The organism is Achromobacter sp. 10T422 (assembly GCF_056394065.1).
Genome location: NZ_JBFTHD010000001.1, coordinates 1 through 461,373 on the forward strand (window position 1 = coordinate 1; position 461,373 = coordinate 461,373).

Annotated in this window: 407 protein-coding genes and 2 pseudogenes (1 of these 409 only partly in view); 202 read left to right on the plus strand and 207 right to left on the minus strand. The window is 63.8% G+C overall.

Translation table 11 applies throughout. From position 1 onward, the window contains the following. From AC1DB0_RS00005 to AC1DB0_RS00025, 5 genes are all read left to right on the plus strand, one after another. A partial coding sequence (locus AC1DB0_RS00005) for a type VI secretion system Vgr family protein (protein WP_476758554.1) occupies positions 1-917 on the plus strand: 917 nt, incomplete at its 5' end. 8 nt (positions 918-925) lie between these two features. After that, complete coding sequence (locus AC1DB0_RS00010; protein ID WP_476756848.1) at positions 926-1,861, plus strand: hypothetical protein; 936 nt, start codon at positions 926-928, stop codon at positions 1,859-1,861. Further along, positions 1,858-4,653, plus strand: a complete 2,796-nt coding sequence (locus tag AC1DB0_RS00015; RefSeq protein WP_476756847.1) for a toxin VasX — start codon at positions 1,858-1,860, stop codon at positions 4,651-4,653. Before AC1DB0_RS00010 ends, AC1DB0_RS00015 begins: the two co-directional genes overlap by 4 nt. Beyond that, on the plus strand, positions 4,647-5,693 hold the full coding sequence (locus AC1DB0_RS00020) for a hypothetical protein (protein WP_175168958.1): 1,047 nt from the start codon (positions 4,647-4,649) through the stop codon (positions 5,691-5,693). The genes AC1DB0_RS00015 and AC1DB0_RS00020 overlap by 7 nt, the downstream gene beginning before the upstream one ends. Positions 5,694-5,698: 5 nt before the next feature. Further along, complete coding sequence (locus AC1DB0_RS00025; RefSeq protein ID WP_476756846.1) at positions 5,699-6,745, plus strand: hypothetical protein; 1,047 nt, start codon at positions 5,699-5,701, stop codon at positions 6,743-6,745. Here the strand turns inward: AC1DB0_RS00025 and AC1DB0_RS00030 are convergent. Then, entirely contained in the window at positions 6,721-8,001 is a 1,281-nt protein-coding gene (locus tag AC1DB0_RS00030) for an MFS transporter (protein WP_054422058.1), read from the minus strand. The genes AC1DB0_RS00025 and AC1DB0_RS00030 overlap by 25 nt on opposite strands. 105 nt (positions 8,002-8,106) lie before the next feature. On the opposite strand from AC1DB0_RS00030, the gene AC1DB0_RS00035 reads away from it, so the two are divergent. Beyond that, the gene (locus AC1DB0_RS00035) at positions 8,107-9,006 is read left to right on the plus strand and encodes a LysR family transcriptional regulator (RefSeq protein ID WP_476756845.1); all 900 of its coding nucleotides are present in this window, start codon (positions 8,107-8,109) and stop codon (positions 9,004-9,006) included. Between the two features lie 166 nt (positions 9,007-9,172). After that, positions 9,173-10,825 (plus strand): mucoidy inhibitor MuiA family protein, encoded by a 1,653-nt coding sequence (locus AC1DB0_RS00040; protein ID WP_441371056.1) that lies wholly within the window; start codon positions 9,173-9,175, stop codon positions 10,823-10,825. 80 nt (positions 10,826-10,905) lie between these two features. Here AC1DB0_RS00040 and AC1DB0_RS00045 read toward each other — a convergent pair whose 3' ends face one another. Beyond that, complete coding sequence (locus AC1DB0_RS00045; protein ID WP_427219209.1) at positions 10,906-12,123, minus strand: EAL domain-containing response regulator; 1,218 nt, start codon at positions 12,121-12,123, stop codon at positions 10,906-10,908. Positions 12,124-12,408: 285 nt separating this feature from the next. Here AC1DB0_RS00045 and AC1DB0_RS00050 point away from each other — a divergent pair, with 285 nt between their 5' ends. Continuing rightward, on the plus strand, positions 12,409-13,542 hold the full coding sequence (locus tag AC1DB0_RS00050) for a 3-deoxy-7-phosphoheptulonate synthase (protein WP_054422054.1): 1,134 nt from the start codon (positions 12,409-12,411) through the stop codon (positions 13,540-13,542). 78 nt (positions 13,543-13,620) lie between these two features. On the opposite strand, the gene AC1DB0_RS00055 is transcribed toward AC1DB0_RS00050, so the two are convergent. Beyond that, on the minus strand, positions 13,621-14,856 hold the full coding sequence (locus AC1DB0_RS00055; RefSeq protein WP_476756843.1) for an NAD(P)/FAD-dependent oxidoreductase: 1,236 nt from the start codon (positions 14,854-14,856) through the stop codon (positions 13,621-13,623). A gap of 157 nt (positions 14,857-15,013) precedes the next feature. Here AC1DB0_RS00055 and AC1DB0_RS00060 point away from each other — a divergent pair, with 157 nt between their 5' ends. The 6 genes from AC1DB0_RS00060 to asd all read left to right on the plus strand — a co-directional run bounded on the left by AC1DB0_RS00060 (position 15,014) and on the right by asd (position 21,140). After that, positions 15,014-15,613, plus strand: coding sequence for a GNAT family N-acetyltransferase (locus tag AC1DB0_RS00060; RefSeq protein WP_476756842.1), 600 nt, complete (start codon positions 15,014-15,016; stop codon positions 15,611-15,613). A gap of 123 nt (positions 15,614-15,736) precedes the next feature. Then, positions 15,737-16,222, plus strand: coding sequence for a hypothetical protein (locus AC1DB0_RS00065; protein WP_476756841.1), 486 nt, complete (start codon positions 15,737-15,739; stop codon positions 16,220-16,222). Positions 16,223-16,574: 352 nt separating this feature from the next. Beyond that, a complete protein-coding gene (locus tag AC1DB0_RS00070; protein ID WP_054422424.1) occupies positions 16,575-17,288 on the plus strand; it encodes a response regulator transcription factor in 714 nt (237 codons plus the stop codon). Positions 17,289-17,298: 10 nt separating this feature from the next. After that, positions 17,299-18,168 (plus strand): HpcH/HpaI aldolase/citrate lyase family protein, encoded by an 870-nt coding sequence (locus AC1DB0_RS00075; RefSeq protein WP_476756840.1) that lies wholly within the window; start codon positions 17,299-17,301, stop codon positions 18,166-18,168. Positions 18,169-18,525: 357 nt separating this feature from the next. Further along, complete coding sequence (locus AC1DB0_RS00080; protein WP_427948351.1) at positions 18,526-20,157, plus strand: ATP-binding cassette domain-containing protein; 1,632 nt, start codon at positions 18,526-18,528, stop codon at positions 20,155-20,157. Positions 20,158-20,267: 110 nt separating this feature from the next. Next, positions 20,268-21,140, plus strand: a complete 873-nt coding sequence (gene asd / locus AC1DB0_RS00085) for an archaetidylserine decarboxylase (protein WP_054422050.1) — start codon at positions 20,268-20,270, stop codon at positions 21,138-21,140. Positions 21,141-21,227: 87 nt separating this feature from the next. On the opposite strand, the gene AC1DB0_RS00090 is transcribed toward asd, so the two are convergent. After that, on the minus strand, positions 21,228-22,286 hold the full coding sequence (locus tag AC1DB0_RS00090) for a PepSY-associated TM helix domain-containing protein (RefSeq protein WP_476758555.1): 1,059 nt from the start codon (positions 22,284-22,286) through the stop codon (positions 21,228-21,230). A 131-nt stretch (positions 22,287-22,417) separates the two neighbouring features. Between AC1DB0_RS00090 and AC1DB0_RS00095 the strand changes: the two genes are divergently transcribed. Beyond that, a complete protein-coding gene (locus AC1DB0_RS00095; RefSeq protein WP_476756838.1) occupies positions 22,418-24,514 on the plus strand; it encodes a TonB-dependent siderophore receptor in 2,097 nt (698 codons plus the stop codon). A gap of 599 nt (positions 24,515-25,113) precedes the next feature. Here AC1DB0_RS00095 and AC1DB0_RS00100 read toward each other — a convergent pair. From AC1DB0_RS00100 to AC1DB0_RS00110, 3 genes are read right to left on the minus strand one after another with little or no spacing between them, the layout of a single operon-like run. Next, positions 25,114-26,280 carry a 5'-methylthioadenosine/S-adenosylhomocysteine nucleosidase family protein gene (locus AC1DB0_RS00100; RefSeq protein WP_476756837.1) on the minus strand — a complete coding sequence of 389 codons (1,167 nt, stop codon included), beginning with the start codon at positions 26,278-26,280 and terminating at the stop codon, positions 25,114-25,116. Position 26,281: 1 nt separating this feature from the next. Continuing rightward, positions 26,282-26,725, minus strand: coding sequence for a response regulator (locus AC1DB0_RS00105; RefSeq protein WP_050448426.1), 444 nt, complete (start codon positions 26,723-26,725; stop codon positions 26,282-26,284). 1 nt (position 26,726) lies between these two features. Next, complete coding sequence (locus AC1DB0_RS00110) at positions 26,727-29,591, minus strand: hypothetical protein (RefSeq protein ID WP_476756836.1); 2,865 nt, start codon at positions 29,589-29,591, stop codon at positions 26,727-26,729. A 798-nt stretch (positions 29,592-30,389) separates the two neighbouring features. Between AC1DB0_RS00110 and AC1DB0_RS00115 the strand changes: the two genes are divergently transcribed. Next, complete coding sequence (locus tag AC1DB0_RS00115) at positions 30,390-31,643, plus strand: alpha-hydroxy acid oxidase (RefSeq protein WP_476758556.1); 1,254 nt, start codon at positions 30,390-30,392, stop codon at positions 31,641-31,643. Positions 31,644-31,730: 87 nt separating this feature from the next. Continuing rightward, entirely contained in the window at positions 31,731-32,903 is a 1,173-nt protein-coding gene (locus AC1DB0_RS00120; protein WP_054422030.1) for a metallophosphoesterase, read from the plus strand. Between the two features lie 91 nt (positions 32,904-32,994). On the opposite strand, the gene AC1DB0_RS00125 is transcribed toward AC1DB0_RS00120, so the two are convergent. Further along, positions 32,995-33,453, minus strand: a complete 459-nt coding sequence (locus tag AC1DB0_RS00125) for an Lrp/AsnC family transcriptional regulator (RefSeq protein WP_441371049.1) — start codon at positions 33,451-33,453, stop codon at positions 32,995-32,997. Between the two features lie 92 nt (positions 33,454-33,545). On the opposite strand from AC1DB0_RS00125, the gene AC1DB0_RS00130 reads away from it, so the two are divergent. After that, positions 33,546-34,742, plus strand: coding sequence for an MFS transporter (locus AC1DB0_RS00130; protein WP_476756834.1), 1,197 nt, complete (start codon positions 33,546-33,548; stop codon positions 34,740-34,742). 19 nt (positions 34,743-34,761) lie between these two features. On the opposite strand, the gene AC1DB0_RS00135 is transcribed toward AC1DB0_RS00130, so the two are convergent. Beyond that, complete coding sequence (locus AC1DB0_RS00135) at positions 34,762-35,583, minus strand: MetQ/NlpA family ABC transporter substrate-binding protein (RefSeq protein ID WP_476756833.1); 822 nt, start codon at positions 35,581-35,583, stop codon at positions 34,762-34,764. Positions 35,584-35,759: 176 nt separating this feature from the next. On the opposite strand from AC1DB0_RS00135, the gene rocD reads away from it, so the two are divergent. Then, positions 35,760-36,995: an ornithine--oxo-acid transaminase gene (rocD, locus tag AC1DB0_RS00140; RefSeq protein WP_476756832.1), complete on the plus strand. Its 1,236-nt coding sequence runs from the start codon at positions 35,760-35,762 to the stop codon at positions 36,993-36,995. Next, positions 36,995-37,957, plus strand: a complete 963-nt coding sequence (gene rocF, locus AC1DB0_RS00145) for an arginase (protein WP_454669020.1) — start codon at positions 36,995-36,997, stop codon at positions 37,955-37,957. The genes rocD and rocF overlap by 1 nt, the downstream gene beginning before the upstream one ends. 115 nt (positions 37,958-38,072) lie before the next feature. Here rocF and AC1DB0_RS00150 read toward each other — a convergent pair whose 3' ends face one another. Then, positions 38,073-38,813 (minus strand): IclR family transcriptional regulator, encoded by a 741-nt coding sequence (locus AC1DB0_RS00150; RefSeq protein WP_476756831.1) that lies wholly within the window; start codon positions 38,811-38,813, stop codon positions 38,073-38,075. Between the two features lie 227 nt (positions 38,814-39,040). Here AC1DB0_RS00150 and AC1DB0_RS00155 point away from each other — a divergent pair, with 227 nt between their 5' ends. Both AC1DB0_RS00155 and AC1DB0_RS00160 read left to right on the plus strand, forming a co-directional pair. Next, positions 39,041-40,267 carry an ABC transporter substrate-binding protein gene (locus AC1DB0_RS00155; RefSeq protein WP_476758557.1) on the plus strand — a complete coding sequence of 409 codons (1,227 nt, stop codon included), beginning with the start codon at positions 39,041-39,043 and terminating at the stop codon, positions 40,265-40,267. Positions 40,268-40,335: 68 nt separating this feature from the next. Further along, entirely contained in the window at positions 40,336-41,400 is a 1,065-nt protein-coding gene (locus AC1DB0_RS00160; RefSeq protein ID WP_054422014.1) for an alcohol dehydrogenase, read from the plus strand. 53 nt (positions 41,401-41,453) lie between these two features. Here the strand turns inward: AC1DB0_RS00160 and AC1DB0_RS00165 are convergent, their stop codons facing one another. Both AC1DB0_RS00165 and parS read right to left on the minus strand, forming a co-directional pair. After that, complete coding sequence (locus AC1DB0_RS00165) at positions 41,454-41,966, minus strand: RES family NAD+ phosphorylase (RefSeq protein ID WP_476756830.1); 513 nt, start codon at positions 41,964-41,966, stop codon at positions 41,454-41,456. 4 nt (positions 41,967-41,970) lie between these two features. After that, positions 41,971-42,459, minus strand: coding sequence for a type II RES/Xre toxin-antitoxin system antitoxin (gene parS, locus AC1DB0_RS00170; protein ID WP_342067393.1), 489 nt, complete (start codon positions 42,457-42,459; stop codon positions 41,971-41,973). A 172-nt stretch (positions 42,460-42,631) separates the two neighbouring features. Here parS and AC1DB0_RS00175 point away from each other — a divergent pair, with 172 nt between their 5' ends. Continuing rightward, positions 42,632-43,009, plus strand: a complete 378-nt coding sequence (locus tag AC1DB0_RS00175; RefSeq protein WP_476758558.1) for a DUF423 domain-containing protein — start codon at positions 42,632-42,634, stop codon at positions 43,007-43,009. 105 nt (positions 43,010-43,114) lie between these two features. Then, a complete protein-coding gene (locus AC1DB0_RS00180; protein ID WP_175168977.1) occupies positions 43,115-44,023 on the plus strand; it encodes a DMT family transporter in 909 nt (302 codons plus the stop codon). Between the two features lie 210 nt (positions 44,024-44,233). On the opposite strand, the gene AC1DB0_RS00185 is transcribed toward AC1DB0_RS00180, so the two are convergent. Further along, positions 44,234-44,872 (minus strand): glutathione S-transferase family protein, encoded by a 639-nt coding sequence (locus AC1DB0_RS00185; RefSeq protein WP_476758559.1) that lies wholly within the window; start codon positions 44,870-44,872, stop codon positions 44,234-44,236. A gap of 3 nt (positions 44,873-44,875) precedes the next feature. Beyond that, a complete protein-coding gene (locus tag AC1DB0_RS00190) occupies positions 44,876-45,994 on the minus strand; it encodes a PQQ-dependent sugar dehydrogenase (RefSeq protein ID WP_181953180.1) in 1,119 nt (372 codons plus the stop codon). Positions 45,995-46,206: 212 nt separating this feature from the next. Here AC1DB0_RS00190 and AC1DB0_RS00195 point away from each other — a divergent pair, with 212 nt between their 5' ends. Further along, positions 46,207-46,818 carry a glutathione S-transferase family protein gene (locus AC1DB0_RS00195; protein ID WP_054422003.1) on the plus strand — a complete coding sequence of 204 codons (612 nt, stop codon included), beginning with the start codon at positions 46,207-46,209 and terminating at the stop codon, positions 46,816-46,818. Between the two features lie 136 nt (positions 46,819-46,954). On the opposite strand, the gene AC1DB0_RS00200 is transcribed toward AC1DB0_RS00195, so the two are convergent. Then, on the minus strand, positions 46,955-47,923 hold the full coding sequence (locus AC1DB0_RS00200) for a LysR family transcriptional regulator (protein WP_054421997.1): 969 nt from the start codon (positions 47,921-47,923) through the stop codon (positions 46,955-46,957). Positions 47,924-48,043: 120 nt separating this feature from the next. Between AC1DB0_RS00200 and AC1DB0_RS00205 the strand changes: the two genes are divergently transcribed. From AC1DB0_RS00205 to cuyB, 3 genes are read left to right on the plus strand one after another with little or no spacing between them, the layout of a single operon-like run. Beyond that, on the plus strand, positions 48,044-49,024 hold the full coding sequence (locus AC1DB0_RS00205) for a Bug family tripartite tricarboxylate transporter substrate binding protein (protein ID WP_346549908.1): 981 nt from the start codon (positions 48,044-48,046) through the stop codon (positions 49,022-49,024). 8 nt (positions 49,025-49,032) lie between these two features. Further along, positions 49,033-50,604, plus strand: coding sequence for an N-acyl-D-amino-acid deacylase family protein (locus tag AC1DB0_RS00210; RefSeq protein ID WP_476756829.1), 1,572 nt, complete (start codon positions 49,033-49,035; stop codon positions 50,602-50,604). Continuing rightward, a complete protein-coding gene (gene cuyB, locus AC1DB0_RS00215; RefSeq protein ID WP_425286177.1) occupies positions 50,582-51,349 on the plus strand; it encodes a cysteate racemase in 768 nt (255 codons plus the stop codon). Before AC1DB0_RS00210 ends, cuyB begins: the two co-directional genes overlap by 23 nt. A 97-nt stretch (positions 51,350-51,446) precedes the next feature. Here cuyB and AC1DB0_RS00220 read toward each other — a convergent pair whose 3' ends face one another. From AC1DB0_RS00220 to proC, 7 genes are all read right to left on the minus strand, one after another. Next, entirely contained in the window at positions 51,447-52,148 is a 702-nt protein-coding gene (locus AC1DB0_RS00220) for an ABC transporter ATP-binding protein (RefSeq protein ID WP_054421987.1), read from the minus strand. Beyond that, entirely contained in the window at positions 52,148-52,915 is a 768-nt protein-coding gene (gene livG / locus AC1DB0_RS00225; RefSeq protein ID WP_054421985.1) for a high-affinity branched-chain amino acid ABC transporter ATP-binding protein LivG, read from the minus strand. The genes AC1DB0_RS00220 and livG overlap by 1 nt, the downstream gene beginning before the upstream one ends. Continuing rightward, the gene (locus tag AC1DB0_RS00230; RefSeq protein WP_054421981.1) at positions 52,912-54,147 is read right to left on the minus strand and encodes a high-affinity branched-chain amino acid ABC transporter permease LivM; all 1,236 of its coding nucleotides are present in this window, start codon (positions 54,145-54,147) and stop codon (positions 52,912-52,914) included. The genes livG and AC1DB0_RS00230 overlap by 4 nt, the downstream gene beginning before the upstream one ends. Next, a complete protein-coding gene (gene livH / locus AC1DB0_RS00235; RefSeq protein WP_006219631.1) occupies positions 54,147-55,073 on the minus strand; it encodes a high-affinity branched-chain amino acid ABC transporter permease LivH in 927 nt (308 codons plus the stop codon). The genes AC1DB0_RS00230 and livH overlap by 1 nt, the downstream gene beginning before the upstream one ends. Positions 55,074-55,262: 189 nt before the next feature. Beyond that, on the minus strand, positions 55,263-56,378 hold the full coding sequence (locus AC1DB0_RS00240) for a high-affinity branched-chain amino acid ABC transporter substrate-binding protein (protein WP_054421980.1): 1,116 nt from the start codon (positions 56,376-56,378) through the stop codon (positions 55,263-55,265). Between the two features lie 453 nt (positions 56,379-56,831). Then, complete coding sequence (locus tag AC1DB0_RS00245; RefSeq protein WP_054421978.1) at positions 56,832-57,386, minus strand: queuosine precursor transporter; 555 nt, start codon at positions 57,384-57,386, stop codon at positions 56,832-56,834. Beyond that, on the minus strand, positions 57,383-58,216 hold the full coding sequence (proC, locus tag AC1DB0_RS00250) for a pyrroline-5-carboxylate reductase (protein ID WP_054421977.1): 834 nt from the start codon (positions 58,214-58,216) through the stop codon (positions 57,383-57,385). Before proC ends, AC1DB0_RS00245 begins: the two co-directional genes overlap by 4 nt. A 194-nt stretch (positions 58,217-58,410) precedes the next feature. Between proC and ugpB the strand changes: the two genes are divergently transcribed. The 4 genes from ugpB to AC1DB0_RS00270 all read left to right on the plus strand — a co-directional run bounded on the left by ugpB (position 58,411) and on the right by AC1DB0_RS00270 (position 62,816). Continuing rightward, the gene (gene ugpB / locus AC1DB0_RS00255; protein WP_054421975.1) at positions 58,411-59,724 is read left to right on the plus strand and encodes a sn-glycerol-3-phosphate ABC transporter substrate-binding protein UgpB; all 1,314 of its coding nucleotides are present in this window, start codon (positions 58,411-58,413) and stop codon (positions 59,722-59,724) included. 199 nt (positions 59,725-59,923) lie between these two features. Further along, a complete protein-coding gene (gene ugpA, locus AC1DB0_RS00260) occupies positions 59,924-60,805 on the plus strand; it encodes a sn-glycerol-3-phosphate ABC transporter permease UgpA (RefSeq protein ID WP_046806304.1) in 882 nt (293 codons plus the stop codon). Positions 60,806-60,826: 21 nt separating this feature from the next. Next, positions 60,827-61,678, plus strand: a complete 852-nt coding sequence (gene ugpE, locus AC1DB0_RS00265; protein ID WP_054421974.1) for a sn-glycerol-3-phosphate ABC transporter permease UgpE — start codon at positions 60,827-60,829, stop codon at positions 61,676-61,678. A 49-nt stretch (positions 61,679-61,727) separates the two neighbouring features. Further along, a complete protein-coding gene (locus tag AC1DB0_RS00270; protein WP_054421966.1) occupies positions 61,728-62,816 on the plus strand; it encodes a sn-glycerol-3-phosphate import ATP-binding protein UgpC in 1,089 nt (362 codons plus the stop codon). An 81-nt stretch (positions 62,817-62,897) separates the two neighbouring features. On the opposite strand, the gene AC1DB0_RS00275 is transcribed toward AC1DB0_RS00270, so the two are convergent. The 5 genes from AC1DB0_RS00275 to AC1DB0_RS00295 all read right to left on the minus strand — a co-directional run bounded on the left by AC1DB0_RS00275 (position 62,898) and on the right by AC1DB0_RS00295 (position 68,520). Then, a complete protein-coding gene (locus tag AC1DB0_RS00275) occupies positions 62,898-63,809 on the minus strand; it encodes a MipA/OmpV family protein (protein WP_427947088.1) in 912 nt (303 codons plus the stop codon). A gap of 120 nt (positions 63,810-63,929) precedes the next feature. Beyond that, positions 63,930-65,126, minus strand: a complete 1,197-nt coding sequence (locus AC1DB0_RS00280) for a serine hydrolase domain-containing protein (RefSeq protein WP_476758560.1) — start codon at positions 65,124-65,126, stop codon at positions 63,930-63,932. 150 nt (positions 65,127-65,276) lie between these two features. Next, positions 65,277-66,584, minus strand: coding sequence for an ATP-binding protein (locus tag AC1DB0_RS00285; protein WP_476756826.1), 1,308 nt, complete (start codon positions 66,582-66,584; stop codon positions 65,277-65,279). Beyond that, positions 66,577-67,278: a response regulator gene (locus AC1DB0_RS00290; protein WP_054421957.1), complete on the minus strand. Its 702-nt coding sequence runs from the start codon at positions 67,276-67,278 to the stop codon at positions 66,577-66,579. The genes AC1DB0_RS00285 and AC1DB0_RS00290 overlap by 8 nt, the downstream gene beginning before the upstream one ends. A 114-nt stretch (positions 67,279-67,392) precedes the next feature. After that, positions 67,393-68,520 carry a branched-chain amino acid ABC transporter substrate-binding protein gene (locus tag AC1DB0_RS00295; protein ID WP_476756825.1) on the minus strand — a complete coding sequence of 376 codons (1,128 nt, stop codon included), beginning with the start codon at positions 68,518-68,520 and terminating at the stop codon, positions 67,393-67,395. Positions 68,521-68,790: 270 nt separating this feature from the next. Between AC1DB0_RS00295 and AC1DB0_RS00300 the strand changes: the two genes are divergently transcribed. The 7 genes from AC1DB0_RS00300 (at position 68,791) to AC1DB0_RS00330 (ending at position 85,142) form a co-directional block, all read left to right on the plus strand. After that, complete coding sequence (locus tag AC1DB0_RS00300; RefSeq protein ID WP_476756824.1) at positions 68,791-69,387, plus strand: RBBP9/YdeN family alpha/beta hydrolase; 597 nt, start codon at positions 68,791-68,793, stop codon at positions 69,385-69,387. Between the two features lie 733 nt (positions 69,388-70,120). Continuing rightward, the gene (locus AC1DB0_RS00305) at positions 70,121-77,737 is read left to right on the plus strand and encodes an SDR family NAD(P)-dependent oxidoreductase (protein ID WP_476756823.1); all 7,617 of its coding nucleotides are present in this window, start codon (positions 70,121-70,123) and stop codon (positions 77,735-77,737) included. A 20-nt stretch (positions 77,738-77,757) separates the two neighbouring features. Next, the gene (locus AC1DB0_RS00310) at positions 77,758-79,089 is read left to right on the plus strand and encodes an aminotransferase class I/II-fold pyridoxal phosphate-dependent enzyme (protein ID WP_476756822.1); all 1,332 of its coding nucleotides are present in this window, start codon (positions 77,758-77,760) and stop codon (positions 79,087-79,089) included. Positions 79,090-79,184: 95 nt separating this feature from the next. Further along, on the plus strand, positions 79,185-81,206 hold the full coding sequence (locus AC1DB0_RS00315) for a capsular polysaccharide biosynthesis protein (RefSeq protein WP_476756821.1): 2,022 nt from the start codon (positions 79,185-79,187) through the stop codon (positions 81,204-81,206). Continuing rightward, a complete protein-coding gene (locus AC1DB0_RS00320; protein ID WP_476758561.1) occupies positions 81,203-82,435 on the plus strand; it encodes a capsule biosynthesis protein in 1,233 nt (410 codons plus the stop codon). The genes AC1DB0_RS00315 and AC1DB0_RS00320 overlap by 4 nt, the downstream gene beginning before the upstream one ends. Then, positions 82,432-83,712 carry a Vi polysaccharide biosynthesis UDP-N-acetylglucosamine C-6 dehydrogenase TviB gene (gene tviB / locus AC1DB0_RS00325; RefSeq protein ID WP_476756819.1) on the plus strand — a complete coding sequence of 427 codons (1,281 nt, stop codon included), beginning with the start codon at positions 82,432-82,434 and terminating at the stop codon, positions 83,710-83,712. The genes AC1DB0_RS00320 and tviB overlap by 4 nt, the downstream gene beginning before the upstream one ends. 71 nt (positions 83,713-83,783) lie before the next feature. Beyond that, positions 83,784-85,142, plus strand: coding sequence for a glycosyltransferase family 2 protein (locus AC1DB0_RS00330; protein ID WP_476758562.1), 1,359 nt, complete (start codon positions 83,784-83,786; stop codon positions 85,140-85,142). Positions 85,143-85,489: 347 nt separating this feature from the next. Here AC1DB0_RS00330 and AC1DB0_RS00335 read toward each other — a convergent pair whose 3' ends face one another. The 15 genes from AC1DB0_RS00335 to AC1DB0_RS00405 form a co-directional block, all read right to left on the minus strand. Next, entirely contained in the window at positions 85,490-86,320 is an 831-nt protein-coding gene (locus AC1DB0_RS00335; protein WP_476756817.1) for an alpha/beta hydrolase family protein, read from the minus strand. A 103-nt stretch (positions 86,321-86,423) separates the two neighbouring features. Continuing rightward, positions 86,424-88,382 carry a glycosyltransferase family A protein gene (locus AC1DB0_RS00340; RefSeq protein ID WP_441371034.1) on the minus strand — a complete coding sequence of 653 codons (1,959 nt, stop codon included), beginning with the start codon at positions 88,380-88,382 and terminating at the stop codon, positions 86,424-86,426. Between the two features lie 72 nt (positions 88,383-88,454). Continuing rightward, the gene (locus AC1DB0_RS00345; protein WP_476758563.1) at positions 88,455-90,350 is read right to left on the minus strand and encodes a hypothetical protein; all 1,896 of its coding nucleotides are present in this window, start codon (positions 90,348-90,350) and stop codon (positions 88,455-88,457) included. A gap of 50 nt (positions 90,351-90,400) precedes the next feature. Next, entirely contained in the window at positions 90,401-91,996 is a 1,596-nt protein-coding gene (locus AC1DB0_RS00350; protein WP_476756815.1) for a hypothetical protein, read from the minus strand. Positions 91,997-92,066: 70 nt separating this feature from the next. Beyond that, positions 92,067-92,723 carry an ABC transporter ATP-binding protein gene (locus tag AC1DB0_RS00355; RefSeq protein WP_441371031.1) on the minus strand — a complete coding sequence of 219 codons (657 nt, stop codon included), beginning with the start codon at positions 92,721-92,723 and terminating at the stop codon, positions 92,067-92,069. Further along, on the minus strand, positions 92,720-93,505 hold the full coding sequence (locus tag AC1DB0_RS00360; RefSeq protein WP_441371030.1) for an ABC transporter permease: 786 nt from the start codon (positions 93,503-93,505) through the stop codon (positions 92,720-92,722). The genes AC1DB0_RS00355 and AC1DB0_RS00360 overlap by 4 nt, the downstream gene beginning before the upstream one ends. Positions 93,506-93,543: 38 nt before the next feature. After that, positions 93,544-94,653, minus strand: coding sequence for a polysaccharide biosynthesis/export family protein (locus tag AC1DB0_RS00365; protein ID WP_441371029.1), 1,110 nt, complete (start codon positions 94,651-94,653; stop codon positions 93,544-93,546). Positions 94,654-94,670: 17 nt separating this feature from the next. Further along, the gene (locus tag AC1DB0_RS00370; protein ID WP_441371028.1) at positions 94,671-95,777 is read right to left on the minus strand and encodes a KpsE/RkpR family capsule polysaccharide export protein; all 1,107 of its coding nucleotides are present in this window, start codon (positions 95,775-95,777) and stop codon (positions 94,671-94,673) included. 213 nt (positions 95,778-95,990) lie between these two features. Beyond that, complete coding sequence (locus AC1DB0_RS00375) at positions 95,991-97,598, minus strand: LTA synthase family protein (protein ID WP_476756814.1); 1,608 nt, start codon at positions 97,596-97,598, stop codon at positions 95,991-95,993. Beyond that, the gene (locus AC1DB0_RS00380) at positions 97,591-98,385 is read right to left on the minus strand and encodes an SDR family NAD(P)-dependent oxidoreductase (protein WP_175169516.1); all 795 of its coding nucleotides are present in this window, start codon (positions 98,383-98,385) and stop codon (positions 97,591-97,593) included. The genes AC1DB0_RS00375 and AC1DB0_RS00380 overlap by 8 nt, the downstream gene beginning before the upstream one ends. Positions 98,386-98,635: 250 nt before the next feature. Further along, positions 98,636-99,136: a Dps family protein gene (locus AC1DB0_RS00385; protein ID WP_006222203.1), complete on the minus strand. Its 501-nt coding sequence runs from the start codon at positions 99,134-99,136 to the stop codon at positions 98,636-98,638. 42 nt (positions 99,137-99,178) lie between these two features. After that, a complete protein-coding gene (locus AC1DB0_RS00390) occupies positions 99,179-100,129 on the minus strand; it encodes a LysR substrate-binding domain-containing protein (RefSeq protein ID WP_054421931.1) in 951 nt (316 codons plus the stop codon). A gap of 82 nt (positions 100,130-100,211) precedes the next feature. Then, a complete protein-coding gene (recG, locus tag AC1DB0_RS00395) occupies positions 100,212-102,302 on the minus strand; it encodes an ATP-dependent DNA helicase RecG (RefSeq protein WP_175169004.1) in 2,091 nt (696 codons plus the stop codon). Between the two features lie 39 nt (positions 102,303-102,341). After that, positions 102,342-102,728 (minus strand): Rid family detoxifying hydrolase, encoded by a 387-nt coding sequence (locus tag AC1DB0_RS00400; RefSeq protein WP_054421927.1) that lies wholly within the window; start codon positions 102,726-102,728, stop codon positions 102,342-102,344. Between the two features lie 108 nt (positions 102,729-102,836). Beyond that, a complete protein-coding gene (locus AC1DB0_RS00405) occupies positions 102,837-103,751 on the minus strand; it encodes a LysR family transcriptional regulator (protein WP_054421925.1) in 915 nt (304 codons plus the stop codon). Between the two features lie 99 nt (positions 103,752-103,850). On the opposite strand from AC1DB0_RS00405, the gene AC1DB0_RS00410 reads away from it, so the two are divergent. From AC1DB0_RS00410 to AC1DB0_RS00420, 3 genes are read left to right on the plus strand one after another with little or no spacing between them, the layout of a single operon-like run. Continuing rightward, positions 103,851-105,209 carry an acyclic terpene utilization AtuA family protein gene (locus AC1DB0_RS00410; RefSeq protein ID WP_476756813.1) on the plus strand — a complete coding sequence of 453 codons (1,359 nt, stop codon included), beginning with the start codon at positions 103,851-103,853 and terminating at the stop codon, positions 105,207-105,209. Then, positions 105,206-105,595, plus strand: a complete 390-nt coding sequence (locus AC1DB0_RS00415; protein WP_476756812.1) for an AtuA-related protein — start codon at positions 105,206-105,208, stop codon at positions 105,593-105,595. Before AC1DB0_RS00410 ends, AC1DB0_RS00415 begins: the two co-directional genes overlap by 4 nt. Positions 105,596-105,639: 44 nt before the next feature. Next, positions 105,640-106,605, plus strand: a complete 966-nt coding sequence (locus tag AC1DB0_RS00420; RefSeq protein ID WP_054421915.1) for a Bug family tripartite tricarboxylate transporter substrate binding protein — start codon at positions 105,640-105,642, stop codon at positions 106,603-106,605. Positions 106,606-106,684: 79 nt separating this feature from the next. Here AC1DB0_RS00420 and AC1DB0_RS00425 read toward each other — a convergent pair whose 3' ends face one another. Then, positions 106,685-107,461 carry a ferredoxin--NADP reductase gene (locus tag AC1DB0_RS00425; RefSeq protein WP_050446870.1) on the minus strand — a complete coding sequence of 259 codons (777 nt, stop codon included), beginning with the start codon at positions 107,459-107,461 and terminating at the stop codon, positions 106,685-106,687. A 341-nt stretch (positions 107,462-107,802) separates the two neighbouring features. On the opposite strand from AC1DB0_RS00425, the gene AC1DB0_RS00430 reads away from it, so the two are divergent. The 3 genes from AC1DB0_RS00430 (at position 107,803) to AC1DB0_RS00440 (ending at position 111,415) form a co-directional block, all read left to right on the plus strand. Then, the gene (locus AC1DB0_RS00430; RefSeq protein WP_054421913.1) at positions 107,803-108,846 is read left to right on the plus strand and encodes a Fe(3+) ABC transporter substrate-binding protein; all 1,044 of its coding nucleotides are present in this window, start codon (positions 107,803-107,805) and stop codon (positions 108,844-108,846) included. Positions 108,847-108,962: 116 nt separating this feature from the next. Then, the gene (locus AC1DB0_RS00435; protein WP_054421912.1) at positions 108,963-110,633 is read left to right on the plus strand and encodes an ABC transporter permease; all 1,671 of its coding nucleotides are present in this window, start codon (positions 108,963-108,965) and stop codon (positions 110,631-110,633) included. A 5-nt stretch (positions 110,634-110,638) separates the two neighbouring features. Beyond that, a complete protein-coding gene (locus AC1DB0_RS00440) occupies positions 110,639-111,415 on the plus strand; it encodes an ABC transporter ATP-binding protein (protein WP_476756811.1) in 777 nt (258 codons plus the stop codon). A 108-nt stretch (positions 111,416-111,523) separates the two neighbouring features. On the opposite strand, the gene AC1DB0_RS00445 is transcribed toward AC1DB0_RS00440, so the two are convergent. The 3 genes from AC1DB0_RS00445 to AC1DB0_RS00455 form a co-directional block, all read right to left on the minus strand. Then, entirely contained in the window at positions 111,524-112,501 is a 978-nt protein-coding gene (locus tag AC1DB0_RS00445) for a Bug family tripartite tricarboxylate transporter substrate binding protein (RefSeq protein WP_476756810.1), read from the minus strand. 85 nt (positions 112,502-112,586) lie between these two features. Beyond that, positions 112,587-113,492 (minus strand): pirin family protein, encoded by a 906-nt coding sequence (locus tag AC1DB0_RS00450; protein ID WP_054421907.1) that lies wholly within the window; start codon positions 113,490-113,492, stop codon positions 112,587-112,589. Between the two features lie 109 nt (positions 113,493-113,601). Further along, on the minus strand, positions 113,602-114,300 hold the full coding sequence (locus AC1DB0_RS00455; RefSeq protein WP_054421902.1) for a pirin family protein: 699 nt from the start codon (positions 114,298-114,300) through the stop codon (positions 113,602-113,604). A gap of 171 nt (positions 114,301-114,471) precedes the next feature. Between AC1DB0_RS00455 and AC1DB0_RS00460 the strand changes: the two genes are divergently transcribed. Next, positions 114,472-115,386, plus strand: a complete 915-nt coding sequence (locus AC1DB0_RS00460; RefSeq protein ID WP_175169012.1) for a LysR family transcriptional regulator — start codon at positions 114,472-114,474, stop codon at positions 115,384-115,386. 96 nt (positions 115,387-115,482) lie between these two features. Here the strand turns inward: AC1DB0_RS00460 and ntrC are convergent, their stop codons facing one another. The 5 genes from ntrC to rdgB all read right to left on the minus strand — a co-directional run bounded on the left by ntrC (position 115,483) and on the right by rdgB (position 121,709). Continuing rightward, positions 115,483-116,976, minus strand: a complete 1,494-nt coding sequence (gene ntrC, locus AC1DB0_RS00465) for a nitrogen regulation protein NR(I) (protein WP_054421899.1) — start codon at positions 116,974-116,976, stop codon at positions 115,483-115,485. Beyond that, entirely contained in the window at positions 116,976-118,040 is a 1,065-nt protein-coding gene (gene glnL, locus AC1DB0_RS00470) for a nitrogen regulation protein NR(II) (protein WP_046804936.1), read from the minus strand. Before glnL ends, ntrC begins: the two co-directional genes overlap by 1 nt. Before the next feature lie 191 nt (positions 118,041-118,231). Beyond that, positions 118,232-119,644: a type I glutamate--ammonia ligase gene (glnA, locus tag AC1DB0_RS00475; protein WP_476758564.1), complete on the minus strand. Its 1,413-nt coding sequence runs from the start codon at positions 119,642-119,644 to the stop codon at positions 118,232-118,234. Between the two features lie 184 nt (positions 119,645-119,828). Beyond that, a complete protein-coding gene (hemW, locus tag AC1DB0_RS00480; protein ID WP_054421895.1) occupies positions 119,829-121,049 on the minus strand; it encodes a radical SAM family heme chaperone HemW in 1,221 nt (406 codons plus the stop codon). A 36-nt stretch (positions 121,050-121,085) separates the two neighbouring features. Then, complete coding sequence (gene rdgB, locus AC1DB0_RS00485; RefSeq protein ID WP_054421894.1) at positions 121,086-121,709, minus strand: RdgB/HAM1 family non-canonical purine NTP pyrophosphatase; 624 nt, start codon at positions 121,707-121,709, stop codon at positions 121,086-121,088. A 276-nt stretch (positions 121,710-121,985) separates the two neighbouring features. Here rdgB and AC1DB0_RS00490 point away from each other — a divergent pair, with 276 nt between their 5' ends. Beyond that, positions 121,986-123,821: an EAL domain-containing protein gene (locus AC1DB0_RS00490; RefSeq protein WP_476756857.1), complete on the plus strand. Its 1,836-nt coding sequence runs from the start codon at positions 121,986-121,988 to the stop codon at positions 123,819-123,821. 165 nt (positions 123,822-123,986) lie between these two features. Here the strand turns inward: AC1DB0_RS00490 and AC1DB0_RS00495 are convergent. Continuing rightward, a pseudogene (locus tag AC1DB0_RS00495) lies at positions 123,987-125,426 on the minus strand (methyl-accepting chemotaxis protein); the annotation flags it as partial. Between the two features lie 222 nt (positions 125,427-125,648). Here AC1DB0_RS00495 and AC1DB0_RS00500 point away from each other — a divergent pair. Together AC1DB0_RS00500 and AC1DB0_RS00505 are read left to right on the plus strand one after the other, a co-directional pair. Next, a complete protein-coding gene (locus AC1DB0_RS00500) occupies positions 125,649-126,809 on the plus strand; it encodes an acyl-CoA dehydrogenase family protein (RefSeq protein ID WP_054421889.1) in 1,161 nt (386 codons plus the stop codon). Between the two features lie 17 nt (positions 126,810-126,826). Beyond that, complete coding sequence (locus AC1DB0_RS00505) at positions 126,827-128,209, plus strand: MmgE/PrpD family protein (protein WP_476756808.1); 1,383 nt, start codon at positions 126,827-126,829, stop codon at positions 128,207-128,209. 99 nt (positions 128,210-128,308) lie between these two features. On the opposite strand, the gene rph is transcribed toward AC1DB0_RS00505, so the two are convergent. After that, positions 128,309-129,043 (minus strand): ribonuclease PH, encoded by a 735-nt coding sequence (rph, locus tag AC1DB0_RS00510; protein ID WP_476758565.1) that lies wholly within the window; start codon positions 129,041-129,043, stop codon positions 128,309-128,311. A 109-nt stretch (positions 129,044-129,152) separates the two neighbouring features. On the opposite strand from rph, the gene AC1DB0_RS00515 reads away from it, so the two are divergent. Then, complete coding sequence (locus AC1DB0_RS00515; RefSeq protein ID WP_476758566.1) at positions 129,153-130,085, plus strand: YicC/YloC family endoribonuclease; 933 nt, start codon at positions 129,153-129,155, stop codon at positions 130,083-130,085. A gap of 145 nt (positions 130,086-130,230) precedes the next feature. Continuing rightward, a complete protein-coding gene (locus tag AC1DB0_RS00520; protein WP_476756807.1) occupies positions 130,231-131,148 on the plus strand; it encodes a LysR family transcriptional regulator in 918 nt (305 codons plus the stop codon). Between the two features lie 84 nt (positions 131,149-131,232). Here the strand turns inward: AC1DB0_RS00520 and AC1DB0_RS00525 are convergent, their stop codons facing one another. After that, the gene (locus AC1DB0_RS00525) at positions 131,233-132,795 is read right to left on the minus strand and encodes an amino acid permease (RefSeq protein ID WP_254600452.1); all 1,563 of its coding nucleotides are present in this window, start codon (positions 132,793-132,795) and stop codon (positions 131,233-131,235) included. 131 nt (positions 132,796-132,926) lie between these two features. Then, entirely contained in the window at positions 132,927-134,426 is a 1,500-nt protein-coding gene (locus tag AC1DB0_RS00530) for an AMP nucleosidase (protein WP_391567747.1), read from the minus strand. A 153-nt stretch (positions 134,427-134,579) separates the two neighbouring features. Here AC1DB0_RS00530 and AC1DB0_RS00535 point away from each other — a divergent pair, with 153 nt between their 5' ends. The 3 genes from AC1DB0_RS00535 (at position 134,580) to AC1DB0_RS00545 (ending at position 137,970) form a co-directional block, all read left to right on the plus strand. Then, entirely contained in the window at positions 134,580-134,933 is a 354-nt protein-coding gene (locus AC1DB0_RS00535; protein ID WP_476756806.1) for a hypothetical protein, read from the plus strand. 61 nt (positions 134,934-134,994) lie between these two features. Further along, complete coding sequence (locus AC1DB0_RS00540) at positions 134,995-137,154, plus strand: TonB-dependent receptor (protein WP_476756805.1); 2,160 nt, start codon at positions 134,995-134,997, stop codon at positions 137,152-137,154. 216 nt (positions 137,155-137,370) lie between these two features. After that, positions 137,371-137,970: a C40 family peptidase gene (locus tag AC1DB0_RS00545; RefSeq protein ID WP_054421875.1), complete on the plus strand. Its 600-nt coding sequence runs from the start codon at positions 137,371-137,373 to the stop codon at positions 137,968-137,970. A 109-nt stretch (positions 137,971-138,079) separates the two neighbouring features. Here the strand turns inward: AC1DB0_RS00545 and AC1DB0_RS00550 are convergent, their stop codons facing one another. After that, positions 138,080-138,850, minus strand: coding sequence for an SDR family oxidoreductase (locus tag AC1DB0_RS00550; RefSeq protein WP_054421873.1), 771 nt, complete (start codon positions 138,848-138,850; stop codon positions 138,080-138,082). Positions 138,851-139,079: 229 nt separating this feature from the next. Here AC1DB0_RS00550 and AC1DB0_RS00555 point away from each other — a divergent pair, with 229 nt between their 5' ends. The 5 genes from AC1DB0_RS00555 to AC1DB0_RS00575 all read left to right on the plus strand — a co-directional run bounded on the left by AC1DB0_RS00555 (position 139,080) and on the right by AC1DB0_RS00575 (position 144,021). Further along, on the plus strand, positions 139,080-139,781 hold the full coding sequence (locus AC1DB0_RS00555; RefSeq protein ID WP_054421871.1) for a c-type cytochrome: 702 nt from the start codon (positions 139,080-139,082) through the stop codon (positions 139,779-139,781). Beyond that, positions 139,778-140,707: a c-type cytochrome gene (locus AC1DB0_RS00560; protein ID WP_156336411.1), complete on the plus strand. Its 930-nt coding sequence runs from the start codon at positions 139,778-139,780 to the stop codon at positions 140,705-140,707. Before AC1DB0_RS00555 ends, AC1DB0_RS00560 begins: the two co-directional genes overlap by 4 nt. A gap of 116 nt (positions 140,708-140,823) precedes the next feature. Further along, a complete protein-coding gene (gene gmk / locus AC1DB0_RS00565) occupies positions 140,824-141,456 on the plus strand; it encodes a guanylate kinase (RefSeq protein ID WP_082386951.1) in 633 nt (210 codons plus the stop codon). Positions 141,457-141,500: 44 nt separating this feature from the next. Beyond that, positions 141,501-141,704 carry a DNA-directed RNA polymerase subunit omega gene (gene rpoZ, locus AC1DB0_RS00570; protein WP_006219679.1) on the plus strand — a complete coding sequence of 68 codons (204 nt, stop codon included), beginning with the start codon at positions 141,501-141,503 and terminating at the stop codon, positions 141,702-141,704. A 22-nt stretch (positions 141,705-141,726) separates the two neighbouring features. Continuing rightward, a complete protein-coding gene (locus AC1DB0_RS00575) occupies positions 141,727-144,021 on the plus strand; it encodes a RelA/SpoT family protein (RefSeq protein WP_476758567.1) in 2,295 nt (764 codons plus the stop codon). A gap of 99 nt (positions 144,022-144,120) precedes the next feature. Here AC1DB0_RS00575 and AC1DB0_RS00580 read toward each other — a convergent pair whose 3' ends face one another. The 3 genes from AC1DB0_RS00580 to AC1DB0_RS00590 form a co-directional block, all read right to left on the minus strand. Continuing rightward, positions 144,121-145,434 (minus strand): TRAP transporter large permease, encoded by a 1,314-nt coding sequence (locus AC1DB0_RS00580; RefSeq protein ID WP_476758568.1) that lies wholly within the window; start codon positions 145,432-145,434, stop codon positions 144,121-144,123. A 61-nt stretch (positions 145,435-145,495) separates the two neighbouring features. After that, the gene (locus AC1DB0_RS00585) at positions 145,496-146,005 is read right to left on the minus strand and encodes a TRAP transporter small permease (protein ID WP_206543665.1); all 510 of its coding nucleotides are present in this window, start codon (positions 146,003-146,005) and stop codon (positions 145,496-145,498) included. Between the two features lie 57 nt (positions 146,006-146,062). Beyond that, the gene (locus AC1DB0_RS00590) at positions 146,063-147,073 is read right to left on the minus strand and encodes a TRAP transporter substrate-binding protein (RefSeq protein WP_427219077.1); all 1,011 of its coding nucleotides are present in this window, start codon (positions 147,071-147,073) and stop codon (positions 146,063-146,065) included. Between the two features lie 338 nt (positions 147,074-147,411). On the opposite strand from AC1DB0_RS00590, the gene AC1DB0_RS00595 reads away from it, so the two are divergent. From AC1DB0_RS00595 to AC1DB0_RS00610, 4 genes are all read left to right on the plus strand, one after another. After that, on the plus strand, positions 147,412-148,131 hold the full coding sequence (locus tag AC1DB0_RS00595; RefSeq protein WP_054421862.1) for a FadR/GntR family transcriptional regulator: 720 nt from the start codon (positions 147,412-147,414) through the stop codon (positions 148,129-148,131). A gap of 194 nt (positions 148,132-148,325) precedes the next feature. Continuing rightward, complete coding sequence (locus tag AC1DB0_RS00600) at positions 148,326-150,425, plus strand: hydantoinase/oxoprolinase family protein (protein ID WP_476756804.1); 2,100 nt, start codon at positions 148,326-148,328, stop codon at positions 150,423-150,425. A gap of 10 nt (positions 150,426-150,435) precedes the next feature. Beyond that, positions 150,436-152,118, plus strand: a complete 1,683-nt coding sequence (locus AC1DB0_RS00605) for a hydantoinase B/oxoprolinase family protein (RefSeq protein ID WP_476756803.1) — start codon at positions 150,436-150,438, stop codon at positions 152,116-152,118. Continuing rightward, complete coding sequence (locus AC1DB0_RS00610) at positions 152,115-153,326, plus strand: aminotransferase class I/II-fold pyridoxal phosphate-dependent enzyme (RefSeq protein WP_054421859.1); 1,212 nt, start codon at positions 152,115-152,117, stop codon at positions 153,324-153,326. The genes AC1DB0_RS00605 and AC1DB0_RS00610 overlap by 4 nt, the downstream gene beginning before the upstream one ends. 75 nt (positions 153,327-153,401) lie before the next feature. Here the strand turns inward: AC1DB0_RS00610 and glnQ are convergent, their stop codons facing one another. The 3 genes from glnQ to glnH form a co-directional block, all read right to left on the minus strand. Next, positions 153,402-154,130 (minus strand): glutamine ABC transporter ATP-binding protein GlnQ, encoded by a 729-nt coding sequence (gene glnQ / locus AC1DB0_RS00615; protein ID WP_082386948.1) that lies wholly within the window; start codon positions 154,128-154,130, stop codon positions 153,402-153,404. Then, positions 154,127-154,783 carry a glutamine ABC transporter permease GlnP gene (gene glnP / locus AC1DB0_RS00620; protein ID WP_054421856.1) on the minus strand — a complete coding sequence of 219 codons (657 nt, stop codon included), beginning with the start codon at positions 154,781-154,783 and terminating at the stop codon, positions 154,127-154,129. Before glnP ends, glnQ begins: the two co-directional genes overlap by 4 nt. 83 nt (positions 154,784-154,866) lie before the next feature. Next, the gene (gene glnH, locus AC1DB0_RS00625) at positions 154,867-155,619 is read right to left on the minus strand and encodes a glutamine ABC transporter substrate-binding protein GlnH (protein ID WP_054421854.1); all 753 of its coding nucleotides are present in this window, start codon (positions 155,617-155,619) and stop codon (positions 154,867-154,869) included. 168 nt (positions 155,620-155,787) lie between these two features. On the opposite strand from glnH, the gene AC1DB0_RS00630 reads away from it, so the two are divergent. After that, on the plus strand, positions 155,788-156,822 hold the full coding sequence (locus AC1DB0_RS00630; RefSeq protein ID WP_175169025.1) for a C45 family autoproteolytic acyltransferase/hydolase: 1,035 nt from the start codon (positions 155,788-155,790) through the stop codon (positions 156,820-156,822). Positions 156,823-156,879: 57 nt separating this feature from the next. Here the strand turns inward: AC1DB0_RS00630 and AC1DB0_RS00635 are convergent, their stop codons facing one another. The 3 genes from AC1DB0_RS00635 to nudC form a co-directional block, all read right to left on the minus strand. Next, positions 156,880-160,506 carry a hydantoinase B/oxoprolinase family protein gene (locus AC1DB0_RS00635; protein WP_476756802.1) on the minus strand — a complete coding sequence of 1,209 codons (3,627 nt, stop codon included), beginning with the start codon at positions 160,504-160,506 and terminating at the stop codon, positions 156,880-156,882. Between the two features lie 81 nt (positions 160,507-160,587). Continuing rightward, positions 160,588-161,097, minus strand: coding sequence for a winged helix DNA-binding protein (locus AC1DB0_RS00640; protein WP_476758569.1), 510 nt, complete (start codon positions 161,095-161,097; stop codon positions 160,588-160,590). 138 nt (positions 161,098-161,235) lie between these two features. Beyond that, positions 161,236-162,006, minus strand: coding sequence for an NAD(+) diphosphatase (gene nudC, locus AC1DB0_RS00645; RefSeq protein ID WP_476756801.1), 771 nt, complete (start codon positions 162,004-162,006; stop codon positions 161,236-161,238). A 279-nt stretch (positions 162,007-162,285) separates the two neighbouring features. Between nudC and AC1DB0_RS00650 the strand changes: the two genes are divergently transcribed. From AC1DB0_RS00650 to AC1DB0_RS00665, 4 genes are all read left to right on the plus strand, one after another. Continuing rightward, positions 162,286-163,260: a TRAP transporter substrate-binding protein gene (locus tag AC1DB0_RS00650; protein WP_342065958.1), complete on the plus strand. Its 975-nt coding sequence runs from the start codon at positions 162,286-162,288 to the stop codon at positions 163,258-163,260. 7 nt (positions 163,261-163,267) lie between these two features. Next, the gene (locus tag AC1DB0_RS00655) at positions 163,268-163,768 is read left to right on the plus strand and encodes a TRAP transporter small permease (protein WP_054421843.1); all 501 of its coding nucleotides are present in this window, start codon (positions 163,268-163,270) and stop codon (positions 163,766-163,768) included. Further along, positions 163,761-165,062, plus strand: a complete 1,302-nt coding sequence (locus tag AC1DB0_RS00660; protein WP_054421841.1) for a TRAP transporter large permease — start codon at positions 163,761-163,763, stop codon at positions 165,060-165,062. The genes AC1DB0_RS00655 and AC1DB0_RS00660 overlap by 8 nt, the downstream gene beginning before the upstream one ends. 350 nt (positions 165,063-165,412) lie before the next feature. Continuing rightward, positions 165,413-166,483, plus strand: coding sequence for a porin (locus AC1DB0_RS00665; RefSeq protein WP_476758570.1), 1,071 nt, complete (start codon positions 165,413-165,415; stop codon positions 166,481-166,483). Between the two features lie 74 nt (positions 166,484-166,557). Here the strand turns inward: AC1DB0_RS00665 and AC1DB0_RS00670 are convergent, their stop codons facing one another. From AC1DB0_RS00670 to AC1DB0_RS00700, 7 genes are all read right to left on the minus strand, one after another. Beyond that, complete coding sequence (locus tag AC1DB0_RS00670; protein ID WP_054421838.1) at positions 166,558-167,364, minus strand: putative hydro-lyase; 807 nt, start codon at positions 167,362-167,364, stop codon at positions 166,558-166,560. Between the two features lie 10 nt (positions 167,365-167,374). Then, positions 167,375-168,724 carry an amidase gene (locus AC1DB0_RS00675; protein ID WP_054422412.1) on the minus strand — a complete coding sequence of 450 codons (1,350 nt, stop codon included), beginning with the start codon at positions 168,722-168,724 and terminating at the stop codon, positions 167,375-167,377. A 91-nt stretch (positions 168,725-168,815) separates the two neighbouring features. Further along, on the minus strand, positions 168,816-169,499 hold the full coding sequence (locus AC1DB0_RS00680; RefSeq protein ID WP_054421836.1) for a DUF2848 domain-containing protein: 684 nt from the start codon (positions 169,497-169,499) through the stop codon (positions 168,816-168,818). 73 nt (positions 169,500-169,572) lie between these two features. After that, positions 169,573-170,856 (minus strand): TRAP transporter large permease, encoded by a 1,284-nt coding sequence (locus tag AC1DB0_RS00685; RefSeq protein ID WP_054421833.1) that lies wholly within the window; start codon positions 170,854-170,856, stop codon positions 169,573-169,575. Further along, positions 170,853-171,473: a TRAP transporter small permease subunit gene (locus AC1DB0_RS00690; protein WP_054421830.1), complete on the minus strand. Its 621-nt coding sequence runs from the start codon at positions 171,471-171,473 to the stop codon at positions 170,853-170,855. Before AC1DB0_RS00690 ends, AC1DB0_RS00685 begins: the two co-directional genes overlap by 4 nt. Before the next feature lie 118 nt (positions 171,474-171,591). Then, positions 171,592-172,638, minus strand: a complete 1,047-nt coding sequence (locus AC1DB0_RS00695; protein ID WP_476758571.1) for a TRAP transporter substrate-binding protein — start codon at positions 172,636-172,638, stop codon at positions 171,592-171,594. Between the two features lie 367 nt (positions 172,639-173,005). After that, on the minus strand, positions 173,006-173,911 hold the full coding sequence (locus tag AC1DB0_RS00700; RefSeq protein WP_054421826.1) for a LysR family transcriptional regulator: 906 nt from the start codon (positions 173,909-173,911) through the stop codon (positions 173,006-173,008). A gap of 72 nt (positions 173,912-173,983) precedes the next feature. Here AC1DB0_RS00700 and AC1DB0_RS00705 point away from each other — a divergent pair, with 72 nt between their 5' ends. Both AC1DB0_RS00705 and fabV read left to right on the plus strand, forming a co-directional pair. Next, positions 173,984-174,934 (plus strand): DMT family transporter, encoded by a 951-nt coding sequence (locus AC1DB0_RS00705; RefSeq protein ID WP_054421824.1) that lies wholly within the window; start codon positions 173,984-173,986, stop codon positions 174,932-174,934. A 129-nt stretch (positions 174,935-175,063) separates the two neighbouring features. Continuing rightward, positions 175,064-176,254: an enoyl-ACP reductase FabV gene (fabV, locus tag AC1DB0_RS00710; RefSeq protein WP_476758572.1), complete on the plus strand. Its 1,191-nt coding sequence runs from the start codon at positions 175,064-175,066 to the stop codon at positions 176,252-176,254. A gap of 48 nt (positions 176,255-176,302) precedes the next feature. On the opposite strand, the gene AC1DB0_RS00715 is transcribed toward fabV, so the two are convergent. The 3 genes from AC1DB0_RS00715 to AC1DB0_RS00725 form a co-directional block, all read right to left on the minus strand. Beyond that, the gene (locus AC1DB0_RS00715) at positions 176,303-176,611 is read right to left on the minus strand and encodes a hypothetical protein (RefSeq protein WP_175169029.1); all 309 of its coding nucleotides are present in this window, start codon (positions 176,609-176,611) and stop codon (positions 176,303-176,305) included. Positions 176,612-176,823: 212 nt separating this feature from the next. Then, entirely contained in the window at positions 176,824-177,546 is a 723-nt protein-coding gene (gene serB, locus AC1DB0_RS00720; protein WP_175169030.1) for a phosphoserine phosphatase SerB, read from the minus strand. Between the two features lie 18 nt (positions 177,547-177,564). Beyond that, complete coding sequence (locus AC1DB0_RS00725; RefSeq protein ID WP_054421819.1) at positions 177,565-178,470, minus strand: LysR substrate-binding domain-containing protein; 906 nt, start codon at positions 178,468-178,470, stop codon at positions 177,565-177,567. A 250-nt stretch (positions 178,471-178,720) separates the two neighbouring features. On the opposite strand from AC1DB0_RS00725, the gene AC1DB0_RS00730 reads away from it, so the two are divergent. From AC1DB0_RS00730 to AC1DB0_RS00740, 3 genes are read left to right on the plus strand one after another with little or no spacing between them, the layout of a single operon-like run. Beyond that, positions 178,721-179,797, plus strand: a complete 1,077-nt coding sequence (locus AC1DB0_RS00730) for an ABC transporter ATP-binding protein (RefSeq protein WP_476756800.1) — start codon at positions 178,721-178,723, stop codon at positions 179,795-179,797. 13 nt (positions 179,798-179,810) lie between these two features. Next, positions 179,811-181,457 (plus strand): ABC transporter permease, encoded by a 1,647-nt coding sequence (locus tag AC1DB0_RS00735; protein ID WP_054421815.1) that lies wholly within the window; start codon positions 179,811-179,813, stop codon positions 181,455-181,457. A gap of 23 nt (positions 181,458-181,480) precedes the next feature. Continuing rightward, positions 181,481-182,464 (plus strand): ABC transporter substrate-binding protein, encoded by a 984-nt coding sequence (locus AC1DB0_RS00740; protein WP_427951124.1) that lies wholly within the window; start codon positions 181,481-181,483, stop codon positions 182,462-182,464. A gap of 25 nt (positions 182,465-182,489) precedes the next feature. On the opposite strand, the gene AC1DB0_RS00745 is transcribed toward AC1DB0_RS00740, so the two are convergent. Then, positions 182,490-183,167, minus strand: a complete 678-nt coding sequence (locus AC1DB0_RS00745) for an ABC transporter ATP-binding protein (RefSeq protein WP_054421812.1) — start codon at positions 183,165-183,167, stop codon at positions 182,490-182,492. On the opposite strand from AC1DB0_RS00745, the gene AC1DB0_RS00750 reads away from it, so the two are divergent. After that, on the plus strand, positions 183,166-183,816 hold the full coding sequence (locus tag AC1DB0_RS00750; protein ID WP_054421810.1) for an arylesterase: 651 nt from the start codon (positions 183,166-183,168) through the stop codon (positions 183,814-183,816). The genes AC1DB0_RS00745 and AC1DB0_RS00750 overlap by 2 nt on opposite strands. Positions 183,817-183,904: 88 nt before the next feature. On the opposite strand, the gene AC1DB0_RS00755 is transcribed toward AC1DB0_RS00750, so the two are convergent. Then, on the minus strand, positions 183,905-185,869 hold the full coding sequence (locus AC1DB0_RS00755) for a SurA N-terminal domain-containing protein (protein ID WP_054421809.1): 1,965 nt from the start codon (positions 185,867-185,869) through the stop codon (positions 183,905-183,907). 356 nt (positions 185,870-186,225) lie between these two features. Between AC1DB0_RS00755 and AC1DB0_RS00760 the strand changes: the two genes are divergently transcribed. From AC1DB0_RS00760 to AC1DB0_RS00770, 3 genes are all read left to right on the plus strand, one after another. After that, positions 186,226-187,518, plus strand: coding sequence for a M20/M25/M40 family metallo-hydrolase (locus AC1DB0_RS00760; protein WP_175169034.1), 1,293 nt, complete (start codon positions 186,226-186,228; stop codon positions 187,516-187,518). A gap of 193 nt (positions 187,519-187,711) precedes the next feature. Continuing rightward, positions 187,712-188,461: a glycerophosphodiester phosphodiesterase gene (ugpQ, locus tag AC1DB0_RS00765; protein ID WP_054421805.1), complete on the plus strand. Its 750-nt coding sequence runs from the start codon at positions 187,712-187,714 to the stop codon at positions 188,459-188,461. Positions 188,462-188,474: 13 nt separating this feature from the next. Further along, a complete protein-coding gene (locus AC1DB0_RS00770; RefSeq protein WP_054421803.1) occupies positions 188,475-189,365 on the plus strand; it encodes a 23S rRNA (adenine(2030)-N(6))-methyltransferase RlmJ in 891 nt (296 codons plus the stop codon). Positions 189,366-189,500: 135 nt separating this feature from the next. On the opposite strand, the gene AC1DB0_RS00775 is transcribed toward AC1DB0_RS00770, so the two are convergent. The 3 genes from AC1DB0_RS00775 to AC1DB0_RS00785 all read right to left on the minus strand — a co-directional run bounded on the left by AC1DB0_RS00775 (position 189,501) and on the right by AC1DB0_RS00785 (position 192,343). Beyond that, on the minus strand, positions 189,501-190,937 hold the full coding sequence (locus AC1DB0_RS00775; protein WP_454669039.1) for a dihydrolipoyl dehydrogenase: 1,437 nt from the start codon (positions 190,935-190,937) through the stop codon (positions 189,501-189,503). 293 nt (positions 190,938-191,230) lie between these two features. Next, the gene (locus tag AC1DB0_RS00780) at positions 191,231-191,962 is read right to left on the minus strand and encodes a glutathione peroxidase (RefSeq protein WP_054421800.1); all 732 of its coding nucleotides are present in this window, start codon (positions 191,960-191,962) and stop codon (positions 191,231-191,233) included. A gap of 180 nt (positions 191,963-192,142) precedes the next feature. Next, the gene (locus AC1DB0_RS00785) at positions 192,143-192,343 is read right to left on the minus strand and encodes a heavy-metal-associated domain-containing protein (RefSeq protein ID WP_175169035.1); all 201 of its coding nucleotides are present in this window, start codon (positions 192,341-192,343) and stop codon (positions 192,143-192,145) included. 163 nt (positions 192,344-192,506) lie between these two features. Between AC1DB0_RS00785 and AC1DB0_RS00790 the strand changes: the two genes are divergently transcribed. Both AC1DB0_RS00790 and cueR read left to right on the plus strand, forming a co-directional pair. Further along, a complete protein-coding gene (locus AC1DB0_RS00790) occupies positions 192,507-194,786 on the plus strand; it encodes a heavy metal translocating P-type ATPase (RefSeq protein WP_476756799.1) in 2,280 nt (759 codons plus the stop codon). A gap of 17 nt (positions 194,787-194,803) precedes the next feature. Next, the gene (gene cueR, locus AC1DB0_RS00795; RefSeq protein WP_054421795.1) at positions 194,804-195,196 is read left to right on the plus strand and encodes a Cu(I)-responsive transcriptional regulator; all 393 of its coding nucleotides are present in this window, start codon (positions 194,804-194,806) and stop codon (positions 195,194-195,196) included. 130 nt (positions 195,197-195,326) lie between these two features. On the opposite strand, the gene rlmD is transcribed toward cueR, so the two are convergent. The 10 genes from rlmD to surE form a co-directional block, all read right to left on the minus strand. Continuing rightward, positions 195,327-196,862, minus strand: coding sequence for a 23S rRNA (uracil(1939)-C(5))-methyltransferase RlmD (gene rlmD / locus AC1DB0_RS00800; protein ID WP_346550011.1), 1,536 nt, complete (start codon positions 196,860-196,862; stop codon positions 195,327-195,329). A gap of 105 nt (positions 196,863-196,967) precedes the next feature. Continuing rightward, a complete protein-coding gene (locus AC1DB0_RS00805; RefSeq protein WP_476756798.1) occupies positions 196,968-198,149 on the minus strand; it encodes an MFS transporter in 1,182 nt (393 codons plus the stop codon). A 96-nt stretch (positions 198,150-198,245) separates the two neighbouring features. Beyond that, the gene (locus tag AC1DB0_RS00810; protein WP_476758573.1) at positions 198,246-199,142 is read right to left on the minus strand and encodes a LysR substrate-binding domain-containing protein; all 897 of its coding nucleotides are present in this window, start codon (positions 199,140-199,142) and stop codon (positions 198,246-198,248) included. Positions 199,143-199,185: 43 nt separating this feature from the next. Then, complete coding sequence (locus tag AC1DB0_RS00815; RefSeq protein WP_054421790.1) at positions 199,186-199,533, minus strand: Imm51 family immunity protein; 348 nt, start codon at positions 199,531-199,533, stop codon at positions 199,186-199,188. A 241-nt stretch (positions 199,534-199,774) separates the two neighbouring features. Next, positions 199,775-200,527: a TorF family putative porin gene (locus AC1DB0_RS00820; protein ID WP_054421788.1), complete on the minus strand. Its 753-nt coding sequence runs from the start codon at positions 200,525-200,527 to the stop codon at positions 199,775-199,777. Between the two features lie 418 nt (positions 200,528-200,945). After that, positions 200,946-201,572: a hypothetical protein gene (locus tag AC1DB0_RS00825; protein WP_476756796.1), complete on the minus strand. Its 627-nt coding sequence runs from the start codon at positions 201,570-201,572 to the stop codon at positions 200,946-200,948. A 275-nt stretch (positions 201,573-201,847) separates the two neighbouring features. Further along, on the minus strand, positions 201,848-202,627 hold the full coding sequence (locus AC1DB0_RS00830; RefSeq protein ID WP_054421784.1) for a 3'-5' exonuclease: 780 nt from the start codon (positions 202,625-202,627) through the stop codon (positions 201,848-201,850). Further along, the gene (locus tag AC1DB0_RS00835; protein WP_054421782.1) at positions 202,624-203,487 is read right to left on the minus strand and encodes a peptidoglycan DD-metalloendopeptidase family protein; all 864 of its coding nucleotides are present in this window, start codon (positions 203,485-203,487) and stop codon (positions 202,624-202,626) included. Before AC1DB0_RS00835 ends, AC1DB0_RS00830 begins: the two co-directional genes overlap by 4 nt. 17 nt (positions 203,488-203,504) lie before the next feature. Beyond that, on the minus strand, positions 203,505-204,329 hold the full coding sequence (locus AC1DB0_RS00840) for a protein-L-isoaspartate(D-aspartate) O-methyltransferase (RefSeq protein ID WP_454669044.1): 825 nt from the start codon (positions 204,327-204,329) through the stop codon (positions 203,505-203,507). Next, the gene (gene surE, locus AC1DB0_RS00845; RefSeq protein WP_054421778.1) at positions 204,314-205,072 is read right to left on the minus strand and encodes a 5'/3'-nucleotidase SurE; all 759 of its coding nucleotides are present in this window, start codon (positions 205,070-205,072) and stop codon (positions 204,314-204,316) included. The genes AC1DB0_RS00840 and surE overlap by 16 nt, the downstream gene beginning before the upstream one ends. Positions 205,073-205,252: 180 nt before the next feature. Here surE and plsY point away from each other — a divergent pair, with 180 nt between their 5' ends. Then, positions 205,253-205,894, plus strand: a complete 642-nt coding sequence (plsY, locus tag AC1DB0_RS00850; protein ID WP_054421776.1) for a glycerol-3-phosphate 1-O-acyltransferase PlsY — start codon at positions 205,253-205,255, stop codon at positions 205,892-205,894. A gap of 248 nt (positions 205,895-206,142) precedes the next feature. On the opposite strand, the gene tsaD is transcribed toward plsY, so the two are convergent. Next, a complete protein-coding gene (gene tsaD / locus AC1DB0_RS00855) occupies positions 206,143-207,174 on the minus strand; it encodes a tRNA (adenosine(37)-N6)-threonylcarbamoyltransferase complex transferase subunit TsaD (RefSeq protein ID WP_447981840.1) in 1,032 nt (343 codons plus the stop codon). A gap of 110 nt (positions 207,175-207,284) precedes the next feature. Between tsaD and AC1DB0_RS00860 the strand changes: the two genes are divergently transcribed. The 3 genes from AC1DB0_RS00860 to AC1DB0_RS00870 all read left to right on the plus strand — a co-directional run bounded on the left by AC1DB0_RS00860 (position 207,285) and on the right by AC1DB0_RS00870 (position 210,410). Next, entirely contained in the window at positions 207,285-208,577 is a 1,293-nt protein-coding gene (locus tag AC1DB0_RS00860; protein ID WP_054421772.1) for an NCS2 family permease, read from the plus strand. A gap of 260 nt (positions 208,578-208,837) precedes the next feature. Then, the gene (locus AC1DB0_RS00865) at positions 208,838-209,860 is read left to right on the plus strand and encodes an LLM class flavin-dependent oxidoreductase (RefSeq protein ID WP_054421770.1); all 1,023 of its coding nucleotides are present in this window, start codon (positions 208,838-208,840) and stop codon (positions 209,858-209,860) included. Positions 209,861-210,035: 175 nt separating this feature from the next. After that, on the plus strand, positions 210,036-210,410 hold the full coding sequence (locus tag AC1DB0_RS00870) for a thioredoxin family protein (protein ID WP_006222300.1): 375 nt from the start codon (positions 210,036-210,038) through the stop codon (positions 210,408-210,410). A gap of 63 nt (positions 210,411-210,473) precedes the next feature. On the opposite strand, the gene AC1DB0_RS00875 is transcribed toward AC1DB0_RS00870, so the two are convergent. The 17 genes from AC1DB0_RS00875 to AC1DB0_RS00955 all read right to left on the minus strand — a co-directional run bounded on the left by AC1DB0_RS00875 (position 210,474) and on the right by AC1DB0_RS00955 (position 227,254). Continuing rightward, complete coding sequence (locus AC1DB0_RS00875) at positions 210,474-211,061, minus strand: IMPACT family protein (protein WP_476756795.1); 588 nt, start codon at positions 211,059-211,061, stop codon at positions 210,474-210,476. A gap of 34 nt (positions 211,062-211,095) precedes the next feature. Beyond that, positions 211,096-211,899, minus strand: coding sequence for a transporter substrate-binding domain-containing protein (locus AC1DB0_RS00880; RefSeq protein WP_054421768.1), 804 nt, complete (start codon positions 211,897-211,899; stop codon positions 211,096-211,098). A 16-nt stretch (positions 211,900-211,915) separates the two neighbouring features. Then, positions 211,916-212,689, minus strand: coding sequence for an ABC transporter permease (locus AC1DB0_RS00885; protein ID WP_175169043.1), 774 nt, complete (start codon positions 212,687-212,689; stop codon positions 211,916-211,918). Then, positions 212,686-213,684: an ABC transporter substrate-binding protein gene (locus AC1DB0_RS00890; protein ID WP_476756794.1), complete on the minus strand. Its 999-nt coding sequence runs from the start codon at positions 213,682-213,684 to the stop codon at positions 212,686-212,688. The genes AC1DB0_RS00885 and AC1DB0_RS00890 overlap by 4 nt, the downstream gene beginning before the upstream one ends. Before the next feature lie 65 nt (positions 213,685-213,749). After that, positions 213,750-214,520, minus strand: a complete 771-nt coding sequence (locus AC1DB0_RS00895) for an ABC transporter ATP-binding protein (RefSeq protein ID WP_476756793.1) — start codon at positions 214,518-214,520, stop codon at positions 213,750-213,752. A gap of 163 nt (positions 214,521-214,683) precedes the next feature. Further along, positions 214,684-215,922, minus strand: a complete 1,239-nt coding sequence (locus AC1DB0_RS00900; RefSeq protein WP_175169045.1) for an MFS transporter — start codon at positions 215,920-215,922, stop codon at positions 214,684-214,686. Positions 215,923-216,072: 150 nt separating this feature from the next. Next, entirely contained in the window at positions 216,073-217,677 is a 1,605-nt protein-coding gene (locus AC1DB0_RS00905; protein ID WP_054421760.1) for an ABC-F family ATPase, read from the minus strand. A gap of 117 nt (positions 217,678-217,794) precedes the next feature. Next, positions 217,795-218,781, minus strand: coding sequence for an LD-carboxypeptidase (locus AC1DB0_RS00910; protein WP_175169046.1), 987 nt, complete (start codon positions 218,779-218,781; stop codon positions 217,795-217,797). Further along, complete coding sequence (tadA, locus tag AC1DB0_RS00915; protein ID WP_476756792.1) at positions 218,778-219,302, minus strand: tRNA adenosine(34) deaminase TadA; 525 nt, start codon at positions 219,300-219,302, stop codon at positions 218,778-218,780. The genes AC1DB0_RS00910 and tadA overlap by 4 nt, the downstream gene beginning before the upstream one ends. Continuing rightward, positions 219,295-220,143 (minus strand): HAD family hydrolase, encoded by an 849-nt coding sequence (locus AC1DB0_RS00920; RefSeq protein WP_175169048.1) that lies wholly within the window; start codon positions 220,141-220,143, stop codon positions 219,295-219,297. Before AC1DB0_RS00920 ends, tadA begins: the two co-directional genes overlap by 8 nt. 320 nt (positions 220,144-220,463) lie before the next feature. Next, on the minus strand, positions 220,464-220,991 hold the full coding sequence (locus AC1DB0_RS00925) for a hypothetical protein (RefSeq protein WP_245636267.1): 528 nt from the start codon (positions 220,989-220,991) through the stop codon (positions 220,464-220,466). A 271-nt stretch (positions 220,992-221,262) separates the two neighbouring features. After that, positions 221,263-221,604 carry a monovalent cation/H(+) antiporter subunit G gene (gene mnhG / locus AC1DB0_RS00930; RefSeq protein ID WP_054421756.1) on the minus strand — a complete coding sequence of 114 codons (342 nt, stop codon included), beginning with the start codon at positions 221,602-221,604 and terminating at the stop codon, positions 221,263-221,265. Beyond that, positions 221,601-221,882, minus strand: coding sequence for a K+/H+ antiporter subunit F (locus tag AC1DB0_RS00935; RefSeq protein WP_054421755.1), 282 nt, complete (start codon positions 221,880-221,882; stop codon positions 221,601-221,603). The genes mnhG and AC1DB0_RS00935 overlap by 4 nt, the downstream gene beginning before the upstream one ends. A 2-nt stretch (positions 221,883-221,884) precedes the next feature. Beyond that, on the minus strand, positions 221,885-222,367 hold the full coding sequence (locus AC1DB0_RS00940; protein WP_054421752.1) for a Na+/H+ antiporter subunit E: 483 nt from the start codon (positions 222,365-222,367) through the stop codon (positions 221,885-221,887). Next, positions 222,367-223,998, minus strand: a complete 1,632-nt coding sequence (locus AC1DB0_RS00945) for a monovalent cation/H+ antiporter subunit D (protein WP_476758574.1) — start codon at positions 223,996-223,998, stop codon at positions 222,367-222,369. The genes AC1DB0_RS00940 and AC1DB0_RS00945 overlap by 1 nt, the downstream gene beginning before the upstream one ends. Next, positions 223,995-224,339: a Na+/H+ antiporter subunit C gene (locus AC1DB0_RS00950; RefSeq protein WP_054421748.1), complete on the minus strand. Its 345-nt coding sequence runs from the start codon at positions 224,337-224,339 to the stop codon at positions 223,995-223,997. Before AC1DB0_RS00950 ends, AC1DB0_RS00945 begins: the two co-directional genes overlap by 4 nt. Next, entirely contained in the window at positions 224,339-227,254 is a 2,916-nt protein-coding gene (locus AC1DB0_RS00955; RefSeq protein WP_054421746.1) for a monovalent cation/H+ antiporter subunit A, read from the minus strand. Before AC1DB0_RS00955 ends, AC1DB0_RS00950 begins: the two co-directional genes overlap by 1 nt. Positions 227,255-227,809: 555 nt before the next feature. Between AC1DB0_RS00955 and AC1DB0_RS00960 the strand changes: the two genes are divergently transcribed. Beyond that, entirely contained in the window at positions 227,810-228,796 is a 987-nt protein-coding gene (locus AC1DB0_RS00960) for a tripartite tricarboxylate transporter substrate binding protein BugE (RefSeq protein WP_054421745.1), read from the plus strand. A gap of 396 nt (positions 228,797-229,192) precedes the next feature. Then, a complete protein-coding gene (locus AC1DB0_RS00965; RefSeq protein WP_476756791.1) occupies positions 229,193-230,224 on the plus strand; it encodes a hypothetical protein in 1,032 nt (343 codons plus the stop codon). Here AC1DB0_RS00965 and AC1DB0_RS00970 read toward each other — a convergent pair. From AC1DB0_RS00970 to AC1DB0_RS00985, 4 genes are all read right to left on the minus strand, one after another. Then, the gene (locus AC1DB0_RS00970; protein ID WP_342065978.1) at positions 230,178-231,086 is read right to left on the minus strand and encodes a DMT family transporter; all 909 of its coding nucleotides are present in this window, start codon (positions 231,084-231,086) and stop codon (positions 230,178-230,180) included. The two genes, AC1DB0_RS00965 and AC1DB0_RS00970, sit on opposite strands and share 47 nt — an antisense overlap. Before the next feature lie 513 nt (positions 231,087-231,599). Beyond that, a complete protein-coding gene (locus tag AC1DB0_RS00975) occupies positions 231,600-234,227 on the minus strand; it encodes an AAA family ATPase (RefSeq protein WP_476756790.1) in 2,628 nt (875 codons plus the stop codon). Then, positions 234,224-235,348: a metallophosphoesterase family protein gene (locus tag AC1DB0_RS00980; RefSeq protein ID WP_054421737.1), complete on the minus strand. Its 1,125-nt coding sequence runs from the start codon at positions 235,346-235,348 to the stop codon at positions 234,224-234,226. The genes AC1DB0_RS00975 and AC1DB0_RS00980 overlap by 4 nt, the downstream gene beginning before the upstream one ends. A gap of 46 nt (positions 235,349-235,394) precedes the next feature. After that, entirely contained in the window at positions 235,395-236,696 is a 1,302-nt protein-coding gene (locus tag AC1DB0_RS00985; RefSeq protein WP_054421735.1) for a D-amino acid dehydrogenase, read from the minus strand. 134 nt (positions 236,697-236,830) lie between these two features. Here AC1DB0_RS00985 and AC1DB0_RS00990 point away from each other — a divergent pair, with 134 nt between their 5' ends. From AC1DB0_RS00990 to AC1DB0_RS01005, 4 genes and pseudogenes are all read left to right on the plus strand, one after another. After that, on the plus strand, positions 236,831-237,298 hold the full coding sequence (locus tag AC1DB0_RS00990; protein WP_054422406.1) for a winged helix-turn-helix transcriptional regulator: 468 nt from the start codon (positions 236,831-236,833) through the stop codon (positions 237,296-237,298). Positions 237,299-237,340: 42 nt separating this feature from the next. Next, positions 237,341-238,012, plus strand: a pseudogene (locus AC1DB0_RS00995) (DUF502 domain-containing protein); the annotation flags it as partial. A 174-nt stretch (positions 238,013-238,186) separates the two neighbouring features. Further along, a complete protein-coding gene (locus AC1DB0_RS01000) occupies positions 238,187-238,432 on the plus strand; it encodes an RNA-binding S4 domain-containing protein (protein ID WP_175169053.1) in 246 nt (81 codons plus the stop codon). A gap of 59 nt (positions 238,433-238,491) precedes the next feature. Then, a complete protein-coding gene (locus AC1DB0_RS01005; RefSeq protein WP_427949106.1) occupies positions 238,492-239,067 on the plus strand; it encodes a restriction endonuclease in 576 nt (191 codons plus the stop codon). A 30-nt stretch (positions 239,068-239,097) separates the two neighbouring features. Here AC1DB0_RS01005 and AC1DB0_RS01010 read toward each other — a convergent pair whose 3' ends face one another. Next, positions 239,098-239,481, minus strand: a complete 384-nt coding sequence (locus AC1DB0_RS01010) for a nuclear transport factor 2 family protein (protein ID WP_254600456.1) — start codon at positions 239,479-239,481, stop codon at positions 239,098-239,100. 200 nt (positions 239,482-239,681) lie between these two features. Between AC1DB0_RS01010 and AC1DB0_RS01015 the strand changes: the two genes are divergently transcribed. Both AC1DB0_RS01015 and AC1DB0_RS01020 read left to right on the plus strand, forming a co-directional pair. Then, entirely contained in the window at positions 239,682-240,080 is a 399-nt protein-coding gene (locus tag AC1DB0_RS01015; protein ID WP_346550048.1) for a DUF2784 domain-containing protein, read from the plus strand. 151 nt (positions 240,081-240,231) lie between these two features. Beyond that, positions 240,232-241,122: a tetratricopeptide repeat protein gene (locus AC1DB0_RS01020; RefSeq protein ID WP_476756789.1), complete on the plus strand. Its 891-nt coding sequence runs from the start codon at positions 240,232-240,234 to the stop codon at positions 241,120-241,122. A 1-nt stretch (position 241,123) separates the two neighbouring features. Here AC1DB0_RS01020 and AC1DB0_RS01025 read toward each other — a convergent pair whose 3' ends face one another. Beyond that, positions 241,124-242,251 carry an acyl-CoA dehydrogenase family protein gene (locus tag AC1DB0_RS01025; protein ID WP_175169056.1) on the minus strand — a complete coding sequence of 376 codons (1,128 nt, stop codon included), beginning with the start codon at positions 242,249-242,251 and terminating at the stop codon, positions 241,124-241,126. Between the two features lie 237 nt (positions 242,252-242,488). Between AC1DB0_RS01025 and AC1DB0_RS01030 the strand changes: the two genes are divergently transcribed. Next, positions 242,489-243,385, plus strand: a complete 897-nt coding sequence (locus AC1DB0_RS01030; RefSeq protein WP_476756788.1) for an NAD(P)/FAD-dependent oxidoreductase — start codon at positions 242,489-242,491, stop codon at positions 243,383-243,385. 94 nt (positions 243,386-243,479) lie between these two features. On the opposite strand, the gene AC1DB0_RS01035 is transcribed toward AC1DB0_RS01030, so the two are convergent. The 7 genes from AC1DB0_RS01035 to AC1DB0_RS01065 form a co-directional block, all read right to left on the minus strand. After that, positions 243,480-244,448, minus strand: a complete 969-nt coding sequence (locus AC1DB0_RS01035) for an alpha/beta hydrolase family protein (protein WP_476756787.1) — start codon at positions 244,446-244,448, stop codon at positions 243,480-243,482. 206 nt (positions 244,449-244,654) lie between these two features. After that, on the minus strand, positions 244,655-246,385 hold the full coding sequence (locus tag AC1DB0_RS01040) for an ABC transporter substrate-binding protein (protein WP_054421717.1): 1,731 nt from the start codon (positions 246,383-246,385) through the stop codon (positions 244,655-244,657). Between the two features lie 87 nt (positions 246,386-246,472). Further along, entirely contained in the window at positions 246,473-246,781 is a 309-nt protein-coding gene (locus tag AC1DB0_RS01045) for a DUF2160 domain-containing protein (RefSeq protein ID WP_054421715.1), read from the minus strand. Positions 246,782-246,793: 12 nt separating this feature from the next. Further along, entirely contained in the window at positions 246,794-247,606 is an 813-nt protein-coding gene (locus tag AC1DB0_RS01050; protein WP_054421712.1) for a carbohydrate ABC transporter permease, read from the minus strand. Then, positions 247,599-248,489, minus strand: coding sequence for a carbohydrate ABC transporter permease (locus AC1DB0_RS01055; protein ID WP_476756786.1), 891 nt, complete (start codon positions 248,487-248,489; stop codon positions 247,599-247,601). The genes AC1DB0_RS01050 and AC1DB0_RS01055 overlap by 8 nt, the downstream gene beginning before the upstream one ends. Next, positions 248,486-249,574, minus strand: a complete 1,089-nt coding sequence (locus AC1DB0_RS01060; protein ID WP_476756785.1) for an ABC transporter ATP-binding protein — start codon at positions 249,572-249,574, stop codon at positions 248,486-248,488. Before AC1DB0_RS01060 ends, AC1DB0_RS01055 begins: the two co-directional genes overlap by 4 nt. Then, positions 249,574-250,659: an ABC transporter ATP-binding protein gene (locus tag AC1DB0_RS01065; RefSeq protein WP_427951967.1), complete on the minus strand. Its 1,086-nt coding sequence runs from the start codon at positions 250,657-250,659 to the stop codon at positions 249,574-249,576. The genes AC1DB0_RS01060 and AC1DB0_RS01065 overlap by 1 nt, the downstream gene beginning before the upstream one ends. 222 nt (positions 250,660-250,881) lie before the next feature. Between AC1DB0_RS01065 and AC1DB0_RS01070 the strand changes: the two genes are divergently transcribed. Then, positions 250,882-251,700 (plus strand): DeoR/GlpR family DNA-binding transcription regulator, encoded by an 819-nt coding sequence (locus AC1DB0_RS01070; protein WP_217483338.1) that lies wholly within the window; start codon positions 250,882-250,884, stop codon positions 251,698-251,700. A gap of 105 nt (positions 251,701-251,805) precedes the next feature. Further along, a complete protein-coding gene (locus AC1DB0_RS01075; RefSeq protein ID WP_447577929.1) occupies positions 251,806-253,401 on the plus strand; it encodes a glycerol-3-phosphate dehydrogenase/oxidase in 1,596 nt (531 codons plus the stop codon). 53 nt (positions 253,402-253,454) lie between these two features. Here the strand turns inward: AC1DB0_RS01075 and AC1DB0_RS01080 are convergent, their stop codons facing one another. The 3 genes from AC1DB0_RS01080 to AC1DB0_RS01090 all read right to left on the minus strand — a co-directional run bounded on the left by AC1DB0_RS01080 (position 253,455) and on the right by AC1DB0_RS01090 (position 255,989). After that, entirely contained in the window at positions 253,455-254,081 is a 627-nt protein-coding gene (locus AC1DB0_RS01080; RefSeq protein ID WP_447981853.1) for an HD-GYP domain-containing protein, read from the minus strand. A 166-nt stretch (positions 254,082-254,247) separates the two neighbouring features. Continuing rightward, the gene (locus AC1DB0_RS01085) at positions 254,248-254,928 is read right to left on the minus strand and encodes a type 1 glutamine amidotransferase domain-containing protein (protein WP_175169063.1); all 681 of its coding nucleotides are present in this window, start codon (positions 254,926-254,928) and stop codon (positions 254,248-254,250) included. Between the two features lie 11 nt (positions 254,929-254,939). Next, positions 254,940-255,989 (minus strand): NADP-dependent oxidoreductase, encoded by a 1,050-nt coding sequence (locus AC1DB0_RS01090; RefSeq protein ID WP_175169064.1) that lies wholly within the window; start codon positions 255,987-255,989, stop codon positions 254,940-254,942. Between the two features lie 163 nt (positions 255,990-256,152). Here AC1DB0_RS01090 and AC1DB0_RS01095 point away from each other — a divergent pair, with 163 nt between their 5' ends. From AC1DB0_RS01095 to AC1DB0_RS01140, 10 genes are all read left to right on the plus strand, one after another. Then, positions 256,153-256,887, plus strand: a complete 735-nt coding sequence (locus AC1DB0_RS01095; RefSeq protein WP_447577933.1) for a TetR/AcrR family transcriptional regulator — start codon at positions 256,153-256,155, stop codon at positions 256,885-256,887. Then, a complete protein-coding gene (locus tag AC1DB0_RS01100; protein WP_054421686.1) occupies positions 256,884-257,849 on the plus strand; it encodes an HlyD family secretion protein in 966 nt (321 codons plus the stop codon). The genes AC1DB0_RS01095 and AC1DB0_RS01100 overlap by 4 nt, the downstream gene beginning before the upstream one ends. After that, the gene (locus tag AC1DB0_RS01105; RefSeq protein WP_054421684.1) at positions 257,846-258,826 is read left to right on the plus strand and encodes an ABC transporter ATP-binding protein; all 981 of its coding nucleotides are present in this window, start codon (positions 257,846-257,848) and stop codon (positions 258,824-258,826) included. The genes AC1DB0_RS01100 and AC1DB0_RS01105 overlap by 4 nt, the downstream gene beginning before the upstream one ends. Then, positions 258,823-259,968 carry an ABC transporter permease gene (locus AC1DB0_RS01110; protein ID WP_476756784.1) on the plus strand — a complete coding sequence of 382 codons (1,146 nt, stop codon included), beginning with the start codon at positions 258,823-258,825 and terminating at the stop codon, positions 259,966-259,968. The genes AC1DB0_RS01105 and AC1DB0_RS01110 overlap by 4 nt, the downstream gene beginning before the upstream one ends. A gap of 6 nt (positions 259,969-259,974) precedes the next feature. Then, entirely contained in the window at positions 259,975-261,483 is a 1,509-nt protein-coding gene (locus AC1DB0_RS01115; protein ID WP_476756783.1) for an efflux transporter outer membrane subunit, read from the plus strand. A gap of 217 nt (positions 261,484-261,700) precedes the next feature. After that, positions 261,701-262,432, plus strand: coding sequence for a response regulator transcription factor (locus AC1DB0_RS01120; protein ID WP_476756782.1), 732 nt, complete (start codon positions 261,701-261,703; stop codon positions 262,430-262,432). Positions 262,433-262,510: 78 nt separating this feature from the next. Then, on the plus strand, positions 262,511-262,993 hold the full coding sequence (locus tag AC1DB0_RS01125; protein ID WP_054421673.1) for a YbaK/prolyl-tRNA synthetase associated domain-containing protein: 483 nt from the start codon (positions 262,511-262,513) through the stop codon (positions 262,991-262,993). A 53-nt stretch (positions 262,994-263,046) separates the two neighbouring features. Then, the gene (locus AC1DB0_RS01130; protein ID WP_476756781.1) at positions 263,047-265,026 is read left to right on the plus strand and encodes an FUSC family protein; all 1,980 of its coding nucleotides are present in this window, start codon (positions 263,047-263,049) and stop codon (positions 265,024-265,026) included. A gap of 3 nt (positions 265,027-265,029) precedes the next feature. Further along, the gene (locus AC1DB0_RS01135) at positions 265,030-265,803 is read left to right on the plus strand and encodes an NRDE family protein (protein ID WP_054421667.1); all 774 of its coding nucleotides are present in this window, start codon (positions 265,030-265,032) and stop codon (positions 265,801-265,803) included. Positions 265,804-265,882: 79 nt separating this feature from the next. Further along, positions 265,883-266,317 carry a flagellar hook assembly protein FlgD gene (locus AC1DB0_RS01140; protein WP_054421665.1) on the plus strand — a complete coding sequence of 145 codons (435 nt, stop codon included), beginning with the start codon at positions 265,883-265,885 and terminating at the stop codon, positions 266,315-266,317. A gap of 71 nt (positions 266,318-266,388) precedes the next feature. Here AC1DB0_RS01140 and AC1DB0_RS01145 read toward each other — a convergent pair whose 3' ends face one another. After that, on the minus strand, positions 266,389-266,763 hold the full coding sequence (locus tag AC1DB0_RS01145) for an MAPEG family protein (protein WP_175169069.1): 375 nt from the start codon (positions 266,761-266,763) through the stop codon (positions 266,389-266,391). A 143-nt stretch (positions 266,764-266,906) separates the two neighbouring features. On the opposite strand from AC1DB0_RS01145, the gene AC1DB0_RS01150 reads away from it, so the two are divergent. After that, the gene (locus AC1DB0_RS01150; protein ID WP_476756780.1) at positions 266,907-267,755 is read left to right on the plus strand and encodes a lysostaphin resistance A-like protein; all 849 of its coding nucleotides are present in this window, start codon (positions 266,907-266,909) and stop codon (positions 267,753-267,755) included. Positions 267,756-267,854: 99 nt separating this feature from the next. Here the strand turns inward: AC1DB0_RS01150 and AC1DB0_RS01155 are convergent, their stop codons facing one another. The 3 genes from AC1DB0_RS01155 to arfB form a co-directional block, all read right to left on the minus strand. Beyond that, positions 267,855-268,907 (minus strand): alkene reductase, encoded by a 1,053-nt coding sequence (locus tag AC1DB0_RS01155; protein ID WP_175169071.1) that lies wholly within the window; start codon positions 268,905-268,907, stop codon positions 267,855-267,857. Positions 268,908-268,968: 61 nt separating this feature from the next. Next, on the minus strand, positions 268,969-269,316 hold the full coding sequence (locus tag AC1DB0_RS01160) for an ArsR/SmtB family transcription factor (RefSeq protein WP_054421655.1): 348 nt from the start codon (positions 269,314-269,316) through the stop codon (positions 268,969-268,971). Between the two features lie 100 nt (positions 269,317-269,416). Next, positions 269,417-269,833, minus strand: a complete 417-nt coding sequence (gene arfB, locus AC1DB0_RS01165; RefSeq protein ID WP_054421652.1) for an alternative ribosome rescue aminoacyl-tRNA hydrolase ArfB — start codon at positions 269,831-269,833, stop codon at positions 269,417-269,419. Positions 269,834-269,934: 101 nt separating this feature from the next. Here arfB and queE point away from each other — a divergent pair, with 101 nt between their 5' ends. The 11 genes from queE to AC1DB0_RS01220 all read left to right on the plus strand — a co-directional run bounded on the left by queE (position 269,935) and on the right by AC1DB0_RS01220 (position 281,076). Next, entirely contained in the window at positions 269,935-270,567 is a 633-nt protein-coding gene (queE, locus tag AC1DB0_RS01170) for a 7-carboxy-7-deazaguanine synthase (protein ID WP_175169072.1), read from the plus strand. 28 nt (positions 270,568-270,595) lie between these two features. Next, the gene (gene queD / locus AC1DB0_RS01175; protein WP_054421646.1) at positions 270,596-271,039 is read left to right on the plus strand and encodes a 6-carboxytetrahydropterin synthase QueD; all 444 of its coding nucleotides are present in this window, start codon (positions 270,596-270,598) and stop codon (positions 271,037-271,039) included. Positions 271,040-271,275: 236 nt separating this feature from the next. Further along, a complete protein-coding gene (locus tag AC1DB0_RS01180; protein ID WP_054421643.1) occupies positions 271,276-271,752 on the plus strand; it encodes a MarR family winged helix-turn-helix transcriptional regulator in 477 nt (158 codons plus the stop codon). Continuing rightward, positions 271,749-273,812: an FUSC family protein gene (locus AC1DB0_RS01185; protein WP_447577939.1), complete on the plus strand. Its 2,064-nt coding sequence runs from the start codon at positions 271,749-271,751 to the stop codon at positions 273,810-273,812. Before AC1DB0_RS01180 ends, AC1DB0_RS01185 begins: the two co-directional genes overlap by 4 nt. Next, positions 273,809-274,021: a DUF1656 domain-containing protein gene (locus tag AC1DB0_RS01190; protein WP_054421638.1), complete on the plus strand. Its 213-nt coding sequence runs from the start codon at positions 273,809-273,811 to the stop codon at positions 274,019-274,021. Before AC1DB0_RS01185 ends, AC1DB0_RS01190 begins: the two co-directional genes overlap by 4 nt. A 2-nt stretch (positions 274,022-274,023) precedes the next feature. Further along, the gene (locus AC1DB0_RS01195) at positions 274,024-275,001 is read left to right on the plus strand and encodes an efflux RND transporter periplasmic adaptor subunit (protein ID WP_427948703.1); all 978 of its coding nucleotides are present in this window, start codon (positions 274,024-274,026) and stop codon (positions 274,999-275,001) included. A 75-nt stretch (positions 275,002-275,076) separates the two neighbouring features. After that, on the plus strand, positions 275,077-276,498 hold the full coding sequence (locus tag AC1DB0_RS01200) for an efflux transporter outer membrane subunit (RefSeq protein WP_476756779.1): 1,422 nt from the start codon (positions 275,077-275,079) through the stop codon (positions 276,496-276,498). Positions 276,499-276,661: 163 nt separating this feature from the next. After that, complete coding sequence (locus AC1DB0_RS01205; RefSeq protein WP_476756778.1) at positions 276,662-277,495, plus strand: hypothetical protein; 834 nt, start codon at positions 276,662-276,664, stop codon at positions 277,493-277,495. 13 nt (positions 277,496-277,508) lie between these two features. Then, positions 277,509-279,239 carry a thiamine pyrophosphate-binding protein gene (locus AC1DB0_RS01210; RefSeq protein ID WP_476756777.1) on the plus strand — a complete coding sequence of 577 codons (1,731 nt, stop codon included), beginning with the start codon at positions 277,509-277,511 and terminating at the stop codon, positions 279,237-279,239. 63 nt (positions 279,240-279,302) lie between these two features. Beyond that, positions 279,303-280,280, plus strand: coding sequence for a Bug family tripartite tricarboxylate transporter substrate binding protein (locus AC1DB0_RS01215; RefSeq protein ID WP_054421627.1), 978 nt, complete (start codon positions 279,303-279,305; stop codon positions 280,278-280,280). Position 280,281: 1 nt separating this feature from the next. Next, a complete protein-coding gene (locus tag AC1DB0_RS01220; protein ID WP_454669070.1) occupies positions 280,282-281,076 on the plus strand; it encodes an SDR family NAD(P)-dependent oxidoreductase in 795 nt (264 codons plus the stop codon). A 100-nt stretch (positions 281,077-281,176) separates the two neighbouring features. Here AC1DB0_RS01220 and AC1DB0_RS01225 read toward each other — a convergent pair whose 3' ends face one another. Together AC1DB0_RS01225 and ypfH are read right to left on the minus strand one after the other, a co-directional pair. Continuing rightward, positions 281,177-281,974 carry an IclR family transcriptional regulator gene (locus tag AC1DB0_RS01225; RefSeq protein WP_054421622.1) on the minus strand — a complete coding sequence of 266 codons (798 nt, stop codon included), beginning with the start codon at positions 281,972-281,974 and terminating at the stop codon, positions 281,177-281,179. Continuing rightward, a complete protein-coding gene (ypfH, locus tag AC1DB0_RS01230) occupies positions 281,974-282,678 on the minus strand; it encodes an esterase (protein WP_054421618.1) in 705 nt (234 codons plus the stop codon). The genes AC1DB0_RS01225 and ypfH overlap by 1 nt, the downstream gene beginning before the upstream one ends. Before the next feature lie 132 nt (positions 282,679-282,810). Here ypfH and AC1DB0_RS01235 point away from each other — a divergent pair, with 132 nt between their 5' ends. From AC1DB0_RS01235 to AC1DB0_RS01265, 7 genes are all read left to right on the plus strand, one after another. Further along, on the plus strand, positions 282,811-284,289 hold the full coding sequence (locus AC1DB0_RS01235) for an amino acid permease (protein ID WP_054421616.1): 1,479 nt from the start codon (positions 282,811-282,813) through the stop codon (positions 284,287-284,289). 150 nt (positions 284,290-284,439) lie between these two features. Beyond that, a complete protein-coding gene (gene imuA / locus AC1DB0_RS01240; protein WP_054421614.1) occupies positions 284,440-285,144 on the plus strand; it encodes a translesion DNA synthesis-associated protein ImuA in 705 nt (234 codons plus the stop codon). Next, positions 285,074-286,543: a Y-family DNA polymerase gene (locus AC1DB0_RS01245; protein WP_054421611.1), complete on the plus strand. Its 1,470-nt coding sequence runs from the start codon at positions 285,074-285,076 to the stop codon at positions 286,541-286,543. Before imuA ends, AC1DB0_RS01245 begins: the two co-directional genes overlap by 71 nt. Before the next feature lie 10 nt (positions 286,544-286,553). Then, positions 286,554-289,787: an error-prone DNA polymerase gene (locus AC1DB0_RS01250; protein ID WP_476756775.1), complete on the plus strand. Its 3,234-nt coding sequence runs from the start codon at positions 286,554-286,556 to the stop codon at positions 289,785-289,787. A 168-nt stretch (positions 289,788-289,955) separates the two neighbouring features. Further along, positions 289,956-290,684, plus strand: coding sequence for a hypothetical protein (locus AC1DB0_RS01255; protein ID WP_476758575.1), 729 nt, complete (start codon positions 289,956-289,958; stop codon positions 290,682-290,684). Further along, on the plus strand, positions 290,681-290,959 hold the full coding sequence (locus AC1DB0_RS01260; protein ID WP_175169080.1) for a hypothetical protein: 279 nt from the start codon (positions 290,681-290,683) through the stop codon (positions 290,957-290,959). Before AC1DB0_RS01255 ends, AC1DB0_RS01260 begins: the two co-directional genes overlap by 4 nt. 156 nt (positions 290,960-291,115) lie before the next feature. Beyond that, on the plus strand, positions 291,116-291,526 hold the full coding sequence (locus AC1DB0_RS01265; RefSeq protein WP_054421600.1) for an I78 family peptidase inhibitor: 411 nt from the start codon (positions 291,116-291,118) through the stop codon (positions 291,524-291,526). Positions 291,527-291,692: 166 nt separating this feature from the next. On the opposite strand, the gene AC1DB0_RS01270 is transcribed toward AC1DB0_RS01265, so the two are convergent. From AC1DB0_RS01270 to AC1DB0_RS01315, 10 genes are all read right to left on the minus strand, one after another. Then, positions 291,693-292,655 carry a LysR family transcriptional regulator gene (locus AC1DB0_RS01270; RefSeq protein ID WP_156336407.1) on the minus strand — a complete coding sequence of 321 codons (963 nt, stop codon included), beginning with the start codon at positions 292,653-292,655 and terminating at the stop codon, positions 291,693-291,695. 45 nt (positions 292,656-292,700) lie between these two features. After that, positions 292,701-293,435 (minus strand): amino acid ABC transporter ATP-binding protein, encoded by a 735-nt coding sequence (locus tag AC1DB0_RS01275; RefSeq protein ID WP_175169082.1) that lies wholly within the window; start codon positions 293,433-293,435, stop codon positions 292,701-292,703. A gap of 10 nt (positions 293,436-293,445) precedes the next feature. After that, positions 293,446-294,135 (minus strand): amino acid ABC transporter permease, encoded by a 690-nt coding sequence (locus AC1DB0_RS01280; protein ID WP_054421595.1) that lies wholly within the window; start codon positions 294,133-294,135, stop codon positions 293,446-293,448. Beyond that, positions 294,128-294,817 carry an amino acid ABC transporter permease gene (locus AC1DB0_RS01285; protein ID WP_476756773.1) on the minus strand — a complete coding sequence of 230 codons (690 nt, stop codon included), beginning with the start codon at positions 294,815-294,817 and terminating at the stop codon, positions 294,128-294,130. Before AC1DB0_RS01285 ends, AC1DB0_RS01280 begins: the two co-directional genes overlap by 8 nt. A 231-nt stretch (positions 294,818-295,048) precedes the next feature. Continuing rightward, on the minus strand, positions 295,049-295,870 hold the full coding sequence (locus tag AC1DB0_RS01290; RefSeq protein WP_054421589.1) for an ABC transporter substrate-binding protein: 822 nt from the start codon (positions 295,868-295,870) through the stop codon (positions 295,049-295,051). A 62-nt stretch (positions 295,871-295,932) separates the two neighbouring features. After that, complete coding sequence (locus tag AC1DB0_RS01295) at positions 295,933-297,135, minus strand: aminotransferase class I/II-fold pyridoxal phosphate-dependent enzyme (RefSeq protein WP_427951923.1); 1,203 nt, start codon at positions 297,133-297,135, stop codon at positions 295,933-295,935. Beyond that, the gene (locus AC1DB0_RS01300; RefSeq protein WP_476756772.1) at positions 297,132-297,812 is read right to left on the minus strand and encodes an RraA family protein; all 681 of its coding nucleotides are present in this window, start codon (positions 297,810-297,812) and stop codon (positions 297,132-297,134) included. The genes AC1DB0_RS01295 and AC1DB0_RS01300 overlap by 4 nt, the downstream gene beginning before the upstream one ends. Positions 297,813-297,968: 156 nt before the next feature. Continuing rightward, a complete protein-coding gene (locus AC1DB0_RS01305; RefSeq protein ID WP_476756771.1) occupies positions 297,969-298,871 on the minus strand; it encodes a ParB N-terminal domain-containing protein in 903 nt (300 codons plus the stop codon). 30 nt (positions 298,872-298,901) lie between these two features. Next, positions 298,902-299,513: an LON peptidase substrate-binding domain-containing protein gene (locus tag AC1DB0_RS01310; RefSeq protein WP_054421583.1), complete on the minus strand. Its 612-nt coding sequence runs from the start codon at positions 299,511-299,513 to the stop codon at positions 298,902-298,904. A 9-nt stretch (positions 299,514-299,522) separates the two neighbouring features. Continuing rightward, on the minus strand, positions 299,523-299,930 hold the full coding sequence (locus AC1DB0_RS01315) for a carboxymuconolactone decarboxylase family protein (RefSeq protein ID WP_054421581.1): 408 nt from the start codon (positions 299,928-299,930) through the stop codon (positions 299,523-299,525). 146 nt (positions 299,931-300,076) lie between these two features. Between AC1DB0_RS01315 and AC1DB0_RS01320 the strand changes: the two genes are divergently transcribed. Together AC1DB0_RS01320 and AC1DB0_RS01325 are read left to right on the plus strand one after the other, a co-directional pair. Beyond that, positions 300,077-300,505: a VOC family protein gene (locus AC1DB0_RS01320; protein WP_476758576.1), complete on the plus strand. Its 429-nt coding sequence runs from the start codon at positions 300,077-300,079 to the stop codon at positions 300,503-300,505. Positions 300,506-300,601: 96 nt separating this feature from the next. Beyond that, the gene (locus AC1DB0_RS01325; RefSeq protein WP_476758577.1) at positions 300,602-301,804 is read left to right on the plus strand and encodes a low temperature requirement protein A; all 1,203 of its coding nucleotides are present in this window, start codon (positions 300,602-300,604) and stop codon (positions 301,802-301,804) included. On the opposite strand, the gene AC1DB0_RS01330 is transcribed toward AC1DB0_RS01325, so the two are convergent. Further along, the gene (locus tag AC1DB0_RS01330; RefSeq protein ID WP_054421576.1) at positions 301,759-302,682 is read right to left on the minus strand and encodes a helix-turn-helix transcriptional regulator; all 924 of its coding nucleotides are present in this window, start codon (positions 302,680-302,682) and stop codon (positions 301,759-301,761) included. The two genes, AC1DB0_RS01325 and AC1DB0_RS01330, sit on opposite strands and share 46 nt — an antisense overlap. 216 nt (positions 302,683-302,898) lie before the next feature. Between AC1DB0_RS01330 and AC1DB0_RS01335 the strand changes: the two genes are divergently transcribed. Genes AC1DB0_RS01335 through AC1DB0_RS01345 form a run of 3 tightly spaced genes read left to right on the plus strand, consistent with a single transcriptional unit; the run spans position 302,899 to position 307,237 of the window. Continuing rightward, positions 302,899-304,908: a TonB-dependent receptor gene (locus AC1DB0_RS01335; RefSeq protein ID WP_476756856.1), complete on the plus strand. Its 2,010-nt coding sequence runs from the start codon at positions 302,899-302,901 to the stop codon at positions 304,906-304,908. Between the two features lie 11 nt (positions 304,909-304,919). Beyond that, complete coding sequence (locus AC1DB0_RS01340) at positions 304,920-305,948, plus strand: methyltransferase (RefSeq protein ID WP_476756770.1); 1,029 nt, start codon at positions 304,920-304,922, stop codon at positions 305,946-305,948. Further along, entirely contained in the window at positions 305,945-307,237 is a 1,293-nt protein-coding gene (locus tag AC1DB0_RS01345) for an MFS transporter (RefSeq protein WP_476756769.1), read from the plus strand. The genes AC1DB0_RS01340 and AC1DB0_RS01345 overlap by 4 nt, the downstream gene beginning before the upstream one ends. A 103-nt stretch (positions 307,238-307,340) precedes the next feature. Here AC1DB0_RS01345 and AC1DB0_RS01350 read toward each other — a convergent pair whose 3' ends face one another. Continuing rightward, positions 307,341-308,192, minus strand: coding sequence for an IclR family transcriptional regulator (locus AC1DB0_RS01350; RefSeq protein ID WP_342066016.1), 852 nt, complete (start codon positions 308,190-308,192; stop codon positions 307,341-307,343). Positions 308,193-308,390: 198 nt separating this feature from the next. On the opposite strand from AC1DB0_RS01350, the gene AC1DB0_RS01355 reads away from it, so the two are divergent. Together AC1DB0_RS01355 and AC1DB0_RS01360 are read left to right on the plus strand one after the other, a co-directional pair. Next, positions 308,391-310,028 carry a GMC family oxidoreductase gene (locus AC1DB0_RS01355; RefSeq protein ID WP_476756768.1) on the plus strand — a complete coding sequence of 546 codons (1,638 nt, stop codon included), beginning with the start codon at positions 308,391-308,393 and terminating at the stop codon, positions 310,026-310,028. A 133-nt stretch (positions 310,029-310,161) separates the two neighbouring features. Further along, the gene (locus AC1DB0_RS01360) at positions 310,162-311,502 is read left to right on the plus strand and encodes an MFS transporter (protein WP_054421568.1); all 1,341 of its coding nucleotides are present in this window, start codon (positions 310,162-310,164) and stop codon (positions 311,500-311,502) included. Between the two features lie 16 nt (positions 311,503-311,518). On the opposite strand, the gene AC1DB0_RS01365 is transcribed toward AC1DB0_RS01360, so the two are convergent. The 3 genes from AC1DB0_RS01365 to AC1DB0_RS01375 are packed head-to-tail and all read right to left on the minus strand — an operon-like array spanning position 311,519 to position 317,326. After that, positions 311,519-312,952, minus strand: coding sequence for an efflux transporter outer membrane subunit (locus AC1DB0_RS01365; protein ID WP_476756767.1), 1,434 nt, complete (start codon positions 312,950-312,952; stop codon positions 311,519-311,521). Between the two features lie 5 nt (positions 312,953-312,957). Continuing rightward, positions 312,958-316,107: an efflux RND transporter permease subunit gene (locus tag AC1DB0_RS01370; RefSeq protein ID WP_054421566.1), complete on the minus strand. Its 3,150-nt coding sequence runs from the start codon at positions 316,105-316,107 to the stop codon at positions 312,958-312,960. A gap of 40 nt (positions 316,108-316,147) precedes the next feature. Next, positions 316,148-317,326 carry an efflux RND transporter periplasmic adaptor subunit gene (locus AC1DB0_RS01375; protein WP_054421565.1) on the minus strand — a complete coding sequence of 393 codons (1,179 nt, stop codon included), beginning with the start codon at positions 317,324-317,326 and terminating at the stop codon, positions 316,148-316,150. Positions 317,327-317,549: 223 nt separating this feature from the next. Here AC1DB0_RS01375 and AC1DB0_RS01380 point away from each other — a divergent pair, with 223 nt between their 5' ends. Beyond that, positions 317,550-318,122 carry a TetR/AcrR family transcriptional regulator gene (locus tag AC1DB0_RS01380; protein ID WP_054421564.1) on the plus strand — a complete coding sequence of 191 codons (573 nt, stop codon included), beginning with the start codon at positions 317,550-317,552 and terminating at the stop codon, positions 318,120-318,122. Between the two features lie 103 nt (positions 318,123-318,225). Here AC1DB0_RS01380 and AC1DB0_RS01385 read toward each other — a convergent pair whose 3' ends face one another. Genes AC1DB0_RS01385 through AC1DB0_RS01395 form a run of 3 tightly spaced genes read right to left on the minus strand, consistent with a single transcriptional unit; the run spans position 318,226 to position 321,550 of the window. Further along, positions 318,226-319,236 (minus strand): aldo/keto reductase, encoded by a 1,011-nt coding sequence (locus AC1DB0_RS01385; RefSeq protein WP_054421561.1) that lies wholly within the window; start codon positions 319,234-319,236, stop codon positions 318,226-318,228. 36 nt (positions 319,237-319,272) lie between these two features. Then, entirely contained in the window at positions 319,273-320,328 is a 1,056-nt protein-coding gene (locus tag AC1DB0_RS01390; protein WP_441370971.1) for a serine hydrolase domain-containing protein, read from the minus strand. A gap of 25 nt (positions 320,329-320,353) precedes the next feature. Continuing rightward, a complete protein-coding gene (locus AC1DB0_RS01395; protein WP_054421557.1) occupies positions 320,354-321,550 on the minus strand; it encodes a pyridoxal-phosphate-dependent aminotransferase family protein in 1,197 nt (398 codons plus the stop codon). A 274-nt stretch (positions 321,551-321,824) separates the two neighbouring features. Here AC1DB0_RS01395 and AC1DB0_RS01400 point away from each other — a divergent pair, with 274 nt between their 5' ends. From AC1DB0_RS01400 to AC1DB0_RS01430, 7 genes are all read left to right on the plus strand, one after another. After that, positions 321,825-322,556: a GntR family transcriptional regulator gene (locus tag AC1DB0_RS01400; RefSeq protein ID WP_054422400.1), complete on the plus strand. Its 732-nt coding sequence runs from the start codon at positions 321,825-321,827 to the stop codon at positions 322,554-322,556. Positions 322,557-322,663: 107 nt separating this feature from the next. After that, a complete protein-coding gene (locus AC1DB0_RS01405; RefSeq protein ID WP_082386943.1) occupies positions 322,664-324,265 on the plus strand; it encodes an ABC transporter substrate-binding protein in 1,602 nt (533 codons plus the stop codon). A 65-nt stretch (positions 324,266-324,330) separates the two neighbouring features. After that, the gene (locus tag AC1DB0_RS01410; RefSeq protein WP_175169094.1) at positions 324,331-325,248 is read left to right on the plus strand and encodes an ABC transporter permease; all 918 of its coding nucleotides are present in this window, start codon (positions 324,331-324,333) and stop codon (positions 325,246-325,248) included. A 1-nt stretch (position 325,249) separates the two neighbouring features. After that, the gene (locus tag AC1DB0_RS01415) at positions 325,250-326,161 is read left to right on the plus strand and encodes an ABC transporter permease (protein WP_441370969.1); all 912 of its coding nucleotides are present in this window, start codon (positions 325,250-325,252) and stop codon (positions 326,159-326,161) included. 2 nt (positions 326,162-326,163) lie between these two features. Beyond that, positions 326,164-327,153: an ABC transporter ATP-binding protein gene (locus AC1DB0_RS01420; protein ID WP_054421553.1), complete on the plus strand. Its 990-nt coding sequence runs from the start codon at positions 326,164-326,166 to the stop codon at positions 327,151-327,153. Further along, positions 327,150-328,175 carry an ABC transporter ATP-binding protein gene (locus AC1DB0_RS01425; protein WP_447577957.1) on the plus strand — a complete coding sequence of 342 codons (1,026 nt, stop codon included), beginning with the start codon at positions 327,150-327,152 and terminating at the stop codon, positions 328,173-328,175. Before AC1DB0_RS01420 ends, AC1DB0_RS01425 begins: the two co-directional genes overlap by 4 nt. Next, entirely contained in the window at positions 328,172-329,566 is a 1,395-nt protein-coding gene (locus AC1DB0_RS01430) for a M20 family metallopeptidase (protein ID WP_441370967.1), read from the plus strand. The genes AC1DB0_RS01425 and AC1DB0_RS01430 overlap by 4 nt, the downstream gene beginning before the upstream one ends. Before the next feature lie 29 nt (positions 329,567-329,595). Here AC1DB0_RS01430 and AC1DB0_RS01435 read toward each other — a convergent pair whose 3' ends face one another. Further along, the gene (locus tag AC1DB0_RS01435) at positions 329,596-330,474 is read right to left on the minus strand and encodes a LysR family transcriptional regulator (RefSeq protein WP_476756765.1); all 879 of its coding nucleotides are present in this window, start codon (positions 330,472-330,474) and stop codon (positions 329,596-329,598) included. 113 nt (positions 330,475-330,587) lie between these two features. Between AC1DB0_RS01435 and AC1DB0_RS01440 the strand changes: the two genes are divergently transcribed. Both AC1DB0_RS01440 and AC1DB0_RS01445 read left to right on the plus strand, forming a co-directional pair. Continuing rightward, positions 330,588-331,007 carry a hypothetical protein gene (locus AC1DB0_RS01440; protein ID WP_054421546.1) on the plus strand — a complete coding sequence of 140 codons (420 nt, stop codon included), beginning with the start codon at positions 330,588-330,590 and terminating at the stop codon, positions 331,005-331,007. Between the two features lie 133 nt (positions 331,008-331,140). Next, the gene (locus AC1DB0_RS01445) at positions 331,141-332,157 is read left to right on the plus strand and encodes a tripartite tricarboxylate transporter substrate-binding protein (RefSeq protein WP_476756764.1); all 1,017 of its coding nucleotides are present in this window, start codon (positions 331,141-331,143) and stop codon (positions 332,155-332,157) included. Between the two features lie 86 nt (positions 332,158-332,243). On the opposite strand, the gene AC1DB0_RS01450 is transcribed toward AC1DB0_RS01445, so the two are convergent. Continuing rightward, positions 332,244-332,864 carry a TetR/AcrR family transcriptional regulator gene (locus AC1DB0_RS01450; protein WP_054421544.1) on the minus strand — a complete coding sequence of 207 codons (621 nt, stop codon included), beginning with the start codon at positions 332,862-332,864 and terminating at the stop codon, positions 332,244-332,246. 321 nt (positions 332,865-333,185) lie between these two features. Here AC1DB0_RS01450 and AC1DB0_RS01455 point away from each other — a divergent pair, with 321 nt between their 5' ends. After that, positions 333,186-333,803 (plus strand): hypothetical protein, encoded by a 618-nt coding sequence (locus tag AC1DB0_RS01455; RefSeq protein WP_346550136.1) that lies wholly within the window; start codon positions 333,186-333,188, stop codon positions 333,801-333,803. A gap of 123 nt (positions 333,804-333,926) precedes the next feature. Beyond that, the gene (locus tag AC1DB0_RS01460) at positions 333,927-334,910 is read left to right on the plus strand and encodes a Bug family tripartite tricarboxylate transporter substrate binding protein (RefSeq protein ID WP_427947224.1); all 984 of its coding nucleotides are present in this window, start codon (positions 333,927-333,929) and stop codon (positions 334,908-334,910) included. Between the two features lie 20 nt (positions 334,911-334,930). On the opposite strand, the gene AC1DB0_RS01465 is transcribed toward AC1DB0_RS01460, so the two are convergent. The 3 genes from AC1DB0_RS01465 to AC1DB0_RS01475 are packed head-to-tail and all read right to left on the minus strand — an operon-like array spanning position 334,931 to position 337,730. Continuing rightward, complete coding sequence (locus AC1DB0_RS01465) at positions 334,931-335,146, minus strand: hypothetical protein (protein WP_447981884.1); 216 nt, start codon at positions 335,144-335,146, stop codon at positions 334,931-334,933. 13 nt (positions 335,147-335,159) lie between these two features. After that, positions 335,160-335,666, minus strand: a complete 507-nt coding sequence (locus AC1DB0_RS01470) for a 2-thiouracil desulfurase family protein (protein ID WP_476756763.1) — start codon at positions 335,664-335,666, stop codon at positions 335,160-335,162. A gap of 36 nt (positions 335,667-335,702) precedes the next feature. After that, complete coding sequence (locus AC1DB0_RS01475; protein WP_476756762.1) at positions 335,703-337,730, minus strand: NYN domain-containing protein; 2,028 nt, start codon at positions 337,728-337,730, stop codon at positions 335,703-335,705. Positions 337,731-337,833: 103 nt separating this feature from the next. Here AC1DB0_RS01475 and AC1DB0_RS01480 point away from each other — a divergent pair, with 103 nt between their 5' ends. The 12 genes from AC1DB0_RS01480 (at position 337,834) to AC1DB0_RS01535 (ending at position 347,853) form a co-directional block, all read left to right on the plus strand. After that, complete coding sequence (locus AC1DB0_RS01480) at positions 337,834-338,409, plus strand: GNAT family N-acetyltransferase (RefSeq protein ID WP_476756761.1); 576 nt, start codon at positions 337,834-337,836, stop codon at positions 338,407-338,409. Between the two features lie 211 nt (positions 338,410-338,620). Beyond that, positions 338,621-339,493: a motility protein A gene (locus AC1DB0_RS01485; RefSeq protein WP_054421534.1), complete on the plus strand. Its 873-nt coding sequence runs from the start codon at positions 338,621-338,623 to the stop codon at positions 339,491-339,493. Further along, on the plus strand, positions 339,490-340,617 hold the full coding sequence (locus AC1DB0_RS01490) for an OmpA/MotB family protein (protein WP_476756760.1): 1,128 nt from the start codon (positions 339,490-339,492) through the stop codon (positions 340,615-340,617). Before AC1DB0_RS01485 ends, AC1DB0_RS01490 begins: the two co-directional genes overlap by 4 nt. Before the next feature lie 152 nt (positions 340,618-340,769). Beyond that, a complete protein-coding gene (locus AC1DB0_RS01495) occupies positions 340,770-341,123 on the plus strand; it encodes a YciI family protein (protein WP_054421532.1) in 354 nt (117 codons plus the stop codon). A gap of 98 nt (positions 341,124-341,221) precedes the next feature. Beyond that, positions 341,222-341,473, plus strand: a complete 252-nt coding sequence (locus AC1DB0_RS01500; RefSeq protein WP_441370958.1) for a FitA-like ribbon-helix-helix domain-containing protein — start codon at positions 341,222-341,224, stop codon at positions 341,471-341,473. Then, a complete protein-coding gene (locus tag AC1DB0_RS01505) occupies positions 341,470-341,889 on the plus strand; it encodes a PIN domain-containing protein (RefSeq protein ID WP_476758578.1) in 420 nt (139 codons plus the stop codon). The genes AC1DB0_RS01500 and AC1DB0_RS01505 overlap by 4 nt, the downstream gene beginning before the upstream one ends. 136 nt (positions 341,890-342,025) lie before the next feature. Then, positions 342,026-342,445 carry a YciI family protein gene (locus tag AC1DB0_RS01510; protein ID WP_476756759.1) on the plus strand — a complete coding sequence of 140 codons (420 nt, stop codon included), beginning with the start codon at positions 342,026-342,028 and terminating at the stop codon, positions 342,443-342,445. 18 nt (positions 342,446-342,463) lie between these two features. Further along, positions 342,464-342,871 (plus strand): VOC family protein, encoded by a 408-nt coding sequence (locus AC1DB0_RS01515; protein WP_054421526.1) that lies wholly within the window; start codon positions 342,464-342,466, stop codon positions 342,869-342,871. Continuing rightward, positions 342,868-344,142: an RNA polymerase sigma factor gene (locus tag AC1DB0_RS01520; RefSeq protein WP_476756758.1), complete on the plus strand. Its 1,275-nt coding sequence runs from the start codon at positions 342,868-342,870 to the stop codon at positions 344,140-344,142. Before AC1DB0_RS01515 ends, AC1DB0_RS01520 begins: the two co-directional genes overlap by 4 nt. Before the next feature lie 96 nt (positions 344,143-344,238). After that, positions 344,239-345,825 carry an EAL domain-containing protein gene (locus AC1DB0_RS01525; RefSeq protein WP_476758579.1) on the plus strand — a complete coding sequence of 529 codons (1,587 nt, stop codon included), beginning with the start codon at positions 344,239-344,241 and terminating at the stop codon, positions 345,823-345,825. 53 nt (positions 345,826-345,878) lie between these two features. Then, entirely contained in the window at positions 345,879-346,703 is an 825-nt protein-coding gene (locus tag AC1DB0_RS01530; RefSeq protein WP_476756855.1) for an AraC family transcriptional regulator, read from the plus strand. Between the two features lie 157 nt (positions 346,704-346,860). Further along, the gene (locus AC1DB0_RS01535; protein WP_476756756.1) at positions 346,861-347,853 is read left to right on the plus strand and encodes a DMT family transporter; all 993 of its coding nucleotides are present in this window, start codon (positions 346,861-346,863) and stop codon (positions 347,851-347,853) included. Here AC1DB0_RS01535 and AC1DB0_RS01540 read toward each other — a convergent pair. From AC1DB0_RS01540 to AC1DB0_RS01550, 3 genes are all read right to left on the minus strand, one after another. Further along, the gene (locus AC1DB0_RS01540; protein WP_342066033.1) at positions 347,816-348,484 is read right to left on the minus strand and encodes an HAD family hydrolase; all 669 of its coding nucleotides are present in this window, start codon (positions 348,482-348,484) and stop codon (positions 347,816-347,818) included. The two genes, AC1DB0_RS01535 and AC1DB0_RS01540, sit on opposite strands and share 38 nt — an antisense overlap. Positions 348,485-348,576: 92 nt before the next feature. Next, a complete protein-coding gene (locus AC1DB0_RS01545; RefSeq protein ID WP_476756755.1) occupies positions 348,577-349,755 on the minus strand; it encodes an MFS transporter in 1,179 nt (392 codons plus the stop codon). Next, positions 349,752-350,543: a DUF169 domain-containing protein gene (locus tag AC1DB0_RS01550; protein WP_476756754.1), complete on the minus strand. Its 792-nt coding sequence runs from the start codon at positions 350,541-350,543 to the stop codon at positions 349,752-349,754. The genes AC1DB0_RS01545 and AC1DB0_RS01550 overlap by 4 nt, the downstream gene beginning before the upstream one ends. Before the next feature lie 203 nt (positions 350,544-350,746). Here AC1DB0_RS01550 and AC1DB0_RS01555 point away from each other — a divergent pair, with 203 nt between their 5' ends. Next, the gene (locus AC1DB0_RS01555) at positions 350,747-351,226 is read left to right on the plus strand and encodes a bleomycin resistance protein (protein ID WP_476756753.1); all 480 of its coding nucleotides are present in this window, start codon (positions 350,747-350,749) and stop codon (positions 351,224-351,226) included. Here AC1DB0_RS01555 and AC1DB0_RS01560 read toward each other — a convergent pair. After that, positions 351,163-352,059 carry a LysR family transcriptional regulator gene (locus AC1DB0_RS01560; protein WP_476756752.1) on the minus strand — a complete coding sequence of 299 codons (897 nt, stop codon included), beginning with the start codon at positions 352,057-352,059 and terminating at the stop codon, positions 351,163-351,165. The genes AC1DB0_RS01555 and AC1DB0_RS01560 overlap by 64 nt on opposite strands. Before the next feature lie 98 nt (positions 352,060-352,157). Here AC1DB0_RS01560 and gstA point away from each other — a divergent pair, with 98 nt between their 5' ends. Beyond that, positions 352,158-352,772 carry a glutathione transferase GstA gene (gene gstA / locus AC1DB0_RS01565; protein WP_476756751.1) on the plus strand — a complete coding sequence of 205 codons (615 nt, stop codon included), beginning with the start codon at positions 352,158-352,160 and terminating at the stop codon, positions 352,770-352,772. Between the two features lie 65 nt (positions 352,773-352,837). Here the strand turns inward: gstA and AC1DB0_RS01570 are convergent, their stop codons facing one another. Further along, a complete protein-coding gene (locus AC1DB0_RS01570; protein ID WP_342066038.1) occupies positions 352,838-353,752 on the minus strand; it encodes a LysR family transcriptional regulator in 915 nt (304 codons plus the stop codon). A 103-nt stretch (positions 353,753-353,855) separates the two neighbouring features. On the opposite strand from AC1DB0_RS01570, the gene AC1DB0_RS01575 reads away from it, so the two are divergent. Further along, entirely contained in the window at positions 353,856-354,605 is a 750-nt protein-coding gene (locus AC1DB0_RS01575; protein ID WP_054421501.1) for an SDR family oxidoreductase, read from the plus strand. Between the two features lie 4 nt (positions 354,606-354,609). On the opposite strand, the gene AC1DB0_RS01580 is transcribed toward AC1DB0_RS01575, so the two are convergent. After that, complete coding sequence (locus tag AC1DB0_RS01580) at positions 354,610-355,350, minus strand: DNA alkylation repair protein (protein WP_476756750.1); 741 nt, start codon at positions 355,348-355,350, stop codon at positions 354,610-354,612. A gap of 176 nt (positions 355,351-355,526) precedes the next feature. Then, positions 355,527-356,039 carry a MarR family winged helix-turn-helix transcriptional regulator gene (locus AC1DB0_RS01585; RefSeq protein WP_346550175.1) on the minus strand — a complete coding sequence of 171 codons (513 nt, stop codon included), beginning with the start codon at positions 356,037-356,039 and terminating at the stop codon, positions 355,527-355,529. 129 nt (positions 356,040-356,168) lie between these two features. Here AC1DB0_RS01585 and AC1DB0_RS01590 point away from each other — a divergent pair, with 129 nt between their 5' ends. Genes AC1DB0_RS01590 through AC1DB0_RS01600 form a run of 3 tightly spaced genes read left to right on the plus strand, consistent with a single transcriptional unit; the run spans position 356,169 to position 358,475 of the window. Beyond that, entirely contained in the window at positions 356,169-356,693 is a 525-nt protein-coding gene (locus AC1DB0_RS01590) for a GNAT family N-acetyltransferase (protein ID WP_346550177.1), read from the plus strand. Between the two features lie 27 nt (positions 356,694-356,720). Continuing rightward, positions 356,721-357,206: a DUF6882 domain-containing protein gene (locus AC1DB0_RS01595; protein ID WP_476756749.1), complete on the plus strand. Its 486-nt coding sequence runs from the start codon at positions 356,721-356,723 to the stop codon at positions 357,204-357,206. A gap of 9 nt (positions 357,207-357,215) precedes the next feature. Continuing rightward, positions 357,216-358,475, plus strand: coding sequence for a hypothetical protein (locus AC1DB0_RS01600; RefSeq protein ID WP_447577968.1), 1,260 nt, complete (start codon positions 357,216-357,218; stop codon positions 358,473-358,475). Between the two features lie 106 nt (positions 358,476-358,581). Here AC1DB0_RS01600 and proP read toward each other — a convergent pair whose 3' ends face one another. The 6 genes from proP to pdxR all read right to left on the minus strand — a co-directional run bounded on the left by proP (position 358,582) and on the right by pdxR (position 366,605). Next, entirely contained in the window at positions 358,582-360,114 is a 1,533-nt protein-coding gene (gene proP, locus AC1DB0_RS01605) for a glycine betaine/L-proline transporter ProP (RefSeq protein WP_054421493.1), read from the minus strand. 96 nt (positions 360,115-360,210) lie between these two features. Beyond that, on the minus strand, positions 360,211-362,148 hold the full coding sequence (locus AC1DB0_RS01610; RefSeq protein WP_476756748.1) for a TRAP transporter large permease: 1,938 nt from the start codon (positions 362,146-362,148) through the stop codon (positions 360,211-360,213). After that, positions 362,145-362,771 carry a TRAP transporter small permease subunit gene (locus AC1DB0_RS01615; RefSeq protein WP_175169119.1) on the minus strand — a complete coding sequence of 209 codons (627 nt, stop codon included), beginning with the start codon at positions 362,769-362,771 and terminating at the stop codon, positions 362,145-362,147. The genes AC1DB0_RS01610 and AC1DB0_RS01615 overlap by 4 nt, the downstream gene beginning before the upstream one ends. A gap of 19 nt (positions 362,772-362,790) precedes the next feature. Further along, positions 362,791-363,915 (minus strand): TRAP transporter substrate-binding protein, encoded by a 1,125-nt coding sequence (locus tag AC1DB0_RS01620; RefSeq protein WP_054421487.1) that lies wholly within the window; start codon positions 363,913-363,915, stop codon positions 362,791-362,793. Positions 363,916-364,129: 214 nt separating this feature from the next. Further along, positions 364,130-364,813, minus strand: a complete 684-nt coding sequence (locus AC1DB0_RS01625) for an SMI1/KNR4 family protein (protein WP_476756747.1) — start codon at positions 364,811-364,813, stop codon at positions 364,130-364,132. Positions 364,814-364,892: 79 nt separating this feature from the next. Continuing rightward, a complete protein-coding gene (pdxR, locus tag AC1DB0_RS01630) occupies positions 364,893-366,605 on the minus strand; it encodes a MocR-like pyridoxine biosynthesis transcription factor PdxR (protein ID WP_476756746.1) in 1,713 nt (570 codons plus the stop codon). 92 nt (positions 366,606-366,697) lie between these two features. On the opposite strand from pdxR, the gene AC1DB0_RS01635 reads away from it, so the two are divergent. Continuing rightward, positions 366,698-368,416: a M24 family metallopeptidase gene (locus AC1DB0_RS01635; RefSeq protein ID WP_476756745.1), complete on the plus strand. Its 1,719-nt coding sequence runs from the start codon at positions 366,698-366,700 to the stop codon at positions 368,414-368,416. A gap of 19 nt (positions 368,417-368,435) precedes the next feature. Here AC1DB0_RS01635 and AC1DB0_RS01640 read toward each other — a convergent pair whose 3' ends face one another. The 3 genes from AC1DB0_RS01640 to AC1DB0_RS01650 form a co-directional block, all read right to left on the minus strand. Then, positions 368,436-368,807 (minus strand): hypothetical protein, encoded by a 372-nt coding sequence (locus tag AC1DB0_RS01640; protein ID WP_156336395.1) that lies wholly within the window; start codon positions 368,805-368,807, stop codon positions 368,436-368,438. Between the two features lie 152 nt (positions 368,808-368,959). Then, complete coding sequence (locus AC1DB0_RS01645) at positions 368,960-369,592, minus strand: Vgb family protein (RefSeq protein ID WP_476756744.1); 633 nt, start codon at positions 369,590-369,592, stop codon at positions 368,960-368,962. 30 nt (positions 369,593-369,622) lie between these two features. Beyond that, the gene (locus tag AC1DB0_RS01650) at positions 369,623-370,852 is read right to left on the minus strand and encodes a helix-turn-helix domain-containing protein (protein ID WP_476756854.1); all 1,230 of its coding nucleotides are present in this window, start codon (positions 370,850-370,852) and stop codon (positions 369,623-369,625) included. A gap of 312 nt (positions 370,853-371,164) precedes the next feature. Here AC1DB0_RS01650 and AC1DB0_RS01655 point away from each other — a divergent pair, with 312 nt between their 5' ends. The 9 genes from AC1DB0_RS01655 (at position 371,165) to AC1DB0_RS01695 (ending at position 381,142) form a co-directional block, all read left to right on the plus strand. Further along, complete coding sequence (locus tag AC1DB0_RS01655) at positions 371,165-371,683, plus strand: hypothetical protein (RefSeq protein ID WP_476756743.1); 519 nt, start codon at positions 371,165-371,167, stop codon at positions 371,681-371,683. A gap of 297 nt (positions 371,684-371,980) precedes the next feature. After that, a complete protein-coding gene (locus AC1DB0_RS01660) occupies positions 371,981-372,721 on the plus strand; it encodes a DUF3348 domain-containing protein (RefSeq protein WP_441370939.1) in 741 nt (246 codons plus the stop codon). 10 nt (positions 372,722-372,731) lie between these two features. Continuing rightward, positions 372,732-376,355, plus strand: a complete 3,624-nt coding sequence (locus AC1DB0_RS01665; RefSeq protein WP_476756742.1) for a DUF802 domain-containing protein — start codon at positions 372,732-372,734, stop codon at positions 376,353-376,355. After that, the gene (locus AC1DB0_RS01670) at positions 376,352-377,002 is read left to right on the plus strand and encodes an OmpA family protein (protein WP_054421475.1); all 651 of its coding nucleotides are present in this window, start codon (positions 376,352-376,354) and stop codon (positions 377,000-377,002) included. Before AC1DB0_RS01665 ends, AC1DB0_RS01670 begins: the two co-directional genes overlap by 4 nt. Next, the gene (locus AC1DB0_RS01675; RefSeq protein ID WP_476756741.1) at positions 376,992-377,807 is read left to right on the plus strand and encodes a DUF2894 domain-containing protein; all 816 of its coding nucleotides are present in this window, start codon (positions 376,992-376,994) and stop codon (positions 377,805-377,807) included. Before AC1DB0_RS01670 ends, AC1DB0_RS01675 begins: the two co-directional genes overlap by 11 nt. 118 nt (positions 377,808-377,925) lie before the next feature. After that, on the plus strand, positions 377,926-378,171 hold the full coding sequence (locus AC1DB0_RS01680) for a ParD-like family protein (protein WP_054421473.1): 246 nt from the start codon (positions 377,926-377,928) through the stop codon (positions 378,169-378,171). Beyond that, positions 378,172-378,963, plus strand: coding sequence for a type I methionyl aminopeptidase (gene map, locus AC1DB0_RS01685; protein WP_054421470.1), 792 nt, complete (start codon positions 378,172-378,174; stop codon positions 378,961-378,963). It abuts the gene before it with no gap. A 113-nt stretch (positions 378,964-379,076) separates the two neighbouring features. Beyond that, positions 379,077-380,297 (plus strand): MFS transporter, encoded by a 1,221-nt coding sequence (locus tag AC1DB0_RS01690; RefSeq protein ID WP_476756740.1) that lies wholly within the window; start codon positions 379,077-379,079, stop codon positions 380,295-380,297. Between the two features lie 212 nt (positions 380,298-380,509). After that, positions 380,510-381,142 carry a glutathione S-transferase family protein gene (locus AC1DB0_RS01695; protein ID WP_346550203.1) on the plus strand — a complete coding sequence of 211 codons (633 nt, stop codon included), beginning with the start codon at positions 380,510-380,512 and terminating at the stop codon, positions 381,140-381,142. A gap of 29 nt (positions 381,143-381,171) precedes the next feature. Here the strand turns inward: AC1DB0_RS01695 and sodC are convergent, their stop codons facing one another. From sodC to AC1DB0_RS01720, 5 genes are all read right to left on the minus strand, one after another. Further along, a complete protein-coding gene (gene sodC, locus AC1DB0_RS01700; RefSeq protein ID WP_054421467.1) occupies positions 381,172-381,696 on the minus strand; it encodes a superoxide dismutase family protein in 525 nt (174 codons plus the stop codon). 146 nt (positions 381,697-381,842) lie between these two features. Next, positions 381,843-383,087 carry a DUF445 domain-containing protein gene (locus AC1DB0_RS01705; RefSeq protein ID WP_175169534.1) on the minus strand — a complete coding sequence of 415 codons (1,245 nt, stop codon included), beginning with the start codon at positions 383,085-383,087 and terminating at the stop codon, positions 381,843-381,845. Between the two features lie 224 nt (positions 383,088-383,311). Beyond that, positions 383,312-384,625, minus strand: coding sequence for a cation:proton antiporter (locus AC1DB0_RS01710; RefSeq protein WP_476756739.1), 1,314 nt, complete (start codon positions 384,623-384,625; stop codon positions 383,312-383,314). A 103-nt stretch (positions 384,626-384,728) separates the two neighbouring features. After that, a complete protein-coding gene (locus AC1DB0_RS01715; protein WP_175169129.1) occupies positions 384,729-386,012 on the minus strand; it encodes an AI-2E family transporter in 1,284 nt (427 codons plus the stop codon). Between the two features lie 91 nt (positions 386,013-386,103). Further along, on the minus strand, positions 386,104-387,033 hold the full coding sequence (locus AC1DB0_RS01720; RefSeq protein WP_175169130.1) for a LysR family transcriptional regulator: 930 nt from the start codon (positions 387,031-387,033) through the stop codon (positions 386,104-386,106). Between the two features lie 194 nt (positions 387,034-387,227). Here AC1DB0_RS01720 and AC1DB0_RS01725 point away from each other — a divergent pair, with 194 nt between their 5' ends. Genes AC1DB0_RS01725 through AC1DB0_RS01750 form a run of 6 tightly spaced genes read left to right on the plus strand, consistent with a single transcriptional unit; the run spans position 387,228 to position 395,939 of the window. After that, positions 387,228-389,375, plus strand: a complete 2,148-nt coding sequence (locus AC1DB0_RS01725) for a 3-hydroxyacyl-CoA dehydrogenase NAD-binding domain-containing protein (RefSeq protein ID WP_441370933.1) — start codon at positions 387,228-387,230, stop codon at positions 389,373-389,375. A 42-nt stretch (positions 389,376-389,417) separates the two neighbouring features. Then, positions 389,418-390,599 (plus strand): acetyl-CoA C-acyltransferase, encoded by a 1,182-nt coding sequence (locus AC1DB0_RS01730; RefSeq protein WP_476756738.1) that lies wholly within the window; start codon positions 389,418-389,420, stop codon positions 390,597-390,599. Between the two features lie 8 nt (positions 390,600-390,607). Next, positions 390,608-391,804 (plus strand): acyl-CoA dehydrogenase family protein, encoded by a 1,197-nt coding sequence (locus tag AC1DB0_RS01735; protein ID WP_427945323.1) that lies wholly within the window; start codon positions 390,608-390,610, stop codon positions 391,802-391,804. Between the two features lie 9 nt (positions 391,805-391,813). Continuing rightward, a complete protein-coding gene (locus tag AC1DB0_RS01740) occupies positions 391,814-392,947 on the plus strand; it encodes an acyl-CoA dehydrogenase family protein (protein ID WP_476756737.1) in 1,134 nt (377 codons plus the stop codon). Positions 392,948-392,963: 16 nt separating this feature from the next. Beyond that, positions 392,964-394,910: an acyl-CoA synthetase gene (locus tag AC1DB0_RS01745; protein ID WP_476758580.1), complete on the plus strand. Its 1,947-nt coding sequence runs from the start codon at positions 392,964-392,966 to the stop codon at positions 394,908-394,910. 42 nt (positions 394,911-394,952) lie between these two features. Beyond that, positions 394,953-395,939 (plus strand): tripartite tricarboxylate transporter substrate binding protein, encoded by a 987-nt coding sequence (locus AC1DB0_RS01750; protein WP_447981902.1) that lies wholly within the window; start codon positions 394,953-394,955, stop codon positions 395,937-395,939. 126 nt (positions 395,940-396,065) lie between these two features. Here the strand turns inward: AC1DB0_RS01750 and AC1DB0_RS01755 are convergent, their stop codons facing one another. Next, on the minus strand, positions 396,066-396,977 hold the full coding sequence (locus AC1DB0_RS01755; RefSeq protein WP_454669107.1) for a LysR family transcriptional regulator: 912 nt from the start codon (positions 396,975-396,977) through the stop codon (positions 396,066-396,068). Between the two features lie 185 nt (positions 396,978-397,162). Between AC1DB0_RS01755 and AC1DB0_RS01760 the strand changes: the two genes are divergently transcribed. The 3 genes from AC1DB0_RS01760 (at position 397,163) to AC1DB0_RS01770 (ending at position 400,480) form a co-directional block, all read left to right on the plus strand. After that, positions 397,163-398,143, plus strand: coding sequence for a Bug family tripartite tricarboxylate transporter substrate binding protein (locus AC1DB0_RS01760; RefSeq protein WP_476756735.1), 981 nt, complete (start codon positions 397,163-397,165; stop codon positions 398,141-398,143). 117 nt (positions 398,144-398,260) lie between these two features. Further along, positions 398,261-399,664, plus strand: coding sequence for a dipeptidase (locus tag AC1DB0_RS01765; protein WP_476756734.1), 1,404 nt, complete (start codon positions 398,261-398,263; stop codon positions 399,662-399,664). Between the two features lie 129 nt (positions 399,665-399,793). Further along, on the plus strand, positions 399,794-400,480 hold the full coding sequence (locus AC1DB0_RS01770; RefSeq protein ID WP_054421454.1) for a GntR family transcriptional regulator: 687 nt from the start codon (positions 399,794-399,796) through the stop codon (positions 400,478-400,480). Positions 400,481-400,520: 40 nt separating this feature from the next. Here the strand turns inward: AC1DB0_RS01770 and AC1DB0_RS01775 are convergent, their stop codons facing one another. Further along, entirely contained in the window at positions 400,521-401,390 is an 870-nt protein-coding gene (locus AC1DB0_RS01775; RefSeq protein WP_054421453.1) for a LysR family transcriptional regulator, read from the minus strand. Between the two features lie 149 nt (positions 401,391-401,539). Here AC1DB0_RS01775 and AC1DB0_RS01780 point away from each other — a divergent pair, with 149 nt between their 5' ends. Then, complete coding sequence (locus AC1DB0_RS01780; protein WP_476756733.1) at positions 401,540-403,180, plus strand: MFS transporter; 1,641 nt, start codon at positions 401,540-401,542, stop codon at positions 403,178-403,180. Positions 403,181-403,213: 33 nt separating this feature from the next. Here the strand turns inward: AC1DB0_RS01780 and AC1DB0_RS01785 are convergent, their stop codons facing one another. Beyond that, positions 403,214-404,497: a cystathionine gamma-synthase family protein gene (locus AC1DB0_RS01785; protein ID WP_054421452.1), complete on the minus strand. Its 1,284-nt coding sequence runs from the start codon at positions 404,495-404,497 to the stop codon at positions 403,214-403,216. Positions 404,498-404,676: 179 nt separating this feature from the next. On the opposite strand from AC1DB0_RS01785, the gene AC1DB0_RS01790 reads away from it, so the two are divergent. Next, positions 404,677-405,156 (plus strand): Lrp/AsnC family transcriptional regulator, encoded by a 480-nt coding sequence (locus AC1DB0_RS01790; protein ID WP_082386936.1) that lies wholly within the window; start codon positions 404,677-404,679, stop codon positions 405,154-405,156. A gap of 64 nt (positions 405,157-405,220) precedes the next feature. Here AC1DB0_RS01790 and AC1DB0_RS01795 read toward each other — a convergent pair whose 3' ends face one another. The 9 genes from AC1DB0_RS01795 to AC1DB0_RS01835 form a co-directional block, all read right to left on the minus strand. After that, entirely contained in the window at positions 405,221-406,249 is a 1,029-nt protein-coding gene (locus AC1DB0_RS01795; protein ID WP_054421450.1) for a response regulator, read from the minus strand. Between the two features lie 34 nt (positions 406,250-406,283). Further along, positions 406,284-407,294 (minus strand): chemotaxis-specific protein-glutamate methyltransferase CheB, encoded by a 1,011-nt coding sequence (gene cheB, locus AC1DB0_RS01800; RefSeq protein WP_476756732.1) that lies wholly within the window; start codon positions 407,292-407,294, stop codon positions 406,284-406,286. Continuing rightward, positions 407,291-409,687: a response regulator gene (locus tag AC1DB0_RS01805; RefSeq protein ID WP_476756731.1), complete on the minus strand. Its 2,397-nt coding sequence runs from the start codon at positions 409,685-409,687 to the stop codon at positions 407,291-407,293. Before AC1DB0_RS01805 ends, cheB begins: the two co-directional genes overlap by 4 nt. Next, positions 409,684-410,325, minus strand: a complete 642-nt coding sequence (locus tag AC1DB0_RS01810; RefSeq protein WP_420840109.1) for a chemotaxis protein CheW — start codon at positions 410,323-410,325, stop codon at positions 409,684-409,686. Before AC1DB0_RS01810 ends, AC1DB0_RS01805 begins: the two co-directional genes overlap by 4 nt. A gap of 13 nt (positions 410,326-410,338) precedes the next feature. Next, positions 410,339-411,625 (minus strand): CheR family methyltransferase, encoded by a 1,287-nt coding sequence (locus AC1DB0_RS01815; protein ID WP_342066064.1) that lies wholly within the window; start codon positions 411,623-411,625, stop codon positions 410,339-410,341. Then, entirely contained in the window at positions 411,622-412,329 is a 708-nt protein-coding gene (locus AC1DB0_RS01820) for a chemotaxis protein CheW (RefSeq protein ID WP_476756730.1), read from the minus strand. Before AC1DB0_RS01820 ends, AC1DB0_RS01815 begins: the two co-directional genes overlap by 4 nt. An 8-nt stretch (positions 412,330-412,337) precedes the next feature. After that, positions 412,338-413,957: a methyl-accepting chemotaxis protein gene (locus tag AC1DB0_RS01825; RefSeq protein WP_054421446.1), complete on the minus strand. Its 1,620-nt coding sequence runs from the start codon at positions 413,955-413,957 to the stop codon at positions 412,338-412,340. Between the two features lie 257 nt (positions 413,958-414,214). Further along, on the minus strand, positions 414,215-415,708 hold the full coding sequence (locus tag AC1DB0_RS01830; RefSeq protein ID WP_476756729.1) for an amidase: 1,494 nt from the start codon (positions 415,706-415,708) through the stop codon (positions 414,215-414,217). Between the two features lie 134 nt (positions 415,709-415,842). Then, entirely contained in the window at positions 415,843-416,727 is an 885-nt protein-coding gene (locus AC1DB0_RS01835; RefSeq protein ID WP_476756728.1) for a LysR family transcriptional regulator, read from the minus strand. Between the two features lie 276 nt (positions 416,728-417,003). On the opposite strand from AC1DB0_RS01835, the gene AC1DB0_RS01840 reads away from it, so the two are divergent. Beyond that, entirely contained in the window at positions 417,004-418,647 is a 1,644-nt protein-coding gene (locus AC1DB0_RS01840; RefSeq protein ID WP_476758607.1) for an MFS transporter, read from the plus strand. Here the strand turns inward: AC1DB0_RS01840 and AC1DB0_RS01845 are convergent. From AC1DB0_RS01845 to AC1DB0_RS01875, 7 genes are all read right to left on the minus strand, one after another. Continuing rightward, the gene (locus tag AC1DB0_RS01845; protein ID WP_476756727.1) at positions 418,644-420,914 is read right to left on the minus strand and encodes an ATP-dependent DNA helicase; all 2,271 of its coding nucleotides are present in this window, start codon (positions 420,912-420,914) and stop codon (positions 418,644-418,646) included. The genes AC1DB0_RS01840 and AC1DB0_RS01845 overlap by 4 nt on opposite strands. Then, the gene (locus tag AC1DB0_RS01850; protein WP_476756726.1) at positions 420,911-422,554 is read right to left on the minus strand and encodes a VRR-NUC domain-containing protein; all 1,644 of its coding nucleotides are present in this window, start codon (positions 422,552-422,554) and stop codon (positions 420,911-420,913) included. Before AC1DB0_RS01850 ends, AC1DB0_RS01845 begins: the two co-directional genes overlap by 4 nt. A 104-nt stretch (positions 422,555-422,658) precedes the next feature. Beyond that, a complete protein-coding gene (locus AC1DB0_RS01855) occupies positions 422,659-423,132 on the minus strand; it encodes a P-loop nucleotide/nucleoside kinase family protein (RefSeq protein ID WP_476756725.1) in 474 nt (157 codons plus the stop codon). 131 nt (positions 423,133-423,263) lie between these two features. After that, the gene (locus AC1DB0_RS01860; RefSeq protein WP_476756724.1) at positions 423,264-423,539 is read right to left on the minus strand and encodes a hypothetical protein; all 276 of its coding nucleotides are present in this window, start codon (positions 423,537-423,539) and stop codon (positions 423,264-423,266) included. A gap of 18 nt (positions 423,540-423,557) precedes the next feature. Beyond that, on the minus strand, positions 423,558-424,871 hold the full coding sequence (locus tag AC1DB0_RS01865) for a c-type cytochrome (protein WP_476758581.1): 1,314 nt from the start codon (positions 424,869-424,871) through the stop codon (positions 423,558-423,560). Positions 424,872-424,883: 12 nt separating this feature from the next. Further along, entirely contained in the window at positions 424,884-426,659 is a 1,776-nt protein-coding gene (locus tag AC1DB0_RS01870) for a GMC family oxidoreductase (RefSeq protein WP_054421438.1), read from the minus strand. Positions 426,660-426,661: 2 nt separating this feature from the next. After that, on the minus strand, positions 426,662-427,372 hold the full coding sequence (locus AC1DB0_RS01875; RefSeq protein WP_476758582.1) for a gluconate 2-dehydrogenase subunit 3 family protein: 711 nt from the start codon (positions 427,370-427,372) through the stop codon (positions 426,662-426,664). Positions 427,373-427,699: 327 nt separating this feature from the next. Between AC1DB0_RS01875 and AC1DB0_RS01880 the strand changes: the two genes are divergently transcribed. Further along, positions 427,700-428,299: a hypothetical protein gene (locus AC1DB0_RS01880; RefSeq protein ID WP_476756723.1), complete on the plus strand. Its 600-nt coding sequence runs from the start codon at positions 427,700-427,702 to the stop codon at positions 428,297-428,299. An 87-nt stretch (positions 428,300-428,386) separates the two neighbouring features. On the opposite strand, the gene AC1DB0_RS01885 is transcribed toward AC1DB0_RS01880, so the two are convergent. From AC1DB0_RS01885 to AC1DB0_RS01895, 3 genes are read right to left on the minus strand one after another with little or no spacing between them, the layout of a single operon-like run. After that, positions 428,387-429,142, minus strand: a complete 756-nt coding sequence (locus AC1DB0_RS01885) for a GntR family transcriptional regulator (RefSeq protein WP_054421435.1) — start codon at positions 429,140-429,142, stop codon at positions 428,387-428,389. Then, positions 429,139-430,932 carry a glycerol-3-phosphate dehydrogenase/oxidase gene (locus AC1DB0_RS01890; RefSeq protein ID WP_476756722.1) on the minus strand — a complete coding sequence of 598 codons (1,794 nt, stop codon included), beginning with the start codon at positions 430,930-430,932 and terminating at the stop codon, positions 429,139-429,141. Before AC1DB0_RS01890 ends, AC1DB0_RS01885 begins: the two co-directional genes overlap by 4 nt. Then, positions 430,929-432,533, minus strand: coding sequence for an FGGY family carbohydrate kinase (locus tag AC1DB0_RS01895; RefSeq protein ID WP_476756721.1), 1,605 nt, complete (start codon positions 432,531-432,533; stop codon positions 430,929-430,931). The genes AC1DB0_RS01890 and AC1DB0_RS01895 overlap by 4 nt, the downstream gene beginning before the upstream one ends. Before the next feature lie 179 nt (positions 432,534-432,712). Here AC1DB0_RS01895 and AC1DB0_RS01900 point away from each other — a divergent pair, with 179 nt between their 5' ends. The 5 genes from AC1DB0_RS01900 (at position 432,713) to AC1DB0_RS01920 (ending at position 438,258) form a co-directional block, all read left to right on the plus strand. After that, positions 432,713-433,753 carry a substrate-binding domain-containing protein gene (locus AC1DB0_RS01900; protein ID WP_054421433.1) on the plus strand — a complete coding sequence of 347 codons (1,041 nt, stop codon included), beginning with the start codon at positions 432,713-432,715 and terminating at the stop codon, positions 433,751-433,753. Next, on the plus strand, positions 433,750-435,282 hold the full coding sequence (locus AC1DB0_RS01905) for a sugar ABC transporter ATP-binding protein (protein WP_476756720.1): 1,533 nt from the start codon (positions 433,750-433,752) through the stop codon (positions 435,280-435,282). Before AC1DB0_RS01900 ends, AC1DB0_RS01905 begins: the two co-directional genes overlap by 4 nt. Before the next feature lie 41 nt (positions 435,283-435,323). Further along, positions 435,324-436,322 (plus strand): ABC transporter permease, encoded by a 999-nt coding sequence (locus AC1DB0_RS01910; RefSeq protein ID WP_175169536.1) that lies wholly within the window; start codon positions 435,324-435,326, stop codon positions 436,320-436,322. After that, entirely contained in the window at positions 436,319-437,299 is a 981-nt protein-coding gene (locus tag AC1DB0_RS01915) for an aldo/keto reductase (protein ID WP_476756719.1), read from the plus strand. The genes AC1DB0_RS01910 and AC1DB0_RS01915 overlap by 4 nt, the downstream gene beginning before the upstream one ends. 92 nt (positions 437,300-437,391) lie before the next feature. After that, the gene (locus AC1DB0_RS01920) at positions 437,392-438,258 is read left to right on the plus strand and encodes a class I fructose-bisphosphate aldolase (RefSeq protein WP_476756718.1); all 867 of its coding nucleotides are present in this window, start codon (positions 437,392-437,394) and stop codon (positions 438,256-438,258) included. A gap of 62 nt (positions 438,259-438,320) precedes the next feature. Here AC1DB0_RS01920 and AC1DB0_RS01925 read toward each other — a convergent pair whose 3' ends face one another. Further along, positions 438,321-438,938, minus strand: coding sequence for a TetR/AcrR family transcriptional regulator (locus AC1DB0_RS01925; protein ID WP_476756717.1), 618 nt, complete (start codon positions 438,936-438,938; stop codon positions 438,321-438,323). Positions 438,939-439,042: 104 nt separating this feature from the next. Here AC1DB0_RS01925 and AC1DB0_RS01930 point away from each other — a divergent pair, with 104 nt between their 5' ends. Together AC1DB0_RS01930 and AC1DB0_RS01935 are read left to right on the plus strand one after the other, a co-directional pair. Next, positions 439,043-440,092, plus strand: coding sequence for an MBL fold metallo-hydrolase (locus tag AC1DB0_RS01930; protein ID WP_054421428.1), 1,050 nt, complete (start codon positions 439,043-439,045; stop codon positions 440,090-440,092). Between the two features lie 60 nt (positions 440,093-440,152). After that, on the plus strand, positions 440,153-441,766 hold the full coding sequence (locus AC1DB0_RS01935) for an NAD(P)/FAD-dependent oxidoreductase (protein WP_054422382.1): 1,614 nt from the start codon (positions 440,153-440,155) through the stop codon (positions 441,764-441,766). Positions 441,767-441,782: 16 nt separating this feature from the next. Here AC1DB0_RS01935 and AC1DB0_RS01940 read toward each other — a convergent pair whose 3' ends face one another. Beyond that, the gene (locus AC1DB0_RS01940; RefSeq protein ID WP_054421427.1) at positions 441,783-442,022 is read right to left on the minus strand and encodes a tautomerase family protein; all 240 of its coding nucleotides are present in this window, start codon (positions 442,020-442,022) and stop codon (positions 441,783-441,785) included. Positions 442,023-442,082: 60 nt separating this feature from the next. After that, complete coding sequence (locus AC1DB0_RS01945) at positions 442,083-442,793, minus strand: SDR family NAD(P)-dependent oxidoreductase (RefSeq protein ID WP_054421426.1); 711 nt, start codon at positions 442,791-442,793, stop codon at positions 442,083-442,085. Between the two features lie 81 nt (positions 442,794-442,874). Between AC1DB0_RS01945 and AC1DB0_RS01950 the strand changes: the two genes are divergently transcribed. The 3 genes from AC1DB0_RS01950 (at position 442,875) to AC1DB0_RS01960 (ending at position 444,771) form a co-directional block, all read left to right on the plus strand. After that, a complete protein-coding gene (locus AC1DB0_RS01950; RefSeq protein ID WP_054421425.1) occupies positions 442,875-443,762 on the plus strand; it encodes a LysR family transcriptional regulator in 888 nt (295 codons plus the stop codon). A 134-nt stretch (positions 443,763-443,896) separates the two neighbouring features. After that, the gene (locus AC1DB0_RS01955; RefSeq protein WP_054421424.1) at positions 443,897-444,337 is read left to right on the plus strand and encodes an Hsp20/alpha crystallin family protein; all 441 of its coding nucleotides are present in this window, start codon (positions 443,897-443,899) and stop codon (positions 444,335-444,337) included. 29 nt (positions 444,338-444,366) lie between these two features. After that, complete coding sequence (locus AC1DB0_RS01960; RefSeq protein WP_054421423.1) at positions 444,367-444,771, plus strand: Hsp20/alpha crystallin family protein; 405 nt, start codon at positions 444,367-444,369, stop codon at positions 444,769-444,771. A gap of 95 nt (positions 444,772-444,866) precedes the next feature. Here the strand turns inward: AC1DB0_RS01960 and AC1DB0_RS01965 are convergent, their stop codons facing one another. Then, positions 444,867-445,649, minus strand: a complete 783-nt coding sequence (locus tag AC1DB0_RS01965; protein WP_476756716.1) for an SDR family NAD(P)-dependent oxidoreductase — start codon at positions 445,647-445,649, stop codon at positions 444,867-444,869. 52 nt (positions 445,650-445,701) lie between these two features. After that, positions 445,702-446,796, minus strand: coding sequence for an alkene reductase (locus AC1DB0_RS01970; RefSeq protein WP_476756715.1), 1,095 nt, complete (start codon positions 446,794-446,796; stop codon positions 445,702-445,704). A 329-nt stretch (positions 446,797-447,125) separates the two neighbouring features. On the opposite strand from AC1DB0_RS01970, the gene AC1DB0_RS01975 reads away from it, so the two are divergent. Both AC1DB0_RS01975 and AC1DB0_RS01980 read left to right on the plus strand, forming a co-directional pair. Beyond that, complete coding sequence (locus AC1DB0_RS01975) at positions 447,126-447,731, plus strand: TetR/AcrR family transcriptional regulator (protein ID WP_476756714.1); 606 nt, start codon at positions 447,126-447,128, stop codon at positions 447,729-447,731. A gap of 48 nt (positions 447,732-447,779) precedes the next feature. Beyond that, on the plus strand, positions 447,780-448,232 hold the full coding sequence (locus AC1DB0_RS01980; RefSeq protein ID WP_054421420.1) for a MaoC family dehydratase: 453 nt from the start codon (positions 447,780-447,782) through the stop codon (positions 448,230-448,232). A 168-nt stretch (positions 448,233-448,400) separates the two neighbouring features. On the opposite strand, the gene AC1DB0_RS01985 is transcribed toward AC1DB0_RS01980, so the two are convergent. After that, positions 448,401-449,390, minus strand: coding sequence for a PAS domain-containing protein (locus tag AC1DB0_RS01985; RefSeq protein ID WP_476756713.1), 990 nt, complete (start codon positions 449,388-449,390; stop codon positions 448,401-448,403). A 264-nt stretch (positions 449,391-449,654) separates the two neighbouring features. Between AC1DB0_RS01985 and AC1DB0_RS01990 the strand changes: the two genes are divergently transcribed. The 4 genes from AC1DB0_RS01990 (at position 449,655) to AC1DB0_RS02005 (ending at position 454,636) form a co-directional block, all read left to right on the plus strand. Continuing rightward, positions 449,655-451,268, plus strand: coding sequence for a BCCT family transporter (locus AC1DB0_RS01990; protein WP_476756712.1), 1,614 nt, complete (start codon positions 449,655-449,657; stop codon positions 451,266-451,268). A gap of 85 nt (positions 451,269-451,353) precedes the next feature. Beyond that, entirely contained in the window at positions 451,354-452,535 is a 1,182-nt protein-coding gene (locus AC1DB0_RS01995; RefSeq protein ID WP_476756711.1) for an aromatic ring-hydroxylating oxygenase subunit alpha, read from the plus strand. Beyond that, the gene (locus tag AC1DB0_RS02000) at positions 452,532-453,500 is read left to right on the plus strand and encodes a PDR/VanB family oxidoreductase (RefSeq protein ID WP_447981926.1); all 969 of its coding nucleotides are present in this window, start codon (positions 452,532-452,534) and stop codon (positions 453,498-453,500) included. The genes AC1DB0_RS01995 and AC1DB0_RS02000 overlap by 4 nt, the downstream gene beginning before the upstream one ends. A gap of 59 nt (positions 453,501-453,559) precedes the next feature. Next, positions 453,560-454,636 (plus strand): porin, encoded by a 1,077-nt coding sequence (locus AC1DB0_RS02005; protein WP_476758583.1) that lies wholly within the window; start codon positions 453,560-453,562, stop codon positions 454,634-454,636. Here the strand turns inward: AC1DB0_RS02005 and AC1DB0_RS02010 are convergent. Continuing rightward, positions 454,633-455,520, minus strand: a complete 888-nt coding sequence (locus tag AC1DB0_RS02010) for a methylenetetrahydrofolate reductase (RefSeq protein WP_476756709.1) — start codon at positions 455,518-455,520, stop codon at positions 454,633-454,635. The two genes, AC1DB0_RS02005 and AC1DB0_RS02010, sit on opposite strands and share 4 nt — an antisense overlap. 54 nt (positions 455,521-455,574) lie before the next feature. Continuing rightward, a complete protein-coding gene (locus tag AC1DB0_RS02015; protein ID WP_476756708.1) occupies positions 455,575-456,507 on the minus strand; it encodes a LysR family transcriptional regulator in 933 nt (310 codons plus the stop codon). A gap of 143 nt (positions 456,508-456,650) precedes the next feature. Between AC1DB0_RS02015 and msuE the strand changes: the two genes are divergently transcribed. From msuE to AC1DB0_RS02030, 3 genes are all read left to right on the plus strand, one after another. Next, positions 456,651-457,232, plus strand: coding sequence for an FMN reductase (gene msuE / locus AC1DB0_RS02020; protein ID WP_342065758.1), 582 nt, complete (start codon positions 456,651-456,653; stop codon positions 457,230-457,232). Positions 457,233-457,335: 103 nt separating this feature from the next. Beyond that, positions 457,336-458,319, plus strand: a complete 984-nt coding sequence (locus AC1DB0_RS02025) for a DUF1852 domain-containing protein (protein WP_441370905.1) — start codon at positions 457,336-457,338, stop codon at positions 458,317-458,319. A 31-nt stretch (positions 458,320-458,350) separates the two neighbouring features. Further along, on the plus strand, positions 458,351-459,379 hold the full coding sequence (locus AC1DB0_RS02030) for a methionine synthase (RefSeq protein ID WP_054425507.1): 1,029 nt from the start codon (positions 458,351-458,353) through the stop codon (positions 459,377-459,379). Between the two features lie 152 nt (positions 459,380-459,531). On the opposite strand, the gene AC1DB0_RS02035 is transcribed toward AC1DB0_RS02030, so the two are convergent. The 3 genes from AC1DB0_RS02035 to AC1DB0_RS02045 all read right to left on the minus strand — a co-directional run. Further along, positions 459,532-460,515 (minus strand): Bug family tripartite tricarboxylate transporter substrate binding protein, encoded by a 984-nt coding sequence (locus AC1DB0_RS02035; RefSeq protein WP_476756707.1) that lies wholly within the window; start codon positions 460,513-460,515, stop codon positions 459,532-459,534. A gap of 158 nt (positions 460,516-460,673) precedes the next feature. Beyond that, positions 460,674-461,330 carry a hypothetical protein gene (locus AC1DB0_RS02040; RefSeq protein WP_476756706.1) on the minus strand — a complete coding sequence of 219 codons (657 nt, stop codon included), beginning with the start codon at positions 461,328-461,330 and terminating at the stop codon, positions 460,674-460,676. Beyond that, positions 461,320-461,373 carry the end of a hypothetical protein gene (locus tag AC1DB0_RS02045; RefSeq protein ID WP_476756705.1) on the minus strand. 1,050 nt of this gene lie beyond the right edge of the window, so 54 of the gene's 1,104 nt are visible here — the last part of the coding sequence; the start codon falls outside the window, past its right edge; it ends in the stop codon at positions 461,320-461,322. Before AC1DB0_RS02045 ends, AC1DB0_RS02040 begins: the two co-directional genes overlap by 11 nt.

Below are 461,373 nucleotides of genomic sequence, written 5' to 3' on the forward strand. Positions count from 1 at the left end.
AGCACAACGAACACAGCTCCTGCTGGATACGCGTCTCGCAGAACTGGGCGGGCGCGGGCTGGGGCCACATGGCCATTCCGCGTATCGGGCAGGAAGTCATCGTCAGCTTTCTGGATGGCGATAGTTCGCAGCCGATCATCACGGGCCGCACGCATCGGTCGATCAACCCGCCGCCGTATGAACTGCCGCGTCACAAAACGCGCATGACGATCAAAAGCCAGACGCATAAAGGCGATGGCTATAACGAGCTGCGGTTTGAAGACGAACGGGATCAGGAAGAGATCTACGTGCATGCGCAGAAAGATCAGAACATCCATGTGAACCACAACGAAACCACCTTCGTCGGCCATGACCGCAGCGAGCAGGTGGAGCACGACGAGACCATCGTGATCGGCCACGACCGCAAGGAGACGGTGGGCAATGATGAACAAGTGAACATCGGGCACGACCGGCGTCACGACATCGGCCAGGATGATTTTCTGACGATCGGGCGTAATCACACGGTGATGACGGGCAAGGACCGGACTGAAGACGTCGGCAACAACCGGCGCGACAAGACCGCGGCGAACCACTGGATTGAAACCGGTGGGAATGTGGAACACACCGTGCAGGGGCATCATCAGTTGCACGCGGGTCAGCGGATTGCGCGTAAGACGGTGGTGTATGAATTGCAGTCCGCCCAGCGCGCCGTTATCAAGGGGCCGGGCGGGACGATCACGATTGATGGCGGCGGCATCACGATTGAAGCCGTCGCCATCAAATTCAAGGGGCCAATCAGCCAGCAATCAGGCGGAGCCAGCGCGCCATCCATGGCAGGCGCGCCGAACCCCGGCCTTGCCATGGATAAGCTGTGCGCCATGCGCCCAGATGGCAGTTGCCCACGCGTGCCCTGCCCCTGCGGCATGGGAGCCGCATGATGCCGCCCATGACGTCGCATCCGGGATGGCCACGCCGCATCGTGCAGCCCGCGCAAGCGCCCAGCGTCGAGACATTGGCGGGTTCGGGCCAAGGGTGGCTTTGGCTGGATGGTGCGCAGGACGCTGATCTCGAAGAAAAGGTGGTGGCGTTGACGCCCGGATTTGATCACCACTGGTTATGGCGCGACACCGCGTGGGCCTACTCGTCCCCCGGTTACCGCCACGGGCCGCTGCTGACGCGGGTCAATGCCGATCTGCTGCAACGGTTTGTTGAGGACTGGGCACCGCGGCAAATGGGAGTACTGATCTTTGCGCCCGATGATGCTCACGCCAGCCCCCACCTGCAAGCGTTGCACCAGATGCTTGCGCCTGACGGCCTGCCCCTGCGCTTCAACCTGACCGCCACCCGCCAGCTGGAAGAGCTATGCGAGGGGCTGGCGCCGCACCGGCTGGCTGAATGGTTCGGCCCGATTCGCGGCGTGATCTGGCGCACGCCCGACGCGGACGGCGCGCAATGGCTGCGCATTGACCTCCCGGATTCTGATGCTGCCGCGTCGATGTCCGGCTATGAGGATATCTACACCCTGCACGAAGCCGACGAAGACGCGATCAACCAGGCGAGCTTTGAATGGTTCATGCGCGAAACCGTCCGGCGCACCCTTCCCCCAGACCTCGCGGCGACCGATCCCGCAGCGCACGCCAAGTTGCTGCGTCAATTCTCCATCTTCGCGACCGAGGCAGGCCAGATCGGGCTGGTCATCGAACGCGACGTGCGCCACTACATCGGGCTGCGGCTGCGCTTTCCCCAACAGCCTTTCGAGAAGGACACCGAGTTGCGCACGATCTTGGCGCAGCAAACGGTTCCCGGCCTGCAACGCCTGCATCACGCGGAACAGCGCCTGAATCAGATTCACGCCGTCTCGGCATCAGGACTTGCAACATGACCCACACGTTTCCGGCCTGCCCCAAGGCGCTGCAACCGCCCCACCCCAGCGCCAAGCAATTAGGCAAAGCCATTTCCCCGCCGCCCTGCGAACGGGGCACCCCGCTGTATCCCTTGCGGTATGGCATCACGGACAAGCCCGTTAACGCGGAGATCTTTCCCACACTGACCGCCGCGCTTTACCCCAAACTTGTCGACGGCAAGACATATGGATTGCGCGTGCTGCGTCCGCGCAGCTATGTGTATCTTTTCTTTAGGCAGCACGGGCGCATGTGGACGCGTCATTACCAGGTCACCGACAACATCCGCTTCGCGCCCATCTGGTGGACCGAGGCCGACTACGCCGCCGACGTGCCCGGGCGCGCACAAGCCCCCGACGAAGCCGGCGCGGCGCGCTTTCTGCTGGTGCCGCCCGACGTGGAAGATGACACCGTGCATGTGCGGATCACCGACACGATCCTCAGCCACGCGGCGCTATGGCGCATCGAGAACGACACTGCAGGATGGCGCAGCCTGCTATCCACTCCGGTGAATTTGGAGCAAGTAGCGCAAGCCAACGTCTTCCCAGCGTCGTTGCTGACCCAAGTGCCGGAATTGGCGCCAGCTCCACAAAACGCACCCAAACCGTATCCGTGGAGCGAAAGCCAGCCGGACACCGACGGCTTTCAATCCATCCTGAACGCCATGAGCGCCGCCGCCCGGCCCCGCACTGACCTGGTTCCCAAAGCCGTGGCCGTTCATGACCTGGCGGGCATGCTCAGCGAGCTCAACGTGCTGGTGGGCAGCCGTCTGGATCAGCTTCAAACCTATAGCGCCGACGCCGCTCGCAAGCTCCGCGTATCGAAAATGATCGACGAACTTGGTAGCCTGAAAAGGCGCGAGGCCGAGCTTTACGCGGAAAAGAACGACGTCATTCGCAGCGCGATACCTTCTCATATCCCCGGAGGCGCCAACGAAGCTGCGCGCGAGAGGTTCTACCAGGCCGGCTTGGCCGCCCAACGCAAGCGTCTTGCCTATGCCCGCAATACGGAGCGCAAGCGGTTTGAAGACGCGCATCCCGAAAAACTCAAGCACCACACTGACGCCGTCACCCGCGCCGCTACCGACCTGTGGACGCTGTTCAACCAGCAACGCGCGCAGTACGACGCGATCATCGCTACCCACGCGCCGGACACTATTGGCCATCTTGATTTGCGTTGCCTGGTCGGCCACACCCTTCCCGCGCTCATCCACTGCAAGGCCGGCAACGATTACCTGATTGAACAGGTTGGCCCCACCGGCCCGACCGGCCTGCTGGGAAAAGCCGTCTTCGGTACACCGCAAGTTATCAGCTACGCCGAACTCAGCGCGGGCCCCATCCGACAAGCCTCCAACGCCGCGCTGGCCGCCCTGCAAAAAGTCCTGGAAGCTCTGCCCGCCGACGGCGCATCCCATCAGTTGAGCGTCATGCTGGGCGCGCTGGTCGCCCAAGGCCAACTCAGATCCCCCGGCGCGTACTGGACTAGCGTGTACCGCCCGATCATGGAGGTGCTGGACGGCGCCATCGCCCGCGCTCACGACGTCCCCCTGTCCGACGTCGGCAACTGGGTGCGCGACCAAATGGGCCTGAAAGGCGTCAACGGCTTCCGCCCGAAAACCGTGGACCGGGCGGCCCAAACGCTTGTCACCCTTTACGACACGCAGGACGTACAAGAAAAACTCGCCCAAGTCAGAACGCTGCCGCAGCGTATTCGCTTCTGGCACAACGTCCAGCTGTCGCTGGGCGGCGTCGCGGTGTTTGCCACGGTGTACAGCGCGGGCGAAGCGTTCCGGGCGCTGGGGAAAGAAGACGGGTTGACGCTGGGGAATGCGCTGAATGCAACCGGGCGAGTGCTGGGCGTCAGCGCAGCCGGGATGGCGATGACGCGGATGCACTTTGAGAAACAGCGGGATTTGGCGAAGTTGCGGGGCGATTCCGGTGCCGCCGCGGCTTATCGCGACCTCGCAAGCACTTGGGAGTTACGAGTAATTGCAGCAGCAGCCGTGGCTGCTCTTGCCATTGGAGCCAAGGACTGGTGGCATGCTGCGATAAAAGAAACGGGAGAGACGGCCGGCATTAGTTTCCTCAGTGGATCGGTGCAGATCACAGCTGGCGGCCTTGGGATGTTGCATCTGGCGGGAAAAAGCAAAGCGCCCTTCCTTCAGCGATGGGACCGGGCAAACTCTCGAGTGTTGAAAGGTGGCGCAAATATTGCTCGGATGGGAGCGGGCCAGATTGGCTGGATTCTCCTCGCAGCGGAAGCACTCTACATAATTCTTCAAAACCATCATCAAACCGTTGCTAACGAGGCAAAGATCACGAAATGGATTGCACGCAGCATTTGGGGCATCCAGGGTAATCACGCCCCATTCGCCAGTGATGAAGAAGAACTCCACGAGTTCCACCGCCTATTTCAAGAACCGACCATCGAATCGGAGGCCGACATCTTCGGAATCGCTCGCAGCCTTGCGGCGATTAATTTGATCACCAGCGTAGTCGGACTTCCCGAAGATGCTCGAACCATCACGGTCCGTCTTCCGGGATGGCAGCCGCAGATCAGCCACTACACGATCACTCAACATCAAGCCGCGAGTGCGGGAGACTTCATCGGAACGACCAAGCACTACGAAGATCCAAAATTGGTCTCTGTTGAGAATGGCGTCGGCATCATCCACATCACGACGAATACGCTGATCGGGAAAACCAACGTGGAGTACCGACCCAACGGTTTCACGGACGCCGACTTCGTGATGCAAGAGAGCCAGCTGTGGTGAAGAAACTTCGCGACGTTGATCCTGCGACGGTTCCCGACGCCAAGGCGGAGTTCATCCGGCAATGCGCAGCGCTGGACGAGCGTATCGATCATGCTGCTTTGCCCGATATCACCTATGCCATGGAGCCCGCACAAGTTTGGCTCGACGACGACGTGTCTGATCCTGAGCAATTTAACAACCGCTACATCGAACCCCGGCTCGAAGGTCAAATCACATTCTTGATGCAGGTGTCCACGCTAGGCGTTCCCTTCTCATTGATCATCGTCTTCGTATTGGCCCCGCTCTTCGGCGAGTTTCATATAAAGGGGGCCGTTATCTGCATCCCCTTTTTCTTCTTTGCATGGTTCTTCCTTTGGATGGGTACAGAAATGGCCCAATCGCGGGTTCGATTCAATCGTCAAGCGCAGGTCGTGCATGTGAGCTACGGAAAGGCTGTCTTGCATTTGCCGTGGCGCGATGTCAGGCCGTACACCGAATTTGGACATGACTATCGCCTTCGACTGTATTTTCCCGTGCCATATCTCGCGATGATGCAGCTCCCCTTTCAAGACCCAGAACGCGTCAGAAGAAGTAAGGCGCCATTTTGCCTCGGCGGCGACTTCGACAAATACGACCATCTGTTCTTCGACAAGAACCTTCAACGTCTGGAGTTCATCCGCCGCTATATGGAACACGGCCTAGACGCGATCCAGCCAAACCCCAGGTGGGTCAAAGAAGGATTAGTCGACAAGCCCACCGGTGACAATCCAGTCGTTCGAACAGGCAAGCTCAGCGACATCTTCCTTATCTGGGATATTTGCTTCAACCTCATCAGCCTCAAACCCCTGCTAGACCGCTGGATCAAGCACAAAGCCAACTCATTCCGCTGGCCCGAAGAAGTCGAGCGCCTATGCGCGCCCGGCGCTGACCTGTCCGCCTACGACACCCGCCCCGTCAAATCCAGCACCCGCTATTTCTACCGGTACGTCGGCATGGACAAGGGCGTGATCTTTGTCGACCATCGAGGCCGGCAGGTTCAGCCGCGCAGCAGCGGGGCTTAAGCAGCATGGCCACCAAGCCACTCCGCATCATCGACCCTGCTACCGTCCCCGACGCCAAGGTGGAATTCATCCGCCAATGCGCAGCGCTGGACGCACGTATCGATCACGCCGCGTTGCCGGATATCTCCTACGCCATGGAGCCAGACAAAGTCTGCTTTTTTGACGATGTTTCCGACCCGGCGCAATTCAACGATCGCTATATAGAACCCCGAGTGGAAGGCCAGATCACGTTCCTGATGCAATTGTCCACACTGGGTGTTCCCATGTCACTGCTAATCGTCTTCGTCCTGGCGCCCTTGTTTGGGGAGTTCCACATCAGGGGCGCATTGATTTGCATCCCATTTTTTCTCATGGCCTGGTTCTTTCTTTGGATGGGAACGGGAATGGCTCAAAGCCGAATTCGGTTCAATCGGCAAGCCCAGCTGGTGCACGTGACCTACGGCGATTACGTCGTTCATGTCCCTTGGCGCGATGTCAGGCCATACACCGAGATCGGTCATGACTATCGCTTGCGTCTGTACTTTCCTGTTCCGTATGCCGAAATCATGAGCCAACCTGATTTGGACCCCGAGCGCGTAAGGACAAGGAAAGTGCCGTTTATTGTCGGAGGAGAGTTCGACGCGCACGACCACTCCCTGGACGGCAACCTTACCCGTCTGGAATTCATCCGCCGCTACATGGAACACGGGCTGGACGCCATTCAACCCAAACCCGAATGGGTCAAAGACGGATTAGTCGACAAACCCACCGGAGACAATCCAGTCGTTCGAACAGGCAAGCTCAGCGACATCTTCCTTATCTGGGATATCTGCTTCAACCTCTTCAGCCTCAAACCCCTCCTAGACCGCTGGATCAAGCACAAAGCCAATTCCTTCCGCTGGCCCGAGGAAGTCGAACGCCTATGCGCGCCCGGCGCTGACCTGTCCGCCTACGACACCCGCCCCGTCAAATCCAGCACTCGCTACTTCTACCGCTACGTCGGCATGGACAAAGGCGTGATCTTTGTCGACCATCGCGGCCGGCAGGTTCAGCCGCGCAGTACCGCGGGATGATTGGAATCGGCACCGCGAACCCCGCCCGTGCGCCACACGAGCCCCGCGCTGATGACCAGCGCCAGCGTCAGCAGCCCGCCCGCCATCGCGGCGACGCCCGGCCATTGGCTTGCGGCCCAGAAGTGGCCGCCCCAGGCGCCCAGTACGCTGGAACCCACGTAGTACACCAGCAGGTACAGCGATGCGCCCAGTGCCTTGTAGCCGCGCGCCATCTGGCCGACCCAGCCGCTGGCTACGGCGTGCGCCGCGAAGAAGCCGAAGGTGAACAGCACGATGCCGGCGATCAGCACTCCAAGGGAATCGGACAAGGTCAGCAGCAAGCCCGCCAGCGCCAGGCCGGTGGCGGCGGACAGCATGGGGCCGCGGCCGTGGCGGTCAGCGAGCCGGCCGAAGAACGTCGAGGCGAAGATGCCCACCAGGTACACCACAAAGATGAAGCCGATGAACGTTTGGCTGAGCGAGAACGGCGGCAACAGCAGGCGAAAGCCCACGTAGTTGTAGACCGTGACGAAGGCGCCCATCAGCAGGCCGCCCATCGCAAACAAGGCGCACAGCGGACCATTCTTCATGTGGGTGCCGACACCGGCGCGCATGTCGCCCAACACGCCCGCCCAACCCCGGCCGCGTTGCGGCGTGAAGCGGCGCGACGCGGGCAGCAGCCACACGAACAGCACCGCCGCCACGATACCCAGCACGCCCAACGTGCCCATTGCCGCGCGCCAGCCAAAGTGGTCAGACACCAAGCCCGTGATCACGCGGCCAGACAAGCCGCCGAACGCGCTTCCGCTGATGTACAGGCCCATGACGAAGCCCAGCGTGTCCGGCTCGACTTCTTCAGCCAAGTAGGCCATGGCGACGGCGGGTACGCCGCCCATCGCTACGCCCTGCAAGGCGCGCAGCGCCAGCAGACTGTGCCAATCCGGCGCCACGGCAGCGATGGTGCCAAGCACGGCCGACGCGAAGAGTGACAGCGCCATGATGCGTTTGCGCGGCAAGGCTTGCGAAAACAGGCCCACAAAGAAGATCGCAATGGCCAACAGGCCCGTGCATAGCGAAAGAACCAGGCTGCTTTGCGCGGGCGATACGCCGAACGCGCCGGTGAACATCGGCATCAGCGGCTGCACGCAATACAACAAGGAGAAGGTGGAAAAGCCGGCGGCGAACAAGGCCCATTGGGCGCGGCGCAGCCCAGGCGTGCCGCGCGCCAGGTATTCGGGCGATGCGGCGGTGGAGGAACTGGCAGAGGGGGTAGACATCAGGGTTCTCGAATGACAACGGGCATGTAGCCCGTGCAGTAAAAGTAGACTTTTCCCCTGCATATGTCCAATATATGAAACCCACCCCACCTATATTTTAAAACGATGGAACTCCGCCACTTGCGCTATTTCACGGCCGTTGCCGAAGAGCTGCATTTCACGCGGGCGGCGGCGCGGCTGGGGATCGGGCAACCGCCGCTTAGCCAGCAGATTCAGCAGCTGGAACGCGAGATCGGCACGCCTCTGTTTCTGCGGCTGCCGCGCGGCATCGCGTTGACGGAAGCCGGCGCGCAGTTTCTGGAAGACGCACGCGCCATTCTGGCCGGCGCGGATCGGGCCATCGACACCGCCCGCCGCCTGGGGCGTGGCGAGCGCGGCGCCATCACCGTCGGCTTTACCGCGTCGGCCGTGTTCCACCCTTACCTGCCGCGCGCCATTCGCGCCTATCGCGACCGTTATCCCGATGTCCGCGTCACCCTCACCGAAAGCAACACCATTTCACTGCTGCGCGGCCTGCGGCTGGGCGAAGTGGATGTCGCGTTTGTGCGGCCCCCCTATTTGCTGGACCCGGAGTTTGAATCCGAACGCGTCCTGGACGAACCCATGCTCGTCGCCCTGCCCCCAGACCACCCCTTGAGCCGGCGCCGCAGCGTGCCGATCGCGGCGCTGGCGGACGAGGATTTCGTGTTGTACCCGCGCCCCATTGGTGCGGGGCTGTACGACGCCATCCAATCCGCTTGCCAGCGCGCGGGCTTTGCGCCGCGCGTCATACAAGAGGCGCCGCAAATGGCGTCAATTGTTAGTTTGGTGGCCGCGGGCGTGGGCATTTCGGTGGTGCCGGCCGCGATGCGGCACATGGGTGCGGAAGGCATCGAATACCGGCCCATCAAGGGCGACGCGCCCCACGCCTTGCTGGACATGGCGTATCGCCGGCACGACCGCTCGATCGCGGCCGTCAACGCCGTCGACATGCTCCGCCGGCTGGCGCATCCGGAGCGCAATTGAGTGCAAGCAAAATTGGGGCGGTATTGCCCTGTCGCGTTTGTCACTTCCTGTAAACCCGCTGAACGCACGGCGGAGTAAATTGGCGCGCTATTGGCGATCCGTCCCTGACATCCGGCACGGATGTCGCGGACCAACTCAACGAATCAACCTTCCTAAAGGTGACCTAGTGCGACGTACCCTCCTGGCCTTGGCCATCGCAACGATTCCTGGCCTGGGCGCGGCGGCCGGGCTGGCCTCTTCCATTGGCGCGGTGACGGTCTACCAGGACCGCGCCGTGGTGACGCGCACCGCCACCAGTGACCTTGCTGCCGGTGAACATGAACTGGTGCTAGAGAACCTGCCCGCCACGCTGCAAGAGAATTCCTTGCAGGTCTCGGCCAAGAGCACCGGCCAGGCGGCGCTGCTTGACGTCAAGGTGCGTGACGCGTTTCTAGCTGACACCCCGAACGAGCGCGTGCGGACGCTGCAGGAACAGGTGCGCAAGCTGGAAGGCCAGTTGGCCGAGCTGGACGATGAAGCCACCGTACTGGACAACCAGCGTGAACTGGTTCTGATGATGCAGCGCGGCGCCACCGAGCCGTCCAAAGACGGTGCGCGCCTGACGCTAGACGAACTCAAAGCCATTCAGACGCTTAGCGCCGACACCCTGAGCAAGACGCTGGCCAGCTTGCGCCAGGTGGCCGAGCGCAAAGCCGTGATGGAACGCGAGCTGAACGCCTTGCAGAGCCAGCTGAATGTCGTGCAGGGGCAATTGAGCCGCCGCACGAAAACGGTCACGCTGCGCGTGAACCTGGCGCGCGCGGGCAAGGTGGATCTGGCCGTGTCGTACGCCGTGGGTGGCGCTCGCTGGACGCCGGCCTACGATGCCCGCCTGCGCCCCGCCGACCGCAATGTCGATCTGGGCTATTTCGGTGTGATCCGCCAGAACACCGGCGAAGACTGGAACAACGTGAAGCTCACGCTGTCCACCGCGCGGCCCGCGCTGGGCGGCGGCGCACCGGCGCTGCAACCGTGGATCATTGACGTGGCGCCCCCGCCCGCGCCGCCGCCACCTCCCCGTCCGGTCGCCGCACCCGCCCCCTCCGTGGCGGGCGAAATGATGCAAAAGCGCATGCGCCCCGCGCCGCAGGCCTATGCGGATGCCGCCATGGCTGAACCCGCGGCCGAGGCGATCGAGGTCACGACATCCCAATTGCAGAACGATGCCACCAGCGCGTCGTTCCAGATCCGGAACCCGGCGACCCTGCCCTCGGACAACACGTCGCAACGCGTCGCGATCGCCAGCGCCAAGCTGCCGGCGACGTTGCAGTACCAGGCCTCGCCAGGCCTGCGTGAAGCGGTTTTCCTGACCGCTCAGGCCAGCAACAACACCGACTTTCCCTTCCTGCCCGGCCCCTTGAACACGTTCCTGGACGACGCGTTCGTGGCCTCAAGCGCCATGAAAGCCGTGATGCCGGGCGAAAAGGTCGAGCTGGCGCTGGGTGCGGACGACGGCATTTCGATCAAGCGCCAGCTGGTCAACCGCTTTACGGAAAGCACGGGCTTTTCGGGTAGCGGAAAACGCGTGACTTACGAATACAAGATCACCGTGAAGAACAATAAGGCAACCAAGGAACAGGTGTCGTTCAAGGATCGCCTGCCCGTCTCCCGCAACGAGAAGATCGTGGTCAAGCTGCTGTCGCCCGCCGACCGCGACGTCAAGCGCGAAGAAGACGGCAAGCTCGTCTGGGAATGGGAAATGGAGCCGGGCAAGTCCCGCGAAACCGTCCTGAAGTTCTCGATCGACTACCCGGGCGATATCGACGTTTCGGGCATCTGAGTACCGCCCTTCAGGGGCGGCACGCAATAAGGCGACCACATTCTGGCCGCCTTGTTGCATTCTGGCCGCCTTGTTGCTTTTCAATGGCTGCGGCAGAAATCGATGAAGGCGTCGGCCTCCAGCGGCAGGCACAGCCCGTACCCCTGGGCCACGTCGCAACCCAGCTCACGCAGCAGTTGCAGGTCGCGTTCTTGTTCGACGCCTTCGGCGACCACGCGCCGGCCTAGTACGCGGCCCATTTCGATGGCGGCCGCCACCACCGCGCGCGACGCCGCTTCACGGTGCATGTGCACGATAAAATCCCGGTCGATCTTCAGTTCAGTAAACGGCATGGCCGAGAACAGGCGCATCGACGCGATGCCGGCGCCGAAGTCATCCATGGCCAGTTCGAAACCCCGCACGCGCAACAGATTCAGCACGGACGACAGCGCCAGCCAGTCATTGACGGGCTCGTCTTCGGTCAGTTCGATCTTTACCAGCCTGGCGGGCAGGCCGGCCTGCGCGACCCGCTTTTCAAGCAGCGCCGCCATATCGCGCGAGCACAGCGTGGAGGACGACGCATTGATGGCGATTGGCACGGCGATGTCCTCGTCGTGCATGCGCTGCAACACTTCAATAACGCGATCTGTCACCCGAAGGAACAACATCCGGTCCATGCCCAGACGATGCGCGGCCGGCACGAAGTCGGCTGCGGCAATGGGGCCGAGCGTGGGATGGTCCCAGCGCGACAGCGCTTCGGCCGCCAAGACCTCGCCCGTTGACAGGCTCATTTGGGGTTGCAGCACCACGCTCATGCCCTCGCCGGTGATCAGCGCCCGCCCCAATTCCGCTTCGATCACTTCGCGCCGGACCGACTGCTGGCGCGGCGAGGCCACGTCTTCCGCGGCCAGCGCAACCTTGATGGCCTGCTGCATGGCCGTGCGCGAAACCGGTTTGGACAGCGCCTGCGCCGACGGGCAACCGGCCTGCAACGCCAGCCTGACGTGGGACTCCAGCAATTCGTCGGCCAAACTGCTGATCCAGATGATGGGCGGCATGCTTTTCAAGCGGCCCACGTCCACCAGCCGGCGCAATTCATTGGGCAGGTGCGTGCCATCGCCGTCACTCATGACGATGTCGCTGATCACCAGATCATAGAATTGCCGCCCCAGCGCGCTGACGGCTTCGGTGCTGCTGCCCACGCCCGCCACGCGCCGATAGCCCAACGCCAGCAGCATGTTCTGCAGATATGCGCGTTCGACGGGGTGATCTTCGACCAGAAGAATCCGTCGGGTGCCTCCGGCTTCGGTTTTAGGCATTACGTTCCGTCCTAGCTTATAGGGCGGGGCCTCTGCAGGCAGCCGCTTGAACTTTCCGGACTCAATCCTACGGCATCCGCGTCGACTCTGTCGTGATTGGAAAAGGGTTAATGCAATTTCCGGGCCGATAGGCGTAGGTTTGGGACCAACTTCCCGCCATCGGCGCGGCCCGTTGTCCGAAGGCAGCGCACCGGCTTCCTCCGGACGGACGCCGCCTTCCGGCGCGCGCGTCGCCCGCCAGTGCGATAATGGACGTCTTTTCGCATCTACGGCACGGAGCATCCCTTGACCCGCATTGACGACCCCCAGCACGACCGCGAGGTCGGCACGGCCGACTCGACCCAGGACAACACGCGCACCGACGACACCCGCATCAGCGCCGTGCGTCCGCTGATTTCGCCCGCGTTGCTGCAGGACGAGCTGCCCGTTTCCCCCGCCATCCAGACACTCGTCGAGCAAAGCCGCGCCGAAATCGCCGACGTGCTGCACGGCCGTGACGACCGCCTGCTGATCGTCGTGGGCCCCTGCTCCATTCACGACCATGGCCAAGCCATGGATTACGCCCGCCAATTGCGCGCCGCCGTGGACCAGCACAAGAAAGACCTGCTGATCGTCATGCGCGTGTATTTCGAAAAGCCGCGCACCACCGTGGGCTGGAAGGGCTACATCAATGACCCGCGCCTGGATGGCAGCTTCCGCATCAACGAAGGCCTGCGCCGCGCCCGTGAACTGCTGCTGGACATCAGCGGCCTGGGCCTGCCGATTGCCACCGAATTCCTGGACTTGCTCAGCCCGCAGTACATCGCTGACCTGATCGCCTGGGGCGCCATCGGCGCGCGCACCACCGAAAGCCCCAGCCACCGCCAACTGAGCTCTGGCTTGAGCTGCCCGCTGGGCTTCAAGAACGGCACCGACGGCGGCGTGCAGATTGCAGCCGACGCCATGGTCGCCGCCAGCGCCAAGCATGCGTTCATGGGCATGACCAAGATGGGCATGGCCGCCATTTTCGAAACGCGCGGCAACCAGGACACGCACGTGATCCTGCGCGGCGGCAAGCAAGGCCCCAACTACGACGCCGCCAGCGTGGACGCGTGTTGCGCCGCGCTGCGGGCCGCCGGCCAGCGCGAACAGGTCATGATCGACTGCTCGCACGCCAACTCCAACAAGTCCCACTTGCGCCAGATTGATGTGGCCAACGATATCGCCGCGCAGCTCGCCCAGGGCGACGCCCGCATCACCGGCGTCATGATCGAAAGCCATCTTGAAGAAGGCCGCCAGGACTTGAAGCCGGGCCAGCCGCTGCGCCGTGGCGTGTCGATCACGGACGCTTGCCTGGGCTGGTCCCAGACCGAGCCCGTGCTGGACACGCTGGCGCTGGCCGTGCGTCAGCGCCGCGAAAAGGCGGCGGCGTCGCGTTAATGGCATTGCGGCCCCGGGGTTGCAGCCTCGGGGTACCGCCGCGAGGTACCGCTCCGGTGCCCCCCGCCCTACGCGCTACTAGCGGCGTAGCGCGTAAGGCGCCGGGTCCATATCCGGCGCCTGCCCCGTGATCAAGCTGGCCATCAGCTTGCCGGTCACCGGCCCCAGCGTGAAGCCATGGTGCGCGTGGCCGAACGCCATCCACAAGCCCGGATGCTTGGGCGCAGGCCCGATGACGGGGCGCATGTCGGGCATGCAAGGCCGGCACCCCATCCACGGTTCTTTTTCCACGGCCGCCCCCAGCGGCAGCAACTGGCCTGCCAACGCGCGCGTGCGTTGGATCTGGATCGGTGACGGCGGCGCATCGCGGGACGCGAACTCGGCGCCCGTCGTCAACCGCACGCCCAACGTCATCGGCGTCACCACGAAACCGCTATCGATATCCGCCACGGGGTGCGACAAGGCCGCGCCGTCTTCCAGCGTGTAGTGCTGGTGATAACCGCGCTTGACCGCCATCGGAATGCGGTAGCCCAGCGGGCGCAACAGGTCGGCCGACCACGGCCCCAGCGCTACCACCACATCGCGGGCGTCGACCATCCCCTGTACGCTTTGCACCTGCCAGCCCTTGCCCGCCGCCTTCAAACTGCGGGCATCGCCCCGCACCAGTTGGCCGCCGCGCTTCTGGAACAGGGCGGCATAGCCCCGCGTTACCGCGCCTGGATCAGACACATTCACCGGGTCCAACCAATGCACCGCGCCCACCATGCGCGATGACAGCGACGGCTCAAGCGCCGTCAACGCCTGGCGATCCAGCACGCGATAGTTCAGGCCGTAGGGCGACAGGGCTTCGGCTTCGGCAATGGCGCGCGTCATGCCGGCCTCGGTGCGGGCGCCATCGATCCAGCCATTACGGCGAAACAGGTGGGTGATGTTGGCGTCGTCTTTAAGCGCGTCATGCTCGGCCACGCTGCGTTCGATCAGCGGCAGCATGGCGTCCGCCGCACGCGCCAGCCGGGTGGGCGATGAATGCCACCAGTAGCGCAGCAGCCACGGCGCGATGCGGGGCAGAAAGCGGGGGTGATAGCTCACGTCCGGCGTATTGTTGCGCGCATAGCGCCACAGGCTGCGCCAGTCACGCGGAAAGGCGTACGGAATGACGCTGGCCCGTTCGATCAGGCCCGCATTGCCGTAGCTGGTTTCTTCACCGGGGCCGCGCCGGTCCAGCAGCACCACGGAACGGCCGCGCGCCTGCAAATGCAGCGCCGTACTCACGCCCACGATGCCCGCGCCTAGAACCACAACGTCTGTTTTCATGCGCCGAATTCTGCGCCAGCCCCACGTGTTCGGCAAGACATTGCGCGCGTAGAATTCGCCATGGCTTTGCATGCTTCATTGTCTATGCCTTAGCGCCATTCCCTAGCGCTATTCCCTAGCGCCACGACCGCCCCCGGACCCGCATCAGGACCGCACCATGCCCCTTCCCCCTTTGCAGCCCGTCACGCTTCACGGCGACATCGTGCGCCTGGAACCCATGGCCCTGCATCATGCCGATGCGCTGGCGGCGGTGGGCCTGCATCCTGAGCTGTGGCGCTTGCAGCCCGAGCCCGTCGCCACGTCCGACGATATGCGGCGTTATGTGGAACGGGCGCTGGCCGGCTGGCGCGACGGGGCCTGTCTGCCCTTTGTCATCGTGCAGCAAAGCACCGGCCAGATCATAGGCGCCACGCGCTATATGGATATTGCGCTGGCGCACAAACGGCTGGAGATCGGCGCGACGTGGCTGACGCCCGCCAGCCACCGTTCGGGCGCCAACTCGGAAGCAAAATTCCTGTTATTGCAGCACGCCTTTGAAACAATTGGTATCATGCGCGTGGTCTTCAAAACGGAATTGAGCAACACGCAGTCGCGGCAGGCCATTCTGCGCATCGGCGGCATCGAAGAAGGCGTGTTTCGCAAGCATCTGATCGCGCAATCGGGGCGCGCCCGCGACATGGTCTATTTCGCCATCCTGGATGACGACTGGCCGTCCGTCAAAGCGCGTCTGATGGCGCGGATGCATCGCTCGGCGTAACCCGCGCGCATTGTTCTTTTCACAGGCGGTTCCGCATTTCTGCAAGCGGCGCCGTCGATGCAGTACCGCAGCACCGGTGGATCATCGGACGCCATTGTCCGCCCCGCCTTTTTCAAGTCAGGTATGGATAGTTCTCCCCTCCTCCCGGCCGCCGGCGCCCAGTCCCGGCACAGCATTTTTATCTACACGGAAGAACAGCGGGGCAACCAGCTGGTCGAATCCCTTGTCATCGGCATGCTGTCGGACATATCGGGTTCCGACAAACTTGTCGTGGCGCAAGACCCGCATAGCGGCCTGAAGTTCATCTATCGCGTCGACCATGAAAGCGGCAATCTGGATGCTGCCGCCATCACCGAACACGAGCCTGATGCGTTCAACGGCAAGACGTCCGTGCAGATCAACGCCATGTCGTATCGTCTGGGCACGGCTGAGAACGCGATGAAATTGCTGCGGGGCAAAACGCAGTGGATTCAGGACAAGGGCGCCGTGCTGTCCGTCCTGCTGCAGAACGCGGCGGCACGCAAGACCCGCTTCGCCTCGGCGCGCATCGAACGCGACCGCATGCGCAAGGTGCCACAAGGGGTGCCAGTGGAATACCTGCCTACATAAATCGGATGGCGCCAGTGGAGTGAGTTTTATCCACAATTTCTGTGGATAAAACTCGCCCGCAAGCACGGTGGATGGCCGTTCGGGCGATGCGCAACGGGCTGCGCATTTTTTGATCAGGCGCTGTTTGCGCAGGGCTTGGATCACATCCGTCTGGTTTGCCGCGCCGCCGCATCGTCGATGATGATATTCTCCGCAAACATCAACGATACGAAACGTATCATCCCCGTATCACCCATTCGGCGTTGCCCCCCGCGCAAGCGAACCGTCCCCACACCAAGAAACCCAGCATGTCAGGAGCGAAAAGCGTGTTTGCCCTTGGAGCGCTTTGCGTGCACACGCAAGCGGCGACACCGTGACGATCATCGTCGTTGACGACCACGGAGACTGGCGCGACACCATCGCCGAATACATCCACGACCTGGGTCTGGACAAAGTCATCCTCACCGCGGGTTCGCTGGCGGAACTGGATCAGTTGCTGTTGAGCGTCACGCCCGGCATCCTGGTGCTGGACGCCATGCTGCCCGACGGCGATGCGCTGACGCGCGTGTCGCATCTACGCACCACGTATCCGGCGATGGGCATCATCATGCTCACCGGCCGCTTGCTCAGCGAAGACAAGGTGTCGGGCCTGAGTCTGGGCGCCGACCACTACCTGACCAAGCCCGTCAACCTGAATGAATTGGGCGCAACGCTGGTGTCCTTGTCGCGCCGCTTGCGCGTCGTGCCTGCGGCTGACGACGCTCAGTCTGACACCTGGCGCTTTGACCCCGCGCGGCGCATGCTGACATCGCCCGGCCAAGTGTGCGTGGACATCACCGATACCGAAAGCCGGCTGATCGGCGCCCTGATCCAGGCCGCGCCGCTGCCCTTGACGCGCGGGCGTCTTGTTGAAGCGCTGGGCGCCAGCGCCGACGCCTACGACACGCACCGCCTGGACGCGCACATGCACCGGCTGCGCCGCAAGCTGCGCGCGCTGGCGGGCGGCGACATCGGCATCCGCACGGTGTATGGCGTGGGCTATGTCTGCACGACGCCGGTGCAGATTGTTGGCAACCTCAAACCCTGATCCGCATCCCATGACGCTTCCCATCCGCCCCCGCCGCTCGGTGCTTTACATGCCCGGCGCCAATGCACGTGCGCTGGACAAGGCCCGCAGCCTGGATGCCGACGCGCTGATTCTTGACCTGGAAGACGCCGTTGCGCCCGACGCCAAGACGCAGGCCCGCGAACAAGTGGCCGCCGCCTTGCGAGAAGGCGGATATGGACGCCGTGAATGCATCGTGCGCATCAACGCACTGGACACGCCCTGGGGCCACGACGACATCAACGCCATCGCTCAGGCCGGCGCGCATGCGGTGTTGCTGCCCAAGGTGCAATCCGCCGCGCAGCTAACGGCTTTGGCTGATGCGCTGAACGCAGCCGGCGCGCCGCCGGATTTGCCGCTCTGGGCCATGGCTGAAACGCCGTTGGGCTTTCTGCGTCTGGACGCGATTGCGGGCGGCCACGCCCGCTTGGCCGCCATTGTCGTCGGCACGTCAGACCTGGTGAAAGACCTGCACGCGCGCCACACGCCTGGCCGCGAAGAAACGTTGCTGGCGCGTTCGTTGGCCGTGATGGCCGCGCGCGCGCACGGATTGGCCGTGCTGGATGGCGTGCATCTGGACTTGCAGGACGACGCGGGCCTGGAAGCCGCGTGCCGCCAAGGGCGCGATCAGGGCTTTGACGGCAAGACGCTGATCCATCCCAAGCAAATCGCCCCAGCCAATGCGGCATTCGCGCCCACGGAAGATGAATTGGCCACAGCGCGCAAACGGCTGGACGCCTGGCGCGCCGCGCAAGCCGCCGGCTTGGGCGTTGCCGTGGTCGATGGCGCCTTGGTGGAAAACCTGCACGCGCAAGAAGCGGAACGGGTGCTGACGCTGGCCGCCGCCATCGCCGCGGCATAGCTTGCCTTGTCTGAGGCATCGCTTGCCTTGCCTGCGGCACAGTTTGCCTTGACTGCGGCACAGCTTGCCTTGCCTGAGGCATAGCCGCTTCCACGCGCCGCATCGCCCCCCCCTTCCTGGGGCAATTCCGCCCCGTTTTCCACCGCCCGATGCGCTGAGGCGCGCGGCCCGGTACAATACTGCCCACGATCCGACGACGCGCTTATCCGGCGTCCCGTCCCTTCGCCTTTCGCGCCCGATAGCCCCAAGCAAGTTCCCGGCATGGCGCGAACCCTCTCCGGTTCCCTTTTTTGCGCCGCGCCATTGTGGCGGGAGCCTTGCCGCGCGGTTGCCGCGCCACCCCCTGCCCCAAGATTCATGATCCGCTTCCAACAAGTTTCACTCATGCGCGGCGTCAAGCCCTTGCTCGACAAGGTCGACCTGCTCTTGAACCCCGGCGACAAGATCGGCCTGATCGGCGCCAACGGCGCCGGCAAGTCCAGCCTGTTCGGCCTTTTGCGCGGCACGCTGCACGCCGACCAAGGCGATCTCGACTACCCGTCCAGCTGGCGCATGGCCTATGTTGCGCAGGAAACCCCCGCGCTTGACCGCCCCGCCATCGAATACGCCATCGACGGCGACGTCACGTTGCGCAAGCTGGAAGCGGAACTCGCCGCGCTGGAAGCCGAACCCGAAAGCGCCGAGAACGGCCTGCGCATGGGCGACATCTACGCCGCGCTGGCCGACGCCGACGCCTACACGGTGCACTCGCGCGCCGAACAGCTGCTGACCGGCCTGGGCTTCACGCAAGCACAGATGCATCTGCCGCTGACAAGCTTTTCCGGCGGCTGGCGCATGCGCCTGAACCTGGCGCAAGCGCTGATGTGCCCGTCCGACCTGCTGCTGCTGGACGAGCCCACCAACCACTTGGACCTGGACGCCATCATCTGGCTGGAAGACTGGCTCAAGCGTTACCCGGGCACGCTCATCGTGATCTCTCACGATCGCGATTTCCTGGACGGCGTGGTCAACGTCATCGTCCACATCGACGAACGCAAGCTCAAGCGCTATTCGGGCAACTACTCGTCGTTCGAACGCCAACGCGCCGCCCAGCTGGAATTGGCGGCCGGCATGATGGAAAAGCAGATGCGCCAACGTTCGCACCTGCAATCGTTCATTGACCGCTTCAAGGCCCAGGCCAGCAAGGCGCGTCAGGCGCAGAGCCGCATCAAGGCCTTGGCCCGCATGGAAGAAGTGGCCCCGTTGCGCGCCGCCGCCGAATTCTCGTTCGAATTCCGCGAACCGCTGCGCGCCCCCAACCCGTTGCTGACCATGGACAAGGTCAGCGCGGGTTACCGCGTGGAAGACGAAAACACGCAAGCCGTGTCCGACAAGATCATCGTGTCGGGCATCAATTTCTCGCTGCAAGCGGGTCAGCGCATCGGGCTGCTGGGTATCAACGGCGCGGGCAAGTCCACGTTCATCAAGACCATCGCGGGCGATCTGGAATCGTTGGCGGGCGACACACAATTCAACAAGGGCCTGTCGATTGGCTACTTCGCCCAGCATCAGGTTGAAATGTTGCGCCACGACGAATCGCCGTTGTGGCACATGATGAAGATCGCGCCCACCGTGCGCGAACAAGAGCTGCGCAACTTTCTGGGCAGCTTCAACTTCAACGGCAACATGGCCACCAGCTCCATCGCGCCGTTCTCCGGCGGCGAAAAGGCGCGCCTGGCGCTTGCGCTGATCGTGTGGCAGCGTCCTAACCTGCTGCTGCTGGACGAGCCCACCAACCACTTGGACCTGGAAACGCGCGAAGCCTTGACCACCGCGCTGGCGCAATTCGAAGGCACGTTGATGCTGGTCTCGCACGATCGCCATCTGCTGCGCGCCACCACCGATGAGTTCATCATCGTGGCCGACGGCGTCGTCAAACCGTTCGATGGCGACCTTGACGACTACAAGGACTGGCTCTACAAGACCAAGCTGGCCGCCAAAGCCGCCTGATCGCGTTACAATCCCGCGAATTGCACGCAGCTGTCTCCGCTAGACGGCTTGCAACGCAACCTTCAACCCCGTCCCGCTGTACGCGGGACGAGTTTTTTCAGCGCTCGTAGATGACGATCAAAGACCAACTATTTCTCGCCAGCCAGTATCTTGCGCCCCATCACCTGGTGTCGCGCTTCTTCGGATACGCCTCAGACTGCCGGGAACCCGCGGTCAAGAATTGGATGATCTCGCGCTTTGTCCGCAAGTACGGCGTGGACATGAGCCAGGCCTTGCAAGAAGACCCGTTGGCCTACGAGTGCTTCAATGACTTCTTCACGCGTGCGCTCAAAGACGACGCGCGCCCGCTGGACGACGAGCCCGGTTCGGTGCTCTGTCCGGCTGACGGCGCCATCAGCCAGATGGGCGCCATCGAACAAGGCCGCATCTTCCAGGCCAAGGGCCACAACTACGGCCTGGTGGACTTGCTGGGCGGCGACGCCGAACGCGCTGCCCCCTTCCAGGGTGGCGAATTCGCCACCATCTATCTGTCGCCGAAAGACTATCACCGCGTCCACATGCCGGTAGCCGGCACGCTGCGCGAGATGGTGCATGTGCCGGGCCGCTTGTTCTCGGTGAACCCGCTGACCGCCCGCAATGTGCCGCGCCTGTTCGCGCGCAACGAACGCGTGGTCTGCATCTTCGACACGGAACATGGCCCCATGGCTGTGGTGCTGGTGGGCGCGATGATCGTTGCGTCCATCGAAACCGTCTGGGCAGGCTTGGTGACCCCGTTCAAGCGCCGCGTGAAGTCCGTGCGCTATGACGCCGCCGCGCGTGCGCCGATCCATCTGGCCAAGGGTGCGGAAATGGGCCGCTTCAAGTTGGGCTCGACCGCCATCGTGCTGTTCGGCCCTGACAAAATCCGCTGGGCCGATACCCCATCGGTGACGGGTCCGGTGCGCATGGGCGAACTGCTGGCCTTGCCGAAGTTTTCGGGCTGAAACGCACGGTGTCGAAGTTCATTGAACTTGGGTGATGATTGGGACCATCACATCTCGAGGCCCCCATGCCAGTGCGCCTGCCCTACCCTACAACGGCTGTGAGCTAGACGCGGTTGACGAACGTCTGCCAGCGGCCAAGACCTGACATAACCACGCGACGGCCCAGGCGGACAGGTCACGGGAATGCGGTGCGCCGGCTGGCGCACCGCGCCGCTTGAGTGCCGCCCGCATGGCCTCGGCAACACGGATGCCATAAAGATACGCCCCCGTCAGGGATAGCGTGGTCAACAGTAGCCCAAAAATGAACCACAGCACGCGCACAGGCCACCCGCCGAACGTGCCGAAATGGATCGGGTCCGCGAGCTCGCCGCTGCGCTGGTGCACACTCATGTCCTGCCCGCCGTTGCGCCCCAGGATCTCGCCTGAAACGAGCTCGACACCGATGACGTTGGCGCGCTCACGCAACAGCAATCCATTCGCCTGCCCTTCCAACAACAGGGCCTTCCCGTTGGGGGTCGGCCGCAAGCTGGAGATCTTCAGATCGGGCCACGCCGCCTGTGCCGCGGAGATTGCCCTGTCGACGTCATCGGCCGCCAACGGCGCGTGCTTGGCATTGCCCTTGAGCTGCACAATCGCGGGAAGAAGCGGCGCCTTCGCCCCCAGCGACTCGACCAGATACCAGAACGCAGTCATGCCAATAAGCAGCATGAAACCGAGACTCCAGACGCCGGCCAGCCGATGCACATCACCCCAGGTCAATCGCGGTTTTCCCTTGCGCGGCCATGTCAGAAAGCCGCGCCACCAGCGCTTGTAGATGAAATGGCTGCTGGCCAGCATCAACAGGAGCGGGATGGACATCAGGGCGACCAGCGGCACGCCGAATCTGGGGGCAGCATGAGGTTGCGATGCGTGTCCCGCAACCATCGTTGCGCGCTCCACCACGAGGATTGCCCAGTCACTTGCGCGGTATGCGGATTCACCCACACCCGTAGCAATTCGCCATTGTCCTGACGCATAAGGGCCTCGGCCGCAAAGCGCTCGCCGTGCGGCGCGGACAGACTGCGCAGACGCAGACCGGGGTGCGCGCGGGCGGCATGACGCATGAAAGTATGTGAAGACATCGCAAGGCAAAATTTTCGAGCGCATTGCCGCGCTCGCCGTGCATTGCAATGCTTATAATTAATCGTTGTTATTCTCATTCGCATATCGCGGTGCGCTTTCAGAAAGCGCGCTGTGGCGCATCCTCTCCACCGCTTCACCTCCCCTGCCGTCCCTTCATGCCCTTGCATCCCTATCCGGCATTCGCTGCCGCCTTGGCGCTGGCCGCCTCCTTTGCCGCCGTTGCACAGAACTCCGATTCCGCCGTGGAACTGCCCGCCGTGCGCGTAACTGGCGACGACGCAGGCCAGGAAAGCCTGTTCAACCCTATCACGCCGCCCACGGTCACCAAGTCGTCGGTTCCCCTGGCCAAGACGCCGCAGTCGATCACCGTGGTGCCCCGGGCGGTCCTGGACGCGCAGCAGGCGCAGACCCTGGCCGACGCGCTACATAACGTGCCCGGCGTCGTCAGCAATCAGTTTGGCCGCCGCGGCTGGGACGACCTCATCATCCGCGGCCAGGTCGCTTCGGATTCCTTGTTCCTGGACGGGCTGCGCACAGCGGCAAGCAACCGCATCGCCGAACAACTGTTCGGCGTGGAGCAGGTAGAGGTGTTGAAGGGCCCCGCCTCGCTGCTTTATGGGCAGGTCCTGCCCGGCGGCCTGGTCAACATGGCCAGCAAGCGCCCGCGTGCCGAAAGTTTTGCGGAAGTGGCCACCACCGTGGGCAGCCACGATTTCCGGCAGGCTACGCTGGACATGGGTACGCCGCTGTCGGACAACGGCAAGGCGGCATTTCGCATCAATGCGTTGGCCATGAATTCGGATGACGAAACAGACCACGTGTGGTTCAAGAATCGGTTCATCGCCCCTTCGCTGTCTTTGGATCTGGGCGCGCGAACGGATTTCACCATCCTCACCAGCTACCAGGAACGCCGCTACATCCGCCAGCAGGGATTGCCGGTCGCCGGGTCAGTCCAGTCAAATCCTAATGGCCAGATCCCCCGAGACCGCTTTACCGGCGAGCCCGGGCAGGACCCCTATCGCGGCTACCAAAGCCGCGTGGGCTATGCGCTGACGCATCGGTTTGACAATGGCTGGACGGTCAACCAGAACGCGCGCTGGCAGTCATTTACGCTCAATGGCCAGTTGGTCGCCAATGGCCTTTTGCGCGCGGACAATCGAACGCTGCGGCGCACCGCCACCGACCAGCACTGGGACGGCGACACGATCACGCTGGATACCAACGCACAGCGCGGATTTGAAACCGGCTTTGGCCGCCATGACATCACGGTTGGCGTGGATTACCTGCGCACCCGGGAGAACAGCCTGTCGTACAACTGCTCGGTGCGGGACCTGGACGTCTACCAACCCGTATACGGCAGCGCCATCAACTGCCCTGCCAATCCGCGCACCGACAGCAGCACCACCGTGCGCTCGATTGGCCTGTATGCCCGCGACCAGATCGCGCTGGGAGAGCGATGGAACGCGGTCTTCGGCCTGCGTCATGACAGCGCCACCACTTATTCGACGGAACATCGCACGCAGGCGCGCGAAGACAGCAGCGATAACGCCATCACGGGTTCAGGCGCATTGATGTACGAGGTCCTGCCCGGCGTGCGGCCTTATATCAGCTACGCCACGTCGTTCTATCCCAACAGCGGCACCAGCGTAGACGGCGGCACATTCAAACCGGAAAGCGGCAGGCAATGGGAAGCCGGCGTGAAGTTCGACCTTAACGACGGCGCCACCAGCATCACCGTGGCGGCGTTCGATCTGGAGCGCCGCAATGTTCTCCAATCCGATCCGCTGAACGACGGCTACAGCATTGCGGTCGGCAAGCAACGCACACGCGGCGCGGAATTGGGATGGGCAACGGACCTGACCGACGGCCTGAGCCTGATGGGGGGATACGCGTATCTATCGGCCGTCGTCGTTGACGATGGCGGCCAGCAGCCGTCCACCAACAATACCCGCCTCAACAGCGTTCCGCGTCACAGTTTCAATCTAACTGCGCGCTATCGGATGCACGGCGACGTGGCCGGCTGGGAACTGACCGGCGGGCTTCGCGGTGAAGGAAGCCGTTATACCTACGGCTATGACCTCCCCGGCTATGTCGTTGCCGACGCAGGCGTGGCATATAACGCGCGCCGCTGGCGCGCAGCGCTAACCATGAACAACCTGTTCGACAAACCCTATTACGCAGGCGGAGTACGCAACGCGGTCGCGCTGGGCGATGGACGCATCACCCTGTTAACGCTGTCGTACCGCCACTGATCGCGGAGCGGCTGGGGGATGGGGCGGCAAGCGCGTGAGCGTCTGCATCCCCTGTATGAACTGCTGCGGGCCGATGCGGCAAGTATGAAAGCTGGGGCTTCTATCCGATATACATTCACTAGATGGCTGCATCTCGCCAGCCCGCGACGCGACGCCCATTCCAGCCATGGACGTCTGCTTACGGCCAGAAGCAGCCTGTGGTCGTAACTGAAAGCTGTCACTCAACTTCCAAGAGTCACACCAAACCAACCATAGTGCGAACGAAAAAACAGGTTTGATGGTTTCAGCCTTGTGCGGCAGGACTTCTCGACTAGCTAATGGCCCCTCCTGGAGCAGGCCGACTTGCTGTAATTTTGCCGAGCTTCTCTACTACTTCGGCTCGACTCACGAACAGGCCTTTGACTATCGGCTCCTCAGTTAGGCGGTTGGTGAAATATTGCTGCCCACCTCTCACTCAACGAATTTTTACCGTCAGGTGCCGAAGGAGACGGTCTGACTTCAAGGGTGTTCGATAGTTGCCCTTGCAGCGAGAGATGTCCAAGCTCTCGCCCGCGAGCGGGTCGGGGGGATTCACATCTATTGAGCGGCGATCAAGAAAATCAAATGCCTTTTCTAATGAGTTCGTACACCACCCTGGCAGATAAAAGGCATGCAATTTTATGAAAATGATCGCCCTTCTGCGGGCCACCGTCGTCTACGACTGCTTTGGCGCTGAAAAACCTGGGTTGCGACGACGACAAGCGTGCCGTCTCGTACAGTGCGTACGACTCCATCTCGAACGCGGTAGCTTTCCGATGTTGGGCTTTGATAGTTGCCAAAAATTCATCGTCCGCAACGACTGCACTACCGCTGGACGTCGGCGCCAACAGGACTTTCGGCGATAGATGTTCCATGTTTTCTGGCAACTCACTTCGCCCAGGCCGTATATCTCTGCATACCGCCTCCATAAATTCGCCGGCGTGAATAATCTCTATGAGTTTTAGCCGCACGTCGGGGGGAATTTGGACACTATATAGCTCGGGTTCAAATCCATCCGCGCCCCATTTCCCCGCGTCGTGTTGATGACAAATCTCAGGAATAACAATATCGTAAATATTCGCCTTGCCTTCTATCCCCGCACAAATGCCGCTCATGCAAACCAATGCGGGCTGAAAATAATCAATCGCCTTTGTCGTGGCGATCGCGCAGCTAACCAGCCCCATGCGAGGTGCGAGAACTACAGCACCCTTGCGATCACCAATCGTAATCGTACGCAGCTCGAGGCCAAGGAGACCAAACGGCGGTCCCAGATTGTACCCAGCGTCCTCAAATCCCTGCGCCTCCTTCGGCAAGGCGCAGATTATGAGGAAATCGAATCGGCGCGGAGGGACAGACGATTGAATTTTTTCTCTGAGCGGTGCAACCCAAAGTTGATTCGCGGGCTCGAACGTAACGATCGTTATGTCCTTGGAATTCAGATTTTGATAATTGTCGTCGGCCGCACCTACAAACTGCGTTAACGCCAACACGGGCGTTCGCCAATTTGGGCAATGATGATCTCGCACCGCATCTATGATTTGTGCTGTCAAATCCGTCTTTTCAATGCCGCGATAGGCGGGCACGACGAGATCGACCACTACAAGGTCGAATTTCTCTCGTTCAATTTGTTTATGAAAATCTTGAAAATTGGCAACCCAGACGACGATCGAATCGGGCACACACGCTTGCACCTGACCCAATATCTGCTCGTACTTTTGGTTTTCATCTTCGAGTATGAGTATCTTCATTTTATTTTATAATTTTCGCAATAGCGGTTTTCCACGCTTCATTCTCTTCCGAATATTCGATGCATTCTAAAACTTCACAATCGATGAGAGCACTGATCGCGGCAGCAGCATCACGGACGGGATAGTGAACGCCGCTGACTTCCACTTCGTGAAATTGTGTCACGACGACGCAGGGATCCTTGCGTCCGAGAGCTTTCAGTTCCAAGAGGATCTCAAGGCCGCCGCTCAAAAGCGACATTGGGGCACCTCCGCCCGGCAAACTTTGGTGGCTCGGGATGGCCATATCAACCATGATGAGGTCATAAACACTGCTGTTCACCCGATCAATCGCATCCACCAAGCTTCCGACCTCATCGAAGACAGCCGTTTCAATGACTTTGCAGATGAACTCTCGAATGTTTAGTGCTTTGAAGCTATCGTCTTCGATGAGAAGAACTTTATACATGTCAGTGCTCGAGCTTGTAGGACATTGATACAATCACATGTTTTGACACACACCCAAGAAATTCCACGGAAAAATTCGGATCTGACCTTGCAAGCTGATAAAGCTTACGAATGCCACTACGGTCTTCTGAAACCTGCGCATTTTCGAGATTGTCATCCGGATTAACTTTCAACCTCGAACCAACGTAATCCGGCGAATCGCCTTCACGAATCTGAGAGGATATAGTGATGCTGGCTGCAGATTGTCGGCCATCAGAATTCCTAACTATCTTGAAAAGTCGACTTACCGAGCCGTTCGGATGCCCATGTTTCGCTGCGTTGTATATTACGACATAGAAGGCATCATACAGGACGTGATACGGGCCACCCACAATCTCGAGATCGGTTTCGTCTTCAATTTCCTGAGCGACACAAAAACTCGGAAAAGTGTCTTGAACCTCTGCAACGACGGCTCTAAACAACAAGGGCAACGAGGCTTTAGGCGACACGCTGACAGGTCTTTTAAACCAACCGTACATTGCTGTTAGTTTTTCATTTATATGATGCGTGAGATCTCTACAAAAGGCAGCAGCCAAATCCGTGCGAAATGCATGTGCCTTTATTTTTACCAATAGATCTGATCCAATTAATTCGGGTTTCTTTCCTTTCAGAAACGCGTTCACACTCCTAAGATCTACCTCTAGCATCCGCCAGCAATACTCCACTAATATCTGCGGCAAGGCCTGGGATGTTTTTCTCTCCGAGTAGTCGCGCCACATGGCTTTGGCGCAAGCATTTGCGATTTCAATCTTGTGAAGGTCGTCTAAATCGGGTTTTAGGAGCGCCTGTCTTTTGCTCGGCGACTCCACGTGAAGCCTGTTTACGATTATCTCGTTTATAAGATTCTCGTAGCGAACCTGCCAAGCCGCCCATATTTCCCTAACCTGAGGCTCCCCCAAAAGCGCCTCGTATTTCGGGGACTTGGATAGATTAATAAGTGACGAATACAAATGCCCTTTGAACGTGCCGTGACGGATTCTTCGGCCCAAGTAGGACGCAATGCCAAAAACTGTGCTACCACAGAAGGATGCATAGCAACGGCTAATTATATGCAGCATTTGTGGGTTAACCTCCCCAGCGCCAGGGCTTACGTGATCCATAGACGTTAATACCGCATTTAACTCGCGCATCAACTCATCGTTTATCCATTCCAGAAAGCGACTTGCATCGACATAGATTCTGTTATCGTCTATCTCGTTCCTCAACTTGTTTATCTGATGGTCGATAAGCAATGTTCGGGCGCGGTCTAGGTAGATTCTCTCGCCGGTCATGTCTCCCATAAAACGATGAAGCGCCGCTCGTGTCTCCGTAATCTGAGATGCGGTGGGAATGATTCTGGAGAGCTTGGCGATGAAATCCTCTGTGAACACCTCATACATGTATTCCGCCACCACGCGCGATCTTGTGGAGACCGCCAACAGAAAGTCAGGCAGCCGTCCGTCGTGGCGCTCTATCACCAAGTGTTGCAGGATCCGGCGAAGTTGATGATCGTCCGCCTCGTTCCTGCTTTTCCTCGCCAAAAGTAAATAATAGATTAACTTCACAATTGGCGACGACGCGCAGGCAGCAAGATTTTTGAGAAAGGCTGGATTAACAGTTTTGGAAAGGTCGCGGGTCAAACTCATCAGAATAATGAGTCCGTCTTCGGAAATATCTGCGTAACCCTCACACTTAGCCACCAAGTAATTGAAAACGGCGGAACGAGTGGTGTAACCATCACGTTCTAGTCGAGAAAGATACACGCAGTTATGACGAGTCATTTTCTGGGTATACGGCAGCTCTTCAAGTGTGATGTCAGCCACCCACCCGCCAATTCGAGCTATGAGGCTCGGACTTAATTCGATATACGGCGACTCTGGAAGGTCGTAGAAATGATCTTGTAAAGTGCGGTACTCAACCACACGGTCATTCTCTAGCCAAGCACTGGACCGCTTGTAAAATAACTCTTCACCATCCTCGACATCAACGTACTGACGCGCGATGCTTGATAAATCGGAGATGCCTTCAAATTGGTCGAATACTTCATGTAGCCCAGCGTAGTCACGCGAGTCAAAAAAATGTCGATTCACCTTTGCAATGACGATTGCGTCAAGAAGTGAAGATTGCATGCTGCTATGAAGAATCTCAGAAAAATCATCCGCATCTCTACCGTGCGGATGAAACGCTAACCTGAGAATATCACGCGTGAATCTATTTAGGTCTCCCTTGTTGGGAAGATTGAGCATAGACCGCTTCATACTCAAAAAATCTTGCCCGTCTTGATAACAATTGACCAAAGAACTAGATATCAAGTTGTTAGTTCTTATGCCCGCATCCTCCAAGAACGAATGAACCTCAGGGACAACATCCTCTTCTTTTTTCACTACGGACACTAATGCTGCCTTACGCAACAACAGATGGCTCGCTCCAGCTTGTTCGTAGGTTTCTCCAATGAGCCTTGAGGCCAATGTTAGATTACCTTGCAAGATCGCAGAATTCACGTGCCGAAATAAATCGACGGCCAATTTCAATTTTTTAGCGTGTAATTTACATAATTCGTCTATCAGCGCAAGTTTCTTGGGAAGGGCCAATATCTGAAGCCGGCGATAATTTTCTTCGATCTCAGGCTGGGCCGGGAACAGTTGAGGCAAATATATGCTGCTCACTTGACCAAACGCGTTCAAAACAACATTTATCTGTATTAACTCTTGGACCGAACGCTTTTGGCGAAGCGAATTCAATATACGAACACCCTCTTTCGCTTCGGACGCTACGATGGCTCTGACCTGATTACGCGCCCGAATATCTAATTTTTTTAACTCGGGATAGATTGAGACGCGGCTGCTCATTGAACAAATTTCCCTAATGTCTGAGTGTTTTCTTCGCTATTGCGTTAGGTTATACCGTTCGTGACGCAACGGGCTGCACAGCCTGAGATTGCGGTGTCTCGCGCTAGATTGCCGATCAGAATATCTCTGCCTGAGCCACGAGCCCATGATAGTACGTTACTTGCTGTTTCAACCACTGCGCTTTCGAGCCAATAACTTACTGCGCTGTGCGCTCGGCTTGCCGACGAGGCGGTTTTGCCTATCTGCGGYGGCGGACATGTGGAGTGAGAGCGCGGTATGTCAAGCGCTGGAGTGGGCCGACGGCTCACCAAGAGCTGGATATTCGATCACTGGAATGGGCCGGAAGCGCCCTTCTTGGGCGAGCACTCAATCTCCCTATTCTCCAAAGGAGATCGTCGCGTCGACCGCCTCGTCGACGTCATCGAGGAGCTTATGAAGTTCACTCTACTCACCCGCGCCGTCGCGCCATACCTGGTGGATCGCGACACGGAGGCAAGAAGGCTGCCACCGCTAAGACTGCACGGACGCGACAGCACTCGATATCGCTCAGCAGACTAGATCGCTAAAAATTGTGCTTTCTCGCGGGCTGCCGAGCGCCCGCTTTGGGTCGGAAGCGGTCTGCTGGCTCGAGGTACTTTCCGCCTAGGTTACGGCCAACTTCAGTGAACCAAATCTCAAGTTGAATGAACTTCGGACACCCGGCGCATCTATGCGCCAAAAAGCGAATAAGGTTTTCTTTATTAATTCGCTTTCAGCGATAAAGCGGCGTTGCTAGATTACGGGCTTTGCCGGCCCGCCATGACATCCAACGCCCTGCCCGCCACCGCGCCCGATCGCGCCACCGACCGCGCCACCACCACCCGGCCCTTGCCGCGCGCGCTTGCGCGCATGTTGTCCCTGGACGATTTCGAAGCTGCCGCACGCAAGCGCTTGCCGCGGCCCATCTTTGGCTACGTTGTCGGGGCCGCGGAAGACAACCAATCACTGCAAGACAACCGCCGTGCGTTCGCGCAGTACGGCTTTGCGCCCCGCGTGCTGGTCGATGTGTCGCACCGCACGACGCAAACCGAATTGTTCGGCCGCACCTACGCCGCGCCCTTCGGCATAGCGCCAATGGGTATCAGCGCCTTGTCGGCCTATCGCGGTGACGTGGTTCAGGCCCGAGCCGCCCGCGAAGCGAACATCCCGGCCATCCTTAGCGGCACATCGCTCATTGCGTTGGAAGACGTTATCCAGGAAGCGCCCGGCACCTGGTTCCAGGCCTATCTGCCGGGCGACCCGGCGAAGATCGACGCCCTGGTCGAACGCGCCCGCCGCGCTGGCTACGAAACGCTGGTGCTGACGGTGGACATCCCCGTGTCGGCCAACCGCGAAAACAATGTGCGCACGGGTTTTTCCACGCCACTCAAGCCCAGCCTGCGTTTGGCTTGGGACGGCCTGACGCGGCCGCGCTGGCTGGCCGGCACCTTTCTGCGCACGCTGCTGGCGCATGGCATGCCGCACTTCGAGAATTCATTTGCGACACGCGGCGCGCCCATCGTGTCGGCGTCGGTGCTGCGCGACTTCACCGCGCGCGACCATCTCAGCTGGGAGCATGTGGCGCGCATCCGCCGCCAATGGCCCGGCACGCTGATCATCAAGGGCATTCTGCATCCCCACGATGCGGCGTTGGCGCGCCAGCATGGCGCGGACGGCATCATCGTGTCCAACCACGGCGGGCGCCAACTGGATGGCGCGATATCCCCGCTACGCGCGCTGCCAGCGGTGGTGGATTTGGCGGGCGGCATGGCGGTGATGATGGATAGCGGCGTGCGCCGGGGCGGCGACGTGCTCAAGGCGCTGGCCTTGGGCGCCCGCTTTGTGTTCGTGGGCCGGCCTTTCAACTACGCGTCGGCGGTGGGCGGACAGGCAGGCGTCGCACACGCCATCAACCTGCTGCGGGCCGAAGTGGACCGCAACATGGCGATGCTGGGCATCAACAGCGTCCGGGAGATGGACGCCAGCCTCCTATGGCGCGACGGCTTGCCCGGCGCATCCGGCCCATTGCCATGAACCGGGGACGCTAGCCCGGCATAGAATGGCGTTTCCTTTGCTACGTGCGCGCCGGGTCAAAAGGCCGGCGCGCCTCTCGCCCGCGCCGTGTCCCTACGCCAATCCTCGTTTTTTCTGCGCTTTCTGACGCTTGGGGCATTGGCCCACGTCTATGTGGGCGCCCGCTTGATTCCCGACGCGCTCCTCAGCGGCGCAGGCGCTGCCGCCGCCATCCTGGCCTTGCTGCTGTCGTGCATTCTGATTCCGCTGGGCATGCTGGCGCGTTCCTCCGTGAACCCGCCCTGGGGCGACCGCATTGCGTGGGTCGGGCTGATTGCGATGGGCCTGTTCTCATCGTTCTTCGTGTTGACGGTGGTGCGCGACGTCGTGCTGCTATTGACGTGGCTGGCGAATCTGGTGATCGGCGCAGCGCTGCCCTGGATGCAGATTCGCAGCATCAGCGCCTGGACGGTTGCCGTGCTGGCGCTGGCCAGCACGCTGATCGGCTTCTATAACGCGCGCCGCCTGGCGCGTGTGGTGGACGTGGATGTGCCTGTGGCCGGCCTGCCGCAAGACCTGGACGGTTTCACCATCGTGCAGATCAGCGATATTCACGTCGGCCCCACCATCAAGAAGCGCTATGTGCAGGCCATTGTCGATGCCGTGAACGAACAGTTGCCCGACGTGATCGCCATCACGGGCGATGTGGTCGATGGCAGTGTCGAGCATCTGTCCGAGCAAGCCAGTCCGTTGGGCGCCCTGCGCGCGCCTTACGGCGTGTATCTGGTCACCGGAAACCATGAATATTATTCAGGCGCGGCGGCGTGGGTCGCCGAGTTCCGCCGGATGGGCCTGCGCGTGCTGATGAATGAACACGCGGTGATTCATCCGTCGGGCTTGCCCGTGGTGGTGGCCGGCGTCACGGATTACAGCGCCGGCGCCTTCGACCCGCAGCAGCGCAGCAACCCCAAGGCCGCGTTAGCCGGCGCGCCCGCCGACGCCTGCGCCAAGATCCTGCTGGCCCATCAGCCGCGCAGCGCCGCCGCCGCGGAACCCGTGGGCTATACCTTGCAGCTGTCCGGCCACACGCACGGCGGCCAGTTCTTTCCGTGGGGGTTCTTTGTGCGCTTCCAGCAACCGTTCACGGCCGGCTTGCATCGCCTGGGCAAGATGTGGGTGTACACCAGCCGTGGCACCGGCTACTGGGGTCCGCCCAAGCGGCTGGGCGCGCCGTCCGAAATCACGCGCTTGCGCCTGCGCACGGCAAAAGGCCGCGTCTGAGAACGCGGCCCTTCGCTTTCGCAATACCCGAAATACTGGCGATGCCCGAAATACCGGCGATGCCCGAAATACCCGCGATGCCCGCTGGAAATCAGCCCGCGGTATCCGGTAGCGGCCCACGTTCCAGATAACTGGTCAGCGCGATATCGCTGGTGGTGTTGGTGATGCCGTCGATCTTATGAATGCGCGCCAGCAGCAGTTCCAGCGCCTGGGTGTCGCGCACGCGCACCTTCAACAGCATGGCGCTCTTGCCGGTGATGGTGTGAATCTCTTCCACCTCGGTCAGCTCGGCCAGGCCCAGCACTTGTTGCGTGATGCTCCAGTTATTGGTGTCGACGTGCACAAACGCCAGCAAGGGCCGGCCAATGCGTGCGCCGTCCAGCTTGGCGGCAATGCCTTTGATCAGGCCGTCACGCTTCAATCGCTTGACGCGTTCGTGCACCGCCGGGGCGGACAAGTTCAGTAATTTGCCCAATTCGGCGTAGCTGGGCGTCGCGTCGTCCGCCAGCAGCGTTAATAGTTTTCGGTCGCGATCGTCAAGGTCTGCCATCGGAATCAGGTTCTGCCTTACGGCATTCGAACTTTTATGGAATAAGGAATTATTGGAGTTAACCCTTATTTTATTCCAATAAAATTCGGGCCATGCAGAATCGTAGCAAGCAAAACCCCCGGGCGGCCTCGTCCGTACCCGCCCTGATGTTCGCCGTTAGCGTCGTTGGCTCCAATGGCCTGGCGCTTAGCCCGATCTTGAGCGATGTCGCGCGTTCCTTCTCGACGTCCCCGTTGACGATCAGCACAGCCATCTCCGCCTATGGCGCGGCCACCGCGGCCAGCGCGTTCTTCCTGGCCGGGCGCATCGACCGCATCGGCATCCGCCGGTCGCTATTAGGGGCGATGGTGGCGCTGATTGCCGCCCTGCTTCTGTCCGCCGCCGCGCCGCACTGGATCGTGCTGACGCTGGCGCAAGCGCTGGCGGGCGCGGCGGCGGGCGTCATTCTTCCTGCGGCTTATGGGTCTGCGTCGCTGGTGGCGGCCCCGGGTCAAGAGGCGCGCACGCTTGGGCGCGTGATCGCGGGCTGGTCGGTGTCGCTGGTAGTAGGCGTGCCGTTGTCTGCTCTGATTTCCGACGCCGTGGGCTGGCGCGCCACGTACGGCGTGCTGGCCTTGTGCGGCACGGTTGCCTTGCTGGGCCTGCGCACGCTGCCTGAGCGCCGCGCCGAAAACGCCGCGCCGTTGCGCTTGTCGCGCCTGCTTGCGCCTTTGTCGTATCGTGATGTGCCGATTCTGTTGTTGGCCTGCCTGGCGTTTTCGTCGGCGTTCTACGGCGTGTATGCCTTTCTGGCGGATCACGTGCGCACGCTGCTGGCGCTGTCGGCCGGCCAAGTGGGGTTTATCGCTTTCGCCTATGGTGCGGGGTTCTTGCTGGCCGGTATCGCGGGCGCGCCCTTGATCGAACGCTTGGGGCCGCGCCGTGCCTTGCCGCTGGCGTTGGCGGCGATTGCGCTAGTTTATCTGGGCTTGTTGCCGGCTGCGCATTCGCTGGCGGCGGTGCTCGCCATCGCCACGCTATGGGGCGCGGCGTCGCAACTGAGCCTGAACCTGCTGGTGCTGTTGCTCTCGCGCGCCCGGCCTGAAGAACGCGGCGCGGTGCTCGGGTTGAACACCTGCACGACCTATCTGGGCGCCAGCGTCGGCACCGCGGTGGCCGGCACCCTCTACACCCATGCCGGGTTTGAAGCGCTGGGCTTGTGCGCGTCGGCCGCCGTCGGTATTGCGGCGCTAAGCCTGCACTGGCGCTTGAACGGCCGCCGCGCCGCACGCAGCGAAGCGGCCGCCTGACCTGGCGCCCCAGCCCGCTTTACCAGGGGAATGAAATCAGGTCGCCGTACAGGCGCTTCAGCGTGCTCTTCACTTCCGGCGAATTCTGATAGATGGCAATGAACTTCAACAGGCGCGGGTCTTGCGCCTTGTCGGGCGTGGTCACCCAGCGGATGGCATAGCGGCGAATGCTTTCCGGGTCGGTGTTGTCGAACGCCAGACCATCTTTTTCATTCAGGCCGGCCTGCTTGGCAAACGTGGTGTACGTCACCGACGCAGTCACGTCGTCAAACGTGCGCGCCGATTGCGAGCCTTCGATCTGCACAAACTTCAGCTGCTTCGGGTTGGACACCACGTCCTGCAACGTGGCCTGATGCGCCACACCCGGCTTCAGCTTGATCAGCCCGACGGATTCCAGCAGCAGCAACGCGCGGCCCGTGTTGACGGGGTCATTCGGCACAGCGATGGTGGCGCCGTCCGGCACCGTATCGCCCTTTTTCAGCTTCTTGGAAAACAGGCCGATCGTGGTCGAGTAGCCGTAGGCGATGGGCGTCAGGTTGGCGTTGCGGCGCTGGTTGAACAGCTGCAAGAACGGCTCGTGCTGAAAGAAGTTGGCATCCACCGAGCCATCGGCCACGGCGATGTTGGGCAGCACCCAATCATTGAACTCCACCAGCTTGACGTCCAACCCTTCCTTTTTGGCCTGGGCAATGGCCAGCTCGGTGGCTTCGTTCGCCACGCTGGGAATCACGCCGATGCGCAGGGGCTTGTCTTGCGCCAGCGCGGGCGCGCACGCCGCCACGCTCAAGGCCGCCACGGCGGCGCCGCGCGCGAGTTTCAACAGCAAGGGGTGCAAAAACATGAATGCCTTCCGGTAAATAGGGAAAACCGGGCGCCGCCCGGCATAGGCGCTATTGTGCAGCAGCTTGGCCGCCCCCCGCCCAATAGCCTTTGTCACGCAATGGCAATGCCATGGCGCGGGCGACAGCGCTAAGATGACCGCACCGATGTTGGCTGTCATTCGCCTCGGGAGGCCCCATGAACGACGTTCTGACCACCCTGCCCAGCTTGCGGTCCGCCGCTCGCCGCCGCGACCAGATCGAAGACCAACTGGGCGCGCACAACTACCATCCCCTTGACGTCGTCATCGCGCGCGGCAGCGGCGTCTGGGTCTATGACGTAGAAGGCCGCAAATATCTGGATTGCCTGTCAGCGTATTCCGCCGTCAACCAAGGGCACTGCCATCCGCGCATTCTGGCGGCCATGGTCGAGCAGGCGCAAAAGCTCACGTTGACGTCCCGCGCGTTTCGCCATGACCAGATGGCGCCGTTCTACGAAGACCTGGCGCGCTTGACCGGCGCGCACAAGATCCTGCCGATGAACAGCGGCGCGGAAGCCGTCGAAACCGCCATCAAGGCCGTACGCAAATGGGGCTACGAAGTGCGCGGCGTGCCGGAACACCAGGCCGAAATCATCGTCTGCGCCAACAACTTCCATGGGCGCACGCTGGGCATCGTGGGCTTTTCAACGGACCCCGACGCCTACGGCCACTATGGCCCCTTCGCCCCGGGATTCAAGGTGGTGCCTTTTGGCGATTACGACGCCTTCAATGCCGCCATCACCCCCAACACCGTTGCCTTTCTGGTGGAGCCTATTCAGGGCGAAGCGGGCGTGGTGTTGCCGCCGCCAGGGTATTTCACGCGCGTGCGGCAGCGCTGCACCGAGCAAGGCATCACGCTGATCCTGGATGAAATCCAGACCGGCCTGGGCCGCACGGGCAAGCTGCTGGCTGAAGAACATGAAGGCATCGAAGCCGACGTCACCTTGATCGGCAAGGCGTTGTCGGGCGGCTTCTATCCGGTGTCGGCGGTGCTGTCCAATGCGGACGTGCTGGGTGTGTTCCAGCCCGGCCAGCATGGCAGCACCTTTGGCGGCAACCCCTTGGCGTGCGCCGTGGCCCGAGCCGCGCTACAGGTGCTGACCGACGAAGGCATGATCGACAACGCCGCGGCCATGGGCGCCTATTTCCTGGAGCGGTTGCGCGCTTTGCCCGGCCCGGTGCGCGACGTGCGCGGACGCGGGCTGATGCTGGCGGTGGAACTGGAGCCCGACGCGGGCGGCGCGCGCCGCTGGTGCGAACGCTTGCAGGCACGCGGCATGCTGGTCAAAGACACCCACGGGCACACGCTGCGCCTGTCGCCGCCGCTGATCGTGACGCGCCAACAGATCGACTGGGCGTGCGACCAATTGACCGCGGTACTATCCGCCCCTTGATGAACCCAACCGGAGTCCGCACTTTGCAGAACACCGCCACCCTGCCCACTCAAATCACCCTGATCGGCGCGCCCACGGATATTGGCGCGGGCGCTCGCGGCGCGTCGATGGGCCCGGAAGCCTTGCGTGTGGCCGATCTGGGCGCGGTCATCGAAGCCCAGGGGTTTGAAGTCACAGACCGCGGCAACCTGTACGGGCCGGCGAATCCGTGGCTGCCTCCCGTGGACGGCTATCGCCATCTGGAAGAAGTCACCGCCTGGAACCAGGCCGTGCACGACGCCGTCTACGCCGAACTGAGCCTGGGCCGCATGCCCATTCTGCTGGGCGGCGACCACTGCCTGGGCATCGGCTCCATCAGCGCCGTCGCGCGCCATTGCCGCGAAGCAGGCAAGAAGCTGCGCGTGCTGTGGCTGGACGCGCACGCCGACTTCAATACCCACGCGCTGACGCCCACCGGCAATATCCATGGCATGCCGGTGGCGTGCCTGTGCGGCTATGGGCCGGAACAGATCACCGGCATGTCGGGCCAGACGCCCGACATCGAGCCCAGCTGGGTGCGCCAGATTGGCATCCGCAGCGTGGACCAGGGCGAAAAGCGGCTGGTGCATGAAGCGGGGCTGGAAGTGTTCGACATGCGCTATCTGGATGAGATGGGCATGCGCGCCACGATGGAAGCGGCGCTGGCCGGCCTGGATGCCGACACGCATCTGCACGTGAGTTTTGACGTGGATTTCCTGGACCCCGACATCGCGCCGGGCGTGGGCACAACCGTGCCGGGCGGCCCGACTTACCGCGAGGCGCAGCTCTGCATGGAGATGATTGCCGACACGGGCTTGATGCGTTCATTGGATGTGGTGGAACTGAACCCCGCCTTCGACGTGCGCAACAAGACGGCCGAACTGGCGGTGGACCTGATCGAAAGCCTGTTCGGCAAGTCCACGCTGATGCGGCGCGGCAGCTGATCCACGGTTGATCTGCGGTTGATCCGCCGTTGATCCGCCGTTGATCCGCCGTTGATCCGCCGTTGATCGGCCGTTGATCCCCCCGTTGGGCCTGCGCATGCGCAGGCCCCCACCGCTACCCTTCCCGCGTGCGCCGGATGGCCTCTGCCGCCGCCTGTAAATGGTGCAGGTTCGGTTCACGCTGCGCCCAGACGCGCGGTGTCGGGCCCGCCATGCATAGCGCATACCATTCACCCCCCAGATCCAGCGCCACGGCCAGCCCGGTCAAATCTTCCACGCTCTCCCCCACGTTCGCGGCCCAGCCCTGCGCCTGGACCCGCTCTACCTCGGCACAAAGCGCGTCGCGCGTGGCCAAGGTGTGTTCCGTATAGCGACGGAAATCGGCGGCGGCCAAGACGCCATCGCGTTCTGTTGGGGGCATGCGCGCCAAGATCGCTTTGGCCACCGCGCTGGTATGCAACGGCCGCCGTTCGCCCGGCCGCGCCGCGTAATGCACGGGCTGCGTGGATTCCACGACATCCAGGAACACCACCGCGCCATCCTGGATCTTGCCCAGCATCACGGTTTCATTGGCGGCGTCGCGCAACGCCAGCAGATGCGGGCGGACCTGTTCCAGCCAGGGGTCACCCGTCTGAATCAACGCGCTCAACGCCTGCAATCGCGCCGTGGGGTAGTAACCCCCGCGGCGGCGCACTTCGTAGAGATAGCCGCGCGCGACCAGCGTGCGCACCAGGGCCAGACAGCTGGACATCGGCGCGCCCAGGCCTTGGGCCAATTCGGTCAGCGGCAGCGGCCGGCGGGCCTGCGCAAACAGCTCGATCACATCCAGCGTGCGGGCAACAAGTTTCACTTCCATGGTGGCGACCCCTGTTCGGATTTACCTGAGCGAAATGCCTGAATCTGCTAGGTAATCCACTATGTTGACTTTTCATATGGGCGAACCTAAATTCTTGCACAGGAATTTTTATTCACCAATAAGAAATAAATTTCAGCCGGCTGGAGAACCGGCGCCCCGCCAGCGGTCTCGCGTCATCACCAAAAAACTCAAACATTCGGCCCGGATGGGGCTGAGGAGACAGAAAGATGCGTATCAAACCCCTGTTGGCGGCTGTGGCCGCCGCGACGGCTGCATTCGGCCCGTTCGCCGTCACGCCAGCCCACGCCCAATCGGACGTCGTCCGCCTGGGCGTGTCCAATGACCGCTCTGGCATTTACTCGGACCTGGGCGGCCTGGGCTCTGAGATGTCCGTGCGCATGGCCGTTGAAGATTTCGGCGGCAAGGTGGCGGGCAAGACCGTGGAAGTCATCGGCGCCGACAACCAGAACAAGGCCGACGTGGCCTCGGCCTTGGTGCGGCGGTGGTTCGACACGCAGGGTTTGGTGGCGGTGRTGGACGGCGGCGCCAGCTCTGCCGGCTTGGCAGCCCAGGGCGTGGCCAAGGAAAAAGGCGGCACGGCGCTGATCAGCGGCGGCTTTGCCGGCGACTTCAGCGGCAAGCAATGCAGCAATCTCAGCACGCAATGGGCGCCCGACACCTATGCGCTGGCCAACGCGGTCGTGAAAAGCGTGGTGGAAAGCGGCGGCAAGTCCTGGTACTTCATCACCACCGACTACGTCTTCGGCAAATCACTGGAAAGCAATGCCACCCGCTTTGTGCAGAACGCGGGCGGCAAGGTGGTGGGCAGCACCCGGCATCCGCTGGGCGCGATGGATTTCGCGTCGTTCCTGGTGCAGGCGCAATCGTCCAAGGCCGATGTCGTGGGCCTGGCCAGCGCCGGCGGCGACCTCGTCAACCTGATCAAGCAGGCGCAGGAATTCGGGCTGACGGGCGGCAAGCAGCGCATGCTGACCTTCCTGACCTTCATCAACGATGTGCAGGCGATGGGCCTGCCCGTGGCGCAAGGCCTGACGTTTCCCACCGGCTTTTACTGGGACGCCGATGAAGACACCCGCGCCTGGACGCAGCGCTGGCAGAAGAAGATGGGCGTGACGCGTCCGCCGTCAATCGTGCAGGCGCTGAGCTACGTGGCCACCACGCATTATCTGCAAGCGGCGCAAGCCGCCGGCACCTTCGAGGCCGCCGCCGTCAATCAGAAGATGCGCGAGTTGCCCATCACCACCAAACTCATCAAGAATGCCCGTATCCGTCCTGAAGACGGGCGCGTCATCATGGACTTGTATCTGGTCGAAGTTAAAAAGCCCGCCGAATCGAAATACCCGGGTGACTTCTACCGCATCCTGTCCACGGTGCCGGGCGACAAGGTGTTCGTGTCGCTGGCCGATAGCGAATGCCCCCTCATCAAAAAGTGAATCGTCAGCGCTTCGCCCCAGGTGTAGGCTGAGGCCCCGGACATAAGAAAACCCAAGGAGACTTTCCCATGAAGTGTTATTGCGTCGTCAACTTCCGCGAACCCTTGCAGGAAATGGAGCAGCCTACGCCCACGCCGCAGGGCACGCAGGTGCTGCTCAAGGTTCGCGCGGCGGGCGTGTGCCACAGCGATATCCACTTGTGGGAAGGCGGCTACGACCTGGGCCAGGGCCGCACCCTGGCCCTGAAAGATCGCGGCGTGTCGCTGCCGCTGACGATGGGCCATGAAACCGTTGGCAGCGTGGTAGCGGCCGGGCCCGACGCGCAAGGGCTGTCGAACGACCGTAACTACCTCGTCTACCCGTGGATCGGCTGCGGCAAATGCGCACCGTGCCTGGCGGGCATGGAAAACCATTGCAGCGCCCCCGCCTGCCTGGGCGTGCACCGCGCCGGCGGCTACGCCGACCACATCGTCGTGCCGCATCCGAAATACCTGATCGACATCGGCGACCTGGAACCCGCGCAGATCGCGCCGTATGCGTGCTCGGGCCTGACGACCTACTCCGCACTGAAGAAGATTGGCGCCGACGTCTACCGCGAGCACCCGGTGGTGATCTTCGGCGCAGGCGGCCTGGGCCTGATGAGCCTGACGCTGATCAAGGCGCTGGGCGGCGCGGGCGCCATCGTGGTCGACATCGACCCCGCCAAGCGCCAGGCTGCATTGGAAGCCGGCGCACTGGCCGCGATTGACGGCGCCGCGCCCGATGCCGCGCAGCAGATCATCAAGGCGGCGGGCGGCAAACCCGTGCAAGCCGCGATCGATCTCGTCGGCGCGCCCGCCACCACGTCGCTGGCGTTCGACTTCCTGACCAAGGGCGGCAAGCTGATCATCGTGGGCTTGTTCGGCGGCGCTTCGTCGTGGCCGATCGCATTGATCCCGATGAAGGCCATGTCGATCATCGGCAGCTATGTCGGCAACCTGACCGAACTGCAAGAGCTGATGGACCTGGTGCGTGCAGGCAAAGTGCCGCCGATGCCGGTGCACCGTCACGCGCTGGCCGAAGCCGACAGCGTGCTGGCGTCGTTGCGCGCAGGCAAAGTGGTGGGACGCGCGGTGTTGACGACGGAGGCCTAAACGCAACAAAGGGGAGCCATGAGCTCCCCTTTTTGCTTTTGATCGGGCTATTTTCAGCCCGGCCGCAGCCTGGAGTCGTAGATAAAACGTTCGCGCCGCACGACCACAATCTGCTCAGCATCGGGATGACCCGGATTGATCAGGACGTTGCAATCCGGCACGCCCCGGTAGCCGACGATAGCGCTGGGCAACTCCAACAAGGCCGACACCCCGGATTCCACCCAGTTGTCGCCTACCGCCTGCGACGCCTCGGCAAACGGCACGGCCTCCCAGAACGGAAAGTCCCGCTGTAATTGGTCGACCGTGAGCACCTGCCGGGCGTCATACACCGCGCGCGGCACAGCCACTTCGATCAGATAGCGGTTGGCCTGTTCGGATGCGCGCACAGCGAAATGCACGACGGTTTCCAAAACGGCCAGCGCCACGCTTGAAGAGGTGTACACCACCGCCGTACCCGGGCTGTTGTAGCGTCCGCCCACCGCCGCAGCGCCCGCGCCGCTCAAGTCATCGGCGCGGTACGTGCCGGCGGTTGTGCCGATACGCCATAAGGAAACGTAGTCGCTCATGGGGTCAGGCGTAGACGCCAGCCGCCGCGCGGGCCAGCGTGTCTTCAACGATGCGGCTGCTGGCATCCGACGTCAGCAAGGACAAGGGCTTGACGTTGCCCAATGCCGGCACGGGCGTGTTCAGCCACAGCACGGCCTCTTCGTCGCTGCCCAACACTTGCCGCGCCACCCGCGCCACGCGGGCAACGCGCGCCAGGCGGTCGGATTCGCCCAGCGGCAGCATCTGACCTTCGCGCGTCCAGCGCGACAACGAGGCCGCCTTGACCTCGGTGATCGCCATGATTTCGGATTTGGGCACTTGAAGGAAGTCGGCCGCGTCGTCCACCATTTGCGCGGGCAGCCCCCGCCGCACATCGCGGGCCATGTCGCTAAGCGGGCTGTCCACCAGTTCCTGAAACAGTTGCTTGGCCCGGGCCGCGGTCACACGGCGCGGCGGCCGCTTGGACGATGCGTCACGTTTTTCAGCGGCTTTGCCGGTGATTGCGATGGTCATGGCGGGCTCCCGTAGCGTCGCTTCCGGCCTGTCGCCAGAAGCGCGTATTTTCCAAACAGAATTTATGATATCCCATTTGGAATGCGCTAAACAAGGCGCGGCCTGGCGGGCATGCACCGAATTTGGGCATATCATAGGCGGCGTTACACACGATCACTTTTAAGGACTGGCAATGACGGACCGGCAGCTCACGATACTCGCGGCGTTGAATCTTATGGTGGCGGTGGGTGCTGGCGCCTTTGGCGCACACGGCTTGAAGCGCATGCTGACCCCCGAATTGTTGTCCGTCTGGCAAACCGGCGTGTTGTATCACCTGATCCACGCGCTGGGCCTGTTCGTGATTGCGCTGCTGGGCKCCCGATTCGGCTCGCCGCTGCTGTCCGCCGCCGGCTTCGTCATGTTCATGGGCATCGTGCTGTTCTCGGGCAGCCTGTATGTGCTGTCGCTGACCGGCATCCATTGGCTGGGCGCGGTTACGCCCATTGGCGGAACGGCTTTCCTGGCTGCGTGGGCGATGGTGGCGCTGGCCGCCTACCGCGCGCAGGGCTAACCCCTCTGCGCTGATCCGCACGACCACCGCAAGCGCCCCTTGCACACGCGGGCTGCGCCCCCCTTTCCCCACGGCGGCAGGAACCGCCGCCCTAGCAGGTTTCCGATGTCTTCCTCGACTGTATTACCCGCCGCCCGGGACCATTCCGCCGCCGCAGGCATCGCCTGCGTGGTGGGCGGCATCTTCTTTCTGACGCTCAGCGACGCCAACGCCAAGTGGCTGGGAGAACATTACAACCCGCTCCAGATCCTGTTCCTGCGCGCCTTGATCGCGATGCCCTTCGTGACCGCGCTGGCCCTGTGGCTGGGCGGCCGGCGCGTGTTGCGCACGACACACCCGGGCCTGCATCTGACGCGCGGCGCCATCAACGTCGTGTCAGCCTGTTGCTTCTATCTGGGCTTGCGCGCGCTGCCGCTGGCCGAAGCCACCGCCATCGCCTTTGCCGCACCGCTGTTCGTGACGGCGCTGTCTGTGCTGATCCTGAAAGAGCGCGTGGACGGCAAGCGGTGGCTGGCGGTGCTGGCCGGTTTTGCCGGCGTGCTGATCGTGGTGCGGCCCGGTTCCGCTACTTTCCAGGCGGCCACCCTGTACCCGCTGACAACCGCGCTGCTGTATGCCGTGATGATGATCACCGCGCGCGGCATCAACCGCGGCGAAGGCATGCTGACAACCACGTTCTATATCGTGCTGGGGCAGTTGGTGTGCAGCGCGGTCGCCCTGCCGTGGGTATGGCAGACGCCCGCCATGGAGCATCTGCCCTACTTCTTCGGCATTGCGCTGTTCAGCACATTGGGCCTGGCGCTGATCACGCAGGGTTTCCGGATTGGCCCGGCATCCGTCGTTGCGCCCTTCGATTACACCGGCTTGATCTGGGCCACGATTCTGGGCTGGATCTTCTGGCGTGAAGCGCCAGATGCCTTTGCGTACCTGGGTGCGTTGTTTATTGCGGGCAGCGGCGTGTACATCGCGGTGCGTGAAGCGCGAGGCAAAGGCAAACGCCGCGTCAAGGCGTAAGCGAATAGCGGCGAGCAGTGCGCGTCGGCGTGCGGCTCGCCGCCAGGCATTGCGCTTTGGGCGGACGCGATTCGTTGCCGCTACGGATTGCCGCTACGGATTGCTGCTACGGGTTGCTGCTACGGGTTGCTGCTACGGGATGCCGCCACGGGTTGCTGCTACGGGTTGCCGCTACGGGATGCCGCCATTGGTTGCCGCAATTCGTCGCCGCTATTCAGTAGGCGGCGGAAAATTCCGTCGCAGTACCCGCGCCACGTTCGGCTCCAGCGCGGCCTCGCGCGCCACCGCCGTCAAGGCCGGGCATTCCGCGGTAAACCACGCCTGGCCGGGGCGCCAGTGCGTCATCACCGTCACATACAGGTCCAACGCCGAAAAACGCTTTCCCAGCATGTGCGGCGTGCCCGCTTGCCGTTCCAATTCCTGCCACAACTCTGCCCGCCGGGAATGCACGCGCTCGCGCAATAACTCGGCGGCCGCACCTTCCGTTGTCCATTGCGKAGGGTTGTCGCCATACGTGAACGTCGGGTAGATAGCCCCCACCAGCCGCAACAACAGGTTCAAGAAATGCGCGCGCTCGGGCTTGTCCGCTGCGGGCGCCAAGCCTGCCTGCGGGGCCACGTCATGCAGATGCAGAATCATCGCGGCGCTTTCAGTCATGACTTCGCCATCCGGCGTAATCAGCGTGGGCACCTGCCCCAGCGGATTCAGATGCAACAAGCGGTCGCGCTCAGGGCCGGGCTTCAAATACGGCACGTCCGTCAGCTTGTGCGGCACATTGGCCAGCACCAACGCCATTTCAACGATGGCCGAACCGCAGCCCAGAGATCCGATCAGCTCATAGGTCTTCATCGCTTACCCCCCTGATTCGGCCGGCGCCACCCGCAGCAATTGTCCAGGCGATGCGTCGGTCAATACATACACATACCCGTCCGGCCCTTGCCGCACGTCGCGTATCCGGCTCTTGCGGTCCACCAGCAACCACTCCTGCCCCACCACACGGTTGCCATCCAGCGTCAGGCGGATCAGGTTCTGATTGGCCAACGCGCCAATGAACACCGATTTCTGCCAGGCGGGAAAACGATCCGCGTTATAGAAAGCCATGCCGCTGATGGCGGGCGACTTCGCCCACCAGAACAGCGGCTGCTCGGTGCCAGGCGCGGTTTCGCCTTTGGCTTCAGGAATGGGCTGGCCGGAATAGTTGATGCCATAGGTGGCCAGCGGCCAGCCATAGTTCTTGCCTGGCTGGATCAGATTGATCTCATCGCCGCCGCGCGGGCCGTGCTCGTTTTCCCACAGCTCGCCCGACCAGGGGTTCAGCGCCATGCCTTGCGGATTGCGATGCCCATACGACCAGATCTCGGGGCGGGCGCCTGCCTTGCCCACGAAAGGATTGTCCGCCGGCACCGTGCCATCCACCTTCAGCCGCACCACCTTGCCTTGCAGCTTGTCCAAATCTTGCGCCGTCGGGCGCTGGTTGTTTTCGCCCAGCGAGATGAACAGATAGCCCTTGCCGTCGAACACCAGGCGCGATCCGAAATGCAACCCGGAAGACAGCTTGGGTTCTTGGCGGAACAGCACCTTGAAATCTTGCAGGCCGGTCGCGTCGTCCGACAAGCGGCCCCGGCCGACGACCGTGCCGCTTTTATCACCATCCGATTCCGCGTAAGACAGATAGACGTAGCGATCCGTCGCAAAGTCGGGCGACAGCGCCACATCCAACAGCCCGCCCTGCCCCGACGCCGCCACCTTGGGCACGCCCGACAGCGGCTTGGACAAACCGCCCGGGGTGCGCAGCAAGCGCAACTTACCGGGCCGCTCCGTGATCAATACGCCACCATCCGGCAGAAAAGCCATGGCCCAAGGATGATCCAATCCGCCCACCACGGCCGTAACGCGCGCGGCCACCGACGGCGGCTCCTGCGCGGCGCGCGCAGGCGCTGCGGCATATAACGCACCGGCCACAATCAGCATCGAGGAAACAAAAAGGGGAATCGCGCGCGGGCTCGCGGCGGTGCGTGACTGCATGGACATCTCCGGCGGCAACGGGGTTGAATGCGGGCAGGGACGGCATAACAAATGGCGCAACATGTGACGCGTCCGTGACGCGAAACGCACCGTCGGTGGCGTACCATAACGCCCAAGGACGGGTGCCTCCCGTTCTTCCTCTCAGGAGACTCCATCACATGAAACTGTACTACATGCCCGGCGCGTGCTCGCTCGCTTCCCACATCGTTCTGGAGTGGGTGGGCAAGCCTTACGAGACGCATCAGCTCAGCCGTGAAGCCCTCAAGGGTCCTGAATTTTTGAAAGTGAATCCGCTGGGCGCCGTGCCCGCGCTGACCGACGACGGCTGGACCGTCACGCAAAACGCCGCCATCCTGGAATACATCGCCGAACAATCGCCGCAGAGCAAACTGCTGGGCGACGGCACCGCCCGATCGCGCGCTGAAGTCCGCCGCTGGCTGGGCTTCATCAATTCCGACATCCACAAAACCTTCTCGATGATCTTCGGCGCCGGCCGCTTCGTGTCTGACGAAGGCGCGCAGAAGGAACTGGCCGGTTCGGCCTCCAAGCTGCTGACCAAGCTGTTCTCGCAACTGGACGCCCAACTGGCAGGCAAGCCGTATCTGGCGGGTGACGCGCCGTCGATCGCCGACGCCTACCTGTACGTGGTGCTGCGCTGGGCGCACGCCAAGGAAGTGGATCTGTCGGGCCAAGAGAACCTGGCCGCATTCTTCAAGCGCATGGAAGCCGACAAGGCCGTGCAGACGGCGTTGAAGGCGGAAGGGTTGTAAGCTCGACGCGCTTTTAAGCCCTATGCCGTTTTAAGCCCTATGCGCTTTTAAGCCCAATGCGGTTATAAGCCCAATGCGGTTATAAGCCCAATGCGAGACCGCGCCGGCCCTATCTTTGCCGGCGCCCTCGCAAGCTTCAATGGTCTTCGGGCACGTCGTCTGACGCCCCCCACCCCGCCCCTTCCAGCGTCTTCTTCACTGCCGCCAAAAACCGCCGCGCCAGCAACGGCGGCGCGCTCAGGTTGGAATGCGTCGCCCAGACCTCGACGCTGGCCTCAGGGGCGATGGGGCGCAACACCATGTGCGCGGCCTGATCGGGCGTGACGCACCACGCGTCCACCAGCGCCGGGCCCAAGCCCTGCTGCACAAACGAGCATGCCGTCACCGGCGAATGCACTTCGATTGCCGCCGCGCACAGCGGGCCGCCGCCAAAGAACGTCGTCAGCGCCCGGCCCAATGGCGTATCGCGCGGATAGCCGATCCACGCGGCGGATGAGAAATCCTCGGGATGCACCACGTCGTGGCTGGCCAGCGGATGGGTCACCGGCAGCACGCAGACCACCGGCACCCGCGCCAGCCGGATCGACGTCAAGTTGGGATGATCGGGCGGCTGCATCGAGATGCCGATATCCGCCTGGCCCGACAAAAAATACGCCGCCAGCTCGTCAAACGTGACGCTGCGGTAATCGACCCGCGCATCCGCATTGCGGCCCCGGAAGCGCTCCAGCGCCATCGGAATCAGCCGCTGCCCGTAGCTGGCGCTGGCCACAATCTTCAGCATGCCCGCGCCCGATTGCCCCAGGCTTGCCGCCAGATCATTCACGCGCTGGATGCCGCCATACACCTGCTCCACTTCCGCATACAGCCGCCGCGCTTCCGCCGTGGGCGACAAGCGGCTCTTCACGCGTTCGAACAGCCGATAGCCCAAGCGGCTTTCCGTCAGCGCCAGCACGCGGCTGACGGCGGGCTGCGAGACGTGCAACATGCGCCCCGCCCCACTGATCGAGCCGGACATCATGATCGCCCGGAACACTTCAATCTGGCGCAGGTTCAAGGGCCGCCCCGCGCTTGGAGCCACCTCGTCCGCGTAGGCGTCCGCATCCATTTTTTTCCCCTTGCATCGATAACGCAGGATTATAGGAGTGCCACATTTTTCGATGATGCAGCGCGGCAAGGCGGGTGTAATCTGCGCCCCTTAACACAACAAAACAAGGGGAATACCACCATGCAACGCACATTCTTCCGCACGCTTTCCGCGCTGGCCGTTAGCGCCGCGCTGATCGGCACCGCCTCGGCGGCGGGCGCCTACCCGGACAAGCCCATCACCTTTGTGGTGCCGTCGGCGGCCGGCGGTTCGCCCGACGTGCTGTCGCGCCTGATCACCACGCAACTGGCCAAGGATACCGGCGCCACGATGGTCGTCGAAAACCGTCCGGGCGCAGCTGGCAACATCGGCATCGCGCTGGTCAAGCGCGCCGCCGCCGATGGCTACACCGTGGGCTACGGCAACATCAACACGCTGGCCGTGAACCGCTCGCTGTTCAAGCGCCTGCCCTACGACGTGGACCAGGACCTGACGCCTGTTGCGCACATGTTCGACCTGTACAACGCGCTGATCGTGCCCGCCGACTCTCCCGTCAAGAGCGTGCAGGACCTGATCGACCGCGCCCGCCAGCAACCCGGCCGCCTGTCTTATGGCGCATCGGGCGTCGGCACCACTGGCCACATGGGCGGCGAGCTCTTCAAGAGCATGGCGAAAGTCGACGTGATGTTCATCCCCTACAACGGCGGCCCCGCCGCCATTCAGGACTTGCTGGGCGGCCGCCTGGACTACCTGTTCGTCAACACGTCGGAAGCCACGCCGCTGGTCAAGAGCGGCAAGGTGCGCGCCATTGGCGTCAGCAGCCTGAAACGCTTGTCGCTGATGCCTGACGTGCCGACGCTGGACGAGTCCGGCCTGAAGGGTTACGAAACCGTGGCCTGGGGCGGCGTTGTCGCCCCCAAGGGCACGCCGCCCGATGTGGTTGCCACGCTGAACGCGGCCATCCAGAAAGCGCTGCAAGCGCCGGAAGTGCGCACGGGCCTTGCCACGCTGGGCGCCGAACCCGCCACCGGCTCGCCTGCGGAATTCAAGCATCTGATCGATCGTGAAACCGCCAAGTGGAAGAAGATCATCGAAACCGCCGGCATCGAAAAACTGGACTAAGCAGCCCCATGACGGATCGCACCTTGCAGGCAGACTTCATCGTGGCGGGCGCCACGCTTATCGACGGCTCGGGCGGGCCGGCCGTTCAGGGCGACCTGGCCGTGCTGGGCGAACGGATCGTGGCGGTGGGCAGTTTCGACCACCCCGCAGGCGTGCCCGTGATTGATGGCCGGGGCCAGGTGTTGGCGCCGGGCTTCATCGATTCGCACACGCACGATGACGGCTACCTGCTGGCGCATCCCGACATGCTGCCCAAGGTGTCGCAAGGCATCACCACCGTGGTCACCGGCAATTGCGGGATCAGTCTGGCGCCGCTTGAACGCGCCGACATCCCCCAGCCGCTGGACCTGCTCGGCCCCGCGGAGTTGTTCCGTTTCAGCACCTTCCGCGCCTGGATGGACGCGCTGCGCGAAACACCCGCCGCGGTGAACGTGATTCCGTTGGTGGGCCACACCACGTTGCGCGTCGCCGTCATGGACGACACCTCGCGCGCCGCTAACGCATCCGAACGCGCCGCCATGCGCGCGCTGTTGCAGGAAGCGATGGACGCCGGCGCCTTCGGTGTGTCCACCGGCACGTTCTACCCCCCGGCCAGCGCCGCGCCCACCGATGAAATCATCGACGTGTGCCAACCGTTGAAGCCGTCGGGCGATGATGGCCACGGCGGTACCGACGGTCGCGGTACCGACAGCCGCGGTGTCGACCGCCGCGGCATCGGCCGCCGCGGTACCGACCGCCGCGGCAACGGCCGCCGCGCCATCTACGCCACGCACTTGCGTGACGAGGCCGACCACATCGTGCCCGCCATGGAAGAGGCGTTGCTGATCGGGCGCGAGCTGGATTGCCGCGTGGTGTTCTCCCACCACAAGCTGGCGGGCGAGCGCAATCATGGCCGCACGCGTGAAACGCTGGACATGATCACCCGCGCCGCCGCCCATCAGCCCATCTGCCTGGACTGCCACCCCTACCCAGCCACGTCCACCATGCTGCGGCTGGACCGTGCACGTCTTGCCAGCCGGACGATGATCACGTGGTCCAAGGGCTACCCCGAAGCCACGGGCCGCGAATTCAGCGACGTCATGCAAGAGCTGGGCCTGGATGACGAAGCCGCCGTGGCGCGTCTGGCCCCCGCCGGCGCCATCTACTTTTTGATGGACCCCGCCGACGTGAACCGGATCTTTGCGCATCCGCTCACGATGGTCGGCTCGGACGGCCTGCCCTTTGACCCGCATCCGCACCCCCGCCAATGGGGCACCTTCCCCAATGTGCTGCGCACGATGGTGCGCGAACAACAACTGTTGTCGCTAGAGGCCGCCATCCACAAGATGACGGGTCTGGCGGCTGACCAATATGGCATCGCTCAGCGCGGACTGCTGCGCGAGGGTTATCATGCTGACCTGGTGCTGTTCGATCCCGCCACGGTGACAGATGTGGCCACTTTTTCAGCTCCCGTTCAGGCAAGCCAAGGCATCCACACGGTGTGGGTCAACGGTAAACCGGTGTGGGATGGGGAACGAACCAGTACGCAACGCCCGGGCCAGGTTCTGACGCCCGGTGATGCATTACCTCGGAGTTCATAAAGTGAAGACGTTTTCCCAGGGCTGCTACCTGGGTGTATTGGGCGGAATGGGTCCCATGGCCGGCGCGGCCTTTGCCCTTCGCCTGGCGGCGCTGACCCCCGCCGCGATTGACCAGCAACACATCCCCACCCTGCTGCGCAACGATCCCCGCATTCCTGACCGGTCCAGCGCCTATATGGCCGGCGGCGAAAATCCGCTGCCGTACATGGTGGGCGGCGTGCGCTTTCTGGAACAGGCGGGCGCACAGCTGATCGCCATCCCGTGCAACACGGCGCATCTTTGGTACGACGAAATCGCCGCGTCCACCGGCTTGCCGGTGCTGCACATCATCGAAGCCGTCATTGACGACCTGCGCCGTCTGGGCCTGCCGCGTGGCCGCATCGGACTGATGGGCACGGCGGCAACGCTGAAACTGGGCCTGTACCAACAGCACCTGGAAGCACAAGGCTACGAATGCATCGTGCCCAACGATGATGAAGTCGAGCGCTACTGCATGGGCTCGATTCGCGCCGTCAAGGGCAACCGTCTTGAAGAAGCCTTCGAGCCGGCCGCTGAATGCATCGCCCGCCTGAAGGCGCGCGGCGCGGACGCCGTGGTGCTGGGCTGCACCGAACTGCCGCTGGCTGTGCCGCACGCGCTGCGCCCGAGCTTGGGCGTGACGCTGACAGACTCGATTGATGCGTTGGCGCGTGCCGCAATTGCGCATTACGAAGCGGACTTGGCGAAGCAGCAGATCGCGGCCTAATCCGCTACGCCCGCTATCGACGAAAAAAAAGGCGCATCTTTCGATGCGCCCCACTCCCTTCGCGGGGAATGCGTCAACTTGATTTCCGGCCGCCTGTTTAGCCGCCCAGATACGCCTTGCGGACTTGGTCGTTGACCAGCAGATTGGCGCCGGTGTCTTGCAGCACGACCCGGCCGTTCTCAAGCACGTACCCACGGTCGGCCACGCCCAGCGCCTTGTTTGCGTTCTGCTCCACCAGGAACACCGTGACGCCCTGCTCGCGGATCTCGCGGATGATGTCGAAGATCTGCGCAATCACCAGCGGGGCCAGGCCCAGCGTCGGCTCATCCAGCAGCAACAGACGTGGCCGCGTCATCAGCGCGCGGCCGATGGCCAGCATCTGCTGTTCGCCGCCCGACATCAGCCCCGCGCGTTGCGCGGAGCGTTCCTTCAGGCGCGGGAACAAACCGTAGACGTGTTCGATGCCCGCCTCGATTTCAGCGCGCTTCGAAAAGAAGCCGCCCATCATCAGGTTTTCGGCAACGGTCAGGTCCTTGAAGACGCGGCGCCCTTCCGGCGAAATGGCGATGCCATTGCGCATGATGTGGTGCGTGTCCTTGTTGGTGATGTCCTCGCCTTCGAACGTGATCTTGCCTTCACGCGCGCGGGGGTTGCCGCAAACCGTCATCAGCAGCGTCGTCTTGCCCGCGCCGTTGGCGCCAATCAGCGTGACGATTTCGCCTTTGTTGACGTCCACCGACACGCCGTTCAACGCCTGGATGGCGCCGTAATAGGTGTGTATGTTTTCCAGCTTAAGCATCATTCCTCCCCCAGGTACGCCTTGATGACGCGCTCGTCGTTGCGCACCGCATCGGGGGTGCCGGTCGTGATGGGCTTGCCGTGCTCCATGACGAGGATACGATCCGAAATACCCATGATCAGGCTCATGTCGTGCTCGATCAGCAGCACGGCCACGCCGAACTCACGCCGCAATTGATCGATCAGCGATTGCAGATCGCGCTTTTCCTGGGGGTTCAGGCCAGCGGCCGGTTCGTCCAGCATCAGCAGACGCGGCTTGGTGATCATGCAACGCGCGATCTCCAGGCGGCGCTGGTGGCCATAGGCCAGGTTGCCCGCTTCACGGTTGGCGAATTCGCGCAGGCCCATGAAATCCAGCCATTGCGCCGCGCGCGACAGCGCTTCCGACTCCGACTGCCGATAGCCCCTCAACTTCAACAAGCCCGGCAGCAAGCGCGATTCAACTTGCGTGTGCTGCGCCACCAGCAGGTTTTCCAGCACGGTCAGCTGCTTGAACAGGCGCACGTTCTGGAACGTGCGCACCAGCCCGTGGCGCGCCACCTTGTGGCTGGGCAAACCGGTGATCGGCTTGCCGTCCATGATGATCTCGCCTGCCGTCGGCGCGTAGAAGCCGCCCACGCAGTTGAACACCGTGGTCTTGCCGGCGCCGTTGGGGCCGATGATGGCGAACACCTCGTCGGACTTCACTTCGAACGCCACGCTGTCCACGGCCAACAGGCCGCCAAACCGCATGGTGAGTCCGGATACTTTCAGCAATGCCTCGCTCATTTAGACAGCTCCACGTGGGGACGCTTCATGGGCAACAACCCCTGCGGACGCCACATCATCATCAACACCATCACCAGACCGAACATCAGCATCCGGTACTCGGCGAACTCGCGCGCCAATTCGGGCAGGACCGTCAACAGGATGGCCGCCAGAATCACGCCCACCTGCGAGCCCATGCCGCCCAGCACCACAATGGCCAGGATCAGCGCGGATTCAATGAAGGTGAAGGATTCCGGGTTCACCATGCCTTGGCGGGCCGCGAAGAACGCGCCGCCGAAACCGGCGAACGTGGCCCCCAGCGTGAACGCGGACAGCTTGATGCGCGTGGGGTTCAACCCCAGCGAACGGCACGCGATTTCATCTTCGCGCAACGCTTCCCAGGCTCGGCCGACCGGCATGCGGATCAAGCGCGTGGAGACAAACAACGTCACCAGCGCCAGCAACAACGCCATCATGTACAGATAGATGACCATGTCCTGGTTCTGGAACGTCAGGCCGAAAAATTCATGGAAGGTCGTGCCGCCTTCCGTACTGGCGCGGCGCGTCATTTCCAGGCCGAAGACCGTGGGCTTCGGAATACCGGAAATACCGTCCGGGCCGCCCGTCAGCGTGTTCAGGTTGATCAGCAACAGGCGGATCATTTCACCGAAACCCAGCGTGACAATGGCCAGATAGTCACCACGCAGCCGCAACACCGGAAAGCCCAGCACGAAGCCGAACAACGCCGCCATCGCGCCCGAGAACGGCAGCGCTTCCCAGAAGCTCCAGCCGCCCCAGTGATACAGCAAGGCGTAGGTGTAGGCGCCCACGGCGTAAAAGCCCACAAAGCCCAAGTCCAGCAGCCCCGCGAAACCCACCACGATGTTCAGGCCCAGGCCCAACATCACGTAGATCAGCACCAGCGTCGCGATGTCGACCGAGCTGCGGCCGGCGAAGAATGGCCAGACGACGGCGATGGCCAGCAGCAATAGCGCAAGCCCCTTGTGGCTCTTGGCGGGCGCCGACGGCAAGGTCGGCAGTGACGTCTTCAGCTTCTTGAACGGAATGGCGATCCAGGGGCGCAGCATCTGGAACACGAACACCACGGCCGCGGCAAGCGCCACCAGACCCCAGTGCGATTCCATCGAGGTGCGAGCGCCCTGACGGATCAGTTGCAGGCCAAAGACCGGGGTAACGATGACTGCCGTCAGCACGGCCGCCATCGTGGCGTTTTTGATATTGTTTTTCGACATCAGACTTTTTCCACCTCAGGTTTGCCCAGCAGCCCGGTGGGACGGAACAGCAGAATCAGGACCAGCAGCGAGAACGCCACGATGTCCTTGTACTGTGACGAGATATAGGCGGCCGCGAAGGTCTCGGCCAGGCCCAGCAGCACACCGCCCAGCATCGCGCCAGGAATGCTGCCAATGCCGCCCAACACTGCCGCGGTAAAGGCCTTGATGCCGGCCAAAAAGCCGATGAAGGGATTGAGCTTGCCAATGGTGATGGCGATCAGTACGCCGCCCACCGCCGCCAGAATCGCACCCATCACGAACGTGAACGAGATCACGCGGTTGGTGTCGATGCCCAGCAGATTGGCCATGTGCATGTCCTGCGAGCAGGCGCGCGAGGCGCGGCCCATGCGGGAATACTTGATGAACAACGTCAGGCCGATCATCAGCACGACCGTCACCACGATGATCATGATGCGCGAATACGGCACCGTCACGTCGAAGTCGGTACCCATGTGGAACTGCACGGCGCCGGATACCAGCGAAGGCACGGCCATGTCGCGCGCGCCTTGGCCCAGGGCCACCCAATTCTGCAGGAAGATCGACATCCCGATGGCCGAGATCAGCGCCACCAATCGGGGGCTGCCTCGCACGGGGCGATACGCCACGCGCTCAACCGAGAAGCCGTAGATACCGGTCACGGTAATGGCCACAAGCAGCATGGCGGCAATGATGAACGGCACCGGCAAACCGCTATTGGTGCCGATGGACGTCAAGGTGACCAGGCCTACATAGGCGCCGATCATATAGATTTCGCCGTGGGCGAAGTTGATCATACCGATGATGCCGTAGACCATTGTGTAGCCGATGGCAATCAACGCATAGATCGCGCCCAGGGACAATCCGTTGAAGAATTGCTGGGTAAGTTGGGGTATGAGGTCAGACATATTTCTCTTGCTCCAAATGGTTCCGGCCCCGGTAGTAAGACCCGGAGCCGGAAACCTGGGCGTATTTTATAAGGGCCTGTTGTCACCGATAGCCGGCCGCACAGCGCTTTTGGCGCATCGCTACGCGGATTACGGCACAACGAAGACAGCAGGCCCTACACGCCGGCACCGGCCGGCGGGATCGCGAGTTTACAGCTGGGTCTTCTTGCCGTCCTTGTCCCATTTGTAAACGGCGAATTCGAAGTTCTTCAGGTCGCCCTTGGCATCGTATTCAACCTTGCCAATGCCGGTGTTGAAGGTGGTTTTGTGCATGTAGTCCGCAACCTTGGCAGGATCTTCGCCCACGGCGTTGATGCTGTCGGCCAGGATTTGCACTGCGGCGTAAGCCGGCATCTGGAAGGCGCCGTCCGGGTCGCGCTTGGCGTCCTTGAAGGCCTTCACGATGCTTTCGTTGCCGGGCAGCTTGGTGAAGTCAGCCGGCAGCGTGACCAGCAGGCCGTCGATGGCCGGGCCGGCAATCGCCACCAGATCCTGGTTGGCCGTGCCTTCCGGACCCATGAACTGAACCTTCAGGCCCTGTTCACGCGACTGGCGCAGCAGCAGGCCGAGTTCGGGGTGGTAGCCGCCGAAGTAAACCAGGTCGACGCCTGCCGACTTCAGCTTGGTGATGATGGCCGAGTAGTCGCTGTCGCCAACGTTGATGCCTTCAAACAGCGCCACGTTCACGTTCTGCTTGGCCAGCGCGTCCTTGACTTGCGTGGCCACGCCCGAACCGTAGGTCTGCTTGTCGTGCAGCACGGCAACCTTTTGCGGCTTCAGCGTCTTGGCGATGTATGCAGCAGCATACGGGCCTTGCTGGTCGTCGCGGCCGATCGTGCGGAAGAAGTAATGCGGCTTGATCGTGTCCGTCACCAGCGGCGACGTTGCGCCCGGGGTGATGCCGACGATGCCCTCTTCCTCGTAGACCTTCACGGCGGCAACCGTCACGCCCGAGCACGCATGGGCCACGGCGAACTTGGCGCCGGAGTTGACCACGCGGTTGGCGGCCGGCACGGCCTGCTTGGGTTCGCAGCCGTCGTCGATCAGGATCGGCTCAAGCTTCTTGCCCTTGACGCCGCCCTTGGCGTTGATGGTTTCAATGGCAGTCAAGGCGCCGGCCTGGATCTGGTCACCGTATTGCGTGTTGGGACCGGTCATGGGCTGGGGAATGCCGATCTTGATCGTGTCGGCGGCGTGCGCGGCGCCAGCCAAGGCAAGTGCCCCAAGCGCCATGGCTACCGGGGTAAGGCGATTCAGAAACTTCATGCGGAGTTCTCCAGCGAGGTTTTGAGCGGCTCTGTTCGAAATGGTTTGTCGGGTGGGTACCCCGCAATCCGTATCGCGCGTCGCCGGCTTCTTGGGCAAAAACACGGTGTGGGCGGTATTCTGGAAGCAAGCCGCCATACTGTCACTGCGTGTAATCCCCAATATTTTCAATCCAACCTTTAATCGTGACGGATAGCCGGGACAAGCCCATGAAATCACTGGAGAAATCGCAAATTCTCCTTATTTAACAACTGGCGCGCAGCAAGAACTTGTGCTTGCCCCGATATATGAAAAATCATTAATACAGCGTTCGAATACGCATTTAAATACAGTGCTTACGCAGGACTTACGAATAATGATTATCGGGTTAATAAAAAGGCGCGTATCCGGCGGGTTGAACCGCCGCGATACGCGCCTTGTTATGTCGCGCTGAAGGGGGTGGAGGTCAGCCCATCAGGCGTTGGCCGGCTTGGCCAGGTTCCACATCAGCGCACGGAATGGCGCCAGCATGCTGATATTGACCACCAGTTTGATGGCCAGATCGCCCATCATCCAGGTCGTCCACGGCGCCCCCGTTGCGGCAAAGGCCACGCTGAAGAACACCGCCGTATCCAGAATGGCGCCCAAGACACCGGACACCAGCGGCGCGCGCCACCAGCGTTGGTCACGCAGGCGGTCAAACACCTGGATATCGACCAATTGCGCGCAGATATACGCAAGACCCGAGGCCAGCGCAATGCGCGGCGACGCCACCCAGAACGACACGACCAGCGCCGCCGCAAACCCGAACCAGACCACGCGGCGCGCAGCGCCCGGGCCGAAGCGGCGATTCAGCACGTCGGTAACCAGGAAGGCGACCGGATACGACAGTCCGCCCCACGTCAGCCAATCGTTCAGCGGCACCTGCACCAGAATATTGGAGCCCACCACCACCAGCAGCATGCACAGTACGGCAATGCCGAACTGCGTGCGGCTCATCGTGGGAAAGCCCCGGCTTGCCTTGCTCATTTCCCGAATTCCTCTGCCAGCTCGCCCGAACGCCGGGCCGCGGCGGCCATGGCGTCTTCAACGATGCCGCTAAACCCTGCAGCGCCAAATGCGGCCAACGCAGCGGCCGTGGTGCCGCCCTTGGACGTGACGCGCTCACGCAGCACGGACAAGGGTTCAGCCGATTCCGCCGCAAGCTTGGTGGCGCCAGCCAGCGTGCCCAGCGCCAATTGTTTGGCCTGCGCTTCGGTAAGACCCACCTTCAAGCCGCCCGACACCAACGCTTCCAGGAACAGGAACACGTACGCGGGGCCGCTACCTGACAACGCGGTCACGCCATCCAGCGCCGCGTCGTCCGCCACCCACACCACCTGCCCCACGCTGGCGAGCAATTGCGCAGCCAGTTCGCGGTCGGCTTCGCCCACGCCATCCAGCGCGGCAAGACCGGTGATGCCTGCGCCCACCAGTGCCGGCGTATTCGGCATGCAGCGCACCAGACGGTTGAACGGCGCCTCGGGCGTGCCGAGCCAGGCCGCCAGCGTATCCGCGCGAATTCCCGCGGCAACGCTTACCACCAAGGTGTCGTCTTGCAACCACTGACGCGTAGAAGCCACAACATCTTTCATGTTCTGTGGCTTGACCGCGAACACCCAAACGCGGCATCGCGCCAGGGCCTCGCCGGGGGCCACCGCCGTGGTCATGCCACGGGCCTGCCAGGCAGCGTGGCTATCCTCATTAATGTCAATGACATGGATGTTCCCGGCGGGGCATACTTTGCCAGCCAGACCGGAGGCCAGGGCGGCCGCCATATTGCCGCCGCCAATGAACGCAATCGAAAGTTCGTTTTTCATAGCCGGGCATTGTAAACGGTCAGCTTCGTTGGGGAAAAAAAAGAAAATGTTCGTTCGCGCCTAAAACGCGCAATTTGACAGGCGTTTGGAGTGATGTGAAAGTCACGGTTTTGTCACAAACAATTCATAAGGTGTCGTGTTTTCTGTGCCCGGACACCCCGGTCGCAACACGCCCAACTGGAGGAAACCTCACCATGCGATCCCATCGTATTGCTTTAACCTTTGCCGCCATCATGACGGCTTTCGCAGGCGCCTCCGCGCATGCCGCCACCGAGATCCAGTTCTGGCACTCGATGGAAGGCGCGTTGGGCGACCGCGTCAACGGTCTGGTCGACGAGTTCAACAAGAAGAACCCTGACTACCAGGTCAAGGCTATCTACAAGGGCAACTACGGTGAGTCCATGAACGCCGGCATCGCCGCGTTCCGCGCCGGTAACGCCCCGGACATCCTCCAGGTGTTTGAAGTGGGCACCGCCACCATGATGTACGCCAAGGGCGCCATCAAGCCCGTGCAGCAGATGTCCGAAGAAGTCGGCAACCCGATCGATCCGAAGGAATTCATTGGCGCCGTGGCCGGCTACTACTCGTCGGCCGACGGCAAGCTGGTGTCGATGCCCTTCAACAGCTCGACCGTTGTCTTCTACTACAACAAGGACGCCTTCAAGAAGGCTGGCCTGGATGCCGACAAGCCGCCCAAGACCTGGGAAGAGCTGGCTGCCGCCGGCCAAAAGCTGAAGGCCGCTGGCCAGGAATGCGGCTACACGACGTCGTGGCCGTCGTGGGTCCAGCTGGAAACGTTCTCGGCCTGGCATAACGTGCCGTACGCCACCAAGGACAACGGTTTCGGCGGCCTGGACGCGCGCATCGCCATCAACACCCCGCTGCACGTGCGCCATCTGGAAAACCTGGCCAAGCTGGGCAAGGAAGGCATCTTCATGTACGGCGGCCGCGGCGACGAGCCGAACTCGCTGTTCATCAGCGGCAAGTGCGCCATGATCACCGGTTCGTCCGGCCTGCGGGCCAACATCGCCAAGAACGCCAAGTTCGAATTCGGCACCTCCACCGTGCCCTACTACGCCGACGTGCAAGGCGCCCCGCAGAACACCATCATCGGCGGCGCTTCGCTGTGGGTCTTCGCCAACAAGAAGCCGGAAACCTACAAGGGCGTGACCGCGTTCTTCAAGTTCCTGGCCAGCCCGGAAATCGCCGCACGCTGGCACCAGCAGACGGGCTATGTGCCGGTCACCAAGGCTGCCTATGAGCTGACGAAGAAAGACGGTTTCTATGACAAGAACCCGGGCACCGAAGTCGGCGTGAAGCAATTGAACGTGGAAACGACCGCACAATCGCGCGGCCTGCGCCTGGGCTTCCTGCCGCAGATCCGTGAAATCGAAGACGCTGAAATCGAACGCATCGTGTCCGGCAAGGTTGCAGCCAAGGACGGCGCCGAGAACATCGTCAAGCGCGGCAACGAGCTGCTGGAAAAGTTCGAGAAGAGTGTAAAGTAACGCCCTTTCCGGGATTCCGTCTGGGCCAAGTCAAGCCTGAATCTTCAAGCATGGCAAGGACTTAACGGCCAATCCGGATACGAGCGCAAGGCTTAAAGCCCTGGTTTTTTTAGGGCTTTAAGCCTATCGTATTTTTATGAAAGCGGTTTCAAGCGGCGGTTAATCCAACCGCCGCTTTTCTGTACCTTGGGTTCCCCCTATGGAAAAACGCGTTGTATTTGGGCATAAGACCTTGCCCTATCTGCTGCTTCTGCCGCAGCTGATCATTACTGTGGTCTTCTTCTTCCTGCCTGCCGGACAAGCCATGTGGCAGTCCATGCGATTGGAAGATGCCTTCGGGTTGTCGTCCGAGTTCGTCGGGCTGGACAACTTCATGGAACTGTTCTCGCAACAGGCCTACCTTGATTCCTTCCGCGTCACCGCCGTCTTTTCGGTGCTGGTGGCGGTTGTCGGTCTGGGCGTGTCCTTGCTGCTGGCAGTCATGGCTGACCGCGTGATCCGCGGCGCCGGGCTCTACAAGACGCTCCTGATCTGGCCTTACGCCGTTGCGCCCGCCGTGGTCGGCGTGCTGTGGCTGTTCATGTTTTCGCCTTCCGTGGGCATTCTGGCCGTCGCGCTGCGCAAGTCCGGCGTGGACTGGAACCCGCGTCTGGATGGCAACCAGGCCATGATGCTGGTGCTTGTCGCCGCCGTCTGGAAGCAGATCTCGTACAACTTCCTGTTCTTCCTGGCTGGCCTGCAATCGATTCCGCGTTCGCTCATTGAAGCCGCCGCGATCGACGGCGCAAGCCCGGCGCGCCGCTTCTGGAGCATCGTGTTCCCGCTGCTGTCGCCCACCACGTTCTTCCTGCTGGTCGTCAACATCATCTACGCCTTCTTCGACACCTTCGCAGTCGTGGACACCACCACGCAGGGCGGTCCTGGCACGTCGACCTCGATCCTGGTCTACAAGGTGTATAGCGACGGCTTCCGCGGTCTGGACCTGGGTTCGTCCGCAGCCCAGTCCGTGATTTTGATGTTCATTGTGGTTGCCTTGACGGTCGTACAGTTCCGCTACGTCGACCGCAAAGTGCAGTATTGATTTTGTTCGAGGCTAATAACAATGGTTGAACGCCGTCCCTGGCTGGATATTCTGGCCCACTTCATTCTGCTCTGCGGCGTGGCGATGGTGGCATTTCCGCTCTACATCACTTTCGTCGCGTCTACCCAGACTGCTCAGGAAGTGGCGCAAGCGCCGATGTCGCTGATTCCCGGTCCGCACTTTGTCGATAACTACATGCAGGCGCTGTTTGGCGGCTCGTCCGGCGGTTCGTCGGGCGCGCCCGTGGGCCGCATGATGTACGTCAGCCTGATCATGGCGCTGTCGATTTCCATCGGCAAGATCGCGATCTCGCTGCTGTCGGCGTTTGCGGTGGTGTACTTCCGCTTCCCCGGCCGCATGTTTTTCTTCTGGATGATCTTCGTCACGCTGATGCTGCCCGTTGAAGTGCGGATTGCGCCCACCTACAAGGTGGTGGCTGACCTGGGCATGCTCAACAGCTACGCGGGCCTGACGCTGCCGCTGATCGCATCGGCCACGGCCACGTTCCTGTTCCGCCAGTTCTTCCTGACGGTGCCGGACGAGCTCATCGAAGCCGCGCGTATCGACGGCGCAGGCCCCGTGCGCTTCTTCTTCGACGTGCTGCTGCCCCTGTCCAAGACCAGCATCGCCGCCCTGTTCGTGATCCAGTTCATCTACGGCTGGAACCAATACCTGTGGCCGCTGCTCATCACCACGCAGGAAGACATGTACCCCGTCGTCATCGGCATCAAGCGGATGATCAGCGGAGGCGACAGCGTGACCGAATGGAACATCACCATGGCCACCGCCATGCTGGCCATGATTCCGCCGGCGCTCGTCGTCATCCTGATGCAGAAATGGTTCGTCAAGGGTCTGGTCGACACTGAAAAGTGACGCTTGCCCATCCGCACCCACCCGAACACGACTCCGAACACGAATAAACATGGCTACTCTCAGCTTCCGTAACGTCAAGAAAACCTATGCCGGCAACGTGCCGGTCATCCATGGCATCGACATGGATGTCAAAGACGGTGAGTTCATCGTCATCGTCGGCCCGTCCGGCTGCGGCAAGTCCACGCTGATGCGCATGGTCGCCGGCCTGGAAACCGTGACCAGCGGCGACATCGTGATTGACGACAAGGTCGTCAACACCTTGGAACCCGCCGAACGCGACATCGCGATGGTGTTCCAGAACTACGCGCTCTACCCGCACATGACCGTGTTTGAAAACATGGCTTATGGCTTGAAGATCCGCAAGTTCTCCAAGGAAGAGATCAAAAAGCGCGTCGACATCGCCGCGCAGATCCTGGAACTTGGCCACCTGCTGGACCGCCGCCCGCGCGCGCTGTCCGGCGGCCAGCGCCAACGTGTCGCCATGGGCCGCGCCATTGTGCGTGAACCCAAGGTGTTCCTGTTCGACGAACCCTTGTCGAACCTGGACGCCAAGCTGCGCGTGGCGATGCGCTTGGAAATCATGAAGCTGCATCGCCGCCTGGGCACCACCAGCCTGTACGTGACGCACGATCAAGTCGAAGCCATGACCTTGGCCCACCGCATGATCGTGATGTACCAGGGCGTGCCTGAGCAGATCGGCACCCCGATGGAAGTGTTCGAAAAGCCGGCCTCGACGTTCGTGGCTGGCTTCATCGGTTCGCCCCCGATGAACCTGATGGAAGTGCAAGTGGCCGGCGACGGCACCGTGCAAACCGCTGACGGCATGGCGCTGGCGATTTCGCCGCTGCAAGTGCCGGCGCAAGTGCGTGGCCGCAAGATCATCATGGGCATGCGTCCGGAGCACATGCTGCTGAACACGCAAGGCGTGCCGGCCGAAGTCGAGATGGTTGAAACGCTGGGTTCGGAACAGCTGGTCCACTGCCGCTGCGGCAAGACCACGCTGGTCGTGCGCTGCACGACGCGTCAGTTGTCCGAGTCGTCCGCCAAGGTGGGCGACCGCGTCAATGTGGGCCCGGACGGCCGCCACCCGCTGCACTGGTTCGAGGCCGACACCGGCCGCCGCGTCAAAGACCTGTAAAGCGAAAAACCCGGGCTTCTGCCCGGGTTTTGCATTCAGGCTCCTGCCCGGCCTCAGCAGAGATCGGGTACCCCCCTTCTTTCAATACGTGTACGTCACCATCGTGCCGATCGTGTATTGATTGCGTTCCTTCACGATTGGGCTATCGGCCGCGTCGCCAAACAGCCGGCGCGCCTCGGCCGCCACGGTCCATGACCAGGCCTTGCTAAGCGGCAACGCCCACGTCGCCCCCAAGCTCATGCTTTCCAATCCCCCTTTCGGGTCGTAACGCCGGTAGCCGGACTTTGCCGACTGCTGGCTGCTGACGCCGTACCAGGTGCGCATGTAGTTGCCGTCGCCCAAGGTGCCGCTCAACGCCAGGGACAATGCGCCCGCAGACCCTTCATACACCGTCGTGCTCGCGCCCAGATTCAACAAGGTATAGGCGCTGCCCACGTCGCGGTCGTCGCCCTTCTTGAACGCGTGGCCCAAGGTGGCCGACAACATCACCGGCCCCAGCATCGTCTCGGCATCCATCCCGATCTGCGCGCGGCTTTTGATGTCGCCCATGCCACGCAGTTTGTCTGACCCCTGATAGCCTTTCTTGTGATCCTTGCGCGACGCGCTGGGCAAGACGTAGAAGCGGAACGTGCTGTCCAGCGCCTGCGTTTCCCAGCCCAAACCGTGGTCGGTGCCAAGAAAGAAACCGTTGGGGCTGCGCACGCCCGCGCCGAAGATGGGAACGGCCGAGCTTTCGTCACTGCCGCTGTAGCGCGGCGCCACCCCCACCCCCAACGTGCCATAGAACGTCCATTGCCCTTCCGGACGCTCTTCCCCTGTGGCCACTGTCAGTCCTCTTGAGCTTGCCCCCCGTTGCCCGTAAACGGAACTGGCTTCCGCCACGACGACCTCACCCGCCGCTGACGACAGGCCGGGCGCACTGGCCAACAAGCTTGCGGCCAGGACGCGGCGGGTGACAGGCGAACACAGGAACAACGGGAAAAATCGCTGCATTTCGGAATCCGGAAAATGAAGGAGAAAAGCAAAGTTGAAAAACGAAGGTGAATAGCGAAGGTGAAAAGCACGGTTGAAAAGCCCGCGCCGGCGCACCACGCATCTGCGCGGGCGAAATTTCTAGGGGGTGTCGGAACCTTGTTTGGCCTGACGCATCATGCGCATGGCCATCGTCGACACCGCTGCCACCAACGGCTCGCCGGAATCGGAGTTGCTCATGACCAGCACGGCAAGCTTGTCCTGCGGGGCCAGCACCCATCGGGAATGGAACGCTTCGGTGGCCCCGCTGTGTTCACGCACGGTCATCGCGCTGACAACGTTGTCGCCACAGGGCGCGGCCAGCCACGACAAGGCGAAGCGGCAGCCCAGATCCAGGCTGCTGCCCCCCACCGTTTCCAGGCCAAGCAGCGTCTGCGCGGATTCCTCTTTCAGCACGCGCTTGCCCTCGGGTTCTCCGCCTGCGTTGCCGACGCTTTTGCCGCCCTCTTTGCCACCCTCTTTGCGGCCCTCTTTGCGGCCGTATTTGCTATCGCCTTGGCCGCCGTACATGCCATCTGCAAACAGCATGCTGGTAAAGCGCGCCATCTCGGACGCGCTTACCCATAGCCCGTCTGCCGCCTCATTGGGCTGCGGGGCCTCTGTCCATGGCTGGCCGCGCCGGTAACCTGCGGCGCGCTGCTCCAACATGCGCTCGTGCGGCTGAAACCCCGCACGCGGCATATTCAACGGTTGGAATATCGTGCGGCGCACATAGCCATCGAAGGGTTCCTCGGCCACATGCGCCACCATGTCGCCTAACAGGGCATACGCCATGTCGGCGCGGGCGCGGCCCATCGTGTCCTCCAGCGTGTCCGGATGCAGGCTCAGCAGATTGCGGGCGGTGTAAGGCTCGGCGCCCATCCACTGCATGGCGTTACGGCGCGGCGCCACATGCCAGTCCGGCAAGGCATCACTGGCCGGCGCATCCAGCCGCAGCCGCTTATCGTCGGCGGCGCGAAGCACGCCCGCGGCGGTAACGATCTTGCTGATGGCGCCCACGCGATACAGCGTGTCGCTGGTGGCGCTGCGATGCCGCAGCGTGTCCGCGTACCCAAACCCCGTGCTCCACACAACGCGCTGATCGTCCACGATGGCGATCGACACGCCCGGCACCTTGGACACACCCATGTCGTAGGGAATGCGCTGCGACAAGTAGTCCACCACCGCCGCGTAATCTCCCTTGGCGATGGTGGCCGGCGCGGCGGGCGGCACGCTCTGGCAACCGCCTGCGGCAAGCAGCAACGATCCAATGGCAACCAGGCGGCTTAGGGAGAACATGGCTAGCGGCAAAACCTGTGTAAGGTGAATGCCGTGATGCTATCCACGCGCCCGAGCGCGATCTTTCCCGCTTTGTATGGAGTTTGTGAAGATTCGGCGCGCCGTTTGTGAAGTTTCTTTACGCCTGCGCCGTCGCCCGTTGCCGCGCGCTCAGGCGGCTTTCCAGCTGATCACAAAACGGGCGCCACCCCACGGGCTATCGGACGCTTGCGCCGAACCGTTATGCCAGCGCGCCACACGGCTGACGATGGCCAGACCCAGGCCGGTGCCACCAGTGCCTCGGTCGCGGCTTTCATCCAGGCGGATGAAAGGTTCGAAGATACGATCACGATCGGCGGGCGGCACGCCCGGGCCATCGTCGTCCACCGTCAGCACGTATTCCTGCGGCGCCGGGCTGGTCAGCGCAACCTGAACCCGTCCGCCGGCATGCCGAATCGCGTTCTGCAGCAAGTTGAGCAACGCGCGCGTCATGTAGCGCTGATGCAACCGCACCTCGGCCGTATCGCATTGCGCGACCACGCAACGCACGCCCGACAATCCAGCTTCAAAGGCCGCGTGCTGCACCACCGAATCAAGCCAGCCGCGCGCATCCTGCGCCTGTAGCGGCACATCGTCGCTCTTGTGCTCCAGGCGCGCATACATCAGCAATTCCGACGCCATGCCGTCCAGCTCGGCGACATCGCTCTTCATTTCTTCGACCAGGCGCTTGCGGGCTGCCGGGTCGGCCTCGCGGTCAATCATGTCCAGCTCGAACGACAGCCGGGCAATGGGCGTGCGCAGCTCGTGCGATACCGCATTGGTCAGCTCGCGCTGGTTGCTGATCAGCGTGCTGATGCGGTCGGACATCTGATTGAAGGTGTCGCCCAGCGCCCGGATGCTGGAATAGCGCGACAGCCGGGCCCGCGCCTGCAAGTCGCCCTGCCCCATGCGCTGCGCAGCGGTCTTCAGCGCTTCCAGATCGCGCCAGATCGGCAACGCCCAGACCAGCATGAACGCGCACAACAGCAGGCCCAACGCGGAGTAGATGATGACAATCACCCACGTGCCGACCGGTGGCTCGGGTGGCATCTTGACCAGCAGCCATTGCGCGCCCGGACCGGGAATGGCGGCAATGAAGCTCATCATCTTGTCGCGCAGGAAGAACCCGCCCGCCTCGATGGTGCGCCGCTCGTCATCGGTCAGCGCGAAATCCGCCGCGTTGTAGTCGGCGGGGTCCAGCACCTGCAAGATCAGCCCGTAATGCGGCGCCAAGGTGTCGCGGACATAGTCGCGCCGCGCCTCGGGCGCAACGCTGGCCAATTCCTGCTTCAAGCTGTGCAACTGGCCGCGCACGGCTTCGCGCGTGTAGTCCACATTGACCGGTTCGAAGAAATAATTCGCCGTCCGGTCCACCACTTCGTTTGACAGCACAAACCCAATCGCCAGCACCACGAAGAGCCGCAGGACGAACTTAAGCATCACTGCCCTCGTGCGCCTTGGGCGAGAACAGATAGCCCTTGCCCCACACGGTCTTGATGCGCGCTGGGTCGCGCGGATCATCATCCAGTTTGCGGCGCAGCTTGCTGACGCAAACATCCACGCTGCGGTCCAGCCCGTTGAATTCGATGCCGCGCACCGCGTTGAGCAGATCGTCGCGCGTCAACACCTGCCCGGCCTGGCTCGCCAACGCCCAGAGCATTTCGAATTCCATGGTCGTCAGATCGACCTCGACGCCCGCGTGCACCACGGCGCGCGTGCGGCGGTCGATCGAAAGCGGCCCAAACTCCAGATGCTCCGGCGGCTCGTCCAACTGGTTGTGGCGGCGCATCAGTGCTCGGATGCGCGCAAGCAGTACGCGCGGCTCAACCGGCTTGATGACGTAATCGTCCGCGCCGGATTCCAGGCCCAGAATCTGGTCCAGATCGTCTTCGCGGGCGGTCAGCATCAGGATGGGCGCCGACGAAAATGCGCGCAGGTCGCGGCAGACTTGCAGCCCATCCCGCCCGGGCAGCATCAGGTCCAGGATGGTGATGGCCGGCTCGTGCCGGCGGAATGCCTCCACGGCATGATCACCGCGATAGGCCTGAGCGACATTGAAACCGTGCTGCTCCAAAAACTGCGCAATCAGGCGCGAGAGTTTTGGATCGTCTTCGACTAACAGGGCCTTGGTCATGGGGTCCGGACAAAAGAAGGTCAAAAAAACCGGACCGGAAGACTAAGGCTTCCGGCCCGGTTGTCATGCGCTGGCTGGCGCATCCGATGCCGCGGGCGCTAAGCCCGCATGGCATCACTTGTAGACGGTCTTGGAACCATCCTTGTGCCAGGTGAACACGTCGAACTCGAAGTTGTTCAGGTCACCCTGCTTGTTCCACGACACCTTGCCGATCGGCGTATCGAACGAGTTGGCGTGCAGGTACTTGGCGACCTTGGTCGGGTCGTCGGAGCCCGCGCCCTTGATGCCGTCCGCAATGACTTGGGTGGCCGTGTAGGCCGTCATCTGGAAGGCGCCGCCGGCGTTGCGCTTCTTGGCTTCGAAGGACTTGACGATGTCCGCGTTGGCGGCGTTCTGCGTGAAGTCGGCCGGAAGCGTCAGCAGCATGCCTTCGACGGAATCGCCAGCAATGGCGTTGATGTCGGGGTTGCCCGCGCCTTCCGGACCCATCCACTTGGCCTTCACGCCTTGTTCGGCGGCCTGGCGCAGCAGCAGACCCATTTCGGGGTGGTAGCCGCCGTAGTAGACGAAGTCCACGCCCTGGCTCTTCAACTTGGTGATGACGGCCGAGTAGTCGCTGTCGCCGGCATTGATGCCTTCAAAGATGGCGACGGGCACGCCGCCCTTTTCCAGATCGTTCTTCACCGCCGTGGCAATGCCTTGGCCGTACGACTGCTTGTCGTGCAGCACGGCGGCCTTCTTGGGCTTGATCTTTTCCAGCACGAACTTCGCAGCCGCCGGGCCTTGCTGGTCATCGCGGCCGATGGTGCGGAAGATGAACTCGTAGTTCTTGCCGTCCGTCACGGCAGGCGCCGTGGCCGAAGGCGTAACCATGACGACGCCTTCGTTGTTGTAGATGTCGGCAGCGGCGATGGTGGCGCCCGAGCACACGTGGCCCACGACGAAACCGATCTTGCTGTTCACGACACGGTTGGCGGCAACCGGGCCTTGCTTGGGTTCGCAGCCGTCGTCGATGACCACGGCTTCCAGCTTCTTGCCGTTGACGCCGCCCGAGGCGTTGATGCGTTCGATTGCGGTGTCGACGCCCTCACGGACCATGTCGCCATACTGCGTGACGGCGCCGGTGGTCGGGCCAACCACGCCGATCTTGATGGTTTGCGCGTGCGCTCCCGCGGCAAACGTCAGGCCAGCGGCGACTCCCAGCGCCGCGATGACCGGGGTCAGACGAAATACTGGCTTCATGAGTGGACTCCCTTAATCGCTTGTAATCGTTGGTTTTTTAACCGGGCGGACGCCGGATATCGATATGGTCACGCCCCGTTACGGTGCATTTGCACGGCAAGCATACACCGAAAAAACGCACTATTTAGAGCCGATYCGGCACGGCTTCGGGCGCATCGCCGGCGGCTGAGTGCCGCATCGCGGTGCGGCGTCGGCTTATACCCGTCACCGTATATGCAAAAGACGATTTATTCGTTTGAGTTACTAACGTGGCGCGGCATGATGGCCGCCATGAGACTCCAACCGATCATCGTCCCGGGCTGGAAAAACTCCGGACCCGACCACTGGCAATCGCGCTGGGCTGCCCTGCTGCCCCACGCCGTGCGCATCGAGCAACGCGACTGGGAAAACCCGTCGGCGGCGGAATGGATTTCCACGCTGGCGGCAGAAGTTGACCACGCGCGCAGCCCGGTGCTGCTGATCGCCCACAGCCTGGGCTGCCTGATCAGCGCCGCCTTGCCTGTTCCCTTACGCGCCAAAGTGGCCGGTGCGCTGCTGGTGGCACCCGCCGATGTCGAACGCCCCGATGCGCCCGACTGCCTGCGGGGCTTCGCCCCCATCGCCCGCCAGCCCCTGCCCTTTCAAAGCGTCGTCGTCGCCAGCGACAATGACCCCTACTGCCGGCTGGAGCGCGCCCGCAGTTTCGCGCAAGACTGGGGCAGCCGCGTCGTCATCCTGCCGGGCGCCGGGCATATCAATGCGGAGAGCGGGCTGGACGATTGGCCGCAAGGGTTGAAGATATTTGGCGCCTTGCGCCGGCGAGCTTCCTGGCGGATTCCAACGCCTGCCAAGCGCATTTCTCCGGTGCCGGTCTGCGGGTTGTCTTGAAACAAATGCGTTTTGTTGCATCTTCGCGCGCGCCATCTGGCGCGCGTCGTCTTTTCTGTACTGACAACTTCGTACAATTGCGATCTTTTGCCCGCTGTTAGCACGATGTTTTGGCAAATATTGCAATTTTTGCGGCGGATTACGAAATTGGCGTCAGCTTTGGCTACGCCTGAATCGTTTTGATTAATCTTGCCTGAAATAAGTTACAAATGATTGATATCCTACCCGCCCAGAAGCGTAGAGACAGCAAAATGACAGCTGAGCCTCAAATGTTTCCTGTGGGGGGCTCGGGGTTACATACCTAGGCCAAGGGCAGTCGTATCTTTGGCATACAGTAAAATCATTCCGTTTAAATCAATTTGTTTCCGCGGCTCATCCGCAATCATGCCCCGCCCTTGCCCAAGCGAGCGGAAGAGAAGGCATGTGCCGAGCGGCGAAGCACAAGAACTAAGTAATGACCATAACGAGCATTCAGATGGCGCGCCGGCAGCAGCGCCAAAGCAGTGTCCAAAGCAAGGGGGCCATCCTCGTGATGGCGGCGGAACGGAGAACCAGCAGCTCGGGCCACACCGACGGCCACGCCTGACGTCCGCATCCGGATCAACACTTGATCTGGTGCGGCAGGCGATCGGCCTCTTCGGCACCCAGGCCCTTACCGGCCCTCTTTCCCCCTGCGGCGTGACCGCAAATTCAAATTCCCTGTCGGCTTCCCGTTGGGGTAGAAGGACACTGCATGGCTAAGCGCGTTGCCGTCATCGGACTCTCGTTCCGATTCCCCAGCACCACCACGGACAGCTACTGGCCGGCCCTGCTCGATGGCCGCAATCTGGTCACCCGCGTGGCGGAAGACCGGTGGTCGGCAGACGCCTATCTGCACCCGGGCAAAGAGCATCCTGGCACGGCATATACGTTTGCCGCCGGCTCCATTGGCGACGTCTCTGGCTTCGATGCCGGCTTTTTTGGTATTTCCCCGCGCGAAGCCGCCCTCATGGACCCGCAGCAGCGCCTGCTGCTGGAAATGAGCTGGGAAGCCATCGAACAGGCAGGCGTGCGCCCGTCGACGCTGCGCGGCACCAATTGCGGCGTCTATATAGGTATCGCCAGTTCCGATTACGCCTACCGCCTGGCTGAAGATCTGAACGCTGTCGACGCCTCCATGGCAACCGGCAACACCGCCAGCATCGCCGCCAATCGCCTGTCGTACTTCTTCGACCTGCGCGGCCCAAGCATCGCCATGGACACCGCCTGCTCGTCATCGCTGGTGGCCTTCCACCAAGCCTGCCGCGCCATCGTCTCCGGCGAATGCAGCCAGGCCCTTGCTGGCGGCGTGAGTCTGCACCTGCACCCTTACGGCTTTATTACATTCTCCAAGGCATCGATGCTGTCGCCCCGCGGGCGCTGCAACGTGTTCGACGCGGCGGGCGACGGCTATGTCCGCTCGGAAGGCGGCGGCGTATTCCTGCTGAAGGACTACGATCAGGCCGTCGCGGATGGCGACAACATCCTGGCCGTCGTTGCCGGCTCCGCCGTCAACACCGATGGCCGCAAGTCGGGTCTGACCGTCCCCAGCGCCGATGCACAAGCCACGCTGATGCGCCAGGCCTACGAACAAGCAGGCATCTCGCCTGCTGACATCGACTACCTGGAAGCCCACGGCACCGGCACCGCCGTTGGCGACCCGATCGAAACCCGCGCCATCGGCGCGGCCCTTGCGCAGCAACGCAGCAAAGACGCGCCGCTGCCTATCGGGTCGGTCAAAAGCAACCTGGGCCACCTGGAAGCCGCTTCGGGCGTGGCCGGTCTGGTCAAGGCGATGTATGTGCTGCGCCACCGCGTCGTGCCCGCCACCATCGGCATCAAGACGCTGAACCCGAAGATCGAATTCCAGAACTGGAATCTGGACGTCGTCACGCAGAACCGCAAGCTGCGCCAAACGGGCAAGCTCGTGGTGGGCGTCAACTCATTTGGTTTCGGCGGCGCCAACGCTCACGTCATCCTGGAAAGCGCGCCCCCGCGCAGCCCCGCCTCCGAAGGCAAGATGGCCAAGACCGCGCCGATTCCCGTCATCGTTACGGGTAAGTCGTCGCAGGCGCTGAAGGCTGCGGCGCGGCAAATGGCTGACGTGTTGCGTGGTCAACCCGCCCGGTTCCTTTACAACGCCGCCTACCATGCCGCCATGCGGCGCGACTGGCATGGTGAACGGGCCGTCGTCTTCGGCACCCAATGCAACACCGTCGCCGACCTGCTAGAACAATTCGCCAGCGACGCCGACACGCATCACGGCGTCGTGGCCGGCACGGCGCTTAACCGCGCCCACGGCCCGGTGATGGTCTATTCCGGCAACGGTTCCCAATGGGCGAACATGGGCCGCCGCCTGCTGGCTGACCCCGTCTTCGCCACGGCGATCGACGAAGTCGACGCCCTGTTCTCGCAATACGCCGATTTCTCGTTGCATAAAGAATTGGCCGGCGAAAATGGCGACGACCGCTACGCCCGCACTGAAATTGCCCAACCCGCGCTGTTCGCGCTGCAAGTCGGCATCACGCGCATGCTGGCGCAACGGGGCGTCGTGCCTTCGGCCGTTATCGGCCACAGCGTTGGCGAAGTGGCCGCAGCCTGGGCCTGCGGCGCGCTTACGTTGCCCGACGCGGTCTGCGTCATTTTCCAGCGCAGCCGGCTGCAAGGCCAGACGAAGGGCCACGGCCGCATGACGGCGCTGGGTATCAGCGGCGAAGAGACACAAGCGTTGATCGCCTTGCACAACTTGGGCGACCAGTTGTGCGTGGCGGGCTTCAACAGCAGCCGCGGGTCGACCGTAGCCGGTTCGCCTGACGCCCTGACCATCCTGGAAGCCGCGTTGGCCGAGCAAGCGCTGTTTTTCCGCCGCCTGGACCTGGACTACGCCTTCCACAGCCCCGCGATGAATCCCATCGAGGCCGGCATCCGTGACGCCCTGGCGCAAATCCAGCCCCGGTCAGGCGATATCCCGTTCTACTCCACGGTCACCGGAGCCCCTCTCGACGGCGCTGAGCTCACCGCCGATTACTGGTGGCGCAACGTGCGCGAGCCGGTTCGCTTCGAACAGGCCGCCAATCAGCTGGCAGCCCAGGGCAATAACGTTTTTGTCGAGGTCGGCCCGCACCCGGTGCTGCGCTCTTACCTGAACGACACCTTCAAGACCGCTGACATCCAAGGCCGCGCACTCAGCACGTCCACGCGTGGTGGTGATGACCCCGAAAAGATCTGGAACGCAGCCGGCCAGGTCATCATCAGCGGCGCGCAAATTGATCTGCAATCGCTCTTCCCGTGGGAAGGGCCGGCGGTTGAACTGCCCTCGTATCCGTGGCAGCGCGAGCGCCATTGGCATCCCACCACGCCAGAATCACTTGGCCTGCTGTCACGCCGCCTGGTGCATCCCCTGCTGGGTTACCCCATGCAGCAGCACGATCACACCTGGGAAAACCAGCTGGATACGCAGTCGCACCCGGCGTTGGCGGACCACATTGTCGGCGACGCCGTCGTGTTCCCCGGCACGGGCTTTGCTGAAATCGCGCTGGCCGCGGCGCTGCAATGGCAAGCCGGCGATTGCGCCGAACTTGAAGAACTGGAAATCCACGCTCCGCTGCTGCTGAACGCGTCACCCAGCAAACTGACGCGCTTCCTGCTGGACGATTCCGATGGCCGCTTCCGCATCACCGCCAAGGACACCAATAGCTCGGAGCCCTGGGTGAAGCACGCCAGCGGCCGCCTGTTGCGTGAACCCGGCTTGGCGCGTTTGCACCAAGATCTGCTGACCCTGCCCACCCGCGCCCCCGACTTCACTGGCGACACGCACAATGCGCTGACCCGTGCCGTGGGCCTGGATTACGGCCCCGCCTTCCGCGCGGTGTCGCATGGCTGGCAAGAATCTGACACCAGCGTGTTGGCCGTGCTGCAAGCCCCCAGCAGCCTGGAAGCCGAACTCGGCGCCACTCACCTGCATCCCGCCCTGCTGGATTGCGCCTTCCAACTGATCATCCAGCTGCTGCGCAATGACCCGGCCATGGGCCAAGGCATTGCCTTCGTTCCATCGAAGATCGGCCGCCTGAGCCTGCGGGCCAATGCTGGCCAACCCGCCGCTGCCCGTGTCCGCCTGGAACGCCGTGCGCCGCATTCGTTGACCGCCAGCTTTGAACTCTTCAATGCAGCAGGCGAACAGATTGCGGCCGTTGAGCAAGCCCGCTTTCGCAGCATCCGCTTGCGCAAGCCCGCCGCCGATCACCTGAGTTTTCTGGACGCCGTCGCCACGCCGCGACCGCATGCGCCATTCGGCCCGAACCCGCTGGACCACGACGTCCTGCACACGGCACTGCGCGACGCGATCGCCGATTGCGCCCAGCACGGCGCCCACGCCCGCTACTCGGAAGAAGTAGACCCGCTGCTGGAAAGCCTGTGCGATGGCTTCTCGCTGGACGCCTTGCGCCAGATCGCGCCTGACGGCCTGCTGCTCCCGCAAGCCCTGATCACGGAGTTGTGCCGCCACGCGCCGGATTCCGCCTTGCTGCTGCAACACACCATCGCCCGTCTGACGGCGGCTGGCTACGCCGAGGCCTCAGCCGCAGGCATCCACCTGCCGCCCAAGGACGAAAGCGAAAGCGGCACGGGTGATATCTGGAACACGCTGCTGCGCGAATATCCCGACTACGCCCAGATCGTTCACGCCGTTGGCCGCGTTGGCCTGCACTTGCCTGCCTTGCTGCGCGGTGAAGCCTCGCTGGATGACGTCTGCCCGCGGGCCAGCACGCCCGCCTCGATCAGCCGCAGCGCGCTCGGCGCCGCCAGTGGCCAGCGCCTGGGTTCCGCTTTGAACGCGGCCCTGACGCAAGCACAAACCAATCGGCTGCCTGGCCAACGCCTGGCCGTGATCGAAGTCGGCCAAGCCGCGCCGCTGTTTGCCTCAAGCTGCTGCGACGCCCTGGACTTCAACGTCTCTGACTACTGTTACGCGTCGAACAACCGCGACGTGCTGGACCATGTCGTCCACCAGCAGTCGGAACGCTATCCAAACGCGCAGACCGAATTCATCGGCGAAGGCGGCGCCACCGCCACCGCGCGATGCGACCTTGCCCTTTTCCACTGCGAGTTCGATACGCTGGAAGCCGCCCGCGCCGCCCTGCGCCACGCACGCGCCAGCCTGCGGCCCGGTGGCGTCCTGTTGCTCTGCGGCGCCCATCCCGCTGCCTGGGGTGACTTCGTCTTCGGCGCCCGCCCCAGCTGGTGGCAAACCAGCGAAGACGGCGCACAGCTGTCCACACAACAGCCCGCCGAATTCTGGCAGGAAGAACTGCAAGCAATGGGCCTGGATTGCGACAGCCCGATGGCCTTCGCGGATTCGTTCGCCAGTGGCGCTTATCTGCTGACGTCGCGCTTGGGTGAACACGCGGATGCGGCGCCCCACACGGCCGCGAACATCGAACCCGCCAACTGGCTGATCCTGGCGGATCGCAACCCTGAGCATGGCGCAGGTCTGGCGCAATCCCTGAACGACAAACTTGCCGCTCTTGGCCACCACGTGCGCATCGCCACTGCGGTTGATGCCGACGCGCTGGACGAACTGCTGCGCAACGGCGCCACCGGCCCAGTCAACCATGTCGTTCACCTGGACGGTCTGGCGTGGGCTGACGCTCACGAAACGCCCGAAGAATTGCTGGCCAAGCAAACGCGACGCTGCGGCCTGGCCGCCGCCGTCATCCAGGCATGTGAACGCAGCCAGACCAGCGCAACGGTCTGGCTGATCACGGCCGACGCCGCCCAGTACTTGTGCGGCAAGGCCGTTGCCAGCGCCGGCATGCACGCGTTGAACGACGCGTCGCTGTGGGGATACGGCCGCACATTGGCCAACGAGGCCTCTAACTTCCGCATCCGCTTGGTTGACCTGCCGCTGGCGCAAGCCGGCCTGCTGACCGACAGCGTGGTGCGTGAGCTGACGCATCTGGACAACGAAGACGAAATCATCCTCGGCGCAACCGGTGCGCGCTTCGCCCCGCGCTTGCAACAGGCTGCGCGCCCCGCGCAGGCATCCGACGCGTCCCGCGCGTCCCAGGCCATCCGCCTGGGCTTTGAATTCCCTGGCCAGTTGCGCAACCTGCGCTGGGAATCCTGCCCCGCACCCGCGCCTGCCGATGACGAACTTGAAGTCCGCATCGAAGCCACCGGCCTGAACTTCCGAGACGTCATGTACGCCTTGGGCCTGCTGTCCGACGAGGCCATCGAAAACGGTTTCGCCGGCCCCACATTGGGCCTGGAATTCTCGGGCACGGTCATCCGCGTGGGCGCCGATGTGGACGGCTATGCCGTCGGCGACGCCGTCGTGGGCTTCGGCCCCGCCAGCTTCGGCGACCGCGTGCTGACCAAGCCCAGCGCCATTTCCCATATCCCCGACGGCTTCTCGTTCGAAGCGGCCGCCACCATTCCCAGCACCTTCTTCACGGTCTACTACGCGCTGCACCACCTGGCGCGCCTGGAAGAAGGCGAGAAGATTCTGATCCACGGTGCCGCGGGCGGCGTCGGCATCGCCGCCATCCAGTTCGCGCAGTGGCTGGGCGCAGACATCTACGCCACCGCCGGCTCCGACGAAAAGCGCGACCTGCTGCGCCTGTTGGGCGTGCGTCATATCTATGACTCGCGTTCCCTGTCGTACGCCGATGAAATCCTGGCTGACACCGATGGCCGCGGTGTCGACGTCGTGCTGAACTCGTTGGCCGGCGAAGCCATCAACCGCAACCTGCGGGTGCTCAAGCCATTCGGCCGCTTCCTGGAGCTGGGCAAGCGCGATTTCTACGAGAACACCCGCATCGGCCTGCGCCCGTTCCGCAACAACATCAGCTACTTCGGCATCGACGCCGATCAACTGATGAACGAACGTCCCGACCTGACGCAACGCCTGTTCGGCGAGATGATGGCGCTGTTCCGCAAGGGCGCACTGCATCCGCTGCCCTATTCCGTCTTCGACGCGAACGACATCGTCGACGCCTTCCGCTACATGCAGCAGGCCCGCCAGATTGGCAAGATTGTCATCACGTATCGCAACGGCATCAGCGGCGTCCATGCGCCCGCCATCCATGCGGCCTCAGGTTTGACGCTGCCCGCCGACGCCACCTACTTGGTCACCGGCGGACTGGGCGGCTTCGGGCTGCGCACCGCACAATGGCTTGCCGACAAGGGCGCTCGCAACCTGATCCTGATCAGCCGCAGCGGCCCCGCCAGCGAGGACGCGCAGTCCGCGCTGGCAGCCTTCGCCAGCCAAGGCGTGCAAGTCCACGCCGCAGCCTGCGACGTCACCAACCGCGACGCCCTCGCCCGCCTGCTTAACGAAACGGCCGCCACCCTGCCCCCGCTGAAAGGCGTGGTGCACGCGGCGGTCGTCATCGATGATGGCTTGGCGCGCAGCGCCACCCCCGCTCAAATTCAACGCACGCTCGCCGCCAAGGTGCTTGGCGCGCAGTACCTGCACGAGCTGACCCGCGACTTGCCGCTGGACTTGTTCGTGTTCTATTCGTCGGCCACGACGCTGTTCGGCAACCCCGGCCAAAGCAACTACGTCGCCGCCAACACGTGGCTGGAACGGTTGGCCGCCCAACGCCGCGCCGACGGCCTGGCCGCAACCTGCGTGCGCTGGGGCGCCATCGACGACGTCGGCTTCCTGGCTCGCAACCAGAAGATCAAGGACGCCCTGCAAGGCCGCATGGGTGGCGGCGCATTGGCATCCCAAGTCGCCCTGGATGCACTGGAAGACATGCTCGTCACGGACGCCTCGGGCCTGGGCGTACTGGAACTGGACTGGCGCGCCCTCAGCCGCTTCCTGCCCACCGCCGGCTTGCCCAAGTTTTCGGACATTGCACGGCGCGCTGGTGAAAGCGGCGATGAAGACGGCGGCGCCGACGACATCGCCCAGATGATCGCCACCTTGGACGACGCCACACTGCATGAGCGCTTTACCGACATGCTCAAAGCCGAGATCGGCGAGATTCTGCGCGTGTCGCCCGACAAGATTGAATCCACACGCTCTGTCTACGACATGGGCCTGGACTCGCTGATGGGCGTGGAACTGGTGGTTGCATTGGAGAACCGCTTCGGTATCCGGCTGCCGGTCATGGCGCTGAACGAAAGCCCCACGCCCGCAAAGCTGGCTGAGCGGTTGGTGTTGTTGCTGCGCGATGAGCATGACGACGCGACAAGCGATGCGGTGACCGCCAGCGTGCAACAGGTGGTCGCCAGCCACGCCGCCGAAGTCGGCTCCAGTTCCGTGTCCGAGTTCGTCGACGAAATCAAGATGAACGGCAGTCTCCCCATGCAACGCATGATCCAGTAGGCCAGAATTAATTGAGCACCATGAAAAAGTTGCCCGGCCTGGCGGCCGGCATCAAGGACAAACTCATCCAGCAAGCGCTGGAGCGCAAGCTGCGCCAGGCGTCTACGCCGGCCGGCCAGACGCCCGCGCGCCCCGCTGAAAAGAAGCCCGAGATTCCCGAAGAGCATTACCGCTTCCACCTGCATCCGGGCTACCAGCAACTGCGCATCATCAACGACGGCGCCAAGCGCCTGGGCGTGAAGAACCCGTTCTTCAAACTGCACGAAGGCACCGCCGGCGCCGACACGCACATCAGCGGCCGCGAATTCGTCAACTACGCCAGCTACAACTACCTGAACATGTCCGGCGACCCCGTCGTTGCCGCGGCCGCGAAGGCAGCCATCGACCAATACGGCACATCGGTATCCGCCAGCCGCCTGGTCTCAGGCGAACGCCCGATACACCGCGAACTGGAAAAGGAAATCGCCGCCTTGTACGGCGTCGACGACGCCATCACCTTCGTCAGCGGCCACGCCACGAACGTGTCGACCATCGGCTACCTGTTCGGCCCGCGCGACCTGGTGCTGCACGATGAATTAATCCACAACAGCGTCCTACAAGGCATCCAACTGTCAGGCGCGCGCCGCCTGCCCTTCCCGCACAACGATTGGGAAGCGCTGGATAGCATCCTGAACGAACAGCGCCACCAGTTTGAACGCGTGCTGATCGTGCTGGAAGGGATTTACAGCATGGACGGCGACTTTCCGGCGTTGCCCCGCTTCATTGAAATCAAGCAGCGCCATCGCGCGTTCCTGATGGTGGATGAGGCGCATTCGCTGGGCGTGATGGGTGCGCGTGGATATGGCATTCGTGAGCACTTTGGCGTGGATGGCAAGGACGTGGATATCTGGATGGGCACGCTGAGCAAGACGCTGGCGGGCTGCGGCGGATATATCGCGGGGGAGACGGCGCTGGTGGAGCATTTGAAGTTCCTGGCGCCGAGTTTTTTGTATAGCGTGGGGATGCCGCCCAGTGTTGCGGCGTCGGCGTTGGCGGCGTTGCGGCGGATGAAGGAATTGCCGGAAAGAGTGGCTGCGCTACAGGCGCGGGGGAAGTTCTTTTTGGAACAGGCTAAGGCGGCGGGGATTGATACCGGGACGAGCACCGGGTTGGCGGTGGTGCCGGCGATTATGGGGAGCTCGTTGAAGGCAACGCGGATTTCAGCGGCGCTATTTAAACAAGGGATTAATGTGCAGCCGATTCTGTATCCGGCAGTGCCGGAGAAGTCGGCTAGGTTGAGGTTTTTTATTTCTTGTATGCATACGGAAGAGCAGATATCTCGGACGATTCTCGCTTTCGCGCGACTATCCTGAGTCACTTTTGTAGATGAACCAACGCCCGAATATCGATCACCCATTTACTTGTGACTATTGGAACCTACTCCCGCCGGCTGTCGCAACAGCCTGGAATGAACGCCCTGCTCGGACAGTCAATAGCGTATTTGCGTCCAGGCTCGCGCCCATCCAATCGTAATTTGAGCGCACTTGCCGGCTGGGGATTCCGTCCTTCTACGACCCGCCCTCGCGCGATTGCTCAAAGTTGCGGCCTGCCCTTTATAGGCTTGGAGGACGGATTCTTGCGCTCGTACGGCACGGGCCCTGACTATCCCGCCCTATCCCTAGTGGTGGACGACCTTGGAATCTATTACGCGGCTGACCGTAGTTCCGCCCTGGAATCGCTCCTTGCGTCGGACACGGACGTATTGCAAGGGCCGGGGCAGGAGTACGCAAGTGCACGCGATCAGATCTTGGAGAAAGGTCTCAGTAAATACAATCTCGCGCCAGACCTTCAAACGCTACCCGGCCCCACTATTGCCAAACGCGTGCTTATCATCGATCAGACTGTCGGGGACGCCAGCATCAAATATGGACTGGCCAATGACAAGTCTTTTGAAGAAATGCTCAACGCGGCGCGTGAAGCGCACCCGGACGCGGTTCTGTACATCAAAACGCATCCTGAGGTTAGCGGAGGGGCGAAACAAGGCTACCTATCCAACACACCCGAGGACAGCCACACCATCCTGCTGCGGGATCCTGTCTCGCCGGCTAGCCTGTTGCCGATGATGGATCACGTCTATGTCGTGACTTCCCATTTCGGCTTTGAAGCGTTACTGCGCGGCATCCCCGTCACTTGTTTTGGCCTTCCTTGGTTTGCTGGCTGGGGGGCAACCACAGACCGCATAAGCTGCCATAGGCGTACCCGAACACGAACCGTAGACGAACTATTTGCGGCTGCCTATCTTCATTACACGCGCTACTTGAATCCTGAAACCTTAGAACAGGGTTCAATTTTTGACGTGATTGATTGGCTGGACCTTCAGCGGAGGATGCAGCGGGCTCTACCCGGTCGCAGCATCGCAGTTGGCTATCGACGATGGAAAGCGGAGAACGTCCGCTCATTCCTTAGCCCCAATCACGACTCCGTGCACTTCGTCCCAGACGCGCAAGCGGTCCGGAAGCTAAATCCCAGTGCGAACGACCGGCTGATCGTCTGGGGAGCATCTGCGCCGAATATGATTGACGCTTTGGCCCGTGAAACGGGAGCCAGACTGCTTCGCATGGAGGATGGTTTTATACGATCCGTCGGATTGGGATCGGATTTTGTGGCTCCGCATGCGTTGGTCATGGACGGCCATGGATTATATTTCGATGCGCGCCAGGGCAGCGACCTCGAGACCCTTCTGAATACCAGGAAGTTTACTGAGCGAGATAATTTTCGAGCGGAAAAGGTGCGTGCATTGATCGTTGAAAACCAACTGACAAAGTACAACATCGAACCTACAGAGTCCCCCTCTTGGGCTGGAGTGGCCCAGCGAGTCATCCTTGTGCCCGGCCAAGTTGAAGATGACGCTTCCATCCAGTACGGCTGCGGACCGGTCCGCGATAACCTTTCTCTGCTCCAAGCCGCCCGTCGAGCCAATCCCGATTCTTTCCTGGTGTACAAACCGCATCCCGATGTAGCCGTTCGGAACCGCAGGGGCAAGATACACGCCCATGACGCCCTGCAATATGCCAACCACATCGAGACGAAAGTATCGATCGTCAGCTGCATAAAATCGAGCGACGAGGTGCACACGATGACTTCATTAAGCGGCTTTGACGCCTTACTTCGAGGCAAAGCAGTCGTCACATATGGAATGCCATTCTACGCAGGGTGGGGTTTGACCACAGACCACATGGAAGCGCCGCGACGTGAACGGTCATTGACGCTGAACGAGCTTATTGCAGGTGTGATGCTTCACTACCCCGTCTATTGGGATTGGGTGTTGAACGGATACACCACCTGCGAAACATCGCTTCGCAGAATCATTCAGCAACGATCCGAATTGCTGTCCGCGAATCGGTTGTCGAGCGTCAGAAAATCCTACATACAACGACAGCTCCACAAACTTCGTTTGTGGGCCAAAGCCGGATTTTTAGTACAGCGATGAGCAGCAAGCAGCGATTTCTGTTCTTGCAAGGGGTCTGTTCCCCTTTCTTCCCGGCTTTGGCTAAGGGGCTCCGCCAAACGGGCTGCTCGGTGCACAAGGTAAATTTCACTGTCGGTGATCGAGTCTATTGGCGTCAGGGCCACGAAACATCGTTCCGAGGGCCGATGAGCAGCTTGACGGAGTTCTATCACCAAGAATTCGAGCGCAAGGGCATTAGCGATATAGTGCTTTTCGGCGACTGCCGTCCCGTCCATCAACCTGCGGTAGCGCTCGCCAAGCAGGCCGGCGTGCGCGTCCATGTCTTCGAAGAAGGCTACTTCCGCCCTTACTGGGTCACGTTGGAACGAGATGGCGTAAACGGGCACTCGGCACTGCCTTCCGACCCCGACTATTATCGCGAGCGGGCTAAAGAAGTTCCTGCCTACGACAACGGCGTCGCCTTTATATCCCCATTTTGGAAGCGCGCCGCATATGATATCGGCTATAACTTCTGGGCCGGACTAAATCCCATTCTTCATCGTGGCGTACAAAGTCACGTACCTTACAGTCCAGCCGTTGAATACACCAATTATCTGCGCAAAGGAATGGGCGCTCACATCTACCGTCGCCGCGCCCAATCGGTTCAAACGCGCCTTACGCTCGATCCACAGGTTCAGCCCTATTACCTATTCCCGCTGCAACTTGCGACTGACTCCCAGATCATATTTCATTCCAAATATGAAAATATGAGCGAGGTCATTGAAGAAGTGATCCGATCCTTTTCCGCACATGCCCCCGAGAACACCCTTTTACTTATAAAAGCTCATCCGTTGGATCCCGGCATCGTGAATTACGCGAAGCAGATTCGGGCTCTGAGTACGGAACTTCAAATCGGACGGCGCGTACTCTACATCGATGGAGGCCACTTGCCGGCGTTGATCAATGCCGCCAGGGCCGTTATTACCGTTAACAGCACCGTTGGTGGATCCGCTCTCCTCCATGGAAAACCAACGAAGACGCTGGGGCGTGCTATCTATGACATTCCCGGCCTGACTGACCAAGGGCCGCTCAGCAACTTCTGGCGCGAACCGCATAAACCGGATGTCCAGCTTTTCAAGAATTTTCGTAATGTTGTTATTCACGATACGCAGATCAATGGCGGCTTCTACTGCCAATCGGGTATAAATTTATCCGTCAAGAATTCCCTTCGAAAACTTATTCTGTCATTTTCGCACACTAGAGCACCATGAATAGACAAGAAGAGATTAAGCTCGCGGTCGTGGGTCTGGGATATGTCGGCCTTCCCCTCGCTGTAGAGTTTGGCAAGATCCGAGACGTCGTCGGCTTCGATATTAACGAGCCTCGAGTAACCGAATTGAAGGCTGGCCGTGACACCACATTGGAAGTCAGCGAAGACGAACTGAAGCAGGCGCTCGGTCTCAGCTTCACCACGGACAAATCCAATCTAGCCAATTGCAACTGTTATATCGTTACAGTGCCGACTCCAATAGACGAGTTTAAACGCCCCGATCTGACGCCTTTGCTCAAAGCCAGCGAAACAATAGGCAAGGCGCTGAAACGCGGCGACGTAGTCATCTACGAATCCACAGTCTATCCTGGCGCAACCGAAGAAGATTGCGTACCTGTGCTGGAACACGCCTCTGGCCTGCGGTACAACGTCGATTTTTTCGCGGGTTACAGCCCTGAACGGATTAATCCCGGCGACAAAGAGCATCGCGTGGCCGATATCAAAAAAGTGACATCGGGTTCTACACCAGAAATCGCTGAACTGGTCGATTCGCTTTACCGCACAATCATCCGGGCAGGCACGCACAAGGCTTCATCGATCCGAGTCGCCGAAGCCGCCAAGGTCATCGAGAATACACAACGCGACGTCAATATCGCCTTGATCAACGAACTCGCGCTGATCTTCAACAAGATGGGTATCGATACGGAAGCGGTCCTTGCGGCCGCCGGAACCAAGTGGAATTTCTTGCCGTTCCGCCCTGGCCTTGTTGGTGGCCATTGCATCGGTGTCGATCCCTACTACTTGACCCACAAAGCTCAGTCGGTAGGCTATCACCCCGAAATCATCTTGGCTGGCCGCCGCCTGAATGATGCGATGGGTTCATATGTAGCCAGTCAACTAATCAAAGCGATGACTCGGAAAAGAATCCACGTGGACGGTGCGCGCATCCTGATTCTCGGCTTTGCGTTCAAGGAAAATTGCCCCGATCTGCGCAACACTCGAATAATCGATATTGTGCGGGAGCTGCATGATTATAACGTGCAGGTCGACATTTACGATCCGTGGATTAATGCGGATGAGGCCTTGCACGAATATGGCATCAAGCCTATATCAGAACTTGAAGAAGATACCTATGATGGAGTCATCGTCGCCTTGGCCCACAAGCAGTTTCGAGAAATTGGCGCATCTTCGATACGCAAACTCGGAAAAACCGATAATCATGTCCTGTATGACCTGAAATACGTGTTCCCTGTAGACACGTCAGATCTTCGCCTATAGCTTCATATCGTTCGAGCTAGCGTCTTTCTTAATTAAACCAGCAAAATCGTTTGATAGAACCCGAGCCGTTAGTGAAAAATAGTTCATTCTTCTTTTATGAAAACTGGCTTCGGAACGGGTTCCGCTGGAAGTCGCCCTACCACGCCATCGCCTTTCGGGCGGCTACTAAACTATTCCCAAGTGCAGCCCATCTGTTACTTGATCACGGATTCCTAACTCGGGCCGCCGACCTCCTCTCTTCCTCAAGCTCCAATGCGAAACTGCTCACTGCGCAAGCAAGGGTGGCATATTTAAGTGGCGACCATGCGAGTGCCGTGGCATATTCGTTCGCTGCCTTAGATTCGCGAACCAATGCGGCGGATCAGCGGCGGGTCGTGAAACTCTTGGCTCGCATTTCGCCAAATGAGCTAATTGCCTGGTTGGACCGACGGGGCAAGCACGATTTGGCGCTGCGTATTCGCGCCGCCAGAGACGTTGTGGAGACTGGCGGTCTACTATTCCCGCAGCCTACGGGAGACGAGCGTCTATTGAACGCCAACCGGAAAAGAAATAGCGCTGAAAAGCTGTTCATACTGAACAGCTTTTGGGAGGAAATGGGGCTCTCGTCAATTAAATTGAGATCTGATACACCTGAGTTTGACATCAACTGTTTCTTGAATTCGCGTGCTGACCATCAAGTTAGCTTGGCAGAGAACGCCGATGTATCAGTAGTGGTGGCCGTTCACAATGGTGCCGCGTACATCGAATCCTCATGCATGTCAATATTGAATCAACGGGGCATCTTGTCGGAGTTGATAGTTATAGATGACGGCAGCACTGACAATACCTGGGAAATACTCGAAGAATTAAAGCAACGGTATGTGGGGCGGGTGATGTGCAAGCGCCTGGAACAAAATATAGGCACATACAAAGCAAAAAATATCGCTCTAAAGATGTGCAGACGCGAGTACATTGCATTTCAGGACGCAGATGATTGGTCACACCCTGAACGCCTTAGCACAGCCATAAAATGGCTCCGCGCAGACAGTCAGAACGTAGCCGTCACATCGCGCTACGTTCGCCTTGATAAAATCGGTGTTTTTAGTTCACCAGCAGTGTGGCCAATTCGCCAGTGGTCCCCAAATACTCTAGTAATGCGTCGCAAAGAAGTGATAGAAAAAGTCGGTATCTTTGATGAGGTCAGTGTAGGAGCAGATACCGACTACTTCGAGCGAATTCGCGCTACATTTGGAGATGGGAGAATTAACTTTCAAAAAGAAGTAATGCTTATTGCAATGAAACTCCCATCATCATTGATGCACAACAAGACTACTGGCATAAGTCAAAACGGCTATTCAGCACCCCGAATCGCCTATCGGGAGAAAAGAGCCGAAAGACTTTTACACTGCATATCCCTTCGGCGCGACCCCCATCACGACAATCTGCTCTAGCTCCCCATGCAACGGTGCTGTTCTATTTGCATCCTGAGCAAAGATACATGCAGAAATGAGCAAGAAAATATGCCCCATTACGGCGACGATAACCTGCGCATCGACGGCAGATCATCTACATTGAACAGCGTCTTCAACTCATCGGGAAGCGCGATTTCCGTGAAATTCTGGGCTCTGTAGCTATCATCAATCTATTTTCCACTGATGCGGAAAAACTCAAGAGGCGCCTCCCCCTAAAATAACATGAGCGGTTATTTTGGAAACGCATCACCGAAACAACGGACGCCTGACTACACCAGTCCATTACTACAATCGGCATAGCTTAAATTAAACACTGAATCACTCAACTAAAGCAGCGTTTCCACCCGAGCGGACATCTCTTCAAGAGTTAAAGGCGTGTGACCCGTGGAATCGACCCGTGCAGGAATAACTTCGACCCTCAAATTCTTGGAAGAATCGAGCAGAACACTATTTCGAAGATATTCGACGTGCTCTTCGTAATGATGAACATCAGATTCTTTGATGACCACCAACCCATTAGGGATATGATTAAGGCTCCGCATTAACTCAACCACATCGAGCCTAATCAGGTACTTTTTATCGATTTCGGCTATCGATTTTGTTCCGTAACATACTTGCGCCAACCGATCCATATGCGTAGTCCACATGTATTTGGGAAGACATGTTTGGGGGTTTTCTGAAAAAACCACACACGCCTCAGGATTGAACCCGACGGAAGGCGCCAGCGCGCCGGCCTGGAGCGCCACAAAACCGCCCAAAGAAGAGCCGCAGAACACGACTTTCTCGTATCCGAATTTCTGCTGCAGCGTCAAGATGTGCGCAAGGGATCGAAGAAGTACCCAATCGTCCTTGTTTCCCTGAAACCACGCGCCCAGAAATTCGTTATTCAGGCGCAACGTCGGGTCTGACACACAGAGCACATCTGCCCTTTCTATGTTCTCAGCCCAGGACCATCTATGGAAACTTGGTACATGCCGCTTACCGCGCACCAGTGCCGATGGGAAAAAGACAAACAGGTTCTTTCGACCTAAAGCATGCAGAAAATAATTGAACTTCCAGCCCGCCTCGACGAATTCGCAAACCGTCGAAGGAGCATTAGAATTTATGGTTATAGCATCCCACGAGGGGGCCACTCTCGCTTGCGCCAAGCTAGTCAATGTTTACACCTTGTTAGTCAAAAATCCTTCGCGCGGGATGTACATCACGAATCATCACAAGCGCGAGGTCGAAGCCGACAAATTGTGGCTGTATGGACCGAATCTAACGAAGCCGAGGGAAAATCTCGGAAACGTTGACATGGTCCGCGAATAGAGGAAGAGATGGACTTAGTGCCTTGCGCGCGTCTTCCTGCTGCTTTTCAAGCACACGCAGGATAGCCTTGTAACCCCAAGGTGCACCCTTTTTTAGCTCATCCACAATCAGGCGCTCTTTATCCTTAAATTCACCAAACAATGTCGAGTTATCTTCCGGCATTTCATTTTCGACTAGCCAACCCGAATGCCGAGCGAGGCACAATAGCGGAACATTTTTTCCCATTGCTTCATTTGCGAAGAATATGTCCACCATCCCTCCATTTCTCCAATTTGATGGATTCAACGTGTCAAAAACGGATGAATGAAATGCGACAGTCCCGGTTCCCAAATTATTGACCAAACGGGGTTGACTCATTTCGTCCTTAAAGTGATACACAAAACGCCGACGAAAATATTTCTCGACAGACTCCTCATATACGACGCCGTGAAGGCCCACGATCACTTTGTTGCCATATGCGGCCAAGTCTCTAATCATGGCTCTAACATAATCGAAAGGATAGACGAGGTCATCATCGCAAGTAAAATAGTAAAATTCGCCCTTGCTCTTCAGGTCATTGAAATTGACAAACTTGGCGTTATCCCGATGATCCTCCGGAAAATCACGCGAATGGCTCACTGTGATTTTATTTTCATTAAGAAGAAACGCCGGGGTTTCCTGATACTTGTCAAGATAGACGTACAAATGGTCCACTTGCGGAAGCAACCTGGAAACGACACATTCCAATTGTTTAATGCGCTTTGGAATACTACATACCGACGCGTAGACCCGCTCGCTCGGGGCGACAATGGCAGTAATAGATTCTGGATATTTGGCTACGGGTCTTAAGGGGGAAGCAGGAAAATTCTGCTTATACCACTCACGACGCTTCCTAGGATCATCAAAACGGCTCTTGAACTGCTTGACGTAATCCTTCCGCTGCTTGGAGCTGGTTTGTTCGACAGAGCCGTCTGCATTGAAGGTAAGCATATCGGCGACCAAGGATCCCGATCTCAGTTCGGCCAAATATAGCGAAACATCCAACTGCCGGATTCGATTTTTTCCATAAAGATGCTGCATGCGCTGGAACCACTCATCATCACCGGCTTTTCGGACGGCATCGAAGAAACCAATTTGATCGAATGCTTCCCGCCTTACCGCTAGGGTAATCAAACCATATTTAGAAAGAGTATTAGCAACAGGTACAATGCGGCCAGTCTCTGGATTAAAGCGGCAGTATTTTGTTCGAGTTGCTATTAGATCCTTATCATGCAGCAATGGTGCCACCTGCACCGTCACTCGATCCGGATGCGAGTAATCATCCGAGTCCTGAAACATGATAATCGAGCCACGTGCAATAGAGATTGCCGCATTCTTGGCAAGATACGTCCCGCTATTGCAATTTAGTCTCAACACGCGCAACGCTTTAGGCATGCGGCTAGCCAATTGAACCAATAGTTCCCATGTGCCATCCGTGCTCCGGTCGTCGCAGACAATCACCTCCACGTTGGAGTAGGACTGATTGATCAGCGACATAACTGCGTTTTCAACGGTGTTTACCGCATTATGGGACGTCATGGCGAACGTGACCAGCGGCAAGTCGACAGATGGAACGCCTCGAGGAAGGGTCTTTAAGCCCCTAAATTCGGACAATGATTGGATAGCAAAGTCCGTTGCCAACGGCGTATTTACAGACTCGGTGTCGGCTGGTGCCCGCTGCGGTGCAATCGCGATAGTTGCGATTGGCTCCCCGGGCACTACCGGCGTGACGGCTGCCCCCTTGACACCGGACAAGTGCTGACGGCAAAGCTCAATATTCGCACTAAACAAATGGAGGCCATAGAGCTCGCCAGCTTTAGAAAAAAGCTGTAGCGCTGCTTCGTATTTTTTATTCTTATATGCCAATATTGCTTCTTTAGCAATGCTCATAAAAACCATCCATCCGCATTCGAAATATTGAACCGTACATCGTAAGACATCCGGCACTCTAACAATAATTGATCATCCACGCCGGGCGCGTATCAAGCATGCTTTTTTCTCCATGGCCAAATCTATTATTTCTACATGTAAACCACGGCTTTTGATGTCGACGACCCATTTCTCGGCCACTTCTTTTTCATCCTCACGAGAGTAGTCGTCAAGCAGAACATCAACCGCAACATCCTTGAAAAGATCAAGAATCACTGGCACAGCCGGGTACCGTGCATGCTTGCCCGTGGCGGCGGTAGGGCCATCTACTATGACAAGCATTGACATTCCCTCCGGCTTGACGGAGCTCAGATAGTTGGATAATGCCCGCGTGCAGTCGTAGTATTGATATACCTCTCCATCCGCCGCCGCATAAGGCACCAGCGGTGCATGAACTAAACTCACATGCTCGCTCAATTGGGATTGCTCCAATTCATCGGCAGTCTGCTGGCAATACACCTCGGAATGTTCAAAGGTGATCTGAGCCGCCGATGGACGGCCCGAACGTCGCAGCCGATACAAAGTCTTCGCAATCAGTACAGTTGAAGATCCCGATCCAAATTCAATCACCAGATCGTAATTCCGCTTTACGAGCGAGTCGATTATGAAAAGGGCAAAGTCGGGACTGACAGGCCAGCCGTGGAAAGGCGGCAGATGCTCACCGTGCAAAAGGTAATTCTGGATATTCAGATGCGCCTCAATCTGCTGAGTTGAGTTGGATATCTCGGCCCTGACAACTCGTTCCAACCCCTTTCGGGTCGTCACCAAGTCTTTTACATGCCTGTCGGCATCAGCATCCAAACGTTCCTTGATGCGGCCAAACTCTTTTTTGATTATGTCTGTAATCAAAGCGCTATCTCGCGCAGTCCCTACGCCATTCCCCACTTCCAGAATCGACTTCTTGGAATTTAGAACCTCTTGCGTCACGGCATCGCATCTTTCCTCCAGCACCTTACGGACTCCTCGGATGTCCTTTGCGCGACGCTCGGCCTCATCCACCAACTGCTCGCTTAGGCGCGAAAGCGAATCAGCCATGTTGTGAATACTCAGAGCCGTATCTTTCTCTGCGGTGAGCTGTTCCATCAAGCGCGCATTTTCCGCTTGCACAACAGAGAGGTCTTTCGCAAGCCGAGCGCACTTTTCCTTTGCTGAACTAACTTCGCCGGCCGTGAGTTCTATCTCCCTGAGCATCCCCACCTTGGCGGCTGCGGACTGTGCATGCTGCAGCCGAAGCTCCTCAGCGAGCTGTGCTATGGTCCCAACGCCCTTCTCATAGAGACGACGCCATTCCCTCACAAAAAATAGCCGGACCACACCAGGGTGCTGTTCGGCATATTCGGCGCGCAAGACAAAACCCTTCTGATTGAGCACATCAATAGCAGCAGCGCGCGAAGGGCTCCATGATCCGTCAGGCAACTCATCCACGAGCGCGCGGCACTCCACGACATCCAAATGCTCAGCCTGCACATCGAGGCCGCTCAACAGATCGGCGGCCGGGATGCAGTCAATTGTCAGCCAGTTAAATGAAACGCCTGTCGACGCCGCCTCCTCTTTTAGCACCGTCTCAAGCGTCTTGGCGTCAATGGAGTGACGCGCCCGTTCTGTCAAATTGCGCCAAAGACCTCGAAGCTCCGCTGGGGCAACCAATCCGCTTTCTCGAGAGCTGGATGCCTCGAAAAAGCATGTCGGGCCAGCTGTCGGCGCAATCAGAATGTTGCGACTATGCCGGCCCTGGTGGTGAGCCAAATTCTGGCGCAACTGAAAAAAAACGTGCTCAACAGCCTCCACTGCGACAAGGCAGGGCACTTCCGAGKAATCAATCTCGGCAAGTTCCGCACCCGTACCTGCACCGATGTACAGCCATCCACTAATTGGAAAACTAATACATAAATGATCGCGGATAGTTTCGACCGCGAGCTGTTCTTCCAATTCTTTCCCCTTGCATGATCAGATTTAGCAGAACGCTAATATCGAAAATTCTAGTTCTTTGCAGACCTATATATATTGAATTCTCGTACCGCCTGCTTTAAAGCGAATGGCAGTTTCAACCAGCCGGCGAGTGATCTCGTATTTGCCAAATATGCGGATCCGAGCCGATAGGAAAGGTGTCGAGTGACTCTGAATGCTTCATCAGCATCGCGGTAGCTCGAAATGGGCGGAAGTCCGAGTTCTAACGGCTGGACATGCTTGTAGTCATTTTGTAGGTCTTTTAGTGCCCCAAGCATGCCTAGGCGGCCACCCCAGGATTTCGATCGTTGAATCATTAACGCACCCAGCTTATAAGCTAGCTGCTCTTTTACCCGCTCGGCAGCCCCATACAACGGTTGGACACTTTCTTCCTTCAACTTCTTGGCTTCAAGATAGTACTTTTCGAGCTCTTCTTGAACTGCATGAAGCTGATCTAACAATTGCTCATGACTTTGTTGAGCACGTGCAGCGTCGCTCCGAGAAATATCAACGGCACTTTGCAATGCGACATTGGCTTCCAGCAATTTTTCGTTATCCGTTTTCAGCTGCACGGCCTTGGCTTCACCTTCAGCCTGTACGAGACGATACTCAGCCAATAATTTCTGCATCCTGGCGGCTTCTTCGCGCTTCTCGGCGTCGCGCTCGATCGTCATCGCGTCCAGCATGCTCTGCAGTCGTCCTGTCCGCTGCTCCAATTCTCGGAACCCTAGCCATGCTGCCCTTACATTAGTCCCTTCGTCAAAATCACGCTGGGACGACAAGTTCGCGCTGGATTGAAGTTCTTCGTATAGCCGACCTACCTCTGGATATTCGGCTAATAGCTGCTGATCAAAATATTCACTCAACATGCTGCTACGAAATGACCCTTCACTTCGAGCGGATTTGTTTGGACGGCTTATTTCGCGTGCCGCATCGATTTCCGACGGATGAGGGAATGCTGCCGGCGCTAGTTCCGCTTCCCCATCGCCATCCAAAACGGAAACGTCCAGCCCACTGACAATCTGTGAAAGAAAAGCTGCAGGCGGTTCACTTAGTGGAGCATTTAATCTCGTGCGAAGCTGTTGCAGATACGCGTGCACGGATGACAAGGCTTCATCTGCATGAACCAAAATGCTACGGTCGCGATTGTAGTTGTGGAATCGCAAAATAGCAGAATTCACCATACACCAGTCGCGAAGCTGTTTGTCCAATAGCGCATCATTTTGTTCACGCGAACCTAAAGCGGCCTCCGTCAACGCCGTTCGCGGGTCGGAATAGACCAACACGAACTTCATTGAGGGATCCAGGGTCTTCCAGTAATCCAGAAGATGAACTGCGTTCGGATCCGACCACCCCCAGAAGTCTTGGTCGATATTGCCCAGCATTAAATCCAACACAAGGCCTTGCCATACGGGGCCGGGAGTCAGTTGGCTTAGAGCTCCTGGGGCGTGGCTCTTATCCCGTTCACCATCCAGGGCGCTTGCCTTGAGTATGGTAGAACCGATCTGCTGGGGACTGAATCCCTCCTTCCGGCTCGGTAAGGGGGTAGCCATGCCGCACTGGTTCAGAAGATCTTCGATGTCCCCGCAGGCTGCGGAAGGATGACCAACGATAAGAAGCTTATTCATAAAAATATTGATCCCTGCTGATTGCAGATTCGCAATCGATTCGTCTTAACGGCAACGGCGACCCACACCATTACAATATGGTATAAGCCTCGATTCCCTCTTCAACGTTATCAAACTGCTTTACCTGACCATTGTTAAGCAGCAAAACGATGTCGCACAGAGAGCGAACTTGAGTCATTCCGTGCGTTACCAATATGATGTTGGCCTTGTTAGTTTTCTTCTTAAATTCTGCAGTAGCTTTTTTCTTAAAACTAGCATCACCCACTGACATCGCCTCATCAACGAGGTAATAGTCGAAATCGAATGCCATACTCAGGCCAAACCCTAAACGCCCCCGCATGCCCGACGAGTATGTATTCACTGGTTGATCAAAGTACTCTCCCAGCTCAGCAAAGTCGGCGACGTACTGCACGACTTGCGCCATTTTCTCCCCTTGAGCGCCATACACGCGCGCCACGAATTTCACATTCTGGCGGCCCGTCATAGAGCCTTGAAAGCCCCCACTCAACCCTACGGGCCAGGAGATCGAATTCTTCGTTACGATTCTCCCTGAGTCCGGGGAATCTTGACCGCCAAGCAGGCGCATCAGCGTAGACTTTCCCGCGCCATTTCTCCCAATGATCGCGACATTCCTGCCTTCTGGAATCACAAAGGAAAGGTCACGGAAAACATATTTCCTGCCTCGAGGTGTTCGGTATGATTTACTGACGGAGCGCAATTCGATCATATTGCCTGCAGCTGCTCACGCCTGTGTCGATAGAGCAACGTCCCAAGAAAAAAAGTTATCACCGCTACTGATGCCGAGTATTCAAGACTAACGCCGCTCACACTGGGGTAATAGAGAAACGTGGCCTCCCTTGCCCCATCTATCAAGTGAAGAAAAGGATTCCACCACAACCACTCCCTGACATGCGGCGGAATAACCCAGATGGGCACGATCACGCAGGATAAGAAGTACAGCGGCATAAACAGAATCTTAATAAACCCTTTCAGATCAGGCATAGTTTCCGCGATTACGCAAAAAACCAATGCCAATCCAGTCGAAAACACGATACCCGTCAAGAACACTGCGAACCATTTTAGAGGATAGTGAATTGCCACATCGTACCCCCCCCAAAAACCCAAGACGAAGCTCATAGCGAGATATATACATGCCATCAATGCGCATTCGACGATAGCCCTAGCTATGATCGTATCAAAAGGCTTTATCTGCCGATACGCAAAAAGAGCCTTGTTCGCTGATACGGCTTCCATCCCCTTCAACGCAATGTTCTTGAAAAGTAGAAAAGGTATGATCCCAGTCAATAAAAACATGGGGAGAGGCGGCCCATAATGAGCTTGACCTCGCACAAGCGTGAAAATCGTCAGTAGCACTAGTATGTGGGCTAGCGGTTCAAACAAGAACCAGAATGCACCTAGCCTATTCACTCCAAAACGCCCTCGCACCTCTCGAATCACCAAAGCAAACAGAACCGAGCGCAAAATGTTGAATGGCTTTCTTTTTTCCATAATACCCCGCGAATACTAGTTTCTATCTAATTTTCGGATTATCTGGAAAACCCCTCAACGGTCCGGCCCAGCACTAAGACCTGCACAATAGGCGATATGATTTTCTGCCATTCATAGACAGCTGCATTCGTAACGTATATGGCATCTTCAGGTTGAACCAGGAACTGTCTGGCAATGAACATCGCGGCAGGTTCTTTCAGATTCAGACGAAATACCTGCGCGCGCGAAACGATCTCATCGGAGTCGGGCGATTTCTCATCCACCAGGCGGAATACAAACACGCCGGCAGCGTCTGCCTTTACCTCGCTCAAGCCCTTGACGCTACCCAATACTTCCAAAAGACTTGGGTTGTTGGACGGTAGGTCATGCAGGCCAGGATCCCCCACCGCCCCCATGGCCACAAAGCGCTTACGAGCACGCTCAAGTACCACCTCAGCACCAGGAGGAACTACTTGGTTCTTTCCTGAGAGCAAATCCTGATAATTGAATTCGTACGACTTCTTCCCGGTGCGCACCACTACGCGCATCAAGTGGGGTTCGAGCAGCGGGCCGCCTGCACGGTTGATGGCGTCCAGCAGTGTGAGAGGCCCTTCCAATGCGGAGAATCGTCCTGGAGCTTTTACTGCACCTGCGACCAATACCGAACCGGAAAGATCTCCGGTTAACCCTACTCTGACTTGCGCGTCCGTCGTACCACCTTTGAGCTTCTGGCGGATCAGCGTTTCGACCTCTGACGGGCTTTTACCCGCGACGACCTGACGCCCAAAGTAGGGCAGCGAAATCATGCCCTTATTATCCACTCTGACGTTATCGAAAACCGTACCTCCAGTCGCTAATGGTGCAAACACCGCCCCCTCCACCGCGCTTTCCGCAATCATTACGCGCAGCACATCGCCTGGCACCAAACGTATATCAGGGACCTCTGGCAATGCCACAGCCGTATTCAACTCCCCTTCCCTCGGTCTCATATAAGGCGCAATCGTCTCTGCGGAAAGATCGATCAACTTATAGTTTTGTGCCTCTTCATTATTCATCACCGCTGAACGGGAGGGTCCTGCGGCAGACAGCAAACTGCCGCAGCCGGTCAAAATCAGGGGCATGCAAATTATGGAAGCACGCAGTGCAAAGCGGATATTAAGGATTTTCATGGATTCGACGGTGAGACTCAATCGCGATGATCTTCAATCGTAGCTATTACAAATCGCGCAATTCCGTAGAATAGAAGCAACGCGATGAACAAGGTGATCAAGTTGTAAATCCGCTGTGGGTAAATAGCTTTATCCGGCATGTTTGGCGAAACGATCGTCACTAGACTGCGCAGCTTCTTGCTGGCCTCTATTCTGGCTGACTCGACAGAGCTCACGGCGAACTTATAAGTCTCTTCGGCGATGGCCGCATCGATCGTCAAATTGCGATAGCGAGATGCCACAACGTTAAGCTTCTCACCGCCCTTTTCAGACAGCAGGCGTTTGCTTTCCACAGCTAACTGTTGCTCCATCGCGCTGATGCGATTTCGCTGCTGGCGCACCTGAGGAGTGTTGGAGTCCAAACTACCCAGCATGCCTTTCAGCGTAGTTCTTTCCTTAGTCAGATTCGCTTCCAACTCCGCTATGACATCGGCACGCGCTTTGGCAGTCGCTTCGGCATCGAGCAGATTATTGGTGCTTTGAAATACGAGCATGGCATCGCGACGCTCTTCATAGTTTTGCCGCGCTTTTGCAAGTTCACCCTGGGCGAACGCCATTTGCTCGCGGGCCATACGGTGGGACAATTCGTTCACGAATCTCTCGCTCTCGCTCAGCATGACTCGTAACGTCTGCTCCGCAAATTTTGGATCAAACGCCTGTACTTCCACTGCCAGCAAACCGGTTTGCTCGTCGAAATGCGCTGTCACCATGCGCTGATAGAACTCGAGAAGGTCTTCACGAGGGGAGTCCGCCAAAAGCAGATACAGCGGATCCCGCCAGTGCTGCGCATAATGCTCCGACCATTTCAGTTTTTCCTGAAGCACATTCAGCATGTCCTGGGAAGTCAGGAACTCACGCAAATAGAGCGTCTCTTCTCTCGACGTGGGATTCAGCCCGCTTAGCATGACCGCTAAGCCCGGTATTTGAGGTGTTTCATTATTGCCGACCTGGCGCACGGCGACCTGAGCCACACTGACATAACGATCAAGGGCAAAGAAACTGTAGTAAATGAGAGCCAACAGCATGGGAACGGCCACTAACCACACCGCAAGTCGGGTCGATTTAATTTTTTCGAAGTTAATCATTTAATAGTTCTGGACCACTACAAAACAATGCAGATATTGCTTTATTTTGCAATTTCTCCAATCTCTTTCCATGTAGAACGCTATGCGGCGCAAGGATTGTACTGGTTGGGCCCCGATTAGTCCTGTACCTTGCCACCAAAATACAGCAGAAATAACTGAATATTTCAAAATGTATAGTATCTACGATAACAGCGTATTAGCGTTGGGCCGGATTTACACAGAGGGTTCACACATCGACAACTGCTGCGCGGCGGCTAGACAAGCGGCTGCAAGCTCGGCGACATTGCAGTCTTGACGCCGCGGAACCTCAGCCCGTTGGGTAGTCCACATCAGGTAGTCCGTCGTACCGGCCGGCTCGCCCAGTTGCCTGTAAACCTGCGGCATGATCGGAACATGGTCTCCGAAGATGCATAGCGCTGCTGGGTGCCCACGAACCAGCAGTTCCGCACGTAGGTCTCCAAACATCTCGTCAGCGTTGCGCAGATGACGCGCATACGCGATCAAGTCCCCACAATCGTTTGGCAACTCTTCGCGAAGGACGTTGCGCGCATCGTCTTCGTTAGTGGCTTCCCAGTGCAATGGACCATGGTTTTCCATTGTTATCACGTGGATATATAGAGGATGACCAGGGCGGTCCCCCAGCAGTTGCAGCACGCGCTGGCCTAGGACACGGTCGCCCACATACGGACCATCACACACGGCGTCTGCGAAGGCGTCGAGGCCGATGAACTCATCGAAGCCCATCTTTGGCAGCACTCTGTCGCGGTTGTAAAAGCTACGATGATAGGGATGCACACATATCGTCCGATAACCCTGAGCCTTCAGGTGGGAAGCCAGCGTTGGAAATCCGTCGGCTGCCAGTCGGCGATAGGGGTTGTAGCGATGAATGCCCAAGTCGGCTCCCGCCATCCCTGAGAGAAAGCCAAATTCCGTGCGGACGGTATTCGCGCCCCAAGCCGGCACATCAAGCGCACCGTACTGCACCGCCTCTCCCCTGAGCTGATCGAAATTCGGGAGTAGATCAGTTCTCAAGTGGCCATACGCTTGCCGCGCATCGAAAAATGACTCGCTTTGTATGACCACTATGTCTGGTAACGTGCCCGCCTGTGGTGGAGGGCTTGCAGTGCTTGCAAAAGGCGCGCGTTTTCGCACGCTATCGGAAGACGCCCGCTCCGCCCTTCCGTATGCCCATACGCTACCTATCAGGCCCGATGTCTTCAAGTCGTGCACCGCCTCAAAAGACACCTGAACTCTTCGACCAGTTGTTAGCGCTATGGCTAACCCTGCGGCGGCCAGGCATAGGGAATGGAGCAAGAAAGGCACAAGCGGCGCCGTAGGATCGAACGTGTGCTCTTGCGGCAAATCCGCGAACGAAACAAGCCACACCCCGGCGCCAGCGGTTATGGAGTCTTCCAGCGCTAATCCAGCCCAAAGCGCAGCGCCGTACCCGCCCCCCGCTGCAAGAGCACGCCCCACTCCGAAGAAGGGCAAATAGAGCCGCGGATGTTTGATGGCATCCATGAAATACTCAAAATCCGGATAAACAAACGGCTCTTTCAGCGCCTTAAACTTCGCATTACTCACCAACACAATCAACAACTCGATCGCCAGCACATTAGCCACCGCAAAATACGGCCGTCTAAACAGCATCAGCTCCAGCGCAAACGCCAGCGTCCACCCCCCCACATGAACGCCCACCGCCGCCATCGGCCTCCGCCAGGGCGCAACAGGTCTGGGCGTCAACAACGCCTCCACCGCAAACGACAGCACCAACCCAATCAGATAAGGCGGCAGCAGCGGGATCCAGAATGCGTCAATCACCGTAGCCCATCCTCTTCAGTATCCACCCCGACACGGCCGGATGGATCACCGACAGCAGGAAGCACCCCAGATTCAGCGGAAACGGAAAACTGATCCTCGCCCTATTCCGCTGCAATCCACGGCGAATCACCCTGGCCGCTTTATCCGCTTTCCACAAAAACGGCTTGGGGCCAGGCATGTCGAAGCACATCTGCGACTCCACGTACCCCGGCATGACGACGTTGAACTTGATGCCTTCACCGGCAAGCGCGTCGCGCATGGCTTCGCCGTATACCTTCACCGCGGCCTTGCTGGCGCTGTAGCTAGGGGTTTCCGGCAAGCCTCTCCAGGCCGCCAACGAACTGATCAATGCAATCTGTCCATGCCCCAGGCGACGCATGGTGGGCAGCACGCCGTGGACGGTGGCGAAGACGGCTTTGACGTTTACGTCCAAAAGGCGATGGACGTCTTGCCAGTCCTCGCCCTGCCCGTCCGGCCCCGTGTTGATGTTGACGCCTGCGTTGGCGACCACCAAGGTGGGCATTTCGGTTTCGCAGACCTTGGCCAACCACGCCAAGAGGGCGTCGTGATCGCGCACGTCAAGTTCATACGTGATGACGCGCGCGCCCAGCGCGCCGCAACGGTCGGCCAGTTCTTGGAGACGAGCGGCGTTGCGGCCTTGCAGGATCAGGGTTTTGGCGCCGGCGCTGGCGTATTCCAGCGCAAGCGCCCCGCCGATGCCTCCGGTTGCGCCGGTGATGAGAACGCAGCGCGGAAAACCGGGCTCTTGGCTATCGGTGGTGTTCATGCTTGGGGGACTGAGTTGGCGCGGAGGCCAATGGGGGGTGCGGTGAAGCGGCAGGGCACGCGAAGCCCGCGCGGCGAAGGCGCGGCCATCTGGGTAAAGGCAAGACGTATAGCGAATGTAGGCGTGATCTGTGGCACGGTTACATGGACATGGCCGCCTTTCGGCGGCCATTATCGGGGTGTTCACAAAGTTACGGCCATCTCCCCGGATGGGAAGATGGCCGGCCATTGTAAGCGATCAATCGATCGATTTATTGCAATAAGCTACGCAACATCCACGCATTCTTCTCATGCACATCCAGCCGCTGCGTCAACAGATCCGCCGTCGGCTGGTCATTCGCCGCATCGGCCTTCTCAAAAGCCGCACGCGCCGTCTTGGCGACCGACTCATTGGCACTGACCAACAAGCGCACCATTTCCAGGGCTTCCGGCACCGATTCCGGCTCGGCGATCGACGACAGCTTCGAGTACTCGCGATACGTGCCCGGCGCGTAGTGACCCAGCGCGCGAATGCGTTCGGCGATGCTGTCCAGCGCGTTCCACTCTTCTGTGTACTGCGTCATGAACATCAGGTGCAGCGTGTTGAACATGGGCCCCGTGACGTTCCAGTGGAAGTTGTGCGTCATCAGGTACAGCGTGTACGAGTCGGCAAGCAGCTTGGACAATTCGCCGGCGACGGCGGCGCGGTCCTTGTCCGAAATGCCGATGTTGATGCGCGGAACGCTCGGGGTCTTCTTGGTGGACTTGGCCATTGCTAGCTCCTTAGTAAAAGTACGAGTGAAGATACTACTGCATCAATCTTGCACGGCTGCGACTTCGTCGGCCAGCATTTTGACGCCGGGCAATTCACATTCATAAACGGCTTGCGCCAGCGCCTCGATGGCGGCCAGGCGGGGGAAGCTGCGGCGCCATGCAAGCACCACCCGGCGTTCAGGCACGTGGCCCTCAAACGGCAGGTAGCGCAGCAGGCTGTTGCTGGGCGGATGCTCAGGCACAGCCGTCACCGGCAAGACCGTGACGCCGATGCCGGCCGCGACCATGTGGCGGATGGTTTCCAGCGAAGAGCCTTCGAAGGTGCGTTGAATACCATCGCTGGCGGCCGAGAAGCGTGACAGTTCCGGGCACACTTCCAATACTTGATCGCGGAAGCAATGGCCGCTGCCCAAGAGCAGCATGGTCTGCTGCTTCAGGTCTTGGGCGTCGATGGATTTGCGCTGCGCCAGTTCGTGGTCGTTGGGCACTGCGACGATGAAGGGTTCGTCGTACAGCGGCTGCATGACCAGGCCGGCTTCGGGCAGCGGCAACGCCATGATGGCGCAGTCGATTTCACCCTGACGCAGCAGCTCCACCAGGCGGACGGTGAAGTTTTCTTGCAGCAGCAGCGGCATTTGCGGGGTGCGGCCGATTTGCACCGGCACCAGCTTGGGCAACAGGTACGGCCCAATGGTGTGGATGACGCCGACGCGCAAGGGGCCGGCCAGCGGGTCGTGGCCCTGCCGCGCGATCTCTTTGATGCTGGCGCTTTCTTCCAGCACTTTCTGCGCCTGCGCGACGATGCGCTGGCCGATGGGGGTGACGCCCACCTCGGCGCCGCCACGCTCAAACAGCGTCACGCCCAGTTCGTCTTCCAGCTTGCGTATCGCGACAGACAGCGTGGGCTGGCTGACGAAACAGGCCTCGGCTGCCCGGCCGAAATGCCGTTCGCGTGCAACCGCGACGATGTACTTGAGTTCGGTGAGAGTCATGGTGGACTACGCCCCCGGGGGTTGTGCGCGGGCGTTTTGGCCCGCGCTTAAATGATTCAGGTGATGGACGGGCCGCATGGCGTCAGGTCCGTAAGAAGTCTTCGCGGCCGCGCATCCAGCGCGCCAGGTGCGCTTCGACGGCGGCCGGGTGTTCGGCGCGCAGCCAGACGGCGGCGTCGCGGGCGTCTTCGGCGATGGCGGCATCCGTCTCCAGGTCGGCGAAGCGCAACAGCGCCATGCCGGATTGACGCGTGCCCAGGAATTCGCCGGGACCGCGCTGTTCCAGGTCGCGCCGGGCAATCTCGAAGCCGTCCGACGTTTCGAACATGGCGCGCAGCCGTTCGCGTGCGACTTGCGACAGCGGCGTTTGGTAAAGCAATACACAGACGGACTCGGCGGTGCCGCGCCCTACCCGGCCGCGCAGCTGGTGCAACTGAGCCAGGCCGAAACGTTCGGCGTGCTCGATGACCATCAGCGATGCGTTGGGCACGTCCACCCCAACTTCGATGACGGTGGTGGCAACCAGCAGGTCGACCTCGCCTTCGCGGAAGGCTTGCATGACGGCGGCTTTTTCCGCTTGGGGCAGCCGGCCGTGGACCAAGCCGATGCGCAGGTCGGGCAAATCAACGCGCATGCCTTCGTAGGTGTCGACGGCGGTTTGCAGTTCCAGCGCCTCGCTTTCTTCAACCAGCGGACAGACCCAATACACTTGCTGCCCGCCACGCGCCGCCTGCGCGACGTGGGCGATAACTTCTTCGCGCCGTGCGTCAGACACCAGCTTGGTCAGCACGGGCGTGCGGCCCGGCGGCAGTTCGTCGATGACGGAGACGTCCAGGTCGGCAAAGAACGTCATCGCCAAGGTGCGCGGAATGGGCGTGGCGCTCATGTTCAGCTGATGCGGCACGATGCGGCCGCGCACGGTCTCGCCCTTCTTCGTCAGCGCCAACCGTTGGCCAACGCCGAAACGGTGTTGCTCGTCGACGATGGACAGGCCCAGCCGATGGAATTCAACGTGGTCTTGAATGATGGCTTGCGTGCCGACGACGAGCTGCACGCTGCCGTCTGCCGCAGCGGCGGCGGCTTCACGGCGCGCTTTGGCGGTAAGGCTGCCGCTTAACCACGCGACGTTGATGCCCAGCGGCTGCAGCCACGAGACCAGCTTGCGGAAGTGTTGCTCGGCCAGAATTTCGGTGGGCGCCATCAACGCCACTTGGGCGCCGCCGGCAATCGCCTGGGCGGCGGCGATGGCGGCCACGACCGTTTTGCCGCTGCCTACGTCGCCCTGCAACAGGCGATGCATGGGGTACGGCTTGGCCAGGTCGGCGGAAATTTCCTGCACCACGCGTTCTTGCGCGGCCGTTAATTTGAACGGCAGATTGGCGTACAGCTTGGCGACCAAGCCGCCGGCCTCGTTGCGCACCGGTAGCGATTCGGCTTCCTTGATGCGACGGGCGGCGCGCGCGGCGGCTAGCGACAACTGCTGCGCCAGCAGCTCGTCGAATTTGATGCGGCGCCAGGCGGGGTGGACGCGGTCCAGCAGTGCTTGTTCGGATTCGCCTTGAGCCGGCGTATGCAGCGCACGGATAGCGGGTTCAAAGGGAGGCAGGTCGTAGCGGGCGCGGGCTTCATCCGGCAAGGTGTCGGACAAATCCGCGCGATCCAGCGCTTGCGCGATGGCGCGGCGCAGCGGCAGCTGCGGCAGCCCTTCTGTTGTGGGATAGACCGGGGTCAGCGCCGTGGGCAGCGGCGCGTCCGCATTGGTCATGCGGGGGTGCACCATCTGCCGGCCAAAGAGGCCGCCGCGGACTTCACCGCGAGCGCGCAACCGCTTGCCGACCGCGATCTGCTTTTGCTGGCTGGGGTAGAAATTCAGCCAGCGCAATTGGAGTTCGCCCGTTTCATCCGCCAAGGTGGCGGTGAGCTGACGCCGAGGCCGGTACTGCACCTCGGATTTCGTGATCTCGCCTTCGACCTGGCCAGCAAAGCCCGGGCGCAACGAACTGATCGGGATGATGCGGGTTTCGTCTTCGTAGCGCAGCGGCAGGTGCAGCACGAAGTCCTCGGGCAGCACCAAGCCCAGATTCCGAAGCTTGCGCTCGGTATCCGTCATTGGTTTGCCGGCGCCTTTGGTATCGGCGCCGGGTCGCTTGGAAGCCACTGCCGCGGCCGGCATGAAGAAACGAACCTCTGGGCTTGACCGTCCGGGTGCGCCTTACAGGACCAGAATGGCTTCGACTTCGAACTGCGCGCCCTTGGGCAGGCTGGCCACACCGATGGTGGAGCGTGCCGGGAACGGCTGCGGAATGATCTCGGCCATGATCGAGTTGGCGGCGGTGAACTTGCCCAGGTCAGTCAGGAACAAGGTCAGCTTGACCACGTTGTCCAGCGTGCCGCCGGCTTCGGTGATAACGGCCTGCATGTTGGCAAAGGCCTGACGCACTTGCGCGTCAAAGTTTTCAGAGACCAGATCGCCGGTGCCGGGCTCCAGGCCGATCTGGCCCGAAAGGTAAACAGTCTTGGTGCCGGTAACGGCAACCGCTTGCGAGTAAGGGCCAACGGCGGCGGGTGCGGCGTCGGTATGGATGATTTGCTTGCTCATGGGCGGAATCCTTCAGGTGACGGATAGAAGCTACAACTATCGAAGTTTATCTAGCAATAGACGTTTGCGAAAGTGGCCGGATGACGCAGGGACGAATGAATCCCGGTTTCATGCCTCTGCCTGATGGCCGGCGCCGCCGATATCACCGCGATGGGCGATCAGCAAATCCACCAGCGCTTGGGCCGCGACCGACAAGCTGCGGCCTTTGCGCTGCACCAGATAGAGGGGCCGAGTCAACGCACGGCCGGCCAATGGCACCACGCGCAGATCGTCGCTGGCGAAATGAAAAAGCGTCATGGCTGGCACGACAGACACGCCCAATCCGGCTCGCACCAGCCCGGTTACGGTGGCCAAGTGCTCGACTTCAAAGACCGGCGATGGCGCATCGGCGCCAAACGCCTCGTCCAGATGTTTGCGCACACTGCTGCCGCGCGCAAGCTGAATGACGGGGTGGCGGACGATATCGCGCAAGCGCACTGACTTTTGCGCAGCAAGCGGATGATCGGCGCGGCACACCAGAAAATAGCGGTCGGCGTGCAGAAATTCGCTGTCCAAGTCCGTCATGTCCGCCCGCCGCGACGCCACCGCGAAGTCGACCTGCCCGCTTTGCACCATATTCAGACATGGTTCCAGCAAGGCGTCGCGCAGATCCAGCACGATGCCGGGGTGCTCATTGCTGAAGCGCGCCAGCAGATTGGGCAGCCAGCCGGCCGCCAATGACGGTAGCGCCGCCAGCGCCACGCGGCCGCGGCGTCGGGCGGCGTGGTCGCGCAGGTCTTCCATGACAAGATCCATATCCGCCAGAAGTCTGCGCGCGGACGCGTCCAGCACACGGCCTTCGGCCGTCAGTTCGACATGGCGGGTACTTCGGTCGAAAAGGCGCAGCCCGGCGGTGTCTTCCAGGGACCGGATCAGCGCGCTGAATGCGGGCTGCGTCAGGTGGCAGCGCTGCGCGGCACGAGTGAAATGCCGTTCTTCAGCCAGCGCCACAAAGGCGCGGAGTTGGCGTGCAGATAGATTCATGGCTTTCTTCTATCAATTGATCCGATTTTTCTATTTTACTGATGATCGGCAGGTGCCTATAGTGGCCTCGACACCCGCAAGGCCCGACTGGACTCCCCTATGCCTCAAACCCCTCTGCTTATCGGCTGCGCGTCAGGATTCTCTGGCGACCGGACCGACGGCGCCGCCGACGTGGTGCGCACCCTGGCTGCCCAGGGCGGCGGCACGCTGATATTCGAAACCCTGGCCGAACGCACGCTGGCGCTGGCGCAACTCGCGCGCAACGACGACCCCGATCGGGGCTACGAGCCGCTGCTGGACGAACTGGTATCGCCCGTGCTGGCGGATTGCCTGCGCCATGGCATCAACATCGTCAGCAATTTCGGCGCGGCCAACCCCGCAGCGGCGGCCCGGCGCATTGCCGCGATTGCCCGCGAACAAGGCCTGCCCGTGCCGCGCATCGCCGTCGTGCATGGCGATGCCTTGAACACGCCCGAGCAGCGCGCCCTGCTGCAAGACCGTTTGGGCGCCGGGCTGGCAGGGCAAGAAGTCGTCAGCGCCACGGCGTATCTGGGCGCGACCGAAATCGCCGAAGCCTTGGCGGCCGGGGCGCAAATCGTGGTGGCGGGACGCGTTGCGGACCCTTCCCTGACGCTCGGCCCTGCCATGGCGCACTTTGGCTGGGACGCCGCCGATTGGCCGCGTCTGGGCCGAGCGACCATGGCCGGCCATATGCTGGAATGCGGCCTGCAAGTCACCGGCGGCTACTTCTGCGTGCCGGGCCTGAAGGATGTGCCCGACGTCCACGCGGCAGGTTTCCCCATTGCTGAGATCGATGCCGACGGCGAATTCGTTATCGGCAAGGCGGCCAACACCGGTGGCGTGGTGGATGCCCGCACGGTGAAGGAACAGCTGCTATATGAAGTCCACGACCCCGCGCGCTATCTGACGCCCGACGTGGTGGCCGACCTGAGCCAGGCGCGCGTCGTCGAGCTGGGCGGCAACCGGGTGGCGGTGCATGGCATCACCGGCCACGCGCGGCCCGCCGAATTGAAGGTCAACGTCTGCTATCGGGGTGGCTGGCTGGCCGAAGCGGAAATTTCTTACGCAGGKGTGCAAGCTGAAGCCCGGGCGCGCCTGGCTGCGGACATTGTCCAGAAGCGGCTGGGTTCGACCTTCAAACTGCGCGCGGATTTGATCGGCGCGATCAGCATCCTGGCCGACGACGCCGGTGAAATGCGCCGCGCCCTGCCTGACTCGCACGCCCGCGATGTGCGCCTGCGCCTGGCCGGCGAACACGCCGATCGCGCCCAGGCCGAACGCATTTTGCGCGAAGTGAATGCGCTGTACACCTGCGGCCCGGCAGGCGGCGGCGGCGTGCGCACCGCGTTGCGGCCGCGTTTGAACATGCTGTCTTGCACCATCCCCCGCGACGCCGTGCAAAGCGGCTGGAAATTCCTGGAGGAAATCGCGTCATGACCCGCGCCCCCCACACGCAAAAAGTACCGCTGTATCGCCTGGGCCACAGCCGCTCGGGAGACAAGGGCAACATCTCGAACCTGAGCCTGATCGCCTGGGACCCCGAGTGCTACGACGTGCTGACCGCACAAGTCACCGAAGCCCGCGTCGCCGATTGGTTCGCGTACCGCCACCCCACTCGCGTAACGCGCTACCTGCTGCCCACGCTGCACGCCATGAATTTCGTGCTGGAAGGCGTGCTGGACGGCGGCGTGAACGATGCGCTGAATCTGGACACGCACGGCAAGAGCCTGTCCTTCCGATTGCTGGACCTGACGGTGGAGGTCAGCGCAGAACTGGCCGCCCGCCTGCCAGACATACCCAGCGACCGCCCCGCGGCCGCCTGATACCCCCGCCCGACCATAAAAAAACACCACAGGAGACACACAACATGCGCATTTCTTCCAAGGGCCGTCTGGCCCTGCTGCTGGCCGCCGCCCTGCCCCTGACCGCCATGGCGCAGAACTTTCCGGCCAAGCCCATCACGTTCATCGTGCCGTTTGCGGCCGGCAGCGCCACCGACCAGATCGGCCGCGCCATCGGCCAGGGCGTCACCGAGCAGACCGGCCAAGCCGTGGTGATCGAAAACAAACCGGGCGCCAGCGCCATGATCGGCGCGGCTGCCGGTGCGCGCGCCGCGCCCGACGGCTATACCGTGCTGATCACGACCAACACCACGCACGCCGCCAACGAGCATCTGTACAAGACGCTGACGTATCAACCCGTGAAGGACTTTGCGCCGATCTCGCTGCTGGGCAAAGGCGGCCAGATCATGGTCGTGAACCCGAACTCGCAGGCCAAGACCGTGGGCGAATTTCTGGCCCAGGCCAAGCAGTCACCCGGCAAGCTGAGCTTTGGCAGCGGCAGCTCCAGCAGCCGCATCGCAGGCGAACTGCTGCAGCAGATGGCAGGCGTGCAACTGCTGCACGTGCCGTACAAGAGCAATCCGCTGGCGGTCACCGACCTGCTGGGCGGCCAGATCGACATGATGATCACCGACACCGCCACCGGCCTGCCGCAAGTCAAGTCCGGCAAGCTGCGCGCGCTGGGCGTGACCGGTGTAGCCCGCTCGCCGCTGGCGCCGGACGTGCCGACCATCGCCGAAGCCGGCGTGCCGGGATACGAGATGGGCTATTGGTTTGCGGCCTACGCCCCGGCCGGCACGCCGCCTGACGTGGTGAAGCGCCTGAACGAGCTGCTGGTGAACGCGACCAAGACGAAGCCTGCGCAGCAGTTCTACGCGCAGACCGGCACGGACGCTGCCACGTCCACCCCGGACGAACTGGCCACGTTCCAGCAGGCCGAATCGAAGAAGTGGGGCGACATCATCAAGAAGGCCGGCATCCAGCCGGAATGATCGCCACGGCGTGTACCTGACGGGCATAAAAAAGCCCCATCGCATGCGATGGGGCTTTTTACTAGCGCAAGACGGTGACTTATTTGTCCACGAACGCGCGTTCAACCACGTAGTCACCCGGCTGGCCCACACCCGGCGACACCGTGAAGCCGCGCTTGTCCAGCATGGCGCTGATGTCAGCCAGCATATGCGGGCTGCCGCAGATCATGGCGCGGTCGGTTTCGGGGTTGATTTGCGGGATGCCGATGTCGTCGCACAGCTTGCCGTTTTCCATCAGTTCCGTAATGCGGCCCTGGTTGCGGAACGGTTCGCGCGTAACGGTCGGGTAGTACACGAGCTTGTCGCGCACCACGTCGCCAAAGAATTCGTTGTTCGGCAGTTCTTTTTCGATGAAGTCGGCGTAGGCCAGTTCGCTGACCCAACGCACGCCGTGCACCAGAATGACCTTGTCGAAACGTTCGTAGATGTCCGGGTCTTTGATGATGCTCATGAACGGCGCCAGGCCCGTGCCCGTGCCAAACAGGAACAGATGCTTGCCGGGCTTCAAGTCGTCGACGACCAGCGTGCCAACCGGCTTGCGGCTGACGAGGATGGTGTCGCCTTCTTTCAGATGCTGCAGCCGCGACGTCAGCGGGCCGTTCTGCACCTTGATGCTGAGGAACTCGAGGTTCTCTTCATAGTTGGCGCTGGCGATGCTGTAGGCGCGCAACAAGGGCTTGCCTTCAACTTCCAGGCCGATCATGACGAAGTGGCCGTTGTGGAACCGCAAGGCCGCGTCACGCGTCGTGGTAAAGGAAAACAGGGTGTCGTTCCAGTGGTGCACGCTAAGTACGCGCTCAGTGTTGAAAGCAGCCATGTCGAATTCAGTTAGGGCGGCTTCCGGGTGTGAGCCCGAGGGCGCCGCGTGGTCGTTCCGCTCCGCACAAAAGACGCGGCCGGCATTAGGGTAAGCCCTATTCTACAGGGTCTCGATGGGAATTGCTCTCATTATTCCGTAATACGCTTATGCCGAATTGATAGGGATCAAGCTTCTGAACCCCCTCCTGCGGTCATGCTGACGAAAAGTTGAACAGCGCAATGCTTCCTGTTATTGTCGCGGTCTCAGTTGATAATCGTTTTCGTTAGCAGACCGCTTTTCAAGCACTTTCAGCATTGGCAAGGGGTGCGCCCCTTGCAGCCCTAGCCGGAGTTTCCGACATGACCAAGCGTCCCCAATTGAATTCGCTGCTGCGCGCCCTGGCGCTGGCAGGCGCCGCCGCCTTCACCGTTTCGGCCAACGCCGCCGAAGAAGTCAGCCTGTACACCACCCGGGAACCCAAGCTGATCCAGCCGCTGCTGGATGCGTTCACGAAGGAAAGCGGCATCAAGGTCAATACCGTCTTCGTCAAGGACGGTCTGCTGGAACGCGTCAAGGCTGAAGGTTCGAAGTCGCCCGCCGACGTGCTGATGACGGTGGACATCGGCAACCTGCTGGACCTGGTGGATGGCGGCGTGACCCAGCCGATCAAGTCCGAAACCCTGGAATCCGTGATCCCCGCCAACCTGCGCGGCGCTGACGGCAAGTGGTTTGCGCTGTCGCTGCGCGACCGCGTGCTGTATGTGGAAAAGGACTTGAAGCTGGAGTCCTTCCGCTACGAAGACTTGGCCGACCCGAAGTGGAAGGGCAAGGTTTGCATCCGTTCGGGCCAACACCCCTACAACACCGCCATGGTCGCGTCGATGATCGCGCATGACGGCGCCGAAGCCACTGAAAAGTGGTTGCGTGGCGTGAAAGCCAACCTGGCCCGCAAGGCGGCAGGCGGCGACCGTGACGTGGCCCGTGACATCCTGGGCGGCATCTGCGACATCGGCCTGGCCAACGCCTACTATGTCGGCCACATGAAGAACGCCGAAGCCGGCACCGACGCCCGCAAGTGGGGCGACGCCATCAAGGTCATCCGCCCGACGTTCGCCAATGAGAAAAGCGGCGGCACGCACGTGAACGTCAGCGGCGCCGCCGTTGCCGCCCACGCGCCGCACAAGGCCAACGCCATCAAGCTGCTGGACTTCCTGGTGTCGGAGCCCGCCCAAGCGCTGTACGCCCAAGCCAACTACGAATACCCCGTCCGCAAGGGCGTGAAGCTGGACCCCGTCATCGCCAGCTTTGGCGAATTGAAGGTTGATCCGCTGCCCCTGACCGAGATCGCCAAGCATCGCAAGCAAGCCAGCGAATTGGTGGACAAGGTCGGCTTCGACAACTGATCGACCCGTGGCGCGCGTCACGCCCCTTGGCGTGGCGCAACCATGAGGCAGTATTGGGCCTGTTCCCTTCCTTTGAAGGGAACAGGCCTTGCCATTGATGCAATCGACCTTGAAGCATGCACACTGAATCTTTGCCCCGGCCGCTGCGTTTGCGCTGGACTGAACGCGGCGCTGGCTGGCTGACAGGCGCTGGACTGATTGCGCTGGCCGTCCTGGCCCCGGTGCTGACGCTGGCCTGGTGGGCGCTGGGCGGCGAATTGGCCCACTGGCAGCATCTGGCGACCTACGTGTTGCCCCACGCACTGGCCAACACCGCGATGCTGCTGGCCGGCGTGGGCGTGATGGTGACGTTGCTGGGCACGGGGGCCGCCTGGCTGGTCACCGCTTACGACTTCCCGACCCGCCGCATCCTGACCTGGGCGCTGCTGCTGCCGCTGGCAGTGCCAACCTACATCATCGCGTTTGCCTACCTGGACCTGCTGCACCCCATCGGCCCGATCCAGACCGCCATCCGCGCGCTGCTGGGCTATGACAGCCCGCGCCAGTTCCGCTTGCCTGATCTGCGGTCCATCTACGGCGCGATCTTCGTGCTGGGCTTCGTGCTGTATCCGTACGTTTACCTGAGCACCCGCGTCATGTTCATGACGCAAGCGGCCAGCCTGCTTGAAGCCGCGCGCACCTTGGGCGCTGGCCGGGTGGCCGTCTTCTTCCGCGTCGCCCTGCCCCTGGCGCGGCCCGCCATTGTCGTGGGCGTCAGCCTGGCGTTGCTGGAAACGCTGAACGATATCGGCGCGTCCGAATTTCTGGGCGTGCAGACGTTGACGGTGTCGGTCTACACCACGTGGGTCACGCGATCGGATCTGGCGGGCGCGGCGCAGATTGCGCTGACGATGCTGGCGATTGTGATCGGCCTGATCATGCTGGAACGCCATGGCCGCAAACGCCAACGCTATGCCAACACGCAGCGCATGCGCCCGATGCAGCCGCGCCGCCTGCACGGTGTTGCGGCAGGCATTGCCGCCTTGTTGGGCTGGATTCCCGTCGTGATCGGTTTCGTCGCCCCTGCCGCGTACCTGATCTATGAAACCTACAAGCGCCTGCACCTGGTGGGCGGCGTGTCGGACCAGTTGATCAACGGCTTGAGCAACACGCTGATCGTGGCGTTCAGCGCCACCATCGTCACCTTGATTTGCGGGCTGATTGTGGCTTGGGCCGGGCGCACCTTGCGCGAAAGCGCCAGCTTCAACCCGGCGCGTGCCTGCGCGCGTATCGCCAGCTTGGGCTACGCGGTGCCTGGCACCGTGCTGGCCATTGGGCTGTTGACCCCATTCGTGTGGATCGACACCGCTGTGGCCAAAGTATTCGGCGGCACGGGCCTGTTCCTGATGGGCTCAATGGCTGCGCTGGTCTGCGCTTATGTGATTCGCTTCCTGGCCATTTCCACTGGCGCGCTGGAAGCCGGGCTGGCGCGCATTCCGCCGTCGCTTGAACAGGCCTCGCGCCTGTTGGGCGAAAGCTCTGCCGGCACTTTGCGCCGCGTTCACCTGCCCCTGTTGCGGCCCGCGCTGGCCGCCAGCGCGCTGCTGGTGTTCGTGGACGCCATGAAGGAATTGCCGGCAACGCTGCTGCTGCGCCCCATGAATTTCGACACGCTGGCGACGTGGCTCTACGCCGAAGCCGCGCGCGGCACGTACGAGGAAGGCGCCGTCGCGGCGCTTGCGATCGTGCTGGCCGGCCTCTTGCCCGTCATCTTGCTGGCGCGCACCAATCTGAAAATGGGACATTGATCATCGTGCCCGATCTGTTAGAAATCGACCGCCTTTCCCTCGCCTACGAAACGCCCGCCGGGCTGAAACCCGTGGTGCAGGAATTGTCACTGGGCTTGCCGGCCGGCCACATCGGCTGCCTGCTGGGCGAATCCGGCTGCGGCAAGACCACCGTGCTGCGCGCCATCGCCGGCTTTGAGCCCGTGCGCGCCGGGCGCATCCTGCTGGATGGCACGGTCATCTCGTCGCCGAGCGAACAAGTTGCGCCGGAATTGCGCCGCGTGGGCATGATGTTCCAGGACTACGCGCTGTTCCCCCACCTGACGGTGGCGCTGAACGTGGCCTTCGGGCTGCGTAAGCTGGCGCGCCCCGAGCGCGCTCGCCGCGTCGACGAAATGCTGACGCTGGTGGGCTTGGCCCATGCGGCCAACAGTTATCCGCATGAGATTTCGGGCGGGCAGCAACAGCGCGTGGCGCTGGCGCGGGCCTTGGCGCCCTCGCCCGATCTCTTGCTGCTGGACGAACCGTTTTCGAATCTGGATGTGGACACGCGTGAACGTTTGGCGTTCGAAGTGCGCGATATCCTCAAGACCACCGGCCACACCGCCATCCTGGTCACGCACAACCAGGCCGAAGCCTTCGCCATTGCCGACCGCATCGGGGTGATGAGCAAGGGTTGCATCGCGCAATGGGATACGCCTTACAACCTGCACCATCATCCCCGCAGCGATTTCGTGCGCGACTTCATCCGCCGTGAAGCATTGGAAGAGCGGCGCGAGCAAGCGTTTGCCCGCGGCCGCTAGAGAGACAGCGATTGCGAATCTGCGATTTGAACTGCCCCCCGAAGGTTGGGTCCAGGCCCAAGTTCCGGGGGCAGTTCAATTCGTGTGTGTGTTCAGGCCTTGGCGGCATCAGTCCGCCGACAGCTTCACCTTCTGCGACAGGGCCTTGAACGACTCATACTGGCTGGCGGTCAAGCGCTGAACGTCTTCCGGGCTGGACCCGTAGGGCATGAAGCCCGCCTGCTCCAGCTTGTCTTTCACTTCGGGCAGCGCCAGCGCCCATTGGAAGGCCTCGCTCAACGCGCGCGTGGCCTCTGGCGACATGTTCGCCGGGCCATACACCGCAAACCACGGGTCTACAACAGCGCCCGAGTAACCCAGCTCAGCCAGCGTGGGCACATCCGGCAAAGCCGGTGCGCGCTTGCTGCCCGTGACCGCCAACGGATGCACCTTGCCCGCCTTGATATGCGGCAGCGATGCAGGCAGGTTGTCGAACATCACGGGCAAGTGCCCGCCCAACAAATCGTTCAACGCTTGCGCGCTGCCTTTGTACGGAATGTGCTGCATGCCTGCGCCCGTCAGCTGGTCGAACATGACGCCCGCCAAATGCATGGACGTACCCGTGCCGGGCGTGCCGAACGAGGTGCCGGGATGCTGCTTGGCGTAGGCGACCAGGTCCTTGACGCTGTCCACCTTCAGCGCGGGGCCGGTTTCCAGCACGACCGACGACGCGCCCAACATGCTGACGCCCGTGAAATCTTTGGTGGGGTCGAACGGCATCTTCGGGTAGACGAAGGGATTGAGCGCATTGGTCGAGATCGCGCCAAAGCCGATCGTGTAGCCGTCCGGCGCGGCCTTGGCCACGGCGTCCATGCCGATGTTGCCGCCCGCGCCGGGGCGGTTTTCAACGATGACGGGCTGGCCCAGTTTCTCGGCCACTTTCTGCCCGGCCGTGCGCGCCACCAGATCGGTGGTGCCGCCTGCCGTGTAGGGCACGATAAAGGTGATGGGCTTGGCCGGGTAACCGGCGGCAAGCGCGGTGGATGCGCCTTGAATAAGCGCAAGCGCGGCCAGGCCGCGCGCAAGGTTGAACGTGTGGCGATGCATGAGTCTCCATCCTGTTGTTATGAAGGTTTGGAGGCGCATGATACTGCCGCGCGAGCGCGCGCGGCAGCAGATTAACGCGGCATCATTACGCCCGGGCTTCGGGCAGCGGAATGAACTCGGTTTCATCGCCCGGCACCACCTGATCGAAGCGGGTGCGCTGCCAGTCTTGCTTGGCCTGTTCGATGCGGTCCTTGCTGCTGGACACGAAGTTCCACCAGACAAAGCGCGGGCCGTCCAAGGGTTCGCCGCCAATCAACGCAAAGCGCGCGGCCGTCTTGGCGCGGATCTGCACCGGGCGGCCCGGCGCGAAAACCACCAGGCGGCCGCTTTCAAACTCTTGCCCATCGATCTCGACCGTGCCTTGCGCCAGATACGCGGCGCGTTCTTCGAATTCGGCCGGCAGAACGGTGGTGGCGCCCGCCTGCAATTGCAGGTCGCCATAGAACAGCGGCGACAGCGTCTTCACCGACGACGTCTTGCCAAACAGCGAACCTGCCACGACCTGCGCGCGCACGCCCTCACCTTCAATCACCGGCTGCGCGTCCAAACCGTAATGCGTGAAGCCCGGGTCCGTTTCTTCGTGCTGCTTGGGCAGGCCCACCCAAATCTGCAGGCCACAGAGGCGCTGCGGCGCAAGCCGGCTTTCCGGCGACGAACGTTCCGAGTGGACGATGCCACGGCCCGCCGTCATCCAATTCACTTCGCCCGGCAGGATGGTTTGCGTATGGCCCACGCCGTCGCGGTGCACCATCGACCCTTCATACAGATACGTGACGGTGGACAGCCCGATATGTGGGTGCGGACGCACGTCAATGCCCGAACCGATATCAAAATCCGCCGGCCCCATGTGGTCCAGGAATACGAATGGCCCGACGCTGCGGCGCTGCGCCGACGGAATGGCGCGCCGGACGGAGAAACCGCCCAGGTCGCTGGTGCGCGGCACCACAATGGTTTCGATCTGGTTTTCGCCTGCTTCGGACAAGGTAGACATGTTGTAGCGCTCCGCATGAATAGGCCAACGGCCATCTTAAATCTCAGTCACGGCCAGATGGCCAAAACGCAATCGTGCCGGGCGGATCGTATCCGCCCGGCACGTGGGCTTACGCCAGGTCAAACACCAGCACTTCGGCCTGCTTGCCGCCCGACAGCTCGACACGGCTTTCATCCGTGATCGCCACGGCGTCGCCGGCGGACAGCTCGGTGCCGTTGACGACGATGCTGCCCCGGGCCACATGGATCCAGGAACGGCGGCCGGCCGCCAGGTTCAGCGTGGCGGATTCGTCACCATCGAACAGACCGCCATACAGCCGCGCATCTTGATGGATCTTCATCGAGCCATCTTCACCATCGGGCGACACCAGCGCTTGCAGACGGCCACGCTTTTGCGCATCGCTGAAGCTGCGCTCTTCGTATTCCGGGGCAATGCCAGTCACGTCGGGCTCGATCCAGATTTGCAGCATGTGCGTTTCGGTATCCGGCAGCGGGTTGAACTCGGAGTGCATCACGCCGCGTCCCGCGCTCATCCGCTGCACGTTGCCGGGCTGGATGGTCGAGCCGCTGCCCATGCTGTCCTTGTGCGCAATCGCGCCGTCCAGCACATAGGTGATGATCTCCATGTCCCGGTGGCCGTGGGTGCCGAAACCGCGGCCGGCGGCGATGCGGTCGTCATTGATCACGCGCAGCGCGCCAAAGCCCATGTGAGCCGGGTCGTAGTAGTTGGCAAACGAAAAGGTGTGAAACGAATCGAGCCACCCATGGTTGGCGTGACCTCGTTCGGCAGCGCGGCGAATCGTAAGCATTGTGGACTCCTGTTTCAATAATATGAATGATTGTCGGGTGCAGCGCTTCAGGCTTTTGTCCTGCTTGTTCCGCTGCATCCCTGGCATGAGTGATATTCTGCGCGTGCCGAACCCTGCGTTTGGCGCTATATTTTGACGAGTTCATTCAAATTTTTTGAACACCCCTCTTCCATGCAACCGATCACCCCTGAACTGCTGATTCTTGTCGACGCCATCGCCCGCCACGGCAGCTTCGCCAAAGCGGCCCGCGAACTGGGCAAAGTGCCCTCGGCCGTGACCTATTCCATCCGCAAGCTGGAAGACGGGCTGGACGTGTTGCTGTTTGACCGCTCTGGCCACCGCGCGCTGCTGACGCCTGCGGGCGAAGCGCTGTTGAAAGACGGGCGGCATGTTCTGCAATCGTTAGACGACCTGGCTTGCCGCGTCAAACGTATCGCAACGGGCTGGGAAGTGGAACTGCGCATCGCAGTTAGCGCCGTGCTGCCCTGGCGGCCGCTCTATGACTTGATCGATGAATTTCAAACGCTGGAAAGCGCGACCACGCTGCGGTTTTCCAGCGAAGTGCTAAGCGGAAATTGGGATGCGCTGACGTCCAACCGTGCGGATCTGGTCATTGGTGCGGGCGCGCATGCGGAGCCGACCGGGCCGTATCGTTCGCAGGCGATTGGCACCACGCAATTCGGTTTCTGCGTGGCGGCGCATCATCCGCTAGCGTCGCTGCCGCAGCCGCTCAGCCGCGCGGACATCACAAAGTACTGCGCGGTGGTGGTGGCCGATACGTCACGAAATTTGCCGCCGCAATCGCGCGGGATTCTGGCGGATCAACCCACGCTGGTGATGCCGTCGATGCAGGCAAAGATCGAAGCGCAGGTGCGCGGGCTGGGTTGCGGCTATCTGCCGCTGACGATGGCCGCGCCGTATTTGTCGCAAGGCTTGCTGGTGGTGTGCGACACGGATGAGGGCATGGCGCTGACAGAACACGTGGCGTATGCCTGGCGCGCCGAAGCGCCGGGAGAAGCGCTGAAGTGGTGGCTGCAGAAGCTGAAATCGCCGCGGTTATGTGAGAGTTTGTTGGGGATGGGGTGATGGGTTTCGCGCGGGGGTTGCTTGCTTTCTTGCGGTGGGTGGAGCGCGCCATGTCATCCCATAGGAATGGGATGCGCACCGCGCGCCCCCCATCTATCACTCGTCCTCGATCCCCAATTCGCGCAGTTTGCGCGTGATCGTATTGCGCCCAATCCCTAAACGCGATGCGGCTTCCACGCGGCGGCCGCGGCTGGCGTCCAGCGCGCTTTGCAGCAGGATCTTTTCAAACTGGCGGGTCAGCGTCGCCATCACTGCCGGCTCACCGCGTTCCAAGCGGTACTGTGCATCGCGCAGCAACGAATCTTGCCAGTTGCGTGGCGCGCCGTCGTCGACAACCGATGATGCCTGCACAACCGTACCGATGCTGGGCACGGACGCCGCCGGACGCAGCGGCGCCGACCCGGCTTGCTGCTGATGCTCCAGCGCACGAATTTCCGGTGGCAGATCCTGGCGGTCTACCGTCTGGCCGGGCGCCATCACCGTCAGCCAATGGCAGAAGTTCTCCAGCTGGCGCACGTTGCCGGGGAAGTCGAACTTCGTCAGCACGGCCAACGCATCCGGCGTCAAACGTTTAACCGGCACGCCCAGCGTGCGGGCGCTGGCGGTCAGGAAATGCTGAGCCAGGGCTGGAATATCTTCCACGCGCTCACGCAAAGGCGGCAGGCGCAGGCGGATGACGTTCAGGCGGTGGAACAAGTCTTCGCGGAACAAGCCCTGTTCAACGCGCTGCTCAAGCGGCTGGTGGGTAGCGGCCACGATGCGCACGTCCACGCGCACCGGCTGTGCGCCGCCCACGCGATAGAAGCTGCCTTCGGCCAGCACACGCAGCAAACGCGTCTGCAATTCAATCGGCATGTCGCCGATTTCATCCAGGAACAGCGTGCCGCCGTGGGCTTCCTCGAAGCGGCCGCGGCGCAAGTTGTTGGCGCCGGTAAACGCGCCCCGCTCGTGGCCGAACAATTCGGCTTCGAGCAGATCACGCGGAATGGCCGCCGCGTTCAGCGCCACGAAGGGGCCGCTGGCGCGCACGCCGTGGCCGTGCAACGCACGCGCCACCAATTCCTTGCCCGTGCCCGATTCCCCGGTGATCAACACCGTGACTTTCGACTGCGCCAGGCGGCCAATGGCGCGGAACACTTCCTGCATCGCGGTGGAGGACGACTGCGTCATCATCCAGCGTTCGTTGTTCTGCGCGGACTCGCCCTGCCCTTCGGGCGTTTCGGGCTGTGCGGATTCCTGCATGGCGCGCTGAATCAGCGCCACCGCTTCGTTCACGTCGAACGGCTTGGCCAGGTAATCAAACGCGCCGCCCTGGAAGGCGGACACGGTGCTGTCCAAGTCGGCGAACGCGGTCATCACAATGACCGGCAAGCCGGGATGCCGTTCTTTCAACTGGCGCAACAGCTCCAAACCATTGCCGCCAGGCATGCGGATATCGGACACCAATGCGACGGGCGTTTCGCGCGACAGCGCTTCCAGCACGTCAGCCGATTGGGAGAAACTGCGGGTGGGGACACCAGCGCGGGCCAGGGCCTTTTCGAGGACCCAGCGGATGGCCTGGTCGTCATCGACGATCCATACGGGTTTCATCAGTGTGCGGGCTCCATCGGTAGGACCAGGCGAAACTCGGTACGCCCGGGTCGGGATTCAAATTCGATGATGCCGCCGTGCTGCTGCACGAAGTCCTGGGCCAGGCTCAAGCCCAGCCCGGTACCGCCGGCCCTGGCCGTGACCAGCGGGTGGAAAATGCGGTCACGGATATGGTCCGGCACGCCGGGACCGTTATCAATAATGGACAGCACCAGCGCCAGCCGGTGTTGCCGGTGCGCCAGCATGACTTGGCGCGCAACCCGCGTGCGCAAGGTGACCACGCCCGGTTCCGTCTGCGGGCCTTGTGGCCGCGCGACGAGTTCTTGCGCGGCGTTGCGCGCCACGTTCAGCACGGCCTGCATCAAGCGGGCGGCGTCGCCCTTCAAGTCAGGCACCGAGGCGTCGTAGTCGCGCAAAATCGTGACGTCGTTGCGGAACTCGGCCTGAATCAGCGCGCAAACGCGCTCGCAAATTTCGTGGATGTTCACCGGCCGCGCATTCAGCGGCACACGTTGCGGGCCGCTCAAGCGGTCCACCAGCGCCTGCAGGCGGTCGGCTTCGGAAATAATGACCTGGGTGTATTCGGCCAGCGCCGCACTGGGCAGCTCGGCTTCAAGCAATTGCGCGGCGCCGCGCAAACCGCCCAAGGGGTTTTTCACTTCATGTGCAAGGTTGCGCAACAGCTCGCGGTGCGCTTCGATTTCATCAACCAGCCGATGGTTGCGGTCGGCCAGCACGCGCTGCTCGATCTCACGCGTTTCGATCAGTACCGGCCAGCGTTGGCCGGTCAGCCCCACCGTGGTGACGGCGACTTCGACGGACTCGGCGGCGCGGCGCAACGAGGCTAATTGCCTGACGTCGGCGTACCTGCCGGCGGCGGCGCGGTCGATGGAGGACTGGATGTTTTCTGGGGTGTCGAACAGCGTGGCGGCGGAGTGCCCGCAGAGTTGCTTGCGCGAGCGGCCGAACAAATCCTCGGCGGCGGCGTTGGCGTACTCAATGTGACCGCGCTCGTTGACCAGGAAAACGGACGTGGCAAGCAGATCGAGAGCTTCTACATTCATTTTTCAACGTACCCGAATGACAGGGGGGAAAGCGGAACGCGCCCGCGACGGCGGCGCCGGAACCCGGCGCCCTGCCCGCCAGGCATCGCCTGGCGGACAAACCGTCGAGCCGCGACCTGGTGGTGCGCGTGGTGTGGGCCCTGGTTTCTGCCTACATCATCGCGCTCCCCCCCGCCACAGCCTCTAAACGATCAGAGGCTGTAGTACATGTCGAATTCGACCGGGTGCGTCGTCATGCGCAGACGATTCACATCGCCCATCTTCAGGTCGATGTAGGCGTTGAGCATGTCGTTGCTGAACACGCCGCCACGGGTCAGGAATTCGCGGTCCGCGTCCAGGGCTTCCAGCGCTTGTTCCAGCGAGGAGCACACGGTCGGGATCTTTGCGTCTTCTTCCGGCGGCAGGTCGTACAGGTTCTTGTCGGCCGGATCGCCCGGGTGGATCTTGTTCTGGACGCCGTCCAGGCCGGCCATCATCAGGGCCGAGAAAGCCAGGTACGGGTTGGCCAGGGGGTCCGGGAAACGCGCTTCGACGCGGCGGCCCTTCGGGTTGCCGACGTACGGAATGCGGATCGAGGCCGAACGGTTGCGGGCCGAGTAAGCCAGCTTGACCGGGGCTTCGTAGTGCGGAACCAGACGCTTGTACGAGTTCGTGCCCGGGTTGGTGATGGCGTTCAGGGCGCGGGCGTGCTTGATGATGCCGCCGATGTAGTACAGCGCGAATTCCKACAGGCCGGCGTAGCCGTTACCTGCGAACAGGTTTTGGCCATCCTTCCAGATGGATTGGTGCACGTGCATGCCGGAACCGTTGTCGCCAACGATGGGCTTGGGCATGAACGTGGCGGTCTTGCCGTAGGCGTGGGCCACGTTGTGCACGACGTACTTGACGATCTGCGTCCAGTCGGCGCGCTGAACCAGCGTGCTGAACTTGGTGCCGATTTCCAGCTGGCCAGCGCCAGCCACTTCATGGTGGTGCACTTCAACCGGCACGCCCATTTGTTCCATCAACAGGCACATTTCCGAGCGCATGTCCTGGAACGAATCAACCGGGGGAACGGGGAAGTAGCCGCCCTTGACTGCGGGACGATGGCCGGTGTTGCCGCCTTCGAATTCCAGGCCGGTCGACCACGAGGCTTCTTCGGACTTGATCTTGACGAACGTGCCCGACATGTCGGTGTTCCACGTCACGCCGTCGAACACGAAGAATTCGGGTTCCGGACCAAAGTAGGCGGTGTCGCCCAGGCCGGAGGACTTCAGGTAGGCTTCGGCGCGCTTGGCCAGCGAACGCGGGTCGCGGTCATAGCCCTTCAGGTCCGACGGTTCGACAACGTCGCACGACAGGATCAGGGTCGGCTCTTCGCGGAACGGGTCCAGATTGCCGGTGGAGCAATCGGGGATGAGCAGCATGTCGGAAGCTTCAATACCCTTCCAACCCGGGATCGACGAACCGTCGAAAGCCTGGCCGCTTTCCAGCTTGTCTTCGTCGATCTGGCTGGTGGGCACGGACACGTGATGCTCACGGCCAACCGTATCGGTAAAGCGGAAATCCACGAATTTGACTTCGTTATCGGCGATCTGTTTCAGGACGTCTTTCGGGCTTGCCATGTCATCTCCATTAGATAAAAGGGTCGAGGGCTTTGCCGCTCGACTGGCATAAAAGAGGGAAGCAATAAGCGTGCCAGGTTTTTACCCCGGGATTCCCCGGGGAAAGCCGCACGGTCATGGAAAAATGTAGCACCACTTTGGTGCAAATAGTGGGGCATGATTGCCCCAGTTTGGTGCTGCACCACTACAGGAACATTTCCTGAAGGTCATTCAGGAACCGCCAACCCAATGGCGTGGCCTTCAGGCGGGTGGGATCGGCGTCCAGCAAGCCCCGTTTAGAGGCTGCCTCCAATTGGTGCGCAATGGCCGCCAGCGACAAACCAGTGCGCTCATTGAACGCGGTGCTGGGCACGCCGTCTTTCAACCGCAGCGCGTTCAGCATGAATTCGAACGGCAGCTCGTCAGGGCCGACCTGCCGGCTTTCCGATACGTGACTGCCGTCACGCGCCATCGCGGCTTGCATCCAGGAGTCGGGGCTGCGCAAGCGCGCCTCGCGCACGATACGGTCATGGAATGACAGTTTGCCGTGCGCGCCGGGGCCAATGCCCAGGTAGTCGCCAAATTCCCAGTAGTTCACGTTGTGCCGGCACCGGGCGCCGGGCTTGGCGTACGCCGACACTTCATAGCGCGCCAGGCCGGCAGCCGCCAGTTCGGCCTCGACGGCGTCCTGCATGGCGGCGCTGGTGTCGTCGTCGGGCAGGTCTTCGGGCGGAAACTTGGCGAAGACCGTGTTCGGTTCCATCGTCAGGTGGTACAGCGACAAATGCTCGGTGCCAAACGAGATGGCTTCGCGCAGGTCTGCCACGCAGGCGTCCAGCGTCTGCCCCGGCAAGGCGAACATCATGTCCAGGTTCACGCGCGATACCGCCTGTTGCGCCATGTCGATCGCGGCGCGGGCTTGCGCCGAATCGTGGATGCGACCCAACTTCTTCAGCTGGGCGTCGTCGAAACTCTGGATGCCCAACGAGAAACGCGTGACGCCGCTGGCCGCATAGTCGCGGAAGCGGCTGGCCTCGGCGGTGCCGGGGTTGGCTTCCATGGTGATTTCGGCGTCGGGCCATACGTTCAGACAGGCGCGCAGCATGGCCAGCAGTTCGTCCAGGCCGGCAGACGACAACAGGCTGGGCGTGCCGCCGCCAATAAATACCGACACGACCTGGCGGCCCCAGATGGACGGCAGCGCCTGCTCAAGGTCGCTGCGCAGCGCATCGAGATAGGCGCGTTCGGGAATCTCACCCGGCGCGGCGTGGGAATTGAAATCGCAATACGGGCACTTGCGCACACACCACGGCACGTGCACATAGATAGAGAGCGGCGGCAGGCTCGACAGCGTGGCGCCGGCCGGCACGCGCAGGCGCGAGGCGGGCGCGCCCATGTCGTTGCGGATGGGAATGATGATGGACATGCGGGTTTCCTGGGGCGGACGCGGCGGGCGCGCCCCTTAAGCCTGGCTGAGCTTGCTCAGCAGCTCGCGCAAGGCGCGGGCGCGATGGCTGACCCGGTTCTTTTCTTCGGGGTCGAGCGACGCGGCGGTGAGCGCCATGTCGGGCAGATAGAAATGCGGATCGTAGCCAAAGCCGTTGGCGCCTTCGGGCTGATCAATGATCTCGCCGTGCCACAGGCCTTCGCCAATGATCGGGCACGGGTCGTTTTCGGAACGGACCAGCGCCAACACGGCCACATACCAGGCGCGGCGGTCGGCCACGTTGGCCAGGTGCTGCACCAGCAACGCGTTATTGGCTTGATCGGATTTTTCGCCGCCATGCATCTTGGCGTAGCGGGCCGAATAGACGCCGGGCGCGCCGTTCAGCGCGGCCACGCACAGGCCGGAATCATCGGCCAGCGCGGGCAGCCCGGTCAGGCGGCTGGCGTGGCGCGCCTTGGTCAGCGCGTTTTCAACGAAGGTCACGTGCGGCTCTTCGGCTTCCGGCACGCCGAGTTCGCCTTGGGGCACCAGCTCAATACCCAGGGGAGCAAACAAGGCGGAAAACTCACGCAACTTGCCGGCATTGTTGGACGCCAGCACGATGCGGCGCAGGGATTCGGGAATCTTGGGGGAAGTCATAGCGCAAATTGTATAGGGCGTGGCCCTGCGCGCGGCGGGTGTTTGGGGCATGACCTTGCAAGGGGGATGGGCAAGAGCCCCAAGTCCGGAAAACGCGCAAGGTCAATGAGTCCGAAGACAGGCAAGGTCAACAAGTAGGTTGACAGCTATGTAACACCCGCCGGAAGATTGCGCGTCGCGCGAGCGGCAACAACGCAGACATATTTTGTTGTCACTATGGCCAATCTTGTCACTGATCGTATCTGAACGCCCTCGGCGATGACCTCACTTCACGCTATGCCCCGGCCAGCTGCGGCCCGCGCGCCCCACTCTTCAACGGGCGATGGGCCCGCATCCATCGGCTTGGCCGGCATTCTGCGCGAAGGGTTGTTGCGGCCGCGCTACCAGCCCGTGGTCGATTTGTCTCATAGCCGAATCTACGGCCACGAAAGCCTGATTCGCGGCCCGGCCGATACCGCCCTGCACTACCCGGACGCCCTGTTCGCTGAAGCCCGCCGACGCGGTCTGCACCCCCAGCTGGAGCTGGCCAGCTTTCGGGCGGGCGCCCAGGGGTTTCAGGATAACGAGGCCACCGGCAAGCTGTTCCTGAATCTGTCTGGTTCAGCGCTGATCCATTACTGGACGCTCTGGGGCAGCGACATGCCCATGCGGCTGCTCAAGGATTGCGCGCTGGAGCCGTCCAGCATCATCGTTGAACTGACCGAACAAGATCCGCTGTCCGAACACATGGGCGAACTGGGCAACGCGTTTGCCTGCCTGCGCGAGCACGGCATGCGCATCGCGCTGGACGACTACGGCGTGGGCAATTCGAATCTGCAGCTATGGTCGGAAATGCAGCCCGACCTGGTGAAAATCGACCGCTACTTCTTTGACGGCATCGGGAAGGATGACCGCAAGCAAAGCATGGTGCGCGCCATACTGAAGGTGGCCCAACACCTGGGCACGGCGATTGTCGCTGAAGGCATCGAGACCGCCGACGACCTGGCCATGGTGCGCGAGCTGGACATCCGCTATGCCCAAGGCTGGCTGCTGGGCCGCCCCGAAGAAACGATGTTGACCGAGCTGACGCCGCCGCTGCGCGATTCATTGCGCGTGCGCAGCACCGCGCCGCTGTCGCAACGGGCGGCCGGCGGTACCGCAGCCAGCCTGCGCGTGGAGGCGCCCGCCGCGCTGCTGAACAAGCACACCAACGACGACGTGCATCGCTTGTTCATCGAACACAAGACCATGCACGCGGTGGCGGTCGTCGATGCCGACAACCGGCCGGTGGGCATCATCAACCGCCGCGATTTTTCCGAACACTACGCGCAGCGTTATACCCGCGAGCTCTTCGGCCGCGACGCCTGCTCGACGTTCATGAACGCCGAACCGGTGCTGGTGGACCTAAATGTGTCCATCGACCAGTTGAGCCACGTGCTGATCTCGGAAGACCAGCGCTACCTGATGGACGGCCTGATCATTACGCGCGACGGCCGTTACGACGGCCTGGCCACGGGTGAAACGCTGGTGCGCTCGGTGACCGAAATGCGTATCGAGGCCGCGCGCTACGCCAACCCGCTGACGTCCTTGCCCGGCAACATCCCCATCAGCCGGCACATCGCCACCCTGCTGGAAGACGCGGCCGACTTCACCATCTGCTACGGCGACCTGAACAACTTCAAACCGTTCAACGACGTCTACGGCTACTGGCGCGGCGACGACATGATCATGTTGACGGCCGAAGTCATCAAGCACCACTGCGATCCGCTGCGCGACTTCGTGGGCCACGTGGGCGGCGATGACTTCGTGGTGCTGTTCCGCAGCGCCGACTGGATGGATCGCGTGCAGCGCATCATCGCGGAATTCAACGAGCAGGCCACCGACCTGTACGACGATCAGGGCCGCCATAACGGGGGCATCGAAGCCGAAGACCGTTACGGCGTGCCGCGCTTCTTTCCCTTCGTGACCTTGGGGGTGGGCGCGCTGACCGTCACCCCGTCGTTATGCGAGCGCATCCGCCCGGAGGACATCGCGTCGGCTGCCGCGCATGTCAAGCACAAGGTCAAGCATGGGAACCTGTCGCTGGTGGCCGAGCGCTACACCGGCGGCGCCCTGCCCCAATTGAGCGACTGACTGGCCGGCTGCCGCGTGCACGGCAGCCGCATCCTGCGCAGCCTGCGCAATCTGAAACACTGCGACGGCACGGCGCAGGCCTTGCGCCTGGATTTCCAGCGCGGCAGCGGCGGCCGCAGTCTGCTCGACCATGGCGGCGTTTTCCTGCGTGGACCGTTCGATGTCGGCCACCGCGTCATTCACCGACGCAATGCCCGCCGCCTGTTCGGCCGTGGCGCTGGAAATTTCGGCCACGATCTGCGTCACGCGGTCCACCGACACCACCATGTCGCGCATGGTGTCGCCCGCCAGGTTCACCTGACGCACGCCCGCCTCGACGCGCGCGGCCGAGTCTTCGATCAAGCCCTTGATTTCTTTGGCGGCCTGCGCGCTGCGCTGCGCCAGCGAGCGCACTTCGCCCGCCACGACGGCAAAGCCTTTGCCTTGTTCGCCGGCGCGCGCCGCTTCCACCGCCGCGTTCAGCGCCAGGATGTTGGTTTGAAAGGCAATGCTGTCGACCACGCCCACGATCTCGCCAATGCGGCGCGCGCTGTCGGCAATGCCCTGCATGCTTTGCACGACCTCGTCCACCGCCTGCCCGCCGCGTTGGGCCAGCTGGGTGGCGCTTTCGGCCTGCCGGCTGGCCAGGTCGGCATTGCCTGCCGTCATCTGCACCGTGTGCGCCAGTTGCGTCATATTGGCGGCGGCCTCTTGCAGCGAACCGGCCTGGCGCGCGGTACGGTCGGACATGTCTGCCCCGCCCGCGGCGATTTCGCCCGAGCCCGTGTGGATTTCTTCAACGCCATGGCGTACCGAGGCCACCGCCGCCGACAGGCCCGTCTGCATGCGGCGCATGGCGGAATACAGCACGCCGATTTCGTTGTCGCCGCGCGTGGCGATGGCGCCGGTCAGGTCGCCGTCGGCGATGCGGTCGAAGTGCGCACCGGCTTCGTTCAACGGACGCAGAATGCTGCGGCGAAACGCCAGGCGGATCAACACGGCCAGCAACAGCACCAGCCCCAGCACACCTGCCGCCACGAGAATCACGCGCTCCAGCGTTTGGCTGGCGCCCGCCACGGCCGCCTGGCCCTGGTCACGCGAATAGGTCTGATAAGCGTCCGCTTGCTTCACATACGCCGCACCGCTCACGGGCAGCGCCTTGTCCACCAGCCGATTCACTTCGATCCCGTTCCAGCCCTGGATGGCCTTTTGCATGGGGGCCAGTGTCTGGTCGGCAAACGCGGTGTAAGCCGTCAGCACCTGTTCAAACAACGGCCCGCCCTGCTCGCTGGTGTCCGGGTTGCCGCGCAGCCGCGCCAGGCTGGCTGCGGCTTGCTTCAACAGCGCATCCGCTTGCGCCAGGGATTGATTGCGCGCGTCTTCCAGGCCGCCTTCCATGCCGGTCTTGGCGTCCGTCAGCGCGGCGCGCGCCTGGAACAAGCGGCTGGTCATGTCGGCCAGGTCGCTGGCCCGTTCGATGCTGCCCCGGCCCAAGGCCTCGATGTCGGCGCGGTTGTCGCGCAGGACGGCGATGCCGGCAGCGGCCGCTACTGCGAACAGCACCACAAACAACGCCAGAATGGCGGAAACCGCCGTGGTGACCCTGAGATTTTTACGCATATCCATCCGTGTGTAGCCTGGCGCCTGGGCGCAGTGCTACGGATTATGGACACGCAGTTTGGCAATTTCTTGACACAACCTGGCCGCCGCCATGACGAACGCCGGTCATGAAACTGCGCTTTTGCGAACAGGAACCCCGTATTAAGGAATTGTGAATTGGCAGGGCCGCGCCCTTGCGGCACATTCGATGCTGTACCGAACCCTTACTTACCTCATATCAGCAGCCCTATGCCCAACGCCTCTCACGCTTATCAGGACATCCGCGAAGCCGTGCGCGACCTTTGCGCCCAATTCCCCTCCGAGTATTTCCGCAAGATCGACGAAGAACGCGGCTATCCCGAAGACTTTGTCCGCGCGTTGACCGAGGCCGGCTGGCTGGCTGCACTGATTCCGCAGGAATACGGCGGCTCGGGTCTGGGCCTGACGGAAGCCTCCGTCATCATGGAAGAAATCAACCGCAGCGGCGGCAACTCGGGCGCCTGCCACGGCCAGATGTACAACATGGGCACGCTGCTGCGCCATGGCTCCGAAGCGCAGAAACGCGAATATCTGCCGCGCATTGCGGCTGGCGAATTGCGCCTGCAATCCATGGGCGTCACCGAGCCCACCACCGGCACCGACACCACCAAGATCAAGACCACCGCCGTGCGCCGTGGCGACCGCTACGTCATCAATGGCCAAAAGGTCTGGATTTCGCGTGTGCAGCATTCCGACCTGATGATTCTGCTGGCGCGCACCACGCCGCTGGACCAGGTCACGCGCAAGTCCGAAGGCATGTCGATCTTCCTGGTGGACCTGCATCATGCAGTGAAACACGGCATGGCGATCCGCCCGATTCCGAACATGGTCAACCACGAGACCAACGAGCTGTTCTTCGACAACCTGGAAATTCCCGTCGAAAACCTGATCGGCGAAGAAGGCAAAGGCTTCAAGTACATTCTTGACGGCCTGAACGCCGAACGCACGCTGATTGCCGCCGAGTGCATCGGCGACGGCTACTGGTTCGTGGACAAGGTCACCGCCTACGCCAAGGAACGCATGGTGTTCGGCCGCCCGATCGGCCAGAACCAGGGTGTGCAATTCCCCATTGCGCGCGCCCACATCAACGTGGAAGCCGCCAGCCTGATGCGCTACGAAGCGTGCCGCCTGTTTGACGCGCACGAGCCTTGCGGCGCGCAGGCCAACATGGCCAAGCTGCTGGCCGCCGACGCATCCTGGGAAGCCGCCAACGCCTGCCTGCAATTCCATGGCGGCTTTGGCTTTGCCACCGAGTACGACGTCGAACGCAAGTTCCGCGAGACCCGGCTGTATCAGGTTGCGCCCATCTCCACCAACCTGATCCTGTCCTACGTCGCCGAACACATCCTGGGCTTGCCCCGTTCCTTCTGACACCAGGCCATCCGCTCATGACCGCTACTCAAGATACGCCCCACCTTAGCGCCGGCCTTGCGGCCTTTGCCGCGAACTTGCGCTACGAAGACATCCCCGCGCCGGTATTGCGCCGAGCCGAAGATTTGCTGTTGGACTGCCTGGCGTCGATTCTGGCGGGCGCCTCGGCGCGCGCCGTGCAAGCCATCGACCGCTACGCGGCCGCCATGGGCCCCACGGAAGGCCCAAGCGAAGTGCTGATCACGCGCCGCCGCACCAGCCCCCTGTTTGCCGCCATGGTCAATGCCGCCGCCGCGCACGTGGTAGAACAGGACGACGTTCATAACGGCTCGGTGTTCCATCCCGCCGCGGTCGTCTTCCCGCCCGCGCTGGCCGTGGCGCAGGCGCTGGGCAGCTCGGGCCGCGACCTGCTCGTGGCCGCCGTCGCCGGGTACGAAGTGGGTATCCGCGTTGGTGAATTCCTGGGCCGTTCGCACTACAAAATCTTCCACACGACGGGCACGGCGGGCACGCTGGCCGCTGCCGTGACGGTGGGCCGCTTGTTGAAGCTGACGCCCGAGGAGATGCTGCACGCGCTGGGTTCCGCCGGCACGCAGGCCGCCGGCCTGTGGGAATTTTTGCGTGACGCCGCCGACTCCAAGCAACTGCACACGGCAAAAGCCGCCGCTGACGGCATCACCGCGGCCTATCTGGCGCGCGAAGGCTTCACCGGCGCGCGCCACATTCTGGAAGGCCCGCAGGGCATGGCGGCCGGCATGTCCACCGATGCCGACCCGTCCAAGCTGTGCGACCGCCTGGGCGAACGCTGGGCGCTGGCCGAGACCTCGTTCAAGTTCCATGCGTCATGCCGCCACACGCACCCCGCCGCCGACGCGCTGCAACAAGCGCTGCGCGACAACAAGCTGACGGAAGCCGATGTGGAACGCGTGGTGGCCCACGTGCATCAGGGCGCCATCGACGTGCTGGGGCCGGTCGTCAACCCGCAGACGGTGCATCAGTCCAAGTTTTCGATGGGCACGGTGCTGGCGCTGATCGCGCGCAAAGGCCGCGCTGGGCTTGCCGAGTTCGATGCGGGGTTGGACGACCCGGCCGTTGCGGCGTTTCGCGGCAAGGTCGACATGGTGCTGGACCCGGAAGTCGACAGCGCCTATCCGCAGCGCTGGATTGGCAAGGTCACCGTCACCACGCGCGACGGCCGCACGCTGCACGGCCGCGTGGACGAACCCAAGGGCGACCCCGGCAACACGCTCAGCCGTGCCGAGATCGAAGACAAGACGCTCAGCCTGGGCCGTTACGCGGATGCGGCAACGGAACAGGAGCTGCGCGGCCTGATCGACACGATCTGGGGGCTTGAGCAGGTACAGAAGGTGGGGATGTTGCTGGCGCACAAGGGCGCGTGACGACACGCTTTTGCTGACACGCAATGACAAACAGCCGCGGAGAAGCGGCTGTTTGTCATTGGGCGAGAAAACGCCGCGTGGTCAGGTTCAACGCATGCGTCAGACCAATGCTGCGCGCTGCGCCTGAACCAGGCTGGCAATACCGCCTTCGGCCAGCACCAGCATCGTGTCCAATTCAGCACGCGTGAAGGTCGCGCCCTCGCCGGTGCCTTGCACTTCAACAAAGGCGCCGCTGCCCGTCATGATGACGTTCACATCGGCGTCGCAGGCCGAGTCTTCGGCGTAATCCAGGTCCAGTACCGAACGGCCTTGCACCAGGCCCACCGACACCGCAGCCACCGCGTCGCGGATCGGATTCACGGCCAGGTCGCCGCGCTTCATCAGCAACGCTACTGCGTCGGCTGCCGCCACCCATGCGCCGGTGATACTGGCGCAGCGCGTGCCGCCATCGGCTTGCAACACGTCGCAGTCCAGATGCAGCGTGCGTTCGCCCAGCGCCTTCATATCGAACACGGCGCGCAGGCTGCGGCCGATCAGGCGCTGGATTTCCTGTGTGCGGCCGCTTTGCTTGCCGCGTGCGGCTTCGCGGTCGCCGCGCGTGTGTGTGGCGCGCGGCAGCATGCCGTATTCCGCCGTGACCCAGCCTTCGCCCTTGCCCTTCAGAAATGGCGGCACTTTTTCCAGCACGCTGGCCGTGCACAGCACGTGGGTGTTGCCGGCCTTCACCAGCACCGACCCTTCGGCGTAGCGCGTGAAGCCGCGCTCCAGGCTGAACGGGCGCAATTCATCAACAGCGCGGCCGGACGGACGGGCGATGGTGGGCAGTGTGGTCACAGGCAGACTCCAGACAGGAACATTGATTCGCGGCATTGTACGGGGTGGCGCCGCAGGAAATCGCCGCTTGGAGTATCCTGCCGCGATATATCACCAGGAAACGCACATCATGATTCGCAGCATGACCGCCTTCGGCAACGCCCGAGCAGACCTAGAACAAGGCACGCTTGCCATCGAACTGCGCAGCGTCAACAGCCGCTTTCTTGACCTGTACTTCCGCCTGCCCGATGAATTGCGGCACGTGGAAACGCCCTTGCGCGAATTGCTGACCGCCAACCTGGCGCGCGGCAAGGTCGAGATCCGGGTTTCGTTCACGCGCAACGCCAGCACCGACCTGTCCAAGCTGGACCCGACGTGGCTGGAAAGTCTGGCGGAACAACTGCAAGCCGCACGCCGCATCGTCCCCGATATCGCCCCGCCCCGTCTGGTGGAGTTGTTCAATTGGCCCGGCCAACGCGGCAACGACGCGCTGGACCCGCAGATCTGGGGCGCCGCTTGCCTGCAAGCGGCCCAGCAAGCGCTGACGCAATTGCAGGAAGGCCGCGCACGCGAAGGCGAACGCCTGGCCGAAATGATGCGTGAATGCGCGGACGGTGTCGCGCGTGTCGTCGATATCGTGCAAACCCACCTGCCCCAACTGCTGGCCGACCATCGCGACAAGCTGGCCGCAAAGCTGCGCGAAAGCGTGGAATCCGCCTTCCCCGGCGGCTTCACGCATATTTCGGGCACGGAGTTGTCCGAGCGCTTGTCGCAGGAAGCCAACTTGTTTGCGCTGCGCATTGATGTGGCCGAAGAGTTGTCGCGCCTGCGCTCGCACCTGGAAGAACTGCGACACCTGCTGACGGACGGCGGCGGCAAGGCTGCATCCGGCAAGAAGAACGCGGGCAGCGCAGGCAAGCGCCTGGACTTCCTGTTCCAGGAAATGAACCRCGAAGCCAACACGCTGGGTTCCAAGGCGGGCAGCATGGAAGTCACCCGCGCCGCCATGGACTTGAAACTGCTGATTGAGCAGATGCGTGAACAGGCGCAAAACATCGAGTAATGCGCGGGCGTTTCTGACACATTCGTGACAAACGAGGGCCGCTTTCGCGGCCCTCGTTGCATTCCAGACTTTTCCTATTCGTCGAACGTCCGCAGCATGGTGTCATGGCGGGTTTATTTTAGGGTTCGACTAATCAGGAATCGCCATGTTCCGCAAGACCTTTCTGCCGCCCGTCGCCAACCTGCTCGCCTTCGAGGCAGTCGCGCGGCGCAACAGCGTATCCCGCGCGGCGGATGAGCTGCACTTGACGCAAAGCGCTGTCTCACGCCAGATCCATCAACTTGAAACGCAGTTGGGCGTCACGATGTTCCATCGCGTGCGCCAACGCGTCGTACTCAGCGAAGCCGGCCGGGCTTATGCCGCTGAAGTCCGCATCCTGCTGCACCAATTGTCCGACGCCACGCGCCGCACCATGGCTTGCACGCAGCGCGATGAACTCAATCTGGCGGTGCTGCCCACCCTGGGCACGCGCTGGTTGATTCCGCGCTTGGGGGATTTCATGGCGCTCAAGCCCGAGGTCACCATCAATTTCACCTCGCGCACGCTGCCTTTCGAATTTTCCAAAGAACCCTTCGATGCGGCCATACACTTTGGCGCACCCGACTGGGCCGGCGCGGTCTGCGAATACCTGATGCATGAAGAAGTCATCGTGGTGTGCAGCCCCGCGCTTCAACGGCTGCATCGCATCCGGCAGATTGCCGACCTGAGCGGCGTCGTGCTGCTCCACCAGATGTCGCGCGCAGCGCAATGGGCGTCGTGGCTGGAACAACATGGGGCGAACACCGCGCAGGCCCTGCGCGGCCCGCAATTCGAGCAGGTGGCGATGCTGGCACAAGCTGCCGCATCGGGGTTGGGCGCTGCCCTGCTGCCCCGCTTCCTGGTGGAACGCGAACTCAGCACCGGCGAATTGATCCAGCTATTCCCGCAGGCGCTGAACAGCACCGACGCGTATTACTTCGTCTACCCCCAGTCCCTGGCCCAAGCCCCGCTGGTCCGTGAGTTTGGGGCCTGGATACTCGGGCAGTGCCGCGCGCCCGCGGACGTGCCGCAGGCGCACGCTTAACGGGCCTCGCCTTAAAGGGCCGCGCTTTAACGGGCCAGGCTTTAAGGGCCTCGGATTAGCGGGCATTGGCTAGCGGGCCTCGGCTTAACGGGCCTCGCCGGCTGCGGGTTCGCCGCGCAATGCGGAATCCAGATACTGGCTACGGGCGCGCGCATCCGGGAAGCGCATGTCGCGATAGCTGACAAAGCGCGACCCGCGCGTCAGCCGGTATCCCAGCCAGATCAGCAGGAACAACGGAATGCCAATGTAGGTGGCGACAACGCCGCCCCAATCGATCCGGTCTTGCAGGAACGCCTGGTAGTTCTGGCCCAGCGTGATGATCAGGCACAGCACAAAAGCGAAGATGGGGCCGAACGGGAAGAACGGCGACACATAGGGCAAGTCCGCCAGGTTATGGCCTTGCTTCACATAGCCACGACGGAAACGGTAGTGGCTGATCGCGATGCCCAGCCAGGCGATGAAGCCCGTCATGCCGGATGTATTCAACAGCCAGATGTACACGGCGTTCGGGCTGAAGATGAACGTGAAGAAGCACAGCGCCGCGACGACCGTCGTCGCCAACAGCGCCCACAGCGGCACGCCATTACGCGAAATACGGCCAAAAATGCGCGGCGCCTTGCCATCGCGCGCCAGGCTGTAGAGCATCCGCGTCGCGGCATACATGCCGGAGTTGCCCGCCGACAGCACGGATGTCAGCACCACGGCATTCATGACGGACGCCGCCCCCAGCAGGCCGGCGCGTTCGAAAATGAGCGCGAACGGGCTGACGCTGATGTCCTCGACATCGTTGCGCAGCAAGTGAGGGTCCGTATAGGGAATCAACAGGCCGATCACCAGGATGGCCATCACGTAGAACAGCAAAATGCGCCAGAACACCTGACGCACCGCACGCGGCAGGTTGCGGGCCGGGTCTTTGGATTCGCCAGCGGCGATGCCGATCAGCTCGGTGCCTTGGAACGAAAAACCCACCACCATAGCCACGCCGATCAAGGCCGCGAAGCCGCCCGCAAATGGCGCATCGCCTACGGTCCAGTTGGCGACGCCACCGGTTTCGCCCCCGCGAATGATGCCCAGCAGCATCATCACGCCCATCGCCACAAAGCCCAGCACGGCCACCACTTTGATCAGCGCGAACCAGAATTCGGCTTCGCCGAAACCGCGCGCCGACATCGCGTTCAGGCCAAAGGTAATGGCCAGGAACAAGGCGCTCCAGTAGAAGCCCGGCACGTCGGGGAACCAGTACGCCATGACAAGCTGCGCCGCCACCAGATCGACCGCGACCGTAACGGCCCAGTTGTACCAATAGTTCCAGCCCAGCGCGAAGCCGAAGCCGTCTTCCACGTAGCGTGCGCCGTAGGTCGAAAACGAGCCCGATACCGGCATGGCGGCGGCGAGTTCGCCCAGGCTGGTCATCAGGAAATAGACCATGATGCCGATCAGCACGTAGCCCAGCAGCGCGCCGCCGGGGCCCGCCTTGGCGATCGTCGCGCCGGATGCCACGAACAGGCCGGTCCCGATGGACCCGCCCACGGCGATCATCGTCAGGTGGCGCGCCGACAAGGTACGGCGCAGTTCGGAAGGCGCTTGCGCCTTCGTCGCGTGCGCGCCGCCCGCGCGGCGGTCATCGTGTTCCGATGGAGACAACATGCATTCCTTAACGTCATGAAAGGCCCCGCGCGAACCGGCGCGCGCAGCCTCGGGATTACCAAACAACGCGCGAGGATAGCGCAAACGGCCCCGTCACGAAAAATGACGGGGCTCGGGGGACGCATCACCGTTTATTGAAACGCTGTTTCCATGAAGGTGCGCAGCTTGCGCGAATGCAGGCGTTCCGGCGGCATGTCGCGCAGCCGTTCCAGCGCCCGGATACCAATTTCCAGATGCTGGTTGACCTGCCGGCGATAGAACACGCTGGCCATGCCCGGCAGCTTCAATTCGCCGTGCAGGGGTTTGTCAGACACGCAAAGCAAGGTGCCATACGGCACGCGGAAACGGAACCCGTTGGCCGCGATGGTGGCGGATTCCATGTCCAGCGCAATGGCGCGCGACTGCGCGAAACGCTCGACCAGTTCAACGTGATCGCGCAATTCCCAGTTGCGGTTGTCGATGGTGGCGACGGTGCCTGTGCGCATGATGCGCTTCAGGTCCCAGCCCGACAGGCCGGCCACTTCTTCCACCGCCTGTTCCAGCGCCACCTGCACTTCAGCCAGCGCCGGCACGGGCACCCAGGTGGGCAGGTCGGCATCCAGCACGTGGTCTTCGCGCACATAACCATGCGCCAGCACGTAGTCGCCCAGCCGCTGGGAATCTCGCAGGCCGGCGCAATGGCCCAGCATCAGCCACGCATGCGGACGCAGCACGGCGATGTGGTCGGTGATGGTCTTGGCGTTTGACGGCCCCACGCCGATATTGACGAGCGTGATGCCGGAATGGTCGCCACGCACCAGGTGGTACGCGGGCATCTGCGGCAGGCGCGTGGCATGGGCTTCGTCGCCCGGGCCGCTTTCCCCCCGGCGCGTGATGCGGTTGCCCGGCTCGACCAGCATTTCGTAGTCTTCGTTGCCACTGGCCATCAGCGCGCGCGCCCGGGCGCAGAACTCGTCGACATAGAACTGGTAGTTCGTGAACAGGACGAAATTCTGGAAATGCGCAGGCGCGGTGGATGTGTAGTGCTGCAAGCGGTGCAGCGAGTAATCCACGCGCTGCGCGGTGAACGGGGCCAATGGCTTGGGCTCGCCTTCCTTGCCGCGCCACGATCCGTTGACGATGGCGTCGTCGGTGACGGCCAGGTCGGGCACATCGAAAAGGTCGCGCAAGGGGCGCTTCAGCGCTTCCAGGTGTTCGCCTTCGACATAGGCGCCTTCGGGGAAGGCAAAGTGCAAGGGGATGGGGGAATCGGATTCGCCGACTTCCACGGCAACGCGGTGGTTCTGCAATAACTGGCCGACCTGCTCGATCAGGTAATCGCGGAACAGTTCGGGTTGGGTGATGGTGGTCTGGTAGATGCCGGGTTCGGCCACATGGCCGTAGGACAGGCGCGTATCGATCGGGTCGTACGTTTCAACCACGATGCGGATGGCCGGGTAGTAAGCGCGGGCGCGTTCACGGCCGTTGCCGGAACCCTTCAGCACTTCACGGAAGGCCGCCCGCAGGAAGGCCGTATTGCGCGCGTAGATTTCGGCCAGCCGGTCGACCGCGGCGCGGGCGTCTTGGAAGGGCTCAAAGGGCAGCGCGTCGGGCCGGTTCATCGAAGACAAGGGGTGAACTGCATTCATCATTGAGCTTTACTCCGCTTTCTTGTCTGCCGATTATGCCCGAGGCGGCGAATCATGAAGTGCCATATTCGGGCACGCTTCGGGTACGCCAGCGTCGCCAATGATAAGGAAACAATATATCATTCCGTTTTTCCGTTTTTGGCCCCGCCCTGCTCCATGCCGTTTTCGCCAGGCCACCGCCGCAACACCCCGCCGCGGTTGACGCGATGGGGCGTGCTGGCTTGGCTGTGCCTTTGCCTGCTGCTGTCCCCGGTGGGCAGCCTGCACCATGCGTTGACGCATCTGGGCGAACCTTCCGCGGCCAGTCAGGACGATGCCCATCCCCATGAAAAGCTGGGGCATTGCGACCTGTGCCAGCTCTGGGACTTGCTGGACGCCACGCTGCCGTCTGCGTTCGAATGGGCGGTGGGCGACGCCCCCCACGCACACCCCGCGCGCCCTTTGCCAGCCGGCGCCATCGCCATCGGCAGCACCTGGTTTCAATCCCGCGCCCCGCCCGTCCAGGGCTGAAATCCGTCGTCTTCCCTGATTTCTATCTGCCGGCCTTGAGCCGGCGCCCTGGATTGCCACTATGAATTTCCCCTCCTTCCCCGCCCGGGCAGGCGTGCCGCTGCGCGTCTTTGGTTTGCGCCCCGTCGTGCTTGCCTGCTTGTCCGCCTTGCGCGTCGCGCTGCCCTCTGCGCTGCCCTCTGCGCTGCCCATTGCGCTACCCATTGCCCTGCCCTTTGTCTTCCTAGCGACGGCTCACGCGCAGTCCTCGTCCGACACGACAACGCTATCGCCCGTCGTCATCACCGCGAACCCGCTGGGCAGCGACGCGCTGGCCTCACCCACCAGCGTGCTGCAAGGCCAGGCGCTGGACTTGCGGCGCGGCTCCAATTTAGGTGAAACGCTGAACGGCTTACCTGGCGTGTCCACCACCAGCTACGGCCCCATGGTGGGCCGCCCCATCATCCGGGGGCTGGACGGCGACCGCATCCGCCTGCTGAACAACGGCGTAGGGACGCTGGACGCCTCTTCGCTATCGTTTGACCATGCCGTGCCGCAAGATCCGCTGTCGACCAACCGCGTCGAAATTCTGCGCGGCCCTGCTGCATTGCTCTATGGCGGCAATGCCATCGGCGGGGTCGTCAACACCTTGGACAACCGCATTCCCACCGAACCCATCGACGGCATCCATGGCGATGTGGGCGGCAGCTACGGCGGCGCCAATAATGACCGCAACGGCGCCGTGCAACTGGAAGGCGGCGACGGCACCTTCGCCCTGCACGCCGACGTGTTCGGTCGCAAGACCGGCACGCTGCGCATCCCCGGCTATGCCCGCACCGCGCAGCAACGCGCCGAAGACGGCCCGGATGCCGATCAGCCCCAGGGCCGCTTGCCCAATAGCGACGGTGAAGCCAGCGGCGGCGCAATCGGGATGTCGTGGACGGGGGAACATGGCTACGGTGGTTTGTCTTACAGCGGCTACGACGCCAACTATGGTTCGGTTGCCGAATCGGACGTGCGCATCAAAATGCACCAGGAACGCTTCGGCCTGGCAGGCGAGCTGCGCGACCTGGATGGCCTGTTCACCAGCGTCAAGCTGAACTTCGCCTATACCGATTACCAGCACAAGGAAATCGAAGACGGCGAAACGGGAACGATCTTCAAGAACCGGGGCTATGAAGCGCGCATCGAAGCCCGCCACGCCGACATCGGGCCGCTGCACGGGGTCGTTGGCCTGCAACTGGGCCAGACGCGCTTTTCGGCCTTGGGCGACGAAGCGCTGGTGCCCACCACCGACACCGATTCCGCCGCCCTGTTCGCTTTGGAAGAATGGACGCTCACCGATCGGCTCACCTTGTCGGCTGGCGCCCGCATGGACCACACGCGTTTAAGCCCGGCCGCGGGCGGCAACGACCGCTTTGACGATTCCGGCCGCCGCAGCTTCAACGCAGGCAGCTTTTCGCTGGGCGGCATCTATAAGCTGACGCCGCTGTGGTCGCTGGCCGCCAACGCCGCCTACACCGAACGCGCGCCCACGTTCTACGAGCTGTACGCCAACGGCCCCCACGCGGCGACCGGGCAATACCTGGTCGGCGACCCGAATCTGGGCAAGGAACGCGCCTGGTCGGGCGACTTGTCATTGCGATACAAGAACGACACCGACCACGGCAGCGTCGGCGTCTTCTACAGCAGCTTCGCCAATTACCTGGCGGAAACCAACACCGGGCGCTATCGCAATGATGATGGCGATGTCGTAGCCGCCAGCAGCGACGGCGCGCTGCCAGAAGCGCGCTACCAGGGTGTCTCGGCCCGGCTCTACGGGCTGGAAGCGGAAAACGTGACGCGCATCCTGCAACGAGATGGCCATGCGCTGGACCTGGGGCTGTCGGGCGACTACACGGTCTCTCGCAACCGCGACACGGGCCGGTCGCTGCCACGCATTCCTCCGCTGCGCCTGCGCGTGGCGCTGGACTACGGGTACGGGCCGTTCAGCGCCGGGGTCAGCGTGTCCAAGGCGTTCGCCCAGCATGACCATCCGGCAAACGACACATCAACGGCTGGCTACTACAGCCTGGACGCCAATGCCGGCTACCGGTTCAAGATGACTGGCGTGCAATGGCAAGCCTACGTGCGCGGCATCAACCTCACGAATCAGGACATCCGCTACGCCACCTCCGTCTTGCGCGATATTGCCCCGGAAGGCGGGCGCGCCGTGATGGTCGGTTTGCGCGGCAGCTTCTGATCCCGACGATTTTGCTGCGTCCGTTACGTCGCTCCCTCGGGGCGGCGTAACGAAATCGGCCGAATAATGCTGCATTGCACTACAAATGTAATGAAACTTTATTCCACTATAATTTGGCAGCTTCCAGGGCTTATTACGCCCTGGCAACGCCCCTTTCCGCCGGCTTGCCCCCTCAGGCAAAGCCATGCCGCCCACTCCGATTCTTGAAGTGACGTAATGACGCCGCCCACGCGAAAAGTCCGAATTGCCAATTTCAGCATTCCCGTATTTCTGTCAGCGCCCATTCTGGCCCTGACCCTCTCCTGGATACCCGGCGCCGCCCAGGCATCCATTCCCTCAGAGCAAGCCCGCCCGTCGCTAAGCGGCCTGCGCCTGGCGCAAGAGCCCACCGTTCCCACATTGCGTGAACGTGTCGTGCAAGCCGGCCTGGACGCCATCGGGACCCCGTACAGCTGGGGTGGCGACGACGCCGAAGGCTTCGATTGCAGCGGGCTGGTGCTGTATGTATTCCGCGAAATCGCCGGCCTGGAACTGCCCCGCACCGCGCGCGCACAGCGCAGCGAAGGGCAATCCGTGTCGAACAAGAACCAGCTGCGTCCTGGCGACCTGGTGTTCTTTGCGACGCGCGGCCGTGGTGTCACGTCGCACGTCGGCATCTACATCGGCCAGAACAAATTCGTCCACGCGCCGCGCCGCGGCACCAAGGTGCGCGTCGACGAAATGAAGAACCCCTATTGGACCAAGCGCTATGTCGGCGCGCGGCGTTACCTGGATACGCAACAGCCGGGCCAGATGCTGGCTCAAGCTACGCCTTAAAGCGTCGTCCAGGCTGTCGTAAGGGGGAAAAAAAGGCGCCTGCCGGGCGCCTTGCGATGGGGGCATCGAAGCCTGCCAAGGGAACATTCCCAGGCAGGCTTTCGCGCGTTCAGCCCCGGCCCACGAAGGGCATGTTCGTCGCCATGATCGTCATGAATTGCACGTTGGCTTCCAGCGGCAGGCGGGCCATGGCGGCAACCGCTTGCGCGACGTGCGCCACATCCATGCGCGGCTCAACCTTGGTGCTGCCATCCGCTTGCAGAATGCCCGCCGCCATGCGCTCGGTCATGTCGGTTGCGGCGTTGCCGATATCGATCTGCCCGCAAGCAATGTTGTAGGGCCGGCAATCCAGTGAAATCGACTTGGTCAGCCCGGTCACCGCGTGCTTGGTGGCGGTGTAGGCAATAGAGAACGGGCGCGGAGCGTGCGCCGAAATCGAACCGTTGTTGATGATGCGGCCGCCTTGCGGCGTCTGCGCCTTCATCACGCGGATGGCGGCTTGGGCGCACAGGAACATGCCGGTCAGGTTGGTGTCGACCACTTCGCGCCACACCGCCACCGGCAGTTCTTCGATCGGCATGGCGGGTGCGCCACGGCCGGCATTATTGAACAGCACATCCAGGCGCCCGTATTCACGCTGCGCCGTGTCGAACAGATCGCGAACGGCATTTTCGTCGGACACATCGGTGGGCACCACCAAGGCGCGCACACCATCTTCGCCGGCTGCCGTCCGGGTCGCTTCCAGGGGCTCGCGACGGCGCCCCGCCAACACGACGCGATAGCCCTGCGCCAGCAACTCCAGCGCCACTGCACGCCCAATTCCGGTACCGGCCCCGGTTACCAACGCCACGCGCGGTGGCTCGATCTCGTTCGAATGCATCGGATTCTCCTTGTTATCAATCGGCGAGATGCTACCGCAATCATTCCGGCGATGCTGCAAGCAAACCTTCCAGCAAAGACACAAATGTTCCCGCTATGCGCAAGCAAAAGAAACGCGGATGTGCACCATCCAGCGGCGGATTTCGCGTTGATCTGTCACAAGTCTTTATATAATTTATGGGCATTAGCTTATTACCCAAAATCAAATAACAAATCGGAGCAGGCAAGCCATGACCCCACGGTCCCTCCCCGCGCTGGTGCTCAGCGCCTTGTTCGCCACAGGCGCTAGCGCCCAAGGCGCGCCAGATGGCAAACAGATCAGCACGCAAGGCGCGAACGGCGCGCCGGCCTGTATCACCTGCCATGGTGCGCAGGGCGAAGGCAACCCCGCCGCCGGCTTCCCGCAATTGGCCGGCCTGGGCGCCAAATACCTGTCAGAACAACTGGAAGCCATGGCCAACGGTTCGCGTGTCAGCCCGGTGATGGCGGCAACCGCCAAAGCGCTGGACCCCGCGCAGCAACAAGCCGTGGCGAGCTACTACGCCAGCTTGCCCTCGCCGTTGAACATTGACCGGCTGGCCGCTACGGCCATGCATCCCGTCAAGCCCGCCGACACGGGCGCGTGGCTGGCTACACGCGGCGCCTGGGACAAAAACGTCCCAGCCTGTAATCAGTGCCACGGGCCTGGCGGCATCGGCGTCGGCCAGAATTTCCCCAGTCTGGCCGGACAGCCTGCGGCGTATATCGCGGGCCAATTGCGCGCATGGCAGCAAGGGCAACGGCCACCCGGGCCACTGGGGCTGATGCCCGCGGTCGCCACCCGTCTGTCCGACGCCGACATCGACGCCGTCTCCGCCTACTACGCCGGCCTGCCCAAAGCGGCCGACCTGCTTGCCGCGCAAACCCCTTCCACGGACGGAGCCAAGCCATGATCCGCCTTCCCCGCTTCCGTCCAGGCACGGCCTGTATTGCAGCCATGATTGCCTGCACCGCGCCGGCCTTTGCCGCCGAGCCTCGCCCCGCTTTCACCCCGCCCTCCGCCGCGTCCTTGCCCGACACTGAATTCGGCAAGATCGTCCGGCAAGGCGAGCAGATCTTCCTGCACACGCCACAAAAGGCGGGCAAGTTCGTTGGCAACGATCTCACCTGCGCCAGCTGCCATCTGGACGCCGGCCGCCGGCCGGACTCCGCGCCCATGTGGGCGGCCTATGTGCTGTACCCCGCCTATCGCGCCAAGAACGAGCACGTCAACACGCTGGCCGAACGGTTGCAAGGGTGCTTTCGGTTCAGCATGAACGGCAAGGCGCCTGCGGCTGACGACCCGACGTTGACCGCGCTGCAAAGCTATATGTTCTGGCTGGCCAGCAAAGCGCCAACGGGCGTCGTGCTGGAAGGCCAGGGTTACCGCAAGCTGCCGGCGCCCGCGCAAAAGGCCGACTACGTGCGCGGAAGCGAGGTCTATGCGCAGTACTGCGCGGTGTGCCACGGCGCCGAGGGCCAGGGCCAGAAGAACGGCAAACACTGGGTCTTTCCCGCGCTGTGGGGCGCCGACTCGTTCAATTGGGGCGCGGGCATGCACCAGATTGGCAACGCGGCCGGCTTCATCAAAGCCAATATGCCGCTGGGCCAAGCCGGCATGCTGAGCGACCAGGAAGCCTGGGACGTGGCCTACTTCATGAACGCGCATGAACGCCCGCAAGACCCGCGTTACAAGGATTCAGTGGCGGCCACCCGAGAGAAGTATCACGACTCGGACGACTCGCTGTACGGCATCGAGGTCAACGGCCACCTGCTCGGCAGCGATGCGCCGCCGCCTGGCGGAAAGCTGCTTCAAACCGCGGCCAAACCCGCAGGCTAAAGGGGTTCGCCCGCTCAGCCACATAAAAATCGCGCGGCCGGACAGCGGGTTTTCCCCCTGCCGCGCCGCGCGATTTGCTAGACTTCCGGTCTTAGCATCACACGCCGGTCAACTTCATGTACGCCAACCCCGGAAACGTCTTCATGGTCGTCGCGCCCAGCGGCGCGGGCAAATCCAGCCTGGTGAAGGCCTTGCTCCAGCAAGACCCCTCCATCGAACTCTCCATTTCCTGCACCACGCGCGCGCCTCGTCCGGGCGAAGAAGACGGCCGTGAATACCGATTCGTGTCAGTTGACGAGTTCAAGCGCATGCGCGACGAGCAGAACCTGCTGGAATGGGCGGAAGTCCACGGCAATTTCTACGGCACGCCGCGCGACCGCATCGACCTGGCTACCCGCGAAGGCCGTGACGTATTGCTCGAGATCGATTGGCAAGGCGCGCGTCAGGTGAAGCAGCGTTTCCCCGCCGCCATCGGCATTTTTGTGCTGCCCCCGTCGATCGAAGAACTCGAAAGCCGGTTGAAGGCGCGGGGCCAGGATGCACCCCAAGTGATCGCGCGCCGGCTCATGGCTGCGGGCGGCGAAATCGCCCACGCGCCTGAATGCGAATATGTTATTATTAATCAAGAATTTAGCGTGGCCTTGTCGGAACTGATGCAAATCGTCAGTTCCGCAAGGCTGCGCTTTTCGTCTCAGGCCGCCCGCCATGCCGAGTTGTTCGCACAACTTGGTATCCCGGCCGAACACTGAGCCGAACGCATTCTCCCTATCATCCATCAGCACCAGGTGTCCTAATGGCTCGCATTACTGTCGAAGACTGTCTGAATCAAATCCCTAACCGTTTCAAGCTCACGCTGGCCGCGACGTATCGCGCCCGCGAGTTGGCGCAAGGCCATGCCCCGCGCCTGGACAGCAAAGACAAGCCCACGGTCACTGCCCTGCGCGAAATCGCGGGCGGCCTAACCGGCGTGGAAATGCTGCGTAAAGTTCCCACCTGATAGTCTCCGGGGGGCGGCAAGCATGGCTTTTCCCGGGCTGAAGTACGCTTCATCTGGTCTGCTTGCCGCACTACGTGCCGGCTCCCGTCTTGGGCGCCGCACGGGCAAGAAAGACAAAAATCTCCCTACGCCACCGTCCGTCGCCGCGCAAGAAGCGGCGGACGCAACCGCTTCGCCGGTTGCATCGCTGGCGCCGCTGACCGAAATCATCGGCAGCTATCTCGACAAGAAAGATGTAGAGCGCGTGCGCGAAGCCTATCGCTTCGCGGATCAGGCGCATCTGGGCCAATTCCGCGCCAGCGGTTCGCCCTACATCTCGCATCCCATCGCCGTCACTGAAATCTGCGCAGGCTGGAAGCTCGACGTCAACGCGTTGTCGGCCGCCCTGCTCCATGACGTGATGGAAGACCAGGGCATTGCCAAGCACGAGCTGGCGGAACGCTTCGGCCCTGAAGTGGCCGAGCTGGTCGACGGGCTGTCCAAATTGGACCGCCTGGACTTCGCCACCAAGGCCGAGCAGCAAGCTGAGAGTTTCCGCAAGATGCTGTTGGCGATGGCGCGCGACGTGCGCGTCATCCTCATCAAGCTGGCCGACCGCCTGCACAATATGCGCACGCTGGACGCGGTCAATCCCGAAAAACGCCGGCGCATCGCCCGCGAAACGCTGGATATCTACGCGCCCATCGCGCATCGGCTGGGCCTGAACCTGCTGTTCCGCGAGCTGCAAGACTTGTGTTTTGCGGCGATGCATCCGAACCGCTATCAGGTGCTGTACAAGGCCGTGCTGGCCGCGCGCGGCAACCGCCGCGAGGTCATCACCAAAATCGCCGATTCGGTGCGGGCGTCATTGCCCGCTGCCGGCATCGAAGCCGAAGTCACCGGCCGCGAGAAAACGCTTTATGGCATCTATCGCAAGATGGTTGACCAGAAGAAGTCGTTTTCCGACGTGCTGGATATCTACGGCTTCCGCGTCATCGTGCACACGCTGCCGGAATGCTATCTGGCGCTGGGCACGCTGCACCAGCTCTATCGTCCGGTGCCGGGCAAGTTCAAGGACTACATCGCCATCCCCAAGGTGAACGGCTATCAGTCCCTGCACACGACGCTTGTCGGCCCCTACGGCACGCCGGTGGAATTCCAGTTCCGCACGCGCGACATGCATCATGTGGCCGAAGAAGGCGTGGCGTCGCACTGGCTGTACAAGGGCGCCGACCTGACGTTGAACGACCTGCAAAAGCGCACGCACCAATGGCTGCAATCGCTGCTGGACATTCAAAGCCAGACGGGCGATTCCGGCGAATTCCTCGAGCACGTCAAAGTCGATCTGTTCCCGGACGCGGTCTACGTGTTCACGCCGCGCGGCAAGATCATTTCGCTGCCTCGTGGCGCCACGCCGGTGGACTTCGCCTATGCGATTCACACCGACATCGGCAACCAGGCGGTGGCGGCAAAGATCAATGGCGAGTTCGTGCCGCTGCGCACCGAACTCAATAGCGGCGACACCGTTGAAATCGTCACGTCGCCGGCGTCGCGTCCGAACGCGCAATGGCTTAACTATGTGCGCACCGGCCGCGCGCGTTCCGAAATTCGCCACTACCTGCGTACCGTCAAGTACGAAGAATCGGTGGCGTTTGGCGAGCGCTTGCTTAGCCAGGCATTGCAAGAACTGCACATGCCGATGCCGGCCACCGACGACCCCGCTTGGCAAAAGCTTGCGCGCAGCACCGGCGCCAGCTCACGCGAGGAAATCCTGGCTGATATCGGCTTGGGCAAGCGTTTGGCGGCCGTGGTCGCACGGCGTTTCGCGCCCGAGCATCAGCTTGTCGCCACCACCGCTGCCGCGGTGGACGAGCTGACGTCGGCGCGCAGCGCACCCATTCTGATCCAGGGCAATGAAGGCCAGGCTGTGCAGTTGGCGCCTTGCTGCGGCCMCCTGCCCGGCGACCCTATCGTTGCCGGCATGCGCATGGGGCATGGTCTGGTGGTACACACCGCCGACTGCCCCGTCGCCCTGCGCCAGCGCCTGCGCGAACCGGAACGCTGGATCAACGTGGGCTGGGACGCGCACACCGCCAAACACCTGGCCACGCGCCTGGACATCATCACGCGCAACGAACGTGGCGTGCTGGGGCGTCTGGCGGCGGAAGTCACCGCGGCGGATGCCAACATCATGCACGTCACGATGCACGACGATGCCGTGTCCACCGTGTCCTTGCACCTGACCATTCAGGTCGACAGCCGCAAGCATCTGGCGCAAGTCATCCGCGCCATCCGGCACGTGCCGCAAGTGCAGAAGATCGTCCGCGTCAAAGGCTGATCTTGCTCTGACCGGCACCAAAAAAAGCGCTCCGCGAGGAAACTCGCGGGGCGCTTTTTTTATGACGTGGCAAACAGCGTTATGAGGTGGCAAACAGCGTTAACGCTGCGACATCAAATTGGGCAAATACGTCACGATGCCCGGGAAGACCGTGATAAGCCCGATCGCGATGACCAGCAGCAGGCAAAAGGGAATCGACGCCTTGGTGACCTGCCAAATATCCCTGCCCGTCATGGATTGCAGCACAAACAGGTTGAACCCCAGCGGCGGCGTGATCTGCGCAATCTCGATGATGATGACGATATAGATCCCGAACCAGATCAGGTCGATACCCGCAGCCTGCACCATCGGCAGAATCACCGCGCTGCTCAGCACCAGAATCGAAATGCCTTCCAGAAAGCAGCCGAGCACCAGGAAGAACGCCGTCAGCACCGCCAGCAACATATAGGGCGACAGCGCCATGCTTTCGACCTTGGCCGCCAGCACCTGCGGAATGTTMAAGAAGCCCACCGAGATCGACAACACTGCCGCACACGCCACGATGAAAGAGATCATGCAAGAGATCTTCATCGCCGACATCAGGCTTTCGCCCAGGCTTTTCAGCGACAACGTGCCGCCCAGCTTGGCCAGCACCATCGCGCCCACAACGCCCACCGTCGCCGCTTCAGTCGGCGTCGCCAAGCCCCCGTAGATGACGCCAATGACCGCCGCAATCAGCAGGCCCACCGGGATCAGCCGGCGCGAGTTCCACAGCTTGGCGCCGAAGCTCAGCGCCGGATCACGCGGCGGCACCTTGGACGGATTCAGCAGCGACCACACGATGACGTAGCCCATGAACAACGCGATCAGCAGCAGCCCCGGCAGAATGCCCGCCATGAACAAACGCGCCACCGATTGCTGGGCCGTGACGCCGTAGACGATCATGATGATCGACGGCGGAATCATCAGCCCCAGCGTGCCGGAACCCGCCAACGTGCCGATCATCATGCCTTCGTCATACCCGCGCTTCTTCAGCTCGGGCAAGCTCATGCGCGCAACCGTTGCACACGTTACGGCGGACGACCCCGCCACCGCCGCCATGATGCCGCAGCCCAGAATGTTCACGTGCAGCAAGCGCCCGGGCAGCCAGCTGACCCACGGCCCCAAGCCTTTGAACATGTCTTCAGACAGCCGCGTGCGAAACAGAATTTCGCCCATCCAGATGAACAGCGGCAACGCCGTCATCGGCCAGCCCCAGCTCGCGTCCCACATTGAAGAAACGATCAGCGATCCCACGGGCGCGTCGGTGAACACCGCCAAGCCCACCACGCCCATCGCCAACAACGAAATCGCCACCCAGACGCCGCTGGCCAACAGCACCAGCAATACCACCAGCAACGCCCCGGATGCGATCAGAGTCGAATATTGATCCATGCTTGTTCCTGCATAGGAAGTGAAGGCCGGCGCAACGCCACCAGCCATGTCGCCCGGCGCGTTATTCCAACGCCGCCTCGCTGTTCTTGTCGTAGCCCGGCTCTTCGCCGCGTGCGACGGCAAGGGCCGCGTCAAGCAGTGCAATCGTCAGGATCACGAGCCCCGCCGCCAATGCCGATTGCGGAATCCAGAACGGGATGGCAAGCAGCCCGGGGCTGATGTCATCGAACTCGAAGGACTGCCACGCGAAGAGCACGGCCTGCCACGCGATGTAGCCCATCAACAGCGCGGTGGATAGGCAGCACCAGAGTTCCACCACTTTGCGCGTTCCGCCGGTCAGGCGGCTGACGATCAGGCCAACGCGAATATGGCCGCCGTCGCGGAAGGTGTAGGCCAGGCCCAGGAAGGTGGAGGCCGCCATGAACAGCCCCGAGATTTCGGTGGAGTCCACCGTATAGCCCAGCGCGCGGCCGATGATCTGCGCGATGATGCTGATGGCGATGCCCGCCAGAAATGCCGCGGCCAGCACGCCGCTAAGCGTGTAGAGGCCGTCAAGAAATTTTCTCAACATGATCTTGTACCGCTCCCGAAGATGCAGAAAAGGCGGGGCGCGCGGCCCCGCCAGCCGCTAGTTGGCGGCCGTCTTGGCTGGCGCCTGGGCGGCCTTGGCCGCCAGATAGTTGTCCAACACCTTCTGCTCGTCGGGGCTGGCGCTCTTGCGCCAGTCTTCCACCATGGTCTTGCCCACTTCGGCCAAGGCCTTCTGCACTTCCGGGCCGGCCTGGGTCACGGTGATGCCGTTCTTGCGCAACGTCTCGACGGTGTCTTCGCCCGCCTTGCGGCTCATTTCAAAGCCGCGCTTGGTGGCGCGTTCGCCGGCCGCCAGAACGATCTTCTGCACATCTGGCTCCAACGCACGGAACGCCCGTTCGTTGATGATGACGACGTTCTTGTTGTGCAGCGTGCCCGTGTACATGAAGTACTTGCAGTTGTCCCACACCTGGGTGTCGATACCGGTTTGCGCGCTGGTGAACAGCGAGTCGATCAAGCCGGTAGCAAACGCTTGCGCCACTTCGGCAAAGGGCAAAATGGTCGCCTGGAAGCCCAGCATCTGACCCATCTTCTGCGTCGGCTGCGAATAGATGCGCAGCTTCTTGCCCTTGAAATCGGCAGGTGCGGAAACGGGCGTCTTGGTGAAGAAGCCCTGCCCTGGCCACGCCACATAGGTGATGGCGCGCAAGCCGTTCTTGCCCAGCAGCTTGTCGAAGTACGGCTTCTGCGCGTCAGTCAGCAACGCGGCTTCTTCGTAGTTCGCGGAAATGTTCGGCAAGCCATCCAGGATGTACATCGGATTTTCGTTGCCATAGACGCCCAAGCGGATTTCACCGGCCTGGATCTGCCCGGCTTGCACGGCGCGCTTGATGGCGTCGTGCTTGACCAGCGTGTCGTTGGAGCGCAAGTCCACCTTCAGCCGGCCTTGGCTTTCGGTTTCGACTTCCTTGATGAACTGACGGATGTTTTGCGTGAAGAAACTGCTTTCCGGATAACCGGAAGCCATGGTCCAGGTCGTGGCGGCAGAGGCCGCAACCATCGGGCAGGCGCAGGCCGCCGTCACCAAGAGCTTGCGTAAGAACTGCATGGAAATCCCCTTGTAGTGGTCTGACGAAGATACTGTTTCCAAGCTGCCGTTGCGCGCTGAACGCGACTCGCAATTCATTGTATTCATACAGGTGCCGTCATACAACTCAAAATTATGGCCTCCAAGATGGTGCAGTTTTAGGCACTTATGCCCTGTATTTAGCCCATATATAGTGCGCATTGGAAGCATAATGGCGCATTGGCGCACCACCATGAACGGCATGCCCAGGCATAGGGATTACACGCACCCATATGACAACCTTGGGCCACCTACAATGCGAGACATCCGCCTTACCCAGACGGAAGGTTCGCCCCTCGATCCAACACGGAATCCGCGATTTGAACAACACGCCCAAGAAGCCCCGCACACGCTTGACTGACGTCGTGATCCAGACGCTATCCGAACGGCTGGATACGCAGGTTTACCGGCCCGGGCAACGGCTGCCTTCCGAGCAGGCGCTGTGCAAGGAATTCAAGGTCAGCCGCACCGTTATCCGCGAAGCCATGGCGTCGCTGCGTTTGGGCGGCCGGGTGGTCAGCAGCCCCGGGCTGGGGGTGTTCGTCACGGAAGATCATGACCCGCCCATCAGCTTCGACATCCAGCCCCCGGCGGACAGCCGCTGGGCGCTGCACATCATGGAAGTGCGGGTCGGCCTTGAAGTGGAAGCCGCTGGGCTGGCCGCAGAACGCCGCACGCCGGCCAATATGGCTGATATCGTCCAGGCCTTCGACGAGTTCAATGCCGCCGAAAGCGACCGCGCCGCTGCCGTGCAGGCAGACTTCAATTTCCATCTGGCGATTGCGCGCGCATCGAACAACCCCCACTTCGCACATCTGCTTGAATCCGCGGTCAAAGACGTCATGCTGGATCTGAAGATCAAGCACGGCGGCAAGTCCGAACAAGAGCTGCGCGACTATGAAAAACGCACCGCGCGCGAGCACGGCGTGATCATGGCCGCCATCATGCGTGGCGACCCGGGCGCCGCGCGGGCCGCCATGGCGCGGCACCTTGGGGAAAGCGTGGCGCGCTATCGCAAGCAGTTGGCGGCCAAGCGCTGACGCCCCGCACCCGACACCCCTGCAAACGGCCGCAAGGCTGTTTTTTTTCGGCTGCCGGAAAATCCCTGATTGACCACCTGTATGACAACCCCCATCATACGTATCGCCGCTTTAGTGTCTGCTCTTGCCATCCAGCCCGGGAATCTCGCACCCGGCGCCATGGCCGTATTTCCTTGTTTTCCCAGGAGAAAGCAGTGTCAACACCGCAACAGAAAGCACGCGTGGGGGTCGATATCGGGGGCACCTTCACCGATGTGGCTCTTGAAATCGCCGGCAAGCTGTATTCAACAAAAGTTCTGACGGACTACGAAGCGCCCGAGCGCGCCATCGTCCAGGGGCTGCGCGACGTGGCCAAAGACGCCGGCATCGCCTTGTCGGACATCGGCATCATCATCCACGGCACCACGCTGGCCACCAACGCCCTGATAGAACGGCGCGGCGCGCACACCGCCTTCATCACGACCGAAGGCTTTCGCGACGTGCTGGAAATGCGCTCGGAAAGCCGCTTCGAACAATATGACCTGGACATCAAGCTGCCCCCGGCGCTGATCGACAGGCGCGACCGCCTGACGCTGCGCGAACGCGTCGACGCCGCGGGCGGTGTGCTGATCGCCCCGTCGGATGCCGACATGCAAGCACTGGCCGAGCAAATCGAAGCCGGCGGCTACGACAGCGTGGCCATCGGTTTCATCCACGCCTATGTGAACGACGCGCACGAACAGCGCATGCGCGAGGTGCTCAGCCGCCGCCTGCCGGATGTGTCGATTTCGATCTCGTCCGAAGTCTCGCCCCAGCTGCGTGAATTCGAACGCTTCAACACCGTCTGCGCCAACGCTTACGTGCGCCCGCTGATGCAGTCCTATCTGGACCGGCTGGTGAAGAAGATTCATGAAGCCGGCGCCGATTGCCCCGTCTTCATCATGCACTCTGGCGGCGGCATCATTTCAGTGGACAGCGCATCGCGCTTTCCCGTGCGGCTGGTGGAATCCGGCCCCGCCGGCGGCGCGATTTTCGCGGCGCACATTGCCGCGCGCTACGCGCTGGATTCTGTGCTGTCCTTCGACATGGGCGGCACCACCGCCAAGATCTGCCTGATCGACGAGCAAACGCCCAAGACCGCCAACACGTTCGAAGTCGCGCGCACCTACCGCTTCAAGAAAGGCAGCGGCATGCCGATTTCCATTCCGGTTGTGGAAATGGTGGAGATTGGCGCGGGCGGCGGGTCGATTGCCGGGCTGGACGTCATGCGCCAAATTCGCGTCGGCCCGCATAGCGCAGGGTCCGAACCCGGCCCCGCCTGCTACCGCCGCGGCGGCAAACTGCCCACCGTCACCGATGCTGACTTGCTGCTCGGCCGCCTGGACCCCGACAATTTCGCGGGCGGGTCGATCTCGCTATCCACCGAATTCGCCCAGACTGCGGTGCTGAATGAAGTCGCGCAGCCGCTTGAACTCTCGGCGCAAGACGGCGCCTACGGCATCGCCGAAGTCGTCGACGAGAACATGAGCAACGCGGCGCGCGTGCACACCGTGGAAAGCGGCCGCGAAATTTCCAAGTACACGATGATCACCTTTGGCGGCGCAGGCCCGCTGCACGCAGCGCGCCTGTGCGAGAAAACCGGCATCGACCGCTTCCTGGTGCCGCCCGGCGCGGGCGTGGGCTCCGCCATTGGCTTTTTGCGTTCGCCGTTTGGCTATGAAAGCGTGCGCAGCGCCAACTTCCGGCTGACCCGCTTTGATTGCGCCGCCGTCAACCACCTGCTGGCGCAATTGCAGGACGAAGCGATGACCTTCGCGCTGCAAGGCGATTCACGCGAGACGCCGGTTGTCGAAGCGAAGGTCTATATGCGCTATGTGGGCCAGGGCTGGGAAATTCCGGTGATGCTGCGCACGACGCAGTTCTCGGAGCAAGACGTGGCACAACTGCGTGACGACTTCGAAGCCGCGTATACCCGCTACTTCGGGCGCCCAATTGACGGGCTGGATATCGAAGCCATCAGCTGGGCCGTCAAAGCCAGCTCGCCGCTGCCGCCCGTGCAGCGCCTCACGCTGGTCAAGGCCAATGCCGACGCGCCCGCCGTGGGGCAGCGCCGCATCTTTGACGCGAAGCTGCGCGAAATGGTCGATGCGGCCATCGTCGAGCGCGAAGGCCTGGCGGCCGGCGCGCGTATCGCGGGGCCGGCGATTGTGGTGGAACGTGAAACGTCCACGCTGATCACGTCGTCTTTCGAAGCCATCGTCCAAGCCGACGGCTGCCTGCTCGTGTCGAGCAAGCGCGCCGCCGCCACCGCTTAAGGAGCCGGCCATGAGCACCGACAACCTGAAGAACATCCACATGCAAGTCATGTGGAACCGCCTGATCTCGGTCGTGGAAGAACAAGCCCTGGCGCTGATCCGCACCGCATTCAGCACCAGCGTGCGCGAAGCGGGCGACTTGTCCGCGGGCATTTTCGACCAACAGGGGCGCATGCTGGCCCAAGCCGTCACTGGCACGCCGGGCCACGTCAACACGATGGCCGACGCCGTGCCCACCTTCATTACCGACATCGGCCCGGAGAACATCTTCGAAGGCGACGTCTACCTGACCAACGACCCGTGGAAAGGCACGGGCCACCTGCACGACTTCACCGTCGTCACGCCGTCGTTTCGTGATGGCCAGCTGATTGGCTACTTCGCCGCCACCGCGCACGTCGTCGACGTGGGCGGACGCGGCTTCGGCCCGGACGCGCGCGAAGTCTACGAGGAAGGCATTTGCGTGCCGATTATGAAGTTCGCCGTGCGTGGCGACATCAACCGCGATCTGGTCAACATCCTGCGCAACAACGTGCGCGAATCCGACAAGGTGGTGGGCGACCTGTACGCCCTGGCCGCGTGCAACGACACCGGCCATCGCCGCCTGATGGAGATGATGGACGAGTTCGAGCTGAGCGATCTGGAAGGCATCGGCGGCTTCATCCTGGAACGCAGTCTGGCCGCCACACTGGAACGCATCGCGGCGCTGCCGCGCGGCAAGTACAAAAACGAAATGACCTTGGACGGCTACGACCAGCCGGTGACGTTGAAGGTGGAACTGGAGGTAGGCAGCGACGGCTTGCTGGCTGATTTTGCCGGCACGTCGCCCGCCAGCACGTATGGCATCAACGTGCCGCTGGCCTACGCCAAGGCCTACGCGTGCTACGGCTTGAAATGCGTGATTGCCCCCGAGGTGCCCAACAACACCGCATCGCTCGCGCCGTTCTCGGTGGCCGCCCCCGAAGGCTGCATCTTGAATGCGCAGCGCCCCAGCCCGGTCGCCGTGCGCCACGTGCTGGGCCACTTTGTGCCCGATCTGGTACTGGGCGCCCTGCACCACTTCCTGCCGGAACGCATACCCGCCGAAGGCTCGGGCGCGCTGTGGAACCTGCACGTCAGCGCGCGCCCCGCACAAGCCGATTCCGGTTTACCGCCTGCCGAAATTCTGATGTTCAACAGCGGCGGCACGGGGGCACGCCCGACGCTGGACGGCCTGTCGTCCACCGCATTTCCCAGCGGCGTACACGCCATGTCGGCCGAAGCCACCGAACAGACCGGCCCGATTGTCGTCTGGCGCAAGGAACTGCGCGAACACTCCAGCGGCGCCGGCCAATACCGCGGCGGCTTGGGCCAGGTGATGGAACTGGGCCCGCGCGACGGCTACGTCTTCCGCTTCAACGCCATGTTCGACCGCATCGGCAACCCCGCACGCGGACGCGCCGGCGGCTTGTCAGGCGAACCGGGCAAGGTGTCGCTGAGCGACGGCACGGTGTTGCGCGGTAAAGGCACGCAGCATGTGCCGCCCGGCGAGCGCCTGGTGCTGGAACTTCCTGGCGGAGGCGGCTTCGGCGCGCCCGCCAAGCGGGACCGAGATGCGCTGCGCCATGATCTGGCCAACGGCTACATCGACGAAGCGGGCCTGCTCAAGCACTACGGCTTAACGCCCGAACAGCTCAACACCGAGGCAACCCAATGAAGTATGAGAATCAGCGAACCCGGGATCTGCCGACCTCGCCCAGCATGGCGGTGTCAACGCGGGCCCGCGCGCTACGCGCGGAAGGCCGCAAGATCATCGACTTAAGCGTCGGCGAACCCGACTTCAACACGCCAGACCACATTCAGCACGCCGCCACCGAGGCCATGCGCCAGGGCTGGACGCGCTATACCGTGCCTGCCGGCAGCCCGGAGCTGCGCGCCGCCATCGTCCGCAAGTTCAAGCGGGAAAACGGGCTGGACTATGCGGCGGATGAAATCACGGTGGCCAATGGCGCCAAGCAACTGCTGTTCAACGCCTGGCTCGCCACCCTGGAAGCCGGCGACGAAGTCGTGATTCCCGCGCCGTACTGGGTGTCGTACAGCGACATGGTCAGCCTGCACGGCGGTGTGCCCGTCGTGCTGCCCTGCCCGCCTTCGCAAGGCTTCAAGCTGACGCCCGCCCAATTGGAAGCGGCCATCACGCCGCGCACGCGCTGGTTCATTCTGAATTCGCCGTGCAACCCGACGGGTGCGTTATATAGCGAAGCCGAGCTGCAAGCGCTGGGCCGCGTGCTTGATGCGCACCCGGACGTGCTGATCATCTCTGACGAGATCTATGAGCACGTGCTGTTAAGCGATGCGCCCTTCGTGTCGTTCGGAAAAGCATGCCCGCAATTGCGCGAGCGGCTGCTGATCATCAACGGGGTGTCCAAAGCCTACGCGATGACCGGCTGGCGTTTAGGCTATGCGGCCGGCCCGCGCGGGCTGATCGCGGCGTTGAACAAGCTGGAGTCGCAAAGCACCACCAGCGCCAGCGGCGTGTCGCAAGCCGCGGCCATCCAGGCGCTGGACGGCCCGCAGGACTTCGTCACCACCAGCCGTGCCGAATATCAGGCACGCGGCGAACTGACCGTTGCGGGGCTGCGCCGTATCAACGGGCTGACGCTGGCGCAGGCGCCGCTGGGCGCGTTCTATGCGTATCCCGAATGTTCGGCCCTGATCGGCAAGAAGACGCCTGACGGCAAGGTGCTGCACACGGATGTGGACGTGGCGACGTATCTGCTGGAAAGCGGTGGCGTGGCGGTGGTGCCGGGCGCGGCGTTCGGCATGTCGCCCTACTTCCGCCTGTCGTTCGCCGCCAGCCGTGAAGCCTTATCCGAGGCGTTGGCGGCCATCGAAACGGCGGTGAAGGCGTTGCAGCCTGCCTGACGCGCATCGTCGCGGCCCTCAGGCAAAAGCCCTGTATCCATCGAGATACAGGGCTTTTTCATGTGCGCGAGCGCATCACTTCACGTGTTGCAGGAAATCCTTCAAGCGCTGGCTGGGCGGATTGCTAAGCAGTTCGGCGGGCGGGCCATCGTGCGCAATCTTGCCCGCATCGATAAAGATCAAGCGGCTGCCCACCTTGCGGGCAAATTCCATTTCATGCGTGACGACCACCATCGTCATGCCTTCTTCCGCCAGGTCGCGCATCACCTTCAGCACTTCGTGGCGCAGCTCCGGGTCCAGCGCCGACGTGGGTTCATCGAACAGCATCAGTTTGGGCTTGATGGCCAGCGCCCGGGCAATGGCCACGCGCTGCTGCTGCCCGCCGGAAAGTTCGGCCGGATAGTGGTTCATGCGTTCGGCCAAGCCCACCTTGTTCAGCAGCGCCTTGGCCAGCTCGCGGGATTCGTCGCGCCCTTGTCCGCGCGTGTGCACGGGGCCGAACATGACGTTTTCCAGCGCGGTCATCTGCGGGAACAGGTTGAACTGCTGAAACACCATGCCCGCTTCACGGCGGATCTCGCGCACTTGTGCGGCATCGCCCTTGACGCTCAGGCCGTCGACCAGCAAGTCGCCATCATTGATGGTTTCAAGCACGTTGATGCAACGCAGGAAGGTGGATTTGCCGGACCCCGAGGGGCCGACCACCACCACGACTTCGCCCGCATCGATGTTCAGCGAGATGCCGTTCAGCACCATGGACTCGCCGAAGTGCTTGGTGACGTTGTGAAATTCAACCATGCTCATAGTATGCGCATCCTCTTTTCCACCAGGTGCAGGCTCAACGCCATCAGCCCCGTCAGGATCAGGTAGATGATCGCGACAGCGGACCAGATTTCAACGGCGCGAAAGTTGCTGGCCATGATTTCCTGGCCCTGACGCGTCAGCTCGGCCACGCCGATCACGATGAACAGCGAGGAATCTTTCAGGCTGATGATGCACTGGTTGCCCAGCGGCGGGATCATGCGGCGAAACGCCACCGGCCCGATGATATGGAACAGGATCTTGTGAAAGGGAAGCCCCATCGCCTGCCCGGCTTCCTTCAAGCCCTTGTGCACGGACAGCAGCGCGCCGCGCACGATTTCGGAAATGTAGGCGCCCGAATTGATGATGAGGGTAACGATGGCGGCCCATTCCGCATCCACGCGTATGTTGGCCAAGAGCGGCAAGGCGAAGTAGATGAACATCACCTGCACAACGATCGGCGTGCCACGGATGATCGCCACATAGACCTGCGCGATGCCCGACAAGATGGGGTGCCCGTAAGCGCGAGTGACGCCCGACAGCGCCCCCAATAGAAAGCCGCCGAACAAACCCCAGAACGTGATCTTGATGGTCATCAGCGTACCCTCAAGCAGATTGGGTAACGCGCCTTCAATTACGGTCCAGTCAAACTCCACGATTCCCCCTCTGGCGCCATTGCGCCTTGCAATGGCGGGACCGTCCACCGGACGGCCCCGAATGCACAGCAGAATCCGTCAGCTTACGGCTTCTTGCCGAACCACTTTTCGTAGATGGCGTCGTACTGGCCGTTGGCCTTCAGGGTGGCCAGCGCCTTGTTCACTTGCGGAACGAGTTCGCTGCCCTTGGGGAAAGCGATGCCGTAGAAGTCGCCGCTCTTGACCGAGCCCACCACCTTCACGCGGCCCTTGCCCGCCGTATTGGCGTAGTACTGGACGTTGGGCGTGTCGTGCACGGCGGCATCGACGCGGCCGGTGGCCAGTTCAAGGTAGGCGTTGTCGATGTTCGGGAACAGCTTGAGCTTGGCGTCCGGCACCTGGGCCTTCAGGAAGTCGACCGTGGCGGTGCCGGTCTTGACGGCGACCGTCTTGCCGGAGAGCGACTTGGCGTCTTTGATGTCGGTGTTCTTGTCGCCGACCAGAATGGCCAGCCCGCTTTCGTAGTACGGGTCAGAGAAGTCGATGACCTTCTTGCGGTCGTCGCGAATCGTGATGCCCGCCAGCGCGGCGTCGATGTTCTTCGTTTGCAGGCCGGGGATGATGCCGTTGAAGTCCATCGGCTGAAGCTTGTACTTCAGGTTGAGTTCCTTGGCGACCGCTGCCCAGAGATCAATGTCGAACCCCACATAGGTATTACCCTGCTTGAATTCGAACGGCACGAAAGCGGTATCGGTGGCCACCACCAATTCCTTGCCTTGGGCCTGGGCGCCGGAGGCGGCGCCAAACATGGCCACGGACAGGCCGACCAAGGCGGCGGCGACTTTACGTTTGATCATGAAACTCTCCTCTTGGGGACCGTCCGGCACCCCGGGGTTGTTGTAGGGGCATGATTCCTGGGCTGCGCCGGGGTCTCCGGTGCAACTTACTGGCGATCTTACTGCATCCGTCCCCACCCGGCAGAGCTTAGAAAAATTACAATCCCCATGACACCCCGGAGAATCCCCATGCCCTACAAATATGTACGCATTGCCGGAAACCGGCGTCAGGTGGGTCAGGCGCTGGGCAAGTTGGCGCGGCCGCTGATGTCGGTGTATTTGAATCAAAGCAGCACGTGGGATGCGCTGCGACGCTGGCGCGGCCACCCTTATGTGGCCGAACTGGGACAGCAGGCGCAAGCCGCACTGCCAGAGATCTGGGAAGAACTCGAAGGGCTGGCCGACGGCTTGCGCATGCCGATCGAAGACGTGCTGCTGTGGAATTGCCGGGGCGACTTGCTGCACAGCACCACAGACGGCTGCACCACCGTGGCATTGAAAGCGGCGGACGGCTCCCGCTGGATCGGCCACAACGAAGACGGCGACCCGTATCTGTATGGCCGCTGCCACCTGGTGGACGTGGCGCTGGAAGACGGGCCTGGCTATCTCAGCTTCTATTACCCGGGCTCATTGCCCGGCCATACGTTCGGCGCCAACCGCGCCGGTCTCGTTCAAACCATCAACAACCTGCGCACGCGGCAACGCCATCCCGGCGTGCCGCGTATGTTTTTGGCGCGCGCGGTGTTGGACTGCACGACGCTGGATCAGGCGATTTCGCTATTGCAGGATCTGCCACATTCAGGGGGGTTCCATCACACCTTGGGCAGCGCGACAGAGCCGCGATTGATCAGCGCCGAAGTCACGCCCGGCAGCGTGTCGGTGTTGGAAATCGGCACGCGGTATGGGCATGCCAACCACATGGTGCATGGCAAGACCCGGGGGCAGGCGCAGATCATCACCGAATCGTCGCGTGAGCGGCAGAACCGGATCGAAGGGATCGTAGACGGGTGGTCGCCCGAAACGGGAAGCAGCGATTTGTTGGCGGCGCTGCACGATAAGTTGGGCGCGTTGCCCATCTTGCGTACGGACGAGAAGGACCCCGACGGCGAAAACACGCTGGCGACGGCAGTGTTCGAGATTCGCGATGAGGAAGTGACCTTGCGGGTGTATGACCGCAAGACCATGGCCGATATCGCGCTGGATGTGATGTCGGACCCGGATTGAAAAGGCCCGCCTGATCAGACGGGCCTTTTGGTTGATGACCGCAAGCGACTGTGCGGATTACGCCGCGCCGTAGCCGCCGCCGCCCGGGGTTTCGATCACGAAGATGTCGCCCGGATGCAGTTGGGCGCTATCTTGCGGGCCCAGCTCCTGGACCGTGCCGTCAACGCGTTCGATCGTGTTGCGGCCCATCGCGCCGGGTTGCCCGCCCGCCAAACCGAACGGTGCGAAGCGGCGGTTGTTGGACAGGATGGCGGCCGTCATGTCTTCCAGGAAGCGAATGCGGCGCACACCGCCCTCGCCGCCCGGATACCGGCCGGCGCCGCCCGAGCCCTTGCGGATCTCGTAGGATTCCAGGCGCACCGGGAAACGGAACTCCAACACTTCCGGGTCCGTCAGGCGCGAGTTCGTCATGTGGGCTTGYACCACCGACGTGCCAGCGAAACCTTCGTCATGCGGGCCTGCCGCGTCGATGCGCACCGGGCCTGCGCCCGTACCGCCCGAGATGGTTTCGTAGTACTGGTGGCGCGCGTTGCCGAACGTGAAGTTGTTCATCGTGCCCTGGCTGGCCGCCAGCACGCCCAGCGCGCCATACAGCGCGTTGACGATGCACATGGACGTTTCCACGTTGCCCGCCACCACCGAGGCCGGCGGGTTCGGACGCAGCATCGAGCCTTCCGGCACGATGATGGACAGCGGCACCAGGCAACCATCGTTCAGCGGGATGTCGTCATTGACCATCGTGCGGAACACATACAACACCGCCGCCACGGCGATGGCGCCGGGTGCGTTGAAGTTGTTGTCCAGCTGCGCCGACGTGCCGGTGAAGTCCACCACCGCGCTGCGCGCCTGCGTATCCACGGTTACCGCCACACGAATCACCGCGCCGTTGTCCAGCGGGTACTCGTAGCTGCCGTCTTTCAGCACCGAGATGACGCGGCGCACGGCCTCTTCGGCGTTGTCTTGCACGTGGCCCATGTAGGCGCGCACCACATCCAGACCAAAGTGGTCGCACATGCGCAACAGCTCTTGAACGCCCTTCTCGTTGGCGGCGATCTGCGCATGCATGTCGGCAATGTTCTGATCCGGATTGCGCGCGGGCCAGCGGCCCGAACCCAGAATGTCACGCGCGGCCTGGTCACGGAATTCGCCGTTCTTCACCAGCTGGAAGTTGGTGAACAGCACGCCTTCGTCTTCCACCGTCTTGGAATCCGGCGGCATGGAGCCCGGTGTGGTGCCGCCAATATCGGCGTGATGGCCGCGCGAGCCCACATAGAACAGGATCTCGCGTCCGGCATGGTCGAACACCGGCGTGATGACGGTGACGTCAGGCAAGTGCGTGCCGCCGTGATACGGGTCGTTCACCACGTACGCGTCGCCCGGCATCATGCGGCCGGCGTTGGCGTTCATGACCGTGCGCACCGATTCGCCCATCGACCCCAAGTGCACCGGCATATGCGGCGCGTTGGCGATCAGGCGGGCCTGGGCATCAAAGATGGCGCACGAGAAATCCAGGCGTTCCTTGATGTTGACCGAGTACGCCGTGTTTTGCAGGCGGTAGCCCATCTGTTCAGCGATCGACATGAAGAGGTTGTTGAACACCTCGAGCATGACGGGGTCCGCCTGCGTCCCGACCACACGGCGTTCGGCACGCTCTTCCACGCGGCGGATCACAAAGTGATCCTGCTGCGTCAATTCCGCCTGCCAGCCGGGTTCAACCACGGTCGTCTGGTTGGGCTCGGAAATGATGGCGGGGCCCGCCACCACGTCACCGCCCGCCATGTCTTCGCGCACATACAAGGGCGTGTCGCGCCACTCGCCCGCGCTGTACATGCTGACCACGCGGCGCGGCGCCAAGGCGCCCTCGCGGGTGCGCGAAACGCTGGTCTCGCTCACGCGCTCGCCGCCACCCGTGGCTTCCACCGAAATGGTTTCCACCACCAGTTCGCGGTTGGGCATCAGGAACGAATAGCGCTGGCGATAGGCGGATTCGAAGTCGCGGCGCGCCTGATCCAGATCGGAAAACGCCACTTCCAGCGCCGTGTCCGTGCCGCGATACTTCAGATGCAGACGGCGCTGCACGCTGATGTCGGCTTCGGGCACGTGCTGACGGCGCAATTCGCCCACGGCCTGGCCGGCGAGCGTGTCCAGTTCGTCTTGCAACACGCCCATCAAGTCGGCGTCCAGCACCTTTTCAACGGTCTTCTGACGCATGTCCGTCTGGTCCGCCAAGCCCATGCCATAAGCAGACAACACGCCGCCCAGCGGATGCGCGAAGACGGTGGTCATGCCCAAGGCGTCGGCCACCAGGCAGGCGTGCTGCCCGCCCGCGCCGCCGAACACGGTCAGCGCATATTCAGTAACGTCGTGGCCGCGCTGCACCGAGATGCGCTTGATGGCCTCGGCCATGTTGCCCACGGCGATTTCCAGAAAGCCTTCGGCCAGTTGTTCCGGCGTCATCTCGCGGCCGGTGGCGCCACGCACTTCGTCGGCCATCGCCGAGAAGCGTTCCACGACCGCATCACGGTCCAGCGCTTCATTGGCGTCGGGGCCGAAAACCTTCGGGAAGAAGTCGGGCTGGATCTTGCCCAACAGCACGTTGCAGTCGGTCACGGCGAGCGGGCCGCCACGGCGATAGCAGGCGGGGCCTGGGTTGGCGCCCGCCGAATCGGGGCCGACGCGCAAACGCGCGCCATCAAAATGCAGGATCGACCCGCCGCCTGCCGCCACCGTATGGATGCTCATCATCGGTGCGCGCATGCGCACGCCTGCGACTTGCGTTTCGAATTCGCGTTCGAATTCGCCCGCGTAGTGCGATACGTCGGTAGACGTGCCGCCCATGTCAAAGCCGATCACCTTCGGGAACCCGGCGATTTCGCTGGTCCGCACCATGCCGACGATGCCGCCGGCCGGGCCAGACAGAATGGCATCCTTGCCGCGGAAGCGATGCGCGTCGGTCAGGCCGCCGCTGGATTGCATGAACATCAGGCGGATGCCCGGCAATTCGCCCGCCACCTGGTCCACATAGCGCTTCAGAATGGGCGACAAGTACGCGTCGACCACCGTCGTGTCGCCACGCGACACGAACTTGATCAGGGGGCTGACCTCGTGCGAGGCCGACACCTGCGTGAAGCCCACTTCGCGTGCGATGCGGGCGGCGCGCTGTTCGTGCGCCGTGGTGTGCCAGGCGTGCATGAACACAATGGCAACCGCGCGGATGCCGCTGTCATAGGCCGACTGCATGCCGGCGCGCAGGCCCGCTTCGTCCAGGTCGCGGATGACTTCGCCATCGGCCGCCACCCGCTCATCGGCTTCAACGACCGACTCGTAGAGCATTTCGGGCAGCATGACGTTGCGGTCGAACAGGCGCGGCCGGTTCTGATACGCAATGCGCAGGCCGTCGCGAAAGCCACGCGTCGTCACCAGCAAGGTGCGCTCGCCTTTGCGTTCCAGCAAGGCGTTGGTGGCAACCGTCGTGCCCATCTTTACGCATTCGACCAGATCGGCAGGTACGGGCTCGCCCGGCGCCACGCCCAGCAGCTTGCGGATGCCGGCAACCGCCGCGTCACGGTACTGCTCGGGATTCTCGGACAGCATCTTCGCCGTCGTCGTCGTGCCATCGGGGCGGCGCGCCACGATGTCGGTAAAGGTACCCCCACGATCAATCCAGAATTGCCACTTCTTCATGCGTAGTCCTTGAGAACGAACGGCCACGACGCGTCGCGCCGCGGTCAGTTGCAGGTAAACGGGGCCGTGCCCGAATGGGAATCAGAGAGAGGTTGCCGCCCGGGCCGCCTGGTCGTACAGGCCGGACAATGCGCGCAAGGTGTGCGCCAGCTGGCGGCTGAAATCCAGCCCGCCCCCGCCCGGCCCGTCCAGGCCGGCAGTGAGGCATTGCTCGCGGATATCGCCGTAGCGTTTCAGCACGGCGGCGCCTTCGGGCGTGACGCTGTAGAACACTTCCTTGCTGCTGCGTTCGCCCTTGACCACGCCCAGGCGCTCCAGCTTCTTCAGCGCGTAGCTGACGATGTGGGTGTCTTCGACGTTAAGGGTGAAGCAGATATCGGCCAGCTTCTTGGCGCGCTGCCGGTGATAGACGTGGTGAAACACCATCACGTCGGTGGGCGTCAGGTCGGGCAGCCCGGCCKCGGCCATGCAGCGCACGGTCCAGCGGTCAAAGGCATGGCTGGCGATCATCAGCCCGAATTCAACTTCGGACAGATCGGGCGCGCTACCGCCCGCCAAGTGGGCGGACGAGGCAATCAACGTAGGGCTCATGACACGCTTTCGCCAAAATTATCTGAGCGAAATACTAATAATTTATGAATACTTCATCCATAAAAAATTAGTCGAAGACGGCCGAAATGCCCTCTTTCGAGGGAATACCCCTAGCGTTTTTGCGTCGGCGGCGCGAGTTTAAGGCACCGACCAGCCCATCGGCAGATTGGCGCCGATGAGCCAGCCCGCAATCGAGATGCGCGGCGCGATGTCGGGCATCGGGTCGCCCGGGCCGAACCAGCGCGCGTCGGCAATTTCGTCTTCCTGCACGCGGATATCGCCCGATACGTAGTCGGCGGTGAACGCCACCATCAGCGAATGCGGGAACGGCCACGACTGGCTGCCGAAGTATTGAAGGTTGCCGACCTTCAGGCCGACCTCTTCATAGACTTCCCGGTGCACGGTCTGCTCGATGCTTTCGCCCGGTTCGACAAAACCCGCCAGCGCCGTGTAACGCGCCGTGGCGGTGGTGGTGTGCTTGGCAAGCAGAATGCTGTCGCCCTTGCGGATCAGCACCATCATCGCAGGCGAAATGCGCGGGTATGCCGAAAAACCGCAAGACGGGCAACGCAGACAGAACTCGTGCGACACGCGTTCGGTGGGCGTGCCGCAAGCGCCGCAAAAGCGGTGCGTGCGCGCCCATTCCGAAATCTGATACGCCCGGCCCGCCAGCGCCATGCGTTCGTCGTCGAACACACCAAACAAGGAACGCAGCTTCTTGAATGCGTAACCCTGGGGCGCTTCGATGCCGGGCTCGACGTGCACGGTGCGGTACGGCGAATCCGGGGTCATGGACACACGTTGCAAGGCGGCGGGCGCCAAGCCGATGCGTTCGCACAACGCCGTATCCGGCAACACGCTGGACGCTTCTTCGACCAGCAATTCATCACGGCGGAAAACGAAATTCACAAGGGCCTCTGCACTGCGTTTTTGACTTCGCAATGTTAGAAGAAAAATGTGCGCTTGAATGTGTCCCCGCGAGGGTTACCGTGAACTTTGAACCTTCAACCAATGAACAACAGACGTTCCTAGGAATTACCCGTAAACACGCGATTTCCCGCGCCCTGTTACCGCACAGCAACATAGAATGTGACGGCTTTTCGGCAGCGCGTCACGCGCGCAGCAGTCTCTTTCGCAATGCCTATCGGGCACAACCCGTCTTCATCATTCGCAAAGAAGGACCCATCCATGTACAAGAAAATCTCGCTGCTGGCTGGCAGCATCATCCTGGCGTTCAGCGCGGGCGCACAGGCTCAAACCAAATGGGATCTGCCCAGTGCCTACCCGGCAAGCAACTTCCACGTTGAGAACCTGACGACCTTCATCAAGGACGTCGACACGCTGTCTGAAGGCAAGCTGAAGATTCAGCTGCACAACAACGCGTCCTTGTACAAGGCGCCGGAAATCAAGCGCGCCGTGCAAGGCAACCAGGCGCAGATCGGCGAAATCCTGCTGACCAACTTCGCCAACGAAGACCCGATCTACGAATTGGACGGCCTGCCCTTCCTGGCCACCGGCTACGAAGCGTCGTTCAAGTTGTATCAAGCGCAAAAGCCGTTCCTGGAAAAGAAGCTGGCCTCGCAAGGCATGACGCTGCTGTACGCCGTGGCGTGGCCGCCCCAAGGCATTTTCGCCAACAAGGACATCAAGCAGATCAGCGACATGAAGGGCCTGAAGTGGCGCGCGTACAGCCCCGTCACGGCCAAGATTGCCGAACTGGTCGGCGCGCAACCGGTGACGGTGCAGCAGGCTGAATTGGCGCAGGCGCTGGCAACGGGCGTGATCGACTCGTACATGTCGTCGGCCTCCACCGGCTACGACACCAAGACCTACGAATACATCAAGAAGTTCTACGACACGCAGGCCTGGCTGCCCAAGAACGCCATCATCGTGAACAAGAAGGCCTTCGATGCGCTGGACCCCGCGACCCAAGCCGCCTTGAAGAAGGCCGGTGCGCAAGCCGAGGAACGCGGCTGGAAGCTGTCGCAGGAAAAGAACAAGTGGTATCAGGAAGAGCTGGCCAAGAACGGCATGGAAACCATCAAGCCCACCGTGGAATTGAAGGAAGGCCTGTCGGTTATCGGCAAGCGCATGCTTGAAGACTGGCTGAAGAAGGCGGGCGCCGACGGCCAAGCCATGATCGACGCCTATAAGAAGCAGTGATATCGCCATGCGCCGCTTTCTAGATGGTCTTTACGGCGCGGCCGGCCTGTTGGCCGGCTTGTGCACGATTGGCGTGCTGGTGTCGGTGCTGGCGGCGATCATCGCCCGCCAGCTCAGCTTCAATATTCCGGGCACCGACGCCTACGCCGGGTACTTCATGGCCGCCGCAGGCTTCCTGGCGCTGGCCAGCACGTTCAAGCACGGCGAACACATCCGCGTGACGCTGCTGTTGAATTCGCTGTCCCCCGCTGGCAGCCGCCGGCTGGACATTTTCGCCTTGGCGGTCGGCTGCCTGCTCGCCGCCGCCTTCGCCTTCTTCAGCGTCAAGCTGACGTATGACTCCTGGCTGTTCAACGACATCTCCACGTCCAACGACGCCACCCCGCTCTGGATTCCCCAGATCACGATGGCGGTGGGTACGGTCTTGTTCCTGATCGCTCTTATCGACGAACTGGTCCGGCGTTCGCGCGGCCTGTCCGCCGCTACTTCGCAGCAAACCCATGAATGAACTTCTCGTCATTACCCTATTGGTCGTCTCGATCTTTGCGCTGCTGGGCTGCGGAGTCTGGGTTGGCCTGACGCTGGCAGGCACGGCCTGGATCGGCATGGAGATTTTCTCCAGCCGCCCGGCGGGCGACGCCATGGCCGTCACGATCTGGGGCGCGTCGTCCAGCTGGACGCTGACCGCCCTTCCCTTGTTCCTGTGGATGGGCGAAATCCTGTTCCGCACCCGCTTGTCAGAGGATCTGTTCAAGGGCCTGGCGCCCTGGCTGAACCGCCTGCCGGGCCGGCTGCTGCACACGAACGTGATCGGCTGCGCCATTTTTGCGGCCGTGTCGGGCTCGTCAGCCGCCACCTGCGCAACGGTTGGCAAGATGACCATCCCCGAACTGACGCGCCGTGGCTACCCCGAGGACAAGATCCTGGGCACGCTGTCGGGCGCCGGTACGCTGGGCCTGCTGATTCCGCCATCGATCATCATGATCGTCTACGGCGTGGCGGCAGACGTGTCGATTGCCAAGCTCTTCATCGCCGGCATCGTGCCGGGCATTCTGCTTGCCTTGCTGTTCATGGGCTATATCGCGTGGTGGGCGATCCGCAACCCTGGCCAGGTGCCGAAGGCGGACCCCGGCATGTCGTTCATGCAGAAGCTGTCGCAATCGCGGCACCTGATTCCCGTGATGCTGCTGATTGGCGCCGTGCTGGGTTCCATCTATACCGGTATCGCCACCGCCACGGAAGCGGCGGCGGTGGGTGTGGTGGGTGCGCTGATCCTGTCCGGCCTGCAAGGCTCGCTGAACCTCTCAACGTTCAAACAATCGCTGCTGGGCGCGACGCGCCTGTACTGCATGATTGCGCTGATTCTGGCGGGTGCGCAGTTCCTGACGCTGGCGATGGGCTATATCGGCCTGCCGCGCGCGCTGGCGGAATGGATCGGCGGACTGGGCTTGTCGCAGTTCGGCCTGATCATGGCGCTGATGGTGTTCTTCATCGTGCTGGGCTGCTTCCTGGATGGCATTTCGATTGTCGTGCTGACCATGGGCGTGCTGCTGCCGACCGTGCAAGCGGCCGGTATCGACCTGATCTGGTTCGGCATCTTCATCGTTTTCGTGGTGGAAATGGCACAGATCACGCCGCCGGTTGGCTTCAACCTGTTCGTGCTGTCGGGCATGAGCGGACGCGAGCTGCCTTACATTGCGCGCGCCTCGCTGCCCATGTTTTTCCTGATGATTCTTGCCGTGCTGCTGCTCTATGTGGTGCCCGGCATTGCAACGTGGCTGCCTTTGCACATGACGCTGTAAAGCGCTTGGGCAACACCCACAAACCCCGGTCCTGGACCGGGGTTTTTTTTGGAACAATCGCGCCATTGTTCCGCACACGACGCGGTTTTGAGGATCTGTAAACCAGGGAAAACGCCAAAAACAAATTGGTACTACACAACCCGTAACTTTTTTAGAATCCCCTGGCGCTAATCCGTTGCACCACTTTGGCGCAGTCGACCCTGCAATTACCGCTATTGGGCCTACGCTCCGGACCCCTCGCTTATTCAAAGCGTCGGTGCAAAGGCCCAGCGTCCGACGATCCGCCAGGCGCAACAGACCGGGCCACAAGCCTGGAGCAACCAAAAACAGCTACACAGGAGGAGTCCTCAGTGAAACGCATCACCCTTACGCTCGCCGCAGCCGGTCTCGGCTTGGCAGCCGGCGCCGCTTCCGCCGAAACCAGCGTCACGCTCTACGGCATTGCCGACGTCAGCATCCGCTACCTGAGCACCAGCGCCGGCAGCGTTGGCCAGGACGGCAGCCGCGTCTCGATGGAAAACGGTGCTATCTCCAACAGCCGTTGGGGCCTGCGCGGCTCGGAAGACCTGGGCAACGGCAACCGTGCCTTCTTCCGCCTGGAAAACGGCTTCAACATGCAGAACGGCAATTCGTCGGCCACCGGCAAGACGTTTGGCCGCCTGGCCTACGTTGGCCTGGACGGCGGCAACATCGGCCAGTTGACCTTGGGTCTGCAGAACACGCCGATGTTCGACCTGCTGGCCGACTACTTCGACCCGCTGACCGTCGGCAACTACGACCAGAACGCCTGGCTGCCCGCCGCCATGTCGCGCGTGCGCACCAACAACATGACCAAGTACGCCAACACCATTGGCGACCTGTCGCTGGCGTTGTCGTGGGCGAACGGCGAAAGCTGGGAAGACCACAAGGCCGGCCAGCAATACGGCGCCAGCCTGCGCTACATGGTCGGCAAGCTCGGCCTGGGCGCGGCGTACCAGCAGACCTATGACGGCGGCAATTCCGACCTGCGCCAGCGCGTCTGGAACTTGAACGCGTCCTACCAGTTCGATAGCGCCAAGGTGTTCGCCGGCTACTACAACGGCCGCGACGAAACGGGTTGGGTCAACGCCGTCATGGGCGGCACCACCACCGCCAGCCTGGACCGCAAAGACAACGGCTATTTCGCCGGCGTGACGTGGCAAGCCACCCCGCGCTGGGCCATCACCGGCGCCGGTTACTACGACCAAAGCAAGAACGTGGTCACCGACGGCGACAAGGGCAAGCGCTACGCGCTGGTTGCCGTGGCCGAGTACTCGCTGTCCAAGCGTTCGCAAGTCTATGGCACCGTGGACTGGAACAAGGTCAGCGATGCCGCCAGMGGCGAAATCGCCGGCAAGAGCAACCAGGTCGGCGCAGCCGTGGGCTTCCGCCACATCTTCTAAGACCTGCACGCATTGCGGCGAACCCCCGCCGCGTAAAAAAAAGCCCATCGTGTTTGCGATGGGCTTTTTGCTTTCTACAGCATCGCCATGCGGCTGTTGATGAGGTCTGTCACCAGCATGTGGCCCGGCGCATGCGTGATGCAGAAGTCCGGGCGCACCGACGCCACCACCGATTGCGGCGTGACGCCGCAGGCCCAGAACACCGGCATTTCGCCCGGCCGGATCTCAACCGCATCCCCGTAGTCGGGGCGATTGATATCCGCAATGCCGATCAGTGACGGGTCGCCGATGTGTACCGGCGCGCCGTGCACAGACGGAAATCGCGACGTGACCTGAATGGCGCGGATGGCATCCGCCGCCTTCAACGGTCGCATCGACACCACCAGCGGGCCGCTGAAGGCGCCAGCGGGGTGCGTGGGGATGTTGGTGCGGTACATGGGCACGTTGCTGCCCTGCTCGATGTGGCGCACCGGCAGGCCGTTGTCCAGCATCGCTTCTTCAAACGAGAACGAGCAGCCGATCAGGAACGACACCAAGTCATCACGCCAGATATCCCGCACGTCCGTAGGCTCGGCGATGAGCTCGCCATCCTTCCAGACGCGATAGCGCGGGATATCGGTACGGATATCGATGTCAGCGCCCAGCTCCGGCAGCGCCGGGTTGCCGGGTTCAGACATCGCCAACAACGGGCATGGCTTCGGGTTGCGCTGGCAGAAGTGCAGGAAATCTGCCGCGAGCGCGCGCGGCAGAATCGCCAGATTGGCCTGCACATGCCCGGGAGCCAGATTCGCGGTGGGTCCGGTCAGCAGCCCGCTGCGCGCGTCCAGACGCGCTTGGCGGGCCAGCTCAACACTATTGCGTACGACGTTGGCGGACACCATGACATTCCTTTTAACGTGCGGCCAGCAGGTCTTCCACTGCCTGGCCAATGGCCAGGACGCGGCGGTCGGCGCCATTGCTGGCGGCGATCATCAGACCGACCGGCGCGGTGCCTTCGGCATGGCACGGCAACGACAAGGCGCAACCATCCAGGAAGTTGATCAGCGTGGGGTTGCGCAGGATCAGGCCGTTGGCGGCGTAGTAGGCGTCATCGGATGCGGCCAAATCCGCCACCGCCGGCGCCACGATGGGCGTCGTCGGCATGATCAGGGCATCGTAGCCGGCAATGCGGTGATCCACCGCCGCCACCCACGCTTCGCGTGCGTCAAGCAAGTCCAGATAGTCGGCGGCGCTCATGTCCTGGCCGCGCATGATGCGCGACACCACGCGGGGGTCGTAGCGCTTGCCGGCGCGCGCGATCAGGCCGCGATGCCAGGCCCACGCTTCCGCAGCGGTGAAGCCGCCCTTGCTGTTGATGCTGCCCAGCTCGGCGAATTCGGGGATGGCGATTTCATCCACCAGCGCGCCCGCTTCCTTCAAGCGCGCGACCGTGGCGGCGAAGGTGTCCGCAACGTGCTTTTCCATGGCGTCCAGCGCCAGCGTGGTCGGCACTGCCAGGCGCAGGCCGCGCAGCGGCATGGCTTCCGGCACCGGGCCGCCGTCGCCCGACAGAATGGCGTCCAGCTCGGCGCAGCAGCGCACGCTGGCGGCGATGGGGCCGATGGAATCCAGGTTGGCCGACAAGGGCAGCACACCCGTCATGGACACGCGCCATGCGCTGGGCTTGAAACCCGTCAAGCCGCACAGCGCGGCCGGAATGCGCACCGAACCGCCCGTATCCGAACCGATGCCGGCCGCGGCCATGCCGTCGGCGACAGACACTGCGGCGCCCGAGGACGAACCGCCAGGAATTCGGCCGGTCTTGCGGTCATAAGGATTGAGCGGCGTGCCGTAGTGCGGGTTGATGCCCAGGCCCGAATACGCGAATTCGGTCATGTTGGTGCGGCCGATGATGACGGCGCCCGCGGCGATCAAACGCTGCACGACTTCGGCATTGGCATCCGCCGCCGGTTCGCCTTCGCGGGCGACCGAACCGGCCATGGTGGTTTCGCCTTCGATGTCGAACAAGTCCTTGATGCTGATCGGCAAGCCTTCCACCGCCGAACGGACGATGCCGGCCGCGCGCAGGGTGTCGGAAGCGCGCGCCTGAGCCAACGCCGACTCGGCGTACAGCTTGGTGAACACGCGGGCGCCCTCGCCCGCTGCGTCTTGTGCGCGCGCCAGCGCAGCTTCGGTCAGCTCGACGGAGCTCGCGCGGCCCTCGCTCAGGGCCAAGGTCAGTTCATTCAAGGTCGAAACCATCATTGTCCTCGTGCCGACTTGCGGCGTAAAAGTGCGAACAGGCGCGCCCCATGGGAACGCGCCGGGTGTTCAATGCCGTGCGTGATCAGAATCAGGCCACGACAGGCAGCGATTCCACATGATAGCGGTGGCTGATCGTGCGTTGGAGGCGCGGATCGAACAGTTCCATCGTGAAATCAGCCGCGGCGCGGATGCCGCCAATGGCGCCCACGGTGCCGCACGTCATGCCCGCGCCTTGCGGCAGAACCGCTGCGCCGCCGGTGTAGCCAGCGATCAGGTCTTGCGGCGTGCGCAACGTGGACAGCGGGCCTTCCTGGTACAAGACCTTTTCGCCGTTTTCAACAATGTACGAACGGATGACCAATTCGTCCCAGTAGTCGGCCACGTCGGCCAAACGCCAGGCTTCGGTCGCGACCGGCTTCACGCAAACCTGCTTGGACATGGCGACGCTGACCGTCTCCAGCTTGCGGTCGGTGTGGTCGGACGCGATGCTGACGTACATTTCGCCGTCCACCGCGAACACAAAGGTTTCCACTTCGCCCGACGACTCTTCGCCCACCGCTTGCACGTGCTCGGCTTGCGTCAGCTGGTTGTCGGCGATGCGGTAGTACAGCGGCACGCTGGTGGGACGCGGCACGCCAATGGCGGCCAGTTCTTCGATGTGGTGCTCGATGGCGGCGATGTCGCGACCGGCCCAGCCGGCCACGATCAGCGTGTTGAAGTCCACTTCCACTTGGCGGGGATTGGCGTCGTTGAGATTGAATACGGCTTTCATATCAGTCCTGCGAATTTACGGGTGGAAAACGGTGCGGCCGCATGGGGCCGCACCCAAATCAAGCAAATGAAGCTCAGCCAAACGCGCGCGGCAGCCACAGCGCGATGTCGGGCCAGAACGCCAGCAAAGCCAGCATCACGAACATGGCGCCCACGAACGGTAGGCTGCCCACAATGACGGCGCTCATGGAGCCGCTCTTGCGCAGGCTCTGCACCACGAACAGGTTCAGACCCACGGGCGGGGTAATCAGGGCGGCTTCCACCAACACGATGATCACGATGCCGAGCCAGATCGGGTCATAGCCCAGGCCGATCATGATGGGCGCAACGATGGGAATCGTCGTGATCATCATGGACAGCGTTTCCATGAAGCAGCCCAGCACCAGATAGAAGATCACCACGATCAGCAGCATCCAGCCCGGCGACAGGCCCAGGCCGGTGATGGATTGCGTCAGCGCATCCGTCAGGCCGGTGGCCGACATGACAAAGTTCAGGAAGCTGGCCGCGATGACGATCAGCATGATCATCGCCGTGGAACGCATCGTGCCTTCCATTACTTCGCGCAGCATGTTCCAGGTCAAGCGCCGGAACCAGGCCGCCAGGATGAACGCGCCCAACACGCCCAACGCGGCCGCTTCCGTCGGCGTGGCCAGGCCCGCGTAGATGGAGCCCACGACCAGGAAGAAAATGCCCATCGGCGGCGCCAAGTGCACCAGGCTGGCGAAGCGTTGGCCCCACGTCGCATGAATCTTCTTGCCGCCCCAGGACGGCTTGGCCACGCAAGCGACAACGACCGTCAACATGAACAACGCGGCCATGGCAAAGCCGGGGATGATGCCCGCCAGGTACAGCTTGGGCACCGACGAGTTCGTCAGCACGCCATAGATGACCAGGTTGATCGACGGCGGAATCAGGATGCCCAGCGTGCCGCCCGCGGCCAAACTGCCCAGGAACAGCGGCTCGTTGTAGCCATACTTGCGGATCTGCGGAATGGCGACGGTACCCACCGTGGCCGCAGTGGCCACGCTGGAACCGGAGGTGGCCGAGAACAGCGTCGAAGCGCCGATGTTGGCGTGCATCAGCCCGCCCGGCAGCCACGACAGCCACAGGCTCATCGCGCTGTACATACGTTCAGCGAAGCCTGCGCGCAGCAGCACTTCACCCAGCATGATGAACAGCGGAATCGCCACCAGCAGGAACTCGTTATTCGAGCTCCAGGAAATTTCACCGATGGCGCGCGACAGCGGCAGCATCGAGAACAGCGGGTCCAGGATCAGACCCAACACGCCAAGCGCCGCGCCCACGGGAATGGACAGGCCGATCAGCACCAGCAACAACGTCAATGCGGTGGAAATCATGCCGCTTCTCCCTTCACCATGCGCTCGCCTGCGGCGGCTTCTTCGTCAGCTTCTTCCTGCGCGGAACGCACGCCGCAGATTTGCTTGACCAGTTCGATGTCACCCGTGACCAGCGCGGCCGACGCACGCGCCAGCATCAACGCCACGGTGATGCACATCCAGGCCAGGCCCAGCATCCACAAGCCCTGCGGAATCCACAACGGGGTCGCAAGCGGCGTGTTGGCCGCGGACTTCTGCATCCATGAGGTTTGCACCACGTCGTAGGCGTAGTAGGTCAGGAACACCATGAAGACGGCCATGGCCACCATGGAAATCCAATCCAGCACGGCCGACAGGCGCACCGGCAAATATTGGTAAAGCACGTCAACGCGCACGTTGGCGCGCTGCAAGGTGGCGAACGCCAAGGCCCACGAGGTACTGATGGCGAAGGCGTAGCTGGACAATTCGTCCGCGCCGCCGGTGTTGAAGCCCAGGAATTTGCGGGCCAGAACGTCAAAGGAGATCAGCAGCACGCTGGCCACCGTCAAGGCGCCGCCGGCCCAGACGGCTGCGCGCGAAAAACTCTCGGCGCGCCGCAACAGGCCGCCCAGCAGGCGGAAGTGTTCGGTTTGGGTCATGAGTGGAACCTCTGCGGACATAAGCCCGGAATTGGACATAAGCCCATAATTGGACATACGCCCCTAATGACAAGCCAGACAACGCGCCGCCGCAAAAGGCGGCGGCGCGCTGTGACGCTTACTTGCTGGCGGTCAGGCCCAGCGTCTTGCCAATGGTGGCGTTGAAGTCTTTCACGCACTGGGCCGAGCAACGGGCGGCCCACTTCGGCAGCACGGCTTCGTTGGCAATCTTCTTCAACAGCGCACGGTCGGCGTCCGACGGCTGAACCAGAACCATCTTGCCCTTGACCGGGAACGGGCAAGCGGCAGCGCCCGTGTTGCAGTCATAGCCTTCCTGCGTCTGGCGCGCGGCGCCTTCCCAGATGTTGTCGACCAGCGTCTTCACGTTGGCTTGCAGGAACGTGCGCACGGCGGGGTCCAGCTTGTCCCAGGCCTTCTGGTTGACGGCGTGGATCTGCTGGTTCCAGTTGATCGGCAGCGCAACCAGGTGCGTGGACACTTCGTACCACTTGGCCGAATAGCCCGACAGCGAACCCGTGATGGCGCAATCCACCACCTTGTTCTGCAAGGCCGGCACCACTTCACCGAAGGCCATCGTCACGCTGGAACCGCCCAGCGCTTCAACGAATTCGGCGGTGGTGCGGCTGCTGGTGCGAACCTTCTTGCCCTTGATGTCGGCCAGGCCCTTGATGTCTGCATTGCAGAACAGCACTTGCGCGGGATAGGTCGAAATGCCCAGCAGCTTGACGTTGTTGCCTTCGCCGTAGAGCTTGGCGTAGACGGGTTCGAATGCATCGGTGACGKCGCGCGCGGTCTTGACGTCCGGCGCCAGGCCGGCCAGGTCGATGGCTTCGTTGATGGGGTTGTCGCTGGCGAAGTACGACAAGGTGGCGGTGCCGAATTCGACCACGCCTTGCGACATCAGGCGCAGCAGCTCCGGCCCCTTCAGGCCCATTTCGTTGAAGCCCTTGATGTCGGCCGTGACCTGACCCTTGGACAGCTCAGGAATGGTCTTGGTCCAGAACGGCTTTTCGTAGTCGTTGTACGCGGTCAAGTTGGACAGGCCGCCCACGACCTTCAAGTGGGTCTTGGGCAGATCTTGTGCGTGGACGGCGCCGGCCAACAAGCTGGCAGCGACGGCGGCGAAAACAAGAGACTTCTTCATGGACAAAACTCCTGGCTGGCGGGATGGTCTATCGCGCGCGGGTTCCCGTTATCCTGGTCGCACGCGGGTGGAATGTGGGATTCAGGGACGGGAGTCAAGCGTTGGCCAATTCATGTTTTTTCCCCCGCACTGTGTATCCAGGCGCTACTTATTGATATGACGCCATTGCATCGTCAGGGGCGGCCAGCGTCCAATCGTTAGTTGCGATGTGGGGGTATAAATTTTTCTTGGGTCTCGCCGGACAGGCGGGGAGAAATTTCGCAATACCCAGCATTGGCGCGGGTTTGCAGGCAGCTGACACGGCTGTTCGCGACGGTGCTGCCCGACTGATTTGAACCTGCGACGGCCCCCGGCCAGGGGAAAACACCTAGAGCGGAATGCCGCCTTCGGCCTGCGCCGCGACCTTCTGCGCCATCTGCGCAATGATCCGAACCGCATGGCTGTCTGGCCCTTGCACCCACGTCGCCGTGAAATTCAGCTCGGGCAAGGGGTCGGCCTGAACTTGCAGGATGCGCAGTTCGCCCCGCGCAAGTTCCTTGCCCAGAAACACCGGCGCGATGACGCTGGTGCCGATGCAGTCTTGCGTCATACGCACCACCATCGACATCGACGCGCTGCCATACATGCGCGGCGACGTCACGCCCGCGCGCGTCAGCATGTCACGCACGACCCGGTACGGCGCGCTGTTGGACGGGTACGTGATGATGGGCAGCTTGCCGATACGTTCAAGCGTCAAGGGTTCAGGGCCCAGGTCCAGCGCGGGGCTGGCGACCCAGGCCAGCGGATAGCTGCACAGCGGCAGGTTTTCCACGCGCGCCTCAAGCACCGGCCCCATCAGGAAGGCCAGGTCAATCTGACGCGCCATCAGGTGCGGGCGCAGCACATGCGTGGTGTCCACTTCAATTTCCAGCACCAGCGCCGGATAGGTGGAGTGAATCAATTCAATCAATGCGGGCAGCCACGTCTGCACGATGGTTTCCGCCACACCAATACGCACCGTGCCTGTCATGACGTTTTGTTCGCGGGCCGCTTCGAACATATCGCGCCGCACTTGCAGCATGCGTTCGGCGTGGGACAGAAGCTCGTGACCCTTGGCCGTCAGTTTGACGCCGCGCGCCTCGCGTTCGAACAGCAACACGCCCAGATCGGCCTCAAGCGAGGCAATACGCTGCGACACCGCGGGTTGCGTGGTGTTGAGCTTATCCGAGGCCGCGCGGAAGCTGCCCAGGCGGGCGACCCAGAAAAAAGTCTCGATGTTGCGTAATTCGATCATTGATTGGTCTGTTTCCCCTGCGCGATGGGCGTATTATGGCAGCCGCCCATCCCCCCATCCAGGAGCTTGTCCATGTCCCCCGGTCGCCCGCAAGCCGCCGCGCCCGCCACCCGCGGTCCGCTCGTCGGAATTTTGCTGCTGGTGCTATCGATGTGGACGCTGTCGTGCCTGGACGCCAGCGGGAAATGGGTGATGAACGCAGGGGTGCCGCTGCTGGTGCTGTCCTGGTTCCGATACGTGGTGCATTTGATTCTGGTGCTGGCGCTGGTACTGCCCGCCAAAGGCGTGAGCGTGCTGCGCAGCAATCGCCCGCGCGAACAACTGATACGCGGCGGCTCGATGTTCCTGGCCACGCTGATGTTCTTCACCACGCTTAGCTACATTCCGCAGGCCGAGGCCACGGCCATCAACTTTCTGGCGCCGCTGCTGGTGCTGTCGCTGGCGCCCTGGGTGTTGAAAGAGCCCGCCCGATTGTCGCGCTTCGTCGCGGCCGGCATTGCGTTCATTGGCGTGATCATCGTCATCCGGCCGGGCGGCGGCCTGCATCCTATTGGCACCATTTTCGGGCTGCTGACGGCCTGTTGCTTCGCCGCGCAATTCATTGCGACGCGACGGGTCGCGGGCGACGATCCGTTCACGTCGCTGATCTGGAGCGGCGCGGTGGGCACAGCCTGCCTGACGCTTACCCTGCCCTTCGTGCTGCCCGGCGCGTTACCGGTGCTGCAATCCTTGTCCGCCTTCGATTGGTTCCTGCTGATCTCTACCGGCGTCACGGGCGGCGTCGGGCATCTGTTCCAGATCGCCGCCTACCGGCGCGCACCCGCCTCCACGCTGGCGCCCTTCATCTACTTGCAGATCATCAGCGCGACATCCGTGGGCTGGCTGGTCTGGGGCCATTTCCCTGACCCGCTGACCTGGCTGGGCATCGCCATCATCTGCGCCAGCGGCATCGGCATTGGTCTGGTGGAATGGCGCCGCAGCCTGGCAAGCGGTGCGGCCATCGCACGGCAAGCCGCCCGCTGAATCCACGGCGCCCCGCTACGGGCGGACGCGCCAGCGCGCTCGGGCGGCCTCCCGTACAATGCTCGTCGCTTTTTGCGCATCCGCGCATGGGCGTTCCCGGCATCTGGCAATTCCCCGAGCGAGGTCTTCATGATCATCAAGCCCCGTGTGCGCGGCTTCATCTGCGTCACCACCCATCCCGTCGGCTGCGAAGCCAATGTCAACAACCAGATCGACTACGTCAAGGCGCAAGGTCCGATAGCCGGCGGCCCCAAGCGCGTGCTGGTGTTGGGCGCGTCGACCGGATATGGCTTGGCGGCGCGCATCAGCGCAGCGTTCGGCTGTGGCGCACAAACGCTGGGCGTGTTCTTCGAACGCCCGGCCGAAGCCACCAAGGCGGGCACGCCCGGCTGGTACAACAGCGCMGCCTTCCATCGCGCGGCCGACGCCGCCGGCCTGTATGCCAAGAGCATCAACGGCGACGCCTTCTCTGATGAGATCAAGCAAAAGACCATTGCCGCCATCAAGGCGGATCTGGGCCAGGTTGACCAGGTGATCTACAGCCTGGCCGCGCCGCGCCGCACGCACCCGACTACGGGCCAGGTCTTCAATTCCACGCTGAAACCCATCGGCCACGCCGTGAACCTGCGCGGCCTGGACACCGACCGCGAAGTGGTGAAAGAGTCTGTGCTGGAACCGGCCACGCAAGCCGAGATCGACGCCACCGTTGCCGTCATGGGCGGCGAAGACTGGCAAATGTGGATCGACGCGTTGCTTGAAGCCGGCGTGCTGGCCGAAGGCGCCACCACCACCGCCTTCACGTACCTGGGCGAAAAGATCACGCACGACATCTATTGGAATGGCTCGATCGGCGCCGCCAAGAAAGACCTGGACCAGAAGGTGCTGGACATCCGCGCCAAGCTGGCTGCACGCGGCGGCGACGCGCGCGTGTCGGTGCTGAAAGCCGTGGTCACGCAAGCCAGCTCGGCCATCCCGATGATGCCGTTGTACCTGTCGTTGCTGTTCAAGGTAATGAAGGCGCAAGGCACGCACGAAGGCTGCATTGAACAGGTCTACGGCCTGTACAAAGACAGCCTGTGCAGCGACACGCCCATCCTGGATGCGGACGGCCGCCTGCGCGCCGACTACAAGGAACTGGACCCGAGCGTGCAGGAACAAGTGCAGGCGCTGTGGAACCAGGTCACCAGCGACAACATCTATCAGCTGACCGATTTCGCCGGCTACAAGCAGGACTTTCTGCGCTTGTTCGGCTTTGAAATTGAAGGTGTGGATTACGAAGMCGATGTGGACCCGGCCGTTGAAATTCGCGGCCTGATCTAAGCGCTTGGCGCCAAGCGGGGGGATTGCCCCCCCCCCGCATTTACCGCATCAGAGATATTCCAGCGTCACCACGCGGCGCTGCCGCTCGGGCGCGCCATTGGCGCCGGGTTCGGGGGTAAAGGTTCTGGTGCTGACCTTGACGACATTGTCACGCACCAAGGCCGGCTGGCCGGCGGGCGCCACGCAATTCACCTGAGGCATCGACCGGGCGGAGAGGCCCGTCGTACCCACCTGACAGCGGGTCTGCTCAACAATGGCGCCCACGAACCGGATGGTGCCTCCCGCGGCATTCGCTGCCAGCGGAACCCACATCGACACAGACAGCGTGGCGGCAATAACGGAGACGCGAATAGTCATGATCACTCCCAGTCGTTGGCAGAAAGACACAAATAAATGTCTTTCTTGTTAGTGATTACGGCTGGTTAGCGAACAACTTAAGTCATGCACGGCGGGCATGACCGTGCCGCTTCCATCAACGCTCCTTGCCGTAACCTTCGTACCTAACGATGTCAATCAGACTACGCTCAAGTTTTATTCGGATCAATCCGAAATTTATCTAAAAGCGCCGCTTACTTTGCGTCTTCTGTCCGAATCAGCGCCAGCAGCTGATCCAGTCCGCCTTCATCAATCGCGACATTGACTTCCTGTCGCACCGCCGGTTTGGCGTGATAACCCACGGACAAACCTGCTGCCCGCATCATGGGAAGATCGTTCGCGCCATCGCCCACGGCAATGGCGCGTTCCGGCCCGACGCCACGTTGTGCGCACACTTCCAACAACTTGCGGCGCTTTTCCTCGCCGTCGCAGATGTCGCCCCACGCTTGCGGCAACAGCTTGCCCGTCAAGCGTCCGTCGACAATGTCCAGCACGTTGGCGCGTACATCGTCCAAGCCCAATCGCACACGCAAACGGTCGGTGAAACACGTGAAGCCGCCCGTCACGAGCAGGCACGTCAAGCCGGCCGCTTTGCATGCGGCGATCAACGTTTCAGCGCCTGGGTTGATGCGCACGCGCTGTTCGTAGACCTCATCCAGCAAGGCTTCAGGCATACCAGCCAGCAACGCCACGCGGTCTCGCAGGCTTTGCTTGTAGTCGACGATGTCGCCACGCATCGCGGCTTCGGTCAGGGCAGCCACTTCGGCCTTCTTGCCCATCAGGTCGGCCATTTCGTCCAGCGTCTCGATGGAGATCAGCGTGGAGTCCATGTCGAAGGCGATGACGGCGTAGTCGGACAATGCAAGCGGCGGCGTGATGCCACGCCACTGCACGCCGGGAATGGCAGAGGGAAACATGGGGGAGTCCTTTGTCTTTCAGGGATGAGCCAGGCCGTGCTGCTGCGCACACAGCCATGCGATGAACAATTGCGCCGACGCCGCCGCCGGGCCGTCTTGCCGGTAGAGCGCATGAATGCCGGCGTTGGGCAGGTGCGGCTGGGCAAAGAGCGGACGCAGGCGGTCCGCGCGAATATCGTCTTCCAGCAAGCACCACGGCGCCAACGCAATGCCCAGGTCATTCATGGCGGCCTGCATGCACAGAAATTGATGGTCGAAGACCGGCCCTGGCAATTGCGCCGGCACATCCACCTTGGCCAATGCAAACCAGCGCGGCCAGTGATCCATGCCGCCGGATATTTTCAATAACGGATGCGCAAGACAATCGGCCGGCGTGTTCAGCCGGTTGCGTTCAATGAAACGCGGCGACGCCACCGGCACATGGAAATCATCCAGGCAATGCACGCAAGCCAGTTCGGCGTGCGCCATGAAGCCATGGCGGATGAGCACATCGCTGCCGGTGTCACCCCCACGATCCAGAAACGGACGGGCCTGCGTGCTGAGCTGCACGTCGATACCAGGGTGCTGCGCCTGGAACGTCGACAGGCGCGGGATCAGCCACTTCATGGTCAGCGACGGCGTGGCGCACACGCGCAGCACGCCCCCATAGGCGGGCGACTTCAGAGCGGCGGTGGCGGCAGCGATGCGTTCCAGGCTGGCCTGCACTTCCGGGAAGTACGCTTGCGCGCACGGCAACAGCGCAACGCCTCGCGCTTCGCGCGCGAACAGCGGCTGCCCCACATACTCTTCAAGAATGCGGATCTGCTGGCTGACGGCGCTATGCGTAATGCTCAGCTCGTCGGCGGCGGCGGTGAAGCTGCGCAAACGCGCCGCCGCTTCAAACACGCGCAACGCCTTCAATGGCGGCAGACTCGGCCCCGCCATCTCAGCGCGCGTCCGCCCGTGCGCCGGCGCGGCGCAAGCCTGTGCTGCTCTTATTCACGTTTACCCTTGTGATTTATGTATGGGCAGCGTGGCCATGCCGTCCGCGCCTGCCCTATTCTGTTCTGCCGCATTCTAGGGGATAGCGGCGGCGCCGACCTCTTAGAAAATCTAACGCCATGTCTTAAAAAACACTGCTGGTCGACCGCAACAGCCGTTCCTATGATGCCGGGAACCTAAGCAGGAACTGAATATGGCATCGATCACAGTAGACGGCATCGCCAAGACTTTCGGCGGGCAGCAGGTGTTGCGCAATCTGTCGCTGCACATTCCCGACGGCGCGTTCTATACGCTGCTTGGCCCCAGCGGTTGCGGCAAGACCACCTTGCTGCGTTGCATTGCGGGTTTTTACGCACCGGATGGCGGCCGCCTGCTGTTCGATCAGGACGACGTGACGCATGTGTCCGCGCACCGCCGTGACATCGGCATGGTGTTCCAGGACTACGCCCTCTTCCCCGACAAGACCGCGTTTGACAACGTGGCGTATGGCTTGCGGGCGCGCGGCGTGGCGCGTGCGGAGCTCATGCGCCGCACTAACGAAGCGCTGGACAACGTGGGCCTGCTGGCGCTGGCTGACCGCTACCCCGCCCAGATGAGCGGCGGGCAGCGGCAACGCGTGGCGCTGGCGCGCGCACTGGTGATCCGGCCGCGCGTGCTGCTGATGGATGAGCCGCTGTCCAACCTGGACGCCAAGATGCGCCTGCAAATGCGCGACGTCATTCTGGACCTGGTGCGCGAAGCTGGCATCACCACCGTGTTCGTCACGCACGACCAGGAAGAGGCGCTGGCAATGTCAGACCGAATCGCCATCATGGACCACGGCAACATCGCGCAGTTGGGCACGCCCGAAGAACTGTACGGCACGCCGGTAAATGCGTATGTGGCCGACTTCATTGGTTCGGCCAACGTCATTCCCGTGCCCGCGCAAACGGGCCTTGCCGGTGCGCCGGATGGGCATGTGCGCTATGAATTGTGCGGTCTGGGGTTTGATGGCGTGCAAGGCAGCGTGCGCCTGGACGCCAATGGCGTGCTGATTGCCCGGCCCGAGGAACTGGCGCTGATGTCGCCCGCGCCTTACGTGCCCAACACGCTGCCTGGCAAGGTGCTGCGCCGCCAATACCTGGGCTTCAAGACCGCGTACCGCATCCTGTTGGACAACGGCGCCGAGATTCGCGTGGAGCTGCATGCGGGCAACATGGTGGCGCAGTTCCAGCCGGGCGAAGCCGTGCAGGTGCTGATCCCCGCCGACAGCCGCGTCGTCAACGCCTGAGGACACGCACGCCATGAAAATCAAATGGTGGCCTTGGGGCATCCTGACCGCAATCAGCCTGGTGCTGCTGCTGTTCTTCGTGCTGTATCCGCTGGGCGTGCTGTTCAGCAACAGCATCACCGGCCAGGACGGCGGCTTTTCGCTGGAAGGCTTCAAAGCCCTGCTGGCCGATTCGCAATATCTGGAGGCCTTCGGCAATACGCTGATCCTGGGCTTAGCGGTTACCACCTGCACCGTGCTGGTGGGCGTGCCGTTCGCGTATCTGGTGGCGCGCTACGACTTTCCGCTGAAGAACCTGGTGGCGATCCTGCCCGTGCTGACCATCGTGATCCCCGAGATCATCGTGGGCCAGTCGTGGCTGCTGATCCTGGGCAACAACGGCTTGTTGACCAATCTGTTGGGCGACGCCGGCATCTCGCTGCCGTCGTTCTATGGCTGGACGGGCATGGTGTTTTCCATGACGCTCGTCTACTACACGTACATCTATCTGGGCGTGCTGGCCGCGCTGCGCGGCTTTGACGGGCAGCTGGAAGAAGCGGGCTTAAGCCTGGGCACCCCGCCGCTCTTGACCAAGCTGCGCGTGCTGGTGCCGGTGCTGCTGCCCGCCGTGCTGGTCAATGCGCTGGTGGTGTTCACGCTGGTGGTCGGCAACTTTGCGCTGGCGATGCTGCTGGGCAGCCGCGTGCCGCTCTTGTCGGTCATGACGTACAACACCTTCGTCAGCGAAATGGGCGGCAGCCCCACGCTGCAAAGCGCGATGTCGGTGGTGTCGATCGCCATCGTCGCCATCGTGCTGTTCTTTCAAAAGCGCGTGGTGGAACGCAAGGTCTACACCATGACGCAAGGGCGGGCGCCGGCTGCGGTGCGCGTGCGGTCATGGACCGCCGTGCTGTATGCGGGCGGCGTAGGCCTGGTGATTCTGGTGTCGATGCTGCCGCTCATCATCGTGTTCATTGCCGCGTTCACGAAGACCAGCGGACCCGTCATGCAATGGGGCCAATGGTCGCTGGCCAGCATGCAGCGCGCGGTGCATGGCGCGCCTGAACCGATCTTGAACTCGCTGAAGTTCGCCTCGCTGGCGACGGTGCTGGGTGTCGCGTTCGCGGTGCTGGTCAGCTATCTGACCATCAAGAAGCGCAGCGCCTTTACCCAGGTGCTGGACTACATCGTGGTGCTGCCGCTGACCATTTCCGGCACGGTGCTGGGCATTGCGCTGGTGCAAACCTTCAACACCGGCTGGCTGGTGCTGGCGGGCACCTCGGGAATCATGGTGCTGTGCTACACGGTGCGCAGACTGCCGTTTGCGGTGCGCAACGCGTCGTCGGTGCTGTTCAACATTCCCGACTCCATCGAGGAAGCGTCGATCAGCCTGGGCGTATCGCCGCTGATGACGTTCTTCAAGGTGATCCTGCCCGCCATGAAGGCGTCGATCATCTCGGCCGCCATCCTGATGTGGCTGACCACGATTTCCGAGCTGTCGGCGTCCATCGTGGCCTACAGCGGCGGCCTGGAAACCATGCCCATCGCCATCTTCCGCCAGGTTGACGGCGGCAGGCTCGGCATGGCCTCGGCCTATGGCGCGGCGCTGGTCACGGTGATCGTGCTGCCCATCATCGTGTCGGTCAAAGCATTCCGCATCAAGCTGTTCTCCGGCAAATAACCCTCTCGACCCAAAGGCTCATCATGCAACTCAAGCACCTGATTCAGACCAGCGTCCTGGCCGCCTCGCTCGCCGCTGGCGCCGCCCACGCCCAGAACGTCGTGCTGTACTCGTCGAACAACACGGAAACCATCGAGACCGCGCTGGATGCGGTGAAGAAGACGCAGCCGAAGCTGAACGTGCAGCCCGTCACCGGCGGCACGGGCACGATGATGAAGCGTATCGAAGCCGAATCGCAGAACCCGCGTGGCGACTTGTTCTGGAGCGGCGGCTTTGGCACGCTGGGCGCCTACCGCCAGCACCTGCAACCGTATCGCCCTGCCGATCTGGACAAGATCCCCGCCGAGTTCCGTGGCCCGGACGACCTGTGGGTGGGCACGAACGTGCACGTCATGGTGATGATGGTGAACGAGCGCCAGCTGAAAGGCCTGCCCGCGCCCGCCACGTGGTCGGACCTGATGCAGCCGCAATGGAAGAACAAGTTCGCCATCACGGACCCGTCCAAGAGCGGCACGGCCTACATGCTGGTGTATGGCTTGTACAAGCAGTTCGGCCAGGAAGGCCTGGACAAGATCGCGGCAAACGCCGTCATCACCGCATCGTCCGGCACCACCTACAAGGGCGTGGCGGCAGGCGAATACGCCGTGGGCATGACGCTGGAATATGCGGCGCAGGAATATGTGGCGGGCGGCCAGAAAGAGATCAAGCTGGTCTACCCGAGCGAAGGCAGCTACCTGGCGCCCGAAGGCATGTTCATCATCAAGGGCGCAAAGAACCTGGACGCGGCCAAGGCCTTGTACGACGGCCTGCTGAGCAAGGAATCGCAGGAAGCGCAGTTGGTGAAGAACTTCCGGCGCCCCACGCGTACGGACGTCGCCGTGGCCAGCCTGACCACGCTGCCTGATCTGGCGAAAGTGAAGATCTTCCCCGTCAGCCAGGAAGCGGCCGCTACCGATTATGAAGCGGTGGTTGCGGCCTGGAACCAGGCAGTGACGAAGTCGAAGTAATCAAGGCCGGGCCGGCCAGCACGCATCAGTCGTTCTGGACCATCCGGCCCGCGGCCAGCACCAGTTGGCGCCCGCAACGGGCGGCCAATTGCGGGTCGTGCGTGACGAGCACCAGCGTGGTGCCGTGCTCGCGGTGCAGGTCGAACATCAGGTCGATAACCGTGACGCCGGTGGCCGCATCCAGGCTGCCGGTGGGTTCATCGGCAAACAACAGATCGGGTTGGACGACAAAGGCGCGTGCAAGCGATACGCGCTGTTGCTCGCCGCCCGACAAGGTGCGCGGGTAATGATGCAGCCGCGCGCCCAGGCCTACACGTTCCAGCATGGCCTGCGCGGCTTCGCGCGCGGGCTGCCCCGCGAGCTCCAGCGGCAGCATGACGTTTTCAAGTGCCGTCAGGTTGGGCAAGAGCTGAAATGACTGGAACACAAACCCGACGTGATTGGCGCGCAGCCGCGCCCGGCCGTCTTCATCCAGGGCAAACAAGTCCTGCCCGGCCAGGTGCACGCTGCCCATGCTGGGAACATCAAGACCTGCCAGCAGTCCCAACAACGTGGACTTGCCCGAACCGGAGCTTCCGGTGATGGCCACGGCGCTGCCCGCCTGCACCGTAAAATCAATACCTTCCAGGATAGACAGCGTCCCGCCGGCATCGGCTACCCGCTTGCCCAGCCCTTTTACCTCGATCGAATTCTTGCTATCCATGCGCCTATTTTCCCTTCTGCGTCTTACGTCTGCCCTGGCGATTGCCGCCACGGTGCTTCCCGCCCACGCTCAGACCGCCGCGGCGGCCGAGGGTTCCGCATCGCGCACCGTGCTGGTGGTGGGCGATAGCCTGTCCGCCGAATACGGCATCAAGCGCGGCACGGGTTGGGTGCCGTTGCTGTCCGCTCGGGTTTCCGAACAATACCCTAAGTACCAGGTCGTCAACGCCAGCATCAGCGGCGATACCACCAGCGGCGGCGTGGCGCGCTTGCCTGCGCTGCTGCGCCAACATGCGCCGGCTGTCGTGGTGTTGGAACTGGGATCGAATGACGCCTTGCGCGGCCTGTCGCTGTCGATGACCGAACAGAACCTGCGCGCCATGACGCAAGCGGCCAAGCAGGCCGACGCGCAAGTGCTGATCGTGGGCATGCAGATCCCGCCGAACTATGGCCGCGATTACACGCAACGCTTTGCCCAGCTGTTCCCTGCGGTCGCCAAAGACGAAAACGCCCGGCTCGTGCCCTTCCTGATGGAAGGTATCGCAACGAACCGGGCGATGTTTCAGGCTGACGGCATCCATCCGAACGAGGATGCCCAGCCGCAATTGCTGGACAACGTGTGGCCGACGTTGCGGCCTCTGTTGAACTAGGGCCTGCCGATCAGCAGGCCCCGGCGGGGGTGCCCCAGACGGGTACGCCCCGGGCGAGTCAGCCCCAGGCGGGTACGCCCCAGGGGGGTCAGCCCGCCGCTTGCGGCGCTTCGCCGCGGATGACTTCAGCGGCGTTGGGCAGCACCTGCACCTTGTACTGCTCGCGCAGCATCTTCACGACCGCTTCCGCTTCGGCTTGGCCCAGGCCACCCGACAACTGCTGCGTCAGGCGTTCCTTGGCGGACGCGTCCACCGAGCCGGCTTCGATCTTTTCCAGACGAACCAGCGTGTAGTCCACGCCCGATTGCACGCCGGCGTAGCCGGGCAACGGCGAAGACGGCAGACGCATGGCGGCGTCCACCACGGCTTGCGGAACGTCCTTCGGATCTTGGCGCGACACGACCACGGCAGGCGAGAAGCCTTCAGGCGCCGCCGCCGGGTTGGCCTTATCGGCGGCCAGCGCAGCTTCACCGGCCTTCTTGGCGGCTTCGGCCGAACGCTCGTCCATCAGCTTGGCGCGGATGGATTCGGTGACCTTGTCCAGTGCAGGAATGTGCGCCGGCTCAATGTTGGCGACACGCACGGCCACCATCATGGCGGGCGACAGTTCGATCACGCCGGAGTTCTGCTTTTCACGCAGCACGTCGGGCGAGAACAGCACTTGGCGCACGCGCGGGTTGTCCAGCACTTCGGCATCGGGGCTGTCGGCAGCCGAACCCGGGCCAACCTTGTCGGCGGGCAGCAGGCCTTCGCGGGTGACGCCCGTGGCGGTGCGCAGCTTCAGGCCGACGGCATCGGCGGCGGGTTGCAGGCTGTCGCGCTGGTCATAGACCTGCTTGTTCAGCTGGCTGGCCATTTCCGAGAAATGCACGGCGGCAAGCTGCTTGCGCACTTCGCCGGTGATCTGGTCCTTGACCTCGGCCAGCGGCTTGATGGCGGCGGGCTGAATTTCAGTGACCTTGATGATGTGCAGGCCGGACGGGCTTTCGACCACGCCAGACACCTGGTCCTTGGCTTGGCTGAAGATCGCCTTTTCCAGCGGGCCAGACAACATGCCCGGCGCCAGCCAGCCCAGATCGCCACCGTTGGTGGCCGAGCCGGCGTCTTGCGAGTTCTTGCGGGCCAGTTCAGCAAACTGCGCCGGGTCGGCGGCAGCCTGGCGAGCCAGGTCATCGGCCTTCACGCGGGCAGCCTTGCGAGCCTCTTCCGAGGCGCCGGGCGCCAGCTCGATCATGATGTGGCTGGCGCGGCGGCGTTCGGGCTGGCCGAAGCGGTTCTTGTTCTGCTCGTAGTAGGCCTTCAGGTCTTCGTCCTTGACCTGAATGCCCTGCGTGGCGGCGGCTTCGTCGAGCACCAGGTATTGCACCTGAACCTGCTCGGGAATTTGAAGCTGCTGCTTGTTGGCGTCGTACCAGGCCTGGATATCAGCCGGGGTAACGGTCACTTGCGAGCGGAAGTCGGCGGCGGCGAAGCGGCGCAATTGCACCGTGCGCTGCTGCGTCAACGCCGTTTCCAGCGAGGCCACCACTTCAGCGGGCGCGCGGGCCGATTGGCCAACGGGCTCCAGCACGCGGGCAACCGCCAGATCACGGCGCAGGCCGGCTTCGAACGACGTCGGCGACATGCCTTGCGCCGCCAGCACCTGGCGATAGCGCTCGGGCGAGAAGCGGCCGTTGTCCTGCACTTCCGGAATGGCGGCGATGGTGTTGCGCAGCGTTTCGTCCGACACCGTGAAACGGTTGTCGACGGCAACGTTGGCCAGCAAACGCTGATTGATCAGCTCGTTCAGCAGGCGCTCGCGCATGGCCGGGGTGTCGACCAATGCCGGGTCAAAGCGTGCGCCCATACGGGCACGCATCTGCTCCAACTGGTTGCGGTGAGCCTGATCAAACTCGGCACGCGAAATAGGCTGGCCGGCGACAGTCGCCAACTCAGGCTCTTTGCGCATGAAGCTGTCATAGCCTTGAATCCCGACCAGGAAGAAGGACGGCACAATCAGAAGCAGCAGGATGAGCTGCATCCAGCGCCGATGGCTGCGAATAAATTCGAACATGGAATCCCTGTTGCCGCACTCCGGGGGTGTCCACCCAGAGCCGCACGAAAACGCATAAAAAAAGGCGAAGTCGATTCGCCCTATTCCCATACCGGTTATTACCGGATCAGCGGGCGGATTTTAGCATTTCTCATTCATATGGGAGCTTGAGATTCTCTTCAGATTTTTCCGAACCCCTTGGATCTGTCCCCGCCGCATGGAACCCGGGCGCCGTCAACCCGGGAAATACCTATTTCGGGCGCCTTTCCGCGTCCGTATCTTGGGTGCCGGGACTGGCCTCGCGCAACGCGATGCCGCCCGACGCCGCGACCTCCGCCGGCGCCCCTTTCCTAAGCAACAGTTAAAGGGTTCGATCAATGCCACTCACCTCCCCCCGCCTGCACGTCCTGCGCACCTGCCTTGCTCTGGCCTTTCTGGGCGGCGCGCACGCCGCGCTGGCCGCCCCCGTCGCCCCCGTGCACGAGGCCGCGCAAGCCCAAAAGCAGGGCATGCTCGACACCATGCGGGACCTGGTCAATATCGAGTCCGGCAGCAAGGACGTCGAAGGCGTCGAACGCATCGCCGAACTGATCCGCGACCGGTTGAAGGCGCTGGGCGGCACGGTGGATATCATCCCGGCCACCGACGTGTTCCGCCTGGACGACACCCCCGAGAAGGTCGGCCCCATGGTCCACGCCGAATTCAAGGGCACCGGCACCAAGAAAATCATGCTGATCGCGCACATGGACACGGTCTACCGCAACGGGATGCTGAAAGACCAGCCGTTCCGGGTGGATGGCGACAAGGCTTACGGCCTGGGTATCGCTGACGACAAGCACGGGGTCGCGACCATCATCCACACGCTGACGCTGCTGCAAAAGCTGGGTTTCCGCGATTTCGGCACGTTGACGGTGCTGATCAATGGTGACGAGGAAATCAGCTCGCCCGGCGCCCGCAGCACCATCACGCGCCTGGGCGCGGACCAGGACGCCATTTTCTCGTTTGAAGGCGGCGGCGTGGAACCCCGCCTGACGCTGGCCACCAGCGGCATCGGCGCGGCGTACCTGACGGTGCAAGGCAAGACCTCGCACGCGGGCGCCCGCCCCGAAGGCGGCGTGAACGCGTTATATGAACTGGCGCACCAGCTGCTGCAGTTGGACAAGCTGTCCAAGCCCGAAGACGGGCTGAAGCTGAACTGGACGGTGGCCCAGGCCGGCACCAACCGCAACGTCATTCCTGGCCAGGCCACCGCCCAAGCCGACGCCCGCGCGCTGCGCGTGTCGGACTTTGACGCCCTGGCGCGCACGCTGGAAGAGCGCGTGCAGAAAAAGCTGCTACCGGAATCCAAGGTCAGCGTGAAGTTCGAAGTGCGCCGCCCGCCGCTGGAAGCCACCGAAGCGTCCCGCGCACTGGCGCAGCACGGCGTGAAGATCTACCAGGAGCTGGATCTGCCCATGAAGGTGGTTGACCGCGCCAGCGGCGGCGGCACCGATGCCGCCTTTGCGGCCCTGAAGGCGCGTGGCCCGGTGATCGAAGGCATGGGCCTGAGCGGCTTTGGCGCGCACTCCAATGATGCGGAATACATCCAGATCAACAGCATCGTGCCGCGTCTGTATCTGGCCAGCCGGATGATCATGGACGTGTCGCAGGACAAGGTGTCGTCGAAGTAAGCGGCTTTGGTTCGCCGCCGCGGCCCGTCATGGCCCGGCGGCAGAGTGCCTGCGACTGGCGCCCGCGCTTGAGCCCGTGCCTTGAGCCAGGGCTGGGGCCTGTGCCAATGCCGGGCCCGCTCCCCCCTCAAATCGCCCCCCAAGAAGGAGTATCCTTGCAACCCTGTCCATAAGAACCCCAAGCAACACCAAAATGACCGCAAAACTCCCGTCCTGGCCCTATTCCCGTTACATCGCGCACCGCGGCGGCGGTCGTCTGGCTCCGGAGAACACGCTGGCCGCCATGCGCGTGGGCGCCGAGCACGGTTTCACGATGTTCGAATACGACGTGAAGCTGAGCCGCGACAACGTGCTGGTGCTGATGCACGACGACAACGTCGATCGCACCTCAAACGGGCAAGGCCCGGCCGCGGACAAAACCTACGCCGAACTGGCGCAACTGGACTTCGGCAGCTGGCACTCGGCCGCCTACGCCGGCGAACCGCTGCCCACGTTTGCCGCCGTCGCCCGCTACACGGTCGCCAACCACATCGCCAGCAACGTCGAGATCAAGCCCTGCCCCGGCCGCGAAGCCGAAACCGGCGCCGCCGTGGCGCTGGCCTGCAAGCAATTGTGGGCAGGCGCCAGCACGCCGCCGCTGCTGTCCTCGTTCGCCGAAGAAGCGCTGCAAGCCGCGCTGGAAGTGGCGCCCGAGATCCCGCGCGCGCTGCTGGTGGAAAAGGTTCCCGCCGATTGGCGCGAACGTCTGGTCAAATACGACTGCGTCGCCCTGAACATCAACCAGAAAGACGCAACCCGCGAACTGATCGACGCCGTGCATGCCGCCGGCTACCGGATCGCGGCCTGGACCGTCAACGACCCCGAACGCGCCCGCTTGCTGCTGGACTGGGGTATTGACGGCATTTTCACCGACGAGCTGGCCGCGATCCGGCCGGCCGCCTGAGGCAGAACGCCCCGTGTTCAGTTACCGCCACGCCTTTCACGCCGGCAACCATGCCGACGTGCTCAAGCACGCCATCCTGGTTCACACCCTGGATTACTTCAACAAAAAAGACGCGCCCTATTGGGTCGTGGACACGCATGCCGGCGCCGGCCTGTACAACCTGGACGGCGACTGGGCGAACAAAACGTCCGAGTTCGTCGACGGCATTGGCCGCCTGTGGGACGCCAAAGACCTGCCGCCGCTGCTGGCCGACTACGTGGCCCGCATCCGCGACTACAACACCAATGGCCGCCTGAAGCGCTACCCCGGTTCGCCGTGGCTGGCGCTGGACGTGATGCGCCCGTCGGACCGGCTGCGCCTGTTCGAAATGCACCCGACCGAAATCGACACGCTGGTCGTCAACCTGGAACACCAGGGCCGCGCTGCGCAACGCCAGACGACCATCTACGGTGACGACGGTTTCGAAGGCGTCAAAGCGCTGCTGCCGCCGCCGACGCGCCGCGGCATGGTGCTGATCGACCCGTCGTACGAAGACAAGCACGACTACCGCCGCACCCTGATCACGGTGAAAGAATGCATCAAGCGTTTCGCCACCGGCACGATCGCCGTGTGGTATCCGCTGGTGCAACGCCGTGAAGCCAGCGAAATGGCCCGCCATTTCGAAAACCTGAAGGTCAAGAGCTGGCTGCACGCGACGCTGACCGTCAAAAAGGCGACGATTGACGGCTACGGCCTGCACGGCAGCGGCATGTTCCTGATCAACCCGCCGTGGACCTTGCACGAAGGGCTCAAGCAAGCGATGCCGTACCTGGCCCGCGAACTGGGGCAGGACGAACGCGCAGGCTTTACGTTGCAATACCGCGAGAATCCGTTCCCCGTGCCGAAGAAGCAGTCGGACGATTGACGGGTTTTGTGCGAACGAAAAAATGCCGCGATTTTTGATCGCGGCATTTTTTTTGACCGAGTGATGGGTTTCGCGCGATGGGCGAAGCGCGATACGGCGATCACAAGCACACCGCTGACGATCGCGCTTAACCCATCACACCGTTTCCTGCTCCGCCGCCTCGCTACGCAACGCTTCCTGCGCCCGAGCCAGCTTCGCCGCCGCATCCCGCAACGCGGTACGCAGGCCTTCTTCGATGACCGGGTGGTAGAACGGCATTTCCAGCATGCGCGCCACCGTCAGTTCCTGCTGCACGGCCCAGGCCAGCAGGTGACCGATGTGTTCGGCACTCGGCCCCACCATTTCGGCGCCCAGGAAGCGGCCCGACGCAATGTCGGCGTACACATGCAGCATGCCCTTGTTCTTCAGCATGACGCGCGAACGGCCTTGATCGCTGAAATCCACTTCGCCGACCACGAACGTGCCCGGGATCAACCGGCCATAACCCTGCCCCGCCAAGGCAATCTGCGGGTCCGAGAACACCACCGCCAGCGGCGCGCGGCGCAAGCCTTGGCGCACCTCGGGGAAGCGCGCCGCGTTTTCACCCGCGATGCGGCCTTCGTCCGCGGCTTCGTGCAACAAGGGCGCATCCGCATTGGCGTCACCCGCGATGAAGATGGGCGAATCGCCCGCCTGCATCGTTTCGCGGTCGAACACCGGCACACCGTGCGCATTCAGTTCCAGCGACGTGTTCTCCAGCCCTAAGCCGTCCACGTTCGCGCGGCGGCCCGTGGCTACCAGCGCATAGTCAAAGCGTTCCGTACGTTCGCTGTTATCCAGCGTCACGTAACGCACTTCCACTTCGTCGCCCACGCGGGTGGTTTCCAGCACTCGGGCATCCGGGTCCAGATAGAACTCGCGCTGGAAAATCTTGCGGGCGGACTGGCGCACTTGCGGGTCGCTGATGCCGCCCAGGCTGCCGCTGACGCCAAAGACGCGCACATCCACGCCCAGCCGCGCCAGCGCCTGCCCCAGTTCCAGCCCGATGACGCCGGGGCCGAACACGGCCACGCGGCGCGGCAGGTCGTCCCACGCAAACACGTCATCGTTCACGACCAGGCGGTCGCCCAGCGCGCGGAACGGCGGCGGCACCGACGGGCGCGACCCCGTTGCGATGACAACGCGCGACGCATGCACTTCAGTGTGCTCGTCCACGCGCAGCACCGTATCGGACACGAAGCGGGCATAGCCGCGCAGCTTGTCGTCGGCGGGAATGTTCTCGACGCCTTCCAGCACGAAGCCCACGAAGCGGTCACGCTCACGCTTGACGCGGTCCATCACTTCCACGCCGTCTACCGAGATCTCGCCACTGACGTGCACGCCAAACGCCTCGGTATGCGCGGCGTTGTGGGCGGCTTCGGCCGCGGCGATCAGCAGCTTGGACGGCATGCAGCCCACTCGGGCGCAGGTGGTGCCATAGGGTCCGCCTTCAATCAGCAGCGCGCGCTTGCCCGCGGCCTTCGCGGCGCGATAAGCGGCCAGACCGGCGGTGCCGGCGCCAATGACGGCGATATCGGTGTGCAGAGTTTTCATGATTGGGGTTCCCCCATAGGTTGCGGGTAGCAGGGATTCAAAAGGCGAGTTCCGCCTTATTACGCATCCTTGGGACGAACAGCGTCCGGCGGCGCCCGTGACGGGCCGCAGCAGGCATGCGATAAGGGTGCGTAAAAAGGGAAACTCGAGCGGCCTGGCCTGGCCTTCAACTCGGCGGGCTTTAACGTGTCAGCCTCAGCCCGGCGGCAACGGGACGGCGAACCTGCGCCGCCCCGTTACGCCGGCCAGGCGGGGAATGCTCCCCTGCCCGGCTGACAGACTGGCTGACCGACTTAGGCTGCGAAGTGCGCCTTCAGGTCTTCCAGGCCGCCGATCAGCGCGCCATTGATGAACACCTGGGGAGCGGTGCCCTTGCCGGACACAGCGCCGATCACACGGCCCCGGACCTTGTTTTCCAGCGGGATTTCGATCGGGGCGTAGCCCTTTTCATCCAGCAGCGCCTTGGCTTCCACGCAGAACGGGCAGCCCGGCTTGGAGAACACGACCACCTGGTCGGGCTTCTTGGCCGTGGGGGCAATGTGAGCCAGCATCGTGTCGGCGTCCGACACTTCAAACGGGTCGCCTTCCTTTTCCGGTTCGATGAACATCTTCTGGACGACGCCGTCCTTCACCAGCATCGAATAGCGCCAGCTGCGCTTGCCGAAGCCCAGGTCGCTCTTGTCGACCAGCATGCCCATGCCTTCGGTGAACGCGCCGTTACCGTCGGGCAGCAGCGTGATGTTGGCCGATTCCTGGTCCTTGGCCCATTCGTTCATCACGAACGTATCGTTGACCGACACGCAGACGATGCTGTCAACGCCAGCGTTGAAGAACGCGGGAGCCAGTTCGTTGTAGCGCGGCAAGTGGGTGGACGAGCAGGTCGGCGTGAAAGCGCCGGGAAGCGAGAAGACGACAACCGTCTTGTTCTTGAACAGATCGTCGGTCGTGACCTTCTTCCACGTGTTGTCTTCACGGACGGGGAACGTTACGTTCGGAACACGTTGGCCTTCGCGGTTTTGCAGCATTCAAATCTCTCCTTGGGTAGCGGGGTTTGTTTAACCACCATGGAAAGAATGATAAATCTCAGCTATCGATTAAGCAAATTTAATTAACTAAATTGATCGATAGCTTTTTGCAATGAACAAATAACTGCTGGAAAAGAGGATCTATCATAAACCGCCTTTCCAGCAGTGCAGCATGCAGGCTTATACGCGCGCCGGCTCGTAGCCCGCATCGCGGATGGCGGCTTCGACCTTGTCAGCCTGGTCCGTCCCCGTGACGGTCACGCGGTGCGTGGGCAGGTCCACGGTAACGGTCGCGCCCGGGGCAGCCTGGTTCACGGCGCCGGTGATGGTCTTCACGCAATGGCCGCAAGTCATGTCAGGCACTTGGAATTCGATGCTCATCGTTTTTCTCCGTAAGTTCTTCAGGGTAGCGGGACGTTTTTTCCACGCCATGGAGCGAACTTTAAACGTTCCCATCATGGCAAGGTCAAGCGTAGAATGGCGCTTGACCTTCCCACGATGGGAAGGATGAAACTGCAAGCTCCCCTCCAAAACGAGAACAGCCATGAGCGTTGCCAGCCCCTCAACCACCCAGTTGGAACTCGCCATTGAAGGCATGACGTGCGCGTCGTGCGTCAAGCGCGTGGAAAAGGCCCTGACCCACGTTCCCGGCGTTGCCCAGGCTCAGGTCAACCTGGCGACCGAACGCGCGCTGGTGTCGTATGACCCGTCCTCGGCCCAGCCGCAAGCGATGGTCGATGCCGTCATCAAGATGGGTTACGAAGCGCGGCCCATTGCCGCGCAGGACAACCACGCCGAACGCCAGTCCCAAGCGCGGGACGCCGAAGCCCAGCGCTTGCAGCGCGCCTTCACGGTGGCGCTGGTGCTGACCTTGCCCGTGTTCCTGCTGGAAATGGGTTCCCACCTGATTCCCGCCATGCACCATTGGGTGCTTGCCACTATCGGCCAGCAAAACAGCTGGCTGCTTCAGTTTGTGCTGACGACTGCGGTCTTGGTCTGGCCGGGCCGCCATTTCTTCACCAAGGGGTTTGTGGCCCTGTGGCGCCGCGCGCCCGAGATGAATTCGCTGGTCGCGCTGGGCGCAGGCGCAGCGTGGGGCTATTCGGTGGTGGCGACCTTCGCCCCCGATTGGCTGCCCGAAGCGGCGCGCAATGTCTACTTCGAGGCCGCCGCCGTCATCGTGACGCTGATCCTGCTGGGCCGCATGCTGGAAGCGCGCGCCAAGGGCAAGACCGGCGCCGCCATCAAACGTTTGATCGGCCTGCAACCGCGCACGGCGCGCGTCATGCGTGATGGCCAGGCGCTGGATGTGGAAATCGAAAAGGTAAAAACGGGCGACATCGTCGTCGTGCGGCCGGGCGAAAAGATTCCGCTGGATGGCGACATCATCGAAGGCACGTCCTACGTTGACGAATCCATGCTGACCGGCGAACCGGTGCCCGTCGAAAAGCAGCCCGGCATGCAAGCCACGGGCGGCACCTTGAATACATCGGGCAGCTTCACGCTGCGCGTCACGCACACGGGCGCCGACACCATGCTGGCCCGCATCATCCGCATGGTGGAAGCGGCCCAAGGCGCACGTTTGCCCATCCAGGCGCTGGTCGATCAGGTCACCGCCTGGTTCGTGCCCGCCGTGATGGCCGCCGCCCTGCTCACTTTCCTGACGTGGTTTTTCCTGGGGCCCTCGCCCGCGCTCTCGCATGCGCTGGTGAACGCCGTGGCCGTGCTGATCATCGCCTGCCCCTGCGCGATGGGGCTGGCGACGCCCACGTCCATCATGGTGGGCACGGGCCGCGCGGCCGACATGGGCGTGCTGTTCCGCCAGGGCGATGCATTGCAAACGCTGCGTGATGTGAACGTGGTGGCCTTTGACAAGACCGGCACGCTGACGCTGGGCAAGCCCACGCTGACGGAACTGGAACCGGCTGCGGGCCATGACGGCAACGACGTTCTGCAATGGGTGGCGTCGGTGCAAGCGCGGTCAGAGCATCCGATTGCGCTGGCCATTGTGGCCGCCGCATCGGAACGCAAGATGGAACTGCTGCCTGCCGACGGCTTTGCCGCCATCACCGGGGCGGGCGTTGAAGCGACCGTGGCCGGCCGCAAGGTGCTGGCGGGCGCCGCGCGCTTGATGGCCGAGCGCGGCGTGGACGTCAGTGCGTTTGGCGCGCGCGCCACGGATTGGGGCAATGAAGGCAAGACGCCCATCTATGTGGCGATCGACGGCCAGGCCGCCGCCATGATGGCCGTAACGGACCCGATCAAGCCGTCGGCCGTGTCCGCCATCGCGGCGCTGCATGCGCAAGGCTTGAAGACCGCCATGATCACCGGCGACAACCGCTACACGGCCAACGCCGTCGCGCGCCAACTGGGCATTGATGAGGTGCGCGCCGAAGTGCTGCCCGACGGCAAGGTGGACGCCATCCACACGCTGCGCGAAGGCGGCCGCAAGGTGGCATTCGTGGGCGACGGCATCAATGATGCGCCGGCGCTGGCGGCGGCCGACACGGGTATCGCCATCGGCACCGGCACGGACGTCGCTATCGAAGCCGCGTCGGTGGTGCTGATGGCCGACGACTTGCACGGTGTGCCCAACGCCATCGCGCTCAGCCGCGCCACGCTGGCCAACATCCGCCAGAACCTGTTCTGGGCATTTGCCTACAACGCCGCGCTGATTCCGCTGGCGGCCGGCGCCTTGTATCCGGCGTTCGGCTTGTCCTTGTCGCCCATCTTCGCCGCGGGCGCGATGGCCTTGTCCAGCGTCTTCGTGCTGGGTAATGCGTTGCGCCTGAAGGCGTTCCGGCCGCGCGCGGCGCAGGCCTGATCTACCGGAGACCCATGATGAATATCGGCGAAGCCGCAAAAAGCTCGGGCATTTCGGCCAAGATGATCCGCTACTACGAAAGCATCGGCCTGATCGGCCCGGCCGTGCGCACCGACTCGGGCTACCGCGTGTATAGCGACCATGATCTGCACACGCTGCGCTTCGTGCGCCGCGCGCGGGACCTGGGCTTTTCCGTGGAGCAGATGAACGAGCTGCTGGCGCTTTGGAAGGACCGCAGCCGCGCCAGCGCCGACGTCAAACGGATTGCGCTGGAACACGTAGAGGAATTGGAGCGCAAGGCGCAAGCCCTGCGCGACATGGCGGCCACGCTCAAGCATCTGGCGCAGCATTGCCATGGCGACGACCGGCCGGATTGCCCGATTCTTGAGAACCTGGGGCAGTCGCACTAAGAGGCGTCGGCGCAGACGCGTCGGCAAGCCACCAAGGCCTGCCGGCTCAGACGCATCAAACTCCAAACGGACCGGAGCAAACAGGCCGGAGCAAACGGGCCGGCATTGCGACCGGCCCGTTTGCTTGGGACTAGCTTTGCGCTTCGCCCGGGGCCTGTTCGGCCTGTTCAGCCTGCTCTGCCTGTTCCGCTTCCGCCGCAACGCGTGCGTGATACGCATCCGTCGCCGCTTGCTTGGACGCCGCCTTCTCCGCCGCCGCAGCAGCCTTGGCTTCTTCCGCCGCAATGGCATCAGCCGCGGCCTGGATGGCGCGCTGACGGGCGCGTTCCTTCACTTCCGCAACACCCGCCGCATCCAGCGATTCGAACACGGCGATGGATTCCACGTGGCCCGTGTGCGGGAACATGTTGATCACGCCGGCGCTCTTCAAGACATAGCCGCCTTCATGCACCAGGATGGCGGCGTCGCGCGCCAGCGTGGCCGGGTTACAGGACACGTAGACGATGCGGCGCGGCCGTTCTTCCACCGACAATTCCGACAGCGCCTGCGACACGGCGTGCGCGCCTTCGCGCGGCGGGTCGATCAGCATGCGGTCGAAGTAACCCAGGCTGCGCAGCCAATGCGCATCCACTTCAAACAGGTTCAGCGTGGCGAAGCTGGTGCGGTCGCCCAAGCCATGGCGCGATGCGGCGTCAAACGCGCGGTCGGTCAGCGCCTTGCTGCCTTCCACGCCCACGGCTTCGCGGCCTTGGGTGGCCAGCGGCAACGTGAAGTTGCCCAGGCCACAGAACAAGTCGGCCACGCGGTCGGTGGGCTGCACGTCCAGCAGCTTCAACGCGCGCGACACCATCGCGCGGTTGATGGCGTGGTTGACCTGCGTGAAGTCTGTCGGCCGATACGGCATGCGCAGGCCGAACTCCGGCATCGTGTAGGACAGCGTGTCGTCGTGCTCGCGCTCCAGCGGATGGACGGTGTCCGGGCCCTTGGACTGCAACCACCACTGCACGTTGTGCTCGGCGGCGAAGGCGCGCAGGATCGCGATGTCGCCATCGGTCAGCGGCAGCAGATGGCGCAGCACCAGCGCCGTCACGCCTTCACCCAGCGACACTTCAATTTGCGGCATGCGGTCGGGCGCGGACATCGAGCCGATCATCGCGCGCAGCGGCATCAGCAAGTCGCTGACGTGACGCGGCAGCACATGGCATTCGCGCATGTCGGCCACGTAGCTGCTCTTGCGCTCGTGAAAGCCCACCAGCACGCCGCCCTTCTTCGGCACGACCCGCACCGACAGGCGCGCGCGATAGCGGTAGCCCCAGGTCGGGCCTTGCAACGGCGGCAGAATCAGCGCCGGGCGCAGCTTGCCCACGTGCCAGAAGGTGTCTTCCAGCGAACGCTGCTTGATGGCCACTTGCGTGCTGGGCTCCAGGTGCTGCATGGCACAGCCGCCACAGACGCCAAAGTGCGGGCAACGCGGCACCACCCGTTGCGACGACGGGCGCAGCACTTCGTCCACCCGCGCAATCTCATAGGACGGCTTGCGGCGCAGCGTCACGGTGGTGACCCGCTCGCCCGGCAAAGCGCCTTCCACGAACACCACTTTCCCGTCGCGGCGGGCGATCCCCCTGGCTTCCAGATCCAGGGACTCGATACTCAAAACGTCTGACATCTCACGCAGTCCAGAATTACACGCAACCCATGATTGTAAAAGGACTCCGGGCTTTCACGGAAATGGTCTTTGCGGGGGCCGGTGCACCGCGCCCTGCATTGGGGGTCAGGCCGCTTGCCTGAGGCGCTTTCGAGACGATTGCAGCCAGACCGCCGCCATCGCCGCCCCAGCCGCCACCGCCCCCATCACGGGCAGCGCCGGCAGCCCCGCCCAGGCGATCGTCAGGCTGCCCAGCCCGCCTCCCACCGCGGTTCCCAAATTGAACGAGGCAATGTTCAGGCCAGCGGCCACCGCCGTGGATTGCGGCGCGTGGCGTTGCGCCAGCTTCAACAGGCGCAGCGTCAGCACGGTCACGATGCAGAAGAACACCAGCCCCAGCGCCCCCGCCAACGCCACCACCATCCAGGCGGAATCCCTGCCCAGGTACAGCCCCAGCAAGGTGGCGGCCAGCCCCGTCAGCGCCAGCAGCGCGGCGCGGTCCGGGTCCATCTTGTCGACCAGGTAACCGCCCAGCAGGTTGCCGGCAATGGAGAAAAGGCCGAACAGCAGCATCGCGGTGCTGAGCCAGGTGACGTCTGCCCCCGAGATTTGCAGCAGATAAGGCGAAATGAAGGTGAAGAAGCAGAACGTCGCCACGCTGACCAGCGCGCCCACCCCCGCCGTCATCAGCATGCGCGGGTGGGCGATGGCCCGCAAACCCGCCCAGGCGCTGGGCCGGTGTTGCGGCGATTGCGCGCCGGCGTCGCGAGCAGGCATGCACCACCACAAGCCGGCCATCCCAACCAGCGCCAGCACGCCGATGGCGGCAAACACTGCGCGCCAGGACCAGACGCTGCCAAGGAAAGTGCCTAGCGGCACGCCCAACGCCAGCGCCAGAGTAAGACCGATCCACACGACGGCCACCGCCCGGCCGGCGCGTGCCTCGTCCACCAGCCGGGTGGCCGCATCGGACGCTACCGCCATGAACACGCCATGCGCCAACCCCACGCCGAAGCGCACGACCAGCAAGATGGGCAGGGTTGCAGACACGCTCATCAACGCGCTGCCCACCGCCAGCACGGCCATCGCCCAGCCCAGAATGCGGCGGTCTCGCCAATGGGACACCAGCGCCGTAATCAAGGGTGCGCCAATGGCCGCGCCAAAGGCGTAGGCGGCGATGGCGCTGCCCACTGCTTCGATCCGGGCGTGCAAGCCATCGGCCATGGCAGACACAAGCCCCGCCACCACAAATTCAGACAGGCCGAATGCAAACGTGCAGACGGAGAACAAATAGACAGCAACAGGCATGGAGCATTCCGACTCAGCAACAAGAATGCCGAGCTTAGGGAAACGCCCTCAGGCCGTAAAATATATTATTTATTAGCTAATAAGACGCTAAAAGTCTTATTTGATCTGACGAATCGCGTCGATCAGGCGGTCGCGCACGGGAGACACCTGGCCCGGGTTCCACGCCATCAGCAGATCCAGATGCTGCATCGGCGCAGGCGCATCCACCGCAATGGGCCGGAACACGATATCGCCCCGCCCCGGCTGGGCCAGCGACGCGGGCAACAGCGCCACGCCAAAGCCCGCCGACACCAGCGCGGCCACCGTTTGCAACTGCCGAGCCTCTTGCGCCACGCGTGGAACGAAACCCGCCGCTTGGCACAGCTGAATCAACTGATCATGAAAGCCCTGCCCCAGCCGCCGCGGCGACGCCACAAAGGGCTCGTCCTTCAATGCAGCCAGATCCACCACCTCGGCGACAGCCAGCGGGTGCTCTGCCGGCAATGCCACGTGGATGGGCTCGCTTAGCAGGGTCTCGAATTGCAGGCTGGGCGTGGTGGCGCCCGGCGCGCGCATGAAGCCGATATCTGCCCGGCCGGCCTCCAGCGCCTGCACCTGTTCCTGCGTGGTGGCCTCTTGCAGCGTGAATGCGACGGCCGGGTAAGCACTGCGAAAATCACGCAACGCGCGCAGCAGCGACGCGTAAGGCGAGATGTTGATGAACGTCAGCGTCAGATGCCCGTCCATGCCCTGCGCCACACGCCGCGCGTGCGCCACGCCTTCCTCCAGCGAATCAAGAATACGGCGGGCCGATTCCAGGAACGCGGCGCCAGCCGGTGTCAGCGCCACGCTGCGGTTGGTGCGTTCGAACAGGGTTGCGCCGATCTCGGTTTCCAGACGGCGTATGGCCTGGCTAAGCGGCGGTTGCGCCATGTGCAGACGCTGCGCCGCGCGATTGAAATGCAAGGTTTCGGCAACGGCGACGAACTGCCGCAACAAGCGAGTTTCAATCATCGAAATATTCGGCTGCCCCATTCGACTGGCCCGCTTCGAAAAATCAATCCAGCTCGGCGCGTGAAAACAAATCTTGCACCAGGCGCCAGTCTTCGCACGCGGCCTTGAAGGCCAGGCTAAACGCCTTGAGCGCGTCGCTATCTTCCGAATACGCGCAGAAGGTATCGGCTTCGGGATCAAAATCGATCTGATCAGAAAGTTCGGGCATCTTCTCGTTCAGGAAGACCAGCGCCAACGACACCCAGTCGTAGCCGGTACCCAAAAAGCCCTCTTCCCTTCTGCGCCTGAAGACTTCGGCCTTGTACTCCCCCACGGTGAGGGTTACCGAATAGCTGCCTTCATATTCCGTCCAGGAAAATGGCTTGATTGATTCTTCAAAATCGATGGTCACTGCGCTCGAAGCTCCTTGAATAGCCTGCCGCCACGGTGGCGGACATGCATCGATGCCGCGCAAAACGCGTGTGCGCGGCGTCGCGGCCGCGACCATTAAAGGCAATTATCGGGATTCCCGCAAACCGGATGCGCGCAATCCGCATAAAAAAAGGGGAATTGAAGGGGACTGCCCCATCAGGCAGTCTCCATCAATCCCCCCAAAGGTCGACGCCGATGAAAGCGCCGCCACGGATTTCACATCAGAACGAGCGCGATACCGAGAAGACGGCGCCCAGGCGGCCGGACGGATGGCCGTACTTGGTGGGCAGCCAGTTGTCCTTGGTGGCGCCCACTGCCGCCAGGCCCAGCACCCAGCCCTTCAAGTCCTTCGTGACGCCAACTTTGTAGTCGACGTAATGGCCGATGGAGTCGCCGTCCATGTTCGATTGGTTCTTCAGCTTCTGGTAGCCCAAGTGGCCCAGCAAGCCCCAGCCATCACCCAGGTCAAAGGTGGCGGTGCCATCCAGATACCAGGTGCCTTTGCTGTCAGGCGTGCTGAAAAAGTCGCTGGGCGTGTAGGAATACTTCAGCGAGTAGTTGCCGTAGGACGCGCCCAAATAAAGATCGGTGTTGTTGTAGTTGCCACCCTTGGGCGAGCTCGAGCCCGGGTAGTAGTAGTGCAGCACCCCGGCGTCCAGCGTGAAGCCGCCGCCGACGTCGCCCTTCCAGCCGCCGTAGAAGTCCATTTCCAGGTTGCCGTCGGTGAAGACGAAATTGGACACGTTGGAGTTCCAGTTACCCAGGTAGAAGCCCGAGCTATGGGTCAGGTCAACGCCCAATTGCGCGGCAGGCCGGAAGTCGGTCTGGGAGTAGCCGCGGAAACGGTAGTCGCTGGCGATGGTGGCGTTACCGCTAAGCGAAAAACCGCCCCCCAGATCGGTGGGTTCGGCCTGAGCCGTCGAGGCGAAACAAGCGGCAAGCGCAAAAGGCAAGGCTAGCAACGTCTTCTTCATGGTGCGGAGTCCTGATCGGATTTAACGAGGAGGAGGACGGCCTGTGGCGCATCCATCTGACCGGCTTTGCAGCGGTGGTTACCGGCTCTCTTTCCATGAAGCAATGTCCGTGCCAGGTTTCAGCGGGGTGACAAACGGCTTGCAGCGCGTTGAATCTTTGCGGCCATGCACCAGAATCGTGCGAGCGGCGGCGTGGCGATGATGGCTGATGCATCAAAACGGGGAATCCGCGCCAACGTGGTTCATAGGCGGGATACCGTACCCGGTGCGAATGAGGGGGTGGCCGCGGGGCCGATAAAAAAGCCCCGGCACGCGTGGGGCATGACCGGGGCTGGGCGGGCGTTGCCCGCTGCCGTTCAAGCAGCGGTGGGCGGCGGGCTTACTTTGCCCAGTGGTGAGGCAGCGGGTGCCTGCGGGCTTAGTTCGCTGCGGGCGGAGGCGGCGGGGGAACGTCACCGGCAGGCGGCGGCGGGGGCATACCACCGCGGCCCTTGCCATGACGCTCTTCCATCTTGGCGTGACGTTCCTGCATCTTGGCTTCGCGTTCCTTGACGATCTTCGTCACTTGGCCGCGCTGGGTGTCGTTCAGGCTGTCCCAAACGGCCAGCCATTGGTCGCGCACCTGCTTGGCCTGCGTGCTGAATTGGTCACGCGACTGCTCGGATTGCGTGGCCAGCGCGCGCGGGTCCAGTTTGTTGCTGTCCAGTTGCGCCTTCAGCAGATCATGGCGCTTGCCACCGGCCGCGTGCATGGCTTCATGCAGGCTGCGCTGGCCGTCCTGCGCGGTCTTGAACAAGGCTTGCTGCTTGTCGTCGAGCTTCAGCTGGTCAACTTGCGCCTTGGACACGGGGCCCAGGCCGGGAATGAACAAGCCGTCGCGCATGCCCTTATGGAACTCGCCGCGCGGGCCGTGGTGCTGCATGGCAGCGGGGCCGCCGTCAGCGGGAGGCGGCGGTGCGGCCACGGCGGAGCCCGCCACCAGACCGCTCGTCGCGGCGACAAATGCAAGAGCGGCCAAATTGGTGCGAATCGCGAATCGGGACATGTGTGTCTCCTGAAAGTGAAGAAAGCGAGGCCATTGTGCGGTCCGCCCGGTTTCAACCGGGTTTCGTGCCTGCCGTCCATGTTTCAGTCGATTGCGCCTGCGCCAGACGTGAAGACGGGCCGTGACAGCCCCGTGATGTCAGACGTGAAGACGGGCCGTGACAGCCCCTTGATGTCAGACGTGAAGACGGGGCCATGACGGCCAGTGCTGCCAAACGTGAAGACGGGGCCATAACGGCCCCGTGCTTCGTGTTGCTGACTTCGTCCCCAACCGGATCAGGTCGCGTCCCACGCCGCCATGTATTCCTTCCAATGCGGCGCATCGCTGGCCGACAGCGTGTCGCGCACCAGCGCAACTTCGGCGTCGTAGCCCGTGCGGTCAAGCTCGCCGCGCAAAAAGCGGAAGCGGCAATAGACCAGCCAGGTGTTGACGACGTCGGTTTCGCAATAGGCGCGGACTTCGTCGGCGCGGCCCGTGTTCCAGGCTTCCCACACTTTGCTGCCGTCCATCCCGAGCTTGCCGGGAAAGCCGCACAGCTTGGCCAGGTCATCCAGCGGCGCGTTGGCGCGGCCGTTGTACTTGGCCAGCACGTCCATCAAATCCACATGGCGCGTGTGATAGCGGGCGATGTAGTTGTTGAACTTGAAGTCGCGGTCTTCTTCGCCCATGTCCCAATAGCGCGGCGCAGGCACGCCCAGGATCAGGCTGCGGTAATGCAGAACGGGCAGGTCGAAACCCGAGCCGTTCCAGCTCACCAGCTTGGGCGTGTAGCGTTCGATGGTCTTGAAGAAGCCGGCCAGCAAGGCGGCTTCGGGATCATCAGGCTGGCCCAGCGTCTTGACGCGAAAACCCTGGTCGTCGCGAAACACGCAGCCCACCACCGCCACCTTGTGCAGATGCAGCGGCAGGAAGTCGTGTCCGACGGCCTCGCGGCGCGCGGTCAGCGCGCGCTCGACCACTTCCTGGTCAGGGACCTCGGGCCCCCAGCCGTTGAGCTTGCGCAGCCCATCGGCATCGGGGATGGTTTCAAGGTCGAATACCAGGGTGGGCGTCATTTGGTGGGCAGGTACTGCATCGGGTCAACCGGCGTGCCTTGGCGGCGGATCTCGAAGTGCAGGCGCGGCGACGTGGTGTCGCTTTGGCCGAGCTCGGCGATCTTGGCGCCGCGCTTGACGTTCTGGCCCGTCTTCACCAGCAAGGCGCGGTTGTGCGCATAGGCGGTGATGAAACCGTTTTGGTGTTCAACGATGATCAGGTTGCCCAGGCCGCGCACGCCGTTGCCGCTGTACTTGACCAGGCCATCGGCTGCGGCGGTGACCGGGTCACCCAGCGCGCCGGAGATATCGATACCCTTGCTGCTGGCGTTGAACGTCTGCACGATCGAGCCATTGGCGGGCCATGCCCAGTTGATGACGTTGGCGTCCGCCGCGCGCGGGGCGGGCTTGGTGTCAACGGGAGCGGGCGCCGGCGCGGGCGTGGCATCCGGAGGCGGCAACGACGCGACCGGCGCGTCGGGCTGCTGATCCAGAGGACGCGGCTGCGGCTTGGCGCTGGCAATGGGCGCCGACTGCGCGCCACCGCCGCTGCCGGCCGACATCTTCAACACCTGGCCAACTGAAATCTGGTTGGGATCGCTGAGGTTGTTCCAGCGCTTGACGCTTTCCATGTCCACATTGTTGGCGCGGGCGATCTTGTAGAGCGTGTCGCCCGGCTTGACCACATAGCTGCCACCGGGCGCTGCCGTCGGTGCAGGTTGCCCGCCGGTCATGTCGACCACCGGAGCGCGAGTTCCTTTTGATGCGCAGCCCGCCAATATGGCCAGGCTGAGTGCCCCCGCAATAAAAAGCGGACGGCGAAGGCGCGTCATGGACGCGCCCATAGTCATAGCGGTCAGTTGCGACTGCCCGTTGAGCATACGTTTCTCCTGTTTGCTCAAGATTGTATTCCGGCGCGTAGCGGCACAAAGCGCACGGCCTCTAATTCAGTTCTTTTCCAGCTGGCCGCGCCCGTGCGTTCGATCAGCACCAGGCGCTGGTTCGTGCCCCCTTCCGGGGCGATGAGGCGTCCGCCTGGCGCAAGCTGCGTGAGCAGCGCTTGCGGAATGGCCAGGCCAGCGGCAGCCACAACGATAGCATCGAACGGCGCCACGCCGGGCAGGCCCAAGGTGCCATCGCCATAGATCAGGCGAATCCTGGTGGTCAGCCGCAAGGCGCGCAGATGCTCGCGCGCCAGCTCGTAGAGCCCGCGGATACGTTCGATGGAATGGACCTCGCGCACGAACTGCGCCAGCACTGCGGCCTGGTAGCCGCAACCGGCGCCCACTTCCAGCACGCGCGTGGGTGCGCGGTCTTCGCAGGCGGCGGCAATCATGCGCGCCACCACCCACGGTTGCGAAATGGTTTGCGAATGGCCGATGGGCAGCGCCGCGTCTTCATAAGCGCGGCTGGCCAAGGCCTCGTCCACGAACAGATGGCGCGGCACGGCGGCCATGGCGTTCAGCACGCGTTCGTCGCTGATGCCCTGCCCGCGCAAGCGCTGCACCATGGCCTGGCGCAAGCGGTCAGAGTTCAAGCCCAGGTTGCTGCCGGCGGCAGGCACAGGTGCTTGCGCTGGACGCTGCAAGGTCGGCGCAGAGATACGCGTGTTGCTGTTCGTGGCCGTGATGCCGGGGCCGAGGCGGCCTGAGTCGTAGCGGACCGGGCTGGGCCGGCCTGGCACGGCCTGGGACACGTCAGGTTGGCTTACGCGTTTACGCATAGCGGCTCTGCCCAAGTGCGGATTTCATCCAGTTGGCTGTGCTGCGTCAGGTCCAGCCGCAGCGGCGTCACCGACACGATGCCCTGCTCCACCGCGTGGAAATCCGTGCCGGGGGTGGCGTCGGCCGCCAAGCCTACGGGGCCGATCCAGTAAACGGTATCGCCGTACGGCGTGGTGGTGCGCACCACGGGCTGCGACGGATGCCGCTTGCCCAGCCGCGTGACGGCGAACCCGTGCAGGTCGTCGAAGCGGCGGTTGGGGATGTTGACGTTCAGCAAGACGGGCGCGGCCAGGGGCTTGGCCAGATGGCGTTCGACGACCAGACGGGCGGCGCGCGCAGCGGAGTCGATGTGTTCCCAGCCTTTCTCGGCCAGCGAAAACGCAATGGCCGGGATGCCGAACAGATAGCCTTCGCTAGCCGCGGCGACCGTGCCCGAATAGAGCGTGTCGTCGCCCATGTTGGCGCCGTTGTTGATACCGGACACGACCAGATCCGGCCGCGTATCCATCAGCCCCGTCAGCGCCACGTGGACGCAGTCGGACGGCGTGCCGTTGACCGCAATGAAGCCGTTGGACGCCGTACGCACCGACAAGGGGCGGTTCAGCGTCAGGGAGTTCGAGGCGCCGCTGTGGTTGGTCTCGGGCGCAACGACGGTGAGATCGCCCAGGCCTTCCAGCGCGGCAACCAGCGCTTCAAGCCCAGGGGCTGAGTAACCATCATCGTTCGAAACCAGAATTCGCATTGTGCATCCGAAAGAAAATAAAACGCGCGTGGACGTGTCGGATTGTACCGTCCGCAGCCGGACCCTGTATGACTGCCTGCGACAAGCGGGCGCCGACGCCACGCTCGATAACCCGTACCCAGGGCCGTCCCCGGGCGCGGTAGAATCCGCGCCATTACGACAACAACGGACTCCCTTTCCATGGCGATTACCGAACCCTCCCTGGCGTTCACCGCTGCGCTCATCCTGCTGGCCTACCTGATCGGCTCCGTGCCGTTCGCCGTGGTGGTCAGCAAGCTGATGGGGCTGCAAGACCCCCGTAGCTACGGGTCCAAGAACCCTGGCGCCACGAACGTGCTGCGCACCGGCAACAAGACGGCGGCTGCGCTGACCTTGCTGGGCGACGCCGCCAAGGGATGGTTCGCGATCTGGCTGGCTGAGCAGCTGGCCCCCGGCATCGCTCCGGCTGGCCTGGCCCTGGTGGCGCTGGCCGCCTTTGTCGGCCACCTGTACCCCGTGTTCCTGGGCTTCAAGGGCGGCAAGGGCGTTGCGACGGCGCTGGGCGTGCTGGTGGCGATTCAACCCTGGCTGGCCGTGGCCACCGCGGCCACCTGGCTGATCATTGCCATTTTCTTCCGCTATTCCTCGCTGGCCTCGCTGGTGGCGGCGTTCTTTGCGCCGGTGTATTACGTGTTCGGCTCGGGCCTGGCCTGGTATGCCCAGCCCGCCATGGGCATCGCGCTGGCCGTCATCGGTGTGCTGCTGTTCTACCGCCACCGCGCCAACATCACGCGCCTGGTGCAAGGCACCGAAAGCAAAATTGGCGGCGGCAAGAAAAAATAAGCGGTCTTCCGAGACGCGCTTTTCAATAAAAAAGGCGGCCTGGCCGCCTTTTTTTATTGCCGGATGCGCTTGCCGGATGCGCTTGCCGGATGCGCTTGCCGGATGCGCTTGCCGGATGCGCTTGCCGGATGCGCTTGCCGGATGCGCTTGCCGGATGCGCTTGCCGGATGCGCTTGCCGGATGCGTTTGCCGACTGCGTTTGCCGACTGCGTTTGCCGACTGCCTTTGCCGACTGCCTTCACCGACGGCTAAGCGATATCGGCCAAGTCCCAGCGCGGCTTGACCGTAAAGCTGTGCGCATCCGGGTCCAGCGTCACCAAGCCCGCCTTGACTCGCTCGGCCGCCGCAAAGGCGATCATCGCGCCGTTATCGGTGCACAGTTCCAACGGGGGAAAGTACGCCTGGGCGCGCAACGGCTTGAGGGCCGCGGCCAGCTTGGCGCGCAGCAGCTGATTGGCGCCTACACCGCCCGCCACCACCAGCCGGCGCAGCCCGGTCTGCTTCAGCGCCTTGATGGCCTTGGCCGCCAGCACATCCACAATTGCGCCCTGCGTGGCCGCCGCCAGATCGGCGCGGGTCTGGTCGTCCAGCCCACCCGCCTTTTCCGCCGCCTTGACCCGCGTCAGCACAGCCGTTTTCAAGCCGCTGAAGCTGAAATCCAAGTCACCACTGTGCAGCATCGGCCGGGGCAGCTCGAAGCGCGATGCGTCGCCCTGGCCCGCCAGCTTGGCCAACGCGGGGCCGCCGGGGTAGCCCAGGCCCATCAGCTTGGCCGACTTGTCGAAGGCTTCGCCCGCGGCGTCGTCCAGCGTTTCGCCCAGCAATTCGTAGCGGCCCACGCCGTCCACCCGCATCAGCTGCGTGTGGCCGCCAGACACCAGCAGCGCCACGAAGGGAAATTCGGGCCGCGGGTCGGCCAGCATCGGCGACAGCAGATGCCCTTCCAGGTGATGGATGCCGATGGCGGGCAGATGGCGAGACCACGCAAACGACTGCGCAACGCTCGCGCCCACGAGCAGCGCGCCCGCCAGGCCCGGGCCGGCCGTATAGGCCACCGCGCCGATGTCCGACATTTGCAGGCCTGCCTCTTCCAGCACCTGACGGGTCAAGGGGACGACGCGGCGAATGTGGTCGCGCGAGGCAAGTTCCGGCACCACGCCACCATATTCCTGGTGCATGGCGATCTGGGAATGCAGCGCGTGCGCGAGCAGACCTCGTTCCGTACAAACGGCTGCGACACCGGTTTCGTCGCAGGAGCTTTCAAAGCCGAGAATAATCATGGCGGCAGAGTTTACAACTGATGCGAAAATACGCCTGTTTCAAAATCGCGGAGGCCCTCCGGCCGCCGCCCACAACAACCTATAAGCCTGCAAACCCATTGGGGACTCGAATGCTGGAGAAGCTATTCAAGCTGCGTGAACACGGGACTACCGCGCGCACCGAGATCGTGGCCGGTCTGACGACCTTCCTGACGATGTCATACATCATCTTCGTCAACCCGGACATCCTGTCGTCCACCGGCATGGACCGCGATGCGGTCTTCGTCGCCACCTGCCTGGCCGCCGCGCTGGGCTCGCTGGTGATGGCGCTGATCGCCAACTGGCCGATCGGCATGGCGCCGGGCATGGGCCTGAACGCGTTCTTCGCCTTCACCGTGGTCAAGACCATGGGCTACACGTGGGAACAGGCGCTGGGCGCCGTGTTCATCTCGGGCGTGATCTTCCTGATCCTGACGATATCGGGCATACGGGTATGGCTCGTCAAAGGCATTCCGCATTCGCTGCGCAGCGCCATTGCCGCGGGCATCGGACTGTTCCTCGCCATTATCGCGCTGTCCAGCGCCGGCATCGTCGTTGCCCACCCAGCCACCAAGGTCTCGTTGGGTAACCTGACAACGCATGGCCCGCTGTTCGCGATTCTGGGCTTCTTCATCATCGCGTCGCTGGACGCGCTGCGCGTGCGCGGCGCCATCCTGATCGGCATCATCGTCGTGACGGTGTTGTCGATGGCGATGGGCTACAACGAGTTCAAGGGCATCTTCTCGGCCCCGCCCAGCCTGGCGCCCACGTTCTTGAAGCTGGACATCATGGGCGCGCTGCACAGCGGTTTCGTCCACGTGATTCTGGTGTTCGTGCTGGTGGAAGTGTTCGACGCCACCGGCACGCTGGTGGGCGTGGCCAAGCGCGCCGGCCTGGTGCCGGAAGGCAAGCCCAACCGCTTGGGCCGCGCCCTGTTCGCCGACAGCACCGCCATCGTCGCAGGCTCCGCACTGGGCACCAGCAGCACGACGGCGTTTGTGGAAAGCGCCTCGGGCGTGCAGGCAGGCGGGCGCACCGGCATGACCGCACTGGTCGTCGCCCTGCTGTTCCTGGCCGCGCTGTTCATTTCGCCGCTGGCAGGCGCCGTGCCGGCCTACGCCACCGCCCCCGCCTTGCTCTATGTGGCCGGCCTGATGATGCGCGAGCTGATCGACATCGACTGGAACGAAGTCACCGAAGCCACGCCGGCCGCCCTGACGGCGCTGGTCATGCCTTTCACGTACTCCATCGCCAACGGCATTGCCTTCGGCTTCATCAGCTACGTGGTGCTGAAAACCGCCACGGGCAAGGTCCGCGACGTGCATCCGGCCACGTGGCTGGTGGCGGTGCTGTTCGTGATCCGCTACGCGTTCTTCCCGGAATAAGCGGCGTCTGCTCGCAACGAAAGCCGCCCGGCATGGCCGTGGCGGCTTTTTTATTGGGCGCGCGCGGGGCCGATCAGCCCAGGCAATCATCAAGATAGTCTCAGCCAATACAACCCGCCCGCCCACAAGGTTGCTGCCGGTTCAGCTTGATTTCGCCGATACACTCCCCATGTATCACGGTATATGGAGTCCACCTTGCGCCTTACCCGATTTGCCCCCGCACTGCCGCCCTGTCACGCCTTGCACGCTGAGGTGTCCGCATGAGCGCCCTCGCCCGCATTCCGTTCTCGGTCCTTGACCTGGCCCCGATTGTTCAGGGCCGCGACGCGGCTGACGCCTTCCGCAATACCGTGGCGGTGGCGCAGCACGTTGAACGCTTGGGCTACAAGCGCTTCTGGCTGGCCGAGCATCACAACATCAATGGCGTAGCCTCCAGCGCCACGGCGGTGCTGATTGGCCACGTTGCAGGCCATACCAGCACGCTGCGCGTCGGGTCCGGCGGCATCATGCTGCCCAACCATGCGCCGCTGGTCATCGCCGAACAGTTTGGCACGCTGGAAACGCTGTACCCGGGCCGTATCGACCTGGGCTTGGGCCGTGCGCCCGGCAGCGACGGTGCGACCCAGCACGCGCTGCGCCGCGGCCCCCGCAGTGGCCTGGAGTTCCCGGCGCTGGTCGAGGAATTGCGCGGCTTCCTGGCGGCGTCACGCCCGGGACAGCCGGTGCGCGCCATTCCCGGCGAAGGCCTGGATATTCCGATCTGGCTGCTGGGCTCCAGTGATTTCAGCGCCCGTCTGGCCGCGGAATTGGGTCTGCCCTTCTCGTTTGCGGGGCACTTCTCGCCCGAGGGCATGGCGGCAATGCGCTTGTACCGGCATCTGTTCAAGCCATCGGCCACGCTGGCCCGCCCGTACGCCATGATCGGCGTGCCGGTGGTGGCGGCGGAATCCGACGAGGCCGCTCAGCGCCAGGCCACCACGCAGCAGCTGAAATTCCTGTCGCTCGTGCGCGGCCACCGCCTGCAATTGCAGCCGCCGGTCGAGAATATGGACGGTTTGTGGAACGAATGGGAGCGTGAAGCGGTCAATCAAAGATTGGGCGCGTCCATCGTGGGCGGACCCGATACCGTCAAGCGCCGTCTGGAAGCGCTGGTGGCCGAAACAGAAGCCGATGAAGTCATGATCGTGTCCGACTTCTTCGACATCGCCGACCGCCTGCGCTCCTTCGAAATTGTCGCGTCGTTGAAGAACGACGCCGGCGTCTCCACAAAAACCGCGGTCTAAAGCACCGCTGACTGCGCTCTCCATAGCGCTAACCATTGCGACGCAGCTATCGACGGCTCTACTATTACCGACAGAGCGCGTGGCACATCAAGCGTCGCCGAATCAGGTCCGGGGCAGGCACACCCTGAATCTCTGACACCGCCTTTTGCGCCGTGCATCGCGGCAAGGATACAAAATGAGTATTGTTGAACTCACCAAAGACAGCTTCCAGGACGCCATCACCCCCGACGGCACCCTGATCGTCGACTTCTGGGCTCCCTGGTGTGGCCCCTGCCGTGGTTTTGCTCCCGTGTTCGAGCAAGCCGCGACCGAGCACACCGACGTCACGTTCGCCAAGGTGAACACTGACGTTGAGCAGGAATTGGCCGGCGCCCTGGGTATCCGCTCGATCCCCACGCTGATGGTCTTCCGTGAGAAGGTCCTGCTGTTCTCGCAACCCGGCGCCTTGTCGGGCGGCCAGCTGAACGAGCTGCTCGCCAAGATCAAGGAAGTGGACATGGAAAAGGTCCACCAGGAAATCGCCGCGGCGCAAGACAGCCAGAACGCGTAAACAACTAAGGGGCCCGACAGCGGGCCCCTTTTCATTGTTGCGCAGGATTCAATCAGGTCCGGGTCACGACACCAGTTCCCAGGCCGAGCGCCCCCGCGTGATGTTGGCGACGGTGACCTCCAGGTCACTTACCGCAGTGCGCGGCACCACGAAGCACAGCGCCACGCCCTCTTCTTTGAAATCTTCCTGCTGCACTACCGCGCCCGCCTGCGCCAGCCGCGACTTCAGCAGCGCCAGTTCCGCAAAGCCGCACGTGCAGGTCACGGTTGCCAGGTCCACGATTTCGGTGCGTTCGCCCAGACGCAGGCAATTTGCGGCGCAGCCGCCGTAGGCTCGCACCAGGCCGCCCGCCCCCAGCTTGATGCCGCCATACCAGCGCACGACCAGCACCGCCACGCGGTCCATGTCCTGCCCTTCGATGGCTTGCAAAATGGGACGGCCGGCCGTGCCGCCGGGTTCGCCATCATCGTTAAATCGGTATTCCTGCCCGATGCGGTAGGCCCAGCAATTGTGGGTGGCTTCGGGGTCGCTGCGCTCGGCAAAGAAACGCATCGCCTCGTCCACCGTGGCGACCGGCGCGGCGTAGCCGACAAAGCGGCTTTTCTTGATGTCTTCCTGATACGAGCAAGGAGCGGTCAACGTGTGCGTCATGCCCGGCATTGTAAGTGCTGGCGCACGCGCGTCTCTAGCCGTGGCAGTCGGGGACTTCCTGGTCCAGATAGACGTCGAAGGCCACGTCGCGCGCCCATTTCGCCGTCATCGCTTTCCAGGCGCCCGCGCGATCCCAGGCCCGCATTTCGTCCGCCAGCCAGGCGCGGCCCGCGGCGTCATGGGCCGGTAGCAGCCATACGCGATCGCGGCGCGCGCCATCGGGAGCCAAGGTCGACGAGAATTTTTTCCATTCGGGAAAGCGCACCAGCGGTTCCCAGACCGTGTCGTCCACCAGACCGATATCGCACGCGCCTTCACGCACTGCAACCAGCGCATCCGACGGCACGCGGTACGTGCGCACCACCGCGCCCCAGCTCTCGGCGAGCTTGCGGGCATCAGTAGCCGCTTCGGCCATGCAGACGCTGCGGCCTTGCACATCAGACGGCTTGCGCCAGCGCGTGTCGCTGCGGATAACGGCCTTGGGCCGCGTGCCGTAGCCCGTGGGCTGCACTGCCACGGCTTGCGGTTGGCCGGCGGCGCTATCGGCCAGCACCACATCCACCTGCCCTGCGGACAAGGCGGCGGCCGCGTCTGCCGCGGCCACCTGATGCAAGCGCACCGGCAGCCCCAGGCTTTGGCCGAGCTTGTCGGCCATGTTTGCGTCCAGCCCATCGGGCGTGCGGATCTTTGCGCCCGCCACGGGAGGCGGGGCCAGATACGGCACGCCCACCACCAACTCACCGCGCGCTTTCGCGGCGGCAAAGCCAGCGGGTTGCGCATGCGCCATGCCGGTCAGCAAGGCGCATGCGGTCAGCAGAGCAAGGGAAAGGCGGCGCATGATGCGTGTCCGATGCTTACACGTACTGATAGCGCAGCAGCCGGTGCTTGAGGTTTTCAAGCACGAATTGATCGATCAGCGCGGCCAGCACGGCAATGACCAGAATGTTGGTCATCACGCCGGTCATGTCGGCGATCTCACCTGAATACGCCAGCGAACGGCCCAGGCCCTTGCCGAAGCCGATCAGCATCTCGGCCGAAATCAACGCGCGCCACGCGTTGCCAAACGCCAACTGCGCGCCGGTGATCAGCTCGGGCATGACGGCGGGCAGGTACACGCGCTTGACCAGCCCCCAGCGCGTGGCGCCCATGACGCGCGCGGCCGACACGTGCACGCGCTGCACGGATTCGGTGGCGTTCATGACGCTGAGCGCGGCCGGGAAGAACGCCGACAGCGCCACCACCACGATGATGGGCGTGTTGCCAAAGCCCATCACGATCAGGAACAGCGGCACCCACGCAATCGACGGAATCGATTGCAGAATGACGATCGCGCTGCGCAGCACTTCGCGAAAGAAGAACAGCACCGCAGCCACCAGGCCAAAGCCGATGCCCGCCGCCAACGCCAAGCCGTAGCCCGCGCCCAGGCGGCCCAAGGTGCCCAGCAGGCTTTGATGGAACGATTGCTTGCCCAGGTCTTCGAACAGGCGTTCAACCACCGCAGGCACGCCCGGCATCAGGAAATCAGGCAACGCGAACGCCGCCAGCTGCCACAACGCAAGTATGAACAGGACGCCCAAAACGCCCGCAAAATGCTTGCGGGCGCCGGTCACTCGGGTAGACGAGCTCAAAGTTTGCGCGCCTCTTGCCAGGACAAATCAACGATGCTGGACACGTCATACGGCTTGCCGTCGCGCGTCTTCAGCGAACCCTGAGCTTGCAGGATGTCGGCAATTTCCTGCATGCGCGCGGTGTCCTTCTGCGTCAGCTTCGGCGTGAACACCTGCGTGCTGATGGCTTCGGCAATCACCGTTTCGCGCGGCAGTTCGCCACGGGTCAGCGTCTTGAGCGTGGGTTCGGCAATGAAGTACGACGCGATCAGCTTGGACGCTTGCGCCGGTTCCTTTTGCAGCAGCGCGATGGCCTGGTTCTGGGCGTCCAGCGCCTTCCAGACGTCATCCTTGCGCTTGGCCAGCGTTTCGCCCGACGTGATCACGACCATGCACGGGAACGGCCAGGCCTGACCCACTTCATAGATCTGCTTGACCGGCGCCACCAGCTGCGCGATGCGGTCATAGGGTTCGAACAGGAAGGCCGCGTCCACGCGCTTGCCTACCAGCGACTGCACCGCCACGGCCGGGCTCACGCCCATGACGTTGACGTCGTCTGCGCCCAGATTGCCCTGCTTGAGCACCACGCCCTTCAACACGACGTCGGCCGTGCTGCCTTCGGCTTGCGATGCCAGCGTCTTGCCCTTCAGGCCGGCGATGTCCTTGATGCCGGAATCGTCACGCACGATCAGCGAGTGATAGCCCTGCTGCGCGCCGCCCACCACTTTCAGGTCAGCGCCCTTGGAGGCCCACGCCACCGCGTTGGTGAAGCCCAGCACGCCGATGTCGAGCTGGCCGCCGACAATCGCCTTGATCAGATCGGTGCCCGACTTGAACTCGATGAGTTCGGAATCCAGGCCCGCATTTTTGTAGAAACCGCCCTCTTGCGCCACGATCGCTTGCGCGTCGTCCATCACGCGCAGATAGCCCACGCGGAATTTTTCGGCAGCCATTGCGGGGGCTGCGGCCAGCAGCGCAGCCGCCAGCGGCAGAGACAGCCATTGCTTCAATTTCATGAGAGGGAGCTCCAGGGAATTCAAGGTCGGCGACGCCGCAGCGCCGCCACAGATGGAAGAGGACGTCAGGCCGCCAGAGCCAGATCAGAATGCGCTTGCGAACCGTCGACCGCGATGCCCAACAGGCGCAGGATTTCGCGCTTTTCAGCAGCCAGGTCCGACAGGTCGTGCGTTTTTTCGCGATGCGCCAGATTGAATTCGCGCAGCACGCGCGCCGGGCGCGGGCTGAAGACGACGATGCGGTCGGCCAGGAACAAGGCTTCGTCCACATCGTGCGTAACCAGCAGCACCGTGGGCTTTTCCTGGGCGATCAATTGGCGCAGCACATCTTGCAGACTCAGGCGAGTCAGCGCGTCAAGCGCACCGAAGGGTTCGTCCATCAGCATCGTCTTGGGCTGCGCGATGAACGCGCGGGCCAGCGCCGCGCGTTGGCGCATGCCGCCGGACACCTGATGGGGGTAATAGTGTTCGAAGCCGCCAAGGCTGACGCGCGCCAGCCAGTGGCGGGCGGCTTCGCGAGCGCGCTTCTTGGGCGTGTTCTGGAATTCCAGCGCCAGCGCCACGTTGTCTTCCAGAGTCAGCCACGGATACAGCGCGTGTTCCTGGAACACCAGCGTGCGGCTGGGATGCGGGCCGGCCACGGCTTGGCCGTCGGCCAACACGCTGCCTTGCGTCGGCTTTTCCAGGCCGGCCGCGAGATGCAGCAGCGTGGATTTGCCGCAGCCCGACGGGCCGACCAGGGCGACCAGTTCACCGGTCTTGATTTCGCTGGTAAAGCCATCCACAACGGGCATGTCGCCGAAGTGTTTGTGGACGTGGTCGAAGGTCAGGTTCATGGAACGAATCGTGGGCGCGCGTGGAGACGAGGCCTAAATCTAACAATTCGTTATATGAATTCAAACGATCAATATTGAATGTCTTTACATCTTCAGGTTATATCAAACCACTTCCCGCCACGACGCATCCGCGCGCGCCTCGCCCCCACCCAGGGCGCTGCGATCACCCTGCCGAAGCCGGCGTCGACACGGCAGCCGCTTGCCGATTGGCGTGCCGTTGCAGGCCAAACGCGATCATGAAGCCGATCAGCACCGCCAGCGCGGCGGACAGGAAGATCGACGGATAGCCGTAGCCGCTGGAGATATACCCGGCGACGGGGCCGGTTACGCCCAGCGCCAAGTCCAGGAATGCCGAGTACGCGCCCAGCGCCGCACCACGGCTGCCGGCCGGCACACGCGCCACCGCTTCCACGCCAATCGCCGGGAAAACCAGCGCGAAGCCGCAGCCCGTCAGCGCGGCGCCCAGCAGCGCGGCGGTGGGATTGGGCGCCAGCCACAGCAGCAGCAAACCCGCCGCCTCAACCAGGAACGACACCTGCGCCACGCGGAAGCCGCCAAAGCGCGTGATGGTGCCCGCAAACAGCAGACGCACGCCGATGAAGGCGCAGCCGAATGCGCTGAGCGCGTGCGCCGCGCCCTCCCAGGACATGCTGGTGTAATACAGCGCCACAAAGGCCGCCAGCGTGCCGAAACCCACGGAACCTAGCCCCAGCGCCATCCCGTGCGGGAAGACGCGCAGCACCACGCTCTTGAACGCCATGCGATGGCCGCCCACGATAGCGACCGCCGCGCGCGACACCGCCAAGCCCAAGCCCGCCAGCCCAAGCAGCAGCACCGCGCCGCCCAGCGCGCCCATGCTCCATTCCTTTTCAAGCTGCACGCCTAACGGTGCGCCCAACGCCAGGCCACCGTAGGTGCAGATGCCGTTCCAGGAAATGACGCGCGCGGTATGCAGCGGGCCGACGCGGGCAATCGCCCAGGTCGCTGACCCGGTGCCCACCCAGCTTTCGCCAAAGCCCAGCGCCAGCCGGCTGACGATGATGGCGCTCAGGCTCAGCCAGGCGCTGCGTTCAAACGCATAGGCCAACAACAGGAACACGCCGCTGGCCGCGCAGGCCACCATGCCGATCACCACCGTCTGCTTAGGGCCCACCGTATCGGCCATGCGGCCCGCGTGCGAGCGGCTGAGCAAGGTCGCCACGTACTGCACGCTGATCGCCAAACCCGCAAGCACGGTGCCATAGCCCAGGTTGTCATGCACGTAACCCGGCAGCACGGCCAGCGGCAGGCCGATGGCCAGGTAGCAGATGAAGGTGAAGAACGCGATGGAAACAATGCGAGCCGTCAGCGTGAACGTGCTGATCTGCGCGCCGTCGGGCGCGGTATGCGGTGTGGGAGACATGGGAGGCGTGGAGTTGCCTGACCGAACGGTTCAGGGTAAACCCGATGATAGCGCAATCAATATTGCAGCTTGCTGAACATCGGCGGGCTGAAAACAACACGGCGCGCCCCTGAGGGACGCGCCGTGCTGGATGACTTCAGGCGGAAATCATCAGGCTTCGATGCCGCGCGATTCCAGATAGTCTTCGTAGCCGCCGCGGTAGTCGATGATCTCGCCAGACGGCAGGATTTCGATCACGCGGGTGGCCAGGCCGCTCACGAATTCGCGGTCATGCGACACAAACACCAGCGTGCCTTCGTACTTTTCCAGTGCGAATTGCAGGGATTCGATCGATTCCATGTCCAAGTGGTTGGTGGGCTCGTCGAGCAGCATGACGTTGTGCCGGCCCAGCATCAGGCGGCCGAAGGTCATGCGGTTCTTTTCGCCGCCCGACAGCACCTTGGGCGCCTTGGGCAGATCATCCGCCGAGAACAGCAGGCGGCCCAGCACCGAACGGATCGACTGGTCGTCGTCACCCGGCTGGCGGTGGTCGCCCATCCAGTCCAGCAGGTTGATGTCGGTTTGCAGGAATTGGTCGGACACGTCCTGCGCCATGTAACCCAGGTCAGCGTTGTCGGACCATTTCACCGAACCCGAATCCGGCTGCAATTCGGTGGCCAGCAGGCGCAGCAAGGTGGTCTTACCCACGCCGTTCGCGCCGATGATGGCGATCTTTTCACCCGCATCGACCATGGCCGAGAACTTGGTGATGACGGGCGCGTCGTACGCCTTGGTCAGGTTTTCAACCGTGACGGCCAGACGGTGCATGACCTTGTTCTGCTCGAAACGGATGTAGGGGTTCTGGCGCGACGACGGCTTGACCACGACCTGGTCGGCCTTGATGCGGTCAATCTGCTTCAAGCGCGAGGTCGCCTGGCGCGACTTCGACTTGTTGGCGGCGAAGCGGCGCACGAAGTCTTGCAGTTCGGCGACGCGTTCCTTGGCCTTGGCGTTGTTGGACACCAGGCGTTCGCGGGCCTGGGTGGAGGCCAGCATGTAGTCGTCGTAGTTGCCCGCGTAAATGCGGATTTCGCCGTAGTCCACGTCGGCCATGTGCGTGCACACCTGGTTCAGGAAGTGGCGGTCGTGGCTGATGATGATCATCGTGCTCTGGTAGCCGTTGAGCACGTTTTCCAACCAGCGGATGGTGTTGATATCCAGGTTGTTGGTGGGCTCGTCCAGCAGCAGGACGTCGGGGTTCGAGAACAGCGCCTGCGCCAGCAGCACGCGCAGCTTCCAGCCCGGGGCCACTTCGCGCATCGGCAGGTTGTGCTGGTCAACGGCAATTTCCAGGCCCAGCAGCAGTTCGCCTGCGCGCGCTTCGGCGGTGTAGCCGTCGTACTCGGCGAACTTGGCTTCCAGGTCGGCCGCGCGCATGTAGTCGTCTTCGGTGGCTTCCGGGTTCGCGTAGATCGCGTCACGCTCGGACATGGCGGCCCACATTTCGGTGTGGCCCATCATGACGACGTCCAGCACGCGCAGGTCTTCAAACGCGAATTGGTCCTGGCGCAGCTTGCCCAGGCGCACGCCCGGCTCCAGCGACACGTTGCCACCGGAGGACTCGAGGTCGCCGCCGATGATCTTCATGAACGTAGACTTACCGGACCCATTGGCCCCGATCAGCCCGTACCGGTTGCCTTCCCCGAACTTGACGCTGACGTTCTCGAAAAGGGGCTTGGGACCGAACTGGATGGTGAGATTGGCTGTGGATATCACGGTGTATTTGAGTCTGTAGGCGTCCGAAGACGCATGCGAGGAAACCCGATAGTGTAGCAAATGACTTTACGGGTCCGGCTTGCGCGGGACCCGTAAGGGTGACGCTGACTGCGGCGATCAGTGGTGGTGTTCGTCCAGTACCAGATGCGCCAGGCCCTTTTCGGTGGCAATGCCCACCTTCTGCCCGATCGGCAAGGTGGCCTTGGTGGCCACGTGGCCGTAGGGCAAACCGGTGATGACCGGCACCTTGACCGTCTTGCGCAGCCACGCCACGACTTCATGCAGGTCGTAGCCCTTGTCGTGCGGCGCCAGCTTGTAATCGGTGAAACGGCCCAGCACGATGGCCTTTTGTTTGGCCAGGATGCCCGCCTGCCACAGCTGGATCAGCATGCGTTCGACGCGGTACGGATGTTCGGCCACGTCTTCCAGGAACAGAATGCCGCCGCGAATCTTCGGCATGTAGGGCGTGCCGATCAGCGACGTCACCATCGCCAGGTTGCCGCCCCACAGGATGCCGCGGGCGTCGACGGCGTCGGCGTCCTGCGTTTCGAAGCTCAAGATTTCCAGTTCGCCGCGCATGACTTCGCCAAACAGCGCTTCGGTCAGGTCGTCGACTTTCTTGCCGCCGAAGTCCGCCACGGCGGTCGCGCCGGAATAGCTGACCGCGCCGGTTTTGGCCAGCAGGCCCAGGTTGAACGCGGTGAAGTCGCTCAAGCCCACGAAGCGCTTGCCGCTGTCGGCCATGGCCTTCCAGTCGATCTGGTCCAGCAGCCGGCCCATGCCGTAGCCGCCGCGCGTCACCATGACGATCGGCAGCTTCTGCTTGGTGGCGCGCGTCAGGCAGGCCAGACGCTGGGCGTCCGTGCCGGCAAAGCGCTGATGCTCGGCCAAGGCAGTGCGGTCCAGCGCGGTCTTGAAGCCTTGCTGCTGCAAGCGTTCGCGCGCCAGTTCCACCGTGGCCGGGTCGCGCACGGCCGAAGACGGCGAGATCAGGTAGATGCCACGCGCGTCCGGCAGCGAGTGGGCGTGATCATGGCTGTGGTCATGCCCGCAATCATCCCCGCAGGTGGGGCCGTGATCGTGGTCATGCGTAGGGGTGCTCATGCGATGGATTCCTTGGCGCGGCGTTCGCGGAAGAACCGGCGCAGCAGGTCGCCGCAGGGTTCCGCCAGCACGCCGCCGGTGACTGAAGTGTGATGATTGAGTTTCGGGACCGAGCCCACGTCCAGCACGCTGCCGCACGCGCCGGTCTTCGGGTCGTAGGCGCCGAACACGACGCGCGCGAGCCGCGCATGCAGCATGGCGCCGATACACATGACGCAAGGCTCCAGCGTGACGTACACGGTGATGCCGGGCAGACGGTAGTTTTCCAGTTGGCGCGCCGCGTTGCGCAAGGCGACGATCTCGGCGTGCGCGGTGGGGTCGTGGTCGATGATGGTGCGGTTGTAGCCACGCCCCAGGATCTCGCCCTTGGCCGACACAACCAGCGCGCCAACCGGCACTTCGCCGATGTCGTACGCGGCCTGCGCTTCTTCAAGGGCCAGACGGATGTAGCGGGCGTCTTCTTCGGTCCAGGCCGAAAACGCGGCGGTAGTGGCGTCGGCAGTGCCGTCGACCTCAACCACGGTACACCCGCGATTTCAGGGCGATGCGGCCGGCCAGGCTGGTCACGGCCTCTTCCAGCCATTGGTAGAGTTCCGCTTCTTCGTCGTAGCGGGCCTGGTTCAGGTTCGACACCCGCCCTTCTTCGATGAAGCCCCAGGCGCGGCTACGCTTGTCGCGATGCTTAGGGTCCCAGACGCCGAACGCAAAACCGCCTGCGCGGCGGATCAGCGAGAAGCACGGAATGTCGGTATAGCCGTCGCCCACGAACACCATCTGGTCGAACGGGACGCGCAAACGGTCTTCGGGCACCTTGCGGTTGACCTCGAAGGGCTTGTTGCGGAAGTCGCGGCCGATGATGCCTTTCTGAATGTGGAACAGGTAGCGCGTCTTGTCGGTGAAGCTGACGATACGGCGCGGGAACGTAATGCCGCCGTCTTCGCCGTAGACGAATTCGGACGCCCAGATCTCGGTGAATTCATGCGCGATGGGCGTGGAGCGCACCACGTCGCCAATGCCGCTTGAGATCAGATAGAACTCAAGCTGCACTTGCGGCTGTTCGGCGCGCACGGCCGCGCGCAGGCGCTGGAACAAGGTCGGCACGCCGTCATGCAAGTCCAGGCGGGCGCCCCACTCTTTCAAGCGCTGCTGCGTGATCAGGCCGTGAGTGCCGGCCTGCGACAGCTGGATCATCTTGTACAGATAGGCGGGCACGGGGTCCCAGTCTTGCTGCGACAGCAAGGGGTCCACCTCGTCTTTCCAGAACGAGGCCGTGTCCACACCGATGCTTTCGAGAAAACCCGACGTGCTGTCTGAAGCCAGCGTGTCGTCGAAGTCGAAAATCAGGGCGATGACGTCGGACATGGAATTGGGGGATAAGGACGAGTGGAAACGAAACGGCGGGCGCGAAAGGACGCAAACGGACGGCGCAAAAAAGCGCACAGCCGCCATTTTGCCTGAATGTGGTGGCGGCTGTGCGCGGTGTTGCTTGTGGGTATTGCTTGCCGGTATTGCTTGCTGGTGTTGCTTGCTGGTGTTGCTTGCTGGTGTTGCTTGCTGGTGGCGCTTGCTGGTGGCGCTTGCGCTTCGGCCATGATCGGGCCGCAAGCTCAGGAATGGGCGCGGGTATGCGCTGCACCTGCGCATGGCCACGTTACGCCCGTGGCCGCGCGCCCTTCCCGCGTTTATTGACGCATCGGCGCGTTCATCGTGCCGGTAGCGGGCGGCACCGAGCCCGGGGCGGGAGGCGGAGGCGCCATGCCCGAGGCGGGCGGAGGCGGCGCCATACCCGGGGCCGGAGGCGGCACGCTGCCGGCCGGCACCTGGATCACGGTTTCGCGCAGCACGCCGCCGCCCTGCACGCTGCCGCGCACGTTGGTGGGCGACGACATCTGGGTCAGGCAGTCCTGCCGCGCGGTGGCGGGCAGCCGGTTGCAGCGGTCAACCATGTTCTGCTGATGCTGGTCCGTGCTTCCATCCTTCAAATTCTGGCGATTGGCTTCATCGCGCGCGGCGCCGGCTTCGCGCATGCAGGTTGCGCGGTCCTGGTTGGTGTTGCCGCTTTTGCACTTGGCCACATCCTGTTCGTACTGGGACTGGATGCCGGCGCGGCCGATGGCATCCGCCGCGTGGACCGCTCCCGCGGCCAACATCAAGCCCGCCGCGCAAAGGGATGCTGCAAGGCGTTTGGTATGCATGGGTCGTTTGTTCATGGCCAGCTCCTTTAAGAATTGAACCGAAAACGGCAGTGACCCGACAGCGGTCACGCCGCTTGCTTGGAATCCACTATCCCACGATGCCGCGCCGGGGACATGTCGAGCAACATGAATTCGTAAGTTGTCGTATCAGGCACCGAATTTGCGCAGGCCGGGGGCCAGACGGAAATCCAGACGAAAAAACAGGGGCGGTTGGCCCCTGTTGCGTTCAATTCCGCGGCGCAGCACGGCGTGTGCCGTTCACAAGCCGTGGCGCTTGTTACCAGTGCTAGCGGGCGTCCAGGTCGGCGTCGGCCTTGGTCAGGCGCTTGCGGTAGGTCGCGGCGCGCATCAGCAGCATTGCCGTCACGGGCGACGACACCACCAGCAGCAGCGTGATGATCACTTCGTGAAACACCGGACGCGCGGACAAGGCCGAGAACACCAGGATCGATGCAGCCAGCACGCAGCCGCAACCCAGTGTGTTGCCCAAGGTGGGCGCGTGGATGCGGGCGTAGAACGAGCGAAAGCGCAGCAGGCCGGCCGAGCCGGTCAGCGCCAGCAAGCCGCCCAACACCAGCAGGATGCAGGCGGGAATGCCGGCCCACAGGGGGATGGTGGCCTCGATCATGGCTCGATCACCTCGCCGCGCAACAGGAAGCGCGCCATCGCAGTGGAACCGACGAAGCCGAACAAGGCGATCAGCAGCGCGATGTCGAAGTACAGCGACGAGCCCGAGCGGATGCCGAAGACCAGCATGGTCAACATGCCGTTGATATACAGCGTGTCCAGCGCCAGCACGCGGTCCTGCGCGGTGGGTCCGCGCAGCAGGCGGATCGCGGCAAACACCATGCCCAGCGCGAAACACACCAGGGCGAAGGACGCCGCCCAATACAGTGCGGTGTTCATAGTCATTCAAACATCTCCATCAACGGGCGCTCGTAGCGCTCCTGCACCAGCTTGACCCAGTCGTCTTCGTTCTGAAGATCAAGCACGTGCAGCTTCAGGCTGTGATCGGGCGTCAGGTCGACCCAGACCGTGCCAGGGGTATAGGTGACAATGCAGGCCAGCATCGCCAGACCGTGCGGGTCGCGCATCGTCAGCGGGATCATGATGAAGCCGGGCGAAAAATCATTTCGCCGGGGGTTCAGGATCAGTTTGCCCACGGCAATGTTCGACTTGATGATGTCGACCGTCACGTGCAGGAACAGGGGCACGGCCTTCCAGAGCCGGTGCGGACGCGCATGCAGCGGACGCAGCCGGGATGCAGCCCAGGTGAACCACAGCGCCAACGCCGCGCCCAGCGCGATCTGCCCGGCCGACAGGCTTTCGTTCAGCACCAGCCACAGGACGAACAGGAATACCGGCAGAAAAAGGAAGTAAACACGGCGCATCAGCTTCCTCCTTGAGCGCCGCGCACGGTTTGCGCGGACATGACGGCATCAATATAAGACTTGGGTTGATCCAGCGATCGCGCCGCGTCGTCCAGGTAGGCCGACACCGGGCCTGCGCCCGCCGCCAGGCCCACGCACAACAGCAGCAGCACGGCCACCGGACCCGCTTCGATCACGCGCAGACGCGGCGTGCTGCGATCGTCGCTGGCCCAGAACACGCGGATACCCGTGCGGCTCAAGCCGACCAGGCCCGCCAGGCCCGACACGAGCACGGCGGCCACCAGAATCCACGCGTCCATCGGCGGTGCGGATTCCGTGGCGGCGGACACCGCCGCCGACAACAGCGAGAACTTGGCCACGAAACCCGACAAGGGCGGCAAGCCCGTCACCAGCAAGGCGCAACAAATGAAGGCCAGCCCCAGGAAAGCCATGGCCGCCGGAATGGCCACGCCCACCACGTCGTCGGACCGGTTGACCGAGGCTGGGTCGTCCAGGTCGAACGCGTCGAGCGTCACGGCCAGCACGTTCGCGCCGAAGCTGCGCGTGCGCTCGATGAGTTCAGCCAGCATGAAGAACGCGCCCGTCGTCAGCACGGAACTGATCAGGTAGAACAGCGCGGGGCCGGTCAAGGTGACGCCCGGCATGCCCAGCGCCGTCAGCAGCGTGCCGGCCGAAACGATGACGCAGTAGCCCACCATCTTCTCCAGCTGCTGCGTGGCCAGCAGGCCCAGCGCGCCGAACAGCAGCGTGGCCAGACCCGCTGCGAACATCCAGTCCAGGCTGAAGGCCGCGGGCGCCCCCGAGGGCAACAGCAGCGAGCCGATGCGCAAGAGCGCATAGATGCCGACCTTGGTCATGATGGAGAACATGGCCGCAATGGGCGCACCGGCCGAACCGTAGCCCTTGACCAGCCAGAAGTTCAGCGGCCACGCGCCCGCCTTCACCAGGAAGGCCACGCCCAGAATAGCTGCGCCGGCTTCGAACAGCATGCGGTCGGGGCCCGCCAGATTGCCGGCACGCAGGGCCAAGTCGGCCATGTTCAAGGTGCCGGTGACGCCATAGATGAGCGCGATGCTGATCAGCAGCAGGAACGACGCCACGAGGTTCACGGCGATGTATTGCAGGCCGGCGCTGACGCGCGCCACGCCCGAGCCATGCAGCAGCAGGCCATAGGAGGCTGCCAGCAGCACTTCGAAGAACACGAACAGGTTGAAGAGGTCGCCCGTCAGGAAGGCGCMGTTCAGGCCCATCAGCAGGAACTGGAACAGCGAATGGAAATGGACGCCCGCGCGGTCCCAGCGGGCCAGCGCGTAGGTCAGCGTCGCCAGGCCCAGCACGGCGGTCAGCGTCAGCATGACGGCGGCCAGACGATCGACGACCAGCACGATGCCGAAGGGCGCCGGCCAGTCGCCCACCAGGTAGACCCCTACCCCGGTCGGCCAAACGTCTGGCACGCCGCCGCCCGCCACCACCAGCAAGGCGATGGCGGCCGCCAGTTGCGCCAGGGTCGCAACCATTGAAATGGCGCCCCGCGTGTAGCGGCTGGTATCGGCCAGCAACAGCATCACCGCGCCCGCAACCAGCGGCGTGATGATCGGCAGAATTGGAAGGTGTTGAAGCCAGAAACTCAAGATTGGGACTCCCGTCCATCAACGTGGTCGGTACCCGTAAGGCCGCGGGAGGCCAGCAGAACAACCAGGAACAACGCGGTGGTGGCGAAGCCGATCACAATGGCCGTCAGCACCAGTGCTTGCGGCAAGGGGTCGGCGTACCAGGAAGGGTCATGCGCCGTGGCGGGGTCCAGCACCGGCGGGCGGCCCGACGTGAGCCGGCCCATGCCGAAGATGAACAGGTTCACCGCATAGGAAACGAGCGACAGGCCCATGATGAATTGGAAGGTGCGCGGGCGCAGCAGCAGCCAGACGCCCGAGCCCGCCAACACGCCGATCGCAATGGCATAAATCAATTCCATCAGGCTTCCCCTGTTTGTGCGGCGGCCGCTTGCATCTCGGCGGCGGCCTTGCGTTGTGCGCGCAGCGATTGGTGAGCCAGCGCCACCAGCACCAGCACGGTGGAGCCAACGACCAGCATGTATACGCCCAGGTCGAACAGCAGCACGCTGGACAAATGAATATGGCCGATCACCGGCAGCGACACATCCCAGGCCAGCGCGGCCAGGAACGGCTTGTACGCCAGCCATGCCGTGACCGCCGCGGCGCCTGCCGCCAGCAAGCCCAGGCCGATCCAGTTCTGCGGGTTGAGGCGGCTGCGCGATTCCACCCAGTACACGCCGCCCACCATGTATTGCAGGATGACGGACGTGGCGAAAATCAGGCCGCCCACAAAACCGCCGCCCGGCTGATTGTGGCCACGCAGCAGGAAGTAGACCGAGATCAGCGCCGAGGTAGGCAGCAACAGGCGCACCAGCACCGTCGGCACCATCATCGACCCCGTCGGCACTACCGACTTGATATCGGGTGCGGCCGGCACGCCGCCATCCTGTTCCTTTTGCTGGCGCGGCAGGTCGGCGCTTTCGGCGGCCGGACGGAAGCGGCGCAGCAGCGCGTAGACCGTCAGCGCCACGATGCCCAGCACCGTGATTTCGCCAAAGGTATCGAAGCCGCGGAAGTCCACCAGAATCACGTTCACCACGTTGGTGCCGCCGCCGTCAGGCAGCGCGCGGTCCACGAAGTAGGACGAAATGGTGTCGCCTTGCGGGCGCACCAGCACGGCGTAAGCCAACGCCGCCATGCCCGTGCCGGCGGCCGTGGCCATCAGCAAGTCGCGCAGGCGGCGGCCGCGGGCGCGCAACGTGGCCTTCAGGGTTTCTTCGTCGTCCTGTTCAATACGGCGCGGCAGCCAGCGCAGGCCCAGCAGCAACAGCACCACGGTGACGACTTCAACCGACAACTGGGTCAACGCCAGGTCAGGCGCCGAGAACCAGACGAAGGTCAGGCAGGTGATCAGCCCCGCGCCACCGGCCAGGGCCAGTGACGCCAGACGGTGGTATTTGGCCTGATAGGCGGCGCCCAGCGCGCAGGCCGCGCCCACCCCCCACATCAGCGCAAAGGCCGGGTCAATAGCCGACATGCGTTCGGTGCCATCCAGCCAGCCGCCGCCGCGCAGCGGCAGCCAGGCCACGAACAAGGCCCCCAGCACAATCAGCAGCATCTGCACTTGCAGGCGCGTGGATGACACCCAACGCAGCAGCCAGGCAGCGGCCACGCTGGAGCCGTCCAGCAAGGCCTCAAACGTGCGCCGGCCATCCAGGCGATAGATGAACGGCACGCGCCCGGGGTTGGCGCGCTGATGCGCCCGCAACGCCAGATACAGCAGCACGCCCGCAGCGGTTGCGACCATGCTCATCACCAGCGGCAGATTCACCCCGTGCCACACGGCCAGACTGTATTCGGGCATGTTCTCGCCCAGGATGCTGCGCGCAGCGGTCGCCAGGAACGGGCCGACCGTAAGGCCGGGCACCACGCCCACCAGCAGGCACATGAACACCAGCAATGCGCTGGGGAACAGCATCCAGCGCGGCGGTTCGTGCGGCGCACGCGGCAGATCAGTCGCCGGCGGGCCGAAGAAGACTTGCAGAATGAAGCGCAGCGAATAGGCCACGCTGAAGGCGCCAGCGATGGTCGCCATCAGCGGCAGGCCGATCTCGGTAAAGCGGTCGCCGCTGACGAAGGTGGTTTCGGCGAAGAACATTTCCTTGGACAGGAAGCCGTTCAGCAGCGGCACCCCAGCCATCGACGCCGCCGCCACCATCGCTAAGGTGGCGGTAATGGGCATGGCTTTATATAGGCCCGACAAGCGGCTCAGGTCGCGCGTGCCGGTTTCATGGTCGACCACCCCCGCCGCCATGAACAGCGACGCCTTGAAGGTGGCGTGGTTGATCATGTGGAAAATGGCGGCCACCAGCGCAAGCTCGCTGTTCAAGCCCAGCAGCAGCGTGATCAGGCCCAGATGGCTGATCGTGGAATACGCCAGCACGCCCTTCATGTCTTGCTGGAAGATGGCGGCGTACGCGCCCAGCACCAGTGTGATCAGCCCTGCTCCGCCAATGATCCAGAACCATTGATCCGTACCTGCCAACACCGGCCAGAACCGCGCCAGCAGGAACACGCCTGCCTTCACCATCGTGGCCGAGTGCAGGTAGGCGGACACCGGCGTCGGCGCCGCCATGGCGTTGGGCAACCAGAAATGGAAGGGGAATTGCGCGCTTTTGGTCAGCGCGCCCAGCGCCACCAACACCAGCACGGCGGGATACCAGGGGTCGGCGCGGACGAGATCGCCCGAGGCCAGCACGCGATCCATGTCGTAGCTGCCCACGATATGGCCCAGGATCAGCACGCCGGCCAGCAGGCAGAGCCCGCCCCCACCCGTCACCGTCAATGCCATGCGCGCGCCGCGGCGGGCATCCAGGCGGTGGTGCCAGTAGGCGATCAGCATGAACGACGCCAGGCTGGTCATTTCCCAGAACAACACCAGCTGGATCAGGTTGCCGGACAGCACTACGCCCAGCATGGCGGCCATGAAGGCCTGGAAGAAGGAGAAGAAGCGCGGCACCGGGTCTTCCGGCGACATGTAGTAGCGCGCGTACAGCACCACCAGCGCGCCCATGCCGGAGACGATCAGCGCGAAGAGCCACGCGTAGCCGTCCATGCGCAGGGTGAATTGCAGGCCCAGGGCGGGCGCCCAGGGCATGTCCGCCCGGATCACGCCGCCGTTGGCGACTTCCGGGTACAGACTGGCAATCAGAACCACACAGGCCAGCGCGATGAGGCCGGCCAGCCACGCCTCGGCATTGCGAGCGTTGGAAGGCAGCAGCGCGGCGCACAGGCTGCCGGCAAACGGCAGAGCGAGGATCAGGATCAGCGACATGGCGTTCCGAGAATGTCCGGGCCCCCTCCCGCCAGCACGTGGCAGCGAAAGACGAAACAGACCGGGGATTAACAACAAAGACGGAACCCTGGCCCGGTGCGTCGCTGCACTACACGTTGCCCCGCGGGGACATCAACCAACGCCCATTGAACGGCGCAGACAGAAACAAACGCAATAGCTTTCTTGCAAGACCGGCCAAGAATCTCATCCGAAAAATATCAGATTCTTGTAAGTTATGCAGAGATTTATGCGTGAACCCGGCTAATGACAGCACGATGACTGCGCAATGATTGCGCAATGACAGCTAATCGACATCTGTTCATCTTGTTGTCAGGCATGGCTTTTTCGCCTAACTGACGTCATTTTCAGACACCGCTGCAACACCGAAAAAATATTTTGGCACGAGGCAGGGTGAATCCTGAGTTGACCGTAGGGGGATTCCTGTGTGGAATTGCGTCCACGAAGTGTATGCAACTCCCGTATCCGGCTACGCACGCTTCACCGACGCCGGCCCAAGAAGCCGGCCGGCTCGGAACAACAATATGGAGAAGACTCTTGACCGTGCTGTCTCATGCCAAGGCCGTTCTGGCCGCCGCCATTGCAGGCGTCTGCTTTAGTTCCGCGGCCCTCGCCGCCGACCCCTACCCCAACAAACCCATCCGCCTGATCGTCCCGTTTGCGGCCGGCGGCACCACCGATATCGTGGCCCGCATCGTGGCCGAAGGCCTGGGCCGTGAGCTCGGCCAAGCCGTCGTAGTTGAAAACCGGGGCGGTGGCGGCGGCTCGATCGGCGCCGACGCGCTGGTCCGTTCCGCGCCGGACGGCTACACGCTGGGTGTTGCCACCGTCAGCACCATGGCCACCAACCCGGCCACCAACCCCAAGAACCCGTACAACCCGATCAAGGACTTCACGCCGATCACCAACCTGGTGAACGTGCCGAACGTGCTGACGGTGAACCCGGCCGTGCCGGCCAAAAACCTGGCCGAATTCATCAAGCTGCTGCAAGACAACCCGGGCAAGTACAGCTATGCCTCGTCAGGCGCAGGCGGCATCGGCCACCTGGACGGCGAATTGTTCAAGTCCCTGACGAAGACCGACATGGTGCACGTGCCCTACCGCGGTTCGGGCCCGGCGCTAAATGACGTGATCGCCGGCCAGGTGAACGCCCAGTTCGACAACCTGCCGTCGTCCATGCCCCACATCCAGGCCGGCAAGCTGCGCGCCCTGGCCGTGGCCGCCCCCAAGCGCCTGCCCGCCCTGCCGGACGTGCCGACCTTCAAGGAAGGCGGCCTGCCTGAAATGGACAACATGGCCTGGTACGGGCTGGTGGCCCCTGCCGGCACCCCCAAGGCTGTGGTGGATCGCATCCATGATGCCGCCATCAAGGCGCTGAAAGACCCGAAGATCGTCCAACGTCTGGCTGACGGCGGATCGCTGGTGGACGGCAACACGCCCGCCGAATACGCCGCCCAGATCCAGCGTGAACTGGAACTGCGCCAGCGCATCGCCAAGGAACGCAACATCGTTTCGACGAACTGATCGTCACCGCGGGCAAGCCGCCCTCTTTATTGGGGACGGCTTGCCCACTTGACTAGCGATGCCTGGGTGTTAGCATCTGGCCCCGTGCGATCCGATTTTTCTCCCATCCCTCCCGCTGCTTGCGTCCTTTGCGCCCTGCGCTCGACTCTGTTGAGCTCGCAGGAAGTCGCCGCGCGTTCCGCTTACGCGCGCTCCAAGCCCGGCTAATCAGCCGGCGTCTTCGCTCCCCCCTCTTTCATTCCGGCCAATCGCCGGCGGCCTGAGCACATCGCTACGGGTTGCCGCCAGACATCGGCCGGCGGTTGTCCTGCCGCGTGGCCGGACGCCCGCGCCTGAATCTTTGCTGCCTGCCGCGCGCCGGCGGCCCGGCCACGCACCGATCTTCGTCTAAGCGCCATGCAACTCACCAAGAAATTCGTCAAAGCCAAGAACCCCTGCGCGGGAGGCTACAAATGGTTCATCCGCGACCACAACGGACAGGGGGACTACCAGGCCGTGCTTGACGCCTTGGTCGCAGACGGCCGAGTCAGCGACGCCTGCTGGCTGCTGGACCAGTTCGGCCCCACCGATGCGGTGCTGAAACTGGACGCCGTGGACGCGAACGCGATCGTCTTCGCCGGCACGCTGGAAGTGCGCATGGGCATCAACGTGGACTCGGTCGTGCGTACCGGCCGCAGCATCATCACGGGCGGCGGCATCCGCGCGGGCGAAACCATCATGGCGGGCGAAAACATCACTGTGGCCGCCAATATCGCCAGCGGCGGCAACCTGCGCGCAGGCGGCGACATCATGGCCGACTGGGGCATCGAGGTTGCCACCCGCGTGGATTGTGGCGGTAACGTGCGCGCAAAATGGGACATCTGCGCGGGCCAGGACTTGGCCGTGACCGGCCACCTGCATGCCGGACAAGACGTGCAGACCCAAGGCGCCATCAAATGCGGCCAAGGCATCAAGACGGGCGGCGACGTGCGCGCCGAAAAGGAAATCAACGCGGGCAGCGGCATCCAGGCCGGTGGCGCGATTGACTGCGGCGAACACCTGGCATCAGGCTGGGGCATGATCGCAGGCGGCGACATCCGCGCCCAAGGTTCGATAAGGGCCGGTGAAGGCGTGCAGGCCGACGGCCTGATCCAGGCGGGCGACGGCCACGGCGTATACGCCGGCCTGAGCGTCAGGCTGGACGCCTGGTCCGTGTGCGCGCGCGTGGTGGCGCAAAGCCGCCCCGCCCAATTGGTCAGCGGACACTGGGCGGGACGGGACGCGGCAGACGCGCGGGATAGGCAAGACGCCGCGGACGAACTGGACAGCCCCCACGACCCGCAGAGCCAGCACCACCCGCAGGGCCAGCACAAGGACCCTGCCGGCCAGCCCCCCGCCAGCGCTAACCGCCCCGCGTGGCCGATGAACGCGACGCCCGCGTTGGCGTGATGGCGGCTGCCGGGTGGCGCAGCACCAGCATCAACCCCAACAGGATCGCGCCCATGCCCGCCAGGCTCAGCACTGACAACCGGTTGCCCAGAATCAGGTAATCCAGCGCGGCGGTGCCGGCCGGCACCAGATAGAACAGGCTGGTGACGTTGACGAGGTTACCGGCCTGGATCATCCGGTAGAACAGCAGCGTCGCGCCCACCGAAATCACCAGTCCCATCCAGATCAGCGGCAGCACCAGCCCCACGCCCCATTCGGCGCGCAGGGGCTGGAACGGCGCGAACACCAGGCACAGCGCCAAACTGACCGCGTACTGCAAGGGCAGCACGTCCATCGGCGCCTGCTTCACGCGTTTTTGCAGCATGGCGCCCGCTGTCATGCTGAGCAAGGCCGCCAGCGCGAACACCATGCCGGCCACCGAAAACCGCGCCATGCCGATGCTTTGGAACACCACCATCACCAGGCCCGACAACGCCAGCAACAAACCGGCCAGACGCGCGGGGGAGTAGCGGCGTTCCATCACCGCCAAGGTCAGGATGGGTTGCGCACCCAGCAACGTCGCCAGCACGCCCGGCGTGATGCCGTGGTCCAGCGCCAGCAGATAGCAGATGGAGTAGCTGCCAATCAGCAGCAAGCCCGTCACCGCAACCGTCCAGCGAGTGCCGGGCGCCGGCAGCCAGCGTTTGCGCCACAGGCAGATCAGCGCCAGCGCGGCCAACGCCAGGATGAAGCGCAACAGCAAAAAGCCAAAGGCAGAGGCATGCGACAGCCCCCATTTCGCGAAGATTGCGCCGCCGCTCCACAGCAGCACGAACAAGGCCGTGGAGCCGTAGGCCGTCCACGAAGATCGATTCAAAGACATGAGGTTTCACCTGTCAGGGTAAAAGCACAGGCTCCAGCCCCCTGCATGGCGATGCGCCAAGCGGGACGCGCACGGATCAGCTGCGCACGGCGAGCGCCAAAGGCGTCAGCGCATCATGCGACCGATAGTGCGGATAACTGAAAGGGCTGGAGTCGGGAAGACGAACCGGCGTTTAGCCAGCTACGACCGCCGAAGGCGGATACGCGCCGGAGACCACGCCGGAAGGCGGATACGCGCCGGAAACCCCGCCGGAAGGCGGTGAGGCCGGACGAGACCCAGGCGGCGAAAGCACCACCGAAGGGACTACCGCAGTGACAGGGGAAAAGACGACAGGGGACGCCATAACTGAAGGCAAGACCCGGGAAGAGAAGACCCGCGCGAAGACCCGCGCGCATGCAAAACCGCCGGCTGCGTGGGCAGCGGCGGTCGAGGCAAGCAGGTTCGTGGCGGCGGGCATTTGCGTAGCGTAGCGACAGGCCAGAAACCCGTCAAGCCTCGCCGCCACGCTTGCCCTCACCCGCCGATGCGCCGCTGCTCCACACCCATGTCCCGCCACGCATCGCCGTGGCAGGTGAACATCAGAATCTGATGGCGGGTAGCGGCGTCGAACAAGGCGCGCTTCATGAAGTCGCGCCGCGCGTCGTCCGTATGAACCAGCGCGTCGTCCAGCAGCAGCAAGGTGGGCCGCCCCGCTTCCTGCAACAGGTCGGCATAGGCGAAACGCGCAAGGATGCCCAGCTGCTCGCGCGTGCCGAAACTCAGCGCATCAAGCAGATCTTCGCCATCCCCGCGCCGCAACGCCGTGGGCAACAAGGCATCGTCCAGGCGCAGCGCGGCGTCGGGAAACAGCAAGGCCAGATAGTGATTCAAGCGGCGGGCCAGCGGCGCTTGCAGCCGTTGTGTTGCCGCCGCGCGCTTGTCGGTCAGCAGCTTAAGCAACAAGTCCAGCGCCGCCGCACGGCGCGACAGCTCATCACGACGGCGCGTCAGGCGCTCGCAGTCGGCCGCGGCCTCGGACAAGCGTTCGCCCAAGCCTTGTGCACCCGCCTGATCCAGCTTTCCTTGCAGTTGCAGGATCTCGCCGTGGCGCTTGTGCTGCGCCTCGCGTTCGATGCCGGCCGATTTTTCATAGCGCTGAACGTCCTGCTCCACCAATTCAGGCCGGTGTTCGGCAAGCGCCGTTTGCGCGTCGCGCACGCGGCGGTCAAGGTCATCGTGGCCGCTGCGCACCTCTGCCAGCCGGCCCGCGCGCGCCTGACGTTGCGAAGCGCGTTCAGCGGACTGCATGTCGGCGCCGCGTGCCGCCGCCTGCCCTTCCAGCAATTGCGCGCGCGCCATATCCGCATCAAGCGCGCGCTGCGCCGCCGCCAGCGACGCTTCGGCCTGCGTGGCCACGGCTTCCGCTTCACGCAGGGCCTGCGTGGCGGCGGGCAAATCGTCGTTCCCGCCTTCGACCGCAGCAGGCAGTTTCGCCAAGCGCTCTTGCAATGGCACGCGGCGAGCCAGGGCGTCGTCGCGTTGGCCACGCAACACGTCCATACCCTTGGGCGCATGGATGGCCAGCGTATTACGCATGCCGGCCAGCTCACGCTGCAGCGCCGTGTAGCGGGCGTGGCGCTGTTCGGCATCGGCCAGCGTCGCCACGCCCAAACGTTCCAGCAAGGCGGACCATGCCCGTTGCAGATCGTCCCGTTCGCGCTTGAGCGCCGGCAAGTCCTGGCCGCCCGGCTCGATGCGAAAGCGCCCCACGCCGGGCAGATCCAGCTCGGCAACCGACGTCAGCAATACCTGGTCGGCGCCAGACAACGGCTTGCCATCCAGCGTGGCCTGCTGCCCGGCGTTCAATTCATACGACAAGCGCGTGGCGATGGCCTGCTGGCGCACTTGCAGATTGGCCAGCGCGCGTTCGGACTTGCGCAAGGCGTCAATATCGGCGTCGGCAATCTCAATACGCAGCGCTTCGGTCTTCAGCAGCGAGCCTTGTTCGATCAGCGCAGTGGCGGCTTTCAGCGCGTCGTCCAGGCGTTCGATTTCGGCGTTCAACTGCGCGAGCTGGCGCTCTACGTCGCGGCGGTCGGCCACCGCTTGTACGGCCGCCACCCGCAAGCGCGCCGCGTCGACCGCCGCGGCGTGCGTCTGGCGCTGCTGCTGCGCGCGCGCCACCGGTTCCTGCGCGGCGTCCACCCGCGCGCGCGCGGCTTGCGCTTCCTTCACCAGCGCCTGGTATTCGGATTCGTCTTGCTGGTCGCGGCGCACCTGGTCCTGCAACAGGGCCAAGGTCTGGGCGGCTTGCATCTGTTCCCGGCGCAGGCCTTCGAACGCCTCGCGCTCCTTGGCAAGCGTGGCCAGGCGGGCGCGCGCATCAGCCGCCTTGGCCTCGAATTCCTTCCAGGGTTCGGTAGCTTGCGCGCGCTCGTGGTCGCGGCGCAGCTCGGCCAGACGGTCCACGTCGGCATTCAACTGCGCCATGGCTGCGGCGCAGTCGTCACGCTCGGCCGTGGAGCGCGCCAAGGCATCCTCGGCATCTTTGTAGATGCCCTTGGGGCGGCCATTGCGGGCATCCAGCAACGCGGCGCGCTCGGCCGATACGCGTTCATACAGGCGGTCGCCATCAGACGACGTGAGCTCGCCAGACAACTGCGTCAGCGCATCGCGCAAATGCGTGCCCGCATAGCCTGCCGCCTCTTGCAGATTCTGGCCGTCGCCTTGCTGTATCCACAGCAGGCCGGGAATGCCGGCCAGGTCGGGCTTGCTCTGGCCGCGTCCGGGCAGCTCGAATCCCAGCAACGCCGCCAAAGCATTTTCGGCTTCTTCCCCATCCAGGCGCTGCGCGCCGTCGTCGATCAGCAGCTCGCAGCGCGCGCGTGACAGAAATTGCTTCTTCAACACATAGTCGTGGCCTGCATGCGCGAACGACAGCTCAACGCTAGGCCGCGCGCCGGACTCGCCACGCGGCGCCAGGTCCGAGACCTTGCTGGTGCTGTAGCGTTCCAGGAACGCGGCACGGATGGCGGTGGCGACGGTGCTCTTGCCGGCCTCGTTGGCGCCCACGAACAGGTTCAGCCCGTCTTGCAAGCCGTCCAGCACCAGGGGCTGACGGAACTTGCGGAATTCTTCCAATGCAATGCGCGAGAGCTTCATTTGGCGGCTCCCGAGGCGCTATCGCGCTGAAACCGCAGCAGCAGCCGCAAGGCCTCGCTGGCGACGGCAGCCTGCTCGCCCTCGCCTTGCATGGCTTGCAATTGCGCCGCCACGTCGCCCACATAGCCACTAGCGCCCAGCTCGGCCAGGTCCGCCAGATCGGGTTCCAGGCGCAGCCCGGACAGGTCAGGCAATAAGGCGCGTGCCTGCGCCGCCGCCAAGTCCACCGCGCGCTGCAAGGTGTCCAGCGTTTCCATATTGGCGTGGCCTTGTACGTCCAGCCGCAACACGTCTTCCGCACGCGTCTGCGCCAGCCGTTCAGCCAACGCGTGCGCGTCGCTGGGCAGGCTGATGGTTTCATCCCAGGCCGACCAGCGGTACTTGCCGGTCGCGACCCGTTCAACAACCGGCACCGCGCCCGGCGCATCGATGCGCACGTCCAGCACATAGCCGGGTTCGTTGCCGCGAAAGCGGTCTTGCTCGGGCGTGCCGGCATACCAGGTGTGCGCGTCGATGGACAGGCAGCCGTGCCAGTCGCCCAGCGCCAGGTAGTCCAGGCGGGCGCGCGTGGCGCGGTCAGGTGCGATGGGGTTGGTGGCGTCGATGGTGTCGGGCAGCCGGCCAGAAACGCTGCCGTGGGCCAGGCCCACGCGCACGCGCCCGGCGGCGGTGTCCAGCGTGTCGAACGCCTGGGTGACATCGTCGTAGGTGTGGCGTTGCGTCAGCGGGGCCGCCAGCACGGCCAGATTGATGGCGGGCAGGTCGACCACGCCAACGCGCAATGGCACATGCACGTTGGCGGGAATGCAGCCCAGCTGCATCGCGCGGCTCCAGACGCTGTCGGCCAAGGCCGCATCGTGGTTGCCCGCAATCATTACCCAGGGTCCGGCGTAGCCGGCCATGGCGGCGAACAGCCGGCGGATCGTGCGATCGGACACGCCTTGCGTGTCGAATACGTCACCCGCAACCAGCACGGCGTCCACGCCGCGCTCCGTGGCTAGCTGGGCGATGCGGCCGACGACGTCAAAGCGCGCCTCGGCCAGCATGGCGGCATCATCGGTTTCGAACTGGCCGTATTGACGGCCGATCTGCCAATCGGCGGTATGCAGAAAATGGGTCATCCGCCGATTTTGGCACAAGCAAACTCAAGCGCCCTTGCCTCCCAGCTCAAGCGCCCTTGCCACCCAGCACCAGCGACGGCTCGGAGGCTGCACCGCGGTCGTAACGCGACAGGCTCAGGCCGTCGGTGCGAATCGCGGGGCGCTGGCCCATGACCTGATCGGCCACCAGCTTGCCCGAGCCGCACGCCATGGTCCAACCCAGCGTGCCGTGGCCGGTGTTCAGGTACAGATTGCCGTAGCGGGTCGGGCCAACCACCGGCGTGCTGTCCGGCGTCATCGGGCGCAGGCCGGTCCAGAACTCGGCTTGCGCCACATGGCCGCTGTCGGGGAACAGGTCGTTGACGACCAGCTCCAGCGTCTTGCGGCGCGCGTCTTTCAGGCGCAGGTCAAAGCCCGACAACTCGGCCATGCCGCCCACGCGGATGCGCTCGTCGAAACGGGTTACGGCAATTTTGTAGGTCTCGTCCAGGATGGTCGAGACGGGCGCGGCGCTTTCGTCCTTCAGCGGGATGGTCAACGAATAGCCCTTGACCGGGTACACCGGCAAGTCCAGGCCCAGCGGTTCCAGGAAGCCGCGCGTGTAGCTGCCAAAGGCGGCCACGTAGCGGTCGGCGGTCAGAACGTCGTTGCCCACGCGCACGCCGGTAATCTGGCCGCCTGCCGTGTTCAGGCCCGACACGGTCTGGTTGTAGCGGAAGTCCACCCCCATCGCCACGGCCATCTCGGCCAGCCGGGTCGTGAACAGGCGGCAGTCGCCCGTTTCGTCATTGGGCAGGCGCAGGCCGCCGGCCAGCTTGTGGATCGAACGCGCCAGCGCGGGTTCGGCCGTTACCAGACGGTTGCGGTCCAGCAGTTCATACGGCACACCCACTTCTTCCAGCACCGCGATGTCTCGGCGGGCGGCTTCCATTTGCGCGTCGGTACGGAACAGCTGCAAGGTGCCGCGCGTACGCTCTTCATAATGGATGCCGGTGGACGTGCGCAGTTCGCGCAGGCAATCGCGGCTGTATTCGGCCAGGCGCAGCATGCGTTCTTTATTGACCGAATAGCGGTCAGCCGAGCAGTTGGCCAGCATCGCCGCCATCCATTTCAGCTGATACAGGCTGCCGTCCAGGCGGATCGCCAGCGGCGCATGCTTTTGAAACAGCCACTTGATCGCCTTCAGCGGAATGCCGGGCGCCGCCCAGGGCGTGGAATAGCCCGGCGACACCTGACCGGCGTTGGCGTAGCTGGTTTCCTGGGCGGCGGCGGGCTGGCGGTCCAGGACCGTAACCTTGGCGCCCTGGCGGGCCAGGTAATACGCGGTCGTGGTGCCGATAACGCCGCTACCTAGGACGATCACATGCATGATTCTTTCCGTATTTGGATTTGCTCAGTAATTTCGGTAGTCTATGGCCCTCGCCGCAGTGAAAAGCACTGATTATTTTGCTTTACCAGTGCTTTTTCTCGGGCGGCCCCTTTTTTCTGATCGCCAAAAGTGAAATGCGCGACCTCGATAGAATCGACCTGAAAATCCTGGATATCCTGCAGCGTGAAGGCCGCATTTCGGTAACGGAATTGGCCGAACGCGTGAGCCTGTCCGCCACGCCCTGCTCCGACCGCGTCAAACGGATGGAGCGCGAAGGCGTCATCACGGGTTACCATGCGCGCGTCAATCCGGCCGCGTTGGGCAAGAACCTGCTGGTCTTTCTGGAAATCAAGCTGTCGGCCAAATCGGGCGATGTGTTCGACAAGGTCAAGAAAGAGCTTCTGTATGTGCCGGAAGTCATGGAATGCCACCTGGTGTCGGGTGATTTCGACTACCTGGTCAAGGCCCGCCTGACGGAAATGAACGAATACCGCCGCCTTCTTGGCGAAATCCTCAAACGACTGCCAGCATCCGCGGAATCCCGCAGCTACGTCGTGATGGAGGAAATCAAGGAAACGCTGTACCTGCCCGTGGACCGCTAGGTCCGACCCCAAATTCTTTAGTCCCGGTCTTTAGCCCCCCTTATGACTCGTCTCTACAAATACTTCTTCCGCGGCCTGATCACGGTGCTGCCGCTGGCGCTGACCATCTACCTGCTGTACATCTTCCTGGCCTGGACCGAGGCCGTGGCGCTGACGTTCCTGCGCCCCTTCATCGGCGGGTTCTACGTGCCGGGCATGGGGCTGGCGCTGGGCATCCTGGGCATTCTGGCCATTGGCTACCTGGTGTCCAAGCAGCGCGTACAGCGCTTTTTGACCGTCGTGGAAATGCCCTTCACCAACCTGCCGGTGGTCAAGAGCATTTATTCGTCGCTGAAGAGTTTTGCGGACTACTTTTCGCCCAGCTCCAAGAACACGGCGCAACAGGTCGTGGTGCTGCGCATACCGGGCCAGCAGCTGGAATTGGTGGGCCTTGTCACCCGCCGCAGCATGGAAGGCCTGCCTGAAGGCTTCACGCAAGGCGACCGCGTGGCGGTTTACCTGCCGATGGGCTACATGATTGGCGGCTACACCGTCTTCGTGCCGCAAGACTGGGTGCAACCGATCCAGATGTCGGTGGAAGAAGCGATGCGTTCGTCGCTTATCGCCTGGATGGCGCGCGCCGAAAGCAACCACCGCCCGGCCGCGCCCGCGGCGCCGGACGCGCCGGACTCGGTCGCCCCAGACTTGGCTCCTTCTGCCTCGGCTCCTTCTGCCTCGGCTCCTTCCGCCTCGGCCCCTTCTGCCTCGGCCCCTTCTGCCTCGGCCCCTTCTGCCTCGGCCCCTTCTGCCTCGGCCCCTTCTGATTTGCCGCCTTCTGATTTGCCGCCCGCGCCCCCCCGCAGCGGCGGCCCGGTCTGACCGGCTTTTTCATTCGTTTACGCGCAACCCATGCCTCTTATCGAATTCACGCTTGCCGACGGCAGCCCCTACATTGAAATCAACCAGCTCTTGAAAGCCACCGGCGTTTGCGACAGCGGTGGCGCAGGCAAGATGATGGTGGCCGACGGCCTGGTCAGCGTTGGCGGTGTCGTCGAAACGCGCAAGACCGCCAAAATCCGCGGCGGCCAGATCGTCACCTGCGGCGACGTGCGCATCGTGGTGCGCGCCGCCGACACGCCGCCGGCCGACGCCTGACCCCTTTCTGTTTCGCCTTTCCGTTCCACCGTCCCGATACCGCAACACCGCGAGCCCCCATGAAACTCAAGATGTCCCAGAACTCCATCTTCGCCGTCCTGCTGCGTTCGCCGTGGTGGATGAGCGCGGGCGTGGCCGTCGTGCTGTGCGTGGGCGGGTTTGCCGCCCTGCCCCTGGAGTTCGCGGCGATGGGCGTGTTCGCGGCGGTGCCGTTTGCGGTCATCTCCATCATGGCGGCCTACAAGCAATTGCGCGCGCCGTCCGGCACGCGCGTGCAGGCCGTGGCCGAGGCCGCCGCCGCCATGTCGTGGACGGAATTCGCGGCAACGGTCGAAGCCGGCTTCAAGCGCGACGGCTGTGAGGTCGAGCGCCTGCAATCGCCTGGCGCGGATTTCACCTTGAGCAAAGACGGCCACGTGGCCATCGTCAGCGCCAAGCGCTGGAAAGCCGCCCGCGTCGGCGTGGAGCCGCTGCGCGAACTGCAAGCGGCGCGCGAAAAGCGCGGCGCGCGTGAAGCGATCTACATCGCGCTGGGCGATGTGTCGGACAACGCGTGGAGCTACGCGAAGTCGCAAGGCGTGTCGCTGATGACGGCGCCGGAACTGACCAAGCTGCTGCGCGACTTGAAGGTCTGACGCTAACAGCGGGACGCCCCGCCGCGGGCCTTAAACCACCATCACCGAACTGGCGGCAATCACGCGCCACTGACTCTGTTCGGCATCCGGCGCCCACGTCCGCATGAAGCGGAACGTGCCGTTGGCCGGCACGCCGTTATAGCTGCCGGTGATGCGGGCCTGCACGGACACCACCGCGCACGCCTCACGCACGGCGATATTCCATTCGGACAAGTCCAGGCCGTGGATCTTCAACAAGCCCGAACGATGCGCATCCAGATCGTCTTCGCGCGTGAACGTCCAGCCCATGTGATTCGTGAATATCAGCTCCGGGTCCAACAGGCGCGAAAGCGCCGCAATGTCGGACGCCAGCATCGCCTGGCGCAGTTCCTCTTCCGCGGCCTGAATCCGCGCCGTGATTGTTTGGGTCATCATGCTTGCCTGATATCGGTATGTCGGGGGATTGGTCTGTCCGGGCGTCGATCAGTCGGCGCGTCAATCCATCGCCGGCATTCTATTCCGACACCAAGCGTCGTGCCTTGTTGCCAATGACTTGCACGGGGCAAGCGCGATTACGATTAAATGCGCATCCCGCTGCGTCACCGCAGTTCCTGATTATTCATTGAGACCCCCGCATGACCTACCGCATTCTTGCCGACCTGGTGCTTGTCTTGCATGGCCTGTTCGTTGCCTTCGTGGTGTTCGGCGGCCTGCTTGCGCTATGGAAGCCGCGCGCCGCGTACTGGCATCTGCCCGCGCTGGCCTGGGGCGCCATGGTCATCGGCATGGGCTGGATCTGCCCGCTGACGCCGTTGGAAGTGTCGCTGCGGCAGCAGGCGGGGCAGGAAGGCTATGCGGGCGGATTCATCGAGCATTATTTGCTGGGCATCATCTATCCGGAAGGCATCACGCGCACGTCGCAGATTGTGCTGGCCGCGCTGCTGATCGCGGGCAATCTGATCGTCTACACGCTGTGGGCGCGACGCCGCCGCCGTGACCGGTCCAGCACGCGTCTGGATGCCGCCACGAAATGAGCTCGCACGATATGGGCTCGCAGGAAATGGGCTCGCAGGAAATGGGTTCGCACGAAAACGCCGCCGCGAAATAAACCGCCACATCGTCCGCCGCGCCCGCTGCTTTATCATGTCAGGCACCCGGCGCCACGCCGCACCACGGTCCCCCCGCATGAGCTCCCACCCCGACACCCCCCAGATGATCCGCGCGTTTGATGCCGATGGCCGCGAGATTCTCGTCACCCGCGAACAATGGCGCGACAACGTGCTGGTCGGCGCCATCCAGCAGAACTGGAACGATGCCGATCAATTGGCCGGCCTGATCATCCAGTCGTTGAATGATGGCTTCTTCGAGGAAATGGTCCGTCCCGCCGAACGGCTGGTGGCACTGGACGCCAACCCCGAACGCGCGATCGTGCTGCAAGCCATCGTCTACATGAAGCTGGGCCGTCTGGACGACTGCGAACGCGTGCTGCTCGACTTCTGCGCGCAGCATGGCGAGACGGGCATCGTGCTGACGAATCTGGCCAAGGTCCACGCCGAGCGCGATGACGACGCCAAGACGCTCGACACGCTGTGGCGCGCGCTGCAACTGGACCCGAACCAGGACAACGGACTGGGCTGGTACGAGGCCATCCACCGCGACGTGGGCGGCGATGCGGCGGGCATCACCGCCATGCGCAAGGTCGCCGCGCTGCCTCACAGCTGGCGCGCGCAGCTGTGGCTTGCCCGCGGCGAATTGGGTTCGCACAACACGGCGGGCGCGCTCGCGCTGTATCGGGAATCGCTATCGCGCGCGGGCCAACCCGTACCGGGCGACCTGCTGATGCAGATGAGCGGAGACCTCGGCAACGCCGGTTGCATTGCCGAGATCCTGGAACTGGCGGGCCCGCACTTTGTGGCCGAAGCGCACGGGCTGCCGGTTGGCAATAACCTGATCAAGGCGCACCTGCACCTGGGCCAGCGCGATGCCGCTACGCGCATCCTGACTCAGCTGCACGCCATGAACCGCCCAGATTGGAAAGAGCATCTGGCGTATTGGGACCGCGAGCTGGCGCAGTGATTTACAGCGCCCGCGCAATCACCAGGCGCTGAATATCGCTGGTGCCTTCGTAGATCTGGCACACGCGCACATCGCGGTAAATACGCTCCACCGGAAAGTCCTTCAGGTAGCCATAGCCGCCCAGCGTCTGGATCGCGGCCGAGCACACCTTCTCGGCCATTTCGGAAGCGAAGAGCTTGGCCATCGACGCCTCGGTCAAGGCCGGCCGGCCCGCTTCGCGCAGCGCCGCCGCATGCAGCACCATCTGACGCGCCGCGTGAATCTGCGTCGCCATGTCCGCCAGACGGAACGCCACCGCCTGATGCTCCATGATGGGTTTGCCAAAGGCCTGCCGGTCGCGCGCGTAGTCGCGTGCGCATTCAAACGCCGCGCGCGCCATGCCCACCGATTGCGACGCAATGCCGATGCGCCCGCCTTCAAGATTGCCCAAGGCGATCTTGTAGCCCTCGCCTTCTGCGCCCAGCCGGTAAGCGGCGGGAATGCGCATGTCTTCAAACGCGATCTGGCACGTGTCCGAGGCGTGCTGCCCCAGCTTGTCTTCCACGCGCAGCACCTGATAGCCCGGCGTGTCGGTTGGCACGATGAAGGCGGAAATGCCGCGCTTGCCCGCGTCCGGGTCGGTCACGGCGAACACAATCACCGTCTGGCCGCTTTTGCCTGACGTGATGAACTGCTTGGCGCCGTTCAGGATGTAGTCGTCGCCATCGCGGCGCGCGCGCGTGCGCAGGCTGCTGGCGTCCGACCCGGCTTGCGGTTCCGTCAACGCGAAGCCGCCAATGTGTTCGCCGGTGGCCAACGGGCGCAGGAACTGGTCCTTCTGCGCATCGGTGCCGAACTTCAGGATAGGCATGCAGGCCACTGAGTTATGCACGCTCATGATGGTGGAACACGCGCCGTTACCGGCGGCAATTTCCTCCAGCGCCACCGCGTACGACACATAGCCGCTGGCGTTGCCGTCCCATTCTTCCGGCACCAACATGCCGAAGAACCCCAGCTGCGCCATCTCTTGAATGGCGTCGGCGGGATAGTGGTGGTCTCGGTCCCAGCGTTCGGAGTTAGGCGCCAGACGTTCCGTCGCGAAGCGGCGGGCCATTTCCTGAATGCTGAGCTGTTCTTCCGTCAACAACATGTTTTTGTCTCCTGAGATGCGAGAGCGGGCTGGCGCGGGATCGGCGCCGCCCGCTTTGTTTTGCACGGCCGCGGCGGGTTGGCGAACGTGGCACGGAATCGAGAATACACCGCCCGATGGTGCGCGCGACATCCCGGCATCCACCAATACAGAACAACATAAGTTGCGTGAATTCCCACCTTCGATTTATCATGCAACTTACCAAGTATCTTGATAACCGCTGAAGGAGATTTTCAGATGACCTACGACGCCATCATCGTGGGCGGCAGCTTTGCCGGCCTGTCCGCCGCCATGCAATTGGCTCGCGCCAGACGGCGCATTCTGCTGATCGACGGCGGTTTGCCGCGCAACCGGTACGCTGCGCATTCACACGGATTTCTGGGCCAGGACGGCAAGGCGCCGTATGAGATCGTGCGAGAAGCGCGCGAGCAGCTGGCGCAGTACCCCACCGTCAAGTTTCTGGACGGCCAGGCGGTCAAGGCGCGCGAAGACGCGGGCCTGTTGCGCGTGACCATCGAAGACGGACAGGACGTTCAAGGCAAGCGCCTGATTCTGGCGACGGGCTTGCGTGATGAATTGCCGGCGCTTGCGGGCTTGCAGGAACGCTGGGGCCAGACCGTCTTGCACTGCCCCTACTGCCACGGCTATGAAGTCGCGGGCAGCCCGCTGGGCGTGATGGCGGCGCACCCGCTGTCGGCGCACCAGGCCATGCTGCTGCCGGATTGGGGCCCCACCACTTACTTCACGCAGGGCGAATTCGAACCGGATGCGAAGCAAGCCGCCCTGCTGGAAAAACGCGGCGTGCGCATTGAACGCACGCCCATTGTGGAATTGATGGGCACGGCCCCGGCGCTGGATGCCGTCAAACTTGCCGATGGGCGGCGCATGGCGATCCACGCGCTGTTTGTCGCCAGCAAGACGCACATGGCCAGCCCCTTGGCCATGCAGCTGGGCTGCGCATTCAACGACGGGCCGCTCGGGCCGTTGATCCGGGTGGATGAGCTGCGGCAAACATCAATTCCCAACGTCTATGCCGCAGGCGACGCCGCCATTCCGATGAGCAACGCCACACTCGCCAGCGCCTCGGGCGTCATGGCGGGCGTATGCGTGCACCGATCGCTGGTGATGGAATAGGAAATTGGGCAAAAACGAATTTGCCCTGGCGAATTAGGAGTCGGCAAATCGCGATTGGCGAGTCGCAAACAGGCGAATGGCCAACACGCCTTCGCTATAGATTCGATTTGAAGAATTCAACGACTTTGGCGTTGAAGTCGTGATGGAATTGCGCCCGGTCAAACGCCGCAGCGTCCTGGCAGATGGCAGGCGACGACTGCGCCTGCTCGGGCGAGCACGGCGCCAGAAAAGCGAAATGCCCCGCACCTTGGGCCACCTGGAAACCCGTCGTGGCAGGCAACGCCTGACGCACGGCTTCCACACGGGCGGGCGTCACCCCATCACCGCCCTGCTCCGACGCCCACAGCTGCACGGGAATCTTCACGGCTTTCAAGGCATCGCCCGGAAACGCGTTCAACGGGTCGGCAATCACCGCCGCCTTGATGCGTGCGTCTTGCACATAGGGCTGCTGCGGAATTTTTCCGCTGGCGATGTCACGGCACATCGGCAGCGTGGGCGCATCCTGGCACACGGCCAGCCCCGCCTGGAAATCCGGCTTGGCGCCCGCCAGCACCAGCCCGGTATAGCCGCCGCGCGAAAAACCGAAGACGCCAATCTTCGACGGGTCCACCTTCGCCTGCTGCGGCCACGCTGTCGTCATGTAGTCAAGCAAGCGCCGCATTTCACGAGGCCGCGTCGAGAAAATCGACAGATACCCCTGGCGCGACCGGTCTTGCGCGTTGTCGCCGACATGATTGATTGCCGCCACCACAAAGCCCGCGTTCGCCAGCGCGGCCGCGGTGTCGTGATGGCTCAGGAACGAGCCCGCCGAGCCGTGCGAGATCACGATCAACGGATGCCGGCCGTCCGGCACCGGGCAATTCAACACGCCGGGTATCGTCGCGGCGCCCACCTTGATATCCGTGACGGGCGTGGCGCACGGATACCAGATGGCGCCGGTCAGCCCGGGGCCATTCATGTCCATGGAAATGTTCAAACGTTGAAAACCGGCGGCGTGCGACGACGCCATCGCCAGGCCAAAAACGGCGGCTGCACTGATACGGCCAAGAAGATGCGTGGACATGCTGAATGGAAATTCCGCGAAGAGGCAAAGCAGGAAAGCCGGCATTATCCCATCGCCGCCACCCGAAAAAACCGGAATAAAAAAGGCGCTGCGTTGCCGCAGCGCCGGGTTGGGGATACCCGATTACCGATTACCGACTACCGATAACGGATTACGGGTTGGGGATACCCGATACCGGATACCGGTACCCGATACCCGATACCCGCTTACCGCACCTTGCCCTCCTTCCAAGCCGCCAGCAGCTTTTCATACGGAATGGTTTCGCCCTTGGGCTTCTCATTCGCCAGCTTCTTCCACGGCGCATGCTGGTCCGACAGCCACTTGCTGGGGTCGCTCTTGGCATTGAGCTTCGGCGCGCATTGCGCCATGCCGGCGCGCTCCAGGCGCGCCATTACCTGATCCATTTCATTGGCCAGGTTGTCCATGGCGGCCTGCGGGGTCTTTTCGCCCGTGACGGCGGTGGCTACGTTCTTCCACCACAGTTGCGCCAGCTTCGGGTAGTCGGGCACGTTGTTGCCGGTGGGCGTCCAGGCCACGCGCGCCGGGCTGCGATAGAACTCGATCAGGCCGCCGTAGTTGGCCGCGTTCTTGGTGAAGAATTCGCTATTGATGTCGCTGTCACGAATGAAGGTCAGCCCGGTAATGGACTTCTTCAACGACACCGATTTCGACGTGACGAACTGCGCGTACAGCCAGGCGGCAGCCATCTTGTCGGGGTTGGTGGACTTGAAGAACGTCCACGAGCCCACGTCCTGATAGCCGTTCTGCATGCCGTCCTTCCAGTACGGGCCGTAAGGCGACGGGGCCATGCGCCACTTCGGCGTGCCGTCATCGTTCACGACCGGCAGGCCCTTCTTGGTCATGTCGGCGGTGAATGCCGTGTACCAGAAGATCTGCTGCGCAATCTGCCCTTGGGCCGGCACGGGGCCAGACTCCGAGAACGTCATGCCCATCGCCTGCTGGGGCGCGTACTTCTTCATCCAGTCGATGTACTTGGTCAGGGCATAGACGGCGGCCGGGCTGTTGGTGGCGCCCCCGCGCGACACCGATGCGCCCACTGGCGTGCACTTGTCGTCGGCGACACGAATGCCCCATTCGTCTACCGGCATACCGTTGGGCAGGCCCTTGTCGGCGGCGCCCGCCATCGACAGCCACGCGTCGGTAAAGCGCCAGCCCAGCGACGGGTCTTTCTTGCCGTAGTCCATGTGGCCGTAGACCTTCTTGCCGTCGATCTCCTTGACGTCGTTGGAGAAGAAGTCGGCAATGTCTTCATAGGCGGACCAGTTGGTTGGCACGCCCAGGTCGTAGCCGTACTTGGCCTTGAACTTGTCTTTCAGGTCCTGGCGGGCAAACCAGTCGGCGCGGAACCAGTAGACGTTGGCGAACTGCTGGTCGGGCAGCTGGTACAGCTTGCCGTCCGGCGCGGTGGTGAACTTGGTGCCGATGAAGTCCTTGATGTCCAGGTTGGGGTTGGTCCATTCCTTGCCCGCCCCGGCCATGTAGTCGGACAGCGGCAGAATGGCGCCGTAGCGGTAGTGGGTGCCGATCAGATCCGAGTCCGAGATCCAGCCGTCGTAGATGGACTTGCCGGACTGCATGGACGTCTGCAACTTTTCAACGACGTCGCCTTCCTGGATGAGATCGTGGTTGACCTTGATGCCGGTGATTTCACTGAACGCCTTGGCCAGCGTCTTCGATTCGTACTCGTGCGTGGTGATGGTTTCCGACACCACACTGATTTCGTTGACGCCCTTGGCCTTCAGCTTGGCGGCGGCGTCCATGAACCATTTCATCTCGGCCATCTGCTGGTCTTTGGATAGCGTGGATGGCTGGAACTCAGCATCTACCCACTTCTTCGCTTCGGGCTCRCCCGCCCACGCCCCTGACGTTCCGATCAGGGCGATAGCGGCCGCCACGGCGTGCATGCGCATTTTCATGACCTGTCTCCTCGAATGTCCTTCCCCATCTTTTGCTGCGGACCCCTGGCCGGGGAAGATACGGGCCGTAGTCCTTCCTGATCCCCTTCAGCCTTTTCTCATGATGAAGGCCAGCAGCAACATGGACAGCACGAAGCTGATCCATACCGATGGAGGCTCGTCCAGCGAAAACCATTCCACCGCTTTCTGGCCAAACCCCAGAAACGCCAGGTTGAGCCAGGCTGCGGCCATCAAGCCGATGAACAGCCGGTCGCCGCGCGTGGTGCGCAACGGCAGAAAGCCCTTGCGCTCAACCGTGGGCGACTTCAATTCCCAGACCGTCATGCCGATCAGCATCAGCACGATGCACGAAAAGAACACGGCGACGGGGGTGGTCCATACCATCCAGCTGAACATGTCGCGCCCCCTCTACACGCGGCCCATCGCGAAACCTTTCGCGATGTAGTGCCGCACGAACCAGATGACGATGCCGCCCGGCACGATGGTCAACACGCCGGCCGCCGCCAGCACGCCCCAGTCCATGCCGGAGGCCGACACGGTTCGGGTCATGGTGGCGACGATGGGCTTGGCGTTGACCGACGTGAGCGTGCGCGCCAGCAGCAGTTCCACCCAGCTGAACATGAAGCAGAAGAAGGCCGCCACGCCTACCCCCGACTTGATCAGCGGCAGGAAGATCGTCAGGAAAAAACGTGGAAACGAGTAGCCGTCGACATAGGCGGTTTCGTCAATTTCGCGCGGCACGCCCGACATGAAGCCTTCCAGAATCCACACGGCCAGCGGCACGTTGAACACCAGATGCGCCAGCGCCACGGCCAGGTGCGTGTCCATCAGGCCGAACGAGCTATACAGCTGAAAGAACGGCAAGAGGAACACGGCGGGCGGCGTCATGCGGTTGGTGAGCAGCCAGAAGAACACGTGCTTGTCGCCGATGAAGCGGTAGCGCGAAAACGCATAGGCCGCGGGCAGCGCCACGGCCAGCGAGATCACGGTGTTGATGACCACGTAGATCAGCGAGTTGATGTAGCCCGAATACCAGGCCCGGTCAGTGAAGATGGTGCGGTAATGCTCGAACGTGAAGTCGCGCGGCCACAGCGTCAGCGTGCTGACGATTTCCGTATTGGTCTTGAACGACATGTTCAGCATCCAGTACAGCGGCAGGATGGCGAACACCAGGTACAGGATCAGGAAGGCGGAACGCCACCAGGTCGATTGGTCACGCATGGGGATGCTCCTCGTCCAGGCCGCCGGAGGTGCCTGCGCGCTGCATCCAGTTGTAGAGGATGAAGCACAGCAGCAGGATGATCAGGAAGTAGATGATGGAGAACGCCGCGGCCGGGCCCAGGTCGAACTGGCCCACGGCTTTTTGCGTCAGGTATTGCGACAGGAACGTGGTCGCGTTGCCCGGCCCGCCGCCGGTCAGCACGAACGGCTCGGTGTAGATCATGAAGCTGTCCATAAAGCGCAGCAGCACGGCAATCATCAGCACGCCGCGCATCTTGGGCAGCTGGATGTAGCGGAACACGGCCAGCCGCGACGCCCCGTCGATGCGGGCGGCCTGGTAGTAGGCGTCGGGAATGGCGCGCAACCCCGCGTAGCACAGCAGCGCGACCAGCGGCGTCCAGTGCCACACGTCCATGACCAGCACGGTCACCCAGGCGTCGAGGTCGTTGCCGGTGTAGTTGTAGTCCACCCCCAGCCAGGTCAAGGTGGCGCCCAGCAGGCCGATGTCGGTGCGGCCGAACACCTGCCAGATGGTGCCCACCACGTTCCATGGAATCAGCAACGACAGCGCGATGATCACCAGCACGGCAGAGGCGCGCCAGCCGCCGGCGGGCATGGACAGCGCCAGCAAAATGCCCAGCGGAATCTCAATGGCCAGCACCGCCAGCGAAAAGCCGATCTGCCGGAACAAGGCGCCGTGCAATTCTTCGTCCTGCAAGACAGCGGCAAACCATTCCGTGCCGACGAACACGCGGCGTTCGGGGGAAATGATGTCTTGCACCGAGTAGTTGACGATGGTCATCAGCGGCAAGATCGCCGAAAACGCCACGCACAGCACCACGGGCAACACCAGGAACCAGGCTCGATGATCGATGGGTTTCATGGGATCAGCACCTCGTCGCGATAAAAGCAGGTGTGCGGATTCAGCACCGACAGCCAGACCGTGCCGCCCGCCGCCACGGGCACGATGTTGCTGCCCAGCCGGGCGCGCACGGCGGTGCCTTCGAAGTCGGCCACCAGCAAGGTGTAGGTGCCCACGTCTTGCACGCGGTCCACCCGCATGGGCACGGCGCCTGCCGCGCCGGGTTCGGTGACGCGCAGGTATTCAGGCCGCACGCCCAGCTTGACGGGGCCGGCGCCTTCCAGCTTGGCGGCGAGCTCGCCGCTTGCGCCTTCAACCCGCGCCTGCCCTACCGTCAGCCCGCCCTCGCGCCACTGCGCCGGCAGGAAGTTCATGCCCGGCGAACCGATGAAATGGCCCACGAAGGTATGCGCGGGCCGTTCGAACAAGTCGTCCGCGCTGCCCACCTGCACGGCGCGGCCGCGCGCCATCACCATGACCTGGTCGGCAAAGGTCAGCGCTTCGGTCTGGTCGTGGGTGACGTAGATCAGCGTCAGCTTGAATTCGTGATGGATTTCCTTGAGCTTTCTGCGCAACTCCCATTTCAACTGGGGGTCGATGACGGTAAGCGGTTCGTCAAACAAAATCGCCGACACGTCGCTGCGCACCAGGCCCCGGCCCAGCGAGATCTTCTGCTTGGCGTCCGCCGTCAGGCCGCTTGCGCGCCGGTCCAGCACGGAAGACATTTCCAGCATCTCGGCGATGCGGCCCACGCGTTCGCGGATGCGGTCTGGCGGGATGCCCCGGTTGCGCAGCGGGAACGCCAGGTTTTCGGCCACCGTCATCGTGTCGTACACGACCGGAAACTGGAACACCTGAGCGATGTTGCGCGCCTGCGGCGTCTTGGCCGTGACGTCCTGCCCATCGAACAGAATCCGGCCATGCGACGGCTGCAGCAGCCCCGACACGCAGTTAAGCAAAGTTGTCTTGCCGCAGCCCGATGGCCCCAGCAAAGCGTACGCGCCGCCATCGCGGAACGTGAACTTCAGCGGCAGCAGCGCGTAGTCCTCGTCGGTTTGGGGATGGGCGACGTAGGAATGGGAAAGGTCCAGCTCAATCTGCGCCATCAGGTCAGCTCCCCGGCGCCCGCGGGCTGGCGCGGCGCGGCCAGCAGCGCGCCGTCGGCGCCAAAGGCGTAGGTCTGCGCGGGGTCGAAGTACAACTGCACGCGCTCGTCCAGCTTGTACCGGTGCACGCCGGGCAACTGCGCCACCACATCGCCCGCTGCGGTTTCGGCATGCACAAAGGTATCGGAACCTGAAATCTCGGCCAGCTTCACCGTGCCCGGCAGGCTCAGGTGGCCCGCGCGCGGTTCCACATCCAGCGCGCCCGCCCGCAAGCCGGCGGTGATGTCGCCCCCGGCGTTGGCGGGCAAGTGGCGGTCCACCGCCAGCTCGCCTTGCAGGACGAAACCCGTGCCGGTGCGCCGCGCGGGAAACAGGTTCATGGGCGGGTCGCTGAACGCGCGCGCCACCCGGATGGAATTGGGCCGGTGAAAGACCTCGGCGGTGGGGCCGTATTGCAGCAGTTCGCCGGCATCTAGCACGGCGGTGTGGCCGCCCAACAACAGCGCTTCGCCCGGTTCCGTCGTGGCGTACACCACGGTCGAGCGCCCTTCGGCGAACAATTCCGAAAGCTCGTCGCGCAATTCTTCACGCAGCTTGTAGTCCAGATTGACGAGCGGCTCGTCCAGCAGGATGAGCGGCGCGTCCTTGACCAGCGCGCGCGCCAGCGCCACCCGCTGCTGCTGCCCGCCCGACAATTCAGACGGATAGCGCTCAAGCAAGTGGTCTATGTGCAGGCGCGCCGCCATGGCGCGAACTTTTTCGCGGATGTCCCGTTCGCCGCGCAGCTTCAGCGGCGACGCAATGTTGTCGTAAACCGACATGGACGGGTAATTGATGAATTGCTGATACACCATCGCGACGTTGCGCTGGCGCACGGGAACGCCTGTGACGTCGGCGCCATCGACCAGCACGCGGCCTTCGGTGGGCCGGTCCAGCCCGGCCATGATGCGCATCAACGAGGTTTTGCCGGCCAGGGTCACCCCCAGCAGCACCGTCATGGCGCCCGGAACCGGGGCCAGGCTCATGGGAGTCAGGTGCGTTTGCGAACCGGCGCGCAAACCTATCCTGTCCAGGGTCAGCTGCATCTAGTCTCCTCAACCTACTTATATGTCCCTGTTTTTACAAACGGACTTCGGCATTCGGTACAGCGCGGCACAACTTCCCAGCCGTTGCGCGCAGGGGCGCAACACGATGAGCATACTCTTTCAGATGGCTTTCGTTTTTTGTGCGTTTTACCGAAGAAGCGAACAAAAAACAATCTTGCAGTGCGGCATTATTTTTCGCTTTTGTTGTTTTATCATTCGCATATGACATTAAATCCACGACAGAGCGCCTTGGTCGAAATGGTGCGAGCCCAAGGCTCGGCCACGATCGAAGAACTCGCCAAACGCTTTGACGTCACGCTGCAAACCGTGCGGCGGGACGTGAACATCCTTTCGGAAGCCGGCCTGCTGTCGCGCTTCCATGGCGGCGTGCGCATTGAAGCGTCCACCATCGAGAACATTGCCTACCGCAAGCGCCAGGGCCTGCACGCGGCCGGCAAGCAGCGCATTGCCGAAGCCGTGGCGCGCGCCGTGCCGGACGGCTGTTCGCTGATTCTGAACATTGGCACCACCACCGAAGCCATCGCGCGCGCCCTGCTGCGCCATCGCGGCTTGCGCGTCATCACGAACAACCTGCATGTGGCGGACATTCTGTCTGACAACCCGGACTGCGAAGTCATCGTGGCGGGCGGCGTGGTGCGGTCGCGCGACCGCGGCATCGTCGGCGAAGCCACCATGGATTTCATCCGCCAGTTCAAGGTGGACATCGGGCTGATCGGCATTTCGGGCATCGAAGCCGATGGCACGCTGCGCGACTACGACTTCCGCGAAGTGCGCGTGGCGCGAACCATCATCGAGCAATCGCGCGAGGTCTGGCTGGCGGCAGACAGCAGCAAGTTCAAGCGCCAGGCCATGGTGGAACTGGCGCATATCTCGCAGATTGACCGTTTCTTTACCGACGCGCATCCGCAGGAACCGCTGGCGCAAGTGTTGCTGGATTCCGGCGTGCGCTGCGACGTTGCGGCGGCCCCGAATCCGGCTGGCGCAACCGTCACGACGACCTCCTCGGCAACCCCCGCTTGAATGTGAACGCCAGACCCGGGAGCGCCAGACCCGGCCCACCCGCCCGCCACTGACGCCCCGCACGAATCCACCCGAATTTAATTGGCGGCTTTGCCGCAACAACTTATGAACCAACCGCTAGCCAACGTCACCCCGCCCGATCGCAACCGCCTGTTGTCCACGCTGGACAACACGCCGTCCTGGGACGTCATCGTCATCGGCGGCGGCGCAACGGGCCTGGGCACCGCCGTGGATGCCGCCTCGCGCGGGTTTCGCACGCTGCTGATCGAAGGCGCCGACTTCGCCAAAGGCACGTCCAGCAAAGCCACCAAGCTGGTGCACGGCGGCGTGCGCTATCTGGCGCAGGGCAACGTCAGCCTGGTGCGCGAAGCGCTGCACGAACGCGGCCTGCTCAACCGCAACGCGCCGCATCTGGTGTGGCCGCTGGGCTTTGTGGTGCCGGCCTACAACCTGCTGGATCAGCCCTTCTACGGCATCGGCCTGAAGATGTACGACATGCTGGCCGGCAAGCTGAACCTGGCGCCCAGCCGCTGGCTGTCGCGCCGCGACACGCTGGCCAACGCGCCGACGCTGGCTGAAAAGGTCAACGGCCGCGGTTTGAAGGGCGGCGTGCTGTATTACGACGGCCAGTTCGATGACGCGCGCCTGGCCATGAGCCTGATGCGCACGCTGTTCGATCTGGGTGGCACGGCGGTGAACTACGTGCGCGCCACGGGCCTGACCACCAGCAACGGCAAGGTGGACGGCGTGACCGCCCAAGACGTGATCGGCGGCGCCAGCTTTTCGCTGCGCGCGCGTTGCGTGATCAACGCCACGGGCGTCTGGGTGGACGCCGTGCGCCGCATGGAAGACAAGAACGCGCAGACCATGGTGGCGCCCAGCCAGGGCGTGCACCTGACCTTGCCGCAGGATTTCCTGCCGGGCAAGCGCGCCATCCTGATCCCGAAAACCGACGACGGCCGCGTGCTGTTCGTGGTGCCATGGAATGGCCACACCATCGTCGGCACGACTGACACGCCGCGCAACGACCTGCCGCTGGACCCGGAAGCGGGCGCGCAGGATGTGGACTTCATTCTGAGCACGGCCGCGCGCTACCTTAGCCGCAAGCCCACGCGCGATGACGTCACCAGCGTCTGGGCGGGTCTGCGTCCGTTGGTCAAGGCTACGGGCGATGCGTCGACCAAGCAGCTGTCGCGCGAGCACACCATTCTGGTGTCCAACGCCGGGCTGGTGACGGTAACGGGCGGCAAGTGGACGACCTACCGCCGCATGGCGCAAGACGTGGTGGACACGGCGATTCAGCATCAGCTGCTGACGCAAGCCACCTGCCGCACCGAGTCCCTGCCCTTGCATGGCGCGTCGGGCCTGACGCCTGCGCAAGAACACGCAGGCACGCCGGACAGCTATTACGGCAGCGATCTGGCCACGCTGAAGGCCTTGCCGGGCGCCGAGCGCATGCTGATCAAGGCCAGCGGCCTGACCGAAGCGCACGTGCGTTTCGCTGCGCGCTTTGAACTTGCGCGCAGCGCCGAAGACGTGCTGGCGCGCCGCAACCGCGCGCTGTTCCTGGACAGCGAAGCCGCAATGCTGGCCGCCCCGGAAGTGGCGCGCATCCTGGCCGAAGAACTGGGCCACGACGCAGCGTGGCAGCAACGCACGCTGCAAGATCTGGCCGTGGTGGCGGCGAAGTACCGGCTGTAATTACCGGCTGTAGTTAGCGCCTGTAGTTAGCGCCTGTAGTTAGCGCCTGTCATTCACGGCACCCGCAACGGGCTGACCAGAATCATCGCTTCAAACACGCGCAGCATGTCGGGGTCGCATTTTGACCCCGCTTCGCGATTCAGGATGCGCATGATCTCGGCGTGCGACCGAGCAGGATGGTACGGCCGCGTATCGCCCAGCGCATCGTAGGAATCGGCCAGCGAAATGATGCGCGAGAGCATCGGGATGTCGTGTCCCGACAGCCCGGCCGGGTAGCCCGACCCATCGAAATGTTCATGATGATGCCGTACCGCCAGCGCGATCAGATCGCGCTGCGGCATGGCGCTGTGCATGATGATGTCGGCGCCGGTTGCGGCATGCCCCTTCATGATTTCCCAATCTTCCGCTTCCAGCCGGTTCGGCGAAAACAGCACGCGGTCAGGGGTGCCGATCTTGCCCACGTCATGCAGGCGGGCGGCGACGGCAACGGCCGCTTGTTCGGATTCGCTCAGGCCGCAGGCTTGGGCCAGCGCCACACTTAAGGCGACCACGCGGTCGCAGTGGCGGCCGGTGGCGAGATCTCGCGCTTTCATGGCCGCAAACAGCGCGGCCTCGCAGGAACCTGCGGCGGCATGACAGCCGCTGGAACCTTCGGAGTTTTCGGGTACGTCGGGAGGCATCAGGGAAGGCGCGCCGCTGCAACGGAGAGGCACGCTTGTGTCAGAAAGTAGCAATTCTGACACAGTGTGCCGAACTTCAACCCAAACAGAGCGATGACCCGGCAAGCGGCGCAGATGCTGCCTTTGCCGCCGCCCCGCTCCAGCTGGCAACGATTTCAGGCCATTATCAGTTCTTCAGCCGCGCCAGCAACGCCTGCGCCACTCCCACTGACGATGCCGGATTCTGCCCCGTAACCAGCAAACCATCGCTGACCACATAGGGCTGCCAATCGGGCCCCTTGCTGTACACGCCGCCCAAGCGGACCAGTTCATCTTCCACCAGAAACGGCACCACGTCGGTCAGTTGCACCGCCGCCTCTTCCGCGTTGGAAAAGCCCGTGACCTGACGGCCTTGCACCAGCGGTTTGCCATCAGCGGTCTTCGCGTGGCGCAGCACGCCGGGCGCGTGGCACACCGCCGATACCGGCTTGCCCGCCGCCAGCATCGTTTCAATCAAGGCCACCGATTTGGCGTCTTCCGCCAAGTCCCACAAGGGGCCGTGGCCGCCCGGATAGAACACCGCGTCGTAGTCCGCCGCCTGCACCTCGGCCAGGCGGCGGGTGGACGCCAATAGGCGCTGGGCCTCGGCATCCTGGCGAAAACGGCGCGTGTCGTCCGTCTGCGCGTCGGGGTCATCGCTCTTGGGGTCCAGCGGCGGCTGGCCGCCTTGCGGCGAGGCCAGCGTCACCGTCGCGCCCGCGTCGACAAACGCGTAGTACGGCGCGGCAAACTCCTCCAGCCAGAAGCCGGTCTTGCGGCCCGTGTTGCCCAGCGTGTCGTGGGAAGTCAGCACGATCAGGATTTTCATGTTGTGCGTCCTTAAGCTGCGGGTTGCTCGTCCGGGCCGACGCGCACAATGCGCTTGCCCGCGTTTTCGCCCTTCAGCAGGCCCATCAAGCCGCGCGGCGCGTTCTCCAGGCCTTCAACCACGTCCTCGCGATACTTGATGCGCCCTTGCTGGATCAGCCCTTCCATCGCGTCACGGAATTCACCATAGCGATGCGCGTATTCGTTGAAGATGATGAAGCCCTGGAACGTCAGGCGCTTGGTCAGGATGGTGCGCATCAGCAGCGCCAGGCGGTCGGGGCCTTCCGGCTGGCTGGTGGCGTTGTAGGCCGAGATCAGGCCGCAGACCGGCACGCGCGCACGCGGGTTCAAGAGCGGCAGCACCGCATCAAACACCGCGCCGCCCACGTTTTCGAAATACACGTCAATGCCTTGCGGCACGGCGCGCGCCAGGCGGCCGGCCAGATCGGGCAGCTTGTGGTCCAGGCAGTCGTCAAAGCCCAGTTCATCAACCACATAGCGGCACTTGTCCGCGCCGCCCGCAATGCCCACGACCTTGCAGCCGTGGATTTTGGCGATCTGCCCCACGACCGCGCCCACCGCGCCGCTGGCGGCGGCCACGACGACGGTCTCACCCGCCTTGGGTTTGCCGATGTCCAGCAGCCCCATGTAGCCGGTAAAGCCGGGCATGCCCAACACGCCCAGCGAATACGACGGATGCTGCGGCTTGGCGCCCAAGCGCAGCAGGCCCGCGCCATCGGACAAGGCGTAGTCCTGCCAGCCGGACTGGGCCAGCACCCATTCGCCCACCGGGAAATCAGGATGATTCGACGCCACCACGCGCGTGACGGTGCCGCCCACCATGGGCTGCCCCACTTGCACGGGCTCGGCGTAGGACGGCGCATCGCTCATGCGGCCGCGCATGTAAGGGTCCAGCGACAAGTACACGGTGCGCAGCAGCACCTGGCCGGGCCCGGGCTTCGGGACTTCGCCTGTTTCCAGACGGAAATCGCTGTCTGCCGGTTCGCCATGCGGGCGAGCGGCAAGCACGATACGGCGGTTGATCGACGGTGATTGCGACATGAATCCAGCCTCCTACGGGGGAAGCCGCCCGGGTCTTGCGGGCAAGGCCCGGGTGGCAAGATGGGGAACGGCCCATTACACCATCGAAGCCCCGCCCACTGTTTTGTAACCCTGGCGCTTGCTCCCCTTTTAATTAATTAAAGACTTAATTAAACTGCGGCCCATGTCTTCGCCCTCTTCCACCCCGCGCCGTCCCGGCCGCCCCGTGCGCCCCGACAACGCCGCCATGCGCGCCAACTTGCTCGACATCGCCACGGGCCTGTTCGCCGCCCAAGGCGTGGCGGCCACCACCATTTCGGATATCGCCCAGCTTGCGGCCGTCACGCCGGCGATGCTGCATTACTACTTCAAGAGCCGCGACCAATTGATTGATGCCGTGGTGCAGGAGCGGGTCTTGCCGGTGATCGGCTTCGTGTGGGCGCCGGTGCCGTTGATGGCGGAATCCGCAGGCGACACGAACGCGGACCCCGCCGCCGCCGCACGCCGCTACCTGGTTGAAATCGTCAACCGCATCGTGCAGAGCGCCACCGAACGGCCGTGGCTGCCCGCCTTGTGGATGCATGAAGTCGTCAACGAAGGGGGCCAGTTGCGCGAACGCGTGTTGCCCCATCTGCCGTCAGAACGCTTGCAGGTGTTTGCGGGGCTTATTGCTCAAGCCCAGGGCCAGGGCGGGATCACGCCGGGCGTGGAACCCCGGCTGGTGTTCCTGTCCATTCTTGGCCTGACCTTGCTGCCGCTTGCCACGTCCAACCTGTGGCGCCGCATCTGGCAAGGCGATGCGCAAGCGCAAGCGATCGACACCCGCGCCATCGCCGCCCACGCCATCGCCATGCTGACTGGCGGTTTGTTTTCGCCGCCCGCCCCGCCCACCACCGCTCCCCAGGAATGCCAACCATGAGCATGCCGCGCCCGCTGTTGCATTGTTCCCTGCCCACGCTGGCGCTGCTGCTGCTGGCCGGTTGCGGCAACGACAGCCATCCCTTCTATCAAGGCTATGTCGAAGGCGATTACGTGTATGTGGCCTCGTCCGAGGCCGGCCGGCTGGATGCGCTGGCCGTCAAGCGCGGGCAGCAGGTGGCGGCCGACGCGCCGCTGTTCACGCTGGAGGCCACGCGCGAACGCGCGGCCCGCGATCAGGCCAGCGCGCAATTGGCGGCGGCCACCGCGCAGCTGGAAGACATCGCCACCGGAAAACGCCCGGAAGAAGTGGATGTGAGCCGCGCGCAGTTGGCGCAGGCCGAAGCCGCCAGCCGCCGCTCGGCCGCGCAACTGCAACGCGACGCCGCGCAATTCCGCATCGGCGGGATTGCGCGCGCGCAGCTGGACGACAGCCGCGAACAGGCGCAGTCGGACGCCGCCCGCGTGCGTGAACTGCGCGCGCAATTGGAAGTGGCCAACCTGCCCGGCCGGCAGGATCAGCGCCGCGCGCAGGCCGCACAGGTCGATGCCGCGCGCGCCACGCTGGCCCAAGCCGAATGGACGCTGGCGCAAAAGCAGCTGGGCGCCCCGGCGGCTGGCCAGGTGTTTGACACGATGTACCGCGTGGGTGAATGGGTGCCCGCTGGCAGCCCCGTCGTCAGCCTGCTTCCGCCCGGCAACATCAAGGTGCGCTTCTTCGTGCCGGAAACGGTGGTGGGCGCATTGAAAGTCGGCCAGCAGGCCACCTTGCGCTGCGACGGCTGCGGCGACCCGATACCCGTGCATATCGACTACGTGTCGAATCAGGCCGAGTACACGCCGCCCGTCATCTACAGCCGCGAAAACCGCAGCAAGCTGGTGTACATGGTCGAAGCGCGCCCCACGCCCGACGCCGCCACGCGCCTGCATCCGGGCCAGCCCGTTGAGGCAACGCTGCAATGAACGCGCCGGACAACGCCCGCCCCGCCCCCAGCGCCGTGCCCGCCCCCGGGCGCGCCGTCATCGACGTGCATGGGCTGAACAAGCATTTTGGCGACAAGCACGTCGTCAACGATGTGTCGCTGCGCGTGCAGGAAGGCGAGATCTTCGGCTTTCTTGGCCCCAACGGCAGCGGCAAGACCACCTGCATCCGCCTGATGTGCGGCCTGTTGACGCCCGACTCGGGCAGCGGCACCTGCCTGGGCTTCGACATCCTGCGCGAAAGCGCCGAGATCAAGCGGCATGTGGGCTACATGACGCAAAAATTCTCGTACTGGGACGACCTGACGATTCGCGAAAACCTGGACTTCGTGGCGCGCATGTATGGCATGCCGCAGCGCAACGACACCGTGGACCGCGCGCTGGAAGAGCTGGGCCTGCAAAGCCGCGCCAAACAGTTGACGGGGTCGCTGTCGGGCGGATGGAAGCAACGGCTGGCGCTGGCCGCCTGCCTGCTGCACGAACCGCGCCTGCTGCTGCTGGACGAACCCACCGCAGGCGTGGACCCGACAGCGCGGCGCGACTTCTGGGAACAGCTGCATGAACTGGCCGCGCGCGGCATCTCGGTGCTGGTCAGCACGCATTACATGGACGAAGCCGAGCGCTGCCACAAGCTGGCCTATATCTCGTATGGCCGTCTGCTGACGCAAGGCACGGCAGACGAAGTGATTGCCGAACAGCACCTGACCACCTGGGCCATCCACGGCCATAACCTGGTGCCGCTGGGCAAGCGCTTGCGCGGCGCGCCGGGCGTAGACCAGACCGTCGCCTTCGGCTCGGCGCTGCACATCAGCGGCCGCGACGCCGAACTGCTTGAACGCACGCTGCGCCAGGCCATCGACGGCCAGGACCTGCGGCTGGAACGCATCGACACCAGTCTTGAAGACGTCTTCATCTATTTGATGAACCGGTCCACCGACAACTTCGCGAGCCCGCCATGATGCGCCATTTGCGGGGTTTTTCGTGGTCGCGCTGGTGGAGCATGGTGCTCAAAGAGTTTCTCCAACTGCGCCGCGACCGCATCACGTTCGGCATGATTGTGGGCCTGCCCATCATGCAGCTGGCGTTGTTCGGTTACGCCATCAATACCGACCCCAAGCAGATGCCCACGGCGGTCATCACCGCCGACCACAGCCCCTTCACGCGCAGCTTCATCGCGGCGATGAAGTCGTCAGACTATTTCCACATCACCGAAGAACTGGACAACGAGGAAGCCGGCCGCGCGGCGCTGGCGCAAGGCCGTGTGCTGTTCGTCGTGACGATCCCGCCGGACTTCTCGCGCCGCTTATTGCGCGGCGAGCGCCCCGCGTTGCTGATTGAAGCCGACGCCACCGACCCCATGGCCACCGGCATGGCGATTGGCGCGGCGACCCAGTTGACGCAAGCCGTGGCGCAGAAGGACCTGACGGGGCCGCTTGCCGGCCTGGCGGGCGGGCAACCCGCGTTCGACGTGCGCGTGCACCAGCTCTATAACGAAGAGCAGATCTCGCAATACAACACCGTGCCGGGCCTGATGGGCGTGATCCTGACGATGACGCTTGTGATGATGACGGGCCTTGCCATGACGCGCGAACGCGAGCGCGGCACGATGGAAAACCTGCTGGCCATGCCAGTGCGCCCGCTTGAGGTGATGACGGGCAAGATCGTGCCCTACATCGCTATCGGCCTGATCCAGGCCACCATCATTTTGCTGGCCGCGCACTTTGTGTTCCATGTGCCGATTCTGGGCAGCCTGTTGTCGGTGTATATGGCGGCGCTGCTGTTCGTGGCGGCGAACCTGACGGTGGGGATCACGCTGTCGTCGCTGGCGCAGAACCAGCTGCAAGCCATGCAGCTGACCATGTTTTATTTCCTGCCCAACATGCTGTTGTCCGGCTTCATGTTCCCGTTTCAGGGCATGCCGATGTGGGCCCAGTACCTGGGCAACCTGCTGCCGCTGACGCACTTCAACCGGCTGATCCGCGGCATTCTGCTCAAAGGCAACGGCTGGTGGGACCTGTGGCCCAGCATCTGGCCGCTGATACTGTTCACCGCCGTCGTCATGACCCTTGCCGTGAAGTTCTATCGCCGAACCCTGGATTGACGCGCCATGTCCCTGCCCCCACGCCTTTCTTTTTCACCCCTTTATTTGCCGCACCGCCGCCCGCCCCTGGCGGCGCTGAGCCTGCTTGCGCTGCTGGTTTCCGGATGCGCGGTGGGGCCTGATTTTCAGACGCCCGCCGCACCGGATGTGGCGGCGTACTCCGCGCAAGACAGCGCCACAACAAGCGGCGCACAGCAACTGAAACCCGGCGCCGATATCCCCGCGCAATGGTGGACGCTTTTTCATTCCGACGCGCTAGATCAATTGGTGCGCCAGGCGCTCGACGCCAGCCCCACCTTGGATGAAGCGCGCGCGCGGCTGCGCCAGGCTAGTGAAGATCTGGACGCCGAGACGGGCGGCCGCCTGGCCCCATCGGTTGACGCCAACCTGTCGGGTGCCCGCAAGAAGGTGGACCCGTCCGCTTATGGCGTGCCCGTTGCCGAATTGCCGCCACCGTTCACGCTCTACAACGCGTCCATTGATGTGTCCTACACGCTGGATGTGTTTGGCGGCAACCGCCGCGCGCTGGAAGGCATGGCCGCGCAAGTGGATTATCAGTCGCACGAATGGCAGGCCGCGCGGATGTCGCTGGCCGCCAACGTGGTCACCGCCGCCATTCGCCAGGCGGACTTGTCCGAACGGCTGGCCGCCACCCGCGAATTGCTGGCGGCGCAGCTGCGTCAGCAAGACATCATGCGGCAACGCGTGGCCGCGGGCGGCGTCGCGCAGGCAGACTTGAGCAATCAGGAATTGCTGGTGGCGCAAACGCGCGCCACCTTGCCGCCGCTGGATAAGCAGTTGTCGCAAGCGACCCACCAATTGGCCGTCTATCTGGGCTTGCCGCCCGCTGCGCTGACGACGCCGCCGTTGCGCCTGGCCGACCTGACGCTGCCCGCCGACGTTCCCACCGGCGTGCCGTCCGCCCTGACACGGCAGCGGCCCGACATCCTGGCCGCCGAAGCGTTGTGGCATAAAGCGTCCGCGGATGTGGGCGTGGCCACGGCAAATCAGTATCCGCAGTTCACATTAACGGCCAGTTTCGGGTCGCAACGCACCAGCGTGGGCGATATTGGCAACGGCGTGAACGTGTGGAACCTGGGGCTGGGATTGGTGCAACCCTTATTTCGCGGCGGTGAACTTCGGGCACGCAAACGCTCGGCCGAAGCCGCGTATGAAGCGGCTGCCGCGTCGTACCGGCAGACCGTGCTGGATGGTTTTCGCCAAGTCGCCGATGCGCTGCGCGCCGTGCAAACCGACGGCGAAGCCTTCGCTGCCTATGACCAGGCCTGGCGCCGCGCCGAGGACGCCGAACGCATCGCGCAAGGCCGGTATCAAGCCGGCGGCATCAGCCATCAAAGCCTGCTGGACAGCCAGCGCCAGCTGCTGCAAACGCGCATTGCACGCACCGAGGCGGATGCCGCGCGCTATGCGGATACCGCAGCGCTGCTGCAAGCGCTGGGCGGCGGCTGGTGGAACGAACCCGCGGATGCTGCGCCCGCCACTGCAACCCGATAGCGCCCGCGCGTTCAACCCCGAGTCAGAGGGGTGGCACCTTTCTCTGATTCAAACAATGTTCGACCCGATCAGGCGTGCGCACCCCGCCCGCGCGTAGCAGATGGCCCGCAATCATGTCTGAGAATTCGGGTACGAAAGTGGCGTTGTGCGACGTTTGGGAAATGGTGGTATCCGTAGCATCATGCATGCGCTCAAGCTGCACAGATCACTACGATTCATGAATGACCTACTAGACCTGATCGTCTTCTCTCCCGATCCCGACCAACGAGTGCGCCGCAGCGACGCACTGGCTGGCATGGGATTTTCGCCTCGACGCTGTGAGGACTCCAATGGCCTGTTCCGCCTGTTCCAGGCGCGCCGCACGCCTTTGTTGGTGATGGAAGCCGAATTAACCGACCTTTGTATGGCCGTCGCAGGTCTGCGCGCCATGGACACCACCGCCGGCATTGTTGCGGTCTCAACCTTCGACACGCCTGAAAACCGCATCCTGGGGCTGCATTGCGGCGCCGACGCCTGCTTTCAGCCCGACGTGGCCACCGCCGAAATCGCTGCGGCATTGCAGGCGCTGGTGCGCCGCGTTCCGGCCACGGGGCGCCGCCCGCTTGTGCCGGAGATCGAGCCGCGCGTCGTGCCCGCCGCGCCGGTCATCGCCGATGCGCCGGGAAAATGGCAATTCCACGACGCCGCCTGGACGCTGGTCAGCCCGCAAGGCACGCGGCTGTCTTTGACCTTGGCCGAGCGCGAGTTCATGCTCAAGCTCACGGCGTCCGCCGACAAACGCTTGCCGCGCAGCGACCCGCCGGGCGTGGACTCGCAAGCCGGGCGCGAATCCGTCCGCCGCACCGACGTCGTCGTCAGCCGCTTGCGGCGCAAGGCGCTGGACGTGAACGTAGAGCTGCCCATCCGCACCGTTTGGGGCTGGGGCTATGCCTTCACCGGAGACATCTGAGCGCCGCTGGCGGGCGTATCATGCGACGTGCGGGGCCGCGAATTGCGGCCCCCGTCCGTCCACCTTTCTATTGCCGCCATGGAAGTCTTTGAACGCCTTCAAGCCCTGCTCGCCCAGCACCAGGTTCGCCACCGCCTGATCGAACACGCGGCGGCGGGCCGATCCGTGGAAGTTGCCGCAATACGCGGCACCGAAGTCAGCCAGGGCGCCAAGGCGCTGGTCTGCCGGGTGAAGATCTCGTCCAACGTGCGCAAGAACGTGCTGGCCGTGTTTCCGGCCGACCAGCAGGCCGACCTGGACGCCATTGCACGCGCCGCAGGCGGCAAAAAGGCGTCGCTGGCCTCGCAAGACCTGGCGCGCGAACTGACCGGGTGCGAGATCGGCGCCATCCCGCCCTTTTCCTTCAACCCCGACCTGCACTTGCTGGTGGACCCCACCTTGCGCTTACGCCACGATGAAATCGTGTTCAATGCCGGCCGCCTGGACGCGTCCATTCTGTTGAACACGGAAGACTACTTCCGGCTGGCCGCGCCCGATGTGGCGCCGCTGATCAAGGCCTGACGCCCCCCCCACCATGATGTCGCCTCCACGATGTCACCCACTCTGAAGCCGCCGTGTCCCGCTCATTCCTGACCCGCGGCACGCGCAGCTCGAACATGCGCTGGCTGATGAGCCTGGCGCATATGGAGCCTTCGCCCGTCAGCCGATGGGTGGCGCTGCGTGCGGCGCTGGCGATCGGCTTGCCATCGGCGGTGGGCCTGGCGCTGGACCAAAGCGCGGCCGCCGCCCTGGTTGCGCTGGGCGCGCTGCCCGCCATCACCGGCGACAACGGCGGCCCCTACCGCAACCGGGCGCTGTCCATCGGCTCCACCGTTTTTGGCGGCGCCTTGGGCTACCTGCTGGGCAACCTGGTGGCTGGACATGGCTTGTGGACCAGCGCCGCGATGACGCTGCTGGTGCTCATCGCCAGCCTGATCGGCACGTTCAACAACATCGCCGCGGTGGCCACGCTGCAATTCGCGGTGTACGTCATTGTGGGCGCGAGCCTGACCTCGACCCTGCCGCCCTGGATGCCGTCGGTGCTGGTGGGCGCAGGCGGCTTGTTCGGCTTGGCGCTGACCTTGTCGGGGTGGGTGGTGAACCCCATCGCGCCCGAACGCGCCGCCGTGGCGCTGGCGTACCGCAAGCTGGCCGCCATGTTTGCCGCCATTGGCACGTCGCGCACGATGGTGGCGCGCCGCGATATGGAAGCGGCCATGACCACCGCTTACGACACCGTGCTGGCAGCGCGTGGCCGGGCGATGGGGCCATCGCCCCGGCTGGCGCGGCTGGCGGCGCAGTTGCAGGCCTGCACGCCACTGACCAATGCCGCGCTGGCGCTGGCGCGCGCGGGCCGCGTGCTGCCGCCTGAATGTGCGCGCGTCATGAACCGCCTGGCGGATCGCGTGGAGAACGACGCTGAACCCGACCCAGGCGACGATATCGCCGCCTTGCGCCTGGCCAATATGCCGCAACTGGCCGACGCCCTGGCGCAGGCGTTGCCGTTGCTGGATGGCGCAAAGCCCGTCAACCCGGACCCGCTGGCGGGGCTTGCACCCGTGCGGCCGCGCACGCCCTGGCGGGTGCTGGCGCGCACGTATCGGCCCGGGCCCACGACGGTGCGCTACCTGATCCGGCTGGCGCTGTGCCTGATCGCGGCGGAAGCCGTGGCGATGGCCGCATCGCTGCCCCGGTCGTACTGGGTGCCGCTGATTGTCGTGGTCATCTTCAAACCGAACTTTGGGTCGGTCTTTGCGCGCGCGCTGCAAAGCTGCGGCGGCAGCGTGGTGGGCGTGGCCATCAGCGCGACCGTGCTGGCCGTGGACCAGAGCGGTGTGGCCAGCCTGCTGACGGTGGCGGCGCTGGCCGCGTTGCTGCCCTGGTCCATTCGCCGCAACTACGGTTTGTTCTCGGCCATTCTGGTGCCCATCCTGATGCTGTTGATTGGCGCCCTGCAACCCGGCACCTGGACCATCGCATTGGCCCGGCTGGTGGATGTGGGCGTGGCGGCCGGCATTGTGCTTGTGGTGGGCTACCTGCCCTGGATACGCATCGAACGCAGCAACCTGGACCACGCCGTGTCCGCGTCGATGGACACCTTGGCGGCCTATCTGAACACCGTATTCCAGGCCGATCCGGCCAACCGCCATGACCTGCGCGCTCGCGCCTATGCGCGGCTGTCTGACCTGCGCATCGCCTTGCAGCGCGGGCTGTCTGAACCGCGTCTGGTCAGCCGCCGCGCGCTGGCATGGTGGCCGGTCGAGGTGGCGCTGGAACGCGTGGCCAACGCCATCTCGGACACCGCGTGGTCATGGCCGGAAGGCCAGACGCCGCCCAGCGCCGCCGAAGTTGCGCAATTGGCCGACGCCTTGCACGCCATGAGCGTCGCCGTCGACCAAGGCGTGGCCATGCCCGCCACCGCCGTCACCGCCCCCTCGCCCGCACTGGCCGATGTGGCCGCCGAAATCGAAGCCTTGCGCGCCGTGCTGGCCGGGCCGGATTTTGCAGCCGCCCCCGGCGCTGGCGCCCCCAAACACCCCGTCCACCAGGTCTGAACCATGTGTCTTGCCGTATTGGCCCTGCATGCCTTGCCGGGCATCCCCGTCTTGATCGCCGCCAACCGCGATGAATTTCACGCGCGTCCCACGCGCCCCGCCGCGCAATGGGATGACGCGCCGGCCATCTACGCGGGCCGCGACGGCTTGGCAGGCGGCACCTGGATGGGCGTGACCACGTCGGGGCGTTTTGCGCTGGTGACCAATTTCCGCGAGCCCGGCAAACACCTGAACCCGGCGCCGTCGCGTGGCGCGCTGGTTGAAGATTTTTTGCGCGGCACGGCCTCGCCTGCCGATTACCTGGCGAGCACGCACGCTGGCGATCAGGCGTACAACGGCTTCAACCTGATCGTGGGCGACACGCGCGAAGCCTGGTATTTGAGTAATCGCAATGGTGGCCCGCGCGCGCTTGAACCCGGTATCTATGCGCTGTCCAACCACTTGCTGGACACGCCGTGGCCCAAGCTGGCCCGCACCAAGGCGGCGTTCACGGCCGTGTTGGCGCAGTCACCCCAGCCCGATCTGCCTGCGCTGTTCGACGCATTGGCCGACCGCCAAGCCGCTGACGATGAAGACATGCCCGCCACGGGTCTGCCGCGAGATCGCGAAAAACTATTGAGCAGCCCGTTTATCGTCAGCCCCGACTATGGCACTCGCAGCTCCAGCGTCTTGGCGCTCCATGAAGGCGGCGCCGGACAGCTGGATGAAAGGCGCTTTGCGCCTGACGGCACGGTCAGCGGGGAAAGCCGGCTGACCTTTGATTGGCAGGCCGCATAACGCGGCGATATGCTGGGCAAGCGCGAACTCCCGGGCGGCATGCCAGTCGAAATCCTCAGGTCCTTATCAGGAGACCCTTATGAACAAACGCATTGAACGCTGTACCTTGGCCGCCATGATGGCGGTGGGCAGCATCGCACTGGCTGGCGTCTTGTCGACCGCGCAAGCGGCGTTGCCGCCCGTCAAACATCAGGGCACGGTGCAGTACGTAAGCGGCGGCATCGGCATTGACGAATCGGAAGCCATGAAGGCGGCCGCCAAGGACTATCCGCTGGCGCTCACCTTCGCCGCGCAACGCGACGGCAAGGCGGACTATGTGGCCAGCGTCGGCGTCGCCATTCATGACGCGCAAGGCAAGGAAGTCTTGAAGGCCACGTCCGAAGGCCCGTACATGCTGGTCAAGCTGCCGGCAGGCGCTTACAAGATTTCAGCCACCTATGAAGGCAAGACGCAGGAACGGGCGGTGACAGTGCAGAACACCGGCACCGCCCGCGCGACATTTGAGTGGAAATAAGCGAGTGGAAATAAGAGCACGCACGCCGGCGAGGGGCACCGCCCCCGCCGCGTAGCAAAAGCGCTGGTGCGTCAGACGCCCGAGAACAGGATGGCGATCACGAAACCCACGCTGACCGCCCAGACCAGCGAGCGCAGCGCGCCCCAGCCCGCCAGGTACATGGCGATGTAGCCCAGCCGTACACCCAGCCAGCACGCCATCAAGGTGGCAACATGCGCAGGCGGCGCCTGGTTGTACAGCGCGAACAACACGGCGGCGTAGAAGAACGGCAGCGCCTCGAAGGTGTTGACCTGCGCCGCGTTGGCCCGCGCACGCCAGCCTTGCTGACGGGCCAGCCACGCCCGCGGATCGTTGTTGTCGTACTTGTTGCCGCCCGCCTTGGCGAGCAGCGCCGATACGAACGGCAGAATCGCCGCCGCCAACATCAACCACGCGATCATTTTCATTTTGACTCCCGGTGCTGGCGAACAAACGGGTCCGCCGGATACATGGCGGGCCTGCGCCGCCGCTGCGGCATGGTCGCCTGAAAGCGGCGAAATGAAAAGCCTGCACGTAAACTCTGCGCTTTGCCTTCGCATGCTTGCCCTCCATGCCCTTGCTTAGCCCCTGGTCTGCGCTGTTTCTTTCCGCCGCCCTGCTCTGGCCGCCCGCCACGCGCCGCTGGGCGCTGGCGCCGTTGGCGGTGGCGTGGGGGTGGGCGTTGGCGGATGGCGTGATCGACCCGGTGGCGCTGATGGCGCCGGCGCTGTTGCTGCTGGCGGCCGTGTGCGTCCGGCCGGCGGCACCTGACGCGGCCCGCGCGGCCGGGCATGTGTTGTTTCTGCTGCTGGCTGCGGCGCTGTTCCTGCATGGGCTGCCGGGGTTCCACAACCCGCAGGTCATCGCCCCCGCGCCGCTAAGCTCCGACGCGCTGCCGTTCGGCATGTACCTGAACCTGGACAAACCGCTGGTCGCGTTCTGGGTGGTGCTGGCGCTGGCCCCGCCGATGGCAGGCGCATCAGGGCGCGCAACCCTCGCCGCCGCCGTGCTGGCCTGCGCGGGCGCGGTGCTGGCGTGTTTGGGATTGGGGTTGGCGTTGAACGTGGTGGGCTGGGCGCCCAAGTGGCCTGAACCTGCCTGGATCTGGCTCGTCAACAACGCATTGCTGGTCACGCTGGCCGAAGAGGCGCTGTTTCGCGGCTATGTGCAGCAGCAGTTGTCGATGCGCTGGCGCCGCCATGCCTGGGGCGGCTGGGCGGCGCTGGCGATTGCCGCCGTGCTATTCGGACTGGCGCATTACGCGGGCGGCTGGCAGTGGATGTTGCTGGCCAGTTGCGCGGGCGTGGCCTACGGCGTGGCGTATCGATACGGCGGACTTGCCGCCGCCGTGCTGGCGCACCTGGGCTTGAACGCCGCGCACTTCGGCTTGTTTACGTACCCGATGCGCGCGGTGTTCTAGGGCCGAACCGGCACGGGCTAACGCGGCCCAAGTGCCGCTAAGCGGCCCGAGGAGGCCCGACGTCCCCCGAAGCGGCCGGCGTTGGCCCTCGTTGGCGCTTCAGGGCAGCGCCGGATAGTCCGTGTAACCCACGGCGCCTTGCGCGTAGAACGTGGACGAATCCGGCGTGTTCAGCGGCGCGTTCAATTCAAAACGGCGCACCAGGTCCGGGTTGGCGATGTATTGCACGCCAAACGCCACGGCATCGGCACGGCCGGCGTCGATGGCGGCTTCGGCGGATTCGCGCGTGAACCCTTCGTTGGCGATGTACACGCCGCCAAACGCGGCCTTCAGCTTCGGGCCCAGGCTATCTTCGCCTTCGTGTTCGCGGGCGCAGATGAATGCGATGCCGCGCTTGCCCAGTTCGGTAGCCACGTAGGTAAACGTGCCGGCCAGATCCGAATCACCCATCGTGTGCGCATCGGCGCGCGGCGACAGATGCACGCCCACACGGCCCGCGCCCCAGATTTCCACGCACGCATCCACCACTTCCAGCAGCAGACGGGCGCGGTTTTCCAGCGAACCGCCGTACTGGTCGGTGCGATGGTTGGTGCTGTCTTGCAGGAACTGGTCCAGCAGGTAGCCGTTGGCGGCATGCACTTCAACGCCGTCGAAACCGGCTTCCTGCGCCATCTTCGCGCCATGGCGATAGGCTTCGAGCACGCCCGCCACTTCGGCCGTTTCCAGCGCACGCGGGGTGACGTAGGCGCGCTTGGGGCGCACATGGCTGACGTGGCCGCCGGCCGCAATCGCGCTGGGCGCAACGGGCAGTTCGCCATTCAGGAAGATCGGGTCGGAAATGCGGCCCACGTGCCAGAGCTGCGCAGCAATCAAACCGCCCTTGTCGTGCACGGCGGCGGTGATCTTGCGCCAGCCCTTCACTTGCTCGGTCGACCACAGGCCCGGGGTATCGGCATAGCCCACGCCCTGCGGGGTCACGGAGGTGGCTTCGGTCAGAATCAGGCCGGCGTCGGCGCGCTGGGTGTAGTACTCAAGCATCAAGTCGTTGGGCACGCGGCCTTCGCTTGCACGCTGACGGGTCAGCGGGGCCATGATGATGCGGTTGCGCAGCGTAAGGTCGCCGACGCGCAGGGGGTCAAACAGGGAGCTCATGCAAAATCCTTCCGTCCCGGATCACGGGGCGCTGGGGCCGCGGCCAAGGGCCTGCGGCTGACTACATATCCTGATTCAATTGCCGCAAAAACGCGGCAATCACGGGTTCATTGCGACGGAAAAATACCCACTGCCCCACCTTCGTCGACGTGATCAGGCTTGCACGCTGCAAGACGGCCAGGTGCGATGACACGGTGGACTGTGACAAGCCGCAGCGGTCATCGATGTGGCCCGCACACACCCCATGTTCAAAGGTGTGGCCGGGGCGCTCTTCGAAGTACGCCTGCGGTGTCTTCAGCCACGCGAGAATGTCGCGCCGCACGGGATTGGCCAGCGCCTTGAGGATGGCGTCGGCGTCAATGCCCGGCAGGTTGCCGGTCTGATCGGTCGGTGAAGAGGATGCGGTCATATTGGTATATCGCAATTTATCGAATCATATATCGTGAATGCTCGATATATAGTCATGCCCCTGTGCGAATTGGGGTTTTTGCTTTGCAACACGGGAGAGATCAGTCCCCCTGCACCCGGCCACGCAGCCGTTTGACCTCGCCGTGCTGGACCTTGCGCTGCACCCGGCGGCGCTGGGAAGAACGGGTCGGTTTGGTGGCGCGGCGCGGTTTGTCGACCTGAATCGCCGCCCGCACCATGCCGATCAGGCGCTCAATGGCTTCGGCCCGGTTTTTTTCCTGGCTGCGAAACGACTGCGACTTGATGACGATGACGCCCTCTTTAGAGATGCGGTGGTCGCTGACGGCGCACAGCGCGTCCTGGACCTCGGGCGGCAGGCTGGAGGCGCGCACGTCAAAGCGCAGGTGCACGGCGCTGGACACCTTGTTGACGTTTTGCCCGCCCGCGCCCTGGGCGCGGATCATGGAGAACGTCAGGTCGCGCTCGTCGATATACAGGGAATCTTGAACATGAAACATGGGCGCGAGTCTATACCAAGTAAAATAATCCGCTTTTGCTTTAATCCGCTTTTGCGTGAACTTACGGCGTCCGGCTCTGCACCACGCCATTACTCCCCCCTATGACCTACTCCGCCAAAGAAATATTCAAGACCCTGCAAGGCGAAGGCGCCCATGCGGGCCGCGCGGCGGTGTTTTGCCGGTTTGCGGGCTGTAACCTCTGGACTGGCCGCGAAAGCGACCGCGCCAGCGCCGCCTGCACGTTCTGTGACACCGACTTCATCGGCACTGACGGTGAAGGTGGTGGCAAATTCACCACCGCCGAGCTGCTGGCCGACGCCATCGCGGCATCCTGGGGCCCAGGTACGGAAGACCGCTACGTGGTCTTCACGGGCGGCGAACCGCTGCTGCAACTGGACGACGCGCTGCTGGCCGCCGTCCATGCGCGCGGCTTCACCGTGGCCATTGAAACCAATGGCACCGTCAAGCCGCCCGAGGGCATCGACTGGATCTGCGTCAGCCCCAAAGGCACCGCGCCGCTCGTCATTGAACGCGGCAACGAGCTGAAGCTGGTCTACCCGCAGCTCAATGCCCTGCCCGAAGCCTTTACGCATCTGGATTTCGAGCACTTTTTCCTGCAACCCATGGACGGCCCCACGCGCGTGAAGAACACCGAGCAAGCCGTTCAATACTGTATGCAGCACCCGCAATGGCGGCTCAGTTTGCAGACTCACAAATACATAGGCATTCCATGATTTACCCGAACGCGCGGCGGAGCACGCAATGATTTCCGTGACCCGCAGGCTGGAATTCGACGCCGGCCACCGCATTCCCGATCACCGCAGCCAGTGCCGCAACCTGCATGGCCACCGCTATGTGCTGGAAATCACCCTGACGGGTGACATCGTGCAAGCCCCCGGCGAATCTGACAACGGCATGTTGATGGACTTCTCCGAAATCAAACACATCGCCAAGACCCACATCGTGGACGTCTGGGATCACGCGTTCCTGGTGTTTGAAGGCGACGCCGCCGTGCGCGGCTTTTTGGACACCCTGCCCGGCCACAAGACCGTGGTGCTGGACCGCATTCCCACGGCCGAAAACCTGGCCAAGATCGTGTTCGACACGCTGGCCCCGCACTATCACGGCCACTACGGCGCCGACTTGCGCCTGTCGCGCGTGCGTCTGTATGAAACGCCCAACTGCTGGGCGGATTGCAACGGGTAGTTGAAGGATTGCGCGCGATGACGTGGCCGGTTTCTGGCCAGGGGGGTTCTGGCCCCATCTGTTGCGCGCATTCCCCCTGGTGCGCTGGCCGTCAGCGCCGCCCGGCAGGGCCGCACCGGCCCCGTTTTTCCACCTATGGAAAGACCCCCTTCTATCTAGCCAATTGAAAAAATCAATGGGGATATTCGCCATTTTCAATTATTAGTAAGCTAATAGATAGGATACAATCTATCTCCATGAACACGCCTTCCGACTCCCAACTCATGGCCACCACCGCAAATCTGATGGTGCTGTCCCGCGCCTATCGTGGCGCCGCTGATAAAGCGCTGGTCGACTACGGCCTGTCGCAAGCGACGGCCTGGCCCGTCATCCTGGCTGGCCGCCTGGGCGACGGCGTGCGCCAAGGCGCGCTGGCCGAGGCGCTGGGCGTCGAAGGCCCGTCCCTGGTTCGTGTGCTGGATCAGCTGGTGGCCGCCGGCCTGATGGAACGCCGCGAAGACGCGCACGACCGCCGCGCCAAGACGTTGCACCTGACGCAAGCCGGCCATGCGCTGCGCGCGCAGGTCGAAGACGTGCTGGTGGAACTGCGCCGCCGCCTGTTCAGCGGCGTCAGCGAAGCCGACCTGGAAGCGTGCCTGCGCGTCTTCGATGCGCTGAAAGTGTCCCTGGGGCGCGGCACCGCAGGCGGCCATCAACAGGACAATCAATCGTGAAATTGCCGAACGTCCGCGAAACCATCTTTTCGCTGAAGAGCTACCTAAGCGCCATCATGGCGCTTTATCTGGCCTACAGCATGGGTTTGCCGCGTCCGTTCTGGGCGATGACTACCGCCTATGTCGTGGCGCAGCCCTGGTCGGGCGCCGTGCGCTCCAAGGCGCTGTACCGGCTCGTCGGCACCTTCTTCGGTTCGGCCGCCACCGTGTACATGGTGCCGCGGCTGTCGAATTCGCCCGTCATCATGACGGGCGCCATGGTGTTGTGGGTAGGCGCCTGCCTGTACATGTCGGTGCTGGACCGCACGCCGCGTTCTTACCTGTTCATGCTGGCCGGCTACACCGCCGCGATGATCGGCTTTCCCAGCGTGACGGACCCTTCCCTGGTGTTCGACACGGCACTGGCCCGCGTGGAAGAGATCAGCCTGGGCATCGTCTGCGCCACGCTCGTCCACAGCATTGTGCTGCCGCGTGGCCTGGCGCCCGCGTTGACGCTGCAACTGGACAAGGCCGTGCGCGATGCGCGCAACTGGATGCACGACACCCTTAGCGGGCAGAACGCCGAACAGCGCGACCGCGACCGCCGCGTGCTGGCCAACGACATCACGCAGCTGCGTCTCTTGTCCACCCACGTGCCGTTTGACACTAGCAACCTGCGCTGGACGTCCGGCGCGGTGCGCGCCATGCAGGACCAGATTTCGGCGTTGACGCCCGCCGTCTCGGCCGTGGAAGACCGGCTGCGCGCCTTGCAAGCGAATGATCAGCCGCTGCCGGAACCCGTGTCTACGCTGCTGAACGACATCTCGGAATGGATCAACGCGGGCGCCCAGGCCTCGCACGAAACCGCCGTGCAATTGCGCGCGGCCGTCACCCGCCTGACACCCGCCATCGACAGCCATTCCACATGGCGCGACGCGCTCTTGGCCAGCCTGATGACGCGGCTGCGCGAGTTGATCGACACCTATGACGAATGCCTGGCGCTGCGCCGCGAGATTCGCGCCGGGCTGGAAGGCGCGCCGCTGCGGGCGCCCATGCGCACGCAGCGTTCCAACCGCGACCCGAACGCCGCGCTGCACCGCGACCACGGCATGGCGCTGTTGTCGGCCCTGGCCGCGGGCGTCGCCATTTCAGTGTGCTGCGCGTTCTGGATCGGCACGGCCTGGAGCAACGGCGCCACCGCCGCGCTGATGGCCGCCATCTTCAGCTGCTTCTTCGCGTCGCAAGACAACCCCGTGCCGGGCATCATGCAGTTCCTGACCTACACGGTGTATTCGATTCCGCTGTCGGCGCTGTATCTGCTGGGCATCATGCCCGCCATCCATTCGTTTGAAATGCTGGCGCTGGCGATGCTGCCGACCGCCTTCGTGCTGGGTATTTTCATCGCCCGCCCCGCCAGCGCCGGCAAGGCCATGGCGATGCTGTTCGGCTTTCTGGGCACGATGGCGCTGCAAGACACCAACACTGCCGACGTCGTCTCGTTCATCGACACGCAAGTGGCGCAGTGCATGGGCGTGGCTACGGCCGCCATCATCGCCGCCATCTTCCGCACGGTCAGCGCCGACTGGAGCGCCCGCCGCATCCAGGCCGCCAACTGGAAGGAACTGGCGACCTTGGCCAGCTCGCCGCGCGCGCCCTCGCGCCACACATACACCGCGCGGATGCTGGACCGCATCGGCCTGTTGCAGCCGCGCCTGGCGCTGGCCCAGCGCCCGGATGATCTGGTTGCCGCCGACGCGCTGAAAGACCTGCGTGTGGGCCGCGACATCACCGAGCTGCAACGCGCGCGCCGCCATCTGCCGATGGCTGAGCCCACGATACAGCCGGTGCTCAATAGCCTGGCGCAGTTTTTCCGCGCACGGTCGTCGTGGCGCATCGGCGAAAAAACGCCGGAGTTCCTGGCGCAGATCGACCGCGCCTTGTCCAGCGTTGCCGCCACCCCGCAAGGCCTGGCCGCGCGAGACCGCGCCGTGGTGGCCCTGGTGGGCATCCGCCGCGCCTTCTTCCCCGACGCGCCCGACTACCAACCCGCCCATCCCGCCATGGAGGGCCACGCATCATGATCGGCGAATTCAATCTCTACGGTATTTACTTCCCTTGGCTGCTGGTGCTGGGCGTGGTCACGCTTGGCGTGGCCTGGGCGCTGCGCCGCGTGCTGGCGCGCGCCGGCCTGTACCGCCTGGTGTGGCACCCCGCGCTGTTTGATCTGGCGCTGTTCGTGGTGCTGCTGTATGGCGTCTCCCTGATTTCCCCTTATTTTCTCCAGAGATAGGTATGAAACTCCCCAATGCTCTTCGCCCTGCTGCTATCGGCAAGTTCGCGGTGACGGCGGTTGTCGTCGCCGCCGCCGCTTACGCCGGCTGGCAGCTCTGGGTGCACTACGAAGTTGAACCCTGGACGCGCGACGGCCGCGTCAAAGCCTATGTGGTCCAGGTGGCGCCCGACGTGTCCGGCCTGGTGACCGCCGTGCCCGTACACGACAACCAGGACGTCAAAGCCGGCGACCTGCTGTTTGAAATCGACCGCGCCCGCTTCCAGCTGGCGTTCGATCAGGCGCAAGCCTCCGTGCGTTCGCAGCAAGTGGCGCACGACCAGGCGCTGCGCGACGCCAAGCGCAACCGTTCGCTGGGCCAGTTGGTGGCCGCCGAAGCCGTTGAACAAAGCCAGACCAAGGTGCAGCAGACCGAAGCCGCGCTGGCCCAGGCCGAAGTGCAGCTGAACACCGCGCGCCTGAACCTGGAACGCAGCCGCGTGCTGGCCGCAAGCGATGGCCGCATCACCAACCTGGACTTGCGCGCGGGCTCGTACGCCACCGCAGGACACGGCGTGATGGCGCTGGTAGACGCCGGGTCGTTCTATGTCGAAGGCTATTTCGAAGAAACCAAGCTGCCCGGCATTCATGAAGGCGACCCCGTCACCGTGACCTTGATGGGCGACTCGCGCCACATCCGCGGCCACGTGGAAAGCATCGCCATGGGCATCGCCGACCGCGACCGCAGCACGGGCGCCAACCTGCTGCCCAACGTGAACCCGACGTTCAACTGGGTGCGCCTGGCGCAGCGCATTCCGGTGCGCGTAAAGATCGACGACGTGCCAGAGGGCGTGCGCCTGGTGGCGGGCCAGACGGCGACGGTGTCGGTCGACCCGAAGCCTGTGCAGGCGGCCCAGCAAGACACCACTCCTGGCACCACTCCGGCCACGACCCAGAGCCCCTCGCAACGCGCGGCGCCCGACACGCCTCCGCCGGCCTGATCGCCTGTTTTTCCACAACCTGATTTCTGACGATCTATTTTTCAACCCTCTTATCAACGCCAAGCCGTACCTGCCATGAACACCAAACACCTTCTGCCGCTGATGCTGGCCCTTGCGCTGGCCGGATGCACCACCGTGGGCCCTGATTACCAGGTGCCGGCCGGGTCGGTCGTCCAGCGACAGGCGGCCCAGGGTGCGTTCCTGGAAGCGCAGGCGGGCGTGTTCCAGCAGCAGGCGGTGTCGGGCCACTGGTGGCGTTTGTATAACGACCCGGTGCTGGACGGCCTGGTTGAAAAAGCGTTGTCGGCGAATACGGACTTGCGTGTGGCCAGCGCCAACCTGGAACGTGCGCAGGCCGCCGTGCAGGAATCGCAGGCGCAGCAGCAGCCGACCATCGGCGTGAACGCGTCGCCCACGTTCGGCCATGTGTCGGGCTTGCAAGAGCTGCAACCGGGCATTGATCCCCCCAGCCGCTGGTCGTACTCGGCGGGCGCCAGCGTGTCGTACCAGCTGGACCTGTTCGGGCAAATTCGCCGCGCTATCGAAGCCGCCAGCGGCGACGCGCAGGCCGCGCAAGCCGCCTACGACGCCACGCGTGTGACGGTCGCCGCCGAGACCGCGCGCGCCTACGCCAACATGTGCGCGGCCGGCATGCAGCTGGCGTCGGCGCAGCACTCGGTGCAGGTGCAAAAGGAATCACTAGATGCCGTCAGCCGCCTGCAACGCGCAGGCCGTGGCACCACGTTGGACGTCACCCGCGCCCGCAGCCAGCTGGAACAGCTGCAAGCCAACCTGCCGCCCTTCCAGGCGCATCAACGCACCGCCTTGTATCGCCTGGCCGCACTGACGGGCCAGACGCCCAACGAAATTCCCGCATCGCTGCTGCAATGCGCCGCCGCGCCGCGCCTGACCGACACCATCCCCGTGGGCGATGGCGCGTCGCTGCTGCGCCGCCGTCCCGACATCCGTCAGGCCGAACGCACGCTGGCCGCCAGCACGGCACGCATCGGCGTGGCCACGGCGGACCTCTATCCGAAGATCACGCTGGGCTTGTCCGGCGCATCGGGCGGCCCCGCTTCGATGTTTGGCGACCGCGGCACGTTCGGCTGGAGCGTGGGCCCGCTGATCTCGTGGACGCTGCCGAACACCGGCGCGGTGCAGGCCCGCATCGCGGAAGCCGAAGCCAACACCAAGGCTGCGGTGGCGCGTTTTGACGCCACGGTGCTGAACGCCTTGCGCGAAACGGAAAGCGCGCTGGTCGTCTACGCCCGCCAGCTGGACCGCAATGCGTCGTTGCGCGCCGCCCGCGACCAAAGCGCCGAAGCCGCTTCGCAAGCGCGCCAATTGTTCCAGTACGGCAAGACCGACTACCTGACCGTGCTGGACGCCGAGCGCACCCTGGCCACCAACGAAAGCGCGCTGGCCGCCTCGCAGGCGGAACTCAGCAGCGACCAGATCGCCGTCTTCCTGGCGCTGGGTGGCGGCTGGGAAAAGTAAGCCGCAGGCCGGCAATGTCGTTTCCATAATATGGATATGACATTGCCCGCGGGAAATGGCCGCCCGTAGAATTGTCTCATCGCTGATTTTTATAACTATCAATGAACCGCGTGGCGCAGCACATTGCGCCAGAGCGGTTCAGGCAATGAGACAAATCCATAATATGGAATACCTATCAGGGGCGGCGGGTGCGCGCGTCCTCGACAGCATCACCAAACTGACGCCCGACGATGCGGGCCGCGTTGTGATCGCGGGGTCGCACGGCGGCCGCTACGCGGCCTATTGCGCGGCACGCGGCAACGTACTCGCCGTCATCCTGAATGACGCCGGGGTGGGCTGGGAACAGGCCGGCATTGCGGGCTTGGCAGATTTACAGCAATGGGGCGTACCCGCCGCCACGGCCGACTACCGCAGTTGCCGCATCGGCGACGGCGCCGACATGGCCCGCCACGGGGTCATCAGCCACGCCAATGCCCTGGCGCAAGCGCTGGGCTGCCGCACCGGTATGGCCGTCGCCGACGCCGCCCTGGTGCTGGGCCAAGCGCCTGCCGGCCAGGCCCGGCCCGCCGCGCAGCAAGAATCCCGCTCCATTTTCAAAGCCGCTGCCGATGGCACGCCGCTGGTCGTCGGCGCCGACTCCGTATCGCTGGTGGATGCCGGCGACGACGGACGCATCGTGGTCACGGCCTCGCATGGCGAGCGGCTGGCGGGCCTGCACACCGACGGCGTGAAAGCCGCACCGCGTCTTGTGACCTTCAACGACGCCGGTATCGGCAAAGACAGCGCCGGCATCGGCCGGCTGCCGCTGCTGCAACAGCGCGGCATCGCAGCGCTGACCGTGTCGGCCTACAGCGCGCGCATCGGCGATGCCCGCTCGTGCTACCAGGATGGCGTGATTTCCTGCGCGAACGCACGCGCCCGCGAATGGGGCTGCCGCGTTGGCACGCCGCTGAAAACTTTCATCGACGCCCTGCTGAACGGGCGCGGCACTTACTAGGAGCATTACCCGCATGTCGGAAAAACTGGAAATCACGGGCGGCGAAGCCATTGCACGCATGTTCGCCGCGCACGACGTGGGCTTGATGTTCGGCATGGGCGGCTTTCAGCTGCTGCCGTTCTACGACGCCGTGCGGCGTCTGAAGCTGAACCACAACCTGATCAACGACGAGCGCTGCGCCGTGTTCGCCGCCGATGCCTACACCAAGGTCAGCGGCCGCCCCGGAGTCTGCGACGCAACCCTTGGCCCGGGCGCGACCAATCTGGTCACCGGGCTGGCCGAAGCCTATAACGCCGGCACGGCGATGGTGGCGCTGGTGGGCGATTCGCACCGGATGCATTCGTGGAAGAACATGACGCAGGAAGCGCGCCAGCTCGAGGTGCTGCGGCCGGTGGTGAAAGACGTGCTGCGCGTGGAAAAAATCGAGCGCATCCCGGAACTGGTGCGCCGCGCGTTCGCGGTGGCCACCAGCGGCCGGCCGGGTCCGGTGGTGCTGGATGTGCCGGAAGACATTGCGCATGAGGTGTACGCCTTTGATGCCGACGCCTTTTTTTCCAGCGCCAACTACCGCCGCGCCCCCGCCCTGCGCTGCCGCCCTGCCGCCGACGATCTGGCGCAGGCCGCCAGCATGCTGGCTGGCGCCGCCCGCCCGCTGATGCTGTGCGGCGGCGGCGTACACATCAGCGACGCGGCCAACACCGTGCAAACCTTCGCCCGGCAATTCAACATCCCCGTGGCGCACACGATGAGCGGCAAAGGCGCAGTCGCCTGCAACGATCCGCTGAACGCCGGCCTGTTCGGCCGCTACAGCCGCATCGCCAACGACCTGATCGCCAAGGCCGATTGCCTGTTTGTCGTGGGCTGCAAGCTGGGCGAAGTGGCCACGCGCCGCTACGACCTGCTGTCGGCGGGCACACCCATCATTCACCTGGACATCGTGGCCGAAGAGTTCGACCGCACCACCACGCCCGCCTTGCGCTTGTGGGGCGACGTGCGGGCCACACTGGAAGAACTGGGCGAACGCCTGGCCGCCCAACCCGCGTCCGCGCAAGGCCGCCAGGACTACGTGGATGAAGTGGGCCAGGCCATGCACACGTGGCGCGAATCCGTGAACGGCAAGCTGACGTCGGCCGACAGCCCCATTGGTATGGCGCGCCTGATGCATGAGATCAACGCCGCGCTGCCGGAAGACGGCATTCTGGTGGCCGACGGCGGCTTCGCCGCGCACTGGGGCGGCCTGCTGTTCGACACCAAGCGCGCGGGACGCGGCTTTGTGCCGGACCGCGGATTTGCGTCAATCGGCTATGGCATCCCGGGCGCCATCGGCGCCGCGGCCGCCGCACCGGGGCGGCAAGTCGTCAGCCTGACGGGCGACGGCGGCTGCAATATGTCGTTGGGCGAGCTGGAAACGGCCGTGCGCATGGGGCTGGCGTTTACGCTGGTGGTCGTCAACAACGCCGCGTCGGGCTACATCAAGGCGCTGCAACATCTGATGTACGGCAGCGGCAGCTACCAATCGTCCGACCTTGTGGAAACCAATTACGCCAACGTGGCGCGCGCGCTGGGCTGCCAGGGCATCCGCGTGGAAGACCCGGCCGACATCCCCGCCGCGCTGGCCCAGGCCTTCGCCTGCAAAGACCGGCCGACCATTCTGGACGTGGTGGTCACGCGCGACCCCGCGCACATGCTGCCGGGCGTGGACAGCCGGGCGGCCAAGATCAAGCCGGGCGACCGCATCGCCTGACCCGGGACATAACAACAAAGCGGCAACGCACACCACAATATCGAAGCGAGGAGACAACCCATCATGAAAGCAAAAACCTGGATGACGCTGGCAGCCGCAACGCTGGCCATGACGCTCACTGGCGCGGCCGGGGCGCAAAGCAGCTACCCCGACCGGCCGATCCGGCTGATCGTGCCCTTCCCGCCTGGCGGCACGTCGGACGTGGTGGGGCGCATCTTTGCCGAAGCGCTGGGCAAGCAGATCGGCCAAACCGTCGTGGTGGAAAACCGGGGCGGCGCGGGCGGCACGGTAGGCTCGCGTGCGGTCGCATCCGCCGCGCCGGACGGCTACACGCTGCTGCTGGGCACGTCCAGCACCAATGGCACGAATCCCGCCGTGTACAAAAATCTGCCATACGACGCCATCAAGGACTTCACACCCGTCACGCAGATCATCCGCGTGCCTGGCGTGATCGTCGTGAACAAGAACTTTCCCGCCAAGGATTACGCGTCGTTCGTGACGCTGATCAAAGGCGCGCCAGGCAAGTATTCGTATGCCTCGTCCGGCAACGGCGGCGCCACCCATATGGCGATGGAATACTACAAATCGCTGTCCGGGCTGGACATGATGCATGTGCCGTACCGCGGCACCGGCCCGGCGCTCAACGATGTCATCGCGGGCCAGGTGCCTATCTTGTGGGACACGGCGGCCTCATCGATGGCGCACATCCAGTCAGGCAGCGTGCGCCCAATCGTGGTGGCGGCCAAGGCGCGCCTGCCGCAATTGCCGGATGTGCCCACGTTCGCCGAAGTAGGCCTGCCCGACTACGACGCTGAAATGTGGAACGGCCTGCTGGCGCCTGCCGGCCTGCCGAAAGACATTCTTGCCAAGCTGAACGACGCATCGCGCAAGGCCTTGGCCGATCCCGATGTGCAGGCCAAGTACGCCGGAGTGGGCGCGTATGTCGTCGCCGATAAACCCGACGCGTTTGCCGCGATGATTCGCGACGATGTGGCCAAGTGGAAAAAGGTGGCCGACTTCGCGCACATTTCGGCGGAATGACATGGGCCAGCGCTTGAAGGACAAAGTGGCGCTGGTGTTCGGCGCCGGCTCGTCAGGCCCCGGCTGGGGCAACGGCAAGGCGGCGGCCGCCCTGTATGCACGAGAAGGCGCGTGGGTGTTCGCGGTGGACGTGCGCGCAGACGCCGCCGAAGAGACCCGCCGCGTCATCGACGCCGAGGGCGGCCGCTGCGTAGCGCTGACAGCCGACGTGACCGATTCCGCGCAGATTCTGGCGGCGGTCTCGGCGGTGCTGGCCACGGCGGGACGCATCGACGTGCTGCACAACAATGTCGGCATCACCGAAATGGGAGACCCCATCGAGGCCAGCGAGGAAAGCTGGCACCGCGTGCTGGACACCAACCTGACCGGCGTGTTCCTGACGTGCAAGCACGTGCTGCCCGCAATGCTGGCGCAAGGCGGCGGCAGCATCGTAAACATCTCATCGCTGGCGTCGATTCAGGTGAACACGTATCCGTACACGTCGTACTACGCGGCCAAGGCGGGGCTGAACCACCTGACCCGCTCGCTGGCCGTGCGGTATGCGCCCAACAACATCCGCGTCAACGCCGTGCTGCCGGGCGTGATCGATACGCCGCTGATCTATACGCAGATCGCCGGGCAGTTTGAAGACGTGGATGAGATGCGCCGCCGGCGCAACGCCGCCAGCCCCATGGGACGGATGGGCGATGCGTGGGACGTGGCGCACGCGGCGCTGTTCCTGGCCAGCGATGAAGCCAAGTACATCACCGGCGTCTGCCTGCCGGTGGACGGGGGCAAGGCCTGCGCCGGACGCTAGCCCGCGGGCGCTAGCCCCATGGCATGGGCTTCAAGGCACCAGCGTCAAGGCGCCGGCTTCAAGGCAGCGGCTTCAAGGCAGCGGCGTCAAGGCAGCGGCATCAAACCCGGGGCGCCAGATCGGCCGATAGCTCAGCCGCCGCCCGTTGCAACGCGGCCACCACGTCCTGCAAGCGGGCGCCCGACAGACGCGAGCGTATCGCCGCCACACTCAGCGCCGCCACCACGCGCTGCTCGCGGTCCAGCACCGGAACGCCCACGCCGAGCATGTCGGGAATGATGCGGCCAGGGTTGAGCGCATAGCCGTTCTTGCGCGCGGCGGCGATGTCGTCGCGCAGCATGTCGGTGGACGGCAGGTCAGGCGCCACCGTGGCGTCGTAACGCGCCAGCACCCGTTCAATATCGTCATTGGGTAAAAAAGCCAGCAGCGCCAGGCTGCCCGCCCCCACCCCCAGCGGCCGGCGATGCCCCACTTCCAGCGTCAGGATCTTGATGGGAAAGTCGCCCGTCTTGCGGTCGACGCAGACGGCTTCATGGCCGGATCTAACCGACAGGAAACTGGTGTCGCCGGTGGACTGCGCCAGGCGCAGCACGGCGGATTCGGCGATAGCCTTGATGCCGTGCCGCCCTTCCGCGGCCAGGCCAAGAATGTAGGACTCGCGCCCCAGGCTGTAGGTTTTTAGCTTGGGGTTCAGCGACAAAAACCCTTCTTGCAGCAGCGCGGCCAACATACGGTGCGCGGTGGGTGGCGTCAGACCAATGTCGCGCACGACGTCGGTCAGCCCCACGCCACGCGCGGGCGCCGCGCCCACATATTTCAGGATGCGCAACACGCGGAAAATGCTTTGCGCGCCGCCCACCGAATCCGCAGCGTGCGGCAACGGGGCCTGGGCCGCCATCAATGCACCGTGGTGCCGTCCGGCGGCGTCTGGTTCAGCCCCAGCGCCGCTTCCCAAGCGCGCAACGGCACGCAGGTCTGCAAGCGCACGATGGCGCGCTGGATCAACGCGGGATGCAGTTCGTGGCCGACGTGGCTGGCGATGTCGATGGTGGAATCGCCATGCAGCTCTTCCAGCCGGGCCTGAGCGGCCTGGATGTGGGCCACGCTCATTACCGGATCATCGGCGCCGTGCAACAGATGCAGGGTGGTGTATTGCGGCGCGGCCTTGGGCAGCTGCGCGTAGCGGCCCGAAAACGCGATGACGCGCCCGGCCATGCCGTCGTGCGCCTGCACCAATTCCAGCGCCATGATGGCGCCCTGCGAAAAGCCGGCCAGCGCGGTGTCGGACTGCAACAGGCTGAAGCGCGCCTGCGCCTCGCGTACATAGGCTTCCAGGGGCGGCATGGCTTGCGCCACGCGTTCGGCGCGATTGTCTTCCGTCACGCCGCGCACCGAGAACCATTGCCGCCCCGAGCCGCCGCCATCAAAGGGCTCGAAGCCTTCGGGTGCCAGCACGGCCGCCGCCGGAAACGCTGCGCGCACGGCCTCGGCCAATGGCCGAAGGTTATCGGGCGAACCGCCCACACCGTGCAGCAGGATGAACAACTGGCGTACGTCGACGCCAGGTTCGGGAAGGAATTCCAATGAGCGGGAAGATGCCATGAAAACTGCTCCGTGCTGGCGTAGCACCGTCCGGCTACGCCTTGATGACCGCATTGTAAAATGCGCGCCTTAATGCGGACGGGCAAGCTGCAAGCCAGACTGCCGCCGCAACGGCCTTCTTTTACCCCTGCAATGCACACACCCACCACCGACTCGGGCGCCACGCCGGCGAGCCAGAACCAGCTGCACCGCGTGCTCAAGGCGCGCCACCTCACGATGATAGCGCTGGGCGGGGCCATCGGCACCGGCCTGTTCGTCGCCTCCGGCGCGGCGATTGCCCAGGCGGGCCCCGGTGGCGCCCTGCTCGTGTATCTGGTGATTGGCCTGATGGTCTACTTCATCATGACCAGCCTGGGCGAGCTGGCCACCTTCATGCCGGTGTCCGGTTCCTTTTGCACCTACGCGTCGCGCTATGTCGACCCAGGCTTTGGGTTTGCGCTGGGCTGGAACTTCTGGATCAGCTGGGCCACGGTGGTTGCCGTGGATGTGGTGGCCGCCCAACTGGTCATGGCGTACTGGTTGCCGGACACGCCAGGATGGATATGGAGCGTGGCCTTTCTGGCGCTGACCTTCGGGCTGAACGCATTTTCGGCGCGCAGCTTTGGCGAAGCCGAATACTGGTTCGCCATCATCAAGGTGGTGGCCGTGCTGTGCTTCATTGCGGTCGGGCTGGGCATGCTGGTGGGCATCATCCATAGCGGCAATGAAGTGGGCCTGGCCAATTGGAAGGTGGGCGACGCGCCGTTCGTGGGCAACGCGGCAACGTGGGTCGGCGTGGCGATGGTGGTGGCCTATTCCTTCCAGGGCACCGAACTGGTGGGCGTCGCCGCGGGCGAATCCGAGAACCCGCGCCGCAACGTGCCGCGCGCGATCAACAACGTGTTCTGGCGCATTCTGCTGTTTTACGTGCTGGCCATTCTGATCATCGGCCTGCTGCTGCCCTATACCGACCCGCAATTGCTGCGCAACGAAGTGGAAGACATTGCCGTCAGCCCCTTCACGCTGGTGTTCCAGCACGCGGGGCTGCTGTCGGCCGCCACCGTGATGAACGCCGTGATCCTGACCTCCGTGCTGTCGGCCGGCAATTCGGGCATGTACGCCGCCACGCGGATGCTGTTCAACATGGCGGCCGAAGGCCAGGCGCCGGCCATCTTCAAACGCCTGACCGCCAATGGCGTGCCGCTGTACGCGCTGCTGGCGACCACCGCGCTGGCCTGCCTGTGCCTGTTCAGCGTGGTGTACAGCCCGAAGGCGGTCTACATCTGGCTGCTGAATTTTGCGGGCATGACGGAATTCATCGTCTGGCTGAGCATTGCGATCAGCCACTACCGGTTCCGCCAGGGCTATGTGAAGCATGGCTTCAACCCGGATGACCTGCCCTACAAGGCCGGCCTGTTCCCGTTTGGCCCGGTGCTGGCGTTTGTGCTGTGCCTGATCGTGACCTTGGGCCAGAACTATCAGGCCTTTTTGCAAGACCGGATCGACTGGATCGGCGTGGTGTCGACCTATCTGGCCATTCCGCTGTTCCTGGCGTTGTGGATCGGGCATCGCGTGGTGAGGCGGTCGCGCTGGGTCAAGTACCAGGACATGCGGTTTTACGGCGGCGCGTAAATCGAATGTGATGCGGTCGAATCGCGGCCGAATTTGACGCCGTCGAATGTGACGCAGGCATGGCGGATGCCGGCGGGGTCGAAATACTGTATATTTATACAGTGTAAATTCACCCTATAAGCCTCAAGCCGATACCGGGCCCCACCCGCCATGCAGTCCCCCGAACGCATCCACCCCGCGTTGTGGCGCGCCACCCAGCTGGCCAAAGGCGCCGCCCGCACCCTGCCCACCGGGCACGCTCCGCTTTCCGCCGAGCTGCCGGACGGGGGCTGGCCGCTGGGCGCGTTGGTTGAATTGCTGACCCCGCACCCCGGTATCGGTGAAATCCGCCTGCTGCGCCCCGCGCTGGCCCAACTGGAAACGCGCCGTCCCATCGCCTTGGTGCAGCCCCCGCATGCCCCCCACATCGCCAGCTGGATGAGCTGGCGGCTGGACCCCCGGCAGTTGCTGTGGGTCGCGCCGAAAAAGCCCGTCGATACCTTGTGGGCCGCCGAACAGATTCTGAAAAATGGCAGTTGCGGCGCGCTGATCTGCTGGCTGCCGCATGTGCGCCCCGAATCCTTACGCCGCCTGCATCTTGCGGCGCAGGCTAGCGACCTGCTCTTTATTGCCGTCCGCCCGGCCAACGCCGCGCAGAACGCCACCCCCGCCCCATTGCGGCTGGCGCTTGCGCCCGCGCCGGGCGGTTTGTCTGTCCATATTCTGAAGCGCCGGGGGCCTGTCTGCGACACGCCGCTATACGTGGGCCTGGAACCCGGCGCGCTTACGCCTTCTTCCCCCCGCCATGCGCCTCTGGATCGCCGCCTACCTGCGCTGCCTGCCGCTGGACGCACTACGCCCGCACTGGCCGCATGAGGGTCTGGCATTCGCCGTTCTGGACCAGGAACGCGTTGCCGCCCTTACCCCCGCCGCCCGCCAGGCCGGCGTCAAGGCGGGCATGCGCCGCGCCGGCGCAGCCGCCATCGCCCCCCAGGTCGACTTGCTGCCGCGCCAGCCGCAAACTGAAGCCGACGCGCTCCACGGCGCGGCGCTGGCCCTGCTGCAATACACCCCCGAAATCGCCCTGGGCGACGACGACACCGTGCTCCTGAATGTCGGCGCCAGCCTGATGTTCTTTGGCGGACCGCGCGCGCTCAGCCAGCGCATCCGCGCCACCCTGCGCGCGCTGGATTTGCGCGTGTCGCTGGGCATGGCGCCCACCGCCACGGGCGCCTGGCTGCTGGCGCACCGCCCGGGCCGCCGCATGCCCCGCCGCACCTTGACGCTACCCACGCTGACGCGCCGGCTCGACGCCCTGCCGCTGGCGCTGCTGCCGCAGGCGCTGGCCCGCCGCGACTGGCTGGACGACATCGGCTGCCACACGCTGGCCGACTTGCGCGCCTTGCCGCGCGCCGGCCTGCAACGGCGCAGCACGCCCGAATTGCTGCAAGCCCTGGACGCCGCCTACGGCCAGAAACCGGAGCTCTATCGCTGGATCGAACCGCCCAACCAGTTCTCGCGGCGCATCGAACTCATGGACTATGTCGAGCACACCGACGCCGTGCTGGCGGTGGCGCGCCGGCTGGCCGAACAACTGGGCGGCTGGCTGACCGCGCGCCAACTGGCCGTGCGCCGCGTGGTGCTCAGCATGGAACACGAACGCGGCCGCCACGCCCGCCCGCCCACCGAGCTGGAACTGGCGCTGGCGCAACCGGTATGGCAGGCCCCGCAACTGCTGCACCTGCTGCGCGAAAAGCTGAACCACTTCACTCTGGAAGCGCCCGTCATCGCGGTATCGCTGCTGGCGCCCGACACGGTTGAGCAGCCGGCCGCCAGCACCACCCTGTTTCCCGAGCCCGGCGGCACGGCAGCCGACCATGCCCGGCTGCTGGACTTGCTGGTGGCCCGGCTGGGCCGCGATCAGGTCCGCCACGCGCAACCCACCCCCGACCACCGCCCCGAAGCCGCGAATTCCTGGGGCGACGCGCTGGCCGCGCCCCGCCCGCCCGAACCCCTGCCCCCCTTGCTTGACCGCCCGTTCTGGCTGCTGGAAACGCCGCTGCCCTTGAAGCTGTCGGGCCATCGCCCGCAATACGGCGGCCAGGCGCTGCGCCTGATGCGCGGCCCCGAACGCATCGAAAGCGGCTGGTGGGACCCGGCCCTGACCGTGCGCGACTATTTCGTCGCCGAAGACGCCGCCGCCGCGCGCTACTGGATCTACCGCGAACGCGACGCGGAGCACGCGCGCTGGTTCCTGCACGGGCTGTACGCCTGAGGCCGCCGGCATGGACGACGATTCCTACGACGCGCTTGACCCGTCCGACCTGTTGGCGACGCTGCCCGGCTACGCCGAGCTGCAATGCCAGTCGAACTTTTCCTTTCTGCAAGGCGCGTCCCACCCCGAAGAACTGGCCGCACGCGCCGCCGAACTGGGCTACGCCGCGCTGGCGCTGACCGACGAATGTTCGCTGGCGGGCGTCGTGCGCGCCCACATGGAAGCCAAGACCCAGAAGCTGCCGCTCATCATCGGCGCCACCTTCCAGCTGCGCGCCGCCCCCGACGCCGCGCCGCTGGGGCTGACCCTGCTGGCGCAAACGCGCGAGGGCTACGGCAACCTGTCGGAGCTCATCACGCTGGCCCGCACCCGCGCGCCCAAAGGCGAATACCGGCTGGAGCCGGATGACTTCACCGATCCGCCCGAGGGCAGCGCGCATCTGCGCCACCTGCCCGAATGCCTGGCCATCCTGACGCCCGCCTACGGCACCGACGCCGACCGCCTGGCCGAACAGGCGCGCTGGCTGGCGCGCGTCTTTCCGAACCGCGCCTGGGTGGGGCTGAATCTGCTGTACCGCTCGCGCGACGACCAGCACCGCGCCGCCATCGAACACGCCGCGCAGCAAGCCGAGCTGCCCATCGTGGCGGTGGGCCAGGTGCAGATGCATGTGCGGTCGCGCAAACCGCTGCACGACACGCTGACCGGCATCCGCACCCATCGGCCCGTGTCCCAATGCGGCTACGAGCTATCCGGCAACGCCGAGCAGCATCTGCGCACCCGCATGCGGCTGGCCAACCTCTACCCGCCCGAGGCGCTGGCGCAAACCCTTGTCATCGCGCGCCGCTGCGCGTTTTCGCTGGACGAGCTGCACTACGAATACCCCGACGAAATCGTGCCGCGCGGCCACACGCCCGCCACCTATCTGCGCCAGGAAACCCTGGCGGGCGCCGCGCGCCGCTTTCCCGCCGGCGTGCCGGAAAGCGTGTCCGAGCAGATCGAAAAAGAGCTCGACCTGATCGCCGACCTGCACTACGAAGCCTATTTCCTGACTGTCTACGACATCGTCCAATACGCGCGCAGCGTCGGCATCCTGTGCCAGGGGCGCGGCTCGGCCGCCAACTCGGCCGTCTGCTATTGCCTGGGCATCACCGCTGTTGACCCGGTCCGCGGCAACAATCTGTTCGAACGTTTCATCAGCAAGGAGCGCAACGAACCGCCCGACATCGATGTGGACTTCGAGCACCAGCGCCGCGAAGAAGTCATCCAGTACATCTACCGCAAATACGGCCGGCAGCGCGCCGCTCTGACCGCCGTCGTCATCTCCTACCGCCCGCGCAGCGTGCTGCGCGATACCGGCCGCGCGCTGGGCGTGGACCTGGGCGTCATCGACGCCGTGGCGCGCGCCCATCAATGGTGGGACGGCAAAAAGGAAATGCTGCGCACGCTGGGCGCTTGCGGGCTGGACCCGGAATCCCAGGTGGCGCGGCAATGGGCGTCGCTGGCGCAGACGATGATGGGCTTTCCGCGCCACCTGTCACAGCACCCGGGCGGCTTCGTGATTTCACGCGGGAAGCTGTCGCGCCTGGTGCCAATTGAGAACGCCGCCATGCAAGACCGCAGCGTCGTGCAATGGGACAAGGACGACCTGGACGCGCTGAAGCTGCTGAAGGTGGACGTGCTGGCGCTGGGCATGCTGTCGGCGCTGCGCCGCACGCTGGAACTGGCCGGCCAGCGCCGCGGCCAGCCGCTGGCGCTGCAAGACATCCCGGAAGGCGACGACGCCACCTACGACATGATCTGCGACGCCGACACCGTAGGCGTGTTCCAGATTGAATCGCGCGCGCAGATGACGATGCTGCCCCGCCTGCGGCCGCGCAAATACTACGACCTGGTGGTGCAAGTCGCCATCGTGCGGCCCGGCCCCATCCAGGGCGGCATGGTCCACCCCTATCTGCGCCGCCGCCAGGGCAAAGAAAAAGAAACCTATCCCAGCGAAAAGGTGCGCGGCGTGCTCAGCCGGACGATGGGCGTGCCCATTTTCCAGGAACAGGTGATGCAGATTGCCGTGGTGGCCGCCGGCTTTACGCCGGGCGAAGCCGACCAGTTGCGCCGTTCCATGGCCGCCTGGAAACGTAAAGGCGGCGTGGACAAATTCCGCGTCAAACTCGTGGGCGGGCTGCTGGCGCACGGCTACACGCTGGATTTTGCCGAAGCGCTGTTTCGCCAGGTGGAAGGCTTTGGCGAATACGGCTTTCCCGAAAGCCACGCGGCCAGCTTCGCCCTGCTGGCCTATTTCAGTTCCTGGTTGAAGCGCCACGAACCCGAAGCCTTTCTGGCCGCCCTGCTCAATTCCCAGCCCATGGGCTTTTACGCCCCCGCGCAACTGGTGCAGGACGCCCGCCGCCACGGCGTATGCGTGTTGCCCGCCGACGTCACGGTCAGCGGCTGGGATTCCGCCCTGGAAACCTTGCCGCCTGACCACCCCGGCGCCCAACGGCCCGCCCGCCCCCACGCACCGCCCCGTGACGACACCCGCCCCGCCGTCCGGCTGGGCCTGAGCCTGATCCAGGGCATGCGGGAAGACGCCGTCCGGCGCATCGAAACCGCGCGCGCCCAAGGCCCGTTTACCGACACGGGCGATCTGGCGCGCCGCGCCGGCCTCAACCGCCATGACCTGAATGCGCTGGCCGCCGGCGACGCCCTGCGCACGCTCGCCGGCCATCGGCGCCAGGCCAGCTGGGAAGCCGCCGCCAGCGTACACAGCCGCGACCTGCTGCGCGACGCCGCCATCGAAGAAACCCAGGCGCCCCGCCTGTCAGCCCCGTCCGAAAGCCAGACGGTTGCTGCCGACTACCGCAGCGTCGGCCTCACCCTGCATCGCCACCCCGTCGCACTGCTGCGCCCCCAACTCACCGCCCGCAATTTCCAGCCGGCAGAAGTGCTGAACCGCTATCCCAACAAACGTTCGGCACGCGCCTGCGGCATCGTCACCGTGCGCCAACGGCCGCAAACCTCCAAGGGCGTGATCTTCGTCACCCTGGAAGACGAAACCGGCCCCGTCAACGTCGTCGTGCGCCCCGAGCTCATCGAACGCCAGCGCCGCGAACTGCTGGGGGCCACGCTGCTGGGCGTCTACGGCGCCTGGCAAAGCGTAGACGGCGTGCGCCACCTGATCGCCCAGCGGCTGGTGGATATGTCCGATCTGCTGGGCGGGTTGGCGGCGCAAAGCCGGAATTTTCATTGAGGGGTGGGATGAGGTTGAACCGGTGAATTGCGGGCAGTACCCGTGACATGGGTGTCACGCATCGCGGCAATCCCCGACGCGCGCGGCCTATGCTTTGCGCCTCGACTCACCATCGTTGCCGGGGACCCACTCATGTCGCCATCGCGAATCCATTTCTATCAAGAGCACTTGGCCGACCTGCATCAGGCCTTGGTTCAACATCCGATCGTGCTGAAGCATTTAAGCGGCCGGAACATCCGCCTTGATGGTGTAGCGCTATTGCCCGAGGACACTTTCTCCACGCCCTTCGGCAATATCTCAGCCTTGGAATTCGCCCGCTTGTTTTCGGTCTTCGACGGCAGCCGCGTGCATCAACAGGCGGAGCACAAATTGGGGCTGGATAATGCGCCACCCGGCCTCTACTACACCGTGGTCAACCCCCGTTTGATACAGGCGCCGTTCAAGAACAAGCTTGGCCTGTATGCACCAGACGCCGGCACCAACTGTCGCCTCATTTACGCGCTGCACATCGACCATTTCTACTTGAGCGCCACGTTGGCGCCCCCTTACCTGGGCCGCTTCGCTTTTGCGCTTTGCGCCATCACGGCCTTTCTGTCCGGACTTGTCAGAATATCCCTGATGGCTGCGGGCGGCCTGGGCTACAGCGCCCACTACATTGGCTATCGGTTCTGGCCGAAACTCGGGTTCGATGCCCCGCTACATACCGGTGAAACCGCTGGGCAAATGCGGTTAACGGGATGCGCCACCGTGCAGGACGTGTTGGCCATTGATGAGGCTTGGTGGATCAGCGCGGGTTCGCAAAGACCTATGGTTTTTGACCTGGCGCCTCATAGCGCCTCCTGGCAAAAGCTAGTACCCTACATCAGCACTCAAATCGCGCCAGGGAGGCTTATATGAATGACCAAACTACGCTGAAATGCGCCAATACGGTTGGCTACGATAAGACTGGCTACGATAAGACTGGCTGCAATAAGACTGGCGGCACTAAGACAGGCCGCCCAACCCAAGCAACGGGCTCAGAAGACATCTCCGCGAAGCCAGGCCGGGTGATCAAGGTCTCCATGAAGGGTATCCCGGTGGTCACGCAGGGCATTTGGGCGGAAATGGTAGCCCGCGCGCGTCAGCCGTCCACGGTCTTCCGTCCTTATCCGATCTTGCCCGACGCAAACTGACTCAGCCCCACCCCCGCTTTCCTTACACCAGGCCCGCCTTGACATCAGATCAACGCGGGTTTTTCATTTTTTGCCACGCTGCTGCCGCCCCCCATCACAGCCCGCCACGGCTGGTCTATCATGGCTTTTTTGTCGCGTAGTTGTAAGGAGCTTTACATGATCCGCAAGCTGATCCCCTTCCTCCTGGTTGCCACCCTGAGCGCGTGCGCCAATACCGGGACGTCGTCTTCGTCCAGCCGCGCACCGGCAGCCTCCAGCTCCTCTAGCTCCTCCACCTCGTCCGATTCGTCCGGTGGCGCAACGTATGGCGGGTCTTCGTATGGGTCGTCGTCGAACATGCCCGGCAGCAGCATGGGTGGCGGCAAGACTTGCGACGCGGGCGCGCTGCAATCGCAGATTGGCCAGAAAGCCAGCCAGTCGGTCATGGAAGATTTGCGTTCGCGCAGCGGCAGCACCACCGCCCGCATCCTGCGCCCGGGCCAATTGGTCACCATGGAATACAACGCGACCCGCCTGAACCTGATCGTGGATGACAAAGATGTCATGACTGCCATCCGCTGCGGCTGATCCCACCGCACTCCTGCCCCGGGGGCCGGCGCCGAGCCCGGCCCGCCGCTAGGCTTGCCCAACGCCGCTAGGCTTGCCCAAGTTTCGCGCTGGACTTGCCCAAGCCGACTCGCCCAAGCCGACTCGCCCAAGCCCCGTCGCCCAAGCCCTCGCCCAGCGCTTCGCGCTATGCCTCGTTCATGGCCGCGGGCGGCACGTGGGGCAGGAATGCCCCCGCCACTTCGAACGCGCATTCCTCGCGCGCAATATCGATCACCCGAGACACGATCGGGTTGACGATATTTTTCTTGTGCACCGCGTAGTAATTGATGGTCGGCAAGTCCGGCTGCACGTTCAGCTGGCAGAGCGCGCCGCGTTCGACCAGCGGCGCGAAATACGCCCCCGGCAGATAGCTGATGCCCAGGCCCAGCATGGTCAGCTGCGCCATCATCCCCAAGCTATTGCACGTCAGCACGCGCTTGACCGGCAGGCCCTGCTCGGCGAACCAGGCGTCATACAGATGCGACAACGCGGAATTCGTGGGTTGTGAGATCACCGGATACGGCGCCAGATCCTGCGGCGTCAGCTGTGCCGAAAAATCGATATCCAGCGCAGGGCTGGCCATCCAGACGTTGGTGACCGCGCCCAAGTGCGTGCAGTCGTACTGATAGCTCCAGAACGGGCCCGGCATGATGGCCAGGTCCAGCTGGTCTTGCTCCAGCCGTTCGTAGAGCGTGATGCCGCCATCGATTTCCGGCATCAGTTGCACGCGCGGGTAGCGCAGGCTGATCTGGTTGATCAGCCGCGCCAGCCAGGTCATGCCGACGAGTTCGGTCACGCCCAGCCGCACCACGCCTTCGAAGCTGGCCGGGTCGGCCATGTTCTGCACGATGCGGCTGTTCAAGTCGAGCATTTCGCGCGCCAGTTCGAACAGCTTGCGGCCCTGCGGGGTCATCAGCAATTTCTTGGCGCGGCGTTCAAACAAGGGCGAACCGGCAAAAGCTTCCAGTTCGCCCACCCGCTTGGCCACCGCCGATTGGGTGGTGTGCAATTTTCGGGAAGATGCGCTGAAGCTGCCAAGTTCGGAGCTCCAGTAAAAAGCCTCTAGCTGCTTAAGGGTGTACATCGCGGCGGTCGATGCGAAACGCATGGAAACCCTCACCTTACCATCGCCGCCGCGCTGTCCGACCCGGCCTTAGCCGCGCGGATGCAGGATGTCGGCCAGGAAGCGCTGCGCGCGCGGATGCGACGGCGCGCTGAAGAAGCGCTCGGGCGTGTCCATTTCGAGGATCTCGCCGCCGTCCATGAAGACCACGCGGTCGCAGACGTCGCGCGCGAAACCCATTTCATGGGTCACGCACACCATCGTCATGCCGTCCTTGGCCAAGCCCTTCATTACTTGCAGCACTTCACCGACCATTTCCGGGTCGAGCGCGCTGGTGGGCTCGTCAAACAGCATCACCGGCGGTTGCAGGGCCAGCGCCCGCGCAATGGCCACGCGCTGCTGCTGGCCGCCCGACAACGCCCCCGGGTAGGCGTCAATCTTGTGCGCCAGGCCCACGCGATCCAGCAGGCTTTTCGCGAGTTCCACCGATTCCTTGCGGGATTGCTTGCGGATGTTCACCGGCGCGAAGAGCACGTTTTCCAGCACGCTCATGTGCGGAAACAGGTTGAACTGCTGGAACACGAAACCAATTTTCTGGCGCAGCGCGTTCAGGTTGGCGCCCTTCTGATAAATGTCTGCACCGTCGATCAGGATGCGGCCTTTTTCGATGGGCTCCAGCCGGTTGATCGTGCGGATCATGGTCGACTTGCCCGAGCCCGACGGCCCGCACACCACCAGCACTTCGCCCCGCGACACCGCCAGGTCCACATCCTTCAGCACGTGATGCGCGCCGTACCACTTGTTCACTTTTTCAAGCTTGATCATGTTTGTTCCTTTAAGCCATGGCGCGCGAGCGGCGGATACGCAGGTCCAGCCAGCTCAAGCCGCGGCTCAGGCTGAAGCACACCAGGAAATAGATGATGGCCAGGATGCCGAACACCTGTAGCGGCTGGGTCAGCACCAGGTTGTTGACCTGGTTGGCCGCGAAGGTCAGTTCATTGACGCTGATGACATAGCCCAGCGACGTTTCCTTGATGGTCGACACGAACTGGCTGGTCATGCTGGGCAGCACGTTAAAGAGCGCTTGCGGCAGCACCACTTTGCGCATCGTCGTCCAATAGCCCACGCCCAGCGAGCGCGACGCCTCGATCTGGCCGCGCGGCACGGCTTCGATGCCCGACCGGATCACCTCCGACAGATACGCGCTTTCATAGACGACCAGCGCGAAGATCAGGGTCCAGAAGCCGCTGACGACCTGGCCCGTCAACTTGGGCACCACAAAGTAGGCCCAGAAGATCAGCATCAGTAGCGGCATGCCGCGCACCACGTTGACCAGCGCCTTGCTGGCCACGCGCAGCCAGCCAAACGGGCTGACACGCGCCAGCGCGATCAACAACGCCAGCGGCATCGACATCGCCAAGCCCAGCGCGGCCAGAATCAGCGTGAGCGCCAGGCCGCCCAAGGGGCCGTTGGGGTATTGGCCGACCAGCAGCGTCGGCCAGTATTGCAGTAGCAGATCAAGCACCGTGGCCTCCGCGATTCAGACGATAACGGGCGTAGATGCGCGATCCCAGCGCCATGATCAGGAACGATCCCAGCAGGTACATGATCGTCGCCGCGCCGAAGGTGGCAAAGGTGCGATAGGTTTCGTTTTCGATCTCGCGCGCCTGGTAGGTCAGCTCCATCACCCCAATCGCCATGGCGACGCTGGTGTTCTTGAATAGCAGCAGCGCGCGGCCCGCCAGCGGCGGAATGGAAATGCGCAGCGCTTGCGGCACGATCACGAAGCGCATGCATTGCAGATAGCTCGCGCCCAGCGCGCGCGCCGCTTCGAATTGCGTGCCGGGAATGGCGCGCAGGCCGCTGCGGATGTCTTCGGCGATGTAGGCCGCCGACCCCAGCCCCAGCGCAATCGCCGCCAGCGACATCTCGGCGTTATGGTCGTACAACCACAAGCGCACGCCTTCCGGCAGCAGTTCGGGCATGCCGAAATACCAGAACAGCACCTGCACCAGCAGCGGCACGTTGCGGTGGTATTCCACATAAGCGTCGACCACCCAGCGGCACGGCGCCAGATTGGTCGCACGCACCACCACCAGCGTCACCGCGATGGAAAACGCCAGCACCCAGGCAACCAGGAACAGTTGCACGGTGATGGCCATGCCGCTGAGCAGCAGCTGGTATTGGGAAGCGTCAAGTAGGCTCATAAAGCAGTCAATCTCCAACAATCGCGCGGACCACGCCAAACGTCACGGTTTCCAACCGCCCGCCTGGGCAGACGCCGGAAACCGTGACGGGGCATTCGGGCCTTGGATACGGGCCTTGGATACGGGCCTAGATGCGGGCCTAGTACGGGCCTCTAGACACGGGCCTAAACACGGGCCTAAATACGGGCCTTCATACCGGTTCTGGCCGAGATCCGCGCTGGGGTTCGCGCTTCAGCCGGCGATGGGGCCGATCTTGAAACCGCGTTCCAGCTTGTAAGGCGTTTCTGCGCCGAACCACTTGTCGAACAGCTTGGCCGCGGCGCCCGAGCTTTCGGCCTCGTCCAGCGCCTGGTTCACCGTTTGCAGGAAACGCGGTTCGGACTTGCGCACGCCCAGGCCCCACGGCTCGTCAAACACCGACTTGGCGATGACGGTGACGGGCGCCGTCGGCGGGCTTTGCAGCACCAGACGCGCCAGCACCAGCTCCGACGCAAACTGCGCGTCCACCTTCTTTTGCTGCAAGGCCAGGTACGTGGCCGAGCTGTCGCCGTAACCAATGACCTGGGACTTGTCCAGAATGCGCTTGATTTCGCGTTCCGAGCTGGAACCCTTGGTGGCGCCAACACGGCGGCCGTTCAGGGCTTCAATGCTGTCAAAGCCCGAATCCTTGCGCACCAGCAGCTTTTGCGGGCTGACGTAGTAGGCGTGGCTGAACGCGATCTGTTCGGCGCGGTCGGGCGAATAGCCCAGGTTGGCCGCCAGAATATCCACGCGCCCTTCATTCAATTCCGGCACGCGCGCCGCCACCGACAGCAGCTTGTAGCTGACCTTGACGCCCAGCTTGTCGGCGACGAGCTTGCACACGTCCACGTCGTAGCCCACCAGTTGGCGCGTGGCGCCGTCCTGGAAGCTGAACGGCTGCGACGTGCCCAGCGTGCCGCAGACGAGTTCGCCGCGCGCCTTGATGTCGTCGATCTGATCGGCCTGGGCGGCAGCGCCCAGCGTCAGCGTGGCCAGGCCCAGGCAGGCCGCGAAGAGAGAGTGGCGTTTCATGCGTGATTCCCCTTGTCTGATTTGTGTGGTGGTCGAACTGAATGAATGGGCGCGGCGCGGGCTCAGGCCAGCTTGGCGCAGGCGTCGCGAATGGCCGAGCAGCCTTGCTTGATGTCATCAAGCGACGCCGCGAACGACAGCCGGAACGTGCCCGGCGCGCCGTAAGCATGGCCGTCGATGACGGCAACGCCGGCTTCGCGCAGCAGGTAATGCGTCAGGTCGGTGTCGGTGGCGATCACGTCGCCCGCAGGCGTCTTCTTGCCCAACAGGCCCGAGCAATCCGGGAAGACGTAGAACGCGCCTTGCGGCACAACAATCGCCAAGCCCGGCGTGCCGGACAATTCGGCAATCGCCAGGTCGCGGCGTTCGCGGAACACCTTGGCGAATTCGGCCACGCAGTCCTGCGGGCCTGACAACGCTTCCAGCGCCGCCGCCTGGCTCACAGACGACGCGCCCGACGTGCTTTGCGATTGCAGAATGGCCATCGCCTTGATCAATTCGTCAGGCGCCGCGCCGTAGCCGATGCGCCAGCCGGTCATCGCGTAAGCCTTGGACACGCCGTTCACGACGAGCGTGCGGGCGGCCAGTTCCGGCGCCACTTGCAGCGGATGCACGGTGGCTTCGCCCGTGAAATTCAGGCGGGCGTAGATATCGTCCGTCATCAGCCAGACGTGCGGATGGCGCTTGAGCACGTCCGTCAGGCCGCGCAGTTCGTCGGCGGTATAGACCGAGCCCGTCGGGTTGCTGGGCGCGTTCATCATCAGCCACTTGGTGCGCGGCGTGATGGCGCGTTCCAGCGCGTCCGGGGTGACTTTGTAATCGGTGGCGGGCGACGTTTCCACGGCGACGGGCACGCCGCCGTTCACCAGCACCATGTCCGGGTACGACACCCAGAACGGCGCAGGGATCAGGACTTCATCGCCGTCATTCAGCGTGGCGGCCAGGCCATTGAAAATCACCTGCTTGGCGCCGGTGCTGACGATGATCTGCGACACCGGGTAGTCCACGCCCGTCGCCTCCAGCAAATGGCTGCGGGCGGCCTTGCGCAGCGCAACCGTGCCTTGGGCCGGCGGGTATTTGGTTTCGCCGCGGTTCATGGCGGCAGTAGCGGCCTGGCGGATATGTTCCGGCGTAGAAAAGTCCGGCTCGCCAATCGTCAGGTCGATGATGCGGCGGCCTTGCTCGCGCAGTTCAGCGATGATGGCGCGCGCGGCAACGCTGGGCGACAGCTTGATGCGCTTGATGCGGTCGGCAACGATGCTCATTTGGTGGCTCCCATCTTCTCGGCCAGCGTCTTTTCCAGCCAGGGCTTGGTGTAGGTGCCGGCGCGCAGCTTTTCCTTGGCCACGGCTTCGTCGGCTTCCTTCTTCTGCGCCAGGGCCAGCACCGCGGCGGCGTGTTCGGCGGGAATCACCACCACGCCATCGGCGTCGCCCACGACCACGTCGCCCGGGTTGACCACCTGGCCGCCCACGGACACGGGCACATTGATTTCACCGGGGCCATCCTTGTAAGGCCCCTTGTGCGACACGGCGCGCGCGAAGCAGCCGAATTCGCCTTGGGCGAACACGTCGAAGTCGCGCACAGCGCCGTCGATCACGAAGCCTTCGATGCCGCGCGATTGCGCGTCCATCATCATCAGTTCGCCAACCAGCGCGTTGCTGGTGTCGCCCGAGCCGTCGACCACGATGATGTCGCCCGCGCCACCCAGCGAAATTGCCTTGTGGATCATCAGGTTATCGCCGGGGCGGGTCTTGACGGTGAGCGCCAGGCCGACGGTGCGGCGCGTGGCGGCATGCATCGGGCGCAGGCCCGACACACCATACAGGCGGTTCATGCAGTCGCTGATCTGGGCCGAGCCAATCTGGGCAAAGCCCGCCAGCACGTCAGCGGCGACGGCCTGGGCGGGCCGGGAAAGAATGCGGTATCCGATGGGATTCATAAGGAAAGTCAGGGGTAAATGCGTGAGGCGATTAAGCGAACATGCATTACAAAGCCCCTCATGCCTTTCCTCAAAACGATATAAATTCCCAGCGATCCAGGAATTTTATTCGTACATAACAGCGATTAGGGTATTCCCTTATTCGTGATTGCCCATTCAGTCGTCGCCGCCGCTGATGGCTTGGCGGGCTTCCGCCAACGCCACCGTCAGGTTCTGAACTTTCTTTTTCAACTGATCGCGTTCCTCGGTCACACGCGTCAGCACGCCACGCAGGCGCGCGACCTCGGCGGGCAGGTCCTCGATGCTTTCAATCGGCACCTCGGGCGGCGCTTCGCGGGGCGGCGGGGCTTTGGCCAGACGCACTTCGCGCGCGGCCTGTTGCAGCTCTTTCCTGCCTCCGGCGACGGCGGCGGCCTGACGCTCGGGCGGCAAGGACGCGACCGCCGCTGCGGCGTTGATCGAAATCGCCCCCGCTTTCACCGCCTGCACCAGTTCCGGCGCGGCTTCCTTCTGGATTTTTTCGATCTGGCCCAGCGTGTTGCTGCTGATCCGGGCGGCGCGCGCCAAGGCCTGACGGCTGGGCACGGGCGGCGTCCACGAGATATTCGGCGGCAGGCGCGGGGCATTGTCGGCGCAGGACGCCCCGGCTTCGTCTTCGTCCCAAGGCGGCGAGCCATCAGCCGGAGCGCCGTCGGCGGCGGCAGCGTCAGCCGGCGCACTGCCTTCGGGCGGCGTGCGCGCCAGCAGAATTTCCTTCTTGCGCAAGGCGAGCACCCCGCGCTGGAAGTCCGACACGCTGCGCCGGCCCAGATGGTTTTCGATCATCCACAGATGCACGTCTTCCATCGACTTGAACGCCGTGTTCTGACGCGTCTGGAATTCGATGCCGTGCTTTTTGCAAATGGCGTAACGGTTGTGGCCGTCCACCAGCAGATCGCCCCACAGCACCAGCGCGTCGCGGCACCCTTCAGCCAGCAGGCTGCGTTCCAGCGCCTCGTGCTCGTCTTCGGTCAAAGGGTCTATATAGGCGCGCAGGCCCTCGTCAATCCTGATATCCATGATGTCCAATAGGTTTCTTGCCAACTTCCGCTACGTCAGCCCCTGGCCGCGCAGCAGATCCTGAATGGCCGCCAGCCGCGCCACGGGGTCGGTCAGGCCCAGTAACACGGCCTTGTCGTCCGGCGGCAGTGGCAGCATCTCGCACCAGCGGTCTGCCACCCAGCCGCTGTCATCCAGCCGGTACGGCGGCGCCAGCGGCATCCTTTCAGCGGGAACGCCCTCTTGCTGCCATTGGGCCACCAGACGCCCCAGCGCATCGGCGCTGGGCTGCATGGCCGCTGGCACGGGCGTGGGCGGGTCGTCGGCGATGGGCTCGGTCTGGCCCATCCAAAGGCCGTATTTTGCCACCTCGCTGGAAAGCAGCCGAAAACGGCTCGTGCCCACGCAGCGCACTTGCAGCAAGGCGGGCATCGGGGCTTCCCATGACGCGATGCGCGCCATCGTGCCCACGGGCGCCAGGGTCTCCACGCCCTCGGGCGTGCGGACCTCTCTGCCCGCCAGCAGGCCCACCACGCCGAACTCGCTGCCCTCCGCGATACAGCGGCGGATCATATCCAGGTAGCGCACCTCGAAAATACGCAGGTGCAGCACGCCGGCGGGAAACAGCGCATTGGATAAGGGGAACAGCGGAATCAGCGCCATGGCTGTCTCCTACGTGACGTCGAAGGCGGCGTCCACCGGCACTTGCATGGCCGTCACCATCGCATTGGTTTGCGCCGCCATGCCTATCACTGACAGCAGTTCGGCGTGCTGGCCATTGGTCATGCCCTTGGCCCGGGCGGCGGCCGTGTGCGAATGCACGCAGTACGAGCAGCCGTTGGCGGTGGATACCGCGATGTAGATCATTTCCCGCACCAGCGGCGAGAGTTCGCCGTCGGCCATCATCACCTGCTTGAGCTGCGCCCACACGCGTTGCAATTGCGGCGGGTCATTGGCCAGCGCGCGCCAGAAATTGTTGACGAAATCCGACTTGCGGGTTGCGCGGATATCTTCGAACACCGCCCAGGCTTCCGGGTGCTTGCGGACCTCATCGTCCGATAACAATTTGACCGTGCTCATGCCGTGGTTCCTATGGGTTAAGGCCGTTCAGGGCCGAAAATGCGCGGGGCAAGCTACAGTGCAAGCAGTCGCCAGGCCCGCCGGCAGCGTGAATCGGGCCTTCCATCATAGATCGGCCACGGCCCGGTCCCCACACGGGAAACATCATGCCCCAACTCTCCGCCTACCTCAGCTTCGACGGCAACTGCGCCGACGCCATGCACTTCTATGAACGCGTGCTGGGCGGCCGCATCGAGGCCCTGATCCGCTACGCCGACGCCCCCGCCGACGCCGCCATGCCGGCCCTGTCGCCCGACGACGCCGAACGCATCATGTACGCCCGGCTGGCCCTGGACGAACAAACGCTGCTGGCCAGCGACGCCACGGCAGGCCACCCCTACCCCGGCAAAAAAGGCATGGCGCTGGCGCTGGTCTACCCCACCGTTTCTGACGCGCAACGCGTGTTCGAACAACTGGCCGACGGCGGCAACGTCACGATGCMGCTGCAAAAAACGTTCTGGGCGGAAGCCTACGGGGCGCTCATCGACCGGTTTGGAACGCGTTGGATGCTAAGCGGCGGCAGATTGACGCAGTGACGCGGCAAACGCCCCACAGCTTTTAAATCTTTTGCATTCTTCCACGCGAACCTTGCAGTAATCTGGCAGCGCTCCATTCCACAGGAAGCGCCCGCCATGACATTTCTTGCCAGCGCCACGTTGCTACGCCGCCGCGACGGCCATGAAGCCCGCGTCACCTTCGTCGAGCTGTTCTTCGACCTGGTTTACGTGTTTGCCGTCACCCAGTTGTCGCACAGCCTGCTGCACGACCTGACGCTGRTGGGCGCGGTGCAAACGCTGGTGCTGTGGTTCGCCGTGTGGCTGGGGTGGCAATACACCTGCTGGGTCACGAACTGGTTCAATCCCGACGCCATCCCCATGCGCATCATGCTGTTCGCGGTGATGCTGGTAGGCCTGATCGCCGCCGCCGTGCTGCCCGGCGCATTCGGCGAAAACGGGCTGATCTTCGCCATCTGCTATGCGCTGATCCAGGTGGGCCGCACGGTCTTCATCGTGCTGCACCTGGGCCGCAACCATCCGCTGGCCGATAACTTCCGGCGCATGCTGGGCTGGTTGAGCATTTCCGCCGTGCTGTGGATTGCGGGCGGTCTTGCGTCGGGGCAATGGCGGCTGGCGCTGTGGATACTGGCCGTGGCCTGCGAATACATTTCGCCGATGATCGGCTTCCGGCTGCCCGGCATGGGGCGGTCGACCACCCGCGACTGGACGATCGAAGGCGGCCACCTGGCCGAACGCTGCCAGTTGTTCGTGATTGTGGCGCTGGGTGAAACGCTGCTGATCACGGGCGCCACGCTGGGCGAGCACCCGCATTGGGACATCCCCACCTTGATTGCGCTGCTGGTCGCCTTCCTGGGAACGGCCGCCATGTGGTGGGTGTACTTCGACACCAGCAGCAAGGACGGCAGCGAGGCCATCGTGCACTCCAACGACCCGGGGCGTATCGGCGCGTATTTCCACTATGTGCACGTCATTCTGATTGCGGGTGTGATCGTGTCAGCCGTGGCCAACGAGCTGGTCATTCTGCACCCGGATGGCCGCATCACCACGCCCGCCGCCGCCGCGCTGATCGGCGGTCCGGCGCTGTACCTGGTGGGTAACGCCATCTACAAGACGGTGGTGTATGCGCGCTTTCCGCTGTCGCACGTGGTGGGGCTGGTGTTGCTGGCGGTGCTGGCACCCGTGTCGTTCGTCACCGACAACCTGATGGTGGGCGGCCTGACCACGCTGATCATGATGGTCGTAGCCGTGTGGGAAAGCGTGTCGCGGCGGGATCAAGCGCGCCGTTTGCCGAACACGGATTTCGGCGTGCGCCCATGAAACCGCGTGAACGCCGCGCTGAAATTGGCCGGGTGCCGATAGCCCACGCGATACGCCGCCTGCGCCACCTGGCAGCCCGTTTCCAGTAATTCCCACGCGCGGCGCATGCGCAGTTCGGTCAGCAAGCGATGCGGGCTGGTGCCGTACAGCTTGCGGAAGCCTTCTTTCAGCTTGAACTCGTTCAGCCCTGTCGACAGGCACAGATACTGCACGGTCAGTTCGCGGTCCATCTGCGTTTGCATCAACGCGCGCGCGGCTTCCAGGCGCCCGATATCGGCCTGGCTGAGCCGGCCCGCTTCGGGCATCGGTTCCAGCCCGCGCAATTGCCGCGACAACAACGTCAGCGCCCGGATATGCGCATCCAGCGGGTCTTCCCCTGACGCCAATTCCTGGGCCGACGCCATCAGTTCCGCCGTGGTCTTGCCGTGCGACAGGCGCCGCAAGCGGCCCTCGCCCAGCAGGCTTTCCGCGCGCGCGTCGCCCGCGTAACGGCGCAGCACCTGTTCCCCCACCAGCAGCCGCAGCTGCGACACCGTAGCGCCGCCCAGATAGCGGCGTTCCCCTTGCGCGCGCTGAAACGTCGTGACGGTGGTGGTGCCGCCCCGAAAATCCAGCGCCGCGCCGTCAGCGCCCTGGTAGGCCGACACGCCCTGCATGGCCAAGGTGATCACCAGCGTGCGCGCGCCATACCCGGCAGCGTTCTCTTCGATCAGGTCGCGCGACGGGGTGTATTGCGAATGCACCAGCGTCAGGCCGTCGTCCAGCTCCATCCGATCCGCATGGCAGTCACCCAGATCCGACGGCAAGGCAAGGCGGCGCCAACCCGCACGCGGGCTCGCGCCGGGCTGGGCCAACAAGGAAGAAACACGGATGGACATGAGGCGTTATCCGTTTTGAATACGGAAGGCTCCGGAATGCATACGGATGTGAATGATAGTTGTTCTCATAAAGAAATACCATCGTTGGGGACGGCTGCACAACATAAGCGGCCGAGAAATTTGCACGAGAAGCCCGCGTTGAAGTCCGCTCGTGAAGTCCGCTCGTGAAGCCCGCTCGTGAAGCCCGCTCTTGAAGTCCGCACTGGAAGCCCGATGATGCCCCCTCCCGCCCGTCTTACGCCCCTTGCCTGGGCGCTGCTCTGCCTGACCGCCCTGCCCACCGCCCTCGCCGCCCCCGCCGCGCACGCGCAGCCGTCCGCCGAACTGCCCGCCATCACCGTCACCGCCGACAAGCAGGAACGCGCGCTGGAAGATGTGCCGTCCAGCCTGTCCGTGTATGACGGCGACATGTTGGACGCCCAAGGCATCCACAACGTCGAAGCCTTGCAGACCATCACACCCGGCCTCAGCTTCCAGCCGTTCGGCCAGGCCGGCGTCAATTCGCCCGTGATGCGCGGGCTTTCCGCCAATTTCTTTTCGTTCTCGACCTCAACGCTGTTGGTGGTGGACGGCGTGCCAACCCTGACGGCGCAAGGCTATGACGACCAGTTGCTGGGCATTGACCGCGTTGAAGTGCTGCGCGGCCCGCAGTCCACGCTTTACGGCCGCAACGCCGAAGCCGGCGTCATCAACATCCACACGCGCCAGCCCGACAACACCTTGCGCGGCCAGGTGTCCGCCGAGATCGGCAGCCGCGACTTGCGCGTCATGCGCTTCGATCTAAGCGGCCCGCTGGTTGAAGACCGCCTGTACGCCAGCGTGGCCGGCACCTGGCGCAGCCAGCACGGCTTTATCGACAACACCTACACCGGCCAACGCGAAGACGACCGCGAACTGCGCAACGGCAAAATCGCGTTGCGCTGGACGCCGTCGGCCCACACCGACGCCACGCTGCGCTACGCGCAGGTGGACTACCGCGACGGCGCGGCCTTGTGGGGTTCACCCACCGCGCCGCCCGACACGGTGGCCTCTGGCACGCCCAGCTGGAACCATTCCATCGGCCGCAGCGCGTCGCTGGCCGTGCGCCACGACTTCGATACCGGGCTGCGCCTGTCATCCGTCACGGCGTGGAACAACTTCCGCGACCGCGTCCAGCAAGACACCGATTTTCTGCCCGCCGACCTGCTGCACATTGCACGCGACCACGAGTTCAGCAATGTGTCGCAAGAGCTGCGGCTGGAAGGCGATTGGAACCGCACGCACTGGCTGGTCGGCCTGTACGCCGATGGCGACGACCACGACCTGCGCAACACGCAAAAGATGCCGATGGGCCTGACCGAAAGCGTCGTCAACCTGCGCGGCAACTCCACCGCGGCGTTCACGAACTGGACCGTGCCGCTGGCCGAGCGCTGGACGCTTGAAGCCGGCGCGCGCATCGAACGTGACCGCGTCCGATTCCGCCCGCAAGGCGCCGACGCGCGCCGCGCCGACTGGACCCGCGCCACGCCCCGCATCGCCCTGCAATACGCCTTTGCGCCGCGCCAGCAAGTCTATGCGTCCGTTTCCGACGGCTTTCGCGCAGGCGGCTTCAACGTGTTCTCGCCCGCTGCGAACTACGCGGCCTATCAACCCGAAACCTTGCGCTCGTACGAAATCGGCGCCAAGGGGTGGCTGCCCGGCAACCGGCTGCGCTATTCCAGCGCCTTCTACGTCATGAGCGTGAAGAACATGCAGGTGCAGCAGATGCCCGTGCCGGGCCTCGTCTACGTGACCAACGCGGCGTCGGCGCGGTCCATCGGCGCGGAATTCGAACTGGAATACCTGCTGGGCGATGGCTGGTCGATGCAAGCCGGGCTTGGCCTGAACCGCACGCGCTTCTCAAGCTTCATGGACGGTGCAGCCGACTACAGCGGCAATCAGAACCCCTTCGCGCCACGCATCAACGGCTATATCAGCGCCCGTTACGACGCGCCCGCCGGCTGGTACGCGCAAGCGTCACTGACCGGCACCGGCCGCGTGTACCTGGACGCCGCCAACCGCTACACCCGCAACGGCTACGGCCTGGTCAACCTGGCGGCCGGCGTCACCGTGCGGCAGATGGAAATCTCGGCCTACGTCAATAACCTCGCCAACCGCCGCTACGACGCCGTGGGCTATCAGAACGGCATCGTCACCGTGTATAGCCCGCCGCGCGAAGTCGGCATGCGCTTCACCTGGCGCATCTAACAAGGACGCTTATGAACCCGCACACTTCCCACCCCATGCAGCGCTATTGGGACCTGACCGCCGCCCCCATCCAGGCCGCCGCGCTGGACACCGCGCTGGAGCTCGGCCTGCTTGACCGCCTGACAGAACCGGCCAGCGCCGCCGACGTCGCCCATGCGCTGGCGCTGCGCCCCGCGCAAACCGCGCATCTGCTGGACATGCTGTGGAGCCTGGACCTGCTGCACCGCATCGACGGCGACCCGGTGCAATACCTGTGCCAGCCGGAAGCGCGCAAACATTTCTGCCCGGGCCAGCCAGACTACTGCGGCGACGCGTGGCGTTATCGCCGCCGCGCGCTCACGCATTTCAGCGAACAGATGGGAGATCAATTGCGGGCGGACGGCCCGCCCATCGAACCGTACGTGCAAACCAACGCCACCGGCTGGGCGCAGGCCGCGCGCGTGCAGATCGCCCAGGAACAACGCGCCATCGCCGTCGCCGCCGCCGGCCATGCCATGGCGTGCGTGCCCGGCGCCGCCCATGCGCGGCGCATTCTGGACCTGGGCGGCGGCCCGGGTCTGATCGGGATATCGCTGGTGCAACGCTGGCCGGACGCCACCGGCGTGGTGTTCGACTGGCCCGAGACCGCTGCCGTCGCGCAAGAGAACATCATTGCTGCGGGTTTGTCCGAGCGCATGACGGTGATCGGCGGCGACCTCGCCGCCGACCCCATCGGCCAAGGCTACGACTTGATCTGGTGCTCGTCGGTGCTGCACTTCCTGCCGGACGCGCCCGCCGCGCTGCGCAAGATGCACGATGCGCTGGCGCCCGGCGGGCAGTTGGTCATGGTGCACGCCGAAGTGCCTGCGGATGCCCACGCCGCCGCCCGCGTGCTGCCGTACTACCTGCCGATGATGCTGCTGGGCCGGCGCGTCACGCGCGCAGGCGAATTGCATCAGGCGCTGGTGGATAGCGGATTCACCGACATCCGCGGCTTTGATTCCGACCGTTTCCCGATGGCGCCCGTACACGTATTGACGGCTCGCAAGGCGCACGCATGAGTCCGTCGTTACGCAACGGTTTGCGCCAGGCGCTGTTCGGCTGGCTGAATCTGGCGCTGACTGCACCCGGCGTCTATCTGTGGCTGGGCTTGCCGCTGGTGCTGCGCCAGCACGGCTGGTCCGGCACCGCCATCGGCCTGTTCCAACTGGCCAGCCTGCCCACCGTGTTCAAGTTCCTGCTGGCGCTGCCGCTGGACCGGCCACGGGCGGGGCGCGGCAGGCGCGGCACAAGTCGCACAAGCGGCATAAGTGGCACGAGCGGCACAAGTGGCACCAGCGGCACAAGCGGCTCGTTCGGCACCCACTGCTCCCGCTACCGCGGCTGGGCCGTCGCCTTGCTGCTGATCTACGCAGCGGTGCTGTGCGCGCTGGGCTGGCGCGATTTGCTGGATGACAAGCGCGTGCTGTTCGCTTTGGCCACGGCCGCGGCGCTGGCCGGCACCTGGGCCGACGTGCCGGTCAACGCGTTGGCGATTCGCGTACTGCCCGCATCCAGCCGCGCGTGGGCCGGTGGCATCCGGTCGATGGCGCTATGCCTGGGCGCCATCGCGGGCGGCGGTCTGATGCTGGTGGCGCACGCGCGCTGGGGCTGGCAGGCGCCCTTCGCGATCATGGCGGGCGCGCTGGCGCTGGGCGCGGTGTTGACGGCGTTCGTCAGGGAAGACGGCGGCAGCATTGATGATGCGCCGGCGCTGAACACCGAGCGGGTCGTGGCCTACTTCAAGCGTGATGACACGCGCCGCTGGCTGCCGCTTTTGGCATTGCTGTTTCCGTTCATCGGATCGGGGTGGTTCTTCTTGAAGCCGCTGCTGCTGGATCAGGGGCTGGCGCCGGAGCGCGTGGCGTGGCTCGTCGGCGTGGCCGGTGGCGGAGTCGGCGCGCTGGCCAGCGCGGCGTCGGCTCGCGGCAGCAAGCGCTGGCGTCCCGCCGTGACCGTGCCTGGGCATGCCGCGTTCGGTTGCGCCGCCCTGCTTGCGCTGACCGCCGCCGTCACGCTGCATGCGCCGCCCGCGGTGTTGATCGCTTGCGCCATGGGCATCGCCGCCGCCATGGGCGCCACCGCCGCGCTGGTGTTCAGCCTGATGATGGCGCACGCCCGGCCCGGTTTGCAGGCGCTGGACTATGGCATTCAATCCAGCGTGTTCTCGCTGACTCGCATACTGGTGCCGCTGGCGGCCGGGGTATTGATGGATGCCGCCGGGCAAGGCGCAATGCTGGCCGCGTTGGCAGCGGCGTCGGCCGGCGTGCTGCTGCTGGCGTTGCGGTCCAGCGCAAAGCTGAGGCTATGAGATGGGGCTATGAGATGGGGCTATGACCCGGGCTATGACCCGGGCTATGACTCGGACTATGACCCAAGCGATGACCCTGGCTATGACCCGCCCTCGTCTTGCATCACCCCCCCGGCCGATGCAAGGCCAGCACATCATGCAGCGATTGCGCTGCGCGTTGCATCACCGGCACGGCGCGCAGCAGATCGTCCAGCATCACGCGCGCGGTCGGCGCATGGCAGGCCACGGCGGCCACCACGCGGTCTTCGCCGTCTCTTACGGGCACCGCCACCGCGCTCATGCCGCGCACGAACTCTTCGTTGTCGATTCCGATGCCGCGCGCGGCCAGGCGTTCCAACTCTTCTTCCAACTGCGCCGGGTCCGTCAAGGTGCGCGGCGTGTTGCGCGTGAGCGGTAACCGCGCCAGCACGCGGCCGCGTTCCAGCCGGCTCATCGACGCCAGAAACAGCTTTCCGCTGGCCGTGCAGTGCATCGGCACGTGGCTGCCTACGGAAAAGAACAGACGCAAGGGCTCTGACGTTTCCACGCGTTCCATATAGACCACGCGATCGCCGTCGGGCGCCGTCAGGTTGCAGGTTTCACCCAAGGTGCCCACCAGTTGCGCCAGCACCGCTCGGCAGGCGCGCGTGAATGCCGACGCGCGCAACGTCGCCAGCGCCAGCGAGGTGGCTTGCGGCCCCGGCACAAAGCCGTGCTCGGTGGGGGTGGCCGCCACAAAACCCGCGCGCTGCATCGCGGCCAACAAACGCATCAAGGTGGTCTTGGGCATGTCCAGCCGTTGCGCCAGTTGCGCCAAGGTGGGCGGATGCTGCGCGCGCGCCAGGTGCTCCAACACGATCAGCGCGCGTAACGACCGCGCGGCCTCTTGCTGTTGGGCGGCGGGTTCCGGCGGCTCAGCGGTCCCCGTCGATGCTGCACTGCGATTTTGAAACCGAAGTTGCATGTTCCGTTCCATTTGTCTGCCCCCACGCGTGTTGTGCTTTGTTCTACGCGCCTGCTTCCTAGAATCGCCACAGATCCCGGCCACTTGGCACACCGCGCCAAGCCGGCGGGACCGACCCAGTATATAAGTGCGCCTCGCTGCGGCAAGCAGGGAAAACGCGCCGTACCGCCCGGGTTTCCCGCCCGGGCGACAACAGGGAGACAAGGCGATATGTCCGATACCGTGGATGTCATCGTGGTGGGCGCCGGCTCGGCCGGATGCGTGATGGCCAACCGGCTAAGCGCCGACGGCACGCACGCCGTCTGCCTGCTCGAAGCCGGCCCCCGGGACACGTATCCGTGGATACACATCCCCATCGGCTACGGCAAGACCATGTTCCACAAAGTGGTGAACTGGGGCTACTACACCGACCCCGACCCCAACATGCTCGGCCGCCGCATCTACTGGCCGCGCGGGCGCACGCTGGGCGGGTCCAGCGCCATCAACGGGCTCATCTATATTCGCGGCCAACGCAGCGACTACGACGCCTGGGCCGATGCCGGCAACCCCGGCTGGCGCTGGGACGACTGCCTGCCCTACTTCCGCAAGCTGGAAAACAATGACTTGGGCGCAGGGCCCACGCGCGGTCTCAGCGGCCCCTTGAACGCGACCTCCATCAAAACGCCACATCCGCTGGTCGAAGCGCTGATCGCCGCAGCCGGCACGCTGGGGGTGCCGCACTTACGGGACTTCAACACGGGCGAGCAGGAAGGCGTGGGCTATTACCAGCTGACGACGCGCAATGGCCGCCGCTGCTCCACCGCCGTCGCCTACCTGCGCCCCGCCGAAGACCGGCCCAACCTGCGCGTGGAAACCGATGCGCACACCATGGCCATTCTGTTCGAAGGCGGCCGCGCCTGCGGCGTGCGTTACCGGCAAGGCGGACACATCCGCACGCTGCGCGCGCGCCGTGAAGTGGTGCTGTGTGCGGGCGCGCTGCAATCGCCGCAGCTGTTGCAGCTGTCCGGCGTGGGGCCTGCCAAGCTGCTGCACGAATTCGGCATTCCTGTTGTGCGCGACCTGCCCGGTGTCGGTGAAAACCTGCAAGACCATTTGCAGATCCGGCTGATCTACGAGACCACCCAGCCCATCACCACCAACGACCAACTGCGCAGTTTGCACGGCCGCGTCGCCATGGGGCTGCAATGGCTGCTGTTTCGCAGCGGGCCGCTGGCGGTGGGCATCAACCAAGGTGGCCTGTTCTGCCGTGTCGACCCCGCCAGCCGCACGCCCGACACGCAGTTTCACTTTGCCACGCTGTCGGCCGACATGGCGGGCGGCAAGGTGCACCCATTTTCGGGCTGCACGTATTCGGTCTGCCAGTTGCGCCCAACGTCACGCGGCCACGTCCGCCTGCGCAGCACCGACCCCTTTGCTGCGCCCGCCATGCAGCCCAATTACTTGTCCACGGAATTGGACCGGCGCATGACGGTAGCCGCCGTGCGCTATGCGCGGCAAGTTGCCGCCACCGAACCGCTGGCGGGCCTGATGAAGCGGGAATTCCGCCCAGGCCCTGACGTGCGCACCGACGACGAGATTCTGCACTTCTGCCGTGAGTACGGGGCCACCATCTTCCACCCGTCCGGCACCGCCAAGATGGGTCCGCGCAGCGATCCAATGGCCGTCGTAGACGAACGCCTGCGCGTGCATGGCGTGGCCGGACTGCGCGTGGTGGACTGCTCCATCATGCCCACGCTCGTCTCGGGCAATACCAATGTGCCGGTGGTGATGCTGGCCGAACGCGCGGCCGACTTCATGCTGGAAGACTTCAAACAGGCGCAGCGGCAGGCGGATTTGGTCGCCGCCTGAGCGTATTACCCATTACCCATTACCCCATTCATTACCCACTCCCCACTCCCCAGGACGCATCCCATCCCGAAACCCCTAAGCCAGTAAGGCGCGCGGCAACGCAGAATGCCCCGCCCCACCAAAGGAGACTGCAATGCCCAAGCAAAATGAAGCCGCGGTACGCAAAGTCGTCACGGCGTCACTCATCGGCGCCACCATCGAGTGGTACGACTTCTTCCTCTACGGTGTCGTGGCCGGCATCGTGTTCAACAAGCTGTACTTCCCCACCGGCGACCCGCTCGTCTCCACCATGCTGGCCTACACCACCTTCGCGGTGGGCTTTGTGACGCGCCCCTTGGGCGGGCTGATCTTCGGCCACTTCGGTGACCGCATCGGCCGAAAAAGCATGTTGGTGATGACGCTGATGATCATGGGCGTGTCCACGTTCCTGATCGGGCTGGTGCCCACTTACGACAGCATCGGCGTCTGGGCGCCTATCCTGCTATTGCTGCTGCGCGTATTCCAGGGCATCGGGCTGGGCGGTGAATGGGGCGGCGCGGTGCTGATGGCCTACGAATACGCGCCGCCCGGCAAAAAGGGGTTTTACGCGTCGCTGCCGCAGATCGGGCTGGCGATTGGCCTGTGCCTGGCGTCCGGCACGGTGGCGCTGCTGTCCACCTTGCTGACGGATGAGCAGTTCATGGCCTGGGGCTGGCGCGTGGCGTTCCTGGCCTCTGCAGCCATGGTGCTGGTTGGCATGTACATCCGGCTGAACATCAAGGAAACACCGGAGTTCACCGCCGTCAAAGCCAATAACGCCGAAAGCCGCATTCCGTTTTTCGACATGCTCAAGCGTTATCCGGGCAATGTTTTCAAGGGCATGGGCGCGCGCTACATCGACGGCGTGTTCTTCAATGTGTTCGGCGTGTTCTCGATTTCGTACCTGACGCAGACCGTGCAAATCACCCGCACAGAAGCGCTGACGGGCGTGATGGCGGCCGCCTTGGTGATGTGCTTTTTCATTCCGTTCTTTGGCCGGCTATCCGACCGCATCGGCCGCACCCGCGTGTACTTCTGGGGTTCGCTCATCACGGCGCTGGCGTCGTTTCCCGGCTTCTGGCTGATGCTGAACAGCCAGGGCAGCGTGATGCTGATCTGGCTGGCCATCATCATTCCCTTCGGCATCTTCTACGCCGCCGTGTACGGACCCGAGGCCGCGCTGTTCTGCGAGCTGTTTGACGCCAAGGTGCGCTACACGGGCATTTCGTTCGTCTATCAGTTCTCGGGCATCTTTGCGTCCGGCATCACGCCCATCATCGCGACTGCGCTGTTGAAAACGGGCGGCGGGCAGCCGTGGCTGATCTGCCTGTACGTGTTGTTTGCCGGCGCGGTATCGGCGTGGTGCGCATGGCTGATCGGGCGCGGCAAGCCCGCCGAAGACCCGGTCGTGCAGTCTTCGGCGCCGCTGGCGCGCCCAGGGCTGCGCAAGGCGTAACCCCGATCCGCCTGTGTCAGTCGGCTTGTGCGACGGGCGGCTGGGCGCCCGTCCACCCACCGCCCAGCGCCTTGAACAAGGTCGCCAACGCGATCTGGCGCTGGGTGCTGACTTCGATGTAGGTCAGCTGATCCGTAAACGCGCTGCGCTGCGCGTCCAGATAACGCAAGTGGCTATCCACGCCGCCGCGATAGCGGGCTTCGGACAAGCGCATCGCTTCCTGACTGGACTGGGCCAACGCCAGGCGCGAGGCCTCTTCGCGGCGCAAGGTGTCGGTGGCCGCCAACGCATCGGCCACTTCCTTGAACGCAGTCTGGATCGTCTGCTCGTACTTCGCCACCGCAATGTCGCGGCGCACGGTCGCCAGATCCAGGTTGGCCACGTTGCGTCCGCCCGAGAAAATCGGCAGCGTGATCTGCGGCGTGAACGACCACGCGCGCTGGCCGCCATCGAACAGATTCGACAGGTCGGCGCTGGAAGATCCAAACAGCCCCGTCAGCGTGATGCTGGGAAAGAACGCCGCGCGCGCCGCGCCGATGCTGGCGTTGCGCGATTGCAGCTGATGCTCGGCTGCAAGAATGTCTGGCCGGCGCTCCAGCAATTCCGATGGCGCGCCCGCGGCAAGTTCTTGCACCAGCACGGGTGACGTCGCCAGTTGCTTCGGCAAGTACGGGCTCAGGTCATTCACGCCCACCAGCAGGCCCAGCGCATTGCCCGCCTGGCGGACCTCGCGGTCCATGCGTTCGCGTTCAGCGCGCGCCTGTTCCGTCAAGCCCAGCGCTTCCTGGTAGTCCAGCGCCGTGGCGGTGCCGGCCTGACGCCGTTTCACGATCAGTTCCAGCGACGCCTCGCGGCTGGCCAGCGTCTGCTCGGTTACCAGCATCCGGCGCTGGGCGCTGTCGCGGGTCAGATAGGCCTGAATCACTTCGGCCACCAGGCTGATACGCGTGCTGTGCGCCGTTTCCTCGGTGGCGAAATATTCCTGCAACGCGGCGTCAGACAAGCTGCGCACGCGGCCGAAAAGATCGATCTCGAAGGACGTCAGGCCAATGCCCGCCTGATAGCTGCTCTGAACGCCGGCGCTTCCGGTGCTGTTCAAATCGCCCGGCACCCGTTGGCGCGTGCCCGTGCCTTGCGCATTGATGCCCGGCAGGCGGTCGGCGCGTTCGATGCGGTACTGCGCGCGCGCCGCTTCGATGTTCAGCACCGCTTGGCGCAGGTCGCGGTTGTTGTCCAGCGCCAGCGTCACCAGTTGGCGCAGCGGCTCGTCGGTAACGAAGGCTTGCCAATCCAGCGTGCCGGCGGTCGATGGAGCCGACGCGTCCGGCTGGCCGAACTGCGTGGGAATGGGCGCATCGGGCCGTTGGTAAACCGGCGCCATCGAGCATCCGGCCAGCGCCGCCGTCAGAATCAGAGCCCCCAGGCTCCGGGGAAAATTCATTTGCATCATGACTCTCACTCCTCGGCCGTGCGCGGGGCAGGCAAGGCGTCCGGCGCCGGCTCGCTGCGCTTCTTGGGCAGCAGCGACAAGACCCAGACAAAGAAGATGGGCACAAAAATCACGCCCAGCAAGGTGGCGCTCAGCATGCCGCCGATCACGCCTACGCCCAGTGCGCGCTGGCTGGCCGCCCCCGCACCGCTGGCCAGCGCCAACGGCACGACGCCCAGGATGAACGCCAGCGACGTCATCACAATGGGGCGAAAGCGCAGCTTGGCCGCCTGAATCGCCGCGTCAGCCAGGGAATGGCCCTGCTCGCGCAGGCTCTTGGCAAACTCCACGATCAGGATGGCGTTCTTGGCCGCCAAGCCGATGATGGTGATCAGGCCCACCTTGAAGTACACGTCGTTCGACATGCCCAGCACCGTCACCGCCAACACGGAACCCAGCGCGCCAATCGGCACGATCAGCATCACGGACGCAGGAATCGCCCAGCTTTCATACAACGCGACCATCAGCAGGAACACCACCAGGAACGCCAGCGCAAACAACATCGGCGCCTGTGCTCCGGCAAATTTTTCCTGATAGGACAAGCCGGTCCATTCATAGCCAATGCCGTTGGGCAGTTCAGACACAATCTTTTCAATCACAGCCATGGCCTCGCCCGTGCTGTGCCCCGGCATCGCGTCGCCCGCAATCTTGAACGCCGGGTAGCCGTTGTAGCGCGAGATCTGCACCGGGCCGGTCTCCCAATCCGTCTTCACGAATGCGGACAGCGGCACCATGCCTCCCGACTTGTTCGGCACGTTCAGCATCAGAATGCTCTCGGGCGTCATGCGGTCGCGCACGTCGGCCTGCACCACCACGCGCTGCAAGCGCCCAGCGTTGGCAAAGTCGTTGACCGTGGCGGAACCATAGGCCGACGAGATCGCGGTGCTGATGGTGTCAAAGCCCACGCCCAGCGCCTCGGCCTTTTGACGGTCGATGTCCAGGCGCAACTGCGGCGCATCCGCCAGGCCTTCCATCATCGCGTAAGCGATAACGGGCGAGCTGTTGGCCTTGGCCAGCAACTGGTTGCGCGCCTCGGTCAGCGCCGCGCGTCCCAAACCACCCCGGTCTTGCAAGCGCAGCGCGAAGCCGCCGGAGTTACCCAGGCCGTCGATCGGCGGCGGGTTCACGGCCATGATCGAACCGTCTTCAATCGCCGCAAAGCGCGCGTTGACGCCATCGGCCACGTCGGAGGCCGCTTCGCCCTTGCCGCGCTCGGACCAGTCCTTCAGCGTGGGGAACGCGATGCCCGCGTTCTGGCCCGTGCCCGAAAAGCTGAAGCCCATCACGGTAAACGCGTCGCCCATGGCGTCCAACGACATCAAGTGCTGCTCGACATCCGCCACGACCTTGTCGGTGCGGGTGTACGTGGCGCCCGGGGGCAGCTGCACGTCAACAATCACATAGCCCTGGTCTTCGGCCGGCACAAACGACTCCGGCACGCGCACATACAGCACGCCCAGCACCGCCACGATGGCGACGTAGATCACCATATAGCGGCCAGTGCGCTTCACGAGCCGAGTGTTCAGCGCTTCAAAGCGGCCGGTCAGGCGGTTGAAGACACGGTTGAACCATCCAAAGAAGCCTTTCTTTTCATCGTGATGGCCCTTCGGAATGGGCTTCAAGAACGTCGCGCACAAGGCCGGCGTGAAGGTCAGCGCCAGAAAGCCCGAGAACAGAATCGACACGGCCAGCGACAACGAGAACTGCTGGTAAATAACGCCCACCGAGCCGCTCATGAAGGCCAGCGGCAGGAACACGGCCGACAACACCAGCGTGATGCCGACGATGGCGCCCGACACCTGATCCATCGCCTTGATGGTGGCCTCGCGCGGGGACAAGCCCTCTTCGGCCATGATGCGTTCAACGTTTTCGACGACCACGATGGCGTCGTCCACCAGAATGCCAATGGCCAGCACCATGCCGAACATCGTCATCATGTTCACCGAGAAGCCCAGCACGGACATCACGGCAAACGTGCCCAGCAGGCAGACCGGCACGACGATCGTCGGGATCAGCGTGTAGCGGAAGTTCTGCAAGAACAGGAACATCACCAGGAACACCAGCACCATCGCTTCCAGCAGCGTGTGCACCACCTTCGTGATCGCCACGCTGACAAAGGTCGACGTGTCGAACGGCACCGAGAATTCCACGTCTTCAGGGAACGACGCCGACAATTCCTGCAAGCGCGCCTTCACGGCCTTGACCGTGTCGATGGCGTTGGCGCCGGGCGCCAGCTGCACGGCCGCGCCCACCGACTTCTTGCCGTTCAAGCGGGTTTCGAAGTCATAGCTTTGGCGGCCAACTTCCAGCCGCGCCACGTCCGACAAATGAACGGTTGAGCCATCGGCGTTCGCGCGCAGGACGATGTTGCCGAATTCTTCCGGCGTGTCCAACATGCCCTTCACCGCGAGCGTTGCCGTCAGCTCTTGCTCGGGCGAACCCGGGCGGCTGCCGAAACTGCCGGCCGGCACCTGCACGTTTTGCGCGGCGATGGCCGCGTTGACGTCGGCCACCGACAGGCCCACGCCCAGCAGTTTCTGCGGGTCGATCCACACGCGCATGGCGGCTTCGGCGCCGAAGAACTGCACCTTGCCCACGCCGTTGACGCGGCGGATTTCGTTGTTGATGTGGCGCGCGGCGTAGTCGGACAAGCCCACCACGTCCTTGTGCGCGTCGTCGCCCTTGTACGTCAGGGCGTAGATCATCAGGAAGTTGGAACTGGCCTGCTCCACTTGCAGGCCCTGCTGCGTCACCGCTGACGGCAGGCGCGCTTCCGCTTTCTTGATGCGGTTCTGCACGTCGACCTGCGCCAGGTCCGGGTCCATGCCCGGCTCGAACGTGACGGTGATTTCAGCGCTGCCGCTCGAGCTGCTGGACGACTCGTAGTACAGCATGTTCTTCGCGCCGTTCAGCTCCTCTTCGATGACGCTCGTTACCGAGTCCACCAGCACGGACGCGGACGCGCCCGGGTAGGTGGCGGCAATCGTCACTTGCGGAGGGGCCACGACGGGAAACTGCGACACCGGCAGCGACGGAATCGCCAGCAAGCCGGCCAGCGAAATGAAGATGGCCACCACCCACGCAAAATTGGGGCGGCCAATGAAAAACTTGGACATGATCTACCTTTAGGGCTGCACGCGTTGCGCGGGCGGCCGATTAGTTCGTGGCACGGGCGGGAGCCTCGCCAGAGGCGGCAACGCGGGCTTGCTCGGCGGGCGCCACGCTGACTTTCTGGCCCGGCACGGCGGCCGATACGCCGCCCACGATGACGCGGTCGCCTGCGGCCAGGCCGTCAACGATGTGCCAGTCAGAACCGCGCATCGCGCCGGTCTGCACCGCACGCGATTCCACCACGTCGTCCTTGCCCACCAGCATCACTTGCGGCTTGCCATCCGTACTGCGCGTGACCGCGCGTTGCGGCACCAGGATGGCGTTGGCGTCCACGCCTTGCTGCGTCTGCACTCGCACATACATGCCTGGCAACAGCAGCACGTCGGGGTTGGCGAACTCGCCGCGCACCGACACCTGGCCGGTGGTCCGGTCCACCGCGATGTCCGAGAACAGCAGCTTGCCGCTGCGCTTTTCGTCGGTGCCGTCGATGGTGAGAGAGATGCTGGCGCCTTCGCCCTGCGCGAGGCTGCCGTCTTGCAAGGCGGCGCGCATGCGCAGCATGTCGGCCACGGGCTGGTTGAAGTCTACGTAGATCGGGTCCAGTTGCTGAATCTTCGCCATCACGGTGGCTTCGTTCTGACCCACCAGCGCGCCTTCGGTCACTTGCGCCCGGCCGATGCGGCCAGAAATCGGCGCCTTGACCGTGGCGTAGTCCAGGTTCAGCTGCGCGGTTTCCACATCAGCCTGCGCCGAACGGCGCGCGGCTTGGGCGCTTTTCAGCGTGGTGGCAGCGGTATCGAAATCCTGCTGGCTGACGGCTTCGATCTTCACCAGCGGCGTGTAGCGCTTCAGGATCGCCTGCGCGTCCGACACGGCGGCATCGGCCTTGGCCAGTTCGCCCTGCGCGCGCGACAACGCGGCCTTGAACGGCGCGGGGTCGATTCTGAACAGCACGTCGCCCGCCTTCACGTCAGCGCCTTCTTCGAAATTGCGGCTGAGCACGATGCCCGCCACGCGGGCGCGCACTTCCGCCACCCGCACGGGTTCAACACGCCCCGGCAACGCGCTGGTCATCGTGAAGCGCTCGGGTTGCACCGCCAGCACCTGCACCGGGCGCGGCGTTTGCGCCTGGGGCGGCTCGGACTTGTCACCGCCGCAACCGGCCAACACCAGTGCCGCCAACAATGCCGTCAAGGGCAAGCGCCGCTTCATGTGAGTTTTCATTTTTGTAACCTTGCGCCCCGCGGCACCGTCATTTACCAAGTGGGCGATGCTACCTTAATGATTGATTTGAATCAATAATGATTCATTTGATTTTGTGAAGTTCAACAAAGCGGCTTCACAAGTCTTTACTTGTCAAAATCACGAAAGTTTGTACAAAGTGAATCGCACATGCTCCAATACCCGCCAAACGGGGATTCCACACACATACGGAAAGGGGCAGGCAATGTCTGACGAGGCGGGGCACGAACGCTTTTTAGTGGCGTTGGCGTTGGCGATGGTGGATCAGCCGCGCGCGACCTTGCAGGAACTGGCCAAGGCCGTGGGCGTCAGCAAGGCAACGCTGTATCGCTTCTGTCAGACGCGGGACCAACTGGTCCTGCGCCTCACCAAGCATTGCGCGCACGTCATGAAGAAGGCGCTGGCGGACTCGCATCTGGACTCCGCCCCGCCGCGCGAAGCGCTACGCAACCTGATCAATCAGAATCTGGCGCACAAGGAATTGACGGCCTTCCTTATGTACAACTGGAAGCCCGACAACGAGCAGCAGCCCGACATCATGAACAGCTGGTCGGGCTACCAGGAATCGTTGGACGCGTTCTTTTTGCGCGGGCAGCGCGAAGGTGCCTTCCGCGTCGATATGACGGCGGCGGCGCTAACCGAGATGTTGTTCGGCGTGCTGACCAGCATGGTGGACGCCGAACGGCGCGGGCGCGTGGCCCGGCTGGGCATTGCGTCGGTGGTGGAACAGATGATGCTGCACGGCATCGCCACCGAACCGGCGCGCGCCCCGGCGTAGAGGCAAGCGGCGCGAGTTGCGATTGCCCGGCGCGGGTGGCGATTGCGCGGCGCAGGTTGCGACTGCGCGGCGCGGGTGGCGATTGCGCGTGGCGGCCTGGCGATCAGGCCGACGCGACGGGCCGCCCGAAGAACGGATAGTTGGGGTCGTTGTAGCCGTGCGTGGACGCATGGCCCGGTGTGACCCAGCCGTCAACGATGGCTTCGTCTTCCGGCGTGATCTTCACCTCTAGCGCCGCGTAGTAATCGTCCATCTGCGCCAAGGTGCGCGGGCCAGCGATGACGCCGGTGATGACCGGATTGGCCAGCACCCAAGCGGTCGCGAAATGCCCCGGCTGCACGCCGCGCGCGGCGCTGTGCTGCACCAGCTGCTGCGCAATCTGCAACGACTCTTCACGGAACTCGGTGGCCAGCATGCGGCGGTCGCCACGGCCGGCGCGCGTATCGGATGCGGGCGCCTGGCCCGGCAGATACTTGCCCGTCAACACGCCGCGCGCGATGGGGCTATAAGGCACCACGCCCAGGCCGTAATGCTTGCAGGCCGGCAGAATTTCCACCTCGGGGCCGCGATTCAGCATGTTGTAGTACGGCTGGCACACCACCGGCTGCGGCACGCCCATCTTTTCGCACAGTCGCATCACTTCCGCGATGCGCCAGCCACGAAAGTTCGACAAACCAAAGCTGCGCAGCTTGCCCGCGCGGATCAAGTCGCCCAGCGCCCACAGCGCTTCTTCCAGATTTTCTTCGTGATAGTCGCGGTGCAGGTACAGGATGTCCATGAAATCCGTACCCATGCGCGTGAGGCTTTGCTCCACGCCGCGCATCAGCCATTGGCGCGAGTAATGCGACTGGTTCGGGCCCTTGCCCACGACGTTACCGATCTTGCTGGCCAGCACCCAGTCGTGGCGCTGGCCTTGCAGCAGCTTGCCCACCACTTCTTCCGAACGGCCTTCGTTGTAGACGTCGGCCGTATCAATGAAATTGACGCCATGATCGCGCGCCGACGCAACAATGCGTGCGGCCTCGTCATCCGGCGTCTGTTCTCCAAACATCATGGTGCCCAGGCATAGCGGCGAGACGCGCAGATTGCTGGTTCCCAGTCGGCGGGTATTCATGGCTTGATTCCTTGTTCGGGTGGCAAGGTCGGAATGTTACGCCTCTGGCGCGTCGACTGCCGCAAGGATTTTTCCGAACAGCGCGTCTGCATGCGCGGAATTCAGCCAGCGCACGATCACGACCATCTTGCGTTCGGGTTCCACCCACGTGAACGAGCTGCCCGCGCCCACGCCGAAGAAGCTGGACGCCGGCACGCTGGGGAACACGCGGCCTTCGTGGTTCAGCCAGATCAGGTAGCCGTAATACGGCGCGATGGCGCAAGGCGTGCGCATCGCTTGAATCCATTCGCGCGACAGGATCTGCTTGCCGTTGGCCTGGCCGTCGTTCAGCAGCATCTGGCCAATCAGCGCCTGGTCGCGCGCGCTGATCGACATGCCGCCGCCCCAGTGCGAACCGCCGGGCACGGACGGCATGCGCTGGCCGTCGATCTCGACCCAGGCGGTGTCATACCCCACCCATTGCCAATCTTCGCTGGCGCCGATGGGGCGCGTGACGGCTTCGCGGAAGACGTCGGGCAAGGGCTTGCGAAACAGATGCAGCAACGCGTACGACAGCTGGTTGATGCGCACGTCGTTGTATTCCCAGTACGTGCCGGGGCGTTGCAAGGGGCGCGCGTCGCCCTTCTTGCCATCGGGCGGCACGCCGAAGGTCACGGCGCGATAGCGGTCGGCCTGGTCTGACACACCAAAGCGTTCGCCTTCCCATTCGCTCGTCTGCTGCAACAGATGGCGCCACGTGATGTCGGCGTTCTGGCCTTCATCAAAGCCGATGCCCGGCACGCGCTTGCCGACGGGTTCATCCACGTCGGGCAACAGGCCACGGTCATGCGCCACGCCCGCCAGAATCGCCAGGTACAGCTTGGCCACGCTGAAGGTCAGGTCGGCGCGCTCGGGCTCGCCCCATTCCGCCACCGTCTTGCCGTCCACCACCACCACGCCCGACACCGGGCCGCGGTCGTGGATGGGGCCGAGCAGCTTGTTCCAGGGCGGCGGGTCGTTCAGGTGTACGCCGAAGTTGCCCTTGACGCTGCGGTCCCAGGTGGATTCATGGTCGTTGGCGAACTGGATCGCCTGCTGCATAAGCGTGTTCATGGTTTCCCTTATGTTGTGTGGTGTGTCAGGCCGCAGCGCCTTCAGGCGTGCGCGCCAAGAATTCCATGGCGGCCTGCAAGCCGCCCGTGCGGTGCGGCACGCCCGCTGCCGCCAGCCCCATTTCGACGCCGGCCAGCGTGCCGCACAGCGTCAGGTCATTGAAGTGGCCCAGGTGGCCGATGCGGAAAATGCGGTCGGTAAGCTTGCCCAGGCCCTGCCCCAGCGACATATCGAAGCGGTCAAGAATGACCTTGCGCAGCGCGTCGGCGCTATGGCCTTCGGGCAGCAGCACCGCCGTCAGCGCGGGGCTGTGCGCGGATGCGTCCAGGCTCAGCAGCTCCAGCCCCCAGCCGGCGACCGCCAGACGCGTCGCGCGAGCGTGGCGTTCATGGCGCGCGAACACGCGCGGCAGGCCTTCGGCTTGCAGCATGGCCAGCGCTTCGTGCAGGCCATACAGCAGGTTCGTGGACGGCGTGTAGGGGAAATAGCCTTTGGCGTTTGCCGTCAGCATTTCGCGCCAGTCCCAGTAGGAACGCGGCAGCTTGGCCGTGTCGGCCGCGGCCAGCGCACGCGCGCTGACGGCGTTGAACGCCAGGCCCGGCGGCAGCATCAAGCCTTTTTGCGAACCGGCAACGGTGACGTCAACGCCCCATTCGTCGTGGCGGTAGTCGATGGAACCCAGCGAAGAAATTGTGTCCACCATCAACAGCGCGGGATGCGCCGCGCGGTCGATCGCGGCGCGCACGGCGGCGATGTTGCTGGTGACGCCGGTAGACGTTTCGTTATGCACCACGCACACGGCCTTGATGCGGTGCTGCGTGTCTTCGGCCAGCCGCGCGCCGATCACGGCGGCGTCCACGGGATGGCGCCAGTCGCCTTCGATGTAATCCACGTCCAGGCCCAGGCGGCCGGCCAGCTTCTTCCACAGGCTGGCGAAGTGCCCGGTTTCCACCATCAGCACGCGATCGCCGGGCGACAAGGTGTTGACCAGCGCCGCTTCCCACGCACCGGTACCCGAAGACGGAAAAATCACCACGGGCGCTTGCGTCTGGAAGACGTGCTTGGCGCCTTCCAGCACGGCGCGGCCCAGCGCGCCGAATTCCGGCCCGCGATGGTCGATGGTGGGCTGGTCAATGGCGCGCAAGACGCGGTCGGGCACGTTGGTCGGCCCCGGGATTTGCAGGAAGTGCCGGCCGGACGGATGGGAATTCAGGGAAAGCATGCGACGCCCCAAAGTGGAAATTTTTGTATACCAGCGAAAGTTGCGCGGCGATTCAAACGGCTTTTGGCGCCGTCCCGGCCGAGCAGGCGGACTTGCGGCATGCGCCACTCTATCCCATTGTTTTTGCACCGATAACCTAGGGTATACACCCATGATTGAAGTGCTTGCGACAGGTTTATAGTGCAAAAAAACACGTGGAAAAATTGGTATACCAATGAGCAGCAATCCTAGCCTGATGCCGAATTTGGCCGGGTCGGCACGCGCCGATTCCGCCATGCCCGACGCCCCGCCCGAGGCCGCCGCGCCGACGGCGGCGCGCGTGGCCGGCAACAGCCGGACGCTGCCGGGCGCCGTGGCCGGCGCGCTGCGCGAACGCATCATCCAAGGTGAATTTCCCCCCGGCTCCCGCCTGAACGAACGCGCCCTGTGCGACATGCTGGGCGTGTCCCGCACGCCGATGCGCGAAGCGTTCCGCGTGCTGGCGGCCGAAGGGCTGGTGCAGATTGAACCCAACCGTGGCGCGCAGGTGGTGGCGCTGTCGGAAGCGAACATCCGCGAAGCCTTTGAAGTGATTGGCGGGCTGGAAGCCATGTCGTGCCGGCTGGCGTGCGAACGCGCCACCGACACCGAAATCGCCGAGATCCGTGCGCTGACCTACGAAATGATGGCCAGCCACGCTCGCCACGATCTGCCCACGTATTTCCGCACCAACCGCGACATCCACGAACGCATCAGCCTCGCGTCTCACAACAGCCTGCTCAAGCAGCTGTACGACGCGCAGAACGCGCGCATTCAGAACCTGCGCTTCGTGTCGAACGAGAACCGTCAGAAATGGGATCTGGCGATGCGGGAACACATCGAGATGGCCGAGGCCCTGGACGCGCGCGACGCGGACCGGCTGGCGGGCATCATGCGGCAGCACTTGCAGCGCAAGTGCGAAGCCGCGCTGAAAAGCTTGAACCCCGATGCGGCGCCCAAGTCCGCGCAATCGTCCGAAACTGGTTGAGCCCACTCCCAGCGCACGGACGATAACGATAAAACCAAGGGTGGCGCGGCCCGGAGCGAGATGATGGATACGCAGTACATGTAGTGCCTTCCAGAGGAGCCTTCACCATGGCTGATTTTCGCGTCACACCGCAACGCTTCAAATCGCATCGCTTCACGTCCGCTGTATCTGCATCGCCCTTGCGCGGCATCACCCCGCTGCGCGCCCTTGCCGCCGCCCTGCTCGCTTGCGCCACGCTGGCGTCCCAGCCCGTGCTGGCTGGTAAAAAGGACGACACCTTGCGCATGGCGTATGACCAGGCGCCCGAAAGCGTCGACCCGTATTTCAACAACGTGCGGATCGGCGTCATCATCGCCGCCAACGTCTGGGACACGCTGCTCTACCGCGACCCCGTCACCAATGAGTACAAGGGGCAACTGGCCAAGAGCTGGAAGCAGATCGACGACAAGACGATGGAATTCGAGTTGCGCGAAGGCGTCAAATTCCATAACGGCGAGGAGTTCGACGCGGACTCCGTCGTGTACACGCTGAACTACGTGGCCGACCCGAAGAACAAGGCGGTGACCCAGCAGAACGTGTCGTGGATCGACAAGGTTGAGAAAATCGACAAGTACAAGGTGCGCCTGACCACCAAGGAACCCTTCCCCGGCGCCAAGGAATACCTGTCCACCACCGTCGCCATCCACCCCGCCAAGTACTACCAGGAAGTCGGCCCCAAAGGCATGAACGCCAAGCCCGTGGGTTCAGGCCCGTACAAGGTGGTGGACTACCAGCCCGGCAAGTCCATCACGCTGGAGCGCAACGCCGACTACTTCAAGGATTCGCCCAAGGCGCAACCGAAGATCGGCAAGGTCGTCATCCGCTTCATTCCCGACCGCCAGACGCAAATGGCGGAAGTCATCTCGGGCGGCGAAGACCTGATCATGAGCGTGCCGAAGGACCAGGCTGAACAGCTGGGCCAGATGCCGAACCTGCAAATGGTGACCGGCAACACCATGCGCATCGTGTTCATGCAGATGAACATTCAGGACGGCACCCCGGCGCCGCAGCTGAAAGACGAACGCGTGCGCAAGGCCATCATCCACGCGATTGACCGCGACGCCATGTTGAAGAACATCGTGGGCGAAGGCGGCGGGCTGATCAACACCATCTGCACGCCGTCGCAAGTGGGCTGCACGCAAGACGGCGCGCCCACCTACAAGTACGACCCGGCGCTGGCCAAAAAGCTGTTGGCCGACGCCGGCTACGCCAATGGTTTCGACATCGACATCGTGGCCTACCGCGAGCGCAACCAGACCGAAGCCATCATCAATTACCTGCAGGCCGTGGGCATCCGCGCCAAGCTGAACTTCCTGCAATACGCCGCCATGCGCGACATGATCCGCGCGAACAAGGCGGCGCTCACGCACCAGACCTGGGGTTCCAACCTGGTCAACGACGTGTCGGCGTCGACCCCCGTGTACTTCGCCTTCGGCAACGACGACGTCACGCGTGATGCGCAAGTGCGCGACCTGCTCAACAAGGGCGACCACACCATTGAAAGCGCCCCGCGCAACGCCGCCTACAAAGAAGCGTTGGACCTGATTGCGCAGAAGGCGTATGCCGTGCCCCTATGGACGCTGCCCGCCTACTACGTGGCCACCAAGGACGTGAACTTCAAGCCCTATTCGGATGAGCTTGTCCGCTTCTGGGACATGAGCTGGAAGTAAGCGCCAGGGAATCGCCGGGCGGGCATGGCGCGCGCCCGGCGGGCTGAACCGTTAGAGGAAGTCCAATGCTTTATTTCACGATCAGGCGCCTGGGCCTGGCGGCGCTGGTGGCGCTGACCGTATCGATCCTGGCGTTCCTGCTGCTGCATCTGTCGGGCGACCCGGCGCTGGCGCTGGCCGGCGAAGGGGCGCGGCAGGCCGACATCGACATGATCCGCAAGACCTATGGGCTGGACCGGCCGATGGTGGTGCAGTACGCCGATTGGCTCTGGCACATCATGCAAGGCGATTTCGGCACGTCGGTGTACTTCAAGACCGAGGCCGGCCCGCTGATTCTGTCCAAGCTCAAGACCACCTTGCTGCTAGGCATGGGCGCCCTGGCCTTTGCGCTGCTGATCTCGATTCCGCTGGGCGTCTTGGCCGCCATCTACAAGGGCAGCGCCATCGACCGCCTCTGTCTGGCCATCGCGGTGCTGGGCCAGGCGCTGCCGAACTTCTTCTTTGCGCTGATCCTGATCATGCTGTTCTCGATCTCGCTGCGCATCCTGCCCGTGTCGGGCAGCGGCACCTGGCAGCATTTCGTGATGCCCGCCATTGCGCTGGGCTACTACGTGGCGCCCGCCTTCATGCGGCTGATCCGCGCCGGCATGATCGAAGTGCTGGGCGCGGACTACATCCGTACCGCGCGCGCCAAGGGCCTGCCGGCCCGCAAGATCATCTTCAAGCATGCGCTGCGCAACGCCATCGTGCCCGTGGTGGCGCTGGCGGCGGTGCAGCTGGGTTATCTGCTGGGCGGTTCGGTCGTCATTGAAACCATCTTCGCGCTGGACGGGCTGGGGTATCTGGCCTACCAGAGCATCACGTACAAGGACTATCCGGTGATGCAGCTGATCGTGCTGCTGCTGTCGGTGTTGTACGTGCTGCTGACGCTTGCCGCTGATATTGCCAACGCGTGGTTGGACCCGCGCATCCGGGTGTCCTGACATGACTACGCCTACCTTGACTCCACTTGTTCCCGGCGCCCCCGCGCCCATCGAACTGACCGCGTCCACCTTGCGCTGGCGCCGGCTGCGCCGCAACAAGGCGCTGCTGGCAGGCGGCGGCATCCTGTTCGTGATCGTGATGATTGCGCTGCTTGCCCCGTGGATTTCGCCGCACGACCCCTACTTCCAAGACTTGGCTTACCGCACTGCCCCCCCCGTCTGGTACGCCAAAGGCACCTGGCTGCATCCGCTAGGCACCGACCAGCTGGGCCGGGACTATCTGTCGCGTCTTTTCTACGGCGCGCGTATTTCGTTGTTGATCGGCATCAGCGTCGCGCTGATATCAGGGCTGATCGGCACGGCCATGGGCATGGCGGCCGGCTACTTCGGCGGCAAGGTCGATATGGCGGTGTCGTTCCTGATCACGACCCGCTTGTCGATGCCCGTGATCCTGGTGGCGCTGGCGACGGTAGCGATTGTCGGCGGCTCGTTGTGGGTGGTGATTCTGGTGCTGGGGTTCCTGAAGTGGGACCGCTACGCCGTTGTCATGCGCAGCGCCACGCAGCAGGTGCGGTCATTGGAATACGTGGCGGCGGCGCAAGCTGCGGGCGCGTCCACGTGGCGCATCGTCTGGGGCGAAGTGCTGCCCAACGTGGTGCCGCAACTGATCGTAATCGCCACCCTGGAAGCCGCCAGCGCCATTTTGCTGGAAGCCTCGCTGTCGTTCCTGGGGCTGGGCGTGCAGCCGCCGCTGCCGTCATGGGGGCTGATGATCTCGGAAGCCAAGGCCTATATGTTCTTCTCGTTCTGGCTCATCGCCATTCCGGGTTCGGCGCTGGCGCTGTTGATCTTCGCGATCAACCTGGCCGGCGACGGGCTGCATCAACTGTTGACGCCTGAAGAGAGGGCCTGACCATGGCCGACAAAGAAATCGTTTTGGACGTGCAGGGGCTGACGGTCGATATCGCCACGCCGCGCGGCGCGCTGCATGCCGTGCGCGACGTGTCATTCCAGGTCAAGCGCGGCGAAACGCTGTGCCTGGTGGGCGAATCGGGCTGCGGGAAATCAATGACGTCGCTGGCCATCATGGGCTTGCTGCCCAAGGCCGCCAAGCGCACCACGCGCCGGCTGGCGGTGCTGGGCGAAGACCTGTCGGCCGCGCGCGGACGGCGTATCAACGCGCTGCGCGGCAGCAAGATGGCGATGATCTTCCAGGAACCGATGACGGCGCTGAACCCCGCCTATGCCATCGGCGAACAACTCACCGAACACTACATCCACCATCGCCACGCCAGCGCGCAGCAAGCGCGCGACCGCGCCGTTGAACTGCTGGAAAAGGTGGGCATTGCCTCGGCCGGGCAACGGCTGACACAGTACCCGCATCAGTTATCCGGCGGCTTGCGCCAGCGCGTGATGATTGCGATGGCGCTGATGTGCGGCCCGGAACTGCTGATTGCCGACGAGCCCAGCACCGCGCTGGACGTCACCATTCAGGCGCAGATTCTGCGCTTGCTGGCCGACCTGCAAGCCGAGCTGGGTATTGCGATGGTGCTGATCACACACGATCTGGGCGTGGTGGCGCGCATCGCACAGCAGGTTGCGGTGATGTATGCCGGGCAGATCGTCGAAGAAGGCCCGGTTGAAGATATCTTCGCCACGCCGCGCCATCCGTATACGCAGGGGCTGCTGGGCTGTATTCCCGTGCCTGGCCGCACGCCACCCGGCGAATCGCTGGGGACGATACCCGGCGTGGTGCCCTCGCTGGTGGGCGACTTGCGCGGCTGCGCCTTTGCCGACCGTTGCCGCTATGTGCAACCGCAATGCCGCGACACCATTCCCGTCTACGGCCATCCGCCCGAACAGCAATGGCGCTGCATCCGCCAAGAGGAAGGAGTTACGGCATGAGCGCGCTCTTGCAAGCTGAAGCCGTCAGCCGGCAATTTTCGATCCGCACGGGCATGTTCCGTCCGCGCAGCACCTTGCACGCGGTCAACGGCGTGGACCTATCCGTGGAACGCGGCGCGGTGCTGGGCATCGTCGGGGAATCGGGCTGCGGAAAATCCACGCTGGCCCGCATGCTGCTGGGCCTGACGCCGCCCAGCGAAGGCGCCATCAAGCTCGACGGCCAGGACATCCGGCAGATGGACCGCCGCGCGCTCGCCCGCCGCGTGCAGCCGATTTTCCAGGACCCGTATTCGTCGTTGAACCCGCGCCGTTCCATTGCGTCCATCGTGTCGCTGCCGCTGGAAGTGCACGGCATTCCCAACCCGAAGCTGCACAAGGCCATCGAGATGCTGGAACGCGTGGGCCTGCCGCCGCGTCTGGCGCACAACACGCCGGGGCAGTTGTCGGGCGGGCAACGGCAGCGCGTGGCGATTGCGCGCGCGCTGGTCATGAACCCGGAAATCGTCATCTGCGACGAACCAACATCCGCGTTGGACGTATCCGTGCAGGCGCAGATCATGAACCTGCTGATGGACCTGCGCCGCGAATTCAACCTGACCTATGTCTTCATCAGCCACAACCTGGCGGTGGTGGAGCATATTGCCACCGACGTGGCCGTGATGTATCTGGGCCGCGTGGTGGAATCCGCCCCCACGGCCAAGCTGTTTCACGACCCGCGCCATCCGTATACGCAAGCGCTGCTGGCTTCCGTGCTGACGCCCGAGCCCGGCCTGGGCATTCCCGACATGGGGCTGGGGCTGTCCTTTCCCGACCCGCTGCATCCGCCATCAGGCTGCCCGTTTCACCCGCGCTGCCAGTACGCCATGGCCCAATGCAAAACCGAACGGCCAGCGCTGACGCTGCGTGATGCGTCGGTAGTGGCCTGCCATCTGTATCCCCCGGCATCGTCTTCCCTTGCCGCATCGAATGCGTCTTCACCGCTAACTTCGATACCCACTTCCACCGGAGCCCGACCATCATGACCCGTGAGCAAGCCATCGCCCAAGCGGAACTCTGTTTTGATTCGGGCGCCTTCCGCGCGCTGCTGGCGCGCCGGTTGGCGCTGCCCACGGAAAGCCAGAATCCCGAACGCGCCGCCGTGCTGGCGGATTACCTGGAGTCTGAAATCCGCCCGGCGTTTGAAGCGCTGGGTTTCACCTGCCGCACCCTGACGCACCCGAAGGCGCTGGCGCCCTTCCTGTATGCCGAACGTATCGAAGACCCGGCCCTGCCCACTGTGCTGGGCTACGGCCATGGCGACGTCATCCGCGGGCTGGAAAAAGAATGGAAGGATGGCCTGTCGCCCTGGGCGCTGACCGAAGCCGAAGGCCGCTGGTACGGGCGCGGCATTGCCGACAACAAGGGCCAGCACACCATCAATATGGAAGCGCTGCGCCTGGTGCTGGAAGCGCGCGGCAAGCTGGGGTTCAACGCCAAGTACCTGATTGAAATGGGCGAAGAGACGGGGTCGATGGGCTTGCGTGAACTGTGCGCAGAGCATCGCGACCTGCTCGCCGCCGATCTGCTGATTGCCTCTGACGGCCCGCGCCTGGCCGCCCAGCGCCCGACCATTTTCCTGGGCGCACGCGGCAGCCTGAACTTTGACCTGAGCATTGAAGCGCGTGCGGGCGGCCACCATTCGGGTAACTGGGGCGGGCTGATTTCCAACCCGGGCATCCAGCTGGCGCACGCCATTTCCACCATCGTGTCGCCCACCGGCCAAATCCGCATCCCGGAATGGGTGCCCGCCGAATTGCCCGCCGCCGTGCGCCGCGCGCTGGCCGACTGTCAGGTGGATGGCGGCGCGGACGGCCCCGAGATTGAACCCGACTGGGGCGAGCCCGGCTTGTCGCCCGCCGAACGCGTGTTTGGCTGGTGCTCGTTTGAAGTGCTGGCCTACAAGACCGGCAACCCCGACACGCCCGTCAACGCGATTCCGCCACGCGCCTGGGCGCGTTGCCAATTGCGCTTTGTGGTGGGCGTGAACCCGGACGACCTGATCCCCGCGCTGCGCCGTCATCTGGACAGCCATGGCTTTCCGATGGTGAAGATTGCGCTGACGCGCGAATCCATGTTCTGCGCGACGCGCATTGACCCCGACGACGCCTGGGTGCAATGGGCGGTGGATTCGCTGGAGCGCACCTCGGGCCAGAAGACCGCGCTGCTGCCGAACCTGGGCGGGTCGCTGCCCAATGACATCTTCACGGATGTGCTGGGCCTGCGCACCATCTGGGTGCCGCATTCCTACCCGGGTTGTTCGCAGCATGCGCCCAATGAACATCTGCCGCCGGAACTACTGCGTCAGGCGCTGGGCTTGATGACGGGCTTGTACTGGGACTTGGGCGCGGGCGGCACGCCGGCCATCACGCGCTGAATTTTTCTGCGGACGGCGCGGCGCGGTAGCTACTTCCCCGTCCGCAGAAAATCAATGAAGCGACGCACCTTGGCGCTGACATGGCGCGTATCGGCGTACACCGCGTACACAGGCTGCGGCGGCAACGCGTAAGACGGCATCACCCGCTGCAACGCGCCGCGCGCCAAGGGCTCTGCCACCAGCCAGTCGGGCAGCGCCGCCACGCCGCAACCGCCTTCCGCAAACGCCAGCAACGCCGACGCCGTATCCGCATGCGCCACGGGCGACACGCGCAGCGTGTGCTCGCGCCCTTTGCTGTCCATCAAGCGCCACTGGTCGCTACGGCCCGGCCGATTCGCCAGCCACGGCATCGCGGCCAATGCCGCGAGCGACCGTGGCGTGCCTTGCTCCGCCAGCAACGCCGGGCTGGCCACCAACAGCAGCTTGAATTCACCGATGGGCGTGGCGCGGTACGTGGAATCCGCCAACGCGCCCACGCGGATCGCCACGTCCAGCCGTTCGCCAATCAAGTCCGCATGCGCCGACCCCGCCTGATAGCTGACTCGCAATGCCGGATGCTGCCTGGCGAACGCGGCGAGTGCTGGCGCGACGATGCGGTTGCCATAGTCCACCGACGCCGTCACCCGCAAACTGCCTGACAACGTCAGCTGCCCGGATCGCGCCTGGTCCACCGCGGCGTCGGCGTCACGCAGCAGCCGGGCGCAATCGCCGTAGAATCCCTCGCCCGCCTCGGTCAGCGCCAAGCGGCGCGTGCTGCGTGTCAGCAGCGCCACGCCCAGCTCCTGTTCCAGCTGCTTCACGTTGAAACTGACAACCGCCTTGGTCGTGCCCAGCGCGTCGGCCGCCGCCGTGAACGAGCCGGCGTCCACCACGGCGACAAACATCGACAGACGATTCAGGTTGATCATGGCAAGGATTGATTGTCAAAATAATCCGAACAGTATATCTAGCTGTGGGCTGTTTTTTAGAACATGGCAGGCTGCCTAGAATGGCGCTCCTTGTTGATATCACTGCGCTTTCCATGACGGATTTTTCTTCTTCCCACCCGCCTTCGCCGCAGGACGCCCACGTGCAGTTTGCGCTGGACGTTCATGCACACATCGAACAATGGATCGGACAGACCGACGCGCCGGCATCCGTGTTGACTGCCCTGCTTGGCAGCTTTGCGCCTGCGTTCAGCATGATCACGACCGACGGACAACGCCTGCCGCACGGGGCATTGGCTGCGTTGTTCGCCGGCTTGCGCGGGTCGCGTCCGGGCTTGAAGATTCAGATCGATGAATGGGCGGTGCAATATGCGGATGCGGGCTCGGCCGTGCTGACCTATCGCGAACGCCACACCTGGAACGGCGGCGTCACGCAGCGGCGCGCCACTGCGCTGTTCACGCCGGGCGAAGATGGCCAGCCGCAATGGGCGCATCTGCACGAAACCTGGGCCTGATCCGGGCGCTATATCCCCGATAGCTATAAACAAGCGGCAAATAAATCGTTGGCGGGCGCGCCATGACTCTTTAGAGTCCAACGCCTTCGCGCCCCCACATTCGGCGGGCGCGCCAACGCTACGAGCCGCTGTCATGCCTACCCAATTTCAAGCTGTACGCCGCACCCCCCTGCAATCTCAAGCGTTACGCCGCAGCACCCTGCTCGGCTTGCTGGCCTTTGCCGGCGCCGCGCTCACCGGCGCAGGCGCCGCCCATGCCGAGCAACGCGTCATCCGCATCGTGGTGCCTTATGGCACCGGCGCGGTGCAGGACACCATCGCGCGCGCCATTGGCGACGAACTCGGCCAGGCGCTGAACGCCTCGATCGTGGTGGAGAACCGCGCAGGCGCGGGCGGCACGGTAGGCACGTCACAAGTGGCGCGCGCCAACCCGGACGGCAACACGCTGGTGCTGGCCGCCGCCAGTCACAACATTGCCGGCTACCTATACAAGAACCTGAGCTACGACCCCTACAAGGACTTCACCGGCGTGGCGTATCTGGGCAACACCGGCTACATCATCCTGGCGTCCTCCAGCTTGAACGCAAAGACCCCCGCCGACTTCATCCAGGCCGTCAAAGCCAAGCCCGGCGCGTACGACTATGCGTCGGCCGGCAATGGCAGCGCATCGCACCTGGGCATGGCGTCCTTCCTGGCCACGGCCGGCGCGCAGATGCAGCACATCCCCATGAAGTCCACGGGCGACGCCGTCACCGAACTGCTGGCCGGCCGCGTGCAAGCCGTGACCGCCGCCACCATCGGCGTCACCGCCTATCGCAACGACCCGCGCGTGACGTTCCTGGCCTACACCGGCAAGTCCCGCTCGCGCTTCGCACCCGACCTGCCCACCGTCGCCGAAAGCGGCCTGCCCGGCTACGCCTTCGATTCCTGGCTGGGCCTGCTGGCCCCCGCTGGCCTGCCCGCCGCCGAACGCGACAAGATCAACGCGGCCGTCAACAAGGTGCTCGCGGACCCCAAGGTGCAAACCCGCCTGGCATCGCTGGGCGTGGAAGCCGAAGCGAAAACCCCGGCCCAGTTTCAGGAGCTGCTGAAAGCGGATTGGGAAGCAGCGGGTAAATTGGTCGCGGCGTCGGGCGCACGGGTGGAGTAAGCCCACGGGCGCCGGCTGCAATTGGCGGACGACGTCAGCCAATTGCAGCCGATCGCATCCGCGACCGCCCAAAAAAAAGCCTCCGGCTAGGAGGCTTGTCGTTGAGGGTGGCGTATGCCATCCAGTAGTAAGTCTGTGATGAATTCCGCTAGCGCCTGTTGCTGGACCGCATCCGGCATCTGGCGCGTGAAGCGTTCGATGATGCCCATCAGCGACTGCGCAAACCAGTCCGCTGAAATCTCCGGGCGGAACAGGCCCGCCTGCTGCTCGGCGCGAATGTTGTCAGCAATCATCGCCACCAGTTCGTCCTTCAACGCTTCMGCCGCCGCCACTTGAAAGAAGCCGATGCGGGTCAGGTTGGGGTCTTCTTGCAGGATGGCAAGCAGGCCCAGGACGCCACGGCGGATGCGGTCCGCCAGTTCGGTGCCGTCAAGGCTGGCCGGTAAACGCGCCTGGCTGATGGCCTGGCGCAAGCGTTGCGCGAACATGCCGACCAATTCGTCGTAGGCCGCTTGCTTGCTTGAGAAGTATTGATAAAAGACAGGCTGCGTCACGCCGGCCCGGGCGACGATGTCGCTGATCCGGGTATGCTGAAATCCGCGTTCGGCGAACTCCGCTGCGGCAACCTCCAACAGCTGTAAGCGGGTGCGTTCACCTTTGGTGAGACGCTTGTCTTGCGATAAAGATGGGGGTAGTGCCGTAATCATCGCGAGAAAGTACTACCGTTCACCGCTTTCCGCTACTACTTCGCAGGCGTTGCGAAACGCACTGTGACCGCTCTGACACCGCGCGCGAATGAACGGCCTTCCAAGCTGACAAAACCCTGAAACAACTGCCGTCGCGATTTCGCGACAAAGGGTGTGGCAGCAACGCCGCGTCCCAACCGGCCCCGTTTGAAGTCACTTGAAATAGCAGTAGCGTTTGCAACCACTTTTGATGCGGACGCACTGGCACGCGCAGCAGTAAAGTAGTGCTATCGCCGCACGTCTTTTACGAAAGGCTGTGGGCGGCGAATCAGGAGCAAGATCATGAAACGGTTTACAGGCCGGATGGTAGTCGTGGCGTTGGCGCTTGCCGTTGCAAGCGCACCTGTGATGGCTGGCGGACGCGGGGGTGGCTGGGGCGGTGGCGGCTATGGTGGCGGTGGCTACCATGGTGGCTATCACGGCGGTAATAACTATCACCATCATGGCGGTGGCGGCAGCAGCTCGGCCGGGTGGTGGGTAGGCGGCGCATTTGCCTTGGCCGCGGTTGGCCTCTTGCTGGCGGCTGACTCTGGCCCCAGTTATGTGCAGACAGGCGTCTATGCCTCGCCGGGCGTGGCTTACACCAGTCCGCCCGTGTATGCCGCACCCGTGTATGCCGCACCCGCCTATGCCGCACCGGTGTATGCCGCGCCCGTCTACGAAGCGCCGCCCGTTGCCTACGCGCAACCGCAGCCGCAATACGCGCCCGTGCAATATGAATCGGCGCCCAAGGTCAATTCGGCCCAGGCCAACGCCACCAACGAATGCCAGCGCTGGGCCATGAACCAAAGCGGCTACGACCCGGCCACCATTTCGCAATGGACCACGCAGGTGATGGTGGACTCGTACAACCATTCGCTGGACTCCTGCATGACCAGCCGGGGCTACCGCGCCAACTAAGCTCGCAACCCCGGGCTTTCCCGATTGCCCCCACGCGCCGGCCTGCACACACTGCATGCCGGCGCGTTGCTTTGGATCGCCGTCATCACGCGCGGCCATGCCGCCGCGCAACAAGGGGAAGCCATGTTGAAGTTCAAGCGGCTAGCCGGCCTTTGCGCCGTCAGCGCGGTCTGTACCGTCTCGTTCACCGTTCAAGCCCAAGCCCAGGCTGACACCAAGCCGCAGGCCATGACCATCGTCGTGCCGTATGGCGCGGGCGGTATCGTCGACAACACCGCGCGGGCGTTTGCCCAGAAGCTGGCCACGGAACTGGGGCGGCCCGTCATCGTTGAAAATCGGGGCGGTGCGGGCGGCATGATCGGCATGAACACCGTGGCTCGCGCGCACGACGAGAACACGCTGGGCTTTACCGCTGTCAGCCCGGTGACCTTGTCGCCGCACGTGATGAAAACCTTGTACGACCCCCTGAAGGATCTGGCGCCGGTGGCGGCCGTGATGTATTCGCCGGTGTACCTGGTGGGTGGCCCGAAGTTCACCGGCAAGGATTTCAAAGCCATGCTGGATCAGGCCCGCGCAGACCCCGACGGCTTGTCGCTGGCGACGGCGGGCGTGGGGTCGCTGGGCCATCTGATGCTGGAACAGATCAATGGCCAGGCCAAGGTGCGCATCACGCATGTGCCGTACAAGGGCATGGCGCAGATGGTGCCCGATGCGCTGGGCGGCCAGTTCACGCTGATGCTGGTGAACGCGTCCGCGCCGGTCAACACGCTGATCGACGAAGGCAAACTCAAGCTGCTGGCGGTGGGCTCCCCTGCCCGCCTGCCTGCCCGCCCCAACACGCCGACGTTTGCCGAGCTGGGGTATCCGATGGCGAACATGACATCCACATTCGGATTTTTCGCGCCCGCCACCACCAGCGCCGACTTTCGCCAGCGCATGAACGCAATGATCAACAAAGTGGCGGCGATGCCCGACATCAGCAAGCCGCTGACCGAGGCGTTGAACATCATGTCGCCGGGCAGCGTCGAGCAATTCGCGGCGCAGGTGCAACGCGAATACGCCGACAACGGCAAAATCGTGAAGGCTGCGAATATCCGCAGTGAATAAGCGGCGGCAAGGCGGCGGGCTTAGCGCCGCCAGCCGCGCCAGATGAAGACGGCGCCGGCCGCCAGCAACACGGTTGCCGGCAGCACCCAGACAAAGCCCGAAGACGTGTAGACCACCTGGTCGACGGGGTCGTAGTAACGGCCCAGTTCGTTGAAGTCCCACTTCAAGTAGAACGCGTACCAGGCGTAGTAGAAGAAGGCGGACAGCGCCAGACACAGCGCGGCGCTGATACGCATGACGATACCCGCCCTACGCGCCATCTTCGGCCTCCAGCCGTAACAAACAGGCTTCGGCGTCGGCCCATTGCTTTTCGCTGAAGACCTGCACACCGGCGCGCGTCAGCAATTCCGCCGTCACGCCCACGCCCGGTTGGCGCTTGCCTGCGAAATGGCCGTCGTAGACATAGCGGCTGCCGCAGGATGGGCTGCCTTCCTTTAACACTGCGATGCGAATGCCGCGCTGTTCGGCAAGCGCCAGCGCCGCCTGGCCGCCTTGCACGAACGGCACGGTGACGTCGTCGCCCGTTACCGCGACCACGCGCGCGCCGTTATCCAGCACGTCGGCGGCGCGTTTACCGGGTGCGATTTCAGCGGGCGGACGCGGGATGGGCATCCCGCCCGCCAGTTCCGGACAGACGGAGACGACCCGGCCTTCGGCGCGCCAGCGCACGAGGACGGCGTCATCGTGAGGCACCCCGCGCCCGTCGTAGCGCACGGGGTTGCCCAACAGGCAGGAACTGATCAACACGTATTGCATGGCGTAGCCTGCGCGGAAAAATGACGCCCTGAAAGATCAGGAAGCCGATTCATCCGACTTGCGCGGGCGACGGGAACGGCTGGCCGTTTTGGCGGGGGCTGCACCGGCATCGGCAGAGGCCGAGTCTGCGGGGGGTTGAGTTCCCGTTTTCGCTGCCGTCTTTGCCGCTGCGGTCTTGGTGCCCGGGCTGGTGGCGGTCTTTGTGGCCGTCTTGGTTGCAGTCTTAGTCGCCGTCTTCGTTGCAGTCTTAGTTGCAGTCTTGGTTGCAGTCTTGGTTGCAGTCTTGGTTGCCTTCTTAGCGGGCGCCGCAGTGGTCGTCTGCGTTGCCGTTTTCGCCGGGGCCTTCTCTTGCGCCTTCTTAGCTTCCTGCTCGGACGCTGCGCGGGCGGCAGCCTCGGCGGCGATGCGCGCGGCGCCGCCTTCAAACGGGTCCGACACCTTGACCGGCGTCTTGACCGATTCGCGGCGCGCCTCGGGCGGCGTTTCCACAAAAGTCCATTCCGCGATGTTCACAGCAGGCAGCGGCTGGCGCGCCTGCGGCAACGGGGTCGGCATGGGCGGCAGGCGCGAGGGTTGAACCGGCTTGGTTTCCTGCGCACGCGCCAGCGCATCGGCGCGCATGGCCTCGAGCTTGGCGGCTTCCTTGGCGAGCTCCTGCGCGGTTGCGCGATCGGCTTCCGCTTGCTTGCTGGCTTGGGCAGATGCCTCGGCCTGTGCCGCAGGCGACGCGGCGGCGGGGGCTTGCGCCACGTTCGCCGCGGCCTCGGGCGCCGCGGCCTGCACATCGGAAACTGCGTCAGCCGGGGCGGCTGCGGCCGGCGTATTCATGGACGCTACGTTTGCGTGTTGATCACTGTGCTGGCTGGCGCCTCGGCCCGACTTGCGGCCGCCACGCGATCTGCGGGAGGGCCGGGAATCGGTCTCTTCCTGAACGGCGTCGGTTTGCGCGGCGCCGGTATCGGCCGGCGCGGCGGCGGTCGTGGAAGCGGTGGTGGGAGCGGTGGCGGCGTGATGGCCTTGCGCGGCACGCGAGCTATTGTTGCGGCCGCCACGGTCTGCGCGGTCGGTCCGTTCGTTGCGCTCTGCGCGATCGCCACGGTCTGCCCGTTCGGTGCGCTCGGCACGGTCGCCGCGTTCGGTACGCTCTGTGCGATCACCGCGATCCGTGCGCTCTCCGCGATCGGCGCGAGCCGTAACCGGTGCGGTGTCGGCAACGTCGCCCGCATCCGCGCCATCCGCGCTATCGCGAAACACATACGTGCCGGCATTCTCTTCGCGGCCGACTTCCAGGAAGCCGCGCTTTTTTGCTTCGTCCAGCAAGTTGCCAAAGGCGCGGAAGCCGTAGTACGACTCGTTGAAATCCGGTTTGCGGCGCTTGAGCGCGTCCTTCAACGCGGATGCCCAGATCTTGCCGCTGTCGCCGCGTTCGGCCATCAGCGCCTCGAAGGTCTCGACAACCATCTCCACGGCCTGCGTCTTACGGGCGTCCAGCTCTTCCTTGCGGCGAATTTCTTCGTCGGGCGTGCGGCGCTGGCCGCCAGTGGCCGCACCGCGGTTATCGCGGCGGCCGTCGGCGGTACGCTGCACTTCGCGCGCCAGGTCGTCATAGAAGATGAATTCGTCGCAGTTGGCGATCAGCAAGTCCGACGTGGATTGCTTCACGCCCACGCCGATCACCTTCTTATTGTTCTCGCGCAGCTTGGATACCAGCGGGGAAAAATCAGAATCACCGCTGATGATCACGAACGTGTTGACGTGCGACTTGGTGTAGCAGAAGTCCAGCGCGTCCACCACCAGCCGGATGTCGGCCGAATTCTTGCCCGATTGGCGCACGTGCGGAATTTCGATCAGCTCGAAATTGGCCTCGTGCATGGGGGCCTTGAATTCCTTGTAGCGTTCCCAGTCGCAATAGGCTTTTTTGACGACGATGCTGCCCTTGAGCAGCAGGCGTTCCAGCACGGGACGAATGTCGAATTTCTGATACTTGGTGTCGCGCACACCCAGCGCCACGTTCTCGAAGTCGCAGAAAAGCGCCATGCTGACGTTTTCGTTGGGGGTATTCATATTCTTCTCCAAAGCCGAGGCGGCCACATTACACCGGGCCGCCAGATAGCGCTCATGATATACATATCCGCCTTCAGCCCATCATTTTGCCCGATCGCCCGCCGTGCCTGACGCCCCTGCCTACCCCGCCCTGGCCACCCCCAGACTGACGCTTCAGCCCCTGTGCATGCAGGACGCCGAGGCCATCCAGCGCATCTTTCCGCAATGGGAAGTGGTGCAGTTCCTGGCGGATCAGGTGCCTTGGCCCTACCCGGAGAACGGTGCGCGCGACTATCTTGAGCACGTGGCGCTGCCCGCCATCCAGCGGGGCGAAGAGTGGCATTGGACGCTGCGCACCCACGCCGACCCGGGCCGCATGATTGGCGTGGTCAGCCTGATGGACAACGATGCCAATAACAATCGCGGCTTTTGGCTGGACCCCGGTTTTCGCGGGCAAGGCTATATGACCGAAGCCAGCGAGGCCGTCACGGCCTATTGGTTCGACGTGTTGGGCAAGCCGCTGCTGCGCGCGCCCAAGGCCATCGTCAATACGGGGTCGCGCAAGATTTCCGAACGCGGCGGCATGCGCGTCGTGGCGGTTGAAGAACGCGGGTTTGTCAGCGGGCGCTACCCCGCCGAGATCTGGGAAATTACGCGTGAGGAATGGCAAGCGCGACAGGCGCTGCAAGCCGCGCAATGACGGCAGGCGCGGCCGGTTCGGCGCGGTTGACCCCGCTGATCCGCCCCTTTTTTCGTGCCTGCCCCGCCGCCCCCTGACAGGCAGCCTAAGCCGGCGCTTACCGGCCCTTTAGGCCCGCTTTCCGGCGAATTGACCCGAATGACTCCTGGCTAGAATTCCCGACATTCCGGCATTCCGCGCGTAGGGGTGCTTTTCCCTTCGGGCAAGATCCATGAATCCGTCTTCCGTCATCGGCGCCGTTGTTGGCCTGCTTACTCTGCTTATCGTCGTGGCGCTGTCCGCCACCGACGCCAGCATGTACTTCAACTTGCCAGGCCTGGCCATCGTCTTGGGCGGCACGTGCGCAGCCTTGTTCATCGCCTACCCGCTGCATGAAGTGCTGCGCGTGTTCTCGCTTGTGCGCACGGTGTTCCGCAACGACCAGCACGACCAGCAGCGCGACATCGAAGAACTCGTATCGATGGCGCAGCTGTGGATGAACACCGACGTCCACAAGGTCGAGCAAGCCCTGAAGAAAGTGTCGAACCCGTTCCTGCGCACGGGCGTGCAGCTGATCATCGACAACACCCCGGAAGACCAGATCATTGAAGTGCTGCAATGGCGCGTGGCGCGCCTGCGTGCCCGCGAACAGGCCGAGGCGCAGATGTTCCGCGTGATGGCGACCTTTGCCCCGGCCTTCGGGATGCTGGGCACGCTGGTTGCGCTGATCAACCTGATGGCCGTGCTGGGCGACGGCAGCATGACGATGATCGGCCAGCATCTGGCCGTGGGCCTGATGACGACGTTCTACGGCATCTTGCTGGCCAACCTGATCTGCAAACCGATCGCGCTGAAGCTCGAACGCCGCACCGCGCGCCGTGTGGAATCCATGAACATGGTGCTGCAAGGCATCTCGATGATGTGCGAGAAGCGCGGCCCGGCTGTGGTGCGCGAGACGCTGAATTCCTTCGTGCTGCACGTTGAAGACGAAATCTACGACGGTGGCGCTGGCGCCGCGCCCCAGGCCAAACCCAAGACGGAAGGCCAGGTCAAACCCGCCGCCCAGCCCGTCTCCATCAACCGCCCGGCCCCCGCGCGTCAATGAGCCTGATTTCTCCTTCCCTGGCGCAGCGGATCGAGCAGGCCCGCCAGGCCCAGTTGCGCGCGCAGAAAACGGCCGCCAACAACAGCGGCTGGCGCCCCAGCAAAAGTGACCGCAAAGACCGCTATTCCCGCTGGCACGTTGAAGAAACGGTCGAACAGGATTCCGAGAATTGGCTGCTCAGCTATCTGGACCTGATCACGCTGCTGCTGGCCATGCTGGTGGTGATGCTGGCCGTGTCGCGCCTGCATGGCCAGGCTTCCGGCCCGTCGGACCAGCCGATTGAACTGGTCGGCACGCTGGCCGCCGCTGGGCTGCCCAAGTACGACGGCGAATACGCTGAATTCGACACGCCCGCCATTCCCGCCAGTTGGGCCGAACCGCCCGCTGCCCCTGTGGCCACGGCCCCCGCCGCCCCCGCCGACGACGACAGCATGAAGGTGGCCGATGCCGCCCCGCCGCTGATGGCGCCGTCCAAGGAATCCTTGGGGCTGGGCGATCTGGGCAAGTCGGTGGACGTGATCATCAACGAGCAGTCCGTCAGCTTCCGGATCAGCAACGAACTGCTGTTCCCGTCGGGCCAGGCCACGCTCAGCCCGGCCGGCCTGGACGTGATCAAACGCCTGGCGACGATTCTGAACAAGAACGAACACCAGGTGTCGGTCGAAGGCCACAGCGACCCGGTGCCGATCCAGACGCGCCAGTTCGCTTCGAACTGGGAACTGTCCAGCAGCCGCGCCACCAGCGTGCTGCGCGAGCTGGTGCGAGACGGCGTCGCCGGCCAGCGCCTGCGGGCCGTGGGCTATGCGGAAACGCGCCCCATTGAATCCAATGACACGCCGGCCGGCCGCGCCGCCAACCGCCGCGTCGAACTGATCATGGATATTGCGCCGAAGCAGGCGCCGGCGAAGGAAGCGAAAGCACCGGCATCGGCGGCATCCTCGGCGGCACCGGCAACAGCCGGTTCGTCTTCGGCGGCTTCGGCAACAGCCGGTTCGGCATCGGCTGCTTCGGCATCGGCGGCTTCGGTAGCAGCACCGGCGGCGCAAGCGCCCGCGGCTACCGCGCCCGAATCCGCCGCTGCCGCGCCCGCGCCCGCCACGCAGCCGGCCCCGGCTCGCACCTAAGCCCCCCCGCAACAGGCCGGCGCGCGGCATCGCGCGCCACCATGACGATCTTCCAGGAAGGGTGACAAAAGTCTCCCTTCCAAGCTGGCGTGTGGCCGGGCAACAGCGTTAAGCTTCGCCCAATCCACCCTCAGGCCAGAACAGGAAACGCCATGTCCTATATGTTGCTGATCGTTGAACCGGTAGGCCAGCGCGCCCAGCGCACCCCCGAAGAAGGCCGCGAGGCCTATGCGCAAATGGTGCGCTACGCCGAAGAACTCAAAGGCCGCGGCCTGCTCGTCAGCGCTGAATCCCTGAAATCCGAATCCGAAAGCGTCCGCCTGCAAATTCGCGACGGCGAACGCTCGCTGATGGACGGCCCATACGCCGAAGCCAAGGAAATGATCGGCGGTTTTTTCCTGCTGACCTGTGACACCCGCGAAGAAGCCCTGGCGCTGGCCGCCGAGTGCCCGGCGGCGCAATGGGCAACGGTGGAAGTCCGGGAACTGGGGCCGTGCTTTATGTAGGAACGGGGCTTCGTCACGAGACGTAGCCACAGCCATTTGCACAAATGACTGCATATTCCTAGAATGCATTCAATGAATGCATCAGGAGTCTTCGCATCATGCCTATGTTGACCGTTAGAAATATCTCCGAAGAAGTGCACCGCGCACTGCGCGTGCGCGCCGCCCAACATGGCCGCAGCACCGAGGCCGAAGTGCGCGCCATCCTCGAAGAGGCCGTCAAGCCTGAAGGACGCGTCAAGCTCGGTTCATTGCTTGCGCAGATTGGTCGCCATGCCAAACTCACCGAACAGGAAGCTGCCCTGTTCGATCAACGCGACAAAACACCCGCCGCGCCACCGAGGTTTGAATGATCTTGCTAGATACGAACGTCATATCGGAGCCACTGCGCCAGGCGCCTGCCGACGCGGTCATTGAATGGATCGACCAGCAGCCGTTGGAGACGCTGTTTCTTTCCGCCGTCACTGTTGCCGAATTGCGGTTTGGTGTTGCCTGCATGCCGGCGGGTAAACGACGCGACACGTTGTACAGCGATCTGGAGCAACGCGTCCTGGCGCTATTTGCCGGGCGGGTATTGGCGTTCGATATCGCGGCGAGTCTGGAATACGCTGCGCTGATGGCGCGAGCCCGAGCCGCTGGCCAGGCGATTTCGGGCCCAGATGGATACATTGCGGCGACGGCTGCCGCGCATAGCATGAGCGTAGCCACCCGGGACGTTGCGCCGTTCKAAGCTGCGGGCGTATCGGTCATCAACCCCTGGGGCCATTGACACCCATCCTGGTATTTACCCTAGCTTCGCGACATTCCTGTCGATCTGAGTCACCCCCGTTCGTCGTCCCCCTGCAAGCCCCCGAAATTCCCTCCGGAACCCAGGTGGCGATGTCCTACCCCAAGGAGAGACTCAGATGCGATTCATGATCATCGTGCGGGCCACGCCCGATAGCGAAGCCGGCAAGATGCCGGACGAAAGCCTGCTTGCCTCGATGCTGACCTACCACGAGGCCCTGGCCAAAGCGGGCGCACTCCTCGATGCCAACGGCCTGCACCCCACAAGCAAAGGCTGGCGCGTGCAATACGACGGCCAGCCGGACGGCAAGCGCACCGTCATCGACGGCCCCTTCGCTGACACCAAGGAACTGATCGCCGGCTACACCTTGATTCAGGTGCGCTCGCGCGAGGAAGCGATGCAATGGGCCATGCGCTTTCCCTCGCCCTTTCCCGGCCAGCGCTGCGAGATCGAGGTGCGCCAGCTTTTTGAGCTGGACGAATTCGCCCCCAGCCAGGAAGTTGAACGATTTCGCGACATCACCGGCGTCAGCCACTGATCCTCTGGAGACCCCATCATGCACAAGAAAATCTTCGTCAACATCGCCATCGGCGACATGCAGAAATCGCAAGCCTTCTTCAAGCAGCTGGGCTTCACGTTCAACCCGCAGTTCACCAATGACCAGGGCGCCTGCATGGTGATCAGCGACGACATCTACGCGATGCTCCTGACCCGTGATTTCTTCAAGGGCTTTACCGACAAGCCGCTGGTGGACCCCAAGCAAGCCACCGAAGTGCTGATCTGCCTGTCATGCGAAAGCCGCGCCGAAGTCGATGACCTGGTCGCCCGCGCGCGGGCCGCCGGCGCCTCGGTGCCGCGCGAGCCGCAAGACCACGGCTTCATGTATGGCCACGGCTTCGAAGACCTGGACGGCCACATCTGGGAACTGGTCTACATGGTGCCCGGCGAGGTCCCCGCAGCATGACGCAAGCGGCCACGCATCGCGCCATTGAAGCCGTCTGGCGGATCGAGGCCGCCAGCGTCATCGCCGGCGTCGCGCGGCTGGTGCGCGACGTCGGGCTGGCCGAAGAACTGGCGCAGGATGCGCTGGTGGCCGCCCTGGAACGCTGGCCCGATACCGGCGTGCCGGACAACCCCGGAGCGTGGCTGATGACCACCGCAAAGAACCGCGCCCGCGACCGCTTGCGTCTGGACGCGCTGCACACCCGCAAGCACGAGCAGATCGGCCACGAGCTGGAAGCCTTGCATGCGGATGTGCAGCCCGACTTTGTCGACGCCCTGGACGCCGCGCGCCAGGACGACATTGGCGACGACCTTTTGCGCCTGGTCTTCACCGCCTGCCACCCCGTGCTGTCCACCGACGCCCGGGTGGCGTTGACGCTGCGCCTGCTGGGCGGGCTGTCTACCGCCGAGATCGCGCGCGCGTTTCTGGCGTCCGAATCAACCATCGCCCAGCGCATCGTGCGCGCCAAACGCAGCCTGACGGCGGCCAACGTGCCGTTTGAAGTGCCGCATGCACAAGACCGCGCGCCCCGGCTGGCGTCGGTGCTGGAAGTCATCTATCTGATCTTCAACGAAGGCTATTCAGCGACCTCGGGCGACGACTGGATGCGCCCGGCGCTGTGCGATGAAGCGCTGCGGCTGGGCCGCATCCTGGCCGAGCTGACGCCCGACGAAGCCGAAGTGCACGGCCTGGTCGCGCTAATGGAATTGCAGGCGTCACGCCTGCACGCCCGGACCGATGCGCAAGGCCGCCCCGTCCTGTTGATGGAACAGGACCGCAGCCGCTGGGACCCGCTGCTGATCCGGCGTGGGCTGGCCGCGCTGGCGCGCTCGGACGCGCAGGGCGGCGCACGCGGCCCGTATGCGCTGCAAGCGGAATTGGCCGCTAGCCATGCGCGCGCCCGCAAGCCAGAAGACACCGACTGGCCGCGCATTGTCGCGCTGTACGACGCGTTGGCGCAGGTGATGCCGTCGCCGGTGGTGGCGCTGAACCGCGCCGTTGCCGTGGGCATGGCCTTTGGCCCGCAAGCGGGTCTGGATCTGGCCGATGAGCTGTCCTCCAACCCCGCCCTGGCCAACTACCACTGGCTGCCCAGCGTGCGCGGCGACCTGCTCGCCAAGCTGGGCCGTCACGCCGAGGCACGCGCAGAATTTGAACGCGCGGCCGGCATGACACGCAACGCCCGCGAACAAGCGCTGTTGCTGGCGCGCGCCAAGGAAATGCCGGCGTAGACCGCGCGACTGTCAAATATTGTCAATGGACGCAACGCGCGGACAGGCCGGGAGTAGCCTGATCCGAATCGTGAAAAGCGGGTTGCGGAGCGTCGCATGAACAAGACAGGCATGGTGTTGCTGGCATCAACGGTTGGCGTCCTGGCCTTGATCGTGCCTTTTTCGCTGTCGCTCTATCTGGCGCAGACGCAGGGCCGTGACGACGCGCTGACCGCATTGCACGATCTGGCGGAAGACGTGCTGCACCGGGCCGACAATGCGCGCTTGCAAATCAGCGACGCCATCGACGCCCTGAACAACAACCCCGCCGAACCGCCCTGCTCGCCCGAGCAACTGACGCGCATGGGCATGTTGTCGGCAGCGTTCAGCCACGTGGCGGGCATGGCKCKGCTGGAGCAAGACGCGCTGGTCTGTACCACGCTGGGCGGGCAAGGCGTCCCGCTGAATCTGGGCGCACCGCATGGCAACCGCCAATACGGCTTGCGCTTTTGGAGCGCGATCGAATTGCCCAACCTGCCCGGGCAGACTTTCAGCGTGCTGGCCCGCGACGGCTACGCCGCGCTGGTGTATCCCGATTTGGCGATCGACCTGCTGAACCGCGAATCGCCCGTATCGCTGGCCTTCTTTTCCACCGGACAGCGCTTGATTCTGGGCCGCCGCGGCACGATCCAGGACGAATGGATCGACCGCTACCAAGGCCAGCCCATCCAGTTTGAAGACGCTGGCTACTTCGTAGTGATTCAGCCGTCCGACACGGGCGACAGCGCGGCATTGGCCGCCATGCCCTCGGCGCTGGTGCAGGCGCAGGTGCAGCGGTTCGCCTACATACTCGGGCCCGTCGGCCTGATCTTGGGGATCTTGCTGACGGGCGTCGTGGTGTTCGTCGCGCGCCGCCGCCTGTCGCTGAGCGGCGAGCTGGAAGCCGCCATCGACCGCGACGAATTCTTCGTGGAATACCAACCCATCATCGACCTGCAAGACGGCCGATGCGTGGGCGCCGAAGCGCTGGCCCGGTGGCGCAATGAAGACGGCGCGCTGGTCAGCCCCAACGTGTTCATTCCGCTGGCCGAAGCCAACGGCATGATCCAGCGCATCACCACCCGCGTCATGGAAATCGTGGTGCGCGACGCCGCCGAATTGCTGCGCGCCGACCCGCAGCTGCATATCGCCATCAACCTGTCGCCCGACGATCTGCATTCGGAAGGCATGGACACGCGCATGAAGGAACTGGCGGCCAGCGCCGGCATGGGCCCGGCCAGCCTGATGTTCGAAATCACCGAGCGCGGATTGATGTCGCCCGACAAGGCGCGTGGCGTGTTGCTCGCCGTGCGGGCGGGCGGCTTTCGCGTGGCGATCGACGACTTTGGCACGGGCCATTCCAGCCTGTCTTACCTGGCCACCTACGAGCTGGACTTCCTGAAAATCGACAAGATGTTCGTCGACACCCTCGGCACCGACGCGCCGACCAGCCTGGTGACGTTTCACATCATTGAACTGGCGCGCTCGCTGGGCTTGCAGATGATTGCCGAAGGCGTGGAAACCGAAGCGCAGCGCGACATCCTGCGCGAGCGTGGCGTGCAATATGCGCAGGGCTGGTTGTTTGGCCGCCCCATGAGCATCCAGAAACTGGGGACATTCATTGCACGGGCGAGCCAGGGGCTGCGGCCAACTGCCGTGATTTAATCCCAGGCATGTGTTCCGTGCATGCCGCCCCGTCGGACCCCGGCGCGCCCGCTTTGACGGGCGTGCCGGCGGCGTTCGACCACCCCAACGACCGCGCCGAGTTCCGCCGCACAGCGCATCAGCCCGGCGTGGAGCTTTACCGCGCCCACATCATCCGGCACGCGTTCGAGCCCCACACGCATGAAGCCTATGGCTTGGGCGCGATCGAATCCGGCGTCGAACGGTTCCGCTACCGCGGCGCGGACCATCTGGCCCCGTCCGGCTCGGTCGTGCTGATGAACCCCGACGAGCTGCATACCGGCCGCGCCGAAACGGAAGGCGGCTGGCGCTACCGCATGGTTTACATCGACCCCGGCGTCGTGGCGCGCGTGACGGGCGAAGACGGCTGGTGGTTCGATACCGCCGTGGGCCATGACGCCGCCAGCGCGCAACGTGTCACCGCCCTGCTCGACACCTTATGGCACGCGCATGAACCGCTGGCCTTCGACAGCGCGCTCTACGCACTGCTGAACGAGTTCCGCCGCCACGCGCAGGTGCCGCGCCATGCGCCGTCCGAAGGCGCGCCGCGTTTTGCGCCCGTCATCGAGTTCCTGCGCGCAAATCTGTCGCGCCGCCTTACGCTGGACGAGCTGGCGGCGGTGGCGGGCTTGAGCCCGTTTCATTTCCTGCGGCGCTTTCAGGCGCACTATCACGCCACGCCGCAGCAGATGCTGATGGCGCTGCGCCTGTTCGAGGCCAAGCGCCTGCTGGCCGCCGGCATCGAACCGGCGCAAGTGGCGCTGGCGGCAGGCTTGACTGACCAAGCGCATCTGACGCGCGCCTTTTCGCGCCGCTACGGCGTCACGCCCGCCCGTTACCAGAAGCAGGTTCGCGCTTGAAGCCGGTTCTCGTCTGAAGCAAGTTCGGGCCTGAAGCAGTTTCACGCCTGAAATAGGTTCGCGCCCGAAGCGCGCCAGCGTCGCCACCGCAATCTGGTACAAGACCCGCCCTGCCCGCGCTGGCTAGACTGCCCGCATTGATTTGCAGGAGCAAGGTATGTGGGCAGGAACCCTTTATGCGCTGGCCGCGGGCTTGATGTGGGGGCTGGTGTTCGTGGGGCCGTTGCTGCTGCCGGAATACCCGGCGGCGCTGCAATCCGTGGCGCGCTACCTGGCGTTCGGGCTGATCGCGCTGCCGCTTGCATGGCTGGATCGCAACCGCTTGCGGCAGTTGCGCCGCGCCGACTGGATCGAAGCGCTGAAGCTGGCCGCCATCGGCAACCTGCTGTATTACCTGTGTCTGGCCAGCGCCATCCAGCGCGCAGGCGGCCCCGTCCCCACCATGATCATCGGCACCTTGCCGGTGGTGATCGCCATTTGTGCCAACCTGCGCAATGCGCGCCGCGACGGCAAACTGCCCTGGATGCGTCTGGCGCCATCGCTTGCGTTGATTGCGTTGGGCATCGGCTGCGTCAACCAGGTAGAGCTGCAAGCGCTGCGCCAGGACGCCGATGCCGACATGTCGCGCTACGCGGTCGGCGCCTTGCTGGCGCTGGCCGCCGTCGCCTGCTGGACCTGGTATCCGCTGCGCAATGCCGACTGGTTGCGCGCGCACCCCGACCGCAGCCCCAGCACCTGGGCCACCGCGCAGGGCGTGGCCACGCTGCCGCTGGCCTTGGCGGGCTACGCCATCCTCTGGGGCGGAATGGCCGCCACGGGCAGCGCGTTCGACATGCCGTTAGGCCCGCGCCCCGACGTGTTCCTGGGCCTGATGATCATCATCGGCTTGTTCGCCTCGTGGCTGGGCACCTTGTGCTGGAATGAAGCCAGCCAGCGCCTGCCCACCGCCTTGGCCGGCCAGCTCATCGTGTTTGAAACCCTGGCCGCGCTGGCCTATGCCTTCATCTTGCGCGGCACGGCGCCTGAACCGCTGACGCTGATTGGCATCGCCTGCCTGGTCGTGGGCGTGCTGCGCGCCGTGCGCGTCAAGCCGATACCCGTACCGGTAACGGCTACAGCAAATCCGGCAAGCGGCTCAGGTCGTCGATGACGTCGAACGCGCCTTCGTCCAGCAAGCGCTGGCGCTGGTTCGGCCCATTGTGTGACGCGCCCACATAGCCCACCGCCCGCATGCGCGCGGCGCGGGCAGCGCGCACGCCCGGCACGCTGTCTTCCACCACCACGCAATCCAGAATCGCCGCGCGCATCTGGCGCGCGGCAAACAGGAAGACGTCGGGCGCGGGCTTGCCCTTGGCCACTTGCGCCGTGCTGAACACGTTGGGAGCGAAGTCGTCCCACAGGCCCACCAGCTTCAGCGCGGCTTCCAGTTTGGGCGGCGTGCTGCTGCTGGCCACGCAGATATCCATCCCACGCGCGCGCAGCGCCGCCACGGTTTCGTGCACATGCGGCAAGGCCCGCAGTTCTTCGCGGAACGTGTGCGCCAGGCGGTCGGCATACTGCCGCGCAAAGCTGTCGGGCAAGGTGCAAGCGTTTTCGGATTGCAGGGTTTGCCACATGTCGGCATCGGGTATGCCGGCGAAACGGTGAGCGGCTTCTTCGGGCGTGATCGTGATGCCATGTTCGGCCAACGCGCGCGATTGCGCACGCGCGGCGATGATTTCGCTGTCGATCAGAACGCCATCGCAATCGAAGATGACAAGGCGGGTGGTAGACGGTTGCATATCGGCTCCAACAAGGTCGGCCTTCATGATAGGCCTCGATCATGACGTTGCGCACGCGGGCGTCGATGGCGCATTGAGGCTGCGCAATGCCGCTAGAGTCTGGCCGCCCGCACCCGCCGCAAGCCGCCTGCAATAAGCACCCCCGCCACGCCCGCCGCCACCACCACGTAGGATGCCTCGCCCCAGCCGTAACGGTCGATCACCCCCCCGACGGTGACCGGGCCAATGACCTGGCCCAAGTTGCTGCCCTGCATGACCAGCCCCACCGACGCCGCCGTCAGCCCCGCACGCGGCGCCACCAGCGGCGCGGTGCCTAGCAAGGTGGCGGGAATCAGTCCGCCTACGGCCGAGAACAGCACGCAGAGCAGAAAGGTTGGCATGGCGGGAAGCACCGAGCGGAAGATCAGCAACGCCACCACGGCCATCGCCGCACTGGCGCAAGCAATCAAGGTCGACCGCCGCCAGCCGCGCGCAAGCAGCACGCCCGCGCCCAGGTTGCCGATCAGATTCGCCGCGCTGGCAATGGCGCTGTAGAGCCCCGCCTGGGCCAGCGTCAAGCCCAATTGCTCCATCAGCAGCACGGGCAGGAACGTGAACAGCGCGAAGAACATCAAGCTGTAGAGCGTGAACGACAAGGCCAGCAGCACCGGGCCTGCGGCGCTGAGCGTGTCGGTGGTGTCTTGCCGCATGCCGCGCCACGACAGCTGTGGCCCGGGCGGCGACGCGGGCGCCAGCGCAACCACGCTCACGAACGCCACCGCCACCGCAACACCCGCGCACCACCAGTACGCCTGCCACTGGTCAAAGGCTTGCGAGGCCAGCATCGCAATGGCCATGCCCGCCGGCATGTAGCAGCTCCAGAGCGCAAACGCGAAGTCGCGGCCCGAGGCCGACACCATGCGTTGCAACGCGGCGGGCCCGGCGACGGTGATCATCAGGAACCCCAGCCCTTCGATCACGCGCGACGCCAACAGCACGCCGTAGCCGGGCGCCATCGCACCGATGACGGTGCCCAGCGCCGTCGCCAACAGGCCCAACAGCAACATGCGCCGCGCGCCGAACCGCGCGATGACGCCGCCTGCGGCGATGCCGCCCACCACGCCCAGAATTGAAAACACCGCCGTCAGCGTGCCAATCGACGCCAGGTCCAGGCCCATGTCCGTGCGCAGCAGCGGCGCGGCAATGATCACCTTGCCCACTTGCAACGACGCCACCACGCCCGCCCCCACCACCGCCAGCACCGCGGCCCAGCGCGTGTCGCTCGCGATCATTGCGCCCTCTTCGCATAGCTCACGCCCATGCCGGCGCGCACATCGTTCTGGATGCCATAGGGCGCAATCGGGTAGCGCAAGCCGTTGGCCGCCAGCGCCTTCATGCCCTCAATGGCAATCGGCAGATAACGCGGTGGCAAGGCCATCAACATTTCCTCGTCGGGCACGCCGCCGTATCGGCGCTCGGCAAAACAGGGCAAGGACAGGCTGGGTTCGCCCGTGGCCAGCGCCCGGCCCCAGGAGTCCGCACAGGCGGTCTCGCCCACCACGCTCCAGTCAAACCGGCGGTAGTTCTTCCACTGCAAGCCATTGATAAGAATGATCATCTGCCCTGGCGTGGCATACACCAGGCAGATATCGGGCGGATCAAGCCGGCCCGATGCCAAGGGCGACACCACCAGCCCGCGATACTTGCCCGCCGGCACACAGGACAAGGCCGATTGGCGTGCACGCGCATCGGCTTCGGTGGCGTGCCAGACGCCCACGTAGTCCTTGCCGCTTTTCCAGTCTTCGTCTTGCGGCCCCAGGCCGATCACCGCGCGGCACTGCGCGCCGACGAGATCGTCGCCGGTGATCCCCACCGTCCAGCCCAGGCGCGCCGCCATGCCCACGATCTGGTCCGTGGTGTGCGTGGCTTGCGGCCGGCGCAACCCTTTAATGCCCGCCATGTCCGCTTCGTCTTCGAACAGCTTCATGCCGATGACGGTGGTCTTCAGGCGCAGCAGCTTGTTCAGGTCATCCACCAGCTGCGGCCAGTTCATGGCCGCGTCGTGCGTTGTCTCTTCCATTTCCGTCCTTTGGACTGTTGTGTGCCGTAGCGATTGATCTCGCGGTCAAAAACGCGGTTCGCGCATTTACCAGGATAATCGTCGGCGTGCCGTGACGGCGAGCCGTAACGGCGAGCCGTAACAGCGTGCGGTGACGGCAGGCCATTACGGCAAGCCGTAAGCATGTCGCAATTCCAGCACGCATGACAACCACCAAAAGAGACATGGACCAACAAGAACGAAACAACGCAACTTCCGAAGGACGGCTGCCCACCGGCGGCTTTGCGGCGATGGTGCCGGAACTGGATGTGTCCAACCTGGACGCCAGCCTGGCCTTCTGGTGCCAACTGCTGGGCTTTGACGTGGCCTATGCGCGGCCCGAAGCCGGCTTTGCGTATCTGGAGCGCGGGCCGCTACAGATCATGCTGTGCCAGATCAACCATGAATGGGACACGGGGCCGCTCGAACGCCCCTTCGGACGCGGCATCAATTTTCAGATGACGGTGCCCAGCATCGAGCCCATCGCCGATGCGCTGGCCGAAGCGAATTGGCCGCTCTTTCGTCCCATTGAGGAAAAGCGCTACCGGGTCGGCGCTGGCTGGTCAGTGTGCAGGGAATTCCTGGTGCAAGACCCCGACGGCTATCTGCTGCGGTTTGCGACGGCGGAAGCTGGAGGGGGCTGCAACATCTCGAACAAGGCCTGAACCGGCGCGCTCTCTGCCGCGTGCTGGGAGGCCGCCAAGCCAAACGACCGGTACTGCGGCGCCGCCAGCCGCAACACGCGCAAGCCGCGGCGGTTCTCGGGCAAGGTCAATGCGGGCACCAGCGTCACTCCAAGCCCTTCGCGGACCAGGGCGAACGCGCTTGCCCAATCGCGCACGGTGGCGCGCACGTCCGGGATGGTGATGCCCGCGTCTTGCGCCAGGCTTTGCGCGTGCACGCTGCAACCGCCCGTTGCCAGCACGAAGGGCTGCGTGGTCAGATCCGCAAAGTCGATGGCGTTGCCCGCACGCGCCAGGGGATGCGCGGCAGGCAGCACCGCCATCCATTCGTCTTCACCCAGCGGACACACGTGCCGGCCCGGCGCGGCGTTCAACACCACGCCCACATCCACCGTGCCTGCCGCCAGCAAGGTTTCGACTTCGTCATCGCTGGCTTCCAGCGACACCACATCAATCGCCGGATGCAATTGCCGAAACCGCCGCAGCACGGGCGGCAAAATGGTCGAGAACACCATCGGGAAACTGGCCAGCCGCAAGGTGCCGCGTGCGGTCCCGCGCGCGGCTTGCGTCAGCGCCTGAATGCGCTCAAGCGCTCCCAGCATGGCGCGCGCTTCGTCCACCACGCGCAGCCCCAGCGCGGTGGGTACCGTCTGGCGCCGTTCGCGCGTGAAAAGCGGCGCGCCCAGCATGTCTTCCAGCTGGGCGATGGCCTGGCTGGCGCCCGACTGCGTCATGCCCACCTGCGCTGCGGCGTGCGTGATGTTGCCGGCATCCGCCACCGCCAGCACCAGCCGCCAGTGCATCAGGTTCATCATGGCATTAGCTCTGCTTATGGTTATTTTCTGAAGAAGTAATTTTACGCATGCCGCGCGGCGTTTCAAGATAAGTGCTTTGTTGAATTCAGGACCGACCGATGAAGCTGTATTACGCCCCCGACACCTGCTCGCTGTCGCCGCACATCGTGCTGCGCGAGCTGGGCCTGCCTTTTACGCTGGTGCGTGTGAACAACCAGACCAAGCGCACCGCCGACGGCGGTGATTTTCTGGCGATCAATCCCAAGGGTTACGTGGCCGCGCTGCAACGCGACGACGGGCAAGTGCTGACCGAAGGGCCGGCCATCGTGCAGTACCTGGCGGACTTGAAACCGGAAGCCGGACTGGCCCCGCCCAACGGCAGCTGGGAACGCAGCCGCCTGCAAGAATGGCTGAACTTCATCAGCACCGAAATCCATGGCGGCTTCGGCCCGCTGTTCAACCGCGCCCTGCCGCAAGCCGCGCGCGAATGGTGGCTGGCGCGGCTGGAAAAGCGCCTGGACTATCTTGCCGGCGCGCTGGACGCCCAACCGTATCTGGCCGGCAGCCGCTTCGGCGTGGCCGACGCCTATCTGTACACGGTGTTGCGCTGGGCGGCGTTCTTCGATATTTCCCTGACACGCTGGCCCGCTCTGGCGGGGTATATGTCCCGCGTAGGCGAACGGGCCAGCGTGCAGGCGGCGCTGGCGGCCGAAGGGCTGATGGGCGGGGCATGAAGCGGGTGCACGGATACACGGCGTCATTCGCCAGCATCCTTGCGCCACATCATTCCCCCGGCTGATCACCCGACATCAATCCCCCGCATCAGCGCCGCCGCCATCGTGGGCTGGCGCAGTTGCTCCAGCCACCATTGCAGCGCGCGCCCCTCGTGGCCGCCGCGCCATGCCAGATACAGCAGGTTGGGCTCGCGCGGGGTCTCGGTCGCTTTTTCCACCAGCTCACCGCGCGCCAGCAGGGACGCCACGCGATGGCGCGGCAGCCAGCCCACACCCAGCCCGTCGCGCTGCGCCAGGATCTTGGCGCGCATGCTGGGTACGGCCAGCACCGCCTGCCCCCCTACCCGCCCGTAGCCGCGCGCGGCGCTGGTGCGCGACGTGTCGGCCACCACCACCGCGCGATGCTGTTGAATCTGGTCCTGCCGCAAAGGGGGTTTCAGCTTGGCCAGCGGATGACGCGGCGACACCGCGAACAACCATTCCATTGCGCCCAGTTCCGCCCATTGCAGGTTCGGCATAGACTGAGGCTCGTTCGTCGCCCCCACGATCAGATCGGCCCGGCCTTCCCGCAACGCTTCCCACGTGCCGCCCAGCACTTCATGCGTCAGACGCAGGCTGACTCCTGAATTCAGCCGGTCAAACGCGTGGATCAAGGGCGATATCAGTTCGAATTCCAGGATCTCGTCGCTGACGATATGCAGCCGGTCTTCCCAGCCGCTGGCCACTTGTTTGACGCGCTGTGTCAGCCGCGACACGTCCAGCATCAGCCGGGCGGCTTCGTCGGCCAGTAATTGACCGGCGGGCGTCAGTTGCAGCCGGTAGCGGCGGCGGTCAAACAGCAAGGCATCAAAGCGTTCTTCCAGTTGGCGGGCCGCGTGCGACACCGATGAGGGCGCCCGCCCCAGTTTCACCGCCGCGCGGGACAGGCTGCCGCTGTCCCGGATGGCTTCCAGCAGCGCCAGTTCATTTGCCGTCAACATGTGCGATTCCTTCGAACGTGTTCATCCGAAAGATCGTACGACAAAGCGCCAGCCCAGGCGCAACATGGCTACACCTTATCGAACGACTCCCAAGGAGATCACCATGAACCGTTTTGAACATAAGACCGTTTTGGTCACCGGCGGCACCAGCGGCATCGGCCTGGCGGCAGCCCAAGCTTTCGCCGACGAAGGCGCCCGCGTCATCGTCACCGGCCGCGACGAAGCCGCGCTGGAAAGCGCCCGCGCCGCGCTGGGCGGCAACGCCCTGGCCATCCGTAACGCCGCAGGCGCCCCGGGGGCCGCCGCCGCGCTGGCCCAAGCATTGAAGGCCGCAGACGTGCGCCTGGACGCCGTCTTCGTCAACGCCGGCATCGCCAAGTTCGCATCCTTGGCGGACGCCACCGAAGACCTCTGGGACCAGACCTTCAACACGAACATCAAGGGCGTGTTCTTCCAGCTGCAAGCGTTGGAGCCGCTGTTGAACCCGGGCGCGTCCATCGTGCTCAATGGCTCCATCAACGCGCACATCGGTATGCCGGCATCCAGCATTTACGCCGCCAGCAAGGCCGCGCTGATCTCGCTGGCCAAGACCTTGTCGGCAGAGTTGCTACCGCGCGGCATCCGCGTGAATGTGGTCAGCCCTGGCCCGATCGCAACCCCCATCTACGGCAAGCTGGGTTTGGACGCGGACACGCTGGAGAAAACCGCCGCCAGCATCCAGTCGCAGATTCCGCTGGGCCGCTTCGGCACCCCGCAAGAACTGGCCTCGACCGTGCTGCATCTGGCCGCGCCGGAATCCGCGTTCATTGTCGGCACCGAGATCATCGTGGATGGCGGAATGAGCCAGCTTTGAGCGGTTACGCCGCAATCGAACGCTGTGCGCGCTTGCAGATGCGTTCGGTTGCGGCGGACGGCTGGCCGGCCAGCCAACGCGCGCACACCTCACGCACCCAGTCCGGCTGATCTTTGCTGGCGTCGTTAAGCCAGTTTGCGACCGAGTCCTGCACATAAACGGCGGGGTCGGCGCGTAATGCCGTAAGCAGCGGCAAGGCTTGGTCTGGATCAGACTTCAGCGCCGCAATGTGGGCGCACCAGACGCCACGCGGCCTCAGGCATTCGCTGGCAAAGCGGCGCACCCGTTCCGACGGGTCTTGCGTCCATGATTGCAGGGCTTGCAAAGACGTTTCCAGTTCGGCGGCCAAGCACGGGCGCACCGCCAGCCAGGCCCATTCGCGCACGCCAAAATGCGCATCGTCGGCCAAGGGGCGAATCCGTTCCAGACGTTCGCCAGGCGTCAAATCCGGAACCCCGCCGACCACGAAGCACGCCCAACCGCGCACCGTGTCAGAGGCATGCGCCGCCAGCATCGGTTCGCAATCAGGCCCAAGTTGATCATTCAACAAGAGCGCCGCCACCGCCATGCGTTTGGAAATGCCCGTGCTTGCTTCCGCCTGCATCTGCGCCATGGCGTCGCGCCCGACTTGCGGGGCCACCGCCTGCATCAGCGCGGCGAAGTCCACGGCCAGGCACTCCGTCAACGTGGTGGCGGGCGCGCCCGCATTCAGCTGCGCCAGACGGGCCGGGCTGATGTCTTTCACACCTCGGCCGGCGGGCTTAGTCGTGGGCGAAGCGGTGTTGCGCTTCGTAGGAACCGAAGCAGCGGTACGCTTTGTAGCAGGCGATGCGGCGGTACGCTTCGTAGGAAGCGAAGCAGCGCTACGCTTCGTAGCAGGCGAAGCGGGGTTGCGCTTCGCGGGGGTCGATGCGCCGGCGCTCATCGCTGGCCCTTTCGCAACGCGGCACGCCCGGTGTCGGTGCCGTGCCAGACGCGCGCCAGCAATTCGCTTAACTGCGCCTTATCGGGTGCGCTCAGGTTGCCGAACAAGGATGCGATCCAGTCCGTGTGCTCCTTGAACAATTTCGCCGCCATGGATTTTCCTTTGGTGGTCAAAGCCACCGTGATTTTGCGGCGGTCTTCAGTGCCCGCCTGCCGCGACACATAGCCGTCACGTTCCAGCCCATCCACCAAGCCCGTAATGGTGGCGCGCGTCACGCCCGCCCCGTCCGCCAACTGATGCGGCGACAGCCCGTCCGCCTGCTCGTGCAACAGGAACAACAGCACGAATTTCCCTTCCGATAGCTGGCGCGGCGCGAGACGAGCCGCGCAATCGCGGTCGATCGCATTGGCTAAAGACAGCAGTTGAAAACACAGGCCGATGTCGTCGGCCGAGTCCAACCCGCGCCGCGCCGCTTCGTCCAGCAGCGCGTGGTGTTTGGGTTCAAGCATGGGTGGCGTGGGGAGCAAGATCGCGTTCCTGAGTTGATTCAGCGACAGATAGTAAGGCACCTAATTAGTTTGATGCAAACGCCCCTTTTCGTACACGTCATCCAAGCGCCGGTATCATCTGGCATGGCCTTGACTACCCCACCCGCGCCCATGCTTACCCCGTCCACCACCGTGACTTTGCGTCGCGTGCAAGCGGGCGACGTGCCCATGATTCTGGCCATGGAATCCGACCCGGCCGTCATGCAGCACAGCACGGGCGTCAAGCCCGCTACCGAGGCGCGGCGGCAGGAGCTTCTGGCATGGCTGGCCGAACCGCAAACCGATATCGGCCATTGGTCCATCGTCGTAGGCCAAGTCGCCGTCGGCTGGATCAGCCTGGTTCCGCTTGAGGACTCTGGCCGGCTTCAACTGGCCTACCGTCTGAGCCGCGCGGCCTGGGGCCACGGTTACGCAACGCTCGCTGGCAAACTCCTATGCGACTACGCTTGGCGCACGCTGGACGTGCCCCAACTGGTGGCCGTGGTCTGGCCCGGCAATCATGCATCCGGGCGCGTCCTGGAAAAACTGGGCTTTGTGTTCAGCGCCCAAGAACAGCACTACCACCGCGACACGAATGTCTACGTATTGCCTCGCCCCAATGCCCTATCATCCTGATTTTTCCCCTACAAAGAACCGCCAAGCATGACCGACACCACGCAGCCTTTTGACGTTCAAGCCTTCATTGCCCAAAGCCTGGAGGGCATGCAAGCCGCTACCAGCGCGCACTGCGCCACCTGGCATCTGGACGAGGCCGAGCAGTGGTCGGTGGACATGGACGAAGAGTGCATCGTGTTCCAGCTGCCGGGCGGCATTACCGCGACGGCGCCGGTGCAGATTGTGGGTACGTCGAACACGGCGGACGGCAGCTTTCTGTGGGGTTGGGACCATCCTTCCGTGCCCGCCGAATTGTCGGAACACGCGCAACTGGCGCTGGCGTTTGGCCGTGCGCATGGCTTGCCCGCGTATTCGCATCGCAAGGTGCAGTGCGACGACGCGCTGGCCTGGGAATTCACGGCCGTTGCGATGCGCCTGGGTGAAGCCACCGGCACGTACCGGGCGCAAGCGTCTGAGACCGCCTTTGTGTGGATGACTTTCGGACAGGTCACGTTGTCCGCTGCTGAAGACTGACCCCTTCCCATGACCCTGCCCGCTCGCCGCCCGCCCCCTTTGCTGCTTGGCGCCCTGGCGCTGGCCGTGTTGCCGCTGTTTGGGGGCACGGCCGATGCCGCTTCACGCACCGTCTACACCGGCACGCTGCAAGGCGCGGGCGATGTGGTCATGGAACTGGATAGCCAGGCGGGCGCCAATGGCGAACTGACCGGGCGCTACTTCTATCCGAAGCACGGCGTCGACATTCCCTTGCAAGGCACGGCGCAGGCGCTGGTTGAGCCGAAGCCTTTCTTTGAAGTGGCTGATTCCGGCAAAGATCCCGAAACAGACCCAGCCGCAACGTGGCAAGGCGAGCGCGATGCCAGCGGCTATCGCGGGCAATGGAAAGACGCCCGCACGGGCAAAACGCGCACGTTCAGCCTGCGCCGCGTGGCGGATTACGATCCCGACAAACTGACGCCAGACAGCGCGCAGGCCGTCACCGACGCGATCAGCGGCGGGATGGGCAGCGGCATCAATCGCCACGTGGGCATCAATGCCGGCAACGCACCCTACGAAACCCTGAAGCTTGCCGGCCACGCGGTACCCGTCGGCCAAGACAGCGGCGCAGGCCCTGTGGCGTACCAGCTATGGCGCGACCCCCGCACCAAATTCAGCTATCCGCGCTTGAGCCGGCATCCCGACCCACAGGTGCTGACCCGCATCAACCACCTGCTTGAACAACGCCACTGGCAAATGAACCTGGCCGCGCTGGCGTGCATGTCGTCCGCGTATACCAACGGCAACCCGGCCGCCGGCACCTTGGGCAGCTATGACGAAGAAAGCATCACCGTGCAGTGGTTGTCGCCCGCGCTGATGACCGTGACGGAATCCGGCAGCCTGTACTGTGGCGGCGCACACCCCGACAACCATTTCGAGCCCTACACGTTTGATCTGCTGCGCGGCGAATACCTGGACTGGAACCGCATCTTTGACGCTTACGTGCCGGACGAAAACGGCTGGCGCAAGGAAACGCCCACGCTGCTGGCGTTGATGGAAAAAGCGCGCGCGCCGCTGGCCGACGACGCCCTCAAGGGCGCCACCGAAGACGAATCCCTGGAAGGGTGTTCGGACTTGTGGCCCAGCTATCTGGCCTTGGGCACCGAAGCCCCCGGCGTGTTGACCTTGTCGATCTCCGGCATCGGCCACGCGATGGGCATCTGCCTGGGCACGCATGCGACGGTGCCGTTCAAGGACTTGGCGCCGATCGTGAAACCCGGCGGCCAGGCGTACCTGGTCACCGAGTAGGCGAATCTGCGTGCCGGCGGATCTGCGGGTCTGCGGGTCTGCGGCTTTGCGATTCGGCAAGTCAGCAAACCCGCGTCTCCGCGATTCCGCCCGCCCGGCAGGCGGGCTACTCCAATGACGGATGACGGTCTGCAAGCTGTTGGCGCCGTTGCCGCAGCGCTTCAAGCTTGTCTTCCAGTTCCGCGATTTCGGCATCGACGTCCTGCACGCGTTGCTCGATGGTCTCGTAGGCCTCTTGCAGCAGCGCTTTCGCTTCATGCTTGCTGGACGCATTGGGCGTGTCGCCCCGCAGCGGCCGGTTCGCGGTTTCAGGCAGGAAGAACGACGTGATCAAGCCGATGGAAGCGGCCACGATCAGGTAATAGGCGGGCATCATCAGGTTGCCCGTTTCTTCGACCAGCCAGGCCGCCAGCGTCGGCGTCAGGCCGGCGATGATGATCGCCACGTTGAAGGAACTGGCCAGCGCGCTGTAGCGGATGCGTGTCGGAAACAGCGCGGGCAGTGTCGAAGCCATGACGCCCGTCAGGCAATTGAGCAACACGGCAATGAAGAGCAGGCCCAGAAAGATCAGCCCGGTGTTGTCGCTGCCCACGAACTTGAAGGCCGGCACCGCCAGCACCAACAGGCCCACGCTGCCTGCCAGCAGGAATGGCTTGCGGCCGACCTTGTCGCTGGCGAACCCGACGACGGGCTGCACGAACAGCATGCCAATCATGACCACGATGATGATCAGCACGCCATGCTCTTCGGAATACCCGAGATTGCTGGTCAGGTAGGTCGGCATAAACGTCAGCAGCATGTAGTAGGTGATGTTCGTCACCAGCACCATGCCGATGCAGATCAGCAGCGCCTTGCGGTACTTGGAAAAAATCTCGCGAAAGGAAACCGTGGGCCGCTCTTGCACCGCGTCCTGGTCTTCCTTTTCCATTTTTTCCAGCTGCTGTGTGAACGCGGGCGTTTCTTCCGCCGCGTGGCGCAAGTACAGGCCAAGCAGGCCTAACGGCCCCGCCACGAAGAACGGCACGCGCCAGCCCCATTCCAGGAAGGTCTGCTCCAGCAATATGGTTTGCAGCAGAACGACCATCCCTGCGCCCAGCACGAAGCCGGCGATAGAACCAAAATCCAGCCAACTGCCCAGAAAGCCGCGCTGGCGGTCGGGCGCGTACTCGGCCACGAAAATCGCCGCACCCGTGTACTCGCCCCCCACCGAAAACCCCTGCGCCAGCTTGCACGCCAGCAACAGCACGGGCGCCCAGATGCCGATGGACTGATAGGACGGAATCAGCCCGATGCAGAAGGTGCTGATCGCCATGATGATGATCGTCAGCGACAGCACTTTCTGCCGCCCGAACTTGTCGCCCATCACGCCAAAAAAAACGCCGCCCAAGGGGCGGACCAGGAACGGAACCGAGAAGGTGCCCAGCGCGGCAATCGTCTGCACGGCTGGCGAGGCATCGGGGAAAAAAACCTTGCCTAACGCAAAGGCGACAAACCCATAGACGCCGAAATCAAACCATTCCATGGCATTGCCAAGCGCCGCGGCCGTCACGGCCTTCTTGAGCTTGGAGTTGTCGATGACGGTGATATCACCGATCTCCAACGGCCGTGCCTGCTGTGCTAAGGGGGGTGTGGATGTCATCGTCAGCTTCCCTGTTAGTGTGTCCAGGATGGTGCTGACGAAAGCATACGCCGACCGGCCAGGTTTCGCATTGGCCGGTCTTTTGGGATCACCCGCCTATCGGTACAGCACCGTGGGCAGCCACATCCCGATACCCGGGAACATGTACAACAGGAAGATCGCCACAACCTGAATCCCCATGAACGGCATCATGCCCAGGAAGATCTGGTTCAGCGTCACATGCGGCGGCGACACGCCCTTCAGATAAAACGCCGACATGGCCACGGGTGGCGACAGGAACGCCGTTTGCAGGTTCAGCGCCACCAGCAGGCCGAAGAACAACGGGTCGATGCCGAAGGCGTTCAAGAGCGGCACGAAGATGGGCATGAAGATCACGATGATCTCGGTCCACTCCAGCGGCCAGCCCAAGAGGAAGATGATGGCCTGCGCCAAAAGCAGGAACTGGATTGGCGTCAGCCCCAGCGACAGCACCCATTCTTCGATGATGCGCTGGCCGCCCAGCAGCGCGAAGGCCGCCGAAAAAATGGATGATCCTACGAACAGCCAGCACACCATCGCGCTGGTCTTGGCCGTGAGGAAGACCGATTCGCGCAGCACCGGCAAGTTCAGCCGCCGGTACGCCAGCGCCAGCAAGGCGCCGCCCATCGCGCCCATGGCGGCCGCTTCGCTAGGGGTCGCCAAGCCGAACCCGATGGAGCCCAAGACCGCGGCGATCATCACCGCCAAGGGGAAGAACGACCCCATCAGCATCTTGAAGATTTCCAGCCGCGCCCAGGTCAGCGCGGCGTAGAACACGGCGAGCATGACCGCGCAGATGGCGGCGAAGATCCAGAAGCCGGTGGGTGCGGGGCGGGTGTCGTTGGCGGCGGCGGTTGCAGGTTCGGCTGCGGGGTTGGGGGTGGCGTTGGCCGGTAGCGCCGAAGACGACGCCTGCGGCGTGCCCGGCGGTTCGGCCAGGCCATCGGCGGGCGGTTCACTCAATCCGCCCTCGGACCCTCCCGAATCAAATCCGCCTGAATCAAACCCGCCCGACCCCAACTGCAACTCGGCCGGGATTTCATATTCCACCAAGGGCCGCGTCAGCCCGTGATGCACCACGGCCACCAGCAGCACGGTGACCGCCAGCGGCGCCAGCACCGTCGCCATGTTGCGCACCAGAAAACCGAACGGCACGTCGCGATTGCGCCGGCCCTTGAACAGCGCCGCCACCATGCCGGTCAGCGCGCGTGTGTAACCGGTGGCCTCCAGCGTCTTCGCTTCGGGCGACAGTGGCACGCCGCGTTCGCTGACCGGCAGCGGCGGCGCCATGTCGGGGCGCAGCTTGGCCACGATGATCACGTAAATCATGTACAGCCCGGCCAGCATGATGCCCGGAAACAGCGCGCCCGCGTACAGCTGCACCACCGACACGCCCGTGGTGGCGCCATAGACAATCAGCATCACCGACGGCGGCAGCAGTATGCCCAGACAGCCGCCCGCCGTGATGGCGCCCGCCGTCAGCCGCACGCTATAACCCGCCTTCAACATGGCGGGCATGGCCAGCAGCCCCATCAGCGTCACCACCGCGCCGACGATGCCGGTGGCCGTGGCGAAGATGGCGCACGTGGCCAGCGTGGCCACCGCCAGCGCGCCGGGCAGCCGCGCCAGCGCCAAATGCATCGACCGGAACAGCTTTTCGATCAGGTTGGCGCGCTCAACCAGATACCCCATGAAGACGAACAGCGGAATCGAGATCAGCGAATCGTTCGTCATCGTGGCGTACGTGCGCTGCACCATCAGGTCCAGCGTCTGGCCAATCGACCGCCCCGCGTCCGCGCTTTGCATGTAATAGGCCAGGAACGTGAACAGCACGCCCATGCCCATCAGCGTGAACGCCGTCGGAAAGCCCAGCATGATGGCCACGACAATCAGCGCCAGCATCAGCAGCCCGATATGCCCCGTGGTCAGCTCGCCCCACGGCGTCAGGAACGCGATCATCGCCAGCACGATCCCGATGCATGACAGGCCAAACCACAACGCCTTGTGGATCTTCATCGGCGGGGCTCCCCGGGGGTCGTCACATAGCGGTCAAGCTGGGCGATGTCTTCGTCTTTCACATGCACCATCTTCTTCAGCTTGTCGACGTCCACTTCCTCGACGTCTTCTTCGCGCGATGGCCACGCGCCGCGCCGCAGGCAAAGCACGCAACGCAACACTTCGGCCACGCCTTGAAGCAGCAGGAACGCGCCTGCGATGGGGATGAAGGCTTTGAAGGGATAGATGGGCGGCCCGTTGGCCATCAGCGATGAATGCTCGCCGATGGCAATCGAATAGGCGGCGTAATACCAGCCCGCCCACACCAGCGCGATGACGCCGGGAAAGAAGAACACGATGAACAGCACCAGGTCCAACCCCGCCTGCACGCGCGGCGGCAGAAAGCCGTACAGGATGTCGCCGCGCACGTGGCCGTTCTTGGCCAGCGTGTAGGCGCCGGCCATCATGAAGAGGATGCCGTAATACATCATCTGCAAGTCGAACGCCCACGCGCTGGGTTGATTCAGCAGATACCGCGCCGCCACCTCCCAGCACACGTGCAGGGTCAGCACCACGATCAGCCAGGCAAAGGTTTTGCCGACGAAGGTGGAGACGCGGTCAATCAGTCGGATAAGACGGATCATCGTGCGGCCTGGTCAGGGATCAGGCCGGCTTCGTGGCGCGCGAAAAATAATGGTTGTAGGCCATCCGGTAATTCACCGAGACGTCGCCGTGCCAGCGCCCCACCCTTTCAGCAAAGGCCCGCTGGGAGTCCAGCACTTTCTTGAACAGCGGGTTTTCGGCCGAGCGTTTGGCAATCATCTCGTCCCAGATCTTCAGCTGCGCCTGCAAAATCGCGTCTGGCGTCTTGTAGAACTTGACGTTGTGATCCTTTTGCAGCTTCACGTAGTCTTGCGAATACCGGTTGGCCGCCTTCCATGACATATCCGCGCTGCACGCCTGCGCGGCATAGCTCAACACCGCTTTCAAGTGCGGGGGCAACGCGTCGTATTTGCCCTTGTTGAACAGCACTTCGAACTGCTCGGCGCTTTGGTGAAAGCTTTGCAGCATGCAGATCTTGGACACGTCCTGAAAGCCCAGCGCCAGGTCGGAAGACGCGTTGTTGAACTCCGCCCCGTCCAGCAAACCGCGGTCCAGCGCCGGCACGATTTCACCGCCCGGCAAAGCGTTTACCGCCGCGCCCATGGCCGTGTACATGTCGATGGCCAGCCCCACGGTGCGGAACTTCACGCCTTTCACATCTTCGACCTTGGTGACCGGCCGCTTGAACCAGCCGAAAGGCTGCGTCGGCATGGGGCCGTACATCAGCGACACCACGTTCACGCCCATGGCCTTCTGGATTTCCACCAGCAATTCCTTGCCGCCGCCGTACTCGTGCCAGGCCAGCAACATGTTGGCGTCCATGCCGAACGACGGCCCCGAGCCCCACAGCGCCACGGCCGTGTTCTTGCCGTACCAATACGCCACCACGCCGTGTCCGCCATCCAAGGTGCCGGCCGACACCGCGTCCAGCAGGTCAAACGCCTTCACGACGGCACCCGCAGGCAGCACTTCGATCTTCAACTGGCCGCCGGCCATGTCGTTGACCTTTTGCGCGTAGTCGCGGGCGAACTCGTGAAAGATGTCGGTGGCGGGCCAGGTGCTTTGAAAGCGCAGGGAAATGGGCGCGTTCTGCGCCCGGGTGACAGCGGGGAACCCGAGTGCGGCGGCGCCCGCGGCGGCGGCGCCGGAAATGAACTTGCGGCGGGGCTTTGTGACGTGTTGCATGGCTTGTTGTCTCCTTGGGTGGACTACACGGACCAGCTTGTAGTAACTGCACCTGCGAGGACGCGGGGAAACGCCTGCTGCGAGCTTCCCGGTGTCGGGGCTACGACTGCTTTGCAACTTTGTGGTGATTAAACCGTCCTGACAAACAGCTGACAATCAGCTTGTTGTCAGGAATTACCCTAGCCAGAAGTACTAGTGCGTTGGCTGCAAGGCATCAGCCTTCGCCGCATTCCCAACGCGCCACCACGGCGAATGGCGCGTCTTGCACGGCAGGTACGCGCGCCAAGGCGGCATCGACGGCTGCGGCCGGAACCAGCGCCGGGCCGTCTGCCTGTCCGTCAGACCCGGTCAACAACTGGGCGATGCCATCGAGTTCCGCGCGCAGGTCTTGCGGCAGCGACGGCGCCACAGCGCGGAGGTTCGCGGCCACGCACCGCGCGGCTTCAGCCCGGCTGAATCCGTCGTCGATCAGGTGCGAGGCATCCCCCGCGCTGCGTACCACGGCTTCATAAGCAAACACGTCGAATGACACCGCTTCGATCTTGCTGGTGTCCGCGTCGTGCCAGACCAGCGCCACACCCACGCCGCCGTTGGACAGCGGCGTCAGGCAATACGCATCGCCCGCCCCCGTTTGGGCGAAAGGCAGAAAGCGGCGGCCATGCTGATAGGCGGGATTCAACCATTCATCAATGGTTTCTGCGGCCTCGTCTGCCTTGATCCATTCGAAGTCGTCGATGCACGACAACGCAGGCTGCGCCGCGAGCTTGTTCGCTCTCCAGTCGGCCACCCAGGCTTTGACGTCCGCGCCGTAGTCCGCCAGGCCCGCTTCAATCAGATTGCGCAACAAGGCCGGCAAAGGGATGCCGTGGGCTTGCGCCAAGGCGGGATAAGAATGCATGCCTGCTTACTCCGTTGTGGTGGCCGATGGCCGGGGCGATATTCTAAGCGCGCGTCAGGCGTGGCCGCACCCGTCCGGCTCATGCGGCGGACACGGCACCCGCCAACAGCGCGCGCAGCTGCGCGCCCTGTTGCGCGATCTCGGGCTCTGACAAGCCGCTGTAGCCGATCACCAGCCCCGGCGGCAAGGCCACGCGCCGGCAGAAGTCCGATAGCGGCAGCACGGCGATGCCCATGGCCTGCGCCCGCGCCTGCATCCCCGCCATGTCCACATCCGCAGGCAGCCACCACAGCAAATGAAAGCCCGCGTGTTCACCACTGACGCGCAACGGCGCATTGCCCATGGCTTGCGCCAATTCGTGCATCACCTGATCGCGCCGCTGCGCATACACCGCACGCGCCTTGCGAATGTGGCGGGCGAAGCTGCCGTCTTCCAGAAAGCGGGCCAACGTCATCTGCTCGATCATGCTGTTGGACCGCCCGGTGGTGTGGCGCGCGCGCGTGAAGGCAGGCACCCAGCGTTTGGGCAGCACGGCATAGCCGATGCGCAGCGCGTTGAACATGGTCTTGTTGAAGCTGCCCAGGTGAATGACGCGGTCGGCGGTGTCCAGGCTCTTCAACGCGGGCAGCGGCGCGCTGTCGTAGTTGAATTCGCTGTCGTAGTCGTCTTCGACAATCCAGCAGTTTTGCTCCTCGGCCCACGCCAACAATTCCAGACGGCGCGAGACGGGCATCGTGATGCCGGTGGGCGACTGGTGCGCGGGCGTCACGTGTACCAGCTTCACGCCGCGCTGGCGTTTGGCGCGCGCGACCGAAAAGCCCTGCTCGTCAATGGCGATGGGCATCACCTTGGGCGTGAACTGGCTGAACAGCGGCACGGCGGTCAGATAGCCCGGGTCTTCGATCAGCACCTTGTCTTGGCGCGTCAGCAAGATGCGGGCGCTTAGGTCCAGGCCATCCCGGATGCCGGTCAGGATGACGATTTGATCCGGCTCGCACGAAATGCCGCGCACCGCGCCAAGGTAGCGCGCAATCTGCACGCGTAACGGCAGCCAGCCCTGCGATTCCTCGTTGGCCAACTGGCTGGGCGTGACGTGCTGCGCGCTGATCATCAAGCCCTTGCGCCACGCCGGCATGGGAAAAAGCGATGCGTCAGCGGTTCTAGCGGCGAATAAGGGTGTGGGGCCGGGAGGTGTTGCGGACTTGGCGGTGACGGCGCGGCCTGTGCTGCGGGTGCTGGTGTTGGTGCTGTTGCTGCCGGTGCTGCTGGTGCCGGTGTTGGCGCTGATGCCGTCGCCCGGCAAGCCCCTGCGGAAGAAGTTGTCGGGAATCACCGCCGACACGTAGGTGCCTGATCCCACCGTGCCCGCCGTGTAGCCTTCGCCGCGCAATTGGTCATAGGCCGCTTCAACCGTGGAGCGCGACACCTGCCATCGCGCCGCCAGCTCACGCGTGGATGGCAGGCGGGCGCCCTCCGCCAGCACGCCTTTCAAGATGCGTTCCTGAATCTGCCGGTACACCCAGGCCTGTTTGGATTCGCCTGCGCGGGGCGGGTCGGCAGGCAAGTCCAGGCTGGATTCCTGTTTGGTACGCGCGCGCGTGCTCGTACCGGTGCCGGTGCCTTTGCCTGTGCCTGTGCTCGTACCTGTGCCTTTTCCTTTGCCTGCGCCGATGCCTGCGCCGATGCCTGTGCCGATGCCTGTGGCGGTGATGGTGGTGGTGCCGGTGCCGGTGGCGGTGGCGGTGCCTGTGCCTGTGCCTGTGCCATGGCGCTCGATAAGTGGCTTGCTCATTTTTATGAATATGGCTCTATTCGATAAGCCATTCTATCGATAAATTGGCGTGACCAGATTCCTTTATTCCTATGCCAATCAGGAAGACATCGATGTCATCGCCCTACACCATCACGCTGGAAACCGGCTCGTTCACGACCGATGGCGGCACGTCCATTCTGGATGCGGCCTTGGCCCAGGGCGCCCCCGTGCCCTTCTCGTGCCAACGCGGCGAATGCGGCTCGTGCCGGGCGCAGGTAGTGGCGGGTGACTTCGAACCCATCACCGCGCCGAACGAACGTTCCTACGTGCCGGCGGATAACGAATTGCTGATGTGCCAATGCCGCGCCGCCAGCGATCTGAGCTTGCGCTTTGCGCACTGGACCGCGCCTGCCCGCCCCGCGCAGCGCTACGACGCGCGCGTTGTATCGCGGCGGCCGCTAACCACCGGCATCACGCAGCTGATCATCGAAATCCAAGGCGATGACGCGTTCGACTATCTGCCCGGCCAGCACGTGCAGCTGCTGCTGGAGGATGGCGGACGCCGCAGCTTCTCGATTGCCAATACGCCCGGCGCGGCAGGCGCCTGTCGGCTGGAGTTCCATATCCGCCGCACGCCGCAAGGCGCTTTCACCAACAACATCTTGCCCGCGTTAACGCCAGGCGACGCCTTGACGCTGGAAGGCCCGTATGGCGCTTGCGTGTTGCCGTCGACGCTGCCGCACGGGGTCAGCCACTTGGTGCTGCTGGCCACCGGCACGGGCTTGGCCGGCGTGTTTCCCATCTTGATGCGCGCCCTGGAAAGCGATCACTTCACCACCGTGACGCTGTATTGGGGCGCGCGCCAACGGGACGATTGCTACGCCAGCGGCCTCTTGAATGCGCTGCAAGGCAAAGGCCCGGCGTTCCGCTGGCACCCCGTCCTGTCGGGCGACGGAACTGCCCGGCACGACGATGCCCGGCGCGACGGCGCGCACTACGTGCAAGATCGCGCCGCCCAAGCCGGCCATGACTGGGCGCGTACGCTGGTCTACGCCTGCGGCAACGGTGCCATGGTGCGCGCGGCGCAAGCGCGCTTGCGTGATGCCGGGCTACCCGACGGCCGCTTTCAGTCGGAAGCGTTTGTACCGGCAAGCGCCACACTTGCGTCCCCCCCAGCCCCTCCCGCTCACCCCTGGGAACGCGTCAGCGAACGCTTCACGATGGACGGCATCCTGCAAGCCCGCCAACGTTCCATCACCGCCGTGCATGAGATCGCCGCGCTGATGACGCCCGGCATCACCACCGCCGACGCCATCGCACGGGCCGACGCGCACCTGCGCCAGATGGGCGCGTCACACAACTGGCACCCCACCTACATCCGCTTCGGCGCGGATTCACAATCGCCTGCGGTGCAACCCACCGACCGCCAACGCACGCTGGGAGAAGACGACATCTTCGTCATCGACATCGGCCCCGTCTGGGACGGGTATGAAGGCGACTACGGCGACACCTTCGTCACCGGCAGCAATGCCGACCGGCAACGCTGCGCCCAAGCCGCGCGCGACGTCTTCGAACGCACGCGCCTGGCGTGGTTAAACGGCATGACGGGCCAAGCGCTGTATGAGCTGGCCGACACCTACGCGCACGAGCTGGGCTGCAAGCTGGTGCACGAGATACCCGGCCATCGCGTGTCAGATTTTCCGCATGCGCTGTATGGCAAGCATCAGTTGGCCAATGCGGATTTCGTGCCCGGCGATGGCATCTGGGTGCTTGAGATTCAGGTGCGCGACCAGCACCAACCCATCGGCGCTTTTTATGAGGATGTGCTGCTGCGGGCCGCGATGGCCTGAATTGCCCCTACGGCTTGCTCTATGGCTTGCTCTTGCCTTCCACCCAATGCTTGTCGGCAAGCTTGGGGTCGGGAAACGGCAGTTCCATATTGGTCGGCGGCGAGGCCACCCACTTGCCGCCGTCCTGATAGAAGTCCATGGGCGCCTCGGACGTGCCGGCTGGCATCAGCAGCATGGTGGTGCAAGACACCCGGCCCTTGTGCGACGGCTTGGGTGCGGGCAGGCAGGTGCCGATGGCCAGTTGCGAGGTCTTCATCCCGGGTAGATCATCACCCAGCAGCGTCAGCACGGCGGCGTGGGCTTCTTCCGGCGTGGGGATGACAAGGGGCTGGGCCTGGGCCGTGATGCCGATCGCGGCCAAGGCCAACATGCCTAGCGGAGCAAATTTCATGCGGTTCCTAGAGTGGTGCTGGATGGCGCTAAGAGGTGCTGGATAGCGCCAAGGGATGCTGGGATAGCGCCAAGAGGTGCTGGATAACGCTGCGTAGCTCTACATAGCGCTAAGCGCCGCCACCCAACAGCCGTGGCGGCCTTCGAACGATTCTACCCGGGGCGCCGCACTGCCCTGACCTTGCCGGAATTACCCCCGCCGCAGAAGAAGCGGTCGGCGCCATCCGACTCCAGGCCCGACACGCCCACGCCCGCCGGCATGTCCACGCTTTCCAGCACCGCGCCGGTGTCCGGTTCCAGCCGCCGCAATTCGCTGACGTCGTTTTCCCAGGTGCCGTGCCACAGTTGCCCGTCCACCCAGGTGACGCCGGTGACGTAGCGGTTGGAGTCGATCGTGCGCAGCACCTTGCCGGTGCCGGGGTCCACCTGATAGATCTTGCGCTGCTGATACTGGCCGACCCACAACGAGCCATCGGCCCAAGCCATGCCGGAATCGCCGCCGCCACCGGGCGCGGGGATGGTGGACAGGACCTTGCCGTTGGCCGGGTCCAGCTTCTGGATTTTGCCTTCGGCGATTTGATAGAGGTGTTTGCCGTCAAAGGCCGTCCCGGCGTTGGCCGCCACATTCAACGCGCGCGGTGTCTCGCCGCTATCGGGGTCCAGCGCGATCAGTTTTTCGCCGACGGCAAACCAGACCTGATGGCCGTCGTAGGTGACGCCATGCACGCTGTCGACACCAGAGAAAGGGCCGTATTCACGGAGGATTTGGGCTTGGGTTCGTTTCATGACTGTGTCCTTGAAGGAGGAGACTTCATGCTACTGAGCCGGCAACAACACGGGGAGTAACAAGCTTGTCGTGAATGCCGGCACGGCGGGCGTCGTCCAGCGGCGGGCGGGGCCATGGCCCAAGGGCTGCGCCTGACCCGAGGCCGCCAGCGCATCCAACGCCCGCTGCACCGTACGCTGGCTTGCGCCCAACGCCAGAGCCAAGGCAGAGCTGGACCACGCCTGACCGTCGACCAGGCAAGCCAGCACGGCGGCGTGGTCGCGGTCGGCCACGTCGACCGGGCGCGCCAGCACGACGACATTGGCCCCGGCATGAGGCCGCAACACGAAGCCGTGCCGCGTTGCGTTGATGCCCGCCAGCGGCCGCAACGCGGTGCGCAGGCGTCCGATTTCCACGCGCAGCCGCACGCGATGGGAGTCGTCCTGAAAGCCGGTGCGAAACGCTTGGGCGATCAGCAGTTCGCGAGTCACGTCTTGCGGCCAGGCCTCGGCCAGCAGCCGCGCCAGCGTGAACAAGACCGGGCGGCTGGCCAGCGGCACCGTTTGGCCGTCTTGGCGCACGACGTTGCGGCAGGCGTCGATGATCAGCGCCGGGGATGCCAGCAGCGCCTCGACCTCATCCAGCCGCAGATCGCGCGCGCCGTCTTGCAAGACTTCCCGCGCGGCGGGGGCATGCAGCGTCTGCAACGCGTGGTCCACCTCGGCCATCAAGGCGGGAATGCCGGCCTGCCGCGCGGCGTGTTGTGCGCGAGCCAGCGCCGCGCCCGCCGCCCCTGCCTGCACCCGGCGCATGGCGATGCCGCCCGTGATGAGTTCGTGGATGGCGCGCGAGGCGGCGGGCATGGGGCTGGCGTCCACGCCGGCCAGAACGAGATCGGCGTCGTCCAGGCGGCCCAGCAGCAACAGCCGCCGCGCCTGTAGATACGCGGCGTGCGCTGCGTTGAGGGGGTCGCCGTGTGACGCCAATGTGGCGCGTGCCGCGGCCAGCGATTTTTCGGGCCAGGCCAGATCCCGCGAGGCCAGCGCCACTTCGGCTTCGGCCACGATGCAGCGGGCGCGCGCAACCGGATGCGCCGGCCCGAAGGCCCGTGCCGCGTTGCGCAACAGCGCCTTCGCCCGGGAAAAATCACCCAACTGCGCCATGGCGATACCACGCAGGGCCAGCGCGGGGGCCTCGTCACGCAACGCCACGAGGTTCAGCGCGCCCAGCGGGTCGCCCGCGGCCAAGGCGCGCGCCGCGCTTGCGATCAGAAGCTCGATGGTGATCTCGCCCACTTCAATATCCGCCTTGGCATTCGGGTGCGGAACAATCTACCACCGCCGCTGCGTCGGTGGGGCGTGCCGGATGGCGCGCAAATTGGCACAATGCGGGGCTGCCCGGCCGAGCGGCCGTCGGCTCGGCGACCCCAGCTCGGCGCTCCCGGCTAGGCGCTCCCGGCTAGGCGCTCCCGGCTCGGCGACCCCGGCTAGGCGACCCCGACTCGGCGCCCCCAGCTCGGCGCCCCCGGCTAGGCGCCCCCAGCTAGGCGCCCCCAACCAAGTCCCCCGCTAAACCACACATAACTGGAACGTATGGAACTGACGCTACCCAAAAGTCTGCAAAAACCGCTGGAACGCGAGGCCGCCGACGCCAACCGTACGCTGCACGCGCACATTCTGAAGAAGTTGGAATCGGTCACACCGCCGGTTGAAGCCATCAACCCGGCCGTGTTGAAAGCCGGGCTGCCCAAGCTGGTGGACTATCTGTCGCGGATGCCGGGCGTGAACGTGCTGTCCTCGCAGGTGACAAGCGATGCCTATTGGTGGGTCAAGTTCACCATCGACCTTCAGAACCCTTTGGCTTGGCAAGTCGTGCAGGAATTGGGCTTTGTGCTGAACGACGCGTCCATCCACGACAAGCTGCCCACCGTGTTCAAGCCGGTGTCGCCACCCCCGTATATGAATGGCGGCCCGCAGGACTTTTTGTCCTGGGTGATCGAATCGACCTACAACTATATTGACCCCGCCTGGATCGCGCAGACGCTGGAAGGCTACCTGCCCCGCCCCGTCGACGACCTGAGCCAATGGGCCAGCGGGGATGAAAGGGAGTGATCAGCCCAAAGTGAGCGGGTCCGTTGAGCTGGGCCGTTGAGCTGGGCCGTTGAGCTGGGCCGTTGAGCTGGACCCCTTGAGCTGGCCCCCTTGAGCTGGGTCCCTTGAGCTGGGTCCCTTGAGCTGGGTCCCTTGAGCTGGCCCCCTTGAGCTAGGCCCCTTGAGCTGGCCCACTTGAACCGCCCCCAATTGGGCAGCCCCCAAATGATGCGTCCCCACTTATCGCGCGTGGAGCCCTCACCCCGCCCTTAACCTGCCCGTCAGCGTGTAAACTCCCCCCTTTTTGACTCTGGTGGTATGTTGCAAGCCCCACAGCGCACAGGTTTAAGCGGCCCGACGCTCATTCGCTTGCTGACTCGCCTGACGGATGTCGACGTTCCGGAATCCAGGCAATCGCTGTCCGACCATTTGAGCCTGTGGCTCGGTTGGACGGATGCGATCGCGCTTTCCGCGGCCTTGAATACCCGCCCGCCGGTGATCGCCCCTGGCGCGCGTCAGTTCAGCAGTGCCGAAGAGCGCGAATGCGCGCGTGTCCGGACCACGCTGGCCGATGCCATCGCCAGCGATACGGCGGCCACGGCCGCCAAGCGGCTTGTTCCCGGACAAGCGCCGGCCAAGAAGTCGGCGGCTGTAGAGCAAGCCGAGGCCGATTACTCGAATTTTCGTCAGCGGTATCAGTCGTTGCAGCACACGATGGAGACCAGCGTAGGCAATTTGCGCAGCCGTTTGCGCGGCATGGTTGCGGCCAGAAATGGCGAAATGACACGGCTGGCCGTCGTGGACGCCATCATGGACCGCGCGCTGCTACCTAAGGAACGCGCCTTGTTTGGGCTCATTCCAAAGCTGCTTCACACGCATTTTGAACGCCTGCGGCTGGCCGAAGCGCCCGACCTTGAAGCCGAGCCCGCCCCCCAGCCGATTACCCCCGGCGCCTGGCTGGACGTGTTCCGCAAGGATATGCGCAGCGTCCTGCTTGCCGAATTGGATGTTCGTTTACAACCGGTCGAAGGGCTGCTTGCCGCCCTTCGCGCCAGCTAACCAGGACACCATGTCCAAGACTCTGATCAATTTCGTTGTATTCCTGGCCGGTCTGGCCGTTGTGGGCTGGATTGGCGTGGGCTATGCGGGCACGAACCCGCTGGCGCTGGCCGTGACGCTGCTGATTGGCGTCTGTTATCTGGCGGGCGCGTGGGAACTGCTGCGGTATCAGCAGGCCACGTCCACCCTGACGCGGTCCACGGCCTCGCTATCCGAAGCGCCGGCCAGCCTGGGTTCCTGGCTGGATCAGCTGCATCCCAGCCTGCGCAACGCCGCGCGCCTGCGCGTGGAAGGCGAACGCGTCGGCCTGCCCGGCCCGGCGCTGACGCCGTATCTGGTCGGCCTGCTGGTGTTGCTGGGCATGCTGGGCACGTTCCTGGGCATGGTCGTCACGCTGCGCGGCACCGGCATGGCGCTGGAAAGCGCGACCGACCTGGGCGCTATCCGCGCGTCCCTCGCCGCGCCGGTCAAGGGCTTGGGTTTCGCCTTTGGCACGTCGATTGCCGGCGTGGCCACCTCCGCCATGCTGGGCCTGCTGGCTGCGCTGTGCCGCCGTGAACGCGTGCAGGCGGCCCAGTCGCTGGATACCAAGATCGCCACGACCTTGCGCGTGTATTCGCAAAGCTATCAACGCGAAGAATCCTTCAAGCTGCTGCAACGGCAAGCCGAAGTGATGCAGCGTCAGGCCGAAGCCATGCCCACGCTGGTAGACCGCCTGCAAGCCATGATGCAAAACATGGAGCAGCAAACCCGCGCCATCAATGACCGCCAAATGGCCAGCCAGGATGCGTTCCAGGACAAGGCCGAGGCCGCCTACGCCCGCCTGGCGTCGGTGATGGAACAGTCCATGAAGGAAGGCGTGGCCGAAAGCGCGCGCTCGGCCGGCGTGGCCTTGCAGCCCGTTGTTGAAGCCACGATGGCCAGCCTGTCGCGCGAAACCGCCAGCTTGCAAGACACGGTGACGCAAGCCGTGCAGCAGCAATTGAGCAGCCTGACGTCCGGCTTCCAATCGTCTACCGCCAATGTGGCCGACATCTGGAACCAGGCGCTGGCCGGCCAGCAGCGCGCAAGCGAAACGCTGGCGCAGGACTTGCGCGCCTCCCTCGACCGCTTTGCCGAAACGTTTGAGCAACGTTCGTCCGCCCTGCTGGATGGCGTGTCGGCGCGAATGGAAACGTCGTCGGGCAATATGTCCGAGGCCTGGACCTCGGCGCTATCGCGCCAGGAGCGCGTCAGTGAGAAGCTGGCGGGCGACAACCTGCAAGCCCTGACGGCCGCTGCCGCCAGCTTTGAACAACACTCGGCGTCGCTGTTGCGCACGCTGAACGACTCGCACGCGCTGCTGCAATCGGACCTGGCCTCGCGCGATCAGCAACGCCTGGCCGCCTGGACGGAAACGCTGGGCGCCATGGGCGCCACGCTGCGCCAGGAATGGGAACAGGCTGGCACGCAAGCCGCCGCCCGTCAGCAAGCCATCAGCGACACGCTGGCGCAAACCGTGCGCGACATCAACGCCCAGGCCGCTGCGCAAGCCAGCGTGCTGGAAGGCGTGTCGGCGCGCATGGAAGCCGCGGCCAACAACGTGTCGGCCCGCTGGGATTCGGCCTTGTCGCGCCAGGAACAGGTCAGCGAGACCTTGGCCCGCGACAATCAACAGGCCCTGACCACCGCCGCTGCCGCGTTCGAACAGCACTCGGCGTCGCTGCTGCGCACGCTGGACCAGTCGCATGCCGACCTGCAAACGGCGCTGGCCGCCAAGGACCACGAGCGTCTGTCCGCCTGGACGGATTCGCTTGCCGCCATGGCCGCCACGCTGCGTCAGGAATGGGAACAGGCTGGCGCGCAAGCCGCCAGCCGCCAGGAAGCGATCAGCGAGTCGATGGCGCGCACCGCGCGCGACATCACCGCGCAAACCGAAGCGCAAGCGCTGCTGCTGGAAAGCGTGTCGGCCCGTTTGGAGTCCGCCGCGAACGGCGTGTCGGACCGCTGGACCACCGCATTGGCCCGCCAGGAGCAAGTCAGCGAGAAGCTGGCTGCCGACAATCAGCAAGCCTTGACGACGGCCGCCGCCACCTTCGAACAACACTCGGCGTCCTTGCTGCGCACGCTGGAACAATCGCACGCCGATCTGCATACGGCGCTTGCCGCGCAAGACCACGAGCGTCTGGCGGCGTGGACCGGCACCTTGACCGCCATGGCCGCCACGCTGGGCCAGGAATGGAAGGCCGCTGGCGAGCACACCGTTGCCCGCCAACAGGAAATCAGCGACACGCTGGCCTTGACCGCGCTGGACGTCACCGGCCAGACGGAAGCGCAAGCCCGCCTGCTGGAGACCGTGTCGGCCCGCCTGGAAACGGCGGCAAGCAGCGTGACGCAGGCCTGGACCGACGCGCAGGCGCGCCAGGAACAGGTCGGCGAAAAGCTCGCGGCGACCCACCAGCAAGCACTGAAGACCGCCGCCGCCACGTTCGAACAACACTCGGCATCGTTGCTGCGCACGCTGGACCAGTCGCACGCCGATTTGCAAGCGGCGCTGGCGTCCAAGGATGAAGCACGGCTGTCCGCCTGGACCGCGAAGCTGGCCGCGCTGGCCGACGCGCTGGGCCAGGAATGGGAGCTGGCGGGCGTGCAAGCCGCGTCGCGTCAGGAAGCCTTGACGCAAGCCCTGGCCCAAACCACCCGCGACATCACTGCACAAACCGAAGCGCAGGCGACCGTGCTGGAGGCCGCATCGACCCGTCTGGAGACAGCGGCAAGCAGCGTCACGCAGGCCTGGACCGACGCGCAGACGCGCCAGGAGCTGGTCAACGAGCAATTGGCGGCGAGCCATCAGCAGGCGCTGGAAACGGCAGCGGCTACCTTCGAACAACACTCGGCGTCGTTGCTGCAAACGCTGGACCAATCGCACGCGACGCTGCAAGCCGAGCTGGCTGCAAACGACGAAGCGCGCCTGGGCGCCTGGACCGGCAAGCTGGCCGCCGTGGCCGACACGCTGGCCCAGACCGCACACGACATCACGTCGCAAACGCAGGCGCATGCCAGCGAGACCATTGCCGAGATCAGCCGCTTGGTGCAAGCCGCGTCCGAAGCCCCGAAGGCCGCGGCGGACGTCATCGGTGAATTGCGCCAGAAGCTGTCGGACAGCATGGTGCGCGACAACGACATGCTCGAAGAACGCAACCGCCTGCTCGACACGCTGGACACGCTCTTGAACGCGGTCAATCACACCGCTGCCGAACAACGCACAGCCGTGGACGCGCTGGTGGCCTCGTCGGCCGAGCTGCTGGAACGCGTGGGCACGCAGTTCACCGACCGCGTCGAAGCCGAAACCGGCAAGCTTGCCGATGTGGCGGCGCATGTGACCAGCAGCGCCGTGGAAGTGGCCAGCCTGGGCGAATCCTTCGGCACGGCGGTGCAGCTGTTCGGCGAGTCCAACGACAAGCTGGTCGCGCACCTGCAACGCATCGAAGCGGCGCTGGACAAGTCCATCGCGCGTGGCGACGAGCAACTGTCCTACTACGTGGCGCAAGCGCGTGAAGTGGTTGACCTGAGCCTGATGTCGCAAAAGCAGATCATCGAGAACCTGCAACAGCTGGCCGTCCAGCGCGCCACCGCCGGAGCGGAAGCCGCATGAGCGAAGACATCGACGGCGGCGTCGAGGCCTCCTCCCCCGCCTGGGCCGTCTTCGGCGACCTGATGTCGGTGCTGCTGGGCGCCTTTGTGCTGATCCTGGTCAGCGTGATCGGCGTGCAGTTGCAGTTGTCGACGCAGCTGGAAGAAGAGGTCAAGCAGCGCCAGGAAGAAACGCAACGGCGCGAGACGCTGGAGCAGGCGCTGGCCGGGCCGCTTGCGGCGGGCCGCGTCACCTTGATCAATGGCCGCATCGGCATCAGCGGCAGCGTGCTGTTTGCGCTGAACTCCGATCAGTTGCAGCCCGAAGGCCGGGAGATTCTGAAGACGCTGATCGAACCGCTGTCCGCGTATCTGAAGACGCACGACGAAATCCTGATGGTCAGCGGGTATACCGACGACCAGCAGGTGCGCGAAGGCAACCGCCGTTTTGCGGACAACTGGGATTTGTCGGCGCAGCGCGCCTTGACGGTGACGCGTGCGCTGATCGATGAAGGCGTGCCGTCGTCCACCGTGTTCGCCGCCGCGTTCGGCTCGGAGCAGCCGGTGGCGTCCAACGCCGACGAGGAAGGCCGCGCCAAGAACCGCCGCGTGGAGATCACCCCGATCCCCAAGCCGTCCAACGAACCGGGAAAACCGCGTGAGCAGTGACGGCAGCGCGGGCGTCTCGCCCGACCTTCGTAGCCTTGGCGACGTTCAGGGCGTGCAGGACGTCCGCGACGGTCAGGACGTTCAGGACGCTCAGGACGTCCGCGACGGTCATGACGTCCCCGGCACTGGCCACGCTCACGACGCGCAGGCCACGCTGGACGCCTGGCGCGACAGCGGGGCTGCCCATGCCGACCCGGTGCGCTTTCAGTTCATGAGCGCCATGGCGCGGCGCACGGCGGCATTGCATGGCCCCGCGCGGCAAATGCTGGACGCGAAGTTGGCGGGCTTGCTTAGCGCCTATGAAGCCTCGCTGAACGCGCCTGCCCCGCAGCAGGAAGCGCCCCCTTCCGATGATGCCCCCAGCGCGCTGGCCGGCCTGATCGATTACCTGGCGTACCCGGATGCCCCCGACGGCGACACCGCCTGGACGCGCGACGCGCTGGGGCTGCGCGAAGCCTACCCCGATGTGCAGATGCTGGAGTACTTCCGCGCCGTCTGGTCCCGCGTCAGCGCCGACCGGCAGGTGCGGCAATCGCAGGAACAGGTCCACAAGAACGCAGGCCCGCTGAATTCGAATCAGCTGGTGCACCGCGCCTTGTCGCTGATGCGCGAGCTGTCGCCGGGGTATCTGCAACAGTTCCTGTCGTACACGGACGCGCTGATGTGGATGGAGCAGATTCAAGCTGCGACGGCGCCCGCGCCCAAGGATGCCGGGCGCGCGGGCTCGGCCAAGGCAGGCTCCGCCAAGACAGGCTCCGCCAAAGCCGGCGCGGCCAAGAAGACGTCGCGGGCCAAGGCGCGCTGATCGCGCCGATCGCGTTGCTGGCGGCAGCGCCGCCTTTCACCCCCCCTCGATTTGCGCGCCAGCCCTTTCTGGGATTACCATACGATCCATATACAAACCATATACGGATCATTCCCTCATGGGCCTCGTCAAAGTCTCTGAGCAGATGCACGAAAATCTGCGCGTCGCCAGCGGCGCACTCAGCCGCTCGATCAATTCCCAAGCTGAACACTGGATGCGCATCGGCATGCTGTCCGAGCTTTATCCCGAACTGCGCCACGCGGACATCTGCCAATTGCTGATCCGCATCGAACAGGCGGAAGGCTTCACCATTGCGTCCTTGTCCCGGCGCTTGCCGGACGGCGTCCAGCAGGAGGCCGCGTAAATGGCAAGAAAGGTTTCCATTAAATCCGCCGCCGATATCGAAATGGCCCGCAAGGCCGGCGCGATGGCGGCGGAAGTGCTGCATATGATCGGCGAACACGTGCGCCCCGGTGTCACCACCGATGAGCTCGACCGCATCTGCAACGAATACATCGTGAACGTGCTGAAGGCCATTCCGGCCAACGTGGGCTATCACGGCTTTCCGAAGACCATCTGCGCGTCGGTCAACCACGTCATCTGCCACGGCATTCCGTCTTCCAAGGTGCTGAAGAACGGCGACATCCTGAACATCGACGTGGCCGTCATCAAAGACGGCTGGTTCGGCGACACCAGCCGCATGTACTACGTGGGCCAGCCCAGCCAGTTGGCGCGCCGCCTGGTCAACACCACGTACGAAGCCACGCGCGCCGGCATCATGGCGGTGAAACCCGGCGCCACGCTGGGCGACATCGGCCACGCCATTCAAACGGTGGCGCATCGCGAACACTTTTCCATCGTGCGCGAATACTGCGGCCACGGCATTGGCCAGATCTATCACGACGAACCGCAAGTGCTGCACTACGGCCGCCCGGGCGAAGGCCTGGTCTTGCAACCCGGCATGATGTTCACGATTGAACCGATGATCAACGCCGGCAAGCCCGCCACCAAGCAGTTGCCGGACGGCTGGACGGTGGTCACGAAAGACCGCTCGCTGTCGGCGCAATGGGAACACATGGTCGTCGTGACGGAAACCGGCTACGAAGTGCTGACGCCCTGGCCCGACGGCTACGGCGACTATCCCGCCATTCCCTGACCGGCCGATTCAACGCTTCCACCCTTGCCCATGGCAAGGACCGGAGTGCGGGTAAGCAAGGGCACGATCATGATCGTGCCCTTGTTGTTTTCGAGCGCCTGATGGCGTTACCCATGTCTGCCCTGCCCTCTGCCTTCCGCCGTTTGGCCGCCTCGAATCTGGCCGCTCAGTTTTCCGAACAGATGGCGCTGGCGGCCGCGCCCCTGGTTGCCGTGCTGGCGCTGGACGCCACCGCTGCGCAAACGGGCTATCTGCAAACGGCGCAGACCTTGCCCTTTCTGTTGCTGTCCCTGCCGGCGGGCGTGCTGGCCGACCGCATGTCGCGCCGCGCGCTGATGACGGCGGCCGAGTGCGTGCGCGCGTGCAGCTTGCTGGCGTTGCTGGCGCTGCTGTGGCTGGGCGCACTCAGTCTGGCGTGGCTGGCGGCGTTGGGATTTTTAGGCGCAGTGGGTACGGTGGCCTATAACGTCGCCGCCCCGGCGCTGGTGCCGCGCCTGGTGCCTGCCCGCGAACTGGCCAGCGCCAACCGCTGGCTGGAACTGGCGCGCAGCTGCGCGTTTTCCGCGGGGCCGGCCGCAGGCGGCGCGCTGGTGGGCTGGATGGGTGCGCCGACGGCGTATGTGCTGGCCACCACGTTGTCGCTATTAGCCGCGGTGCTGCTTGCCGGTTTGCCGCAGGACGCGCCCACATCCACGGCCCGCCGCGAAGTGTTGGCCGAACTGCGCGCCGGCGCGGCCTTTGTCGTCGCGCACCCGCTGTTGCGGCCAGTGCTGATCACCGCGGTGTTCTTCAACACCGCCTGGTTCGTGCTCCAGGCCGTGTACGTGGTGTATGCGATTGAACGGCTGGGGTTGTCGGCGGCGGGGGTGGGCATCACGCTGGGCGTGTATGGCGCCGGCATGCTGGCGGGCGCGCTGGCCGCGCCCTGGCTCGCGCGTCGGCTGTCGTTCGGCGCGATGATCGCGCTGGGGCCGCTGTCGGCGCTTGTGGCCAGCGCCATTCTGCTGTCGACCTTGGCCTATGCGTCCGGCCCATGGGCCGCGGTGGGGTTCTTTCTGTTTGGCGCCGGGCCGATTCTATGGACCATCACCACCACCACGCTGCGCCAGGCGGTGACGCCGAATGCGCTGCTGGGCCGCGTATCGGCAGTGATTCTGACCGCGACGTTCGGCGCGCGGCCCGTGGGCGCGCTGATCGGCGCAACGCTGGCGGCGCGCGTCAGCCTGGACGCCTGCCTATGGGTGTCCACGGCCGGGTTCCTGGTGCAATTTCTGGTGTTGTTCGCGTCACCCGTGCTGCGATTGCGCAGCCAGCCGGATGCGGTGGGAGTTTGAGCGGATGGGGGTTGCGCGGGTGGGGATTGCGCGGGTGGGGATTGCGCGGGATGGGTTTGCGCGGATAGGGATTGCGCGCTTGGGGTTATAGCTGCCAAGGCCTTGCTCCCGCCCTGCGCTGTTACCCCCGGCGCGGCCGCGATCTGTATCTGGCGGCGCGGCTTTCACGCCGCTAGACTGGCGCAAATTTCCTCTCTACCTGCCGCTGCAAGATGCTGAAAATATTAGGCAAGGCCTCATCCATCAATGTGCGCAAAGTGTTGTGGACCTGCGCCGAACTACGCTTGCCGTTCACGCGGGAAGACTGGGGCGCGGGCTTTCAGCCGACGAGCGACCCCGCCTTTCTCGCATTGAATCCCAACGCCATGGTCCCCGTCATTCAAGACGGCGATTTCGTGCTGTGGGAATCGAACAGCATCATCCGCTACCTGTGCGCACAATATGACGGGCAGCCTCTATACCCCGCCGAACCCAAACTGCGCGCGCGTATCGACCAGTGGATAGACTGGCAGGCGACAGATCTGAACCGGTCCTGGAGTTACGCCTTCATGGCGCTGGCGCGGCAATCGCCCGCGCATACGGATGCGGCCAGCATCGAGGCATCGTGCCAGAGCTGGTCGCACACCATGGGCATCCTGGAGCAACAACTGGCGCGCACCGGCGCGTATGTGGCGGGCCAGGATTTCACGCTGGCGGACATTCCCATCGGCTTGTCCGTCAACCGTTGGTTCTGCACGCCTTTCGGGGAATTCTCTAAGCCCGCCCTGCCCGCCGTCATGGCCTACTACGACCGGCTTGCCGCCCGCGAGGGCTACCGGCTGTACGGCCGCAACGGCACGGCCTGACGACGCCGGCAGGTCTGACGTAAACCGGCTTACTTCACCACGCCGCACACCAGACGGCCGCCTCCGCCGCCCAACGGCGCGGGCGTGTCACTGTAGTTGTCGCCGCCCACGTGCACCATCACCGCGTGCTTCTTCACGTCGGCCAGCTTCAAATGCGGCGCAACGACCGCTTTCTTGGCGGTGCCATCGGCCGCCACCACGATGAACGGCAGGTCGCCCTGGTGCCCATCGGTGGCCATCGGCCCCTTGTGCGCCTTGGTGCCCTTGGGGTCCAGGTGGCCGCCCGCAGCGCCGCCCGGGGCCATCTGGTTATTCACCATGCCCGGCATGCACGAATCCTTTTCATGGACGTGAAAGCCGTGCTCGCCCGGCGGCAGGCCCTTCAGGTTCGGCGTAATCTGCAAGCCGCCCTTGGTGTCCTTCAGTGAAATCGTGCCGGCGCTCTTGCCCAGGCCGTCGGCCGTCAGGAACGTCATGGTGACGTTTTCGGCAAGCGCGGCGCTGGACGCGCCTGCGAGTGCCAGCGTCGCAACTAGCATCGAGATTTTCTTCATGAAGTGCCTCCTGGAATCATGCACACAAGGTGCGGATGCCCGGCCGGGCGAACCGCGCCGCCCTGGCCCATGGCGCAGAAAACAATAGCACCGGGGCGGCAGAAACAGCCAGCAATCTTCATTCCTGATACAAGCGGGCAGGCTTGTTAACGATTCACCAGCAGCACCAGCGCGTGCAGCGCCACGCCGATCAGGCCGCCCACCAGCGTGCCATTGAAGCGGATGTATTGCAGGTCGCGGCCCACGCTCAGTTCCAGTTCATCCACCAGATGGCGTTCATCCCAGTTTTTCACCGTGCGCGAAATGTGTTCGGTCACGCCAATGCGCAGCCGGCCGGTCAGCCGGCGCGCGCTGCCCAGCACATGGTTGTTGATGGCGTCACGCAGGCTCGGGTCTTCGCCCAGCTTGCGGCCCAGCGCCAGCAAGGCGCTTTCCAGATGGCGGGCCAGCGCGGAATCTTCGTCGGACAGATCGCGCCGCAATGCAGCATGAATGTCGTCCCACAGGCCTTGCACGTATTCCTGCACCTTGGGATGGTCGATGGCGCGTTGCTTCAAGTCTTCCACTTGCGCCGACAAGGCCGGATCGCTTTTCAGGCGTTCGATGTAGTTCAGCACCCAGGCCTCGTAGTCGCGCCGCACCGGGTGATCGGGTTCGGACAGCACGTCGCGCACTTCCTGCACCAGCGCCAGCGCAAGGCGGTCGGCCAGGTTGTCGGCGATGCCGTCCACCGACTTGATCACGTCCACCGCCGCGATGATGCGCGGCCATTCCTTGCGCGCAAACTTCACCAGCAGCGTCGACGCGCGTTCTTTCACGTCGTCTTCGCCCAGATAACCGCCCAGGCGTTCCATGGCCGCATCCAGCAATTCCTGATGCCGCCCGTCGCGCGTCAAAAGCCCCAGAATTTCGCCCACGGTGCCGGCCGCATCCCAGCGCCGCAGATTCTTCACAACGAATTCCTGGATGACGCCGCGCACCGCTTGTTCATCCAGCATGTCCAGCGTCTGCAAGGCTACTCGGCGCGCGCCATCGCTTAGTGCATGCGCCTGCTTGGGGCGCACCAGCCAGCGCGACAGGCGCGCGGCTGGGTCGAAGACGCGCAGCTTTTCCATCAGCGTGTCCGGGTCCAGAAAGTGATCGCGAACGAACACGGCCAGGTTGTCGCCGATGCGGTCTTTGTTGCTGGGGATGATGGCCGTGTGCGGAATGGGTAGGCCCATGGGCCGGCGAAACAGCGCCACCACGGCGAACCAGTCAGCCAGCGCGCCCACCGTTGCCGCTTCGCAAAACGCCCGCACCCACGCCCATGCGCCCTGTCCGCCCATGACGTGGCTGGTGATAAAGCCGCAAACCATGGCCACCAGCAACGCCAGCGCGGCAATTTTCATGCGCCGCAATTGCGTGCGGCGCACGTCGGACGCCAAGGTCGAATGGTGGATGGCAGAAGTGGAAGGCGGCGGAACGGTACGGGCAGAGTCGGGCATGAAATATCCGGCGAGGCGATGCGTCAGCATAACAACAGGCGAGGCGGATCGGCGTAAGAGAACGGGCGCGGACGGTGCGATTGAAATGCGCCCATCCCCCGACCCCAGGCGCTTGCCGCGCCGGGCCATTACGGCGCACGCGCACCGTGATAGCGCCGCAGCAAGGGTTGCGCCGACACGCCGTGCACCAGCACCGACCCCACAATGGCCGCCAGCAGCACCGGCGCCAGGCTCTGCGTCACGCCGCGCGGCGCTTGCTCCATGGCCAGCAGCAGGTAATAGAACGTGCCGACGCCACGGATGCCCAGCCAACCCGCCAGCCCGCGTTGGCGCCTGTCCAGCGTGGACCCCGCCAGCGACAGCAGCACGCTCGCCGGCCGCACCGCCATGAACAACACGGCAATGACGACAAGCGGCATCACGCCCAGCAGGTCGCGCCAGCACGCCGACACCACGCAGCCGATGATCAGCATCAACGCCAGTTCCACAAAGCGTTCCAGCCCGACCGAAATCGCCATCATCGATTCAGCCAGATGCGCGTGGGCCAGCTTGGGGTCTTGCGCGCTTTCCTCCTGTTTAGCGGGCGTCACGTCCTCAACCGCGGCGCGCGGGTTCTGGCTGCCGCCGGTTGCGCGCAGCTCTTGCTGACGCAAGGCCACGCCCGCGCAGAACACCGCCAGAAAGCCGTAGCCATGCGCCAGCAGCGTGGCGCCGTAGCACAACGCAATCAGGCCCAACGCCAGAAATTCATCCACCCCCAGCGCATTGCCAAAGCGGATGCGCAACATGGCGATCAGGCGTTCACTGAGCGTGCCCATCAGCCAGCCAATGGCAATGGCCACGGCCACGCCCCAGACGAGTTCGGCGGCCAATGTCCAGGGGTGCAGCAAGCCATCCGGCCCGGCATTGCACAAGGCAATGCCCAGCACCACAAAGGGAAAGGCCGCGCCATCGTTCGCCCCGCCCTCACCTGACAAGGCAAAGCGCAGCGGGTCGTCGTCGCCAGCTTCCAGCGGCCGCAGTTCATTGGCCAGCACCGGGTCGGTGGGCGCCAACGCCGCCGCCAGCAGCACTGCCGGCCCCAGCGCCAGGCCCCAGCCGGCCATGCCCAGCACCGTCATCATGCCGATCGTCAGCAACATGGCGGGCGCAGCCAGCCACAGTGGCAGGCGCCATAGCGTGTGTCCGCACGCCACGCGCAGGTGCATGCCGATAGCGAACAGCGATACCGGCAGCGCCGCTTCGGTGATCAGCCGCAGCGCATGGCGGTCGTCGTACACGTCCAAGGTCAGCAGGCCCAGGCCTGCCGGGCCGATCAGGAAACCGACAGCCAGGTAGATCATGGCGCCCGTCATCGGCAGCGCGTCGATGAAACGCTTGGCCAGCGCCATCAGCGCGAACAGCGCGCCGATCAGCAGGAACCAAACCGCTTCGATATTCACGTTCACGCTCCGTACGCGGCAATTGGGTGCGGCGACCCTGGGGGTCAAGCCCCGGTGTTATGGCCTGACTTCGCGCCCGGACATCACGCCCGGACATCACGCGCTACTCGCCCAGAAACTCCGACACCGCCTCCAGCCCTTCGATGTGGTCCGCCACCACCTTCGCGATGAACGCAATGGGCACCGACAGCAGCGTGCCCCAGATGCCCCACAGCCAGGTGAACAGCAACAGCATCATGAACACGGCCACCGCGTTCATGCGGGCGATGCGGCCAGACATCCAGGTCGTGACCACCACGCCGATCAAGAGCGCAATGGCGACCGAACTACCCGCCACCGCCAGCGCCGGCCCGAGCTCGCCGAACTGCACCAGCGCGGCAATGCCAGTGGCCACCGCCGTCAGCAGCGGGCCGAAGTACGGAATGATGTGCAGCGCGCCAGCCACCACGGCCCAGGTGGCGGCGTTTTCCAGGCCCAACAGCCGAAACACCCCCCAGGACAACAGGCCCAGCACCAGGTTAGTCACCAGCATCATCGCCATGTAGCGGTGAATGGCGCTGTTGATCTGGTCCAGCATGTGCACGCTGATTTTTTTCTGCGACAAGGTCTTGCCCGCCACTTTCACGAACTTGCGCTTGAACGCGTTGCCGGACAACAGCAGGAAAAACACCAGGAACACGCCCATGGTCGCCTGGCCCAGAAAGGCGGCCAGGCCCTTGGAGCCCCACAGCAGGATGTCGCTAAGACCCGAATCGGACTTGGCCACGACCACTTGCCGGCCCGGCGCAATGCCGCCAGTGTCTTGCAGCACGCTGGCCGCGCCTTTGACGCGTTCCATGATCGAGCCATCCCCGCTGGTAAAGCCGCTAAGCGTGCGAGACAACTTCGCAGAGATTTCAGGCAGCGCCTGCACGATGGAGCCCACCTGGCTTTGCGTGGCGTAGACCAGCCCGGTCAGGCCAATAGCCATCACCCCCATCAACACCAGAATGCCCACGGCACGCGGCAAGCGGGCGCGCTCCATCAGCGTGACGGCGGGGTCCAGCGCATAGGCCACGACAATCGCCATCACCACCGGCACGATGAATTCCTGCGCGAGCTTCAACGAAAACAGCACGGCCAGCACCGTCAGCGTGGTCAGGCAGGCGCCGCGCGCCCACACGTGCGTGACGTTGGGCGCAATATCGGGGATCAAGCCGACGTCTTGCGCGGTGACTTTGTCTTCCTTGCCCGCCTCGTCGTTGGACGCGTCCTTGCCCGCCTCGTCGTTGGACGCGTCTTCGTGCACCACGGCGTTGGCCGCCTGGTCCTTCGCGGCCTGTTCCTTGCGCGCGGACGCACGGCTGCCGGCGTCCTCCCCGTGTGGCGTCAAGACCGCCGGCGTCATGCTTTCCATCCTGCCCTCGCATTGAATTGTTCAATGCGCCCAGCAAGTATCGTTCCCGGGTCGGCCAGCCGCCCGCTATTCGCCGCCCCCGTCAGCCCGCCACGGCCAGCAGCCCCGCCTGGCCTTCATGCCCGCGCTGGGCGCGTTCCAGAATGAACTCGATCATCATCGAAATGGCGCGCGGATGATGGCGGTTCGGCATGTACAGCATGTACATGCCGCGCCCGAAGATGCTTAAACGCCATTCCGACAGCATCGGCAGCAGTTCGCCGCGCGCAATGTCATCGTGCACCACGTAGTCAGGCACCACGCCCACGCCCAGCCCGGCCCGGATCGCATCCCGCAGGAACGCGTAGTTGCGCGAAATGACCGTGGGTTCCAGCACCACATGCTGCCGGGGCTGGCCGCCGTAGTAGGCCGACAGCCGCAAGGGCCGGCCAATGACGGCGGCGCTGATGATCCGGGTTTGCGCCAGATCTTCGGGCCGTTGCGCCAGCCCGTGCGCATCGGCATACGCCGGGGACGCGCAAGCCACATAGCGCACCTGCCCCAGCTCGCGCGCCACCAGATTCTGTGGCGGCTCGGACATGATGCGCACGGCAATATCGACTTCATCGCGCAGCAGGTCGTCCACGCTGTTCTCAAACAGTACGTCCAGCACGATGTCGGGATACGCCTGCTTGAACTCCAGCAGCCACGGCGTCATCACGAATTGCCCATAGCCGCTGGGCACGCTTAAGCGCACCCGGCCTTGCGGCGTCTTGCCCAGGGTTTCCACGGACTCGCGGGCGGCAACCAGTTCGTCTTGAATGCTGCGGCCATGCTGATACAGCTTCAGGCCGATTTCGGTGGCTTCGATGTGGCGCGTCGTGCGCCGCACCAACTGCATCCCCACCGATCGCTCCAGCTGATTCAGGTGATAGCTGACATTGGCGCGCGTCATTTTCAGCCGGCGCGCGGCCTCGCTCAAATTGCCGGCATCCAGAATTTCCACCAGCAAAGTCAGGGATTTGGTGTCCATGGGCGTCTCCTTGGGCGTGATTGTCAAATTTTCTTATCCGCCGTGTCAATTCTTGATGTCATTGTCAAGAGTTCTTTACTGGGAAAGAATAAAGAAATAAGAGCTGGAAGAAAAAGCTGGAAGAAATAAGAGATGAGCCGTTCCCGGCTCGCCAGGCGCCGCGACGGCGGCTGCCCAACAGGAGACACGCATTCATGACCGACAGCAGCACTGCCGGCGCCGCACACGCGCGCCGTGAAGACGACATCCTGGTCATTACCCTGGACCACCCTCCCGTCAATGCGCTCAGCGCCGATGTGCGCCGCGATCTGGCCCACGCCATCGACGCCGCGCAATCCGACCCGCAAGTGCGCGCCATTCTGCTCGTCGGCGCAGGCAAGAACTTCATCGCAGGCGCCGACATCCGCGAATTCGGCAAACCGCCCAAGCCCCCCGCCCTGCCCGACGTGTGCAATCAGATCGAAGCCAGCGCCAAGCCCGTCGTGGCCGTGCTGCACGGCGCGGCGCTGGGCGGCGGGCTGGAAGTGGCGCTGGCCGCGCACTACCGCGTGGCCTTGCCCAGCGCCAAGCTGGGCTTGCCTGAAGTGAACCTGGGCTTGCTGCCCGGCGCGGGCGGCACGCAGCGCACGCCCCGGCTGATTGGCGCTGCCGCCGCGCTGGACCTGATGCTGTCGGGCAAGCACCTGTCGGCCAACGCGGCAGTGAAGGCCGGCTTGGTCGACACGCTGGCCGATGGCGAAGGTGATGGCGACAGCGCACTGGCCGCTGGCCTGGCCTACACCCGGCAGTTGCTCGCGCAAGGCGCGGGCCCGCGCCGCAGCCGCGACGCCACGGCCGCGTTGGCCGACAAGGCCACTGCGCTGGCGCAAGCCGCGGCGGCCGGCGAACACGTCGCCAAAACGCTGCGCGGCCTGTATTCGCCCGCGAAGATCGTCGAAGCCGTGCGCGCCGCCATCGAACAACCGTTTGACGAAGGCTTGCGCACCGAACGCGCGCTGTTCCTGCAATGCCTGGACAGCCCGCAACGCGCAGGCCTCGTGCATGCCTTTTTTGCGGAACGCGAAACCACCAAGATCCCCGAACTGAAAGCAGCGCGGCCGCGCCGGCTGGACACGATCGGCGTGGTGGGCGGCGGCACGATGGGCGCGGGCATCGCCGTGTCGGTGCTGGACGCGGGGCTGCCGGTGGTGATGGTTGAACAGGACGACGCGGCGTTGGAACGTGGCCGCGGGCGCGTGGCTCAGGTGTACGACCTGCTCGTCAAGAAAGGCCGCATCACGCAGGAAGAGCGCGACGCCCGGCTGTCGCGGCTGACGGGCGCCACGACCTACGACGCCCTGGACAACGCCGACCTGATCATCGAAGCCGTGTTCGAAGACATGGACGTGAAGCTGGCCGTCTTCGCGCAGCTGGACCGGGTGGCCAAGCCCGGCGCGGTGCTCGCCACCAACACGTCTTACCTGGACGTGAACCGCATCGCCTCGGCCACGCGCGGGCCGGCCGATGTGCTGGGCCTGCACTTCTTCTCGCCCGCCAACATCATGAAGTTGCTGGAGATCGTGGTGGGCGAACACACGTCGCCCGAAACGGTGGCCACCGGTTTCGAGCTGGCGCGTAAGCTGCGCAAGACGCCCGTGCGGGCGGGCGTATGCGACGGCTTTATCGGCAACCGCATCCTTGCCGTGCATCGCCAGGCGGCAGACATGATGATGGAAGACGGCGCATCGCCTTATGACATCGACGCGGCGGTGCGCGAATTCGGCTACCCGATGGGCCCGTATCAAATGGCGGACCTGGCGGGCGGCGACATCGGCTGGGCCACGCGCAAGCGCCGCGCCGCCACGCGCGACCCGGCCCTGCGCTACGTGCAAATTCCCGACCGCCTGTGCGAACGCGGCTGGTTCGGCCAAAAGACCGGCCGGGGCTTTTATCTGTATGCCGATGGCGCACGCGTTGGCACGCCCGACCCGGAAGTGCTGGCCATCATCGACGAAGAACGCCGCCGCGCGGGCGTCACGCCGCGCCCGTTCACGCAGGAAGACATCCAGCGCCGCTATCTGGCCGCCATGATCAACGAAGCCGCCAACGTGCTGCACCAGGGCATTGCGCTGCGCCCGTCGGACGTGGACGTGGTGTTTCTGTCCGGCTACGGCTTTCCGCGCTATCGCGGCGGCCCCATGCACTACGCCGACAGCGTGGGCCTGGACCGCGTGCTGGCCGACATCCGCAGCTACGCGAAGGAAGACCCGGCGTTCTGGAAACCGTCGCCACTGCTCGTGCAGCTGGCCGAATCCGGCCGCAACTTCGCCAGCCTGAATCAGGCTGCAACTTCGCCAGCTTGAACCAGGCTGCCTGATCCCACCTTTTCATTACCGGACATCCTCATGCGCGAAGCCGTTATCGTCTCTACCGCCCGCACCCCCATCACCAAGGCGGGGCGCGGCGAATTCAACCTGATCGCCGGCCCCACGCTGGCCGGCCACGCCGTGCGCGCCGCCGTTGACCGCGCCGGCATAGACCCCGCCCTGATCGAAGACGCCTTCATCGGCTGCGGCTACCCCGAAGGCGCCACGGGCCGCAACATCGGCCGCCAGGCCGTGATCCGCGCCGGCCTGCCGGTGAGCGTCGGCGGCGCCACCATCAACCGCTATTGCGCGTCGGGCCTGCAAGCCATTGCGTCCGCCGCCAGCCGCATCGTGATGGACGGCGCGCCCGCCGTCATCGCGGGCGGCGTTGAGCTGGTCTCGCAAATCCGCACCCGCGACGATGGCGTCAGCGGCATGGACCCGTGGATACTCGCCAACAAGCCCGAGCTCTATCTGCCGATGATCGAAACGGCGGACATCGTGGCCGCCCGCTACGGCATCAGCCGCGAAGCGCAAGACCGCTTCGCAGCGCTTAGCCAGGCCCGCACCGAAGCCGCCCAAGCCGCCGGCCGCTACCGCGAAGAGATCATCGCCGTCACCACCACCATGTCCGTCACTGACCGCGCCACCGGCACCGTCAGCGAACGCGAAGTCACGGTCGACAAAGACACCTGCAACCGCCCCGGCACCACCTACGAGGCCCTGGCGGGCCTTGCCCCGGTGCGCGGCGAGGGCCAGTTCGTCACGGCGGGCAATGCCTCGCAGCTGTCAGACGGCGCGGCGGCCTGCGTGCTGATGGAAGCCGCCGAAGCCCAACGCGCCGGCATCCGCCCGCTGGGCGCGTTCCGTGGCCTGGCCATCGCCGGATGCGAACCCGACGAAATGGGCATCGGCCCCGTCTACGCCGTGCCCAAGCTGCTGGCGCGCCACGGCTTGAAGGTCGAAGACATCGACCTCTGGGAATTGAACGAAGCGTTTGCGTCGCAAGCCCTCTATTGCCAGGAAAAGCTGGGCATCCCCATGGACCGCCTGAACGTGGACGGCGGCTCCATTGCGCTGGGCCATCCGTTTGGCGTGACCGGCGCGCGCCTGGCAGGCCATGTGCTGATCGAAGGCCGGCGCCGTGGCGCCCGCTATGCCGTCGTCACGATGTGCATTGGCGGCGGCATGGGCGCGGCCGGCCTGTTTGAAATCTACTAAGGACCGACATGGACTTGGAATTCACCCCTGAAGAAAACGCCTTCCGCGACGAAGTGCGCGCCTTCCTGGCGGCCAAGCTGCCGTCGCGCCTGTCTGACAAGGTCGCGCAAGGCAAGCTGCTGACGCGTGACGACATGGTCGAATGGCACGCCATCCTGAACCAGCACGGCTGGCTGGCCAGCCACTGGCCCGTGGAATACGGCGGCACCGGCTGGACCACCACGCAGAAATACATCTTCGACAACGAATGCGCGCTGGCCGCCGCGCCCCGCATCGTGCCCTTCGGGCTGAGCATGCTGGGCCCGGTGCTGATCAAGTACGGCAACGAAGCGCAGCGCCGCCACTGGCTGCCGCGCATTCTGGACGGCAGCGACTGGTGGTGCCAGGGCTATTCCGAACCCGGCGCGGGTTCCGACCTGGCCTCCGTCAAGACCACCGCCGTGCGCGATGGCGACAGCTACATCGTCAACGGCCAGAAAACCTGGACCACACTGGGCCAGTACGCCAACATGATTTTCTGCCTGGTGCGGACCTCGCAAGAAGGCCGGCGCCAGGAAGGCATCAGCTTTCTGCTGGTCGACATGAACAGCCCGGGCGTGGAAGTGCGCCCGATCATCACGCTGGACGGCGAACACGAAGTCAACGAAGTGTTCTTCTCGGACGTGCGCGTACCGGTTGAAAACCTGGTGGGCGAAGAGAACCGCGGCTGGACTTGCGCCAAGTACCTGCTGACCTATGAACGCACCAACATCGCGGGCGTGGGCCAGTCCACCGCCGCCTTGGAACGCCTGAAGGCCGTGGCCGCCAAGCAGAAAAAGCATGGCCGCCCGCTGGCCGAAGATCCGGATTTTGCGGCCCGCATGGCGCGCGTCGAAATCGAACTGGCCAACATGCGCACCACCAATCTGCGCGTGGTGGCGGCCGTGGCGGGCGGTGGCGCGCCCGGCGCGGAAAGCTCGATGCTGAAGATACGCGGCACGCAGATCCGCCAGGAAATCACGGCGCTGCAACGCCGCGCCATGGGGCCGTACGCGCGCCCCTTCGTGCCGGAAGCGCTGCACGATGGCTACGACGCCCCGCCCATCGGGCCGGAAGGCGCCGAGAGCGCCGCCGCGCAGTACTTCAACAACCGCAAGCTGTCGATCTTCGGCGGCTCCAATGAAATCCAGAAGAACATCATCTCGAAGATGATCCTGGGACTGTAAGGGCCGGCCATGAACTTTGAACACACCGAAGACCGGCGCATGCTGTCAGACATGCTGCGCCGCTTTGTCAGCGAGCAATACGACTTCGCCACCCGCGAACGCCACGCGCAATCGCCGCAAGGCTACAGCGTGGAATTCTGGCGCCGCTATGCCGAACTCGGCGCCATCGGCGCCTTGTTTACCGAGGCCGATGGCGGGCTGGGCGGCGCGGGCTTTGATATCTCGGTCGTCTTTGAGGCGCTGGGCCGGGGGCTGGTGGTCGAACCCTTCCTGGACGCGTTGATGGTCGGCAGCGCCATTGCCGCCGCCGGCACGCCCGCGCAATGCGAAGCGCTGGACGGCTTGATCGCAGGCGGCATTACCGCCGCGCTGGCGCAGGGCGAACCCGATTCCGGCTACGACCTGAACCAGGTGCGCACGCGCGCCGAACGCGCAGGCGACGGTTGGGTGATCAACGGCGCCAAGGCCGTCGTCACGGCGGGCGAACATGCCGACTTGTTCCTGGTGTCTGCCCGCAGCGCTGGCGCGGAAGACGACGAAGCCGGCGTCAGTCTGTTCCTGGTCAGCGCCGGCACGCCGGGCCTGTCGGTGCGCGGCTACGGCCTGATCGACGGCGGACGCGCCGCTGAACTCACGTTCGATAACGTCAAGCTCGGCCCTGACGCGCTCTTGGGCGAGGCCGGCGCGGGCTACTCCGTGCTGGAACGCGCCGTGGGCCGGGGCATCCTGGCGCTGTGCTCGGAAGCCGTGGGCGCAATGGATTGCGCGCGCGACGCCACGCTGGAATACCTGCGCACGCGCCGCCAGTTCGGCACGCCCATCGGCAGCTTCCAGGCCTTGCAACACCGCATGGCGGACGTGCTGCTGGAAATCGAACAAGCCCGATCCGCCGTCATCAACGCCGCCGCCGCCCTTGACCACCCTGACCGCGCCACCCGCGAACGCGCGCTGTCTGCCGCCAAGACCACCATCGGCCGCATCGGCACGCTGGTGGCCGAAGAAAGCATCCAGCTGCACGGCGGCATCGGCATGACGTGGGAGCTGCCGCTGGCGCATTACGCCAAGCGCCTTGTGATGATCGACCACCAACTGGGCGACGAAGACCACCACCTGCGCCGCTACATCGCGCTGGGGCAGGCGTAAGCGGAGGGCTACGGACATGACGCTGGTCTACGCCGCCCCGCCCTTGTCGCGCCCGTTCTCGGCGCCGTTCCCGGTGCGCAGCGCCGCCGACGTGCAGCGGCTGGCTGCGCGCCCCTTGGCGGAAACGCTGACGGTGCAAAGCACTTACGAGATCTTCCGCAATTCCGCCGCCGCCTTTGGCGACAAGACCGCGCTGACCTTTCTGCGCACAGCCGACCCCGCTGACGACGCGCTGCACTGGAGCTATCGCGAACTGCTGGCGGGCATCCACCAGACCGCCAATCTGTTGCACGACCTGGGCGTGCGCGCGGGCGACGCCATCGGCGTGATGCTGCCCGGCTGTCTGGAATATCACCTGGCGTTGTGGGGCGGTGAAGCCGCTGGCATCGTCCAGCCGCTGAACCCGCTGCTGTCGGAAGACAAGCTCGCGTCGCTGATGACGACCGCGCGCGCCAAGGTGCTGATTGCCTATGGCTCGGACGCCGAATGCGGCACATGGTCCAAAGCCTTGCGGCTGCGCGAGCGCGTGCCCACCTTGCAGACCTTGCTGCGCGTGGCCCCGCTGGACGAACCGCTGTCGGAACGCCCTGCGCTGCCCGACTACGCGCTGGACTTCAACGCCAACCGTTCGGCGCAACCGGCCGACCGCCTGGTCAGCGAACGCGTGATCCGCGCAAACGACGTCGCCGCGTACTTTCACACGGGCGGCACGACGGGCGCCCCCAAGCTTGCCATACACACCCACGCCAACCAGGTGTTCACGGCCTGGGCCGCCGTGCAATTGCAAAACGCCGGGCCTGACGACGTGGTCATCAACGGCTACCCCTTGTTCCATGTGGCGGGCGTGCTGCCCGCCTCGCTAGCCGCGTTGTCAGCGGGCGTGGAAACCGTCATCCCCACCACCTTGCTGCTGCGCAACCGCGACGTGCTGCGCAACTACTGGCGGCTGGTTGAGAAGCACCGCGCGACGTCCTTGCAAGGCGTGCCGACCATTCTGGCGGCGCTGGCCGACATCCCGCTGGCGGGCGCCGATATCTCGACGCTGCGCTACTGCCGCACGGGCGCCGCGCCCTTGCCCGCCGAATTGGCCGCGCGCTTCAAGCGCCTGTTCGGGCTGCATGTGAACGAAAGCCTGGGCATGACCGAAATGGCGGGCATTTCGTCGATCACCCCGCCCGGCTCGGAATTCCCCGTGAACTGCGTGGGCTACCCCTTGCCCTATGTGCAGGTGCGCATCGTCGGCCTGGACATCCCGGCGGGCGAAGCCGCGCGTGACTTGCCCGCTGGCACGGCGGGCATGGTGCTGTTCAAGGCGCCGAACGTGATCCCGGGCTTTCTCGACCCCGACGACACCGCGCGCGCCTTCACCGAAGACGGCTGGCTGATCAGCGGCGACGTCGGTTTCCTGGACGCCGAAGGCCGGCTGCATTTGCAGGGCCGCGCCAAGGACCTGATCATTCGCGGCGGCCACAACATCGATCCCAAGACCATCGAAGACGCGTTGGCGTCGCACCCCGCCGTGCAACTGTGCGCCGCCGTCGGCGCGCCGGACGCGTATGCGGGCGAGCTGCCCGTGGCGTTCGTGACGCTGGCCGAAGGCGCGCAGGCAACCGAAGCCGAACTCGTCGCCTATGCCGCCGCGCACGTGGACGAAGGGCCGGCGCGGCCCAAGCGCGTCATCGTGCTGGACGCGATGCCCATGACCAACGTGGGCAAGATCTACAAACCTGATTTGCGCCGCCTGGCCACTGCCGTATCGGTGCAAGCCGTGGTGGCGCGCACCCTGCACGCGGCCGGGCTTCTCGAAGACAGCGATGTCTTCCKAGTGCTGGCCGATGCGCAACCGGATGTCKCCGTCGAAGCGGCGCCGGGTGCATCCGCGCCGCTGAAGGAGCAGCTGCGCGAGGCTTTGTCGCGCTTGCCGGTGAAGGTCGCGTTACGCGACGCGCCGGCAGCCGGATGACGTTTCAACACCAACCATAACAACACCCTGGAGACAACCCTCATGCCCAAGATGCCTATGCGCCGCGCCTGCCTGGGCGCCCTGCTGCTGGCCGCCGCAGGCGCCGCCCTACCGCTGTCCGCCAGCGCGCAAGCCGCGTTTCCCACCAAGCCCATCACGCTGATCGTGCCCTTCCCCGCAGGCGGTTCCACCGACCGCCACCTGCGCATCGTGGCGCAGGACGCGTCCAAATACCTGGGCCAGCCGGTCATCGTGGAAAACCGTCCGGGTGCGGGCGGCACGCTAGGCACGGCCACCATGGCGCGCACCGCCAAGCCCGACGGCTACACCATCGCGCTCTACACGCTGGCCATGCTGCGCATGCCCTACATGCAGAAAAGCAGCTGGGACCCGATCAACGATTTCAGCTTCATCATCGGATTGTCCGGCTACACCTTCGGCTTCACCGTACGCTCGGACTCGCCGTACAAGACGTTCAACGAATACATCGAAGCGGCACGCAAGGCGCCCGGCACGATCGATTACGGCTCTACCGGCATCGGCTCATCGCCGCATTTGCTGATCGAAGAAATCGCCATCAACGCCAAGGTCAAGCTGAACCACGTGCCGTTCAAGGGCAACGCCGACATGCAGCAAGCGCTGCTGGGCGGCCACGTCATGGCGCAAAGCGACGCAACGGGTTGGGATCAGTTTGTAGACTCCGGCAAGATGCGCCTGCTGGTCACCTTCGGCGACAAGCGCACCACGCGCTGGCCCGATGTGCCCACCGCGCAAGAGCTTGGCTACAAGGTTGTGTCCACGTCGCCTTATGGCTTGGCCGGCCCCAAGGGCATGGACCCGGCCGTCGTGAAGACGCTGCACGATGCGTTCAAGAAAGCGCTGTTCGACCCGGCCAGCATCGAGGTCATGAACCAGCTGAACCAGCAGCCCGCGTACCGCAACAGCCAGGACTACAAAGAATGGGCGCAGGCGACGTACGTGAAGGAAAAGGGGCTGATTGAGTATCTGGGGCTGATGGCGAAGGACTAAGGCGGGGCTGAGGCGGGGCTGAGGCGGAGGCTAAAGCGGAGGCTGAGGCGGAAGCTAAAGCGGAGGCTAAAGCAGAGGCTAAGGCGGAAGCTAAAGCGGAGGCTAAAGCAGAGGCTAAGGCGGAAGCTAAAGCGTGGACTCGCCCGCCGCTTGCTGAATGGTCTGGAAGCAGACTTCCCGCGTGATGCGCGTGGCCGGGCTGATGCTGCGGCCACGCAAGGTCACGAAAGCAAAGTGCGCCTGGATATCGAAGCCAGGTGGTGGCGGCAGGCGCACCAGCCTGCCGGCATCAGCCAGCGTACGCGCCGAGGCCAGCACGCCCAGAAAGACGGCGTCCGAGCGTTCGACGATATCGAACAGGTAGGAAATGTCTTCGCACTCCATGTGCAATTCAAAGCCAGCGGGTGCGGCGGCGGCGGCCAGCCGGCGGCGGATTTCGGGGCTGAGGCCGGTGGACACGACGGGGTAACGCAAGACGTCGGTCAGCGCAGCCTGGCGTGACGCCAGCAAGGGATGGCCCGGCCGGCACACAAAGCCCGAGGCCAGCGCGGGCATCGGGGCCACCTCCAGGTCTTCTTCGTTGTCCAACGTGCGGATGTGCACGATCAAGGCGTCCAGCACGCGCTCACGCAGGCTCACCAACAACGATTCCGTTGGCCCGCGCGACAGCTTCACACGCAGCTTCGGATACTGATCCAGCAGATGCTGCATCACAGGCACGCTGAGCAACGCGCTGGGCGCGGCCCCCAGCCCCAGGCGGATCGCGCCTGTTTCGCCTTGGGCCAGCATCTCGGCTTCGCGGCGAATTTCTTCCACTTCCGCCAGCACGCGACGCGCCCGCTGCCCCACCAAACGGCCCAGCGGCGTGGGCTCATTGCGCTTGCCGATGCGGTCCACCAGCGACGCGCCCAGCTCGCCTTCCAGCAACTGGATGCTGCGGCTGAACGCCGGTTGCGACAAGTGCAGCGATTCGGCGGCCCGGGTGAACGACCCGGTTTCCAGCAGCGCCACCAGGTGCGCAAGTTGCGACAAGTTCATGGTGCTTGGCGTCCTTGTAGTCAAAACGCGTCTGCAAATCGCGTGCAAAACGCGCTTGCGAAGACCGCTTGAATAACCCAATCATGCAAAAAACGCATTGTAATCAGCCAATCAATCGATTGGACAGATGAAACGGCGGCTTCTAGCATCCCTTCCAGCACTCGGATCTATCAAAGGGGAATGCCATGAAAAAGAATCTGATGACCGCCGCCGTGGCGTTGTTGACGGCCTTGAGCCTGCCCGCCCCCACCTACGCGCAGGCGTATCCCGCCCGCCCCGTCTCGCTGCTGGTGCCTTACCCGGCGGGCGCGGCCAGCGACATCACGGCGCGCGCCGTGCAAGGGCCGATTTCACAGGCGTTGGGCGCGCAGGTGGTGGTTGAAAACCTGGGCGGCGCCAATGGCGCGCTGGGCGCCAACCGCGTGTTGAACGCCAAGCCCGACGGCTATCTGCTCTTTCAGGGTTCACCCAACGAGTTGATTCTGGCGGGGCTGACGAACAAGGCCGTAACGTACAAGCCCGAAGACTTTCAGTTTGTGGCGCCCGTGGCCACCTCGCCCTACGTGGTGGTGACGCGCGCCGATCTGGGCGCGGCCAATGTCGACGAGCTGATCGCCATGGCCCGCCAGCGCCACGTGCCGCTGACCTATGGCTCGGGCGGCGCGGGCTCGATGATTCACCTGATCACGGCGGCGCTGGCTGCTCGCACCGGCATCACGCTGACGCACATCCCGTATCGCGGCGGCGCGCCGCTGATCACGGACATGGCCGGCGGCCAGATCGACTTCGCCATCATGCCGTACCAAGCCAACTACGAAGACCTGCGCCGGGAAGGCCGGCTGAAGATCATCGGCACGCTGAACCGCGAACGGCTGGCGGCGTTGCCCGATGTGCCCAGCGTGCAGGAAAGCACGACGCTCAAACACTTCAACTACACCATCTGGACGGCGTATCTGGTCAAGCAAGGCACGCCCGCCGACGTGGTGCAGAAACTGCATGCCGCCGTGCAGGCCTCGCTGCGCGACCCCGCCGCGCGCAAAACACTGGAAGCGCAGGGCAAGATTCTGTTCCCGCCCCAGACGCTGGCCGAAGGCCAGGCGTTCTACGCCCAGCAGACCGCTGAGCTGGCCGAGCTGGTGCAGCGCAGCGGCTTTCGCGGCGAGTGAGTTCCCAAACGTCCTCCCCGCGCTGCGCCACGCGCTTCTCCGCGTGCATCTCCTCGCGCTTCTCCTCGCGCTTCTCCTCGCGCCCCTCCCCGCCCTTTTCCCCCACAGGAAACTTCCATGTCCGATCCCTTTGACCCGGTGTTGACCCACCTGGCCGCCCGCCAGCCGCAGATCGAAGCGTGGCTGAAAACCTTTCTGCGCATTCCCAGCGTCAGCGCCGACCCGGCCTACGCCGGCTCCATGGAAGACGCCCGCCGCTTTCTGTGCGAGAGGCTGCGCGCGGAAGGCCTGCAACAGGTGCAGTTGCTGGATGGCGGCGGCGAAGCCGCGGTGTATGGCGAATGGATGGGCGCGCCCGGCCGGCCCACGTTGCTGATCTATGGCCACTACGACGTCCAGCCCGCCGACCCCGTCGAACTCTGGCGCACGCCACCCTTCGAACCCACGCAAGACGGCGACCGCCTCTACGGGCGCGGCACGTCTGATGTCAAAGGGTCCACCACGGTGGCGCTGGAAGTGGTGTTCGCCTACCTGGCGACGCTGCGCGCCTGCCCGGTCAACATCAAAGTCTTCATCGAAGGCGAAGAGGAAACAGGCAGCCCCACCCTGCGCCCGTTGATTGACCGCTACCGCAGCCTGCTGACGGCAGACGCCGTGCTGTCCGCCGACGGCGGCCGCGCCAGCGCCCAGACGCCCACCATCAACACTGGCGCGCGCGGACATGCGGCGCTGGAAATCAAGCTGCGCACCGCCGCCAAAGACCTGCATTCCGGCCGTTATGGCGGCGGCGTCCGGAACGCACTGCATGAGATGGCGACCCTGCTGGCCTCGCTGCACGCAGACGACGGCAGCGTCGCCGTGGCGGGTTTTCACGACGGCGCCGAACCGCCCACGCCCCGCCAGCGCCGGGACACCGCCGCCTTTCCATACGACGAATCCGCCTTCTTTACCGATGTGGGCGGCGCGTCCCATGGCGAGCCCGGCTACCGCCCGCGCGAACGCATCACCTTGCGCCCTGCGCTGGACGTGAACGGCATGTGGGGCGGCTACACCGGCGCAGGCACCAAGACCATCATCCCGTGTGAAGCCCAGGCCAAACTGACCGTGCGGATCGTCGAAGGCCAGGACCCGGCGCATGTGATTCAGTCGGTGCTGACGCATCTGCAACGCCATTGCCCGGCCGGCGTCGGCCTGGACGTGGTGGCGATGAATGCCGGCTCGCCTGCCGCCACGCTTGCCGCCTGCCACCCCTTGGTGACGGCCGCCGAAGCCGTGCTGCAATCGCCCGGCGGCCCCAAGCCGATTCATGTGCGGCTAGGCGCCAGCGTGCCCATCACGTCTGTGTTCAAAGAGATGCTGGGCATCGACACCCTGATGTTTGGCTTCAATCTTCCCGACGAAGACGTGCATGCGCCCAACGAGTTCTTCCGGCTGTCGTCCATCCGGGATGGGGTGCAGGCGTGGACAAAGTTGCTGGATGCGCTGGGGCGTTTTGAGCCGGCGGCGTTTCACCGCAGCTAGGGCGCGGGGCAGGCAGGCCGGCTTGAATCCAAGATTTGTATTCAAAAAATGTTTGTCTTTCCTGTTCGGCTTTTTGATAGACTGGCTGCCCGATTGGTTTTTCCCTCCCGGCAGCCGCTGCCGCGCCCCATGACCCAGGAAGTTCAGCCAGACCCCAGCGCCGACGATATCGCCCGCGAAGTGGCCGCCGCCATCGTGGCCCACAAGCTGCCCCCCGGCACCCGGCTGCGCGAAGAAGCGCTGGCGCGCGTCTATAAGGTCAGCCGCACGAAGATCCGCGCGGCGTTGCTGATGCTGTCCAAAGACAAGCTGATCAACATCGTGCCCGACAAGGGCGCCTTCGTCAGCAAGCCGGACGCGAACGAAGCACGCGAGGTCTACGCCGTGCGCCGCATTCTGGAAGCGGCGTTGGCCAAGGAATTCGTGGCCCGCGCCACTGCCGCAGACTACCGCCGCATTGACGCCCATCTGGCCGAAGAACGCGCGGCGCTGGAAAGCGGCGACGTCCAGAAACGCAATCACCTGCTGGGCCATTTCCATATTCTGCTGGCGGAAGCCGTGGGCAATTCCGTGCTGACGGGCATGCTGCGCGAGCTGTCCGCGCGCAGCGCCGTCATCACCGTGCTGTACCAAAGCTCGCACGACGCCAGTTGCTCGTCGCAAGAGCACCACGCCTTCATCGAAGCCGCCCGCGCGGGCGACACGGAACGCGCCTGCGCGTTGATGGACGAACACCTGGAACACGTGCAGACGGCGCTGAACTTCACCGACGACAGCCAGGCGGGCGGCGATCTGGTCACCGCGTTGCTGAGCTGATCGCCCGCTTTCGTTTTTCCGTTTTAGTCTTCCTGATCCCTCACGCCCGCAGCAACTGCCCCATGCGCTGCTGCAACCAAAGCTCCGTTGCGCTGGGCGTTGCGCCTTGCAGCCATAGCGTTCTCACAGACAGCATCGGCAGCGCCAGGCCCGCGCACGGCACCCGCGCAAGCGTCGTGCGAAAGCTCTCGTACTCGGCAATGTTCAACGGCAGAATCGCCCAGCCCAGACCGTCGGCCACCATGCCGGCGATGCTGTAGAAGCTGTCGGTGCGCCATACCGTGGGGCTGAGCACCACGTCGTCCACCCCATCCATCTGCATCACCAGTTGCCGGTAGTGCGCAAGGTCGGTACGCGTGACCTCGGCCAGCGCCGCCAACGGGTGCCGCGCCGCCACGAACACCGCTTGCGCCACATTGCCCAAGTACCGGTGCGCGAACGCGCTGCCCGGGTCGCCCCGGTCAAAATGAAAAGCGATGCTGGCGCGGCCTTGCTGCACGTAGTCGGCCACTTCCGTCGCGGTGCCGTTCAGCTGCGTCAATTCCAGGGCGGGAAAGCGCTCGGCCAGCTCCAGCACCAACGCGCCCAGCACCTGATACGGCAAGGCTTCATCCAGCGCAATCGACAGCCGCGCATCTTGCCCCGCCGCAAACGACAACGCCCGCTGGTCCAGCCCGCCTGCCTGGCGCAGCAGCTCGCGCGCCTCTTGCAGCAGCACTTCGCCCGCGGGGGTCAGCGTGGCGTTTCGGCGCGAGCGGTCGAACAATTCCACGCCCAAATCCGCTTCCAGCAAGCCCACCGAGGTGCTGACGGCCGACTGCGCGCGGCCCAGGCTGCGGGCAGCCGCCGAGAACGAACCGGCGTCCGCCGCCGCGACGAAATGCCGGATTTGATCCAGGGTCCATTGCATAAAGCCTCCTTTTATCCATCTATTTTATAGATGGAATCAAACTTTTTACGGCAACAAACCAGATAGATAATGCGGCCTTGCAACCGGTGGGCCTGCTGGAGAGCACATCTTCCAGCGCCCGCCGGTTGTGGAATTCAAGGAGTAGAACTATGCAGCGGACTCATTCGAACGCTGTCGCCACGGCCGATCCGCGCCGTTGGCTGGTGCTGGGCATTGTGTCCATCGCCTTGTTGTTGATCGTGGTGGACATGACGGTGCTGTACACCGCCCTGCCCCGTCTCACGCATGATTTGGGGGTCTCGGCGTCGGCCAAGCTGTGGATCGTGAACGTGTACGCCTTAGTGGTGTCCGGCCTGTTGCTGGGCATGGGCACCCTGGGCGACCGCCTGGGCCACAAGCGCCTGTTCATGATGGGGCTGGCCGTGTTCGGCGTGGCCTCGCTGGCTGCCGCCTATTCACCCGGCGCCGCCGCCTTGATCGCCGCGCGCGTGCTGCTGGCGTTGGGCGCGGCCATGATGATGCCGGCCACGCTGTCCATCATCCGCCTTACCTTCGCCAACGAGCGCGAACGCTCGGTGGCCATCGGCATCTGGGCCTCGGTCGCCTCGGGCGGCGCGGCGCTGGGCCCCGTCATTGGCGGCGTGCTGCTGGAGCATTTCTGGTGGGGCTCGGTCTTCCTCATCAACGTGCCCATCGTGCTGCTGGCGCTGCCGCTGGCCTGGCGCTTCATTCCCGCCAGCCGTCCGAACGCCGAACGCCCTTGGGACTTGGTGGGTTCGCTGCAAGTCATGGTGGGCCTGATCTTGTGCGCCTACGCGCTGAAAGAGCTGGGCAAAGCGACAACCTCTTGGCTGCATGCCGGTGTGGGCTGCGTGGCGGGCGTGGCGATGCTGACCTGGTTCGTGCGCCGCCAGCGCAGCCGCCCGTATCCGCTGATCGACTTTTCCATCTTCCGCAACGCCACCTTCAGTTCGGGCGTGGCCGCCGCGCTGTTTGCGGGCGCCGCATTATTTGGCATGGAGCTCGTATTCAGCCAGCGCCTGCAGCTGGTGATGGGCATGTCGCCGATTGAAGCCGCGCTGTTCATCCTGCCCTTGCCGCTGGCCGCCTTCGTGGCGGGTCCGCTGGCGGGCTGGCTGCTGGGATACATACGTGGCCCGCGCCTGATGTTCGTGGCGCTGGCCGTGGCGGGCGCCGGCATGGGCGGCTATCTGCTGAGCTATGACGGCAACGTCATGCCGCAGATGATCAGCCTGAGCGTGCTGGGCGTGGGCATTGGCGCCACCATGACGGCGGCCTCCAGCTCCATCATGCAAAGCGCCACGCCGGAACGCGCGGGCATGGCGGCGTCAATTGAAGAGGTGTCTTACGAGCTGGGCGGCGCGTTGGGCGTCACGCTGATGGGCTCGATCCTGACCGGCGTGTACGCGCAAACGCTTGCCGCGCCAGAAGGCGTGGACGGCATCGTGCGCGACAGCCTGGACGACGCGCTAATCGTGGCGGAAAGCCTGCCAGCCGATCTGGCCGCCGCGCTGACGCACGTGGCCAAGACGGCATTCGACACCGGCTACGCCGCCGTCATCGCCACGGCGACGGTAATGCTGCTGGCCACCGCGGGGTTCGTGCTACTGAACCGCTCACGGCAGCCGGCGTCGGGGTCGGGGTCGGGGTCGGCACAAAATCCGGCTTCGGCGGCGGCGTCGGCGGCGGCGGCGTCGGCGTCAGCTTCGGCTTCGGCTTCGGCTTCAGCGTCGGCTCCGGCTCCGGCTTCGGCTGTCACGTCAGCCTAGGCTTCCACCCCCGCCACATAAGCGCCGCGCCCGTCAGCGCCCGCGGAAGGCGTGGTCCATATCGGCGATCAGGTCTTCTTCGTGCTCCAGCCCGATCGAGATGCGAATCAGCCCTTCCGACACGCCCGCCGCATCGCGCTCGGCCGCAGGCACACCCGAGTGCGTGGTCGACGCCGGGTGGCACACCAGCGATTCCGTGCCGCCCAGGCTGACCGCCGACTTGAACAGATGCAGCGCATTGATCAGGCGGAACGCGCGCTCGCGGCCGCCTTCCACCACGAAGGCGAACGTGGAGCCCGGCCCCGTGCATTGCCGCTTGTAGACCTCTTGATACGTGCGGTCGGTGATCATCTCGGGGTGAAAGATCTGCACCTTTTCATACGGATTGCCGGCCAGCCACTGCGCCACCTTGGTCGCCGTGCGCGCCGCCTGCTTCATGCGCAGCACCACCGTTTCCATTGACCGCGTGATCATCCAGCACGAATGCGGGTCCAGCTGCGAGCCAAACGCGCTGCGGATACCGCGCACCTTCTTGATCAGCTCCTTCGAACCCGTGACGGCGCCCGCCACCAGGTCACTGTGGCCGCCCACATACTTCGTCAGCGAATAGACCGACAAGTCCACGCCGTGCTCGGCAGGCTTCTGGAAGATCGGGCCCAGCAGCGTGTTGTCGCACACCGAGACCGGGCGATAGCCGTGACGCGTCTCGAAGGCGTCCAGCTCGTTCTTCATGGCTTCGAAATCGATCAGCGCGTTGGTGGGGTTGGCGGGCGTTTCCACATAGAAAACGCGCACCGGGCCTTTGGCGGCAGCCGCTTCCAGTGCGGCGCGCATGTGTTTGGGCGACAAGCCATCCTGGATGGGATGCGAGCCAATCCCCCATTCCGGAAAGATCTTGGCAATCAGCGTTTCAGTGCCGCCATACAAGGGCAACGACTGCACCAGCTGATCGCCAGGGCGTAGGAACGCCATCAATACCGCGCTGATCGCCGCCATGCCGCTTGCCGTCACGGCGGCCGCTTCCGAACCATCCAGCAACGCCAGCCGGTCTTCAACGATTTCCAGGTTGGGATGGTTGAAACGGCTATACACCAGACCCGCCGTTTCGCCCTGCGGCAAGGGCTTGCGGCCCGACACCAGATCAAAGAATTCCGCGCCATCTTCGGCCGACCGGAACGCAAACGTCGACGTCAGGAATACCGGCGGCTTGACCGCGCCTTCCGACAGGAACGGGTCGTAGCCGTAAGACATCATCTGCGTTTCCGCATGCAGGGGCCGGCCGAAAATATCTTTCTTGTGATAAGTCGAATACGTCATGGTGTGCCTCTTTCTCTGGGGGTCCAGCCGATCGGGCAGGCGCGTCTCACAGGGTTTGACAATAGCGCCGGCCGCCTCGGAATGTATTGCAGTATGGGCGCAGGCTAGGCCAATTTTCTTTCCAAATCGTCCACAAGACCGCGATAATGTGAAACGTTATTTCCCACCAGAACGAATTTATGAAAGACACTGCCTTGTTACATCAACTTGACGCGATCGATTGGAAAATCATGAAAATCCTTCAAGAAGATGGGCGGTTGAGCAATGCGGAACTGGCCGAGCGCGTATCGCTGTCGGCCTCGCCTTGCTGGAAAAGGTTGAAACGGCTGGAGACCTCGGGCGTCATCCGCGGCTATCAGGCCATTCTGGACCGCCGCGCGCTAGGCATGGGGGTGGTGGCGTTCGTCAGCATCTCGCTGGAAAACCACACCGAAAAGTTGTGCCACGCCTTCGAAGCGGCAATAGCCGCCATGCCCGAAGTGCTGGCCTGCCACAACACAACCGGGCAGCACGATTACCTGCTGCACATCGTGGCGCGCGACTTCGATGCGTATTCGGAATTTGTACGCAACCGCTTGCGCACCTTGCCTGGCGTGAAGGAACTGCTCAGCACGCTGTCAATGCACGAAGTGAAGTCATCGACCAAGCTGCATCTGTAGTGTCGGCCATGCCACAGCGGTAGTGCCGGCCATGCCAGCGCCGCAGCTGGCGCTGCACTGCGGCTTATTCCGTCGCCGCCGGTATCTGCCCTGGCACGACACGGTTGCGGCCCAGGCGCTTGGCCTGATAAAGGCCGCGGTCAGCTACTTGGATCAGATCGGTGCAAGGTTGCGCCTCAGCCGGAATGGCCGTCGCCGTGCCGATGCTGACGGTCAGCCACGGGCCAGAGTCCATGTCCTTCTGCGGAATCTGCATCGCTTCCACCGCGCGGCGCAGCTTCTCGGCCGCCAAACGCGCGCTGCCGGCCGGCGTGCCGGGCAACACCAGCGCAAACTCTTCGCCGCCAAAGCGTGCCGCCAAATCTGTTGAACGGTCGCAGCTGGCGAAGATGGTGTTGGCGACGCGCTTCAACGCTTCGTCGCCTGCGATGTGGCCATAGGTGTCGTTGTAGGCCTTGAAGTGGTCGACATCGATCATCAGCATGCTGATCTCGCGGCCATCGCGGCGCGCGCGCATCCATTCCGCGTTGAGGTATTCGTCGAAATAACGGCGGTTGCCCAAGCCAGTAAGCCCGTCGGAATTGGTCAGCCGGCGCAATTCCATATTGCTTTCCAGCAGCTGCTGCTGGCTTTGACGCAGTGCTTGATAGGCCTCGTCGCGTTGCACCAGCGCCAGATACGAACGCGAGTGGTAGCGAATGCGCGCCACCAGCTCAATGGAATCGGGCAGCTTCACCAGGTAATCGTTGGCGCCCGCCGCAAAGGCGGCGCTCTTGATGGCGGGGTCTTCCTTGGTGGACAGCACGATGATGGGGATATCGCGCGTGACCGGATGGTTGCGGTATTCCTGCACGAGACTCAAGCCGTCCACGCCCGGCAGCACCAGGTCTTGCAGAATGACGGTGGGCCGCGTTTGAATCGCTACCGTCAGCGCCTTGTAGGGGTCCGAGCAATAGTGAAAATCAATGTTCCCTTCCGTGGCCAGCGCCCGCCGGATCGCCTCGCCCACCATGACCTGATCGTCAACAAGCAGCACCATGGCCGCGTGCGAGTTCAGGTCCGCGGAGGCCGAGCTGTCTATGGGAGGGTGCATAGTCATTCCTTGATGTCTGGCAATAGCAATCCGCTCAGGCAAATGCCTGAATCAAGCGGGAGGCGATTTGATCCAATGGTCTGATTTCCACGGCGGCCTCTAGCGCGGCCGCCGCCTTGGGCATGCCGTACACGGCGCTGGTGGCCTGGTCCTGGGCGATGGTCAGGCAGCCGCGTTCACGCAGCGCCTTCAAGCCGCGCGCGCCGTCCTGCCCCATGCCGGTCAGCAGCACGCCCACCGCCAGCCCGCGCCAATGCTGCGCCACGCTATGGAAGAACACATCGATGGAAGGCCGGTACAGGCTTTCCTTGGGGTTTTCGGTGTAGCGCAAGGTGCCATCGGCCAGCAGATGCAGGTGGTCGTCCGTGCCGGCCAAGAGTACCTGGCCCGGCAGCGGCCGTTCGCCTTCGCGCACCAGCCGCACCGGCAACAGCACCTGATCGTTCAGCCAATCGGCCATGCCGGCGGCAAACGACGCGTCCACATGCTGCACCAGCACGATGCCCGCCGGAAAATTCAGCGGCAAATCGCGCAGCAATTGCGCCAGCGTCGCCGGGCCGCCTGCGGAAGCGCCAATGACCAGCAAGCGCTGGGCATCATGCTTGGGGGCAGGTTTCTCGACGGGTGTCAGCGCCGGGCGGTTGCCGTAACGGCCGATCAGCCAGCCAATGTTGCGGATCTTGCGCAACAAGGGCGCGGCGGCGGTGCGCATATCCGCGCCGCCGACGACGGGCGTATCCACCGCGTCCAGCGCGCCGTGGCCCATGGCGTCGAACACGCGCGACGTGTGACGGGCCACGTCGGCCGTCACCACGACGATGGCGCAGGGCGATTCCGCCATGATGCGGCGCGTGGCCTCGACGCCGTCCATGACGGGCATGATCAAGTCCATCAGCACCACATCGGGCCGATCGCGTGCGCATTGCGCGACGGCCTCTTCGCCGTTGGACGCCACCCAGGCCACTTGCAGGCCCGGTTCAAGCGCGATGGCGCGCCGCAGGGTCTCAACCGCCATTTGCAGATCGTTGACGATCCCGATTCTCACGTGAGTGCCTTTCCGATCAAATCTTCAACAGCGTCAAGCAGCGCATCATCGTGGAAGCTGCCCTTGGCCAGATAGTAATCAGCGCCGGCATCCAGCCCGCGCCGCCGATCCTCTTCACGATCTTTGTAGGACACTACCATTACCGGCAGGCTTTGCAACTTGGGATCGGCCTTGATGCGCGACACGAGCTCGATGCCGTCCATGCGCGGCATGTCCACATCGGTGACAACCAGGTCGAAATCTTCGCCGCGCAGCATGTTCCAGCCGTCCATGCCGTCTACCGCCACCGCCACATCAAAGCCCCGATTCACAAGCAGCTTGCGTTCCAGTTCGCGCACGGTCAACGAATCGTCAACCACCAGCACACGCTTGCGCCGGCGCGTCTGGACGATGGCGCCACCGCCATCCACGCGCGTCAACCGGCCGCCTTCAATCAGCTTTTGCACCGACAACAGCATGTCTTCCACATCCAGGATCAACAGCGGCGTGCCGTCATCCATCAACGCCCCCGCCATCACGTCCTGCACCTTGCCCAGACGCGGGTCCAGCGGCTGGACCACCAGCGTGCGTTCACCCACATAACGATCCACGGCGATGCCGTACTGCGTGTCGTGGCTGCCCACGACCACCACCGCCACCGACTCCGCCCCCGGCGCGGGTTCGCCCGCGTGCAAAATCTGACGCGCCGAGACCAGGCCAATCTGCCGGTCCATGAAGCGGAAATGCTGATGGCCTTCCAATTGTTCGATGTCTTCCGCGCGCACCTGCAAGGCGTGGTTGACGTAGGCCAGCGGGAACGCATAAATCTCGCCCTGCACCTCGACCAGCAAGCTGCGCACGACCGACAGCGACAAGGGCATTTCCAGCACGAAGCGCGTGCCATGGCCCGTTGTCTGATGGATGCGCACGGCGCCGCGCAGTTGCCGCACCATGGTCTGCACCACGTCCAGCCCCACGCCGCGCCCCGAGATCTCGGTGACTTCGCCCCGCGTGCTGAAGCCCGACAGGAACAGGAATTCCAGCAGCTCGGCCTCGCTCAAACGCGCAGCCGTTTCGGAGTTCGTCAGTTTGCGCTGCACCACTTCCACGCGCAGCCGGTCCAGCGAAATGCCTGCGCCGTCGTCGCTCAATTCAATCAGCAGCATGCCCGCTGCGTGGCGCGCCGACAGCTTGATCAGCCCTTCGGGCGACTTGCCGGCATCCATGCGGTCCATCGGCATTTCGATGCCGTGATCCACCGCGTTGCGCAGCAAATGCATCAACGGCGCGTCCAGCTTTTCCAGGATGTCGCGGTCAACCTGCGTGGCGTCGCCTTCGATCTCCAGCCGCACTTGCTTGCCCAACGAGCGGCCCAGGTCCCGCACCATGCGCGCCATGCCGCCCAGCCCGTCGCCAAACGGCCGCATGCGGCACGCCAGCGCGGTGTCGTACAGGCGTTGCGCCAGATGGCTCATGCGCCAGCCGAATTCATCGACTTCGCTGGTGCGCTGCGTGAGCTCTTGCTGGCATTGTTCGACGATGCGCTGCGCGTCGTCCAACGCGGCCTGCACGCGCGCATCCACCTGCTGGCCCGCGAGCGCCGCGCGCACGCCGTCCAGCGCCTGGCCTGCGCCCGATTGCAAACGGCGCAAGCGCAGCATGGACGCGCCGAATGGCCCGATCCAGTGCGATTCCACCAGCGTTTCGCTGGACAGCCCCAGCAACTTGTTCAAGGTATCCGCCGTCACGCGCAGCACGCGTTCGCCGTCCGACAGCCCTTGGTCCGACGTGCGGCGCGTTAACGCCTGCGCGGCCGGCGCCTGAGACGCCGAAGACGGGGATGCCGATGTCGGGGATGCCGATGACGGGAAACCTGATGACGGGAAAGCCGAAGACGGGGATGCCGATGTCGGGAAACCTGATGACGTGGCTGCCGACAGCGTCGGCGGCGGATCATCCAGCCGCTGGATAGGCGGGAAGAAATCCGACGGCCGGGGTTCGCGTGGCGGCGTGGGCGGCGCGGCAGGTGGCGCATTGGGCGCGTTGCTCAGGCGCATGACCAGGTCGTCGATCTCGGCGCCCAGCTCCACGCCGGGCGTGGCCACGCGCTGCAACAAGTCCGCGCCCAACAACAAGGCATCGATGTCGGTGGCCTGCAAGCGCAGGCGCCCTTCCTGCGCCGCGACCAGGCAGTCTTCCATGGCATGCGCGATGCGCACCGCCGGATGCAAGTCCACGATGCGGGCCGCGCCTTTCAACGAATGGGCCGCGCGCATGCAGGCCTCGAGCTGCGGCGCCGACGTCGGGTTGTGTTCCAGCGCCAGCAAGCCGTTGTTGAGCACCTGCACCTGAGTGCGGGTTTCCAGCTGGAACAGCTCCAGCAAAGATGCGTCGCGCATTTCGTCCGGATTCACGCCAGGCTCCGTTCCAAAGCTTGCATCAACAAATTCTCGTCCAGTACGCCCACGCTACGCGTGCCGCAGCGGGCCACGCCGCGAGAGTATTTCAAGCTGGCGCCTTCAACCGTGGCAGGCAATGGCTCCAACTGGTCCAGGTCAACGGCGTGGATACCTTCCACTTCGTCCACCGGCAACACCACCGCGCGCCCTGCGCCGCCGAAGATCAGCATGCGGGCCGCGGCCGGCCGGTCACGGAATTCTGCGGCGCCCGCTTCCAGGCTGAGCAGACGCGCCAGCGACACACAGACGGTCAGCGTGCCGCGCACGTTCGTCACGCCCAGCACGGCGGGGTCGCGCCGATGCGGCAACGTCAGAATGGCGCGCGTGGCGGCCACTTCGTCCAGCGAGCGCGTGGGCAGGCCCAGCCATTCGCGGTTCAGGCGAAACACCAGCAGCGACGACAGCCGGGTGCTGTCTTGCCCGTCGGACTCGTCTTCCAACGATTCCATCTGCGGCGGCAGGCGGTCCAGAATGCGCTTGGCGGCGGTCGCGTAAACCGGGCAATTGCGGCAGTGCACATGGCCGGCCAACTGCTCGCAGCTTTTGTCGCCGCGAATGCCGATGCGGTTCCAGCAGTCGTCCACGTCGGACATGAAGGCAAGAGATTCAGTCACGTCGAGCCTCCTGTCGCGCCGCGCGGGCTTGCAAGCGGCGCGCGCCTTCGGTGTCGCCCGCCGACGCAATCAGCGCGGCCAGATGCAGCAGCGCTTCGCGGTGCGTCGGGTCCAGATACAGGGCCTTGCGATACGACGTTTGCGCCTGACGCGCGTCGCCTGCGGCATCTTGCAGCAAGCCCAGCAGGTGCAGCGCATCGGCGCTGGCGCCGTGGATATCCAGATGCGCCTGGCACTTGGCCATAGCGTCCTGCACCCTGCCCTGGTCGGCCATGGCCGCGATCTGGCGCAGCGAGGCGTCGGCGCTGGGCGTGTCAGGGCGAGCGGCGGGCGCTACGCGATCCATCGGCGCCGGCGCAATCGCCGCGTGCGCTAACGGCAAGCGCGCGGCCGGCGTCTGGGCGACGGGCCGGCGCGGCGGCGTCCACGCATGCACCATCGGCTTGGGCGGCGCGAACGTCTCGGCGGGCGGCGGCAAGGTCTGAGCCAGAAACGCGAACGAGCGCGCGACAGGCACGGCGGGCAGACGGCGCGCGGTCATCAAACTGGTTTCAGCCGGCCCGACGAAGATCACGCCGTCGCCACGCGTGAAACGGCGCAGCACCTGCACGGCGCGTTCCTGGGTAGGGCCGTCGAAATAGATCAACAGGTTGCGGCAGAACACAAAGTCGTACGGCGCGGCGCCCGCCAACAGATGGGTATCGAACAGGTTGCCCTGCTGGAAGCGCACCCGCGCGCGAACCATGTCGGCTAGCTGGTGGCCGTCGGCCGTTTCAGTGAAATGGCGGCCGCGGTAGGCCAGATCGTCGCCCCGGAAAGAATTGCGGCCGTAGACCGCGCGCCGGGCGAATTCAACCATGCGCTCGCTGATGTCCACCGCGTCCACCTCAAAACGCGAGGCCGGCACGCCCGCGTCCAACAAGGCCATGGCGATGGAATACGGTTCTTCGCCGCTGGAACACGGCACGCTCAGCACGCGCAACACGCGGTTGTCGGGCACGCCAACGGCAAACAAGCGCTCGCGCGCCAGCCTGGCCATGGCGGCCTGCGATTCCGGATACCGGAAAAACCACGTTTCCGGCACGATGACCGCTTCGATCAGCTGCTGCATTTCGGCGGGGTCGGTCTGCACCCGCATCAGATAATCGCGTTCATCCGCCGCATCTACCGCGCCCATGCGGTGGCGCACGGCGCGTTCGACGGCGGCCTTGCCGATGGAGCCGCTGTCCAGCCCCATCTTGCGTTTGAGCAAGGCGCTGAAATCGTCGACCAGATTCATGGCTGGGTCCCGGGGTTTGCACCGGCGTTCGCCGCGGCATTCGCGCTGGAATTCTCGCCGGAATTCGCGCCGGAATTCGCGTCGGAATTCGCGTCGGCGTTTGCATCCCTGCGGTCGTCCGGCGGATACAACAAAGCCCGTACAGACGCCGGCAACAGGTCCGCCACCTTGACCGCCTGCACCATGCCATGCGCGTCGCTTAGCACCGGCCCCAGGTAACGCGCGCCGGGGTTATCCAGCCCGTAAGGCTTGAACGCGGCCGAGTCGTAGTGCACGGTTTCGGTCGCCTGCTCCAGAATCAATCCCAGCAAACGGCCGCCATTTCCGCTATTCCCGCTATTCCCGCTATTCCCGCCATTTCCGCCATTTCCGCCATTCCCGCCATTTCCGCCATTTCCGCCATCCGCGGCGTCCACGCCATAACGCACCAGCGCCAGACGCGTGCTGGTCACGGCAGCCGCTGCGCTCTTGCCGGCCAATTGGCTCATGTCGATTACCGGCACCGGCACGCCGCGCCGGTCCAGCATGCCCGCCACCCAAGCCGGCGCGCCAGGCACCTGCTTCAACATCCGCATCCCCAGCACCTCGACCACATCGCCCGCGTCCAGCGCATAGCGGTCGCCGCCGATGCGAAACAGCAGGTATAGCCGCCGCGCGGCCGCCCGGGCCGCGTTTGCGTCAGATGCCGGAGCCCATTGCGCCATGGCCCGGCTCACACCTTGAAGCGCGACACGCCGCTGCGCAGGTCGTTGGCCACCAGCGTCAGCTCTTCAATGGCCAGACTGGATTGACGCAGGGACTCCACGGTTTGCTGGGCGGCATCGCTCAGTTGCTGCAAGGCCTGATTGATCTGCTCGGCGCCGGTCGCCTGCGCCTGCATGCCTTCGTTAACCATCTGCACGCGCGGCGCCAGCGTCTGCACTTGCTGGATGATCTGCGACAGCTGGTCGCCCACCTGTTGCATGTCGGCCATGCCGCGCCGCACTTCTTCCGAGAACTTGTCCATGCCCATCACGCCCGCGGACACCGACGACTGAATCTCGCGCACCATCTGCTCGATGTCATAGGTGGCGACGGCCGTCTGGTCAGCCAGGCGGCGGATCTCGGTGGCCACCACGACGAAGCCGCGGCCGTACTCGCCGGCCTTCTCGGCTTCAATCGCCGCGTTCAGCGACAGCAGGTTGGTCTGGTCCGCTACCTTCGTAATCGTTGTGACCACCTGAGTAATGTTGCCGGCCTTCTCGTTCAGGATGGCCAGTTTGGCGTTGACGGAACCGGCTGCGCCCACCACATTGCGCATCGTGTCTTCCATGCGCGCCAAGCCCACCTGGCCGCTGCCCGCCAACGACGCAGTCTGCTCGGCCGCGCTGGACACTTCGGTCATGGTGCGGACCAATTCGCGCGACGTGGCCGAGATCTCGCGCGAAGTCGCGCCGATTTCGGTCGTCGTGGCCGCTACTTCTGACGCGGTGGCCTGCTGCTGCTTGGACGTGGCGGCAATTTCCGTGACGGAGGTCGCCACCTGCACGGCGGAACGCTGCGTCTTGCCGACCAGCCCGGTCAGCTCGTCGACCATGCCGTTAAAGCCGGTTTCGATGGCGTTGAATTCGTCTTTGCGCGCCAGCGACAAGCGGCGGGTCAAGTCGCCGCCGCCAGTGGATTCCAAGGTCTTGACGATGTCGCGCATCGGGTTGGCAATGGCGCGCATCAACATGACGCCGCAGATAATGGCGGCGGCAATGGCCAGGGCCAGCGAGATCAACATGCCCGCTTCAGCGGTATCGACCGCCTTCTGGATGCTGAGGGCCGAATCGTCGGCCTGCTTTTTATTCTCGGCCACCATCTTGGCCAGGGTATCGCGGCCCTTGTAGAACGCGGGACGCAGTTCAGTCTTGATACGTGCCTGCGTGCGCGCGACATCGCCGATAGCGGCGGGCGCCAGGATGTCAGCGCGGATGAGCTTGTATTCCTTCAATTCCTTTTCGAACTCGTCGAACATCCTGCGGTCATCGCCGCGCGCAATGGTGCGGCGGTACTGCTCAACGCTGTCGTCCAGTAGCTGATCATTCTTCGGCAACGCTTCCAGCGCGGCGCGGCGTTCCTGATCGGTGTCCGAGTTGTAGGCGTCCTGCACCACCACAAAGCCCGCAAACCACGAGGCGCGGATCGACGTGCTGTAGTAAATGCCCGGCACGGCGTCGGTATTGATCGTGGCGACTTCGGCTTCGATTTGCAGCAAGCGCCGGTAATCCACCACCACCATCAACGCCATGATGGCCAGAACAACCAGGAAGCTGGCCAGGATGCGCTGGCGGAGTGTCAGATTCTTCATGCCGGGAGACCTTTGTGCTGGACCAACGCTACAGCGCCCCGAAGGAACGCCGCTGAACGACCCGGCGCGCGTTGCCGCGCGCCTACGCCTGTTCATGACGGGATGTGGAGAGGTTCACTAATTATTGCAAAGGCTGGCAGGCTGAGCCATGAAAAACAAGGGAAACCCCTGCATCATKGCCCGGTTCGTCGGAAAAATGCAAAGCCTGGTTACCAGCGCTTGTGTTTTACGGTGACAGACCGTACGCAATCCCGGGGTCAGGCGGGCGCCCGCCACAGCGCATCCGGCAACCGGGTGTTGACCCAGTCGGCGGCCGGTGCGCTGGCCTGTTCGTAGGCATGGGCCAGACGCAGCACGTCGAAGTCCGCCTGCGGCGGGCCGATCAACTGCATCCCCATCGGCAGGCCTTGCGCGTTGAAGCCCACCGGCACGCTGATGATGGGGCAACCCGCCAGCGTCCACGGCGTTACCGTCTCCATCCAACGGTGATAGGTGTCCATGGGGCGCCCGGCAATGTGCTTGGGCCAGTCCAATGTGACGTCAAAGGGAAAGACCTGCGCCGAGGGCACGGCCAGATAATCAACGTCTTCAAACATCCGCAGCACGGTCTGATACCAGGCGCTGCGCTCTTCAGTCGCCTGGTAGACCTGGCGCGCGGTCATGCCGTCCAGCCCTTCGACTTCCCAGATCACCGCTGGCTTCACGAGCTTGCGCGTCTCGGGGTTTTCGACCAGCCCGTGCAATTGGCCGCCCACCATCAGGTGGCGGTGCGCCAGCCACATGCGCCACAAGCGCTCGCCCGCGAACGGCACCTGGTAGTCGGCAACCTTGCAGCCCGCGGAACCCAGCACGCCCAACGCCTGCGTGCAAAGGTCCAGAATGCCCGGCTCCATGGGCAGATAGCCGTCCCAGTCGCCCAACCAGCCGATACGTTTGCCGTGCATGTCCGCGTCCAGCGGCGCGGCGAACTGCGCAGGGTCATCGCGCAGCGACAAGGGCGAACGCTTGTCGTGGCCCGCCATCACCGACAGCAGCAACGCCACGTCGCGCGGGGTGCGGCCCATGGGGCCTTCGTACGACAGCTGCTTCAAGAACACATCCGTCGACGGCCCAAATGGCACCCGGCCGGCAGACGGGCGCATGCCATACACGTTGCAGAACGCGGCGGGGTTACGCAGCGAACCGCCAAAATCGCTGCCGTCCGCCACCGGCAACATGCGGGCGGCCAGCGCGGCGGCGGCGCCACCACTGCTGCCCCCTGCGGTCTTGGAGAGGTCATAGGGGTTGCCCGTGGCCCCGTACACCGCGTTATAGGTATGCGAGCCCAAGCCAAATTCCGGCACGTTGGTGCGTCCGATGAAAATAGCGCCCGACGCCCGCACCCGCTCGATCATGATGGAATCATGCGGCGTCACCTGATCCTGATAGACCGGCGAACCCATCGACGTGACCATGCCGCGCACAGCCGTCAAATCCTTGGGCGCCTGAGGCATGCCGTGCATCCAGCCCAGCCACTGGCCCGCATCCAGCTGAGCGTCGCGCTCGGCGGCTTCGCGCAACAGCGCATCCGCGTCGCGCCGGGCCACGATGGCGTTGAGCTTGGGATTGACGTGGTCGATATGGGCCAGATAGGCGCCCATGACCTCGACACAGGACAGCTCGCGCCGCCGGATGGCGTCCGACAAGGCGTGGGCCGGCATGGCGACGATGGGATTCAAGCGGGTGGAATCAGCCGGCGTGGCGGGGGGCATGCGGGTCTCCTGGGGTGACTATTGTTGTCGGCACAGCGGTCACTTGCGGCGCCGCTGAATATGATGCTCGTCATGCTAATGGCGCGTCCCCTTGGACACAAGTGGCTAATTTCAGCCCTGCCGTGCTGCGAATGTCACGGAAATAAATGCTGCGCCAAGTGGTCGACGAACACGCGTAACTTGGGCGATGCCTGGCGGCTGGCGGGCCACAGCGCCCACATCGTGCCGCTGCCGCGCGTGCGGTCCTCCATCACGATCTGCAATTGGCCTGCGGCCAACTCCCGGCGAATCGTAAAGTCGGGCAGGCAGACGATGCCCTGCCCGCCCACCGCCAACGCAATCCGCATCTCGACGCTGTTGCACACCAAGGTCAGCGGCAGCTCGAGCGGCGGCGCGTCAGGCCCCCGCTTCAACGGCCATTTTTCCAGCCGGCCCGTGGCCGGGTAGCGGTAATGCAGGCAGGCATGGCGCAGCAGATCGGCCGCGCGTTTGGGCGTGCCGTGCTCACGCAAGTAATCGGGGGATGCCGCCAGCACGCGGCGAAACGGCCCCAGGCGGCGGCGCTTCAGGCCGGAGTCGTCCATCTCGCCGGTGCGCACCACGGCGTCGTAGCCTTCGCCGATCACGTCGACCATCCGGTCGGTGAAATCCAGGTCCAGCTCCACCTCGGGGTAGTGGCGCATGAAGCTCGCGATGGTGGTGTCGAACAGCCCGCTGTAGCGCGGCAGGCTGACCCGCAGCTTGCCCTGCGGCGCGTCGGACGCGGCGGACAATTCCAGTTCGGCCGCCTCGACCTCAGACAGAATGCGGCGGCAACGGTCCAGGAATTTTTCGCCCTCGGGCGTCAGGGCAATGTGGCGGGTGCTGCGATGAAACAAACGCACCTTCAAGCGCGCCTCCATCCGCGCCACGCTCTTGCCCACCGCCGATGGCGACACGCCCAGCACACGGCCGGCTTCGGAAAAACTGCGCGTCTCCGCGACCAGCACAAACACGCCGATGCCGCTCAGGCTATCCATCCCACGCACCCCAATGCGAATCTCAATGCGGACATATTTGTCCGGAATCTTTGGAATCCTAGCCTATTTTTCTTTTATATCTGTGCCCCTAAGCTTGGCCTCCCTGTCTACAGATGCCCTTGCGTTATGCCCACCCCTGTTGTCTCCGCGTCCCTTCCCAACGCTTGCCTTCCCAACGCTTGCCTTCCCTCCGCTTCCCTTCCTCCCGCTTTCCTTCCCTCCGCGTCTCTTCCACCGGCTTCTCCCTACCGTTGGCTGCAACTGCTGTCCGCCTGCCTGACAGCCCTGCTCATTCCGTTGTGCTTCACCGGCCCCGCCGTCGTGTTGCCATCCATCAGCCACGCGCTGGGGGGAACGCCGGTCGAGCTCAACTGGATATTGAACGGCTACATCCTGGCGTATGGCAGCGTCATCATGGTGTCGGGCAGCCTGACCGACCTGTACGGGCCGCGCCGGGTCTGGCTGTTGGGTCTGGTGGGGTTCTGCGCGGCCACCTTCGTGATTCCGTTTGTGCCAACGGCCGCTTGGATCGACGTACTGCGGCTCCTGCAAGGCATGGGCGGCGCGGCCGCGTTCGCCGCTGCCATGTCGTCGCTGGCGCCGCTCTTTCACGGCGTGGCGCGCACCCGCGCGTTCAGTTTGCTGGGCACCACCTTCGGCATCGGCTTGTCGTTCGGACCGCTCGCGTCGGGCTGGATGGTGGAGGCGGCGGGCTGGGAATGGGTGTTCCTGGCCACGGGCGCCGTGGGCGTACTGGGCGCCGTCATGGTCGCCATCAGCGTGCGCCCGACCACCGTTGCGGCGCAAGGCCGGCTGGACTGGCCCGGCGCGCTCACCTTTACCGGGGCGCTCGGGCTGTTCACCTACGGCATGCTGCTGGCGCCCGAGGCAGGCTGGGGGGATGTGTACGTCATCGGCGCGCTACTCGCATCCGTGTTGTTGGCCGTGGCGTTCGTGCGCATCGAACGCCGCGTCGCCCGCCCCATGCTGGACCTGAGCCTGTTTCGCAGCTCGCGCTTTGTGGGCGTGCAGGTGCTGGCGGCCTCGCCCGCGTTTTTGTTCATCGTGCTGATCGCGCTCTTGCCCGGCCGCTTCATCGGCATCGACGGCTACAGCGCATGGGAAGCGGGGCAGTTGATGATCGGCCTGGCCGCGCCTTTGCTCATCGTGCCGTTCGTGGCGGCGCTGCTGACGCGCTGGTTCCAGCCCGGCGTACTGTCGGCCGTCGGCTTGATTGCGGTGGCCATCGGCCTCTTGTGGCTGGCCAGCGTCATGACCACCGGCGCGGCCGGTTTGTGGCTGCCCATGTGTCTGATCGGCATCGGCATCGGCCTGCCATGGGGCTTGATGGATGCGATGGCGGTCAGCGTCGTCGACGCGCGCAATGTCGGCATGGCGACCGGCATCTTCAACACCGTACGCGTGTCGGCGGACGGTGTGGCGATTGCAGTGGTTAGCGCCCTGCTGGCCGGGTTGATTCAGACGCAGTTGTCGGCAGCGCTACCCGGCGCCACCGATGCCCCTTCCCTGTTGATGGCGGCGAATCGCGCAGCGCTGGGTCAGCTGGAGGAAGCTGCGGCGCTGCTGCCGGCCGAGCCGCTAAATGCACGGGTAACGGCAACTGCGCAGGTGCCGGCCGAGCCACCGAATGCACGGGTGACGGCAACTGCGCAGGTGCCGGCGGCGACACCGAATACGCCACCGCGTGCGCAGCCGCCCGCCATTGCGCTGCTGCAACACATCTATGACGACGCCTTCCGCGTGGTGCTGCATGTGTTGGCCGGCATCGCGCTGTTGACCGCGCTGGCGATCTACGCCTTGCTATGCAGGCGTGAGCGCATCGCCTCGCGGCACGGGGCGTCGGCCATTGACCGAACCGCTGCCCCGGCCATAACGCCACAGCAGAGCAACCGGGGCTAATCCACCCGCCACCAGCTCGGCAGCAGACCGCGCACTTTGGCGCGCCGATAGCGGTCGTCGATAAGATGCACCGTGCCCACATCCTGTTCGGTGCGGATCACGCGGCCTGCTGCCTGCACCACCTTTTGCATGCCGGGATACAGGTAGGTGTAGTCGTAGCCGTTCTCTTCGCCATAGCGCAAGTCCATGGCCCGCTTCATGTTTTCGTTCACCGGGTTCACCTGCGGCAGCCCCAGCGTGGCGATGAAGGCGCCTATCAGGCGCTTGCCCGGCAAGTCCACCCCTTCGGAAAACGCGCCGCCCAACACCGCGAAGCCCACGCCTTGGCCCGTGTCGGTAAAGCGCGCCAGAAACGCCGCGCGGTCGGCTTCGCCCATGCCCGGCGTCTGCAACCAGATCGGCACGCCCGGGTGACGCTCGCGCATCAGGTCCGACACCTGACGCAGGTAATCAAAGCTGCTTAAGAAGCCCAGGTAGTTGCCCGGCCGGTCGGCGTACTGGCTGGCGATCAAGTCGACGATAGGCGCAAGCGACCGTTCGCGGTCGCGATAGCGTGTGGATACGTTGCCCACCACGCGCACCGCCAGCTGCGCCGCTTGAAATGGCGCGGCCACGTCGATCCACGGGGTGTCTTTCGGCAAGCCCAGCGTGTCGCGGTAGAACTGCTGCGGGCTGAGCGTGCCGGAAAACAGCACGGTGGCATGCGCCGCTGCGTAACGCGCCGCCAGATACGGCGCCGGAATCACGTTGCGCACGCACAAGGTCGAGGGCCGCGTCTTGGCGCTGGCCACCCCCACGTCCGACAAGGTCACATCGAACAAGGCGTGCGAGCCAAACTGTTCGGCCAGCCGCATGAATTGCAGCGCCTGGAAATAGAAAACCAGCACCGGGTCGTCTTGCGGCAACGGGGTTTCCGCCATGGATTCCATGATGGCGCCCACCGCCTTTTGCACGGCCGACAACACACCGGGCGCCACCATCTCATAGGCCTGATAGCGTTCCGTCTGCTTCTTGTTCAACGCATTCCAAGAACGCTGCAAGCCGTCCAGCGGCTTCTTCAACGCTTTGGACGCGGCATAGCGCGCCGCCGACAACGACGCCTGATCCAGCTCGCCGGTGTACATGCGGCGCGCGCGGTCAACCAGGTTGTGCGCCTCGTCGACCAGCACCGCGACCTTCCACTGGTAGGCCTGCGTCATGGCGTACAGCATGGCCGACGAGTCGTAGTAATAGTTGTAGTCACCCACGACCACATCGCTCCAGCGGATCAGCTCTTGCGACAAGTAGTACGGGCAAACCTGATGCTCGCGCGCCGTGGCGCGCACGGTGGGCGCATCCAGCCGCTCGTGTTGCAGCGCCGCTTCGCGCGCTTCTGGCAGGCGGTCATAAAAGCCCTGCGCCAGCGGGCAGGAATCTCCGTGGCAAGCCAGGTCAGGGTGTTCGCAGGTTTTGTCGCGCGCTTGAAGATCCAGTACGCGCAAGCCGGGCGCCGCGGGCTGGGCGTTCAGGGTGTCCAGGGCTTCAATGGCCAAACCCCGGCCCGAACCCTTGGCCGCCAGGAAGAACACCTTGTCCAGCCCCGTGCCTGGGCTGGCTTTGAGCAGCGGGAAGATCGTGCCCAAGGTCTTGCCGATGCCGGTGGGCGCCTGCGCCATCAGGCAACGGCCATCGCGCGCCGTGCGGTACACGGCAACTGCCAGGTCGCGCTGGCCTGCGCGAAATTCGCCGTGCGGAAACGCCAGCTTTTCCAACGCCGCGTCACGCGTCTGACGATGCGCAAGCTCGGTCTTGGCCCACGCCAGGAACCGATTGCATTGTTCCTGGAAGAACGTGGCAAGTTCAGCGGCCTGGTGCGTTTCCACCAGCACCGTCTCTTCTTCGGTGACCACGTTGAAATACACCAGCGCCACGCGCACCTGCTCCAACCCGCGCGACTGGCACAGCAGATGGCCGTACACGCGCGCCTGCGCCCAGTGCACCACGCGGTGATTCTCACGCACGCTGTCCAGCGAGCCGCGATACGTCTTGACCTCTTCAAGCTGATTGGCCACGGGGTCGTAGCCATCCGCGCGGCCCCGCACCAGTAAGGTTTCATGCTGGCCGGACAGCGCCACTTCGGTTTCGTAGTCCGGGCCACGGCGGCCCGTGACGACGGCATGGCCCGCCATGCCTTCCAGCCCCGTCGGCGCGGGCGTGAAGCGCAAGTCCAGGTCACCCGCCCGCGCCGTGAATTCGCACAGCGCGCGCACCGCTACGGCGTAGCTCATGCCGCGCCCTCCTGCCAACTGACATGGCAGACCCGCACGGGCATGCCGTGCGAGACGCAGTACTGTAGCCAGCGGATCTGGTTGTCTTGCAATTTGTCGCCCGGCCCTTTGACCTCGATGAGTTCATAGCGGCGCTCGGCCGGCCAGAAACGAATCAGGTCTGGCAGGCCCGAACGGTTGGTTTTGACGTCGCGCAGCAGCCGCGTGAAATACAGCTTCAGGTGCGTGGCGGGCAGGCAATCCAGCGCTTGCAACAGCAGCCCTTCCGACAAGGCGCCCCAGAACACGAACGGCGACTGCACACCCGCCTTGTCCGCGTAACGCCGCAAGATCACGTCGCGATAACCCGGCGTGTCCAACCGCGCCAAGCAATCCGCAAACTGGGCCACGCGGCGTTGATGGAAATCGGGTGCGTCCAGATCGGCGGGGCCGCGCTGGAACGGATGAAAGAACGCGCCCGGCAACGGCGCGAACACGGCGGGCCAGCACAGCAGCCCGAACAGCGAATTGATCAGCGCGTTTTCCACGTAATGCACGGGCGCGTCGTCTTGATGCAGATGGTCGCGCGTGACGAATTCCACTGCCGCAGGCGCAGCGGGACGCGGCAACACCAAGTCGGTACGCAGCAATGCGGGCGCCGCCGGCCGGGCCGGTTTACCCTTGCCCACGCTGCGATACAAGCGCGGCAGCATGCGCGCCACGCGCTGGCTTTCTTCTTCACTTTCGGGAGCGTCTTGCGCCAGCAAGGCCAAAGCCAGGGCATCGTCAAACTGCCCCATGCGTTCATGGACACGGATACGGCGATGTCGCGCGCCCGGATACACGCAGCGTTCGTACGCCGATTGCGCGTCCGGCCACGCCTGCGCGCGTTCACAGGCTTGGCCGATGCGAAACAAAACCTTGGCGCGCCGCTTTTCCAGCCAGGGGTTCTGGCTGGCGCACGCATCCACCGCCTGTAGCAGCGCATCCATCTCGGCACCCTCATCCAGCGCCGCCCGGCACGCCTGCAAAGCCAGATAGCCGTCGACATCCGCACGCGTTTGAAACGCCCGGGACGACGCCTCGAACGGCACAGCCTCGTACTGGAACACCCCCAAGTCGGCCAGCACGAATTCCGACCAGTCTTGATAGAGGTTGCCAAAGAACATCAGCCGGAAGCGTTCGCAAAGATCGCCCACCATCACGCGCCAGACGGGCTCGTCCGCTGCGGGGTTCCACGCCGGATACGCCTTGGGTTCGGGCTGCAAAACGCGCATGGCGTCCAGTAGATCCCCCTTGCGCGCCGTGGCTTTCACCGGGGCATCGGCAAACATCTTGCACAGTTCCGGCTTGGTGTGCAGGGCGAAGAGTTCGTCCAGCGACATGGGCGCGTGCGCATCCAGCCACCCCAGCGCCACCAGCGGCGCGGCGGCGGCTTCGGTGCTTTCGATTTCTTCGTACACCAGCCGGCTGGCGCGAAACCACGGCCCGCGCCGCATCAGCATACGCACCATCAACGCCTGCGACGCCTGCGCCAAAGCCGAAAAATCGGCCAGGAAGCGGCGTTCGGCGGCATCCAGCAAGTCGGCGTAGCGGTCAGAGACCCACGCCAAGGCGCGCTGGAAATTGTGCAGGTAGTAGTAGCGATGCGGGGGAAACATGGGCCTGGCCAGATAGCTGGGTATTTATCCAGTAATCATAGCAGGCGCATCCGCCGCCGGTTGCGGAAAACATGCTGGATTTGTCACTGCATTCAGCGCTGCATTCAGCGCTGCGGGTGCCAGACGATGTTGAAGCCTTCTTCGGCGTCCGGCTCCACGAAGTACGCGGTGATGGCGTCGTATTGCTCGTCCGTGGTCGTGAATGGATGCGCGCCCGTCGCGTTGCGCGCTTGGAGCCTGGCCTTGCACACCGCGTCAGAAGCGTCCAGGTAGTGCAGCTGATGCGGGCATCCGGCCTGCTCGGCGACTTGCCGCAACCATTCACGGCTGCGGCGGGTGTTGGCCGGAAAGTCCAGCACCACCGACAACCCTGCCCCGATCAGCGCCGCGACATGGCTGCCCATCGCATTACGCAGCCGGCTGGCGCACCGCGCGTAGTCGGTGATGTCCACGATTTCCCCCGGATACAGCGCCGCCAGCCAGTTGTCTTCGCTGGTCAACAGCGTGCCCGGCTGCGCGGCCAGCGCCGCAGCCAGCGTCGATTTCCCTGCGGCGATCTTGCCGCAAAGAAAATGCAACGAGGGTGTGGAAGGGGTCGAAGGCGTTGAAGAAGTGGAAGTGGCAGTGGAAGAAGCGGCAGTGGAAGAAGCGGCTGTGGAAGAAGCGGCAGGAGTGGAAGGGGTTGAAGATGTCATGAAGGGCTCTCCGTTTAAAAAAACAGGCAAAAGGCGAGCCAACAAAAAACCCGCCTCTTGGCGGGTTTGTGTAGCGATGTTCCGACGCGCGCTAACCCACCATGATCGTAATGGTGGTAATAATCAGGGCGAACGGGGTCAGGGGTCGGCGCATGAAACAGAGCTTGCGCCTGACGCCGCCGCCTGTCAATTCCCCCAGAAAAAGAAAACGGCGCCGGAAAGCCTGAGCTTTCCGGCGCCGCGGGTTCGCCTTGGATCGCATCGGTTCGCACCATCGCGATGCGATCCAAGCAAGTTCCTGCCGTGGCTTATCGCGCCGGCTGAGCCGCCGCGCCTACGTCCTTGCGCACCTTGGCCACGTCGGAAGCGCTGACTGCCGCCCCCTTGTTGCCCCAGCTTGCGCGCACGAAGGTCACTACGTCGGCCACTTCCTTGTCGGTCATGCGCCAGTCAAAGCCCGGCATGGCATAGGCCGTGGGAGCCGCCGTCGTGCCCGGCATCTGGGCGCCCTTCAACACGATGTGGATCAGCGACGTCGCGTCCGCCGAATTCACCGTGGAGCTCAGCGCCAGCTGCGGGAACGTTTCCGTGTAGCCCTTGCCGGTGCTGCGGTGGCAGGCCGCGCAGTTGTTCAGGAAGGCCATGGCGCCATCGCCCTTGTCCTTGCCCGTACGCAGCGCCTGGGCCACGGACTCGTCATAAGCCAAAGGCTTGGTGGCGTCCTTGTTGACCGGCGGCAAGCTCTTCAGATACACCGCGATGGCGTTCAGGTCCGCATCGGTCAGATGCTGCGTGCTGTCTTCCACCACCTGCGCCATGMCGCCAAAGGCTGCCGAATGGCCGTTGCGGCCCGACTTCAGGAAGACGGCAATGTCTTCCTTCGTCCAGCTGCCCAGGCCGTCGGTGACGTCGCCGCGCAGGTTCTTGGCCAGCCAGCCTTCCACCACGCCGCCCGACAGGAAGGCAGAACCATCCTTGTCGCTCAGCGCCTTTTCTTGCAAGGCGACGCCGCGCGGCGTATGGCAGGTGCTGCAATGGCCCAGGCCTTCCACCAGGTACTGGCCGCGCAGCAAGGCTTCGCGGTCAGCGCCCTTCAGGTCGCTTGAGGCCGGGCCGCTGACGACGTCCGGCGCAAACATCCAGCGCCACACGGTCAAGGGCCAGCGCATCGACATTGGCCACGAAATATCCGTGTCCTTGTTTTCCTGCTTGACCGGCTCCACCCCATGCATGAAGTACGCGTACAGCGCCTTCACGTCATCCGGCGTGACCTTGGCGTACGCGGTGTACGGCATGGCCGGATACAGCGAATGCCCGTCCTTCGCCTTGCCGTGGCGCACGGCCAGGTCGAAGTCTTCGTACGTGTAATTGCCGATACCGGTGTCTTTATCGGGCGTGATGTTGGTCGAATAGATCGTGCCCAACGGCGACTCGATGCCCAAGCCGCCCGCAAAGGGCTTGCCGCCCCTGGCCGTGTGGCAGGCAATACAGTCACCGGCGCGCGACAGGTATTCGCCCTGCTTGATCATCTGCGCATCGGGCGCGGCGGGCGTGCCGTCAGCGGCGAACGCCGCGCTGGCGACCAGGGCCGAGAAGGCCGCAACAATGGTTTGCTTCAACATTGTTCCGTCTCCTTAAGCCTGGACCAGCGGGCCGGGGTTCTTCAAATACTGGTCGCGAATTGCCTGCGCGGCCCAATAAGCCAGGGCGCCCACCAGACCGGTCGGGTTGTAGCCCATGTTCTGCGGGAACACGCAGGCGCCCATCACGAACACGTTCGGCACATCCCAGCTTTGCAGGTACTTGTTGACCACGCTTTCCTTGGGGTTCGAGCCCATGATCGCGCCACCCGTGTTGTGCGTGCTTTGATAGACGCGCGTGTCATACCGCGCGCCCTTCTTGCGCACCGCCACAAAGTGCTTCTCGGGGTTCATGGCCTTGGCCACGGTCTCCATGCGCTTGCCCATGTAGCCCAGCATGTCGAACTCGTTGTCATGCCAGTCGAACGTCATGCGCAGCAGCGGCTGCCCGTAGGCGTCCTTGTAGGTCGGGTCCAGCGACAGATAAGCGTCGCGGTACGACATCACCGAACCCGAAATGCCGATCGTCATGAAGCGCTGGTAAGCGTCTTGCACACCGGCCTTCCAGGCGGTGCCCCACGACGGCGTGCCCGGCGTCGTCGGCGTCTGCTTGATCGGACGGCCGCCGTAGCGCACGTGGCGGATGCTGGCGCCGCCCACAAAGCCCAGGGGGCCGTGGTCGAATTGGTCGCCGTTCAAATCGTCCATGCCCACGCCGCCCGCGCCGGTACCCACAAACGGGTTCAGCTGGGTGCCCTTGGGCAACAGCACGTTAACCGCGCCGTTCATCTGATACGCATAGTTCTTGCCGACCACGCCTTCGTTGGTCTTCGGGTCATACGGCTTGCCGATGCCCGACAGCAGCAACAGACGCACGTTGTGCATCTGGTACGCCGACAAGATCACCAGGTCGGCCGGCTGGTCGATTTCGCGGCCTTGGGCGTCGATGTACGTGACACCGATGGCCTTCTTGCCGGTCGAATCCAGGTTGACCTTGATGACTTGCGAATGCGTGCGCAGTTCGAAGTTGGGCTTCTTCAAGAGCACCGGCAGAATCGTCGTCTGCGGCGATGCCTTCGAATACATGTAGCAGCCGTAGTTTTCGCAGAAGCCGCAGAAGTTGCAGGGGCCAAGGCGCACGCCATACGGGTTCGTGTACGGACCCGAGGCATTGGCGGCAGGCGCCGGATACGGGTTGAACCCGACCTCGCGCGCGGCCTTCTCGAACAGCTGCGCGCCATAGGTGTTGGGCAGCGCGGGCAGCGGGAATTCCTTGCTGCGCTTGCCTTCCAGCGGGTTGCCGCCTTCAACGATCTTGCCGTTCAGGTTACCAGCCTTGCCCGACGTGCCGCACACGTATTCGAACTTGGAGAAGTACGGTTCCAATTCGTCGTAGGTGACGCCGAAGTCCTGGATGGTCATGCCTTCCGGAATGAACTTCTTGCCGTAGCGGGTTTCGTAGCGCGTGCGCAGTTCCAGCTCTTCCGGCAACACGCGATAGTGCATGCCGTTCCAGTGAAAGCCCGCGCCGCCCACGCCCGTACCCAGCAGGAACGAACCGTTCTGGCGGTAAGGCACGGCAACGTCATCCACGCCATGACGGATCGTCACGGTTTCTTTGGACAGGTCCTGGAACAACTTGCCGCGCACGGAGTACGCCAGCTCGTCGATCACCTTGGGGTACTCGGCGTCTTTCGGGGTGTCTTGCATGCCGCCGCGTTCCAGCGCCAGCACCTGCAAGCCCGCTTCGGTCAGTTCCTGCCCGAGGATCGCGCCGGTCCAGCCGAAGCCAACCAGTACCGCATCTACTTTGTCTTTCTTGATCGCCATGATTAACCCTTCTCCCCAGAAATCGACACGGGGCCATAGGGGTACTTCACGTTGGGCTGGTCAACCCAGTCCATATAGTCGGCACGCGCGCCGGGAAAGCCCACCATCTTCCAACCCACCATGTTCTTGTTGCCGCCGTAGATCGGGTCGGCAAAGAAACCTTCTTTGGTGTTGGACAGAAGGAAGCTGAAGAACGTCTTGGAAGGCACGCTTTCGAACTCGATCTTGCCGCCTTGCAGATCCTTCAGAATCTGCTCCTGCAGGCCTTTATCCAGTTCGGCGTACACCTTGCCGTGCGTCTTCACGCACCAGGCGTCACAGGCTTCGATGCCGTGGCGATAGACCTCGCGCGGATTCTGATTCAGCTGATAACCCAGTTCCGGCACCTGGTCGGGGTGGAACGGGCCTTGCATGTACCAGAGCTTGCCGTGGCCGAACGGCGTTTCCATCTGACGATCAATGAATTCCGGCACACCGGCTTCGATCGCGCCCGGACCATATTGGTCGGCGGGGATCAGGTGATCCACCGCGGCAACGATGAAGGCCCATTCGGGCTTGGTGAAATAGGTGGGCTCGTAAKGCTTGGCCTGGGCGACCTTGCCATCTGCCGCGTTGGTACAGCCGGTGGTGAGTGCACCTACCGCCAACGTCGACGCCGGCACAATGGCCAACGCTTGCAGAAACCGCCGGCGCGGCTTTGCATCATCTGTCATAGACTTCTCCGTGAATATTCCAAGTTGTCCTAGCGCGCTACCGAACATGAACCCTGGAAACACGAACTGCCGAGCTAGTGACAACACGCTCTGTACTGACTGAAATCAAACCCTGCTCTTGAAAAGGGACGTAAGAGAAGGTGCACGCATTATGCGCCTAGAAACGCATCTGATCCGCTCGAATGACCAGATCAGTTTCAATTTCTTGACATGGAAAAGTGTTTTGCTTTAAGGACAAAGTAAGAAGCCCGCAAAAGCGGGCTTTTCTGACAGCAAGGTGAATGGATTCTGTATATTCCGCGACAGGAACCTTCACGGATAGCGAGCATGAGCGACAACACGAAAGTCTGGAAAAGTTCGACGACCACCCGCAGCTGGAGTTCCGCCACTGACCTGACGCCGGAACAACAAGCCAGCATTGAAGAATTGCTGGACGGCAAAATGGACGGCGTCAGCGTGTCGGAAAAATGGAGCTACGCCGGCACTGAAAACGGCGAAACGTTCAAGGTCGATATCGACAACGGCGCGGTCACCGTGAACGGCCGCCGCTACGACAGCCTGGACGACGTCCCGCGCGCGGAACGCGAACGCATCGAAGCGTTGCGCAGCAGCCAGGGCATGGAAGGCTTGTGGGGCATGTTGAAAAGCGCAGGCGTGGACGTGAGCGAGCTGGGTGGCGGCGCTGCGGCGCGTAGTGGCAAGCCCGCATTCACGATTGAAACCGAAGGCGATGGCGCCGATTCGCCTGCCGCCACGACGACGCGGCCAATATCACGGGCGGTGCCGCTTGCGCCCCCGGCCATCAACGCCGGCACAGCCATGTCGCCCGGCGCGGTGCCGGCGCGTGGCGGATTTCGCCGCACATTGTTGATTGGTATCGCCATCGGCCTGGGGCTGTGGGTGGCGCGGGCGCTGAATCTGTTTTAAGACACGCGGGGTGCGGCCGGCGTGTTCGGCGCGTTCAGTGTGTAGAACACGCTCAGCTCGTGCAGCACATCCAGCGCGCCCAGCGCATCAAGTCGTGGTCTGCACATGCAGACGGCTGGACTTGCAGCGGTGCAGCGCCCGGTAGTATTCCAAGGGCCGCCCATTGGACCCATACGCAATCGACTCGATGCGCAGCAGCGGTTCAGCGCTGGCCATGCCCAGGAGTTCGCAGGTTTGCGCATCGGGGGCCACTGCATCTATCCACCGTTCGGCGCGCACGATGCGCAGGCCATATTGACGGCGCAGCACGTCATACAAAGACCGGTTTTCCAAACGGGCGCGATGCAGGCCCGGCGCCAGATCGGCCGGCACCGCCGTTTCCACCAGTAACTGCAATTCCCCATCGACACTGCGCAGGCGTTTTAGCGCCACCACCATGTCCGCATCGGTCAACGCCAAGGACGACGCTTCTTGCGCAGTCGGCGCGCGCAATTCCTGCATCAGCACCTGCGTACGCACGGTGCGCCCCTTGCGCGCCATTTCATCTGAAAAGCCCAGCACGGTCGACACGAAGTCCTCATCGCGTTCGCGCGCCGACACGAAGGCGCCCTGCCCTCGGATCTTGTAGATCAGCCCATTGCGCACCAGATCCGCCAAGGCCTCGCGCACCACGATCCGGGAAATGCCGTACTGTTCGCCGAACTCGGCCTCGGTGGGCAGCTTGGCGCCTACCGCCAGTTCACCCTGAAGTATCTTGCTGCGCACCACATCCCGGAACTGCGTCCAGAGCGGTGCGCCGGCGTTGCGGTCCAGGGTGTCTTGGGTGGAAATGGAGCTGCTCATGTCGTGATGGGGCTTGAAATCGAATCCGCAGGCACGGCGGCGTTCAGGCTTGACCCCGATGCCTCCTTGCTTGCGGCAAGGTCTACAAAATGCCGGTCGCGCAGCGTGGCGGCGCAGGCCAGCCACTCTTCGCGCCGGCGCGTGGCGCTCCAGCCCAGCGCCGCGGCGGCCACATCCGCCAGTTCTTCCAACAACGCGGCGCTGACGCGCCCGCCTATCGCCAACAAGGTGCGGCGGATCACCAGATCAGCCAGATGCCGCACCCCGGTGTCCCGGCACAGCATGCGGATCTCGGCGGCCGAGTAGGCCGGCGCATGCTGCAAGGGCGTATCGCCCGCTGCCGCAAAGGCCTGCGCCAAGACGGCCGCGCGGGAACCGTAGCGGTCCGCCAGCTCTGCGATGCGCGCGCGCGGCAGGCCCGACTGCGCCTGCACGTTCTCTATCCAGTGGCCCCGCTTGGCGGCATCCAAGGCCCAGTCCGCGCCGCCGCCAATGGGCAGCGTCTCGGTCGTGCGCAGCCGGGGCAGGCCCAGTTGCGCCAACACGTGATTGGCGGCCAGCTCGGCCAGCGAGCGGAAGGTGGTCCACTTGCCGCCGACCAGGCACACAAGCGGTACCGTGCGCACGGCGTTTGGCGGATCGACCGCCACTGCATGGCTGCGAGAAATCTGCCCGGGCTTGTCGGCATCAGACTGCGCCAGCGGGCGCACGCCGACGTAAGTGTAGACCACGTCTTTGCGCGCAAATTGCAGGCGCGGAAAGACCTCGCCCAGCACGTCCAGCAGGTAATCGATTTCGGCCGGTTCGGTTGCCGCCAGGTCAGGATCATCGACAGGAATATCGGTTGAGCCCACCAGCACGCGGTCCATGAACGGATAGACGATGCAGACGCGCCCGTCCGATGCCTCGAAGTACGCCATGCGCCCATCTAACGCCGCGCGCAAGGCCGGATGATCCAGAATCAGATGCGAGCCCTTCGTGCCCATGACGCGCGAGCCCGCCCCTTCCAACGCGCCGGCTGACCGGTCAAGCCAGGCGCCCGTGGCGTTGACGACGGTATCGGCGGTGACGTCCACCGTTTCGCCCGTGATCTCGTCGTGCAAGGTGAGCGTCTTGCCCCGGCAGGCCGTCACACAGCAATAGTTGGCGGCCAGCGACGCGGGTTGGTCGGCGTGGGCATCCGCCATCAATTCCTGAATCAGCCATTCGGGATGGCTGATCCAGGCATCAAAGTAGGTGGCCGTCCAGCGAACCGAATCCCCGAACAGGGACGCGTCCGCAAGCGGCGTTCGGGCAATGCGATGGCCGGGCATCACGCGCTGGCGCCGCCCCAGGCGGTCGTAAAGCCGCAAGCCCAACGCCACAACAAACAGGCCTCGGGCGCCAGGCGACGTGGCGAATCCCGCAAAGCGCAGCACGCTGCCCAGCAATCCGCCAAAACGGCTGGACAATGGCACCACGGTTTCCAGCGGGCGCACCAGATGCGGCGCATTGCGCAACAGCAGATTGCGTTCGCGCGTGGCTTCCGCCACCAGACCGAACGCGCCGCTTTCCAGATAGCGCAGCCCGCCGTGGATCATCCGCGACGGCGCACTGCTGGCGCCGGCGGCAAAGTCGCCCTTGTCCACGATCAGGCAGTCCACGCCTTGCAGTGATAGGTCGCGGAATACGCCGACGCCATTGATGCCCGCCCCTACGATGACCGTTGAAAAGTGGCGGCCCGCCAAGGAGGCGGGGCGCACATAGGGCAAGGTGGCCGGCGTGATGTCGGGCAAGTTGGCGGCCGTCATGCTGCGGGCCTTGCCAGTTGTTCAAAGGCGGGCGCCATGCTGCCGATCAGCGCTTCAAACCCGGCGAAATATTCCGCATGCGCTTGAAGGGCGGCCGTTTCGGGTTCGACCGTGACGCAGCGCACCGGCAACACATCGTCCGCACACGCCCCTTGCGACAGCGCCGCATAGCCCGCCGCACCGCGCGCGCCGGTCTCGTCGTCGCCGCAGCGCTGCACGGGATGCCCCAGAAAATTCGCCAGCAATTGCACCAGCCGAGGGTCGCGCGCGCCGCCGCCCAAGGCCGCAATGCCCGCACCCGCCGCCGCACCCACCGCCCCGCCTACCGCCGCGCCTACCGCCGTGCCCACCTCCGCACCATCACCCGCACCCACCCCCGCCGGCACGCCCAGGCCGCGCGCCGCCAGGCGCTTCAAGTGCCAGGCATGCAAGGCCACCACCGCATCGATCACGGCGCGCGCCATGTGCGCTCGGCCATGGTGCCCCTTCAAGCCGACGAACCCCGCCGTGGCGCCTGCCGCTACCCCGCCCCCATTGATGAAGGGCAGAAAACGCAGGCCCTCGGCGCCCAGCGGCGCCGACATCGCGCAGTCCACCACGGCAGCCGCACCGACGGCCGCCGTATCGACGGCCGCCGCATCGGCGAACGGTATCGTGCGCGCCAGCCACGCCACATTGGCCATCGACGACGGGCTGTTCTCTAGATAGAGCCGTTGGCTGGCGGGGCCGAACCGCACGATGGCGCCCACGTCTGGCTTGGGCTCGCGCGCAGGCGCCACCACCGCGTTCACGCACCACGTGCCAAACACCGCCACCGCGTGGCCGGTTTTTACCGCCCCCACCGCGGCCAACGATGCCAACAAATCAATCGCGCCCACCGCAATGGGCAACCCCGACGGCAAGCCGCAGGCGGCGGCGCGTGCGGGCAGCAGGCGCCCGATAACCGTGCCGGCAGGCACGATGGGCGGCAACGCTCGCGCCATCAGGTCGGACAAGCCCGCGGCCTCAAACGCCATCGCCGACCACGCGCCGGAATCCAAAGACAGCAAGCCCGCCGTGCTGACATCACTGGCGTCGGTGGCCGCTTCGCCGCTTAACAGGAACGTCAGGTAGTCCTTGGCGAACAGCAGCTGCCTGATCTTCCGGTGCTCGCCGCCGTGCACATCGAACAGTTCAGCGGCGATCAGGCTGGACTGGCCCGCCCAAGGCCGGCAACCCACCTCCTGATACAAGGCGTCGCCCCAGCGCTGCGCCACGGTGCGGGCGCGAGCGGCGGCGCGCTGGTCAGTGGAAGCCACGGCGCGCCCCGCCAACAGCCGCCCCTGTTCGTCCAGCGCATAGAGCCCGGCGCCATGGCCGGTGCAGCTCAAGGCGCGTATATCGGCCACGCGCGGCCCCAACTGTTCGGCCACGCTGCGCAGGGCGCGCATCAGCGCGGATTCGATGGCGTCCGCGCTCAGCTCGCATCCCCCGCCAGGCAGGTGCGTATACGGCAACGCGCCCCCCGAAGCGGCCAGCGTGGCTCCCGTCCCGGCCTCGAAGGCAACTGCCTTCAGGCCCGTGGACCCCATGTCGATACCCAGGAATATGTCGGTGTTCATGTTATGACATTGTCTACAGATATTTTTCGCAGGATAGCAGTGTTTCCCCTAGTAAAAGAAATAATTACGCTGCCATATAGTTCAGTCGATGTCATAACAACGAGTTGGGCCAATCAGTCCACCCCACCGGGTATCCGAGCCACCAGGCATTGGATCAATGCGAGGAAAAGGAGCGCAACATGAGAAGAGATTTCTTGAAGACCGTAGCTGCTGCGGGCGCCAGCCTGGCAGGAGCCAATGCCTTTGCCCAAAACGCGCCCGCAGCGCAAGGAACCGGGCTGAAAGGCGCCAACAACGACGTATATGTGATGAACGTCATGGTGTCCGGGGTGGAGTACTGGTTCCCGGTGTACGAAATGATGAAGCAGCTGGGTCAGACCCTGGGCGTGAAGACGCGCTATTCCGGCACGCCGGAATACGACGTCAACAAACAACTGGCGTCGTTTGAACAAGAGCTGGCGCGCAAGCCCGCCGGCATCCTCTTGCATCCGATGAACCCCGACCCCTTCATCGAACCCATCAACCGCGCGGCCGCCATGGGCATCCCGGTTGTCACCTTCGCGGCCGACTCCCCCAATTCCAAGCGCGTGTCGTTCGTCACGTCCGACAACGAACGCGAAGGCGTGCAGGCTGCCGACGCCATTGCAGCCGCCTTGAACGGCAAGGGCGATTACGCCGTGCTGGAGAATCCGGGGCAGGACAATCACGACCGCCGCATCGCCGCCTTCATCAACCGCATGAAGACCAAATACCCGGGCATGAAGCTCGTGGGCCGCGCGGCCAGCAATCAAGACCCCAACAAGGCGTATCAAGCCACCTTGAGCCTGGCGCAAGCCAATCCCAACCTGGCCGCGCTTTTCATGCCCGAGGCGAATTCCGCGCTGGGCGCCGCGCAGGCCAGCATCGAGACCAAGAAGAACATCAAGGTGCTGTGTTGCGACGTCAACGCGAAGATTCTGGACATGATCAAGTCGGGCGAAGTCTATGGCTCCGTGAACCCGAACCAGGGCGTGCAGGGCTACATGGGCATGATGCTGCTGTTCCTGGCGCGCAACCAGCAACTGATCGACCCGATGAACGACGCCAAGCGCAACGGCACCAATCCGATGGCGGTGCCGTTCCTGGACAACGGCCTGTCCATCGTCAGCAAAGCCAACGCCGACGACTTTTACTGGGATAAATACCTGGCCCGCCGCGGCACCAAAGGCATTAACGAATGAGCGCGCCTCCGCCACTGCTGGCGCTGCACGGCATCGCCAAGCGTTTCGGCGCATCGCGGGCGCTGGCCGGCGTGCACTTCTCGCTGCAACGGGGCGAAATCCACGCCCTGTGCGGCGAGAACGGCGCCGGCAAGTCAACGTTGATGAAGATCATCGACGGCATCTACACGCCCGACGAAGGCGACATCCATCTGGATGGCGAACGCGTGGTCATCAACGGCCCCGCGCACGCCATGCAACTGGGCATCGGGCTGGTCCACCAAGAGATCGCGCTGTGCGGCGACGCCACGGTGGCGGAAAACATCTTCATGCCGGAAATTTCCACGCGCCCGCGCGCCTGGATGGACTTCGCCAGCCTGAATGCCCGCGCAGCCCAAGTGCTGGCCCGGCTGGGGCAAGACATCGACCCCGCGCTACGCGTGGACGAACTGGGCATTTCCAGCCAGCAACTGGTGGAAATTGCCAAGGCGCTGACGCTGAACTGCAAGGTGCTGATCCTGGACGAACCCACCGCGGCGCTGACCGAAGTGGAGTCCGCCGCCCTCTTTCGCGTCTTGCACGACCTGAAGGCGCAGGGGATCGGCATCATCTATATCAGCCATCGCATGGCCGAGATCTTTCAGCATTGCGATCGCGTCACCGTGCTGCGCGACGGGCGCGACGTGCTGTGCGCCCCGCTTGCGGACTTGAGCCCCGATGCGCTGGTGCGGGGCATGGTCGGGCGGGAGCTGGGCAGCTACTACCCGCCCAAGCAAGGCGATAACGCGGGCGATGACAACGCAGATGCCCCGCTGCTGCAAGTCGACAACATCGCTGATGACGTTGCCGTGCACGGCATTTCGTTCACGCTCAAACGCGGAGAAATCCTGGGCGTGTCCGGCCTGATGGGCGCCGGCCGCACCGAGCTTGCGGAAACGCTGTGCGGCTTGCGGCGCGCACGCCGCGGCGAAGTCCGCCTGCGCGGCAAGCTGCTGCGGCTGCGCCGCTATGGCGACGCCCTGCGCCACGGCATCGCCTACCTGAGCGAAGACCGCAAGGCCGCCGGCCTGTTCCTGGAGCTGCCCATCGAACAGAACGTATCGTCCATGGCGCTCAAGCGCATCAGCTCACGCTTCGGGCTGCTGCGCCGGCAAGCCGAACGGCGGCTGGCGCTGGAATTGGGCGCGCGCTTGAAGCTCAAGTCCGACGGCGTGGCCATCGACACCGCCAGCCTGTCCGGCGGCAACCAGCAAAAGGTAGCCATCGCAAAACTGCTGGCGACCCGGCCCGCCATCTTGCTGATGGACGAACCCACGCGCGGGGTGGACGTGGGCGCGAAGTCCGAGATTCACCACATCCTGCGCGACCTGGCCAATCAGGGCGTGGGCGTGGTGGTGATTTCGTCCGAGCTTCCGGAAATCATCGGCCTGTGCGACCGCGCGCTGGTGATCCGCGACGGCCGGCTGGCCGGTGAATTGGCAGCAAGCGAAATGAGCGAAGAGCGCCTGCTAAGACTGGCGTCGGGCCTCACCGCCGAGGAGACAATCTGATGTCCGAACTTAAACCTTCCCCCTCGGCCGACGCGGCGCTGATGCCCGAGGCCGGTCTCACGGCCCGCCGGCCCGCGCCCGAAAGCAAGCTGCGGCACAAGCTGGCAAGCATGCGTGAAGCGGGCTTGCTGCTGATCATCGCCTTGCTGGCCATCGGCATGAGCTTCGCGTCGCCGCACTTCCTGACGTGGGAGAACATCCGGGCGATGCTGTTGTCCTTCTCCATAGAAGGCATCGTGGTGGTCGGCATGACCTTGCTGGTGATCGTGGGCGGCATCGACCTGTCAGTGGGTTCCGTCGTGTGCATGGCCATGGTGATAACCGGCAAGCTGTTTCTGATGGGGGTGGACCCCTGGACCGCCAGCCTGGCCGCCATTGGCGCAAGCGCCGTCGTGGGCGCGCTGATCGGCTTGTGCGTTACCCGGATCGGGCTCAGCCATTTCATCGCGTCACTGGCCTTCATGGTGATCGTGCGGGGCCTGTCGCTGGCCATCACACAAGGCACGCCGCAGTCTTTGTTTTCGTTACCGGCGCAGTTCAAATTCATTGGCCAGGGCGTCATCGGCGGCATCCCGGCGGTGATCCTGATCTTCGCCACGATTGTTCTTATCAGCGACTTCGCGCTGCGCCGCGCCGCCCTGCTGCGCAAGGTCTTCTACACCGGCAGCAACGAGAAAGCCGCGCTCTATTCCGGCATCCGCACGGGCCACGTGAAATTCTGGGTCACCGTGCTGTGCTCGGCGCTGGCGGGGGTGGCGGGCGTGGTCTACACCGCGCGCTTCGGCGCCGCCACGCCCACCTTCGGCCTGGGTATGGAGCTGAACGTCATCGCCGCCGTCGTGATTGGCGGCGCCAGCCTGAAAGGCGGCTCGGGCACCGTGCTGGGCGCCGTGCTGGGGCTGGCGCTGCTGTCGGTGGTGACCAGCTCGCTGATCCTGCTGGACGTATCACCGTACTGGCAAGACGTGGTCAAAGGATTGATTCTGCTTGCCGCCGTCACCGTCGATCATCTTATGAACGTCAAGAAGGGACACCGATGAACATCACCACATTGGGCGCATCCGGCATCACCTGCGAATCCGTCGGGCTGGGCACCTGGGCAATGGGCGGCTGGATGTGGGGAGGCGGCGATGACGCCGCCGCCATCGACGCCATCCGCGCATCGGTTGACGCAGGCGTGCGCCTGATCGACACCGCGCCCGCCTATGGCCTGGGCCATGCCGAGTCCCTGGTGGGCACGGCCTTGAAAGGCCGCCGCCACGACGCCATCATCGCGACCAAATGCGGGCTGGTGTGGCACACCCGGCAAGGCGCGCATTTCTTTGACGAAGACGGCAAGCCCGTGCACCGCTTTCTTGGCCGCGAGTCGATCTTCCATGAAGTCGAACAAAGCCTTGCGCGTTTGCAGACTGACTACATCGACCTGTACATCACGCACTGGCAAGACAGCACCACGCCGGTCGCTGAGACCATGGACGCCTTGCTGACGCTTAAGCGGCAGGGAAAGATTCGCGCCATCGGCGTCAGCAACGTGTCTGCCGACACCCTGGCGGAATACCTGCAACATGGCCAGGTCGACGCCATCCAGGAACGGTACAGCCTGATTGATCGCGACATTGAGTCCAGCCTGCTGCCCTTGTGCCGGGACCATGGCGTGGCATCACTAGGCTATTCGTCGCTGGCGCTAGGCCTGCTGGCCGGCCCGATCGACCCGGCGCGCCAATTCACCGGCGACGACCAGCGCGCAGGCAACCCGCGTTTTTCCGCCGCCAACCGCTTGCGGCTACAGACCTTTTTCCAGGACCTGGAACCCGTGCGGCAACGCATCGGATGTTCGCTGGCGCAACTGATGATCGCCTGGACCACGCGCCCGGGCGGCGTCACGCTGGCCTTGTGCGGCGCGCGCACGCCAGAGCAGGCGCGCCAGAACGCGGGCGCGGCATCCATCAGCCTGGACGCCGACGCCATCGCTGCTATCAACACGGCGGCGGAACGCCATCTCTCTGCGCTGGATTGAATATCAGATTCGTCACATCCGATTCGCTGCATCCGATTCGCTACATCCGATTCTCCGCATGCGCCGCCCCCTCCCACATCAAGGACGCCAAGATGCCGCAAGATAAAACCGCCCGCCTGAACCGACTGCTGAACCGCGGACGTTGCCTGGACATCGCCGTGGACCACGGGGTCTGCAACGAACCCAGCTTCCTGGATGGCCTGGAAGACATGCCCGCCGTCATCGAGCAACTGGCTGCCGCGCGGCCCGACGCCATCCAGCTCAACTTCGGCCAGGCCGACCTGCTGCAACACCGCGCCGGCCGCGACAAACCCGCGCTGGTCATGCGCCTGGACATGGGCAACCCCTACAACGCCACCACGCACCGCGTGATGTGGGCGGTGCTGCAAAACACGCAGGACCCTGTGTTGCCCGCCATCCAGATGGACGCAGCCTGCGTCGTCGTCAATCTGTTCATGCTGCCCGACGAGCCCGACCTGTTCCGCCAATGCGTCGCGAACATCGCCCGAGTGCGGGCCGACTGCGACCGCTATGGCATGCCGCTGATGATCGAGCCGCTGGTCATGGCGCCGCACTCCGCCAAAGGCGGGTACATGGTTGATGGCGACGCCGAAAAAATCGTGACCCTGGTGCGCCTTGCCCGCGAAATGGGCGCCGACATCATCAAGGCCGACCCCACCACCCACACCCAAGACTTCCACCGCGTCGTGCAAGCCGCAAGCTGCCCGGTGCTGGTGCGCGGCGGAGGCCGGGAAGATCTGCGACGCGTATTCGAAAGATCGCGCGAACTGCTGGACCAAGGCGCGGTGGGCTTGGTATACGGGCGCAACGTCTACCAACATGCCAACCCGCAAGCGGTGGTGCAGGCGCTGATGGCGATGATTCATCAAAACGCCAGCGCGCAAGATGCGTGGGGCGTGTATGAACAAGGGGGCATTGGGGCCGTTCAGCCAGCATAGACAGGCCCCGCTTCAATCAAGGTGGCGACGGGCGCTAGTGGCGATGTCTTCGGCCGCGGCGTTTACCCCCGCCGCCCATAACACCCCAAGAACATTTCCACCGCCGCATCCGCCACGCGCTTGCTCTCGGCGTCGCCCAGCGGCGGCTGCCCCAGCGTGACCTGGGGCCAGAAGGCGAAGCTCTTCACCAGCCCTTGCAACTGGTGCCCGGCAAAGTCCGGGTCCACATTCGCCAGCTTCCCGTCTGCAATCGCCGCGCGTATCCACGCCGTCACGCCGCCCTCTTTTTCACCCATGCGGCACACGATGCCCTGCGCGCGTTCGGGGGAATGGATGATTTCGGCCATCGCCACGCGCGCCAGATCAATGAAATTCGGGTCGGCCAGCAGCGCGAGCTTTTGCATCAGCAACTGCCGCAACTGCTCGTCCAGGGCAACGTCGGTCCGATACGGAAGATCAACGCTGGCGATACTGCTGGCCCATAGCTCTTCAAGGATGTGAGAGAACAGTTCTTCCTTGCTGGGGAAATGGTTGTAGACCGTGCGCTTGGACACGCCCGCCGCGGCGGCGATGCGGTCCATGCTGGTGGCCTCAAAGCCAGCCGTTCGAAACTCTTCCACCGCCGCCCGCACGATGGCCTCGCGTTTGCGATCGGTCAGGCGTTGGGGGGGACGGGGCATGGCGGCTTCAGGCTCGACGGGTTAACTTGCTGCGGATTTTACACTGGTCAGTGTACTTTTCAGAAAAACGAAACTACACTGCGCAGTGTAATTTTCTGCCTGGAATGCTTACCGTGACCGCCCTGACCTCCTGCCCGCAATCCTCGCCACCCCGCTACGCCGAATCGCCCCAACACCGGGACGGCCGCTTTCGCAACCCGTTGCCGCGCCCGTCGCTGGGCTTCTGGCAAGGCTTGAAACTGACCTGGACGTTCTTCTTCGCCAAGCCCAAGCACACCGTGCCGGACCGCGCCATCCCCGTGCGCGCAATCGACATCGCAGCGCTGGAAGCCGCGCCCGACCGCAGCCTGTACCGCCTGGGGCATTCGACCATTCTGATGAAGCTGCGCGGCCGCTATTGGCTGACCGACCCGGTGTTTTCCGAACGCGCGTCCCCCGTGCAATGGGCAGGCCCCGCGCGCTTCCATGCGCCCCCGATCTCCATTGAAGACCTGCCGCCCATTGCCGGCGTGATCCTGTCGCACAACCATTACGACCACCTGGACCGCGCCGCCATCGCCAAGCTGGCCGGCAAAACCGCCCGCTTCATCACGCCGCTGGGCGTGGGCGACCAGCTCATCGCCTGGGGCGTGGACCCCGCCCGCGTCGAACAGCTGGACTGGTGGCAATCCACCGACGCCGACGGCCTGCGCCTGACCGCCACCCCGGCCCAACATTTCTCGGGCCGCGGCCTCGCCGACACCGACCGCAGCCTCTGGGCGTCATGGGTCATCCAGGACGCCGACTTCCGCGTGTTCTTCAGCGGCGACAGCGGCTACTTCGACGGCTTCAAAGCCATCGGCGACGCCTACGGCCCCTTCGACCTGACGCTGATGGAAACCGGCGCCTATGACAAGCGCTGGGCTTTCGTCCACATGCAGCCCGAAGAAACGCTGCAAGCGCATCAAGATCTGCGTGGCCGCTGGCTGCTGCCGATTCACAACGGCACCTTTGATCTGGCGCTGCATCCGTGGGAAGAACCGTTCGAACGGATCATGGCGCTGGCAAAGGAAAATGACGTCTCGCTGACCACACCCATGATGGGCGTGCGGGTGAACATGACGGCGCCGGGGGTGGGTACGCCGTGGTGGAGAAAGGGCGGCGTCACGCCATAATCGCTCCAGTACAATCCGGGGTTTGGCGACGTTGTGATCGCCCACCCTCTGGACCAAAGCATGTTGCGACTGTCTGAAATCAAGCTGCCGTTGAACCACACGCCCGAAGAATTGCCTGCCGCGATTCTTAAGAAACTAGGCGTACCGGCCAGCGATCTGCGCGGCTTCACCATCTTTTTGCGCAGCTACGACGCGCGCAAGAAACACAATATCCTGCTGACCTACACGCTGGATATCGACATCGAAAATGAAGCCGCGCTGCTTCAGCGCTTTCACGATGATCGCCACGTCAAGCCGACGCCCGACACCGAATACAAATTCGTCGCCCAAGCGCCCGCCACGCTGAGCAAGCGCCCCATCGTCATCGGCACCGGCCCCTGTGGCCTGTTCGCCGGCCTCGTCCTGGCGCAGATGGGCTTCAAGCCCATCATCCTGGAACGCGGCAAGGCGGTGCGTGAACGCACCAAAGACACCTGGGGCCTGTGGCGCAAACGCATCCTGAACCCGGAATCGAACGTGCAGTTCGGCGAAGGCGGCGCAGGCACGTTCTCGGACGGCAAGCTCTACAGCCAGATCAAAGACCCCAAGCACTACGGGGAAAAGGTCCTGAAAGAATTCGTGCTGGCCGGCGCACCGGAAGAAATCCTGTTCGTCAGCAAGCCGCACATCGGCACGTTCCGCCTGGTGGGCATGGTGGAAGTCATGCGCGACACCATCACCAAGCTGGGCGGCGAAGTGCGCTTTTCCAGCAAGGTTGAAACGCTGCACCGCGAAAACGGCCAGGTGACGGGCGTGACGCTTGCCAACGGCGAGCACATCGAAGCCGACCACGTCGTGCTGGCCATCGGCCACAGCGCACGCGATACGTTCCAGATGCTGCACGAGCAGGGCGTGTTCATGGAGGCCAAGCCGTTCTCGATCGGCTTCCGGATCGAACACCCGCAATCGCTGATCGACCGCGCCCGCTTCGGCCCCAGCGCCGGCCACCCGATTCTGGGTGCGGCCGACTACAAACTGGTGCACCACGCCAGCAACGGGCGCTCGGTGTACAGCTTCTGTATGTGCCCGGGCGGCACCGTCGTGGCCGCCACGTCGGAACCGAACCGCGTCGTCACCAACGGCATGAGCCAGTACTCGCGCAACGAACGCAACGCCAACGCTGGCATCGTGGTGGGCATTTCACCCGAGGTGGATTACCCCGAACACGTGTTGGCCGGCGTGGACTTTCAGCGCAAGTGGGAATCGCAGGCGTATGTGCTGGGCGGCGAAACGTACAGCGCGCCGGGTCAGCTGGTGGGGGATTTTCTGGATGGCAAGGCGTCGACGGAATTCGGTTCCGTGCTGCCGTCGTACACGCCGGGCGTGCATCTGACCGACCTGGCCACCGCACTGCCCGACTTCGCGATTACCGCCATTCGTGAAGCGCTGCCGGCGTTTGATAAGACGATCAAGGGTTTCGGCATGCACGACGCCGTGCTGACCGGCGTGGAAACGCGCACGTCGTCGCCCGTTCGCATCAAGCGTGACAACGACACGCTGCAAAGCCTGAACACCAAGGGCTTGTTCCCGGCGGGCGAAGGGGCGGGTTATGCCGGCGGGATTCTGTCGGCGGGCGTGGATGGCATCAAGATCGCCGAAGCGGTGGCCTTGAGCATCATGGCCCGCCAGGGCTAACGGCGGCCGCTTGCCACTAGGGCTTGTCGGCTTTGGCCTGTTGCGCCCGGTATTCCGGCACCGTGACGCCGCCGACGCCCCAGTTTTCCATTTCGACTTCGTCAATCACGACGAACGTGGAGGCGTGCGGCTTGCCCAGCACCTCAAACAGCAAATCACTGACGCCTTTGATCAGCGCGCGCTTCTGTTCGGGCGTCGTCGCCGTTGCGCCGGGCGCGGTGCCTTCGCGCGTGACCTTGATATTGACGTAGGGCATGTTGTTCTCCTTTGAATCAAGCGTTGCCGCGGGGGGGATGAGGGTCGTGAATGTTGAAGGTCAGCCGCCCGCCACCTGCCCGCCATCCACATGCAGGATTTCACCGGTCACAAAACCGGCGTCCTCAAGATACATCACCGCCTGCGCCACGTCGGCAATTTCGCCCAGGCGCTTCATGGGATGCAAAGCCGCCAATGCCTGATGCGAATCGGGCGCATGCATGGGCGTCTTGATGATGCCGGGCGACACCGCATTGACGCGAATATTCCGGGTCGCGTATTCGATCGCCAGGCTGCGCGTGGCGGCGGCCAGCCCGCCCTTGGTCAACGACGCCAGCACGGACGGCACGTTGGAATTGGCGTGGTCCACCAGCGTCGTGGTGATTTGCACGATGTGGCCGCCACCCTGCTTCAACATGGCGTCCACGGCGTGCTGCGTCGTGTAGAAAAAGCCAGCCAGGTTCGTCGACAGCATGTCGCGGTACTGCTGTTCCGTATAGGCGGTAAACGCGTTGGCGATGAAAATGCCGGCGTTGTTCACCAGCGTATCCACCCGCCCAAAGCGGGCCAGCGCCTGCTCCACCACAGCCTTGCCCGTGGCGGGGTCGCCGATATCCCCGGCGATGGTCAGGTAGTTGGGATCGTCCGACGGCTGGATCGACCGCGACGTTCCCACCACCCGGTAACCGCGATCCAAAAATGCCCGGGCGATGCCCTCGCCCAGCCCTTGCGACGCGCCCGTAACGATAGCGACTTTCTGTTCGTTGCTCATGATGTTTCCTTCTTAACGTGGTTGGTGTGAGAGGAACATTAGGCGTATCGGCGCTGTTCGAAAATCCGCTAATCTTGCGCAATGGCTGATAAAAAACGCACAGACCCCGACTGGCAGGACATCCGTGTTTTCCTGGCGCTTGCGCGCTACGGCAGCCTGTCGGCCGCCGCGCGGGCGTTGTCGACCAACCATTCGACGATTTCCCGGCGGCTGCACTCGCTTGAGGCCACCCTGGGCGAAACGCTGGTCGAACGCCGGCCCGACGGCTACGTGCTGACCGCCGCCGGCTCGCATGCGCTGGCCGCTGCCAGCGACATGGAAGCCGCCGTCCACACCTTGGGCAGAGGCGGCGCGGACAGCGCGTTACGGGGCTTGGTGCGGATCAACGCCCCGCCCGCCTTGTCGCAGGGTTTTCTTGTCGGCAGGCTTGCCCAGCTGCCGCTGCGGCATCCCGGCATCGATATCGACCTGGCCACCGATTTGCGCTCGGTAAGCCTTGAGCGGCATGTCACCGACATCGCGGTACGGCTGGGCCGCCCCCAAGACGGCGACTTCATTGCGAAAACACTGGGGCACATGGGGTTTGGCTTCTATGCCGAACCGGCGCTTTGCAAACGTATGGAAAGCGGCGCCGAACCGGTGTTTGTGGGCTTTGACGAAGCCAATGCCTATCTGCCCGAAGCGGCGTGGCTGGCCCGCCGCTTTCCGCGGGCGCGCATGATTTTTCGCGCCAATAACCAAGTGGCGCAGGCCTTGGCGGCGCAGTCCGGCGTGGGCATTGCGCTGCTGCCGCACTACATCGGACGCACCACGCCAGGGCTGCAAGCATGCCCCCTGGAAGCCCCGCCTGCCCCGCGCGAGATCGTGCTGCTGACGCGCCGGCAAGACCGCAAGGACGCGCCGATCCAGACGGTGGCGGACTATCTGATCCAGGTGTTCGCGGACGAAAAGGCGCTGTTTGAAGCCTGACGCTGCCGCACGGCCTCTTGAAACCTGCAAACCCGATCCCACATTTGCGCTATGGCGGGGTAGCGCAGCTTGAAAGAATTCCATGCAGCAGCGTCCTACGCCCGTCTGAACCAGACCTTTATCGGGAGACGAACATGGCAACGTATCCATTTTTCGATAGCGGCATCCGTTCCGCCCTGGACACCCTGCAACAGCTGGACAACATCCTGCGATCTTCGACCGCGCCTTCCAACCTGCGGTCCACGGCGCGCGCAGGCTTTCCGCCCGTGAACGTGGGCGCAAGCGCCGACTCGATTGAAGTCGTGGCGTTTGTGCCGGGCATAGACCCGGACGCGCTTGAGGTCACCATGGAAAAAGGCCTGCTGACGATTTCCGGCGAACGGCGCGAAGAAGAACCTGCCGGGCAAGCCACCCTGTACGCACGCGAACGCGCACATGGCCGTTTCAGCCGCGTGGTGGAATTGCCCAGCGACGCCGATCCGGAAAACATCCAGGCGCGCTACACCGACGGCTGCCTTTGCATTTCCATCGGCAAGCGCGAATCCGCCAAGCCGCGCCTGATCTCCATCCAATGAACACTGGCCGACGACACAGGAGGATCATCATGGAAGAACGCAACCAAGTGGCCGCCACGCGCGGCTCGGAATCCTTGACCAAGGTCTCGAACGAGAGCAACCGCGCGGCCACCCTGCCCGCGGTGGACATCTACGAGAACGCCACCGGCATTACGCTGCTGGCCGACCTGCCCGGCGTGTCCAAGGACAGGCTGTCGATCAAGGTGCAGGCGAACGAACTGTTGATCGAAGGCGAAGCCGCAGTGCAGGTGCCGGCCGAGGTGCGCCTGGTGCACAACGAACTGCGCGAACCGTTGTTCCGCCGCAGCTTCACGCTGGGCCATGACCTGGACAAGGACAATATCTCGGCCAACTTGAAGCACGGCGTGCTGACGTTGCAGATTCCGCGGCTGCGCGAAGCACAGCCCCGCAAAATCTCGGTCACGGTGACGTGATCTTGTGACGCGGCTTCGGTCGCCAATGCTTCAATCGTCAACGCGGCAACGATGGGCGGGCATGTCGGGAACGACGCGGCCCGCCCATCGGCTCATCAAGCCATCTTGTAGCGGGCGGCGGCGCTGGCCATCTTGATATCGCCCAGCAGCGCCTGCCGCGCCCCGTCCAACGCCTCCCAGCGCGACGCCTCATGCAGCGGCGGAATCGTCACGGTCTCGCGCCGGTCAAAGCCCACCAGCGCCGCATCCACCAGCTCGCCCACGTCCATCACTTCCGGCAGCGCGTTGATGTCGATGCCCGCGCGTTGCCAGATTTCGGTGCGCGTGGCGGCGGGCAGCACGGCCTGCACATAGACGCCGGCGGGCGACAACTCTTCGTGCAACGCCTGCGACAGAAACAACATATAGGCCTTGGTGGCCCCATAAACCGCCATGCCGAACTGCGGCATGAAACCCACCACCGAACCGACATTCACGATGGCGCCCGTGCCGGCTTGCACCAGCCGCGGCGCAATTGCGCTGGCCAAGCGCGTGGGCGCGGTGCTGTTCAACCCCACCAATTGCGCGACCGCCTGGGGGGTTTGCGCGACAAAATTGCCCGTCTGGGCGGCGCCGGCGTTGTTGATCAAAATCTGGATACGAGCATCGTCGCGCAACCGCGCCTCGACTTGCTCAAGGTCTTCTTCGCGCGTCAGGTCTGCGGCAAGCACGTCGACCGCCACGCCGTGCTCTTGCCGCAAACGCGCGGCAGCGGCCTCAAGCCGGGCGACGTCACGCGCCACCAGCACCAGGTCGTGGCCGCGCTGTGCAAAGCGTTCGGCGTAGGTGGCGCCAATGCCCGAGGACGCGCCGGTAATCAAAACGGTAGGGGAAGTCATCTTGCGATTCTCTTTGTAAAGTGGAACGGAACACGCCGCGATAGGCAGCGGATCAACGCGCGTCGGCGTCGGCCAGCGCCGGGTAGTCGATGTAGCCTGCCGCGCCGCCGCCATAAAGCGTGGCCGGGTCCAACTGCGCCAGCGGCGCGCCGGTCTTCAGGCGCTGGACCAGATCCGGGTTGGAGATGAACGGACGCCCAAAGGCGAACAGGTCGGCATGGCCTTGGGCGAGCTGGGTTTCGGCCAGCTCCAAGCCATAGCCGTTGTTCGTGATATAGGTGTTCTTGAAGCGTTGGCGCAGCGAACCGTAGTCAAACGGCGCAACGTCGCGCGGGCCGCCCGTGGCGCCCTCCACCACATGCAGATAGACCACGCCCAGCGCATTGAGCTGGTCGGCGATGTAGTCAAACTGCGCCTGCGGATCGCTGCACGAAATGCCATTCGCGGGCGACACCGGCGAAAGCCGCACGCCCGTGCGGTCAGCCCCGACCTCATCCGCCACCGCCTGAGTCACCTCAAGCAACAGCCGGGCGCGGTTCTGCACCGAACCGCCGTACGCGTCGTTGCGCTGGTTGGCGCCGTCCTTGGCGAACTGCTCAAGCAGATAGCCGTTGGCGCCGTGAATTTCCACGCCATCGAAGCGCGCCGCAATGGCGTTCGCGGCCGCCTGACGAAAGTCTTCGACGATGCCGGGCAGCTCGTCCAGCGCCAACGCGCGCGGCGCCGACACCGGCTCAAAGCCATTGTTCACAAACGTCTTGGTCTCGGCGCGAATGGCGGACGGCGCCACGGGCGCGGCCCCGTTCTCTTGCAAGTCCACGTGCGACACGCGGCCCACATGCCACAGCTGAAGGAATATCTTGCCGCCCTTGGCATGCACGGCCTGCGTCACCTGCCGCCAACCTTCGACCTGCGCAGCCGTGTAGATCCCCGGCGTGTCCTGATACCCCTGCCCCTGCTGCGAGATCTGCGTCGCCTCGGCAATCAACAAACCCGCCGAGGCGCGCTGGCTGTAATAGGTTGCGGCAAACCGGCTGGGAACAAAGCCCGCCTCGGCGCGGTTGCGCGTCAGCGGGGCCATCACGATGCGGTTGGAAAGCGTCAGGGGTCCCAGGGTGTAGGGCTGGAACAAAGCGTTGTCGGTCATGGTCAGGGTCCGTCGAAAAGGGTTGATCGCCGCGGCCGAAGGCGGTGCCTTGGGCGGGTCGCGGCGCTTGCTGGGTCGGTCAACGGCGTTAATGATGATGATCAACATCTAAATCGTCAAGCACTTTGATGATGGTCGACATCAATGTATATTCACTGCCTGGACGCGGCATTGACGTGTAGGCACGGGGCATCGGGCTGGCGAAATAAGCTGGCGAAATAAGCTGGCGAACTAAGACTCAGGAAATGAGACTCGCGAGCTAAGACTGGCGAACTAAGACTCGAGAACTAAGACTCGCGAAATAAGGGTCACCATATGAAGGTCATGAAATGAAGGTAACCAAGGCGCAGGCGCAGGCCAACCGGGCGCACATCGTTGAGACCGCATCGGCGCTCTTCCGCGAGCGCGGCTACGACGGCGTCGGCGTGGCCGAATTGATGGCCGCCGCCGGGTTCACCCACGGCGGCTTCTACAAACACTTCCGGTCCAAGGCCGACCTGATGGCCGAAACCGCGGCATCGGGGCTGTCGCAGTCCCTGGCAATGACGGGCCAGATGGACCTGGCCAAGTTCATCAACGTCTACGTGTCACGCGCGCACCGCGACGGACGCGGCGCCGGCTGCACCATGGCCGCCCTGTGCGGCGACGCCGCGCGCCAGACAGACGACGTCAAGGCCACCTTCGCGGCGGGCATCGAAGACATGCTGGCGGTGCTGGGCAAGGACGACGTTGCGTCGCAAGATTCAGAGCTGGCTGCGGACCCGAATTCAACCGCCAAGCGCGCCCGCGCCAAGCGCATTGATTTGCTGGCGCACGTGATTGGCGCCGTCGCGCTGTCGCGCGCCTGCCCCGATGACTCCCCCCTGGCCGACGAAATCCTCGAAGCCTGCCGCAGCGAACTGCTGGCGTCTTTGGCGCCGAAAGCCGCCGGCTGATTCTTCGTTATTCCCGTATTCCCCGCCTATTTGACGGAGCAAACCGACATGGCCGAGCACTACCTTGAAGACCTGACCCCTGGACAACGCTTCATCGGCGCCGCCCGCGTGCGCGTCACCCGGGAACGCATCAAAGCCTTCGCCGCAGAATTCGACCCGCAGCCGTTTCACCTGGACGAAGACGCCGCCAGCGCCACGCTATTCAAAGGCCTGGCCGCCAGCGGCTGGCACACCGCCGCGCTGACCATGCAGCTGCTGGTCGCCAGCGAATTCAAACCGGCAGGCGGCATCATCGGCGCGGGCGTGGACGAAATTCGCTGGCCGATGCCGGTACGCCCGGATGATGAATTGAGGATTGAAAGCGAAGTGCTGGAGGTGCGGCCGTCGAAGACGCGCCCCCAGCAAGGCTTGGTGAAAGCGCGCACGACGACGCTGAATCAGAAGGATGAGGTGGTGCAGATCTTCGTCAGCAATTTGGTCGTACAGCGTCGCGGGGAGTAAGGGGCGAGGGATAGAGGGCGAGGGATAAAGGGGTGAGGGATAGCGGCGCGAAGGATAAAGGGCGGGCGTGTCTGCGGCCTTAATCTGGCCGTCACCGCTAGCTGGTCTTCACCGCTAGGTGGCCTTCGCCGCTAGCTAGCCTTCACCGCTAGCTGGCCTGCTCCGCGCTCATCCTTCTTCGACCGCCAACGCAAAGTACGCGGCCGCCCCGTCGTTGTCACGCGTCAGCACAGCGCGCACCCGCACGCTCTGCGCGCCGCCATCCTTCGCGCGCATTTTCGCGCCAAAGGCAGCGGTAGGCTTGCCGTGCCGCATCTTCTTCAAACGCGCCCCGCCATCGGCAAACACGCTCATCAGCCCGTCGCCCATCAGCTCTGCCTTGCCGTAGCCCAGCATCTGCGCCAGCGCCGTGTTGGCGGACTCGCAGCGCAGGTCGGCATCCAGCAGCGCCATCCCCTGCACCGTCAACTCAAACACCGCTTCAAATCGCGCTTGCTGGTCCCGTAGCGACTGTTCCGTCAGCTTGCGCGCGGTGTTGTCCATGCTGATGCCCACGATCTTGACGATGCGCCCATCAAAGTCGCGCACTGGCGTCGCGCGCGACGAAATCCAGCGCAGGCTGCCGTCCGGCTGGATCAGGCGAAAGTCGAATTCGTGCGCATTGCCCGTGCGTAGCGATTCCTCGTACGCAGCGTTCATCATCGGCACGTCATCGGCGTGCACGTGCTTCCAGAAGCTCTCGTTGCTGACTATCCGCCAGCCGTACACGGCTTCAACGTTGGACGAGTAGCTGACGTCGTCCGTGATCAGGTTCCATTCCCACGTGACGATGCGTGCGCCCTCTTGCGCCAGCTTCATGCGCGTTTCGCTTTCCATGATCTCGGCCATGTAGCGGCGGCGCGTATCGGTCATGGGCATCGCCACCGCGCTTGATGCGCCTGCCTCCTCCCGCGCCTGCTCGCCGTAGCGCAGCCAGATCCAGTTCACGCCCAGAAACGCCGCCAGCTTGCGCAGCTTTTCGTAATCGATCTCGCCGCCCTTGGTCCATTTATGGACGGCGGGGCGCGACACGTTGAGCGCCGTGGCGACGGCTTGGAGTGTCAGTTGCTTGTGTTCAAGCAGCTCTTTCAAGCGAAACGCAAAGCTGTCTTCGGTCATGTTCACGCCCCTTCAGCCGCGGCAATTGCCCGCCACCGTTTGAAAAACTCCGCGCAAGCACAACGATGAAAAACACCGGTCGTTACAAACGCGCGGTTTTCCGATAGATGCTTGTGCATGGAAGAAGTCTTGCCTACATTGAGTTAATTATTGGTTAATGTAAACCAGTGGTTTACGGACAACAAGAAAAACAAACCTAACAAACACAACAAACACAACGACCACAAAAAAATCTGTGCGCAACGACGCATGAGAGGAGACAACGTGAAAACATCCGCGCCACGCCGCAACGGGTTCCTGACCCTATGCACGCTTACCGCCGTGCTGGTGACCGTCATCGCCATGGTTCGCTGGCCCGCCGAAGCCGCTGCAACCGCTAACGTCTTGTTCGATTGGTCGACGCGCTCGTTCGGGTCGGTCATTCAAATATTTGTCTTCGGCTGTGTCATCGCCTGCATCGCGCTGGCGTTCAGCAAGTATGGCAACGTGCGCTTGGGCGATGGCAAGCCCGAGTACTCGACCCTGTCATGGATCTTCATGTTCATCTGCGCCGGCATGGGGTCGTCGACCTTGTATTGGGGCGTAATGGAATGGGCCTATTACTACCAGTCGCCCGGCCTGAACGTTGCCGCCGGCACGCGCGACGCACTGGAATACAGCATCAGCTATTCCTTCTTTCACTGGGGCCTGAGCGCCTGGGCGGTATACGCCCTGCCCTCGCTCGCAATGGCCTACCACTTCCATGTGCGCAAGAAGGCGGGCTTGAACCTCGCGTCCATCATCCAGGCCATTACGGGGTTTCGCGCCACGGGTCCGGTCGGACGCTTAGCAGACCTGATTTTCCTGCTGACGATGTTCGGCGCGCTGACGGTTTCCATCGCCCTGACCGCAACCACCTTCACGCGCGGCCTCGCAAGCCTGGCCGGCACCCCTGACACCTTCACCATGCAGTTGATCGTGATCGTCGGCGTGTCCGCGCTGTTCTCGGCAAGCGCCTACATCGGCATCGCCAGCGGCATGAAACGCCTGAGCCATATGGTCTGCTGGGGCGCGCTGCTGCTGGCCGCCGTCGTCTTCGTCGTCGGCCCCACCCAGTTCTCCGGCAACAACATCGTCAACGGCCTGGGCCTGATGCTGCAGAACTACATCCGCATGAGCCTCTTCACCGACCCCGCCGGCGACGGCGCCTTCAACCGCGGCTGGACGGTGTTCTATTGGCTATGGTGGGTGTCGTACTCGCCGGGCGTGGCGATGTTCGTGGCGCGCGTCTCCAAGGGTCGCAAAATCAAGGACGTCATCGGCGCCCTCTTGCTGGGCGGCAGCGCCGGCTGCTGGTTCTTCTTCGGCGCGCTGGAAAGCTACTCGATGCACCAGTTCCTGTCAGGCGCGATCGATGTCCCGCACATCTTGAAGGAGCACGGCGGCGAGACGGCCGTCGAAATGCTGCTAAGCGCGCTGCCCGCAGGCAAACTTTTCCTGGCCCTGTACCTGGCGATCATGATCGTCTTCCTGGCCGCGCACGTTGATGCCGTCGCCTATGCCGTGGCCGCCACCACCACGCGCAACCTGTCCGAAGGCGCAGACCCCACGCCCACCAGCCGCGTCTTCTGGTGCATAGCGCTGACGCTCGTGCCGCTGGCGATGCTGTTCACCAAAGCGTCGCTGGAAACGATGAAGACCGCGGTGGTGCTCACCGCCATCCCCTTCCTGTTCATCCTCGCCATCAAGCTGTTCGGCCTGTTCCGTTGGCTGATGCAGGACTACGGGGATGTTCCGGCGCACTTGATCGAATCGGCCGCACAGCCGGGATCAGAAGAAGCCGTCGTGACGGACCTGCGTCAGGCGGTCCAGAAGCCACGCGCTGTCGCAAACGGATAGCCCTGCACGAACGGGCACGCGGTAAGCGCCGCCCGCTTCCCAATCTATCGCTGGCCCCCACGCCAACACTTCCATGGAGACCATCATGACCCCCATCCCCCAGTTGCCCGCCAATTTCTGCGCCGACGAAGAAAACGCCTGGACCCTGCCCGCCACGTACTACACCCAGGACGCGGTCTTCGATTACGAGAAAGAGCAGGTGTTCGCCAACACGTGGATCTGCGTCGCCCACCGCAGCGAGCTGGCTGCGCCTAACGACTACGTCACGCGCGACATCATCGGCGAAAGCATCATCGTGCTGCGCGACCGCGAGGGCATCCTGCGCGCCTTCTACAACGTCTGCCCGCATCGGGGCCACCAATTGATGCAAGGCAGCGGCCGCGCCAAGAACGTCATCACCTGTCCGTACCACGCCTGGACCTTCAAGCTCGACGGCGAGCTCGCCCTTGCCCGCAACTGCGACAACGTGCCCAACTTCGACCGCGACAAGGCCAGCCTGGTCCCCATCAAGGTCGAAGAAGCCGCGGGCTTCATCTTCATCCACATGAACCCGGACGCCGGTTCAGTAGAGGACCAGCTCCCCGGTTTCGAAGCCCGCCTGCGCGCCGCCTGCCCGGTGGTGGACGACCTGCACCTGGCCGCCCGCTTCGTCACGGACACGCCCGCCAACTGGAAGTCCATCGTTGACAACTACCTGGAGTGCTACCACTGCGGCCCAGTACACCCCAGCTTCGCGGACTCTGTCCAAGTCGACAAATACAACCACACCATGCACGGCAACTGGTCGTTGCAGTTTGGCCTGGCCAAGTCATCGGAAAAATCCTTCAAAGTTGACCCGTCGGTGAAGGACCCCAGCTTCGCCGGCTTCTGGACGTGGCCCTGCACGATGTTCAACGTGCCGCCCGGCGCCGACTTCATGACCGTCATCTATGAATTCCCCGCAAGCGCTGGCGTCACGTTGCAGCACTATGAGATCTACTTTCTTAACAAGGACTTGACCGACGAACAGCAGAAACTGGTCGAGTGGTACCGCGATGTTTTCCGCCCTGAAGACTTGCGCCTGGTGGAGAGCGTGCAGAAGGGTCTGAAGTCGCGCGGCTATCGTGGCCAGGGCCGCATCATGGTCGACCGGCAGCGCAGTGGGATCAGCGAACACGGCATCGTGCATTTTCATCGGAGGTTGGCGACGGAGTACAAGGGTGCGCAGTGCGAAGGTGCGGAGTCATCCCTTACCCCTGCGCCGGCGTCGCAACGCGCCCCCGCATGATCATGGCAGCCCACCAGACCCTGCTCGTGCGCGTCGCACGCATCGAACAGGTGACCCCGCTGATCAAACGCTTCACGCTGGAATCCCGCGACGGCAGCGCCCTGCCGCCCTTCACGGGCGGCAGCCACATCATCGTGCAAATGCGTAACGGCGAAAGCCACTACAACAACGCTTACTCGCTGATGAGCTCGCCGCACGCGCTTGATAGCTACCAGATAGCCGTTCGGCGGCAGGCGCCATCCAAGGGCGGTTCGGCCTACCTGCACGACAAGGTCGGCGAAGGCGACCTGCTGACCATCACCACGCCGAACAATCTGTTCGCGTTGGACGGCTCGGCCGGCCACCACGTGCTGATCGCGGGCGGCATCGGCATCACGCCGTTCATGTCGCAATTGCATGAATTGCACAAACGTGGCGAATCACACGAACTGCACTACGCCTTCCGCGCGGATGGGCACGGCGCCTTCCAGGATGAGCTGGCCCAGTCTTGCCAGGACTGCGTCAGGTTCTATGACAGCGGCAATGGCCAAACCATGGACGTGGCCAGCCTGCTGCGTGACATGAAACCCGACGCGCACGTCTATGTGTGCGGCCCCGGCACGCTGATCGACGCCGTGCGCCGCGCGGCGCAAGACGCCGGCGTTGCGCCGTGGCGCGTACACGTAGAGAAGTTCGCCGCCGCCAAGCCGTCTGGCGCCGCGTTCACGCTGGTGCTGGCTAAGTCCGGCGCCACCGTGGAAGTGGCCAGCGGCGAATCCATCCTCGACGCGATTGAGCGTGACGGCACGGCCCCGGTCGAATGTCTGTGCCGAGAAGGCGTGTGCGGCACCTGCGAAACCCGCATCCTGGAAGGCGAAGCCGTCCACTTCGATCAGTACCTGACTGACCAAGACCGCGCGGCGCAAAAGACGCTGCTGATCTGCGTGTCGCGCGCCAAGGGCGACAAGCTCGTGCTCGACCTGTAAACCACAACATCGCGCCGGCGCCACCGAATGCCGGGCATCAAGGGGGGAGGAAACCACCAATGAAACAGATAGCCGGCCTTTGGCTGCTGGCGGGCGTCGTGCTGCCTTTCGCCACGCATGCGCAGACCAACATCACCCTGTACGGCGTCATCAGCACCGCCGTGCGCTACACCTCCAACATCGACGGTGAACATGGCAGCTTGAGCCAGCTCGTCTCCAGCGGCATCGGCGGCAGCCGCTGGGGCTTGAAGGGTTCCGAAGACCTTGGCAACGGCAACCAGAGCATTTTCGTGCTGGAAAATGGCTTCGGCACCAACGATGGCAAGACCGCCTACGACGCCCTGTTCGGCCGCCAGGCCTATGTGGGGGTGTCCGGCGCCTGGGGCAGCCTGACCCTCGGCCGGCAATACAACGCCTTGAACAACATCGGCTGGGCATACAACCCGCTGGACCAAAGCTGGGGCARCTTCTGGTCCGACCCGCTCTACACCGGCGGCGACGTCTTCTTTCAGGATTACCGCATCAACAACAGCGTGGTCTATAGCCGCAGCACGGGGCCGCTCACCTTGCAGGTGGACTACGGCTTTGGGCAACAGGCTGGCAGCATCGCGCGCGGCTCGACGTTTGGCGGCGGCCTGATGTACCAGCAAGGCCCGCTGTCAGTCGGCGTGGCCTATGACCAGCATCGCGCGCGCACCGGCGACAACACGCTGCATAACTATTCCATTGGCGGATCGTACGCGGTCGGCAACGCCACGGCCTACCTGGGCCACATGGGCCGACGCGAAACCGCGCAACACCGGCGCTACGCCATCAGCTTTATCGGCCTGGGCTATCAGGTCACGCCCGCACTGCACCTTTCCGGCGCCTACTATCGCTACCAGCAGCGCGGCAAGGTCACGACGCAGTACCAGCCCGTGCCGGTGCTGCTTGGCAGCGGCAATGGCGACATCGTTGCGGCCGTGGCGGACTACGCCCTATCCCCGCGCACCAGCGTTTTTCTGGAGCTTGACGCCACCCGCGCACGGGGCGGCGCGGTCGGCCGGGAAACCGAGTACTGGAGCGGCCAGGCAGCAACCGGCGTTGGCAGCACCACGCGCATCGGTGTGATGACGGGGATGCGGCATATGTTCTAAGCGCTTGCGTGACGCAGTGGCTGGGCGCGGGAGCGGTATTGCTCTATCCATCTGAAAGACTGTGCAACGCCTCCAAATGGAAAGAAATGCAGGCTCACCTTTCCATGCGCTGCGGTCAGTCCGGCGGCCAGGCGGTCCACAAACACATCCGGCCCTGCCGTGCCAAACAGCTTGCCAAGCGAGATTCCGTACTTGGACCACATCGACGCGCATGCGCTGACGCCGCACAAGGCGGCATAGCGCGCAAGCACCGCGATACCGGCGGGGCCAGGCACGCCCACGCACACGGGATGTTCAATGCCCCGCTCACGCAGCGCCGTCAACCACATCAACACGGCGTCCGCATCAAAACCGAACTGCGTAATGATCAAGGGCGCCATGCCGCGCTCGCTGATGCTGCGACACTTTCGTTCAAGCACATTCCACCGATCGGCCGCGCTCATGACCGGGTGGCCCTCTGGATGCCCGCCCACGCCAAGCACCCGGATGCCGGCGCGCTCGAACACACCGGTTTCGATCAGCGAAGCACTGTCTGCAAACGGCCCCATCGGGCTCGACGGATCGCCTGCAATCACAAAGCAGCGTTCAACGCCGGCTTCGGCAACCGCGCGCGTGACGAAGGAGTCCAGCCCGGCCCGCGAGACGATGCGGCGTGCCGAAAGGTGCGGCATGGGCTCAAAGCCCAGTCCGCGTACGGCCCGCGCCGCAGCCAGTCGCGCGTCGTCGTCCTGGCCGGGCAAATAGGGAATGGAAATCGTCGAGCCCGGCACTATCCGCGAACCCGCGGCGGTCAGCGCCGCAATGTCTCTTGCGCTGACTTCCAACGAATAGGCGTCGGTGATGTTGCGGGCTGGCAGGGTCGTATGAGAGGAAATCAAGGACATCGCTACAGGGCGCGCCAAACCGCTTGGCAAGCGGTTTGCGCACCACGGTGAAGTTCATTCATGGGCGTATTGCGCCATGGCGACCATGGCGGCCGGAGCGACAGTGCCCGGATGGCGGGCCAGTTCGACGAAGGCCCGCACGTAGTCAATGGCGCTGTCCGCCTCGCGCGCCCCCAGAAAAATCTGCTTGGCGATGCCGCGCGCGCCCAGCCGCACCGGCACCACATCCATCCGGGCCGCGTATTCCTCGACCAGCCAGCGCGGCAGAGCGGCCACACCGCGTCCGCTGGCCACCATCTGCACCATGATGTCGGTGGTTTCGATGGCTTTATGGCGCTTGGGCGTGACACCGGCCGGCAGCAGGAACTGGTTGTAGATGTCCAGGCGCTCGATGTCCACGGGGTAGCTGATTAGCACTTCCTGCGTCAGCTGCCGCGGCTTCACGTACGCAGCCGTTGCCAGGGGGTGGCCCTTGGGCACGACCAGCACCTGCTCGTAGTCGAACACGGGCTCGAATTTCAGGCCCGGCTTGAACAGCGGGTCGGGCGTAACCAGCAGGTCGATCTCGTAGCCAAAAAGCGCGCCGATTCCTCCGAACTGGAACTTCTGCTTGACGTCCACATCCACGTCGGGCCACGCCGCCAGATACGGTGAAACCACCTTTAGCAACCACTGATAGCAAGGATGGCATTCCATGCCGATGCGCAGCGCGCCGCGTTCGCCCTGCGCGAACTGGCCCAGCCGCTCTTCGGCCAGGTCCAGTTGCGGCAGCACGCGGTTCGCCACCGCCAGCAGGTATTGGCCGGCCTGCGTCAAGCGCAGGCTTCGACCTTCGCGCAGCCAGACGTCGGTGCCCAACTGCTGCTCCAGCTTCTTCATGCTGTGGCTCAGGGCCGACTGGGTCAGGTTCAACACGCCCGCGGCGGCCGTCAACGACCCTTGCTTTTCGACCTGCTGGACGATGCTGAGGTGGATGCGTTCAAGCATTCAGATGATTCCTGCTCATGGATTGTTGAATTAAAACCATTTTACTTCATCGGTACCCTCCTCTAGCATGCGGTTCCAGCTTGATGCTGCAACTGCACAAAAACAGATGCGGCGCCGGGTAGATCCATTCATGTGAAGCAAAGATGACACGTCCACTCCGTCTAGTCGCAGTTTCCGGCGGACTGCAACGCCCCTCCAAGTCAGCGGCCCTGGCAGAGCACCTGCTGGATCTGATCGCCGATGAAGTCCCGTGCGAACAGCACCTGGTTGAACTGGGTCAGCTCGCCCCGCAACTTGCTGGCGCCGTCTGGCGCTCGCAATTGCCCGACACGGTGGAACGCGAGCTTGGCGCGGTCGAACAAGCGGACATCCTGGTGGTGACCACCCCGGTCTACCGCGGCTCGTACACGGGGCTGTTCAAGCACTTCTTCGACTTCATTCATCAGGACGCCCTGATCGACAAGCCCGTCTTGTTGGCGGCCACCGGCGGCAGCGAACGCCATGCCTTGATGATCGACCACCAATTGCGGCCGCTGTTCAGCTTCTTCCAGGCACGCACCTTGCCGCTGGGCGTCTACGCCACCGACAAGGATTTCGCTGACTACCGCGTGCAGGATATGGCCCTGATCGAACGGGCCAGACTGGCGGTGCAGCGCGCATTGCCCTTAATCGAATTGATGCGCCACCCACGCACCGCCGCCGCAGAAGAAGCGGTCGCAGCCTGACGCAAAGCCAATTCAGCCGCCGCCCGCAGCGGCGATAGCGTCCGCCGCCAAGCGGCAGCCGGACTCCGTATTTCTTTCGCCAAAATCAGCACACCCCAACACCATGAGCAACGCGTTCACATTCAACATCAAGAGCATTCCTTTTGATGAAAACTATCAGCCCTCCGACAGCACGCGCATCACGACCAACTTCGCCAATCTGGCACGGGGCGCGAGTCGCCAGGAGAATCTGCGCAACACGCTGAAGATGATCGACAGGCGCTTCAATAATCTGGCGCATTGGGACAACCCCAAGGGGGATCGCTACACGGTCGAACTCGAAATCATCTCCGTTGAAATGAACATCGCCGCCAACGGCGGCAGTGATGTGTTTCCGCTGATTGAAATCCTGAAGACCAATATCGTTGACCGCCAGAACAACGAACGCATCGAAGGGATCGTCGGGAATAACTTCTCTTCGTACGTGCGCGACTACGACTTCAGCGTGCTTTTGCAAGAGCACAACAAGAACAAATCCACCTTCAGCTCGCCTGACGGTTTCGGCGAGCTGCACGGCAAGCTGTTCAAGCACTTTGTCAGTTCCAGCGCTTACCAAGAACGGTTCAGCAAGCCGCCGGTCATCTGCATCAGCGCCTCGAGCAGCAAGACGTACCTGCGCACTGAAAACCAGCACCCCATCCTGGGCGTTGAATATCAGCAAAACGAATTCTCGCCGACGGACCAGTACTTCGAAAAAATGGGCTTGCAGGTCCGTTACTTCATGCCCCCGGGCAGCGCCGCACCGTTGGCCTTTTACTTTCAGGGCGACCTGCTTGGCCACTACACGAACCTTGAGCTGATCAGCATCATCAGCACGATGGAAACGTTCCAGAAGATCTACCGTCCCGAGATCTACAACGCCAATTCCGCCGCGGGGAACTTCTATCAACCGAGCCTGAAGAATCAGGATTACTCGCTGACGCAGATTGTCTATGACCGCGAAGAGCGCAGCCAGCTTGCCGTGAAGCAGGGAAAGTTCACGGAAGAGCACTTCATCAAGCCCTACAAGCAAGTGCTGGAAAGCTGGGCCGCCAACTACGCGCACTAATCACTCAAAAAACACACGAGACCCGCTGATCATGAAAAAACTACTGCCCACCTCCACCGCCGGCAGCCTGCCCAAGCCTTCGTGGCTTGCTCAGCCTGAAAAACTCTGGTCGCCTTGGAAACTGCAAGACGACGAGCTGATCGAAGGCAAACAAGACGCCTTGCGCCTGGCGCTGCAAGAACAACAGCACGCGGGCATTGATATCGTCAGCGACGGCGAGCAAACCCGTCAGCACTTTGTCACGACGTTCATCGAGCATCTCGACGGCGTCGATTTCGAAAAGCGCGAGACCGTCCGGATTCGTGATCGCTATGACGCGAGCGTGCCGACCGTCGTGGGCGCCGTCAGCCGTCAAAAGCCGGTGTTCGTTGAAGACGCCAAGTTCCTGCGTCAGCAAACCAAGCAACCCATCAAGTGGGCGCTGCCAGGCCCCATGACGATGATCGACACGCTGTACGACGCCCACTACAAGAGCCGCGAAAAGCTGGCATGGGAATTCGCCAAGATCCTGAACCAGGAAGCCCGCGAACTGGAAGCCGCAGGCGTCGACATCATCCAATTCGATGAGCCGGCATTCAACGTGTTCTTCGACGAAGTGAACGACTGGGGCATTGCCACCCTGGAACGCGCCATCGAAGGCCTGAAGTGCGAAACCGCCGTGCACATCTGCTACGGCTACGGCATCAAGGCCAATACCGACTGGAAGAAGACGCTGGGGTCCGAGTGGCGTCAGTACGAGGAATCGTTCCCCAAGCTGCAACAGTCCAGTATCGACATCATCTCGCTGGAATGCCACAACTCGCACGTGCCGATCGATCTGCTCGAGCTGGTTCGCGGCAAGAAGGTGATGGTCGGCGCCATCGACGTGGCGAGCGACAAGGTTGAAACGCCCGAAGAAGTGGCCAACACGTTGAGAAAGGCGCTGAAGTTTGTGGATGCCGACAAGCTGTATCCGTGCACGAACTGCGGCATGGCACCGTTGTCGCGGGCTATTGCGAAGGGCAAGCTGCTCGCTTTGAGCGAAGGCGCGGAGATTGTTCGCAAGGAACTGTTGGGCTGATGCTGAGCTGAAGCGGTAAGGGGTGCGAAAGGCTTAAAGCGATAAGAAGCCATCTACGGTTTCACCCAACGCAGCCTTCCCCCCTCACACCCATGAAAAAAGGCGCCTCGGCGCCTTTTTTCGCGATGGAGTCAGTCTGACACCTGATTTCTCTACTGTTCCTTCAGCCCCAACGACTTCATCAATGGGGCGAACAATTTCTTCTCGTCCTGCACACGCGCGGCGTAGTCGGCCACGCTCAGCGGTAGCGCCTCGGCGCCGGCGTCCAGGAACCGCGCCTTGATCTCCGGCCGCGCCAGCACCTTATTGATTTCGCCGTTCATGCGATCGACCACATCATCGCGGGTGCCGGCGGCGGCATAAACGCCGAACAGGCTGTCCGCGAAAACGCCGTCAATGCCGGCCTCAGAAAAGGTTCGTATGTCGGGCGCGACAGCTGCCCGTTGCCGGCTCGCCACCGCCAGCACCTTCAGTTTGCCCGCCTGCACCATGGGAAAAACCGTGGCCGGTCCAAACGCAAAGTCGATCTGGCCCGCGGCCAGGTCTTGTATCGCCGGCGCCACGCCGCGATATGGCGCATGGGTGGCCTGCATGCCGGTAGCCTGCTTGAGCAGCTCGCCAGCCAGATGCGGCGTCGTGCCGTTGCCCGCCGACCCGTAGTTAAGCGGATTGGGCTGTTTGCGGGCGTATTCGACGAATGCTTCGAGCGTATCGACACCCAGCGAGGACCGGACGAACAGGAACAACTGGCTGTTGGCCAACAAGGCGACCGGCCGCAAGTCCCGCTGCGGATCGAACGGCATGCTGGTGAACATCAGCGGGTTGACCGATTCGGTCGTCGATGGATTGAGCAAGAAGGTATGGTTGTCTCCCCCGTTGCGCACGACCTCGGCGCCCGCCAGGTTGCCGCCCGCGCCGCCCCGATTCTCCACGATGACGGTCTGTTTCAATCCCTCGGCCAAATGCGGCTGCACCGTGCGCGCCAGCACGTCCACCAGCCCGCCAGGGGCCAGCCCCACGACCAGGCGCACCGGCTTGGCGGGCCAGGCCTGAGACGGCGTTTGCGCTTGGCTGCCCGTCGCCCAGCCAGCAAGCGCCAGCATCATCACGGCCAGGCAATGTCTACGCAGCAGCATGCGATTCTCCTTATGGGGCGCCACCGCGCGATCCTGCGTACGGTGCGTCAGGTGCCGCACCCCGGTGAACCACCTTGATGCCTCATCGCGGTGGAGCCCTGCATCTGGCGCTTATTCTTCACAAAAGTTTAAGCATAAAGAATCCCGGATAACCCTAGCTATTCACCTTGCGACTGCTGCATCTCGAGATCCGGTACTGCTCGATCCGAAGCGGTAATGTCCGGCGCGGAACGATCCTGACCTTGCCAAACGTGTGGTGGCACAGGCATGCGATAGTGGCGGCAGGCCATAAGGAGAATTGGAGTCAGGTCACTTCGAACGGCGCTTACTCGCTCATCTAGCGGATGCTCTCTCATTACGCGATTCAGTAGATTAAAAACGGCCTCTAACGAGTCCTTGAGTGGCAGACCGGGTACCGACACCCCGTGATCTCGATCTCCGTCCCAGAAAACTTCATCCGTTCGCGCGTCAGGAATCCAGATTTGGTGAGTCATGTGCGGAGCGTGCTCTAACAACGTGCTGCGCAAATGCTCCGCGCGCTCCTGATCTCCTATCATCGCAAGCCAAGCGAGCAGGAAGGTGTAAAGAATCCCAGCACGCGTATGCTCTTGGAAGTATGCGTCGCTGCCGTCTCTGGGATGGGCTAGGACATCTCGATACTCTGTCATCGGCGTCGGATAGTGTCGTCGAATCCTCAGTCCGTAGCACAGGCGGTCGGCCATGCTACGGATGTAATCAGCGACATTGGATAAACGGCCACGCACGCCTGCAAGACGCATGAACAGCGCCAGTTCGATCGTAAAATCAATCGTCACGAACGGGGACGGCGAGCGCCGGGTTCGCGTTCAGCATCCCGAT

Coding starts and splice junctions, on each gene's coding strand:
- AC1DB0_RS00360 (WP_441371030.1), bottom strand. CDS start 93,505: ATGGAAAAAAGAAAGCCATTCAACATTTTGCGCTCGGTTCTGTTTGCT.
- msuE (WP_342065758.1), top strand. CDS start 456,651: ATGACACGTCCACTCCGTCTAGTCGCAGTTTCCGGCGGACTGCAACGC.
- AC1DB0_RS01995 (WP_476756711.1), top strand. CDS start 451,354: ATGACCCCCATCCCCCAGTTGCCCGCCAATTTCTGCGCCGACGAAGAA.
- AC1DB0_RS01375 (WP_054421565.1), bottom strand. CDS start 317,326: ATGAAAACTCACATGAAGCGGCGCTTGCCCTTGACGGCATTGTTGGCG.
- AC1DB0_RS01245 (WP_054421611.1), top strand. CDS start 285,074: ATGCGCCTCTGGATCGCCGCCTACCTGCGCTGCCTGCCGCTGGACGCA.
- AC1DB0_RS00100 (WP_476756837.1), bottom strand. CDS start 26,280: ATGAAGATACTCATACTCGAAGATGAAAACCAAAAGTACGAGCAGATA.
- AC1DB0_RS01660 (WP_441370939.1), top strand. CDS start 371,981: ATGTTGCAAGCCCCACAGCGCACAGGTTTAAGCGGCCCGACGCTCATT.
- AC1DB0_RS00935 (WP_054421755.1), bottom strand. CDS start 221,882: ATGAACACCGCACTGTATTGGGCGGCGTCCTTCGCCCTGGTGTGTTTC.
- AC1DB0_RS01355 (WP_476756768.1), top strand. CDS start 308,391: ATGTCCGATACCGTGGATGTCATCGTGGTGGGCGCCGGCTCGGCCGGA.
- AC1DB0_RS01425 (WP_447577957.1), top strand. CDS start 327,150: ATGAGCGCGCTCTTGCAAGCTGAAGCCGTCAGCCGGCAATTTTCGATC.
- AC1DB0_RS00190 (WP_181953180.1), bottom strand. CDS start 45,994: ATGCTGATTGTGGCCGGTGCGTTATATGCCGCAGCGCCTGCGCGCGCC.
- serB (WP_175169030.1), bottom strand. CDS start 177,546: ATGTTTCCCTCTGCCATTCCCGGCGTGCAGTGGCGTGGCATCACGCCG.
- AC1DB0_RS01715 (WP_175169129.1), bottom strand. CDS start 386,012: ATGACGCCGGCGGTCTTGACGCCACACGGGGAGGACGCCGGCAGCCGT.
- AC1DB0_RS01500 (WP_441370958.1), top strand. CDS start 341,222: ATGCCTATGTTGACCGTTAGAAATATCTCCGAAGAAGTGCACCGCGCA.
- AC1DB0_RS00030 (WP_054422058.1), bottom strand. CDS start 8,001: ATGTCTACCCCCTCTGCCAGTTCCTCCACCGCCGCATCGCCCGAATAC.
- AC1DB0_RS01905 (WP_476756720.1), top strand. CDS start 433,750: ATGAGCGCGCCTCCGCCACTGCTGGCGCTGCACGGCATCGCCAAGCGT.
- AC1DB0_RS01945 (WP_054421426.1), bottom strand. CDS start 442,793: ATGAGCAACGAACAGAAAGTCGCTATCGTTACGGGCGCGTCGCAAGGG.
- AC1DB0_RS01460 (WP_427947224.1), top strand. CDS start 333,927: ATGTTGAAGTTCAAGCGGCTAGCCGGCCTTTGCGCCGTCAGCGCGGTC.
- AC1DB0_RS01310 (WP_054421583.1), bottom strand. CDS start 299,513: ATGGCGCTGATTCCGCTGTTCCCCTTATCCAATGCGCTGTTTCCCGCC.
- AC1DB0_RS00875 (WP_476756795.1), bottom strand. CDS start 211,061: ATGACGCACACGTTGACCGCTCCTTGCTCGTATCAGGAAGACATCAAG.
- AC1DB0_RS00270 (WP_054421966.1), top strand. CDS start 61,728: ATGGCTACTCTCAGCTTCCGTAACGTCAAGAAAACCTATGCCGGCAAC.
- AC1DB0_RS01810 (WP_420840109.1), bottom strand. CDS start 410,325: ATGTCCGACGTGGACGACTGCTGGAACCGCATCGGCATTCGCGGCGAC.
- AC1DB0_RS00090 (WP_476758555.1), bottom strand. CDS start 22,286: ATGCGCTCGAAAATTTTGCCTTGCGATGTCTTCACATACTTTCATGCG.
- livH (WP_006219631.1), bottom strand. CDS start 55,073: ATGTCTGACCTCATACCCCAACTTACCCAGCAATTCTTCAACGGATTG.
- AC1DB0_RS01815 (WP_342066064.1), bottom strand. CDS start 411,625: ATGAATCTGGTCGACGATTTCAGCGCCTTGCTCAAACGCAAGATGGGG.
- AC1DB0_RS00590 (WP_427219077.1), bottom strand. CDS start 147,073: ATGCAGTTCTTACGCAAGCTCTTGGTGACGGCGGCCTGCGCCTGCCCG.
- AC1DB0_RS01490 (WP_476756760.1), top strand. CDS start 339,490: ATGAGCCTGATTTCTCCTTCCCTGGCGCAGCGGATCGAGCAGGCCCGC.
- AC1DB0_RS00725 (WP_054421819.1), bottom strand. CDS start 178,470: ATGGCGGGGCCGAGTCTGCCGCCATTGAAGGCGTTGCGCGTGTTTGAA.
- AC1DB0_RS00135 (WP_476756833.1), bottom strand. CDS start 35,583: ATGTTTTTGCACCCCTTGCTGTTGAAACTCGCGCGCGGCGCCGCCGTG.
- AC1DB0_RS00775 (WP_454669039.1), bottom strand. CDS start 190,937: ATGAAAACTCTGCACACCGATATCGCCGTCATTGGCGCCGGCACCGCC.
- AC1DB0_RS01120 (WP_476756782.1), top strand. CDS start 261,701: ATGAATGACCTACTAGACCTGATCGTCTTCTCTCCCGATCCCGACCAA.
- AC1DB0_RS00300 (WP_476756824.1), top strand. CDS start 68,791: ATGAGACTCCAACCGATCATCGTCCCGGGCTGGAAAAACTCCGGACCC.
- AC1DB0_RS02030 (WP_054425507.1), top strand. CDS start 458,351: ATGAAAAAACTACTGCCCACCTCCACCGCCGGCAGCCTGCCCAAGCCT.
- AC1DB0_RS02035 (WP_476756707.1), bottom strand. CDS start 460,515: ATGCTGCTGCGTAGACATTGCCTGGCCGTGATGATGCTGGCGCTTGCT.
- tviB (WP_476756819.1), top strand. CDS start 82,432: ATGAATAGACAAGAAGAGATTAAGCTCGCGGTCGTGGGTCTGGGATAT.
- AC1DB0_RS02010 (WP_476756709.1), bottom strand. CDS start 455,520: ATGTCCTTGATTTCCTCTCATACGACCCTGCCAGCCCGCAACATCACC.
- AC1DB0_RS00655 (WP_054421843.1), top strand. CDS start 163,268: ATGCGCCGCTTTCTAGATGGTCTTTACGGCGCGGCCGGCCTGTTGGCC.
- AC1DB0_RS01575 (WP_054421501.1), top strand. CDS start 353,856: ATGAACCGTTTTGAACATAAGACCGTTTTGGTCACCGGCGGCACCAGC.
- AC1DB0_RS01015 (WP_346550048.1), top strand. CDS start 239,682: ATGACCTACCGCATTCTTGCCGACCTGGTGCTTGTCTTGCATGGCCTG.
- AC1DB0_RS01445 (WP_476756764.1), top strand. CDS start 331,141: ATGCCTACCCAATTTCAAGCTGTACGCCGCACCCCCCTGCAATCTCAA.
- AC1DB0_RS00200 (WP_054421997.1), bottom strand. CDS start 47,923: ATGGATGCGGACGCCTACGCGGACGAGGTGGCTCCAAGCGCGGGGCGG.
- AC1DB0_RS01110 (WP_476756784.1), top strand. CDS start 258,823: ATGATGCGCCATTTGCGGGGTTTTTCGTGGTCGCGCTGGTGGAGCATG.
- AC1DB0_RS01795 (WP_054421450.1), bottom strand. CDS start 406,249: ATGCACCCTCCCATAGACAGCTCGGCCTCCGCGGACCTGAACTCGCAC.
- AC1DB0_RS01900 (WP_054421433.1), top strand. CDS start 432,713: ATGAGAAGAGATTTCTTGAAGACCGTAGCTGCTGCGGGCGCCAGCCTG.
- AC1DB0_RS01695 (WP_346550203.1), top strand. CDS start 380,510: ATGCTGAAAATATTAGGCAAGGCCTCATCCATCAATGTGCGCAAAGTG.
- AC1DB0_RS00735 (WP_054421815.1), top strand. CDS start 179,811: ATGAAAATCAAATGGTGGCCTTGGGGCATCCTGACCGCAATCAGCCTG.
- AC1DB0_RS01400 (WP_054422400.1), top strand. CDS start 321,825: ATGCCCGACGCCCCGCCCGAGGCCGCCGCGCCGACGGCGGCGCGCGTG.
- AC1DB0_RS01870 (WP_054421438.1), bottom strand. CDS start 426,659: ATGGCGATCAAGAAAGACAAAGTAGATGCGGTACTGGTTGGCTTCGGC.
- cuyB (WP_425286177.1), top strand. CDS start 50,582: ATGCATTACCTCGGAGTTCATAAAGTGAAGACGTTTTCCCAGGGCTGC.
- AC1DB0_RS00895 (WP_476756793.1), bottom strand. CDS start 214,520: ATGAACCTGACCTTCGACCACGTCCACAAACACTTCGGCGACATGCCC.
- AC1DB0_RS00835 (WP_054421782.1), bottom strand. CDS start 203,487: ATGCTCAACGGGCAGTCGCAACTGACCGCTATGACTATGGGCGCGTCC.
- AC1DB0_RS00550 (WP_054421873.1), bottom strand. CDS start 138,850: ATGCATTCGAACGAGATCGAGCCACCGCGCGTGGCGTTGGTAACCGGG.
- AC1DB0_RS00985 (WP_054421735.1), bottom strand. CDS start 236,696: ATGCATGTGATCGTCCTAGGTAGCGGCGTTATCGGCACCACGACCGCG.
- AC1DB0_RS01515 (WP_054421526.1), top strand. CDS start 342,464: ATGCACAAGAAAATCTTCGTCAACATCGCCATCGGCGACATGCAGAAA.
- AC1DB0_RS00380 (WP_175169516.1), bottom strand. CDS start 98,385: ATGAACACCACCGATAGCCAAGAGCCCGGTTTTCCGCGCTGCGTTCTC.
- AC1DB0_RS00315 (WP_476756821.1), top strand. CDS start 79,185: ATGAACGCCCTGCTCGGACAGTCAATAGCGTATTTGCGTCCAGGCTCG.
- AC1DB0_RS00015 (WP_476756847.1), top strand. CDS start 1,858: ATGACCCACACGTTTCCGGCCTGCCCCAAGGCGCTGCAACCGCCCCAC.
- AC1DB0_RS01405 (WP_082386943.1), top strand. CDS start 322,664: ATGGCTGATTTTCGCGTCACACCGCAACGCTTCAAATCGCATCGCTTC.
- AC1DB0_RS01065 (WP_427951967.1), bottom strand. CDS start 250,659: ATGCAGCTGACCCTGGACAGGATAGGTTTGCGCGCCGGTTCGCAAACG.
- AC1DB0_RS00690 (WP_054421830.1), bottom strand. CDS start 171,473: ATGACCCAAACCGAACACTTCCGCCTGCTGGGCGGCCTGTTGCGGCGC.
- AC1DB0_RS00210 (WP_476756829.1), top strand. CDS start 49,033: ATGACGGATCGCACCTTGCAGGCAGACTTCATCGTGGCGGGCGCCACG.
- AC1DB0_RS01210 (WP_476756777.1), top strand. CDS start 277,509: ATGTCGGAAAAACTGGAAATCACGGGCGGCGAAGCCATTGCACGCATG.
- AC1DB0_RS01220 (WP_454669070.1), top strand. CDS start 280,282: ATGGGCCAGCGCTTGAAGGACAAAGTGGCGCTGGTGTTCGGCGCCGGC.
- rpoZ (WP_006219679.1), top strand. CDS start 141,501: ATGGCTCGCATTACTGTCGAAGACTGTCTGAATCAAATCCCTAACCGT.
- AC1DB0_RS01285 (WP_476756773.1), bottom strand. CDS start 294,817: ATGAGCCTACTTGACGCTTCCCAATACCAGCTGCTGCTCAGCGGCATG.
- AC1DB0_RS00350 (WP_476756815.1), bottom strand. CDS start 91,996: ATGAATAAGCTTCTTATCGTTGGTCATCCTTCCGCAGCCTGCGGGGAC.
- AC1DB0_RS00990 (WP_054422406.1), top strand. CDS start 236,831: ATGCGCGACCTCGATAGAATCGACCTGAAAATCCTGGATATCCTGCAG.
- AC1DB0_RS01495 (WP_054421532.1), top strand. CDS start 340,770: ATGTCCTATATGTTGCTGATCGTTGAACCGGTAGGCCAGCGCGCCCAG.
- AC1DB0_RS01430 (WP_441370967.1), top strand. CDS start 328,172: ATGACCCGTGAGCAAGCCATCGCCCAAGCGGAACTCTGTTTTGATTCG.
- AC1DB0_RS00405 (WP_054421925.1), bottom strand. CDS start 103,751: ATGAATCTATCTGCACGCCAACTCCGCGCCTTTGTGGCGCTGGCTGAA.
- AC1DB0_RS01380 (WP_054421564.1), top strand. CDS start 317,550: ATGTCTGACGAGGCGGGGCACGAACGCTTTTTAGTGGCGTTGGCGTTG.
- AC1DB0_RS00430 (WP_054421913.1), top strand. CDS start 107,803: ATGACCAAGCGTCCCCAATTGAATTCGCTGCTGCGCGCCCTGGCGCTG.
- AC1DB0_RS00205 (WP_346549908.1), top strand. CDS start 48,044: ATGCAACGCACATTCTTCCGCACGCTTTCCGCGCTGGCCGTTAGCGCC.
- AC1DB0_RS00220 (WP_054421987.1), bottom strand. CDS start 52,148: ATGCTTAAGCTGGAAAACATACACACCTATTACGGCGCCATCCAGGCG.
- AC1DB0_RS01970 (WP_476756715.1), bottom strand. CDS start 446,796: ATGACCGACAACGCTTTGTTCCAGCCCTACACCCTGGGACCCCTGACG.
- AC1DB0_RS01625 (WP_476756747.1), bottom strand. CDS start 364,813: ATGCATTCTTATCCCGCCTTGGCGCAAGCCCACGGCATCCCTTTGCCG.
- AC1DB0_RS01755 (WP_454669107.1), bottom strand. CDS start 396,977: ATGAACTTGTCGCAACTTGCGCACCTGGTGGCGCTGCTGGAAACCGGG.
- AC1DB0_RS01365 (WP_476756767.1), bottom strand. CDS start 312,952: ATGATGCAAATGAATTTTCCCCGGAGCCTGGGGGCTCTGATTCTGACG.
- AC1DB0_RS00130 (WP_476756834.1), top strand. CDS start 33,546: ATGCAGAATCGTAGCAAGCAAAACCCCCGGGCGGCCTCGTCCGTACCC.
- AC1DB0_RS01020 (WP_476756789.1), top strand. CDS start 240,232: ATGAGCTCCCACCCCGACACCCCCCAGATGATCCGCGCGTTTGATGCC.
- AC1DB0_RS00610 (WP_054421859.1), top strand. CDS start 152,115: ATGAAGTATGAGAATCAGCGAACCCGGGATCTGCCGACCTCGCCCAGC.
- AC1DB0_RS01150 (WP_476756780.1), top strand. CDS start 266,907: ATGCCCTTGCTTAGCCCCTGGTCTGCGCTGTTTCTTTCCGCCGCCCTG.
- AC1DB0_RS01030 (WP_476756788.1), top strand. CDS start 242,489: ATGACCTACGACGCCATCATCGTGGGCGGCAGCTTTGCCGGCCTGTCC.
- AC1DB0_RS01555 (WP_476756753.1), top strand. CDS start 350,747: ATGGACCAACAAGAACGAAACAACGCAACTTCCGAAGGACGGCTGCCC.
- AC1DB0_RS01250 (WP_476756775.1), top strand. CDS start 286,554: ATGGACGACGATTCCTACGACGCGCTTGACCCGTCCGACCTGTTGGCG.
- ugpQ (WP_054421805.1), top strand. CDS start 187,712: ATGACCGCAAAACTCCCGTCCTGGCCCTATTCCCGTTACATCGCGCAC.
- plsY (WP_054421776.1), top strand. CDS start 205,253: ATGGCGATTACCGAACCCTCCCTGGCGTTCACCGCTGCGCTCATCCTG.
- AC1DB0_RS00880 (WP_054421768.1), bottom strand. CDS start 211,899: ATGCGCCGCCTTTCCCTTGCTCTGCTGACCGCATGCGCCTTGCTGACC.
- AC1DB0_RS01005 (WP_427949106.1), top strand. CDS start 238,492: ATGAAACTCAAGATGTCCCAGAACTCCATCTTCGCCGTCCTGCTGCGT.
- AC1DB0_RS00870 (WP_006222300.1), top strand. CDS start 210,036: ATGAGTATTGTTGAACTCACCAAAGACAGCTTCCAGGACGCCATCACC.
- AC1DB0_RS01115 (WP_476756783.1), top strand. CDS start 259,975: ATGTCCCTGCCCCCACGCCTTTCTTTTTCACCCCTTTATTTGCCGCAC.
- AC1DB0_RS01275 (WP_175169082.1), bottom strand. CDS start 293,435: ATGATCAAGCTTGAAAAAGTGAACAAGTGGTACGGCGCGCATCACGTG.
- AC1DB0_RS00755 (WP_054421809.1), bottom strand. CDS start 185,869: ATGTTCGAATTTATTCGCAGCCATCGGCGCTGGATGCAGCTCATCCTG.
- AC1DB0_RS00240 (WP_054421980.1), bottom strand. CDS start 56,378: ATGAAGTTTCTGAATCGCCTTACCCCGGTAGCCATGGCGCTTGGGGCA.
- queE (WP_175169072.1), top strand. CDS start 269,935: ATGACCTACTCCGCCAAAGAAATATTCAAGACCCTGCAAGGCGAAGGC.
- AC1DB0_RS01225 (WP_054421622.1), bottom strand. CDS start 281,974: ATGGCGGCCCAGGCCCCGTTGCCGCACGCTGCGGATTCGGTGGGCGGC.
- AC1DB0_RS01180 (WP_054421643.1), top strand. CDS start 271,276: ATGAACACGCCTTCCGACTCCCAACTCATGGCCACCACCGCAAATCTG.
- AC1DB0_RS00115 (WP_476758556.1), top strand. CDS start 30,390: ATGACATCCAACGCCCTGCCCGCCACCGCGCCCGATCGCGCCACCGAC.
- AC1DB0_RS01305 (WP_476756771.1), bottom strand. CDS start 298,871: ATGGATATCAGGATTGACGAGGGCCTGCGCGCCTATATAGACCCTTTG.
- AC1DB0_RS01765 (WP_476756734.1), top strand. CDS start 398,261: ATGTCCGATCCCTTTGACCCGGTGTTGACCCACCTGGCCGCCCGCCAG.
- AC1DB0_RS00105 (WP_050448426.1), bottom strand. CDS start 26,725: ATGTATAAAGTTCTTCTCATCGAAGACGATAGCTTCAAAGCACTAAAC.
- AC1DB0_RS00425 (WP_050446870.1), bottom strand. CDS start 107,461: ATGGCTGCTTTCAACACTGAGCGCGTACTTAGCGTGCACCACTGGAAC.
- AC1DB0_RS00685 (WP_054421833.1), bottom strand. CDS start 170,856: ATGATTTCCACCGCATTGACGTTGTTGCTGGTGCTGATCGGCCTGTCC.
- AC1DB0_RS00965 (WP_476756791.1), top strand. CDS start 229,193: ATGCAACTCACCAAGAAATTCGTCAAAGCCAAGAACCCCTGCGCGGGA.
- AC1DB0_RS01960 (WP_054421423.1), top strand. CDS start 444,367: ATGGAAGAACGCAACCAAGTGGCCGCCACGCGCGGCTCGGAATCCTTG.
- AC1DB0_RS00890 (WP_476756794.1), bottom strand. CDS start 213,684: ATGAAATTGAAGCAATGGCTGTCTCTGCCGCTGGCGGCTGCGCTGCTG.
- AC1DB0_RS00490 (WP_476756857.1), top strand. CDS start 121,986: ATGCCCCGGCCAGCTGCGGCCCGCGCGCCCCACTCTTCAACGGGCGAT.
- AC1DB0_RS00290 (WP_054421957.1), bottom strand. CDS start 67,278: ATGACCAAGGCCCTGTTAGTCGAAGACGATCCAAAACTCTCGCGCCTG.
- AC1DB0_RS00830 (WP_054421784.1), bottom strand. CDS start 202,627: ATGACGCCCACCCTGGTATTCGACCTTGAAACCATCCCCGATGCCGAT.
- AC1DB0_RS00355 (WP_441371031.1), bottom strand. CDS start 92,723: ATGATCGAATTGCGCTCCGTCAGTAAATCATACCGAACACCTCGAGGC.
- AC1DB0_RS00450 (WP_054421907.1), bottom strand. CDS start 113,492: ATGTCTACCTTGTCCGAAGCAGGCGAAAACCAGATCGAAACCATTGTG.
- gstA (WP_476756751.1), top strand. CDS start 352,158: ATGAAGCTGTATTACGCCCCCGACACCTGCTCGCTGTCGCCGCACATC.
- imuA (WP_054421614.1), top strand. CDS start 284,440: ATGCAGTCCCCCGAACGCATCCACCCCGCGTTGTGGCGCGCCACCCAG.
- rdgB (WP_054421894.1), bottom strand. CDS start 121,709: ATGACTTCCCCCAAGATTCCCGAATCCCTGCGCCGCATCGTGCTGGCG.
- AC1DB0_RS01635 (WP_476756745.1), top strand. CDS start 366,698: ATGTCATCGCCCTACACCATCACGCTGGAAACCGGCTCGTTCACGACC.
- AC1DB0_RS01950 (WP_054421425.1), top strand. CDS start 442,875: ATGGCTGATAAAAAACGCACAGACCCCGACTGGCAGGACATCCGTGTT.
- AC1DB0_RS00295 (WP_476756825.1), bottom strand. CDS start 68,520: ATGAAGCCAGTATTTCGTCTGACCCCGGTCATCGCGGCGCTGGGAGTC.
- AC1DB0_RS00785 (WP_175169035.1), bottom strand. CDS start 192,343: ATGAGCATCGAATTCCAAGTGCCTGACATGACTTGCGGCCATTGCGTG.
- AC1DB0_RS02025 (WP_441370905.1), top strand. CDS start 457,336: ATGAGCAACGCGTTCACATTCAACATCAAGAGCATTCCTTTTGATGAA.
- AC1DB0_RS01045 (WP_054421715.1), bottom strand. CDS start 246,781: ATGTTCAGCTGGATGGTATGGACCACCCCCGTCGCCGTGTTCTTTTCG.
- AC1DB0_RS00980 (WP_054421737.1), bottom strand. CDS start 235,348: ATGACCCATTTTCTGCATACCGCCGATTGGCAGATCGGCCGTCAATAC.
- AC1DB0_RS01730 (WP_476756738.1), top strand. CDS start 389,418: ATGCGCGAAGCCGTTATCGTCTCTACCGCCCGCACCCCCATCACCAAG.
- AC1DB0_RS00715 (WP_175169029.1), bottom strand. CDS start 176,611: ATGACTATTCGCGTCTCCGTTATTGCCGCCACGCTGTCTGTGTCGATG.
- AC1DB0_RS00660 (WP_054421841.1), top strand. CDS start 163,761: ATGAATGAACTTCTCGTCATTACCCTATTGGTCGTCTCGATCTTTGCG.
- recG (WP_175169004.1), bottom strand. CDS start 102,302: ATGCCGGCCGCGGCAGTGGCTTCCAAGCGACCCGGCGCCGATACCAAA.
- AC1DB0_RS01125 (WP_054421673.1), top strand. CDS start 262,511: ATGGAAGTCTTTGAACGCCTTCAAGCCCTGCTCGCCCAGCACCAGGTT.
- AC1DB0_RS00045 (WP_427219209.1), bottom strand. CDS start 12,123: ATGCCTAAAACCGAAGCCGGAGGCACCCGACGGATTCTTCTGGTCGAA.
- AC1DB0_RS01385 (WP_054421561.1), bottom strand. CDS start 319,236: ATGAATACCCGCCGACTGGGAACCAGCAATCTGCGCGTCTCGCCGCTA.
- proC (WP_054421977.1), bottom strand. CDS start 58,216: ATGAAAAACGAACTTTCGATTGCGTTCATTGGCGGCGGCAATATGGCG.
- proP (WP_054421493.1), bottom strand. CDS start 360,114: ATGACATCCACACCCCCCTTAGCACAGCAGGCACGGCCGTTGGAGATC.
- AC1DB0_RS00310 (WP_476756822.1), top strand. CDS start 77,758: ATGAAAAAGTTGCCCGGCCTGGCGGCCGGCATCAAGGACAAACTCATC.
- AC1DB0_RS00975 (WP_476756790.1), bottom strand. CDS start 234,227: ATGAAGCTCTCGCGCATTGCATTGGAAGAATTCCGCAAGTTCCGTCAG.
- AC1DB0_RS00790 (WP_476756799.1), top strand. CDS start 192,507: ATGAGCGTTGCCAGCCCCTCAACCACCCAGTTGGAACTCGCCATTGAA.
- rocD (WP_476756832.1), top strand. CDS start 35,760: ATGAACGACGTTCTGACCACCCTGCCCAGCTTGCGGTCCGCCGCTCGC.
- AC1DB0_RS01105 (WP_054421684.1), top strand. CDS start 257,846: ATGAACGCGCCGGACAACGCCCGCCCCGCCCCCAGCGCCGTGCCCGCC.
- AC1DB0_RS00555 (WP_054421871.1), top strand. CDS start 139,080: ATGACCCCACGGTCCCTCCCCGCGCTGGTGCTCAGCGCCTTGTTCGCC.
- glnH (WP_054421854.1), bottom strand. CDS start 155,619: ATGATCAAACGTAAAGTCGCCGCCGCCTTGGTCGGCCTGTCCGTGGCC.
- AC1DB0_RS01215 (WP_054421627.1), top strand. CDS start 279,303: ATGAAAGCAAAAACCTGGATGACGCTGGCAGCCGCAACGCTGGCCATG.
- AC1DB0_RS01930 (WP_054421428.1), top strand. CDS start 439,043: ATGCTTACCGTGACCGCCCTGACCTCCTGCCCGCAATCCTCGCCACCC.
- pdxR (WP_476756746.1), bottom strand. CDS start 366,605: ATGAGCAAGCCACTTATCGAGCGCCATGGCACAGGCACAGGCACAGGC.
- AC1DB0_RS00740 (WP_427951124.1), top strand. CDS start 181,481: ATGCAACTCAAGCACCTGATTCAGACCAGCGTCCTGGCCGCCTCGCTC.
- AC1DB0_RS01200 (WP_476756779.1), top strand. CDS start 275,077: ATGAACACCAAACACCTTCTGCCGCTGATGCTGGCCCTTGCGCTGGCC.
- AC1DB0_RS01585 (WP_346550175.1), bottom strand. CDS start 356,039: ATGCTTGAACCCAAACACCACGCGCTGCTGGACGAAGCGGCGCGGCGC.
- AC1DB0_RS01420 (WP_054421553.1), top strand. CDS start 326,164: ATGGCCGACAAAGAAATCGTTTTGGACGTGCAGGGGCTGACGGTCGAT.
- AC1DB0_RS01510 (WP_476756759.1), top strand. CDS start 342,026: ATGCGATTCATGATCATCGTGCGGGCCACGCCCGATAGCGAAGCCGGC.
- AC1DB0_RS00545 (WP_054421875.1), top strand. CDS start 137,371: ATGACGCCGCCCACGCGAAAAGTCCGAATTGCCAATTTCAGCATTCCC.
- AC1DB0_RS00095 (WP_476756838.1), top strand. CDS start 22,418: ATGCCCTTGCATCCCTATCCGGCATTCGCTGCCGCCTTGGCGCTGGCC.
- AC1DB0_RS00505 (WP_476756808.1), top strand. CDS start 126,827: ATGACCGCTACTCAAGATACGCCCCACCTTAGCGCCGGCCTTGCGGCC.
- AC1DB0_RS01540 (WP_342066033.1), bottom strand. CDS start 348,484: ATGCAACCGTCTACCACCCGCCTTGTCATCTTCGATTGCGATGGCGTT.
- AC1DB0_RS01680 (WP_054421473.1), top strand. CDS start 377,926: ATGGGCCTCGTCAAAGTCTCTGAGCAGATGCACGAAAATCTGCGCGTC.
- AC1DB0_RS00230 (WP_054421981.1), bottom strand. CDS start 54,147: ATGTCGAAAAACAATATCAAAAACGCCACGATGGCGGCCGTGCTGACG.
- AC1DB0_RS00585 (WP_206543665.1), bottom strand. CDS start 146,005: ATGTTGAGAAAATTTCTTGACGGCCTCTACACGCTTAGCGGCGTGCTG.
- AC1DB0_RS01330 (WP_054421576.1), bottom strand. CDS start 302,682: ATGTCCATCCGTGTTTCTTCCTTGTTGGCCCAGCCCGGCGCGAGCCCG.
- AC1DB0_RS00150 (WP_476756831.1), bottom strand. CDS start 38,813: ATGGAAGTGAAACTTGTTGCCCGCACGCTGGATGTGATCGAGCTGTTT.
- AC1DB0_RS01845 (WP_476756727.1), bottom strand. CDS start 420,914: ATGAGCTACGCCGTAGCGGTGCGCGCGCTGTGCGAATTCACGGCGCGG.
- AC1DB0_RS01545 (WP_476756755.1), bottom strand. CDS start 349,755: ATGATCGCGAGCGACACGCGCTGGGCCGCGGTGCTGGCGGTGGTGGGG.
- AC1DB0_RS00125 (WP_441371049.1), bottom strand. CDS start 33,453: ATGGCAGACCTTGACGATCGCGACCGAAAACTATTAACGCTGCTGGCG.
- AC1DB0_RS01895 (WP_476756721.1), bottom strand. CDS start 432,533: ATGAACACCGACATATTCCTGGGTATCGACATGGGGTCCACGGGCCTG.
- gmk (WP_082386951.1), top strand. CDS start 140,824: ATGTACGCCAACCCCGGAAACGTCTTCATGGTCGTCGCGCCCAGCGGC.
- AC1DB0_RS00910 (WP_175169046.1), bottom strand. CDS start 218,781: ATGAGCACCCCTACGCATGACCACGATCACGGCCCCACCTGCGGGGAT.
- AC1DB0_RS01850 (WP_476756726.1), bottom strand. CDS start 422,554: ATGTTTCCCCCGCATCGCTACTACTACCTGCACAATTTCCAGCGCGCC.
- AC1DB0_RS01560 (WP_476756752.1), bottom strand. CDS start 352,059: ATGATGAACCTGATGCACTGGCGGCTGGTGCTGGCGGTGGCGGATGCC.
- AC1DB0_RS01690 (WP_476756740.1), top strand. CDS start 379,077: ATGTCTGCCCTGCCCTCTGCCTTCCGCCGTTTGGCCGCCTCGAATCTG.
- AC1DB0_RS01340 (WP_476756770.1), top strand. CDS start 304,920: ATGAACCCGCACACTTCCCACCCCATGCAGCGCTATTGGGACCTGACC.
- AC1DB0_RS00900 (WP_175169045.1), bottom strand. CDS start 215,922: ATGTCTCCCACACCGCATACCGCGCCCGACGGCGCGCAGATCAGCACG.
- AC1DB0_RS01620 (WP_054421487.1), bottom strand. CDS start 363,915: ATGCAACACGTCACAAAGCCCCGCCGCAAGTTCATTTCCGGCGCCGCC.
- AC1DB0_RS01360 (WP_054421568.1), top strand. CDS start 310,162: ATGCCCAAGCAAAATGAAGCCGCGGTACGCAAAGTCGTCACGGCGTCA.
- AC1DB0_RS00195 (WP_054422003.1), top strand. CDS start 46,207: ATGAAACTGTACTACATGCCCGGCGCGTGCTCGCTCGCTTCCCACATC.
- AC1DB0_RS01570 (WP_342066038.1), bottom strand. CDS start 353,752: ATGTTGACGGCAAATGAACTGGCGCTGCTGGAAGCCATCCGGGACAGC.
- AC1DB0_RS01890 (WP_476756722.1), bottom strand. CDS start 430,932: ATGACGGCCGCCAACTTGCCCGACATCACGCCGGCCACCTTGCCCTAT.
- AC1DB0_RS01645 (WP_476756744.1), bottom strand. CDS start 369,592: ATGAAACGAACCCAAGCCCAAATCCTCCGTGAATACGGCCCTTTCTCT.
- AC1DB0_RS01345 (WP_476756769.1), top strand. CDS start 305,945: ATGAGTCCGTCGTTACGCAACGGTTTGCGCCAGGCGCTGTTCGGCTGG.
- AC1DB0_RS01770 (WP_054421454.1), top strand. CDS start 399,794: ATGACCCAGGAAGTTCAGCCAGACCCCAGCGCCGACGATATCGCCCGC.
- AC1DB0_RS01705 (WP_175169534.1), bottom strand. CDS start 383,087: ATGAAAATTGCCGCGCTGGCGTTGCTGGTGGCCATGGTTTGCGGCTTT.
- AC1DB0_RS00730 (WP_476756800.1), top strand. CDS start 178,721: ATGGCATCGATCACAGTAGACGGCATCGCCAAGACTTTCGGCGGGCAG.
- ugpB (WP_054421975.1), top strand. CDS start 58,411: ATGCGATCCCATCGTATTGCTTTAACCTTTGCCGCCATCATGACGGCT.
- AC1DB0_RS00535 (WP_476756806.1), top strand. CDS start 134,580: ATGCCGTTTTCGCCAGGCCACCGCCGCAACACCCCGCCGCGGTTGACG.
- AC1DB0_RS00650 (WP_342065958.1), top strand. CDS start 162,286: ATGTACAAGAAAATCTCGCTGCTGGCTGGCAGCATCATCCTGGCGTTC.
- AC1DB0_RS01485 (WP_054421534.1), top strand. CDS start 338,621: ATGAATCCGTCTTCCGTCATCGGCGCCGTTGTTGGCCTGCTTACTCTG.
- AC1DB0_RS00525 (WP_254600452.1), bottom strand. CDS start 132,795: ATGTTGTCTCCATCGGAACACGATGACCGCCGCGCGGGCGGCGCGCAC.
- AC1DB0_RS01830 (WP_476756729.1), bottom strand. CDS start 415,708: ATGCCCCCCGCCACGCCGGCTGATTCCACCCGCTTGAATCCCATCGTC.
- AC1DB0_RS01740 (WP_476756737.1), top strand. CDS start 391,814: ATGAACTTTGAACACACCGAAGACCGGCGCATGCTGTCAGACATGCTG.
- AC1DB0_RS01820 (WP_476756730.1), bottom strand. CDS start 412,329: ATGGCGCAATGGGCTCCGGCATCTGACGCAAACGCGGCCCGGGCGGCC.
- AC1DB0_RS01270 (WP_156336407.1), bottom strand. CDS start 292,655: ATGCGTTTCGCATCGACCGCCGCGATGTACACCCTTAAGCAGCTAGAG.
- AC1DB0_RS00445 (WP_476756810.1), bottom strand. CDS start 112,501: ATGCATCGCCACACGTTCAACCTTGCGCGCGGCCTGGCCGCGCTTGCG.
- AC1DB0_RS01940 (WP_054421427.1), bottom strand. CDS start 442,022: ATGCCCTACGTCAATATCAAGGTCACGCGCGAAGGCACCGCGCCCGGC.
- AC1DB0_RS00840 (WP_454669044.1), bottom strand. CDS start 204,329: ATGCGTAAACGCGTAAGCCAACCTGACGTGTCCCAGGCCGTGCCAGGC.
- map (WP_054421470.1), top strand. CDS start 378,172: ATGGCAAGAAAGGTTTCCATTAAATCCGCCGCCGATATCGAAATGGCC.
- AC1DB0_RS00110 (WP_476756836.1), bottom strand. CDS start 29,591: ATGAGCAGCCGCGTCTCAATCTATCCCGAGTTAAAAAAATTAGATATT.
- AC1DB0_RS00560 (WP_156336411.1), top strand. CDS start 139,778: ATGATCCGCCTTCCCCGCTTCCGTCCAGGCACGGCCTGTATTGCAGCC.
- AC1DB0_RS01550 (WP_476756754.1), bottom strand. CDS start 350,543: ATGGAAGAGACAACGCACGACGCGGCCATGAACTGGCCGCAGCTGGTG.
- AC1DB0_RS00365 (WP_441371029.1), bottom strand. CDS start 94,653: ATGAAAATCCTTAATATCCGCTTTGCACTGCGTGCTTCCATAATTTGC.
- AC1DB0_RS01050 (WP_054421712.1), bottom strand. CDS start 247,606: ATGCGTGACCAATCGACCTGGTGGCGTTCCGCCTTCCTGATCCTGTAC.
- AC1DB0_RS01825 (WP_054421446.1), bottom strand. CDS start 413,957: ATGAAGAATCTGACACTCCGCCAGCGCATCCTGGCCAGCTTCCTGGTT.
- AC1DB0_RS01290 (WP_054421589.1), bottom strand. CDS start 295,870: ATGAAACGCCACTCTCTCTTCGCGGCCTGCCTGGGCCTGGCCACGCTG.
- AC1DB0_RS00320 (WP_476758561.1), top strand. CDS start 81,203: ATGAGCAGCAAGCAGCGATTTCTGTTCTTGCAAGGGGTCTGTTCCCCT.
- AC1DB0_RS01315 (WP_054421581.1), bottom strand. CDS start 299,930: ATGAGCACGGTCAAATTGTTATCGGACGATGAGGTCCGCAAGCACCCG.
- AC1DB0_RS01880 (WP_476756723.1), top strand. CDS start 427,700: ATGAGCGACAACACGAAAGTCTGGAAAAGTTCGACGACCACCCGCAGC.
- AC1DB0_RS01595 (WP_476756749.1), top strand. CDS start 356,721: ATGACCGACACCACGCAGCCTTTTGACGTTCAAGCCTTCATTGCCCAA.
- AC1DB0_RS01085 (WP_175169063.1), bottom strand. CDS start 254,928: ATGAAAATCCTGATCGTGCTGACTTCCCACGACACGCTGGGCAACACG.
- AC1DB0_RS00275 (WP_427947088.1), bottom strand. CDS start 63,809: ATGCAGCGATTTTTCCCGTTGTTCCTGTGTTCGCCTGTCACCCGCCGC.
- AC1DB0_RS01790 (WP_082386936.1), top strand. CDS start 404,677: ATGAAAGACACTGCCTTGTTACATCAACTTGACGCGATCGATTGGAAA.
- AC1DB0_RS01095 (WP_447577933.1), top strand. CDS start 256,153: ATGTCTTCGCCCTCTTCCACCCCGCGCCGTCCCGGCCGCCCCGTGCGC.
- AC1DB0_RS00370 (WP_441371028.1), bottom strand. CDS start 95,777: ATGATTAACTTCGAAAAAATTAAATCGACCCGACTTGCGGTGTGGTTA.
- rocF (WP_454669020.1), top strand. CDS start 36,995: ATGAACCCAACCGGAGTCCGCACTTTGCAGAACACCGCCACCCTGCCC.
- AC1DB0_RS01335 (WP_476756856.1), top strand. CDS start 302,899: ATGCCCCCTCCCGCCCGTCTTACGCCCCTTGCCTGGGCGCTGCTCTGC.
- AC1DB0_RS01370 (WP_054421566.1), bottom strand. CDS start 316,107: ATGTCCAAGTTTTTCATTGGCCGCCCCAATTTTGCGTGGGTGGTGGCC.
- queD (WP_054421646.1), top strand. CDS start 270,596: ATGATTTCCGTGACCCGCAGGCTGGAATTCGACGCCGGCCACCGCATT.
- AC1DB0_RS00165 (WP_476756830.1), bottom strand. CDS start 41,966: ATGAGCGACTACGTTTCCTTATGGCGTATCGGCACAACCGCCGGCACG.
- AC1DB0_RS01160 (WP_054421655.1), bottom strand. CDS start 269,316: ATGACCGCATCCTCTTCACCGACCGATCAGACCGGCAACCTGCCGGGC.
- AC1DB0_RS01055 (WP_476756786.1), bottom strand. CDS start 248,489: ATGAAACCCATCGATCATCGAGCCTGGTTCCTGGTGTTGCCCGTGGTG.
- AC1DB0_RS01935 (WP_054422382.1), top strand. CDS start 440,153: ATGTTGCGACTGTCTGAAATCAAGCTGCCGTTGAACCACACGCCCGAA.
- AC1DB0_RS01965 (WP_476756716.1), bottom strand. CDS start 445,649: ATGACTTCCCCTACCGTTTTGATTACCGGCGCGTCCTCGGGCATTGGC.
- AC1DB0_RS01190 (WP_054421638.1), top strand. CDS start 273,809: ATGATCGGCGAATTCAATCTCTACGGTATTTACTTCCCTTGGCTGCTG.
- sodC (WP_054421467.1), bottom strand. CDS start 381,696: ATGAAGAAAATCTCGATGCTAGTTGCGACGCTGGCACTCGCAGGCGCG.
- tsaD (WP_447981840.1), bottom strand. CDS start 207,174: ATGATTATTCTCGGCTTTGAAAGCTCCTGCGACGAAACCGGTGTCGCA.
- AC1DB0_RS01465 (WP_447981884.1), bottom strand. CDS start 335,146: ATGCGTATCAGCGCCGCGCTGTGTCTGGCGCTGTCCGCCTTCTTCTAC.
- AC1DB0_RS00780 (WP_054421800.1), bottom strand. CDS start 191,962: ATGCTGCAAAACCGCGAAGGCCAACGTGTTCCGAACGTAACGTTCCCC.
- AC1DB0_RS01100 (WP_054421686.1), top strand. CDS start 256,884: ATGAGCATGCCGCGCCCGCTGTTGCATTGTTCCCTGCCCACGCTGGCG.
- AC1DB0_RS00160 (WP_054422014.1), top strand. CDS start 40,336: ATGAAGTGTTATTGCGTCGTCAACTTCCGCGAACCCTTGCAGGAAATG.
- AC1DB0_RS00820 (WP_054421788.1), bottom strand. CDS start 200,527: ATGAAGAAGACGTTGCTAGCCTTGCCTTTTGCGCTTGCCGCTTGTTTC.
- AC1DB0_RS00420 (WP_054421915.1), top strand. CDS start 105,640: ATGCGCATTTCTTCCAAGGGCCGTCTGGCCCTGCTGCTGGCCGCCGCC.
- AC1DB0_RS00010 (WP_476756848.1), top strand. CDS start 926: ATGACGTCGCATCCGGGATGGCCACGCCGCATCGTGCAGCCCGCGCAA.
- AC1DB0_RS01060 (WP_476756785.1), bottom strand. CDS start 249,574: ATGGCGCAGATTGAGCTGGACCTTTCCCATTCCTACGTCGCCCATCCC.
- AC1DB0_RS01265 (WP_054421600.1), top strand. CDS start 291,116: ATGATCCGCAAGCTGATCCCCTTCCTCCTGGTTGCCACCCTGAGCGCG.
- cueR (WP_054421795.1), top strand. CDS start 194,804: ATGAATATCGGCGAAGCCGCAAAAAGCTCGGGCATTTCGGCCAAGATG.
- AC1DB0_RS00745 (WP_054421812.1), bottom strand. CDS start 183,167: ATGGATAGCAAGAATTCGATCGAGGTAAAAGGGCTGGGCAAGCGGGTA.
- AC1DB0_RS01300 (WP_476756772.1), bottom strand. CDS start 297,812: ATGAATCCCATCGGATACCGCATTCTTTCCCGGCCCGCCCAGGCCGTC.
- AC1DB0_RS01070 (WP_217483338.1), top strand. CDS start 250,882: ATGACATTAAATCCACGACAGAGCGCCTTGGTCGAAATGGTGCGAGCC.
- AC1DB0_RS00675 (WP_054422412.1), bottom strand. CDS start 168,724: ATGGTTTCGACCTTGAATGAACTGACCTTGGCCCTGAGCGAGGGCCGC.
- AC1DB0_RS01435 (WP_476756765.1), bottom strand. CDS start 330,474: ATGATCAACCTGAATCGTCTGTCGATGTTTGTCGCCGTGGTGGACGCC.
- AC1DB0_RS00605 (WP_476756803.1), top strand. CDS start 150,436: ATGAGCACCGACAACCTGAAGAACATCCACATGCAAGTCATGTGGAAC.
- AC1DB0_RS01195 (WP_427948703.1), top strand. CDS start 274,024: ATGAAACTCCCCAATGCTCTTCGCCCTGCTGCTATCGGCAAGTTCGCG.
- AC1DB0_RS00390 (WP_054421931.1), bottom strand. CDS start 100,129: ATGACTCTCACCGAACTCAAGTACATCGTCGCGGTTGCACGCGAACGG.
- AC1DB0_RS01955 (WP_054421424.1), top strand. CDS start 443,897: ATGGCAACGTATCCATTTTTCGATAGCGGCATCCGTTCCGCCCTGGAC.
- AC1DB0_RS01090 (WP_175169064.1), bottom strand. CDS start 255,989: ATGTCGCAATCACCGTCGATCAACCGCCGTATCGTGCTTGCCGCTCGC.
- AC1DB0_RS02015 (WP_476756708.1), bottom strand. CDS start 456,507: ATGCTTGAACGCATCCACCTCAGCATCGTCCAGCAGGTCGAAAAGCAA.
- AC1DB0_RS00435 (WP_054421912.1), top strand. CDS start 108,963: ATGCACACTGAATCTTTGCCCCGGCCGCTGCGTTTGCGCTGGACTGAA.
- AC1DB0_RS00520 (WP_476756807.1), top strand. CDS start 130,231: ATGTTCCGCAAGACCTTTCTGCCGCCCGTCGCCAACCTGCTCGCCTTC.
- AC1DB0_RS01475 (WP_476756762.1), bottom strand. CDS start 337,730: ATGAATACCCCCAACGAAAACGTCAGCATGGCGCTTTTCTGCGACTTC.
- AC1DB0_RS01750 (WP_447981902.1), top strand. CDS start 394,953: ATGCCCAAGATGCCTATGCGCCGCGCCTGCCTGGGCGCCCTGCTGCTG.
- AC1DB0_RS01000 (WP_175169053.1), top strand. CDS start 238,187: ATGCCTCTTATCGAATTCACGCTTGCCGACGGCAGCCCCTACATTGAA.
- ugpA (WP_046806304.1), top strand. CDS start 59,924: ATGGAAAAACGCGTTGTATTTGGGCATAAGACCTTGCCCTATCTGCTG.
- AC1DB0_RS01975 (WP_476756714.1), top strand. CDS start 447,126: ATGAAGGTAACCAAGGCGCAGGCGCAGGCCAACCGGGCGCACATCGTT.
- parS (WP_342067393.1), bottom strand. CDS start 42,459: ATGACCATCGCAATCACCGGCAAAGCCGCTGAAAAACGTGACGCATCG.
- AC1DB0_RS01205 (WP_476756778.1), top strand. CDS start 276,662: ATGGAATACCTATCAGGGGCGGCGGGTGCGCGCGTCCTCGACAGCATC.
- AC1DB0_RS00035 (WP_476756845.1), top strand. CDS start 8,107: ATGGAACTCCGCCACTTGCGCTATTTCACGGCCGTTGCCGAAGAGCTG.
- AC1DB0_RS00385 (WP_006222203.1), bottom strand. CDS start 99,136: ATGGCCAAGTCCACCAAGAAGACCCCGAGCGTTCCGCGCATCAACATC.
- AC1DB0_RS01980 (WP_054421420.1), top strand. CDS start 447,780: ATGGCCGAGCACTACCTTGAAGACCTGACCCCTGGACAACGCTTCATC.
- AC1DB0_RS00680 (WP_054421836.1), bottom strand. CDS start 169,499: ATGAAAGCCGTATTCAATCTCAACGACGCCAATCCCCGCCAAGTGGAA.
- AC1DB0_RS00955 (WP_054421746.1), bottom strand. CDS start 227,254: ATGTCGCTGATCCTGATCCTCGCTCTGCCGTTTGCCGGCAGCCTGTGC.
- AC1DB0_RS01140 (WP_054421665.1), top strand. CDS start 265,883: ATGAACAAACGCATTGAACGCTGTACCTTGGCCGCCATGATGGCGGTG.
- AC1DB0_RS00950 (WP_054421748.1), bottom strand. CDS start 224,339: ATGGAATTGATTTATGCCATTGCGATCGGCGTGTTGGCGGGCTCGGGC.
- AC1DB0_RS00860 (WP_054421772.1), top strand. CDS start 207,285: ATGCTGGAGAAGCTATTCAAGCTGCGTGAACACGGGACTACCGCGCGC.
- AC1DB0_RS01640 (WP_156336395.1), bottom strand. CDS start 368,807: ATGAAATTTGCTCCGCTAGGCATGTTGGCCTTGGCCGCGATCGGCATC.
- AC1DB0_RS00455 (WP_054421902.1), bottom strand. CDS start 114,300: ATGCTTACGATTCGCCGCGCTGCCGAACGAGGTCACGCCAACCATGGG.
- AC1DB0_RS01145 (WP_175169069.1), bottom strand. CDS start 266,763: ATGAAAATGATCGCGTGGTTGATGTTGGCGGCGGCGATTCTGCCGTTC.
- AC1DB0_RS01725 (WP_441370933.1), top strand. CDS start 387,228: ATGACCGACAGCAGCACTGCCGGCGCCGCACACGCGCGCCGTGAAGAC.
- AC1DB0_RS01615 (WP_175169119.1), bottom strand. CDS start 362,771: ATGATCCGTCTTATCCGACTGATTGACCGCGTCTCCACCTTCGTCGGC.
- AC1DB0_RS00460 (WP_175169012.1), top strand. CDS start 114,472: ATGCAACCGATCACCCCTGAACTGCTGATTCTTGTCGACGCCATCGCC.
- AC1DB0_RS00065 (WP_476756841.1), top strand. CDS start 15,737: ATGGATAGTTCTCCCCTCCTCCCGGCCGCCGGCGCCCAGTCCCGGCAC.
- arfB (WP_054421652.1), bottom strand. CDS start 269,833: ATGTTTCATGTTCAAGATTCCCTGTATATCGACGAGCGCGACCTGACG.
- AC1DB0_RS00865 (WP_054421770.1), top strand. CDS start 208,838: ATGAGCGCCCTCGCCCGCATTCCGTTCTCGGTCCTTGACCTGGCCCCG.
- AC1DB0_RS00760 (WP_175169034.1), top strand. CDS start 186,226: ATGCCACTCACCTCCCCCCGCCTGCACGTCCTGCGCACCTGCCTTGCT.
- AC1DB0_RS01915 (WP_476756719.1), top strand. CDS start 436,319: ATGAACATCACCACATTGGGCGCATCCGGCATCACCTGCGAATCCGTC.
- AC1DB0_RS01390 (WP_441370971.1), bottom strand. CDS start 320,328: ATGAACACGCTTATGCAGCAGGCGATCCAGTTCGCCAACGACCATGAA.
- AC1DB0_RS00060 (WP_476756842.1), top strand. CDS start 15,014: ATGCCCCTTCCCCCTTTGCAGCCCGTCACGCTTCACGGCGACATCGTG.
- AC1DB0_RS01985 (WP_476756713.1), bottom strand. CDS start 449,390: ATGACCGAAGACAGCTTTGCGTTTCGCTTGAAAGAGCTGCTTGAACAC.
- AC1DB0_RS01135 (WP_054421667.1), top strand. CDS start 265,030: ATGTGTCTTGCCGTATTGGCCCTGCATGCCTTGCCGGGCATCCCCGTC.
- glnQ (WP_082386948.1), bottom strand. CDS start 154,130: ATGAGCATGGTTGAATTTCACAACGTCACCAAGCACTTCGGCGAGTCC.
- AC1DB0_RS01925 (WP_476756717.1), bottom strand. CDS start 438,938: ATGCCCCGTCCCCCCCAACGCCTGACCGATCGCAAACGCGAGGCCATC.
- AC1DB0_RS01260 (WP_175169080.1), top strand. CDS start 290,681: ATGAATGACCAAACTACGCTGAAATGCGCCAATACGGTTGGCTACGAT.
- rlmD (WP_346550011.1), bottom strand. CDS start 196,862: ATGTCAGACGTTTTGAGTATCGAGTCCCTGGATCTGGAAGCCAGGGGG.
- AC1DB0_RS00630 (WP_175169025.1), top strand. CDS start 155,788: ATGCCCTACAAATATGTACGCATTGCCGGAAACCGGCGTCAGGTGGGT.
- AC1DB0_RS00540 (WP_476756805.1), top strand. CDS start 134,995: ATGAATTTCCCCTCCTTCCCCGCCCGGGCAGGCGTGCCGCTGCGCGTC.
- AC1DB0_RS00805 (WP_476756798.1), bottom strand. CDS start 198,149: ATGCCTGTTGCTGTCTATTTGTTCTCCGTCTGCACGTTTGCATTCGGC.
- AC1DB0_RS00810 (WP_476758573.1), bottom strand. CDS start 199,142: ATGATTGAAACTCGCTTGTTGCGGCAGTTCGTCGCCGTTGCCGAAACC.
- AC1DB0_RS00705 (WP_054421824.1), top strand. CDS start 173,984: ATGTCCCCCGGTCGCCCGCAAGCCGCCGCGCCCGCCACCCGCGGTCCG.
- AC1DB0_RS01440 (WP_054421546.1), top strand. CDS start 330,588: ATGACGGATTTTTCTTCTTCCCACCCGCCTTCGCCGCAGGACGCCCAC.
- AC1DB0_RS01155 (WP_175169071.1), bottom strand. CDS start 268,907: ATGAGCTCCCTGTTTGACCCCCTGCGCGTCGGCGACCTTACGCTGCGC.
- AC1DB0_RS01920 (WP_476756718.1), top strand. CDS start 437,392: ATGCCGCAAGATAAAACCGCCCGCCTGAACCGACTGCTGAACCGCGGA.
- AC1DB0_RS01655 (WP_476756743.1), top strand. CDS start 371,165: ATGGAACTGACGCTACCCAAAAGTCTGCAAAAACCGCTGGAACGCGAG.
- asd (WP_054422050.1), top strand. CDS start 20,268: ATGACGATCAAAGACCAACTATTTCTCGCCAGCCAGTATCTTGCGCCC.
- AC1DB0_RS01075 (WP_447577929.1), top strand. CDS start 251,806: ATGAACCAACCGCTAGCCAACGTCACCCCGCCCGATCGCAACCGCCTG.
- AC1DB0_RS01665 (WP_476756742.1), top strand. CDS start 372,732: ATGTCCAAGACTCTGATCAATTTCGTTGTATTCCTGGCCGGTCTGGCC.
- AC1DB0_RS00970 (WP_342065978.1), bottom strand. CDS start 231,086: ATGTCTTTGAATCGATCTTCGTGGACGGCCTACGGCTCCACGGCCTTG.
- AC1DB0_RS01010 (WP_254600456.1), bottom strand. CDS start 239,481: ATGATGACCCAAACAATCACGGCGCGGATTCAGGCCGCGGAAGAGGAA.
- AC1DB0_RS00400 (WP_054421927.1), bottom strand. CDS start 102,728: ATGAGCAAGCAAATCATCCATACCGACGCCGCACCCGCCGCCGTTGGC.
- AC1DB0_RS00920 (WP_175169048.1), bottom strand. CDS start 220,143: ATGTCCGACGTCATCGCCCTGATTTTCGACTTCGACGACACGCTGGCT.
- hemW (WP_054421895.1), bottom strand. CDS start 121,049: ATGTCCATCATCATTCCCATCCGCAACGACATGGGCGCGCCCGCCTCG.
- AC1DB0_RS01350 (WP_342066016.1), bottom strand. CDS start 308,192: ATGGAACGGAACATGCAACTTCGGTTTCAAAATCGCAGTGCAGCATCG.
- AC1DB0_RS00280 (WP_476758560.1), bottom strand. CDS start 65,126: ATGTTCTCCCTAAGCCGCCTGGTTGCCATTGGATCGTTGCTGCTTGCC.
- AC1DB0_RS01035 (WP_476756787.1), bottom strand. CDS start 244,448: ATGTCCACGCATCTTCTTGGCCGTATCAGTGCAGCCGCCGTTTTTGGC.
- AC1DB0_RS00080 (WP_427948351.1), top strand. CDS start 18,526: ATGATCCGCTTCCAACAAGTTTCACTCATGCGCGGCGTCAAGCCCTTG.
- AC1DB0_RS01410 (WP_175169094.1), top strand. CDS start 324,331: ATGCTTTATTTCACGATCAGGCGCCTGGGCCTGGCGGCGCTGGTGGCG.
- AC1DB0_RS01835 (WP_476756728.1), bottom strand. CDS start 416,727: ATGGATAGCCTGAGCGGCATCGGCGTGTTTGTGCTGGTCGCGGAGACG.
- ntrC (WP_054421899.1), bottom strand. CDS start 116,976: ATGAAACCCGTATGGATCGTCGATGACGACCAGGCCATCCGCTGGGTC.
- AC1DB0_RS01760 (WP_476756735.1), top strand. CDS start 397,163: ATGAAAAAGAATCTGATGACCGCCGCCGTGGCGTTGTTGACGGCCTTG.
- AC1DB0_RS01520 (WP_476756758.1), top strand. CDS start 342,868: ATGACGCAAGCGGCCACGCATCGCGCCATTGAAGCCGTCTGGCGGATC.
- AC1DB0_RS01780 (WP_476756733.1), top strand. CDS start 401,540: ATGCAGCGGACTCATTCGAACGCTGTCGCCACGGCCGATCCGCGCCGT.
- AC1DB0_RS01910 (WP_175169536.1), top strand. CDS start 435,324: ATGCCCGAGGCCGGTCTCACGGCCCGCCGGCCCGCGCCCGAAAGCAAG.
- livG (WP_054421985.1), bottom strand. CDS start 52,915: ATGAGCGAGGCATTGCTGAAAGTATCCGGACTCACCATGCGGTTTGGC.
- ypfH (WP_054421618.1), bottom strand. CDS start 282,678: ATGGCATCTTCCCGCTCATTGGAATTCCTTCCCGAACCTGGCGTCGAC.
- AC1DB0_RS00825 (WP_476756796.1), bottom strand. CDS start 201,572: ATGTCCCGATTCGCGATTCGCACCAATTTGGCCGCTCTTGCATTTGTC.
- AC1DB0_RS01885 (WP_054421435.1), bottom strand. CDS start 429,142: ATGAGCAGCTCCATTTCCACCCAAGACACCCTGGACCGCAACGCCGGC.
- AC1DB0_RS01235 (WP_054421616.1), top strand. CDS start 282,811: ATGCACACACCCACCACCGACTCGGGCGCCACGCCGGCGAGCCAGAAC.
- surE (WP_054421778.1), bottom strand. CDS start 205,072: ATGCGAATTCTGGTTTCGAACGATGATGGTTACTCAGCCCCTGGGCTT.
- AC1DB0_RS00700 (WP_054421826.1), bottom strand. CDS start 173,911: ATGATCGAATTACGCAACATCGAGACTTTTTTCTGGGTCGCCCGCCTG.
- AC1DB0_RS02000 (WP_447981926.1), top strand. CDS start 452,532: ATGATCATGGCAGCCCACCAGACCCTGCTCGTGCGCGTCGCACGCATC.
- AC1DB0_RS01670 (WP_054421475.1), top strand. CDS start 376,352: ATGAGCGAAGACATCGACGGCGGCGTCGAGGCCTCCTCCCCCGCCTGG.
- AC1DB0_RS01775 (WP_054421453.1), bottom strand. CDS start 401,390: ATGCAATGGACCCTGGATCAAATCCGGCATTTCGTCGCGGCGGCGGAC.
- AC1DB0_RS01610 (WP_476756748.1), bottom strand. CDS start 362,148: ATGAAGATCCACAAGGCGTTGTGGTTTGGCCTGTCATGCATCGGGATC.
- AC1DB0_RS01295 (WP_427951923.1), bottom strand. CDS start 297,135: ATGAGCATCGTTGCCGACCGCATCAAGCGCATCAAGCTGTCGCCCAGC.
- AC1DB0_RS01470 (WP_476756763.1), bottom strand. CDS start 335,666: ATGCAATACGTGTTGATCAGTTCCTGCCTGTTGGGCAACCCCGTGCGC.
- AC1DB0_RS00055 (WP_476756843.1), bottom strand. CDS start 14,856: ATGAAAACAGACGTTGTGGTTCTAGGCGCGGGCATCGTGGGCGTGAGT.
- AC1DB0_RS01455 (WP_346550136.1), top strand. CDS start 333,186: ATGAAACGGTTTACAGGCCGGATGGTAGTCGTGGCGTTGGCGCTTGCC.
- AC1DB0_RS01735 (WP_427945323.1), top strand. CDS start 390,608: ATGGACTTGGAATTCACCCCTGAAGAAAACGCCTTCCGCGACGAAGTG.
- AC1DB0_RS00500 (WP_054421889.1), top strand. CDS start 125,649: ATGCCCAACGCCTCTCACGCTTATCAGGACATCCGCGAAGCCGTGCGC.
- AC1DB0_RS01025 (WP_175169056.1), bottom strand. CDS start 242,251: ATGTTGTTGACGGAAGAACAGCTCAGCATTCAGGAAATGGCCCGCCGC.
- glnL (WP_046804936.1), bottom strand. CDS start 118,040: ATGAATGTAGAAGCTCTCGATCTGCTTGCCACGTCCGTTTTCCTGGTC.
- AC1DB0_RS01600 (WP_447577968.1), top strand. CDS start 357,216: ATGACCCTGCCCGCTCGCCGCCCGCCCCCTTTGCTGCTTGGCGCCCTG.
- AC1DB0_RS01785 (WP_054421452.1), bottom strand. CDS start 404,497: ATGACGTATTCGACTTATCACAAGAAAGATATTTTCGGCCGGCCCCTG.
- ugpE (WP_054421974.1), top strand. CDS start 60,827: ATGGTTGAACGCCGTCCCTGGCTGGATATTCTGGCCCACTTCATTCTG.
- AC1DB0_RS00750 (WP_054421810.1), top strand. CDS start 183,166: ATGCGCCTATTTTCCCTTCTGCGTCTTACGTCTGCCCTGGCGATTGCC.
- AC1DB0_RS00305 (WP_476756823.1), top strand. CDS start 70,121: ATGGCTAAGCGCGTTGCCGTCATCGGACTCTCGTTCCGATTCCCCAGC.
- AC1DB0_RS01395 (WP_054421557.1), bottom strand. CDS start 321,550: ATGCTTTCCCTGAATTCCCATCCGTCCGGCCGGCACTTCCTGCAAATC.
- AC1DB0_RS00940 (WP_054421752.1), bottom strand. CDS start 222,367: ATGCGCCGTGTTTACTTCCTTTTTCTGCCGGTATTCCTGTTCGTCCTG.
- AC1DB0_RS00670 (WP_054421838.1), bottom strand. CDS start 167,364: ATGGTGTCCGCCAACGTCGTACGCAATAGTGTTGAGCTGGCCCGCCAA.
- AC1DB0_RS00340 (WP_441371034.1), bottom strand. CDS start 88,382: ATGAGCATTGCTAAAGAAGCAATATTGGCATATAAGAATAAAAAATAC.
- AC1DB0_RS00415 (WP_476756812.1), top strand. CDS start 105,206: ATGACCCGCGCCCCCCACACGCAAAAAGTACCGCTGTATCGCCTGGGC.
- AC1DB0_RS00025 (WP_476756846.1), top strand. CDS start 5,699: ATGGCCACCAAGCCACTCCGCATCATCGACCCTGCTACCGTCCCCGAC.
- AC1DB0_RS00285 (WP_476756826.1), bottom strand. CDS start 66,584: ATGCTTAAGTTCGTCCTGCGGCTCTTCGTGGTGCTGGCGATTGGGTTT.
- AC1DB0_RS00180 (WP_175168977.1), top strand. CDS start 43,115: ATGTCTTCCTCGACTGTATTACCCGCCGCCCGGGACCATTCCGCCGCC.
- AC1DB0_RS01415 (WP_441370969.1), top strand. CDS start 325,250: ATGACTACGCCTACCTTGACTCCACTTGTTCCCGGCGCCCCCGCGCCC.
- AC1DB0_RS00925 (WP_245636267.1), bottom strand. CDS start 220,991: ATGAACAAACGACCCATGCATACCAAACGCCTTGCAGCATCCCTTTGC.
- AC1DB0_RS00530 (WP_391567747.1), bottom strand. CDS start 134,426: ATGATGAATGCAGTTCACCCCTTGTCTTCGATGAACCGGCCCGACGCG.
- AC1DB0_RS01720 (WP_175169130.1), bottom strand. CDS start 387,033: ATGGACACCAAATCCCTGACTTTGCTGGTGGAAATTCTGGATGCCGGC.
- AC1DB0_RS01535 (WP_476756756.1), top strand. CDS start 346,861: ATGTGGGCAGGAACCCTTTATGCGCTGGCCGCGGGCTTGATGTGGGGG.
- AC1DB0_RS01080 (WP_447981853.1), bottom strand. CDS start 254,081: ATGCCTCCCGACGTACCCGAAAACTCCGAAGGTTCCAGCGGCTGTCAT.
- AC1DB0_RS00245 (WP_054421978.1), bottom strand. CDS start 57,386: ATGAGCAAGGCAAGCCGGGGCTTTCCCACGATGAGCCGCACGCAGTTC.
- mnhG (WP_054421756.1), bottom strand. CDS start 221,604: ATGATCGAGGCCACCATCCCCCTGTGGGCCGGCATTCCCGCCTGCATC.
- AC1DB0_RS00075 (WP_476756840.1), top strand. CDS start 17,299: ATGACGCTTCCCATCCGCCCCCGCCGCTCGGTGCTTTACATGCCCGGC.